At 60.7% G+C, this 458,992-nt stretch carries 440 protein-coding genes, 1 tRNA gene, 2 pseudogenes and 1 riboswitch (2 of these 444 running past the window's edge); of the genes and pseudogenes, 204 read left to right on the top strand and 239 right to left on the bottom strand.

Translation table 11 applies throughout. The features are described from left to right. A protein-coding gene (locus tag ERD78_RS10360) for a TonB-dependent siderophore receptor (RefSeq protein ID WP_129969230.1) crosses the window boundary here: on the top strand, positions 1–817 show its 3' end. 1,550 nt of this gene lie to the left of the window's left edge; only the last 817 of its 2,367 coding nucleotides appear in the window; its start codon lies beyond the left edge, outside the window; its stop codon occupies positions 815–817. Positions 818–972: 155 nt separating this feature from the next. After that, on the top strand, positions 973–1,413 hold the full coding sequence (locus tag ERD78_RS10365; protein ID WP_129969231.1) for a CopD family copper resistance protein: 441 nt from the start codon (positions 973–975) through the stop codon (positions 1,411–1,413). A gap of 42 nt (positions 1,414–1,455) precedes the next feature. On the opposite strand, the gene ilvD is transcribed toward ERD78_RS10365, so the two are convergent. Continuing rightward, positions 1,456–3,324: a dihydroxy-acid dehydratase gene (gene ilvD / locus ERD78_RS10370; protein ID WP_129969232.1), complete on the bottom strand. Its 1,869-nt coding sequence runs from the start codon at positions 3,322–3,324 to the stop codon at positions 1,456–1,458. A gap of 94 nt (positions 3,325–3,418) precedes the next feature. On the opposite strand from ilvD, the gene ppc reads away from it, so the two are divergent. Next, positions 3,419–6,277, top strand: coding sequence for a phosphoenolpyruvate carboxylase (gene ppc, locus ERD78_RS10375; RefSeq protein WP_245152428.1), 2,859 nt, complete (start codon positions 3,419–3,421; stop codon positions 6,275–6,277). Positions 6,278–6,281: 4 nt separating this feature from the next. Here ppc and ERD78_RS19905 read toward each other — a convergent pair whose 3' ends face one another. Together ERD78_RS19905 and ERD78_RS10380 are read right to left on the bottom strand one after the other, a co-directional pair. Beyond that, on the bottom strand, positions 6,282–6,413 hold the full coding sequence (locus ERD78_RS19905) for a putative transporter small subunit (RefSeq protein ID WP_218940840.1): 132 nt from the start codon (positions 6,411–6,413) through the stop codon (positions 6,282–6,284). A gap of 16 nt (positions 6,414–6,429) precedes the next feature. Next, a complete protein-coding gene (locus ERD78_RS10380) occupies positions 6,430–8,124 on the bottom strand; it encodes a sodium:solute symporter family protein (protein ID WP_129969233.1) in 1,695 nt (564 codons plus the stop codon). Positions 8,125–8,825: 701 nt separating this feature from the next. Between ERD78_RS10380 and ERD78_RS10385 the strand changes: the two genes are divergently transcribed. After that, positions 8,826–10,187: a CoA transferase gene (locus ERD78_RS10385; protein WP_167668927.1), complete on the top strand. Its 1,362-nt coding sequence runs from the start codon at positions 8,826–8,828 to the stop codon at positions 10,185–10,187. A 98-nt stretch (positions 10,188–10,285) separates the two neighbouring features. Here the strand turns inward: ERD78_RS10385 and ERD78_RS10390 are convergent, their stop codons facing one another. From ERD78_RS10390 to ERD78_RS10405, 4 genes are all read right to left on the bottom strand, one after another. Further along, a complete protein-coding gene (locus ERD78_RS10390) occupies positions 10,286–11,809 on the bottom strand; it encodes a tripartite tricarboxylate transporter permease (protein ID WP_129969234.1) in 1,524 nt (507 codons plus the stop codon). Beyond that, positions 11,806–12,243, bottom strand: a complete 438-nt coding sequence (locus ERD78_RS10395; RefSeq protein ID WP_129969235.1) for a tripartite tricarboxylate transporter TctB family protein — start codon at positions 12,241–12,243, stop codon at positions 11,806–11,808. Before ERD78_RS10395 ends, ERD78_RS10390 begins: the two co-directional genes overlap by 4 nt. A gap of 4 nt (positions 12,244–12,247) precedes the next feature. After that, positions 12,248–13,246, bottom strand: a complete 999-nt coding sequence (locus ERD78_RS10400) for a Bug family tripartite tricarboxylate transporter substrate binding protein (RefSeq protein WP_129969236.1) — start codon at positions 13,244–13,246, stop codon at positions 12,248–12,250. Positions 13,247–13,341: 95 nt separating this feature from the next. After that, positions 13,342–14,793 (bottom strand): sensor histidine kinase, encoded by a 1,452-nt coding sequence (locus ERD78_RS10405; protein WP_129969237.1) that lies wholly within the window; start codon positions 14,791–14,793, stop codon positions 13,342–13,344. Positions 14,794–14,887: 94 nt separating this feature from the next. On the opposite strand from ERD78_RS10405, the gene ERD78_RS10410 reads away from it, so the two are divergent. From ERD78_RS10410 to ERD78_RS10435, 6 genes are all read left to right on the top strand, one after another. Further along, positions 14,888–15,529, top strand: a complete 642-nt coding sequence (locus tag ERD78_RS10410) for an isochorismatase family protein (protein ID WP_129969238.1) — start codon at positions 14,888–14,890, stop codon at positions 15,527–15,529. 104 nt (positions 15,530–15,633) lie between these two features. Beyond that, entirely contained in the window at positions 15,634–16,638 is a 1,005-nt protein-coding gene (locus ERD78_RS10415; RefSeq protein WP_129969239.1) for a TRAP transporter substrate-binding protein, read from the top strand. Between the two features lie 54 nt (positions 16,639–16,692). Beyond that, positions 16,693–17,214 carry a TRAP transporter small permease gene (locus ERD78_RS10420; protein ID WP_129969240.1) on the top strand — a complete coding sequence of 174 codons (522 nt, stop codon included), beginning with the start codon at positions 16,693–16,695 and terminating at the stop codon, positions 17,212–17,214. Between the two features lies 1 nt (position 17,215). Beyond that, positions 17,216–18,514: a TRAP transporter large permease gene (locus tag ERD78_RS10425; RefSeq protein ID WP_129969241.1), complete on the top strand. Its 1,299-nt coding sequence runs from the start codon at positions 17,216–17,218 to the stop codon at positions 18,512–18,514. Next, positions 18,514–20,475 (top strand): aconitate hydratase, encoded by a 1,962-nt coding sequence (locus tag ERD78_RS10430; protein WP_129969242.1) that lies wholly within the window; start codon positions 18,514–18,516, stop codon positions 20,473–20,475. Before ERD78_RS10425 ends, ERD78_RS10430 begins: the two co-directional genes overlap by 1 nt. After that, entirely contained in the window at positions 20,472–21,350 is an 879-nt protein-coding gene (locus ERD78_RS10435) for a LysR substrate-binding domain-containing protein (protein ID WP_129969243.1), read from the top strand. Before ERD78_RS10430 ends, ERD78_RS10435 begins: the two co-directional genes overlap by 4 nt. Here ERD78_RS10435 and ERD78_RS10440 read toward each other — a convergent pair. After that, on the bottom strand, positions 21,347–22,066 hold the full coding sequence (locus tag ERD78_RS10440) for a DUF2238 domain-containing protein (RefSeq protein WP_129969244.1): 720 nt from the start codon (positions 22,064–22,066) through the stop codon (positions 21,347–21,349). The genes ERD78_RS10435 and ERD78_RS10440 overlap by 4 nt on opposite strands. A 232-nt stretch (positions 22,067–22,298) precedes the next feature. Here ERD78_RS10440 and ERD78_RS10445 point away from each other — a divergent pair, with 232 nt between their 5' ends. The 3 genes from ERD78_RS10445 (at position 22,299) to ERD78_RS10455 (ending at position 24,406) form a co-directional block, all read left to right on the top strand. Next, positions 22,299–22,748, top strand: coding sequence for a hypothetical protein (locus ERD78_RS10445; RefSeq protein ID WP_129969245.1), 450 nt, complete (start codon positions 22,299–22,301; stop codon positions 22,746–22,748). A 173-nt stretch (positions 22,749–22,921) separates the two neighbouring features. Then, complete coding sequence (locus ERD78_RS10450) at positions 22,922–23,617, top strand: response regulator (RefSeq protein ID WP_129969246.1); 696 nt, start codon at positions 22,922–22,924, stop codon at positions 23,615–23,617. A 33-nt stretch (positions 23,618–23,650) separates the two neighbouring features. Continuing rightward, on the top strand, positions 23,651–24,406 hold the full coding sequence (locus tag ERD78_RS10455; protein WP_129969247.1) for an SDR family oxidoreductase: 756 nt from the start codon (positions 23,651–23,653) through the stop codon (positions 24,404–24,406). A gap of 35 nt (positions 24,407–24,441) precedes the next feature. Here ERD78_RS10455 and ERD78_RS10460 read toward each other — a convergent pair whose 3' ends face one another. From ERD78_RS10460 to ERD78_RS10470, 3 genes are all read right to left on the bottom strand, one after another. Beyond that, entirely contained in the window at positions 24,442–25,560 is a 1,119-nt protein-coding gene (locus ERD78_RS10460) for an MFS transporter (protein WP_129969248.1), read from the bottom strand. 197 nt (positions 25,561–25,757) lie between these two features. Further along, positions 25,758–25,834 (bottom strand) — tRNA-Pro (locus ERD78_RS10465). Positions 25,835–25,900: 66 nt separating this feature from the next. Next, positions 25,901–26,866 (bottom strand): polyprenyl synthetase family protein, encoded by a 966-nt coding sequence (locus ERD78_RS10470; RefSeq protein ID WP_129969249.1) that lies wholly within the window; start codon positions 26,864–26,866, stop codon positions 25,901–25,903. Between the two features lie 178 nt (positions 26,867–27,044). Here ERD78_RS10470 and ERD78_RS10475 point away from each other — a divergent pair, with 178 nt between their 5' ends. Together ERD78_RS10475 and ERD78_RS10480 are read left to right on the top strand one after the other, a co-directional pair. Next, positions 27,045–27,911, top strand: coding sequence for an ATP-binding protein (locus ERD78_RS10475; RefSeq protein ID WP_129969250.1), 867 nt, complete (start codon positions 27,045–27,047; stop codon positions 27,909–27,911). After that, positions 27,904–28,950, top strand: coding sequence for a Nudix family hydrolase (locus tag ERD78_RS10480; RefSeq protein ID WP_129969251.1), 1,047 nt, complete (start codon positions 27,904–27,906; stop codon positions 28,948–28,950). Before ERD78_RS10475 ends, ERD78_RS10480 begins: the two co-directional genes overlap by 8 nt. 36 nt (positions 28,951–28,986) lie before the next feature. Here the strand turns inward: ERD78_RS10480 and ERD78_RS10485 are convergent, their stop codons facing one another. The 6 genes from ERD78_RS10485 to coaE all read right to left on the bottom strand — a co-directional run bounded on the left by ERD78_RS10485 (position 28,987) and on the right by coaE (position 39,703). Next, entirely contained in the window at positions 28,987–30,444 is a 1,458-nt protein-coding gene (locus ERD78_RS10485; RefSeq protein WP_129969252.1) for an efflux transporter outer membrane subunit, read from the bottom strand. Positions 30,445–30,485: 41 nt separating this feature from the next. Next, positions 30,486–33,698, bottom strand: a complete 3,213-nt coding sequence (locus ERD78_RS10490) for an efflux RND transporter permease subunit (RefSeq protein WP_129969253.1) — start codon at positions 33,696–33,698, stop codon at positions 30,486–30,488. Beyond that, on the bottom strand, positions 33,698–36,802 hold the full coding sequence (locus ERD78_RS10495; RefSeq protein WP_129969254.1) for a multidrug efflux RND transporter permease subunit: 3,105 nt from the start codon (positions 36,800–36,802) through the stop codon (positions 33,698–33,700). Before ERD78_RS10495 ends, ERD78_RS10490 begins: the two co-directional genes overlap by 1 nt. Before the next feature lie 3 nt (positions 36,803–36,805). Then, complete coding sequence (locus tag ERD78_RS10500; protein ID WP_129969255.1) at positions 36,806–38,137, bottom strand: MdtA/MuxA family multidrug efflux RND transporter periplasmic adaptor subunit; 1,332 nt, start codon at positions 38,135–38,137, stop codon at positions 36,806–36,808. A 169-nt stretch (positions 38,138–38,306) separates the two neighbouring features. Continuing rightward, positions 38,307–39,059 (bottom strand): cell division protein ZapD, encoded by a 753-nt coding sequence (gene zapD, locus ERD78_RS10505; protein WP_129969256.1) that lies wholly within the window; start codon positions 39,057–39,059, stop codon positions 38,307–38,309. Positions 39,060–39,091: 32 nt separating this feature from the next. Then, positions 39,092–39,703, bottom strand: a complete 612-nt coding sequence (gene coaE / locus ERD78_RS10510) for a dephospho-CoA kinase (RefSeq protein ID WP_129969257.1) — start codon at positions 39,701–39,703, stop codon at positions 39,092–39,094. A 143-nt stretch (positions 39,704–39,846) separates the two neighbouring features. On the opposite strand from coaE, the gene ERD78_RS10515 reads away from it, so the two are divergent. Then, positions 39,847–40,512, top strand: coding sequence for a hypothetical protein (locus ERD78_RS10515; protein WP_129969258.1), 666 nt, complete (start codon positions 39,847–39,849; stop codon positions 40,510–40,512). A 163-nt stretch (positions 40,513–40,675) separates the two neighbouring features. Here ERD78_RS10515 and ERD78_RS10520 read toward each other — a convergent pair whose 3' ends face one another. The 4 genes from ERD78_RS10520 to ERD78_RS10535 all read right to left on the bottom strand — a co-directional run bounded on the left by ERD78_RS10520 (position 40,676) and on the right by ERD78_RS10535 (position 42,953). Beyond that, positions 40,676–40,906, bottom strand: coding sequence for a response regulator transcription factor (locus ERD78_RS10520; RefSeq protein ID WP_129969259.1), 231 nt, complete (start codon positions 40,904–40,906; stop codon positions 40,676–40,678). A gap of 95 nt (positions 40,907–41,001) precedes the next feature. Next, a complete protein-coding gene (panC, locus tag ERD78_RS10525; RefSeq protein ID WP_129969260.1) occupies positions 41,002–41,853 on the bottom strand; it encodes a pantoate--beta-alanine ligase in 852 nt (283 codons plus the stop codon). 29 nt (positions 41,854–41,882) lie between these two features. Then, positions 41,883–42,758 carry a segregation and condensation protein A gene (locus tag ERD78_RS10530; protein ID WP_129969261.1) on the bottom strand — a complete coding sequence of 292 codons (876 nt, stop codon included), beginning with the start codon at positions 42,756–42,758 and terminating at the stop codon, positions 41,883–41,885. 6 nt (positions 42,759–42,764) lie between these two features. Then, complete coding sequence (locus ERD78_RS10535; protein WP_129969262.1) at positions 42,765–42,953, bottom strand: DUF3460 family protein; 189 nt, start codon at positions 42,951–42,953, stop codon at positions 42,765–42,767. A gap of 174 nt (positions 42,954–43,127) precedes the next feature. Here ERD78_RS10535 and ERD78_RS10540 point away from each other — a divergent pair, with 174 nt between their 5' ends. Next, positions 43,128–44,495: a DHA2 family efflux MFS transporter permease subunit gene (locus ERD78_RS10540; protein ID WP_129969263.1), complete on the top strand. Its 1,368-nt coding sequence runs from the start codon at positions 43,128–43,130 to the stop codon at positions 44,493–44,495. Here the strand turns inward: ERD78_RS10540 and ERD78_RS10545 are convergent. Next, a complete protein-coding gene (locus tag ERD78_RS10545) occupies positions 44,480–45,400 on the bottom strand; it encodes a LysR family transcriptional regulator (protein ID WP_129969264.1) in 921 nt (306 codons plus the stop codon). The two genes, ERD78_RS10540 and ERD78_RS10545, sit on opposite strands and share 16 nt — an antisense overlap. A gap of 99 nt (positions 45,401–45,499) precedes the next feature. Between ERD78_RS10545 and ERD78_RS10550 the strand changes: the two genes are divergently transcribed. Together ERD78_RS10550 and ERD78_RS10555 are read left to right on the top strand one after the other, a co-directional pair. Beyond that, positions 45,500–46,366: an alpha/beta hydrolase gene (locus ERD78_RS10550; protein WP_129969265.1), complete on the top strand. Its 867-nt coding sequence runs from the start codon at positions 45,500–45,502 to the stop codon at positions 46,364–46,366. After that, positions 46,363–47,334 carry a Bug family tripartite tricarboxylate transporter substrate binding protein gene (locus tag ERD78_RS10555; RefSeq protein WP_129969266.1) on the top strand — a complete coding sequence of 324 codons (972 nt, stop codon included), beginning with the start codon at positions 46,363–46,365 and terminating at the stop codon, positions 47,332–47,334. The genes ERD78_RS10550 and ERD78_RS10555 overlap by 4 nt, the downstream gene beginning before the upstream one ends. A 75-nt stretch (positions 47,335–47,409) precedes the next feature. Here the strand turns inward: ERD78_RS10555 and ERD78_RS10560 are convergent, their stop codons facing one another. From ERD78_RS10560 to ERD78_RS10570, 3 genes are all read right to left on the bottom strand, one after another. Continuing rightward, entirely contained in the window at positions 47,410–48,189 is a 780-nt protein-coding gene (locus tag ERD78_RS10560) for a helix-turn-helix transcriptional regulator (protein WP_129969267.1), read from the bottom strand. A gap of 5 nt (positions 48,190–48,194) precedes the next feature. Next, positions 48,195–51,968, bottom strand: coding sequence for a methionine synthase (metH, locus tag ERD78_RS10565; protein ID WP_129969268.1), 3,774 nt, complete (start codon positions 51,966–51,968; stop codon positions 48,195–48,197). Between the two features lie 174 nt (positions 51,969–52,142). Further along, on the bottom strand, positions 52,143–53,075 hold the full coding sequence (locus tag ERD78_RS10570) for a ketopantoate reductase family protein (protein WP_129969269.1): 933 nt from the start codon (positions 53,073–53,075) through the stop codon (positions 52,143–52,145). A 127-nt stretch (positions 53,076–53,202) separates the two neighbouring features. Next, positions 53,203–53,374: riboswitch (cobalamin riboswitch) on the top strand. A 124-nt stretch (positions 53,375–53,498) separates the two neighbouring features. Here ERD78_RS10570 and ERD78_RS10575 point away from each other — a divergent pair. The 5 genes from ERD78_RS10575 (at position 53,499) to ERD78_RS10595 (ending at position 59,500) form a co-directional block, all read left to right on the top strand. Then, complete coding sequence (locus tag ERD78_RS10575) at positions 53,499–55,373, top strand: TonB-dependent receptor domain-containing protein (RefSeq protein WP_129969270.1); 1,875 nt, start codon at positions 53,499–53,501, stop codon at positions 55,371–55,373. Between the two features lie 9 nt (positions 55,374–55,382). Next, the gene (locus ERD78_RS10580; protein WP_129969271.1) at positions 55,383–56,261 is read left to right on the top strand and encodes an ABC transporter substrate-binding protein; all 879 of its coding nucleotides are present in this window, start codon (positions 55,383–55,385) and stop codon (positions 56,259–56,261) included. Between the two features lie 62 nt (positions 56,262–56,323). Continuing rightward, positions 56,324–57,145 (top strand): bifunctional hydroxymethylpyrimidine kinase/phosphomethylpyrimidine kinase, encoded by an 822-nt coding sequence (thiD, locus tag ERD78_RS10585; RefSeq protein WP_129969272.1) that lies wholly within the window; start codon positions 56,324–56,326, stop codon positions 57,143–57,145. A 133-nt stretch (positions 57,146–57,278) separates the two neighbouring features. Continuing rightward, a complete protein-coding gene (locus ERD78_RS10590) occupies positions 57,279–57,959 on the top strand; it encodes a protein-L-isoaspartate O-methyltransferase family protein (protein WP_129969273.1) in 681 nt (226 codons plus the stop codon). A gap of 2 nt (positions 57,960–57,961) precedes the next feature. Then, the gene (locus ERD78_RS10595; protein ID WP_129969274.1) at positions 57,962–59,500 is read left to right on the top strand and encodes a TolC family outer membrane protein; all 1,539 of its coding nucleotides are present in this window, start codon (positions 57,962–57,964) and stop codon (positions 59,498–59,500) included. Positions 59,501–59,558: 58 nt separating this feature from the next. Here ERD78_RS10595 and rfaE2 read toward each other — a convergent pair whose 3' ends face one another. The 6 genes from rfaE2 to ubiE form a co-directional block, all read right to left on the bottom strand. Beyond that, complete coding sequence (gene rfaE2, locus ERD78_RS10600; RefSeq protein WP_129969275.1) at positions 59,559–60,044, bottom strand: D-glycero-beta-D-manno-heptose 1-phosphate adenylyltransferase; 486 nt, start codon at positions 60,042–60,044, stop codon at positions 59,559–59,561. Between the two features lie 20 nt (positions 60,045–60,064). Then, complete coding sequence (locus tag ERD78_RS10605) at positions 60,065–60,916, bottom strand: ferritin family protein (protein WP_129969276.1); 852 nt, start codon at positions 60,914–60,916, stop codon at positions 60,065–60,067. A gap of 123 nt (positions 60,917–61,039) precedes the next feature. Continuing rightward, positions 61,040–62,596, bottom strand: a complete 1,557-nt coding sequence (gene ubiB, locus ERD78_RS10610) for a ubiquinone biosynthesis regulatory protein kinase UbiB (protein WP_129969277.1) — start codon at positions 62,594–62,596, stop codon at positions 61,040–61,042. Between the two features lie 2 nt (positions 62,597–62,598). Then, the gene (locus ERD78_RS10615) at positions 62,599–63,297 is read right to left on the bottom strand and encodes a ubiquinone biosynthesis accessory factor UbiJ (RefSeq protein WP_129969278.1); all 699 of its coding nucleotides are present in this window, start codon (positions 63,295–63,297) and stop codon (positions 62,599–62,601) included. 288 nt (positions 63,298–63,585) lie between these two features. Continuing rightward, positions 63,586–64,557 (bottom strand): Tim44 domain-containing protein, encoded by a 972-nt coding sequence (locus tag ERD78_RS10620; RefSeq protein WP_129969279.1) that lies wholly within the window; start codon positions 64,555–64,557, stop codon positions 63,586–63,588. Positions 64,558–64,724: 167 nt separating this feature from the next. Next, the gene (gene ubiE, locus ERD78_RS10625) at positions 64,725–65,519 is read right to left on the bottom strand and encodes a bifunctional demethylmenaquinone methyltransferase/2-methoxy-6-polyprenyl-1,4-benzoquinol methylase UbiE (protein ID WP_129969280.1); all 795 of its coding nucleotides are present in this window, start codon (positions 65,517–65,519) and stop codon (positions 64,725–64,727) included. Between the two features lie 126 nt (positions 65,520–65,645). Between ubiE and phoB the strand changes: the two genes are divergently transcribed. From phoB to ERD78_RS10645, 4 genes are all read left to right on the top strand, one after another. Next, the gene (gene phoB, locus ERD78_RS10630; protein WP_129969690.1) at positions 65,646–66,347 is read left to right on the top strand and encodes a phosphate regulon transcriptional regulator PhoB; all 702 of its coding nucleotides are present in this window, start codon (positions 65,646–65,648) and stop codon (positions 66,345–66,347) included. Between the two features lie 82 nt (positions 66,348–66,429). Then, positions 66,430–67,725 carry a phosphate regulon sensor histidine kinase PhoR gene (gene phoR, locus ERD78_RS10635; RefSeq protein WP_129969281.1) on the top strand — a complete coding sequence of 432 codons (1,296 nt, stop codon included), beginning with the start codon at positions 66,430–66,432 and terminating at the stop codon, positions 67,723–67,725. A 100-nt stretch (positions 67,726–67,825) separates the two neighbouring features. Beyond that, positions 67,826–68,605 (top strand): 5-oxoprolinase subunit PxpB, encoded by a 780-nt coding sequence (gene pxpB / locus ERD78_RS10640; RefSeq protein WP_129969282.1) that lies wholly within the window; start codon positions 67,826–67,828, stop codon positions 68,603–68,605. Further along, positions 68,602–69,600: a 5-oxoprolinase subunit C family protein gene (locus ERD78_RS10645; protein WP_129969283.1), complete on the top strand. Its 999-nt coding sequence runs from the start codon at positions 68,602–68,604 to the stop codon at positions 69,598–69,600. Before pxpB ends, ERD78_RS10645 begins: the two co-directional genes overlap by 4 nt. Before the next feature lie 36 nt (positions 69,601–69,636). Here ERD78_RS10645 and ilvA read toward each other — a convergent pair whose 3' ends face one another. Next, positions 69,637–71,145 carry a threonine ammonia-lyase, biosynthetic gene (gene ilvA, locus ERD78_RS10650; protein ID WP_129969284.1) on the bottom strand — a complete coding sequence of 503 codons (1,509 nt, stop codon included), beginning with the start codon at positions 71,143–71,145 and terminating at the stop codon, positions 69,637–69,639. A gap of 186 nt (positions 71,146–71,331) precedes the next feature. Here ilvA and ERD78_RS10655 point away from each other — a divergent pair, with 186 nt between their 5' ends. Next, complete coding sequence (locus ERD78_RS10655) at positions 71,332–71,862, top strand: YqaA family protein (RefSeq protein ID WP_129969285.1); 531 nt, start codon at positions 71,332–71,334, stop codon at positions 71,860–71,862. On the opposite strand, the gene ERD78_RS10660 is transcribed toward ERD78_RS10655, so the two are convergent. Beyond that, positions 71,859–72,755, bottom strand: a complete 897-nt coding sequence (locus ERD78_RS10660) for a LysR family transcriptional regulator (protein ID WP_129969286.1) — start codon at positions 72,753–72,755, stop codon at positions 71,859–71,861. The genes ERD78_RS10655 and ERD78_RS10660 overlap by 4 nt on opposite strands. Before the next feature lie 171 nt (positions 72,756–72,926). Between ERD78_RS10660 and ERD78_RS10665 the strand changes: the two genes are divergently transcribed. The 6 genes from ERD78_RS10665 (at position 72,927) to ERD78_RS10690 (ending at position 81,405) form a co-directional block, all read left to right on the top strand. Next, positions 72,927–74,222: a hypothetical protein gene (locus tag ERD78_RS10665; protein WP_129969287.1), complete on the top strand. Its 1,296-nt coding sequence runs from the start codon at positions 72,927–72,929 to the stop codon at positions 74,220–74,222. Positions 74,223–74,255: 33 nt separating this feature from the next. Next, on the top strand, positions 74,256–75,182 hold the full coding sequence (locus tag ERD78_RS10670) for a glutamate/aspartate ABC transporter substrate-binding protein (protein WP_129969288.1): 927 nt from the start codon (positions 74,256–74,258) through the stop codon (positions 75,180–75,182). Between the two features lie 60 nt (positions 75,183–75,242). Beyond that, positions 75,243–75,980: an amino acid ABC transporter permease gene (locus ERD78_RS10675; RefSeq protein WP_129969289.1), complete on the top strand. Its 738-nt coding sequence runs from the start codon at positions 75,243–75,245 to the stop codon at positions 75,978–75,980. 1 nt (position 75,981) lies between these two features. After that, a complete protein-coding gene (locus ERD78_RS10680; protein ID WP_129969290.1) occupies positions 75,982–76,662 on the top strand; it encodes an ABC transporter permease subunit in 681 nt (226 codons plus the stop codon). Continuing rightward, complete coding sequence (locus ERD78_RS10685) at positions 76,655–77,380, top strand: amino acid ABC transporter ATP-binding protein (protein WP_129969291.1); 726 nt, start codon at positions 76,655–76,657, stop codon at positions 77,378–77,380. Before ERD78_RS10680 ends, ERD78_RS10685 begins: the two co-directional genes overlap by 8 nt. 86 nt (positions 77,381–77,466) lie before the next feature. After that, positions 77,467–81,405, top strand: coding sequence for a DUF3683 domain-containing protein (locus tag ERD78_RS10690; protein ID WP_129969292.1), 3,939 nt, complete (start codon positions 77,467–77,469; stop codon positions 81,403–81,405). Between the two features lie 37 nt (positions 81,406–81,442). Here ERD78_RS10690 and ERD78_RS10695 read toward each other — a convergent pair whose 3' ends face one another. After that, positions 81,443–81,991 carry an adenine phosphoribosyltransferase gene (locus ERD78_RS10695; protein ID WP_129969293.1) on the bottom strand — a complete coding sequence of 183 codons (549 nt, stop codon included), beginning with the start codon at positions 81,989–81,991 and terminating at the stop codon, positions 81,443–81,445. 151 nt (positions 81,992–82,142) lie between these two features. On the opposite strand from ERD78_RS10695, the gene ERD78_RS10700 reads away from it, so the two are divergent. From ERD78_RS10700 to ERD78_RS20030, 10 genes are all read left to right on the top strand, one after another. Then, the gene (locus ERD78_RS10700; RefSeq protein WP_129969294.1) at positions 82,143–83,240 is read left to right on the top strand and encodes a KpsF/GutQ family sugar-phosphate isomerase; all 1,098 of its coding nucleotides are present in this window, start codon (positions 82,143–82,145) and stop codon (positions 83,238–83,240) included. Continuing rightward, on the top strand, positions 83,240–83,839 hold the full coding sequence (locus ERD78_RS10705) for a KdsC family phosphatase (RefSeq protein ID WP_129969295.1): 600 nt from the start codon (positions 83,240–83,242) through the stop codon (positions 83,837–83,839). Before ERD78_RS10700 ends, ERD78_RS10705 begins: the two co-directional genes overlap by 1 nt. Before the next feature lie 2 nt (positions 83,840–83,841). Next, positions 83,842–84,477: an LPS export ABC transporter periplasmic protein LptC gene (gene lptC / locus ERD78_RS10710; protein ID WP_129969296.1), complete on the top strand. Its 636-nt coding sequence runs from the start codon at positions 83,842–83,844 to the stop codon at positions 84,475–84,477. Beyond that, positions 84,474–85,148, top strand: coding sequence for a lipopolysaccharide transport periplasmic protein LptA (gene lptA, locus ERD78_RS10715; protein WP_129969297.1), 675 nt, complete (start codon positions 84,474–84,476; stop codon positions 85,146–85,148). Before lptC ends, lptA begins: the two co-directional genes overlap by 4 nt. Before the next feature lie 75 nt (positions 85,149–85,223). Further along, positions 85,224–85,988 (top strand): LPS export ABC transporter ATP-binding protein, encoded by a 765-nt coding sequence (gene lptB, locus ERD78_RS10720; protein ID WP_129969691.1) that lies wholly within the window; start codon positions 85,224–85,226, stop codon positions 85,986–85,988. A gap of 140 nt (positions 85,989–86,128) precedes the next feature. Next, positions 86,129–86,458: a ribosome hibernation-promoting factor, HPF/YfiA family gene (gene hpf, locus ERD78_RS10725; protein WP_129969298.1), complete on the top strand. Its 330-nt coding sequence runs from the start codon at positions 86,129–86,131 to the stop codon at positions 86,456–86,458. 170 nt (positions 86,459–86,628) lie between these two features. After that, positions 86,629–87,084: a PTS sugar transporter subunit IIA gene (locus tag ERD78_RS10730; protein ID WP_129969299.1), complete on the top strand. Its 456-nt coding sequence runs from the start codon at positions 86,629–86,631 to the stop codon at positions 87,082–87,084. 7 nt (positions 87,085–87,091) lie between these two features. After that, on the top strand, positions 87,092–88,021 hold the full coding sequence (gene hprK, locus ERD78_RS10735) for an HPr(Ser) kinase/phosphatase (RefSeq protein ID WP_129969300.1): 930 nt from the start codon (positions 87,092–87,094) through the stop codon (positions 88,019–88,021). Between the two features lie 26 nt (positions 88,022–88,047). Beyond that, positions 88,048–88,920 carry an RNase adapter RapZ gene (gene rapZ / locus ERD78_RS10740; protein WP_129969301.1) on the top strand — a complete coding sequence of 291 codons (873 nt, stop codon included), beginning with the start codon at positions 88,048–88,050 and terminating at the stop codon, positions 88,918–88,920. Then, complete coding sequence (locus ERD78_RS20030; protein ID WP_245152430.1) at positions 88,917–90,059, top strand: septal ring lytic transglycosylase RlpA family protein; 1,143 nt, start codon at positions 88,917–88,919, stop codon at positions 90,057–90,059. The genes rapZ and ERD78_RS20030 overlap by 4 nt, the downstream gene beginning before the upstream one ends. On the opposite strand, the gene rsmI is transcribed toward ERD78_RS20030, so the two are convergent. Then, positions 90,056–90,988 (bottom strand): 16S rRNA (cytidine(1402)-2'-O)-methyltransferase, encoded by a 933-nt coding sequence (gene rsmI, locus ERD78_RS10755; protein ID WP_129969302.1) that lies wholly within the window; start codon positions 90,986–90,988, stop codon positions 90,056–90,058. The genes ERD78_RS20030 and rsmI overlap by 4 nt on opposite strands. A 30-nt stretch (positions 90,989–91,018) precedes the next feature. Here rsmI and ERD78_RS10760 point away from each other — a divergent pair, with 30 nt between their 5' ends. The 6 genes from ERD78_RS10760 to ERD78_RS10785 all read left to right on the top strand — a co-directional run bounded on the left by ERD78_RS10760 (position 91,019) and on the right by ERD78_RS10785 (position 95,024). Further along, a complete protein-coding gene (locus ERD78_RS10760; protein ID WP_245152431.1) occupies positions 91,019–91,501 on the top strand; it encodes a YraN family protein in 483 nt (160 codons plus the stop codon). Positions 91,502–91,567: 66 nt separating this feature from the next. Then, a complete protein-coding gene (locus ERD78_RS10765; protein ID WP_167668928.1) occupies positions 91,568–92,161 on the top strand; it encodes a phosphoheptose isomerase in 594 nt (197 codons plus the stop codon). Next, positions 92,161–92,874 (top strand): BON domain-containing protein, encoded by a 714-nt coding sequence (locus ERD78_RS10770; RefSeq protein ID WP_129969304.1) that lies wholly within the window; start codon positions 92,161–92,163, stop codon positions 92,872–92,874. Before ERD78_RS10765 ends, ERD78_RS10770 begins: the two co-directional genes overlap by 1 nt. Next, positions 92,871–93,365, top strand: a complete 495-nt coding sequence (locus tag ERD78_RS10775) for a peroxiredoxin family protein (protein ID WP_129969305.1) — start codon at positions 92,871–92,873, stop codon at positions 93,363–93,365. Before ERD78_RS10770 ends, ERD78_RS10775 begins: the two co-directional genes overlap by 4 nt. Before the next feature lie 4 nt (positions 93,366–93,369). Beyond that, positions 93,370–94,269: an acetylglutamate kinase gene (gene argB, locus ERD78_RS10780; RefSeq protein WP_129969306.1), complete on the top strand. Its 900-nt coding sequence runs from the start codon at positions 93,370–93,372 to the stop codon at positions 94,267–94,269. Positions 94,270–94,280: 11 nt separating this feature from the next. Beyond that, a complete protein-coding gene (locus ERD78_RS10785) occupies positions 94,281–95,024 on the top strand; it encodes a pyrimidine 5'-nucleotidase (protein ID WP_245152461.1) in 744 nt (247 codons plus the stop codon). On the opposite strand, the gene ERD78_RS10790 is transcribed toward ERD78_RS10785, so the two are convergent. The 4 genes from ERD78_RS10790 to gpmA all read right to left on the bottom strand — a co-directional run bounded on the left by ERD78_RS10790 (position 94,954) and on the right by gpmA (position 99,609). After that, positions 94,954–95,733 (bottom strand): HesA/MoeB/ThiF family protein, encoded by a 780-nt coding sequence (locus tag ERD78_RS10790; protein ID WP_129969308.1) that lies wholly within the window; start codon positions 95,731–95,733, stop codon positions 94,954–94,956. The genes ERD78_RS10785 and ERD78_RS10790 overlap by 71 nt on opposite strands. Beyond that, a complete protein-coding gene (locus ERD78_RS10795) occupies positions 95,730–97,289 on the bottom strand; it encodes a S41 family peptidase (RefSeq protein ID WP_129969309.1) in 1,560 nt (519 codons plus the stop codon). Before ERD78_RS10795 ends, ERD78_RS10790 begins: the two co-directional genes overlap by 4 nt. 69 nt (positions 97,290–97,358) lie before the next feature. Continuing rightward, the gene (locus tag ERD78_RS10800) at positions 97,359–98,858 is read right to left on the bottom strand and encodes a murein hydrolase activator EnvC family protein (RefSeq protein WP_129969310.1); all 1,500 of its coding nucleotides are present in this window, start codon (positions 98,856–98,858) and stop codon (positions 97,359–97,361) included. 1 nt (position 98,859) lies between these two features. After that, complete coding sequence (gene gpmA, locus ERD78_RS10805) at positions 98,860–99,609, bottom strand: 2,3-diphosphoglycerate-dependent phosphoglycerate mutase (RefSeq protein ID WP_129969311.1); 750 nt, start codon at positions 99,607–99,609, stop codon at positions 98,860–98,862. Positions 99,610–99,686: 77 nt separating this feature from the next. Here gpmA and ERD78_RS10810 point away from each other — a divergent pair, with 77 nt between their 5' ends. The 4 genes from ERD78_RS10810 to ERD78_RS10825 are packed head-to-tail and all read left to right on the top strand — an operon-like array spanning position 99,687 to position 102,070. Further along, entirely contained in the window at positions 99,687–100,109 is a 423-nt protein-coding gene (locus ERD78_RS10810) for a rhodanese-like domain-containing protein (RefSeq protein ID WP_218940838.1), read from the top strand. 24 nt (positions 100,110–100,133) lie between these two features. Further along, a complete protein-coding gene (gene grxC, locus ERD78_RS10815; protein ID WP_129969312.1) occupies positions 100,134–100,397 on the top strand; it encodes a glutaredoxin 3 in 264 nt (87 codons plus the stop codon). A 40-nt stretch (positions 100,398–100,437) separates the two neighbouring features. After that, positions 100,438–100,965: a protein-export chaperone SecB gene (gene secB, locus ERD78_RS10820; RefSeq protein WP_129969313.1), complete on the top strand. Its 528-nt coding sequence runs from the start codon at positions 100,438–100,440 to the stop codon at positions 100,963–100,965. Between the two features lie 16 nt (positions 100,966–100,981). Continuing rightward, positions 100,982–102,070, top strand: a complete 1,089-nt coding sequence (locus ERD78_RS10825; RefSeq protein WP_245152432.1) for an NAD(P)H-dependent glycerol-3-phosphate dehydrogenase — start codon at positions 100,982–100,984, stop codon at positions 102,068–102,070. On the opposite strand, the gene ERD78_RS10830 is transcribed toward ERD78_RS10825, so the two are convergent. Both ERD78_RS10830 and ERD78_RS10835 read right to left on the bottom strand, forming a co-directional pair. Continuing rightward, positions 102,052–102,522 (bottom strand): tRNA (cytidine(34)-2'-O)-methyltransferase, encoded by a 471-nt coding sequence (locus ERD78_RS10830; protein ID WP_129969314.1) that lies wholly within the window; start codon positions 102,520–102,522, stop codon positions 102,052–102,054. The genes ERD78_RS10825 and ERD78_RS10830 overlap by 19 nt on opposite strands. Continuing rightward, positions 102,500–103,294 carry a ComF family protein gene (locus tag ERD78_RS10835; RefSeq protein ID WP_245152433.1) on the bottom strand — a complete coding sequence of 265 codons (795 nt, stop codon included), beginning with the start codon at positions 103,292–103,294 and terminating at the stop codon, positions 102,500–102,502. Before ERD78_RS10835 ends, ERD78_RS10830 begins: the two co-directional genes overlap by 23 nt. Positions 103,295–103,383: 89 nt before the next feature. Here ERD78_RS10835 and ERD78_RS10840 point away from each other — a divergent pair, with 89 nt between their 5' ends. Both ERD78_RS10840 and ERD78_RS10845 read left to right on the top strand, forming a co-directional pair. Next, positions 103,384–104,334: a methyltransferase domain-containing protein gene (locus ERD78_RS10840; RefSeq protein ID WP_129969315.1), complete on the top strand. Its 951-nt coding sequence runs from the start codon at positions 103,384–103,386 to the stop codon at positions 104,332–104,334. 155 nt (positions 104,335–104,489) lie between these two features. Next, positions 104,490–105,602, top strand: a complete 1,113-nt coding sequence (locus tag ERD78_RS10845; protein ID WP_167668911.1) for a Wzz/FepE/Etk N-terminal domain-containing protein — start codon at positions 104,490–104,492, stop codon at positions 105,600–105,602. Between the two features lie 113 nt (positions 105,603–105,715). On the opposite strand, the gene ERD78_RS10850 is transcribed toward ERD78_RS10845, so the two are convergent. Genes ERD78_RS10850 through rsmB form a run of 4 tightly spaced genes read right to left on the bottom strand, consistent with a single transcriptional unit; the run spans position 105,716 to position 110,772 of the window. Further along, positions 105,716–106,423 (bottom strand): response regulator, encoded by a 708-nt coding sequence (locus tag ERD78_RS10850; protein WP_129969317.1) that lies wholly within the window; start codon positions 106,421–106,423, stop codon positions 105,716–105,718. Between the two features lie 10 nt (positions 106,424–106,433). After that, positions 106,434–108,821 carry a sensor histidine kinase gene (locus ERD78_RS10855; RefSeq protein ID WP_129969318.1) on the bottom strand — a complete coding sequence of 796 codons (2,388 nt, stop codon included), beginning with the start codon at positions 108,819–108,821 and terminating at the stop codon, positions 106,434–106,436. Next, positions 108,773–109,351 (bottom strand): DUF4390 domain-containing protein, encoded by a 579-nt coding sequence (locus tag ERD78_RS10860; RefSeq protein WP_129969319.1) that lies wholly within the window; start codon positions 109,349–109,351, stop codon positions 108,773–108,775. Before ERD78_RS10860 ends, ERD78_RS10855 begins: the two co-directional genes overlap by 49 nt. 53 nt (positions 109,352–109,404) lie before the next feature. After that, positions 109,405–110,772, bottom strand: coding sequence for a 16S rRNA (cytosine(967)-C(5))-methyltransferase RsmB (gene rsmB, locus ERD78_RS10865; RefSeq protein ID WP_129969320.1), 1,368 nt, complete (start codon positions 110,770–110,772; stop codon positions 109,405–109,407). A gap of 116 nt (positions 110,773–110,888) precedes the next feature. Between rsmB and rimO the strand changes: the two genes are divergently transcribed. Beyond that, a complete protein-coding gene (rimO, locus tag ERD78_RS10870) occupies positions 110,889–112,208 on the top strand; it encodes a 30S ribosomal protein S12 methylthiotransferase RimO (protein ID WP_129969321.1) in 1,320 nt (439 codons plus the stop codon). 56 nt (positions 112,209–112,264) lie between these two features. Here rimO and ERD78_RS10875 read toward each other — a convergent pair whose 3' ends face one another. The 7 genes from ERD78_RS10875 to ERD78_RS10905 form a co-directional block, all read right to left on the bottom strand. After that, a complete protein-coding gene (locus ERD78_RS10875; protein WP_129969322.1) occupies positions 112,265–112,510 on the bottom strand; it encodes an RpnC/YadD family protein in 246 nt (81 codons plus the stop codon). A 218-nt stretch (positions 112,511–112,728) separates the two neighbouring features. Next, positions 112,729–113,682 carry a methionyl-tRNA formyltransferase gene (gene fmt, locus ERD78_RS10880; protein ID WP_129969323.1) on the bottom strand — a complete coding sequence of 318 codons (954 nt, stop codon included), beginning with the start codon at positions 113,680–113,682 and terminating at the stop codon, positions 112,729–112,731. Between the two features lie 5 nt (positions 113,683–113,687). Next, entirely contained in the window at positions 113,688–114,200 is a 513-nt protein-coding gene (def, locus tag ERD78_RS10885) for a peptide deformylase (RefSeq protein WP_129969324.1), read from the bottom strand. Positions 114,201–114,343: 143 nt separating this feature from the next. Further along, complete coding sequence (locus ERD78_RS10890) at positions 114,344–115,117, bottom strand: ATP-binding cassette domain-containing protein (RefSeq protein WP_129969325.1); 774 nt, start codon at positions 115,115–115,117, stop codon at positions 114,344–114,346. 6 nt (positions 115,118–115,123) lie between these two features. Next, a complete protein-coding gene (locus ERD78_RS10895; protein WP_129969326.1) occupies positions 115,124–116,074 on the bottom strand; it encodes a sugar ABC transporter substrate-binding protein in 951 nt (316 codons plus the stop codon). 67 nt (positions 116,075–116,141) lie between these two features. After that, positions 116,142–117,098 (bottom strand): ABC transporter permease, encoded by a 957-nt coding sequence (locus ERD78_RS10900; protein WP_245152434.1) that lies wholly within the window; start codon positions 117,096–117,098, stop codon positions 116,142–116,144. Further along, complete coding sequence (locus tag ERD78_RS10905) at positions 117,095–118,603, bottom strand: xylulokinase (protein ID WP_167668912.1); 1,509 nt, start codon at positions 118,601–118,603, stop codon at positions 117,095–117,097. Before ERD78_RS10905 ends, ERD78_RS10900 begins: the two co-directional genes overlap by 4 nt. Before the next feature lie 213 nt (positions 118,604–118,816). Between ERD78_RS10905 and dprA the strand changes: the two genes are divergently transcribed. Both dprA and ERD78_RS10915 read left to right on the top strand, forming a co-directional pair. Next, entirely contained in the window at positions 118,817–120,001 is a 1,185-nt protein-coding gene (gene dprA / locus ERD78_RS10910; protein ID WP_129969698.1) for a DNA-processing protein DprA, read from the top strand. 59 nt (positions 120,002–120,060) lie between these two features. Then, the gene (locus ERD78_RS10915) at positions 120,061–120,528 is read left to right on the top strand and encodes a hypothetical protein (protein ID WP_129969328.1); all 468 of its coding nucleotides are present in this window, start codon (positions 120,061–120,063) and stop codon (positions 120,526–120,528) included. A 48-nt stretch (positions 120,529–120,576) separates the two neighbouring features. On the opposite strand, the gene ERD78_RS10920 is transcribed toward ERD78_RS10915, so the two are convergent. The 8 genes from ERD78_RS10920 to ERD78_RS10955 form a co-directional block, all read right to left on the bottom strand. Further along, positions 120,577–121,593 (bottom strand): amino acid ABC transporter substrate-binding protein, encoded by a 1,017-nt coding sequence (locus ERD78_RS10920; protein WP_129969329.1) that lies wholly within the window; start codon positions 121,591–121,593, stop codon positions 120,577–120,579. Positions 121,594–121,699: 106 nt separating this feature from the next. Further along, on the bottom strand, positions 121,700–122,974 hold the full coding sequence (locus ERD78_RS10925; RefSeq protein ID WP_129969330.1) for a phenylacetate--CoA ligase family protein: 1,275 nt from the start codon (positions 122,972–122,974) through the stop codon (positions 121,700–121,702). Between the two features lie 83 nt (positions 122,975–123,057). Beyond that, entirely contained in the window at positions 123,058–123,918 is an 861-nt protein-coding gene (locus ERD78_RS10930) for an ABC transporter ATP-binding protein (protein ID WP_245152435.1), read from the bottom strand. A 126-nt stretch (positions 123,919–124,044) separates the two neighbouring features. Beyond that, entirely contained in the window at positions 124,045–125,385 is a 1,341-nt protein-coding gene (locus ERD78_RS10935) for an ABC transporter substrate-binding protein (protein ID WP_129969700.1), read from the bottom strand. 99 nt (positions 125,386–125,484) lie between these two features. After that, the gene (locus tag ERD78_RS10940; RefSeq protein ID WP_129969331.1) at positions 125,485–126,549 is read right to left on the bottom strand and encodes a branched-chain amino acid ABC transporter permease; all 1,065 of its coding nucleotides are present in this window, start codon (positions 126,547–126,549) and stop codon (positions 125,485–125,487) included. Between the two features lie 36 nt (positions 126,550–126,585). Then, entirely contained in the window at positions 126,586–127,515 is a 930-nt protein-coding gene (locus ERD78_RS10945; RefSeq protein WP_129969332.1) for a branched-chain amino acid ABC transporter permease, read from the bottom strand. 15 nt (positions 127,516–127,530) lie between these two features. Next, entirely contained in the window at positions 127,531–128,328 is a 798-nt protein-coding gene (locus tag ERD78_RS10950; RefSeq protein ID WP_129969333.1) for an ABC transporter ATP-binding protein, read from the bottom strand. Further along, positions 128,325–130,298, bottom strand: coding sequence for an AMP-dependent synthetase/ligase (locus ERD78_RS10955; RefSeq protein WP_129969334.1), 1,974 nt, complete (start codon positions 130,296–130,298; stop codon positions 128,325–128,327). The genes ERD78_RS10950 and ERD78_RS10955 overlap by 4 nt, the downstream gene beginning before the upstream one ends. A gap of 160 nt (positions 130,299–130,458) precedes the next feature. Between ERD78_RS10955 and ERD78_RS10960 the strand changes: the two genes are divergently transcribed. Further along, entirely contained in the window at positions 130,459–131,133 is a 675-nt protein-coding gene (locus tag ERD78_RS10960) for a Crp/Fnr family transcriptional regulator (RefSeq protein WP_129969335.1), read from the top strand. 42 nt (positions 131,134–131,175) lie between these two features. On the opposite strand, the gene ERD78_RS10965 is transcribed toward ERD78_RS10960, so the two are convergent. Then, positions 131,176–132,141, bottom strand: a complete 966-nt coding sequence (locus tag ERD78_RS10965; protein ID WP_129969336.1) for a Bug family tripartite tricarboxylate transporter substrate binding protein — start codon at positions 132,139–132,141, stop codon at positions 131,176–131,178. Positions 132,142–132,359: 218 nt separating this feature from the next. Here ERD78_RS10965 and ERD78_RS10970 point away from each other — a divergent pair, with 218 nt between their 5' ends. After that, on the top strand, positions 132,360–133,649 hold the full coding sequence (locus tag ERD78_RS10970; protein WP_129969337.1) for a Glu/Leu/Phe/Val family dehydrogenase: 1,290 nt from the start codon (positions 132,360–132,362) through the stop codon (positions 133,647–133,649). Here ERD78_RS10970 and ERD78_RS10975 read toward each other — a convergent pair. Both ERD78_RS10975 and ERD78_RS10980 read right to left on the bottom strand, forming a co-directional pair. Next, the gene (locus ERD78_RS10975; protein ID WP_129969338.1) at positions 133,640–136,258 is read right to left on the bottom strand and encodes an alpha-amylase family glycosyl hydrolase; all 2,619 of its coding nucleotides are present in this window, start codon (positions 136,256–136,258) and stop codon (positions 133,640–133,642) included. The genes ERD78_RS10970 and ERD78_RS10975 overlap by 10 nt on opposite strands. A gap of 596 nt (positions 136,259–136,854) precedes the next feature. Continuing rightward, positions 136,855–138,204, bottom strand: coding sequence for a sigma-54-dependent transcriptional regulator (locus ERD78_RS10980; RefSeq protein WP_129969339.1), 1,350 nt, complete (start codon positions 138,202–138,204; stop codon positions 136,855–136,857). A 253-nt stretch (positions 138,205–138,457) separates the two neighbouring features. On the opposite strand from ERD78_RS10980, the gene ERD78_RS10985 reads away from it, so the two are divergent. From ERD78_RS10985 to ERD78_RS10995, 3 genes are all read left to right on the top strand, one after another. Further along, on the top strand, positions 138,458–139,408 hold the full coding sequence (locus ERD78_RS10985) for a sigma-54 interaction domain-containing protein (protein ID WP_129969340.1): 951 nt from the start codon (positions 138,458–138,460) through the stop codon (positions 139,406–139,408). 228 nt (positions 139,409–139,636) lie between these two features. Next, a complete protein-coding gene (locus tag ERD78_RS10990; protein WP_245152436.1) occupies positions 139,637–141,097 on the top strand; it encodes an RNA polymerase factor sigma-54 in 1,461 nt (486 codons plus the stop codon). Positions 141,098–141,211: 114 nt separating this feature from the next. Further along, on the top strand, positions 141,212–142,258 hold the full coding sequence (locus ERD78_RS10995; RefSeq protein ID WP_129969342.1) for an asparaginase: 1,047 nt from the start codon (positions 141,212–141,214) through the stop codon (positions 142,256–142,258). On the opposite strand, the gene ERD78_RS11000 is transcribed toward ERD78_RS10995, so the two are convergent. The 5 genes from ERD78_RS11000 to ERD78_RS11020 all read right to left on the bottom strand — a co-directional run bounded on the left by ERD78_RS11000 (position 142,252) and on the right by ERD78_RS11020 (position 149,552). Then, positions 142,252–143,187 (bottom strand): pseudouridine synthase, encoded by a 936-nt coding sequence (locus tag ERD78_RS11000; RefSeq protein WP_129969343.1) that lies wholly within the window; start codon positions 143,185–143,187, stop codon positions 142,252–142,254. The two genes, ERD78_RS10995 and ERD78_RS11000, sit on opposite strands and share 7 nt — an antisense overlap. Further along, the gene (locus ERD78_RS11005; RefSeq protein WP_129969344.1) at positions 143,187–145,835 is read right to left on the bottom strand and encodes a TRAP transporter permease; all 2,649 of its coding nucleotides are present in this window, start codon (positions 145,833–145,835) and stop codon (positions 143,187–143,189) included. The genes ERD78_RS11000 and ERD78_RS11005 overlap by 1 nt, the downstream gene beginning before the upstream one ends. Before the next feature lie 128 nt (positions 145,836–145,963). After that, positions 145,964–146,962 (bottom strand): TAXI family TRAP transporter solute-binding subunit, encoded by a 999-nt coding sequence (locus ERD78_RS11010; RefSeq protein ID WP_129969345.1) that lies wholly within the window; start codon positions 146,960–146,962, stop codon positions 145,964–145,966. A gap of 143 nt (positions 146,963–147,105) precedes the next feature. Next, the gene (locus ERD78_RS11015) at positions 147,106–147,996 is read right to left on the bottom strand and encodes a ZIP family metal transporter (RefSeq protein WP_129969346.1); all 891 of its coding nucleotides are present in this window, start codon (positions 147,994–147,996) and stop codon (positions 147,106–147,108) included. Between the two features lie 50 nt (positions 147,997–148,046). Next, a complete protein-coding gene (locus ERD78_RS11020) occupies positions 148,047–149,552 on the bottom strand; it encodes a DNA recombination protein RmuC (protein WP_129969347.1) in 1,506 nt (501 codons plus the stop codon). A 208-nt stretch (positions 149,553–149,760) separates the two neighbouring features. Here ERD78_RS11020 and ERD78_RS11025 point away from each other — a divergent pair, with 208 nt between their 5' ends. Then, positions 149,761–150,750, top strand: a complete 990-nt coding sequence (locus ERD78_RS11025) for a Bug family tripartite tricarboxylate transporter substrate binding protein (protein WP_129969348.1) — start codon at positions 149,761–149,763, stop codon at positions 150,748–150,750. A 74-nt stretch (positions 150,751–150,824) separates the two neighbouring features. Here the strand turns inward: ERD78_RS11025 and panB are convergent, their stop codons facing one another. After that, a complete protein-coding gene (gene panB, locus ERD78_RS11030; RefSeq protein WP_129969349.1) occupies positions 150,825–151,652 on the bottom strand; it encodes a 3-methyl-2-oxobutanoate hydroxymethyltransferase in 828 nt (275 codons plus the stop codon). 148 nt (positions 151,653–151,800) lie between these two features. On the opposite strand from panB, the gene ERD78_RS11035 reads away from it, so the two are divergent. Further along, positions 151,801–152,643 (top strand): aldo/keto reductase, encoded by an 843-nt coding sequence (locus tag ERD78_RS11035; protein ID WP_129969350.1) that lies wholly within the window; start codon positions 151,801–151,803, stop codon positions 152,641–152,643. Between the two features lie 108 nt (positions 152,644–152,751). Here ERD78_RS11035 and ERD78_RS11040 read toward each other — a convergent pair whose 3' ends face one another. From ERD78_RS11040 to ERD78_RS11050, 3 genes are all read right to left on the bottom strand, one after another. Beyond that, positions 152,752–152,967, bottom strand: a complete 216-nt coding sequence (locus tag ERD78_RS11040) for a SlyX family protein (RefSeq protein ID WP_129969351.1) — start codon at positions 152,965–152,967, stop codon at positions 152,752–152,754. A 49-nt stretch (positions 152,968–153,016) separates the two neighbouring features. Next, positions 153,017–155,839 (bottom strand): aconitate hydratase, encoded by a 2,823-nt coding sequence (locus ERD78_RS11045; RefSeq protein WP_129969352.1) that lies wholly within the window; start codon positions 155,837–155,839, stop codon positions 153,017–153,019. Between the two features lie 159 nt (positions 155,840–155,998). Next, positions 155,999–156,520 carry a hypothetical protein gene (locus tag ERD78_RS11050; protein ID WP_129969353.1) on the bottom strand — a complete coding sequence of 174 codons (522 nt, stop codon included), beginning with the start codon at positions 156,518–156,520 and terminating at the stop codon, positions 155,999–156,001. Positions 156,521–156,689: 169 nt separating this feature from the next. Between ERD78_RS11050 and ERD78_RS11055 the strand changes: the two genes are divergently transcribed. The 7 genes from ERD78_RS11055 (at position 156,690) to ERD78_RS11085 (ending at position 163,751) form a co-directional block, all read left to right on the top strand. Then, a complete protein-coding gene (locus tag ERD78_RS11055) occupies positions 156,690–157,601 on the top strand; it encodes a LysR family transcriptional regulator (protein WP_129969354.1) in 912 nt (303 codons plus the stop codon). Positions 157,602–157,715: 114 nt separating this feature from the next. After that, on the top strand, positions 157,716–158,525 hold the full coding sequence (locus ERD78_RS11060; RefSeq protein ID WP_129969355.1) for a putative hydro-lyase: 810 nt from the start codon (positions 157,716–157,718) through the stop codon (positions 158,523–158,525). A 42-nt stretch (positions 158,526–158,567) separates the two neighbouring features. Then, entirely contained in the window at positions 158,568–159,635 is a 1,068-nt protein-coding gene (locus tag ERD78_RS11065; RefSeq protein ID WP_245152437.1) for a TRAP transporter substrate-binding protein, read from the top strand. A 75-nt stretch (positions 159,636–159,710) separates the two neighbouring features. Further along, a complete protein-coding gene (locus tag ERD78_RS11070; protein ID WP_129969356.1) occupies positions 159,711–160,331 on the top strand; it encodes a TRAP transporter small permease subunit in 621 nt (206 codons plus the stop codon). Next, positions 160,328–161,611 (top strand): TRAP transporter large permease, encoded by a 1,284-nt coding sequence (locus tag ERD78_RS11075; RefSeq protein ID WP_129969357.1) that lies wholly within the window; start codon positions 160,328–160,330, stop codon positions 161,609–161,611. The genes ERD78_RS11070 and ERD78_RS11075 overlap by 4 nt, the downstream gene beginning before the upstream one ends. 44 nt (positions 161,612–161,655) lie before the next feature. Further along, complete coding sequence (locus ERD78_RS11080; RefSeq protein ID WP_129969358.1) at positions 161,656–162,345, top strand: DUF2848 domain-containing protein; 690 nt, start codon at positions 161,656–161,658, stop codon at positions 162,343–162,345. Positions 162,346–162,371: 26 nt separating this feature from the next. Continuing rightward, positions 162,372–163,751, top strand: coding sequence for an amidase (locus ERD78_RS11085; protein WP_129969359.1), 1,380 nt, complete (start codon positions 162,372–162,374; stop codon positions 163,749–163,751). Here ERD78_RS11085 and ERD78_RS11090 read toward each other — a convergent pair. Continuing rightward, positions 163,748–164,257 carry an acyloxyacyl hydrolase gene (locus tag ERD78_RS11090; protein ID WP_245152438.1) on the bottom strand — a complete coding sequence of 170 codons (510 nt, stop codon included), beginning with the start codon at positions 164,255–164,257 and terminating at the stop codon, positions 163,748–163,750. The genes ERD78_RS11085 and ERD78_RS11090 overlap by 4 nt on opposite strands. A gap of 124 nt (positions 164,258–164,381) precedes the next feature. Here ERD78_RS11090 and ERD78_RS11095 point away from each other — a divergent pair, with 124 nt between their 5' ends. From ERD78_RS11095 to ERD78_RS11130, 8 genes are all read left to right on the top strand, one after another. Then, on the top strand, positions 164,382–165,281 hold the full coding sequence (locus tag ERD78_RS11095; RefSeq protein ID WP_129969361.1) for a LysR family transcriptional regulator: 900 nt from the start codon (positions 164,382–164,384) through the stop codon (positions 165,279–165,281). Positions 165,282–165,412: 131 nt separating this feature from the next. Then, positions 165,413–166,606: a CaiB/BaiF CoA transferase family protein gene (locus ERD78_RS11100; protein WP_129969362.1), complete on the top strand. Its 1,194-nt coding sequence runs from the start codon at positions 165,413–165,415 to the stop codon at positions 166,604–166,606. A 5-nt stretch (positions 166,607–166,611) separates the two neighbouring features. Further along, entirely contained in the window at positions 166,612–167,607 is a 996-nt protein-coding gene (locus ERD78_RS11105) for a hydroxymethylglutaryl-CoA lyase (RefSeq protein WP_245152439.1), read from the top strand. Between the two features lie 170 nt (positions 167,608–167,777). Next, positions 167,778–168,491: a c-type cytochrome gene (locus ERD78_RS11110; protein WP_245152440.1), complete on the top strand. Its 714-nt coding sequence runs from the start codon at positions 167,778–167,780 to the stop codon at positions 168,489–168,491. Continuing rightward, positions 168,488–169,456: a c-type cytochrome gene (locus ERD78_RS11115; protein ID WP_129969363.1), complete on the top strand. Its 969-nt coding sequence runs from the start codon at positions 168,488–168,490 to the stop codon at positions 169,454–169,456. Before ERD78_RS11110 ends, ERD78_RS11115 begins: the two co-directional genes overlap by 4 nt. Positions 169,457–169,559: 103 nt before the next feature. Further along, positions 169,560–170,384, top strand: a complete 825-nt coding sequence (locus ERD78_RS11120; protein WP_129969364.1) for an arylamine N-acetyltransferase family protein — start codon at positions 169,560–169,562, stop codon at positions 170,382–170,384. After that, positions 170,374–171,663 (top strand): MFS transporter, encoded by a 1,290-nt coding sequence (locus ERD78_RS11125; RefSeq protein WP_129969365.1) that lies wholly within the window; start codon positions 170,374–170,376, stop codon positions 171,661–171,663. Before ERD78_RS11120 ends, ERD78_RS11125 begins: the two co-directional genes overlap by 11 nt. 26 nt (positions 171,664–171,689) lie before the next feature. Then, complete coding sequence (locus ERD78_RS11130) at positions 171,690–172,319, top strand: FMN-binding negative transcriptional regulator (protein WP_129969366.1); 630 nt, start codon at positions 171,690–171,692, stop codon at positions 172,317–172,319. A gap of 28 nt (positions 172,320–172,347) precedes the next feature. Here the strand turns inward: ERD78_RS11130 and acuI are convergent, their stop codons facing one another. The 3 genes from acuI to ERD78_RS11145 form a co-directional block, all read right to left on the bottom strand. Next, a complete protein-coding gene (acuI, locus tag ERD78_RS11135; RefSeq protein WP_129969367.1) occupies positions 172,348–173,337 on the bottom strand; it encodes an acrylyl-CoA reductase (NADPH) in 990 nt (329 codons plus the stop codon). Then, the gene (gene acuR, locus ERD78_RS11140) at positions 173,312–174,037 is read right to left on the bottom strand and encodes an acrylate utilization transcriptional regulator AcuR (protein ID WP_209019988.1); all 726 of its coding nucleotides are present in this window, start codon (positions 174,035–174,037) and stop codon (positions 173,312–173,314) included. Before acuR ends, acuI begins: the two co-directional genes overlap by 26 nt. Positions 174,038–174,121: 84 nt before the next feature. Continuing rightward, positions 174,122–175,018 carry a LysR family transcriptional regulator gene (locus ERD78_RS11145; RefSeq protein ID WP_129969369.1) on the bottom strand — a complete coding sequence of 299 codons (897 nt, stop codon included), beginning with the start codon at positions 175,016–175,018 and terminating at the stop codon, positions 174,122–174,124. Between the two features lie 87 nt (positions 175,019–175,105). Between ERD78_RS11145 and ERD78_RS11150 the strand changes: the two genes are divergently transcribed. Then, positions 175,106–176,020, top strand: a complete 915-nt coding sequence (locus ERD78_RS11150) for a DMT family transporter (protein WP_167668914.1) — start codon at positions 175,106–175,108, stop codon at positions 176,018–176,020. A 42-nt stretch (positions 176,021–176,062) separates the two neighbouring features. Here ERD78_RS11150 and ERD78_RS11155 read toward each other — a convergent pair whose 3' ends face one another. After that, entirely contained in the window at positions 176,063–176,947 is an 885-nt protein-coding gene (locus ERD78_RS11155) for a LysR family transcriptional regulator (RefSeq protein WP_129969371.1), read from the bottom strand. Between the two features lie 126 nt (positions 176,948–177,073). Here ERD78_RS11155 and ERD78_RS11160 point away from each other — a divergent pair, with 126 nt between their 5' ends. From ERD78_RS11160 to ERD78_RS11180, 5 genes are all read left to right on the top strand, one after another. Beyond that, entirely contained in the window at positions 177,074–178,702 is a 1,629-nt protein-coding gene (locus tag ERD78_RS11160; RefSeq protein WP_129969372.1) for a gamma-glutamyltransferase family protein, read from the top strand. 102 nt (positions 178,703–178,804) lie between these two features. Next, positions 178,805–180,298: an ABC transporter substrate-binding protein gene (locus ERD78_RS11165; protein ID WP_129969704.1), complete on the top strand. Its 1,494-nt coding sequence runs from the start codon at positions 178,805–178,807 to the stop codon at positions 180,296–180,298. Positions 180,299–180,362: 64 nt separating this feature from the next. Next, positions 180,363–181,307 carry an ABC transporter permease gene (locus ERD78_RS11170; RefSeq protein WP_129969373.1) on the top strand — a complete coding sequence of 315 codons (945 nt, stop codon included), beginning with the start codon at positions 180,363–180,365 and terminating at the stop codon, positions 181,305–181,307. Then, the gene (locus ERD78_RS11175; protein WP_129969374.1) at positions 181,304–182,179 is read left to right on the top strand and encodes an ABC transporter permease; all 876 of its coding nucleotides are present in this window, start codon (positions 181,304–181,306) and stop codon (positions 182,177–182,179) included. The genes ERD78_RS11170 and ERD78_RS11175 overlap by 4 nt, the downstream gene beginning before the upstream one ends. Positions 182,180–182,190: 11 nt before the next feature. Next, positions 182,191–184,053 carry a dipeptide ABC transporter ATP-binding protein gene (locus tag ERD78_RS11180; RefSeq protein ID WP_129969705.1) on the top strand — a complete coding sequence of 621 codons (1,863 nt, stop codon included), beginning with the start codon at positions 182,191–182,193 and terminating at the stop codon, positions 184,051–184,053. A 14-nt stretch (positions 184,054–184,067) separates the two neighbouring features. On the opposite strand, the gene ERD78_RS11185 is transcribed toward ERD78_RS11180, so the two are convergent. After that, positions 184,068–185,162: a PA0069 family radical SAM protein gene (locus ERD78_RS11185; RefSeq protein ID WP_129969375.1), complete on the bottom strand. Its 1,095-nt coding sequence runs from the start codon at positions 185,160–185,162 to the stop codon at positions 184,068–184,070. Positions 185,163–185,293: 131 nt separating this feature from the next. Between ERD78_RS11185 and ERD78_RS11190 the strand changes: the two genes are divergently transcribed. The 4 genes from ERD78_RS11190 to ERD78_RS11205 all read left to right on the top strand — a co-directional run bounded on the left by ERD78_RS11190 (position 185,294) and on the right by ERD78_RS11205 (position 189,334). Beyond that, on the top strand, positions 185,294–186,064 hold the full coding sequence (locus tag ERD78_RS11190; protein WP_129969376.1) for a 5'-methylthioadenosine/adenosylhomocysteine nucleosidase: 771 nt from the start codon (positions 185,294–185,296) through the stop codon (positions 186,062–186,064). Positions 186,065–186,224: 160 nt separating this feature from the next. Then, entirely contained in the window at positions 186,225–186,998 is a 774-nt protein-coding gene (locus tag ERD78_RS11195) for a class I SAM-dependent methyltransferase (protein ID WP_129969377.1), read from the top strand. Between the two features lie 104 nt (positions 186,999–187,102). Beyond that, on the top strand, positions 187,103–187,999 hold the full coding sequence (locus ERD78_RS11200) for a LysR family transcriptional regulator (RefSeq protein ID WP_129969378.1): 897 nt from the start codon (positions 187,103–187,105) through the stop codon (positions 187,997–187,999). Positions 188,000–188,086: 87 nt separating this feature from the next. After that, a complete protein-coding gene (locus ERD78_RS11205; protein ID WP_129969379.1) occupies positions 188,087–189,334 on the top strand; it encodes a D-amino acid dehydrogenase in 1,248 nt (415 codons plus the stop codon). A 52-nt stretch (positions 189,335–189,386) separates the two neighbouring features. Here the strand turns inward: ERD78_RS11205 and ERD78_RS11210 are convergent, their stop codons facing one another. Together ERD78_RS11210 and ERD78_RS11215 are read right to left on the bottom strand one after the other, a co-directional pair. Next, a complete protein-coding gene (locus tag ERD78_RS11210; RefSeq protein WP_129969380.1) occupies positions 189,387–190,028 on the bottom strand; it encodes a carbonic anhydrase in 642 nt (213 codons plus the stop codon). Positions 190,029–190,136: 108 nt separating this feature from the next. Beyond that, positions 190,137–191,654: an amidase gene (locus tag ERD78_RS11215; protein WP_129969706.1), complete on the bottom strand. Its 1,518-nt coding sequence runs from the start codon at positions 191,652–191,654 to the stop codon at positions 190,137–190,139. 113 nt (positions 191,655–191,767) lie between these two features. Here ERD78_RS11215 and ERD78_RS11220 point away from each other — a divergent pair, with 113 nt between their 5' ends. Both ERD78_RS11220 and ERD78_RS11225 read left to right on the top strand, forming a co-directional pair. Further along, positions 191,768–192,505, top strand: coding sequence for an aspartate/glutamate racemase family protein (locus tag ERD78_RS11220; RefSeq protein WP_129969381.1), 738 nt, complete (start codon positions 191,768–191,770; stop codon positions 192,503–192,505). Between the two features lie 28 nt (positions 192,506–192,533). Further along, positions 192,534–192,905 carry a NirD/YgiW/YdeI family stress tolerance protein gene (locus ERD78_RS11225; protein ID WP_129969382.1) on the top strand — a complete coding sequence of 124 codons (372 nt, stop codon included), beginning with the start codon at positions 192,534–192,536 and terminating at the stop codon, positions 192,903–192,905. On the opposite strand, the gene ERD78_RS11230 is transcribed toward ERD78_RS11225, so the two are convergent. The 7 genes from ERD78_RS11230 to ERD78_RS11260 are packed head-to-tail and all read right to left on the bottom strand — an operon-like array spanning position 192,895 to position 199,349. Then, positions 192,895–193,620, bottom strand: a complete 726-nt coding sequence (locus ERD78_RS11230) for an amino acid ABC transporter ATP-binding protein (protein WP_129969383.1) — start codon at positions 193,618–193,620, stop codon at positions 192,895–192,897. The genes ERD78_RS11225 and ERD78_RS11230 overlap by 11 nt on opposite strands. A 23-nt stretch (positions 193,621–193,643) precedes the next feature. Beyond that, positions 193,644–194,339 carry an amino acid ABC transporter permease gene (locus tag ERD78_RS11235; protein ID WP_129969384.1) on the bottom strand — a complete coding sequence of 232 codons (696 nt, stop codon included), beginning with the start codon at positions 194,337–194,339 and terminating at the stop codon, positions 193,644–193,646. A 2-nt stretch (positions 194,340–194,341) separates the two neighbouring features. Then, on the bottom strand, positions 194,342–195,037 hold the full coding sequence (locus tag ERD78_RS11240) for an amino acid ABC transporter permease (protein ID WP_129969385.1): 696 nt from the start codon (positions 195,035–195,037) through the stop codon (positions 194,342–194,344). A gap of 47 nt (positions 195,038–195,084) precedes the next feature. Then, positions 195,085–195,939, bottom strand: a complete 855-nt coding sequence (locus ERD78_RS11245; RefSeq protein WP_129969386.1) for an ABC transporter substrate-binding protein — start codon at positions 195,937–195,939, stop codon at positions 195,085–195,087. A gap of 29 nt (positions 195,940–195,968) precedes the next feature. Next, positions 195,969–197,570 carry a rhodanese-like domain-containing protein gene (locus ERD78_RS11250; protein WP_129969387.1) on the bottom strand — a complete coding sequence of 534 codons (1,602 nt, stop codon included), beginning with the start codon at positions 197,568–197,570 and terminating at the stop codon, positions 195,969–195,971. Further along, a complete protein-coding gene (gene metC, locus ERD78_RS11255) occupies positions 197,567–198,760 on the bottom strand; it encodes a cystathionine beta-lyase (protein WP_129969388.1) in 1,194 nt (397 codons plus the stop codon). Before metC (ERD78_RS11255) ends, ERD78_RS11250 begins: the two co-directional genes overlap by 4 nt. A gap of 1 nt (position 198,761) precedes the next feature. Continuing rightward, entirely contained in the window at positions 198,762–199,349 is a 588-nt protein-coding gene (locus ERD78_RS11260; RefSeq protein WP_129969389.1) for a cysteine dioxygenase family protein, read from the bottom strand. 141 nt (positions 199,350–199,490) lie between these two features. Between ERD78_RS11260 and ERD78_RS11265 the strand changes: the two genes are divergently transcribed. Further along, positions 199,491–200,360 carry a LysR substrate-binding domain-containing protein gene (locus tag ERD78_RS11265; RefSeq protein WP_129969390.1) on the top strand — a complete coding sequence of 290 codons (870 nt, stop codon included), beginning with the start codon at positions 199,491–199,493 and terminating at the stop codon, positions 200,358–200,360. A 94-nt stretch (positions 200,361–200,454) separates the two neighbouring features. Here the strand turns inward: ERD78_RS11265 and ERD78_RS11270 are convergent, their stop codons facing one another. Then, positions 200,455–201,351, bottom strand: coding sequence for a pirin family protein (locus tag ERD78_RS11270; protein WP_129969391.1), 897 nt, complete (start codon positions 201,349–201,351; stop codon positions 200,455–200,457). A gap of 191 nt (positions 201,352–201,542) precedes the next feature. Here ERD78_RS11270 and ERD78_RS11275 point away from each other — a divergent pair, with 191 nt between their 5' ends. From ERD78_RS11275 to ERD78_RS11285, 3 genes are read left to right on the top strand one after another with little or no spacing between them, the layout of a single operon-like run. Beyond that, on the top strand, positions 201,543–202,817 hold the full coding sequence (locus ERD78_RS11275) for a 3-isopropylmalate dehydratase large subunit (RefSeq protein WP_129969392.1): 1,275 nt from the start codon (positions 201,543–201,545) through the stop codon (positions 202,815–202,817). Then, positions 202,814–203,374 (top strand): LeuD/DmdB family oxidoreductase small subunit, encoded by a 561-nt coding sequence (locus ERD78_RS11280; RefSeq protein ID WP_129969393.1) that lies wholly within the window; start codon positions 202,814–202,816, stop codon positions 203,372–203,374. The genes ERD78_RS11275 and ERD78_RS11280 overlap by 4 nt, the downstream gene beginning before the upstream one ends. After that, complete coding sequence (locus ERD78_RS11285; RefSeq protein WP_129969394.1) at positions 203,371–204,228, top strand: isocitrate lyase/PEP mutase family protein; 858 nt, start codon at positions 203,371–203,373, stop codon at positions 204,226–204,228. The genes ERD78_RS11280 and ERD78_RS11285 overlap by 4 nt, the downstream gene beginning before the upstream one ends. A gap of 6 nt (positions 204,229–204,234) precedes the next feature. Here ERD78_RS11285 and ERD78_RS11290 read toward each other — a convergent pair whose 3' ends face one another. Both ERD78_RS11290 and ERD78_RS11295 read right to left on the bottom strand, forming a co-directional pair. After that, the gene (locus ERD78_RS11290; protein WP_129969395.1) at positions 204,235–205,002 is read right to left on the bottom strand and encodes a GntR family transcriptional regulator; all 768 of its coding nucleotides are present in this window, start codon (positions 205,000–205,002) and stop codon (positions 204,235–204,237) included. Positions 205,003–205,009: 7 nt separating this feature from the next. Further along, a complete protein-coding gene (locus ERD78_RS11295; protein WP_245152441.1) occupies positions 205,010–205,978 on the bottom strand; it encodes a Bug family tripartite tricarboxylate transporter substrate binding protein in 969 nt (322 codons plus the stop codon). 275 nt (positions 205,979–206,253) lie between these two features. On the opposite strand from ERD78_RS11295, the gene ERD78_RS11300 reads away from it, so the two are divergent. Continuing rightward, the gene (locus ERD78_RS11300) at positions 206,254–207,090 is read left to right on the top strand and encodes a bifunctional allantoicase/(S)-ureidoglycine aminohydrolase (protein WP_129969396.1); all 837 of its coding nucleotides are present in this window, start codon (positions 206,254–206,256) and stop codon (positions 207,088–207,090) included. A gap of 77 nt (positions 207,091–207,167) precedes the next feature. On the opposite strand, the gene ERD78_RS11305 is transcribed toward ERD78_RS11300, so the two are convergent. The 5 genes from ERD78_RS11305 to ERD78_RS11325 all read right to left on the bottom strand — a co-directional run bounded on the left by ERD78_RS11305 (position 207,168) and on the right by ERD78_RS11325 (position 211,482). After that, positions 207,168–208,058, bottom strand: a complete 891-nt coding sequence (locus ERD78_RS11305; protein ID WP_129969397.1) for a LysR family transcriptional regulator — start codon at positions 208,056–208,058, stop codon at positions 207,168–207,170. Positions 208,059–208,064: 6 nt separating this feature from the next. Next, the gene (locus tag ERD78_RS11310; RefSeq protein WP_129969398.1) at positions 208,065–208,520 is read right to left on the bottom strand and encodes a MarR family winged helix-turn-helix transcriptional regulator; all 456 of its coding nucleotides are present in this window, start codon (positions 208,518–208,520) and stop codon (positions 208,065–208,067) included. Positions 208,521–208,584: 64 nt separating this feature from the next. Further along, positions 208,585–209,559, bottom strand: a complete 975-nt coding sequence (locus tag ERD78_RS11315) for a Bug family tripartite tricarboxylate transporter substrate binding protein (RefSeq protein WP_129969399.1) — start codon at positions 209,557–209,559, stop codon at positions 208,585–208,587. Positions 209,560–209,634: 75 nt separating this feature from the next. Then, positions 209,635–209,814 carry a hypothetical protein gene (locus ERD78_RS11320; RefSeq protein ID WP_129969400.1) on the bottom strand — a complete coding sequence of 60 codons (180 nt, stop codon included), beginning with the start codon at positions 209,812–209,814 and terminating at the stop codon, positions 209,635–209,637. Between the two features lie 12 nt (positions 209,815–209,826). Continuing rightward, on the bottom strand, positions 209,827–211,482 hold the full coding sequence (locus ERD78_RS11325) for an FAD-dependent monooxygenase (protein WP_129969401.1): 1,656 nt from the start codon (positions 211,480–211,482) through the stop codon (positions 209,827–209,829). 205 nt (positions 211,483–211,687) lie between these two features. Between ERD78_RS11325 and ERD78_RS11330 the strand changes: the two genes are divergently transcribed. Further along, positions 211,688–212,662 (top strand): Bug family tripartite tricarboxylate transporter substrate binding protein, encoded by a 975-nt coding sequence (locus ERD78_RS11330; protein WP_129969402.1) that lies wholly within the window; start codon positions 211,688–211,690, stop codon positions 212,660–212,662. Between the two features lie 44 nt (positions 212,663–212,706). Here ERD78_RS11330 and ERD78_RS11335 read toward each other — a convergent pair whose 3' ends face one another. Next, entirely contained in the window at positions 212,707–213,924 is a 1,218-nt protein-coding gene (locus tag ERD78_RS11335) for an isochorismate synthase (RefSeq protein ID WP_129969403.1), read from the bottom strand. A gap of 257 nt (positions 213,925–214,181) precedes the next feature. On the opposite strand from ERD78_RS11335, the gene ERD78_RS11340 reads away from it, so the two are divergent. From ERD78_RS11340 to acnA, 6 genes are all read left to right on the top strand, one after another. Beyond that, positions 214,182–215,147, top strand: coding sequence for a 3-hydroxyacyl-CoA dehydrogenase family protein (locus ERD78_RS11340; protein WP_129969404.1), 966 nt, complete (start codon positions 214,182–214,184; stop codon positions 215,145–215,147). Positions 215,148–215,326: 179 nt separating this feature from the next. Continuing rightward, positions 215,327–216,364 carry an Ldh family oxidoreductase gene (locus ERD78_RS11345; RefSeq protein ID WP_129969405.1) on the top strand — a complete coding sequence of 346 codons (1,038 nt, stop codon included), beginning with the start codon at positions 215,327–215,329 and terminating at the stop codon, positions 216,362–216,364. 18 nt (positions 216,365–216,382) lie between these two features. Then, positions 216,383–217,030, top strand: a complete 648-nt coding sequence (locus ERD78_RS11350) for a GntR family transcriptional regulator (RefSeq protein ID WP_129969406.1) — start codon at positions 216,383–216,385, stop codon at positions 217,028–217,030. 80 nt (positions 217,031–217,110) lie between these two features. Next, on the top strand, positions 217,111–218,031 hold the full coding sequence (locus ERD78_RS11355) for an SMP-30/gluconolactonase/LRE family protein (protein ID WP_129969407.1): 921 nt from the start codon (positions 217,111–217,113) through the stop codon (positions 218,029–218,031). Positions 218,032–218,078: 47 nt separating this feature from the next. Continuing rightward, complete coding sequence (locus ERD78_RS11360) at positions 218,079–219,077, top strand: Bug family tripartite tricarboxylate transporter substrate binding protein (protein ID WP_245152442.1); 999 nt, start codon at positions 218,079–218,081, stop codon at positions 219,075–219,077. Between the two features lie 12 nt (positions 219,078–219,089). Then, the gene (gene acnA, locus ERD78_RS11365) at positions 219,090–221,714 is read left to right on the top strand and encodes an aconitate hydratase AcnA (RefSeq protein ID WP_129969409.1); all 2,625 of its coding nucleotides are present in this window, start codon (positions 219,090–219,092) and stop codon (positions 221,712–221,714) included. Positions 221,715–221,762: 48 nt separating this feature from the next. Here acnA and ERD78_RS11370 read toward each other — a convergent pair whose 3' ends face one another. Then, the gene (locus ERD78_RS11370) at positions 221,763–222,464 is read right to left on the bottom strand and encodes an SDR family oxidoreductase (RefSeq protein ID WP_129969410.1); all 702 of its coding nucleotides are present in this window, start codon (positions 222,462–222,464) and stop codon (positions 221,763–221,765) included. Between the two features lie 181 nt (positions 222,465–222,645). Between ERD78_RS11370 and ERD78_RS11375 the strand changes: the two genes are divergently transcribed. Continuing rightward, a complete protein-coding gene (locus tag ERD78_RS11375; protein WP_129969411.1) occupies positions 222,646–223,620 on the top strand; it encodes a Bug family tripartite tricarboxylate transporter substrate binding protein in 975 nt (324 codons plus the stop codon). Between the two features lie 37 nt (positions 223,621–223,657). Here ERD78_RS11375 and ERD78_RS11380 read toward each other — a convergent pair whose 3' ends face one another. From ERD78_RS11380 to ERD78_RS11400, 5 genes are all read right to left on the bottom strand, one after another. Continuing rightward, positions 223,658–225,022, bottom strand: a complete 1,365-nt coding sequence (locus ERD78_RS11380) for an MmgE/PrpD family protein (protein WP_129969412.1) — start codon at positions 225,020–225,022, stop codon at positions 223,658–223,660. A 7-nt stretch (positions 225,023–225,029) separates the two neighbouring features. Then, a complete protein-coding gene (locus ERD78_RS11385) occupies positions 225,030–225,905 on the bottom strand; it encodes an ABC transporter permease (RefSeq protein WP_129969413.1) in 876 nt (291 codons plus the stop codon). Continuing rightward, positions 225,898–226,686 (bottom strand): ABC transporter ATP-binding protein, encoded by a 789-nt coding sequence (locus tag ERD78_RS11390; protein WP_129969414.1) that lies wholly within the window; start codon positions 226,684–226,686, stop codon positions 225,898–225,900. The genes ERD78_RS11385 and ERD78_RS11390 overlap by 8 nt, the downstream gene beginning before the upstream one ends. 70 nt (positions 226,687–226,756) lie before the next feature. Further along, positions 226,757–227,758, bottom strand: coding sequence for an ABC transporter substrate-binding protein (locus ERD78_RS11395; protein ID WP_167668915.1), 1,002 nt, complete (start codon positions 227,756–227,758; stop codon positions 226,757–226,759). Positions 227,759–227,862: 104 nt separating this feature from the next. After that, positions 227,863–228,276, bottom strand: coding sequence for a carboxymuconolactone decarboxylase family protein (locus ERD78_RS11400; protein WP_129969416.1), 414 nt, complete (start codon positions 228,274–228,276; stop codon positions 227,863–227,865). Positions 228,277–228,484: 208 nt separating this feature from the next. On the opposite strand from ERD78_RS11400, the gene phnC reads away from it, so the two are divergent. From phnC to ERD78_RS11470, 14 genes are all read left to right on the top strand, one after another. Beyond that, on the top strand, positions 228,485–229,357 hold the full coding sequence (phnC, locus tag ERD78_RS11405) for a phosphonate ABC transporter ATP-binding protein (protein ID WP_129969417.1): 873 nt from the start codon (positions 228,485–228,487) through the stop codon (positions 229,355–229,357). An 81-nt stretch (positions 229,358–229,438) separates the two neighbouring features. Beyond that, the gene (gene phnD / locus ERD78_RS11410; RefSeq protein WP_129969418.1) at positions 229,439–230,443 is read left to right on the top strand and encodes a phosphonate ABC transporter substrate-binding protein; all 1,005 of its coding nucleotides are present in this window, start codon (positions 229,439–229,441) and stop codon (positions 230,441–230,443) included. 75 nt (positions 230,444–230,518) lie between these two features. Then, positions 230,519–231,313 (top strand): phosphonate ABC transporter, permease protein PhnE, encoded by a 795-nt coding sequence (gene phnE, locus ERD78_RS11415; RefSeq protein WP_129969419.1) that lies wholly within the window; start codon positions 230,519–230,521, stop codon positions 231,311–231,313. 24 nt (positions 231,314–231,337) lie between these two features. After that, positions 231,338–231,799 (top strand): phosphonate C-P lyase system protein PhnG, encoded by a 462-nt coding sequence (gene phnG / locus ERD78_RS11420; RefSeq protein WP_129969420.1) that lies wholly within the window; start codon positions 231,338–231,340, stop codon positions 231,797–231,799. After that, positions 231,796–232,395 (top strand): phosphonate C-P lyase system protein PhnH, encoded by a 600-nt coding sequence (phnH, locus tag ERD78_RS11425; RefSeq protein WP_245152443.1) that lies wholly within the window; start codon positions 231,796–231,798, stop codon positions 232,393–232,395. Before phnG ends, phnH begins: the two co-directional genes overlap by 4 nt. Continuing rightward, entirely contained in the window at positions 232,396–233,580 is a 1,185-nt protein-coding gene (locus ERD78_RS11430; protein ID WP_129969421.1) for a carbon-phosphorus lyase complex subunit, read from the top strand. Further along, on the top strand, positions 233,577–234,446 hold the full coding sequence (locus ERD78_RS11435; protein WP_129969422.1) for an alpha-D-ribose 1-methylphosphonate 5-phosphate C-P-lyase PhnJ: 870 nt from the start codon (positions 233,577–233,579) through the stop codon (positions 234,444–234,446). The genes ERD78_RS11430 and ERD78_RS11435 overlap by 4 nt, the downstream gene beginning before the upstream one ends. Continuing rightward, the gene (gene phnK / locus ERD78_RS11440; RefSeq protein ID WP_129969423.1) at positions 234,443–235,213 is read left to right on the top strand and encodes a phosphonate C-P lyase system protein PhnK; all 771 of its coding nucleotides are present in this window, start codon (positions 234,443–234,445) and stop codon (positions 235,211–235,213) included. Before ERD78_RS11435 ends, phnK begins: the two co-directional genes overlap by 4 nt. Positions 235,214–235,221: 8 nt before the next feature. Next, a complete protein-coding gene (phnL, locus tag ERD78_RS11445) occupies positions 235,222–235,923 on the top strand; it encodes a phosphonate C-P lyase system protein PhnL (RefSeq protein ID WP_129969424.1) in 702 nt (233 codons plus the stop codon). Further along, entirely contained in the window at positions 235,916–237,058 is a 1,143-nt protein-coding gene (locus ERD78_RS11450) for an alpha-D-ribose 1-methylphosphonate 5-triphosphate diphosphatase (RefSeq protein WP_129969425.1), read from the top strand. The genes phnL and ERD78_RS11450 overlap by 8 nt, the downstream gene beginning before the upstream one ends. Positions 237,059–237,081: 23 nt before the next feature. Beyond that, on the top strand, positions 237,082–237,630 hold the full coding sequence (gene phnN / locus ERD78_RS11455) for a phosphonate metabolism protein/1,5-bisphosphokinase (PRPP-forming) PhnN (RefSeq protein ID WP_245152464.1): 549 nt from the start codon (positions 237,082–237,084) through the stop codon (positions 237,628–237,630). Next, positions 237,621–238,412, top strand: a complete 792-nt coding sequence (gene phnP, locus ERD78_RS11460) for a phosphonate metabolism protein PhnP (RefSeq protein ID WP_129969427.1) — start codon at positions 237,621–237,623, stop codon at positions 238,410–238,412. Before phnN ends, phnP begins: the two co-directional genes overlap by 10 nt. A 67-nt stretch (positions 238,413–238,479) precedes the next feature. Further along, entirely contained in the window at positions 238,480–239,700 is a 1,221-nt protein-coding gene (locus tag ERD78_RS11465) for a helix-turn-helix domain-containing protein (protein ID WP_129969428.1), read from the top strand. 38 nt (positions 239,701–239,738) lie between these two features. Next, positions 239,739–240,392, top strand: coding sequence for a Vgb family protein (locus ERD78_RS11470; protein ID WP_129969429.1), 654 nt, complete (start codon positions 239,739–239,741; stop codon positions 240,390–240,392). A 26-nt stretch (positions 240,393–240,418) separates the two neighbouring features. On the opposite strand, the gene ERD78_RS11475 is transcribed toward ERD78_RS11470, so the two are convergent. Next, the gene (locus ERD78_RS11475; RefSeq protein WP_129969430.1) at positions 240,419–241,174 is read right to left on the bottom strand and encodes an SDR family NAD(P)-dependent oxidoreductase; all 756 of its coding nucleotides are present in this window, start codon (positions 241,172–241,174) and stop codon (positions 240,419–240,421) included. 132 nt (positions 241,175–241,306) lie between these two features. Here ERD78_RS11475 and ERD78_RS11480 point away from each other — a divergent pair, with 132 nt between their 5' ends. Continuing rightward, on the top strand, positions 241,307–242,203 hold the full coding sequence (locus ERD78_RS11480) for an AraC family transcriptional regulator (RefSeq protein WP_129969431.1): 897 nt from the start codon (positions 241,307–241,309) through the stop codon (positions 242,201–242,203). 63 nt (positions 242,204–242,266) lie between these two features. Here ERD78_RS11480 and yghU read toward each other — a convergent pair whose 3' ends face one another. Then, a complete protein-coding gene (gene yghU, locus ERD78_RS11485; protein ID WP_129969432.1) occupies positions 242,267–243,139 on the bottom strand; it encodes a glutathione-dependent disulfide-bond oxidoreductase in 873 nt (290 codons plus the stop codon). A 213-nt stretch (positions 243,140–243,352) separates the two neighbouring features. Here yghU and ERD78_RS11490 point away from each other — a divergent pair, with 213 nt between their 5' ends. The 3 genes and pseudogenes from ERD78_RS11490 to ERD78_RS11500 all read left to right on the top strand — a co-directional run. After that, complete coding sequence (locus ERD78_RS11490; protein WP_129969433.1) at positions 243,353–244,057, top strand: TetR/AcrR family transcriptional regulator; 705 nt, start codon at positions 243,353–243,355, stop codon at positions 244,055–244,057. Further along, positions 244,054–244,629 carry an NnrU family protein gene (locus ERD78_RS11495; RefSeq protein WP_129969434.1) on the top strand — a complete coding sequence of 192 codons (576 nt, stop codon included), beginning with the start codon at positions 244,054–244,056 and terminating at the stop codon, positions 244,627–244,629. The genes ERD78_RS11490 and ERD78_RS11495 overlap by 4 nt, the downstream gene beginning before the upstream one ends. Before the next feature lie 66 nt (positions 244,630–244,695). Continuing rightward, a pseudogene (locus tag ERD78_RS11500) lies at positions 244,696–244,908 on the top strand (Dyp-type peroxidase domain-containing protein); the annotation flags it as partial. 14 nt (positions 244,909–244,922) lie between these two features. Here the strand turns inward: ERD78_RS11500 and ERD78_RS11505 are convergent. Next, positions 244,923–245,879: a LysR family transcriptional regulator gene (locus ERD78_RS11505; protein ID WP_129969435.1), complete on the bottom strand. Its 957-nt coding sequence runs from the start codon at positions 245,877–245,879 to the stop codon at positions 244,923–244,925. A gap of 135 nt (positions 245,880–246,014) precedes the next feature. Here ERD78_RS11505 and ERD78_RS11510 point away from each other — a divergent pair, with 135 nt between their 5' ends. Then, the gene (locus ERD78_RS11510) at positions 246,015–246,992 is read left to right on the top strand and encodes a Bug family tripartite tricarboxylate transporter substrate binding protein (RefSeq protein WP_167668916.1); all 978 of its coding nucleotides are present in this window, start codon (positions 246,015–246,017) and stop codon (positions 246,990–246,992) included. Positions 246,993–247,037: 45 nt separating this feature from the next. Next, positions 247,038–248,306 (top strand): FAD-dependent monooxygenase, encoded by a 1,269-nt coding sequence (locus tag ERD78_RS11515; RefSeq protein ID WP_129969437.1) that lies wholly within the window; start codon positions 247,038–247,040, stop codon positions 248,304–248,306. Positions 248,307–248,347: 41 nt separating this feature from the next. Here the strand turns inward: ERD78_RS11515 and ERD78_RS11520 are convergent, their stop codons facing one another. The 4 genes from ERD78_RS11520 to ERD78_RS11535 form a co-directional block, all read right to left on the bottom strand. Further along, positions 248,348–248,944 carry a helix-turn-helix domain-containing protein gene (locus ERD78_RS11520; RefSeq protein ID WP_129969438.1) on the bottom strand — a complete coding sequence of 199 codons (597 nt, stop codon included), beginning with the start codon at positions 248,942–248,944 and terminating at the stop codon, positions 248,348–248,350. Positions 248,945–248,954: 10 nt separating this feature from the next. Next, positions 248,955–250,025 (bottom strand): YkvI family membrane protein, encoded by a 1,071-nt coding sequence (locus tag ERD78_RS11525; protein WP_129969439.1) that lies wholly within the window; start codon positions 250,023–250,025, stop codon positions 248,955–248,957. A gap of 75 nt (positions 250,026–250,100) precedes the next feature. Then, entirely contained in the window at positions 250,101–251,255 is a 1,155-nt protein-coding gene (locus ERD78_RS11530; RefSeq protein WP_129969440.1) for an NAD(P)/FAD-dependent oxidoreductase, read from the bottom strand. Positions 251,256–251,523: 268 nt separating this feature from the next. Continuing rightward, positions 251,524–252,504 carry a LysR family transcriptional regulator gene (locus ERD78_RS11535; protein WP_129969441.1) on the bottom strand — a complete coding sequence of 327 codons (981 nt, stop codon included), beginning with the start codon at positions 252,502–252,504 and terminating at the stop codon, positions 251,524–251,526. Between the two features lie 272 nt (positions 252,505–252,776). Between ERD78_RS11535 and ERD78_RS11540 the strand changes: the two genes are divergently transcribed. The 5 genes from ERD78_RS11540 to pip are packed head-to-tail and all read left to right on the top strand — an operon-like array spanning position 252,777 to position 259,156. Continuing rightward, complete coding sequence (locus tag ERD78_RS11540) at positions 252,777–254,513, top strand: peptide ABC transporter substrate-binding protein (protein ID WP_209019976.1); 1,737 nt, start codon at positions 252,777–252,779, stop codon at positions 254,511–254,513. A 43-nt stretch (positions 254,514–254,556) separates the two neighbouring features. Then, the gene (locus tag ERD78_RS11545) at positions 254,557–255,516 is read left to right on the top strand and encodes an ABC transporter permease (protein WP_129969443.1); all 960 of its coding nucleotides are present in this window, start codon (positions 254,557–254,559) and stop codon (positions 255,514–255,516) included. Further along, a complete protein-coding gene (locus ERD78_RS11550; protein ID WP_129969444.1) occupies positions 255,482–256,420 on the top strand; it encodes an ABC transporter permease in 939 nt (312 codons plus the stop codon). Before ERD78_RS11545 ends, ERD78_RS11550 begins: the two co-directional genes overlap by 35 nt. 14 nt (positions 256,421–256,434) lie before the next feature. Beyond that, positions 256,435–258,228 carry an ABC transporter ATP-binding protein gene (locus ERD78_RS11555; protein WP_129969445.1) on the top strand — a complete coding sequence of 598 codons (1,794 nt, stop codon included), beginning with the start codon at positions 256,435–256,437 and terminating at the stop codon, positions 258,226–258,228. Then, positions 258,215–259,156, top strand: coding sequence for a prolyl aminopeptidase (gene pip, locus ERD78_RS11560; RefSeq protein ID WP_129969446.1), 942 nt, complete (start codon positions 258,215–258,217; stop codon positions 259,154–259,156). Before ERD78_RS11555 ends, pip begins: the two co-directional genes overlap by 14 nt. On the opposite strand, the gene metC (ERD78_RS11565) is transcribed toward pip, so the two are convergent. Further along, entirely contained in the window at positions 259,135–260,337 is a 1,203-nt protein-coding gene (gene metC, locus ERD78_RS11565) for a cystathionine beta-lyase (RefSeq protein WP_129969447.1), read from the bottom strand. The genes pip and metC (ERD78_RS11565) overlap by 22 nt on opposite strands. Before the next feature lie 417 nt (positions 260,338–260,754). Here metC (ERD78_RS11565) and ERD78_RS11570 point away from each other — a divergent pair, with 417 nt between their 5' ends. Next, on the top strand, positions 260,755–261,759 hold the full coding sequence (locus ERD78_RS11570) for a YncE family protein (protein WP_129969448.1): 1,005 nt from the start codon (positions 260,755–260,757) through the stop codon (positions 261,757–261,759). Between the two features lie 76 nt (positions 261,760–261,835). After that, a complete protein-coding gene (locus ERD78_RS11575) occupies positions 261,836–262,147 on the top strand; it encodes a high-potential iron-sulfur protein (RefSeq protein WP_129969449.1) in 312 nt (103 codons plus the stop codon). A gap of 96 nt (positions 262,148–262,243) precedes the next feature. Here the strand turns inward: ERD78_RS11575 and ERD78_RS11580 are convergent, their stop codons facing one another. Next, positions 262,244–263,635 (bottom strand): YncE family protein, encoded by a 1,392-nt coding sequence (locus ERD78_RS11580; RefSeq protein ID WP_129969450.1) that lies wholly within the window; start codon positions 263,633–263,635, stop codon positions 262,244–262,246. 49 nt (positions 263,636–263,684) lie between these two features. Then, positions 263,685–264,140, bottom strand: a complete 456-nt coding sequence (locus tag ERD78_RS11585) for a DUF305 domain-containing protein (RefSeq protein WP_129969451.1) — start codon at positions 264,138–264,140, stop codon at positions 263,685–263,687. A 176-nt stretch (positions 264,141–264,316) separates the two neighbouring features. On the opposite strand from ERD78_RS11585, the gene ERD78_RS11590 reads away from it, so the two are divergent. The 4 genes from ERD78_RS11590 (at position 264,317) to ERD78_RS11605 (ending at position 267,848) form a co-directional block, all read left to right on the top strand. Continuing rightward, positions 264,317–264,988, top strand: coding sequence for a heavy metal response regulator transcription factor (locus ERD78_RS11590; protein ID WP_129969452.1), 672 nt, complete (start codon positions 264,317–264,319; stop codon positions 264,986–264,988). Then, the gene (locus tag ERD78_RS11595) at positions 264,985–266,388 is read left to right on the top strand and encodes a heavy metal sensor histidine kinase (RefSeq protein WP_129969453.1); all 1,404 of its coding nucleotides are present in this window, start codon (positions 264,985–264,987) and stop codon (positions 266,386–266,388) included. Before ERD78_RS11590 ends, ERD78_RS11595 begins: the two co-directional genes overlap by 4 nt. Before the next feature lie 64 nt (positions 266,389–266,452). Then, positions 266,453–267,367, top strand: coding sequence for a LysR family transcriptional regulator (locus tag ERD78_RS11600; protein WP_129969454.1), 915 nt, complete (start codon positions 266,453–266,455; stop codon positions 267,365–267,367). A 148-nt stretch (positions 267,368–267,515) separates the two neighbouring features. Beyond that, positions 267,516–267,848: a DUF4148 domain-containing protein gene (locus ERD78_RS11605; protein WP_129969455.1), complete on the top strand. Its 333-nt coding sequence runs from the start codon at positions 267,516–267,518 to the stop codon at positions 267,846–267,848. A gap of 80 nt (positions 267,849–267,928) precedes the next feature. Here ERD78_RS11605 and ERD78_RS11610 read toward each other — a convergent pair whose 3' ends face one another. The 6 genes from ERD78_RS11610 to ERD78_RS11635 form a co-directional block, all read right to left on the bottom strand. Then, entirely contained in the window at positions 267,929–268,474 is a 546-nt protein-coding gene (locus ERD78_RS11610; protein ID WP_129969456.1) for an Ohr family peroxiredoxin, read from the bottom strand. Positions 268,475–268,498: 24 nt separating this feature from the next. After that, positions 268,499–269,254 (bottom strand): SDR family oxidoreductase, encoded by a 756-nt coding sequence (locus tag ERD78_RS11615; RefSeq protein ID WP_129969457.1) that lies wholly within the window; start codon positions 269,252–269,254, stop codon positions 268,499–268,501. 103 nt (positions 269,255–269,357) lie between these two features. Further along, positions 269,358–270,371: a LysR family transcriptional regulator gene (locus ERD78_RS11620; RefSeq protein WP_129969458.1), complete on the bottom strand. Its 1,014-nt coding sequence runs from the start codon at positions 270,369–270,371 to the stop codon at positions 269,358–269,360. Positions 270,372–270,463: 92 nt separating this feature from the next. Beyond that, complete coding sequence (locus tag ERD78_RS11625) at positions 270,464–270,871, bottom strand: cupin domain-containing protein (RefSeq protein ID WP_129969459.1); 408 nt, start codon at positions 270,869–270,871, stop codon at positions 270,464–270,466. A gap of 65 nt (positions 270,872–270,936) precedes the next feature. Then, positions 270,937–271,416, bottom strand: a complete 480-nt coding sequence (locus ERD78_RS11630) for a carboxymuconolactone decarboxylase family protein (protein ID WP_129969460.1) — start codon at positions 271,414–271,416, stop codon at positions 270,937–270,939. A 173-nt stretch (positions 271,417–271,589) separates the two neighbouring features. Beyond that, a complete protein-coding gene (locus ERD78_RS11635) occupies positions 271,590–272,471 on the bottom strand; it encodes an RNA polymerase sigma-70 factor (protein ID WP_129969461.1) in 882 nt (293 codons plus the stop codon). 276 nt (positions 272,472–272,747) lie between these two features. Here ERD78_RS11635 and ERD78_RS11640 point away from each other — a divergent pair, with 276 nt between their 5' ends. After that, a complete protein-coding gene (locus ERD78_RS11640; RefSeq protein WP_129969462.1) occupies positions 272,748–274,517 on the top strand; it encodes a thiamine pyrophosphate-requiring protein in 1,770 nt (589 codons plus the stop codon). A 24-nt stretch (positions 274,518–274,541) separates the two neighbouring features. Here ERD78_RS11640 and ERD78_RS20235 read toward each other — a convergent pair. Then, positions 274,542–274,941 (bottom strand): annotated as a pseudogene (locus ERD78_RS20235) (aldehyde dehydrogenase family protein); the annotation flags it as partial. A 241-nt stretch (positions 274,942–275,182) separates the two neighbouring features. Here ERD78_RS20235 and ERD78_RS11650 point away from each other — a divergent pair. Then, complete coding sequence (locus ERD78_RS11650; protein ID WP_129969463.1) at positions 275,183–275,935, top strand: SDR family NAD(P)-dependent oxidoreductase; 753 nt, start codon at positions 275,183–275,185, stop codon at positions 275,933–275,935. Between the two features lie 135 nt (positions 275,936–276,070). Beyond that, entirely contained in the window at positions 276,071–276,424 is a 354-nt protein-coding gene (locus ERD78_RS11655) for a DUF4148 domain-containing protein (protein WP_129969464.1), read from the top strand. A 142-nt stretch (positions 276,425–276,566) separates the two neighbouring features. Here the strand turns inward: ERD78_RS11655 and ERD78_RS11660 are convergent, their stop codons facing one another. Both ERD78_RS11660 and ERD78_RS11665 read right to left on the bottom strand, forming a co-directional pair. After that, a complete protein-coding gene (locus tag ERD78_RS11660; protein WP_129969465.1) occupies positions 276,567–277,244 on the bottom strand; it encodes a DedA family protein in 678 nt (225 codons plus the stop codon). A 127-nt stretch (positions 277,245–277,371) separates the two neighbouring features. Further along, positions 277,372–278,601, bottom strand: a complete 1,230-nt coding sequence (locus ERD78_RS11665) for a DUF3734 domain-containing protein (protein WP_129969466.1) — start codon at positions 278,599–278,601, stop codon at positions 277,372–277,374. A gap of 256 nt (positions 278,602–278,857) precedes the next feature. On the opposite strand from ERD78_RS11665, the gene ERD78_RS11670 reads away from it, so the two are divergent. Together ERD78_RS11670 and ERD78_RS11675 are read left to right on the top strand one after the other, a co-directional pair. After that, positions 278,858–280,072 carry an MFS transporter gene (locus tag ERD78_RS11670; protein ID WP_129969467.1) on the top strand — a complete coding sequence of 405 codons (1,215 nt, stop codon included), beginning with the start codon at positions 278,858–278,860 and terminating at the stop codon, positions 280,070–280,072. An 88-nt stretch (positions 280,073–280,160) separates the two neighbouring features. Beyond that, positions 280,161–280,814, top strand: coding sequence for a hypothetical protein (locus ERD78_RS11675; RefSeq protein WP_129969468.1), 654 nt, complete (start codon positions 280,161–280,163; stop codon positions 280,812–280,814). Between the two features lie 25 nt (positions 280,815–280,839). Here ERD78_RS11675 and ERD78_RS11680 read toward each other — a convergent pair whose 3' ends face one another. The 5 genes from ERD78_RS11680 to ERD78_RS11700 all read right to left on the bottom strand — a co-directional run bounded on the left by ERD78_RS11680 (position 280,840) and on the right by ERD78_RS11700 (position 285,625). Continuing rightward, complete coding sequence (locus ERD78_RS11680) at positions 280,840–281,880, bottom strand: L-idonate 5-dehydrogenase (protein ID WP_129969469.1); 1,041 nt, start codon at positions 281,878–281,880, stop codon at positions 280,840–280,842. Positions 281,881–281,953: 73 nt separating this feature from the next. Next, positions 281,954–283,231, bottom strand: a complete 1,278-nt coding sequence (locus tag ERD78_RS11685; RefSeq protein ID WP_129969470.1) for a TRAP transporter large permease — start codon at positions 283,229–283,231, stop codon at positions 281,954–281,956. Continuing rightward, a complete protein-coding gene (locus ERD78_RS11690; RefSeq protein ID WP_129969471.1) occupies positions 283,228–283,734 on the bottom strand; it encodes a TRAP transporter small permease in 507 nt (168 codons plus the stop codon). Before ERD78_RS11690 ends, ERD78_RS11685 begins: the two co-directional genes overlap by 4 nt. Positions 283,735–283,871: 137 nt before the next feature. Further along, the gene (locus ERD78_RS11695; protein ID WP_129969472.1) at positions 283,872–284,864 is read right to left on the bottom strand and encodes a TRAP transporter substrate-binding protein; all 993 of its coding nucleotides are present in this window, start codon (positions 284,862–284,864) and stop codon (positions 283,872–283,874) included. Between the two features lie 44 nt (positions 284,865–284,908). After that, a complete protein-coding gene (locus ERD78_RS11700; protein WP_129969473.1) occupies positions 284,909–285,625 on the bottom strand; it encodes a GntR family transcriptional regulator in 717 nt (238 codons plus the stop codon). 66 nt (positions 285,626–285,691) lie between these two features. Between ERD78_RS11700 and uxuA the strand changes: the two genes are divergently transcribed. Continuing rightward, positions 285,692–286,909 carry a mannonate dehydratase gene (gene uxuA / locus ERD78_RS11705; RefSeq protein WP_129969474.1) on the top strand — a complete coding sequence of 406 codons (1,218 nt, stop codon included), beginning with the start codon at positions 285,692–285,694 and terminating at the stop codon, positions 286,907–286,909. After that, positions 286,906–288,528: a mannitol dehydrogenase family protein gene (locus tag ERD78_RS11710; RefSeq protein WP_129969475.1), complete on the top strand. Its 1,623-nt coding sequence runs from the start codon at positions 286,906–286,908 to the stop codon at positions 288,526–288,528. The genes uxuA and ERD78_RS11710 overlap by 4 nt, the downstream gene beginning before the upstream one ends. A gap of 57 nt (positions 288,529–288,585) precedes the next feature. On the opposite strand, the gene ERD78_RS11715 is transcribed toward ERD78_RS11710, so the two are convergent. Next, positions 288,586–289,335 (bottom strand): IclR family transcriptional regulator, encoded by a 750-nt coding sequence (locus tag ERD78_RS11715; protein WP_245152445.1) that lies wholly within the window; start codon positions 289,333–289,335, stop codon positions 288,586–288,588. Positions 289,336–289,487: 152 nt separating this feature from the next. Between ERD78_RS11715 and ERD78_RS11720 the strand changes: the two genes are divergently transcribed. The 4 genes from ERD78_RS11720 (at position 289,488) to ERD78_RS11735 (ending at position 294,276) form a co-directional block, all read left to right on the top strand. Then, on the top strand, positions 289,488–291,116 hold the full coding sequence (locus ERD78_RS11720; RefSeq protein ID WP_129969477.1) for a GMC family oxidoreductase: 1,629 nt from the start codon (positions 289,488–289,490) through the stop codon (positions 291,114–291,116). Between the two features lie 41 nt (positions 291,117–291,157). After that, positions 291,158–291,706, top strand: coding sequence for a TRAP transporter small permease subunit (locus ERD78_RS11725; RefSeq protein WP_167668917.1), 549 nt, complete (start codon positions 291,158–291,160; stop codon positions 291,704–291,706). A 6-nt stretch (positions 291,707–291,712) separates the two neighbouring features. Then, a complete protein-coding gene (locus tag ERD78_RS11730; protein ID WP_129969479.1) occupies positions 291,713–293,035 on the top strand; it encodes a TRAP transporter large permease in 1,323 nt (440 codons plus the stop codon). 110 nt (positions 293,036–293,145) lie between these two features. Continuing rightward, positions 293,146–294,276, top strand: a complete 1,131-nt coding sequence (locus tag ERD78_RS11735) for a TRAP transporter substrate-binding protein (protein WP_129969480.1) — start codon at positions 293,146–293,148, stop codon at positions 294,274–294,276. A gap of 161 nt (positions 294,277–294,437) precedes the next feature. On the opposite strand, the gene ERD78_RS11740 is transcribed toward ERD78_RS11735, so the two are convergent. Both ERD78_RS11740 and ERD78_RS11745 read right to left on the bottom strand, forming a co-directional pair. Further along, positions 294,438–294,923: a BON domain-containing protein gene (locus ERD78_RS11740; RefSeq protein WP_167668918.1), complete on the bottom strand. Its 486-nt coding sequence runs from the start codon at positions 294,921–294,923 to the stop codon at positions 294,438–294,440. 47 nt (positions 294,924–294,970) lie between these two features. After that, complete coding sequence (locus tag ERD78_RS11745) at positions 294,971–295,198, bottom strand: hypothetical protein (protein ID WP_129969482.1); 228 nt, start codon at positions 295,196–295,198, stop codon at positions 294,971–294,973. A 285-nt stretch (positions 295,199–295,483) separates the two neighbouring features. On the opposite strand from ERD78_RS11745, the gene ERD78_RS11750 reads away from it, so the two are divergent. Both ERD78_RS11750 and ERD78_RS11755 read left to right on the top strand, forming a co-directional pair. Beyond that, positions 295,484–296,011: a DUF421 domain-containing protein gene (locus tag ERD78_RS11750; protein ID WP_129969483.1), complete on the top strand. Its 528-nt coding sequence runs from the start codon at positions 295,484–295,486 to the stop codon at positions 296,009–296,011. Positions 296,012–296,056: 45 nt separating this feature from the next. Further along, positions 296,057–296,248: a hypothetical protein gene (locus ERD78_RS11755; protein ID WP_129969484.1), complete on the top strand. Its 192-nt coding sequence runs from the start codon at positions 296,057–296,059 to the stop codon at positions 296,246–296,248. 37 nt (positions 296,249–296,285) lie between these two features. Here ERD78_RS11755 and ERD78_RS11760 read toward each other — a convergent pair whose 3' ends face one another. Beyond that, positions 296,286–296,525: a hypothetical protein gene (locus ERD78_RS11760; protein ID WP_129969485.1), complete on the bottom strand. Its 240-nt coding sequence runs from the start codon at positions 296,523–296,525 to the stop codon at positions 296,286–296,288. 75 nt (positions 296,526–296,600) lie between these two features. Here ERD78_RS11760 and ERD78_RS11765 point away from each other — a divergent pair, with 75 nt between their 5' ends. Next, entirely contained in the window at positions 296,601–297,596 is a 996-nt protein-coding gene (locus tag ERD78_RS11765; protein WP_129969486.1) for an SDR family oxidoreductase, read from the top strand. Between the two features lie 63 nt (positions 297,597–297,659). Here ERD78_RS11765 and ERD78_RS11770 read toward each other — a convergent pair whose 3' ends face one another. After that, complete coding sequence (locus tag ERD78_RS11770) at positions 297,660–300,047, bottom strand: exo-alpha-sialidase (RefSeq protein WP_129969487.1); 2,388 nt, start codon at positions 300,045–300,047, stop codon at positions 297,660–297,662. Positions 300,048–300,236: 189 nt separating this feature from the next. Here ERD78_RS11770 and ERD78_RS11775 point away from each other — a divergent pair, with 189 nt between their 5' ends. After that, positions 300,237–302,078 (top strand): ABC transporter ATP-binding protein, encoded by a 1,842-nt coding sequence (locus ERD78_RS11775; RefSeq protein WP_129969488.1) that lies wholly within the window; start codon positions 300,237–300,239, stop codon positions 302,076–302,078. Between the two features lie 109 nt (positions 302,079–302,187). Here the strand turns inward: ERD78_RS11775 and ERD78_RS11780 are convergent, their stop codons facing one another. Both ERD78_RS11780 and ERD78_RS11785 read right to left on the bottom strand, forming a co-directional pair. Further along, positions 302,188–303,090 (bottom strand): DMT family transporter, encoded by a 903-nt coding sequence (locus tag ERD78_RS11780; RefSeq protein WP_342365342.1) that lies wholly within the window; start codon positions 303,088–303,090, stop codon positions 302,188–302,190. 95 nt (positions 303,091–303,185) lie between these two features. Then, the gene (locus tag ERD78_RS11785) at positions 303,186–304,148 is read right to left on the bottom strand and encodes a LysR family transcriptional regulator (RefSeq protein WP_129969490.1); all 963 of its coding nucleotides are present in this window, start codon (positions 304,146–304,148) and stop codon (positions 303,186–303,188) included. A 176-nt stretch (positions 304,149–304,324) separates the two neighbouring features. On the opposite strand from ERD78_RS11785, the gene ERD78_RS11790 reads away from it, so the two are divergent. The 5 genes from ERD78_RS11790 to ERD78_RS11810 all read left to right on the top strand — a co-directional run bounded on the left by ERD78_RS11790 (position 304,325) and on the right by ERD78_RS11810 (position 309,768). Continuing rightward, positions 304,325–305,938: a thiamine pyrophosphate-dependent enzyme gene (locus tag ERD78_RS11790; RefSeq protein WP_245152447.1), complete on the top strand. Its 1,614-nt coding sequence runs from the start codon at positions 304,325–304,327 to the stop codon at positions 305,936–305,938. 34 nt (positions 305,939–305,972) lie between these two features. Then, entirely contained in the window at positions 305,973–306,515 is a 543-nt protein-coding gene (locus ERD78_RS11795; RefSeq protein WP_167668919.1) for a TRAP transporter small permease, read from the top strand. Positions 306,516–306,518: 3 nt separating this feature from the next. Further along, a complete protein-coding gene (locus ERD78_RS11800; protein ID WP_129969493.1) occupies positions 306,519–307,805 on the top strand; it encodes a TRAP transporter large permease in 1,287 nt (428 codons plus the stop codon). A gap of 50 nt (positions 307,806–307,855) precedes the next feature. After that, positions 307,856–308,902, top strand: coding sequence for a TRAP transporter substrate-binding protein (locus ERD78_RS11805; protein ID WP_129969494.1), 1,047 nt, complete (start codon positions 307,856–307,858; stop codon positions 308,900–308,902). 119 nt (positions 308,903–309,021) lie between these two features. Then, complete coding sequence (locus ERD78_RS11810) at positions 309,022–309,768, top strand: class II aldolase/adducin family protein (RefSeq protein WP_129969495.1); 747 nt, start codon at positions 309,022–309,024, stop codon at positions 309,766–309,768. Between the two features lie 96 nt (positions 309,769–309,864). On the opposite strand, the gene ERD78_RS11815 is transcribed toward ERD78_RS11810, so the two are convergent. The 16 genes from ERD78_RS11815 to ERD78_RS11895 all read right to left on the bottom strand — a co-directional run bounded on the left by ERD78_RS11815 (position 309,865) and on the right by ERD78_RS11895 (position 323,558). Further along, a complete protein-coding gene (locus ERD78_RS11815) occupies positions 309,865–310,098 on the bottom strand; it encodes a hypothetical protein (RefSeq protein ID WP_129969496.1) in 234 nt (77 codons plus the stop codon). A gap of 41 nt (positions 310,099–310,139) precedes the next feature. Beyond that, on the bottom strand, positions 310,140–311,177 hold the full coding sequence (locus tag ERD78_RS11820) for a PDDEXK family nuclease (RefSeq protein WP_129969497.1): 1,038 nt from the start codon (positions 311,175–311,177) through the stop codon (positions 310,140–310,142). A 464-nt stretch (positions 311,178–311,641) separates the two neighbouring features. Beyond that, complete coding sequence (locus ERD78_RS11825; RefSeq protein WP_129969498.1) at positions 311,642–311,992, bottom strand: hypothetical protein; 351 nt, start codon at positions 311,990–311,992, stop codon at positions 311,642–311,644. Between the two features lie 47 nt (positions 311,993–312,039). Further along, positions 312,040–312,816 (bottom strand): molybdopterin-binding protein, encoded by a 777-nt coding sequence (locus ERD78_RS11830; RefSeq protein WP_129969499.1) that lies wholly within the window; start codon positions 312,814–312,816, stop codon positions 312,040–312,042. Further along, positions 312,813–313,679, bottom strand: a complete 867-nt coding sequence (locus ERD78_RS11835) for a cytochrome b/b6 domain-containing protein (RefSeq protein ID WP_129969500.1) — start codon at positions 313,677–313,679, stop codon at positions 312,813–312,815. The genes ERD78_RS11830 and ERD78_RS11835 overlap by 4 nt, the downstream gene beginning before the upstream one ends. Positions 313,680–313,730: 51 nt before the next feature. Continuing rightward, positions 313,731–314,366: a hypothetical protein gene (locus tag ERD78_RS11840; protein WP_129969501.1), complete on the bottom strand. Its 636-nt coding sequence runs from the start codon at positions 314,364–314,366 to the stop codon at positions 313,731–313,733. A 450-nt stretch (positions 314,367–314,816) separates the two neighbouring features. Continuing rightward, positions 314,817–315,404, bottom strand: coding sequence for a TetR/AcrR family transcriptional regulator (locus tag ERD78_RS11845; protein WP_129969502.1), 588 nt, complete (start codon positions 315,402–315,404; stop codon positions 314,817–314,819). A 270-nt stretch (positions 315,405–315,674) separates the two neighbouring features. Then, positions 315,675–316,532 carry an NAD(P)-dependent oxidoreductase gene (locus tag ERD78_RS11850; RefSeq protein ID WP_129969503.1) on the bottom strand — a complete coding sequence of 286 codons (858 nt, stop codon included), beginning with the start codon at positions 316,530–316,532 and terminating at the stop codon, positions 315,675–315,677. Between the two features lie 2 nt (positions 316,533–316,534). Then, a complete protein-coding gene (locus ERD78_RS11855; protein WP_129969504.1) occupies positions 316,535–317,542 on the bottom strand; it encodes an alpha/beta fold hydrolase in 1,008 nt (335 codons plus the stop codon). A gap of 16 nt (positions 317,543–317,558) precedes the next feature. After that, entirely contained in the window at positions 317,559–318,314 is a 756-nt protein-coding gene (locus ERD78_RS11860; RefSeq protein WP_129969505.1) for an SDR family oxidoreductase, read from the bottom strand. Positions 318,315–318,652: 338 nt separating this feature from the next. Next, positions 318,653–319,264, bottom strand: coding sequence for a TetR/AcrR family transcriptional regulator (locus ERD78_RS11870; RefSeq protein WP_180029206.1), 612 nt, complete (start codon positions 319,262–319,264; stop codon positions 318,653–318,655). A gap of 283 nt (positions 319,265–319,547) precedes the next feature. After that, on the bottom strand, positions 319,548–319,973 hold the full coding sequence (locus ERD78_RS11875; RefSeq protein WP_209019997.1) for a type II toxin-antitoxin system VapC family toxin: 426 nt from the start codon (positions 319,971–319,973) through the stop codon (positions 319,548–319,550). After that, on the bottom strand, positions 319,970–320,224 hold the full coding sequence (locus ERD78_RS11880; protein WP_129969507.1) for a type II toxin-antitoxin system Phd/YefM family antitoxin: 255 nt from the start codon (positions 320,222–320,224) through the stop codon (positions 319,970–319,972). Before ERD78_RS11880 ends, ERD78_RS11875 begins: the two co-directional genes overlap by 4 nt. A gap of 155 nt (positions 320,225–320,379) precedes the next feature. Further along, on the bottom strand, positions 320,380–321,486 hold the full coding sequence (locus ERD78_RS11885; RefSeq protein WP_245152448.1) for a DMT family transporter: 1,107 nt from the start codon (positions 321,484–321,486) through the stop codon (positions 320,380–320,382). A 178-nt stretch (positions 321,487–321,664) separates the two neighbouring features. Next, a complete protein-coding gene (locus tag ERD78_RS11890; protein ID WP_129969508.1) occupies positions 321,665–322,900 on the bottom strand; it encodes an MFS transporter in 1,236 nt (411 codons plus the stop codon). A 49-nt stretch (positions 322,901–322,949) separates the two neighbouring features. Further along, a complete protein-coding gene (locus tag ERD78_RS11895) occupies positions 322,950–323,558 on the bottom strand; it encodes a LysE family translocator (protein ID WP_129969509.1) in 609 nt (202 codons plus the stop codon). Between the two features lie 221 nt (positions 323,559–323,779). Here ERD78_RS11895 and ERD78_RS11900 point away from each other — a divergent pair, with 221 nt between their 5' ends. Genes ERD78_RS11900 through ERD78_RS11910 form a run of 3 tightly spaced genes read left to right on the top strand, consistent with a single transcriptional unit; the run spans position 323,780 to position 326,681 of the window. Continuing rightward, complete coding sequence (locus ERD78_RS11900; RefSeq protein WP_129969510.1) at positions 323,780–325,255, top strand: aminotransferase-like domain-containing protein; 1,476 nt, start codon at positions 323,780–323,782, stop codon at positions 325,253–325,255. Continuing rightward, positions 325,210–326,151: an alpha/beta hydrolase family protein gene (locus ERD78_RS11905; protein ID WP_129969511.1), complete on the top strand. Its 942-nt coding sequence runs from the start codon at positions 325,210–325,212 to the stop codon at positions 326,149–326,151. Before ERD78_RS11900 ends, ERD78_RS11905 begins: the two co-directional genes overlap by 46 nt. A 26-nt stretch (positions 326,152–326,177) precedes the next feature. After that, a complete protein-coding gene (locus tag ERD78_RS11910) occupies positions 326,178–326,681 on the top strand; it encodes a DinB family protein (RefSeq protein WP_129969512.1) in 504 nt (167 codons plus the stop codon). 140 nt (positions 326,682–326,821) lie between these two features. On the opposite strand, the gene glmS is transcribed toward ERD78_RS11910, so the two are convergent. Continuing rightward, complete coding sequence (gene glmS, locus ERD78_RS11915) at positions 326,822–328,654, bottom strand: glutamine--fructose-6-phosphate transaminase (isomerizing) (RefSeq protein ID WP_129969513.1); 1,833 nt, start codon at positions 328,652–328,654, stop codon at positions 326,822–326,824. Between the two features lie 138 nt (positions 328,655–328,792). On the opposite strand from glmS, the gene ERD78_RS11920 reads away from it, so the two are divergent. After that, on the top strand, positions 328,793–329,296 hold the full coding sequence (locus ERD78_RS11920; protein WP_129969514.1) for an Lrp/AsnC family transcriptional regulator: 504 nt from the start codon (positions 328,793–328,795) through the stop codon (positions 329,294–329,296). Positions 329,297–329,342: 46 nt separating this feature from the next. Here the strand turns inward: ERD78_RS11920 and ERD78_RS11925 are convergent, their stop codons facing one another. From ERD78_RS11925 to ERD78_RS11940, 4 genes are all read right to left on the bottom strand, one after another. Next, positions 329,343–330,404, bottom strand: a complete 1,062-nt coding sequence (locus ERD78_RS11925) for a glycosyltransferase family 4 protein (protein WP_129969515.1) — start codon at positions 330,402–330,404, stop codon at positions 329,343–329,345. A gap of 4 nt (positions 330,405–330,408) precedes the next feature. Continuing rightward, positions 330,409–331,818: an MFS transporter gene (locus ERD78_RS11930; RefSeq protein WP_129969516.1), complete on the bottom strand. Its 1,410-nt coding sequence runs from the start codon at positions 331,816–331,818 to the stop codon at positions 330,409–330,411. A gap of 5 nt (positions 331,819–331,823) precedes the next feature. Then, complete coding sequence (gene glmU / locus ERD78_RS11935; protein WP_129969517.1) at positions 331,824–333,191, bottom strand: bifunctional UDP-N-acetylglucosamine diphosphorylase/glucosamine-1-phosphate N-acetyltransferase GlmU; 1,368 nt, start codon at positions 333,189–333,191, stop codon at positions 331,824–331,826. Positions 333,192–333,401: 210 nt separating this feature from the next. Further along, positions 333,402–334,100 carry a PhaM family polyhydroxyalkanoate granule multifunctional regulatory protein gene (locus ERD78_RS11940; RefSeq protein ID WP_129969518.1) on the bottom strand — a complete coding sequence of 233 codons (699 nt, stop codon included), beginning with the start codon at positions 334,098–334,100 and terminating at the stop codon, positions 333,402–333,404. 108 nt (positions 334,101–334,208) lie between these two features. Between ERD78_RS11940 and ERD78_RS11945 the strand changes: the two genes are divergently transcribed. From ERD78_RS11945 to ERD78_RS12035, 19 genes are all read left to right on the top strand, one after another. Next, positions 334,209–334,436, top strand: coding sequence for a DUF3717 domain-containing protein (locus ERD78_RS11945; RefSeq protein WP_129969519.1), 228 nt, complete (start codon positions 334,209–334,211; stop codon positions 334,434–334,436). Positions 334,437–334,715: 279 nt separating this feature from the next. Continuing rightward, positions 334,716–335,918, top strand: coding sequence for an aminotransferase-like domain-containing protein (locus ERD78_RS11950; protein ID WP_129969711.1), 1,203 nt, complete (start codon positions 334,716–334,718; stop codon positions 335,916–335,918). A gap of 37 nt (positions 335,919–335,955) precedes the next feature. Continuing rightward, a complete protein-coding gene (ubiA, locus tag ERD78_RS11955) occupies positions 335,956–336,918 on the top strand; it encodes a 4-hydroxybenzoate octaprenyltransferase (protein ID WP_129969520.1) in 963 nt (320 codons plus the stop codon). Between the two features lie 22 nt (positions 336,919–336,940). Continuing rightward, entirely contained in the window at positions 336,941–338,209 is a 1,269-nt protein-coding gene (locus ERD78_RS11960; RefSeq protein WP_129969521.1) for a putative Na+/H+ antiporter, read from the top strand. A 163-nt stretch (positions 338,210–338,372) separates the two neighbouring features. Beyond that, positions 338,373–338,708 (top strand): FmdB family zinc ribbon protein, encoded by a 336-nt coding sequence (locus ERD78_RS11965; RefSeq protein WP_129969522.1) that lies wholly within the window; start codon positions 338,373–338,375, stop codon positions 338,706–338,708. A gap of 93 nt (positions 338,709–338,801) precedes the next feature. Then, complete coding sequence (aspS, locus tag ERD78_RS11970) at positions 338,802–340,592, top strand: aspartate--tRNA ligase (protein ID WP_129969523.1); 1,791 nt, start codon at positions 338,802–338,804, stop codon at positions 340,590–340,592. Positions 340,593–340,616: 24 nt separating this feature from the next. After that, positions 340,617–341,474 carry an endonuclease/exonuclease/phosphatase family protein gene (locus tag ERD78_RS11975; protein WP_129969524.1) on the top strand — a complete coding sequence of 286 codons (858 nt, stop codon included), beginning with the start codon at positions 340,617–340,619 and terminating at the stop codon, positions 341,472–341,474. Continuing rightward, positions 341,474–342,352 carry an alpha/beta hydrolase gene (locus ERD78_RS11980; RefSeq protein ID WP_245152449.1) on the top strand — a complete coding sequence of 293 codons (879 nt, stop codon included), beginning with the start codon at positions 341,474–341,476 and terminating at the stop codon, positions 342,350–342,352. The genes ERD78_RS11975 and ERD78_RS11980 overlap by 1 nt, the downstream gene beginning before the upstream one ends. Positions 342,353–342,369: 17 nt before the next feature. Further along, on the top strand, positions 342,370–343,599 hold the full coding sequence (gene clsB / locus ERD78_RS11985; RefSeq protein WP_129969525.1) for a cardiolipin synthase ClsB: 1,230 nt from the start codon (positions 342,370–342,372) through the stop codon (positions 343,597–343,599). Between the two features lie 122 nt (positions 343,600–343,721). Next, positions 343,722–344,828 (top strand): S-(hydroxymethyl)glutathione dehydrogenase/class III alcohol dehydrogenase, encoded by a 1,107-nt coding sequence (locus tag ERD78_RS11990; RefSeq protein ID WP_129969526.1) that lies wholly within the window; start codon positions 343,722–343,724, stop codon positions 344,826–344,828. A gap of 33 nt (positions 344,829–344,861) precedes the next feature. Continuing rightward, positions 344,862–345,719 carry an S-formylglutathione hydrolase gene (gene fghA / locus ERD78_RS11995; protein ID WP_129969713.1) on the top strand — a complete coding sequence of 286 codons (858 nt, stop codon included), beginning with the start codon at positions 344,862–344,864 and terminating at the stop codon, positions 345,717–345,719. A gap of 229 nt (positions 345,720–345,948) precedes the next feature. Then, on the top strand, positions 345,949–347,448 hold the full coding sequence (locus tag ERD78_RS12000; RefSeq protein WP_129969527.1) for an aldehyde dehydrogenase family protein: 1,500 nt from the start codon (positions 345,949–345,951) through the stop codon (positions 347,446–347,448). A 66-nt stretch (positions 347,449–347,514) separates the two neighbouring features. Beyond that, on the top strand, positions 347,515–348,390 hold the full coding sequence (locus ERD78_RS12005) for a transporter (protein WP_129969528.1): 876 nt from the start codon (positions 347,515–347,517) through the stop codon (positions 348,388–348,390). A 30-nt stretch (positions 348,391–348,420) separates the two neighbouring features. Continuing rightward, positions 348,421–349,641, top strand: coding sequence for an amine dehydrogenase large subunit (locus ERD78_RS12010; protein WP_306669783.1), 1,221 nt, complete (start codon positions 348,421–348,423; stop codon positions 349,639–349,641). Next, positions 349,638–350,174: a MauE/DoxX family redox-associated membrane protein gene (locus ERD78_RS12015; RefSeq protein WP_245152450.1), complete on the top strand. Its 537-nt coding sequence runs from the start codon at positions 349,638–349,640 to the stop codon at positions 350,172–350,174. The genes ERD78_RS12010 and ERD78_RS12015 overlap by 4 nt, the downstream gene beginning before the upstream one ends. A 9-nt stretch (positions 350,175–350,183) precedes the next feature. Further along, positions 350,184–350,822: a methylamine dehydrogenase accessory protein MauD gene (gene mauD, locus ERD78_RS12020; RefSeq protein ID WP_129969529.1), complete on the top strand. Its 639-nt coding sequence runs from the start codon at positions 350,184–350,186 to the stop codon at positions 350,820–350,822. Then, a complete protein-coding gene (locus tag ERD78_RS12025; protein ID WP_129969530.1) occupies positions 350,806–351,336 on the top strand; it encodes a methylamine dehydrogenase light chain in 531 nt (176 codons plus the stop codon). Before mauD ends, ERD78_RS12025 begins: the two co-directional genes overlap by 17 nt. A 91-nt stretch (positions 351,337–351,427) precedes the next feature. Continuing rightward, on the top strand, positions 351,428–351,829 hold the full coding sequence (locus ERD78_RS12030) for a cytochrome c family protein (RefSeq protein ID WP_180029205.1): 402 nt from the start codon (positions 351,428–351,430) through the stop codon (positions 351,827–351,829). 150 nt (positions 351,830–351,979) lie between these two features. Then, a complete protein-coding gene (locus ERD78_RS12035) occupies positions 351,980–352,939 on the top strand; it encodes a helix-turn-helix domain-containing protein (protein ID WP_129969531.1) in 960 nt (319 codons plus the stop codon). Between the two features lie 37 nt (positions 352,940–352,976). Here ERD78_RS12035 and ERD78_RS12040 read toward each other — a convergent pair whose 3' ends face one another. The 11 genes from ERD78_RS12040 to ERD78_RS12090 all read right to left on the bottom strand — a co-directional run bounded on the left by ERD78_RS12040 (position 352,977) and on the right by ERD78_RS12090 (position 366,574). Then, positions 352,977–354,128, bottom strand: coding sequence for an ABC transporter substrate-binding protein (locus tag ERD78_RS12040; RefSeq protein WP_129969532.1), 1,152 nt, complete (start codon positions 354,126–354,128; stop codon positions 352,977–352,979). 146 nt (positions 354,129–354,274) lie between these two features. Further along, a complete protein-coding gene (locus ERD78_RS12045) occupies positions 354,275–355,003 on the bottom strand; it encodes an SDR family NAD(P)-dependent oxidoreductase (RefSeq protein WP_129969533.1) in 729 nt (242 codons plus the stop codon). A gap of 47 nt (positions 355,004–355,050) precedes the next feature. Next, a complete protein-coding gene (locus ERD78_RS12050; protein WP_129969534.1) occupies positions 355,051–355,857 on the bottom strand; it encodes a cyclase family protein in 807 nt (268 codons plus the stop codon). Between the two features lie 21 nt (positions 355,858–355,878). Continuing rightward, complete coding sequence (locus ERD78_RS12055) at positions 355,879–357,114, bottom strand: SDR family NAD(P)-dependent oxidoreductase (protein ID WP_129969535.1); 1,236 nt, start codon at positions 357,112–357,114, stop codon at positions 355,879–355,881. Beyond that, positions 357,111–358,286 carry a thiolase family protein gene (locus ERD78_RS12060; RefSeq protein WP_129969536.1) on the bottom strand — a complete coding sequence of 392 codons (1,176 nt, stop codon included), beginning with the start codon at positions 358,284–358,286 and terminating at the stop codon, positions 357,111–357,113. Before ERD78_RS12060 ends, ERD78_RS12055 begins: the two co-directional genes overlap by 4 nt. Then, a complete protein-coding gene (locus ERD78_RS12065; RefSeq protein WP_218940836.1) occupies positions 358,283–359,920 on the bottom strand; it encodes an AMP-binding protein in 1,638 nt (545 codons plus the stop codon). Before ERD78_RS12065 ends, ERD78_RS12060 begins: the two co-directional genes overlap by 4 nt. Positions 359,921–359,929: 9 nt before the next feature. Continuing rightward, positions 359,930–360,430 carry an aromatic-ring-hydroxylating dioxygenase subunit beta gene (locus ERD78_RS12070; protein WP_129969537.1) on the bottom strand — a complete coding sequence of 167 codons (501 nt, stop codon included), beginning with the start codon at positions 360,428–360,430 and terminating at the stop codon, positions 359,930–359,932. After that, a complete protein-coding gene (locus ERD78_RS12075; protein WP_129969538.1) occupies positions 360,427–361,749 on the bottom strand; it encodes an aromatic ring-hydroxylating dioxygenase subunit alpha in 1,323 nt (440 codons plus the stop codon). Before ERD78_RS12075 ends, ERD78_RS12070 begins: the two co-directional genes overlap by 4 nt. A gap of 14 nt (positions 361,750–361,763) precedes the next feature. After that, on the bottom strand, positions 361,764–362,747 hold the full coding sequence (locus ERD78_RS12080) for a PDR/VanB family oxidoreductase (protein ID WP_129969539.1): 984 nt from the start codon (positions 362,745–362,747) through the stop codon (positions 361,764–361,766). A gap of 19 nt (positions 362,748–362,766) precedes the next feature. Next, positions 362,767–364,347, bottom strand: coding sequence for an indolepyruvate oxidoreductase subunit beta family protein (locus ERD78_RS12085; RefSeq protein ID WP_245152451.1), 1,581 nt, complete (start codon positions 364,345–364,347; stop codon positions 362,767–362,769). Positions 364,348–364,357: 10 nt separating this feature from the next. Continuing rightward, on the bottom strand, positions 364,358–366,574 hold the full coding sequence (locus ERD78_RS12090; protein ID WP_129969540.1) for a thiamine pyrophosphate-dependent enzyme: 2,217 nt from the start codon (positions 366,572–366,574) through the stop codon (positions 364,358–364,360). Between the two features lie 256 nt (positions 366,575–366,830). On the opposite strand from ERD78_RS12090, the gene ERD78_RS12095 reads away from it, so the two are divergent. The 3 genes from ERD78_RS12095 (at position 366,831) to ERD78_RS12105 (ending at position 371,471) form a co-directional block, all read left to right on the top strand. Continuing rightward, complete coding sequence (locus tag ERD78_RS12095) at positions 366,831–367,268, top strand: MarR family winged helix-turn-helix transcriptional regulator (protein ID WP_306669782.1); 438 nt, start codon at positions 366,831–366,833, stop codon at positions 367,266–367,268. A 199-nt stretch (positions 367,269–367,467) separates the two neighbouring features. Then, positions 367,468–368,352 carry an RNA polymerase sigma factor RpoH gene (rpoH, locus tag ERD78_RS12100; RefSeq protein WP_129969542.1) on the top strand — a complete coding sequence of 295 codons (885 nt, stop codon included), beginning with the start codon at positions 367,468–367,470 and terminating at the stop codon, positions 368,350–368,352. Between the two features lie 428 nt (positions 368,353–368,780). Next, on the top strand, positions 368,781–371,471 hold the full coding sequence (locus ERD78_RS12105) for a cation:proton antiporter (RefSeq protein ID WP_129969543.1): 2,691 nt from the start codon (positions 368,781–368,783) through the stop codon (positions 371,469–371,471). Between the two features lie 28 nt (positions 371,472–371,499). Here the strand turns inward: ERD78_RS12105 and ERD78_RS12110 are convergent, their stop codons facing one another. The 5 genes from ERD78_RS12110 to ERD78_RS12130 are packed head-to-tail and all read right to left on the bottom strand — an operon-like array spanning position 371,500 to position 375,491. Continuing rightward, positions 371,500–372,102, bottom strand: coding sequence for an SCO family protein (locus ERD78_RS12110; protein ID WP_129969544.1), 603 nt, complete (start codon positions 372,100–372,102; stop codon positions 371,500–371,502). A 15-nt stretch (positions 372,103–372,117) separates the two neighbouring features. Then, the gene (gene cyoE / locus ERD78_RS12115; RefSeq protein WP_129969545.1) at positions 372,118–373,011 is read right to left on the bottom strand and encodes a heme o synthase; all 894 of its coding nucleotides are present in this window, start codon (positions 373,009–373,011) and stop codon (positions 372,118–372,120) included. Continuing rightward, a complete protein-coding gene (locus ERD78_RS12120; RefSeq protein ID WP_129969546.1) occupies positions 373,008–374,018 on the bottom strand; it encodes a COX15/CtaA family protein in 1,011 nt (336 codons plus the stop codon). The genes cyoE and ERD78_RS12120 overlap by 4 nt, the downstream gene beginning before the upstream one ends. A 12-nt stretch (positions 374,019–374,030) precedes the next feature. Continuing rightward, entirely contained in the window at positions 374,031–374,666 is a 636-nt protein-coding gene (locus tag ERD78_RS12125) for an SCO family protein (protein WP_129969547.1), read from the bottom strand. An 18-nt stretch (positions 374,667–374,684) separates the two neighbouring features. Then, positions 374,685–375,491: an SURF1 family protein gene (locus ERD78_RS12130; RefSeq protein ID WP_129969548.1), complete on the bottom strand. Its 807-nt coding sequence runs from the start codon at positions 375,489–375,491 to the stop codon at positions 374,685–374,687. Positions 375,492–375,522: 31 nt separating this feature from the next. On the opposite strand from ERD78_RS12130, the gene ERD78_RS12135 reads away from it, so the two are divergent. Next, entirely contained in the window at positions 375,523–375,729 is a 207-nt protein-coding gene (locus ERD78_RS12135; protein ID WP_129969549.1) for a twin transmembrane helix small protein, read from the top strand. 64 nt (positions 375,730–375,793) lie between these two features. Here ERD78_RS12135 and ERD78_RS12140 read toward each other — a convergent pair whose 3' ends face one another. From ERD78_RS12140 to coxB, 5 genes are all read right to left on the bottom strand, one after another. Beyond that, positions 375,794–376,669 carry a cytochrome c oxidase subunit 3 gene (locus ERD78_RS12140; protein WP_129969550.1) on the bottom strand — a complete coding sequence of 292 codons (876 nt, stop codon included), beginning with the start codon at positions 376,667–376,669 and terminating at the stop codon, positions 375,794–375,796. Positions 376,670–376,703: 34 nt separating this feature from the next. Continuing rightward, the gene (locus tag ERD78_RS12145) at positions 376,704–376,928 is read right to left on the bottom strand and encodes a DUF2970 domain-containing protein (RefSeq protein WP_129969551.1); all 225 of its coding nucleotides are present in this window, start codon (positions 376,926–376,928) and stop codon (positions 376,704–376,706) included. Positions 376,929–376,932: 4 nt separating this feature from the next. Then, positions 376,933–377,052, bottom strand: coding sequence for a cytochrome oxidase small assembly protein (locus tag ERD78_RS19910; RefSeq protein ID WP_209019978.1), 120 nt, complete (start codon positions 377,050–377,052; stop codon positions 376,933–376,935). 10 nt (positions 377,053–377,062) lie between these two features. Continuing rightward, positions 377,063–378,664 carry a cytochrome c oxidase subunit I gene (ctaD, locus tag ERD78_RS12150; protein ID WP_129969552.1) on the bottom strand — a complete coding sequence of 534 codons (1,602 nt, stop codon included), beginning with the start codon at positions 378,662–378,664 and terminating at the stop codon, positions 377,063–377,065. An 85-nt stretch (positions 378,665–378,749) separates the two neighbouring features. Continuing rightward, complete coding sequence (gene coxB, locus ERD78_RS12155) at positions 378,750–379,910, bottom strand: cytochrome c oxidase subunit II (RefSeq protein WP_129969553.1); 1,161 nt, start codon at positions 379,908–379,910, stop codon at positions 378,750–378,752. A gap of 237 nt (positions 379,911–380,147) precedes the next feature. Here coxB and ERD78_RS12160 point away from each other — a divergent pair, with 237 nt between their 5' ends. Then, on the top strand, positions 380,148–381,002 hold the full coding sequence (locus ERD78_RS12160; RefSeq protein WP_245152452.1) for an NUDIX hydrolase: 855 nt from the start codon (positions 380,148–380,150) through the stop codon (positions 381,000–381,002). Between the two features lie 64 nt (positions 381,003–381,066). Here the strand turns inward: ERD78_RS12160 and cuyB are convergent, their stop codons facing one another. From cuyB to ERD78_RS12250, 18 genes are all read right to left on the bottom strand, one after another. After that, positions 381,067–381,801: a cysteate racemase gene (gene cuyB, locus ERD78_RS12165; RefSeq protein ID WP_129969554.1), complete on the bottom strand. Its 735-nt coding sequence runs from the start codon at positions 381,799–381,801 to the stop codon at positions 381,067–381,069. A gap of 15 nt (positions 381,802–381,816) precedes the next feature. Continuing rightward, positions 381,817–382,551 (bottom strand): amino acid ABC transporter ATP-binding protein, encoded by a 735-nt coding sequence (locus ERD78_RS12170; RefSeq protein ID WP_129969555.1) that lies wholly within the window; start codon positions 382,549–382,551, stop codon positions 381,817–381,819. A 28-nt stretch (positions 382,552–382,579) separates the two neighbouring features. Then, a complete protein-coding gene (locus ERD78_RS12175; RefSeq protein WP_129969719.1) occupies positions 382,580–383,266 on the bottom strand; it encodes an amino acid ABC transporter permease in 687 nt (228 codons plus the stop codon). Further along, entirely contained in the window at positions 383,266–384,018 is a 753-nt protein-coding gene (locus ERD78_RS12180) for an amino acid ABC transporter permease (RefSeq protein ID WP_129969556.1), read from the bottom strand. The genes ERD78_RS12175 and ERD78_RS12180 overlap by 1 nt, the downstream gene beginning before the upstream one ends. A 15-nt stretch (positions 384,019–384,033) precedes the next feature. Continuing rightward, positions 384,034–384,933, bottom strand: coding sequence for an amino acid ABC transporter substrate-binding protein (locus ERD78_RS12185; RefSeq protein ID WP_129969557.1), 900 nt, complete (start codon positions 384,931–384,933; stop codon positions 384,034–384,036). Positions 384,934–384,979: 46 nt separating this feature from the next. Further along, positions 384,980–385,984, bottom strand: a complete 1,005-nt coding sequence (gene cuyA, locus ERD78_RS12190) for a D-cysteate sulfo-lyase (protein WP_129969558.1) — start codon at positions 385,982–385,984, stop codon at positions 384,980–384,982. 101 nt (positions 385,985–386,085) lie between these two features. Then, the gene (locus ERD78_RS12195; protein WP_129969559.1) at positions 386,086–387,162 is read right to left on the bottom strand and encodes a zinc-binding dehydrogenase; all 1,077 of its coding nucleotides are present in this window, start codon (positions 387,160–387,162) and stop codon (positions 386,086–386,088) included. Positions 387,163–387,166: 4 nt separating this feature from the next. Further along, positions 387,167–388,114: an oligopeptide/dipeptide ABC transporter ATP-binding protein gene (locus ERD78_RS12200; protein WP_129969560.1), complete on the bottom strand. Its 948-nt coding sequence runs from the start codon at positions 388,112–388,114 to the stop codon at positions 387,167–387,169. Next, complete coding sequence (locus ERD78_RS12205) at positions 388,111–389,121, bottom strand: ABC transporter ATP-binding protein (RefSeq protein ID WP_129969561.1); 1,011 nt, start codon at positions 389,119–389,121, stop codon at positions 388,111–388,113. Before ERD78_RS12205 ends, ERD78_RS12200 begins: the two co-directional genes overlap by 4 nt. A gap of 2 nt (positions 389,122–389,123) precedes the next feature. Beyond that, a complete protein-coding gene (gene ddpC / locus ERD78_RS12210) occupies positions 389,124–390,011 on the bottom strand; it encodes a D,D-dipeptide ABC transporter permease (RefSeq protein ID WP_129969562.1) in 888 nt (295 codons plus the stop codon). Continuing rightward, positions 390,011–391,027, bottom strand: coding sequence for an ABC transporter permease (locus tag ERD78_RS12215; RefSeq protein WP_129969563.1), 1,017 nt, complete (start codon positions 391,025–391,027; stop codon positions 390,011–390,013). Before ERD78_RS12215 ends, ddpC begins: the two co-directional genes overlap by 1 nt. 9 nt (positions 391,028–391,036) lie before the next feature. After that, positions 391,037–392,623, bottom strand: coding sequence for an ABC transporter substrate-binding protein (locus ERD78_RS12220; protein WP_245152453.1), 1,587 nt, complete (start codon positions 392,621–392,623; stop codon positions 391,037–391,039). Positions 392,624–392,710: 87 nt separating this feature from the next. Beyond that, a complete protein-coding gene (ddpX, locus tag ERD78_RS12225; RefSeq protein WP_129969564.1) occupies positions 392,711–393,289 on the bottom strand; it encodes a D-alanyl-D-alanine dipeptidase in 579 nt (192 codons plus the stop codon). A gap of 101 nt (positions 393,290–393,390) precedes the next feature. Continuing rightward, positions 393,391–394,521: a DSD1 family PLP-dependent enzyme gene (locus ERD78_RS12230; RefSeq protein ID WP_129969565.1), complete on the bottom strand. Its 1,131-nt coding sequence runs from the start codon at positions 394,519–394,521 to the stop codon at positions 393,391–393,393. Positions 394,522–394,603: 82 nt separating this feature from the next. Next, positions 394,604–395,440 (bottom strand): transporter substrate-binding domain-containing protein, encoded by an 837-nt coding sequence (locus ERD78_RS12235; protein WP_129969566.1) that lies wholly within the window; start codon positions 395,438–395,440, stop codon positions 394,604–394,606. 37 nt (positions 395,441–395,477) lie between these two features. Beyond that, the gene (locus ERD78_RS12240) at positions 395,478–396,212 is read right to left on the bottom strand and encodes an amino acid ABC transporter ATP-binding protein (RefSeq protein WP_306669781.1); all 735 of its coding nucleotides are present in this window, start codon (positions 396,210–396,212) and stop codon (positions 395,478–395,480) included. Between the two features lie 74 nt (positions 396,213–396,286). Further along, positions 396,287–396,940 carry an amino acid ABC transporter permease gene (locus ERD78_RS12245; protein WP_167668920.1) on the bottom strand — a complete coding sequence of 218 codons (654 nt, stop codon included), beginning with the start codon at positions 396,938–396,940 and terminating at the stop codon, positions 396,287–396,289. A gap of 5 nt (positions 396,941–396,945) precedes the next feature. Next, entirely contained in the window at positions 396,946–397,602 is a 657-nt protein-coding gene (locus tag ERD78_RS12250; RefSeq protein ID WP_167668921.1) for an amino acid ABC transporter permease, read from the bottom strand. 154 nt (positions 397,603–397,756) lie between these two features. Here ERD78_RS12250 and ERD78_RS12255 point away from each other — a divergent pair, with 154 nt between their 5' ends. Beyond that, positions 397,757–398,410 (top strand): TetR/AcrR family transcriptional regulator, encoded by a 654-nt coding sequence (locus ERD78_RS12255; RefSeq protein ID WP_129969570.1) that lies wholly within the window; start codon positions 397,757–397,759, stop codon positions 398,408–398,410. Beyond that, entirely contained in the window at positions 398,400–399,698 is a 1,299-nt protein-coding gene (locus ERD78_RS12260) for an amino acid deaminase (protein ID WP_129969571.1), read from the top strand. Before ERD78_RS12255 ends, ERD78_RS12260 begins: the two co-directional genes overlap by 11 nt. 21 nt (positions 399,699–399,719) lie before the next feature. Here the strand turns inward: ERD78_RS12260 and ERD78_RS12265 are convergent, their stop codons facing one another. From ERD78_RS12265 to ERD78_RS12295, 7 genes are all read right to left on the bottom strand, one after another. Then, entirely contained in the window at positions 399,720–400,877 is a 1,158-nt protein-coding gene (locus tag ERD78_RS12265; protein ID WP_129969572.1) for a thiolase, read from the bottom strand. A gap of 17 nt (positions 400,878–400,894) precedes the next feature. Next, positions 400,895–401,296 (bottom strand): Zn-ribbon domain-containing OB-fold protein, encoded by a 402-nt coding sequence (locus ERD78_RS12270; protein ID WP_129969573.1) that lies wholly within the window; start codon positions 401,294–401,296, stop codon positions 400,895–400,897. A 92-nt stretch (positions 401,297–401,388) separates the two neighbouring features. Then, positions 401,389–403,542 (bottom strand): acetate--CoA ligase family protein, encoded by a 2,154-nt coding sequence (locus ERD78_RS12275; RefSeq protein ID WP_129969574.1) that lies wholly within the window; start codon positions 403,540–403,542, stop codon positions 401,389–401,391. 34 nt (positions 403,543–403,576) lie between these two features. Then, the gene (locus tag ERD78_RS12280; protein WP_209019981.1) at positions 403,577–404,884 is read right to left on the bottom strand and encodes a TRAP transporter large permease; all 1,308 of its coding nucleotides are present in this window, start codon (positions 404,882–404,884) and stop codon (positions 403,577–403,579) included. Continuing rightward, entirely contained in the window at positions 404,881–405,399 is a 519-nt protein-coding gene (locus ERD78_RS12285) for a TRAP transporter small permease subunit (RefSeq protein ID WP_129969575.1), read from the bottom strand. Before ERD78_RS12285 ends, ERD78_RS12280 begins: the two co-directional genes overlap by 4 nt. Positions 405,400–405,495: 96 nt before the next feature. After that, the gene (locus ERD78_RS12290; protein WP_129969576.1) at positions 405,496–406,548 is read right to left on the bottom strand and encodes a TRAP transporter substrate-binding protein; all 1,053 of its coding nucleotides are present in this window, start codon (positions 406,546–406,548) and stop codon (positions 405,496–405,498) included. 211 nt (positions 406,549–406,759) lie between these two features. Then, positions 406,760–406,942, bottom strand: a complete 183-nt coding sequence (locus ERD78_RS12295; protein WP_129969577.1) for a hypothetical protein — start codon at positions 406,940–406,942, stop codon at positions 406,760–406,762. Between the two features lie 371 nt (positions 406,943–407,313). On the opposite strand from ERD78_RS12295, the gene ERD78_RS12300 reads away from it, so the two are divergent. Together ERD78_RS12300 and ERD78_RS12305 are read left to right on the top strand one after the other, a co-directional pair. Further along, positions 407,314–407,595 (top strand): type II toxin-antitoxin system TacA family antitoxin, encoded by a 282-nt coding sequence (locus ERD78_RS12300; RefSeq protein ID WP_129969578.1) that lies wholly within the window; start codon positions 407,314–407,316, stop codon positions 407,593–407,595. Beyond that, entirely contained in the window at positions 407,592–408,089 is a 498-nt protein-coding gene (locus ERD78_RS12305; protein ID WP_129969579.1) for a GNAT family N-acetyltransferase, read from the top strand. The genes ERD78_RS12300 and ERD78_RS12305 overlap by 4 nt, the downstream gene beginning before the upstream one ends. A gap of 478 nt (positions 408,090–408,567) precedes the next feature. Here the strand turns inward: ERD78_RS12305 and ssb are convergent, their stop codons facing one another. Then, positions 408,568–409,059 (bottom strand): single-stranded DNA-binding protein, encoded by a 492-nt coding sequence (gene ssb / locus ERD78_RS12310; RefSeq protein ID WP_129969580.1) that lies wholly within the window; start codon positions 409,057–409,059, stop codon positions 408,568–408,570. Positions 409,060–409,237: 178 nt separating this feature from the next. Beyond that, a complete protein-coding gene (locus ERD78_RS12315; RefSeq protein WP_129969581.1) occupies positions 409,238–410,446 on the bottom strand; it encodes an MFS transporter in 1,209 nt (402 codons plus the stop codon). Between the two features lie 106 nt (positions 410,447–410,552). On the opposite strand from ERD78_RS12315, the gene uvrA reads away from it, so the two are divergent. After that, positions 410,553–413,429: an excinuclease ABC subunit UvrA gene (uvrA, locus tag ERD78_RS12320; RefSeq protein WP_129969582.1), complete on the top strand. Its 2,877-nt coding sequence runs from the start codon at positions 410,553–410,555 to the stop codon at positions 413,427–413,429. Between the two features lie 9 nt (positions 413,430–413,438). Here the strand turns inward: uvrA and ERD78_RS12325 are convergent, their stop codons facing one another. From ERD78_RS12325 to ERD78_RS12335, 3 genes are read right to left on the bottom strand one after another with little or no spacing between them, the layout of a single operon-like run. Then, on the bottom strand, positions 413,439–414,581 hold the full coding sequence (locus ERD78_RS12325; protein ID WP_129969583.1) for a deoxyguanosinetriphosphate triphosphohydrolase: 1,143 nt from the start codon (positions 414,579–414,581) through the stop codon (positions 413,439–413,441). Between the two features lie 8 nt (positions 414,582–414,589). Next, positions 414,590–415,675 carry a 3-dehydroquinate synthase gene (gene aroB, locus ERD78_RS12330; RefSeq protein WP_129969584.1) on the bottom strand — a complete coding sequence of 362 codons (1,086 nt, stop codon included), beginning with the start codon at positions 415,673–415,675 and terminating at the stop codon, positions 414,590–414,592. Next, on the bottom strand, positions 415,672–416,274 hold the full coding sequence (locus ERD78_RS12335) for a shikimate kinase (protein ID WP_129969585.1): 603 nt from the start codon (positions 416,272–416,274) through the stop codon (positions 415,672–415,674). The genes aroB and ERD78_RS12335 overlap by 4 nt, the downstream gene beginning before the upstream one ends. 114 nt (positions 416,275–416,388) lie before the next feature. Between ERD78_RS12335 and ERD78_RS12340 the strand changes: the two genes are divergently transcribed. The 3 genes from ERD78_RS12340 (at position 416,389) to lysA (ending at position 420,456) form a co-directional block, all read left to right on the top strand. Further along, entirely contained in the window at positions 416,389–418,833 is a 2,445-nt protein-coding gene (locus tag ERD78_RS12340) for a penicillin-binding protein 1A (RefSeq protein ID WP_129969586.1), read from the top strand. A gap of 124 nt (positions 418,834–418,957) precedes the next feature. Beyond that, positions 418,958–419,188: an LPS translocon maturation chaperone LptM gene (gene lptM, locus ERD78_RS12345; RefSeq protein ID WP_209019983.1), complete on the top strand. Its 231-nt coding sequence runs from the start codon at positions 418,958–418,960 to the stop codon at positions 419,186–419,188. Then, positions 419,185–420,456 (top strand): diaminopimelate decarboxylase, encoded by a 1,272-nt coding sequence (gene lysA, locus ERD78_RS12350; protein ID WP_129969587.1) that lies wholly within the window; start codon positions 419,185–419,187, stop codon positions 420,454–420,456. The genes lptM and lysA overlap by 4 nt, the downstream gene beginning before the upstream one ends. A gap of 143 nt (positions 420,457–420,599) precedes the next feature. Here lysA and ccsB read toward each other — a convergent pair whose 3' ends face one another. The 3 genes from ccsB to ERD78_RS12365 form a co-directional block, all read right to left on the bottom strand. Continuing rightward, entirely contained in the window at positions 420,600–421,958 is a 1,359-nt protein-coding gene (ccsB, locus tag ERD78_RS12355) for a c-type cytochrome biogenesis protein CcsB (protein ID WP_167668922.1), read from the bottom strand. Positions 421,959–421,969: 11 nt separating this feature from the next. After that, the gene (locus tag ERD78_RS12360) at positions 421,970–423,964 is read right to left on the bottom strand and encodes a cytochrome c biogenesis protein ResB (RefSeq protein ID WP_371734589.1); all 1,995 of its coding nucleotides are present in this window, start codon (positions 423,962–423,964) and stop codon (positions 421,970–421,972) included. A gap of 164 nt (positions 423,965–424,128) precedes the next feature. Further along, positions 424,129–424,830 (bottom strand): c-type cytochrome, encoded by a 702-nt coding sequence (locus ERD78_RS12365; protein WP_129969725.1) that lies wholly within the window; start codon positions 424,828–424,830, stop codon positions 424,129–424,131. Between the two features lie 155 nt (positions 424,831–424,985). On the opposite strand from ERD78_RS12365, the gene yihA reads away from it, so the two are divergent. Both yihA and hemB read left to right on the top strand, forming a co-directional pair. Next, complete coding sequence (gene yihA, locus ERD78_RS12370) at positions 424,986–425,609, top strand: ribosome biogenesis GTP-binding protein YihA/YsxC (protein ID WP_129969588.1); 624 nt, start codon at positions 424,986–424,988, stop codon at positions 425,607–425,609. A 26-nt stretch (positions 425,610–425,635) separates the two neighbouring features. After that, on the top strand, positions 425,636–426,649 hold the full coding sequence (gene hemB / locus ERD78_RS12375) for a porphobilinogen synthase (RefSeq protein ID WP_129969589.1): 1,014 nt from the start codon (positions 425,636–425,638) through the stop codon (positions 426,647–426,649). A 32-nt stretch (positions 426,650–426,681) separates the two neighbouring features. Here hemB and ERD78_RS12380 read toward each other — a convergent pair whose 3' ends face one another. From ERD78_RS12380 to ERD78_RS12405, 6 genes are all read right to left on the bottom strand, one after another. After that, the gene (locus tag ERD78_RS12380) at positions 426,682–427,239 is read right to left on the bottom strand and encodes a helix-turn-helix domain-containing protein (RefSeq protein WP_129969590.1); all 558 of its coding nucleotides are present in this window, start codon (positions 427,237–427,239) and stop codon (positions 426,682–426,684) included. 98 nt (positions 427,240–427,337) lie between these two features. Further along, on the bottom strand, positions 427,338–428,120 hold the full coding sequence (locus tag ERD78_RS12385) for an aldolase (RefSeq protein WP_129969591.1): 783 nt from the start codon (positions 428,118–428,120) through the stop codon (positions 427,338–427,340). A gap of 54 nt (positions 428,121–428,174) precedes the next feature. Beyond that, on the bottom strand, positions 428,175–429,158 hold the full coding sequence (locus tag ERD78_RS12390) for a Bug family tripartite tricarboxylate transporter substrate binding protein (protein WP_129969592.1): 984 nt from the start codon (positions 429,156–429,158) through the stop codon (positions 428,175–428,177). Positions 429,159–429,272: 114 nt separating this feature from the next. Further along, positions 429,273–430,427: a CaiB/BaiF CoA transferase family protein gene (locus ERD78_RS12395; protein WP_129969593.1), complete on the bottom strand. Its 1,155-nt coding sequence runs from the start codon at positions 430,425–430,427 to the stop codon at positions 429,273–429,275. A gap of 7 nt (positions 430,428–430,434) precedes the next feature. Then, the gene (locus ERD78_RS12400) at positions 430,435–431,415 is read right to left on the bottom strand and encodes a Bug family tripartite tricarboxylate transporter substrate binding protein (RefSeq protein WP_167668923.1); all 981 of its coding nucleotides are present in this window, start codon (positions 431,413–431,415) and stop codon (positions 430,435–430,437) included. 37 nt (positions 431,416–431,452) lie between these two features. Continuing rightward, positions 431,453–433,162 (bottom strand): acyl-CoA dehydrogenase family protein, encoded by a 1,710-nt coding sequence (locus tag ERD78_RS12405; RefSeq protein WP_129969594.1) that lies wholly within the window; start codon positions 433,160–433,162, stop codon positions 431,453–431,455. A gap of 100 nt (positions 433,163–433,262) precedes the next feature. Between ERD78_RS12405 and ERD78_RS12410 the strand changes: the two genes are divergently transcribed. Next, positions 433,263–434,171 carry a LysR family transcriptional regulator gene (locus tag ERD78_RS12410; protein WP_129969595.1) on the top strand — a complete coding sequence of 303 codons (909 nt, stop codon included), beginning with the start codon at positions 433,263–433,265 and terminating at the stop codon, positions 434,169–434,171. A 38-nt stretch (positions 434,172–434,209) separates the two neighbouring features. Here the strand turns inward: ERD78_RS12410 and dsbD are convergent, their stop codons facing one another. The 5 genes from dsbD to ERD78_RS12435 all read right to left on the bottom strand — a co-directional run bounded on the left by dsbD (position 434,210) and on the right by ERD78_RS12435 (position 440,676). Beyond that, on the bottom strand, positions 434,210–436,189 hold the full coding sequence (gene dsbD, locus ERD78_RS12415) for a protein-disulfide reductase DsbD (protein ID WP_129969727.1): 1,980 nt from the start codon (positions 436,187–436,189) through the stop codon (positions 434,210–434,212). A 123-nt stretch (positions 436,190–436,312) separates the two neighbouring features. Beyond that, positions 436,313–436,618, bottom strand: a complete 306-nt coding sequence (gene cutA, locus ERD78_RS12420) for a divalent-cation tolerance protein CutA (protein ID WP_280634117.1) — start codon at positions 436,616–436,618, stop codon at positions 436,313–436,315. Positions 436,619–436,777: 159 nt separating this feature from the next. Next, positions 436,778–438,289 (bottom strand): fumarate hydratase, encoded by a 1,512-nt coding sequence (locus ERD78_RS12425; RefSeq protein ID WP_129969597.1) that lies wholly within the window; start codon positions 438,287–438,289, stop codon positions 436,778–436,780. A 5-nt stretch (positions 438,290–438,294) separates the two neighbouring features. Beyond that, positions 438,295–439,275: a Bug family tripartite tricarboxylate transporter substrate binding protein gene (locus ERD78_RS12430; RefSeq protein WP_129969598.1), complete on the bottom strand. Its 981-nt coding sequence runs from the start codon at positions 439,273–439,275 to the stop codon at positions 438,295–438,297. A gap of 54 nt (positions 439,276–439,329) precedes the next feature. After that, positions 439,330–440,676 (bottom strand): class-II fumarase/aspartase family protein, encoded by a 1,347-nt coding sequence (locus ERD78_RS12435; protein WP_129969599.1) that lies wholly within the window; start codon positions 440,674–440,676, stop codon positions 439,330–439,332. Between the two features lie 87 nt (positions 440,677–440,763). Between ERD78_RS12435 and ERD78_RS12440 the strand changes: the two genes are divergently transcribed. Then, complete coding sequence (locus tag ERD78_RS12440; RefSeq protein WP_129969600.1) at positions 440,764–441,486, top strand: GntR family transcriptional regulator; 723 nt, start codon at positions 440,764–440,766, stop codon at positions 441,484–441,486. Between the two features lie 205 nt (positions 441,487–441,691). On the opposite strand, the gene ERD78_RS12445 is transcribed toward ERD78_RS12440, so the two are convergent. Then, entirely contained in the window at positions 441,692–442,708 is a 1,017-nt protein-coding gene (locus ERD78_RS12445) for a GlxA family transcriptional regulator (protein ID WP_371734581.1), read from the bottom strand. 154 nt (positions 442,709–442,862) lie between these two features. Between ERD78_RS12445 and ERD78_RS12450 the strand changes: the two genes are divergently transcribed. Genes ERD78_RS12450 through ERD78_RS12470 form a run of 5 tightly spaced genes read left to right on the top strand, consistent with a single transcriptional unit; the run spans position 442,863 to position 447,671 of the window. Then, the gene (locus ERD78_RS12450) at positions 442,863–443,912 is read left to right on the top strand and encodes an ABC transporter substrate-binding protein (RefSeq protein WP_129969601.1); all 1,050 of its coding nucleotides are present in this window, start codon (positions 442,863–442,865) and stop codon (positions 443,910–443,912) included. A 25-nt stretch (positions 443,913–443,937) separates the two neighbouring features. Next, entirely contained in the window at positions 443,938–444,996 is a 1,059-nt protein-coding gene (locus tag ERD78_RS12455; protein WP_129969602.1) for an ABC transporter ATP-binding protein, read from the top strand. 1 nt (position 444,997) lies between these two features. Further along, complete coding sequence (locus tag ERD78_RS12460; protein WP_129969603.1) at positions 444,998–445,837, top strand: ABC transporter permease; 840 nt, start codon at positions 444,998–445,000, stop codon at positions 445,835–445,837. Between the two features lies 1 nt (position 445,838). After that, a complete protein-coding gene (locus tag ERD78_RS12465; protein WP_129969604.1) occupies positions 445,839–446,636 on the top strand; it encodes an ABC transporter permease in 798 nt (265 codons plus the stop codon). Between the two features lie 21 nt (positions 446,637–446,657). Continuing rightward, positions 446,658–447,671 carry a proline racemase family protein gene (locus ERD78_RS12470; protein WP_129969605.1) on the top strand — a complete coding sequence of 338 codons (1,014 nt, stop codon included), beginning with the start codon at positions 446,658–446,660 and terminating at the stop codon, positions 447,669–447,671. 170 nt (positions 447,672–447,841) lie between these two features. Here the strand turns inward: ERD78_RS12470 and rplQ are convergent, their stop codons facing one another. The 18 genes from rplQ to rplN form a co-directional block, all read right to left on the bottom strand. After that, positions 447,842–448,228 carry a 50S ribosomal protein L17 gene (gene rplQ, locus ERD78_RS12475; protein ID WP_129969606.1) on the bottom strand — a complete coding sequence of 129 codons (387 nt, stop codon included), beginning with the start codon at positions 448,226–448,228 and terminating at the stop codon, positions 447,842–447,844. A 209-nt stretch (positions 448,229–448,437) separates the two neighbouring features. After that, positions 448,438–449,424, bottom strand: a complete 987-nt coding sequence (locus ERD78_RS12480; RefSeq protein ID WP_129969607.1) for a DNA-directed RNA polymerase subunit alpha — start codon at positions 449,422–449,424, stop codon at positions 448,438–448,440. 141 nt (positions 449,425–449,565) lie between these two features. Continuing rightward, the gene (gene rpsD, locus ERD78_RS12485) at positions 449,566–450,189 is read right to left on the bottom strand and encodes a 30S ribosomal protein S4 (RefSeq protein WP_129969608.1); all 624 of its coding nucleotides are present in this window, start codon (positions 450,187–450,189) and stop codon (positions 449,566–449,568) included. Positions 450,190–450,200: 11 nt separating this feature from the next. Next, the gene (gene rpsK / locus ERD78_RS12490) at positions 450,201–450,602 is read right to left on the bottom strand and encodes a 30S ribosomal protein S11 (protein WP_129969609.1); all 402 of its coding nucleotides are present in this window, start codon (positions 450,600–450,602) and stop codon (positions 450,201–450,203) included. Positions 450,603–450,616: 14 nt separating this feature from the next. Further along, the gene (gene rpsM / locus ERD78_RS12495) at positions 450,617–450,982 is read right to left on the bottom strand and encodes a 30S ribosomal protein S13 (RefSeq protein ID WP_129969610.1); all 366 of its coding nucleotides are present in this window, start codon (positions 450,980–450,982) and stop codon (positions 450,617–450,619) included. Between the two features lie 33 nt (positions 450,983–451,015). After that, on the bottom strand, positions 451,016–451,129 hold the full coding sequence (gene rpmJ, locus ERD78_RS12500) for a 50S ribosomal protein L36 (RefSeq protein WP_026349781.1): 114 nt from the start codon (positions 451,127–451,129) through the stop codon (positions 451,016–451,018). Positions 451,130–451,159: 30 nt separating this feature from the next. Then, positions 451,160–451,378, bottom strand: coding sequence for a translation initiation factor IF-1 (gene infA, locus ERD78_RS12505; RefSeq protein ID WP_129969611.1), 219 nt, complete (start codon positions 451,376–451,378; stop codon positions 451,160–451,162). 7 nt (positions 451,379–451,385) lie between these two features. Beyond that, positions 451,386–452,711, bottom strand: a complete 1,326-nt coding sequence (secY, locus tag ERD78_RS12510; RefSeq protein WP_129969612.1) for a preprotein translocase subunit SecY — start codon at positions 452,709–452,711, stop codon at positions 451,386–451,388. A 12-nt stretch (positions 452,712–452,723) separates the two neighbouring features. Beyond that, on the bottom strand, positions 452,724–453,164 hold the full coding sequence (gene rplO, locus ERD78_RS12515; RefSeq protein WP_129969613.1) for a 50S ribosomal protein L15: 441 nt from the start codon (positions 453,162–453,164) through the stop codon (positions 452,724–452,726). A gap of 11 nt (positions 453,165–453,175) precedes the next feature. Then, positions 453,176–453,361: a 50S ribosomal protein L30 gene (gene rpmD, locus ERD78_RS12520; protein ID WP_129969614.1), complete on the bottom strand. Its 186-nt coding sequence runs from the start codon at positions 453,359–453,361 to the stop codon at positions 453,176–453,178. A 3-nt stretch (positions 453,362–453,364) separates the two neighbouring features. Further along, complete coding sequence (rpsE, locus tag ERD78_RS12525; protein WP_129969615.1) at positions 453,365–453,886, bottom strand: 30S ribosomal protein S5; 522 nt, start codon at positions 453,884–453,886, stop codon at positions 453,365–453,367. 11 nt (positions 453,887–453,897) lie between these two features. Continuing rightward, positions 453,898–454,263, bottom strand: coding sequence for a 50S ribosomal protein L18 (gene rplR / locus ERD78_RS12530; protein ID WP_129969616.1), 366 nt, complete (start codon positions 454,261–454,263; stop codon positions 453,898–453,900). Between the two features lie 21 nt (positions 454,264–454,284). Then, positions 454,285–454,818, bottom strand: coding sequence for a 50S ribosomal protein L6 (gene rplF / locus ERD78_RS12535; protein ID WP_129969617.1), 534 nt, complete (start codon positions 454,816–454,818; stop codon positions 454,285–454,287). Positions 454,819–454,828: 10 nt separating this feature from the next. Further along, positions 454,829–455,224 carry a 30S ribosomal protein S8 gene (gene rpsH / locus ERD78_RS12540; RefSeq protein WP_129969618.1) on the bottom strand — a complete coding sequence of 132 codons (396 nt, stop codon included), beginning with the start codon at positions 455,222–455,224 and terminating at the stop codon, positions 454,829–454,831. A gap of 11 nt (positions 455,225–455,235) precedes the next feature. Then, on the bottom strand, positions 455,236–455,541 hold the full coding sequence (rpsN, locus tag ERD78_RS12545; RefSeq protein WP_129969619.1) for a 30S ribosomal protein S14: 306 nt from the start codon (positions 455,539–455,541) through the stop codon (positions 455,236–455,238). A gap of 10 nt (positions 455,542–455,551) precedes the next feature. Next, on the bottom strand, positions 455,552–456,091 hold the full coding sequence (gene rplE, locus ERD78_RS12550; RefSeq protein WP_129969620.1) for a 50S ribosomal protein L5: 540 nt from the start codon (positions 456,089–456,091) through the stop codon (positions 455,552–455,554). Between the two features lie 12 nt (positions 456,092–456,103). Beyond that, on the bottom strand, positions 456,104–456,424 hold the full coding sequence (rplX, locus tag ERD78_RS12555; RefSeq protein WP_129969621.1) for a 50S ribosomal protein L24: 321 nt from the start codon (positions 456,422–456,424) through the stop codon (positions 456,104–456,106). 10 nt (positions 456,425–456,434) lie between these two features. Beyond that, positions 456,435–456,803 (bottom strand): 50S ribosomal protein L14, encoded by a 369-nt coding sequence (gene rplN, locus ERD78_RS12560; protein WP_128355947.1) that lies wholly within the window; start codon positions 456,801–456,803, stop codon positions 456,435–456,437. 382 nt (positions 456,804–457,185) lie between these two features. On the opposite strand from rplN, the gene ERD78_RS12565 reads away from it, so the two are divergent. Beyond that, complete coding sequence (locus ERD78_RS12565) at positions 457,186–458,613, top strand: NAD-dependent succinate-semialdehyde dehydrogenase (RefSeq protein ID WP_129969622.1); 1,428 nt, start codon at positions 457,186–457,188, stop codon at positions 458,611–458,613. On the opposite strand, the gene ERD78_RS12570 is transcribed toward ERD78_RS12565, so the two are convergent. Then, positions 458,588–458,992, bottom strand: partial view of a DMT family transporter gene (locus ERD78_RS12570; RefSeq protein WP_129969623.1) — the 3' portion only. It continues 498 nt past the right edge of the window; 405 of the gene's 903 nt are visible here — the last part of the coding sequence; its start codon lies off the right edge, out of view — the gene reads right to left on this strand; its stop codon occupies positions 458,588–458,590. The genes ERD78_RS12565 and ERD78_RS12570 overlap by 26 nt on opposite strands.

A 458,992-nucleotide genomic window follows, 5' to 3' on the forward strand; every position in this document is an offset into this window, starting at 1 on the left:
GTCGCTCTCCGATCCGATCAGGCTGATACTTGGCGCGCGGGTCAGCAACTGGAAAACGGAGAACCACGATGCCGGCACGACGCAATCCTATGATGCCGAGGTGCTGCCCTACCTTGGCCTGACGGGCGATCTGAATGACAACTGGACGGCCTACGCCAGCTACAGCACGATATTCTCCCCCCAGACCGCGCGCGACATACAGGGAGACTTTCTGCGCCCACGCAAGGGCAAGCAGTATGAGGTCGGCCTGAATGGCGCCTTTTTCGGTGACAACCTGACGACGCACTTTGCACTGTACCGCATCGAAGACGAAAACCGCGCCATGCAGGATCCAGACAATCCGATGGTATCCATTGCATCGGGCAAGGTGCGCAGTCAGGGTTTCGAAGCGGAGATCAGCGGCGCCTTGACGCCCAACTGGCAACTGACGGCCGGCTACGCCTATACAAGCACGCGCTATGTGGCCGCGGAGGACGATCTGGAAGGCAAAGCGTTTGCACCTGCCTTTCCCCGACACACTTTTTCGCTTTGGACGAAATACACCTTCGATCAGCCGTCACTGCGCGGCTTGAGCCTGGCAGCGGGCATGCGTGTGAACAGCGAATCCCGTCTTGAGCAAAGCGGCTATACCTGGGTGCGTCCGGGGTATGCTGTTTTCGATGCCCAGTTGGGTTATCGCTATAACGAACACATGGACATCACGTTCACCGTCAACAATCTGTTCGACAAGTATTACTACGAGCGCATAGGCCCGACCCGGCAAACTTACTTCGGCGAGCCCAGAAGCGTAATGCTGGCCCTCAAATGGCGCATGTAGTCAAGGGTATGCGCAGCAAACCATGATCTAGATCATGGACGCAGCAGCGTGTCCATGCCATGATGGGACGCGATATGCGCCCGTGGAGATCCCTTCCTCGGGCCACCTGCCAGAGAGGCGCCTTACTCTCTCCGGCACCCGGAAACTTGCCCGCCATGGACTACAACGTTCTGCTGACGCTGCACCTTTTTGCCGCCATCCTGTTTGTCGGCACGGTGTTTTTCGAAGTACTCATTCTGGAAAACGTGCGCAAGCGCGTGCCCCGCGAGGTCATGCGCACAATGGAGATAGCCATCGGCAAGGTGGCCCGCAAAATCATACCCTGGGCCATCCTCGTGCTTTACAGCGCAGGCGTAGGCATGGCATGGCAATATCGCGCAATCCTGGCGCATCCGCTGCAAAGCAGTTTCGGCCTGCTGCTGACCATCAAGATTGTCCTGGCCTTGAGCGTACTGGCGCACTTCCTGACGGCCATGACGCTACTGCACACGGGCAAGATGCGCTCCGTGTACTTCCGGCGCATACACATCAGCATATTCATTCATATGCTGGGCATCGTGTTTCTGGCCAAGAGCATGTTCTACCTGCATTGGTAGCGCGGCGCGCCGCAAAGCGCGCCACCCGGCAGACGCTCCGCCTCATGCTGGCTGCTTCAACTGCCTCACATCGCGCACCGCGCCCCTGTCGGCCGAGGTTGCCAGGGCCGCGTAGGCCTTGAGTGCCTGCGACACGACGCGTTGACGGCCGACAGGCTGCCAGGCCTCGGCGCCGCGGGCTTGCATGGCCGCGCGACGGCGCCCCAGCTCTTCATCGCTGACCACAAGATTGATACTGCGGCCAGGTATGTCGATCTCGATGGTATCGCCCTCTTCCACCAGGCCGATATTGCCGCCCTCGGCCGCTTCGGGCGATGCATGGCCAATGACCAGGCCCGACGAGCCGCCCGAGAAGCGTCCATCGGTCAGCAAGGCCGCGCATTTGCCCAGCCCCTTGGATTTCAGATAGGACGTGGGATAGAGCATTTCCTGCATGCCCGGCCCGCCCTTGGGCCCCTCGTAACGTATGACCACCACGTCGCCGGCCTTGACCTTGTCTCCCAGGATGCCGTCCACGGCATCCTCCTGGCTTTCATAGACGCGCGCTACGCCGGTGTACTTCAGTATGCTTTCATCGACCCCGGCGGTCTTTACGATGCAGCCCTTGGGCGCGAGATTGCCATAAAGCACGGCAAGGCCGCCGTCCTGTGAGTAGGCGTTTTCCTTGTCGCGGATACAGCCCTTCTCTCGATTGAGGTCAAGCTGTCCGTAGTAACGTTCCTGGCTGAAAGCCACTTTGGTACGCACGCCGCCCGGCGCCACCTTGAAAAACGTCTGAAGCGCCTCGGAAGCGCTTTCGCCACGCACATCCCAATTCTCTATCGCCTTGCCCAGCGTACCGCTGTGTATATTGCCGACGTCGAGGTTAAGCAGGCCTGCGCGGGCCAGTTCGCCGAGAATGCCGAATATTCCGCCCGCCCGGTGCACATCTTCGATGTGGTACTTGTTCGTCGCTGGCGCCACCTTGCACAGGCAGGGAACGCGGCGCGATATGCGATCGATATCAGACATCGAAAATTCCACTTCCGCTTCCTGGGCCGCAGCCAGAAGGTGGAGCACGGTATTGGTTGAGCCACCCATCGAGACGTCCAGCGTCATGGCGTTCTCGAATGCCTCGAACGTCGCGATACTGCGCGGCAGGACAGACGCATCGTCCTCCTCGTAATAGCGGCGGCATAATTCCACGATCAGGCGGCCCGCGTCCTCGAACAGCCGCTTGCGCCGCGCATGCGTGGCGACGATGGTGCCATTGCCCGGCAGGGCGAGCCCCAAGGCCTCGGTAAGACAGTTCATGGAATTGGCGGTGAACATGCCGGAGCAGGAGCCGCAGGTCGGACAGGCATTGCGCTCCACTTCCGCCGCCTCGGCGTCCGACACATTGGGATCGGCGGCCTTTATCATGGCATCGATGAGATCAAGCTTCTCCAGCACATTGGTCGTGCCGGGCTCATACACCTTGCCGGCTTCCATGGGGCCGCCGGAAACAAAAACCACGGGAATGTTCAGGCGCATGGCGGCCATGAGCATGCCCGGCGTGATTTTGTCGCAGTTCGAAATGCAGACCATGGCGTCGGCGCAATGCGCATTGACCATGTACTCTACCGAATCGGCAATGAGCTCACGCGACGGCAGCGAATACAGCATGCCGCCGTGTCCCATGGCAATGCCGTCGTCCACCGCAATGGTGTTGAATTCCTTGGCCACGCCGCCGGCGTCCTCTATCTCCCGCGCCACCAGCTGGCCCATGTCCTTCAGATGAACGTGGCCGGGCACGAACTGGGTAAAGGAGTTGACCACGGCAATAATGGGCTTGTTGAAATCCCCGTCCTGCATGCCGGTGGCGCGCCACAGGGCGCGGGCGCCGGCCATATTGCGGCCGTGGGTGGAGGTGCGGGATCGATATTGCGGCATGATGGTCTCGGAGCAGAAGCGCAGGGCGAAAAGATCCAATGATAATCTATCGTGTGTTTCAATATCGTCCATAACCCTTATTCCAGGAGACTTCGTGAAGCGCGCCGCCCCCAACGCCAGGGAATCCTCCGCCCTGCGCAACGATATCCGCCAGCTAGGCAAGACCCTTGGTGAAGTCATTCGGGAATGCGAGGGCCGCACCGTCTACGACGTCATAGAAAAAATGCGACGGGCAGCGGTCAGCCATCGCCGGGAGGGTGCCCTGGGCGAAAACCCCGTGCTCGAACGGCAGATTCAGCGCCTCAAGGACGAAGAGGTCAATTCCGTAGCCAGGGCGTTCACTTATTTCCTGCATCTATCCAATATTGCCGAAGACCGCGACCAGAACCGGCGTCAGCGCCAGCACGAGCTTACCGAAGAGCAGGCCATGCGCGGCAGCCTGCAACACGCGCTGGACCTCCTGCAGGCGGGCGGCATAGGTCGGCGCAAGATATTGCGCTATCTTGCACAGACATGCATCGTCCCGGTGCTGACCGCCCACCCTACGGAAGTACAACGCAAGAGCACGCTGGACCTGCACCGGGAGATAGCCCGACAGCTTGCGCACAGCGACGATACGCTCACCGCGTCCGAAAGACAGTTGCTGGCGCAGCGCATGGCCGGCCTGGTGGCCACGCTCTGGCAAACACGCATGCTGCGCCGCCAGAAACTGACTGTGCTGGACGAAATCGACAACGCGCTTACTTATTACGAGAGCACCTTCCTGCGGGCCCTGCCCCGCCTTTACCAGGACTTGGCTGCCCGACTGCGGCCGGCTGGAAAATCCGCTTTCAGCATCAAGACCGAAGCACTTCCTCCCTTTTTGCGCATGGGCAGCTGGATAGGCGGCGACCGCGACGGCAATCCCAATGTAAATGCCGATACGCTCGAACAGGCCGTCCTGCGCCAATCGCGGGTGGTGCTGCGCCATTACCTGAACGAAATCAAGGCATTGGGTACCGAGCTGTCGCTGTCGCGGTCGCTGGGCACCGCCAGCCCGGAGTTGATCGCCATGTCGCTGGCCAGCGGTGACGCTTCAACACACCGCGTCGATGAACCCTATCGGCGGGCCTTTGTGCATCTGTACGCTCGCATGGCCGCCACATCGATTGCACTGACCGGTCAGCAACTGGCCTCGCGACCCACCTATGCGGCGCCTGCCTATGAAACACCGCAGGCCTTCCAGCAGGACCTTCAGCTTATCGCGGATTCGCTCGACCAGCACCATGGCAGCGTTATCGCACAATTGCGGCTCGCGGGCCTGATACAGGCTGTCAGTATTTTTGGCTTCCACCTGGCGACGATAGACCTGCGCCAGAGTTCCGATGTCCATGAGCGCGTCCTGAGCGAACTGTTCTCCGCCGCCGATGTACGGCTCAACGGCAAACAGGTTCAGTACAGCAAGCTACCCGAGCAGGAGCGCATCGCGCTTCTGCGCCGGGAAATCGCGGAAACCCGGCCTCTGGTATCGCCATGGATAGATTATTCCGCCGAAACCCGGAAGGAGCTGGCCATCTTGCGCATGGCCGCCAAATGCAGGCAGAAGTTCGGTCCGGCGGTTATTCAGCAGGCGGTGGTGTCGCACACTGAAACGCTGAGCGATCTGCTTGAGGTCCTGGTCCTGCAGCAGGAAACCGGGCTGATCTCACCCACATCGGCAGGCCAGCGCGCACCTCGTGACGGCCTGATGGTGGTGCCGCTTTTCGAGACCATTCCCGACCTGGAGCGCGGACCGGAAATCATGAACACATGGCTGGGCCTGTCCGATGTGGCCAGGCGTGTGCGCCATGCCCAGGATGGCATACAGGAAGTCATGCTGGGGTACTCAGACAGCAACAAGGATGGCGGTTACCTGACATCCAATTGGGCACTGTACAAGGCCGAGCGCAAGATGGTCGAAGTATTCAAACACCACAAAGTGCGCCTGCGTCTGTTCCATGGCCGGGGCGGCTCGGTGGCGCGCGGCGGCGGGCCCAGCTTCGACGCCATTCTGGCGCAGCCACCGGGAACCGTGAATGGGCAGATCCGCCTTACCGAACAGGGCGAAGTCATACAGGGCAAGTACAAGGATGCCGAGGTGGGACGCTGGCACCTTGAGAACTTCGTGGCGGCGACACTTGAAGCGAGTCTGGCGCCCGCCACGTCGGGCGCCGCCAGCGAAGACGAGAACATGGCGCGCTTTGCCTTCATTCTGGACTATATGTCGGATGTCGCTGAGCAAAGCTATCGCAAACTGGTCTACGGCACGCGGGGCTTCAACGATTATTTCTTCGCGTCGACGCCCATCCTGGAGATAGCAGGCCTTAATATCGGATCAAGGCCCGCCTCGCGCAAATCCACTCAGAAGATCGAAGATCTGCGCGCCATACCATGGGGATTTTCCTGGGCGCAATGCCGCGTCATGCTCACGGGCTGGTACGGAATGGGATCGGCGCTCAAGGCCTATGTCGAGCATGGTTGCGAAGGCAGCCCGGGCAGCGCCACGCGCCGCCTGGCGCAACTGCGCGAGATCGCGGCTGCATGGCCTTTTTTCCGCACGCTGCTTTCCAACATGGAGCAGGTGCTGGCCAAGACCGATTTGGGCATAGGCCGCCGATATGCCGCGCTGGTACCCGACGCCCGCCTGCGCAGGCGGGTCTTCACGCTGATTCAGGCCGAGTACGACCTGACGCTGGAAATGTTCCGGCGCGTCACGCGGCACGGCCTACTCGCGCAGGACAGCCAGCTGCAAGCGGCGCTCAATGAGCGGTTTGCCTACATTGATCCGCTGAATCACCTGCAGGTGGAGTTGCTGCGCCGGCACCGCATGGGGCGCGATGCGCCGGGGCCAGCCAACGAGGAAGAAAGCCGCAGCCAGCGGGCCATACACACGACCATCAATGGCATTGCGGCGGGATTGAGAAACTCCGGCTAGCCGCTCAGATCATTTCCTTGCCCGATTTGCGAGCACGCCTCAGGTCGCGCCACAACGCGACCAGCAGCACCACCAGAACAGCAGCGGAAATCGCAGGCCAAACAAGAATATAGCTTGCCAACAGTATTGCATTCATAATAGGTTCTCCTTGCTCAGATGCGCGAAGGCGCAAGTTCCTCGGCCGCCTCTCCGGCGCCATGCAACAGCGCCGCTTCGTCCTGCTGGAAGGACGTGACGCGCTTGGCCAGCAGGCTGAAGTCGAATCTCTCCCTGTTGAACAGGCTGATGGCGGTGCAGATGACAGCGCTGGCACCGTAGGCCGTCAGTGAACCCAGCAACACCGTGTAGTCGCGCAGAAAGCCGACGCAGTATGGCAAGGCGACCGCAAAGGCAAGCATGCCCATCGCCAGCCCGACCTTGCGGTTGAAGAAGCCGAAGGCCATCAACCCGATCACGATGCCTGCGCCAACACTGGCACACACCTCGAAGAACACAGCGACCAAGCCTTCCATGGGCAGCAGTTCGAAACGCGCAATGGCGAACAAGGCCACGGCCGACAAAACAGAAAGGGTAAAGGCCTTGTTGGAAACACGATCCCAGTAGAAGCTGATGATCACCGGGAACACGATCGCGCCCCACAATGCACCGACAAACACCAGCATCACCAGGATATCCAACTTAAGGCTGGCGAAGATGACGCCTATCATAGTGGCCACTATCATGGTGATACGGCCCCAGCGCAGCATGCGCGCCGGATCCACCTTCCCCTTGGCGAGATTCTTTCCATAGATGTCCGTCATGACAATTGCGGACAGTGCGCACAGGTCGGAGTCCGCAGTGGAAGACAGCGACCCGATAACCAGAATGAAAAACAAGGCGATGCCTGCTGCGGGAAGATAGGCTGAGGCCATTTGGGGAATGATGTTGTTCATATCGCCGCCGGCCGGTTCGAGACCCACGAACAGAGCCAGCATGCCGAGCATGCCCAGGCCAATCACTACCGCGCCATAGCCTATCGTGGCTGTCAGGAATGTCGACTTGATCAAATCCTCTCGCACGGCGAACAGACGCTGCGCAATCGTCTGGTTGCCGATGGCATAGGCCAGCACGGCCACGAAATACGGCGCGCCCTGCTCAAGTATGGCCTTGGTGGAAAAAATATCCTGCTGCTCGGCCGTCAGGTTGGAGAAGTTCGCCATCAGTGTGTCGGTGCCACCCGCATTGAAGAAGATGAGCGGAATGATGACAACGGCTGCCAGAATCATGGCTATGAGCTGCGCGAAGTCTGTCATCAAGGATGCACGGAATCCCGACCACAGCGAATAGGACAATACGCCCAGACCCGCTATAAGCACCCCTTGCGTGAATGTCAGCGGACTGAGCACCGATACCAGCGCCCCGGCGGCCGTGAAATTGACCATCAGGCTGATACAGCTTCCGACAAGGTTGGAGATGGCCATGATGAGTTGGCTCGATGTGCCATGTCGCGCGTGCACGACCTCGGCCAAAGTATGCGCCTTGGGTGCCAGCGCCCTGAAGCGCCGCCCAAAGGGATAGATGAAAAGTATCATCAGTGCGCCCCACAAGCCATAGTGCAACGGGCCCGACAAGCCGTAGCGGTAGCCGGATGTGGCGCTTGCGTAGAACGATGCCGCCCATATCCAGGTGGCGATCATGCTGGCGGCCGACAGGCCGAAACCTACGGCGCTGTTGGATACCATGAAGCCATCCACGTTTTCTTCCTTCTTTCCTATGAGCAGTGTCAACAGAAAGGTGATGCCATAGAAGGCGATCAACAGCAACAAGGCTGAAGACGTCGAGAGCTGAAAAAATTCTCCCTCATGCATGTGTATTTCTCTCCCTTTTGCATGCAAGGCACACGCGCGCGACCACCCCGCCCTTGGCAAAGTCCGAAGGCGGAATGGCAGACACATGACGGTGCCCAAGTGCAGGTTCGCAAGCAGTGTGGCCATGGCCAGGAAGCCATGAAGACGCAACAGGTGCCTGGGCTGCGATGTTGATCAAACGAGGATCAACGCGTTGGTTCCGCGGCGCGAACGCCGGGCGTTGGGTTTCGGCTGAAGCCGGGCCGCTGCATGGCGGCTATGTGGCGAGGGTAACCCCTCAAACAGCACGCCGCGTACTTTGCAACACGATTGTGCAACTGCATTGCGCTGAGGAGCCGTTATTGTACGGCGCGCGACGTCTTTGATCAATGGCCGGCCACACGCAGCTGGACGTGACCCGATGTCTGACGCCTATGCGCGTGCCTGCGGTGTTTTCAAAGCACGCCGATGCGCACTGATGTACAGTATTCACGATGGAGCCTGGTGCGGCGCAAGTACCACCCCGCCCCCAGCCCCATTCAATCGTGCTTATCGGCGCATTGTCGGAAGCGAGGCCATTCATGCAGCATACGAGCCCCCCCGCAGACATCGTCTCCTATTTCATTCAGGCCATGCGGGCGCCTGACTGTCCAGGGCTGTCCAGCACGCCGGTGCGCCCGGTGGCATCGCCATTGCGTCTTATCCATAGCAATGGCCGTGCAATGCCCGCGCCGTTCGAGGTGCTGGGACGCGGTGCCCTACCCAGCGCATTCGCCGTCACTGAACTAGCCACGGCGGCCATCGGAACCGCGGCCTTGGCATTGGCTGATTACACCCGCGAACGATTTGGTGTTCGCTTGCCGGCCGTGGCGGTCGACCGCAGGCTTGCCTCTTTCTGGTTTGGCGCCGCCCTGCGTCCCCGAGGCTGGCAAGTGCCCGCCGTGCGCGATGCGGTCACCGGAGATTATCCGACGCGCGACGGTTGGCTGCGCATACATGCCAACGCACCGCACCACCGCGCGGCTGCCTTGGCCGTTCTGGGTTGCGACGGCAGTCATGACGCAGCGGCCCGCGCCATCTCGCGGCGCAGTGGCCAGGAGCTCGAAGATGCGCTGGTGGCGGCGCACGCCTGCGCCGCTGTGATGCGCAGCCGGCATGAATGGTCGCGGCATCAGCAGGGGCTGGCTGTCGCGCGCGAGCCGCTGTTTCACATAATGCGTCACGAGGCACATTGCAAGCCTCAATCTACCCACCCGCCTGCGTCAGGGAGGGACCGGCATGCGTGGCCCTCGGCCACCGCCTCGACTGCGCGGCCCCTTGCAGGCCTGCGCGTGCTGGACTTGACCCGCGTGCTGGCCGGTCCGGTCGCAACACGGTTTCTCGCCGGTTACGGCGCAACAGTCCTGCGCATCGACCCGCCATGGTGGTCGGAGCCGGGCATGGTGCCCGAAGTCACACCGGGCAAGCGATGCGCCATGCTGGACCTGCGCCAGGACGGACATCTCGCGCAATTGAAAGCGCTGCTCAAGCGGGCCGATGTGCTGGTACACGGCCTGCGCGCCGATGCGCTGGCCCGTCTGGGATTAGGGGAACAGGAACGCCAGGCCCTGCATCCCGGCCTAGTGGACGTGTGCCTGGATGCCTATGGCTGGACAGGGCCGTGGCGGTACCGGCGGGGTTTTGACAGCCTGGTGCAGATGAGCAATGGCATTGCCCACGCAGGCATGCTGCACTTTGGCAAGGACAGGCCCACGCCACTGCCGGTGCAGGCACTTGACCAAGCCACAGGCTATCTGATGGCAGCCGCCGCGTTGCGCGGGCTGACCGAGCGACTGCGCACCGGCGCAGGCGTCGCAACGCGCGTCTCGCTCGCCCGCACCGGTGAGCTGCTCAAGTCCGCGCTGGGCGGCGACGATACACCCCTGGCGCCTGAAACCGACGCCGATCTGTCCAGCAGCATCGAAGCAACCGAGTGGGGGCCAGCACAGCGGCTGCGCCCGCCCTGCGTTGTGGAAGGTGCAGGCATGCACTGGGACAGCGCCGCTTCCGCCCTGCGCAGCGCCGCGCCCGAATGGCCCGAATAAAGTCCCGCCGGGCAGCGATGCGGCCTTGATAGTGCGGGACAAAAACAGGCCTCACCGGCAACTGCCGGCAAGGCCCGTTGACCACAACCCCGACCGCGTCAGGCTTGTGCTGGCACCGCCTTGCGCTTGCGCAGGTAGCGCAACACGGGCGGCACGATCACGATGACCGCCGACACTATCCACAGTCCTTTTGCTATATTGCTCTGGAACAGAATCTGGATATCGCCATTGGTCATGGACAACGCGCGCCGCAGGTTCTGCTCCATCATGTCGCCCAGCACCACGCCCAGCACCATGGGCGCCATGGGCATGCCGGCCTTGCGCAACAGGTAGCCGATGCCGCCGATAACCGCGGCCATGGCCAGGTCGAACGTACCGGCATTGATGGCGTACACGCCTACATAGCTGATGGCCAGAATGCCCGGAACCATGAGCCAGCCCGGCACCTGCAGCACCTTCGAAAACACCCGAACCATCGGTACGTTCATAAGGAACAGCATGATGTTGGCGATGAACAGCGAAGCCACCAGGCCCCATACAAGCTGTGGCTGCTGGTCAAACAGCACCGGCCCGGGAGTCAGGTTGTACAGCGTGAGCGCCCCCATCATGACCGCCGTCGTGCCCGAGCCCGGCACGCCCAGCGTGAGCATGGGCACGAAGGCACCCACCGCCGATGCCGTGGCGGCGGACTCGGGCGCCGCCACGCCCCGCAGATCGCCTTTACCGAACTTGGCATTGGGATCCTTGTTCTCGCAGATGCGCTTCTCGTTGGAGTAGGCAACGGCCGAGGCCACGCTGGCGCCAGCCCCCGGCAAGACACCCACGACAAAGCCCAGCACTGCGCTGCGCACCACGGTCCACCATGTAAACATCCATTCCTGGAGATTGAACAGTTTGCGGCCACTGGAATCGACCTCGACCTTGTGGCCAGCGGTCACCCGTTCAAGCATCTCAAGCAGCTCGGCCACCGCGAACAATGCAATCACGACCACCACGAACTGTATGCCGTCAAACAAATGGACTGAATCGAATGTGTATCGATATACGCCTGAATTCGCATCCACGCCAACCACTGCCATGGCAAGGCCCAGCAGGGCCGACAGGGCTCCCTTGACCGGCTCGTCGCCCAACAGACTGCTCAAGCAGCAGAATGCAAATACCATCAACACAAAATATTCGGCGGGGCCGAACGCCAGCGCCCAGCCTGCCAGCAAAGGCGCGAGAATGATGATACCGATGACCGAAACCAACGACCCAAAAAAGGCCGACCAGGCGGACAGCGACAGCGCCACATTGGCAAGACCCTGTCTTGCAAGCGGATAGCCGTCCAACGTGGTCATGATGGCACTGGCCTCTCCGGGCACGTTGATCAGGATGGACGTGATGCGCCCACCATATTCCGCGCCCACATAGACGGCTGCCAGGAGAATCAAGGCAGTTTCAGGCGGCAGGTTCATGGCGAAGGCGATGGGAATGAGCATGGCAACGCCATTGATGGGTCCCAGTCCCGGCAGCACGCCCACCATGGTGCCAAAGAACGAGCCGAGCGCGGCAACCAGCAGGTTGGACCACGACGAGGCCACGTCGAAACCGATGCTCAGATGCGCAAGAATATCGCTCATAGCACGTTCTCCAGAAGTCCGAGTGGCAACACGACGTCCAGCGCCCGATCAAACAGCAGGAAGAACAACACGCTCATGACCACGCCGCCAAGCGTGACCTTGGCCCAACTGCCGCCAAACAGCCTGCCCACAAGCATGGTCACCAACGCTGTGGCAATGATGAAACCCAGAGAGTCGAACAGCAAGGCATAGAGAATGGCATATGCCACCATGAGCGCGATGCGAAAGTTGGCGCCGGGCGGGTTGCGCTCGGCGGTATGGCGGCCCTTGTACACCAGCCACATGCCGCACAGCGCGATGCTCAGCGCCAGCAGCATGGGAAAGGCGCGCGGCCCGACCGGTTCATACGAGAACGGCGCCTCGATGCCCCGGCCAAACCAGGCCATGAGTGCCGCGAACATAATCGCGGCGATGCCCAGGATGCGATCGGTCATGGTATTACTTGTGCATCAGACCGAATGAGTCAGCCAGCTCGGCATAGGACTTGACGCGCTCTTTCACATACGTGTCCAGCTCGGCGCCGGCCATGCGGAAGGGAAACAGACCCAGCTTGTCGCGTTCGGCGTCGAACTTCGGATCGTTCTGCATGTTCTTGAACGCTTGCACCCACCAGTTGTACTCCTCGTCGGACACCTTGGGGCCAACGTAGAAGCCGCGGATGATCGGCCAGTCGATGTCGAAGCCCTGCTCCTTGGCGGTGGGAATGTCCGACATGTCGCCCGGCAGGCGCTCGTCGGCAAACACGGCCAGCACCCGGATGGGCGAGCCGCCCTGCAGCATGGTGTAGGCTTCGGCCGCGTCGCCCATATAGGCCTGGATATGGCCGCCACGCAGCGCGGTGTTGGCTTCACCGCCGCCCTCGAAGGCCACGAAACGCATCTTGCGGTAGTCTATGCCTGCCGCCTTGGCCGTCAGCGCCGCCTTCATCCAGTCCTGGCTGCCCACCGTGCCACCCGCGCCCAGCACAATCTTGCTGGGATCCGCCTTCAGGGCATCCATGAGATCCTTCAGGCTCTTGTAGGGAGAATCTTTGCGCACCACGGCCACGCCAAAGTCCGATCCAACAGCCGCAAGCCAGCGTACGGCATTGACATCGTATTTGCCGAACTTGCCCTGTGCGAGATTCAGCAGCGAACCGCCCGAAAAGGCCACGATCTTGTTGCCCGCGGCAGGCTCCTGCGCCACGATATGGTTATAGGCCACAGCGCCGATGCCGCCCGGCATGTAGATAATGCGCATGGGTTCCTTCAGTTGGCCGGTGACTTTCAGCCCTTCCTGAGCCAAGCGGCAGGTCAGATCGAAACCACCGCCCGGTTGGGCGGGTGCGATACATTCGGGGCGGCGGGGCTCTTCGGCCGACGCCGTGCCGCTCAGTGCGAATACCGCGCCGCTGAGCAACAATCCCGTCGCAAGCGTGCGCATGAGTGCTTTCTTCATTATTTGAGTCTCCGTGAGAGATGTATTGGCATATGTCGCCCCTACGCCGGCAACGACGCAGGCAAGCGTACGAAAGTTTTCCTTTCGTAAGGCTTTCAATTCAGCCGATTCGAGCCCACCTGCCGGTCTCTCCCAGTGGAAATCGGGGTAAACACCAATGTCGCCAGACAGCCTCTGCCCTCCGATGCGATATGGAACTCCCCTTGCAGTTGCTGCATGATGGCGTGGACGATGGCCAGACCCAGCCCGGCACCGGACGTGTTCTTGCCCGCCTTGCCGCGCCGAAACCTCACACCTGCCTTGGCGATATCGTCGGCGCTCATGCCCGGGCCATCGTCTTCGACCGTGACCATCGCCCGCCCCATCTCCATGCGCACAGATAATGTCACCACGCCGCCAGGCTGCGTATAGCGCAGCGCGTTGTCGAGCACATTGACCACCGCTTCGCGCAGCAACCATTCGGGCCCCCGCACAAGTATGGGCGCACTCGGGCGCTCCAGTCCCAGGTCCAGCTTGCGCGCTCTTGCGGCGGAATACATATCGTTGGCCACAACGCCGGCGAGCCTGGTCAGATCGGTCAGCCCGGACACGCCTTCCTCTTCGAGCGCGCTCAAGTCGCGTGCGCGTGCCAGCGCCAGCATCTGATTGGCCGTGCGCACAGCGCGATCCAGGCCTTCGCGCATCGCCTGCAGGGCGCTGCGGATCTCCTGCGGGTCGGATTCACGCAGCGCATAGTCAAGCTGTGCGCGCAACACCGTCAGCGGCGTGCGCAACTGGTGCGAGGCATCATCCAGAAACTGGCTCTGCAGCCTGGCCTGCCGCGCATAGCGCGCCATGTGCAGATTCACCGCCGTCACCAAAGGCACCACCTCGGCAGGCAGGCCGCGCGCCTCGATGGGCCGCAGGTCATCGGTGCCCCGGCTTTCGAGTTCCTGCCTCAGGCGCGTCAACGGCCGCACTGCGAACAGCACGGCCAAGACCACAATCAGTATCACGAGCACCACGGCAACCAGATCGCGCTGCACCGATCGCCACAGCATGGAATTGATGAAAGTCTGGCGCGTGTCGACATCTTCTCCCACCAACACAATCACGCGCCCGCCCATGTTGTTGTACAGCGGCGGATCCATACGGCGGGCCATGGCCGCAATGCGCACGCCTTCGCCCAGATACTGGGCGGTATAGAAAACCGGCACATTGGATACCAGCGGTTTGTCGGGCAGCGGCAGCTGCTGGTTTCCTATGTCGGCGAGTCCGTCCTCGGTCATGACGCGGTAGTAGACCCGCTCGTTCGCCGTCATCTCGAAAAACTGCAGCATGAGATACGGCAACTCTATAGACAGCCCGCCGCTGGCAGTGGATATCTGATGATCGATGGCGCGCAGCGCTCCCGCCAGAGAGCGGTCGTAGGCAATGTCTATCTGCGTGCGCAGACGATGATTGGACAGCCAGAGTGCAGCCATCAGGAATATCACCAGCGCAGGCACCAGCGACCAAAGCAATATGGACTTCAGCCCGCGGCCGCGTCCGAATCGGGGTGTTTTCATTCGAAAAACCGAATCAATCAAGAGCTAAATGATATTGGTGAGTATTGAAAATTGAAATCATAATGGCCCATATAAAAGAATAAAGGGGGACAACATGAAGGATGAAGCCAATATACGCGGCGGATTTGATGGCACATTGGTGCCCGGCAATCGGCCCGCCCTGCTTGTCATCGATTTCCAGCGAGGTTTCACCGAGGCTGCGGTAAGCCCGCTGGCTTCGGACTGCTCAAGCGCGATCGCCGCCACCAACCGCCTTATTGCGGCCATGCGCGGCCTGGGTCCCGTTATTTTCACCATTGTGGGCTACAGCGCCAATATGGCGGACATCGGCTGCTGGAAGCAAAAATGCGGAGCGCTCACAACGCTGGAAAGGGGAACAGCCGCTTGTGAGCTCGATCCCCGACTCGACTATGCCGCACAGACCGACCTGATTCTGCACAAAACACAAGCCTCGGCCTTCTTTGGGACACCGCTCGCGAACATTCTCGCTTCCTCGGGGTGCGACATGCTGGTCGTGGCAGGCGCCACGACCAGTGGCTGCGTACGCGCCAGCGTGGTGGATGCCATGCAATATGGCTTTCCTCCCTTTGTGGCCCACGACTGCGTGGCAGACCGATCTGAGGCACAACACGCCAGCAATCTGATCGACATGGCAAGCAAGTACGGTGAAGTGGTCTCTTCCGAGGCCATGCTGAAAACACTCGCCGATATCGGTGCCGCACAGTCCGTGAACTGATTTTTTCCCGCTGCAACCCTCGTGCCGGGGCCACCGCCCCGGTTTGATCACGCTTATTCGTTTCCGATGCGAATCACCTCATGACCTACACTGGAGGAAGACCCATGAAAAAGCAATGGCTACTTGCAACGCTGTTCGCTATGTGCGTGGGCGGCACCGCCGCCAATGCGGCTGACAAGCCAATCGAATTGACGTTTTCAACCTATCTGCCGCCTGCCTACGAGTATGTATGGAAGCCCATAGAAAACTTCGTGGAGACCGTGCACAAGCGAAGCGACGGCAAAGTGAAAATCAACGTCTTTCACTCCGGACAACTGTTCGATGGCTATGAGGAACTGGCGGCGCTTTCCCGGGGCGACGTCGACATGGTCAATATGACGGGCACCTATCTCAGCGGCACCATCCCGGCATTGAACATCTTCACGCTTCCATTTCTGTTTCAGGATGTGGCTCATCTGCGCAGAGCGCTCGAGGCCGGCCTGATGGACGAGGGCATCACCGAAGAACTGTACGCGGATCACGATACCGTCGTGCTGGGCATTGCGCCATTCGATCCCTATGAGTTCTATTCGCGCCAGCAACCCATACTGTCCGCGGAGGATATTGCGGGCAAGGTATGGGCCACGACCGGCTCCATGGATGCCAGAGCCATTCAGCTCATGGGCGGTTCTCCAACCGGAATGCCTTCCTCCGAGCTTTACCTGGCCTTTGACCGCGGTGTTATCGATGGCACGCCACGTCCGCTGCTCACAGGCATAGGCCGCAGCCTCTATGAAGTGACCAAGCACCTGTCGCTGGCGAACTTCGGCGTCGACACATCCATACTGGCCATCAATAGGAAGAAATGGGAGGCCTTGCCCGAGGATGTGCAGAACCTGCTTCGCGAGGCGGCCAAGCAGCGGGATAACGAACAATTCGACCGTGTTGCGGAGTTTGTCAAAGATGCAGTGAAAAAATTCGAAAGCAAGGGGGTTACCGTCCACACGATCAAGGGCGAACAATTGCAGGCCATGCGTGACAAGACCGCACCCGCCGTCAAGGAATGGGCAGATCAGGTGCCCAAGGGCCAGCAGTACCTTGATCTGGTCAACAAGACAAAAGCCCCCTGATTACGCGGCCATGCGCCGGGCTCACGCGCATGGCCCTTCCATCATGGAGTCCCCATGAGATTCTTGCTCAATCTGATCGACTGCACGAGCGTTGCGGTAAACCGCGTTGCCGTTCTTATCTCCGAGATCGCACTCTTTGCCCTTATGATGATTACGTCCTATGCGGTGATTGCACGGTACGTTTTCCTGAGCCCCAGCATCTATGCCGTGGAGGTCAGCACATATGTACTGTTGGGCGTGTCATGGATGGCCATAGGATGGGTGCATCATGTGGATCGCCATGTATCCATGGAAGCGCTCAACCTGCGTTTCAAGGGCCGCTGGAAAAGGCTGGCGCAAGCCGTTTCCGAGGTGACCATCCTGATCTTCTGCAGCGTACTGGTATGGGCCGGGATCAATATCGTACTTACATCCATTGAGCGTCACTACAGATCGGCCTCATTGCTCAAGTTTCCCTTGTGGATTCCCTACACGCTCATTCCCATAGGAGGCCTGCTCCTGGGCCTTGTCGCCTTGCGCCGCCTGTTCACACCCTTCGGCCCGAGCAGCGGCGATTCGCAACGGAAGGAGCCCTGAAATGGATCCCTCAAGCATATTCCTTGTCATATTGGCTCTATTTTCGGTATTGCTCCTTGTCGGTGTGCCGATTTTTGCGGCATTGGGCGTCTCCAGCATTCTGGGTATGGTTCTGCATGGCGGCCTGGACAGCTTGAACGTCATCCCGTCCATCCTTCATCGCGGCTTGTCCAGCTACTCGCTCATCTGCATTCCCCTGTTCATTCTCATGGGCGAAACCATGGCCCGAACCAGCATAGGCGGGCGCCTCTACAACCTTTTCTACCTCTGGCTGAATCGGCTGCCCGGCGGCCTGGCCATTGCCAGCGTAGGCAGCGCCGCGGTATTCGGTGCCATGAGCGGAGTCAGTGTCGCCGGTGCCGCCACCATAGGCCGCGTGGCAATTCCCGAGATGCTCAAACGCCACTATGACGCGGGGCTGTCGGGCGGATCTGTCGCTGCGGCAGGGTCGCTGGCGCTCTTGATTCCGCCCAGCATAGGCTTCGTACTCTACGGAGAAATGGCCGATCAATCGATAGGCAAGCTGTTCACGGCGGCAATGCTGCCGGGGCTGTTGCTGACCATGCTGATGATGGGCTATCTGTATATCCTTACCCGCATAAAACCCAATATGGCACCGCGCGACGGCGGCGCCGCATCATGGAGAATACGGTTGCGGGCGCTGGCCGAAGTATGGGCGCCGGTACTGCTGATTCTGCTCGTGCTCGGCACTATTTACCTTGGGGTGGCTACGCCCACCGAGGCCTCCGGCATCGGCGCACTGGGCGCCTTCCTGGTCGCCTTGGCCTACCGGGAGTTGACGCTGCCGGTTGCGATCGACATCTTCCGATCGTCCATCGTCACGACGGGAATGATATTGCTCATTCTCACCTCCGCCTTGCTGTTCGGCTACATCATGACGCGTTTGATGATTCCACAGATGCTGATTGCCTGGATAGCCGACATATCGCAGCCTGCCTGGGTCATCCTGCTTCTCGTGCTGGCTTTCCTGCTTGTCGTCGGCATGTTTCTGGATATCGTCTCCATCATTCTCATTGCGACGCCTATTCTGCTCCCAGTCATTACCGGCCTTGGCTTCAGCCCGATCTGGTTTGGCGTTGTCATGATCATTGCATGCGAGATGGCGGTTATCACACCGCCCGTCGGGCTGAACCTGTATGTCATCAAGGGCATTGCGCCCGAGATATCGCTCAACGACATCATCAAGGGCGCTCTGCCGTTCGTGCTGGTCGAGGGGCTTGCCATTCTCATCCTGAGCCTGTTCCCACAGATCGCTCTCTGGCTTCCCGGAATGATGTAATGAAAGAAAACTTGAGCACCAAGCTGCTGCGTGCCAAGCTCGTGGCGGGATCGCTGGAACCAGGTCAGGAAATTGCACTGCGCATGGACCAGGCTCTTTTGCAAGATGTGCTGGGCACATTGGTCATGCTGGAATTGGAGGCCATGGGTATAGAGCGTGTGAAAACCCAGCCCACCGTTCAATATATCGATCACTCGCTTGCCCAGCAGGATAATCTTAACGCGGACACGCACCTGTTCCTTCAAAGTGCCTGCGCGCGTTTCGGCATCTGGTACAGCGGGCCTGGTAACGGCATCAGCCATCCGGTTCATATGGAGTATTTCGGCGTGCCCGGCCAGTCTTTGATCGGCTGCGATAGCCATACACCCGCGGCGGGATCCCTTGGCATGCTGGCCATAGGGGCGGGCGGCATGGAAGTGGCATTGGCCATGGCTGGTCATCCCCTGTACATAACCGCACCACGTATTCTCGGAGTACGGCTGGAGGGCAGCTTGCCCGATTGGGTCTCTGCCAAGGATGTCGCACTTGAAATGCTGCGGCGGTATGGCGTGTCGGGATGCAAGGACACCATGGTCGAATATTACGGCCCTGGCTTGAACAGCCTGTCTGCAATGGATCGCCATGTGATGGCGAACATGGGGACGGAAATGGGAGCGACCTCCACCCTGTTTCCCAGCGATGATGCCACATTGCGGTTTCTGCGAGCGAGAGGCCGCGAGGATGTCTGGCTGCCCATGCAGCCGGATCCAGGCTGCACATATGATCTGCACGACACAATCGACCTTGATCGCCTGGAACCGCTTGTTGCTCTGCCATCAAGCCCTGGCAACGTCGTGCCTGTCAGGGAGGCAGCAGGCTTGCCCATCTATCAAGCCTATATCGGGTCGTCGGGCAATCCGGGCTACCGCGACTTTGCCGTGGTCGCAGCCATGATGCGCCATCGCACGATTGCCGCCGGCATCTCGCTGGACATCAACCCTTCCACCCGTCAAGTGCTGCAGGTGCTGGCCGAAAAAGGCCAGCTGGCACAGCTCATCCAGGCGGGTGCGCGGCTGCATCAGGCTGGATGCAACGGATGCATAGGAATGGGCCAGGCGCCCGCAGCCGGGCGCAACAGCCTGCGCACCGTGCCAAGAAACTTTCCCGGCCGCTCGGGCACTGCCGAGGACAGCGTATTTCTGTGCAGCCCAGAGACAGCGGGCGCGTCGGCATTGTTCGGACGGCTGACCGATCCGCGCAGCCTGGACATCCCATACCCCCGCATCGAAGAGCCCATGAGGATCAAGCCCAGCCCCGCCGTCTTTGCCGCGCCGCTACCGCCCGCGGAAGCCCGGCGGCATGCCTTGGTCAAGACCGACAATACACCCTCGCTGCCCCGCCTGGCCGCGCTGCCCGACAGTTTGTCCGTCCCGGTGCTGCTCAGGGTGGATGACGATGTCTCCACCGACGATATCATTCCGGCTGGCGCCAGAGTGATGCCTTATTGGAGCAACGTCTATGAGACTGCGAAATTCGCTTTCGAGCGGCTTGATGAAAGCTACCATGAGCGCGCCACGGCCCTGCAGCAGAGCGGCGGCCATGCCATCGTGGCGGGCCTCAATTATGGCCAGGGCTCCAGCCGCGAAAATGCCGCCCTGGTCCCAGCATATCTGGGACTGCGCGTGGTCATTGCCCGCAGCTTTGCACGGATACATTGGCAAAATCTTGTGTGCTTCGGTGTCTTGCCGCTTGTACCCGACAATCCGGAAGACGCGCTCCCCGAACAAGGCGCCGCAGTCACGATAGAGCGCGTTCATCAGCAGTTATCAGCAGGCCCCATCGTCACCGCGCTGGTCGGCAACGACCTGACTCCCCTAAAGCTGCGGCATACGCTATCATCTCGGCAACTGGAGATAATCAGGGCGGGCGGCATCATCAATCTGATCCGCATGCCTGAGTCGCTGGAAAAATCAATGCCTTGAACCTACGCCAACTGCGCTATTTCGTCGTTCTGGCGGAAGAGCTGAGCTTTACGAGGGCTGCCGCCAGGCTGCACATTTCCCAACCCCCGCTGAGCCAACAGATAGCCCAGCTGGAGGATGAACTGGGCGTGAAACTTTTTGTGCGCACAAGCCGCCGTGTTGATCTCACGGAACCCGGGCGTATTTTCCTGCATGACACACGCGCCACCCTGGATCGCATCAAGAGCGCCACGATACGTGTTCGCGCCGCTGACCAGGGCCTTGCCGGACGCATCGAAGTTGGCTTGTCCAGCTCCCATTTCCTGGGGCCCTTGCCGCGACTGATTTTCAAGTATTCGCGCACACATCCTGGAGTGGCCGTCATGCTCAATGAAATGCGGCCGGTCGACCAGGTGGAGGCGTTGTTCGAACGCCTGATCGACGTCAGCATTTCCCGTGCGCCGGTGGACGACAGTTTCATGTGCTGTCTGCCATTATGGAAGGATTCCGCCGTCGTGGCACTACCGCTCGGCCACCGGCTGGCGCAGCGTGGGATTCTGCGCATTGCAGATTTGAAGAAAGAACGTTTTGTTTTGCTGCGGCGCGAAGGATCACCCTTCGCCAGGCATATATATCAGCGCTGCGCCGAGGCGGGATTCATGCCGGCAATTGCCCAAACCGTTGAAGAAATACCCGCCCAGCTATACCTCGTGGCCGCCGGACTGGGCGTGGCCATTGTCCCGCAGTCGGCGCGTGCGCGCATCAGCGACATCGCCTCCTGTAAGCTGGAGGATGACATCATGGATCCCGATGTATATGCGGTCTATCGAAAAGACAACGACAAAAAGGCATTGCATGCCTTCCTGAGCGAAGCGCGGCAACTGGAAACGGATTAGCGCGGCGACTTCATGCCCTGGGCCCATTCCCAAGCCACATCGCGCCGCAGCCATGCGTTCAGGGCAGCCGTGAACAGCATGGCTAGGAGCGCACCCAAACCTGCCATGGCCATGTCCTTCTGGGCGTCCCATACATCGCCCTGTGTGCCCAGATAATGCATACCCAGGTCGCTGCCGAAGGTCATGGCGGCGCCCCACTCTATCAGTTCGTAGATGGCTGATGTGCTGAGCGTGAAATCGAGCGGCAGGAAGTAGGCCCAGAAACCGCGCACTTCGACCACGCGCAGGAAGAACTCGCGTATCGGATAGGCGAGAAGCAGGCCGTAGGAAAAGTGGACCAGGCGGTCGTAGTGATTGCGCTGCCAGCCAAAGACACTATTGAGTGTATGACCGGTGAGGGCCTGCCACCACTGGTCGTAGGGCACATCGGAGTATGTATAGTGCGAGCCCACCGTATGCAGGGCCAGGAAGGCGATGATAAGCAGAATCGAGGCATTGGAAAAACGGAATACATGCCGTACAGACCAGAGCAAGGCTACCAGCATGAGCACCAGCGCGTTCTCCAGCAGCCAGGTGCCGCGATCCGCCGGATGCAGGGCCAAGGCCGTCCACAGGACCAGGTACGCCAGCAGCGCAATATGCACCGCGCCGCGGCCTGGCCTTTGAGCCGCGCCGATGTGATAGGAAGAAGCGGATTCTGAAGATATGCCTGGCATGATTATTGCTGCATGGGACGTGGACGCGCCGGGTGTTGTCCCGGCGCATCGGGGCCGCCGCCGGGTCCGAGTAAGTGTTGATACGTGATGCAACGCTGCCGGGAAGTATAGTGAATATCGTCGCAGCGCGCGCCAAATTGACACCTGCGCTTACAAGACGAGGTGTGGTGGATGATATAAAAATTTGCAGGAGCAGGCCCCTGTGGGCCTGGAACTATCTTTAGGAGTATCCATGAACCGTCACATCAAAGCAGCGCTTGGTATTACATTGTGCGCGGGGCTGGCTGCGTGCGGCACCCCGCACAATCCCAACGACCTGGCGCAAAAAACCGTCGAGTACCAGTGCGGCAGCGGCAACGGTCAGCCTTTGAGCGCACAATATACTTTCCAGGGCCAGGAAGCCATGTCGGCCAAGGTCATCTTCGGCAACCAGGTCTATAACCTGACGCGTTCGACCACCAGCAATTCGGACATGGTGGGCAACACCTTCCGCGGCAACGGATATACCTGGACGACGGACAAGTTCGCTTATGACACGGCTGGCCAAGCCAATGGAACCATGCTCACGCAGGATATGGCGGCCAATCCGAACGCGCAGGCGGCCGTGGCAGCTGGCCAGCCCGCAGGCGCGGCAACGGTGCTTGCACGTGATTGCAAGGCCGTGGGCGTATCCGATCACTAAGAATGGACCTGCACGCCTCAAGGGCCCCGGGCCCGCGGGCGTGTTTCACAACGCGGCATTCGTGCCGCGTTTTTTTGCGCCCTTGGGCGGACTGCCGCGCAGCCTCGGGCGCCAGTTGGCCACCGCAGCGGAATGCGGGCTAAACTTCCTGCGTAAAGTGAAATGGATACACAATGCGCATACTTCTTGTCGAGGATGAAAGCGAACTGGCGCGCTGGCTGACCCGCAGCCTGGCGCGCCATGGCGGCTTCATCGCCGACTGGGCGGATGATGCCGAGCTGGCCGAACGCCGCATGGCGGTGGAGGAGTTCGACGCAGTGGTGCTGGACCTTGGCCTGCCGGGCATGGACGGGCACGCCTTTCTCACGCGCCTGCGGGCGCGGGACGACCGAACCCCGGTGCTGGTTCTGACCGCACGCGACTCGCTGGCCGAGCGCATCGACACCCTGCATCAGGGCGCAGATGATTTTCTTCGCAAACCTTTCGTCATCGAGGAACTGGAGGCGCGCCTGATCGCACTGATACGACGCAGCCGCGGGCGCGATCATCCACGCCTGGCGCTGGGCGAACTGGTGCTGGACACCGCCGCGCAGCGCTTTACATTCGGCGGGCAGGCCCTGCCGCTTTCCCCGCGCGAGTATGCGGTTCTGAAGGTGCTGATCCAGAAAAGCGGCGAGCCGGTCTCCAAGCCGCAAATCCTTGATCGCATCAGCTCCGACGAACAGGACATCAACCTGGAGGCTGTTGAAGTGCTGATCCATCGCTTGCGCAAGAAGCTCGCAGGCACGCCGGTGCAGATCGCCACCCTGCGCGGCATGGGATACAGCCTGGAACTGGATGCTGACATCAATACACCCACCGGCGCTTGAAGCCGGCTTTCAACGCAACAAAGAGGCAAGACAATGGAAACACGCAGGATTGCGCTGGTCACCGGCGCGGGATCAGGGATAGGCAAGGCCATCGCGCTGGCCCTCATGGGTGAAGGCTATGCGGTGGCGCTGGCTGGACGGCGCCCCGAGCCGCTGGAGCAGGTCGCCCAGGCAGGGCGCGAACTGGGCGGCGAAGCGCTGGTGGTGCCGACCGATGTAAGCGACCGTCAGGCCGTGGACGCTCTGTTCGACGCAATCCGCCGGCAATACGGCCGGCTCGACCTGCTCTTCAACAACGCCGGGGTTTTTGCACATTCGGTTTCCCTGGAAGAGCTGGAATTCGAAGAATGGCAACGGGCAGTGGACATCAATCTCACCGGCGCCTTTCTGTGCACACAGGGTGCCTTCCGGCTGATGCGCGATCAGAATCCGCGTGGCGGCCGCATTATCAACAATGGGTCGATTTCGGCGCATGCGCCGCGACCCAACGCCGTGTCGTATACCGCTACGAAACACGCCATTACGGGTCTGACCAAACAGACCTCCCTCGATGGGCGTAAGTACGACATTGCCTGCGGGCAGATCGACATCGGCAATGCTGCCAGCGATATGACCAGCATCATGAGCCGCGGCGTGCCGCAGGCTGATGGCTCGACGCGCCCTGAACCGCGAATGGACGTCCAACATGTGGCAAAGGCCTTTCTGTACATGGCCAGCCTGCCGCTGGAAGCCAATGTCCAGTTCATGACCGTCATGGCAACCAAGATGCCGTTCATCGGGCGCGGCTGACACGGCCCCAGGGCGGCTTATCACCTTATGTAGCGTTAGCGCGCCCTGGCGCAGGCTATGGCCGCCCATCCCAGCAGTACGGCCGGCACGCCATAGAGCCACGGCGCAGAAACAAGCGGCAGCAGCAGCCCCGCCATCATGGGCCCGAAACCAGCGCCAATGTCGCGCCAGATGGCCCGTGCGGCCAGTGCCTGTACACGCCCCGGTCCCGGTGTGCGCCGCGCCACAATGGGCGCCACCAGCGGCAGTTGCAGGGCGCGCAGCACCACAATGATGGCCGAACACGTCCATAGCCAACCAAGGCCGAAGCCTGTCAGGGCCAGCGCGGTGAGCAGCGAGAGCGCGACCAGTACGCGCTCCGGCCCCGCCCTGTCAGCCATCCGTCCCCCCACGGGGCTCAGGACAATTTCCCCCAGATAGCGCACAGCAAGCAGGCTGCCTGCAACCACCACGGCGCCGCCTGGAAGCGCGTCTTTGCCAAGATAGGACAGCCCCACGATGAACAGTCCGTCCAGGGTAAGACCTTCGAGAAAGGACCAGATATCCAGACTGTTGGGCAATCGCAGGCCACGTCGGGCGGCGGGCTGCTCATGTGGCGTGGCCGGGAGAATACGCGCGGCGAGCAGCCCCAACAGGGCGGCTCCCGCAGCCAGGAAGAAGATGGCGCGCGGCCCCCACAACTGCGTCATGACGGCTCCCAGCGGCAGCGCTACAACCGGGCCGAGAGCAATGTACGCGCGCGAGCGGCCATACCGGCGCGATGCCCCCTCGGGCAGTATGGTCCCCAATGCCTGGGTAGACAGATTGAGCGCGGCGAAGGCCAGCCCCCAGAGCAGCCGCAGTGGAAGCAGGAGCCAGAACCCGGACAATGTGGCAAACCCGACCCCGCAGACGGCCGCCGAACCAACCGCCCATAGGCAGGCAGGCCTGTCGCCGTACCGGGCATAGCGGCGCGCCACCCAACCGTAACCCATGATACGCACGAGCCGATTGGCGGCCAGCAGAATCCCGGCCTGCGCCAGGGTGACCCCGAACAGATCGTGATACATGGGGAGCAGCAGGTAAAGCAGCACGTCCACCGGCAAGGCAAGGCCCAGCGCGACGGCAGCGTTGCGGGCGTCACGGTCGGCAATGGCCGCAGGGGAAGCGTTCATGTGTAGTAGGAACGGCAGCGCGAAGCAGGAATAAATGGCATGTATAGCACGGATGCCGTTATCGCCTTCGTGGCCAGACAAGCCTGCAGAAGCGGCCGCGAACCCAGACATGAGGAAAGGCCCCGATAACGGGAAAGAGCCGCCGAAGAGCAGACGAAAAAATACCCTTGTAAAACAAGGGTATTGATCCGAAAAACTGGTCGGGGCGACATGATTCGAACATGCGACTCCTGCGTCCCGAACGCAGTACTCTACCAGGCTGAGCTACGCCCCGATTACTTCTGGCTTGCTGCCTGCGCCCAATGACCGGCATCGGCTGGCAGCACGGGAATTTTTACCTTCAACGATCTCTATCGACTGCAAAGGAACAGAATTTTAGCAAAATTTCCCGATACACGGAAACCGGGAAGCCAGCCAGCGCCTGCCGGGCAAGCTCGGCTTCCGCTTCGGCGGCCTTGCGCGTATAGGCCAGGGCATCGGTTTCCTGAATGGCACGCGCAACCGCCGTGAAATCGGCCTCACCGTGGCGGATGGCATCCTGGATGAGCTGCCGCTGCGCCGGGCTGCCCACCTCCATGACGCGTATAAGCGGCATGGTTGGCTTGCCTTCGCGCAAATCATCGCCAACGCTTTTGCCCAGTACTTCAGTGCTCCCGCTGTAGTCGAGCACGTCGTCGACAAGCTGGAACGCGGTACCCAGATGACGTCCATAAGTGGCGGCGGCTTCCTGCAAACCCGGCGCCGCCTCGGCAACGATGGCGCCGACATGCGCGGCAGCCTCGAACAGCTTGGCCGTCTTGTACCGCACCACCTGCAGATAGCGATCAAGCGATACGTCCGGATCATGCACATTGAGCAGTTGAAGCACCTCGCCCTCGGCGATGACCGTCGTGGCTGCCGACAGCACCGACATGGCAGGCATGGAACCCGATTCGACCATCATCTCGAAAGAACGGGAATAAAGGTAATCGCCTACAAGCACACTGGCGGCATTGCCGAACATGGCGTTGGCGGTACTGCGACCCCGGCGCATATCGGACTCGTCTACCACATCGTCGTGCAGCAATGTCGCCGTGTGGATGAACTCGACAACCGCTGCCAGCAGATGATGCTTGCTGCCTTCGTATCCAAGTGCCTGGGCTACCAGCAGCACCATGGCGGGCCGCATGCGCTTGCCGCCCGCGCCAACGATATAGTCGCCTATGGTGCGGATCAATACGACATCGGAATCCAACCGCCCACGGATGACGGCATCCACGGCCTTCATGTCGGACGCAATGGGGGAAATTAACGCTGTGAGACTCAAAACAAGGTCCGGTCTATAAATAGGTGCGATCGCTGCGGCCATTCGACCTGATCAAGGCTGGATTATACGTGACCGCGCCCACCTGATAGATGGACAGGCAGGCCACCGCGCTGATAAAGCCTGACAAATTGGCGATAATGCAGGTTTCGCCTGCCCAAGACGCATCCTGGAGACTCTCTTGACGTCCTACGACCTTGGCACGCTCATCAGCCGTGCCGAACGTGTTCTGACCCAGCTGGAAGCATGGCTGCCGCCGGCTCCGCCCGAAAGCGATTGGTCCGCCCTGGCCTATCGATGGCGCAAGCGCGGAACCCGCGGCTGGCTTGAGCCGGTGCGCAATCTGTCCCATATACACACGGACGATCTGCAGCATATCGAGCGGCAGAAAGAAATCATCGACCGCAACACACGGCATTTCATTTCCGGCAAACCGGCCAACAATGTGCTCATGACCGGCGCGCGTGGAACGGGCAAAAGCTCGCTGGTCAAGGCCATGCTGGCGGCCTATGGCGACCAGGGACTGCGGCTCATCGAGGTCGACAAGTCCGACATGGGTGACTTAAGCGATATCATCACCCTTGTCGCACAGCGACCCGAACGCTACATTGTGTTCTGCGACGATCTGTCCTTCGAGGAAGGCGAGGCGGGCTACAAAGCCCTCAAATCCGTGCTCGACGGCTCCGTCAGCGCATCCGAGGACAACGTGCTTATCTACGCCACATCCAACCGGCGCCACCTCATGCCTGAGTACATGAGCGAAAATCTGGCCGCGCAGCATCAGAGCGACGGGGAAATCCATCCGGGAGAAACCGTCGAGGAAAAAATATCTCTTTCCGAGCGGTTCGGCATCTGGCTGTCGTTCTATCCGTTCAAGCAGGACGACTACCTCGACATTGTCTACTATTGGCTCGGGGAACTGGGCTGTGCCCCGTCCGATATCGAGGCATCGCGCACCGAGGCATTACAGTGGGCGCTCGAACGCGGCTCACGGTCAGGCCGCGTTGCCCGCCAGTTCGCGCGCGACTGGGCGGCACGCCATGTCTAGGCCCGCGCCTCAACAATCTGATGCCAAGCCGCTGGCAACGGCAGACAAGCCCTTTGTGGACGTGGCCGCGGGCCTGGTTCTATGCCGCGATGGAAAACTGCTGCTCGCACAGCGGCCGGAGGGCAAGCCATGGTCGGGATGGTGGGAACTGCCCGGGGGCAAGATCGAGTCCGGCGAAACGCCGCTGCAGGCGCTGGGCCGCGAGCTCAAGGAAGAACTGGACATCGACGTAACCTGCGCCACACCTTGGGTGACCTATACACACGAATATCCCAAGACCATCGTCAGGCTGGCCTTCTGCCGCGTCACAGAGTGGGACGGAACGCCGCGCGGCGCGGAAGGCCAGGCGCTGGCCTGGGTCGATCCGCAGGCTCCCATGCCCATCGGCCCCCTGCTGCCGGCCACGCTTCCGCCGCTGCGCTGGATACAGCTTCCTGACCGCTATCTGGTCACGCAAATAGGCAGCGCCCACAACTTGCCCGCATGGCTGGACAAGCTGGCTGGCGCCTTGGCCAGCGGTGTGCGCCTGGTGCAGTTCAGGGAGCGGGACACCGACATGGATGCAACCACCCTGCATAGCGCCTTGCGCCAGGTCGTGGCGCTTTGCCATGCGCATGGCGCCCGCTGCCTGGTCAACAGTACGCATCCGGCAGCATGGCGGCATGAGGCCGATGGCGTGCACTATCGGGCCATCGATGCGCGGCAGCAGGCCGTGATTCTGCAAGAAAGCGCGGCTTCCAGCGATGCGTCGCATGGCGAACCAGGCACCGGGCTGATCGGCGTGTCGGTACATGACGAGGCCGATATGCGGGCGGCCCGGCTCTTGAGCGCCGATTTCGTGGTGCTGGGCCATGTGCGCGAAACACCCTCGCACCCCGGCGCAGCCGGCATGGGGTGGGACGAGTTCGCCAGGCGGGCAGCGAGGGCTGGATTACCTGTATTTGCCATAGGCGGCCTGTCCTCAGCCGACCTAGGCGAGGCGAGGCGCCACAGCGCTCACGGCATCGCCGGCATACGGGGTCTTCTGAGCGGCCGCTGACCGGCGTACGGTCTGGCGATCTTCAGAACGCCGTGTTCAGCGCTGCGCAGCCTCCAGCGCGCTGTCATCCCATCCGCCGCCCAGTGCGGCAATCAGCTGGACGCTTGCGATCAGTCTGTCGGCCTGCAGCGACAGCGCACTGCGCTCCGCATTCAGCGCCGTGGTCTCCACCTGCACCAGGCTCAGATAATCAATGATCCCGGCATCATACTGGTTGCGCGTCAGACGCAGCGACTCACGCGCGGCGGCCAGTGCGTTGTTCTGGGCAAGTTGCTCTTGTGCCATGACATACAGCTGCACAAGATAGTCTTCCACTTCGCGCAATGCGGTCAGCACAGTCTGGCGATAGGACGCGGCCTGCGCATCGTAGGCCGCACGGGCACTCTCCACCTGTGCCGCGCGGGCTCCGCCATCGAACAGGGTCATCGCCAGCGCGGGACCGAGCGACCAGAAACGGGCAGGCGCCGTAAGCCACTGGACCCATTCGCCGCTGCGAAACCCTCCCTGGGCATTCAGGGTTAGATCGGGAAACCAGGCCGACTGCGCCACACCTATCTGCGCATTGGCCTCGGCGGTGCGTCGCTCGGCAGCCGCCACGTCGGGACGACGCTGCAGCAGTTGGGCAGGCACGCCCGCTGGAATTGGCGGAACGGCGGCCAGCGATGTGGTTTGTGCCAGATCGAAACTGGATGGCGCCTGCCCCATCAATACGGCAATCGCATGTTCAAGCTGCGCGCGCTGCCATTCAAGCGCAAGCAGATCGGCCTTGGCATTCTCCAGCTGGGTGCGCGATACCGCAACGTCAGCCTGGGCCGCCATGCCTGCATCGTAGCGGTTCTGCGTTGTGCGCAGCGAACGTGTATAGGCTTCCACTGTCTGGGCCATGAGACGGCGCTCAGCATCAGCAATGCGCAGGCTGAAATAGCTCTGGGCCAGCGTGGACTGCATGCTCAGACGGACGTTGGCCATGTCCGCCGCGCTTGCCTGCACGCCCGCGCGGCTGGCTTCGACCGAACGTCTTACCCTGCCCCAGAGATCCACTTCCCAGCTGACATCGCCCGACAGTGTGTACTGCCGTATGTCCGATGATGCGCTTCCGCTGCCGGCGCCGGATCTTGTCACCGATGCCGAGGCGCCCACGGTGGGAAACAGGCTGGAGCGTGCCGACTTGAGCAGTGCCTGAGACTGTCTGTATTGCGCCTGCGCTTCGGCGATATTCAGGTTCCCGGCGTTCAGCCGCGCCATCAGACCGTCGAGCACCGGATCACCGTATAGCGCCCACCAGTCGCTGCGCAGCGCAGCATCCGCGGGCCGTGCCGGCACCCAGCCCGCGTTTGCGCCTTTGGATCGGCCATCAATGGCCGGCGCCTCTTTGTAGGCAGCACCGACATCGATCGCAGGACGATGATAATCGGGCCCCACCGCACAGCCGGCAAGCACAGCCAGCACCGGCAGACAGGCGGCAAGCATGCCTCGTCCTGCTCTTCTATACATGATCCGGTCTCTGTATGTTTTGTTCAATCCATGACTCCACATCATGATGTGCCCGCCTGCTCTCCCGCTGTCATATGGCCTGTCTGACGACGACGCGCCCAGAGCCGGAAGCGGTCCAGGTACAGATACACCACAGGCGTGGTATACAGCGTCAGTATCTGGCTGATCAACAGGCCTCCAACAATGGTGAGCCCCAGTGGCCGGCGCATCTCCACGCCAGCTCCCGAGGCCAGCACCAGCGGCAATGCACCGAGCATCGCCGAAATCGTCGTCATCATGATAGGCCGGAAGCGCACAAGGCAGGCCTGGTAGATGGCCTCACGGGACGACAGCCCCTGCTTGCGTTCGGCCAGCAAGGCAAAATCCACCATCATGATGGCATTTTTCTTCACGATGCCTATAAGCAAAAACACGCCGATCAATGCAATGAGCGTAAATGGCTCGCCGACCAGCAGCAGGGCCATCAGGGCGCCCACACCAGCCGACGGCAGCGTGGAGAGAATCGTGACGGGATGCACATAGCTTTCATAGAGGATGCCCAGCACGATATACATGGTGACGAGTGCCGCCAATATCAGCATGGGCATCTGTCCCATGGACCGAAGCATCTCCCTGCCCGATCCCAGCAGCCCAGCCTGCAACTGATCGCTGGGCAACCCGATGCGCGCCATCGCCTGATCTATGGCCCGTGTAGCCTGATCCAGCGTCACGCCGGGCGCCAGGCTGAAGGATACCGACTCGGCGGCAAGCAGGCCCTCGTGTTCCACACTGAGCGGCGCACTGCCCATTTCGAAACGCGTGAACGCGGAAAGCGGAATGCGGTTGCCATCCGACGTGACAACCTCCACGCGCTTCAACGACGCCACGTCCTGTGCATAGGGCGCGTCCACGCCCATCACCACATGGTATTGGTTCAGGGCGCCATAAATCACTGAGACCTGCCGCATGCTGAATGAATTGTTCAATGTCGATGCTATCAAGGACATGTCCACACCCAACCGTGTTGCCGCATCCCGATCAATGACCAGTTCGATGCGCTGGCCTTTGTCCTCGACGTTGGTGTCCACGTCGACAAGCTCGGGCAAACCGGCCATGGCGCGCTGGACGCGCGGCAGCCAGGCCTTGATGACAGCCAGGTCGCCACCCAGAATGCTGTAGTCGTATGTGGCGCTGCCGCCCTGACGCCCGCCCACGAAGATATCCTGCTGCGGCACCAGAGTCAGGCGCGCACCTGGCACACCGCTGAACTTGAGACGCATGCGATTGACAACGTCCATGGCACTTGCATCGCGCTCCGTCAGCGGCTTGAGCTGTATCATGAGGAAGGATGAATTGCTGCCGCCGCGGCCACCCGCAAAACCCGCCACGCTTTCCACAGCGGGATCCTGCAGCAGCAGGTCGCGAAAATGGTCAAGCTTGGGTTTCATGGCATGGAAAGACGTGCCCTGATCCACGCGGAAAAAGCCCAGCAGCTGGCCGGTATCCTGCTGCGGCAGAAAGCCTTTGGGCACCACAGCATAGAGATAGAGATTCAGGCCGACCGTGGCCGCCAGCACCAGCATCATCAGCCGCCCGTGCAGCAGCGCCCAGCGTAGCGAGCGGCGGTAGCCACGCCAAAACACATTCCCCAACTTATGAAATGCACCGCCGATTGCCCACGCCAGTCCCCGCACAGCGCGCCAGCATGCGTTCAGGCCACGCCCCGCGGTACTGGCCATCAACCGGGCCCGTGTGCGGCGGTATTTTGCCGGCGCCGGTTCGCCCGCACCGTCACGCTTGCCTCTGAGCAGCCTGGCCGACATCATGGGTGTAACCGTCACCGAAATCAGCAGTGAAACCAGGACGGATACTGAAAGCGTGACGGCAAACTCCTTGAACATGCGCCCCATCATGCCCCCCATGAGAAGCATGGGAATGAATACAGCAATAAGGGACAGGCTCATGGCAAGTACCGTGAAGCCCACTTCGCGCACACCCCGCATGGCGGCGCGCATGGGAGACGCACCCCGCTCAATGTGGCGCATGATGTTTTCAAGCACCACGATCGCATCATCAACGACAAAACCGGTGGCCACGATCAGCGCCGTCAACGACACGGTGTTAAGCGTAAACCCGAACCACAGCATGAAGCTGAAAGTGGTGACCAGCGACGCTGGCACGGCAATCGCCGGTATCAGTGCGGCCCGCAGATTGCGTAGAAAGATGAGCACAACCATCACCACCAGCGCCACCGCAATCAGCAGCGTGATTTCCGCTTCATGCAGCGAGGCCCTTATGCTCGGACTGCGATCCTGCGCCACCGTGAGATTGACGTGAGCAGGAAGCATGGCCTGGAAGGCGGGTAACTGCGCCCTTATGGCATCCACCGTTTCGATGATATTGGCATTGGCCTGCCGCCGCACCAGCAGCAGTACAGCCTCCCGGTCATTGAAGAACCCGACGTTGAACTCGTTCTCGACCGAATCCTCCACGCGCGCGACGTCACGCAGCCGCACAGCCGCGCCATTGCGCCAGGCAACAATCAACGGCCGGTAATCGGCCGCGCGCGTCAATTGCCCGCCCGCATTCAGCTGCCAGTTGTAGCGGTCATTCTCAACCACGCCATTCGGCCTCATGGTATTGGCATTGGACAAGGCCGCACGCACGTCGTCCAGCGCAATCCCAGCTGCATTCAAGGCGTGTGGGTTGAGGCTGACGCGCACTGCAGGCAGGGAGCTGCCGCCCACCTCGACCTCACCGACACCGACCACCTGGGACAGTTTCTGGGCCAGCACCGTGTCGGCCAGATCATAGAGCTGGCCCTGGGTTGCCGTCTCGGATGTCAGCGCCAGTATCATCACGGGGGCCGACGACGGATTGAACTTGTGGTACGTGGGCGGGTTCCTCAGGCTGGACGGCAGCATGGCGCGGGCGGCGTTGATGGCAGCCTGCACGTCACGCGCTGCACTGTTTACATCGCGGTCAAGGTCGAAGATGAGAGAAATGCGGGTATTGCCTTCCCTGCTGCGCGAGCTCATCTCGCTGATGCCCGCAATGGCGCCCAGAGACTGCTCCAGGGGCGTCGCCACGCTCGATGCCATGGTTTCAGGGCTCGCACCTGGTATGCTGGCCGACACCGAGATCACGGGAAAATCGATTTGCGGCAATGGCGACACAGGCAAAAACACCAGTGCCAGGCTGCCAGCCACGACCATGGCCAGACACAGCAGCGAGGTCGCCACCGGCCGGACAATGAACTGGTTGAAGAACCGCATCAGGCTGCCCTGTCGTCAGCGGGCTGCGGCGGCGTGCGCAGGGGCGTGCGCCGCGCCAGCCGGTCGAACATCAGGTAGATGACCGGCGTAGTGAAAAGCGTGAGTATCTGGCTGCACAACAGCCCGCCCACCATGACCAGCCCCAGGGGCTGGCGCATCTCCGCGCCCGACCCCGTCGCGAACATCAGCGGCAAAGCGCTGAAAAGCGCTGCCAGCGTCGTCATGAGAATGGGCCGAAAACGCAGCAGCGCCGCCTCGTGGATAGCCTTCTGAGGGGCAAGGCCACGCGTTCGCTCGGCATCAAGGGCGAAATCTATCATCATGATCGCATTCTTCTTCACGATGCCGATCAGCAGAATAATGCCTATCACCCCGATCATGTCCAGTTCCGAACCGGTCAACAGCAGCGCCAGCAGCGCGCCTATGGCAGCCGAAGGCAGTGTGGACAGAATGGTGATGGGATGAATGTAGCTTTCATACAGAATGCCCAGCACAATATACATGGTGGCCACTGCGGCCAGCATCAGCCACAGCGTGCTCGACAGCGACAAAGTGAAGGCGCGCGCCGCTCCCTGGAAGCGCAGATCCAGCGAGGCAGGCATACCCAGCTGCGCCTGGGCCGAGCGTATGGCCTGCGTCGCATCGGAAAGCGCCACGCCCGGTGCCAGATTGAATGAAATCGTCGTGGCTGGAAATTGCCCCAATCGCTCTATTGCCAGGCGCGTGCTCTGCTGTTCGATGCGGGCCAGGCTACTGATCGGCACCGGCGTCCCCGAAGTCGTGGACACGTAGATATTATCAAGCGCCTGCGGACTTTGTCTGAACTGGGGTGCAACCTCAAGCACCACCCGATACTGCGCCGATTGCGTAAAGATCGTGGAAATAAGGCGCTGGCCAAAAGCATCGTAAAGCGCATCATCAATACGGGCGTTGGTAACGCCCAGGCGCGCTGCCTTGTCGCGGTCTATGATCAAGGTGGTTTGTAGGCCACGGTCCTGCAGATTACCCACCACCTGCGCCAGCTCGGGCAGCGTCCGCAGCCGGTCGATCAGCCTTGGCGCCCATGCCGAAAGCACAGTGCTGTCCGGATCCGACAGCGTCATCTGATATTGGGCGCGAGAAATGCGGTCATCCACAGTGAGGTCCTGCACCGGCTGCATGAATATCTGGATGTCCGGTAGGCCGGCCAGGCGCTCGTCCAGCCGATCGATGATCTGATGCGCGGTGGCGCCGCGATCCGCAATGGGCTTGAGCGCGATCTGCATGCGACCCGTATTGAGGGTTGCATTGTTTCCATCGATGCCGATAAAGGACGTGACCGCAGCCACGTCCGGGTCCTGCATGATCACATCGACAGCAGCCGCCTGCCGTTTGCTCATGGCGGAAAACGATACCGTTTGCGGCCCCTGACTTATGGCCTGGATAAGCCCGGTATCTTGCTGGGGAAAGAACCCCTTGGCCACCACCATATACAGCACCACAGTCAGTACCAGCGTGCCCGCCGCCACCAGCAATGTCAGCGGCTGATGCCTCAGCACCCAGCCCAAGCCCTGGTCGTAACGACCCAGCAGGCTGTCCATCCAGTGCGCCGACATGCGCTGGAAACGCCCTGGCCGCGATTCGGATTCAGGTCGCAGCAGGCGCGCGCACATCATGGGAGTCAATGTCAGGGAAATCAGCAACGACAGCAGAATGGCGACCGCCAGTGTAACGGCGAATTCGCGAAACAGTCGGCCGATGACATCGCTCATGAACAAAAGCGGAATCAGTACGGCAATGAGCGACAGCGTCAGGGAAACCAGCGTGAAGCCGATCTGCTGCACCCCCTTCAACGCGGCCTTGAGCGGCGCGTCCCCCCGCTCGATATAGCGGGCAATGTTCTCGATCATGACGATGGCGTCGTCGACCACAAAGCCCGTGGCAATGGTCAAGGCCATGAGCGTCAGGTTGTTGATGCTGAAGCCCATCAGATACATGATTCCGAACGTGCCCACCAACGACAGCGGCACCACGACACTCGGAATCAGCGTGGCGGTCCAACTGCGCAGAAAGATGAAAGTCACCAGCACCACCAGCACGATTGCCATGAGCATCTCGCGTTGCACATGGCTGACCGAATCACGTATTGTCTGCGTGCGGTCGCTGGCCACCTGCACATCCACCCCGACAGGGAGCGCATCGCGCAGCGACGGCAGCAAGATCTTGACGCGATCGACCACGTCAATCACATTCGCGCCCGGCTGGCGCTGGATGTTCAGCAGGATGGCCGGCGTCTCGCCCACCCAGGCCGCCTGACGGATATTCTCCGCGTCCTCGCGCGCCTGGGCGACATCCCGCAGGCGCAGCGGGGCCCCGTTCTCGTAGGCAATGATCAGGTTCTCATAATCCTGGCGCGAACGCAGTTGATCATTGGCGTTGATGGTGGTGGACCGCTGCGCACCGTCCAGGTTGCCCTTGGGCTGGTTCACGTTTGCACCGGTAATGGCGGTGCGCAGGTCCGCCAGCGTCAGGCCGTGCGCCGCCAGCGCCTGCGGATTGGCCTGTATCCGGACAGCGGGTCGTTGTCCGCCCGCCACGGTGACCAGCCCCACGCCGGTGATCTGCGACAACTTCTGCGCCACACGCACGTCGATCAGGTCCCTCACTTCATGCAGGGGCAGCGTGGGAGAGGTCACGGCCAGCGTAATGACCGGTGTGTCTGCCGGGTTGACCTTGTTATAGACGGGCGGCGCCGGCAGGTCGTTGGGCAGGAGATTGGATGCAGCATTGATTGCAGCCTGCACTTCCTGCTCCGCCACGCCCATGGACAGATCCAGATCAAACTGCAGCGTGATCAGCGATGCGCCGCCAGAGCTGGTGGAGGTCATCTGCGTAAGCCCCGGCATCTGTCCGAACTGCCGTTCCAGCGGGGAAGTGACCAGCGCCGTCATGACCTCGGGGCTCGCCCCTGGATATAGCGTGGACACTTGTATGGTGGGGTAATCCACCTGCGGCAGAGCAGCCACGGGCAGCATGCGATAAGCCAACAGGCCTGACGCCAGCAGCGCAATCATCGCCAGCGTCGTGGCCACCGGGCGCAGGATGAAGAGGCGCGAAAGATTCACGGATCAGCCTTGGTCTGGCTTGCGGCTGCCTTGAGCCGTTCCGCCTTTGCGGGACGGCTGCTCCTGCCCCGCCCGGTCCGGCCCGCTGTCCGCCCGGGAACCTGCGCCGCCGCTTTGTGCCGGACCGGCCGAGGAAGCGCCAGGCGGGGCGGATGGCGAATCATCGCCGGCTGCCGCAACTTCGACCGTCGCACCCTCCCGCAGGCGGTCCACCCCTTCCACGACAACCCGTTGGCCCTGCTTCAGTCCCGACACCACACTACTGCGGCCATTCTCGACATGGCCGGTTTCTATCGCCTGGAGGTGCACCTTGTTGGAATCGTCCACGACATAGACAAATGCGCCAATGCTGCCTTGCTGGATGGCCGCGGTGGGCACGAGCAGGGCTTCCAGCGTATCGACACGCAGATGCACATTCACGAAGGCGTTCGGAAACAGCAACTCGTCCTCGTTGTCGAAGCGCGCCTTGAGCCGCACAGTGCCCGTGTCAACATTGATCTGGTTGTCGATGGACTCGAGCCGGCCCGTTGCGATCTGCTTCAGGTCCGCACTGTCGTACAGCGCGACCTGCAGGGGCACGCCCTGCCGCATTTTTTCCGCAACCTGGGGTAATTGCGCCTGCGGCAGCGAGAACAGCACCGAAATAGGCTGGATCTGGGTGATCGTCACCACGCCATCGGTGCTGGAGGCGTTGATGATATTGCCCACATCTACCGCCCGCAGCCCAAGGCGCCCCGAAATCGGCGCAGTGATGCGAGTGTAGCTCAGCTGAAGCTCAGCATTGTCAACCGCAGCCTTGTCGCTGACCACGGCGCCCTGCAACTGCTGCACCAGCGAAGACTGAGTGTCCACCTGCTGGCGCGCAATGGAATTCTGCTTGAACAGCTGCTGATAGCGCTGCAGGTCGCGCCGGGCGTTGCGCAATTCCGCCTGATGCTGCTGCAGGGTGCCTTGCGCCTGATCCAACGCAATCTGATAGCTGCGGGGATCGACGCGGGCAAGCAAATCACCCTTTGCCACCTTCTGGCCCTCGTCGAACGCAACCTCCACCAGTTCTCCGTCAACCTGACTGCGCACGACAACGGTGTTGTAGGCAGTCACCGTGCCCACGGCCTTCAAAACAAAATCGATCTTGCCCTGTTCAACGCTGGCGACCTTGACCGGTACCGGTGCACCGAGCATGCCCCGGCGGGAGAAAGGATTATCGCCGCCGGCCGTCCCGGCGGGCTGGCGGGTGGCCAGCCAATAACCGCCTGCTATCAATATCAGCGCGGCGAGCAGCCACGGCCAACGGCGTCGACGTTTTTGTTGATGTTCTAGCCCGGGTTCCAGCATGCAGGAAGGCTCCGATAGTCTGAGAATAGGCGTCATTTTCGCCGATTGCGCAGGAACCGGTAGCGCATGTTGTCAAATTGAAATGATGCGCAACAACTATCGGCATTCCGAAACGGGTAGAAATGATGATGGCACGCATTTCAAGACGGGGGGCGCCCTAGATCAGGCCCTAAAGATTGCAGCGGGCCAGCCTGAATGCGACATCCGTGGTGACTGGCTGGGGCTTGAGCTCTCTGTCTTGCGTCGCGAAGCGCACCCAGATGACATATTTGTTGGCGCTCATTTCGGGGAAAATGTTATGCGCCTCGTCAACCCAGACCCGCAAAAGCTGGAATATCTTGCCGCCCAGCATTTCCTGGTAGGCGCCCTCACGCGCCGCAACATCGGCCACGTCGCCCGAATCGCGCAAGACGCGAAGGATGAGCGCCAAGCCTTTGTACAGAGGCAGGAAGGGCGTAATCCAGCGATGCAGGTCGGCTGTGCGCTCTTCGGCCGGCCGTATCTGCCAGGAATAATACGAAGGCATGTCCACTTGGGAAGAACCGCCCGGCACCGCCAAGCGACCGCGCAGGCTGGCCAGCCATTCGTTGTCGCGCAGCTCCTGGCCAATGCGGCCCTGCGCGCCCAGCTCGGCGGCCACAGACTGGATCTCCGCCAGCATGGTATCCACTGTGCGCGCCTCAACACCGGGATGTTCGCGTAGGGCCGCCAAGGCTGCCCGCTGGCGCTCGAGGTCCTGCAGCACGGCGCCGCGCAGGTCAGTGCGCTCGCTGATGTCGAGCAGATCGAACAAAGTGGCGACGGCTATCTGATGATGATGGACTTCGGCAGTCTTGGCAAAGAAAAACAGGCGGTCGAACAGGTGCTCGACCCTCAGTAGGGCCCGCACACGTTCATTGCATGGATATTCATAGAGAATCACGCGACCAAAAACCTTTTTAATGTATACGGCGCTCAGTCCGCCCGCCGAGCCTGGGCGCACCACGCATCGTGCAGGCTACGGACGCGGTGAACAAGGTCGTCAAGACTGGTGCGCCCATCGTTGAGGACGATGTCGTCGGCTGCCGCCAGCCGCGCTTCCCGCGTAGCCTGTGCAGACATGATACGCGCAATAGCCTCTGGCGTCAGCCCGCTGCGCTGGCGCACCCGTCTTATCTGCGTCTCGGGATCGCAGTCAACCACACAGATGCGATCCACCCGGTCGCGCCAGCGCCCCGATTCGACCAAAAGAGGAACAACGAAGACAAGATAGCATCCGTCTGCCGATTCCGCCCGCTTTTGTGTAAGTAAACCTATCATAGGATGCAGGATGGTTTCAAGCTTGATGCGCGCCTCCGGACTGTCGAATACCAATTCGCGCATGGCCTGCCGGTCAAGCGCACCGGTCGGCGCAATGACATCGGGGCCGAACTGCTGACGTATGGGCTCGATGGCCGCGCCCCCCGGCGCGGTAAGCTCATGCGCGATGACGTCGGTGTCGACCACCGATGCACCCCATTCGGCAAGCATATCGGCAACCTTGCTCTTGCCCGAACCTATTCCGCCTGTCAGGCCTATCTTGTACATATTTTCCGCCCTGGAATCCAAATAACTGAATTTACATCAAGGGCGGGCCTGGGCGACAACAATGGGGAATGCCACGGGGCTATAAACAGGAGCACGCAAACGGTAGAATGCCAGTTCACACATCAGCCGCAACGGATAACGTCATGCAACGCTCCGATTCATTCCCTCGCTTTTTCCGATCACTGCCTGCCATGGCGGTTGCTGCACTGCTTCTGGCCGGCTGTGCCCAACACCGGGAGCCGAACTATTACAGCATGCAGCGCGACAATACGGAATCCGATGCACGTCATCAGGCACAGGGCCGCCACGACGCCATCGCACCGTCGCAGATTCAGCTCGGTTTCGGCGAAAACGCGAAAAAACCAGGCGAAGGCAATACACCCAGCCCTCAGGCGCAGGCCCAGGCAGCGCTGCGCCCTCTCTCGCAGCCACGTACTTTCCTGGGCACGGTACCCTGCCTCATCGGCAGCAGCACAGAGTGCGCGGCCTCGCGCATTACGCTCACACTGGCGCCCACCGGAGAATGGCGCGCGCGCACACACTATCTGGGCGGTAGCGGGCAGCAGCCTGACCTGCTTGAGCAAGGATGCTGGGAAGCAATCGGCATGCAGCCCGCCCGCATCTTGCTCCAGACCGGCAGCAAGCAGAACAAGGCCGACTTCACCTTCGTCACCGACAATATCCTGCGCGTCAACATGCTGAACAATATTCGGCCCAAGCTTGAATACCGCCTCACACGGCAGGCCGACGTTGACCCCATCGACGAGCTGTCGGCGAAGGCGCCGCTTGATTGCGGCAAGACCCAATAAGCGCCCTGGCGATGTGGCAACGCGGCTTCGCCGTTGGCAGCCAAATGCGACTGGCAGCGGATATTCCGCCTGCCAGCCTGTCCGGTGAAGGCGGAGAGGCGGCATTTCTGGCGGTCAAATGCAATACGCCGGCCCGAGGGCCGGCGCGACAGGGATGGCGTACCTACGCAGGGCCGCCCTGCTGCAGTATCCGCCGCACAAGCTGAACGGCGTTGCGCACCTGCAGTTTCTGGAACACCCGCGCACGATGCGCCTCGACAGTACGCTGAGACACGCCCAAGGCGGCGGCAATGGTTTTATTGAGTTCGCCACGGGCAATATGATTCATGACGTCGCGTTCGCGCGGCGTCAGGCGAGCGCATGGCGGCGTGTGTATCGCATCGGTTTTATGCATGAAGCCTCCTGTTGAACAACGATTGCGGGCGCCCGTCCCGCCTATGAGACGGGCGACATCGGCATGTTGTCACAGACAGAGGGCGGGGTCTGCTGTCAGGGCTGACAGATCTCGAGATTGTCTATGAGGCGGGTGCGCCCCAGCTTTGCGGCAGCCAGCACAACCAGCGGTTCGGCGCCCCGGAACTCTTCGTCTGAGGGAATGCCCAGATCGCGCTGGCGCCGTATCGACACATAGTCAACCTCCCAGCCGCGGGCCGCCAGTCCGCGTATGGCCTCGGCCTCAAGCTGCGCGCGGTCCGGGCCGCCGGCCGCGATGCCCTTCTGTACAGCCTGCAGCGCGGCATAGAGCCGAGGCGCCTCGGCGCGCTCTGTGGCTGACAAATAGCCGTTACGCGATGACAGCGCCAGGCCGTCGGTATCACGCACCGTTTCGTGGGCCAGGATGCGCACGGGCAACTGAAACTGGCGGCACATATTGCGCACCACCATGAGCTGCTGGTAGTCTTTCTTGCCGAATACGGCAACGCTGGGCTGCACACACGAAAACAGCTTGAGTACCACGGTGCTGACGCCCGTAAAGAAGGACGGCCGAAACTCGCCCTCGAGAATGCCGCCCAGGTCGGTGGGCGGCTCGATCTTGAAGCTCTGCGGCTCGGGGTACAGCTCGCGCTCGTTGGGAGCGAAAAGTACATAGACGTCGCGTTCACGCTCGAGCTTCTCGATATCCTGCGCCAATGTGCGCGGATAGCTGTCGAAATCCTCATTGGGCCCAAATTGCAGCCGATTGACGAAAATACTGGCCACCACCGGATCTCCGTGCTTGCGGGCCAGCTTCATGAGCGCCAGATGGGCCGGATGCAGATTGCCCATGGTGGGAACGAAGGCCACGCGCAACTGGCCGCGCAGCTGGTCGCGCAATTCTTCGATGGTATGTACGACTTTCAAGGGAGTCTCCGTAACGGACGGTGGTGCCCTCAGGCGGCAGCCCGAATATAGGACAAACGCACATAGATAGGTGCGTAGGGTTCGGCCTGGGTGATTTCCAGCAACGATTCGCGAGCCAGTTCCAGCATGGCCAGAAAGTGGACCACCACGACGGCGGCGCCCTGGCCATCATGGACGCGTTCCATGAAGAGATCGGAGAACTCCATGAAACGGACGTCGCTCAGACGGCGCAGTATCTGACTCATGTGGTCGCGCACGGACAACTGCTCGCGCGTAATGCGGTGATGGGCATTGAGCCGGGCGCGCTTCATGATGTCCTGCCAGGCCGCGCGCAGGTCGTCGGCGCTGACCTCGGGCACCAGTTGCTCGACGATCAGCTCCGCGTAGACATGGCTGCGGTGGAAATCGCGCCCTAGTTGCGGCAGCGTATCGAGCTTCTGAGCGGCAAGCTTCATCTGCTCGTATTCCAGCAGGCGCCGCACCAGCTCGGCGCGCGGGTCGTCCACTTCTTCGCCGGTATCACTTTTCTTCACCGGCAGCAGCATGCGCGATTTGATCTCGATGAGCAACGCCGCCATGAGCAGATACTCACCCGCCAGTTCAAGATTGTGGCGCCGTATCTGGTCCACATATGACAGATACTGCCGCGTGACCTCCGCCATGGGAATGTCCAGAACGTTGAAATTCTGCTTGCGGATCAGGTAGAGCAGCAGGTCTAACGGCCCCTCGAACGCTTCGAGAAAGATTTCGAGGGCATCGGGTGGGATGTAGAGATCCTGCGGTATGGAGAACAGTGGCTCGCCGTACAGGCGCGCAAGGGCAACGCTGTCGACAACGTCGGGGGTACTGTCGATGGCCGGCTCAACCAAGGCGTCCAGGTTCCCGGTGGCGGCGGGCGCTGCCATAGGTCGTCAGTTTGTCTGGTAAACGTAGGGTTTCTGGGCAACGCGGCCTGCGCGATAACCCTCCTGCAGCTCGGGATCGACGTACTTGTCCCACAGGCGTCCGCGCCCTTCCCGCTGGCGCGTTTCTGTATCAGGATGTTCAGTCTTGTACTTTTTCAGGAACTGGGTGATTTCCGATTCGTAATTCTTTGCCATAATGCTTGCTTGTAAACGTAGTTAAGCTTCCATGGCCCGAGTTTACTTCACCCGGGCCCCAGCCGCCTGATGCCTCCGGAAAACCCACCACACCAGCCCGCCTCGCCGTCTTCGTCCCCGACGCCTCCGCCTACCGCTCCGGCGCTCTCCGAACGGGAGTTGCGCTCCGTGCGCATGATCCCGCTGATCGTAGGCTGTGCCCTGTTCATGCAAATGCTCGACTCAACGGTCGTTGCCACCGCACTGCCCGTGATGGCCCAGGCACTGGACACCACCGTGGTGCGCATGAATGTAGCCATCACGAGCTATCTGCTGGCCGTGGCGGTGTTTGTGCCCGTGAGCGGCTGGGCCGCCGACCGCTTCGGGGCTCGAAAGGTATTTCTTGCCGCCATTTTACTGTTCACGCTCAGCTCCATTGCCTGTGCGGCATCGCAAACCATAGGACAACTGGTTGTGTCGCGCGTAATTCAGGGCCTGGCCGGCGCCATGATGGTGCCTGTGGGCCGCATCATCATGCTGCGCAAGGTGCCCAAGACGGAACTGATCAAGGCCATGGCGTTCCTCTCGCTGCCGGCCCTGCTCGGCCCCATGATAGGGCCGCCTGTGGGAGGGTTCCTGGTCACCTATGCCTCGTGGCACTGGATATTCCTGATCAATGTGCCCGTCGGCATCCTGGGCATCGCGCTGGTACGGCATTATATTCGCGACGACTACCCCGTGGAGCCCCTGCCCATGGACTGGCTCGGCTTCGTGCTCAGCGGCATCAGCCTGGCCACGCTGGTCTCGGGTTTCGAGGCGGTGGGACATGGCTCGCTGCCGCCCGTCCAGCTGGCGCTGCTGCTCGCCACAGGCGTGATCACGGGATTACTGTATATCTGGCATGCGCGCCGCATCGACCACCCCATCATCGATCTGTCGCTGCTGCGCGTGCGCAGTTTTGCGATTTCCACGCTGGGCGGCAATTTGTGCCGCTTCGCGATTGGGGCCGCACCCTTTCTCCTGGCCATCCTGCTGCAGGTGGGTTTTGGCTTATCGCCTTTCTCTGCAGGCCTCATCACGTTTACCGGCGCCGTGGGATCCATGGCCATGAAGCTGGTGGCGACGCGCGTATTGAACCGCTGGGGATTCAGACGCGTTCTGATCGTAAATGCCCTTCTGACCGGCTTCTTCGTGGCGCTTTGCGCGCTGTTCAGGGCGGACACGCCGGTCTGGCTGATGGTTGCCGTGCTGATTGCCGGCGGCTTTTTCCGCTCGCTCCAGTTTACCGCCGTCAATACATTGACCTACGCCGACCTGGGCCCCGAGGCCATGAGCCGTGCCAGCAGCTTTTCAGCCATGGCCCAGCAACTGGGCATCAGCCTGGGCGTCGCCTGTGCCGCCGTCACCCTAAACCTGAGCATGAAGCTGCGCGGCAACGATACGCTTGACCTGGTGGACATCATGACCGGCTTCATCGTCATTGGCCTTATCGCCGCCGCATCGGTGTTTTCGTTCATGCGTCTGCCCGCCAATGCGGGCGCGCAGCTTCACGGTCGGAAATAGCCGGCCCCAAGCGCCCGCCCGTGCGGCGCGGCGCGCGCCACTTCAGCAGGCAGCAAGTCCTTCATCCGTAGCGCCGCGGGCGAGAGCACCGCCGCCGCCAGCGTGCGCAAACCGAGGCAGCGGGTGATGACAGGCTGTCTCAGCGGCACAAAGACCAGTTCGTCCCGATCCGGCGGCAGGCCCAGGCGTGCCAGCACCGTCACGCCCATGTTGCGCTCAAGCATGGCCAACAGGGAAAGCATATTCGCCACGAACAGGGGCCTGTCATGCAGAAATGCCGCTTCGGGGTGCCCCTGCAACTGCCTGTGCGCAACCGTGCCGATGTGCGGCAGATCCACGATATCCGACCAAGTCAGCGAGGACCGCGAAGCCATGGGATGCGTGCAATGGCACACCAGGCCGAAGGCATCCTCGAACAAGGGCTCGAACGACAATCGCGCATCGTCGCTGACCACGCTACCGATGCCCAGTTCGACCTGGCCATGCAGCAGCATTTTTTCCACGCCTTCCGAATTGTCATCGTGGATATTCAGCAGCACATTGGGGTATCGGGCACGATAGGCCTCGATGAGTCCGGGCATCCAGTGCGCCGCCGCGGAAAGGACGCTGGCCATGCTGAGAAAACCGCTGTCGCTGCGCGCCAGATTACCCAGCGTGGTGGACACCTGGTCCGCATGACCGACCAGCTCGCGCGCAAGCGCCAGACACGATTGCCCGAACCGGGTCGGCACGACCGGCGAGCCGCGCACAAACAAAGGCTGGCCCAGCTTCTCCTCCATATCCCGGACAGCCAGCGATATGGCGGGCTGCGACCGGCAGGCGCGCTGGGCGGCAAGGCGAAAGCTGCCTGTTTCCGCCACCAGCAGCAGATAGCGGTAATGGTTGATCGAGAATTGCTCGCCCATAGCGTCTCTGGCCTTTTTGTGCCTGTGAATTTGTTTATTTTATCGTTTGATGAATTTTATTAAGTTTATTTATTTTCCTTACGCTCATACCATATCTGCATGAGCACGCCGCAAACAATACTTCCGCAGCTGGATTTCAGTGCCATAGACCGGTACGACGCCACCGACGTGGGCCCATGCCGGCTTTATCGCGCCGGCACGACGCCGGCAGCGGGGCCACCCCTTCTGTTCGTGCCGGGCGCCTATCACGGCGCGTGGTGCTATAGCCATTATCTAGGCTATTTTGCACAGCATGGGCTGGAAAGCTTCGCGATTGACCTACCCGGCCACGGCGCACGGCACGCCGGCATGCGGCCTGATCTGGGCATAGCCGATCTGGCCGAGAGCCTGGTGGCAGGCTGCCGGCATATCGCCCGGCGGGTGATACTGGTCGGCCACAGCATGGGGGCTTTGCCCGTACTGCTGGCTGCCTCCGAAATCGACGCCGCCGCCATCATCCTGCTTGCGCCCTCTCCTCCCGGCAACTTGCCCGGCGCCCAAATGGTGCCGCCCGTACCCGCGGGTGGATTGCGTCCCCCGCCCGGTGCAGCGGAAGTCCGCAGCCGTTTCGCCGGGTTGGCGCCGCAGGCGCCTGTCGACGCCCTTTGCGCACGGCTGAATGCGGAAAGCGCCCGCATCCTGAATGAGCGCTACCAATTAAGTGTGCATGTCGATCCAGAACGCATTGCCTGCCCCGGCGTCTGTTTTGAAGCAGGCCAGGACGACGCCGACAGGCATCCGCCAGGGCAGGACGAAGCCATAGCCCGGTTTCTGGGCTTTGAACACCACGTGCTTGCACATCAACCCCACTGCATGATGTATGCGGAACACTGGCAGGAGAGCGCGAGCGCGCTGTTGGATTGGCACGGCTCGCTGTTCGGACAGACTGCCGGGCCAATGTCATTCGATCAGGAGACAAGGAAATGAAAAACAGAAACCAGGCCATCCTCAATGCCCTGCTGCTGGCCGGCAGCCTGCTGGCCATGCCCGTCCACGCGCAAGAATGGCCGGGCACCCAGCCCGTTACATTGATAGTCCCGTCCTCCCCCGGCGGTGCCGCCGACATGACGGCGCGCACCATCGCGAAGTTCCTCAGCGACAAGGCGGGCGTAAGCACCATCGTGGAGGACAAGCCAGGCGCGGGCGGCATCATCGGCACCGCGGCCGTCAAAGATGCCGCGGCAGATGGGCATACCTTCCTGATTTCCACCAACTCGACCCAGTCAGCAAATCAGTTCCTCTACAAAAAGCTGCCCTATGACCCTGTGAAGGATTTCGTGAACGTCGGCATGATAGGCAAGTTCGGCACGGTGGCTGTGGTCGCTCCCGACAGCCGCATCGACAAGCTGGCCGACCTGGTCGCATTGGCCAAGGAAAAGCCCGACGATACGTTTTACGGCTACTACAGCTCCTCCTCCCACGTACCTTCAGAGCTGTTCAAGGAGTATGCCGGCGTAAACGCCCAGGGAGCGTCCTACAAGAATATTACGCACATCCTCACCGATCTGCGTGGCGGTCTGATCCAGTTCGCATTTGTCGATTATCTGACTGCACGCGGCCAGATCGCCAACAAGGCGCTCAAACCCATTGCCGTCACAGGTGCGCAGCGCAATCCGCTCTGGCCCGACGTACCCACCACCGACAGCGACTATCCCGGATTCATCGTCGAAGGCTGGCTGGGCCTGTCGGCTCCCGCCGGTACACCGGCGCCCATCGTGGAAAAGATGAATGACTACCTGGCCCAGGCGGCGCAGGACAAGACCACCCACGATACCCTGAGCAGCTTCGGCCTGCAGCCAGAAAGCATGGATGTCCAGGCCTTCGGCCAGTTCGTGCGGGAAGATACGCAGCGCTGGAAAAAATGGATCGCAACGGCGAAGATCCAGCCCAAATAAAACCCCGCCGTTCTTCCTGAAGCACCCGCTGTCGCAGGGCGGGTGGCTTTTTCAGTTTTGCCGGCCTGCCCGCCGCTAGGGCGCATCCAGCAGCATGACCAGCTTGCAGTCGGGCCGTGTAGCCAGCCTGAATGTAATCTGTTGATAGCGCAATATGCCTTGGCCCACATGATGGAATTCGCGCAGGCCACCAGCCCTGTCCACCACCGTATGGCGCGTCCACCAGTGCGCGAACACATTGCTGCCCTGGCGCAGATCGGTCAACAAGGCGTGCACATCGGGCTCATCCACATGTGCGCCCGCGTCGGCGCGGAATTCAGCCACGACGCGGCTGGCGCGCTGATCCCAATCGACCACCAGCTCGCGCGCCGCCGGATCGAGGAAAATATACCGCAGCAGATTGGGCTCGGCATCGCGATCCGGCCATCCCTGGAACAGCGATAGCAGCGGCGCGTTGCGGGCGAGGACGTTCCAGCAGCGATCCAGGATGTACGCCGGCGCACTGATGCTGTGCACGCAGTCGGCCAGGTGCGCCGGCAGCGGGACAACGTGATCCTCATCATGTTCCGGGTCGGCGCATTCGGCCAGTTCGAACAGGTAGACGCGCTCCGCGCGTGTCAGCGATAGCACCGAAGCCAGTCTTGCCCATACACCCGGCGATACGGATACGTCTCGCCCCTGCTCAATCCAGGTGTACCAGGTAACGCTGATGCCGCACAACTGTGCCAGCTCCTCGCGTCGAAGCCCAGGCGTACGCCGGCGCTGGCCTACGGGCAAACCTACGCTTTCCGGGCGCACGCGCGCGCGCACGCGCCTGAGGAAGTCGCCCAGCACCTTGCGCCGGTCGCCGTCCATGCCGCTCACCCCAGCACGCTGGCCAGCGTTCGCCTGACGTCGTCCTCGTCGCGGCCGCTGCGGCGTATATAGTCCTGCAATTGATCGCCGCCTATGTTGCCCACATTGAAATACTTGGACGCTGGGTGACTCAGATAGAAACCGGACACGCTGGATGCGGGATACATCGCATAACTGTCAGTCAGTTGCATGCCGATTTCCTCGCAGTCCATGACGCGAAACATATCGCGCTTGACCACATGCTCGGGGCAGGCGGGATAGCCTGGCGCCGGACGAATACCCTGGTACTTTTCGGCGATTAGGTCCTCATTGCTCAAGGCCTCGTCCGCAGCGTAACCCCACAGGTCGCGCCTCACCCGTGCATGGAGGCATTCGGCAAACCCCTCCGCCAGCCGGTCTCCCACCGCCTTGAGCATGATGACCGAGTAGTCGTCATTGGCGTCCATAAACATCTTCTCGTGCTTCTCCATGCCCAGCCCGCCGGTTACGGCGAACAGGCCGATATAATCGGCCACGCCGGTTTCCCGGGGCGCAATGTAATCGGCCAGGCATTTGTTGTCCACGCCCCCCCGCTTTTGCGTCTGCTGGCGCACATTGCGCCAGGTGAACAGGACATCGGAACGGCTTTCATCCGCATAGACTTCTATGTCCTCCTCGTTGACAGTATTGGCCGGGTAGAAGGCGACGACACCGCTGGCCGTCAGCCAGCGCCCCTCGATGATACGGCGCAGCATCTCCTGTCCGTCGGCAAATACCTTGCGCGCCTGCTCTCCGACAACCTTGTCATCCAGGATGGCGGGATATTGGCCGAACAGGCTCCAGGTCTGGAAAAACGGTGTCCAATCCACAAAAGAGGCTATTTCGTTCAGGTCGTAATTCTTGAAGGCGCGGCGCCCCAGATAATGAGGGCGCGGCGGCTGATAGCTGGTCCAGTCTATGGCCGGTCGCGCCGCGCGCGCCTGGGCCAGGCTGATGATCGGGGTGGCCTTGCGGTTGGCGTGGCGCTTGCGCACCAGTTCGTACTCCTCGGCCACCTCGGCCACGAACTGGGCCGCCTGGTCGGACATCAGGTTGGTCGCCACCCCAACGGACCGGCTGGCATCCGGCACATAGATCACGGGGCCTTCATATTTGGGCGCGATCTTCACCGCCGTATGCACTCTGCTTGTCGTGGCGCCGCCCACCAGCAAAGGCAGCTTGCGTTCACGGAAGTAGTCGTCCCGCTGCATCTCGGAAGCCACATAGGCCATTTCCTCGAGACTGGGCGTGATCAGGCCGGACAGGCCCACCATGTCCGCATTCTCTTCCTTGGCCTTGGCCAGAATGTCTGAACAGGGCACCATGACGCCCATGTTGACGACTTCGAAGTTATTGCACTGAAGCACGACAGTCACGATATTCTTGCCAATGTCATGCACGTCGCCCTTTACGGTGGCGATGACAACCTTGCCCTTGGAGCGCACATCGCCTCCCGCGGCCTCTATCTGTTTCTTCTCTTCCTCGATGAAAGGGATGAGATGCGCCACGGCCTGCTTCATGACACGAGCGCTCTTGACCACCTGCGGCAGAAACATTTTGCCGGCGCCGAAGAGGTCGCCCACAATATTCATGCCATCCATCAGCGGGCCTTCTATCACCTGAATGGGCCGTCCGCCCCGCGCCGCGATCTTCTGTCTAACTTCCTCGGTATCCTCGACGATAAAAGTGGTGATGCCGTGCACCAGCGCGTGCGATAGACGCGCTTCGACCTCCTGCTCGCGCCAGGACAGATCCTCTTCCTTCTTCGCGCCCGAGCCCTTGATGCTTTCGGCCAGCTCCACCAGCCGCTCGGTTGACGTGCGCTCGTCTGCCGGATCAGTCCTGCCCAATGGGTCGGCACGATCCAGCACAACATCTTCGACCATGTCCAGCACTTTTTTGTCGATGTCCTGGTAGACACCCAACTGGCCGGCATTGACGATTCCCATGGTCAGGCCCTGCCGGATGGCGTAATACAGGAACACCGCATGGATGGCTTCGCGCATCGCTTCGTTGCCGCGGAAAGAGAAGCTGACGTTCGAAATGCCGCCCGACACGCGCGCATGCGGCAGATTGCGCGTGATCCAGCCTGTGGCCTCGATAAAGTCCACGGCATAATGGTTATGCTCTTCGATACCCGTGGCGATCGCAAACACATTGGGATCGAAGATGATGTCCTCCGGCGGGAATCCCACTTTGTCGACCAGCAGGCGGTAGGCGCGCTCGCATATCTGCTTGCGCTTCTCCAGGTTGTCTGCCTGGCCTTGCTCGTCGAACGCCATGACGATCACCGCGGCCCCGTACTTGCGGCACAGTCGGGCGTGCTCCAAGAAGGGCGCTTCGCCTTCCTTCATGGAAATGGAATTGACCACGGACTTGCCCTGCACCGCGCGCAGGCCTTGCTCGATGACCTCCCACTTGGAGCTGTCTATCATGATGGGCACGCGGGCTATGTCAGGCTCGGAAGCGATCAGGTTCAGGAACCGGCGCATGCAGGATGCCGAGTCGAGCATCGCCTCGTCCATGTTCACATCAATAATCTGGGCGCCGCTTTCCACCTGCTGGCGTGCCACCGAGAGCGCCTCTTCATATTGCTCCTCGCGAATCAGGCGCAGAAACTTCTTGCTGCCGGTAACGTTGGTGCGCTCGCCCACATTGACGAACAGGCTGTCCTCGTCGATGGTCAATGGCTCCAGCCCAGAAAGCCGTGTCTTGACCGGGATGTCGGGCACGACACGCACAGGCAGGTCCGCCACCTTGGCCGCAATAGCCTTGATATGGTCTGGCGTCGTGCCGCAGCACCCGCCGGCCATATTGACCAGGCCATCGCGGGCAAACCCCTCGAGCAGCGAGGATGTATCCGCCGGGGTTTCGTCGAAGCCCGTCTCCGCCATGGGATTGGGCAGGCCGGCATTGGGATAGACACAGACATAGGTATCGCAGATCTTGGCCAGCTCCGCAATATAGGGGCGCATGAGCGCGGCGCCCAGGGCGCAGTTCAACCCGATCGTGATAGGCCGCGCATGCCGCACGGAGTTCCAGAACGCCTCGACGGTCTGGCCAGAGAGGATGCGGCCCGATGCGTCGGTGACAGTGCCTGAAATCATCACGGGCAGACGCACGCGCCGGGACTCGAATACCGTCTCGACCGCGAAGATGGCGGCCTTTGCATTAAGCGTGTCAAAAATGGTTTCAATCAGGACGATATCGATGCCGCCATCGAGCAAGCCCTCGAGCTGTTCCATATAAGCGTCGCGTAGCTGCTCGAAGGTGACGTTGCGCGCGCCAGGGTCGTTGACATCTGGCGAGATGGATGCCGTCTTGGGCTGCGGCCCAAGCGCCCCGGCAACGAATCGCGGCCGGTCGGGCGTGCTAAAAGCATCGCAGGCTTCACGCGCCAGAGAGGCCGACGCACGATTCAGTTCGTAAGCCAGCTCCGGCAAACCGTAGTCACCCTGAGCAATCGCCGTGGCGCCGAACGTATTGGTTTCAATGACATCCGCGCCGGCTTCCAGATATTGTCTGTGTATCTCGCTGATGATGTCCGGCCGCACGAGACTGAGCAGCTCGTTGTTGCCCTTGACATCTTTGCCGTGATCGGCAAACCGCTTGCCGCGGAAATCATCCTCGGTCAGCTTGTACTGCTGGATCATCGTTCCCATGGCGCCATCCAGGATCAGAATGCGCTCGCCAAGAAGGCGGGCGAATTCGGCGCCACGTGTATAGTCGGACAGGGGATAGGGCAAGGCGGGATAAGACACGGCGTTCCTGAACTGGATCAATGACTTGTGAAAACGGTCATTGTATCGCCGCGGGCCATTCGGGCGCGGTGGCGGGCATGCATTACCTCTTACCGGGAGAATTGCGCTGCGCCCCATGCGCACAGCGCATGCACGGCGGCGCACGCAGCGCCGCGTTATGCGCCGGCAACGGGGTCAGCCCTGCCCCAGCCTGCTCTCCCGCGCCTTCACGATGCCGACAATGACATCGTTGACGGGTGTCGGCACGCCCAGCGGCGCGCCCAACCGAGGAATACTGCCATTGATCGCATCAATTTCGCCGCGCCGCCCAGCGATTGCATCGAGCAGCATGGATGGGCGTGCATCGGGAATCCGCCCCCCCAGATGCCGGACATGGCCGATGGGATCATCCAGCCCCAGGTCGATGCCCAGTGCGGCTGCCACCGCAACCGCCTCTTCGGAGCAGGCCCGCGCAATCCTCCAGGCGTCTGGATTATGGATGATCTGCCCAATGGTCAGGCCGGTCACGCAGGATGAGCCTGAATACGCCACGTTCATGATGAGCTTTTTCCAAACCATGCTCTGCACGTCCTCGTGCAATGCCACCTCGAAACCCGCACTGCGCCAGATATCCGCCGACTGCGCCAGTTGCTCATCGGGTAGATCCGTGTATTTGCCGAACCAGGTCACTTCGCGTCCGTTGTGGTGGACATGGCCCGGCTCCACGAGCGAGGCACCGTAGCCGCCCACGATGCCCACCGCCATGCGCGATGCTGGCACATGCAGGGCAACGCGTTCGGGCGAACCCAATCCGTTCTGTATGGTCTGCACGACCGTGCCGGCGCCCACCAGCGGCACGGTCGCCTGCGCGGCGCTCTCCACGTCATAGGCCTTGGCCGCGATAATGGCCAGATCGCATACTCCAATACCATCGGTCGTCGTCGAAGCGCTGGCCAGGCGCGCCCTGCGATCGCCGCTGGCGCCTGAAACCCGTATGCCTTCGCGCGCCATGGCCTGGGCATGGTCCGCCCACAATGTCACCGCATGCACCTCGTGTCCGGCGTCCGCCATCAATCCGGCATACACCGACCCCATTGCACCGCACCCTACGATTGCCACCCTGGCCATGCCTCTTTCCTCCTGGATCCCGATATGGCGATGCCGATGCCCGCCTCAACTTCGATCATACAACCGTCCAGTAACACAACATGAACAGTATCCGGTATCCAGCCGAGGCGCCGACATCCAGCATGCTATATTTCGTAACGAATGAGGTGCTTTCGGGGCACGGCATAAGCCTGCCCTGCGAAAGTCAAATGGGAAACAGAATCCGCGCCTGCAGCAGGCGTGTGGCAATCTGTGCTGCCCCCGCAACGGTAAGCATGTTGAGCATGCAGCCCGACACCAGCCTCAGTCGCCCTTTTCCGTTCGCTCCACGCTGCAGGAGCGGCGGCTGGCTGCTCTGCCACGGAGGAGTCCGCCCCGCCTGCGCGTTGGCGTTCATCGTTGTTTCACGACGTGCGGGGACGCACGTTTTACAGGGTTTCCATCATGCCTACGCATTTTCGCCGGCTTTCTCCCGCCGCGCTTATCTGTTTGCTTCCCCTATACGCCGCCTCGGCGCAATCCTCTGCGCCCGTTGCGCAACTCGACGAAGTCGTGGTTACTGCCAGCCGTGCGCCTGAGTCCAGCCGCAACGTCATCGGCGATGTGTCCATCGTTGACAGGCATATGCTGGACACTGCTCAGGGCGATAGTGTGGCGCAGATATTATCGCGCCAGCCCGACATACAAATTACCGCCAACGGCGGCCCGCAAGGCGTCACCGGCCTTTATTTGCGGGGAACAAATCCCGTCCACACGCTGGTTCTGGTGGACGGCGTGCGCATGAACAGCGCGGTCCAGGGCGGCTTCAACTGGCAGGCGCTTGATCCGTCCACCATAGAGCGTATCGAAATCCTGCGCGGCGCGGCGAGCAGCCTGTATGGCTCAGACGCCATTGGCGGCGTCATCAACATCATCACGCGCAAGGGGGACGGCGACCGCCCTCTGTCTGCCTGGCTCAATACGGGCCTGGGCACGCACAACACCTTCATGTCCAGCACCGGCCTTTCCGGCGCGAGCGGCGGCTGGGATTACGCCTTCTCCAGCAGCATGGCCGACAGCGACGGCATCGATGCCACCAACCCCAACAACGCATTCTCCTATAGCCCCGACCGCGACGGCTACACCCGCCATGCCTGGTCGGGCTCACTTGGGCGCACGTGGCGCGCGGGCCACCGCGTCAGTCTCACCGCCTACAACAGCTATCTTCGCGGCGACACCGACAGCGGCATGTTTGCCGAGCCCGCCCTCGCCCTCATCCGGGAGCAGGCCTACACACTGTCCAGCGTCGACGACATCACCGACGCCTGGACCAGCACGCTGCGCTTTGCCCTCACCCGCGATGCCGTCGACAGCCGCGCGGCCTATGGCGATACGACCTATGACAGCCTGCTGCGGTCATACCTTTGGCAGAACGACATCCGGTTCGCGGACGACCAGCGCCTGACGGTGGTTCTGGAGCGCCTGGAAGAACGCATGCGGCACAGCAGTCATTATGACGAGGACAAACGCAATACCAATGCCGCCGGCCTGATCTACCGGGGCAATTTCGGTCCACACCACATTCAGGCCAATCTGCGCAATGACAACATTACCGGCTATGGCGATGAAACCACCGGCGGCCTAGGCTACGATTTGGATCTTGGCAGCCACTGGACGGTGGGCGTGTCCGGCAATACCGGCTTTCGCGCGCCCACGTTCACCGACCTGTACTATCCGGCCGCATTCGGCTACAGCGGGAATCTCGACCTGAAGCCGGAGCGATCACGCAACATCGAGGGACGGCTGGCGTATCACACAGACGCGCTGCGTCTGGGCATGACCGTCTACCGGAACAAGGTACGCGATCTCATCAATGCCTCGGTGTGCGACGCGGGCGGCTGCATGCCGCGCAACGTCGACAGTGCCACGCTGCGCGGCATCACAATCACCGGCGCCTATACGCTCGATGACACCACAATTCACGGCAGCGCCGATTTTCTGGATGCCCAGGATGACAATACCGGCGAACAACTCATACGTCGCGCGCGCCAGGTGTATCGCGTGGGCGTAACACAACGACTGCACGACCTTTCCCTGGGCGCAGAATACCAGTTCACCGGCAAGCGCTACGATATGGCCACCGACCCCGTCACCTTCCAATCGCAGCGCACACGACTGGGCGGCTACGGCCTGCTGAACCTGACCGCCGCATATGATCTGAACCGGCACGCGGCCATCCAGGTCCGCTGGGACAACGTGCTAGGCAGGGATTACACCGCGCTGTACGGCTACAACACAATGGGGTCAACGGTTTTCGTGAACCTGGCCCTGAAAATGTAGCACCCCGGCATGAGCATGCGCGTCCTCCTGGCCATCTCCGCCCTGCTGGCGGCACGCCTGGCGCTCGCCGCTGGCGGCCCTCCCTATGAAAGAGCCATCGCACTGGCGCCGCACATCACGGAGCTGATCTTCGCCGCGGGCGCCGGCAAGCATGTCGCCGGAACGGTGCTGCGCAGCGACTTTCCGCCCCAGGCGCGCTCCATTCCACGCGTGGGTGACGGCCTATCGGTCAGCGCCGAGGCGGTGCTGGCGCTCGATCCTGATATCGTTCTGGCCTGGCGCGCCAACAACGCGACACGCCAGCTGGCGCCCACGCTGGAGCAGGCACACATCAGGCTTGACTATTCCGCACCCCGGTCGCTGGACGATATTCCCGCGCAGATCCTGCGCATGGGCATGCTCTTTGGCACCACCGCGGCCGCGGCGCCCGCCGCCGCAGCACTGGCGCAAAACATTGCCGCGTTGCGCCAGCGTTATGCCCAGCGCACCCCCGTATCGGTCGTTATCGAGATAAGCGAACCGCCGTTGTATGTCATCGCAGGCGACCCTGTGCTGGAAGACATGCTGCGCTCATGCGGCGCGACAAATATTTTCTCCGACATCAGCATGCCGGCCGCGCAAGCCAGTCGCGAAAGCGTACTGCTTCGCGGGCCCGACGCGCTGATCGTTCCTTTCCAGGATGAGGCGGCCGTGGCATCCGTCCGCCGGCGCTGGTCCGAAGCCGGCCTGCCGGCCGCGCGCGCGGGCCACGTGATAGGCCTCGACCCAGACAGCCTGTTTCGGCCTGGACCCCGCCTGGTGGACACCGCCGGGCAGCTGTGCGCCCGGATCGACCAGATCCGCCAGGCGCTTTCGCGCCGCACGTCCCAGGCGCATGCTCTAAAATAGAGGGTAATGTTCTCCGCCCCTCCCTGATGCGGGCGGCCAGAGAAGCCCGACAATATCCAATCATGATTCCAAACACCCTCACCATTGCCGGCGTCGACCCGTCCGGCGGGGCCGGCACATTGGCTGACATCAAGACCATGAGCGCGCTGGGCGCATACGGCACAGCCGTCATCGCCGCGCTGACCGCCCAGAACACGCGCGGCGTCACGGGCATCTGCCCGGTGCCTACCGAGTTCGTGGCCCAGCAGATCGACACCCTCTTCGACGACGTGCGCATCGATGCGGTCAAGATCGGCATGCTGGGCCACAAGGCGGTCACCCGCACGGTAGCCGACCGCATGGCGCACTGGAAGCCGCCCCATCTAGTGCTGGATCCGGTCATGGTGGCAAAAAGCGGAGACCATCTCCTCGAGCGCAGCGCTGTGGACGAGCTGCGCGAAAGCATGATTCCGCTGGCAAGCATGATCACACCCAACCTGCCCGAGGCGGGCGTGCTGTTGGGCGCCGCGCCTGTCGAGTCGCTGAAGGAAATGCGGCGCGTTGCCGAAAAGCTGCGCAGATTGATGGCGGATGACGGCGAACGCTGGGTATTCCTGAAGGGCGGTCATCTGCCCGGCAGTGAAACGATCGACGTTCTGCATGACGGCGACCGCCTCATAGAGCTTCCCGGGCGCCGCATTGAAACCCGCAACACGCACGGCACAGGCTGCACGCTATCCGCCGCGCTTGCTGCCTTGCTGCCACGCTTGGGCACGGTGCCCGAGGCTGCCAGCCAGGCCAAGGCCTACCTGGTCAACGCCATCGCACGCTCCAACGATCTGGAGGTAGGCGATGGCCATGGACCAGTGCAGCATTTCCACCGCTGGTGGAGCACCACGAGCTGAGTCTGGCCGCGCTTGCGCCATGCCCGTAAAGTCGGCAAATACGCTATAGTAGCCATCATTGGGGCTGTTGCAGCCCTGGGCAGGCGTTCTGTGCGCACTGCCGCCGTCACCCATCATTTTTGTTTGTAGAACCATGAACGTCACTGCACTGTCTGAAATCGAACAAGCCCGCTTCAACATGGTCGAGCAGCAGATCCGTACCTGGGAAGTGCTCGATTTCCGTGTGCTGCAGGCGCTGTTCGACGTCCAGCGTGAGCGCTATGTCCCGCCGCCCATGCAGGGCCTGGCATTTTCCGATGTCGAACTGCCCCTCATTATCAACGCGGTCGACACGCGCGAATCCATGCTGGCGCCCAAGTTGGAGGCCCGCCTCGCCCAGGAACTGCTGCTGCAGCCCACGGACTGCGTGCTGGAGATCGGCACCGGTTCGGGATATCAGGCCGCCCTTCTGGGCCAGCTTGCGCAGCAAGTAACCAGCATCGAAGTCGACAGCCGCCTGGCTGCCTTTGCCCAGGAAAACCTGCAGCGCAGCCAGGTCGATAATGTCAAAGTCGAGGTTGGCGACGCCCATGCGGGCTGGGGCACCACCGAATACGACGCCATCCTAGTCACGGGCTCGGTGCCGGTCGTACCGGATGCCCTCAAGTATCAGCTTTGCATTGGCGGCCGTCTGGTTGTGGTTGTCGGCCAGAACCCCATCATGACCGCCTGCCGGATCACACGCACCAGCGCCGCCAGCTTTGATACCGTCCATCTGTTCGATACGGTCATCAAGCCGCTGCGTGGCGTCGCGGTCTCTCATTTCAAGTTCTAGACATGGCGCGCGGGCGCTGCCATCAGGCTGCGGGGCTCGCGCTGCTGGTCGCGGCATGCGCGCTGCCGGCGCATGGTCAGGATCTCCTGCAGGTCTGGCATAAGGCACTTCAGCGTGATCCCGCCTATGCGGCCAGCGGAGCCGCTCGCGCCGCCGACCAGGAGCTCATCCCCCAGGCCAGGGCCTTGCTGCTGCCGTACATCTCCGCCGACGCCACGGGCGAGGCCATAGACCGGCGCCGTACTTCCACGTTGCGCAACCGGCAAAGCGATAGCCGCGCTTATTGGGCGCTCACCCTCACGCAACCCATCTTCGACGCGGGCGCATGGAGCGCACTGGATCGCGCAAAATCCCTGGCCCATGCGAGCGAGGTCGCCCAGGCTGATGCATATCAGGATCTGATTCTGCGGGTTGCCCAAGCCTATTTCGACATCCTTGCCGCCCAAGACAATCTACGCGCGCTGCTGGCGGAAAAAAACGCCGTGGAAACGCAGTTGCAGGCAGCCAGACAGAGTTTCGAACTCGGCAGCACCACCATTACCGATACCTACGAGGCCCAGGCGCGACTGGACCTCATCAAGGCCAACGAACTGCTTGCCCGCAACGCACTGCAGGTCAGCCAGGATGCGCTGGCGCGCATTATTTCGGAGCGGCCTGGCACGCTGGCGGCATTGGCGCCGGATGCCCAACTGCCCCCGCCTGTACCCAACCGCCTGGACGCCTGGACACAGCAATCCGCAACCGCCAACCTGGACGTCCTTCAGGCTGACCTGGCCGCACGCGCGGTCCAGGCGCAAATGGACATCGCCAAGAGTGGGCACTATCCCACAGTCAGCCTTCAAGCCCAGACTGGCAGTGCCTCCGACAACGGTCTGTATACGAACGGCAACGGTCCGCGATCCCTGGACAGCTCCGTGGGCCTGCAGATTTCCATACCTATTTTTGCCGGTGGCGGCATCTCCTCCGCCGTGCGCGAGCAGGCCTCGCGGCTGCAGCAGGCGCGCTATCAGCTTGAAGACGCAAAACGCGAGGCCGTCCAGGCAACACAGCGGTATTTTTCGGGCGTAACGTCGGGATTGGCCCGCATTCATGCCTTACAGGAAGCCGAGGCATCCAGCCGGTCCTCTCTGCAGGCCAACCGCACAGGCTACGAAGTGGGCGTACGTATTAGCATCGATGTACTCAATGCCCAGCAACAACTGTACGAAACCCAGCGCAACCTGGCACAGGCGCGCTACGACACGCTCATGGACAGCCTGCGGCTCAAGGCCGCCAGTGGCAGTCTGACCGATGCCGACCTGGTCGCCATCAATGCCTTGCTGGCGGATGACCCCGCCGCGGCGTCAGTCCAAACAGTTTCCACGGATCAGCATGCGGGCAAATCAACGGCACCGGGCAGCAGCGGCATGCCCGCGGATACAACGCAGCCCGCACTGTCCGCCGACATCACGCCGTCCGCTCGCCTGCAGGTTCCGCCCAGCATCCTGAAAGTGGGCGGCCGACGCGCCGTGGTGGGCCGCCTCCCGGGGCTGAACCCCTAGGCTGGCGTACAGGCCCGGCGGCAAAAGAGCCCATTGTGCCCGGCATGTCGCGGAGCGCTCAGCTTCCTCGCACCTTGCGCAGCAGCGCCGTGGTCGACCGCTCGAATTCGAAGGGAATGGCTACGGCACGCCCGCCCCAGCTGCGCACGCTGGCGGTCTCGGGCAAGGCATCCATATCGTAATCCCCTCCCTTCACAATGACATCAGGCCGCAGCACCTCGATGAGCGCCTGAGGTGTGTCCTCGTCGAAACTGGTCACGGCATCGACGCAGGCCAACGCCGCAATGAGCGCGGCACGGTCACTCAATGCATTGAGTGGGCGATCGCTGCCTTTGCCCAATCTGCGCACCGATGCATCGGTATTCAGGGCAACAATCAGCGACCCGCCCAGCTGCGCCGCGGCATCCAGGTAGGTGACGTGCCCGCGATGCAGGATATCGAACACGCCGTTGGTAAACACCAGCGGACGCGCAAGGTTGCCCGCCAGCACAGCGGCAAGGCATTGATCGCGCGTCAGCAACTTGGATTCGAAACGAGCAGGCATGAGACATGTGCCAGCGGCGCTCAGGCCGGCGACAGCTCCTTTGACAATTGCTTGCGATAGCGATTGAGATCCTGCGCGGTGTGGAAGGTCCGGTCCATCAGCAGCGAAAGATTATGCAGAATGCGGGTACTGACTTTGCCTTCCCACTCGCCGTCGAAACGGATCTGGTTGTCAAGCCAGTGCTCCAGCCAGCCCGGGGACGGCAACTGAGACTGCACCGTATCCTGAGGGTAAAGCGCCTTGTTGACGTGCAGGTTGGTGGGATGCAGCGCCTGAGACGTCCGATGGGCAGAAGCCATCAGGACGCCGATCTTCGAGAAGGCCAGACGCGCCTGGTGGCCAAATTCCTTGCCCTGATGAACCAGGGCACGCTTCATGTAACGCAGATATGCGCCTGCATGACGAGCCTCGTCCTGCGCAACCGTCTTGTAAATGCTTTTGATGACCGGCTCGGTATGCCAGTCGGCTGCGCGGCGGTACCAGTGGTTCAGGCGAACCTCTCCGCAGAAGTGCAGCATCAGCGTCTCAAGCGCCGGCGCCGGATCGAATTCGAAGCGCACCTTGTGCAGCTCTTCCTCGGTGGGCACCAATTCGGGGCGAAAGCGCCGCAGGTACTCCATCAGTACCAGGGAATGCTTTTGCTCCTCGAAGAACCAGATCGACATAAACGATGAAAAATCGCTGTCCTCGCGAAAATCACGCAGGAACATCTCGGTGGCCGGCAAGGCGGCCCACTCGGTGATGGCGTTCATCTTGATGGTATAGGCCTGGTCGTCCGATAACTTGCTGGCATCGAAATCGTCCCAGGGGATATCGGTAGCCAGGTTCCAGCGCACGGCTTCCATCGACTTGAACAATTCAGGATAAAGCATGGAGATCTCTCTTGGGAAGGACTGCACAAAGCGCCTCCCGACATTCTGGCTGAGCCAGTTAACAGGATTATTTCAGGATTGGACGCAATGCGGCGAGCCGTCCGGAGCCGGGCGCACTGGGCTTCATATTCTAGTGAGGGCCCATATGGCCACGCCTATGCCCACAGCCAGAATTGCACACAATGCCATAAGCACGCGATTAGTGTGTTCCTGAGTGCGCAGCAGACGCTCCATTTGAGAGTTTAACTCATGCGGCACGACGGGTTTGCTCAGGTGCGCATGTACCAGGCGTGGGATCTGGGGCAACAATTGCGACCACTGGGCAGCCTCCTTGTCGAGCTGCTTGCGCAGCCCCGCCAACCCCACTCTTTCGCGCATCCAGTTTTCCAGATACGGCTTGGCTGTTTTCCAGAGATCGAGCCCCGGATCCAGCTCCCGGCCCATACCTTCCACATTGAGCAGCGTTTTTTGCAGCAGGACCAGCTGCGGCTGAATTTCAACATTGAAGCGACGCGAGGTCTGGAACAGCCGCAGCAGCACCTGTCCCAGGGAAATCTCGGACAGGGGACGGTCGAAATACGGTTCGCAGACGGCCCGCACCGCCCCCTCGAGCTCTTCTTCGCGCGTGGTGGCCGGCACCCACCCCGACTCGATGTGCAATTGCGCCACCCGGTGGTAGTCGCGTCGGAAGAATGCCAGAAAATTCTGGGCCAGATAGTTTTTGTCGAACTCGGACAGGGAGCCCACGATGCCGAAATCCAGCGCAATGTATCGGCCCAGCGTCTCCGGACGATCGGACACGAAAATATTGCCCGGGTGCATGTCGGCATGGAAGAAGCCGTCGGAAAATACCTGCATGAAGAATATTTCAACACCGCGCCGGCCCAGCTCGTGGGTATCTATCCCGGCCGCCTTCAGCTCGTCGATGCGGCTTACCGGTATGCCATACATGCGCTCCATGGTGAAAACCGTGGTGGCGCAGAATTCCCAGACGACCTCGGGCACCATCAAAAGGTGTTCCCGTCCGTGTTCCGCCGAAAAGTTGCGCCGCAACTGGCTGCAATTGGACGCCTCCCGAATCAGGTCGAGCTCATCGTGCAGATAGTTGTCAAACTCCGCCACGACCTGTCGCGGCTTCAGGCGCCGGCCATCGGCTGCCAGGCGTTCGACCAGCCGCGCCAATACCGCCAACAGGGCAAGATCTTTCTCAATAATGTCGCGCATGCCCGGGCGCAATACCTTGACGGCTACTTCGCGCCCATCGTGCAAGACGGCAAAGTGCACCTGGGCGATGGACGCCGACGCCACCGGATCAGTTTCAAAATGCTTGAAGAGCGTGTGCGGAGATGCGCCCAGCGCTGCCTCTATGCAGTCGGCCGCCTGCTCGGAGGGAAAGGGTGGCACCCGGTCCTGGAGCAAGGCCAGCTCCAGCGCAATATCCAACGGTATCAAGTCGCGGCGCGTGGAAAGCACTTGGCCAAATTTGACGAATATGGGACCCAGCGACTCCAGGGCAAGACGCAGGCGCACGCCGCGCGGTGTGCGAGGCGCGCGTCCAAAACGGACTACGCGCAGCAGGCTGTAGGCGAGCGGGTGCTTGATGCCTGAAAGCACCAGCTCGTCCAAACGGTAGCGCAATGCAACGAAAACAATACGGAGCAGTCGGAAGAAGGTGAACATGGCTACCTTTGACCCTCACCAGCGCGCCCGCCGGGCTGCCCGTCCGACGCCCGCGCTTGCCTGGCAGCGCTGGACGCCTCTTTTTGCCGGCCTCGAGGACCCAGCCGCGCCAAGCGCGCATCGAGAAGGTCGAGCCGGGCCTGAATGTCGTGCACGCCTTGCGACCAGGCATCGTATGCCGTCCGGCTGGTCAGCATGGCGCTTTCCTCGACCAGATATTCCGATATATTGCCCGCCAGGCGCTCGCCGGCCTGGCGCACGCCGTGCGTGAAACGCCGCCCGCCCGCCATGATGCGGGCGGCAGGCACGTCGCCCACCAGCCGGGCCAGGTCATCCTCTGCATCCCAGCGCAGCATGCGTGCGAGATCGGATACAACTTGGGCCAGGCCAGCATCCCCCTCCAGGCGTATGAGACCGGCCAAGGCCTCGTGGTCATGCTGGCGCAATAGACCAGGCAGGCTGTGCAGGCTGTCCCGCGGCAACGTAAGCGTAACGTCGGGTGCCACGGCATCGTCGCAGTCGCCAGCCAGCCCGTCCGACTGTATGGTCAGATTGATGCGCAGCGGCCCAGCGACAAAGCGCACACATTTCCCCGCATGGGAGGCGAGGCGATCACGTGCCCACGGCTCACGCCTCAACAAGGCATTGAGCGGGCCGAGGTAGAGCGTGGCGAGGCCTGGAGGCGTGGGCAGAGAAAACATGTATCGGGGCTGGCGGGGCAACGCCGTCGAAATGTGCATCTGGGAAAGCAGGAACTCAAGTTTACCGGTTTTAGGGAGCCGCGCGAAAAGCCTGGCCCGATCCGGCTGGGCCACCTTTGGGCAGGCGCTGGCGCACGGCCGACCCCAGGCACCCGCCTGGTAAATAAAAGACCGCCCTGCGCTTTGGCAAATAAAGAATGGCGCCCCCGAGGAGCGCCATCCATGCGTAGTGCCGACGATGCCTGCGTCGCCCGGGGGGCTTCAACAGCGCCCGCGGGCGGTAATCGGTCAGCCTGCCTGATCCAAGGGAATTTGCTGGATGCCGGCCAGCAGCCAGCCTGCGCCATCGGCCTTGAACAGATTCCAGACCTCCTCGAACCGGAACGCCTCGGCACCGGGGTCCTCGCGCAGCATGCCCGAATAGCGCACGCTGGCCAGATGCCCGCCAGAGACAGACTCTATGCCCAGCAGTTCTGCATTCAGCAGGACAACCTCGGTGGTGTTTGCGCCGGCCCGCCGCACGACCTCGGGCTTGACCTCCGCCATGAGATCGTCGGTGAGATATTCGCGCAGGCGATCAAGATCACCTGCATCCCAGACAGACTGGATCTCAATGAACTGCCTCTTGGCATTGGCCAGAAAAGCGGCGGTATCGAAATCGCCTGGAATAAACCATGACTTGTCCACCGGCGGCGCGGGAACCGCGTCAGGTACCGCCGTTGCGGAAGCGGACTGGTGATGCGCACCGGGCCACGCCGGCTTGTCGGCTTGAGCCTGTTGCTCCTGGCGCAACATGCCATGGCCGCCACGCCCCGCCCCCTGGGTCGCCTGCTGCATGGGAGACCCGGCCCCGCGCAGCTTGCGGAAAATGAACAGGATGCCAAATGCCAGTAGGCCGATGAGTATCAGGCTGGACATGAACTCTAGGAAGGCGCCTGATAGCCCGAGGCTGGACAGAAGCGCGGCGATGCCGAGGCCCGCCGCGATGCCGGCGATGGGCCCCAGAAAGCGGGACATGCCGCTTTTGCCCGCCGTGGAAGCCGCTGCCCCGCCCGCTGCGGCACTGCTGCGAGTGGTAGTGGACGCAGCGGAGGGCGGCGTGGCAGCCTGTCTCTGTTGCGTGACATTGCTGGACTGGCGCCCGAAGCTCTTGCCGCCGCCCATGCGGCGCGCCTCGGCGTCGAACGATGCGGACAGCATGGCTCCGGCCGAAATGGCCAGGACAAACATGGCAAGCAGTCTTGAACCGCGAAAGGTCATGTAGTACTCCTGTGCGAGCGCGCGATAACCGCGCGCCGACTTATGGATATGGGAAAGAGACCGCCACGGAGGCAGCCTGGAAACTATTTCCTTACTGGAAGCTGAACGTTAGCACAAAGTAGGATCGCGCGCATGGAAAAAAGTTCCGCGGCAACGACGACTTTGCGCTAGCCTAGATTGACACCTTCGTGCAGCGCCACCAAGCCCGCGTTCAGATTGAAATATCGCACGCGGGCCAAACCCGCCTGCTCCATCATGCCCGCCAGGGTGGCCTGGTCCGGATGCATGCGTATGGACTCGGCAAGATAGCGATAACTGGCCTCGTCGCCGGCCACCTTGCGCCCCAGCCAGGGCAGCACATTGAAGGAATACCAGTCGTAGGCGGGCGCCAGGGGCGCGGCGATGCGGGAGAACTCCAGCACCAGCAACTTGCCGCCGGGCTTGAGCACGCGGCGCATCTCCGCCAGGGCGCGGTCTTTATGTGTCATGTTGCGCAGGCCGAAGGCCACACTCACACGGTCAAAGTAGCCGTCGGGAAAAGGAAGCCGCTCCGCATCGCAGACGGCAATCGGCATCAGCATCCCCTTGTCTGCGAGCCGGTCACGGCCCACGCGCAGCATGGAATCATTGATGTCTGTCAACCATACCTCGCCAGAAGGACCGGCACGGCGAGCAAAGGCGTGCGCCAGATCACCGGTGCCGCCCGCGATGTCCAGGACTTTCATGCCCGGACGTACGGCAGCGCGGCCAATGGTGAACGCTTTCCAGACGCGGTGCAGCCCGGCCGACATCAGGTCGTTCATGACATCGTAGCGGCCAGCCACGGAATGGAACACTTCGGCCACCCTGCCTGCCTTTTCGGCCTCCGGCACAGATGAAAAGCCAAAATGCGTGGTGCCTGACTGGGGGCTGCCGCCAGAGGAAGCGTCGGCTGCTGCCTGGGAAGAATCGGTGTTTTGCATGGTTTATCTATCGTAACCCATTAAGCCTCGACACATGCCGCCGCCCACAGCGCCCGGAAGCGTCACAAACCTGAAATAATCATGCCATATGATCCTTCCCATGGACAACAACGCCAACCCAGCCCCATGAGTACAACCATACTGGTCGTGGAAGACGAACCGGCCATCCAGGAATTAATCTCCGTCAATCTCTCGTTCGCGGGCCACAAGGTGCTGCGCGCCTTCGATGCCGAGCAGGCGCAGACGCTCATTCGCGCCGAGCTGCCAGACCTGATACTACTGGACTGGATGCTGCCCGGCGCGTCGGGCATCACGCTGGCCAAGACGCTGCGTTCGGAAGAGCGCACGCGGCAGGTGCCGGTCATCATGCTGACGGCCAAGGGCGCCGAGCATGACAAGGTCGAAGGCCTGGAAGCCGGCGCGGACGACTACATCACCAAGCCGTTTTCCCCCAAGGAACTCATTGCCCGCATCAAGGCCGTCCTGCGCCGGCGTGCGCCGCAGCTCACCGACGACCTCATCTGCATCGGCACCCTGGAGTTGGATCCGGCCACCCACCGGGTACGGGGAGGCGACGCGGCGCTCACGGTCGGACCGACCGAGTTCCGCCTGCTACACTTTTTCATGACGCATACGGAACGGGTTTTTTCCCGGGCGCAATTGCTGGACCAGGTCTGGGGCGATCATGTCTTCGTGGAAGAAAGGACTGTGGACGTGCATATACGGCGACTGAGAAAAGCCCTCGAGCCCAGTGGCCACGAAAACCACATCGAGACGGTGCGCGGCGCAGGCTACCGCTTCAGCGCCAAGGCCTCCCCGTCGGGCTGAACATCCGCAGCGCCGCGCGTTCCACGCAACACATGACAGACCCGACCTCAGGCCCCAATTCCATTCATACAGTCCGCGCTTCATGACCAAGACTCTCGTTTCCGTTGCCGCATGGGCATTTCTGGGATGGCTGATCGGTGCATGGCTGGGCGCTGCCACGGGCTTCGCCGTTATGGCGGCCGGCTTGCTGCTCATGATTCTCGTCAGCGGCTTGCAACTGTCGCGCATTGCGGCCTGGGTCGACGATATCGAGCAGCCGCCGCCCCCCTCCGTAGGTCCCTGGGACGATGTTCTCGCCCCCATCTATCGCAAGCTCAAGCGCGACCGGCACGACATTGCCGCTCTGGAGCGGCAGGTCGAGAGCATCATGATGGCCGCGCAGGCGCTGCCGGACGGCGCAATCACCCTAAATGAGTCCATGCAGCTCACCTGGTGCAACCAGACGGCCAGCGAACATGCCGGCCTGAATCCCGAATCTGATCGGGGACACAGCATCTTCAATATTTTGCGCGCACCCGAGTTCGCCCGTTATGCACGCCAGACCGAGTGGCCGACGGCGCTGATCCTGCATATCAACACCGATGGCCAGGACAAGACGCTGCTTATCCAGCTCACACGCTACGGGGTTGGCCAGTACTTGATTGTGACGCGCGACGTAACGCAGGTCGAGAAGCTGGAAACTACACGCAAGGATTTCGTCGCCAACGTATCGCATGAATTGCGCACGCCGCTTACCGTGCTGTCGGGTTTTCTGGAAACACTCGCCGACATGCCGCCGGGCTCGCTCAGCGACGAACAGAAGCAGCGTTACCATGGCCTGATGATGGAGCAGGCGCAGCGCATGCAGGCCATCGTGGCGGACCTGCTCACCCTGTCCACGCTCGAGTCGTCGCCGACCGCCGAGGGCGGCCTCGTGCAAATGGGGCAGGTCGTGCGCACAGCGCTGCAGCAGGGCCGCGTGCTATCCGGCGACCAGCATGTATTTGTCGAGAACATCGATGACGGCCTCTGCGTCGAAGGGGTGGAAACCGAACTGGCCTCCGCGGTGTCCAACCTGCTGACCAATGCCATACGCTATACCCCGCGGGACGGCACTATCACCGTCAGTTGGTATGCGACCGAAGACGGCCACGCCTGTTATTCGGTGCAGGACACCGGTATCGGGATCGCCAGCCAGGACATCCCCCGCCTTACCGAACGCTTCTACCGCGTCGACCGGGGCCGCTCCCGCGCCACTGGCGGCACTGGCCTTGGGCTGGCCATCACCAAGCATGTGGCCATGCGGCACCATGCTGAATTGCAGATCCAGAGCCGTTTCGGCGCCGGCAGCATTTTCTCTCTGGTTTTTCCCCCTTCGCGCACCAGCCGCGCGACATAGCAGGGATCGCCTTTAGCCTTTAGAATTAAATCCCCGCAGGGGCGAGACACGCGGCAGTGCGCGCGGCCCCAGGCAATGAACAATTCGGAGGATCGCAGGCATGCCGGGCTTGCACACAGATGCCGCCACCTGGTCCATCATTCCCCACGGCGACCGCTGTATCCTGGCTGTCTTCGGCCAAGGCATCGACGTCGCCGTCGGACGGCGCTGCGCGATGGCCGCCCAGGCACTGCGCCGCGCCGCCATTGCGGGAGTCACCGATGTCGTGCCCGCATTCAACTGCGTGGCGGTGCATTTCGAACCGCGCCCGCCACAGACACAGCTGTCCAGCATGGCCAGCCACATCGATGGCGTGCTGCGCGAAGCCGCGGCGCAAGACGGCGAGCACGGCACCTCTGGCGAGAACGCCCGAGCCGCGGGAAGGCTGGTAGAAATCCCCGTGTGCTATGGCGGCGAACACGGCCCCGATCTCGAATACGTGGCCAGCCATTGCGGGCTGGATGCGGAAACCGTGATACGCCTGCACAGCGAACCCGCCGCCTACGTGTTTATGCTGGGCTTCGCGCCGGGAGCGCCCTACATCGGCGTTCATGACGCGCGCCTGGCCATAGGCCGCCGCGAAACACCCCGCACGCGGCTGCCGGCTGGCTCCGTGGCCATCGCCAATCGACAGACCATGATCTATCCGAACGCCTCCCCGGGCGGATGGCACATCATCGGCGCCACACCATCCATCCTGTTCGATCCTGGCCGCGAGCCTGCTACCCTGCTGGCACCTGGAGACAACGTGCGCTTTGTGCCGATCTCGGCGGCGCAATATGCGTCGATGGCCGCCGGCAAGGCACACGACAAAGGCCCGGCACCCAGGGAGTCCTCATGACCATCACGGTAATCAAGCCGGGCATGCTGTCATCCTTCCAGGACATGGGCCGGCACGGCGCCCAACACCTGGGCATACCCGTCAGCGGCGCCATGGACACGCGGGCCCACAGGCTGGCCAATGCCCTTGCCGGCAACGCCGCCCAAGAGGCCACGCTGGAAATCACATTGACGGGGCCCGTGTTACGCTTCGAGACGCCGGCCTGCATGGCACTGGCCGGGGCGCTGCTCTCACCCGCCATCAACGGCGAGCCAATACCCAATAACCGGCCGTTGATCATTCGCAAGGGCGACATCCTGTCTTTCGGTGTCCGACAGGCCGGCGCGCGGGCCTACCTCGCGGTCCATGGCGGCTATGATCTGCCACCTGTCATGGGCAGCCGCAGCACATTCCTGGGAGGCGGCTTCGGCGGCTTGCATGGACGTGCGCTACGCAAGGGAGATGTCATCCCCTTGCTGTCGGCACTTCCTGAAGGCGGGCTGGATTCCCTGGCCCGGACACTGAACGACATGCGCATCTACCTGCCCGCCATCGTGGGATTCGCATCCCGGGAAACCCTGAGACTGCTGCGCAGCCACCATACGCCCCTGTTCACGGAACAGTCGCTGAAAACGTTGCTGTCCACGCCATTCCGGATAAGCCCCCATTCGGAGCGCATGGGCTATCGCCTGCAGGGTCCCAGGCTGAGCATGCACGAGCCTGCCCAGTTGCTGTCGGAGCCCACAAGCTTTGGCAGCATTCAGGTGCCAGCAGACGGCAATCCCATCATTCTGATGGCCGATCGCCAGTCAACGGGCGGCTATCCGAAGATCGCGCATGTGGCGGCCATTGACGTGCCTCAGGTCGCGCAAGGCCTGCCAGGTGACACGCTGCGATTCCGCGAGATTTCGCTGGAGGAAGCACAATCCGAGGACGTGCGGCGCGAACAAGCATTCGCCCGCCTGGATCAGGAACTGGGCGGGTTTCACGATTTGCTGCGCACGGCCACCACCTGAGCCCTGGCCGCGTCCACGGCCACCGCCAGGCCGGCGCTAAAGGAACAGCTGATAGGCAGGGTTTTCGCTTTCATTCCAGTAGGGGTAGCCCAGACCGTCGAGAAAGGCCTTGAATGCCTTCTTGTCCTCGGGGGGCACCTGAATGCCGACCAGGATGCGCCCATAGTCGTCGCCCTGATTGCGGTAGTGAAACAGACTGATGTTCCATTCCGGACTCATGGCGCCCAGAAACTTGATCAACGCACCAGGGCGCTCCGGGAACTCAAAGCGAAACAGCATTTCATGCTCGGCCAGCGCGGAACGCCCTCCCACCATGTAGCGCAGATGCGTCTTGGCCAGCTCATTGCCGCTCAGATCAAGCGTGGGAAATCCTTTCTTGCGGAAATTGCCGGCCAGCCGCTCCTGCTCGACCGCAGAGCTGATCTGCAGGCCGACAAATACATGCGCTGTTTCCGGATCGGAGATGCGGTAATTGAACTCGGTCACGGCGCGATTGCCCACGGCATCGCACAATCGCAGAAAACTGCCTCTTTTTTCAGGAATGGTCAAGGCGAACACAGCCTCCCGCGCCTCGCCCACATCGGCGCGCTCCGCAACGAACCGAAGGCGATCGAAATTCATGTTGGCGCCGCATGTGATGGCCACCACCGTCTTGCCCTTCCACTTCTGCTGCGCCGCATACCGCTTGGCGCCGGCCAGAGCCAGGGCGCCGGCGGGTTCAAGCACGCTGCGTGTGTCCTGGAAGACATCCTTGATGGCGGCGCAGATGGCATCGGTGTCCACCAGCACATAATCGTCGACATACTCGCGCGCCAGCTTGAAGGTTTCCAGCCCCACCTGCTTGACCGCCGTTCCATCGGAAAACAGGCCGACGTCGTTCAGGGTAATGCGCCGACCCGCCTTGATGCTGCGCACCATGGCGTCGGAATCCTCGGTCTGCACGCCGATGATCTTGATGTCCGGACGCAACTGCTTCACATAGGCCGCCACGCCAGCGATCAGACCGCCGCCGCCTATGGCCACAAAGATGGCGTCGATGGGCCCGGGGTGTTGGCGCAGTATCTCCATGCCTATCGTCCCCTGCCCTGCTATGACGTCCGGGTCATCGAAGGGGTGAACGAAGGTGAGTCTCTCTTTTTTTTCAAGCTGCCGGGCGTGCTCAGCCGCATCAGAGAAGCTGTCTCCCGCCAGGACGACCTCTCCGCCAAATCGCCTGACGCCATCTATCTTGACCTGGGGGGTGGTCGTCGGCATGACAATGACTGCCCGCGTCCCGAGCCGGCTGGCCGCCAGGGCCACACCCTGCGCATGATTGCCCGCCGACGCCGCGATGACGCCGCGCTTGAGCTCGGCTGGGCTGAGATTCGCCATCTTGTTGTAGGCGCCGCGCAATTTGAAGCTGAAGACCGGCTGGGTGTCTTCGCGCTTGAGAAAGACCGTGTTGCCAATACGCCCTGAAACCTGAGTGGCCAGTTCGAGGGGTGATTCGACAGCAACGTCGTAGACCTTGGAAGTGAGGATGCGCTTGAGGTAGTCGTTGGACATGGATGGTCTGGAGAAGGAATTGAAAAGAACGAGCGCCCACGCGGGCGCAAGAAATAAAGGATACCACCGACTGGCAGCGCCTCGCGCAGGCGCCTGGCCGGCGCGAGGTACGGATGCGCGAGCACATGGTTTACTATTCGGCATCCTCCGCCGTGCGCAGCGCTACCGCGCTGCCTTGTACACACCATGGAAGCCTGGCTCCACACCCACATACAACTGCTGCTTGCCGCACTCGCGCTGCCTCAATACGGGCTGAGCACAATATTCATCATCAGTGTGGTGTCCGCCACGCTGCTGCCCCTAGGATCGGAGCCCGCCGTCTTCGGTCTTGTGAAAATTGCCCCCGCGTTGTTCTGGCCGGCAGTGCTCGTGGCCACGGCAGGCAACACCGTGGGCGGCGCTATCAGCTACGCCATGGGGCTGGGGGCCGATAAGGCTTATGAACGCTGGCGCGAAAAGCATCCTTACAAACCTCGCACCAAGGTTGGCGGACGCTGGCATGACTACGTCGGCTACTGGCTGCATCGCATGGGCCCGCCCGCGCTGCTCTTTTCGTGGCTACCAGTGGTGGGCGACCCGCTCTGCGCGGTGGCCGGGTGGCTGCGCCTGCCGTTCTGGCCAAGCATGCTGTACATGGCAATAGGCAAATTCCTGCGCTATGCCGTCATGACCGCGGCACTGCTCTGGCTATTTCCTGGAAACGTGCCTATGTTCTAGCGTCGCGCCGGCACCGACGATCGAAGCAAGGCGATAAAGCGCTGGGCCAGCAGCGATGGGGCCAGCGCCACGGACTGGGCCAGCGTGACGTCTATGCGTATGCGCGGGCGCAGTGGCTTGACGACCAGCCTGTCCGAGAAGGTGCTCGCCACAAAAGGATTGACGATGCCAATGCCAACGCCCGCCGCGACCATGGAGCAGATGGTGATGGATGAGTTGGTCTCGACGACAATATCTTCGGGATACTTTCTATCGCGCATCAATGCGCGCATGGCGATGATGAGGTCATCGGTGTCGTTCAATAGAATGAGCCGGTGCGCATGCAGGCTGCCGATATCCACCCGGGCCGCCCGGGCAAGCTCATGTTCGCGCGGCACCACGCACACGGCCGCGTCCCTCAGCAACCGTGATGTGACTATATCGCTTTGTGCGATCGTGCCCGTCGTCAGGGCGAAATCGATCAGATCCTGCCGCAGATAATCGACAAGCTGATGTGTGCCCAGCGTCTGCAAATTCACATAGACGCTGGGATTCATCTGCATGAAGCGGCTGATCGCATCGGGCAGCAGGCCGGCGCCAAGTGTCGGCGTGCTGCCTATGCGCAATACGCCCGTGCCCGACTTGCGCAGAATCTGCACCGCGGACTCGATTTTTTCCAGGCCTTCGAAATGTTTGCGTACCGACTGGTACAACTGGCGGCCCTCGCGTGTCGGCCTCAGGCGGCCGTTGTACAGGTCAAAAAGGTCCAGCCCGGTCGCGCTGCGCAGTTCGGCCAGGCGCCGGCTGATGGATGGCTGGGTCGTATTCAGGGCCAGGGCGGCTCTCGTCGTGGTGCCGGTTTCCATGACGGCCCTGAAGGCCTGTATCTGCTGGAAATTCAATGGACGGGTCATGGGTCACAGTATGTCGGAATTGAATAGATACCGAATAAAAAAGAATTATCGCGCATTGGCACCGATTCCTATAATCATTCACAGCAAAGGCAGTCCGTGCCAGGAAGACTGGCCTGGGCCCGCCGTTTTCCCCATTACTGCGCCAGCGCGCTCAACACCCCGCAAAACGCCATGACTACCGTCGACCGCAGCCCGGTATTGCATCACTGCCCGATCCGCAGACTGGGAAAGGATGAACTGCATCACTTCTTCGGGTATTACGATAAAACCGTGTGGGACAGGCATGACCGGTACATTCTTGCCAATCGCGTTCCCGTCATGAACGCCGACCTGCGGCCCGACCTGCAAATGGAAGTCGGCTATTTCGACCCTGAAAATGGCGACTGCTTCACGTCCTGCGGCGTGACAACCGCCTGGAACTGGCAGATGGGCTGCCAACTGCAATGGCTGGACGGCGCGCCGGGCCTGCAATTCATCTACAACGTCCGAACAGACCGTACCGACGGCCTGTATCCTGGCTTCGGCAGCGCCATCCACGATGTGCATACCGGACAAACACGGTATCTGGACACGCCGGTCTATGTTGCAGCGCCGAACGGCAAGTATGCCCTGGCAGTGGACTACAGCCGTCTTTTCATTACCCACGAAACCATCGGCTACTGTGAAGAAGGTGGCAAGCGCAGCAACATGCCGCTGTGCCCGGGCGACGACGGCATTCACCATCTCGACCTGGCGACTGGCACAACCCGCCTGCTTGTCAGCTATGCGGATCTGCGGCGCTTTCATCACCGCGCATCCATGGACAAAGCCATACACTGGGTAAGCCACATAGAAATCAACCCTTCGTCGAACCGTATTCTCTTCCTGCACCGCTGGACGGAACGCGTCGAAGACGAAACATGCTTTCTGCACCGGCTCATCACCATGGATCCAGACGGCGGCGATATGCGGCTGCTCGAGTGCTCCGACCATCCCCTGCCGCAACTGGCCGAGGGCTTCGATCCGTCGGCCGTGGGCACCTACGATTATGAAAAATCGGAGTATCAGATCTCACACCCCTTGTGGCGGGACGATCGACACATCATCGTCTGGGGCCCGCACCGCGGCAGCATCCACTATCACCTGTACCACGACAGCGAACCTGTGCGGGCGCAGGTCATCGGCCCGGACGCATTGACGGAAAACGGCCATATGACGTACTCCCCCGTCGACAAGCGTTGGCTTCTCACTGATACCTACCCCGATCCTGAAAGCAATCAGCGCACGCTCATTCTCTACGATGTACGCGAAGATGTGCGCTACGACATCGGGCGGTTCTATACCGACCCCACGCTTCGCAAGGAAAACCGCTGCGACCTGCATCCTCGCTGGAGCAGGGACGGCAAATTGGTGTGCATCGATTCGGTGCACGAGCACGAACGTCAGATGTATGTCATCGACGTGACTTCCCTGGTCGATCAGGACTAATAATCCTGGCTTGAACAATGAACGGAGACAACCATGAAGAACTCACTCAAGCAATGCTGGAAAAATTTGAGCAGCGCGCTGCTGTTGGCGGGTATGCTGGCCGGCGCCGCAACAGGCCCGTCGGCAGCGGCCGAACTGAGCGGCACACTCAAGAAGATCAAGGATGCGGGCGTCGTGGTGGTGGGCTTTCGCGAAGCTTCCATTCCGTTCTCCTACTACAACGACGCCAAACAGCCCATCGGTTATTCCGTGGACATCACGAATCTTATTCTTGAGCGAATCAAGCAAGCGTTGAATTTACCGGACCTGCATGTTCGCAAACTGCCGATTACATCGCAAAACCGCATTTCCCTGCTGCAGAATGGCACCATAGACTTCGAATGCAATACGACAACCCACAATGCCTCGCGAGAGAAGCAGGTGGACTTCACCAACAGCTTTTTCATCATAGGCACCCGCCTGCTCACCAAGAAGGACTCCGGAATCAAGGACTTCAATGATCTGAAAGGCAAGAATGTCGTGGTCGGCGCTGGCACGACCTCCGAGATTCTTTTGCGCAGAATGAATGCCGAAAAGAATATGGACATGAACGTCATCAGCGCCAAGGATCACAGTGAATCCTTCCTGACGCTGTCCACGGGACGGGCGCAGGCCATGATGATGGACGACGCCCTGCTGGCTGGAGAGCGCGCAAAGACCCGAAACCCCAAAGACTACGTCATTACGGGAACGCCGCAATCATTCGAAACCTACGGCTGCATGGTCCGCAAGGGCGATACCGCCATGAAAGCCTTGCTTGATGATGTCATCGCCAAGGCGGAAACATCCGGCGAGGCCGCGAAAATCTACAACAAATGGTTCATGAATCCGATTCCGCCTAAGCAGTTGAACCTGGATTTCCCGATGTCGGACAGCATGAAGGCCTTGTTTGCACACCCCAATGACAAGATCACTCCCTGACGCGGGAATTACACGGTCCGCAACGCAAGTTGCCGGTTCGCGGACCGGACGGAGCACCTGATGAACTACAACTGGAACTGGGCCGTCCTGCTTCAACCAGTTGCCACGGGCGAAAGCGCAAACTATCTCGACTGGATCATCCACGGATTCTTCGTGACCTTCGGGCTTACCGTATGCGCATGGATGCTTGCCTTGGCTATTGGAACCTTCTTCGGCATCCTGCGCACCTGGCCTAACCGCGCCGGCAGGATGCTGGGTACGGCCTATGTCTCGATATTCCGCAACATCCCGCTGATTGTTCAGTTCTTCATCTGGTACTTCGTCGTTCCTGAAATACTGCCAACCGCCGCGGGAAACTGGATCAAAGGCATACAGCCCTCCGTGCAGTTCTTCGTCGTCTCGGTATGCGCCCTGGGCGTCTATACCGGTTCGCGCATCTGCGAACAATTGCGCGCAGGGATACTGGCGCTGCCCCGCGGACAAAAGAATGCGGCGCTCGCCATGGGTTTTTCTCTTTCGCAAAGCTACCGCCATATCATCCTGCCGCAGGTTTTCAGGCACGTGATGCCGCCGCTGACATCGGAATTCCTGATCATCTCCAAGAACTCGGCGGTGGCCTCGACCATAGGATTGCTTGAACTGAGCCGCCAGGCGCAACAGCTCGTGGACTTTACCGCGCAGCCTTATGAATCCTTCATCCTGGTAACGCTGGCCTACGTTTTCATGAACTTCCTGATCCTTCGATTCATGAACTGGGTGCGGCGGCGCCACAGCGTTCCCGGCCTGATGGAGAACTGACATGCTCGAATTCGACTGGCAGTCGCTGATCGACGCCCGCCAGATCCTTGCGGCCGGCGCCTGGATCACGCTCAAGGTCACTTTGGTGGCCATCGCCTGCGGCATGGCCTGGGGCACGCTGCTGGCCGTGTGCGCCGTGTCCCGGATCAAGCTCCTGAATACGTTCTCCCACGCCTACGTATCGCTGTTCCGGTCCATACCGCTGGTGATGCTGCTGCTCTGGTTCTTCCTGATCGTCCCCCAGGTGCTGAAAGCGGTTTTCGACCTGTCGCCCACGGTGGACATCCGCCTGGTGTCGGCCATGGTGGCCTTCTCGATGCTGGAGGGCGCATTCTTCGCGGAGATCATCCGTGCGGGCATACTCGGTCTGTCGCGCGGCCAGTTCCATGCGGCGCGCTCCCTGGGTATGACGCCCTACCAGACCATGCGCTACATCATTCTGCCGCAGGCATTCAAGGCGATGCTGCCCATCCTGCTGACGCAATGCATCGTAATCTTTCAAGACACCTCCCTGGTCTATGTGATAGCACTGGGCGACTTCTTCCGCAATGCCGTCAGCATAGGCGAGCGGGACGGCACGCTGGTGCAGATGCTGCTGTTCGCCGGCCTGGTGTATTGGGCCATCTGCTCCACCTTGAGCGCGGCGGTCAAAATGGTTCAGCAAAGGACGCAACATGATTGAACTGAAAGACGTATCAAAGTGGTATGGCAAATTCCAGGCGCTGCGCAATTGCTCCGTGACGGTCGCATCAGGGGAAGTCGTTGTTTTCTGCGGGCCATCGGGCTCCGGCAAGTCCACGTTGGTCAAGCTCATCAATGGCCTGGAGGATTTCGAGCAGGGCGACATACTGTTCAAGGGCCGATCCATCCAGGCAGGCGGCACCAACCTGTCCGAACTGCGTACAAAGATCGGCATGGTATTCCAGCATTTCGAGCTGTTTCCGCACCTCTCGGTGCTGCGCAATCTCACGATTGCCCAGGAAAAGGTGCTGCGGCGTAATGGCGCCCAGGCACGCAAAAAAGCCATGGAACTGCTCGAACGCGTGGGGCTCGAAGCGCATGCGCACAAGTACCCCAGCCAGTTGTCCGGCGGCCAGCAGCAGCGTGTCGCCATCGCCCGCTCCCTCTCCATGGATCCGGAAGTCATGCTTTTTGACGAGCCCACGTCCGCGCTGGATCCGGAGATGATCAATGAAGTGTTGGCTGTCATGGTGGAACTGGCCCAGGAAGGCATGACCATGCTCTGCGTCACCCATGAGATGGGGTTTGCAAGAAAAGTGGCCGACAAGATCGTGTTCATGGATGGCGGCGCCATCGTGGAAACCGGCGGAGCCGATCATTTTTTTGACAATCCGCAGTCCGATCGCGCACGAGACTTCCTCCAGAAAGTGCTGCACTAATACATGGCCGGGCCGGCAACGGCTGGATGGGTTTTGGCGTTTTCCCTTACACTATATCTTTAAGGGCCCTCTTTTTTTTTCAGGTCATGAACGCCCCCCTAGCCAGCCATCTGCTCGCCAGCCAGGCCAACCCGTCATCACCACGCCTGCGCGAAATCCCCTACAACTACACGTCCTATTCCGACCGCGAGATAGTCTCCCGTCTCCTGGGCGAGGACGCATGGCAGCTGCTGTCCGAGCTGCGCGGCGAACGGCGCACGGGCCGCTCCGCGCGCATGCTGTTCGAGGTGCTGGGAGACATCTGGGTCATCCGGCGCAATCCCTATCTGCAGGACGATCTGCTCGAGAATCCGAAAAGGCGGCGGCTGCTTATCCAGGCGCTCAATCACCGCCTCAATGCCATAGATCAACGCCGGGACGCCACTGCCGCCGCGCGCGATACCAAGGTGGCAAAGCTGCTCGGCCTTGCGCGCACCGCCGTCCACGATTTTGAATCGGGCTTCGAATCCACGCAGGCCATGCGCAAGCAGGTCCTGCGCAAGCTCGCGCACATCACGCACAAGGACAACATCAAGTTCGACGGTCTGTCGCGCGTCTCGCATGTGACTGACGCCACCGACTGGCGGGTTGAGTATCCCTTCGTGGTGCTGACGCCCGATCACGAAAACGAGATGGCCGCGCTGGTGCGAGCCTGTGTAGCGCTGGGCCTGACCATCATTCCGCGCGGCGGCGGCACCGGTTATACAGGCGGTGCGATCCCATTGTCGGCGCGATCGGTGGTCATCAACACGGAGAAACTGGACGCCATTGGCCCCGTCGAGGCGACGCAGCTACCGGGGCTGGACGAGCCGGTCCATACCATTCTCACCGGCGCAGGCGTGGTAACCCGTCGCGTGGCCGAGGCCGCCGAGGCGGCCGGCCATGTATTCGCCGTCGATCCCACCTCGGCCGACGCGTCCTGCGTGGGCGGCAATGTCGCCATGAATGCAGGCGGCAAAAAGGCCGTACTCTGGGGCACAGCACTGGACAATCTCGCCTGGTGGCGCATGGTCGACCCACAAGGCAACTGGCTTGATGTCACGCGCCTGGACCACAACATGGGCAAGATTCACGACGTCGACCAGGCGCGCTTCGAACTTAAATGGTCCGACGGACGAGGCGCGCCAGGAGATCTGCCGATACGCTCGGAAACACTGGTTATAGAGGGCAGCCGTTTTCGCAAGGTGGGGCTGGGCAAGGATGTCACCGACAAGTTTCTGGCCGGCCTGCCTGGCGTGCAGAAAGAAGGATGCGACGGGCTGATCACTGCGGCGCGCTGGGTGCTGCATCGCATGCCCCCGCACACGCGTACAGTCTGTATGGAGTTCTTCGGCCATGCGCGCAATGCCGTTCCCTCCATTGTCGAGGTCAAGAACTATCTCGACGGCCCCGGACGCGAGCGCGGTGCCATTCTCGCCGGACTCGAGCATCTGGATGAGCGCTATCTGCGCGCCGTCGGCTACGCCACCAAAAGCAAGCGCGGCGGCTTGCCCAAGATGGTACTCATCGGCGATATCGTTGGCGACGACGCCGACGCGGTGGCCGCGGCCGCCAGCGAAGTCGTGCGCATCGCCAACTCCCGCCATGGCGAAGGCTTTGTGGCGGTCAGCGCGGAGGCGCGCAAGAAGTTCTGGCTGGACCGCGCGCGCACCGCAGCGATCGCACGTCATACCAATGCCTTCAAAATCAATGAGGACGTGGTGATTCCCCTGGCGCGCATGGGCGAATACACCGATGCCATCGAACGCATCAATATCGAGCTGTCCACGCGCAACAAGCTGCGCTTCCTCGACGAACTCGAAACCTACCTTTCCGGGGACCTGCCCATCGGCAAGGTCGAGGACCTCGAAGACGCGGAACATACGCGCGAGGAAATTCTGGCCGTACGCCGCCAGGATGCACTTTGCGTCGTGCTGGCGGTGCGCGCGCGCTGGACATGGCTGCTGGACAACCTGGACCAGCCACTGGCCGCTTCACTCGACACGTTAAGGGCACTGGGGCTGGATGAACTGCTTCCGGCACTTTCCGAGCGCCTGGCGGACGCGCCCCGCACCACGGTTCTGGAAGCCGTGCAAGACCACACCATACGCATTTCCTGGAAAACAGAGCTGCGCGCGCGCATGGAAAGCTGCTTCGCGGGCGCCGACCATGCGGCCGTCCTGGCAGGCATTCAGGCGGTGCATGACCGCGTGCTGAAAAGCCGCGTGTTCGTGGCGCTGCACATGCATGCCGGCGACGGCAACGTGCATACCAATATTCCGGTCAACTCCGACGACTACGAAATGCTCCGCGAGGCAAATGCCGCCGTGGCCCGCATCATGCAGATCGCACGCGACCTGGATGGCGTGATCTCCGGCGAACACGGCATAGGCCTGACCAAATACGAATTCCTGACACAGGAGGAACTGGCGCCCTTCCAGGCGTACAAGCAGCGCATCGACCCAGAGGGCCGGTTCAATGCCGGCAAGCTGCTGCCCGGGGCGGATCTGCGCCACGCATGGACGCCCAGCTTCAACCTGCTCGGCCATGAATCGCTGATCATGCAGCGCAGCGAGATCGGCTCCATTTCCAATGCCATCAAGGACTGCCTGCGCTGCGGCAAATGCAAGCCGGTCTGCGCCACGCATGTCCCGCGCGCCAACCTTCTCTATTCGCCGCGCAACAAGATACTCGCCACATCGCTGCTGATCGAGGCATTTCTCTATGAGGAGCAGACGCGGCGCGGAGTCAGCCTGAAGCACTGGGAAGAGTTCGAGGATGTGGGTGACCACTGCACGCTGTGCCACAAGTGCTACAACCCCTGTCCGGTTGATATCGACTTCGGCGACGTATCCATGGAAATGCGTGCGCTGCTGCGGCGCATGGGCAAGAAGTCCTTCAATCCGGGCACAAATGCCGCCATGTTCTTCCTGAATGCCAAGGATCCGCGGGTTATCAAGGCGACCCGCACCGCCATGATCGAAGTGGGCTACAAGGCCCAGCGCCTCGCGCACGATGTGCTGGCCCTGCCTTCACGCAAGCAGGCCGACCATCCGCCCGCTACGCTGGGCAAGGCGCCGATACGCGAGCAGGTCATCCACTTCGTGAACAGGAAGATGCCAGGCGGCCTGCCCAAGCAGACCGCGCGCAAGCTGCTGGACATCGAGGATCCGAGCTACGTGCCCATCATCCGGAACCCTGCGGCCACATCGGCCGAAACCGAGGCCGTGTTCTATTTTCCCGGCTGCGGATCCGAGCGCCTGTTTTCGCAGGTTGGTCTGGCCACGCAGGCCATGCTGTGGCATGTGGGCGTGCAAACCGTGCTGCCGCCCGGATATCTGTGCTGTGGATACCCGCAGCGCGGCAACGGCATGACGGACAAGGCCGAGAAGATCATCACCGACAACCGGGTACTGTTCCATCGCATGGCCACAACCCTGAACTACCTGGACATCAAGACGGTGGTGGTCAGTTGCGGAACCTGTTACGACCAACTGGCCGGCTACGAGTTCGAAAAAATCTTCCCTGGCTGCCGCTTGATAGACATCCATGAGTTTCTGCTGGAAAAAGGCATGCATCTTGAAGGCGTGCAAGGCGTACGGTATATGTATCATGACCCTTGCCACACGCCGATGAAGCTGCAGGATCCGATGAAGACGGTGCGGGCGCTGGTGGGCGACGGCACCATCAAGACCGACCGCTGCTGCGGCGAATCGGGCACGCTGGCCGTTTCGCGCCCCGATATCTCGACGCAGGTGCGCTTCCGCAAGGAAGAGGAGCTCGGGAAAAACCAGGCCGCGTTGCGCGCGGACGGCTACACCGGCGAAGTCAAGATGCTGACGTCCTGTCCTTCCTGTCTGCAGGGCCTGTCGCGGTATTCTTCGGACACGGGCATGGACGCGGACTACATCGTGGTGGAAATGGCGCGTCATGTGCTCGGGGAGAACTGGATGCCCGAGTACGTGAAGGCCGCCAACGCAGGCGGCATAGAGCGCGTGCTGGTCTAGCCGAATCCGCAGGCCGGCCCACGCCGGCCTTGCGGCGTCAGTCGTCAGGATTGAAGCTACAGACCGTGTACAGCGGCAGCCCCGTGTCGCGCAGTGCCGTCGAGCCGCCCAGATAGGGGAGCTCGATAATGGCGGCCGCCTCGATGACATTTGCGCCCAGTCGCTGCAGAAGCTTGGAAGCGGCTACCATGGTGCCGCCGGTGGCGATGAGATCGTCGATGAGCAGCACCCGCTGTCCCGGCCGGACGGAATCCGTATGCATCTCGACCGCCGCGTTGCCATATTCCAGCGTGTATTCTTCGGCGACGGTGCGAAAGGGCAGCTTGCCCTTCTTGCGCACAGGCACGAAACCCAGGTTCAGTTCATAGGCCAGAACGGCGCCCAGGATGAACCCGCGGGCATCTATGCCCGCGACCAGATCAAGGCGATGCCGCATGTATCGGTAGACAAAGATATCGATCAACACGCGAAAGGCGCGCGGATCTTGCAGTACGGGCGTAATGTCACGAAAGGTAACGCCGGGTTTGGGCCAGTCGGGAACGCTACGTATCGCCTCGCGGACGTAGTCGGCAGGATCAGTGTGCATGGAATGGGCCAGAGGTCGATAAAGTATCGTAGGCCACACTATACCGCGTCGGCCGCGAAGTCGCCCGGCCGCCGACGCGCGGCCGGGGGCGATTTGCCGCGGCTTTGCGCGAAACCGCCGCGCAAAGTCCAGTATTGTTTAAAATCCCTGGATGCAAAACGTCTTTTCCACTTCCCAGGCCGCTCAGGTGGCCGCCGGCCCGCGGGAATCCGCCACGCGGGCATCCGGCAGCGCCGAAACAGCGGCGGCAGTCGGCCAGCCGGACGAGGCGGGTGGGTCGCCGGACGGGCGAGCCCTGGCGTCCGCCCAGCGCAGCATCGGCATAGAGATCGCGGCCTTGCAGGCCCTGGCCGCCCGCCTGGACGGCAGCTTCGAGCAAGCTGTTGCCATGATCCTGGACTGCAAAGGCCGGGTGGTTGTCACCGGAATCGGTAAATCGGGACACATTGCCCGCAAGATTGCCGCGACGCTCGCCTCCACGGGCACACCCGCCTTCTTCATGCATGCGGCCGAGGCAGTGCATGGCGACCTGGGGATGCTGACCCCGCAGGATATCGTGCTGGCGCTCTCGTATTCCGGTGAGGGACAGGAGCTCGTCACGGTACTGTCTGTCGTAAAACGCATGGGCGCCCGTATCATCGCCATGACAGGCCATCCCGCCTCCGAGCTGGCGCGCAATGCCGACCTGCACCTCGATGCCCACGTCGAGCAGGAGGCCTGCTCTCTCAATCTTGCGCCCACTGCCAGCACAACGACGGCGCTGGTGCTGGGCGACGCCATCGCCGTGGCCTGCCTTGAGGCCCGCGGATTCAGCCGCGAGGATTTTGCGCGTTCGCACCCGGGCGGCGCGCTGGGCCGCCGGCTTCTGACCCGCGTGCGCGATGTCATGCGCACCGGCCGGGCCTTGCCCATTGTCCAGGCAGGCACCTCCGTGCAGGATGCACTGGTGGAAATGTCAGTCAAGGGGATGGGCATGACCATCATCGTCGACGAACATGGCCAACCCACCGGTATTTTCACCGACGGAGACTTGCGCCGCCTGATCGCCAGCCACGGGGACATACGGCCGCTGACCGTCAGCACTGGCATGACACCGCACCCCAAGACCGTCACGCCCGACACCCTCGCCATCGAGGCCGCCACGCTCATGGATGACGGCCGCATCACCCAGATGCTCGTCATCGACGACACCGGTCAACTGCAAGGCGCGCTGCACATGCACGATCTGCTCGCCGCCAAGGTGCTCTGATGAACCTGTCCGACCTTTCCCACCCCGCCGAAGCGCTGATTCTAGCTCGCGTCGCCCCCGCCATCGTCGAGCGCGCCAAGCAGGTCAGGATCATGGCGTTCGATGTCGACGGCGTCCTGACCGATGGCCGCCTGTGGTACGGAGAACAAGGCGAAGTGCTCAAGACCTTCCATGTGCTGGATGGACACGGACTGCGGCTGCTGGACGAGAGCGGCATCGCGGTCGCTCTGATTACCGGCCGTGAAAGCACGATCCTGGCCCGCCGCGCCGCCGAACTGGGCATTGCCCTGGTTCAGCAAGGCGTGCGCGACAAGGCGGCGGCCCTCACCGCGCTGGCGCAGGAACAGGGCTGCTCTCTCGCTGAAACGGGCTACATGGGCGACGACATCATTGATTTGGCCGCGCTTCAGCGCGTTGGCTTTGCCGCCAGCGTGCCCGACGCGCCGGCCTATGTATCACAGGCCGCGCACTGGATTTCCAGCCGTCCGGGCGGCACAGGCGCCGTGCGCGAGTGCTGCGACCTCCTGCTGGCCGCCCAGCGCCGCCTGGGCGCCTTCCTCACGCCCCAGGGCGCCCTGAAGCGCGGCACCATACAGTAGCCATGAGAGAACGCGCCCCCGCCCTCATCGCCGTCCTGTTGCTCATCACGCTGGTCATCGGCACGTGGTGGGCTGCTGATTATGCGCAGCACGCCATCCCCATCGACCCGCCTCCGCGCATCACTCACGAGCCCGACTCCTGGGCCACGAACTTCGTCATGGTGCGCAGCGATCCGGCCGGGGTCGCCATCAACCGGCTCGAAGGCGACCGCATGCATCACTACCCGGACGATGATTCCTACGAGATCATCCAGGCCCGTGCCGTGGGCCAGCAGCCGGGGTCGCCGATCACGGTGGCCACCGCCGACGTGGCCGTCATGGACCAGGACGGCGCACGCATCGTCATGAAGGGAGACGCGCACGTGCACCGCATGCCGGACGACGAGAATCCGCCGCTGGATGTAACCAGCGAGAAGCTGACTTTGCTGCCCGACGAGAATGTGGTGGAAACCAATCTGCCGGCACTGGTCGTGCATGGAAAATCCACCATGAATGGCACAGGCATGCGTTACGATAACGACACGCGGCAGCTGGAAGTATTCTCTGCCACCGACGTCAAGATCTCCGGCACCGAATCACGCACCCGGAACGATACATCCGGCCAATCCAGTGCCGGGGGGACAAAACAAGAACCATGAATCCACGCTACATACGAATTCTGTGCGCCTGGCTCACCGGCGGCACCCTGCTCCTCTCCGGCGGCCTGGCCATTGCCCAGGAAACGGGCAAGGCCCAACCGCAGGCCGCTCCGGGCCAGGACAGCAAGGCCACAGGCGGCAACGGCACGGCGAGCGCGAAAGATGCCAAGGAAGAGCCCGACACGCTGATCCTGTCCGATACGCTGCACTACGATGATGCCAAACGGGAGAGCGTGTTTACAGGCAACGTCATCCTCACACGCGGGCTCATGAAGCTGACGGCGGACAAGCTTTCCATGCACGAAGATGCCGACGGCTTTCAATATGGCACGGCGACGGCGGCCAAGGGCAAGCTGGTGCACATCCGCCAGGAAAATCCGGCCAAGTTCGAGGTGATCGAAGCCGAAGGCCTGCGTGCCGAATATGACGGCAAGAAGGAAGAAATCGAGGTCATAGGCCAGGCGATCATCACGCGTTATGTCTGTGGAAAGCCCTTCGACAACATCAAGGGAGAACGCATCATCTATCACCAGAAGACCGATACTTACGAAGCCTTCAGTGGTCCGAATTCCGCGGCCCAGGGAGGACGGGTGCGCTCTCTGGCCTTGCCACGCGCCAAATCCGACGCAGCGGCGGCTGAGTGCGCCAGGAAATCCGGAAAATCGGGCTAGGCCCCTCCCCTTTCTCCCATCCACTGTGTTTACTGGACGGTTTCAATGTTTCAATCTCAACGGTCCGAGCAGGCCATGGCCCGGGGCGCGAATGTAGTACCAGGAAGGCTCACCGCGACTGGGCTGCGAAAAACCTACGGCAAGCGTACCGTCGTGCATGACGTATCGCTGTCAGTCGACAGCGGTGAAGTCGTGGGCCTGCTTGGTCCGAACGGCGCCGGCAAGACGACCAGCTTCTACATGATCGTGGGCATCGTGCCCACCGACGCCGGCCGCATAGAAATCGACGACACCGCCATTACCAGCATGCCCATGCACAAACGGGCGCGCATGGGGCTCTCCTATCTGCCGCAGGATGCGTCGGTGTTCCGACGCCTGACTGTGGAGGAGAATATTCGCGCTGTGCTGGAACTCCAGTATGAGGACAGTGGCAGGCCGCTGTCGTCCGCACGCGTGGGCGAACTGCTCGAGTCCCTGATCGACGAACTGCAGATCGGCCACATCCGCCGCAACACGGCCATTTCGCTGTCCGGCGGCGAACGACGCCGGGTAGAGATCGCCCGCGCCCTGGCGACGCGGCCCCGTTTCATCCTGCTGGACGAGCCCTTTGCGGGCGTCGATCCCATTGCCGTCATCGAGATCCAGCGCATCGTGCATTTTCTCAAGAACCGCAACATCGGGGTGTTGATCACCGATCACAACGTGCGGGAAACACTAGGCATCTGTGACCGCGCCTATATCATCAGCGAAGGCAAGGTACTCACCAAAGGACATCCCAGCGAAATCATCGACAATGAGGCGGTTCGCAAGGTCTACCTGGGCAAGAACTTTAAAATGTAACGCATGTCGAGGCCGAGGCGGCCACTTGATTTACTTGCCACAATCTATACACTGGAATCATTGCAAACACGTTAAAGGAGGAAAGCCTATCCCTGACACCGCGCCTTACCGCGCATATTTTTTTCCAAGGAGAGTCTTATATGAACCTGAGCATCAGCGGGCGTCATCTTGAAGTTACCCCGGCCATACGCGAATACGTCCTCAACAAAATGGCCCGGGTGTTGCGGCATTTCGATAACGTAATCGACACACAGGTCATACTCTCGGTAGAGCGCCTGCGCCACTGCGCTGAAATCACGATGCGGCTGCGTGGCAAAGACATCCACTGCGAGGCGTCCGACGAGAACCTGTACGCGGCCATAGACCTCCTGGCCGATAAAGTCGACCGCCAGGTCATCAAGTACAAGAGCAAGGTACAGAACTACGCTCACGAACCGGCAAAGCGCCAGGACGTCGCAGCTGCCGGATAACGACAAGGGTCTGCCAGGCTGCGCACAGGTCATGACACCACGCGGCTGACAGGGCACCCAGACCGGCCTCAGTCACAGGATGATTGAGGCCTTCGTGTTTCCGGGCTCCCCCGCCCGCACAGCACATATGCTATTTTCATAAGTTGGCATCATGCTCATATAATGGCCACATGAATCTAATGTCGCGCATTCTGCCGTTGCAGAACGTCGTCCTCGACCTCCCCGCCACCAGCAAGAAACGCGCCTTCGAGCAAGCGGGCTTGTTGTTCGAAAATAACCAAGGCATCGCACGCACCACCGTGTTCCACAGCCTCATCGCCCGCGAACGGCTGGGATCCACTGCGCTGGGCCATCATGTCGCCGTTCCGCACGGCCGCATCAAAGACCTGAAAGAGCCTTGCGCCGCATTTATGCGCCTGGCCGATCCCGTGCGCTTCGATACCGCGGATGGCCGCATGGCCAGCCTGCTGTTCTTTCTGCTGGTGCCCGAAAGCGCCACCCAATTGCACCTCGACCTGCTGGCCGAAATAGCGCGGCTCATGGCCGATGCCAATCTCCGGCAAGTGCTTGCAACCGAGACTGATCCGGCGACCATCCACCGGCTGCTCACCCATACGCAGGACTGACGCACCCATGCTCACCATCCAGGAACTCGTCAGTGACAACGCGGACAAAATTCCCTTCGCATGGGTGGCGGGCCAGAGCGCGGCACACCGACTCATCCCCGATCTGGGCATGGCGGCGGCCGATCTCATTGGCCACCTCAACCTCATCCACCCGTCTCGCATCCAGGTCTTCGGCACGGAGGAGCTGTCCTACTACACCCGCTTCGATGCAAAGCGGCGCATCCACCACCTGGAAGATCTCGTGGCTGGCGGCGTACCCGCCATTCTCATCGCCGGCGACATAGCGCCGCCAGACGATCTGCGCGAGTTCTGCAACCTGCAGCAGATTCCCCTGCTGTCAACGCCGATCGAAGCGGCCCAGCTCATTGACCTGCTGCGCATCTATCTGGGTAAGCGCCTTGCGCCACGCACCACCGCCCACGGCGTATTCATGGACGTACTGGGCCTGGGCGTACTGATCACGGGGGAATCGGGCCTGGGAAAGAGCGAGCTGGCGCTGGAGCTGATCTCACGGGGCCACGGCCTCGTGGCCGACGACGCCGTCGAGCTGTCGCGCACCGCGCCCAGCGTCATCGAGGGCCAATGTCCTGCATTGCTGCAGAACCTGCTTGAAGTGCGCGGCCTGGGCCTGCTGGACATCCGCACCATATTCGGCGAGACCTCGGTGCGCCGCAAAATGAAGCTCAAGCTCGTTGTGCACCTGATCCGCTCAACGCCGGAGGCCTTTGAGCGCCTGCCCACGCAGGATCAGACCGAAGATATACTTGGGATACCAATACGCCGTGTCATGCTTCAGGTAGCCGCGGGCCGCAATCTGGCCGTACTGGTCGAAGCCGCGGTCCGCAACACCATTCTTACCCTTCGTGGCATCGACACCATGGGCGAATTCATCGAACGCCAGGCCATCGCCATCATGGAAAGCGGCCGCAATAACTAGACGGCACATACAGGCCGAGCTCCAACATGTTGAAAATCGTGCTCATTACGGGGATATCCGGATCCGGCAAATCAGTCGCCTTGCGTCTGCTGGAGGATGCCGGTTACACTTGCGTCGACAACCTGCCAGTGCGTTTCCTGCACGAATTCATCGGCAGCACCCGGGAAAGCGAGTTGGAGCGCGTGGCGGTCGCCATCGATGTACGCTCGCCAGGCGAACTGGCCGAGTTGCCCGACGTTATCACCAGTCTGCGGGCGATGGGTACGGCCTTCCGCGTGATCTTCCTCGACGCGAATGACCACACGCTGATACAGCGGTACTCGGAATCACGGCGCCGGCACCCGCTGACCGATCGCCTCCAGAAGGGCGGCAAGTCGCCTTCCCTGCAAGAGTGCATCGACACCGAGCGCGAGATGCTGGCGCCCATGCGCGAGCAGGAACACGTCATCGACACCTCCGATCTCACGCCCGGGCAGCTGCGGGCATGGGTACGTGACATAGTCCAGGCAGACCGGGCGCCGGTGGTCCTGACGTTCGAGTCATTTGCCTACAAGCGCGGGGTGCCGGGCGACGCCGATCTGGTTTTCGATGTGCGGTGCCTGCCCAACCCGCACTACGACCGCGAGTTACGCCCCCTTACAGGACGTGACGAACCCGTAGCAAAGTGGCTGGCACAATTCGGTAGCGTCGAAACCATGATCGACGATATCGCCAGCTTCATCCGCCGCTGGCTGCCGCTGTACATGCAGGACACACGCAATTATCTGACTGTCGCCATAGGCTGTACCGGCGGCAAGCACCGCTCGGTCTATGTCACCGAACAATTGGCCAAGCGCTTTTCCGATCACTCACCATTACTGATAAGGCATCGAAACCAGCCGCCACCCGATATCCCATGATCCATACACGACGCCTACTGCTCCCCTTCTCCCTGGCACTCGCCGTCTTGGCGGGCTGTGCGGGACCAGGCGGCTCAGGCGGCGGCTACTACAAGGACGATGGCCCGGGCACGAACATCCCGGCAAACATCCAGTCCATTCCCAACGCCGTCCCCCGCATCGAGACGCATGCGCGTGCCAACTTCCGGCCCTACACCGTGTTTGGCAAGCGCTATGTGCCCATCAGCGCCGAGCAGCCATTTCGCGAAACCGGCACAGCCTCCTGGTATGGCCGCAAATTCCAGGGCAACAAAACAGCAAACGGCGAAATCTACGACATGTACGCCATGACCGCCGCCCACCCGACGCTGCCGCTTCCCAGCTACGCCCGCGTGACCCGGGTGGCAACCGGCAAGTCCGTCATTGTTCGCATCAACGACAGGGGCCCATTTCACAGCTCGCGCATCATCGACCTGTCGTATGCTGCGGCCGCCAAGCTTGGGCTGATCAAACGCGGCAGCGGCAAGGTTATTGTCGAAGCCATTACCAACGACGACATACGAAACGGCCTGCCTGAACTGCGGCCGGCGCCCGACCTGCCTCGACCCGAGCCCCGCATCCTGGTCAAGACCGTGCCGCCCGACGGCAAGAATGGAACGGTCAGGGTCGTGAAGGCGGATGGCACCACCGAGCCCGCACAGCCGGCGGGCAGGCGCGCCGTCGCCTCGCAATCCATATCCCCCGATTCGTCGGACGACGCGATTTCCGCCTTGCTGGCCAGCCGCATGGGTGTGCGCGTGCAGGACGATGGTCCCGGTGCGCTGCCGCCCGCCAGAAGCACACTGGGCCCAACGCCCGCGCCTGACGCCGCTACGCTTCCGGAAGCGGATTCCCAGCTTGCGCTCGATGGGGCATCGGACGCCGCGGGCCGGATATACCTGCAGTTCGGTGCCTTCAGCGCCGCCGATACAGCCAGCAAGCTGGCACACAGATTGAATGATGGCATCGGCGCCGTGGAAACCCGCTCAGCCCGCGTGGAACGCAGCGGCGCCCTGTATCGTGTGCGCATAGGGCCTTACCTGTCGCGCACCGACGCCGTCAATGCCGCACTGCGCATCGAGCAGGAAACCGGCATGGGATCGACCGTCGCCCTGCGCTAGCCGGATTTCCGGTGCGCCAGGGCCCAAGCATATAGGGTATCGCGCGGCAGACCGCTCACTTTGGCGGCGACCTTTGCCGCATCCCGCACCGACAGGCTTTCAAGCAGCGCATCGAGCAGCGCGGCGGCCGTGTCGTCGATGCGCCCTTCCGTCGACACCGCAGGCGCCTCATGCACAATAAGCACAAACTCGCCCAGGGTTCGATGGGCTTCGCCGCCAAACCAGTCCGCAGCCTCGCCGAGAGTCAGGGTGTGCACCTGCTCATGGCGCTTTGTCAGCTCGCGGGCGATGGTAAGTCCGCGCGCGGCACCGCATACCTCAAGCAGATCACCAACCGTTGCCCGCACACGGTGCGGGGACTCGAACATGATCACCGGCGCGGGCAGGGCGCACCACGACCCGAGCCATCGCTTGCGCGCGGCTGACTTCGAAGGCGGAAAACCGGCAAACACGAAAGACGGATTCTCATCCGAGGTCACGCCACTGGCCATCAATGCCGTAATGACCGCGCTGGCGCCGGGTATGGGCATCACGCCCAGGCCGGCCTCTCGCACGGCCCGCACAATGCGGGCTCCCGGGTCGCTGACCGCCGGCGCGCCAGCATCCGAAACCAGCGCAACGCGTTCACCCGCCTGAAGTCGCGCCACAATGGCCTGCGCGGCCTGTGCCTCGTTGTGGCGATGCGCCGCGATCAGGGGGGTGCGCAGCCCCCAGGCATCGAGCAGCGTGCGGCTGGAACGCGTATCTTCCGCCGCAATGACATCGCAGCGATGCAAAGCCTGCCATGCGCGCAGGCCGAGGTCTCCCAAGTTGCCGATGGGCGTGGCCACCACATACAGCGTGGCCGCGGGCCAATGCTGGCCATCCACTTGCTCCGCCACACGCTGCCATGCCTGGGCCGCGCCCCGCATTGCCGAGTTTTCTTGCATACTTTGCCTTCGTCCTTTTTCAGGATTGTAATGAGAACCCCCATGGAAGACGAGGCACTGCCATTTGATCTGGCCAGCGCGGCACGACGGCGCCGGCCACGCCGCCGCGCCAGTGCAAAAAAAGCCGGCGTTTCATTTTCCGTCCTGAACGCGGCCAGCTCTCCAACCCAGCGCGCCGGCCGCCAGGGTGAAATACAGGCCTGCGCCTACCTGGAGAAAGCGGGGCTGGTGGTCCTGGCCCGCAATTTGAGGCGACACTGCGGAGAAATCGATCTGCTGGCTGACGACGCCGGCGTGCTGGTGTTCGTCGAGGTTCGCCTGCGCCGGTCTACACGGTATGGCGGCGCTGCCGCCAGCATTGCCAGAGGCAAGCAGGACAAGATACGGCGCACCGCTGCCGCCTTGCTGCCCGGCCTGGCGCAGCGTCATTTTGGCGGCCGCACGCCACCGTGCCGCTTCGACGTCGTCAGCATCGATGGCAGGGCGTTGACCTGGATACGACACGCATTCTGACAATCAGGCATACATCAGTTACCTGGCGCGCGTGGCATGGGGCGCGATCATGAGATAATGACACTCATGGACATGACATCCCACATGACGACGCATTTCGACGATGCCATCGACGCATTGCGCGCCAGCGGCCAGGAGCTGGCCGCACCCCTGGCCGCTGCCGTGGACATGGTGTTCGGCACGCTGGCCAATAACGGCAAGGTTCTGGCCTGCGGCAATGGCGGCTCGGCGGCCGACGCCCAGCATTTCATTGCCGAGCTGGTTGGGCGCTTCGAACGCGACCGCCTGCCTCTGGCCGGCGTCACACTTAGCGCTGACACCTCCATTCTGACGGCGGTGGGCAACGATTACGGCTTTGATGCCATCTTTGAGCGGCAGGTCAATGCCTTGGGCCAGCCTGGCGATGTGCTGGTCGCCATCTCCACCAGCGGGAACTCTCCCAACGTCCTCAGGTCCATTGAAGCGGCACACGACAGGGAAATGTCCGTCATTGCCCTCACCGGCAAGGGCGGCGGCCAGGTCGGCGAATTGCTCTCTGACGCCGATGTCCACCTGTGCGTGCCCCACGAACGCACCATGCGTATCCAGGAAGTCCATATCGTTCTGCTTCATGCCCTCTGCGACGGCATCGACGCGCTACTGCTGGGAGACACCCTGTAATGTCCCAACGCCTTACCGCTCAACGTCTTTTGCTGGCCAGCCTGGCCTTCTCCTCGCTGGCTGCACTGGCTGGCTGCGGTCTTATGGTTGTGGGCGGCACTGCTGCCACGACCGCCGTGGTCGTCACCGACCGGCGCACTGCCGGCGAACAGGTCGAGGACCAATCGATTGAAATGAAAACCGCGTCGCGCATGGCGGATATGTTCGGCGACAAGGCGCGCGTCACGGCCACCTCCTATGCCGGACGTCTGCTGCTCACCGGCGACGTGCCCACCGAGGCGGACAAGCAAAAGGCCGAAGAGTCCGCCAAGGCTGTCGAGAAGGTCCGCGATGTGGTGAACGCGCTCCGGGTCGGCGCCATTACGCCGCTCAGCGTGCGCACCAATGACACCTGGATTTCCTCCAAGGCCCGTACCACGCTCATCAACACCAAGGATGTGCCCAGCCGGACCATTGTGGTGCAGACCGAGCGCGGCGTGGTCTACCTGCTGGGCAAAGTCACCGACGAGGAAGGACAACGCGCCGCCAAGGCTGTGGCTGGCATCAGCGGCGTCAACAAGGTAGTAAAATTGTTCCAGATCGTTTCACCCGAAAGCGTGGCCAAGGAGCAGGCAACCGCCGAGCAAGGGTCAGAAACCCAGGCCGCCGGCACAAGCGCCACAGCCGCGCCAGACACCAATACAGGGGGCGCTCAAGCCCTGCCAGTGCAATGAAGAAGATTCTCATTGGCCTGGTGGCCGTGCTGGCCATTGCCGGCATAGGCGCCTGGCAATTTTCCAGTGCCGCACGGGCGGCGCCAGACGTCACCTTCACCACCCTTACCGGGCAGAAGACCACCATGCAGGCCCTTCGCGGCAAGGTGGTGCTCGTCAAGTTCTGGGCAACCAGCTGCACCACCTGTGTGGCGCAGATGCCCGATACCATTGCCCACTACAAGGCCTTGGCGCCCAAGGGTTTCGAGACGATCGCGGTCGCCATGCAATACGACCCGCCCAATTACGTCCTCAATTTCACCGAAACGCGCAAGCTGCCCTTTCCTGTGGTCATAGATGCCCAGGGCAAGCTGGCCCAGGCGTTCGGCGATGTCAAGCTCACCCCTACAGCGTTCCTGATCGACAAGCAGGGGCGCATCATCAAGCGCTACCTCGGCAATTACGACGAGGCGGCTTTCCTCGATACCGTGAACAAGGCACTCGCTAGCTAACGACATGAGCCCTTCCCCCGACCCTGCCGGCCATTCCTCCACGACCAAGGCGGATGTCCTTTCCGAAGCACTGCCTTATATCCGCCGCTTTCATGGCAAGACCGTCGTCATCAAGTACGGCGGCAATGCAATGACTGAAGAGGAGCTGCAGCGCAGCTTCGCCCACGATGTGGTGCTGCTCAAGCTTGTTGGATTGAATCCGGTCGTGGTGCATGGCGGCGGCCCGCAAATCAACGCAGCGCTCAAGCGCATCGGCAAGGAAGGCGTGTTCGTGCAGGGCATGCGTGTGACCGATGCCGAAACCATGGAAGTGGTGGAGTGGGTGCTCGGCGGCCAGGTGCAGCAGGACATCGTCATGATGATCAATGCCGCAGGCGGCAAGGCGGTAGGCCTGACCGGCAAGGACGGCTGTCTTATCCAGGCCACCAAGAAACTCATGGATGATCCCGAGAATCCAGGCCAGGTGCTGGACATCGGCTTCGTCGGAGATATCACGCGGGTGGAGCCTGCCGTCGTCCGGGCCCTGCAGGACGATCAATTCATTCCCGTGATTTCCTCCATCGGATACAGCGACGACGGCACCGCCTACAACATCAATGCCGATGTCGTGGCAGGCAAGATGGCCGAGGTGCTGGGCGCCGAGAAGCTCATCATGATGACGAATACGCCAGGCGTGCTCGATAAAAATGGCGAGCTGCTGCGCACATTGTCGGCCCGCACCATTGATGAGCTTTTCGAAGACGGCACCATTTCCGGCGGCATGCTGCCCAAGATTTCCTCGGCCTTGGACGCGGCACGCAACGGCGTCAATTCCGTGCATGTCATCGACGGCCGCGTGCCGCATTGCCTGCTGCTCGAGATTCTGACCGACCGTGGCGTGGGCACCATGATCAGCTCGCACTAGTGTCCGGCCCTATTCGCCTTACCGGGCGCCGAGGACTGCGCCGGCCTGCATGCCGCGCCGCAGGGCCTGTGTGGCTGTTTGACCTGGACAATACGCTGCACGATTGCTCGCGCGGTATTTTCAAGGCCATAGACGGTGCCATGGGAGCGGCGGTGGCCACCACATTGGGTCTGGAAGCCGAGGCCGCCAACACGCTGCGCCAGACCTACTGGAAGCGGTATGGCGCCACAGTCATCGGCATGGTCCGCCATCATGGCGTCAAGGCGCAAGACTTCCTGCGCCTTAGCCATCAGTTCGACATCGCGCCGCTCGTACACGGCGAAACCGGACTCGCGCGCAAGCTTGCCCGCCTGCGGGGCCGCAAGATCATCCTGACCAACGCACCCTTGTTCTACGCCACTGAAGTGCTCAGAACGCTGGGCATCCTGCACTTTTTCGAAGACATCTGGGCTATTGATCACATGACCCTGCAGGGTCGCATGCGGCCCAAGCCTTCCGCCGCGCTCATGCGGCAGGTGCTGGCCCGGCTGAACGTGCCCGCCCGCCAGGTGGTGCTGGTCGAGGATACGTTGCGCAATCTGAAGGGAGCACGCAGCGTGGGCATGCGGACAGTACATGTCTACCATCCTGGCACACCGTTTTCAGGCCGCCACAGCGGGCGCGGACATTATGTGGATGCGCGCGTCAATGCTGTGGGCCATCTGCTGACGGGACGCTCCGGCCTGCGCATACCGGGCATGCGGGATCGCGGTTAAAGCGCAGGGTCTGCCACTGCATGGTCAGCGCATCCAGGCACAGAAGGCGGCCCACAAGCGGCTCTCCCATGCCAGTCATGAGCTTGATGGCCTCCGCCGCCTGCACGCTTCCGATGATGCCCACCAGCGGCCCCAGAACGCCCGTAATTGCGCAATAGAGCTCACGCGCACCATGCGCCTCCGGGAACAGGCAGTTGTAGCAAGGCGCGTCTGGCTGACGCATGTCATATACGCTGACTTGCCCTGAAAACCGGATGGCCGCACCCGACACCAGCGGCTTGCCCGCATTGACGCAGGCCTTGTTCACCGCGTGGCGCGTGGCGAAATTGTCGCAACAATCCAGTATGACGTCCGCACGCGCCACCTGTTCATCAAGCGATGCGCCGTCAAGCCGCGCCACCACGGCTTCGATGGCGATATCCGGATTGAGTGCCGCCAGCATGTGCCGGCCCGATTCGGCCTTGGGCCAGCCCACGCGACCGGTCGTATGCAAGATCTGCCGCTGGAGGTTGCCGAGCTCGACTTTGTCATCGTCGGCAAGGATGAGACGCCCGACCCCTGCCGCGGCAAGATAGCTGGCTGCCGGCGACCCAAGCCCGCCAGCACCCACAACAAGCACCGTGGAAGCCAGCAATCTCTGCTGTCCTTCTATGCCAAACTCGTCGAGCAGGATGTGCCGGCCGTAACGCAGCAACTGCTGATCGTTCATTTCCCTGCTGGCACCAAGCCGTCAGGCGTGATGCGATAACGTTCCACAGGCTGCCCGTCAGTGTCCGTCAGGGTTTTTTTTTCAGCCTTGTCGCTCGGTGCCTCGTCATCGCTCTGGCTGCCGGATGCGGCCGCCTTCTCCTGCGCTGCCTTGGCTTTCTCAGCCTGGGCAACCAGGTGCGGATCGTTTTTCTCGACAGGCCGACCTTCCAGAAAATTAATGGCCTGCTTCAGTTGATAGTCGTCTTTGCCGCCGAACTCGAACATCTTGGGCGTCACATCGGACTCGGACTCATCGACCTCCGGTACAGCAGGCTCGTCTTCTGAGACGCTCGCATTCAGCAGATGGCGCTGCAGGTCGACCTCTCGGGGAAGACGGAACAGGTTGCCCTGGGCGGTATCGTCCACTGCGATATCGGGCTCGACACCCGTCACCTGGATGGAACGCCCGGACGGCGTGTAATAGCGCGCCGTGGTCAGCTTTATGCCTGTGTCATCGCCGAGCGGCAGGACGCTTTGCACCGAGCCCTTGCCAAATGTGCGATTCCCTATGATCTTGGCGCGCTGGTGATCCTGAAGCGCCCCGGCCACGATCTCGGATGCGGATGCCGACCCGACATTGACCAGCACCACCATGGGCACCCTCTTGGCCCAGTCGAGCACTTCTCCGCCGTTGCCCGGCGACTTTGCCGACTCGTCGAAATAGCCACGCATGTAGTCGGCTGGCTTGGCATAGTATTGGCGGTTCGAGGACGGAATGCGGCCCTTCGTCGACACGACCAGCACGTCGGGCTTCAGGAATGCGGATGCAACGCCAATGGCGCTGTCCAGCAAGCCGCCCGGATCGTTGCGCAAATCCAGGACCAGCGCCTTGGGCTTCTTCTTTTCGCTGAGTTCGCCCAACTGGCGCGTGAGATCCTGCACAGTCCGTTCCTGGAACTGCGCAATGCGTACATAAGCCACATCGTTATCCAGCATCTTGCTGCGTACGCTGCGTATCTTGATGATATCGCGGACGATATGGACGGACAGGGGCTTGTCGCGACCCTTGCGCTGGATGGTGAGGTCGATGCCCGTGTGCGGTTCGCCGCGCATGAGCTTGATGGCCTCGTTGAGCGTCATGCTCTTGGTGGATTTGCCGTTGATGTGCGTAATGATGTCGCCCGCCAGAATGCCCGCGCGAGCGGCGGGTGTGTCCTCGATGGGCGAAATGACCTTGGGCATGCCGTCCTCGCTGCCGATCTCAATGCCCAGGCCGCCAAACCCGCCTTGCGTGATGGCTTCCATTTCCTTGAAAGCGTCGGCATCAAGATAGGCGGAATGTGGATCAAGGTCGCTGAACAACCCCTTGATGGCATCATCGATAAGCTGCTCGTCGGCAACAGGCTCCACGTAGCTGCTCTTGATTGCACTGTATACATTGGCGAATTGCTGCAGACCCTTCAGCGGCAGTGGCTCGCCGCGCTGCGCGGCCGCCGTGATGCCCAGGCTGATCAGCACGCCTCCCAGCGCGCCTGCCAACACCAACCCCAAACCGCCTAACCTGCGAGTGCCCATGCATGTTCCTGAAATAATTTCGAACTATTGACCGGAATATTACGATCCATCAGGCAAATAGTACCCAAATTAACCGCCCAGCCAAAGCAGCGGGTTCACGGGTGTTCCCTGATGGCGTATCTCGAAATACAGCCCGGGTTCAACCTGGCCGCCGGTCGCACCCACTGTTGCAATGGTGTCACCCGATCCGACGATGTCTCCAACCTGCTTGAGCAGGCTCTGGTTGTAAGCATACACGCTCAGGTAGCCGGCGCCGTGATCGATGATCATGAGGTTGCCAAAACCTGACAGCCAATTGGAAAAAACCACCCTTCCCTGCGCGATCGCATGAACGGCGGTTCCCGCCGGCGCGCGAAGCACTATGCCGCGCCATACGCCACCCTCGGGACGGCTTGCACCGAAACGTCCCTGCACGGTGCCTTGGACAGGAAACGGCAAATTCTTGTCCAGGCCGTGAAAGCCCCGGGGCGGCGCAGGCCGGGCCGGGCTCGCCTGCGGTGCAGGCGCCTCGCGCACTGGTTGGGCCTTGGGCGGCCCCTCGCCGGCAATCTGGGCGTCCGGCGGCGCTGGCGCCATCTCGTCAGGACGCAAGCCGCCCGCGACGGATACGTCCGGATACAGGCCCGGCACCGAGCCCTTGAAGCGTTCGGGCGCCTGTTGCGCCTTTTGCTCTTCCTCCCGCGCCCGCTCACGCGCGCGCTCCACCTGCAGGCGGGCCTGCTCAGCCTCCCGGCTTGCACGCTCCCGCTCCGCCCGCTGTCTCTCAGCCTGTTCTCGCGCCTGCCGGGCGGCCTCTGCCTGGCGCCTGGCCTCCTCCCTGCGTGCCTGCTCCGCCTGCCGTGCTATCTCAGCCTGCAGCCCAGTGATGAGGTCGCCCAGTCGCTGCTCATTCTGTGTCAACGTGGACGCCTGGCTGCGCTGCTGCGCCAATGCATCCTCTATGCGCGCCAGCACCTGCTCGCGCTCTCGCTTCTGCGCCTGCAGCGCCTTGCGCCGGTCGGCCGCTTCGTCGGCAAGCTTTACCAGCTCCTGCTTGCCCTCGCGCGTGCGCACTTGCAGGCCGTCAAGTTCGGCAACCGCATCACGCACAGTCTGTATGGCCGCTGCCTGGGACTTCGTCACATACCCCAGGTAGCTGAAATCGCGCCCTATGGATTGCGGGTCGTCGCCAGACAGTAGCGCAGTCCACGGAGAAAGGCGGCCTGCATACTGCCCTCGCAATTGCTCGCCCAGCTCTTGCTGGCGTTGGGCGAGCACTGCCTTCTGGCTCTGTATCTCGACGGCCAGATGGTCGAGCTCGGCCTCAACCTCCTTGCGCCGATCCGCCAACTGGGCAAGCCGCAGGTTGATGCTGGAAATGGCGGATTCCGACGCCTTGAGCGCATTCGCGGCATCACGGCGCGCCGACTCCTGGCCTTCTATGCGCTCACGCACCTGCGCGATGCGGGCCTGAAGCGCCTCGCGCTCCTTACGCGCCTCGGCCTGCTGGTGTTCCAGCGCGGACGGCTGCGCGCCAAAGGCCACGCCCGCACACAAGGTCAGCATCAGCAGACTGGAAACGCGGCGCATATTATTTGCGCGCCTTGCCCTGATTGGCCACGGCAGCCATGGCCGCCTCGATTTCAGCCGGATCCCCCAAGTAGTAGTGGCGCAAAGGCTTGAGCGACTCGTCGAGCTCGTAAACCAGCGGCTGGCCGGTGGGTATGTTCACCTGGGCAATGTCATCGTCCGATACGTTGTCCAGATGCTTGATAAGTGCTCGCAGACTATTCCCGTGCGCCGACACCAGCACCCTGCGCCCGGCACGCACGGCAGGAGCAATGGAATCGTTCCAGAAAGGCAGCACGCGGGCAACGGTATCCTTGAGGCATTCCGTGGCGGGCAATTGGTCGGCCGGCACTTTTGCGTATCGGGGATCAAAGCGCGGGTGGCGCGGATCGTCGGCGCTCATGGGCTCGGGTGCGATCGCATAGGCACGGCGCCAGATCAGCACCTGTTCATCCCCGTATTTTTCAGCAGTCTCGGCCTTGTTCAGGCCCTGTAGGGCGCCATAGTGCCGCTCGTTCAGGCGCCAGCTCAACCCGACAGGGGTGTACATGGCATCCATCGCATCGAGCGCGATCCAGAGCGTGCGGATGGCCCGCTTGAGCACGGAGGAAAAGGCCAGATCAAATTCAAAGCCCTGATCGCGCAGCAACTGTCCCGCCTTCCATGCCTGCTCGCGGCCCGTGTCGGACAGGTCGACATCCTTCCAGCCGGTAAAACGGTTTTCGAGGTTCCACTGGCTCTCGCCGTGACGCATCAAGACTAGTTTGTACATGTCAGGTTTCACCCAAAAGTTTAAATTCACGGTCCATTTTATAATCCCTTGATTCTGCTCCGCTCACGGAGCCAAACATGGGATACAAAGTGGACTTTCTTCTCGATCAGACCAACCTCATTCTGCTGTTCGTCGCCGTCGCCTCCGGCATCATGCTGTTGCTTCCTTCCATTGGCCGCGGCAGCACGAAGAAGGTGACCGTCAGCCAGGCCATACAGATGGCCAATCAGCAGCATGGTATCTTTCTGGATGCACGCGGCGCCGATGCATTCAAAACGGGTACCATCCCTCAGGCACGCAACGTACCCGCCGCGGATGTCCCCGCCAAGCTTGGCGCCTTGCCCAAGGACAAGCCGATTATCGTCTTTTGCGACAGCGGGCGCGAGGCCACGCGGGTGGCGGACGCGCTGCGCAAGCAAGGCTATGCGCAAGCCGTCAGCCTCGAAGGCGGCCTGAAGGAATGGGCACAGGCGGGCATGCCGCTCTCCCGCAAGCAGTAAACCCAACTCAACCAAGGAACACTCATGGCCAGCCAGGTCACCATGTACTGCACGGGCGTTTGCCCGTATTGCATACGCGCGGAAATGCTGCTGAAGCAACGCGGCGTGGACGACATAGCAAAAATCCGCATCGATCTCGACCCTCCCCAGCGTGCGGTTATGATGGAGCGTACAGGACGACGCACCGTGCCACAGATATACATCGGTGATACGCATGTAGGCGGCTACGACGACCTGGCTGCGCTTGATCGCGCCGGCAAACTGTCGCCGCTGCTCGCGGGCGCCTGACGCGACGCCCTCCTTCTCATCTCACTACAACGGAACAGACATGGCCGAACAGAACGCCAACAGCCAGGATCAGCAACAGGAAAATGCACCCGCCTTCAGCCTGCAGCGCACCTATGTGAAAGATCTTTCACTGGAAATGCCCAATGCACCCCAGATTTTCCTGGAGCAGGAAGGCCCCGCAGTGGAAGTGTCCATCAATGTCGGGGGCCAACGCCTGGCCGACACGGTCTATGAAGCAACCGTCACCGCCACGGTCACCACGCGCATCCAGGACAAGGTGCTCTACCTGGTCGAGGCCACGCAGGCAGGCATCTTTGAGGCGGCCAACATTCCCGCCGAGCAGCTTGATCCGCTTATCGGCATTGTCTGCCCCACCATGCTTTATCCCTATCTGCGCGCCACTATCGCGGACGCCATCAATCGCACGTCGCTGCCTGCCCTGCACCTTACCGAGGTCAATTTCCAAAGCCTGTACGAACAGCGTCTGGCGCAGGCCGCCGAGGCGCAGCAGAAGGACGGCAAGCAGGACTCGGGCCTGTACGTGCCCCCGGGCGCCACAAAGCAATAAGCCAATAGGCGGCAACATGAGCGGGCGCCCCATCGAAGCCTCAGGAATGCCTGGCACGATGGCAGGCCCGCTGCGTGTTAGCGTGCTGGGCGCTGGAAGCTGGGGTACAGCGCTGGCGGCACTGGCCTGCGCGCGCGCGGACACGATGCTCTGGGGCCGAGATCCTGGCACCGTAGCGCAGATCAACACCCAGCGGCTCAATGCGCGCTATCTGCCGGGCATCAGTCTACCCCTTCGCCTGCAGGCCAGCCATGACTTCGAGGCCGCCGTGGCGCACGCGCAGGGCGACAAAGGTCTGATCATTCTGGGTGTTCCCGTAGCAGGCATGGCGGACACCTGCGCAAGGCTGGCACAGCAGCTCGCGCAGTCTGCGCAGCCCGCCCCCGCCATTATCTGGACCTGCAAAGGTTTTCATCACGATACCGGCCAACTCCCCCACGAGATCGCTCAGGCCGCCTTTGCCTCGCAGCCCGATACCAGGCTGGGCGTGCTTTCCGGGCCGTCGTTTGCTCGCGAGGTGGCCCTTGGCCTGCCGGTCGCGCTCACCGTGGCCAGCCGGCAAGCGGAGACAGCGCAGCGCGTCATTGCGGTGATGCATGGTGAACTGGCCCGCATCTACAGCAGCACCGACGTCATCGGCGTAGAAGTCGGGGGCGCGCTCAAGAACATCATGGCCATTGCCTGCGGCGTATCCGACGGCCTGGGGTTGGGCACCAATGCGCGCGCCGCCCTGATCACACGCGGGCTGGCTGAGATGCAACGCCTGGGACTGGCCATGGGTGGTCAGGCAGAGACTTTCGCGGGTTTGACCGGGCTGGGCGATCTGGTGCTGACCGCCACAGGCGATCTGTCTCGCAACCGCAAAGTGGGGTTGGCCATCGGTGCGGGCAAGACACTGACTCAGGCTCTTGAAGGCGGCGTGACCGCGGAAGGGGCACGCTGCGCGCAGGCGGCGCTGGCACTTGGCGCTCGGTTTGGCGTGGATCTTCCCATTACCGAAGCCGTGTGCCGCGTCCTGTTCGACAGCATGGCGCCGCGCGAGGCCGTATCCCGGCTGCTTGCGCGCGAAGCACGCCCCGAAAGCCCCTACAGGCCACCTTCGTAGCCAGCCTGCCGCCACGCCTCGAACACCGTTACCGCCACGGCATTCGACAGGTTCAGGCTGCGCTGGCCTGCCCGCATGGGTAGCCGAAGGCGCTGGGCAGCGGGAAACAGCGACAGCTGGCTATCGGACAGGCCTGCCGTTTCACGGCCAAACACAAACACATCACCCGGTTTCAGCGGCTCGGTACCAAGCAGCCGAGCGCCCTTTGTCGTCATGGCAAAGCATCGAGACCGGTCGGGCGCGGACTGGGCCAGCGCCTCTTCCAAGTTTTCATGAACCTGGAGCCGGGCCCATTCGTGATAATCCAGCCCCGCACGCTTGAGCTTGCTGTCCTCAAGCCGGAACCCCAATGGACGGACAAGATGAAGACTGGCGCCCGTATTGGCGGCCAGACGGATAACATTGCCCGTGTTGGGCGGTATTTCAGGTTCAACCAGAATGATGTGAAACATGCTGCGTCCCATTGGAATAAGGCGTGCGCGCCAGCACCAGCCCGCACGTGGATGCTGCGCCCCACGCCTTGAGTTCAGCGCAGATGCTGTGCAGCGTGCTGCCTGTCGTCAGCACGTCATCCACCACGGCGATATGCCTGCCATCCAGCCGGTCGATGCAGCGATACAACCCGGTTGTATTGCGCATGCGCGCGCAGCGCGGAAGACTGGCCTGACGCATTCCCTCCCCCGTGCGAATGACAAGCCCCGGACGACGCGGCAGGCCCAGCAAAGGCGACAGATAACGTGCCAGTTCGGCAGCGGGGTTGAAGCCTCGGCGGGCAAGAGCGGAACGGCTGGCAGGCACCGGCACCAGAATTGTATTCGCTGCCAGCGATGGCTGCGCGCGCACTGCCTGCGCCAGCAAGGCTGCCAGCACGGGCGCATACGTAACACCGTCAGCGGACTTGAAACGGCGCACAAGCATATCGGCGGGACTCACGTAGTCGAGAGCGGCAATGACGCGATCGAAGGCGGGCTCACGCACCGAGCAATCCGGACACGCTGCACCCTGAGCAAGCCCCAGTCCGCATCGGGCGCAGCGTGTCGTTGTGCCTGCCATGGAGTCGGCCAGGCACTTTCTGCAGTCGGCGCAAAGTCTCGCGCGACGGGTTCGCACGCCGCACAGGCAGCAGGGTGCAGGCAGATGCATGGCCAGAAGGGAGGGCGTGATGCATCGCCCATGCGCCGCCGCGCGGCCGAGCCATTCGCGCAAGCTTGATAGATAAGCCATAATGGAATTTTTTCCGGGCCCGGCAGGCCCGCGTCCGAACGCTATCTCAGCATATATGCGGCCGCACTGCCAGCCCGATGGTGCATTTCATGTCACAGCCTCCCACCCTGGATATCGCCGCGCGCCATGTGCGCCTGCAGTTCGCCCGCCGCAGCCCGCTCGATACCGCGCAGTTCCTGTACGGAGAGATTGCGCAGCGCATGCTGCAACGCCTCAGCTACATCCGCATTGCACCTGGCGCGGTGCTCGACGCCGGCTGCGGTGCAGCACATGCGCTTGAACCCTTGCGCGCACGCTACCTCGCCATGGACTATACCGGCCTGGATGCATGTCCTGCATTGCTCGATGTGGCTCGGCGGCGCTATGCCGCCAAGCCCGGCCTGTGGCATCGGCTACGCAACAAGCCCGTACGCCCGGTTCAGTTCGTCGAAGCGGACATGGCCGATTCGGGACTCGCAGCCGAAAGCCAGGAGCTTGTGTGGTCGAATATGGCGTTGCATTGGCATCCCGAACCGCATCGCGTCTTGGCCGAATGGCGCCGCGTCCTCAAACCTGACGGACTGGCCATGTTCTCCTGCCTGGGGCCGGGCTCCTTCAGGGAACTGCGCCAGGCCATTGCTGATGCAAATCTGCATACAAGCGGCATGCCCTTTGTAGACATGCACGATTTTGGCGACCTGCTCATCACCAACGGATTTGCCGATCCGGTCATGGACCAGGAAACCCTGACGCTGACCTACCGCAGCCCTGAAACACTTATTCAGGATCTGCAGGCGCTGGGGGGCAACGCCAGCACATTGCGCCGCCCGGCGCTGCCTGGGCGCGCATGGCGGCAACGGCTGCTCGATGCGCTGTCGGCGCAGCGGCATATGGATGGCACCATACATCTGAGCGTGGAGATCGCCTACGGACATGCTTGGCGCCTTGCCTCGCGCCGGCTGGCATCCGGCGAGACCCGTATTTCCGCGGCCAGCATAAAACCCGCGGTGAAGCGGATCCGTCCGCTGCGTCCGCCGGCGGATCCCGATACGCGTGACTGAAGGAGAGCCGGCATGCCGCACAGAGGCAGTCGATATGTTCCTTAAAGGCTCGCGGCGCTATTCGCAGATGAGATTGACGTTACATTTATTATGCTTTTGTGACAAAAGAACTATAATTGCTCCCTTTCGCGATATTCAGCAAGTTGGAGCACGCATTGGCCAAACAAAATCCTCTACCCGCAAAGGATCCTGCCGAGGAGATTAGTCTTCGAGACCTGGCCTGTATTTTGCGCCGTACGTGGCGCCTGACCTTTCTCCTCGTCTGTCTGGCTGTCCTGCTGGCTACCGCATACATATATTTTGTACCGCCAGTCTATGAAGTCAGTGTGCAAGTGCTTCCCCCCACCACCGGCGATCTTGCCATCTACAACGCCACCCAGGGCATCCTGGCAGACAAGCCCGCGGATGCGCGAATACTGCGGGAGCAGATGGGCGATGAAATCCGCAATACGCTACTCCAACCGGATGAGGCCTGGAACCGCTTCCTGGCCGTGCTGCAGTCGGGCAGCGTCAAGCAACAATTCATCACCGAGTACCATCCAGCCGGTGCGGCTCGAGACGCAACGCCGCTGACGCTGCGTCGCATGCTCGACAGAAATCTTACGGTGACGGTCAACAAAGGCGGTGCGCTTGCCTCAGCGCGCGTGACGTTGCGCGGAACACAACCCGACGTGCTATCCGAGCGCACAATCCAATATGCAAGGCTGGCCCTGGCACTGGGGCGCGATATGCTGCTGGAAGACTTGAAAAGCCAGCTGCGCGTGCAAAATGACGTCATTGACAAGCGGATCGCCGCCTTGAGAGAAATTGGCCGCTATCAGCGCGATGCCCGCATGGTGAGGCTGCGTGATGCCATCACAGTCGCGCGGGCCATAGGCTTGGCCAAAGCGCCTGAAAACAGCCCTCTCATTGTTGTCGGGGATGATCGAGCGGGAGCCAGCCGCCACGCCGACGGGCTGCTCTATATGCGCGGCTATGAAGCGCTGCAATCGGAATTGACGCAGTTGCAACAGCGTCAGAACGACGACGCCTACATCAGCGGCATGCTGCCGCTGATCGAGAAGCAGACCAGGCTGGCACACGTAGACATCGATGACATGCGGCTGTCCATAGGACGTATTGATGCTGCGTCCGATGTATATGTCCACAAGGTAGCGCCGCGCGCCATGCTGATTCTTGCTTTGTCAGTGCTTGCGAGCCTTGTGCTCGGATGCGCCGTCTCGGTGGCCTGCCACATGCTGGCCATGACGGATTCGCGCCGCAGTTGAACGCCAAGGCGGCAGACACCGCAGCCGCACCTCGCCGGCCGCACCTCGCCGGCCGCACCTCGCCGGCCGCACCTTGCCGGCCGCACCTCGCCAACTGGCAGGCCCCGAAAACGCTACTGATTGCTCGCGTTGCGACGACGCGATGAGTCTATGCCCAGTTGCTTCAGCTTGCGGTACAAATGCGTGCGCTCCAACCCTGTTTTCTCGGAGACGCGCGTCATGCTGTGATTTTCCCGGCCCAGGTGGTATTCGAAATAAATGCGCTCGAATTCGTCGCGCGCTTCGCGCAAGGGCTGGTCGAGCGATATGCTGCCCAGCCGCGAGCCATCGGCTTGAGCGGCAGGCTCGGGTTCAGGCATGGGCGTGGTCGTAAGCGCCTGCATGCCAGGCTGCGGGGCCGCCACAGGTTTGCTGGCCGAGCCGACAGGGAAGGACGATGATGCCGGGGAAGTGACCATAGGGCGGGCAAGGCCGGCCGCAATGGTCTTGAGCAGCTTCTGCAAGGTAATGGGCTTTTCCAGAAAATCGACGGCGCCGATGCGTGTTGCCTCAACAGCCGTGTCGACCGTGGCATGGCCGCTCATCATGATGACCGGCATGTCGAGCAAGCCCTGTGTGCTCCATTCCTTCAGCAGACTCACACCGTCGGTGTCGGGCATCCAGATGTCGAGCAGAACGAGATCGGGCCTGGCTCGCAGCCGTGCGGCACGGGCCTGAGCCGCATTCTCGGCAAGCTCCACCGTATGGCCTTCGTCGTAAAGTATTTCCGACAAGAGCTCACGTATTCCAATTTCGTCATCGACAACCAGGATTCTGGCCATATGGCATCACCTATTTATTTTCTGAATTATCGTATCGTTGCTTGCCCGCGTCCAGCGCAGGCCGCGCATCCGCAAGACGGGTCAAAAGAATGGACACCCGCGCACCGCCTTCCCGGCGATTGGATATATCGATCCGTCCATTGTGCTCCTCCACGATTTTTTTAACTATAGCAAGTCCCAGGCCCGTTCCGCCCGCCTTTGTCGTGACATACGGTTCAAACACACGATTCAGGACCTGCGGGGCGAAGCCGGGCCCGTTGTCGGATACCGTCATGCGCACCGCCAGGCGATCGGCGCCTTGTTCTGAAGGTGTATGGGTCAGTCGCGTATGCACGTAGATACGGGCCTGGTCACGCGAGTGCTCCTGCGTGGCCGCATCGCGCGCGTTGGCAAGCAGATTATGAATGACTTGTCGCAGTTGCGTTGGATCGCCTTCGATGTCCGGCAGCCCATCTTCAAAATCAACATCAATGGCAACGCCGTGTGCATGCCCCACGCCGCTATCATCCATGGGTTCCCAGCCATAAAGCCCAACGACGTCCGCCACGAGTGCATTGATATCTATAGGCTGCATTTGAGCGGGCGGCGTGCGCGCATACTCTCGGAAGTCGTCCACCATTTTCTTGAGTGACGATACCTGATTCACGATAGTGTTGGTGGCCCGGGCCAGCATGGCGGCGTCATCGCCCTCTAGGCGATTACCCAGCTTCATGGCTAGACGCTCCGCCGACAGTTGAATAGGCGTCAACGGATTCTTGATCTCATGGGCCAACCGGCGAGCTACCTCGCCCCAGGCCACGGTGCGATTTGCCGAGATGACTTCGCTGATGTCATCGAAGACGACCAGATAGCCATTGCCGCGTCCATCAACACTTAGGTGCGTTCCTCGGGCAAGCAGGGTAATCGCGTGCTTTTTCTCGCCATGCTCGGCTTCGGCATCGAGATCGAGTTCGAACTGCTGTTGCCAGTATGCGCGCTCGGATCCGACTGCGGCGTGCGCGGCAAAGGCTTGACGTATCACCTGCGACAACGCGAACCCGCCATCCAGTGTTTCCAGTGGCCGCCCTTTTACCGAGCGCAGATCCAGGCGCAGGATATCGCGGGCGCCCTGGTTGAACAGCGTGACGCGGAAAGCTTCGTCAAACACCAGCACGCCCGAAGACATGTGGCTAAGCACCGACTCAAGGTAGACATTCGATCGTTCCAACTGCTGGCGGTTGTTTTCCACCATATGCCGCGCTTCGTCAAGCTGGCGCGTCATGGCATTGAATGAGCGTGTCAGCTGGCCCACTTCGTCTTTCTCGGGCGGTTCGGGTAGCGGCCGATAATCGCCCACGCCTACAGCCTGGGTTCCCGCAGCAAGCGTCAACAAGGGGCGAACCAGCCGCCGCGACACGGCAAATGCAACGACCATGGCAGCGAAGACGGCCAGAATGAGCGCCAATGTCAAAGTGATGCCATAGAGCTTGCGCAAGCCGAGGCGCGATAGCGCGAGCTCCTGGTAGTCGCGAAAACCTTGCTGCACCTGATTGGCATTGCGCGCAATCTGCTCCGGCACGGCTTCGACCACCTGCAGCCACCGTGTATCCGACGAAATGCCAAAGCGGGAGGAAAATCGCTCGGGCGTGGAGATGGGAACAACCACCCGGAGGTGCAGGCCTTGGCCGGTGGGCGCCTGCCCTTCAGCGCCCGCCAATGGCTCGTCAGCCTCTGCGGCCGAGTAGCCGCCCGACACGCGCAATTGGTTCATGACGTTGGGTGGCGGCATATCGGGCAGCAACTGCCCGTAAGCGGAAGACGAAAAAGCAACCAGGCGACCATTGCCGGTAAAGATCATGGCCTCGTCAGCGCCGCTGGCCTCGCGCAGGCGCGTGATGGCCAATGCCATGTCGGCATCGCTGGTGTTGGCCAGGCGCGCGGACATATCGCGTGCGCGCCCGTTGAGCGATCCCAGTTGCGAGTCAAGCGCCGCACGCCCCAGATTGAGGCCGGCTTCGAGGGCGCTGTCGACCCGCACATTGAACCAGGACTCAATGGAACGCGACATGAACTGCACGGACAGCACATAGATAAGCGCACCAGGTACCACGCCGATAAGCGCAAAATACAGTGCGAAACGGGCAGTAAGGCGCGCGCCGAACTGACGCTTGCGCACCTGGTTGAACAGTCGTGCACCAAGCAGAACCACCCACGACACCAGTGCAACCGCCAGCACGCCATTCAGGACGAGCAGGGTATCGTACTGCTGCGCGTAACGCGAAGCATTGCCGGTGGACCAGCCTAGCAGGCCAAGCAGCGCAAGCGCGCTACAGGCCGCCACGATCAGGGCAACCCTCAGGCTCCAGCGTACTAGTGCTGGGGCTCGCCGACGGAGATTGAAAAGCTGAAGTTTTTCCATGGAGTCGCTAGCGACCAGGCGCTGCTATTGAAGGCATCGACGCGAAAAGGCCTGGCCAACAGAGAGGTGTCCAGCCGCACGCGAATGCGGCCTTGATAAGTTTGATCTTTTTTGAGTTCCTGGGTGTCGGCCACATCCCAACCCCGAATGTTGCGCACCAGGGACAACGCGTCATCGAGCGATGGCTCCGGTAATGAAAGCTCGCCCAAACCTACGCGCCACTGCCGTGTCAGCGCGTTGTAGATGATGCGCCAGGTCAATTGTGTATCGACCACCGTCTTGTCGAACCACCACCAGCGCTCCTGGACGATCTCGAGATCAGCCGTGAAATAAAGCGGCACGCCTTTCTCTGCAACATTTCGCAGGTCTCCAGTGACGTCGAGGTCGACATCGGCGTCAATATAGAGCTTGCCGTCGCGCACAACCGGATCGACGCGTGTAACCCGCTCGCCGCCGCTGGGCGCGTCATCCGCGCCGGCCTGGGCTGCCAGAAAAACACACAGCAGTATGGGAAGCAATACTCGCAGCATCGAGGACCCATTAATACGCATGGAGGACTGGGGAAATCGCTATTTTTGACGACTCACGCCGTCTTGGCAAACAATGCATAGAAAAAACCATCCGGAACGACGTCTCCGCTGCCCGGCAGCGGCAGGATCTGCCCGGGGGCGGCTAGCCGATCGGCGTCGGCATGCCTGCGTGCAAAAGCGGCCGCCTGCGCCTCACCTTCCTGGGGAAACAGAGAACATGTGGCATAAAGCAAATGCCCGCCAGGCTTTACGGTGTGCCACAAGGCATCCACAATATTTCTCTGGAGCGCCGCGGTGCGCGCAATGTCTGCCTGGCGGCGAAGCCAGCGTATGTCCGGATGCCGGCGAACCACGCCCGATGCGGTGCATGGCACGTCGGCCAGCACGACGTCGTACGGCACGCCGTCCCACCATTGTCCAATATGCGCGGCATCAGCGCAGCGCAATTGCACATGGTCGCCATCGAGGCCAAGACGCTCCAGATTGGCAGCGACCCGAGCCAGCCGCTGCGCATCGGCATCGAGCGCGGTGAGCTGAACGTCGGCTTGCTCTAGTATGTGGGCTGTTTTTCCACCAGGCGCTGCGCAAGCATCGAGCACCCGCATGCCATCGGCCAGAGGCAGCAACAGGCCTGCCTGCTGCGCCGCGATGTCCTGTACCGACCATAGGCCTGCCTCAAACCCCGGGATGTCCTGCACCGGTCTAGCCGCATCGAGGACCAATGCAGCCGGGCCTGCTTGTAGCGCGGTAATGCCCGCCTCGTCCAGCATGGCAAGCAGTGTCTGTACATCCGTGCGCCGGCGGTTGGCACGCAATATCATGGGCGCAGGAATGTCCGCTGCAGCCAACAACTGTTCCCAGCAGCCGGGATAGGCCGTGCGCAATACGTCCACCCACCATTCCGGATGGTTGTATCGCGCATCGGGCTGCAGCCTCGCCTGCGCTAAAATAACTTCTCGTTCGCGCAGAAACCGCCTGAGCGTCCCATTCAGCAGGCCCTTGTAGCGGCACATTCCGGGCTGGCTGCCTGCCGCCTTGACGGCCTGGTCAACCACGGTATGCGGCCTGTACTGGGGCTTGCCGCGCGACTGCGCCGTGTTATGGCCGACACCGGCAGCTGCATCATCATCGTGAGCCGCCGCTGTTTCCAGCAGGGCCAGCGTGACCAGCAACAATGCGTGAAAATGCGGATTAGATGGCGTGCGGGACACGAGGCGGCGCCGCACCGCAAGGGCCAGGCCGAGGTGTCTCATGGCGTGGAACGAAATGGCCTGGGCGGCGGGGCGCAAGGGTGCAGGCGTGGCGGCCAGGCTATCGGATAGCGATCGCCCCGCCAGCACATCGCGAACATTGCGGGCGCTTGCCAGCAAGACTTCACCAAGAGGCGCGCTGCGTGTTTGCTGGTTCGAAGAGTCTGGCACTGCTGTCCTGCCCTGCTAATAGAATTGCGGTTGAAACCCGGTCACTTTATCACCAATTGCAACGGCCACTGCCGTTAAAATCCATTTCTTTATCGAGCCCCTGGCTCGGAGGTTCTATGAGTGCTCCCAAAGTCGGTTTCGTCAGTCTTGGCTGTCCCAAGGCCTTGGTCGACTCCGAACGCATCCTTACGCAGTTGCGCACAGAAGGCTATGCCATCACACCCGACTACGACAATGCCGATGTCGTCGTGGTGAACACCTGTGGCTTTATCGATAGCGCCAAGGCAGAGTCTTTAGATGCCATTGGCGAGGCCATTGCTGAAAATGGACGCGTCATTGTCACGGGCTGCATGGGCGTGGAGGAATCCCTGATACGCGAGGTGCATCCGGCTGTACTGGCGGTAACTGGGCCGCAGCAATATGAGCAAGTCGTGCGCGCAGTGCACGAAGCTGCCCCGCCTTCGCATGAACACAACCCTTATGTGGACCTGATGCCGCCGCAAGGCATCAAGCTAACCCCCCGGCATTATGCCTACCTGAAAATCTCCGAAGGCTGCAATCACCGCTGCAGTTTCTGCATTATTCCTTCGATGCGCGGCAATCTGGTCAGCCGCCCCATCGGCGACGTGATGAGCGAAGCCGAGCGACTGGTCCAGGCAGGCGTTAAGGAGCTGCTTGTGATTTCGCAAGACACGAGCGCCTATGGGGTGGACGTGAAGTTTCGCAGCGGTTTCTGGAACGGCAGGCCGATCAAGACGCATATGACACAGCTGGCATCCGCGCTGGGCGGTTTTGGCATATGGACGCGGCTGCATTACGTGTATCCTTATCCGCATGTGGACGAGGTGATACCGCTGATGGCGGACGGCAAGATACTCCCTTACCTTGACATACCCTTCCAGCATGCAAGCCCGAAGATTCTACGGGCAATGAAGCGCCCTGCTTTCGAGGATCGTACGCTGGCCCGCATCAAATCGTGGCGAGAAGCCTGTCCGGACCTGACGCTACGCTCGACGTTTATTGTGGGCTTTCCAGGGGAAACAGAGGACGATTTCCAGTATCTGCTCGACTGGATGGCGGAAGCACAGCTGGATCGGGTTGGCTGCTTTCAATATTCGCCAGTGGAAGGAGCGCGCGCGAACGAGTTGCCGGGAGCGGTGCCAGATGAGATCAAACAAGACCGCTGGAACCGTTTCATGGCGCATCAGCAGGCGATTTCAACAGCGCGGCTAGCAGCGAAAGTGGGCCGGGAGATTGATGTATTGATCGACGAGATCAATGAAGACGGCCCGGTTGGCCGCTCAAGCGCCGACGCGCCGGAAATAGACGGGAATGTGTTTGTGCAGGCCGACCGGGATGTAAAGCCAGGCGAGATGGTTCGGGTGCGCGTGACGGACTCGGATGAGTATGACCTGTATGGGGCGCTGATCGATTGAAACCGGCGTGGCCGCACGGCTGCGGCCACATTGCCGATGGGTTGGCTAAGCGCCAATCAGTCGAACACGGCTTCGATGCTGGGGGCAGCGGGCACCTTGACGGCCCACTGGCGCAGCTGCTCGGCATTGGCCTGGGCAATGCGCTGGTGCACCCACGGCGGGCAGCCGGCAAAGCGGCTCTGGATCAGCGCCTGCAGAATGGAGGCAGCGCCTTGTTCAATGCCCTTTTGCACACCCTGTTCAATGCCCTGCTCGCGGCCGCGAGACAGCCAGAGTCGTTCCAGTCCGGTCATGTATGCCATTGCATGCTCCTTGTCGATGTCCTGTAAGGCGCGGTGAAACTGCGTACGATAAAGTAACGAAATTTTACAAGACAGTCCAGGCACTGCCAGCGGTACTGCAGGGTGGGCGGGCCATGGCCGCTGGCCAACAGGATGGCCAGGCTATATAGGCTGGCCTGCCCCTCGCGGGCTGGCAGGTAGCGCTCACGGCGGGTTTGACGCTTGTGAGGAAGAACAGCTCAAACGCTGCCGCTCGGACTCCAGCCTCGAACGAAGACGCTGACCGGCTGACGTTTGCCGCCCGCTTTCTGGAGTTCGAGCAAACGCAGGATACCGTCAGCCGTGGCGATATCAATGCCTTGCGGCGTGGCCTGTATGAGGTGGCCAGGGGACACGCCAGGTGGTTGGCCAGGCAGGGCAATGGCGTTCCAAACTTTTACGGGCTCGACAATGCCGGGCAGGCGCAGCGTGGAGCCCGGAACGGGATCGAAGGCCCGGATGCGTCGCACGAGGCGCCGGGCGGACAGGTTGACATCGAGTGGAGATTCCGACTTGTTAAGCTTGGCCGCGTAAGTAACACCCTGACACGGCTGTGGCGTGGGCGTCAGGCCGCCTTGAACGAGTTGGTCAACGGCATCAACGATGGCCTCGGCGCCGACCTGTGCAAGGAGATCGTGCAGTGTGGCAGCGCTATCGCTTGCAGTGATGGGGACAGTGCGTACCAGAAGCATGCCGCCTGTATCGAGCCCGGCATCCATTTGCATGATTGTGATGCCGGTTTCATTGTCGCCCGCCTCGATGGCGCGCTGAATGGGCGCTGCGCCGCGCCAGCGGGGCAGCAAGCTGGCGTGAATGTTATAGCAGCCATGTGTGGGCAGTTCGAGCACCCATTGGGGCAGGAGCAGACCGTAGGCGGCAACGACCATGAGCTCGGGCGAGGCACCCAGAAGCGCTGCACGGGCTTGCTCAGCCTCATCGGGATACTTGCCATCCAGACGCAAGCTGCGAGGCTGACAGATGGTAATGCCGGCCGCCGACGCGGCTTGCTTGACCGGGCTGGGCGTCAGTTTGAGGCCGCGACCGGAAGGCCGGTCGGGTTGCGTGAGAACCAGGGGGATGTCATGGCCCGCGGCCATGAGGGCTTCGAGTGCCTGGCGGGCGAAATCCGGCGTGCCGGCAAATACGATGCGCATTGGATTTAGGCCTTGAGTGCCTCTCGCTCCTGCTTGCGCAAACGCGTCTTGATGCGGCTCTGCTTGAGCATGGAAAGATACTCAACGAAGACCTTGCCCAGCAGGTGATCGAGTTCATGCTGTACACACACGGCCAGCAGCCCTTCGGCGTCGAACTCAAATGGCTCCCCGTCTTCGTTCAGCGCCTTGACGTGAATGCGCGCCGATCGCTTGACCTCGTCATACACGCCGGGAACAGATAAGCAGCCCTCTTCATAAACTTGGGTTTCGTCGCTTTTCCAGGTGATTTCAGGATTGATGAGCACAAGCAGTTCGTTGCCGTCCTCGGACACGTCGATGACCACGACACGCTCGTGCACATCGACCTGCGTGGCTGCCAGCCCTATGCCCGGCGCCGCATACATGGTTTCGGCCATGTCGCGCACCAGTTGACGAATACGATCGTCAACAATCTGTACCGGCTTGGCTACCTTATGCAGGCGCGGATCCGGATAGCGCAGGATGGGAAGAATTGCCATTAAATAATCCAATTATGCTGTGAAATCAATACTATATGATAGAACAAACCGCCCTCTTCGGCCAGATTGCGACCCGTCCGGCGTAGGGAGGGCCCAAGCGACACGCGGCCGTTTTTTTTAAAAGGCAATGGCCGCGCGGCCGGTCAAGCAGGCACCGTTGCCCCGATCATGCTCGGCCATTTGCCGGTGATGATGGCTTGCGCCAGATCGGAGGCGGCCACTCCTCGCGCCACGCCTTGCGCCGCCACTCGTCCCGCCTTAAGAATAACGATGCGGTCTGCAACCTGCACGACATCCTCCATGTTGTGACTAATCAGCATGACGGTGACGCCTTCCCGCTTGAGCTGGTGTATCAGTGCCAGAACGCGTGCCGTTTCCCGCACGCCAAGCGCTGCCGTGGGTTCGTCCATGACGACGATGCGCGCCTGCCAGCGCAATGCGCGCGCAATGGCGATAGCCTGCCGCTGGCCGCCCGAAAAATCCGACACGGGACGATCGACGTCATCCATGTCCTGGTTCAGGCGCTGCAAGTAGTGCCGTGTTCTGGACCGCATGGCTGTCTTGTCCAAGACTGAGAGCCCTGGCAAGAGGTTGTGCCGGAGTTCCGCACCAATAAAAACGTTTTGCCAGACGCTCAGCCGAGGCGCCAAGGCCAGGTCCTGGTAAATGGTGGCGACGCCGTTGGAGAGCGCATCGTGAGGCGAGGACCAGCGCCGCGGCTGGTCGTGCAGCCTGAGCTCCCCCGATGTCATGGCATGGGCGCCTGACACCACCTTGATGAGCGTGCTTTTGCCTGCGCCGTTGTCGCCGCATATGGCCAGGACCTCACCTTCGTGCACGTCGACATCGACGCCACGCAGCGCCTGCACTGCACCGTAGTGCTTGGTCAGGTTACGCAGTTCAAGGATGTGTGCCACGATGCGTCAGTCTTTCTTGACATACTGTTCGACATTGCTCGCATCGACCAGTTCGGCATCCATGTAGATGTACGGGCCATGCGCCACGGTGTCTCGCGACGCCTTCCCGACGGCAATGCTGTCAATTACGTCAACCGCCTTCTCCCCCATTTTTTCAAACGGAATCATGACCGTGGCCATGAGCAGCGAGGCGGGATCGGCAATGCGCCGATAGGTTTCCGCACCACCGTCGATGCTGACGAGCACGGGCTTGCCCTTGCTTGCGCCCTGCTGGCGCAGAATGTCGTCGATGATGTAGGCCTGCGCATCGAAAGAGGCCCAAATGCCGTCGACCTTGCCCTGGTTTTTGAGAAGCAGCGCGTTCATGCCTGCCTGCACGTCGTCGCGCCATGATGCGGTGCGCGCCATGGTGTGGGAACCGATGACCTTAACCGCAGGATTCTCGCTAAGCACGACATCCAGAATCTTTCCACGTATGCGCGTCCCGGCATTGCCTTCGAAGCGCTGCGTCAGGATATTGCCGCGATAGTTCAGGTGGTCCAGCAAATACAGTGCTGCCTGCGCGCCCGCCGAATACTCGTTGACCGCAATATCCACCAGCGCATCCGGGCTGGTGCCGCTCATGACCGTGACCAGCGGAATTCCGGCTTCGCTGGCCTTCCGATACTGGTCGCCCGATTGCAACGGTTTTCCCATGGCGATGATGATGCCGTCGGGCTGGGTGAGCAGAACGGTTTCGAGCTGATTGATATGGGTGGACATGTCACCCTTGCTGTTCAAGACCTGCACGTCCCAGCCCATGGATTCAGCCTTCGCCTTGGCCGCATTGACGACGCGCGCATGGGTTTCGGACGACATCTGGAAGCCAATGATGGCAAGCTTCGTGGCATGGGCCGCGCCCGCGCAGGTCACGGACAGAAGTGTGCAGGCTAGCAGGCGCGAAAGAAAAGAACTCATGGCAATCCTTGGAATAGGTATTTTTCAAGCGGCAAGGCTAATTCCGCGCAATGCCGGCAAGACACGTTCAAAGCGAAAACGCTGCTTTCTTGAGCACCGAAGAAGACAGCGCCACCGAAGCGACAATAATGACACCCAGCAGGATGTCCTGGAAATAGTACTCGACCCCCATCAATACCAGCCCATTGCCCAGCATGCCGATGATGATGGCGCCCACCAACGTGCCAGGCACATTGGCGCGGCCTGGTTCGAACATGGTCATGCCCAGCAGCACCGCGGCAATGGCGGTCAGCATGAGGTCGGCGGCTGAATTGGGCGCGGCCGAAGCCAGACTCGAGGTCATGAGCACTGCGGCAATGCCTGCCGCCAGCCCGGAAAGGGCGAGCCCAATAACCTTGATCGTCCGTACATTGACGCCCGCCAGCCGCGCCGCCTCCGAAGCCTCCCCGACAGCCAGCATACGAAAGCCCAGCCGGGTCTGCTTGAGCATGAACCAGGCCACCAGATTTGCGGCCAGTAGCCAGATGATCAATGTGGGCACGCCAAAGACAGCGCCCCGGCCAAGCCACAGAAAGCGGCTGTCCCACTGGCCAACGAACGCTACGCCATCGGTAACCATAAAAGACAGGCCGTTGGCGACCGAGGCCGTGGCTAGCGTAGCGATCAGCGACGGGATGCGCAGCCCGGTAACCAGGAAACCATTCAGCAGGCCCGCCCCCGTCCCCACGAGCACGCCCACAAACACCGCTAATGCGGGATCGTGGCCGGTATGCACAAGCCACCCCACACAGACCGCACATAGACTACATATATTGGCGAAGGACAGATCCAATTCGGAAACCAGCAGCGCCATGGAAAAACCGAGCCCCAGCAGGGCCATAAAGCTGATTTGCTTGACAATATTGGACAGATTCAGGACAGACAGGAAATTGGGCGCACACAGGGCAAAGAATACAAACAGGATGATCCCCGCCATGCAAGTGCCGTAACGACCCAGCCAGCCATGCAGACGAGCGGTGCTCATGTCCGGTCCGCCCCGCGCTGGCATCCAGCGCTCACGGGCGCTTGTGGTTGGGCTTGGGCGTCAAGGCGGGCAGCAGATCCGGCGTCCTGTAGGAAATTCAGCATGATGGAAAAATTTTTTGCTCTGTCATTGAAGTAGGCGCTACGCGCTTCGCAAGGCAAGACGCGCGTCTCGTGTTGTTCCATTGCCGACTGGGCTGCATCGAGGCCGGCATGCGCGCCCAGCGCAGTCGCGGCCGCCATAGCGGCCCCTGCCAAGGCAGACTCGCCGGATGCCCCAGTCACGATTGGCATGGCGAAGGCATCAGCTCTGGTCTGCACCCAGTACTGCAGCTGGCTGCCCCCTCCGCCCATGCGCAGTACGGCATGGGGGCGCCGCACCTGCATGGCATCCAGTGCAAGCCTGTGCGCCAATACCAAGCCTTCGACCAGCCCCAGTGCCATGTCTGCCCGGGAGTGGTGGGATTTTACCCCGTGAAAGCTGGCCGACAGCGTGCTGTCCCACAGCGGCATGCGCTCGCCAGACAGATACGGCAGGCACAGTGGTGTGTCATGTGCCGTGCTCGAGGCCGCTGCGGACAGCGTGTCCGCAGGATCCTCACTGTCCAGAAAGGTACGCGCATACCAGGCAAGCGTACCCATGCCGGTCTGGCAAGGCCCGCCTAACTGCCACAAGCCCGGCGCCCACGACATGGAAACCATCCCAGGCATCCGGCGGGGTTCGCGGCTGAACAGCCCCAACACTTGCGTGGTGCCCGAGACATCGTAGATGGAACCCTCGCGCAATGCCCCCATGCCGAGGCAGGATGCCCAAGTATCGAAGCTGCCAACCGCAACCGGTAAGCCGTGCAGGGCTGCCAGCTTCTGGTCACTGGCGCCATCCACAGGACCCAGCAGCGCGTCTGGTGCGGCGGGCGGCGGGATGACATGGCCCGGCAGGCCAAGGCGGCTCAACACGCGGGTCAACGACAAAGCCCCATCTTCGGGGGCGATGCGTCCCAGGACGACGGCGTCGGTCACCAAGCGGCCGGTAAGCCGGAAATTCAACCAGTCTTTCAGCTCGGCCATGGCCTGCGGCACGGTGCGGTGCGTGTGAACATGCTCACGCAAGCGCGCCAGGGGATGGAAGGCGCCCATGCCGGGTGTGCCATCCGGCAGGCCATAGGCTTTCGCCACTGCGGCCGCCCACTGCGCGCCGCATGGATCATCCCAGCAACATACGGGCGCCAATGGCCGGCCGGCGGCGTCCACGAAAACATGCGTGCGGGTCGCACCGGTAACGGCAATGGCCTGCGCTGCCTGGCCGCTCAGTGCGCGCAGGCGCAGAAGAAGCGCGAGCACTTCCTGCCATACTGCCTCGGCATCCAATGGCCGGGATGCGCGCAGCGGCGATGCGACGCGCTCCACATGCAGTACGATGCCGTCGGGCCGCACCAGCCCGCCCTTCAGCCAGGTGGACCCCAGGTCCAACGCAAGCACGACATGGTTCCCGGCGTCGGCGGCCACGTTCGCTGCACGGGCTGTATCTGTGCGCGGAAAAACGGTTTCCGTTCTTGAGAGGTGGCTGACTGGAGGCATTGCCGTGGGTATTGACCGGTTATGGTTGTGTTGCGCAAGGACGGGGCTTGCCCTTTTTACAGCGGAGAGCGCTATGCCGCTGCCTGTGCGGGTTCGAGGAAAGCATAGATTTTAATGCAGGCTTTGTGCCACACTAGCGCGATGTCCGCCACACCGACCTCTGAAGAACTGCGCGCTTGGCTGCGCCTCTCGCTGGAGCCCGACCTGCCGCCTATGCTGGCGCGCCATCTACTGACCGCCATCGGCCTGCCCCAGGACATTTACGCCGCATCGCTTGCGACATTGTCCCGCAACGTGCCCGATAGTCTCGCACGCCAGATGAAACAACCGCTCGATGAAGGCGCCGAACAGCACATCATCGACACACTGGCCTGGCTTCAGGCGCCTGGGCACCACCTGCTTACACTGGCCGACCCTGGTTACCCGGCCAGCCTGCTCGAAAGCCCCGACCCGCCCGCCGTGCTGTATGTCCACGGTGATCCGGCACTATTGTGCCGGCCTGGCATCGCGGTGGTAGGGGCGCGCAGCGCCACGCCCGGCGGTATGGACAATGCACGCGCGTTTTCGCGTCACCTGGCAGCACGCGGCTGGCCTATCGTGAGCGGCCTGGCCCAGGGCATTGATGCGGCCGCTCACGAAGGCGCGCTGGAGGCAGGGCCGGGCGGAGGCCGTACTATCGCCGTGCTCGGCACAGGCATCGATATCGTGTATCCCGCGGCGCACCGCGCGCTGGCGCATCGCATCGCAGCGGAAGGAGCGCTCGTCACCGAATTCCCGCTCGGCACGCGCGCTGTCCGGTTTCATTTCCCAAAGCGCAACCGCATTGTGGCTGGCCTTTCGCGAGGCGTGCTGGTCGTTGAAGCCGCGCGTCAGAGCGGCTCGCTGATCACCGCGCGGCTGGCTGCCGAAATCGGCCGGGATATCTTCGCCATCCCAGGATCCATACATTCCCCCCTTTCTCGTGGCTGCCACGCATTGATACGCCAGGGCGCCCGCCTCGTCGAATCAGAGCAGGACATTCTTGAAGAACTGATGGGGCCTGCGTCATCCGGCGCCATCAGCTCCGCATCAATGCGGGAGACCGCCCATGCATCCCGCTCCCGGCCAACCGGGCAGGCGGAGCTTGCAGGCATCGCGCCGCTGGGGAAGGACACGGACCCAGCCATACAGCATGTGCTGTCGGCGCTCGGGCATGATCCTGTACATATGGATATACTGGCGGCGCGCACTGGCCTGGATATGCCGCGCTTGAACAGTGCCCTGCTGTCCCTCGAACTGGCCGGCCGCATCAGCCGCCTCGCCGATGGCCGCTATCAACAGCGCTGACCCGCCCCGGCAGCGCACGGTGCGCCCCGCAACCCGCCCCAGCACAGGTAACCAGAACCATGTTTCAAACGCCCTCACCCGAAGAACACGCCCAGTTGCTGCGGGAGCTGGGCCCCTTGCCGGTGCAGGGCATGGCATGGCCGACCTGGATCAAGGTAGCGACGGTCGCAATGGTACTTGCTATTGCAGGATGGATTGTGCGTCTTGCATCCTCACCCGAGCTTGCGCAAATCGGTACGCCAGCGCTGGCCAGTTTTGGCGTTTGTGTGCTGGGTCTGGGTGTGCTTGCCTGGCTGATGGTGAAGTCGCAGACACGCATCACGGACGCGGGCATCGAGCAAAGCTGGCTTGGCACCCGGCACATCGCCTGGGAAGAAATCCAGTATGCGAAATTTGTGCCGCTGCCAGGTGCCAAGCGCTTGATTTGCTTTACACGGCGAAATCGCCCCGTGGTGTTCCAGGGCGGCACGCGCGCGCTACACATCGCCTTTGCGCGCATTGCCGTCACCTACCGGCGGCGGCGCTAGTCAGCGCGGCGACCGGGCCTGCGCCGCCAGCCAGGCCCTGTGCTCCGGCTAGCGAATAGGCAGGCCGTACATCAGGCCGCCATTCGTCCACAACGCGTTCAGTCCGCGCTGTATCTTCAGCGGACTGCCCTGGCCTACGTTGCGCTCAAAGCTCTCTCCATAATTACCCACTTGCTTGATGATGTTGTAGGCCCACTTTTCGTCCAGCCCCATGTTCTTGCCCGACCCAGCCGTCACGCCCAACAGACGCATCACATTGGGGTTGGTGCTCTTGAGCTGCTCGTCGACATTCTGCGAGGTGACGCCCAGCTCCTCGGCATTGATGAGCGCCTGGAGCGACCATTTCACGATATTGAGCCACTGATCGTCGCCCTGGCGTACAAATGGGCCCAGCGGCTCCTTGGAAATGATTTCCGGAAGCACCTGATAGTCGTCGGGACTGGACAGCTTTGAGATGCGGATGGACGCCAGGCCCGACGCATCGGTGGAAAAGACGTCGCATCGGCCTGCGGCAAACGCATTTACCACTTCATTGAACTGCTCTATGACGACGGGCTTGTATTTCACATTGTTGGCGCGCGCCCAGTCGGCCATGGTGTTTTCGTTCGACGTGCCCGTCTGCATGCAGATCGATGCGCCGTCCAGCTCCTTGGCGCTTTTCACGCCCAGCGAGCGTGGCACCAGAAAGCCCTGGCCATCGTAGAAATTGACCCCCGCGGAAATGGCGCCCAGGGCCGTATCGCGCTGCTGCGTCACGGTGGTGTTGCGCGCAAGCAGATCGATCTCGCCTGACTGCAGCGCTGTAAACCGCTGCTGCGAATTGAGCGGAACCGGCTTGAATTTGCTGGCATCGCCAAATACCGCCGCTGCAACGGCACGGCACATGTCGATATCCAAGCCATGCCAGACACCCTTGGCATCCGGCGCGGAGAAACCCGCAAAGCCGGTTGTGACGCCACACCGCAGTACTCCGTTCTGCTTCACGGCATCCAGCGTGCCGGCCTGGGAGGCCTGCAGACCCAGCATGAGCGCAACTGCGCCCAGCGCGTACTTGAACTTGCGCATAGCATTCCCCTTGTGTGGAAAGTTGTTGTTTCTGACGCATGTTACTGCATCACATCATGGCCACACAGCAGAAGCTTATAAGCAAGGCCAAGACTTGGCCGGCAGCCTAATCGTAACTGCGCGCATCCTCGATGACCTTGCCATCGTTGGGCAACGAGCCTGGCGCAACCGGCTCAATCTCGGCACGCAATTTTGTCAGCTCCCGCACCGAATCAGCAAGCCGCGTCAGATGCGCCGGGTCCGGCTCAGCAATCTCCGCCTTCATCACCATGACATCGTGTCCCATGGCACCGGTAACCACCAGCCGCGCGCGGCGCACCTCGGGGTGACGGGCAAGCACATCGGCGACCTGCCCCGGATGCACGAACATGCCCCGCACCTTGGTGGTCTGGTCTGCGCGTCCCATCCAGCCGCGAATCCTGAGGTTGCTACGACCGCACGGAGATCTGCCCGGCAGTATGGCCGACAGATCGCCCGTCCCGAACCGCAGCAGGGGATAATCGGGGTTCAGGGTGGTCACAACCACTTCGCCCACCTCGCCATCATCGACGGGCTGGCCGGTGCCCGGACGCACAATTTCAAGAATGATGTCTTCGTTCACCACAAGGCCTTCGCGGGCCGAGGTTTCGTACGCCATCATGCCCAGGTCGGCGCTGCCATAAGCCTGGAAGCCGGCAATGCCCCTGGCGCAGAACCAGGCGTGGAGCGAGGGAGGATAGGCCTCCCCCGAAAACATCGCGCGCTGCAACGAAGGCAGCGCCACATTCATCTCGGCGGCTTTCTCCAGGATGATGCGCAAAAAGCTGGGCGTGCCGACATAGCCGTCAGGCTGCAGATCGGAAATGGCCTGGACCTGCAGTTCCGTCTGGCCAACACCGCCGGGAAACACTGTACAGCCGACGGCATGCGCGGCGGTTTCCATCATGGAGCCAGCAGGCGTGAAATGATAAGAGAAGCAGTTATAGACCAGGTCGCCAGGCCGGAAACCCGCCGCGTATAGCGAGCGGGCAAAGCCCCAGTAGTCCGGGCGCCCGCTTTCCGGTTCATAGATGGGGCCTGGCGATGCAAAAACCCGCAGGGCCTCACCCCAGCCGATGGTGGAGAAACCGCCGAAAATACGGCTGACCGGCAGCATGGCATCGCCGCCGCGCGCCTGGCGGGCGGTCAACTGCGCCTGCAGCAACTCGCTCTTGCGTATGACCGGGATATGCGCCAGGTCAGTGCGGCCGCGAATGGCAGCGGCATCAACGCCCTGCAGCTGCTGCGCTATGGCAGGCGCGCGGCGGCGCGCCCGCTCCAGCGCAGCAGGCAAACGGGCAAACAGATCCCGTTCCCGCTGTTCCAATGCAATTGTTTCGCGTTCCTCGTAATAGCTTTCCATATATCCTTCCTTGCGAGCTTGGTCTCGCTCAGCCCGGGGCCAGGCCGGCCCGAGGCGCTGTCAAGCATCCCTCGCTCCGCCTGTCAGGCCAGCCAGCGCTTGCGCCGGCGATAAAACTTCGTGTCGCGAAAACTCTTGCGGCCACCGCCGGAGACACCCAGGTAGAACTCTTTTACGTCCTCATTCTGGGCAAGCGAGGACGCCTCGCCATCCATCATGACCCGACCGTTCTCCAGGATGTAGCCGTAGTCGGCATAGCGCAAGGCAATGTTGGTGTTCTGCTCGGCCAGCAGAAAACTCACGCGCTCGCGTTGATTGAGATCGCGCACGATTTCGAAAATCTCCTCCACGATCTGCGGAGCCAGGCCCATCGACGGCTCATCCAGCAGGATCATGCTGGGATTGGCCATGAGCGCACGTCCAATAGCCGTCATCTGCTGCTCACCGCCCGAGGTGTAGCCGGCTTGGGTGCCGCGACGCTGCTTGAGCCGCGGAAAATACTGATACACCTTTTCCAGAGAGGCATCCAGATCGCCGCGCCCAAGACTGCGGGTATAGGCGCCGGTCAACAGGTTTTCCTCGATGGTGAGATGCGCAAAACAATGGCGTCCCTCCATCACCTGCACCACGCCGCGCTTGACAAGGTCGGCGGGCGTCAGGCGGTCTATGCGCTCGCCGCGATAATCGATGCTGCCTTTGGTGACATCGCCCCGCTCGCCCTTGAGCAGATTGGAAATGGCGCGCAGGGTGGTCGTCTTCCCGGCTCCGTTCGCACCAAGCAGCGCCACGATCTGGCCCACGGGCACGCACAGCGAAACACCCTTCAGGACCAGGATCACGTGGTTGTATATGACCTCGATGCCGTTCACGTTCAACAGGATGTCATCCTCGCTCGCGCCGCGGTTGCCGCCCGGCACCAGGGGAGACTGGACGTTCGCATTCATGGGCAATTCCTGACTGGGTTTATGACGCCGGCCGCACGCAGTGGCGGCGCAGCCGGCCTCTGGCCGAAAGGCTGGGATGGACGACAATCGCCATCCCGCCCCTCTGGTGCGCTTGTCGCCGCGCGATCAGGACTCCTTGCTGCAATCGCGCTTTTCAAGCTTCTTCTCCGCCGCGTACTTGGCACCCAATTCCTTCACCAACGGCTCGATGAAGTCCTTGTTGGACTGGTACCAGTCGGACACCACGTTGAACTTCTTGCCGTCCCACTGGATGATGCGTGCCCAGTCGTCACCCATATGATTGCTGCAGCTTGTCTGCACCGGCCTCATCAAGTTGGCGAAACCAAGCTCTTCCAGGCGCTCCTTGGTCAAGTCCAGGTGCTCCATGCCCCATTGCACTTGCTCGGGCGTCATGTGCTTGCCCTTGCCAAAGTGCGCCTGGGCTGTGCGGATGGACTCGACCTGCAGCATGGAGATCATCAGGCCGCGCGTATAGCCGATAGTGCCGAAATACTTGCCGTCGGTATCGGTGCCCAGTCCCTTGTCGTACAGGTATTTCTTCAGGTCCTCATGCACCCGGCCGTGATCCGCGCTGTTGTGTATCGTGATGCCGTTGTAGCCCTTGGCCACGTCGCCCAGATCCTCGACATCGTTTTCGGAGCTCGCCCACCATATGCCATACATCTTGTCGCGCGGATAGCCGATGGCCTGCGCCTCGCGGATGGCGGTGGGCGTCATGATACCGGCGCTCCAAAGCAGAATGAAGTCGGGGCGTGTGCGCCGCACCTGCAGCCAGGTGGACTTCTGCTGCACGCCCGGCGCGGTGACGGGATAAAGCAGCAGCTCGAAGCCATTGGCCTTTGCCCGTGCTTGCAGTAGCGGGATCGGTTCCTTGCCGAAAGGCGAATCATGATAGATAAGCGCGATCTTCTTACCCTTGAGCTTGTCCTCGCCACCGAGCTTCTTGGCGATATCCTGGATCATGACATCGGCGGCGGTCCAGTAGGTGCCAAGCAATGGGAAATTCCACTTGAACACCGAGCCATCTGCCGACTGCGACAGGCCATACCCCACTGTCAGCACCGAAACATGGTCATTGAAGGCCTTGTCGGTCACGGCGAACGTAATGCCTGTTGACTGGGTGTCGAAGCTGGATGCGCCGCCATTCTTGTCTTTCAGCCGCTCATAGCATTCGACGCCGCGATCCGTGGCATAGCCGGTTTCGCATTCCTCATAAGTGATCTTCACGCCGTTGATGCCGCCATCGCGCTCATTGACCAGCTTAAGGTAATCCATCTTGCCGTCGGCCCAGGGTATGCCCAAAGGCGCAAACGAGCCCGTCCGATAGGCCAGCAGCGGAATGAACTGCTGCTCGTCCGCCGCGGCCGCTGGCGTGGCGGTCGCGGCAAGGGCTGCCCCTGCCGCCAGAAGCGCTGCCGCAAATTTCAGTTGTATCTTCATCTCCAATCCTCCATTGTGTTGCTTGTTGTGCTGCACGTTGTAATTCCTACCCCGATGCCGGACGCCGCACTGCAGGCGCACCGGCCATGGGAAAGCGTTTGCGCATCAATGCGGAAACGGCCAGATGCGCAGTTTCTCCTTGCCTATGCTCCAGAGCCTCGCCAGACCGTGAGGCTCGGCGATGAGGAAAAAGACAATCAATGCCCCGAATACGATATGTTCGATGTGGGACGCGGTATCCACGGCGATGCTCAAGCCGAAAGTGTGCGGAATATTGGTGAGCAACACCGGCAACAGCACCATGAAAGCGGCACCGAAGAAACTGCCCACGATGGACCCCATGCCACCGATGATCACGATGAACAACAATTGCAGCGACCGTCCCAGATCAAAGGCCAGGGGCTCCCATGATCCAAGGTGGATATAGGCCCACAGCGCGCCCGCCACGCCGATGATGAATGAGCTGACCGCAAAGGCAGACAGCTTGGCATACATGGGTCGTATGCCTATCACCGCCGCAGCCACGTCCATGTCGCGAATGGCCATCCACTGCCTGCCGATGGCGCCGCGCACCAGATTCTTGGCCAGCAACGCGAACACCGCCACGAAAAACAGAACGAACAGATAGCGCTGGACGGGCGTCTGGACAGGTAGCCCGAAGGCATGCAACGCCGGCACCGAGACGTTGCCCGATGCCGAATAATTGGTGAAATAGGGGATGCGCAAAAAGGCCCAATCGACGAAAAACTGGGCCGCCAGCGTGGTCACCGCGAGATAGAGCCCGCGTATGCGCAGGCTGGGCACACCGAACACGATACCCACCAATGTAGCGAAGACGCCTCCCAGAAGAATCTGCCCGACCAGGGGCATCCATGGCAGGCGCACGCCGAAGTTCCAGGCCGCGTAGGCGCCCACCGCCATGAAGGCGCCCGAGCCGATGGAGATCTGTCCACAATAGCCGACCAGGATATTCAGGCCTATGGCCGCCAGAGACAGAATGAGAAACGGAATGAATATGGCCTGGAGAAAATAGTCGGAAGCCATCGCCGGCACAAGCACAAACGCCGCCAGCAGCACGGCCAGCATGAAGACCCGGTCCTGGCGTATGGGAAATATCTGCTGGTCGGCACGGTAGGTGCTTTTGAACTGGCCGTTTTCACGATAGAACATAGTCGGTTCCCGAATTGTCTTTCTGTTCTGTCCGGGTCAGACCCGGTCGATGATCTTTTCGCCGAACAGACCTTGCGGCCTGAACAGCAGGAACACGAGTGCCAGCATGTAAGCGAACCAGATTTCGATTCCGCCGCCGACATAAGGCCCGATATATACCTCCGACAGCTTTTCCCCCATGCCGATGATCAGTCCTCCGATAATGGCGCCGGGCACCGAGGTCAGCCCGCCAAGAATGACCACGGGCAGCGCCCGCAGGGCCGCAGTGGAAAGCGTGAATTGCACGCCAAATTTCGACCCCCACACAATGCCGGCCACCAGCGCCACGAGTCCGGCCACCGTCCACACCACAACCCATATGCGATTGAGCGGGATGCCGATGGATTGCGCAGCCTGGTGGTCATCCGCCACCGCACGCAGGGCGCGGCCTACGGTGGTGTACTGAAAAAAGAAGGCCAGCACCGCCACCAGCAAGGCCGCGATCACTGCAGCGGTCAGGTCCTCCATGCTGATGAGTACACCGCCCTCAAACACCGATTGCAGGATGAACACCGGATCCTTGGGCAGGCCAACATCGATGGTGTACACACTGCTGCCAAAAATGAGCTGCCCTATGCCGTCCAGGCAATAGCTGATTCCTATGGTGGCCATGAGCAGCGTCGTGCCTTCCTGGTTAACCAGATAGCGCAACACCCAGCGCTCAATGATGACAGCGATGATCCACATGAACACGGCCGTCAGGACAAAGGCCAAGATATTGGCAAGCAGCAAACTGTCCGAGCCCAGCCACGCATCAATCCAGCCAGAGAGTCTTGCCATGCACAGCGCGGCGATCAGCACCATCGCCCCTTGTGCGAAGTTGAATACACCGGATGCCTTGAAGATCAGCACAAAGCCCAGTGCTACCAGTGCATACAACATGCCCGTCATCAGACCGCCAAACAGGGTTTCCAGAAAAAATGCCATGTCTTGCGCCCCCGCTCAGTGGCTGGCGCCGAGATAGGCGCGAATGACTTCGGGATTCTGGCGTACCGAACCAGGGTCGCCATCGCCTATCTTCTTGCCATAGTCCAGTACCACCACGCGGTCCGATATATCCATGACCACGCCCATGTCGTGCTCGATCAGCACAATCGTCGTACCGTACTCGTCGTTCACATCCAGAATGAAGCGGCTCATGTCCTGCTTCTCTTCTATATTCATGCCCGCCATGGGTTCATCCAGCAGCAGGATGCGGGGCTCCATGGCCAGCGCCCGGCCCAGGTCCACCCGCTTCTGCAGCCCGTAAGGCAGACGCCCGACCGGCGTCTTGCGATAGGCCTGGATTTCAAGAAAATCGATGATGCGCTCGACGAACTCGCGGTGCGCAATCTCTTCCCGCTCGGCCGAGCCCAGACGCAGAGCCTGCGCGAGGATGCCACTATTCATGCGCAGATTGCGGCCGGTCATGATGTTGTCAAGAACGCTCATTCCCTTGAAGAGCGCCAGGTTCTGAAACGTGCGCGCAATACCCATTTCGGCGGCGCGGCGCGGATTCATCTTCGCGAAGCGCTCGCCCTCGAGCATGATCTCCCCCTCCTGCGGCGTATAGACGCCATTGATGACATTGAGCATGGAGCTCTTGCCGGCGCCATTGGGGCCTATGATGGCGCGCACTTCATGTTCGCGCACATCGAAGGAAATATCTGTCAGCGCTTTTACTCCGCCAAAACGCAGGGAAATGTTCTTCATATCGAGGATGACTTCCCCGATGCGTTGCTCACGGACACTGGCACTCATGCAGCCTTCCTGGTTTCGATGGTGTGCATCCTGGCCTGCATGATGCGCAAGTCGGCTGCTATCCTGCCGGTACGACCATCCTCGAATTTGACTTCGGTCTCAATGTACTGGCCTTGCCGGCCCGCAAACAGCGCCTCGACCAGCACGGCATACTTCTGTGCAATAAAGCCGCGACGAACCTTGCGCGTGCGCGTCAGTTCGTCATCGTCAGGATCAAGTTCCTTGTGCAGTATGAGAAAGCGCGCGATCTGTGACCCGCACAACCGGGGATCGGCCGCCAGGTCGGCATTGACCTGATCGATGCAATCATGGATCAGCGCATAGACCTCGTCCTTACCCGCAAGATCGGTGTAGCCCGCATAGGGCAAGCCACGGCGCTCGGCCCAGTTGCCCACGGCCTCCAGGTCAATATTGATGAATGCGCACACTTCCGGCATACCATTGCCGAAGGCCACCACTTCCTTTATATGAGGAAAGAACTTGAGCTTGTTCTCGATGTACTTCGGCGCAAAGAGGCTGCCGTCAGCCAGCTTGCCAACATCCTTGGCGCGATCAATGATCTTGAGTTGGCCGTCCTCGTCGAGATAACCCGCATCGCCCGTGTGATACCAGCCGTCGTCGGTGAAGGATTCGGCCGTCGCCTCGGGGTTGCGATAATAGCCTGAGAACAGGCCGGGACTGCGCACCTGAATCTCGCCATTGTCGGCCACGCGAATCTCGACGCCCTTGACGGGCGGCCCCACCGTGTCCGCGCGCACATGCCCATCCGCTTGCACGCATACAAAGACCGAAGTCTCCGTCGAGCCATACAACTGCTTCAGGTTGACACCGATGGATCGATAGAAAACAAACAAATCAGGCCCGATGGCCTCGCCCGCGGTGTAGGCAACCCGCACACGGCTCATGCCCAATGCGTTGCGTAACGGCCCGTATACGAACAGATTGCCCACGGCATACTTGAGGCGGTCCCATGTGCCGACCGTACGATCGCCATCCAGGATGCGCACGCCCACGCGGCGGGCAAGGCCCATGAATACATGAAAAAGCTTTCTCTTGATGGCATGGGCATCCTCCATGCGTATCATCACGTGAGTCAGCAGCCCCTCCAGCACGCGCGGCGGTGCGAAGTAATACGTGGGCCCGATGTCATGCATATCGATCGACACCGTATCGGGCGACTCGGGATGATTGACCGTAAAGCCCGTTACCAGAAACTGAGTGTACGAGAACATATTCTGGCCTATCCATGCGGGCGGCAGATAGGCGAGCACATCCTCGCGGTCGGACAGATTTTCAAGTTCCTGGATTGCGCGTGCGCGGTCAATCAGTGCATGATGCGAAAGCACGACGCCCTTGGGCTTGCCTGTGGTGCCCGATGTGTAGAACATGGCTGCGGCATCCTGCGGATCGATGGCTGCCATGGCCTGTTCAACGTAGCCGGGATGCGCCTGGGCAAACTGCTCGCCCAATACAAGCACAGCTTCGAATGAAAGCAGGCGCTCCTCGTTGTAGTTGCGCAGCCCCCGCGGATCATCATAGACAACCTTGGCAAGATCCGGACACCGCGGCGCAATCTCCAGCATTTTGTCGACCTGCTCCTGGTCCTCGACCACCGCGACACGGATACGGGCGTCCTGAAGCACGTACTGCATTTCCTGCGCGACCGCATCCTGGTACAGAGGAACCGGGATAGCCCCCAGGCATTGTGCCGCCATCATGCTCAGGTACAGCCTGGGGCGGTTCTCGCCTACAATGGCGACGTGCTCGCCGGGCTGCACCCCCAGCGATGCAAGGCCATTGGCCAGTGCACAGGCCTGCCTGGCCAACTCGGCCCAGGTCATGGTCTGCCAGATGCCCAGATCTTTCTCGCGCATCGCGGGTCGATCGCCGCGCTCACGGGCATGCTGCATTACCAACCCTGGAAAGGTCTGAGGCCCGGCCTGCGCATACTGCGACGACGACTGTGCCATGGTGTCTCCTCCAAAGCGGCCCACGCAGTTTTCTCTCGATGCGGGGCCTTTATGTTGCAAACTGTTTTGTTGTTCAGTCAGCTGTATGTAAAGATATAAGCTGCTCATGTCTTCAACTGTCGCCGATATGACATTCGCCTACTTTCTAGGGTAAATCCCCATGCATCCGGAACAGACGCTGCAGGAGACCGCTCCCTGGTTTCGCCTGCTCGATCCCGCGCAGCAGGCGCGCGTACTGCACGACGCGCAGTATGCCCGCTATCCCGCCGGCGCGCTCATAGAACGCAAGGGCGAGCGCGCCCATGCCTGGATAGGCGTGCTCGACGGCCTGATCAAGGTATCGGTGGGCAGCCCCGATGGCAAGATGGCTTCGCTCACGGGCGTTCCAAGCGGCGGATGGATAGGCGAGGGTTCCCTGCTCAAGCACGAGGAACGCAAGTACGACGTGGTGGCGCTACGCGACAGCCATATTGCGCGCTTGCCCGAGGCAACATTCAACTGGCTGCTCGACAGCAGCATTCCCTTCAACCGCTATTTGCTGCATCAGTTGAATGAGCGGGTCGGGCAATTCATCGGCAAGGCCGAATACGATCGGCTGCTCGCAGCCGATGCGCGGGTGGCACGATGCCTGGCCGAGCTTTTCAATCCCATGCTGTATCCAGGCATCAGCATGCGACTGGACATCACCCAGGAAGAAATCGGCTATCTTGCCCGCACCTCGCGCCAACGCACCAACCAAGCGTTGCGCACGCTCGAGGACGCGCGGCTGCTGCGGGTGGAATACGGCGCGGTCGAGGTTATCGATCTGGAAGGCCTGCGCCGCTACGGAATCTGATTCCGGGCGCGGCGGCACACCCGCCGACGCGCCCGCGCGGCATCAATCAAGCCGGATATTGGCCGTCTTGATCACCTCGGCCCATTCCTCGCGCTGTGCTTGCGCATAGGCCTTGAAGTCACCGGACGACATGGGCATGGGCTCCACGCCCATGCTTCGGATTTTCCCGTCCACTTCCTGCGACTTCAGCGCTGTCTGCAGCGCCTCGCCCAGGCGGCTTACCGCTTCCTCCGGCATCCCCTTTGGCCCGACCAGACCCTGCCATGCGTAGGCATTGAAATCCTTGACGCCGGCCTCGGCCATGGTCGGCACGTCAGGCAAAAGGGCAATGCGCTCGGGTGTGGCGACGGCCAGGACGCGCAGCTTGCCTGCCTTGATGTTCGACAGCGCGGCCGCCGAATCGACAAACCCCATGTCCACCTGACCCCCGAGCAGATCCTGCAGCGCGGGAGCAGCGCCCTTGTATGGTACGTGCAGAATCTTGACATCGGCTCTTTGCTTGAACATTTCCAGCGCAAGATGATGCGGTGATCCCGCGCCCGCGGACGCCGAGGACAGCTTGCCAGGACTCTTTCTGGCCGCATCGATCACGTCTTGCACCGACTTGAATGGCGACTCCTGGCGCACAGCCAGCATCAGGGGGAATCGAGCCAGCCCGCCGATATACGTGAATTCGTCGGGATCGTAGGACAGCTTCGAGTACAGGGAAGGGTTGTAGGCCAGCGTGCCCGAGTCGGCGGTGCCCACCACGTAGCCGTCGGGTTTGGCGTTCTGCACATAGGTCGCCCCGATAATGGTGGCCGCGCCCGGCTTGTTTTCCACCACGATCGTCTGATCCAGGGATTTCTCCAGCGACGAGGCCACCAGGCGCGCAATGACGTCCGAGCCGCCGCCTGCCGAATAAGGCACAACCCATTGGACCGGTTTCTCAGGCCAGCCCGCAGCTTGGGATAAGGAAGCGGCGCCCAGCAGCGCCACGGCGGCGAGCGCCTGCAGTTTCTTGAACATGTACGGTTACTCCAGAAAGTGTCTGAACAATGGCACGATCAACGCGCCGGCACGAGAAAGTATGGCTCCATAAGCGAAGGGGCGGAATCGGGATTGCCCCTCGGACGGGTTTTTAATACGTCCCCTTGTAAATTTACGGCACAAAAATAAGGGACGCTACATTGGGGTGATTTAGAATAACGCTATCGTTTCCTTCATCTCAAACCAAGGTCCATGCCATGTCAGAAAATCCCAACCATGCCCTGCCCTCCTATCTCCACCCGGAAAACCTGGGACCCTGGGGCGTTTATCTGGAGCAGGTGGAGCGCGTTACGCCATACCTGGGCAAGCTGGCAAAATGGGTTGAAACCCTGAAGCGGCCCAAGCGTGCGCTCATTGTCGATGTTCCCGTCGAACTCGACAACGGCACGATTGCCCACTTCGAAGGCTACCGGGTGCAGCACAACACATCGCGGGGCCCGGGCAAGGGCGGCGTGCGCTTTCACCAGGATGTCACGCTGTCGGAGGTTATGGCCTTGTCCGCATGGATGTCGGTCAAGGCCGCCGCCGTCAATCTGCCCTTCGGCGGCGCCAAGGGCGGCATACGTCTCGACCCGCACAACTACTCCCATGCTGAACTCGAACGCATTACGCGCCGCTACACCAGCGAAATCGGCTTCATCATCGGCCCCAACAAGGATATTCCCGCACCCGACGTCAATACCAATGCGCAGACCATGGCGTGGATGATGGACACCTACTCCATGAACGAGGGCGCCACCGCCACCGGCGTCGTCACAGGCAAGCCTATCTCGCTGGGCGGCAGCCTGGGGCGTGTCGAAGCCACAGGCCGGGGTGTGTTCGTCATCGGATGCGAAGCCGCGCGCGACGCCGGCATTCCCATCGAGGGTGCGCGCGTCGTCATTCAAGGCTTCGGGAATGTCGGGGGCACCGCGGCCAGACTTTTTCACGAGGCTGGCGCAAAAGTGATCGCAGTTCAGGACCATACCGGCGCGCTGCACAACGCGCATGGCCTCGACGTGCCTGCCCTGCTGGCCCATGCAGCGGAAACAGGCGGTATTGCGGGTGGCGCGCATGCCGAACCCATCTCACAAGCAGATTTCTGGGCGCTGGAAACAGAGCTGCTCATTCCGGCCGCACTGGAAAGCCAGATTCACGCAGGCAATGCGGACTCCATACGCGCGAAGGTCGTGATAGAAGGCGCCAACGGTCCCACCACACCCGAGGCGGACGATATCCTGACAGCCAAGGGTACCCTGATCGTCCCCGATGTGCTCGCCAACGCGGGCGGCGTCACGGTCAGCTATTTCGAATGGGTGCAGGATTTCTCCAGCTTCTTCTGGACCGAATCCGAAATCAACCATCGGCTCGAAGGCATCATGCGCGCCGCCTACGCGGCCGTGGCAAGCGTGGCAGTCGAGCACAAGGTCAGCCAGCGCACGGCCGCATTCATCACCGCATGCACGCGCATACTCGAAGCGCGCGAAGTGCGAGGCCTCTACCCCTGATCGGGACACAATAGCGCAACCGGCGCCTGGCCAAGCAACGAGGCCAGGCGCAGGCTGCCGTCGGCGGCCACGGTGTGGCGCCCGGCCCCCAGTACATCGCGCATCACGCATCCCGCCAATGCAGGCGGCAGCACAACGCGATCCTGATTCCAGAACGCGGCGGGCACTCTGGGCAGCCGGGCGTCTTCGCCGCATACAGACGGCGATGCGGACAGTTCGGCCATTGCCAGGTCTTCTGGCAGCGACGCGGCCTCCAAGGGGTTGCCCTGATCCTGCACGGCATCAGGGGCGACTCCGCAGACCGCGCCCGCGCACAGGCGCGGGACCACCACCAGGGCGTACTGGTCCCGCAGGCGCCGCATGAACGCAAGCGCATGGTCGGCATGTTTTCCCTGGATGGCAAGCGGCATATAGTCGCCTTGCGCAAACAAGGTGACATGTTCGCGCCGGAACCCCAATCCTTTCTCCAGGATTGCCTGTTTTAGACGCCCTGAACGCCAGTTGGCCAGCCATTGCGCCATGCCGCCGTCGGGCGTGTCTGCCAGCGCACGCCGTGTCGCGTAGTCCACCTGACGCGCGTCGTCCGGTGCGCCCAGGCTGAAATCCCACCATTCAGCCCCCTGGCAGAGGTCGGGCACCCCGGGCACCGTCAGGCGCAGCAGCAACTGAGACAATCCATTGAGCGCGCCCGCCGGTGCGATATAGTCAACAAAAGCCGCCACATCGCAGGCCAGCCGGTAATTGCCGTGTTCGAGCACCAGGCTGATCAGAAAGTCCTCCGCCATCTGCTCGTACCAATGATCTGGCCGCGCCCATCCGGTATTGCGGCTGGCCTGGCGCAGCGCATTGACCTGCCATTGCACCAGGCGCTGTATGTATTGCCGCAGCGCCGCACCGTCAGTCACTTTCAGATCTAGCGGCCAGCCCCCGACCATCGACTGCAGCAACATATAGCGCTCCGCCGCTTGATTCGACCCCGCGGGAATGTGTCCTGTGTTGGGCCAGTTCATCCACCGACTGCTGGCGCGCAGCCAGACTGCGGGCAATTCGCTGAGAACCGCCAGACGGGCCCTCGCATCCTCGCCGCGCAGCCGGCCCTCGGCCGCGGTGCTGAGCATGCTGCGAGGCGCATGCTCAGCCCGCAGGACGTTGGCCTCGTGGAATTCGGCGGGCGAGATACCCAGAATATCCGGATCGCAGCCCGCTTCATTGCGGGATAGCAGGCGGCCATATCTAAAAGACAGCGTGTGGGTCTGTACAGTCATGATTGCCGGCGTCAGCTGCTGAAAGCGGCAAATGGCATCGCGCGCGGGGCCCGGCGGGGCCAGATAGGCGTCGACATAGCTGCGCGCCGCAGGAAACGTGGTCAATACGCCGTCCAATGCGCGGCCCGCAAGCGCCGTATTCCATCGCACCGTTCCGGCCGGAGAGGCCTCAGCCATGCAGGCCAGCAACGCCAGCCGTTCCGCGCCGAAATGCCGGGGAATGAGCTGGCGCCGTATCTCCTGCCCGTATTCCCGTGCGCTGCGTGCATCGCGACTGACCGCTGCCCAGGCCTCCGTCAGCGGCTTGTGCCCATCCGCATCATGCAGCACGGCACTCACGCAATCCATAAAATCGTGGCCTGTCGTGCCGTCCACGTCCCAGTCGGCCCCCAGTTGTTCGCCTGTCACCAGGATTTTCTGCACAAGCACCCAAGGCCCCTCGTCGCGCAGCGCCACGGGCCGCTCGCCGCGGCGCTGCGCGAGCTGCCGGCGCAGACGCCGGCAGTAGGCGGGCGGGCGGGCCAGCGTATCCACGTCATCCACGGCAACGCCATCAATGACGCCCCGCCCATATAAATCCAGGATGCAGGCATGTACGGCGTCAAACACCGCATCGTCCTCAACCCGTACACCGATTAGATCGCGCGAGCCAAGACATCGGCGCCAATTGATGTGCGATGCCGCGCTGCGCCACCAGGCGAAGCGATAGTGCTGCCGATTCAGCAGCCGACGCAGCCTCGTTCTTCCTTGGGCATCCGCCGCATCGTGCCTTTTCACCACGTCTTGCGGGTCTTCTCCGTCCACATGCAGCGACCCCGGCGCAATCGGGTAAGACAGGCCAGCCGCCCGGATTTCATATGCGCCGCTGCGCTCACCGTATGCAAGCTGAATATGGCCCAACGCCAGGCTGCGCGTGTAAGCGTTGGGCAGCACAGGAAGCAATACCCTGCCATGCAACAGCGGCGACGGCGCCGCCCAATCGATATCAAGAAAGCGCGCATACCGACTCTGCTGCCCCAAATGCAGGATGTCCCACCACCACGGATTTGCGGGATGCGTGGCCATGAACCCCGGCGCGATCTTCACAATCAATCCCATGCCGCGAGAATGCGCCTGGGACGACAGCGCCGCCAACGCGCGCTCTCCACCGATCTCCGGGTTGATACATCCATGATTGATGACATCGCTGCCATATAGCGAGCCCGGCCGCGCCTGGGTGACGGGAGACAGATAAAGATGACTGACGCCCAGCCCCTGATAATAGGGCAGCTGCGCGCATGCGTCGTCCAGCGTGAAGGACGGGTTCAATTGCAGGCGAACCGTTGCACATACAGAACGACTCATACGGGCTCCAACAAAAACAGGACAGGCAGCCACCTGCCGGCCCGAGTGCGGCTACCGCACCCAGGAAGGCGCCGGCCAATTCAGTTTGCCCTCCCTGCTTGCGCACACGCAAGCGCCAACCCGTTACATTTGCGACTGTTCCCGACAATCCGTGCCCGAAACCTTGCCACCCCAGACTGTACGCCGCCGGCCGCACCGGCTTGCAATTTACGTGCCGTCGGCGCATGCATGAAAGCACACGGGCACGCTGCTTGCCACTCGCGTATGCCCTGGCCAGCGCGCCAGCCCCCATTATTGCGAACGGAAGAAGTCATGAATTTGATACAAGCCGAGCCTGCCGCATCATCGGAACGTGCTTTCTGGGCGCATGTTCCCGAGCCTCCGGATACGGATCCCGGGGTCCCGCCCGGCAATGACCCCCCCGTCCCACCAGAAACACCTCCCCCGGACGGCGACGAAAAGGAGGTGGATTTGCCGCCGCGCGAGGAGCCTGAGACCATTCGCGATCCCAAGCCGCCTCCGGCCAGAAATCCACCTCTCAGAACGCGGGGTTCGCCTTTCGCTGAGCAGGGGCGTAGGACAGGCAGCCAGACTGCCTAGCGTACGCGATGGGCATCCACCTTGGCGCCTTCCTCGCCATATTCCTCAAGCCTGTTGTACAGCGTCTTCAGGCTGATGCCCAGCATCTTGGCTGCGGCTTTTTTGACGCCATCGCATTGTTTCAAGGTGGCGAGGATAAGCTGCCGATTGGCTTCGGCCAGCGAAGCCCCCATGGGCACCAGCACATCGCCGCCCAGATCGTTCCTGCGAGCCCCCAGCTCGAAGGAACTGAAATTGCCGTGCAGAACACTGTCGCTCAGGATATAACTGCGATACACATGATTACGCAGCTCGCGTACATTGCCCGGCCATGCATGCTTTTTCATGGCCTCGCGCGCATCGTCGGAAAATCGTTTGTTGGTCTGATGCGCTTCGTTGAGATGGGCAAGGAAGTAATCGGCAAGATCCAATACGTCGTTCTCGCGCTCGCGCAAGGGCGGCAGCTCCAGCGGAAAGACGCTGAGTCTATGATACAAGTCTTCACGCAACATACCCATTGCAACAGCCTGCTCGGGATTTCGATTCGTGGCCGCCACCACACGGACATCGGTCTTGATTTCCTCCTGGGTACCCACCCGCATGAAGCGCCCCGTTTCGAGCACGCGCAGCAGACGCACCTGCAGATCCATGGACATCTCCGTGATTTCATCCAGGAATATGGTGCCGCCCTGGGCCCGTTCGAAATATCCCTTGTGCTGCCTGTCCGCCCCGGTAAAACTGCCCTTCTCGTGCCCGAACAGCTCGCTTTCTATCAGATTGGGCGAAATCGCGCCGCAATTGACTGGCAGAAAAGGCTGCGACGCCCTCGGACTCGCCAGATGAATGGCTTCGGCCGCCAGCTCCTTGCCGGTGCCGCTTTCTCCCACCAGCAGCACAGTCGCCTGCGTGGGTGCCACTTTCGCAATGTGAACGCGCAGCAATTGCATAGCGCGGGATTTGCCCACCATCTTGGCGAAGCAATCATCGGGCGCCGCCACGGAAGACGACGGCGCATCAGCCGCCTTGACCTGCTGCAACAGGCCACGCAGGCGGCGCAAGCTCACGGGCTTGAGCAGATAGTCCACGGCGCCGAGTCGCAGTGCCTCGATGGCATTATCCACGCTGGAATAACCCGTTATGAATGCGACGTTGACATCGGGCAAGTTCAGGTCTTTCCAGAACGCCATGCCATTGCCGTCAGGCAACTGCATATCGAGGAAAACGACATCAGGCCTTTGCCGCTCAATTTGTATGCGCGCCTGGCGAATATCGCCGGCCTGTGCGGTGGTGTAGCCATCATCGACCGCAATGTCGGCGATGAGTTCTCTCGTCGCAACATCGTCGTCTACAACCAGAAGGTGAGGCATATACACTGTTTCAGAAAAACACTTTCCCAAACCCTTCCTGCCCGAGTGTGTCGGGCGGCATGGCATCCGACTTGCGACGAGAAGAACACCGTCCAAGCCTGCCGTTCAATATACCTTAAATATGCAGTATTGTTTGCGAGACATCTGGTATTAACGTACTAAACCGTTTAACGCTTTGTGCAGGCCGGTACCGTGGCGCGCTCTTGCAGCCGCGCCGGGCGCGCAGGCAGGTTTCATGTTGGACTGACACGTCATGATCAATTCATCGAAGATACTGGGCCGCTCCAATGCCGCTTTCGATCTGGCGCGCGCCATTGTCAAGGCCGCACCGACAGAGGCCTCGGTACTCGTCATCGGAGAAAGCGGCACCGGCAAGGAAATCGTGGCCCGCGCGCTCCACGGGCGCAGCTTGCGGCGCGATGCGCCCTTCGTGGCAGTGAACTGCGGCGCCATTTCTCCCTCGCTGGCCGAAAGTGAGCTGTTCGGGCACGAGAAAGGCAGCTTTACCGGCGCCGCCGCCACCACCATGGGCTGCTTCGAACGCGCCCACACCGGAACGCTCTTTCTGGACGAAGTAACCGAAATGCCGCTGGCGATGCAGGTCCTGCTTTTGAGAGTGCTGGAAAGCCGGCGCTACAACCGGGTGGGAGGAACGCAGCAAGTCGAAGTCGACCTGCGCATTGTCGCCGCCACAAACCGCGATCCCAGGGAAGCCGTGCTGGCCGGTCATTTTCGCTCCGACCTGCTTTATCGCCTGGCCGTTTTTCCCATACGTGTTCCCGCGCTCCGGGAGCGGAAATCGGATATCCCCTATCTGGCCCAACGCATATTGGCTGATCTCAACACGCAGGAAAAAACCAGGAAGCGTTTCGCGCGCGATGCACTGGGCAATCTTGAGGAATACAACTGGCCGGGCAATATCCGCGAGCTCAAGAATGTCGTGACACGCGCCTTCATTCTTGCCGACGACGAGTTGCGCATCACACCCATCAAGCCCATCTTTCGCCCCGCGCCGCTGGAAGTGCAGCAAGGATTTCTCAAGGTGCCTGTCGGCACACCGCTCACAAATGCCCAGCATGCCGTCATCTTGGCAACGCTGAATCACTTTGATGGCGACAGGCGCCGTACCGCCAGCACCTTGGGCATCAGTCCCAAGACCCTGTACAACCGCCTGGAGCAGATGAACGACAAGAAGGATAACTGAGGGGCGATTTCGCACCATGCCGCTCGCCGGCGCATGCGCGCCCCGCACCGCACACGGCCAACGGCAAACGTATTTCTTACACGCATTGGTAAGAATGCGCCTGATTCCCCCCGCGCTTGCACCCGCATCCACTTGAATCAACACGTGATTCAATTCTGGCATAAACATTGCTTCATACCCGGTAGTACCGGTGCGGCCGCATCCGTCGCCATCCCTGGGAGAAGCGAATTGGCACAACTTGGCTATGAACTGCAAACACGGCAAACAACCGCGCTGACACCAAGGTTGCAGCAATCTGTGCGCCTGCTCCAGATGTCCACGCTGGAGTTCAATCACGAAGTGGCCCGCGCCCTGGCGGACAATCCTTTTCTGGAAGAACTGGAGGAAGGCGGCCAGGACGCATCCGCCGAGGCGTCAAACCGCGACGCGGGCGAGGCGCCCATTTCGCAGGACGGCTCGGCGCCATCCGCCGGGACGGATATCGAAGACGCGCCACGGCAAGGCGAGGCGCAGGCGGAGGCGCCTGCGGCTTGGTCGGGCGACTATCCAGTTCGGCGAGGGCGTGACGATGGCGAATCCGACATCGGCCAGTGGGCCCGGAGCGAAACCACACTACAGGACGCGCTCTACGAGGACCTTTGCGCTTACTCGCTGAACGAACGAGAAAGACGCATGGCCCTCTACATCATCGAAGCGCTGGACGACGATGGCTATCTGCGCGAACCGCTGCTTGAGTTGGCCGAGGCGGGCCAGTTCAGCCCGCCGGCCAAGGCCGCGGAATGGGAACTGGCGCTCAAACTGGTCCAGCAGCTAGGGCCGCCTGGGCTGGCGGCCAGGAATCTGCCCGAATGCCTCCGACTGCAACTGCTCGCCATGACCGCTGACACGGCCGGCGTCGATACCGCACTGCGCATCGTGGACGGCCACCTCGAAAGGCTGGGCCGCAGCGACTACGCCGGGCTCGCCCGACTGCTTGCATGCAGCGAAGCGCAAGCGCGCACGGCGGGCATGCTCATACGCGACCTGTCGCCCCGCCCTGGCCGTCACCCCGGCACAGTGGACCCCTCCTGCTACGTCATACCCGATGCCCATGTGCAGAAAATTGGTCGCACATGGATTGCCATTTCCAACCGCGACGCCCTGCCACGGGCGCGCTTGAACGACACCTATGCGCGCATGTTCCGCGGTACGCGCTATGACGACAGAGCGATGATGGCCCAGGCGCTGCAGGAAGCGCGGTGGCTCATGCGCAGCCTTGCGCAGCGCACGCAGACTATCCAGCGCGTGGCCCAGGCCATAGTCGCTAGGCAGCAGACATTCTTCGATTATGGCGACGTGGCGCTGCGCCCGTTGATGCTCAGCGAGATCGCCCAGGAACTGGACATGCATGAATCCACCGTATCCCGGGCAACCAGCAACAAATACCTGGCGACGCCGCGCGGCATCTATGAGTTCAAGCATTTCTTCTCGCGCGAACTGGCCACGCGTTCTGGCGGCACATGCTCGGCTGGCGCCGTGCGCGCATTGATCCAGGAGATGATAGATGAGGAGGACCCTCAGGCACCGCTGTCGGATGTCGTGTTGGCCAGCAAGCTCGCGCGCGAAGGCATAGTGGTGGCGCGGCGCACCGTGTCGAAGTACCGGGCGCAGATCAAGTATCCGCCGGCGGAGCTGCGGCGCGCGCCTTAGCGCGCGCCACCGGCGCAGCCCTGTGACGGCCATCCGCCCCGCTTGCCGCACCCGTGAGCGGTGTGGCGCAACTGGCGATAGAATGGCGCCATCCACCAAGGAGCCGTCCGCGCCATGCCCTCCCGCCCCAAATCCGCCAAGACACGGCCCGCCGTTTCATCCTCCGCACAGCGACCCGCCATTGTCGTCGTCGGCACGGGCGGAACAATAGCCTCGACGGCCTCGCAGGCCACCACCCTGACGAACTATACCGTCACGCAGCAAGCCGATGCGCTGCTGGCTGCCGTACCCGGCATCCAGTCCCTGGCCGACATCTCCTGCATGCAGATATTCAATGTGGACAGCCGCGCGATTACCGATACGATGCGGCTGCGCCTCGCCCGCAAGGTCGATCGCCTGCTCGAGCAACCGGATGTGGACGGCGTCGTCATCACACACGGCACCGATACCATGGAGGAAACCGCCTACTTCCTGAATCTGACCATAAAAAGCGCCAAACCGGTGATCGTGACGGGCGCCATGCGCCCCGCATCCGCGCTCAGCGCCGATGGGCCGCTCAATCTGTACAACGCCGTGCTGCTGGCAGCGTCCTCCGAGGCACAAGGTCTGGGCGTGCTGGTGATGCTGAACGACCGTGCGCATGCCGCCCGACTAGTCAGCAAGATTCACACCACCCATGTCGATGCATTCACCTCCGGCGAAGCCGGCTGCGTTGCCGAAGTTCAAGACGGGAGCATTGTTTCGCTGCGTCCGCCCGCACGCCCCCATACGCTGGACACGCCTTTTGCGCTTCGGCAGATAAGGCGCCTGCCTCGGGTCGATATCCTGTATGACTATCAGGGAGCGGGCTTGCATCTGTACAAGGCGGCCATTGAGGCGGGAGCACGAGGCATTGTCGTTGCCGCCTGCGGCAATGGCAGCCTGACGCCCCAGGCCGAGAGAGGCTTGCGTCTGGCGGCACGCCAGGGCGTCGTCTGCGCGCGCAGCAGCCGCACCGGCGCCGGACGTGTCACGCCCGATCTCGGGCTGGCAAGGCGCGGCATCCTGTCTGCGGATGATCTGAACGCCCAGAAGGCGCGCCTGCTGCTGATGCTTGCCTTGTCCCTGCCACCGCATGCGTGCACACCGGACAAGATCCAGCACTATTTCGATCGCTATTGAGACAGCCGCAGGCTGCGTGTGCTTTCGAAGCGGCGCATGATCCCCAGAAAAGGATCACGAAAAGCAATGGCTCGTGCAAGCAATTGCAGTGGCTGGCGGAAATCATCCGGGGCCGTGGCGGCCTGTCTGCGCGGATAAAGGCCATCATTGACAATAGGCAGTCCCAACGCGCTCATGTGCGCACGCAACTGGTGCTTGCGCCCCGTCAAGGGCAGCAGGCGATAGCGCGCCATGCCGTCCGGGCAGCCGTCAAGGCCCATGAGTTCGATACGTGTTTCGCTGTTTGGTGCGCCTGGCGCTTCACGCACGACAAAGCACCCCCGCACATCCTCCAGACGGCTGCGGCGGGTGAGCGGAAGCGCCAGGCCCCCGGGCAAGGGCGCGAGCGCTTCGTATTCCTTGACCACCGCCCGGGCCTGGAATAGCGACTGGTACGCGCCGCGCGCGGCCGGATCGGCGCAGAACATCAGCACGCCGGCCGTCTCGCGATCCAGACGATGCAACGGCGTCAGGTCGGGCAGCGCAAGCAGCCGCCTGAGCCGTGTCAGGGCCGTTTCCCGCAGATGCCGGCCTCCGGGCGTGCTGGCCATGAAGTGCGGCTTGTCCACGACGACCAAGCGCGCATCCTGGTGGAGTATGGGCAGGTCGAAGGGCAAGACGGACTCATCGGGCACTTCGCGGTAATACCAAAGCCACATGCCGGCCCGATAGGCGCTGTCCGCCCTCTGCGCCACGCCCGTGCCGTCGACGATCTCGCCCTGCGCCAAGCGCCGTGCGATGATTTCGGCCGGCACATGCGGAAACCGGCCAGGCAGGAATTCGCCCAGCGTTTTCCATGGCCCTCGCGGCAAATACACCCTGCTTGCCGCAATGCCGTCGCGCATGGGAAGCGGAGGTGCCGCGGGAAGGCGGCTCCCCGTGTCCGGCATCAGGCCGCCGCGGGCTGAGCAAAGCCCTTGCGGCGCAGCCGGCCTCCCTGACGGATCCAGATAAATGCCAGTATGAGCAAGGCAGGAATGTAGAACCAGAACTCGGACGGCCTGGCGGGATTGGGCACCAGCACCTTATTGATATTCCAGCCCTGTTCCCAGCCGCCCTTGCGAGCCTGACTGCCGAATCGCACCGAGGCAATCTGTGCCTGATCGCCCAGCGCCATGACCGTCAGGCCGGCCGCCATCAGGCGCTGCTGCCCGGCTGCGGTACCCGTTGCCTGCGCATCCTCAGGCAACGCGGGAAGGGCGACCGCCACTGTCTTGGTCAGCGACTCGCCTTCCAGGTTCATGCCCTCCAGCTCGGCCACCAGGCGGCCCTTCTTCGGCATGTCCGCGGAGATCTGCAGCAATTCGGATGGCGAATGGGCGACATACTTCGGCTGTATCTGGTTCATGAACCAGTCGGGCCGGAACAGCATGAAAGTGACCAGGAACAGCAAGCCGATCTCCATCCAGGTGGCCTTGGCGCGCATCCAGCCCAGCGTGGCGGCCGCGAATGTGAGGGAAGCGAGCGTGGCGCCCGTGACCACCAGGAAAAGCTCCCACCAGCCATTCACATCGATCAGCAACAGCATGGGATTGAAAATGAACATGAAGGGCAATACAGCCGTCCGCATGGCGTAGGTGACGCCCTGTATGCCTGTCTTGATCGGGTCCTCGCCCGATATGGCGGCCGCCGCAAAAGTGGCCAGCCCCACGGGCGGGGTGATGTCAGCCATGATCCCGTAGTAGAACACGAACATGTGTACCGCGATCAACGGGATGACCAGGCCATTCTGCGCGCCCAGTTCCACCACCACCGGCGCCATAAGCGTCGCCATCAGGATGTAGTTGGCCGTGGTGGGCATGCCCAGCCCCAGCACCAGGCAGACAAAGGCGGTAAAGAACAGCATGATCAGCACATTGCCCATGGATACCAGCTCCACGAACGAGGTCATGCGCAGCCCGAGTCCGGTCAGGGTAATGGCGCCCACAATAAGCCCCGCCGTGCCGCAGGCGATAGCGATGCCGACCATGTTGCGCGCGCCTTCCTGCAGGCCGGTAATGGCATCGCTGAAGCCCTGTTTCCATACGCCGCGGGCCGGCTGCTTGCGGAACCATGCAATGATGGGGTGCTGCGTGATCATCTGGATCAGCATGGCGACCACGGCCCAGAAAGCCGACAGGCCCGCCGACAACTGCTCCACCGCGAGGCACCATACCAGGATTCCGATGGGGATCAGGTAGTACAGGCCGGCGCGAACCGTGGGCCATGGCTCCGGCCGCACAGGATTGGTGATGTCGATATCTGTCGGCAGGTCGGGATGCGCCGCCGCCACGCGCAACAACCACACGTAGAGCACCGCCAGCATGGCCAGCAGTATCCATATGGCGGCGTCGCCTGCAACCGCCTGTACGCCTATGCCTATCCAATAAGTCAAGCCCATGACAATGAGCGTGCCAGCGATGCCCATGCCCCAGCCAGCCAGTTTCTGCAGCAGCGTGCGTGGCTTTCCGGCGGACATCATGGGCTCTATGCCCATCTTCAGTGCTTCCAGATGCACGATATAGAACAGCGCGATATAGGAAATACTGGCCGGCAGCAGGGCATGGCGAATGATGTCGGTATAGGGAATGCCCACATACTCGATCATCAGGAATGCCGCGGCGCCCATAACGGGCGGCATGATCTGGCCGTTGACGGAAGAGGCCGTCTCGATGGCTCCGGCGCGTATCCCGCCGTAGCCCGCCCGCTTCATGAGAGGAATGGTGAATATGCCCCCCGTAACGACGTTGGCCACCGACGAGGCCGACACAATGCCATTGACGGCCGAGGACACCACGGCGACCTTGGCGGGCCCCCCGCGCAAGTGGCCCAGCATGGCGAAGGAAACCTGCATCATGTAGTTGCCCGCGCCGCAGCGGTCAAGCAGCGAGCCCAGCAAGACGAAAATGAAAATGTAGGACAGCGACACGCCCAGCGCCACGCCGTAGACGCCCTCGGTGGTGAGCCACATGTGGGACATCAGCCGCTCGACCGACGCGCCGCGGTGAGCCAGCGCGTCGGGCAGCCAAGGCCCCAGAAAGACATACGCCACAAAGATGGCACCCAGCACAGCCATGGGCGCGCCCAGTGCGCGGCGCGTCACTTCCAGCAGCAGTAGCAGGCCGATGGAGGCGGAGACAATATCCAGCGTGGTGGGAATGCCTGGCCTCGTGGCCAGTTCTTTATAGAAAATAAACAGATACGACGCGCAAAACCCCGCGATGATGGCGAGCACCCAGTCAATGGCGGGCATCTGGTCGCGCGGAGAACTCTTGCGAGCGGGATAGGCCAGATAACCGAGAAAGACGGCCATGCCCAGATGCAGGGCCCGACCTTCCGTGTCGTTGAAGATACCGATATTCAGGGCGAAAGGCAGCGGGGATGCCACCCAAAGCTGGAACAGCGACCAGATGACGGCGCCCCAGAACAGCACTGCGCCGGTAAAGCCGCCAACATTGCGGCCGCCCCGATCAACATCGGCCACCAGTTGTTCAAGATGAGCGTTCGACGGCGCGCTGGCTTGCGGGGCGGTCGAATCCGTGGGGATTGTCGTGCTCATGGTGGATTCCTAAAAAAAACGTGAAATGCAGCCGGAGGGACCGACCAGTGGACCGCCGCGCGCATGGCGTGTGGTCGATGACGGCAAAGGCCCCGGCGGTGCGGGGCCCTGCACGCCACCTCAGCAGGTCAAAGCAGGCCTTTTTCCTTGAAGTATTTCTCGGCGCCTGGATGCAGCGGTGCCGAAAGGCCCTTGGACACCATGTCCTTGGCATCGAGGTGGCCAAAGGCCGGATGCAGTTTCTTGAAGTCGTCGAAATTCTCGAATACCGTCTTGACGATGGTGTAGACGGTTTCCTCGGGAACATCGGCAGACGTCACGAACGTGGCCAGGACACCGTAGGTTTCAGTAGCCTGCGGATTGTTGGGATACAGGCCGGCAGGAATGGTTGCCTTGGCATAGTACGGATAGGTTTCAACCAGCTTGTCGACAGCGGGTCCCGTCAGCGAAACCAGTTGGGCGCCGCAGGTGGTGGTGGGGTCCTGGATATTCGCGGACGGATGCCCAACCGCATAGAAGAAGCCGTCGATCTTGCCGTCGCACAGCGCCGAACCGTGCTCGTCAGGCTTGAGCTCGGATGCCAGCGAGAACATGCTGTAATCGTCGCCGCGCGCCTTGAGCAGCAGATCCATGGAGGCGCGCGTGCCCGAGCCGGGGTTTCCCACATTGAAGCGCTTGCCCTTGAAATCGTCAAAGGTCTTGATGTTGGCTTCCTTGCGCGCTACGACTGTGAAAGGCTCGGGATGGATGGAGAACACCGAACGCAGCTTCTTGAACGGGCCCGCATCCTTGAACTGGCCCTCGCCGTTATAGGCATTGAAGCCGACATCGGATTGCACGACGCCCAGGTCGAGCTCACCCGCCTTGATGGTGTTGATATTGAATACCGAGCCACCTGTGGATTCGACCGAACAGCGTATGCCGTGCTCGCTGCGGTCCTTGTTCACCAGACGGCAGATGGCACCGCCGGCGGCATAATAGACGCCGGTGACGCCGCCGGTGCCGATGCTGACGAACTTCTGCTGTGCTGCGGCGGGCACCGGCGCAACCAGAGCTGCCATCATGGCGGCGGCGCCGGCCGAGAGTGCGAGCCTTCTGGCAAGCGTGGAAGAAAAAAGTGTACGCATGGTGATTCCCCCTTCTGAATAGATGTCTTCAGGATGCCGGATTCGGCATTGTCGTGACAACGTATGCTACAACGACTTCGTTGTATGAAATGAATGTTTCCTATCCGGGTTTGCCCTAGAATTGTCGTATTTTTTCGAGCAGCTCAACCAAGCGCCGTATCGAGCAGCATCATCAGCACGAAACCCACGATCAGTCCGCCCGTGGCGGCGCTCTCATGTCCCTGCCGGTGGGACTCGGGAATGATTTCATGGCTGATGACGAATAGCATCGCGCCCGCGGCCATGGCCAGCCCCCAGGGCAGCAGCGCCAGGGATAGGCCTATGATGACCACACCGAGCAACGCCGCAAGCGGCTCGATCAACCCCGACAGCACCGCCACACCTATCGCCAGCCAACGTCCATAACCCACGCTGGTAAGCGCCAACGCCACGACCAGCCCTTCCGGAATGTCCTGGATGGAAATACCGGTTGCCAGCGCTTGTCCGCCGATCTGGTCTGGGCCCGCAAAACCCACTCCTATCGACAGGCCTTCAGGAAAGTTGTGCAGGCATATGGCCAGCACGAACAGCCAGACCCGCCGCAGCTTGCTGGAGCGCGCGCCCTCGAGCCCCTTGATGAAATGCTCATGCGGCAGCACCTTATCAAGCCAGAGCAGCATCAGCGCGCCCAGGACAATGCCGCAGGAAACGATGAGACCCGCCGTCCAGGCGGTCGCACCCTGGCCTTCCGCCACGGAGAGCGCGGGCAGAATCAGTGAAAACGAGCTTGCAGCCAGCATGACACCGGCGCCGAAACCCAGCATGGCGTCATGCGCGCGTTGTGAAAAATCGATGGAAAGAACCACCGGGAGCGTGCCCAGACTGGTGGCGGCGGCGGCCATGCAGCCCCACCATAGCGCGCCACGCAATGCAGCGCTGGACTCCGCCGAGCGAGCATGGATATCCACCGCAATCAGCACGGCAATGATCACGGCGATCAGAATCGCCACGGTGTAGTGCGGTCTGGTTTGCTGTGCACCGTCCAGCGTCGACATTTTTTCCTCTCCCAACCCCGGGACAGCCTCTATGCTAACTGATCCGGGGCTCAGATCGGCTCATCCGGCTGACGCGCAATGAGCTCGAGTTTTTCACTTTCAAAATCGGCATGCAGCGGCTCAATGGCCGGCATGGTCTTGGTGGCGCGAGAGGACAGTTCAGCAAACCGCGATGTCTTGCCGTACAGCCCCTGCTGCCCCGCTAGGGCCGTCACGGTGCCGTTGTAGTGCTTGCGCACGGCGTCCAGCGACTCCCCCAGTTTCTTGAGCCGTTCTGCCACAAGCACCACCTGATTGAAGATGTCGCCGGCCCGGGCGCTGAGCTCCTGCGCCTGCTCGTTGCTGCGCGCCACCATCCAGAGGTTGGCCACTGTCTTCAGTATGGGCATCAGGGTCGTATGAGACACCATGACCACATTGCGCTGGTAGCCATAGTTGAAAAGCTCGCGATTGTGCCTCATCGCTTCGATATAGGCCGGCTCAATCGGCATGAACATGATTACGAAACCCGGGCTGCGCATGCCCACCAGGTTGGAGTAGTCCTTGCGCGAGAGATCGTCGATGTGATTGCGCACGGCCTGCACATGCGCATCCAGGGCGGCCCGCATCCCGGCTTCAGTGTCGGCGGCAATGGCTCGGTCATAGTCAACGAGCGACACCTTGCTATCAATGACCATGTGCTTGCCATCAGGCAATTTGATGACAAAGTCGGGCTGCCGGCTGTTCCCTTCGCCATCCTTGAAGCGCGGCTGGGCCGCATAATGATCGCCTTCGATCAGTCCGGCCAGCTGCAGGCTCCGTTCCAGTTGCATTTCACCCCAGTTGCCCGCGGTTTTCTTTTCCCCTTTGAGCGCCATGGCCAGCGTGCTCGCCTCCGCGCCTATGCGCAAGCCCACTTCCATCACGCGCCTGATTTCCGCCCCGAGGGACGCATTGCCGCGCACGGTTTCGTCATGCACCTGATTCACGCGTTGCTGAAAGCGATCCAGCTGCTCGCGCAGCGGCCTGAGCAGCACATCCAGCGAGGCCTGGCTGTTTTGGGCCAGGGTCTTGCCCTTCTCTTCCAGTATCTGGTTGGCCAAATTCTGGAACTCTGCCTTGAGCTGCATGCGGGACTGCTCGAATCCCGCCTTCATTTCCTGAAAGCCGGCCAGTTTTTCCGCGTGCACCGCCTGCAGCTCCGCCAGCTCCTTGTCCAGGCCGGCCACGCGCTCGCCGAGCCGGCGGCGTTCCACCTCCAGGACATCCCGCCCGGCGCGCAGTTCCCCCACGCGCTCCTGCAAGCCCTGGATGGTGGATTCGCTGCGCGCCAGCTGACGATCCAGGCGGGAACGCTCTGCCTCGGCGCCCACATGACGATCACGGGTTTCGTCCAGGTCGGCGCGCACCAGGTCAAGCTGTTCGGCCCGCTGGCGAGCGAGAAACTGCGTAGCCGCGTGCTCGGCGCGGCTGCGCAACAGCAGTCGCCCCAGCACCAGGCCGCTGCATAGCGCTCCAAGCACCAGGCCAGCCACAAGCAGAGCGATCTCGAACGCACCGATGGCAAAGTGTTCCATACCGTTTTCCTTCCCGTGACGATGCCCTTCGCCGCCCCCGCCAGGCAACCCGGCAATGTCCGCCATGGACCCAAGGGGCAGCCGCCGAAGTGTGTTACATCGTTCCCATCAAACAAGCATGATAAATTACCGGGGGTAATCCCAGTATTTTTGACGAGCGCCTTCGCGCACAGCGCAAGGTTCTTGCGACGCTGCAACGGACAGTATCATGCGTATCACCTTTGCCCGTATGGCCGGGTTTGCGGCCTGCGTGCTGGCCTGCGCCGCCCATGGCGGCCAGGCGGTCTGGCCACCCCAGGACAGAGCGGTGCAGATCATCGTGCCCGCACCGCCCGACACGGGGATCAGCACCAAGCTGGCGTCCCTGGTTGCGCGCGAGTTGGGCCAGCGCCTGGGAGGCAGCTTCGCTATGGCCCGCAGCAATGGTATCCACGGACACGGCGCTGCGGCCATCGTCGCCAGCGCACCGCCTGATGGTGGCACGCTTCTGCTGTGCGACACCAAACTGCTGACCATCAATCCCATTCTGTACCGCGAACTGCCGGCGGAAGTGGGCAGCATGTCGCTCGCGCCCATCGGGCTGGTGGCGCAGATGCCCAACATTCTGGTGGTGTCCAACTCGCTGCCCGTATCCGACCTGGCCAGCTTCACCGACTACGTGCGACGCAATCCCGGCATCGTCAATTTCGGCTCGACCGGCAACGGTAGCGTCATGCACCTGGCTGGACAGCTATACATGAGCGCCACCGACACCAATATGGTGCATATTGCCTACCGCTCGGCCGCGCAGGCGAACAGCAACCTGGTTACGGGCGAGATCCAATCCATGTTTCAACTGGTGCCCGGCGTCCTGGACCAGGTTCGCCAGCATCAGATCAAGGCGCTGGGCGTCATGTCCGATCATCGCGTACAGGCCCTGCCCGAGGTACCCACCATGGCCGAACAAGGCCATCCCGAGCTGAAGGCTTCCGCTTGGCTCGCCCTCATGGCCCCGCCCAATACGCCCGTGGAAATCATAGAGCGCGCCAACAAGGCGCTGAACGCCACGCTTGCGGACCCCGCAGTGCGCAAGGAAATCGTGGATATGGGCGCCGAGCCGGGGGGCGGCTCGCCCGCCGACCTGAAGAAACTGCTGGCCTCCGAGCGCAAGAAGTGGCGATCCATCATCACCGATGCCGACGTCTCGGGCGCACTTTAGGCAGTCCCTGACCATGGCCGGGCCTGCCTGCGAATGCGCAGCTGCCCCCCATGAAGCGTCCGCCGGCGCCGCGTTCAATCGGGCTTCTTTACCCCAAAACAATGCTCCAACCCCGGAAAAGCGCCGCTTTGCACCTCGCTGGCATATTGCCGCACCGCCTCGCGTATCACCGCGCCAACATCCGCGAACTGCTTGGCGAATTTGGGAATGCGGCCGCCGCTCAGGCCCAGAATATCCTCAGTGACAAGAATCTGACCATCGCAGGCCGGCGAGGCGCCGATGCCTATGGTGGGAATTCGCAGCGTCTCGGTGATACGACGCCCCAGCGGCTCCGCAATGCCCTCCAGCACCACGCCCCAGGCGCCGGCCGCTTCGTGCGCCTGCGCATCCCGCACTATGCGCTCGGCAGCCTCCTGTGTCATGCCCTGGGCCTTGAACCCTCCCATGGTGTTGACGTACTGCGGCATGAGGCCGACATGCGCAAGCACGGGAATACCGCGCTCGACCAGAAAACGCGTGGTATCCGCCATGGCGACGCCTCCCTCCAGCTTCACGCCGCTCGCTCCGCTGACCGCGAGCAGACGGGCGGCGTTCACGAACGCCTGCGCGGGCGACTCCTGGAAACTGCCGAAAGGCATGTCCACCATGACGCAGGCATGTTCGGTTGCCCGCACGACCGCAGCGGCATGGGCCGCCATTTGTTCCACAGTAATGGACAGTGTATCGGGCATGCCGTAGCCCACCATGGCCGTGGAGTCTCCGATAAGAATCATGTCCAACGCGTCGTCCAGCAAACGCGCGAAAGGCGCGCTATAGGATGTCAACGCGGCGAGCTTTCGCCCGCCTTTGCTGGCCATCAGTTGCGGCACGCTGATGCGCTGCGCCTGCCTATGAACACTCATAGCATTCCTCCTGAAAAATGACTCCGTCGCGCGGGATACCAATTGATGCCTTCCCGCAGTGCACAAACCGTATAATCGGCCAGAATGGCGCAGATAACAAATAGACAGGCCCGCCCCGGGCGCCGCGCCGAACACGCAGGGAGTAATCATGGCAGGCAAACAGAATATCGTGTCGTTTCACGACGGCCGTAGCGCGCCCCAACTGGGCTTCGGCACCTGGCAGATCGAGAATGACGCCGCTCCGTCGGTTATCCGCGCCGCGCTTGAAACAGGCTACCGATCCATCGATACCGCGGCCATTTACGGCAATGAAGCCGGCGTGGGCAAGGGTATCGCGACGTCCGGCGTAGCGCGCGACGACATTTTCCTGGCAACCAAGCTCTGGAACGACCGCCACGGGCATGACACGGCCCGGGCCGCCTTCATCGAGAGCCTGGAAAAACTGGGCACCGAATACGTCGACCTGTACCTTATCCACTGGCCTGTGCCCAAGAACGATCTCTACATCCAGGCCTGGGAAACGCTGATCCAGCTGCGCGATGAAGGGCTGGCCAAATCCATAGGCGTGTGCAACTTCAATATCAACCACTTGCAGCGGCTGCTGGATGAAACCGGCGTGCTACCCGTGGTGAACCAGATTGAGCTTCATCCGCATTTCCAGCAGACCGAGCTGCGCCAGTTTCACGCAGAGCACGATATCGTCACCGAAGCCTGGAGCCCGCTGGGCCGAGGACAATTGTGGGAAGATCCCGAGTTAACGGCCATCGCACGCAAACATGGGCGCACCGTTGCCCAGATCATGCTCGGCTGGCATCTGCAACTGGGCAATATGGTCATCCCGAAGACAGTCACGCCCGAACGCATGCGGGAAAACTTCGACGCCTTCGATTTCGTGCTGGATGAGGAGGACATGGCTGCGATTGCGGCACTGGACCGCCCTGACGGACGCAGCGGCCCCGATCCGGAGTTGTTCCGGCTGCCCAAGGGCTGAGCGCCACGGCGCCAGGCCTGGAGCCTGGAGCCATCCATCGCCAACCAGGCTCCGGGCGAACGCCGCAGGCCTGCGCACCGCATACCCCCAGGCCTGGCAGTCCGCCGATTAGTAGTGGGGCGGCCGCTCCTCGGCATAGGCATCTGCGCCGCCGCCATCGCGGGCCATGTCGCCCACGCGACGGGCCAGGGCCGTACACAGCGCACGCAGCGCCGCAATTTCCTTCTGCTGCACCGCTACCTGCTCATTCAAGGCTTGCAGCAGATCTTCCTGCGCCGTAAGCTTGAGCTCGATGTCAACAAGGCGGTCTTCACTGTCATGCATGTTCATCCTTCCGCGAGGCCGCGGCGCACGGGGCGCCGCACCCGTTCGATCAGCCAGCCTTGTTCATAAGATCGCGCAGCACGTACTGCATGATCCCGCCGTGGCGGTAGTAATCGGCCTCGCTGGGCGTATCGATGCGCACCAGCGCCTCGAACGTCTTGCCGCCCGCCCGCACGGTTACCGTGCGCGGCACGCCCCCCTCGTTCATCGCCGTGACACCTTCGATATCGAAGACTTCTTCTCCGGTCAGGCCCAGGCTTTCCGCATCCTGCCCATCGGGAAACTGCAAGGGCAATACACCCATGCCCAAAAGATTGGACCGGTGAATGCGTTCGTATGATTGCGCAATGACTGCCTTGACGCCCAGCAGGATAGTGCCCTTGGCCGCCCAGTCGCGGGAAGAACCCGAGCCATATTCCTTGCCCGCCAGGATCACCAGCGGCGTGCCAGCCGCAAGATAGGCCTGCGACGCTTCGAAGATGGTCGTGACAGGACCGTCGGCCTGAGTGAAATCGCGTGTGTAGCCTCCCTCTGTGCCGGGCGCAAGCTGGTTGCGCAAGCGCACATTGGCGAATGTCCCCCGTATCATCACCTCGTGATTGCCGCGCCGCGAGCCGTAGGAGTTGAAATCCCTGGGCGCCACACCATGCGACGTGAGATAGGCCGCAGCGGGCGAATTCCTCGCGATGGAGCCGGCCGGGCTGATATGGTCTGTGGTAACAGAATCGCCCAGTTTGGCCAGTACCCGCGCACCCTTGATGTCGCCGACCGGATCGGGTGTGCGCGGCATGTTCTCGAAATAAGGCGGATGGCGCACATAGGTGGACGACTCATCCCACTGGAACAGGTCGCCCGATGGCGTTGGCAGCTCTCGCCAGCGCTTGTCGCCCGCAAACACATCCGCATAGCCCGACTTGTACATGTCGGAGGCAATGGACGCGTCCACCACCTCGGCGACCTCCGCCGTGCTGGGCCAGATGTCCTTCAGATAGACCGGCTTGCCATCCTTGCCCATGCCGAGCGGGTCTTTGTACAGGTCGATGTCCATGGTGCCGGCCAGCGCGTAGGCGACCACCAGGGGCGGCGACATCAGATAGTTCATCTTGACTTCGGCATGGATGCGGCCCTCGAAGTTGCGGTTGCCTGAAAGCACCGACACGACGGACAGATCGTTGGATGTCACGGCCTGACTGACTTCGGGGATGAGCGGACCGGAGTTGCCTATGCAAGTGGTACAGCCATATCCCACTAAATTGAAGCCCAACTGATTCAGGTAGGGGGTGAGTCCGGCCTTCTGGAAGTAGTCGGTCACTACGCGCGATCCGGGCGCGAGGCTGGTCTTGACCCACGGCTTGCGGCTCAGGCCTTTCTCGACGGCATTGCGCGCCAGCAGTCCCGCCGCAACCATCACGGCCGGATTGGAGGTATTCGTGCATGATGTGATGGCCGCGATCACCACCGCGCCGTGATCCACCTCGCCTTGCGTGCCGTCGCTGAAGGTGACAGGCACTGCGGTCTGGCTGCGGGCAACCGCGGCTGGCGCATCCTTGACATGATCGGTTGGGGCGGGCGTGACATCCTGCCCAGGATCTTGGGCCGGAGGGTCGGACGCCGGAAAGGATTCGGCCACGGCCTTGTCGTACCCCTTGGGCTTTTCCTTGCCGCCGCTGGGCGCCAGCGCCGCCAGGGCGCCGCGGAACGCTTCCTTGGACTCGGCCAACGCAATGCGATCCTGAGGCCGCTTGGGGCCGGCTATGGACGGCTGGACGGTGGAAAGGTCCAGTTCCAGCGTTTCGGAGTAATGTGGCTCCGCATCCGGGTTGTGCCACATGCCCTGCGCCTTGGCATAGGCTTCGACCAGTGCGATCTGCTCGGCCGTGCGTCCGGTCAGCTTCATATAGTCCAGTGTGACCTGGTCTATGGGAAATATGGAAATCGTCGAGCCGTATTCCGGACTCATATTGCCTATGGTGGCCCGATTGGCAAGCGGTACCGAGGCCACGCCGGGCCCGTAGAATTCGACAAATTTGCCCACCACGCCATGCTGGCGCAGACGCTCGGTAATGGTGAGGACAAGGTCGGTGGCGGTTGCGCCCTCGGGCAGCGCACCCGTGAGCTTGAAGCCCACGACGCGGGGTATGAGCATGGAGATGGGCTGCCCCAGCATGGCGGCCTCGGCCTCGATGCCGCCGACGCCCCAGGCCACGACACCCAGGCCGTTGACCATCGGTGTGTGCGAGTCTGTGCCGACACAGGTATCGGGGTAGGCAAGCAGTTGGCCATCGGATTCACGTGTGAAGACTACACGCGACAGATGCTCGAGATTGACTTGGTGGACAATGCCTGTTCCCGGAGGTACGACGCGGAAATCGTCGAAGGCACTCTGGCCCCAGCGCAGGAATTGGTAGCGCTCAAGATTGCGTCCGTATTCGATTTCCACGTTTTGCTCGAAGGCCGCGGGGCTGCCAAACACATCGACAATGACGGAGTGGTCGATAACCAGCTCCACAGGCGCCAGCGGATTGATGCGCGAGGGGCTGCCGCCAAGCGCCTTCATGGCCTCGCGCATGGCGGCCAGATCGACCACCGCCGGCACCCCGGTGAAATCCTGCAGCACCACGCGTGCGGGCGTGAAGGCGATTTCTTTGCTGGGCTCGGCCTTGGGATCCCAAGAGGCCAGCGCGCGGATGTCATCGGCGGTGACGTCGCCGCCCTCGGTGCGCAGCAGGTTCTCGAGCAGGATCTTCAGACCATAGGGCAGTCGGGCCACATCCAAGCCGTGTTCAGCAAGCGCATCGAGCCGAAATATCTGGTACGCCTTGCCATTTACATCCAGCGTATCGCGTGCGCCAAAGCTGTTCGGGTGTTCCATCGCGAGTCCTCCTACGAAAAATCCGGGTCAGATGAGCAACAACTTTCATCTTACACGCATTGGCGCGCCCGCTCAGGTTGAGCGGTGAACTTTGATGGTATGGCGCGCCGCGAAGAAGGAAAACGGACTGGGGCTCGACGCGTGGACAAGCCGGGAAATCTATATGCCCAGCGTACGCACTCTGACAGAGACCGCCTTGACGCCCGGGGGCATGGGCCGCAGAGGGTCACTGTACCAGTCGCGGTCCGCGCCGGCATTGTGACCGGTAATAATGACCTGAACCATGGATTCGTGCGGCACATCGCTGCGTATCACCACGGCCAGGCCTGCCAGAGCGAGGTTCAGCGCCTCGATATCGCCTTCGAGGGCCAACACGCCCTCCCTGCCGTCATGCAACTCGCTAATTCGCAGGCCTGGCGCGGCCAGGCATTCCAGGTGTATTCCCAGGCTGCGGTAGGACTCTCGGGAAAGAGGCGCGCCGCCTCGGTTCAGCATGCGGATGATCGCAAGCAGGGACAGTTCGTCGCCGATCGGCGCCATATCGGACAGGGGCTGCACGGAAAAGCCCGGCAGGGGGCTGTATTCGCGCGCAATGCAATCTATGCATTCGATGCCCTCGGGCGCAACCAGGCCGATGCGGGCACCAGGATCGGGCGGGGCGATGTTTGAATCAGTCGTCATACAAGTCTGGCCCACGCACAAGCAGGCATTCCACAGTGATGCTTGAGGAAATCTTATAGAGAGGAAGGGCATGCCGTCCATTCATTACGTTCACCATTAACTATTCTTGACTATCATCATTGAAAAAGCGGCGCTATCGCGCTCCAAACAATTAGCGATACCATTCGCCATGGACTTCAAGCAGATCAACGCATTCGTCTGGGTGGCTGAGCTTGGCAGTTTTCGTGCCGCGGCGGAAAAGCTGCACACCACGCAACCCACGATTTCCCAGCGCATTGCCGCGCTGGAATCGTCCATGAATGTGCGCCTGTTCGAACGCGGCGCACGCGGCATCCGCCTGACGGAAAAAGGCCAGGAGCTGCTGTCGCACGCCCGGCGCATGCTGGAACTGCGCAACGACATGTACCGCGTGGCCCGCAAGCGCGATGCCATACGCGGCACCTTGCGGCTGGGGAGCTCCGAAACGCTCGTGCATACTTGGCTGCACTATCTCATTGATGCGCTGCACCATCGTTATCCCGCGCTCACGGTGGACATCCAGGTGGATACCACCCACGTCCTGCGCAGTCAGTTGGCATCGCATCAGATCGACCTGGCCTTTGTCGTCGGGCCCAGCCAGGATCCGCGCGAACGTCATATGCACCTGTGCGACTACGATCTGGCCTGGATTGCCAGCCCAGGACTGAAAATGCACGGGCGGCGCGTAACCGTCGCGGAGCTCGGACACTATCCCGTCATCACCTATCCCGCGGTCAGCCTACCCTATCAATCCACCAAGGCGCTGCTGCTGGAAGCCGGCGTCAAGGCACCGCGGCTATATGGGAGCGCCTCCCTCAGCACCATTGTGCACATGACGCGGCGCGGCATAGGCCCCAGCGTCATCGCGCCCGCGGTCATTACCGAGGAAGTCGAGGAAGGGAAGCTGTGCCTGCTTGACGTCGATCGCACACCCGCAGCGCTGGGCTTCTATGCATGCTGGGTGGATTGTCCCGACAGTCATACCCTGCGTACCGTCGCCACCCTCGCCCAGCGCATAGCACGGCGCGCAGGCCTGCCTGCCACCTTGACGGAGCAGCCATAAGCATTGCTTATCGCCCCGGATGCAAACATACAATTGGACAGTGCTTGCGGTATAGGCTGGAATAGCAGCAAGGGCGGGCCCCGCCTGTCATGCACGGATCAGCAGAGGGATTTCATGGCGGAATACCTTGACGCGCAGCACATGCTCAGCGCCGAAGCAGCGCGATGCAGAAGCGCCATACGCACGGGACAGCATGCCGGACCCACAGCCGGCCTGGCGCCGGGATGCGTACAAGCCAATCTGATGATATTGCCGCAGGCGCTGGCCGACGAGTTCCTGCTCTTTTGCCAACGCAATCCCAAGCCCTGCCCCCTGCTTGCGGTGACACGGCCCGGCCAGACCGATGTACCCGCGCTGGGTGCGGACATCGACATCCGCAGCGATATCCCCCGGTATCGCGTATGGCGCAATGGAGAATTGATTGCGGAACCGCTTGGCCTGCATGAATTCTGGCGCGACGATCTGGTGTCCTTTCTCATCGGCTGTTCGTTCTCGTTCGAGGAAGCCCTGCTCGCCGACGGCCTCGAAATCCGCCATATCAGCCAGGGCTGCAACGTGCCGATGTACCGGAGCACCATTCCCACCACGGGCACCGGCCGCCTGAGCGGTCCACTGGTGGTATCCATGCGTCCCTTTTGCGCCGCGGACACAATCCGCGCAATCCAGATCACAAGCCGTTTTCCTGCTGTGCACGGCGCCCCCGTGCATCTGGGCGACCCCGCCCTCATCGGCATAGCGGACCTGGGCCAGCCCGACTACGGCGATCCCGTCCCGCTACGGGAGGGCGACATCCCCGTTTTCTGGGCGTGCGGCGTTACGCCCCAGTCCATTATCCAGCATGTACGCCCCGAGTTCAGCATTACCCACGCGCCAGGCCATATGTTGATTACCGACCTGAGCAACAGCCGGCTTGCCATGCTCTGACACATCCAGGCAAGCCGACCCACCCTGTAGGAGGAGATAAGCATGATGCAAACCAAGAACATTCTGCTGCCCATTCTGACTGCGGCCGCGCTTGCCGCCGGCACCTGCGCCGCGGCACAGGAAGTGGTGCCAGGATTGCCCAAAACCGAGCTGCAGGTCGTGGGCGGACTCAGCAACCTGACCGCATACCGCAACTTCGAGAAGCCGTTCTGGACCGAAACCGTGCCCAAACTGTCCGAGGGGCAGGTCACGGCAACCATCAAGGGCTTCAATGAAATGGGGCTGAAGGGTCCCGAGATCATGCGTCTGATCAGTCAGGGCGTGGTGCCGATAGGCACGGCCACGCTGGCCTATTTCGCCAGCGACAACGCCATCAACGAGGCGATCGATCTGGCCGGCGTTTCACCGGACGTCAAGACCGCGCGCCAGGTCACCGACGCATTCGCCCCCATCTATGCCAAATACTATGCCAAGCAGAATGTGAAGGTGCTGGGCTTTTCCACCTACCCGGCACAGGTGCTGTTCTGCAACGCGCCTATCAAGGGACTGGCGGATGTCCAAGGCAAGAAAGTGCGCACCAGCAGCCGTACAACGGCTGAATTCGTGCAGGCGCTGGGAGGCACGAGCGTGACGCTGCCTTTCGGCGAAGTCGTGCCCGCCTTGCAGAACGGCGTTGTCGACTGCGCCATCAGCGGCTCCATGTCGGGTTACTCCGCCAAGTGGTATGAGGTGGCCACGCATCTTCTGGCCCTGCCCATCAACTGGAACCAGCAGATCCATGCGGCCAACATGGATTACTGGAACAAGATCGATCCCAAGGTGCAGTCCTTCCTGCTAAAGAACATTGCGGCCATGACAGACGCCATTTGGGACGATGCGGCCAAGGCCACGCAGCAAGGGTATGACTGCAACTCGGGCGCCGACGCATGCACGCTGGCGGAAAAGGGCCACATGACGCTGGTTGAGCCCAGCGATGCGGATCGCGCTCTGCTCAAGAAAGTCACTGCGGAAGTCGTCGTCCCCAAATGGGCGCAGCGGTGCTCGGCGGAATGCGTCAAGGACTTCAATGAAACCATAGGCAAGACGCTGGGCATCACGGCCAGCAAATAGGCCGTTTCCGTCCGGCAGCACCCGCATGGGCTGCCGGGCGAGCCCGATTCCGCCACTCTGCTCCGGAGGCCGACCATGGCAACAGACTCCATTCGGGCATCGCTGCTTGATCGCCTGCTGCATACCGCCAACACGCTGTCGCGCTGGGCGATCTGGGTTGCGGGCGCGCTGACACTGATCATGGCGCTGTATATCGTCGCCGACATCTTCATACGCAAGTTCACCGCCTACTCGTTGGGCTCCGACGAGCTCTCGGGCTATGCCTTCGCCATCAGCATCTCATGGGCGCTGGCCTTTGCCACCCTGCAGCGCGCCAATATCCGCATCGATGCGCTATACCAGGTGCTGCCCGTGCGCTTGTGCGCCATCCTGGACTGGATCGCGCTGGTTGGCCTGGCCGTCTTCATTGCCTATCTGACCCGCTATGCGGTCAACGTGGCCCACACTTCGTGGACACGTGACGCCACCGCCAACACAGTACTGGCCACGCCCCTCTGGATACCCCAATACATCTGGGCGGCGGGGCTGATATGGCTGTGCATCGTACTGGCGCTTATGCTGCTGCGCGCCAGCACCGCCCTGGTTCGCGGCGACATGGCGGGTATCCGGACGGTATGCGGTATGCGTACTGCACAGGAGGAAGCGCGCGAGGAGGCCGAGGCCGGCGCGCGGATGGCGCGCGGAGAGGCATCATGATTGCGTCCAGCCTCATTCTGCTTCTCGTACTACTGGGCATCAGCATCCCGGTGGGCGCCGCGCTGGGCGTGCTGGGCCTGGTGCTGGAACCGCTGTACTCCATGCTGCCCCTTTCGCGCGCTATTGGCGAGGTGTCCTGGGGCACCAGCAATGAATTCCTGCTGGTGGCGATACCGCTGTTCGTCATGCTGGGGGAAATCCTGTTGCGCTCGGGTCTGGCCGAACGAATGTACAACGCCATGAGCATGTGGCTGTCGTGGCTGCCGGGCGGCCTCATGCACGCCAACATCGGCGCCAGTGCCCTTTTTGCGGCAACGTCCGGCTCCAGCGTGGCCACAGCCGCCACCGTCGGCACCGTGGCCATTCCCCAGATAGAAAAAAAGGGCTACAACGAGCCGCTGTTCCTGGGCAGCCTGGCTGCGGGCGGTACGCTGGGCATACTGATTCCGCCCTCCATCAATCTGATCATTTATGGTGTGCTGACCAATACATCCGTCCCGCGACTCTATCTGGCGGGCATCCTCCCAGGGCTGCTCACGGCGCTGCTGTTCATCATCGCCATCGTACTGGCCTGCGTGGCCAGACCCGCCTGGGGCGGCGAGCGTACGCGAGCAAGCTGGCGGCAACGACTCGGCAGTCTGGTGCATCTGCTGCCGCCGCTCTTCATTTTCCTGCTGGTCGTGGGCTCCATCTATGCCGGACTGGCCACGCCGACCGAAGCAGCCGCGCTGGGTGTCGTCGGCGCGCTGATTCTTGCCGCATGCACGGGGCGCCTGACGCCGGCCATGCTGCGCGAGGTATTCGAGGGCACCATGAAGGCCACCGCCATGATCATGCTCATTGTCATCGGCGCAGCCTTCCTTAACTTCATCATGGCCGGCATCGGCCTTACCAGCGCCCTCACCAACGCCATCTCGGGGCTGAACGTTCCGCCTGCCATCATGCTGCTGATCCTGGTTCTGTTTTATCTGGTGCTGGGCTGCTTCATGGAAACACTCTCCATGATGATCACCACCATACCCATCGTGGCACCCATCATGATAGGGCTGGGCTACGACCCTGTATGGCTGGGCATCATCATCATCATTCTGGTCGAGACCGCGCTCATTACACCGCCCGTGGGACTGAACCTGTTTGTCGTGCAGAGCCTGCGCACGCACGGCAGCATGAATGCGGTGATGATCGGCAGCCTTCCTTTCGTCATCATGCTGCTGGTCATGGTGGGCATCCTGTCGCTCGCGCCAGGCCTGGCCCTGTGGCTGCCCGGGGCCTTCGGCTGACCCGCGCCGATCCAGCCTCCCTTCAACTTTGTCCGGACTCTGCCATGAAGCTCTCTTTTTCACTCAGCGCCGCCACAGGAACCCAGCCATCCCGGATAGACGTGGATATCGACAACTGCATCATCGCCGGCTGGGCGGGGCGCGATCGCGAGGCTATTGAACATCACATAGACGAGCTGGCCGACCTTGGCGTGGCGCGACCGAGCAGTGTGCCGCTGTTTTATCGCGTTGCCGCCAATCAGCTTTGCCAACAGGATCGGGTACAGGTTGTGGGCGATGCCTCGTCGGGCGAGGCAGAGGCGTTTCTGTTCGCGCATCAAGACAGGCTGTTCGTCAGTCTGGCATCCGACCACACCGACCGCAAGCTGGAAGCGCACAGCGTCGCGCTGTCCAAGCAGGTGTGCGTGAAGCCCGTGGCGCGCGACGCATGGACCTACGACAGCGTTGCCGACCACTGGGATGCATTGGTGCTGCGCGCCTGGATAGAAGAGAACGGCAACACCGTGCTGTACCAGGAGGGCGACATGGCGCAGCTGCTCGCGCCCCTGGATCTCGCGCGCAGCCATTTCGACAGGGAGATGCTGCCCGACGGATACGGCATGACCTGCGGCACCGTTGCCGCGCTCGGCGGCATCCGCGCAGCGCGCGGCTTCATCATGGAACTGCACGACCCCGTCATGGATCGCCGCATCCGCCATCGCTATACTCTGGACATCCTGCCCGAGGTTGCCTGACGGGACAACTCTTTTCCTTTTTCGACATGCTGCCTACTCTTTTCGAACTGCAAGCCGCCCTCGCGTCCGGCGCCACGACATCCCTCGCACTCACAGAGGCGGCGCTCTCCCGCGCCGAAGCGCCCGACGGACAAGGGTCTTTCGTCTTCACGCGTGTCTATCGCGAACAGGCTCTCGCCGCCGCAAAGGCTTCCGATATCCTGCGGGCGGCGGGCATCGTGCGTTCGGCACTGGAAGGCCTGCCTGTGTCGATCAAGGATCTATTTGATGTTGCCGGGGAAACCACATTGTCCGGCTCCGCAGTCCTGCGCGATGCACCGCCGGCGACCGCCAATGCACCCGCCGTCCAGCGGCTTATCAATGCAGGCGCCATCATCACCGGCAAAACCAATATGACCGAGTTCGCCTTTTCGGGACTGGGCATCAATCCGCACTACGGCACGCCAAGCAGCCCCTGGAACCGCGCCGAGGGCCGGATACCTGGCGGCTCGTCATCGGGCGCCGGTGTCTCCGTGGCCGACGGCATGTCGGTGGTATCCATAGGCTCCGACACGGGCGGTTCCATCCGCATTCCTTCGGCCTTCTGTGGACTGACGGGCTTTAAGCCCACCGCCCGGCGGATCCCCACGCGGGGCGCGCTGCCGCTGTCCAAGACGCTGGACTCCATCGGCCCCTTGGCGGCGTCGGTGGCCTGCTGCGCGGCGGTTGATGCAATCCTGGCCGGCGCCGACATGGACGCCGCCGACAGCCAGGCGGCAGGCCCGCATCTCGCCGTTCCCGCGGGCCGCTTGCGGCTGGCCGTACCCTCAACCGTGGTTCTGGACGGAGCGGACGACGCCGTGAGGAAGGCATTTGACTCAGCGCTGGCGCAATTGCGTACAGCAGGTGCGCAAATCGACATGATGCCGCTGCCCGAATTCACCCAACTGGCCGATATCAACGCCAAGGGCGGATTCGTGTGCGCCGAAGCCTGGGCCTGGCATAAGACGTTGCTCACACAGCGCGGAGACGAATACGACCCACGCGTCGCATCACGCATGCTGCGCGGCCGGGACATGACGGCAGCCGATTACATCGAGTTGCTCGAGATACGGCCGCGCTGGATAGCGGCTGTGGAACAACGACTGCAGGGCTATGACGCCCTGCTGATGCCCACCGTGCCCATTGTTGCGCCGCGCATCGAAACGCTTCGGGTATCGAATGAAGCCTATTTCCGCGCCAACGCCCTTATCCTGCGCAATCCGACACTGATCAATTTCCTGGACGGCTGCGCCTTGTCGCTGCCCTGCCACAGGCCCGGTCAGGCGCCAGTAGGCCTGATGGTGGCCGGCCCTGCGCTGCGCGATGCGCACATACTGCGGGTGGGAGCGGGCATCGAAGAGGCCCTGCGGCCCCTGCGGACTTAATACTGGACCGTGTACAGCAATTGCAGGACGTTCAATCCCGGATTGGGATGCTTGATGCCTGCGTTCGAAAAGTGCGACAGGCGCACGCCGATGCGGCTGTTGTCCGTGATATATGCGCCCACCCCGATATGATCGCCGAACTGGAAGGCCGTGCTCATCTCCTTGCCCGCAAAGCTTGCATGCGAGAATACCGTGGCGCCGGCGCCCGCCTCCAGGTAATAACGATCATTGAAGGTCCAGCGCAGAAATGGAATGGCATTCAACTGCCAGACGGCTGCGGGAGAGCGCGAGCCATCCGCATGCCAGTAGGCCACGCCCAGTTCGCCCACCAGATCCAGGCGGCTGCCGCCCGAAAAGGTATAGGACCATACGGGCGGCGTTTCCCAGGCTAACTCCAGTCGCTGGTAATGCGAGCCCGCGCCCGCCCGCACACTGAGAACCCCGCTGTCTGGCTCCGCGCCCATCGCGGATCCTGCCGTCGTGGCAAGCAGCAGAGAAGCGACCATTAAGACAGCATTTCCTGATATAAACGACGATAACTTGCTATTTTTCATTCAAGTTCTGCTCACGAAATCGAGTCGAAAGAGTGTAGCAGGAGTTGGGACGCTTTGATGGTTCCCTGAAGGCAACATGAAGTACGACATACAGACACTGAAAGCCTTCCATGCGGTGGCCCGGGAGGGGTCGATCGCGCGCGCTGCGGAAAAGACCCATCTTGTCGCTTCCGCCATCAGCAAGCGCATCGCCGACCTGGAGGCCGGCACTGGCACCGAGCTGCTGTACCGCCACCGCCGCGGAGTCACCCTCACGCTGGCCGGCGCCGAGCTTCTGCGCCATGCAGAACGCGTTCTGCAGGAGCTGGCAAGCCTGGACGGCGCGCTGAGCAATTACGCCAACGGCGTGAAGGGGCAGGTTCGGCTCGTGGCAAATACATCGGCCGTCGTGCAGTTCCTCCCGTACGATCTGTCGGGCTTTCTGAAAAACCATCCCACGATCAAGATTGACCTGGAGGAACACACAAGCGACGAAGTGCAACGCATGGTGACCGCCGGCGAGGCGGATCTGGGCATTCTGGCCCCCCAGCGCCCCCTGGATGGCCTGGACGGCTGCCTTTACCGTGTGGACCAGCTCATGGTCATCATGCCGCGCGGACACCCGCTGGCTCGAAGAAAAACTCTTCGTTTTGCACAAACGCTGGCTTATGACTATGTCGGCCTGCCGCGCGGCACATCGCTGTCCAATGTCATGGCGAAGGCAGCTGCCGACCTGAACCAGCCCCTGAAGCTGCGCATTCAGGCCACCAGCTTCGACGGCCTGCGCCGCATGGCGGCCCAGGGCCTGGGCATAGGCATTTTGCCCAAGGGCAGTGTCGAGGCCTTTCTCGACACAGAGGGCCTGGAGGCGCGTGTGCTGGACGAAGCTTGGGCCCACCGCGATCTCGTGCTGATCAGCCGGCCGGCAAGCGAGCTGCCGAAGCTGACGCGCCTGCTGAGAAACCATCTGGCCGGCCAGGCACAGGCTTCCGTCTAGCAGCCATCGCCAATCGCGATGCCTGGCTTTCCAAAGCATTGCTTCACAGACCGCCCCGCTCTTCCTATGATGGAGCCCTCTGGTGCCGGACAACGCCATCGTCCGGCCGCAACAATGCTAATGGAGCCTTCATGAATCAAAGACCGCTGGACGGCGTGCGCGTCGTCGAAATGGGCAGCCTGATAGCCGGTCCCTTTGCCGCCAAGACGCTGGGCGACTTCGGTGCCGATGTCATCAAGATCGAACCGCCGGGCGCCGGCGATCCCTTGCGATCATGGCGCACGCGGGATGGCGAGACATCCATGTGGTGGCATGTGCAGGCCCGCAACAAGCAGTCGGTTGCACTTGATTTACGTCAGCCGGAAGGCCAGGAGATAGCGCGCAAGCTGATGCTGGAAGCCGATGTGGTCATTGAGAACTTCCGGCCCGGCACTTTGGAAAAATGGGGTATGGACTACGACTCGCTCAGCCGCGACAATCCAGGCCTGATCATGCTGCGTATATCCGGCTACGGGCAGAGCGGGCCCATGCGGGACTTGCCTGGCTACGGTGTTGTGGCCGAAGCCATGGGAGGGCTGCGCTACATCACCGGCGAACCGGGCAAGGCGCCCGTTCGGCCCGGCATAAGCATCGGCGACTCGCTCTCGGCGCTGCACGGCGTCATCGGCATCATGATGGCGCTTTATCATCGGCTGGCCCACGGCGGTCAGGGCCAGGTCGTGGATGTGGCGCTGTACGAGTCTGTTTTCAACATGATGGAAGGCGCTGTGCCCGAGTTCGACCGTATGGGCGCCATCCGCGAGCCGGCGGGCAGCGCCATACAGGGCATTGCGCCTACCAACGCCTATCCGAGCGCAGACGGGCGGTACTTTCTCATCGCTGGCAATGGCGACAGCATTTTCAAACGCCTCATGACGCTGATTGGCCGCGAGGATCTTGCCAACGATCCGGAGTTGGCGCGTAATCCGGGGCGCGTGAGCAACATGGCGCGCATCGATGAGGCCATTGCGGCCTGGACACGCACGCGCACCATGGAAGAGGCGCTCACGGCATTGGCCCAGGCCGGCGTGCCGGCAGGCAAAATCTTCTCGGTGAAGGATATCGTCGACAATGAGCAATATCTGGCGCGCGACATGATACGCAGCATCACGCTCGACGATGGTTCAACCCTCAAGGTGCCGGGCGTGGTGCCCAAGCTAAGTGCCACGCCCGGCGGATTCAATGGCGGCGGCCCGCTGCTGGGCCAGCATACCGAGTCGGTGCTGCGCAAACTGGGCTACGACGGCCAGGATATCGCCCGGCTGAAACAATCGGAGGTAATTTGATGAATATGAGCAAGGCTTCCCCCCAACTCCCCGTTGCGGGCCAGATGCCGCGCCGGGTCTATATCAACGATGTGTCCATGCGCGACGGCCTGCAGATCGAGCCCATCTTTGTTCCCACGGAACGCAAGATTGCCCTGATCAACAATATCAGCCGCACCGGCGTTGCCAAGATCGAAACCACATCGTTCACTTCTCCCAAGGCCATCCCGGCCCTGCGCGATGCCGAAGACGTCATGAAAGGCATAGAACGTGCGCCCGGCGTACAGTACGTGGTGCTGGTGCCCAACATGCGCGGCGCCGAACGAGCCCTGGCCTGCGATGTCGATGAAATCAATCTGGTCATGTCTGCCAGCGAAACCCACAACCTCGCCAATCTCCGGATGACAAGATCGCAGTCCATGCGGGAACTGGCCCGCATCATCGCGCATGCCGGCGGGCGGGTCGCCACCAATGTTTCCATTTCCACCTGCTTTGGCTGCCCCATGGAGGGCGAGGTCGACCCGCAGGAGGTGTTGCGCCTGGGCGACTTCTTTGCCGACCATGGTGCAAGCGGCATCTCGCTGGCTGATACAACCGGCATGGCCAATCCCGCCCAGGTCTTGCAATTGTGCTCGGGCCTTGCTCAGCGCTGGCCAGACATGGCGCTGACGCTGCATTTTCACAATACGCGCGGTATGGGGCTGGCCAACGTCATGGCGGGGCTGTCCACGGGCATCGTGCGCTACGACGCCTCGCTGGCAGGCCTGGGCGGCTGCCCCTTCGCCCCCGGCGCCACCGGCAATATCTGCACGGAAGATCTGGCGCACATGCTGGAAAGCATGGGCATTGACACCGGCATCGATCTGGATCGCCTTATTTTCTGTGCCCACGAGATGGCCGAGACAGTAGGCCACGACGTACCCGGCCAGGTCATGAAAGCTGGGCGTTGGAACAAGCGCTTCCCCTGCCCGCCCGATCTGGAACAGGTGCGTGAACGCGCGCTGAGCCGCGACGCGGCCTGACGGACCCAGCGCGGGCTCAACCGCCCGCTACCGCGCGATGCATGCAGTTACGCTTTTTTTCACTCGATTCGCCAAATGCTCTGTCTCGGAAATATACTTATATTTATATGTTATTAAGATTTTTCCGCGCGGCATGCATACGCTGCCCGCGTCGCACGCAGGAGTATCACATGGCACAGACATCAGGGTTACGCCGCATGCTCGTACCGGGGCTTGCGGCCTTGGGCATCGCAGCCTGTAGCATGCCGGCCGCGGCCGGCGACACATCGGCGGGGCAGAAGCTTGCCGCCTCGGGCGCGGACGGTGTGGTCGCGTGTGCCACCTGCCATGGCGCACAGGGTCAGGGCATGGCGGCAGCGGGCTTTCCTTATCTGGCGGGTCAAGGCGCAGCCTACCTGGCCGAGCAGCTTCACCACTTTGCCTCGGGCAGCCGCGGCAATGCCGTCATGGCGCCCATCGCCAAGGCGCTGAGCGACCAGCAGATCGCCGATGTCACCGCCTACTATGCGCAATTGCCCGCGGCATTCGACACCAAAACGCTGGCGGGCCATGCAGATCCCTACCCGACGAAGGATGCCGGCGCCTGGCTGGCCAACCGGGGCGACTGGGACAATGATATTCCCGCTTGCGTCCAATGCCATGGCCCAGGCGGCGTAGGCGTGGGGACACAGTTCCCCGCGCTGGCTGGACAGTCCGCCAATTATCTGAAAGCCCAGCTGTCCGCCTGGAAGGAAGGCAAACGGGATCCCGGTCCTCTGGATCTGATGGGCGACATTGCCAAACGCATGAGCGATGCTCAGATCACCGCTGTGGCTGACTATTTCGCCGGCCTGCCCGACGCCGTCCAAGGCCAGGCCACCGCAACGCAAGGAGGGGCAAAATGAAATCCGCATCCACCCATCTGCGCCTTTCCCTGTTTGCCTTAGCCGCGCTCGCGTTCAGCGGCCCAGCCGCGCTGGCGCAATCTGCGGCGGCGCCCAATCCCAGTACTGGGACCAGCGCATCTCCCACCGCCTTCACGCCTGCACCGGCCGATACCATACCGGACAATGAATTCGGCGAAATGGTCAAGAAAGGCCAGCGCATCTTTCTACATACGGGCGAATACGCGTCAGACTATGTGGGCAACTCGCTCAATTGCGTCAGCTGCCATCTGGATGCGGGACGGCGCAAGAACGCTTCCCCGATGTGGGCGGCTTACGTCCTGTACCCCGCCTACCGGTCCAAGAACAAGCACGTGAATACACTGGCCGAACGACTGCAAGGCTGTTTCCAATACAGCATGAACGGTAAGGCGCCTCCTGCGGACAGCGAAACCATCGTGGCGCTGCAAAGCTATATGTACTGGATGGCGAAAGGTGCACCGACCGGCGTCAAGCTGGACGGCCAGGGCTATCCCAGGTTGCCCGAGCCGCCCCAGAAGCCTGACTACGTGCGGGGACAGCAAGTGTTCGAGCAGAACTGCGCGTTGTGCCATGGCGCAAATGGCGAAGGCCAACATGTGAACGGAAAGATGGTGTTCCCCGCCCTATGGGGCGACGACTCTTTCAACTGGGGCGCAGGCATGCACAGTGTGGCCACCGCGGCGGCCTTCATCAAGGCCAACATGCCGCTGGGCAAGGGCGGGACGCTATCGGACCAGCAGGCCTGGGATGTGGCGCAATACATGGATAGTCATGACCGCCCGCAGGATCCGCGCTTCAAGGGATCGTTGGAAGAAACCCGCCAGCAGCACCATGGCGGTGAACACGATATGTACGGCACAACAGTCAATGGCAAGATGCTGGGTGCGGATTCCACGCCCTCGGGCGGCAAGCTGTCGGGCCAGAAGCAGAGCGAAGCGTCCTGACACTTCGTCCATGGGCGCCGGTACGGCGCCCATGCGGCTTTTGCCCGCAGGTCCGCATGGCAGTACAGTGTTGGCTTGAACATACTTCGCCAGGACGCGGAACATGACGACGCTTGATGACGACCGCATCGATCTGGGAGCCTATTTTTCGCGGATAGGCTACAGCGGTTCGCATGAAGCGAGCGTGGACACCCTGGCCGCCATTCAGGCGCGACACATGGCCTGCATCCCGTTTGAAAACCTCGATCCGCTGCTGGGCCGGCCCGTGCGGCTCGACCTGCCTTCACTGGCACACAAGCTGGTGCACAGTCGTCGCGGCGGCTACTGCTTCGAGCAGAACCTGCTGTTCTCGCACGTAATCGGACGCCTGGGAATCGAACACATAGGCCTTGCGGCGCGCGTCCTGTGGAACCAGCCCGCCGATGAGGATCGTCCCCGCTCGCATATGCTTCTGCTTGCGACGCTGGACGGCGTGGCCTATATCGCCGATGTCGGCTTCGGAGGCCACTGCCCCAGCGCCCCCCTGCGCCTTGATTCGGAGGCCCCGCAGCAAACCCCTCACGGCAACTATCGCCTCAGGCGCGATGGTGCAGACTACACACTGTTGATCAATATCGACAACGCGTGGCGCCCGGTCTATCGCTTCGATCTGTGCCCCCAACTGCCCGTCGATTACGTGGCAGCCAATTATTATCTTTCCACCAGCGACGACTCTCATTTCCGCCATGGGCTGTACGCCGCGCTGGCAACGCCCGGGGAACGCCGCGCGCTGCTCGGGCATCGGTATACGGTGCGCAAGGACGACGGATCAAGCGCCAGGCGCGACCTGTCTGACGCAGACGAAATCGCCGCGGTGCTGCGCGAGGAGTTCGGCATTGCTGTGCCGGACATGGCATGCTTGCGCGCCGTGGTCGCCCATGGAATTTGAACAGGCGGCAGGCGGCACGGGTCGGCCTGGCAGCCGCCAACGCGCGTCCCCGCCGTATTTCTTCGGCCCCTGGGTTGTCCGCTCAGCGTTTGTTCTGGCGTTCTTTGGCTGGGGCGTGGGCGTCTACGGACCCGCCATCTATCTGTCAGAAGTATTGCAGCGCACGGGCTGGCCGCTGACGCTCGTATCGTCCGCCCTCACCGTGCATTATCTGGCCGGCGCCATGGTCATCGCCATGCTGCCGCGCACATACAGGCGCATCGGCCTGCCCTGGGCTACATTCCTGGGCGCGGCGTGCATGATGACGGGCGCCATGGGCTGGGCCTTGGCTGCCCATCCCTGGCAACTGTTTGCAGGCGCAGCGCTCAGCGGCGCAGGATGGGTGTGCCTAGGGTCGGTGGCCATCAACGCCATTGTGTCGCCCTGGTTCGACCGCGGACGTCCCCGGGCCCTGGCAGCCGCCTATAACGGCGGCAGCATGGGTGGGGTTGTTTTCTCGCCATTGTGGGTGGCGCTCATCACCGCCTTCGGCTTTGCCGGCGCGGTGGGCGTCGTGGGTGCGGTCACGCTGCTGGTCACAGGACTGCTCGCACGCCTGGTGTTCTCACGCACGCCCGAAAATACAGGCCAGCGCGCGGATGGCGACGTGGAGCCGGCTCGCTTGAGCGCGGCAAGCACCGTTGCGCCGGGTGCGGTGCATGCGCCGCTGAGCCGGAACCGCGCCTTCATTACACTGGCTGCCGCCATGGCGATCAGCATGTTCGCACAGATGGGGCTGACGGCACATTTGTTCAACATACTCGGACCCGTGCTGGGCGCCCAGAATACCGGCCTGCTGCTGGGTTGCAGCACGGCTTGCGCCATGCTTGGCCGCCTTGCGGCGGCGCGCGCCATGTCGCATGTCGCGGAACGGCGCAAGGTGGGCGCCGCCAGCTACGCCGTGCAGGCAGCGGGCGCCATCTGCCTGCTGCTGGCGGGCACGGAGCATATTGCCCTCATTGTTATCGGCGTGCTGCTCGTCGGATCAGGCGTCGGCAACAGCAACACCATCCCGCCTCTCATTGCCCAGGCCGATTTCGCCTCCGCGCAGGTTGCGCGCGTCGTTGCCCTGATCATCGCCATCTCGCAAGGCTCCTATGCCTTCGCACCGGCTGCCTTCGGCATGCTGCAAAGCATGGCGGCCGGCACCCATGGCGAAACACCCGCTGTCTTCTTCATGGCTGTGGCGGGGTTGCTGCTGTTTGCGGCAATCTTGCTTCTGATCGGCCGCAAGCAATAACCCTCCATCATCCAGGTGACACCCGCATGTATCTGCCTACCCACTTCGAAGAATCCCGTCCCGACGTCCTGCATGCCCTCATTGCCCACCATCCCTTTGGCATGTTGGTGACACATGGCGCGCAAGGGCTGGATGCCAACCATATACCCTTCGAGTTTGATCCCGGAACCGGCACCTGTGGAACCCTGCACGCGCACGTGGCGCGCGCCAACCCAGTCTGGCAGGACGTCGCCGATGGCGATGAAGTGCTGGTGGTCTTCCGGGCGGAGCATGGCTACATCTCGCCCAACTGGTATCCCAGCAAACACGAGACGCATCGCCAGGTGCCCACCTGGAACTATAGGGTGGTTCATGCCCATGGAACCATTCGCGTGCGGGACGACGAACGCTATGTGCGCGGCGTCGTGGCCCGGCTGACCCGAAAGCATGAAGCCAGCCAGCCCGTTCCCTGGAAAATGGGGGATGCGCCGGCCAGCTATCTCGACGACATGCTCAAGGCCATCGTCGGCCTGGAGATCGCCGTTTCCCGGATTGAAGGCAAGTTCAAATTGAGCCAGAACAAGGACGCGCGAGACCGACGCGGTGCGGCGAAAGCCCTGCTTGCCCAGGGTGCGGCGGCGCTGGGCACAGCCATGATGGACGAACCGCAGGCCTGATCCAGCCCGAGCAGCGCTGCGGCAAGCCTCAGGCGCCTGCCCCGATCGGCACGACGACCCGTCCGCGCACCTGCCCATCGATCAACCTGCCTGCGGCGGGAATCACCGCATCCAGCGCCAGATCGTGCACCACATCGCCCAGCTTGCCGAGATCGAGATCGGCCGCAAGACGGCGCCAGGCCTCAAGCCGGTCGGATTTGGGACACATGACACTGTCCACGCCCGCCAGCGTCACCCCGCGCAGAATGAAAGGCGCAACCGTTGCCGGCAATCCCATGCCGGCGGCAAGCCCGCAGGCGGCCACCGTGCCCCGATACTTGATGCCGGCCAGCACATTGGCCAGCACCTGCCCGCCTGCCACATCCACCGCGCCCGCCCAGCGCTCCTTGGCCAAGGGCTTACCTTTCTCGGCGAACTCGGCCCGCTCAAGGACCTGCGACGCCCCCAGGGCACGCAGATACTCGGCCTCCTGGGGCCTGCCGGTGACCGCGGCAACGCTGTAGCCCAGCTTGGCCAGGATGGCCACCGCCACGCTGCCCACGCCGCCAGCCGCGCCCGTAACCAGGATGTCGCCCTGGTCGGGCGTCACGCCATGGCGTTCCAGCGCCATGACGCACAGCATGGCCGTGTATCCCGCCGTGCCTATTCCCATGGCCTGCCGCAGTGTGATGGGCGCTTGCAGCGGCACCAGCCAGTCGCCCTTCACGCTTGCAAGTTCCGCCAAACCGCCCCAATGCTTCTCACCCACGCCCCAGCCATTCAGCACCACCGCATCACCCGGTTTGTAGTCCGGATGGCTGGACTGCTCGACGGTGCCGGAGAAATCGATGCCGGGCACCATGGGATAGCTGCGCACAATGGGTGACTTGCCTGTGATGGCCAGCGCATCCTTGTAGTTGAGCGTGGAATACGCCACGCGCACCGTGACATCGCCCTCTGGCAGCTCGGCCTCGTTCACCTCGGCCAGCCGCACCTGCTGCGCATCATTCTGCTTATCTATCAGTATTGCCTTGAACACCTGTGCCTCCTGTGTGGCCTGCGCCGCGCTCCGGCGGCGCGCCCTTGCGTTGAACCATTGCAGACGCCTTCACGCCAAGCAATGCAAAAAAGCCGTCCGCGAAGATATCCAGCGGCTCGGCGCTGCGTTCCAGTTTGGCGCGCAGAACCGCCCCCTCCCAACCTATCCAGAAGTACGCCGCCAACTGCGTGCAGTCGGCGTCCCGGGACACCTCCCCCGCTTGGCGAGCCGCTTCCAGGCAGCGTGCCGTGCGGGTCTGCCAATCGGCAAACACAGCCACGAGACGCGCCCGGTACGGCTCGGGCAAGACCGCCATTTCCTGGCCGAGGTTGCCCACCAGGCAGCCGCGTCTGTAATCGTGGCGTGCCATGCCGGCTTTTGCCTCCTCGACGAAATCGCGCAGGCGCTGCAGCGGCGTGCGGTGCTCGTCGGCGAGACAGGCGTCGAGCTTATGCGCAAAATACGCGGCATAGGCGTCGATCAGCACCTCACCAAATGCCTGCTTGCTTGCGAAGTAGTGATAGAACGAGCCCTTGGGAACGCCCACGGCCCGCAGGATTTCATCGATGCCCACCGAAGAAAAGCCTTTTTCCGTGAGAAGGGCGACGCCCGTGCGCACCAGAGCCGCGCGCGCGTCTCCGTGGGCGGATGTGGGGCCTGGAGGCCGGCCCCGCCTACGGGCCGGCCGAACCGCATTCATCGTGGTCATGGCCCATTATGCAATATATTAGACCGATCGTCTATTTTAATTATGAGGCCTATTGCGTGTCCGCTTCCGCCATGCTCAGAGCTCATCGCCGCCACAGCGGCGCACTGCGGCCAGCAGAAAATCCCGCATGGCCACCACCCGCTCGCTGTCGCGCAAGTCCCTGTGATACACCACCCATAGGTCCCTGGCACAGACTATCTGATCCGGCTCGACACGCTTGAGCCGAGGATCGTCGTCGCCAATCGATACGGGCAGCACTGCAAGGCCCACTCCGCTTCGCGCAGCCATGGCCATGACATTCATGCTATTGGTCAGCAGCACGGCCCGCGAGCCCGCAAAAGTGCTGGCGGTCCAACGGGCCATGGGTACCTGGGCCAGCGGCTCGCTCCAATTCAGGTGCGGCAGCGCCCGCCAGCCGCCTTCCCCAATGTCCGTGTCCGCGGCCACATACGCAGCAAAGGCCATGGCGCCCGCGTGATGCGCGATGTAGTCGCCTTCCTCTTCGCGCGAAGGCGCCGTCATGCGCAATCCGATGTCCGCATCACGCCGGGACAGGTTCGCCAGGTTGTAACCCGTCAGCAACTCCACCCTGAGCCCAGGATGTTGCCGCACAAAGTCGGACAACCGCGGCGCCAGCCAGTTCACAGCCACGGCTTCCGAAGTGGCCACGCGCACGGTGCCCACCCACCGGCCTGAAGCGCCCGCATCGGTCTGCCTTGCGAAGCCCAGCATGGCCTGCTCTACGGGGCGGGCAGACTCCAGCAATCGCTCACCCTCGTCAGTCAGTACGTATCCAGTCTGGCGCCGCAGAAACAGGACCGAGCCCACGGCGTGTTCGAAGGCATCGATGCGCCGCGACACGGTGGCCGGCGTCACACCCAATATCTGTGCCGCCGGCGTCAAGCCACCTTCGGCGGCCACCGCCAGGAAGTAGCGGATGTCATTCCAGTCAAACTCTTGTTTATTTTTCATAAATTAAAAATGATTTTGTATTTTGTTCCATATATTTATCTTTTATTAAAAACAATAATACGCCAGAACCGTTCACCAAGGACTGCAATGAAAAACCGCAATGTATATCTGGCGCTGGTACTCAGCACATTCTTCTGGGGCGCCAATTTCAACCTGGGCGAGTATGTGGTCCGGACGACCGATCCGCTCAGCGCCGCAGCTTGGCGCTTCCTGATTGCCGGCCTGGCCATGGCGGCCTACATGCTGCTGCGCGAAGGCATAGACTGGGCTGGGTTGCGCCGCAACGCACTGCCGCTGGCCATCATGGCCGTGATCGGCATCTTTGGCTTCAACGTCGCGTTCTTCTTCGGACTGCAGACGACCTCCGCCGTCAATGGCGCCCTCATCATGACACTGAACCCCACAATCACGGTCATACTGACCGCCCTGGTCATAGGCGACGCCATTTCCTGGCGCCAGATACTGGGCCTCGCCCTCAGCATGGCGGGGGTCATCATCGTGGTGACCGGCGGGTCGGTCACGGCGCTGCTTCAACATTTTCACTTTACCGGCGGGGACGGCCTCATTCTCGTGGGCAACCTGTGCTGGGCGACCTACGGCGTCATTGGCAAACGCTGGATCAAAAACCTGTCCGCCATGCAGACAACCACCAGCACCATGCTGGTGGGCGCGGCAGCCATGATTGCAGCTGGTCTCGTCGCCCACGGCGGCACACTGCCGCTGCCGGCCCCAGACAGCATCGGCGCGCTGGCCGCCATGGCGCTGTTCGGCACTGTCCTGGCCTACCTCTGGTGGAACAACGGCATCCGGCATATCGGGCCCGCGCGCACGGCAGTATTCTTCGACCTAGTGCCTATTTTCACCATGCTTATCGCCATCGCCCTGGGACAGCCTGTATCACTGGCGCAATGGGTGGGTGCGATACTGGTCATCTCGGGCGTGCTGTTTTCTTCTGGCGCGCTGGAAAGCCTGCACAGAAGCCCAGCGCCGGCCCGCGCCTGATCAAGCGCAGGCAATCCCGCCCGGCTCGTTACCGCAGCCGGCTTATTCCTCGGCCGCCAGATGCGCATACCGCCGGAACACTTCCTCGGTCACCGGCTGCATGCGGTGGCCACGCCGCTCGAGCATGCCGATGCTGCGCGTTGCCGACGACAGGGCGCCGGGCAGCGACAACGTGCGCAAGCCCTCCTGGTCGTGCCACCGCCGGGTATGCAGCAGCGGCAGTATCGTGATGCCGACCCCGTGGCGCACCAGATCCAGCACCTGCTCTATGGCGTTGAGTTCCAGGAAATCATCCGGCGCCACCCCCATCTTCCTCAACATGCGGTCGATCTGGGCGCCCGTATGCTGGCTACGATCAAACCGAAGGAAATGATGTGTGCGCAGCAGCCGCAGAGGATCGTCATCGCGCATGCCGGCCGACGTAATCAGGCGTATGGGCTCGCGGTACAGCATGCGCCAGGTGCTTCCAGGCGGTTTTTTCCCCGTACCCACGACCATGGCCGCATCAATATCACCCATTTCAATCTTGTGGCTGAGTTCGCTGGATTTCCCCGAGACCAGTCGGATGGACAGATCCGGGTGCTCACTTTTCAGTTGAGCCACCACGCGCGCCAGCGTGCTCATGCACGACACGATCGCCCCCATGGAGAGGCTGCCTACCAGCAAGCCGGGCGCGGCGCGAGGAAGGCGAATACGATCGTACAGGGCCAGCAGCTGCTGGATCTCCGGCAATAGCGTCGTACCCGCGGCATTCAGCGTTGCCAGCCTCCCGCTGCGATCAAACAGCGATCGACCGAATTCGGTTTCCAGCGCGCGCATCTGCAGGCTGACCGCCGCCTGGCTCAGTGCCACGTGCTCAGCCGCCTCGGAAAAGGAGCCATGGCGTGCAACCGCCACAAACGTACGCAGAAAGCGTATGGAACTCATGAGAAAAACTTATGAATGGAATTAAAAAGACAAATTGATTTTATAGCCCAACAATAGTAGCGTATAGGCCCCTCTTACAAATCGAGCGGCTGGCTTTGCCGCGCAGTGCTCCCGGAGCAGAATCTGATGAAGACCTTCAACTGGGCCAACCCCTATCCCACCGCCCGCACGCCTGTATTCGCCCGCAATGTCGTGTCCACATCGCATCCGCTGGCCGCCCAGGCCGGCTTGCGTATCCTGCTCAAGGGCGGCAATGCTGTTGATGCGGCCATCGCTGCGGCGGCCACGATCGTCCAGGTGGAGCCTGTTTCCTGCGGCCTGGGAGGCGACTGCTTTGCCATTCTGTGGGACGGCAAGAAGCTTCACGGCCTGAACTCATCCGGCCCGGCTCCGGCCGCCTGGAACGTGGATTACTTCAAGGGTAAATACGGCACCGACAGCAACGGCCTGGCCATCCAGCCCAAGCGGGGCTGGGATTCCGCCACCGTCCCTGGCGTTGTGGCCGGCTGGGCCGCCTTGCACGAAAAGTTCGGCAAGCTGCCATTTGCCGATCTGTTCGAGCCGGCAATAGAAGTCGCTGAACGGGGCTATGCTGTACCGCCCATTGTCGCGGGCAAATGGGCCACCGCGGCGGCAGAGTTGAAGGACCAGCCGGGCTATGCCGATGCCTTCATGCCCAATGGTCGCGCACCTGAAATCGGCGACCTGTTTCGCCTGAAGGGCGTGGCCAATACGCTCAAGCGCATAGCGGAAAGCCACGGGCGCGATTTCTACGAAGGCGAGCTGGCCGAAAAGATCGTCGCCTTCAGCAAGCAGGGCGGCGGCGCGCTGACCATGGATGATCTGCGCAACTTCAAACCCGAATGGGTCGAACCCATCGCCAAGAACTACCACGGCTACACCCTGCATGAAATCCCTCCGAACGGCCAGGGCATCGCCGCCCTCATGGCGCTGGGCATCGTCGAGCATTTCGATCTGCAGAACATGAAGGTCGATTCCGTTGCATCACAGCATATTCAGATCGAGGCCATGAAGCTGGCTTTTGCCGATCTGTACCGCTATGCGTCGGATCAGCGCACCATGAACATCACGCCCTCCCAGATGCTGGACGATGGCTATCTGGCAAGCCGCGCCAAGCTCATCCGGCTGGACAAAGCCATCCATCATGAGGCAGGCCGACCGCATGCCGGAGGCACCATATACCTGACGGCCGCCGACGAAAACGGCATGATGATCTCCTTCATCCAGTCCAACTACATGGGCTTCGGCTCTGGCGTCGTGGTGCCCGACACCGGCATCAGCATCCAGAACCGAGGCGTCGGCTTCTCCATGGATCCGCAATCGCCCAATGTCGTGGAAGGCGGAAAGCGCCCGTTCCATACGATCATCCCTGGTTTCCTGACCCGCGATGGCAAACCAGTCATGAGTTTTGGCGTCATGGGCGGCGACATGCAGCCGCAGGGCCACCTGCAGACTGTGATACGCATGATCGACTATCATCAAAACCCGCAGGCCGCATGCTGCGCGCCACGCTGGAAGGTAAACCGCGATTTCACGCTGGATATAGAGCCGAACATGCAGACGGAAACGGTCGAAGGCCTGAAGGCGCTGGGACACCAGATGAAATCGGTATACGACCCCTACATGGACTTTGGCGCGGGGCAGTTCATCTGGCGCCTGTCCGAGAACAATTCCGACCATGGCTATGTGGCGGCCAGCGACAGCCGTCGAGACGGCCAGGCGGTCGGCTTCTGATCACGCAGCAAGCGCTCGCCACGTATATCGCGGGCGCATCATAATAAGCAGCCAACAGGCAGTCCCTTAAGGAGAAGACGCTTGAAAAAACTACCCTTGCTCATGGCAGGCCTACTGCTGGGCGCCGCCGCGGCGTCCAGCTACGCGCAAACCCTGCGCATCGGACTTCAGGACGATCCCGATACGCTGGACCCGGCGCGCGCGCGCACCTATGTGTCGCGCATCGTCTTTACCTCGCTGTGCAACAAGCTGGTCGATATCGACGCCAAGCTGAAGTTCGTGCCGCAACTGGCCACATCATGGTCCTGGAGCGATGACGCCAAGACGCTGACCATGAAGCTGCGCGATGATGTCGTGTTCCATGACGGCAGCAAATTCGACGCGGCAGCCGCCAAGGCCAATCTGGACCGTGCCATGACGCTCAAGAGCAGCCAGCGCAAGAGCGAGCTTGCTTCGGTGGAAAGCGTCGATGCGCCCGATCCGGCGACGCTGGTCATTCATGTCAAGCAGCCCGATGCCACACTGCTGGCCCAGCTGTCGGATCGCGCCGGCATGATGCTGTCGCCCAAGACATTCGCGGGCGAAGACAGCGAATCGAGCATCGGCCGCCATCCTGTCTGCTCAGGCCCCTACAAGTTCGTGAAACGCATCCAGAACGACCGGATAGAGCTCGAGAAATTCGACAAATACTACGACGCCAAGGACTTTCACTTCGACAAGCTTGTGTTCCTGTACATTCCGGACACCACAGTGCGGCTGCAAAACCTGCGTTCCGGCGGCATAGACATTCTTGAACGACTCAACCCAACCGATGTCAAGCAGGTCAAGGCCGATGACGGCCTGATACTCATGCCCGTCACGGGGCTTGGTTACCGTCAGTTCACCTTCAACGTGAACAACGGCCCCAAGGCGAAAACCAATCCGTTTGCCAACAAGCTTGTTCGCCAGGCATTCCAGCTGACCATAGACCGCGCCGCCATAGACCAGGTCATCGGCGGCGGCCTCTTCACGGCGGCACAGCAGCCTTTCCCGGAAGCCAGCCCATATTTCAGCGACAAGTTTCCGGTGGTCAAACCCGATATCGCCAAGGCGAAAGCGCTGTTGAAGCAGGCCGGCATGTCCACCGTCCAGGCTGAGCTCGTATTCGCTAACAACACCGTAGAGTCCTCCACCGCACAGATGGTGCAGGCCATGGCCAGCCAAGCCGGGTTCCAGCTCAGCCTGCGCCCCATGGAATATGCGGCAATGCTGGCTGACGATGCCAAGGGCAATTTCCAGATCGACATGCGTGGCTGGTCCGGTCGCGTCGATCCGGATGGCAACATTTTCAACTTCGTTACCTGCAAGGGCGCGCTGAACGACAGCCGATACTGCAACGAGGAAGTCGACAAGTTGCTCAAGCAGGCGCGCACCGTGCCGGACGAAACAAAGCGCAAGGCGATCTACGAGCAAGCGCTGACGATTCTGCAGGACGATCTGCCACGCATGTTCACCTACTACCAGCCCTGGCTGTTCGCAACAACCAAGCAGGTGCATGGCCTCACGCCCTACCCTGACGGCATGATCCGCCTCAAAGGCGTAACATTGTCGAAGTAACCGGGGTTACACCCAAACGCGGGCGCCGCGGCACACAGCCGCGACGCCCGCGAGGTGTTCAAGCATGCTCAAACTCATTCTACGTCGCCTGATCGTGGCGATACCTACGCTGATCCTGGTCTCCATGCTGATTTTCAGCTTGCAGAAAATCCTGCCCGGCGACCCGGTGCTCGCCATGGCCGGCGAGGAGCGGGACCCCGCCGTGCTCAATTATCTGCGGGAAAAGTATCGGCTCAACGACCCTTTGCCCGTGCAGTACTGGGCCTGGGTCAAACAGGTCAGCCAAGGCGATCTTGGCGTGTCGCTTCGAACCGACGTGCCGGTTACCACGCTGATATCCAACAAGCTGCCTGTCACGGCCCAACTGGCCGTCATGGCCATGTTTTTCTCCATCCTGATCGGCATACCGCTAGGCATACTGGCGGCGGTCCGAAAAGGCAGCAAGGTGGAGTTCGGCGCCAATTTATTTGCCCTGTCCGGCATGTCGATTCCCAATTTCTGGCTGGGGATTCTACTGATCATGCTCGTGTCGGTGCGATGGCAGTTGCTGCCCGCTTCGGGCTACGTGCCGCCCAGCGAAGACTTGTGGCTATCGCTCAAGACCATGCTCATGCCCTCGCTGGTTCTGGCAACCGTCATCAGCGCCTATCTCATGCGCCATACACGGTCGGCCATGCTCGAGGCCCTGAACGCCGACTATGTCCGCACCGCGCGAGCCAAGGGCGCGTCCGAGCGCGTCGTGGTGTGGCGCCACGCGCTGCGCAATGCGCTCATGCCCATTGTCACATTGGTCACGATTCTGTTTGGCGAGCTGATGGCCGGCGCCGTTCTCACAGAGCAGATTTTCGGCATACCCGGATTCGGCAAGCTGCTGGTTGACGCCGTATTCAACCGCGACTACGCCGTCGTACAAGGAATCGTGCTCTGCATCGCCGCCGGATTCATCGCGCTGACGCTCATTGGCGATCTGCTCTACGTCATGGTCAATCCCCGTCTGAGGTACACATGAGCGAGCATGCCCTTCCCGCAGGCGCCATGCCGGCGCGCCGCATCAACCGCTCATGGAGCAAGTTCCGCCGCAACCGCTCGGCCCTGCTGGGCGGCGCCATTGTGCTGTTTTTTGTCGCCGTCGCCATATTGGCGCCGCTCATCGCCATGCACGACCCCATGGCCGTGGCATTCACGGCCATACGAAAGGCGCCCTCACTCACCCACTGGTTTGGCACCGACGAACTGGGCCGCGATATCTTCAGCCGCATGGTCTATGGAACCCGCGCATCGCTGCTGGCCGGCATGTGCTCGGTACTGATCGCCCTGCTGGTCGGTGTGCCGCTGGGCCTTCTGGCCGGCTTCTTCGGCGGCCTGCTTGACGGCTGCATCTCGCGCGTTACGGAGGCGCTGTTCTCCATTCCCTTTCTTATCCTTGCCATCGCACTGGCCGCCTTTCTTGGCCCCAGTCTTGTCAATGCCATGATCGCCATCGGCTTGTCGGCCGCCCCACTATTCATCCGGCTGGCGCGCGGCCAAGTATTGGCCATCAAGAACGAGGATTATGTGCAAAGCACCCGCTCGCTGGGCGCATCAAACTGGCGCATCATCATGCGCCACATCCTGCCCAACATCATGCCGGCGCTCATAGTTCAGGCCACCATCCTGATCGCCAGCGCCATCATTGCGGAGGCGAGCCTTTCCTTCCTCGGCCTGGGCCTGCAGCCGCCCAACCCTTCATGGGGCTCCATGCTCAACACCGCAAAAAATTTCATGACCCAGGCACCCTGGATGTCCATCTTCCCGGGTAGCGCGATCTTTCTGGTTGTGTTCGGTTTCAATCTACTCGGCGATGGACTGCGCGACGCGCTGGATCCGCGCCAGGAGGGCTGAGCGTGCCGGTATTGCAGGATAAGCGCGTCATCCAGGCCGATGACCTGAGCGTCGAATTCCGTACACCCGAACGAACGGTGCAGGCCGTGCGCAATGTCTCCTTCCACCTGGACAAAGGGGAGACGCTTGCCATCGTGGGCGAATCGGGCTCCGGCAAGTCCGTGACCTCGCTGGCGCTGATGCGCCTGGTGGAATTCGGCCGCGGCCATATCACCCGGGGCGAAGTGCTGCTGCGCCGGCGCGGCGGCGATGTGCTGGATCTGGTGAAAGCCGACGAGGCCGTGCTGCGCAAGGTGCGCGGCGCCGATATTGCCATGATCTTCCAGGAGCCCATGACATCGCTCAACCCGAGCTTTACGGTGGGCCGCCAGATCAACGAGGCCCTGCAGCTGCACCAGGGCATGGACGACTCGGCTGCGCGCGCGGAAACGCTGCGCCTGCTGGAAACCGTGCGCATTCCCGATGCCCGCTCGCTGCGCGATCGCTATCCGCACCAACTGTCTGGCGGCATGCGCCAGCGCATCATGATTGCCATGGCCTTGTCGTGCCGGCCGCAGGTACTCATCGCGGATGAACCCACGACGGCGCTGGACGTCACTATTCAGGCGCAGATCCTGGCCCTCATACGCGAATTGCAGCGTGAAATGGACATGGGTGTGGTATTCATTACCCACGACATGGGCGTGGTCGCCGAGGTGGCGGACCGCGTGATGGTGATGTACCGGGGGGAAAAAGTCGAGGTTGGATCATCCGATACCGTGTTCATGCGGCCCGGCCACTGGTATACACGCGCACTGCTGTCCGCCGTTCCCAGGCTTGGCGCCATGAAAGGCAAGGACAGGCCCGAGCCCTTTCAACTGCTTTCCGGGGAAGCCGCCGCCGGCCAGGCTGCCGAAGCACCGGTGGCTTCACCCGCAAGCAGCATCGTCAACTATGGCGGAGAGCCTGTACTCAGCGTCGAGAACCTGGTAACGCAGTTCGACATTGCCAGCGGACTGTTTGGACGCGTGCAGCGGCGAGTGCATGCCGTGGAGCATGTAAGCTTTGACCTGTATCCTGGCGAAACCGTGGCTTTGGTGGGTGAATCCGGCTGCGGCAAGACCACGACTGGCCGTTCGTTGGCACGCCTGGAAACGCCGCGCGGGGGCCGCATCATTTTCCAGGGCCAGGATATCAGCCTGCTGCGCGGCAGTCGCATGCAGGCCCTGCGCAAGGAAATCCAGTTCATTTTCCAGGATCCTTTCGCTTCGCTGGATCCGCGCGCCACGATTGGCTACTCCATCATGGAACCGCTCCTCATTCATGGCGTTGCACGCGGGGCCAAGGCTCAGGAGCGTGTGGCCTGGCTTATGGAAAAATGCGGACTCAGCCCGGAAATGCGCGATCGCTATCCGCATGAGTTTTCAGGCGGACAGCGCCAGCGCGTTTGCATTGCGCGCGCACTGGCCCTGAACCCGCGCGTCATCATTGCGGACGAGTCGGTCTCGGCGCTGGACGTATCCATCCAGGCCCAGATCGTGAATCTGTTGCTGGACCTGCAACGCGAGCTGGGACTGTCCATCCTGTTCATTTCACATGACATGGCCGTGATTGAGCGCATCAGCCACCGTGTCGTGGTGATGTATTTGGGCCAGGTTGTTGAAACCGGGCCGCGCCGCGCTGTGTTCGAGAACCCTCAACATCCATACACCCGCAAGCTGATGGCGGCCGTTCCCATTGCGGATCCGTCGCGCCGCCACCGGGAACGCTCCCTGCTTGTCGATGAAATTCCCAGCCCTGTGCGCAAAGTGGGCGACAACCCTGTGGTGCAACCGCTGGTACAAGTGGGCGAGGGTCATTTCGTGGCACGCCATGCGATAGGCGCATACGCTTGATCGCTGGCCTCCCTCTAGAACAGGCTCAGCTGCGGTGCTGAAGACTGAGGCCGCTTGAACGCGGCAGTGCTGAGACTGAAACGCCGCTGGTTCAGCGCCATGCGAACGCAGGCCTTGCGAAAGCGTTGCGCAAGCAGTTCGGCAAAGACGCCGGTACCGCGCATGCGCTGGCGGAAGGCGGGGTCGTAGGTCTTGCCGCCGCGCATCTGACGCAGCAGGCTCATGACATGCGCGGCCTTGAGCGGATAATGATGGTTTAGCCATTCCTCGAATAGCGGTGCAACCTCGAGCGGCAAGCGCAGCAGCACATAGTGCGCATCCACGGCGCCCGCCTCGCTGGCCTGCTGAAGAATATTTTCAATGTCATGGTCATTCAGCGCCGGAATGACAGGCGCCACGATAACGCCTGTGGGAATGCCCGCGTCGCTGAGCCTGCGTATGGCCTCCATGCGGGCGCCCGGCGTGCTGGCTCGGGGCTCGAGCGTGCGCGCGATATCGCGGTCCAACGTGCCGATGGACATGAACACCCTGACCAGATTCCGGCTGGCCATGCGGGAAAGAAGATCGATATCGCGGACAATGGATGCGGATTTGGTCGTGATGCCCACAGGATGATTGAAATCGTCCAGCACCTGGAGCACCGACGCGGTGATACCCAGGCGGCGCTCAATGGGCTGGTAGGGATCGGTATTGCTGCCCAGCGCAATCATGGCAGGCCGATAGGCGGGCCGCGATAGCTCCTTGCGCAGTATCTCGGCGGCATTACCCTTCGCATACAGACGCGTTTCGAAGTCCAGTCCTGGCGAATGATTGAGATAAGCGTGCGTGGGTCGTGCATAGCAATATATGCACCCATGCTCGCAGCCCCTGTAAGGATTGATGGACTGATCGAACTGGATATCAGGTGAACTGTTGTGGGAAATAATGCTGCGCGCCGCTTCCATGGACACCGTGGTGGACAGCCGCGGAAGCGGACCGACGGTGCTCTCGCAGCCATCGCTTCCGTGGTCCTGCCAGCCGTCATCGAAGTGATCGCGGCGCAGCGCCTCAAAGCGTGAGTTATGGTTGGACAGGCTTCCCCTGCCCTTGACGGGCGTTATGCGCGGCATGGCATGCCTCCTGCCAGTTTTTACTGTATAAAAATACAGTATACAGAAAAGTCCGCCTATACTCACCGTGCACCGCTATGGGCGTTGCCCTTCCTGACCACTTTCACGCATATTGAAATTCAACGCACACCATGATTCTCGGCATTGTCGCTGCTTTGCATGAAGAAATAGAACAGATCCTGGCTGACATGGCGCATGGCGCCACCCGGCAGCGCATCGCCATGCGCGATTACCATCTGGGCCGGATATCCGGCGTGGATTGCGTCGTGGTGCTGGCTCGTGTCGGCAAGGTGGCCGCCGCCGCAACCGCCACGGCGCTCATAGAACACTTTGGCGTCGACCGCATCGTCTTCACCGGCGTTGCCGGCGGCGTAGCGCATGGGCTTAGCATCGGCGATGTCGTCATTGCGGATGCCCTGGTCCAGCATGACCTGGATGCCCGCCCGTTTTTCCCGCTGCATGAAATGCCTTTGCTCGGCCTGGCTCGCTGCCCTGTGGACAGCAGGCTTTCAAGTCAGTTGCGCAGCGCCGCTGGAACATTTCTGCAGGAGCGCCTGAGGCAAACGACACGACCGGCCGTTCTCGAGCGTTTCGGCATCCGTGCGCCGAGAGTGCATTGCGGCCTGGTTGCCAGCGGGGATCAATTCATCGGCAGCGCCCAGCGCGTGGCGGCGCTGCGGTCCAGCCTGCCCGATGTTCTCGCCGTGGAAATGGAAGGTGCGGCGGTGGCGCAAGTCTGCTATGAATACGGTGTCCCTTTCGCCCTTATGCGCACACTGTCAGACACGGCGGACGACCAGGCCCATGCTGACTTTCCCCGCTTTCTGCGCGAAGTGGCCAGTTCCTATGCGCATGGCATTCTGACCCTCCTTCTGCAAAGCATGCGTACTGAGCGAGGCTAGCCAGCCGCCCGCGGTGCGGCAAGCGTTCCTGGCCTGGCCAGCAGCACAGCGTGCGGCGGGGCATCATCAGCATGGTGGTTTTCATACCAGTATTGAAAACTGTCTTGTACCGGAATGCGCTCAGGGATATGGTGAGTCCTGAATCAATCAGGAGCCGCCAATGAAATCCGCCCACAGCGACACAGTCCAGTCCCAGTTCGATGCCCAAGCGCATGCCTACCTGCAGAGTGCCGTTCATGCCGCAGGCCCCGACCTCCAGCAGGCTCAAGCCCTGGTCGCTCAGGCCATACCACACGCAACAGGCCGCATCCTGGATGCCGGATGCGGCGCGGGCCATCTCAGTTTTGCGCTCGCAGGGCTGGTCAACAACGTGATGGCTGTTGATCCATCACCCAATATGCTGGCCACCGTACGTCAAGCCGCAGCCGACCGGGGCCTTTCCAATATCGCCACCACGCAGGCCAGCGCAGAATCCCTGCCCTTCGACGACGCCTGCTTCTGTGCGGTGACCACCCGCTACAGCGCCCATCATTGGCTTGGCCTGGCCCCCGCGCTCGGCGAATTGCGGCGCGTGGTCAAGCCAGGAGGCCGCATACTCGTCATCGACGTCGAAGGCGACGAGAACGCGCTGGTCGACACACACTTGCAGGCCATGGAAGTGCTGCGCGACCGCTCCCACATCCGGGACCGTTCCCCATCAGAATGGCAGCGTCTGCTGGAGGCGGCGGGCTTTACCGACATAGAGCACCAATCCTGGCCGACCCGGCTGGAATTCAGTGCCTGGGTCGCCCGCATGCGCACATCGCCGGAACGCGCGGACATGATACGCACGCTTCAGCGCGAGGCGCCGAGCGAAGTACGGCAAGCCCTCGCCATTGAACCGGACGGCTCATTCACAATGCGCACCGGCCTCTGGTGGGCGCGCGCCGCGTGAAACCGCAGGCATCGGACGGAAAATCACATTGACCTGTGGCGCAAGCTGTAGCATGCTTAACCTTTGGTTATGACAATAGCGTCTTTGCCCGGAAAACCATCGCCATGCGGCTGCGCCACATTGAAATTTTCGACGCCATTCTGCGTACAGGGTCGCTGACGGAGGCAGCCGAGGCGCTGCATATCTCCCAGCCCGCGGCCAGCAAGCTGCTTTCCAGTACGGAATCACAGCTTGGCTACAAACTATTCGAGCGCATCAAGGGGCGCCTGTGCGCCACGCGCGAGGCCGAGATTCTTGCTCCCCAGGTTGCCCGGCTGCAGCAAGAGCTTGCCAACGTGCGGCGGCTGGCCTACAACCTGAAGCATATCCAACAAGGCCACCTACGCGTCGGCAGCACACCGGCCGTTGGCCTGGGGCTGCTGCCGGCCGTGGTACGCCGCGTCCACCAGCGGCAGCCCGACATCACCTTCGACCTGTACACCCACCACAGCGGGGAACTGGTCGAAGGACTGCGTACTCACGAGCTCGATCTCATCGTCACTTTTGACCAGACAGATCATCCGGGCATCAAACTCATTCCCATAGGCCACACCGAGCTCGTCTACATGTCGCGCACCGACTCCGCGGGCGCCGTACGACTGCGCGACCTGCCCCGGCACAATTTCATTGCCCTGGAAGCCCGCGATCCCTCGGGCCTGCTGCTGCAGCAAGCCCTGGATGCCGAAGGCCTGTCCCTGAACATCATTGCCCAGGTCCAGACGCATTACGTCGCCTGCGCCATGGTCGAGGCGGGCTGCGGCAACACTATCGTCGATCTCATCACGGCACGGGCGATGCTGCGGCCCGGCCTGACGGTCAGCCGCATCGAACCGCCAGTGAGGGTACCCATCAATGTCATGGTTCATGCCGCCGACCCCATGTCCACGCTGCATCAAGTGCTGATCGACGCACTGACCTCGGTCAGCAAGAGCCAGAACCTGCCTGGGGACAGCAATACATAACAATAGGTTATGTGAACCCGAGACATTGGAATTGACGCACCTGCCGCCGCCCCACCAGAATGCGAACTACTTTCTGGGAGCTGGAGCATGCATGTTTGTGTGATCGGATCAGGCGTCGTTGGCGTAACGTCTGCCTATATGCTGACGCGACAAGGGCACGCCGTTACGCTGCTCGATGCCCGCTCAGGCCCCGCGCTCATGTCCAGCCATGCCAACGGAGGCCAGCTCAGCTACAGCTATGTCGCCCCGCTTGCAGGACCGGGCGTCATATCCAACATGCCGGGTTGGCTGCTCAACAGCCAATCCCCGCTGCGTTTCCGGCCGCGCCTGGATCCGCATCAATGGCGCTGGCTGCTGGCCTTTCTCTGCGCCTGCAACAGCACGGCCTCGGAACGGTCCACGGCACAGATGCTCACCTTGTCCTACCTCAGCCGCGATACCCTGCACGCGCTGGTGGACAGCGAAAAACTGAACTTCGACCTGCGCCGCAATGGCAAGCTGATCCTGTACAGGGATGCGGCGCTGCTCGACAAAGCCCGTGCCCAGGTTGCCTATCAGGCGGATCACGGTTCGCGCCAGCGAGTGCTGTCGCGCGACGAAGTGCTGCAAACCGAGCCGGCGCTGGCCGCCGTAGGGCCACAGATTGCCGGTGCCATTTATACAGAGGACGAGGAGGCGGGAGACTGCTTCAAGTTCACCCAGGGCCTGTACGGCCTGCTGCAGCGTTCGGGCAATGCCGCATGCCTCATGGACACCGACGTGCAGGCGCTGCGGCGGGAACACGGACGAATTGTGGCTGCCGTGACATCCAGAGGCGATGTGCAGGCTGATGCCTACGTGGTGGCCAGCGGCATGGGCAGCCGTGCGCTGCTGCGGCCGCTGGGCCACGACGTGCCCATCTATGGCCTAAAGGGCTACAGCCTGAGCGTGCCCGTGCACGAGCATGCGACAGCAGGCCCCGACATCAGCGTCACCGATTATCAGCGGCGCATTGTCTACGCACGCCTCGGAAACGTGCTGCGCATCGCCGCCATGGTCGATATCGGTTTCCAGGACCGCACCCCCACGGCGCACCGCATTGCGGGCCTGAAGCGCCAGGTCGGGGATACTTTTCCGCATCTTGATCTGTCCGCAGCCACCGCGTGGGCCGGCTTGCGTCCCGCGACCCCATCCGGAAAGCCGCTGATCGGCGCCAGCCCGGCAGCCAACAACCTATGGGTGAATATCGGACAAGGCGCGCTGGGGTTCACGCTGGCCTGCGGCAGCGCGGCGCTATTGACCTCGCAAATTTCGCGCACTCCGGCGCCCATAGACCCGGCGCCATTCGCGCCCTGACGAAGCCTCGGGGCCGTTCCGCGCTTGCGTCGCCGCACGGGCCGGCTGCCGCTCAGGCCACCTCGGAATAGGGCTCGAACTGGCCCGACTCAGGATTGCGAATGAATAATACGCCTGTGGCGACGCCGAAATAGGCGCCATGCAGCGCCAGTTCGCCTGCCAGCACGCGTTCGCGCACCGCCGGAAACGTCATCAGGTTCTCCAGGCTATATTCCACCACAGCCCATTCCAACTGTCTGATCCAGCTTTGGCGATCCGCCGACGGCGGGCCCACACGCTCGGCCACGGGTGCAATCTGCGACATCCATTTACCAATGAAATCGCGCTTGGACAACGGCGCCGCCTTGTTCGCAAAAGCTGCCACGCCCCCGCAGCTTGCGTGACCCAGCACAACAATATGTTTGACCTGCAGTGCATTGACGCCGAATTCGATAGCCGCGCTGGTGCCGTGAAAGGACGTCTCGACGTCCGTTTCACACGGCGGCACGAGATTGGCGATATTGCGCACCACAAACATCTCGCCAGGCCCCGCATCAAAAATGGTTTCCGGCGCGACGCGCGAGTCCCCGCATCCGATGACCATGATTTCGGGATGTTGGCCCTTCTCGGCCAGTTCTTCGTACCGGGCTCGCTCTCGTTCAAGCCGGCCATGAAGAAAAGAAACATAGCCATTTGTCAGTCGTTGGGGAAACACGTGTGGATCCTGTTCTAGAGTTGTTCGTGCTGCAATTTTACGCCTGCCTTACTTCAGCCCATCGCCGGCACGCTTCCCCCTCGCCTGTAAGCACCCGTTGCGGGCGGCTCACAGGCCTGCCAGTGCGGGCTCGGGCGGAGCGCTCACCATGGACTTGAAGTCCGGCGCTGGCCGATCCGTCAGATCGCGGATTTCGGGCCGAGGACGCCCCAGGCCATCGATACGGGACCACGCCGATTCAAGCGCCAAGGCAATCCCGAAAAGATGCGAGTCTTGACGAAAACCGCCCACGACCTGCATGCCGAAAGGCATGTTTTTATGATCACGGCCACAAGGCAGCGAGAAGGCCGGGTTCGTTGCCAAGGTCACAACATATGTGAGTGAGAGCCAGCGATAGTAATTTTCCAGCGGCTTGCCGTTTATTTCCATCATCGCCAACTGCGTCCAGGGAAAGGGCGACACCGAGGTTGCCGGCGTGAGAATGACATCGTAATCGTGATAGATGGCCTGGAAAGCACGGAACAATTCCGTCTGTGCCACGTGGGCATTGACATGGTCTGCCAACGTCATGGATGCGCCCAGCTCATAGTTGAAACGCGTATTGGGCCCCAGACTGCCTGGATCTCTTTCATAAGCTTGCGCATGCTGCGCCACGAAACCTGCGGCGCGCACGACGTCGAAGCAGCGATCCGCCTGTGTGAACGCGGGATGGATCTCGTCGCAGCAGCGAAACAAATGCCGCATCGCGGCGATCTTCTCCCGAAAGGCCTCGCGAATGCCATGGTCCACTTCGCTGACAGGCGCGTTCGGGCTGCCGAAATCCTCGGTGTAGGCGACCCGCAGGCCGCCCAGATCGGCGGGCTGCAGGCCCAGGAAGGCATGGCCGTCCACCGGCGCTGACAAAGGGTCGGCCGTGTCGAAACCCGCCAGCGCAGCCATCTGCAAGGCAGTGTCGCCGACAGTGCGCCCCATGGGCCCCGATACCGAGATGGGCGTCCAACCAAGCGATCTTCGCTCCACCGGCACCAGCCCCGGCGACGGGCGATAACCCACCACACCGCAATATGCCGCAGGTATGCGCAACGATCCGCCTGTGTCCGACCCCGAGCACACCGGCAGCATGTCGGTGGCCAGCGCAACCGCCGACCCGCCCGAAGATCCGCCGCAGATCAGCTCGGGCGCGAAGGGGTTGCCCGTCGCACCCCACACATCATTGCGGGTATTCGCACCCGCTCCGTACTCCGGCACATTGGTCTTGCAGACCACGATACCGCCCTCCCGGCGCAAGGCGCGCGGCACGGCGCCGTCCGCGGCGGGAATGTTGCCGCGAAACAGGGGTGAGCCATAGGTGGTGAGCAGGCCCTCGGTGGGCTCGAGATCCTTCACGCCCACGGGCAGGCCGTGCAGCAGGCCCAGCGGCTCGCCCCGCAATACAGCGGCTTCGGCCTCCTTGGCCTCGACACGCGCTCGCGCCAGGCAGCATGCCGCCATTGCATTCACATACGGATTCACCGCCGCAATGCGGGCAATGCACGCCTCCAGCACTTCAACCGGCGACACTTCCTTGTTGCCGATGGCCTGCCTCATCTCCACCGCTGACCACACAGCCAGATCCTCGTCCTTCATGCCTGCTCCTTTCTTGTACAGTATGCCTGTCAGGGCTTCACGGCCATTGTGCCGCAGTTCCGCCGCCGGCGTGTTTAAATTGGCCATCAGGATCCATTATCGCGAGGTGGAATGTGAAGACGATAGGTCTTATAGGCGGCATGAGCTGGGAATCCACTGTCACCTACTACAGCGAGATCAACGAGACGATCAAACGCGAGCTGGGAGGCCTGCATTCAGCGAAGATCATCATGTACAGCGTCGATTTCCATGAAATCGAACAGCTTCAGCATGCCGGGAAATGGTCTGAAGCAGGCGGCGTGCTGGCTCGGGCTGCCGGCTCCCTGCAGGCGGCCGGCGCCGACTTCCTGGTGATCTGTACCAATACCATGCACAAAGTGGCGGAAGCGGTGGAACAGGCCGCAACCATTCCCCTGCTGCACATCGCCGACCCCACGGCAGCGGCCATCAAGCGTGATGGCCATCGGCGCGTGGGCCTGCTCGGCACGCGCTTCACGATGGAGCAGCCGTTCTATCGCGAACGCCTGGCCACGGCACACAGCCTGGAGGTCATTGTGCCAGACAGCGACGATAGACAGATCATTCACCAGATTATTTACGAGGAGCTATGCCTCGGCGAGATTAGGGATGCATCGCGCCAAGCCTATCGGCGCATCATGCAGACCCTGGCAAGCAACGGCGCGCAAGCCATCATCCTGGGCTGCACCGAGATATCTCTGCTTGTAAGCCAGGATGATGCCGATGTGCCCCTTTACGATACAACAGCGATCCATGCCCGCGCCGCCGCACTGCTCGCCCTCGAGGACAGCCCGCCGGTTGATGGCAGGCGCTCGGCAAGGGTGCTATCGTAAGGTGCCTGTTTCACAATCTGGAGGCTTTATGCAGCAACGCAACCGACTCGCAACCCTTATCGCCAGCGCCTGCCTGTGCGCCACCTTGCCCCTGGCCGCCATGGCTGACTACGCAGGCCCCAGCAATGCACCCGCAAACCCGAAAGTCAGTGACATTCTCGCCAAGCCAGTCGATGACCAGCCTGTCAAACTTCAGGGAAAACTCATCAAGAAGATCGGCGACGAACGCTATCAATTCAACGACGGCAGCGGCACCATCGAAGCCGAGATCGATGACGACGACATGCCACGCGCGACCGTTGACGAGAATACCCTTGTGGAAATTGTCGGCGAAGTCGATACCAGCCGCTACGATCCACCCGAGATCGATGTGGACCGGGTGCGGATCGTCAATGAATAATATCTGACAAGAACTTCCTTGCTCGCTCATGACCCGGGTGGGAGAAAAACTCGGATGGCGTGGTGTCCTCGAGAATCTCCCCCTGGTCCATAAACCAGACCCGGTCGGCAACCTCCCGAGCAAAATTCATTTCGTGCGTCACGCACACCATCGTCATGCCTTCTGCCGCCAGGGCCTTCATGACGTTGAGCACCTCTCCCACCATTTCGGGGTCAAGCGCGCTGGTGGGTTCGTCGAAAAGAATAAGCGGCGGCTTCTGCGCCAGCGCCCTGGCAATGGCAACACGCTGTTGCTGGCCACCTGAAAGATTGGCGGGCATGGCATCCAGCTTCTCCTTCAGGCCAACCTTTTCCAGCAGTGCCTGTGCCAATTCGTATGCTTCCCTCTTGGCCATGCCGCCGATCTTGATAGGCGACAGCGCAATATTGTCTTTTACCGAAAGATGAGGAAACAGGTTGAACTGCTGGAATACGAAGCCGATCTTCGCTCTGAGCCGGTTGATGTCGACTTTGGCATCGGAGATGCTTTCCCCCTGGACCAGGATAGTCCCGCTCTGGATTTCCTCAAGCCGGTTGATGGTGCGTATCATGGTGGACTTTCCAGAGCCGGACGGGCCACACACGACCAGCACCTCTCCCTTGCGCACCGTGCCGCAGACATCGTTCAAAGCATGGTATTTCCTGTACCACTTGTTGACGTGGTTGAACTCGATCATCTTTGTCTCCATACGAGGTAAGTCTAGATTGCCAGCCCAAGCCGCTTGTTCTGAAGATGTGTTTCCAGCATTCTGGCCAGCTTCGACAGAAACACGCACAGCAGGAAATAGAACATGGCCAGCACCATGTATGTCCGCAATGCACCAGTCAGTTCGATACTGTTTATCTGCTGGGCGGAAAAGGCGGCTTCCTGAACCCCGATTATGTATACGATGGACGTCGCCTTGATGGCGGACACGAACTGATTCAGCAGGGAGGGAATCATGTTGCTCAGCGCCTGGGGCAACTGGACGGACCACAACGTCTGGAAGTATCCCAGCCCCACAGCCCGCGACGCCTCCACCTGGCCGGCCGGCACCGATTCGATGCCGGCGCGTATGATCTCGGCGAGAAAAGCGGATTCATACACAATGATTGCAGCCAGCGCCGTGGAAAAAGGAGGCACTTCGGCGCCTGTGAGCAGCGGCAGCAGAAAATAGGCCCAGAACACGATCATGATCAGGGGAATGGATCGGAACGTATACACCCAGACCGTGGCCGCGCGGCATACCAGGCCGCGCTTTCGTGTACGGGCAATACCAATGAGCATGGCCATGGGAAACGCGCCGGCCAGCCCGAGCGTGGCCAGAATCAGCGTTCCGGCAAACCCGCCTATCGGGCCATTGGGCCAGGAGCCGACCAGAAACATCAACCCGTATGTGTGCAGGAAATCCATCATGATCAGTTCCTGAAATCAGCCGGATACTTGTGCGCCAGCCGCGCCCCCATGGCCGCAATCAGCAGCGCAATACACAGATAAATCAGGGTGGAGATCATGAATATCTGAAACGTCTGAAAAGTGGCGTTCTCTATGCGCTTGGCCTGGTAGGTCAGCTCCGTAACGCCTATCACCATGGCCAGACTGGTATCCTTGAACAGGATGATCGACCGGTTTATCAGCGGAGGAACCGCATATCGAATGGCCTGGGGCAGCACCACATAGCGCAAGGCCTGCACGGCGTTCAGGCCAATTGCCCTCGCCGCCTCCAGCTGCGTTCCCGCTATTGCCCTAATGCCAGACCGGATATCCTCGTAGTAGTATGCGCTCACGTTCAGCGACAAGGCTATCAGGGCAAATGAGAATTCCGTATTACCTTGATTTATCCAGCCGCGGATCGCCTCCGGGAGCACCTCCGGCATGCCGAAATACCACACCAGTATCTGCACAACCGTGGGCACATTGCGGTGATATTCCACATACAGCTTCACCATCGCGCGCACTGCCCGCGAGGGAATAAGATTAATGCCCGTCACGATTGCAGCTATGAGAAACCCGCAAATCAGGGCGCCGATGAAAAGCTTCAGTGAGACCGAGACCCCGGTCATGAGCATGCTCATGATATCGGGGTCGGACAGCATAGAGAATGAAAAATCCATGAAAAGTACGGAGGATGAATGCTCACCCTCCTGCTCCAAGCGCTGGATTATTTGGACATGTCCGCTTTCGCGGCGGCCGCGACCGATTCCACCTTGAAGTCGCGCGTCATTTTGTAGATGGACTCGTCACCCATCCATTTGTCGTAGATCTTTGTGAGTTCGCCCGACTCATCCAGCGATACGATGGCCTGGTTGATTGCCGCCAGCAATTCCGACTCCCCCTTCTTGACGATGATGCCGATGTGCTCGGTGTAGGTGGGTTCGCTTAACAGCGCTGTCGGCTTTCCTTCCTTGACCGAGTCATTGAGAAACCTGCGCAACACCAGCTCGCCGGCCGTCATGGCTGACACCTTCCCGCTTTGCAGGCCGACATAGCACTGGGAAATATTCTGAAAAGTCAGCACTCTCGCATCCTTCAGCACCTTCTGCGCGATGGCGGCGGAGCTGGAGCCCGATGAAGCGCATACCTTCTTGTCCTTCAGATCAGATAGTTTGCTGATACCCGAGTCCTTCTTAACAAGAACCTTGATATATCCTTGCAGATACTGTTTGCTGAAATCGACCTGTTCGGCCCGCTTTGGCAGCCAGGCAACCGAGCCGGCCATCATATCCACCCGGCCCATCTTCACTTCCGGAATCCTGGCCTCGGTAGAGACGGGCTTGTGCTCCATTTTCAGACCCATTTCCTTTGCTATGGCCTTGCACATGTCCACGTCATAGCCTACATACTGACGCGTGTCCGGGTCTTGGTAGCCATAGGGCGAACTGGCATTCTGTGTGCCGCAAATAATGGTTCCACGCGCCTTGGCTTCATCCAGCTGGCTGGCTGCCGCGCTCCCTGCCGACAGCATCATCAAGGCAAGCGCCACGAATGTCGTGCTGCTTCTGAACGGGTATTGCATTTTGTACTCCTCCTTTGATCGGACATTAATCAAACATCTATCAAGAACGTGCCTCGCTCCTGTTCATCGATCTGGGATACCAGATTGGTTTCCCATTCCAGATAACGGCGTGCGGCTTCCTTGTTGCCGTCGTGGCGGTCATGCACGAAGAACAGATAATCGATGCATGCACCGTCGGGCATGTCGCTGTTTGCCTGCAGCGGCAAGCCCGAATCGCGCAAATCTGTGCCGCCGACGACGCACACGTGGACATCGCCATGCCCCGCTTCTTCGAGATCTGCCGCAAGCAATGCCAACTTGCCCGCGTTATTACCCAACAACAGCACCGGCCTGCCCTGACATGCGCTCAGTTGCCCGATCAAGGTGGGCCGCAGCACCCAAGTTGCGCCACGCAGGCTTTCCTGTCGGAACTGGCCGCTGGGGCGGCTGTCCAGGACGATGGCATCAGGATGCAGGCTCATGAAGGAAGCCAGCGCCCCTGGCTTCACCTCCCTGGCGCGGTCGAGCGCGGGCGCATACCTCGGTGGATCCGGCAAGTCTTTCAAGCACTGCAGTTCCCGCAGTATGCTGACGTCCCAGCCCAATTGCTTGAGCCAACTGGCCACCACCGGCGCACGCACGCCATCGGTATCGCACAGGACGATACGCGCCTTGCGCACGCCGATGTACTGATCCGTGGCCTGGATGAGCTGGCCGCCCGGCGTGTGCTGCACCAGTGCGGGCAGGTCGCCCTGCTCGTGCTCCTCTTCCGTGCGCACATCGCAGAGAAAGACATTGCGCGCGGGATCACGCAGCCACGCCTTGACGTCGCCAGCGCTCACCGTAGCCACGCCGAATCTTGCCATCAAACGCTCGGCGCGTTCGCGCTGCGCATTCAGGCTGCCCGCATTGACCGTCTCGGGATACACGCGATCCGACTGATGCTCCAGCGGCAAGTCGGCCAAATACCAACCTTGAGTGCCATTCTCCAACGCATAAACTTCGTTGGGTATGCCCAGGTTGATCAGCGTCTGCGCGCCTATGATGCTGCGCGTGCGCCCCGCGCAGTTGATGACGATTTTTGTATCGGGGTCCGGCGCCAGGGCGTCGATGCGCAGCGCCAGCTCGCCGTTCGGACAACAGATCGCACCGGGTATATTCATCTTCCGGTATTCGGAGATGGGTCGTCCGTCCAACACAACGATATTGCTCTTGCCATCCTTCAGCAAGGTATGCAGATTGTTCGCCGATATGCGCGGTGTGTCGTAGGCATGCTCCGCCAGTTCTCCGAATGTCTTGCTGGGCAGATTGACGCCTGCAAAAGTTGCATAGCCGGCGTCCTTCCATGCCTGTATGCCACCCTTCAGCATGCGCGCGCAGCGATATCCCAGGCGCCGCAGTATGCGTAGGCTGGCCTGCACCGCCGGTTCGGTGTTCGCATCGCCATAAATGACCATACGCGTCTCCTGACGCGGCACCAGGCGCCCGATCTGCAGTTCAAGCTCGCTGTAAGGCAGCGGAACGGCAAAGAACAGGTGGTCCTCGCCGAACTGCCCATGCTCCCTGACATCCAGCAGCGCCAGTTCGGCGTCGTCGTGTATCCAAGTTTTCAGTTCATGCGCATCGATGTAGCGCGAAGTCGAATCCATCATTCTGCAATCGCTTGTTGTTGTGAAACAGCCGGCAGCCCATCCAACATCCGGCCAAGGTCCTTCCTGATGTCCTCGACATCTTCCAGCCCGACATGCAGGCGCAGCAGGTAGCCCCGAGGCCCACCCTCATGCGACAGGCGCGTGCGCGCCGCATCCACAGGCAGTAGCAGGCTTTCGAAGCCACCCCAGGAAGAGCCGATGCCAAAATGCCTCAGCCGGCCAATAGCGTCCTCAACCGCTTGCGGCGCCAGGGCCGGCTGAAATTCGACGGTGAGCAGGCCATTGCTGCCCCGCGCATCGCGCCGCCAAAGGGCATGGTTCGGATCAGTTTGGAGCGCCGGGTGATAGACAGTCCTGATCGCGCTTTGGCCCGCCAGCCACGTGGCCACTTCCAGCGCGCTTTCCGCGTGGCGCTTCATGCGCAGACCCAGTGTCCGCAGACCACGCAGGACAAGAAAGGCATCTTCGGCGGAGACGGTCTGTCCCAGATTGATGCTTACGTTCTCGATCGCTTCAAAATGGCTTTCAGCCGCGGTAACCGTCCCCATCATCACATCCGAATGCCCGCCCAGATACTTGGTGGCGGCCATGATCGATATGTCGCATCCCAACGCCAGCGGATGGTAGACGAAGCCAGAACCCCAGGTATTGTCGGCACAAAGCGTGATGCCGCGCGGCCTGCAGATTTCGGCCATGGCCGGCAGATCCAACATGTCATACAGCAGAGAGCCTGGCGACTCCGTGTACACCATGCGCGTCTCGGGCTTCAAGGCCTGTTTCATATCTGTTTGCCGCGGATCAAAGTAACTGTGGCTGATGCCGTAGCGAACCAGTTGGTCGGCGCATAACCGCCTGACGGGCTGGTACACCCCCTCGGAGATCAGCACATGATCGCCGGCCTTCAGGCAGGCCAGGAATGTGGCGGCAATCGCGGCCAAGCCGGTTGGGAAAAGCTTGCTGCGATGCCCGCCCTCGAGTTCCGCCACCGCGTCTTCCAGTGCGTAAACCGTTTCGTTGCCACGGGCGCCATAGGAAAGCACGCGTTCCTTCTCTCGCCGGGCACGCGTATCCCGCCATTGATCGATGCTCTCGAAAAGATAGGTGCTGCCCTTGACGATGGGCGTATTCGCCCAGCCGCTGGCCGGCCGGCCCATGCGCGCCAAGCGGGTCGACCTGGACGACGCGTCCATGTCAGGCACTCCGGCGCGTCTTCACGCCCACAGACATGATCTTGCAGGTGTTGTCCTCGAGATTGAAGGCGACTCGACGGTCAAGCTTCTCAAGCGCAAGCCCGTACATGTGCAGATGCCGTATGCTGTCATCCTCGATGCGCACCGCGTGGATATCGTCCGGCATCAACGCGATGCCCTGGCCCGGCGCAACTTTCTTCATGCCTGTCTCCGTCAGCGACGCGCGGCCAGGCTGGCTGCCGTCGTCTGTGCGCTCATAGAGATAATTGCTTTCCGTGCCCTCCACAGCGGCAATACAGGCCCACGTGGTGTGATTGTGCGGCACAATCTTCTTGCCCGGTTTCATCACGTTAAGATAAAGCGCGTACGTGCTGTCCGGCTCCTCATGTATCAGGTAACGCGCCTGGAGCTCGCCGTCTTCGGGCGCCGGGTACTCCGCGGCCGACCACCATTGCGGATGGCCGGCAATACTCACCAGCGCATCCAGTACCTTATCCAGATTCTCGCGGCCAAAATCTCCGCTGGTCTGCTGCTTTGCGGTGTCGATGAAACGCGCAATCGCAGTCTGCTTTTCCGTGGCTTGGTTCATGATCATCTCCAGTAATGCAAATAAATATAGGGGTGCGGCCATCGCCGCACAAATTAATTGTTATAAGAAAAACATAAGCAATGCTAATCTTCTATCTATGAAAGCCCGTCTTGCTTCGCAGGAAAATAGAGGGTAAACCCTATGAACAATCTCGATCTCGACTTGCTCCGTACGCTGGTAACCATCGAAAAAACTAATACATTTTCGGGCGCCGCAACGGCTCTCTTCAAGACGCAGTCGGCTGTCACCCAGCAGATGCAGCGGCTGGAAAGCCAGATCGGCTGCGCGCTGTTCCAGAAAAAAGGCAGGCGGCGCATTCTTACCGCACAAGGGCAGCAACTGGCCGACTACGGCCGGCGTTTGCTTGCCATCAATGACGAGGCGCTACGCAGCATAGGACGCAAGCAAATGGAAGGCCAGATACGGCTCGGCGCCCCCCTGGATGTCGCCGATACCATCCTGCCACCCGTGCTTACGCACATTGCGCGCCATGCCCCTCGCGTACGCATGGAGATCCGTGTGGACCGCAGCCCCTTTCTGATGGAGGCGCTCGAGTCGGGCGACATAGACCTGACAATCTCCACACGCAAGAATCCGGGCCTGACTGGCTTCGCGCTTCGGACTTCGCCCACCGCGTGGATATGCGCCGCCGACTATGTCTACAACAAACGTGCGCCGCTCCCACTGATTCTGGCCGATGAGCCCAGCATATTCCGCAAGCTTGCGCTCGAAGCGCTGGAAAATACACGCCTTACATGGCACATCAACTATCTGGCGCCCACCCTTGTCGGCATCAAGGCCGCCGTGCGCGCGGGGCTGGGCGTCACAGCGCGCAGCGTCGAGTTCCTTGGCGCCGACATGCGCGTACTGGGCGAAGCTGACGGCCTGCCGCCGTTGCCACCCATGACCTACATGCTCTGGGCGCGCGGCGACACGATCAGCCCCTTGACCATTGCCATCTACGACATGCTGAAGGCGCACTTCGAACAGAAGGAGGCGGAAGCGGCCTGACCAAGGCGGCCGGCGCCAGGATCACGCATTGAGCGAGCCCATTGGGATCAGTGCCCAACAGGCAGCACCACCGCCAGTGCCGACAGACCTCGGCTTATGGCACGGAATTCGGCGCTGGCGGCACCTGTTCCGGCAAGGGGATGTGCTCCGCGCTGTCCATGGGGGGCAGCTTGAAGCGCCCTCCCTGCCACTCCGCCTTGGCCTGCTCGATGCGTTCCTTGCGCGACGAGACAAAATTCCACCAGATATGGCGCGGTCCAACAGGCTCGCCGCCAAGCAGCATGACATGCGCGCCTGTCTGTGTTGAGACCGCAGGCGCATCGCCGGGCGCAAAGACCACCATCTGCCCCTCGGTATATTGCTGCCCATCAATACTCACCTCGCCCCGCGCAATATACAGGCCACGCTCCGGATACTCATGCGGCAGGGGAATGCTGGCGCCCGCCTGGGCACGCACATCCAGATAGAACAGGGGCGAATGCACCTTGGCGGGGCTACAGGCACCGAACGCATTGCCTGCGATAAGGCGAGCACTCAATCCGCCGTCCTCGATCACCGGCAGGGTATCCGCGGCATGATGGTCGAACGAGGCGGCATCCTCCTCATGTTGCTCAGGCACAGCCACCCAGGCCTGTATACCGTCGAAACGGCCGCCCTGTTCACGCATGCCGTCGAAACGCTCCGAATGGCTGATGCCCGCGCCGGCCGTCATCCAGTTCAAAGCGCCCGGAAGTATCGCCTGCTCCACGCCCAGACTGTCGCGATGCGTCAAGCTGCCTTCGAATAGATAAGTCACAGTCGACAGACCGATATGGGGATGCGGGCGCACATCGATGTGGCGAGGCACCGGCATGGGCAGATCATGCGGCCCCATGCGGTCAAAGAATATGAAAGGGCCCACCATGCGGTGCTTTCTGAACGGCAGCACACGGCCCACCTTGAAGCCGCCACCCAGGTCGTGCGGGCGGGTTTCGATGACGATGTCCAGCATGGCGTACTCCTTGTTCACATTGACTATCGGGACGGAAAAATCATGATGCACTCAATGCGCGAGCGCATGATGACGCTTCGCTACACGGCTGCCGGTCTCCGTTGCGGAAAGGCGGGAGTCGAATACAATTAAGTTGTATTGTTATAAATACATCTATACAATCATAATCATCTATCCAGACAGGATAACGCATGTCCGCGCAGACTCTTGCTCAGAAACTGATCGCCCGCGCAGCCCATCGGCCGCATGTGGACGTGGACGAGATCGTGACTTGCGAGGTCGATCTGGCCATGTTCCATGACTCCAGCGGCCCGCGCCGGCTGCAACCCATGCTTGACAGGCTTGGCGCAGGGATCTGGGACAAGTCGCGCGTGGTTCTGGTCATGGATCATTTCGTACCCGAGGAAGACGATGACGCGCGGCGCATTCTTGCGCTGACGCGCCAATGGGCCCGCGCACAACAGCTTCCGCATGTGTATGACGCCGTCGGCATCTGTCATGTCGTGCTGCCCCAGCAGGGACACCTGAGGCCTGGCATGTTCTGCGTGGGCGGCGACTCGCATTCGCCCACTGGCGGGGCATTTGGCACTTATATGTTCGGCATCGGCAGCACTGAAATGCTTGGCGTCCTCGTGACGGGGCAGATCTGGGTAAAAGTGCCGCAGACATTGTGCATGCGCTGGTCGGGCAGCCTGCAGGAAGGCGTGCAGGCCAAGGATATGGTGCTGCACATGACAGGCCGGTTCGGCACCAACGGTGCAAACTACAGCGCCGTCGAATATGCAGGCGCGGCGGTCGAGGCCTTGTCCATGCGCGAGCGCATGACGCTTTCGAATATGAGCGCCGAGCTGGGGGCACAGGTCGGCCTGATTGCGCCGGACCAGACCACACTCGATTTCCTGCGGGCCGCCGGCGTCCAGGGCGATTTCGATCTCGATCACTGGAAGACGGATGCCGGAGCGGTACAAATTGTGCATGAGTTCGACGCCGGGGCGTTGGCGCCCATGGTGGCTGCGCCGCACAGCCCGGGCAATGCTCAACCCATCGACGACATGGCCGGCACGCCCGTACAGATAGCCTACATCGGCGCCTGCACGGGCGCCAAGCTCGACGATCTGCGGGCGGCAGCCCGTATTCTGCGCGGCAAGCGTGTTCCATCCACTGTACGCCTGATGGTGGCGCCCGCAACACTGCGCGACCAGACCCTGGCGCGCGAGGAGGGGATCATGGACATTCTGGAGAGCGCCGGCGCAGAGTTCTATGCCACATCCTGTGGAGCCTGTTCGGGTTACGGCAATGCGCTGTCCGGCGCGGCGAACGTCATTTCGACAACCGCACGCAATTTCAAGGGGCGCATGGGTTCGCCGGAGACTCAGGTTTTTCTCGCATCTCCCTATACGGTGGCCGCCTCCGCCCTGGCAGGCCGCATTGCCGATCCACGAATCATGCTGGCGGACCAATCATGACGCAGCGGCACCGAGTATGGCGCGTGGGCGAGAATATCGACACGGATGCGCTGGCGCCGGGCGCCTACATGAAACTGGACTTGCAGGCAATGGCCTCGCATTGCCTTGAGAATCATTATCCCGGCCTGGCTGCGGCCATACGCCCCGGCGACGTCCTGGTGGCGGGACACAATTTCGGTATCGGGTCATCCAGGGAGCAGGCGGCGGGGGTGCTGGTGCAACTGGGCGTGAAGGCGGTCGTCGCCCCGTCTTTCAGCGGCTTGTACTTCCGCAATGCCTTCAATCTGGGGTTGCTTGCCGTCGTGTGCGCCGATGCCGACCGCATACCGGAAGGCAGCGAAATAGAAATCGACACGGATGCCGCTGTCATCCGCGTATTCGCCTCCCCCACACGCGCAGCAGGCACCAGCCATTCCCAAGACGGCAACGCGCATCCGGACCCAGCGTCCGCGCGCGTGTTGGCCTGCCAGAAAATCCCCGACTTTCTGGCCAACATGGCCAAAGCCGGCGGTCTGCTGGCGCAACTGCAACAACAACTCGCACACACGACTCCATGACCACGCTTCCCAGCCTTTTGCGCACGGCACCCTGGGTTCTCGCACCCGGCGTCTATGACAGTTTCTCGTCCCTCATCGCCGAGCAGGCCGGCTTTCAGGCCCTGTATCTTTCCGGCGCCTCCATCGCGTATACCCGCCTCGGACGCTCCGATGTGGGACTGACGACCTACACCGAAGTGGAGCAGACGCTCTCGCGCATCACCGACCGCGTAGCGCTACCCGTGATCGTGGATGGCGACACCGGCTTCGGCAACGCGCTGAACGTCATACGCACGGTAAAGGGTCTGGAGAAGGCCGGCGCGGCCATGATACAACTTGAGGATCAGACTTTTCCCAAGCGCTGCGGCCACCTTGCAGGCAAAGCCGTGGTGCCCGTGGCGGAAATGTGCGGCAAGCTCAAGGCCGCGCTGGATGCCAGGCGCAGGTCCGACACGCTCGTTCTTGCACGCACCGACGCACTGGCCGTGGAGGGACTGGATGCCGCGCTGGATCGCGCCGAGGCCTACCTGGAGTGCGGCGCCGACGTTCTGTTCATCGAGGCGCTGCGCACAGAGGCTCAGATGCGGATGGCCTGCGAGCGCTTTGCCGAACGCGTTCCCCTGCTTGCCAACATGGTCGAAGGAGGCCTGACGCCTGTGCAGTCGGCCGACCATCTTGCCCGCATCGGTTTCAAGATCGTGATTTTCCCCGGCGGGGCAGCCCGCGCGGTGGGACATGCGCTGCGCACCTACTATGGCTCCCTGATGCGTCACGGCACCACCGCCAACACTACGGACGCCATGCTCGACTTCAATCAGATCAATGCGCTGATCGGCACACCTGAACTGATGCGGGAAGGTAGCCGCTATGAGTGAGGCCGGCTAGCGGCTTTCATCCATGACCCAGGTATCTACCCCTTTACTACGCCGGTTAGAAAGCGCCATGCGATATTCGAAACGGTCGGGATTGTAGACAGCCACCAGATATTCGATGGGACGATTGCGTGTATCGCGCGTTACGCGCTTGATGCATAGTAACGGCGAGGCGATGGCCACCCCCAACGCCTCGGCGTGATGCGCATCGGCCACTGTTGCACTGAATGACTGCTCCGCCGACCCGAGCCGCAGGCCCAGGCTCTTGAAGACAGCCTGCAAGGGCTGGCGCTCGAGCGCATCGCGCGTATAGCGCCGGCCTATGTCTTCGGGCACATAGGTCAACAGGTAGGAAAACGGCACATCCTCGTAGCAGCGCACACGGATGGCCTTCTGGACCCGGCTGCCTGCAGGAAGCGCCAACTGGTTCTGCACGTCCTGCCTGGGCTGCTCGTAGCCAAACTCAAGCAGCCGCACATGCGTGTTGGCACCCATGGTATTCAGGTGCGCCACCAGCTTGTTGATATCGGCCGACAAGGGCTGCAAGCGCACACTGCCCGCAACCGGAAATGTGCCCGACCCCTGTCTGCGCTCTACCAGGCCCTCGCGCTGCAACAGCTCCAACGACCTACGTATGGTCAGGCGCGATACGCCGTACTTTTCAGCCAGCGCATTCTCGCCCGGCATGGCCTCGTCGTGAACATACTCGCGATTTTCAATCGCCTGCTTGAGCAGGCGGTATATTTTGTAGTATCGAGGGGTCGGGTTGTCGATCATTCCATGGTCAGCCAGCAGTCGCACCCGTGAATTCTACGACTTTGGCATAGCGCTCGATATCCTTGTGTACAAAATCGGCCAACTCCTGCGGCGTGGTGGTTACCACCGTGCCGCCCTCGGGTTCGATCAACTTCACAAAAGACGCCTGTTTCGCGCCCTCGACCACCGCGCGGTTCAACTGCTCCAGCCTGGCCTGCGGAATGCCTGCTGGTCCGAACATGCCAAACCAGGCTTTCGAACTGAATCCATCTATCGTCTGCGCTATCGGCGGCACGCCCGGAAACTGCGACATGGGTTCGGGGCTGGTCACACCCAGGATCTTGATGCGGTCGGTTCCTCGGAAAGGCAGCACATTGACCACACTGGCAAACATCAGATCCACCTGTCCGCCAACCAGGTCCTGCATGGCCGGCGATGTGCCCTTGTAGGGCACGGTCAGCGCCTCAATGCCCGCCTCCATTTGGAAGCTGGCCGTCGCCATATGGAGCGACGAACCAATGCCACCCACGGCAAAGGAATACTTGCCCGGATCCTTCTTCGCCAGCGCGATCAGGTCCTTGACGCTCTGCGCGGGAAAATCCTTGCGCGCCACCAGGACGCTGGGCACTTCCGCCAGCATGCTGATGGGGCTGAAGTCCTTCTCCGGATCAAAAGGCAGCTTCTTGTACAGGCTCGGATTCACCGAAAAACTGCTGTAGCTGACCAGCAATGTATTGCCATCTTTGGGAGCGCGAGCCACTTCCGTTGCAGCGATATTGCCGCCTGCCCCCGGCTTGTTCTCCACAATCACCGTCTGCCCTAGAATGGCGCTCATTTCCTGAGCAATACCTCGGGCAACGCGGTCGGTGGTTCCGCCCGGCGAAGCGCCCACAACCAGCGTCAACGCCGGACTTTCCGCCATGGCAGGCAAGGCCAGGGCCAGGGGCGTGGCCAGCGCGGCGCCGATGATGGCTCTGCGCAGCATCTGTCTATTCATCCTCAATCTCCTCGGAAGTTCTTATCGGATTAGCATGACGGAAATCATATACTTGTATTGATAACAATACAACTTATTTGATGGCCTGGAGGCCAGACAATGAATGTCGCCGGAGCAGGCTGGCTGGCGCGGCCGTGCATGGCGTTCGGTTCATGTTCCCGGCCCGGATAGTCATTCGAAAAATAAATGCATTTGATCTAAACATTTAATTTGTGGATAGCGGGGATATTGGCTATCTTGTAGGTTCGAATGCATCGCTTGCACAGGTATCCACCATGACAAAGCCTTTCTACTACGCCCCCCATGGCGGGCACCCCGAACAGACCGAGCTCTTGACCGACAGGGCCATGTTCACTGAGGCCTACGCCGTCATTCCCAGGGGCGTCATGCGCGACATCGTCACAAGCAACCTGCCTTTCTGGGAAAAAACACGCGTATGGGTGCTCGCTCGCCCTCTTTCCGGATTCGCCGAAACCTTCTCTCAATACATTATGGAAGTGGACAGCGGCGGCGGCAGCGACAAACCCGAACAGAATCCCAACGCGGAAGCCGTTCTGTTCGTCGTGGAAGGCGAGATCAATCTCACGCTGCAAGGCGACTCGCATGTCCTGAAGCCTGGCGGCTATGCTTTCATTCCGCCGGGGGCCAAGTGGACGCTGCACAATCGCGGCAGCGACGCGGCGCGCTTTCACTGGATACGCAAGCATTACCAGCATGTCGACGGTATTGCCGTGCCGGACGCCTTCGTGACCAATGAAAAAGAAATCGAGCCCATTCCCATGCCAGGCACCGAGGGGCGATGGGCGACTACGCGATTTGTGGACAGCGGCGATGTGCGTCACGACATGCATGTCAACATCGTCACCTTCCTGCCCGGCGGCGTGATTCCATTCGCGGAAACCCATGTCATGGAGCATGGTCTCTACGTGTTGGAAGGCAAGGCGGTGTACCGTCTGAATCAGGATTGGGTGGAGGTTGAAGCGGGAGATTTCATGTGGCTGCGTGCATTCTGTCCCCAGGCCTGCTATGCCGGCGGCCCAGGCCCCTTCCGCTATCTGCTCTACAAGGATGTGAACCGCCACATGAACCTGCTGCTGGGCGGCCAGGGGTAGCCGCCCGCTTTCATGCCCAGGCCGGCCTTGCGCCATGGCTGCCAGGCGCTGGCTGCGCGAATCCGACGGCTGGCGTTCTATTGCTTCCGGTGGCGTTCCGTCTCCAGCATGCTGGATAACGCACTGGCTAGGTCTCTGACCATGGCATCCGCGCCAGGCCGGTGCAGCAGCGCAAGGTCCATGGTGTCGATACGAGGGAAGCCACTTCGTCCGTCCAGGACATGGTGTTCCGTCGTTACCGCGCGAGCAGGGAGAATGCTGATGCCCAGGCCGTCGGCCACGGCAGCCTGAACACCGCTCAGGCTGGATGTGGTGAAGCTAATGCGCCAGCGCCGCCCCATCCGCTCTATGGCATTGATCATGTCATCGCGATACAGCCCCCTTGGCGGAAAGACCACCAGCGGCAGCGGGTCCAGCCTCGCCGACGGATTGCGCACGCTATCTATCCAGCGCAGCGCTTCGGGCCAGCGTGCCACGGCTTGCCCGCTGCCGCGGCGATATTTCACCAGCGCCAGATCCAGTTCGCCACGATCGTAGCTGTCGCCGATATCCCGGCACAAGCCGCTTGTTACCTCAAGCTTCACATGCGGATACTTGGCGGCGAACGACGCCAGCACCCGGGTTGTCTGCCCGCCAACAAAGTCTTCCGGCACGCCCAGGCGCACCGCCACGGTGACGGCCGCCCCCGCAAGCGCTTCCTGCAAGGCATCATTCAGCGCCAGCATGTGCCTGGCGTAGCCGAGCAGGGTCTCGCCCGCATCCGTGGGTCTCACCCCGCGATTGCCACGGTCCAGCAATCGATGGCCGGCGAGCTCCTCTAGCCTCAGTATCTTCTGGCTGACCGTCGATTGTGTGGAATGCAGCCTGCCGGCCGCCGTCGTGAAACTGCCGCAGTCGGCCACTACAACGATGGCGCGCAATAGATCCAGATCGAAGAGCTGCCTGCCTGATGGCTTGTCCTGGGACATGTCGCGCTATGCTCGCATTGCGGCGATCACCCTGTCCAGCATGCCCGCCAGCTGGCAGCGTTCCGACTCGCTCAGGCAGCCGAAGATTTCTTCATTGCGGCGGGCTATGAGTGCAACGACGTCGCGATAGCGCCGCTTTCCCTGCGAAGTGCTCTTGAGGACAACACTTCGCCCATCCGTCTCGCTGGTCTGCTTGAGCACCAGGCCGCGCTCCACCAAGGCTTGCACGGAGCGGCTGGCATGACTCTTGTCCAGATTGGCGGCGCGCGCCACTTCATTCATGGAAAGAGGCTCGAACCGGCCAATGGCGGCAAGGCATCGCGCCTCGCCCAGCGGCATCCCGACGGCATCCAGATAGGCGCTGTGGGTGTCCCGGTCGCTCAGCTTGTTGACAACGTGCAGCCGGTAAGTCAGAAAATGCTCGAGCTTGGGCAGATCGAATGTGGCGGTTTCAGCAGTCATGGCAAGAAAGGCGGAGCCGCTTGCGCCAGGCCCCGCTGCAAGAGAAACAGGATCAAATCGCGGGCTATTGCACCTTGATGCCCGCATCATGAATAAGCGTACCCCATTTCTCGCGTTCCGCGCTGGCGTAATCCGCCATTTCCCGTGGTGTACCCGGAATGGCTTCCAGACCCATGTCCGAGAACTTCTTGCGTATCGCCGCGTCCTTCAACGCAGACTGCAGCGCCTTGGACAGCGTCTCGATAGCGGAGTGCGGCGTGCCCTTCGGCACGAGCAGGCCCTGCCAGGCATAAGCCTCGAACCCCTCCATCCCCGATTCGATCAATGTCGGCACCTCGGGCAGGTTAGCCAACCGCTCCTTGCTGGCCACGGCGATCGGACGCAGCATTCCCGATGAAATGTACTGCTGGCCCGTGGCCGAATCGACAAACATGCATGGTATCTGGCCGCCCATGACATCTTGTACGGCGGGCGCCGCACCGCGATAAGGAACATGCACGAGGTTCAGCCCGGTCTTCTGCTTGAATAATTCGGTTGCCAGATGATGCGGACTTCCCGCACCAGGGGTGCCGTAGCTCACGCCCTCCTTTTTCTGCTTCGCCCATTCGACGAATTCCTGCAGATTGTGTACCGGAACAGCGGGGTTCACGACCAGTATCATGGCAAAACGCGCCAATAGGCCGACGGTATCGAAGTCTTTCTGCGGATCATAGGCCAAGCCAGGATAGAGCGCGGGATTCGCGGCCAGAGTCGCCGTGTCTCCGGTCAGCATGACATAGCCATCGGGTTTGGCGCGGGCGGCGTATGCCGCGCCGATGGCGGTTGCGGCGCCGGGCTTGTTGACGATGACAATGGACTGGCCAAGTTCCGCCGCCATCTTCTCAGCGACCGTGCGGGCGACGATATCCGTGCCGCCGCCTGCTTGATAGGGCACGACCCACTCCACCGGGCGTGTCGGGTATGTCTGCGCGCGGGCGGTCAGACTGCCCGAGGCGAGAACACAGGCAGCGGCGGCTGCGATACAGCGTAGGCGTTTCATGATTGGAAGTCTCCAGAATGTTGAAATAAAAGTGTCGTTCTACTGTCTGCTTGAATGCCGCGGCGCCGGCGCCGCTTATTGCACAGCGCCCTGCTCCGCCTGACGAATGAGCGCGAGTGCCTGGTCCGCGCTGTCCTGCCTTGCAATCAAAGAAAGGGCCAGCATGGCAAGAAACAACGGGGCGCGATGCTCGCCAATTCGCGTCACCGCTTCGCACAACGCGGTATAGGATTTATCCAGATCCCGATCTGTCATGATGCGGCTCCTTCAATCAGGCATAAGCGGTTGGGAATAAAAAGACGCCAGCAGACGCCCGGCCTCCTGTGCCTGGCTGGCAGGCCAGCGGCCCTGGATATAACCGTCGGGCCTGAGCAGATAGAGAACGTTGCCTTCCGAGCCGTATGCACGCAGGCCATCGTGAGCAACCCGCCAGCTCCGTCCTTCCAATGCGCCCGACTCATTTGCCCCGTCGCTTACAGCCATGAATACCGTTGCGGGTAAACCCTTCATGCTCGCGACACCGTCTTCGAGCTGGCTGAACAAGCGCCAGGCCTGCTCATCCAGATTGATGCCCAGCATTACAAAGCCGCGGCCAAAAGACTGTGAAAGATGTCGCCTGGCTTGTGCTCGCGTTAGTTTGAGATCTGGCGCAGGCTTTCCGGGCGCGGACTCGGCCGGGGCATTCGCCAGTCCGTCCGCCGCGTTGAGTGGCGAGCCGTCGTACGAGACGGCTTCGGACTGCCGCGGATTGACCAGTGCGCGCACCGTGGCATCCACCACGCCCAAACGCAGTGCGGCATCGCGCATTAGCGTGTAGCCATAGCTGGGCGGCGCCATGAACTCCGTACTTTTGGCGCCATAAGCCATGTTCTGCCGCGCTGCGTGCACGCGTTCGCTGCTGTAGGAATCCAGCAAGACCTCCGATGCCGCGCCGCGAATCACCCAGGCCAGTTTCCAGGCCAGATTGCCCGCATCGTCCAGGCCCGAGTTGAGCCCTCTCACACCGAATATCGGCACCAGATGCGCCGCGTCGCCCGCGAAAAGCACGCGGCCATGCCGATAACTGTCTAGCGACAGGCACTTGGCGTTGTAGATGGATATCCATAGCGGTTTCCAGGGCGCCGTCTCGCCCATCATGTCCAGGTGACTCTGGACGCGCGGCAATACGTTCTCCGGCTTGACCGCCTCTTGCGGATCTTCGTCGTCGCCCACCTGATAATCAATGCGCCATACATCGTCGGGCTGGCGATGCATGAGAATGGTGGAGCCAGGATTCGAAGGCGGATCGAACCAGGCCAGACGCTCGACGCGCCGCTGCGATGCCTGTTCTATATCGACAATGACATACCGCCCTTCGTACTGCCTGCCTTCAAGCACCAGCCCGAGGGCGTCGCGCACCGCGCTGCGCCCGCCATCGCAGGCGACCAGCCAATCCGCGTTCACCCACTGGTCGCCGTCCTTGTTCTCGACCCTGACAGCCACGCCGCCGGGCTCGTTCCGCACCGCCGTCACCCGGCTGGCCCAGCTGATCCGCGCCAACTCGGGATGCCGACGCATGGCGTCGTGCGCGTACTCCTCGACGTAGTACTGCTGGATGTTCACCATCGGATCAAAACGCTGCGCGGGATCATGCGGCATCTCGAAATGCAGCACTTCCTGGTTGCGAAAATAGCTGCGGCCCGAAGTCCACCCGAGCCCCTTGGCCACCAAAGGCGTATCGGCGCCAAACCACCCGAGAATCTCCTGTGAACGACGAGACATGCAGATGGCGCGGCTTCCAGTGCAATACCCTTCGTCTGCCTCTATGGTCAAGCTTGCAATGCCGTACTCGGCCAGCAGTGCCGCCAGCGACAGTCCGACAGGACCACCGCCGGCAATGACAACGGTGGCATGTTCGGGCAGTAAAGATGAGGAATGCGGCATGGCGTCCTCCAATTAGTTGTTTGCACAACTATATAATCAATATTGTTGTCTACGCAACTAATTTGACGGATCATCAGGGAAAACACCGACCGGCGCTGTATGGATTCTCGCTTGGGATACACTCCCCTGGTTCCCTGCCTTCGCAAGAAAACAGCGGCGAGACGGGTGGTTTTCAATCAAACACGAGAACAATCAGGAGTGACATATGCGCAGATTGATTCAAGCCGGCATCGCAGCCGCCCTTGCCCTGGGATTGGCCACCCCGGGCCTTGCCGCGGACAAATGGCCCTCCAAGCCCTTGACGCTGATCGTGCCCTTCGGCCCGGGCTCCAGCCCCGACGTGATGGCCAGAGTGGTGGCGGACCAGGCCGGCAAGACGCTGGGGCAATCTGTCGTGATTCAGAACAAGCCAGGCGCGAGCGGCAACCTGGGGACAGCAGCCATCGCGAAGGCCGCCCCCGACGGTTATACCTTCGGTGTATCCATCACCGGCCCGCTGGTGAACAATACCGTACTCTACGACACGCTGCCCTATGATCCCAAGAAAGATCTCGTGCCGCTAACCCTGGCCGTGCATCAGCCCAATGTTCTCGTCGTGCCTTCAGGCTCGCCGATCAAGTCCGTTGACGATCTCCTTGATGCCATGCGCAAGCCAGGTTCCAAACTGAACTTTCCCTCGACCGGCGCCGGCACCATCTCGCATTTGTCCGTCGAGCTTCTGCTTGAACGCGCCAAAGCGGAGGCGGTTCACGTGCCGTATCCGTCATCGCCAAAGGCCGTCACATCGCTGCTCGCCGGCGACACCAACTTTGCCGCATTGCCACCCATCGCCGTCATGCCCATGATCAAGGATGGCCGCCTGCGTCCGCTTGCCGTTGTGTATAGCAAGCGGGTCAGCTTCCTGCCCGATGTGCCGACCCTGGCCGAGTTGGGCATGCCCGGCATCGAGGGCTCAGGCTGGATCGGCTTCGTTGCGCCGTCCGGCATTCCCGACGACATTCTGCACAAGCTGACCGACACATTGATCGCCGCCATCAAGAGCCCCGATGTCCAGGCGAAGCTGAAAGCCCAGTACATGGAGCCAGTGGGCAATCAGCCAGACGAGTTTGCGCAATACATGGATGAGGAACTCAAGCGCTGGGGGCCGCTGATCAAGCGCCTGAACCTCAGCGTGAACTGATCGCCCTCCGGCGGGCTTTCACCGCCGCGCGCTTGGCATGCGGGTCAGCTGATTGCCCGCATGAACGTCTCCATCTTGGTGGCGGTTTCCTTGATCTCGCTGTCCGGATCCGAGCCCGCCACGGTGCCCGCTCCCGCGTACAACCGCAACGCGCGGTCACCATCATGCAGCGCGCAGCGCAGCGCCAGCGCCCATTCGCCATCGCCGTCGGCACGCTGCCAACCCACCAGACCCGCAAAATACCCGCGCTCGAATGGCTCGAGATCCTTGATATGGCCGAAGGCAAGTTGGGTCGGATGACCGCAGATCGCCGGCGTCGGATGCAAGGCGCGGGATAGATCCAGGGCCGTCATGGACGGGTCGCGCAGGCGCCCCGTTATGTAGGTGGACAGGTGCCAGAGCGTGTCCGTGCCGATCACGGAAGGCCCATCAGGCACATCCAGTTCGTCGCAGTTTGCTCGCAGGATGCGCACAATATCGCTCACCACGTAGCCATGTTCGCGCAAGTCTTTCTCCGAGCGCGCCAACCCCTCCCGACGCACCCTGTCCGTATCGGGGTCGGCGTGCCGCCCAATGGAGCCCGCCAGCGGATTGACATGGATGCGGTCGCCCTCGCGCCTTACAAGCAGTTCGGGACTGGCGCCCACCATGACACCGGTCGGCGCCGCGTCGCCACCCTGCCCCCACACCGGTATGGCAAAGGTGTAACCATGGGCATTGCGCGCCAGCAGGTCGGGCAGCAGGCGCGCATAATCGAGGAGCCGGTCAAGCACGACATCCATGGCCCGTGAAAGGACTATCTTCTTGACCTCGCCACGGTCGAACAGTACCAGCGCCTTGCGCACCATGTCGCCATACGCCTCCGGCGCCGGGACGGGCTCGCGGCTCAGTATCCCGGGCCGGCCCGCGCCGCGTGTTTCCGCTGCGCCTGGCTTCGAATAATCGGGAATGCCGGCGCAGGCATAGCGCGAAGGAATCGCGAGGCTTGCTGCCTGGGCGGCATCGAACGGGATCAACCCGAACATGACCGGATCGCCAATACCGTGCTCGCGCGCTCGCGCAAACAGCGATGCGACCACATCGCGATCCGCAGGCTGATACGCGGACACCATGTCCGGAGCACGCCATCCTCGCTGCTGCAGTGTGGGCGACGCAAAGAAGAAATCGCCCACTGCAAAGCCATCCACCAGCCAGCCATCGGCTGAATGCGATGTCCGGGCATCACTCGCCGATTCCGCCGGCGCACGCGCTTTCCTTGCCATGAAGTCAATCCGAATCTGTGTGAGAAATGAATAGAACATAACAGAAAACAATCTGCTGGACGGGAAAGATCCGGCGTACAGTCTCTGCGGCCGCCGGCCGACCGGATTTCCAGCGAGGCCGCCCAGCTCACCGGCGGCCAGCCGGCGCGAGACACATGCAACAGCCAGGTAGTAACATCAAGCAACCAGACAGGCACGCCACCTCACGATATCTTCTTTATCCCCTCAACATCGGCATACGCCCTACGACAACACGCATGACTTCACACAACTCTTCATTGTCTCCCTCCTCCACGCGCACAGTCGTTGTAGGCGGCGGCACCATGGGCGCGGACATTGCTGTCGTGCTGCTGCGGGCAAACAGCGCCGTGCATGTCGTCGAGCCCAGGGCCGATGCGCACGCAACCATACATGAAAGAATCGCCGCCAATCTCGAACAGATCGGCCGGGCCGATGCCGGCCTGCTGCAGATCGTTCAGACCATCGATGACATCCACTGGCCGGACATCGACCTGGTTATTGAGTGCATTCCTGAAAAGCTGGACATGAAGCGTGCTCTGTTCAGCGCGCTGAGCGAACGTGCGAGGCCGGACGCACTGCTCGCCAGCAACAGCTCAAGCTTTCCCATCAGCCAGATCGCCGAGGGCTTGCCCGGGCGGCAACGAATGATGGGCCTGCATTTCTTCATGCCCGCCCATATCGTTCCTCTCGTCGAGGTCGTGCTCGGCCCCAATACCGACGCGGCACTGGCGGAGGCGCTTGCCGCGCTCATGCGGCGCTGCGGATCCGTGCCCATCATGGTTCGCAAGGACATTCCGGGCTTCGTTGCCAACCGCCTACAGCATGCTCTTGCGCGGGAAGCCTTTTCCATGATCCAGGAAGGCATCGTCACGCCCGAGGACATCGACAACGCAGTGCGCTTCGGATTCGGTTTCCGCTACATCGCGGCCGGTCCCATCATGCAAAAAGAGCACGCGGGCCTGGACGTGCACGCAGCCGCCGCCGCTACCATTTATCCGACTCTGTCCAACACGGCTGTCCCGCCCTCCACCCTCGCGGACAAGCCCGCGCAGGGACATTTGGGCATGAAGACGGGGCAGGGGTTCTACGCCTGGACGGAAGATTCCATCGCTGCGGAACGCAAGCGCTACGATGCAGCCTTGCGTAAAGGACTGGAGATACTTTCCGGCGAATTGCCGCCCATCCAGCCAGACGACGCTTGAACAGCCTTGCCCCGGCGTTCGCCTTGTTCTAGTCCCCGACAAGCCGCTCCCTGAGCCATGGCGCAGGCCATGCTTTTTTTTCTCCCCCTCTTGCATACTTTTGTATACATAAGTATTCTATAAAGAAAGGAACATGCGCAACACAGACAACCCACAAGACAGATCCGCAGGAACAAACCATGAACGCTACCCTGGAACGACTACCCCGCGACGCGCTGACCGAGCTGGCCAGCAAGGCTTTGCAGACCTATGGATTGAAGCAGGACGACGCTCGTAGCACTGCCGAGGTCCTGGTGCTGGCGGATATGTTTGGACTGCATACGCACGGGGTCAGCCGCGTCCAGTCCTATGGCGAACGCATGGAGATTGGCGGCATCAACGCCGCCGCCAGGCCTGCCATCGAAAACGTCGCCCCGTCCATCAGCCGGCTGGATGGACAGAACGGCGTGGGCCCACTGGTTGGACAGGCCGCACTCCAGGAAGCGATCAGGCTTGCAAGAACAACCGGCCTTGGCGCGGTATTCGCGCGAGCCAGCAATCACTTCGGCCCTATTTCCCCTTACGCCTACATGGCCGCGCAGCAAGGTTTCGCCTCCTTCATTTGCAGCAATGCCTCCACGACAATAGCGCCCTGGGGCGGACGGGAAGCCCGGTTGGGCAACAGCCCGCTTGGCTTTGGCGTTCCCAATCCCGAAGGAGATCCTTTTCTTGTGGATATGGCCATGAGCGTTGTCGCACGCGCGAAAATCCGTAATGCGCTGCGCAGCGGCGAGTCCATCCCCGCCACCTGGGCCACCGACAAGCAAGGGCGCGCCACCACGGATCCACAAATGGCGTTGGATGGCTTTCTGATGGCTATCGGCGGGCACAAGGGATACGGCCTGGCTTTGGTGGTGGATCTGCTGGCGGGCCTGCTGTCTGGCGCCAGCTTTCTTACGCACGTCAGATCTTGGTCAGCCGAGCCCGAGCAGCCACAGGATCTCGGCCATCTGTTTCTGCTCATTGACACGGCACGCCTGGGAACCGCCGGCTGGCTCGCCGGCCGCATGCGCGACTTCTTTCGCATCCTGCACGATACGCCGCCCGCCGATCCGGCATCACCTGTGCTTGTGCCGGGTGAGATCGAGCTGACGAAATTTCGCCAGGCAGAAGCTGAAGGCGTGGAAGTGGAAGCGGCTGCCTTGCGGCACATCAAGAGTCGGATGCAGAAAGCCTAACTGCCGGGAGCGTGTCTCATGCCCATAAAGAAAAGCGCAAGCCAGGCAACGCTGGCCTACAGCCAGCTCAAGCAAATGATTACATCCGGCAGCTTCGGCCCGGAGGACAGGCTGCGCGAGATCGATATTTCCGAGCGCCTTGGGATGAGCCGCACGCCCGTGCGCGAGGCGCTCAAGCGCCTTGAAGACGAGGGCCTCCTGACGCATGAGCCACGAAAAGGCCTGGTCATCACGACACTGGATCAACAAGCAATCACACAGTTGTACTCATTGCGGGAAATCCTGGAGGGCGGCGCGGCAGGCTTGGCCGCGCGCCATGCTAGCGATGCGGAGATCGACTATATGCGTGCAATTCTCCACGACAGCAAGAGCGGCAAGGATCCAGTCAAGAGCAACTACGACTTTCACCAGACCATTTATCAGGCATCGCACAATCAGTTCCTGGTGAAGTCCATTCATAACCTCATCGATTCCACGGCACTGCTGGGCCAAAGCACGCTGGCGCATACCGGACGGCCGCAAATCGCCTATCAGGAGCATATGAAAGTCTTCGAGGCAATTGCCGCGCGCGATGCCGAAGCAGCGGAAAAAGCAGCGCGCAGCCACATCAGGCAGGCCTTGCTTGCCCGCCTGAAGCTGCATGGCGCTGGCTCCAGCAGCGCCTGAGCCAGCGGCCACGCCGGCCGGAAACGGCCGCCATGCCATACGCATACACACGAACCGATCGGGCCAGAAAGGAGTAAACCATGTTTGCCGCACCACCCGAAGTCACAGCAAATGTATTTGCCACACTGCCGTCAGAGCTCGCGGGAGACGTGTCCCGCTCATACTGGCTGCAGCAGCAGCATAAGGGCCGCCCGCTGCCCGCCTTCCTCGAAGGCCCTTCGTTCGATCGTGAGGGCAACCTGTACTGCGTGGACGTGGCCTACGGCCGCATATTCCGCATCAACCCCCAGGGAGAATTCACCCTTGCCGCCCAATACGACGGGGAACCGAACGGGCTTAAGATTCATCAGGACGGGCGAATCTTCATTGCGGACTACCGACACGGCATCATGGTGCTGGATCCCCACAACGGAAAGGTTGAACCCTACTTTACCCGCCCCATGTTCGAGCGCTTTCGCGGCGTAAACGACTTGCACTTCGCGTCCAATGGCGATTTGTACTTCACAGATCAAGGGCAAAGCGGCCTGCAGTCTCCCAATGGACGGGTATTCCGACTGCGAGCAGGCGGCCAGCTCGATTGTCTGCTCGACAACGTGCCCAGCCCCAACGGCCTGACATTCAATGCATCCGAAACCGACTTGCTGTTGGCCGTTACCAGAGCTAACGCGGTATGGCGCGTGCGCTTCCCTCCCGACCGGCACACCGTCGCCAAATCGGGCACATTCATTCAACTGTCTGGTGGCCTGGCCGGGCCCGACGGCCTGGCCATCGATGAAGAAGACAATCTGCTGGTGTGCCATATGGGCATGGGCAGCGTTTGGAAATTCAATCGCCTTGGCGAGCCTGTGCTGCGCATCCGTTCCCCAAGAGGCATCCTGACCAGCAATTGTGCATTCGGCGGCCCTGGCCGCAAGACGCTTTTCATTACCGATTCTGAAACCGCCTCCATTCTGTCCGTGCCCATGGACACGGCGGGAAAGAAAACCTATGCGCTGACCTGATCGTTCACGCATTACCCCTTCATCAATTCAAAAACAGCCCGGAGACAATGATGAAAATTTCCAGCAATCTTCTTGCATCAACCATACTCGGCATCGGCTTGATCGCCAGCGCCGCCACTGTCCATGCGGACGCCCGGTCCGATCAGTATCCCGCCAGCCCCATTACGCTGGTGGTGCCCTTCTCCGCAGGCGGTGGCGTGGACGTCGTGGGCAGGATTCTCGCCAAAAGCCTGTCGACCGAGCTCGGCGCATCCATCGTCGTCGAAAACAAGCCGGGCGCCAGCGGCATGATCGGTGCCAGCTATGTGGCGCATGCCAAGCCGGACGGTCTTACCTTGCTGCTTGCCAGTTCGGGAGAGGTGGCGATCAATCCGCATCTCTACAAAGACATGAATTACTCGCCAGAGAAGGACCTGGCGCCGATCAGCCTGGTATCCCGTATTCCCAACCTGCTGTCGGTAAACCCCCAGCTGCCGATCAAGAATGTGGGAGAGCTCGTTGCCTATGCCAAGGCTCATCCCGACACGCTTTCATACTCAAGCAGCGGCGTAGGCAATATTCAGAACATCACCGGGGAGCTGCTCAACAGCATGGCCGGAATCCACATCCTGCATGTACCATACAAAGGGTCGGCGCAGGCTGTGGCGGATGTGGCTGGAGGCCAGGTATCGATGACCTTTGCCAGCGGCGCGGCATCGCTGCCTTTCATAGAAAGTGGAAAAATCCGGCCCATCGGCGTCACCTCCGATAAACCCATGAAGGCTTTCCCCGACGTTCCTCCTATCAAGGACACGCCCGAGCTCAAGGACTTCCTGTTGGTCAACTGGTTTGGGCTTTTCACGACGGCAGGCACGCCCGATTCGATCGTACAGAAGCTGAATGCCGCAACAGTCAAGGCACTGGCCAATCCGGAGGTTGTAAAGGCACTGGAAAGCCAGGGCGCCGATCCCGCGCCGATGTCACCGCAGGCCTTCGCCGATTTCAGGGCCGATCAGTCGAAGCTGTTCGGTCAGATCATCCGGGATGCCCACATCGCGATCAAATAGAAGAGGTCCAGGATGAAGGCCGCACCCCACGCGCATGAGAGGCATGAGAGAACCGTCCGCTTGGAAGGCGGTGACTATGTCGTCACCGACCTTGGACATACCGCGGCCTCCACGCTGCAAAGCCTGCCCGTCGTTCTGCGCCTGCTGCTTGAAAATGTCGCACGCAACAGCCACGGCACAGAACGCGAACAATCCATGGCGTCGATTATTCGCTGGCTGGACACGGGGACCAGCAAAGAGGAAATACCCTTTCTCCCGAATCGGGTGCTGATGCACGACACCACCAGCACGCCTGCCTTGGTGGACATCGCGGCAATGCGCGATTACCTCGCAAGAGAAGGCGGCGACCCTTCGACACTGAATCCCGTGCTGCCTGTCGATGTATCGGTGGATCACTCCCTGGCCATCGAGGCATTCGGGACACCGGATGCAGCTGCTGTCAATATGCAGCATGAAATGCGGCGCAATCATGAGCGCTACCGCTTCCTGCGCTGGTCGGCGCAAGCACTCGACAATGTGCATATCAATCCGCCGGGCACCGGCATCATGCATACCATCAACCTGGAGCAGTTGGCCACAGTGGTTGCCGCTGAACACGGCGCACCCACGCGGCTCCATCCTGACATGCTGCTTGGCACCGACAGCCATACGCCCATGATCAACGGCATAGGCGTGCTGGGATGGGGTGTGGGCGGGCTGGAAGCGCAAACCGTCATGTTCGGCATGCCAACGATGATACGGATACCCGATGTCATCGGTGTACGCCTCACTGGAACGAAGCGCGCATCAACCCAGGCCACGGATATCGCACTCGTCGTTACCGAAAGACTGCGCGCCCTGGGTGTGTCCGGAGAGTTCGTGGAGTTCCACGGGCCAGGCGTGGCATCACTGAAGGCGGGCGAGCGGGCCGTCATCGCCAACATGGCGCCCGAGTACGGTGCCACGACGGGCTATTTTCCCGTCGATGAGGAAACACTCTTGTATCTGCGTGCCACCGGCCGCGACGAATCGCATATCGGCATGGTGCGCGCGTATTGCCAGCATATGGGATTCTGGTTCGACCCCGACCTGAATCCCATCTACACAAAGTCCATTGAAATCGATCTGTCCCGGATAACCATATCCATCGCCGGCCCACGCCGCCCCCAGGACAGGCACAACTACACGGAATCCGGATCGGTGCTTGATGCGCTGAAGGCACCCTTTTCCGCCGAAATGCCGGCGGCTCTACCCCGCTTCCCCGTCGCGCTCGCCGCGATCACGAGCTGTACGAACACATCCGATCCAAGACTGCTGATCGCAGCGGGACTGCTCTGCCGCAAGGCGCGCGCTCTCGGGCTCAAGGTACCGCCATGGGTCAAGACATCGCTGTCCCCCGGCTCGCCCGCTGCGGGGCGATATCTGGCGCGCGCCGGCCTGCTGCCTGACCTGCATGCGATGGGCTTTGACATTGCGGGTTTCGGATGCGCTACCTGTATCGGCAATGCCGGAGAGCTGACGCCATTAGTGCGCGAGAGTCTGGCGCGCGCACAGACAAGGCCGGTCGCCATGCTTTCCGGAAACCGGAATTTTCCCGGCCGCATACATCCGGAGCTGGATTTGGCATTCATTATGTCTCCGCCTCTGGTGGTCGCCTTCGCCCTGGCAGGCGATGCACACAAAAACCTGGACGAGGAGCCGCTGCAGACCGATGCGGCTGGCAAGCCCGTCTATTTGCGCGATATCTGGCCAGCCGAGGAAGAAATTGACGCCTGCCTGGCCAGCTCCCAAGACGCCGGAGACTATCGCAGCGCCTTTGCCCAAGCATCCAGCAACCCGCTCTGGGACGCGTTGGATGCGCCGGATGGCGATCTTTTTCCCTGGAACGATTCGTCCAACTATCTACAGCCGCCGCCCTTCGCGGCGATGCGCGGCCAAAGCCTGCTGGGCCGCTACACGGCCTATCCGCTCCTCGTCCTGGGCGACGATGTGACGACAGACCATATTTCGCCAGCCAGCGCCGTCCCCCGCGACAGCCATATTGCCGACTATCTTGTACAGCGCGGAGAAAGCAGGTCAGACCTGAATGTCTTCGCTGCACGGCGCGGCAACTGGAAGGTCATGGTACGGGGCGCGTTTTTCAGTCGCTCGCTGCGCAATCTGCTTTGCGATGCATGTCCGGTTGGGCACACTCTGCATATTCCCAGCGGCGAAATGCTGCCATTGCATGAGGTGGCTGCACGCTATGCGGATGAAGGGCACGCCACCGTCATCATTGCCGGCGAACGTTATGGCATGGGCTCGTCGCGCGACTGGGCCGCCAAGGTCGTTCGCCTGCTGGGCGCACGCGCCGTGCTGGCCCAAAGCTTTGAACGCATACACCGGTCCAATCTGATCGGAATGGGCGTCGTGCCGTTGCGCCTGCCGTACAGCCTCTCTTGCGGCCCATTACAAGTGCGGGACTCGGATCGCATTGAACTGGATATCGATCCCGAACAGCTCCAGCCCCGCTGCGTGATCAAGGCGCGCATACACCGTGCCGAGGGCCATATTGATACCGTCGACACCGTGGCGGCGATCGAAACACAGCTGGAAGTGCAGTTTCTGCTGGCAGGCGGCGTCATGCCAACAATACTGCAGCGGGCAATGCGGCGCTGACCAGGCGCATGGCGCACAAGGTCCGCCGCATGCCGTCCTTCGCCGCCTCTATACCGCGGCTTTGCCCACTGTCATGCCGCCGCACACATATAGCACCTGTCCCGTCACGAATCCGCTGCGCGCGTCCAGGAAAAAAGCAGTGGCATGGGCAATATCATCAGGCGAGCCCAGGCGCTTGACGGGAACGCCATCTATGATTGCCTGGGTGCGCGGATCTCCAGCCGGGTTCACGCGGTCGAATAGCTCGGTGCGGATGGGTCCCGGCCCGATTGCATTTGCGGTAATGCCATGCTGGCCCAGTTCCAGCGCCCACACTCTTGCCATCCCAAGTAACGCGGCCTTGGTCGAGGCATATGCCGTGCGCAGCTCCTTGCCCAGCGCGGCGCGCGATGAAATATTGACAATACGGCCAAATCCGGCCGCTTTCATGCCAGGCAGCAATGCCTGCATGCACTGCATGGCGCATCGGACATTCACAGACCATACCCGCTCCAGTTCCTGTATGGTCTGCGCTTCGGCCGTGGCCGGGCATACGACACCCACGTTGTTCACCAAGCGCGTAATGGGCCCGCCCGACAGGGCTTCCTCCAGTGCGCGCGCCGTTTCCTCCGCATCCGACAAGTCAGCGGTAATGTCGCCGCCCACGCGGTCAATGACAACCACTTCATAACCTTCGCTCATACAGCGCCGCACACATGCCGAGCCAATGCCGGCGCCGCCGCCGGTGACAAGCACTCTTTCCTTGCTCATGATACGTATTCCCTGATTGATTTGGATATTGCGTAATACGCCAGACTGTCTGCAACTATACCGCCATAAGCATTCTGGAACCCCTCCTTCGGATATCGTGAATTGTGCGGCCCATATTCCCTGTCTACACTGGCCCGAAACACAATAACCAGACAACGACGTGCCAGAAGAGGAGAAAGTAATGGCTCATCACGCTCGCATCGCCCGCATCGGGCGAGCCCTTGTACTTGCAGGCAGCCTGTTTTCGGCGACGGCCTTCGCCTTTCCCGACCAGCCCATCAGGCTTCTGATTCCATATCCGCCTGGAGGCAGCGCCGATGCATTGGCTCGGCCACTGACGCCCATTCTTGAAAAAGAACTTGGCCAGTCTGTCGTCGTCGACTACAGGCCCGGCGGCGGCGGCGTCATCGCAACGTCGGAGCTGGCACGCGCCAAGCCCGATGGACACACCATTCTGATGGTTCTGGCGGCCCATGCCATCAATCCCTCCCTGCGTTCCTCCTTGCCGTATGACACAGAAAAAGACTTTGCGGGCGTATCACTGCTGGCCACGCTACCTCTCATCGTCGCCGCGCCGAAATCCACGCCGGCGGACGATATTCCCTCGCTGATCAAATACGCAAAAGCCCATCCCGGGGAACTGACGTTTGCCTCGGCTGGCCCTGGCAACACCAGTCATCTGGCGGGCGAGCTGTTCAAGGTCAGCACCGGCACGGATCTGCTGCATGTGCCATACAAGGGCAGCGGACCGGCCGTGATTGCCCTTTTGGGCGGTGAAGTGTCCCTGATGTTCGACAGCATCTCGACCTCGCTGCCGCAGGTTCGGGCCGGCAAGCTCAAAGCCCTGGCGGTTACAGGCAAAGAACGCTCCGGCCTGCTGCCCGACCTGCCCACTGTCGGCGAGACCGTGGACGGGTTCGAGGTAAGCGGCTGGTACGGTATATTGGCCCCGGCGGGCACGCCGCCCGAAGCCATACAGAAGCTGAACAAGGCTTTTGTAGCTGCCGTCAAGAACCCCAAAGCGCGAGCGCAGCTTGAAAACATCGGCTACAGCATCGACGGCAGCACACCGGAGGCATTCGATGCCCATATCAAGCGTGAAATAAAGCGCTGGGCCGATATCATCGAATCTTCGGGAACGCCGAAAATCAATTAACGCATAGCCCAGGCGGTCAAGGCGGCTGGATGCAGCGTTACGGCTTGACCGCCAGCAGCCGAATGAATGCATCGACGCGGGCCAATCCGTCGAAATCTCGCAATTGCTTAAGGCTTTCCTCGATGCGATCGTGTGGCAGGCTGGCCATGGAAACAAGACGCCTGAACTTCGCCTCCACATCGTCCCAGCTAACATCTCGCGGCCCCGAGCCCCGCGGCGCGGTGCAGTAGCTTGAGAACTCACGGCCGTCGTTAAGTACTATCGTTACGCCGCCCCCGTGACGATGCGGAAACCGGTCCGGCAATGGCGAAGGATGAGAATCGAACACCACTTTGTCCTGAACCCGCGCCACAATCGGGTCTGTCATGCTGTCCAGCGTCATGGCATCCCAGCCGAATTGTCCATGGACAATGGAAACGGCCACGAAGTACACCAGGCTGTGCGCCGCATCGACCAGATTTCGCGGGTGAGGTTTGCCCTTGAAACTCGTCCATTGCACAGCGGCGGAAATGACGACGCGATCGATGTCCTCGGGACGCACCTGGCCGGCGCGTGCGGCGTCGGCGGCCGCCTCGGCCGTAGCGTGGAAAGGATGCGCCCCCGGCATGAGTTTGATGGCCATATCGGTGACGATGTCCCAATCTCTGCCCATATCGCGCGTGATGTCGTCCACCGCCTGGGCACCCATTGCGCTCAGAAATCCCCGCGGCGTCTCGAGCACGGCCAGATCCGCCTCGAATCCGTGCTCGGCAGCCATGGCTGCCTGAATGCCGGCCATGACGGCATTGCCTGCATGATACTCGCGCGCGCAACTGCTGTCCGCGGCAACCGCCATGCCGCCGATGGAAGTGGCCGCAAGCGCAATCGCGTGCGCCATGCGCCCGGCATCCAGGCCCAGCAGACGGCCTGACGCCACGGTAGCGGAAAACACCGTGGACACCGAACCATGAAAGCCTCTTTGCATGCGTCCGGGTGTCAGCGACTCGTCTATTCTTCCTGCCACCTCATAGCCCAGCACCATGGCGCCCAGAATATCGCGACCCGGCCGTCCCGTATATTCGCCAAGCGCCACCGCCGCCGTGGAAATAATCGTGCCGATATGCGCGATGCTGCGCAGATCGCTGTCATCCGATGCAGCCGCGTCGCTTGCAACCGCATTGATTCGCGCCGCAGCGGCAAGGGGCAGCTTTTCCTCATGAAACCATACGCTGGCCTGAGAGGCACCGCCCTCTGTCAACACCACGTCCCGGATGATCCGCGCCGATTCAATATCCTGGCCCATGGCGGCGCTGGCAATGGTGCTGGCAAGGCTCATCTTGGCGCGCTCGAGTGCCAGCGGAGGAATGTCGTGCGTGCGGGTGCCGACAGCAAAGTCGGCCAGGACCTGTGCAAGTGTCTTCATGGCGCGATCAGGTCTGCATGCCCCAGCGCCCTATCGTTCTGCGCTCCACGACCCGGAAAATCAGGTTCTCAACCAGCAGGCCGAACAAGATTACCGTAAGCAGGCCGGCAAAGACGTTCGGGATATCCAGCATGTTCTTGTTCTGAAAAATATACCAGCCCAGTCCACCCGAGCCGGAGCTCGATCCGAAGACCAGTTCTGCGGCGATCAGCGTGCGCCACGCAAAAGCCCAGCCTATTTTCATTCCCGTGAGTATGCTCGGAAAGGCGCCAGGTATGAGGATCTTGCAAACATAAGGCAGGCCGGACAGGCCATAATTGCGCCCCACCATGCGCCAAGTCAGACTGACGGAACGGAAGCCGGAGTGCGTATTCAGCGCCACGGCCCACAATACCGCGTGTATCAGTACGAAGATAATGCTGGCATTTCCCAGTCCGAACCAGATCATCGACAACGGCAGCAGTGCGATGGATGGCAATGGGTTGAACATGGACGTAAGGGTTTCCAGCAAGTCGGCGCCCACACGCGTTGCACTCGCAAAGGCGGTGAAAAGCGCCGCGATCAGCAGACCGGCGGCATACCCTTGCAGCAGCAGGGATATCGATGACAGCGTTGCGCGCAGCAGATTGCCCGACAGAATACCGGCAAAGAACGCTTTCACCGTGGCCGCGAATGTCGGGAAGAGCAGCGGATTGCCAGACCAGCGCGCATAGGCTTCCCAGACAATCGCAAGAAAAACCAGCATGACAAGCTTGCGCAGCACACTGTTATCGAGCATGCGTTCCCATAGGCCCAGCGGCTTTTCGACGACGCCGAAGCCGGTATCCTCTATCGTATTGATGATCTCATCCCGATGCGGCGACGCCTGAATTGCGTTAGACATGAGCCATTCTCCCCTGTGCCCCATCCTCATCGAACAGCAGCGCTTCTATGCGCTGCGTCAATCGCACTCCGTCTGTACCGATACTGTCTGTGCCGTCGCTGTTGAGCTCGGCCCTGACTTGCCCCGGATGTGGGCTGAGGAGCAGTATGCGGCTGCCTATCCTTACGGCCTCCGGTATGGAATGCGTAACAAACAACACGGTAAAGCGCGTGTCCTCCCATAGCTGCAGCAGCTCTTCCTGCATTTTTGCGCGAGTCAGCGCGTCCAATGCGGCAAACGGCTCGTCCATCAGCAGAACTTCGGGCTCCATCGCCATGCCGCGCGCTATGGCCACCCGCTGCTTCATGCCGCCGGAAAGCGTATGGGGCAGGCTGTCCGCGAAGCTGGCCAGGTTCACTTTGTCTATGTAGTGCATGGCCCGTTCTTCGGCTGCCTTACGCCCCAACCGGCCGCTCGCCGTCAATGCAAAGACGACGTTCTCCTTGACTGTCTTCCAGGGCAGCAGTTGATCGAATTCCTGAAACACCATGACCCGGTCGGGCCCGGGCTTCGTGATCTCTTCATTGTTGAGCCTGATCTGGCCCTCGACAGTCTCCAGGTAACCGCCCACCGCCTTCAGCAGCGTAGACTTGCCGCAGCCTGATGGCCCCAGAATCACAAAACGATCCGATGGGTATACATCGAAGCTGACACGGTAGGTGGCCGTAACAAGGTGGTCCTTGGTGCGGTAGCGCAGAGTGACCCCCTGCACGGCAAGCAGCGGCGACGTGGCGTTACGCATTGGGAGCAGCCCTCCATATGTGCCGGTTTGAGCAGGCCATATCCGATGCGGATATGACCCAACACCGATGTCAGTTGCCTGACGAAATGGCTGGCCCCGGGAAAAAGAGCTCCTCCAGCGACTTCGGCTGGTTCTTTATCGACTTGATTTCATGCATGAACTTCGCATACTTCATGACATTCTCAGGCTTGGTGGTGTACTTGACCGATGGATCGTCCAGAATGGCGATCATCTCATCCATCGAGCCGCTTCCGCCCATTGATGCAATCAGGATACGGGCGGCCTCCTTCTGGTCCGTCTTGATCATGTTCTGCGCTTCCTGCAGGGCATCAACGAACGCGCCGTATATTTTGGGATTCTTGTCATGGAAGCGGGTCGTGGTGGACACCATCGTGAACGTCGCGGAACCGCCCATGACATCATCCGTATTCTGGATCGTGCGAATACCTTTTGTTTTCATCTCACGTTGCGCCAGCGGCGACGACGCATAATGCGCCGCTATGCTGCCTCCGCCCGATATCAATGCCGCCGCCGCGTCGCCATGCTTCATGCTGACGGTATAGGGATCGAACCGGAAAGCCTGGTCCTTACCGTATTTCTCCACGGCATACATTTGCATGATGATGGATGGAATGGAAGACTTAACCGACGTCACGGCAATCTTGTCTCCCTCCTTCAGATCATCCAGCGACTTCAGGTGCGGAGCGCGCGCATTCAAATACATGGGCATGGAGCTGATGGCGGCAACGCCTTTGACATCTGCCGTACCCTTGGTGCGGTCCCAAAGCAAGAGAAAGGACGGCGGCCCTGCAGAGATGAAGTCCGCCGAGCCCGAGAGCAGCGCGTCTATCATGACCGACGGACCACCGATATTGGCCCAGTTGATGGTGACCTTTTCTCCTGCTTTTTCAGCGTACTTCTCGATGAGCTTATGCTCTTTCATGATATGGAGAGGCAGAAACCCGAACCCTCCCGCGCCCAGCGGTATATTCAGCTCGCTGACTTCCGCACCCGCGCTCAGGGGCATCAGCCCCGCAGCGGCGAGCAACATCATGGCTACAGACTTTTTCATTGTCATCTCCTTTGGTGGCCGTGTTGCTTTCTGGCTTGTTTTACCAGCCCGTCAAGGCCGGTCGGATTCTGTGCTGCCGCCTTGCTGATTCGCAACCGGCATGCTTACTGTGTGCCGGATTGCCTTGCCTTGGCCTTTTCCTCTGCAAGAACCTCCGCCGCCACCTTCATTCCATCCAGCGCGGCTGGCACGCCGCAATAGATGGCGACCTGCAGAAAGATCTCCTTGATCTCATCCTGGGACACGCCGTTGTTCAGCGCACCGCGAACATGCAGACGGATTTCATGCGGCCGGTTAAGCGCCGACAGCATCGAAAGATTCATGATGCTGCGTGTGCGCCTGTCGAGACCTGGCCGTCCCCACAGCGCTCCCCAGCACCACTCCGTGACCAGCTTCTGCATATCCGCAGTGAAATCGTCGGCGGCGTCGAGCGATTTTTGCACGTGCGCTGCGCCCAGCACCTCCTGACGATTCTTCAAGCCTTTGGCAAACAGTTCCGTATTGAATTCTTCTCGCATGTCGTCTCAGCTCCCCTGTGGATGAAGAAGTCACCGTCTCCATTATGAGGCGGCATTCGTTAATCTGTCAATAATATCATCATACAATATTTGATAAATGACGGGCGTAACCATCCTGTCATGAATGCTTCACACCAGCGAAACATACGCTGCCTAACATGCAGGCCAATAAACGCAGGGCACCGCGTTGCAAATTGGAGATACACGCATGCAGACAGTGATTCACGTACAGAGCCTCAACAAGAGCTTCGGGGGCAAGCAGGCGCTGTTCAATCTCGGCCTGACTGTGGATGCGGGCGAGATGGTGGCCCTCATCGGGCCCTCCGGCTCGGGCAAGTCCACGCTGCTGCGCCATCTGTCGGGACTAGCCTGCGGCGATCGCGGTTTGTCGCGAAGCCGAAGACCGGCGACGTCCGATGCCGGGCAGGCGGGTGCCGTTCATATTCTGAATCGGTGCGTACAGTCGTCGGGCCGGCTCGATCCGGATGTGCGCCGCCTGCGCGCCAGCATTGGCTACATATTCCAGCAATTCAATCTCGTTGGCCGCATGAGCGTGCTCAACAATGTATTGATGGGCAGGCTTGGCCGACTGCCTCGCTGGCGGGGCACGCTCGGACTGTTCACCGCTGAAGACCGCGAACTGGCCATGGCATCGCTTGAGCGTGTCGGCCTGGCAGACCGCGCCTGGCAACGCGCATCGACGCTGTCCGGGGGCCAGCAGCAGCGCGTGGCCATTGCCCGGGCGCTGACCCAGCAGGCCGAACTGATTCTCGCGGACGAGCCGATAGCGTCGCTTGATCCCGAATCCGCCCGCAAGGTGATGGATATCCTTCGCGATATCAACGAGACAGACGGCAAGACCGTGGTGGTGACGCTGCATCAGGTCGACTATGCGGCGCGCTACTGCGGGCGTGTCATAGCGCTCAAGTCCGGACGCATTCATTTCGACGGCGCCGTCGATGCGCTGACAGGCCCCTTCCTGAACGAACTATACGGCGGCGACCTGGACGCATCGTTGATGCTCCCGGAAAGCAGAATGCCGCGCGCACCGCGACGCGCCCTTGATCTCGTGGCCGCATGACAGCCCTGGCTGAGGGGCAAAGCGGCCAAGGCGGGAAATTCGACGGCTGGCATATCCAGCCATTCACTACTGGAGTATGTAATGTTCAAAAGAATGCGTATAGCCATGGCTGCATCGGCACTGGTTGGCATCGCGTTGTGCGGTCCGGTCACGGCCGCCGAATCGGGGGAGATGAACTTCGGCATCATCTCGACCGAATCGTCGCAGAATCTCAAGGTGCTGTGGGAGCCCCTGCTGGACGACATGGGCAAGGCGCTGAACATGAAAGTCAATGCCTATTTTGCCCCCGACTATGCCGGCATCATTCAGGCGATGCGTTTCGACAAGGTCGATGTGGCTTGGTACGGCAACAAATCCGCGATGGAAGCGGTGGATCGCGCTGGCGGCGAGATCTTCGCGCAGACGTCGGCGGCAGACGGCTCGCCCGGCTACTGGAGCCTGCTGATCACACAGAAGGACAGCCCGCTCAACTCGGTCGAAGACATGCTGGCAAAGGCCAAGGATTTGACATTCGGCAACGGCGACCCCAACTCCACGTCGGGTTTCCTGGTGCCAGGCTATTACGTGTTTGCGAAAAACCATGTACAGCCCAAGCAGATCTTCAAGCGCACACTCAATTCCAGCCACGAAGTCAACGCCCTTGCCGTGGCCAATGGACTGGTGGACGTGGCCACCAACAATACTGAATCGATGGCGCGCCTTGAGCAAACCCAACCCGACAAGGCGGCAAAGCTCAAAGTGATCTGGAAGTCACCACTCATTCCTGCCGATCCCATCGTCTGGCGCAAGAACCTGCCCGAGGAAACCAAGACGGCCATCCGTGCATTCTTCCTGGATTACGGCAAGAACGATCACGAACGCATGGTTCTGACGAATCTGAGCCTGGGCAAGTTCCGCGCATCCACCAATGATCAGCTCCTGCCTATCCGCCAGCTCGAGCTCTTCAAGAAACGCTCGCTGGTCCAGGCCGACAAGACCCTGGACGATGCACAGAAGCAGGCCAGGCTCAAGGACATCGACGCCAGTCTTGATCAGTTGTCCGTTCGCATGGCAGCACTGGAGAAGCAGATCGCCTCCTCAAGGTAACGTGTCGCGCCGCAGCCCATTCTCGCCGCGGCCGCGGCGGGAACACGTCATTATTCATTACACCGGAATCATTGAATGACAACCCTGACCAACATTGCCGTATCGGCCGCCGCGCCACGGCGCGCCTGGACCGACTGGGCGGGCTGGGCATTGCTGGTGCTGGCGCTGGCCTGGGCCTGGCATGGCGCCGAAATGAATCCAGCCATGTTGTGGCGCGATGCGGGCAATATGCGCGAATTCATCGGCGACTTCTTCCCGCCCGACTTCCACCTGTGGCGGCGCTACCTGTCTGAAATGCTGGTCACGATACAGATAGCCATCTGGGGGACGGCACTAGCCATCGTCTGCTCGATCCCGCTGGGCATATTGTGCTCGGAAAACATCACGGCCTGGTGGATATGCCAGCCTGTGCGCCGTGTCATGGATGCATTTCGCTCCATTAACGAAATGGTGTTTGCCATGCTGTTCGTCGTGGCGGTCGGGCTCGGGCCGTTCGCGGGTGTCATGGCCTTGTTCGTCGGCACCACCGGCGTCTTGGCTAAATTGTTTGCCGAGGCGGTGGAGGCCATAGAGCCCGGCCCCGTCGAAGGCGTGCGCGCAAGCGGTGCGAGCGCCGTGCAGGAAGTCGTGTACGGCGTCATTCCGCAGGTGCTGCCCTTGTGGATCTCCTATTCACTGTACCGGTTCGAGTCCAACGTCCGCTCCGCAACCGTGGTCGGCATGGTGGGCGCCGGCGGCATAGGGGTGACATTGTGGGAAGCCATACGCGGCTTCCAGTTGGGCCAGACCTGCGCCATCCTGATCATCATCATTGCTGCGGTAAGTCTCCTGGACGTGCTTTCTCAGCGCCTGCGCAAACGATTCATTTGATCTTCACTTACGGAAGCCTAGTGCATGAAAGACGACGTACCCGACCAAACCCCACTACCCGCCGCCAGGCAGAACTGGATGCGCGTGCTGGCCCGAGCTGGCAAAGCCCTGCAGCGTCATGAGCCGCTGCTGCGCGGTCAGGCACATCGCTATGTGCGACCCGCCCAGACCGGCATGATCATGGTGCGGGCACGCGCCGGCGGAAACGGCGCGCCCTTCAATCTGGGCGAAATGACTGTGACGCGCTGCGTTGTCCAGCTTGACGACGGCACCACCGGATACAGCTATGTGGCGGGCCGCGTCAAAGCCCATGCCGAATTGGCCGCCCTGGCCGATGCATGCCTTCAGGGCCCTGATGCAAACTATTGGATGCGTACCGTCATCAGGCCATTGCAGGCCCTGCAGAACGACGAGCAGGCGAAACGCGCCCGCGATACAGTCTCGACACGCGTCGACTTCAGCACGCTCGTTCGGGGGGAAGCATGATGCAAAACGCCATGCTGTCCCCGGGTTTTGCCCAACCCGTCGAAGACGCGAACAGAACATTCCGGCAGACCATGGCGGCCTTGTCCGAACCTGGCACCCTGCATGAAATGGCCGACACGCCCACGGTGCAGGGACTCTGCACGGCGGCCTATGCACTCTGCCTTGGCCTGCTCGACGCGGACACTCCCTTGTGGATATCGCCCGCCCTGGACGGTCGCGCTGTTCGCGCCAACCTCGCCTTTCACTGCGGCTGCCCTATTGTCCAGGCGCCGGCGCAAGCGCAATTTGCTCTGGTGACGTCCAACGATCTGGATGTGCTTCGATCCCTGGACACCGGCACAGACAGAGACCCTCATCTTTCATGCTCGGTATTCATGCAGCTGAACAGCCTGGACGGCGGTGTTGAAACCACCTGGCAAGGGCCCGGCATCCAGGGGACGCGCACCGTCGCCCTGCCACTGCCACAAACATTCTGGCGGGTACGAAGCCTCGCAGCCTTTCCGCGCGGTCTTGATTTTTTCTTTATGGCGGGGCGCCAGCTGTCCGCTTTGCCCCGCAGCACACGCGTGCTGCGCCCCATACCGGAGGACCGTTGAATGTACGTTGCCGTGAAAGGTGGTGAGCATGCCATCGACAACGCCCACGCCCTGCTGGCGGCGAGTCGCCGCGGAGAGCCCTCCGTGCCGGCATTGTCGGTGGCGCAGATTCGCCAGCAGATGCCACTGGCGGTAGCGCGCGTCATGAGCGAGGGATCTCTTTTCGACAAAGAGCTGGCCGCGCTGGCAATCAAGCAGGCGGCCGGAGATCTTCCCGAGGCCATTTTCCTGTTGCGCGCCTATCGCACCACATTGCCGCGCTTTCTGGCCAGCATACCGCTGGACACTGCAACAATGCGCATCGGACGTCGAATCTCGGCCACTTTCAAGGACCTGCCAGGTGGCCAGATGCTGGGCCCCACCTTCGATTACACCCATAGACTTCTGGATTTCTCTCTGCTGGACGAGTCCGGGGAGGCGCAGAACGGCGAACTGCCTGCCGCCGTTCCCGCGCGGCCGCTGACTTCCAGCAACGACACCGACACACTGGATACCGTTCCTCGCGTGGCAGACATGCTGGCTGCGGAAGGCCTGCTCGGCACCGAACAGCACTCCCACGCCACGGTACCCGACATCACCCGCGATCCGCTTGATTTCCCCGCCTCGCGGGCGCAGCGCCTGCAAGCGCTGGCGCGAGGCGACGAGGGATTTCTACTTGCCCTGGCCTATTCGACACAACGCGGCTACGGCCGCAATCATCCTTTTGCGGGCGAAATCCGCATCGGCACAGTGGAAGTGTGGGTCGAACCCGAGGAACTGGATTTCGCCGTACCTATCGGAGACATCGAAGTCACCGAATGCGAAATGATCAATCAGTTCGTGGGAAGCCATACTCAGTTGCCGCAATTCACGCGCGGATACGGGCTTGCGTTCGGTCACGCCGAACGCAAGGCCATGGCCATGTCCCTGGTGGACCGCGCATTGCGCGCACAGGAATACCAGGAGGAAGTCACTTCTCCGGCGCAGCAGGAGGAATTCGTGCTCATGCACTGCGACAACGTCGAGGCCGCCGGCTTCGTGGCCCATCTGAAGCTGCCGCACTATGTGGACTTTCAGTCCGAACTCGATCTGATCCGCAAACTTCGCCGCCAGCACCCGATGAATGGCGAGAACCGGCGCGTGAAGGTGAAGACAGCCGAAAGCGGCGCCGAAGGCGACCATAGCTACCTGGAGAAAAGCGCATGACGGCACAATCATTCAATGCCGCCGACAGCGGCTACAACTTCGCCTACCTAGACGAACAAACCAAGCGCAGCCTGCGCAGGGGCCTGCTCAAGGCCATTGCCCTACCCGGGTACCAGGTCCCGTTCGCCGGCCGGGAAATGCCGCTGCCCTATGGATGGGGTACCGGCGGGATGCAAGTAACCGCAGCCGTGCTGGGGCGCGGCGACGTGCTGAAAGTCATCGACCAAGGCGCAGACGACACCACCAATGCTGTGTCCATCCGCCGCTTTTTCGCTCGCACCGCTGGCATCGGCACGACGACGCGCACATGCGACGCCAGCATCATCCAGACCCGCCACCGCATACCGGAAACCCCGCTGCAGGCCGGCCAGATCATGGTCTTCCAGGTGCCTATCCCCGAACCTCTGCGCTTCATAGAGCCCTCTGACGCCGAAACACGCACCATGCATGCGCTCAATGATTATGGCGTCATGCATGTGAAGTTGTATGAAGACATCGCCACCCACGGACACATCGCCACCGCCTATGCCTATCCCGTCATGGTGGACGGGCGCTATGTGATGGATCCCTCGCCCATTCCCAAGTTCGATAATCCCAAGCTAAACATGAACCCCGCCCTGATGCTGTTCGGCGCCGGCAGGGAAAAACGGCTGTACGCATTGCCCCCCTACACACGCGTGAAGAGCCTGGATTTCGAGGATCACCCTTTCGAATTACCTGTATGGGAACAGGCCTGCGCCCTATGTGGAAGCAGGCAGGCCTATCTGGATGAGCTGATCGTGGACGATCAGGGCACGCGGCGCTTTGTGTGCTCGGATACCGACTATTGCGTCCAGCGGCGCGAGCAGATGGAGGAGCCGGCATGAGCGCCCTGCTTTCGGCGAGAAGCCTGACGCGTTTGCACGGCCCTGAAAAAGGCTGCCAGGATGTTTCTTTCGATCTTCATCCCGGTGAAGTGCTCGGCATAGTCGGAGAGTCCGGATCGGGCAAATCGACGCTGCTCAATGTGCTGGCGGGGCGCGCCCTACCGGATTGCGGCAGCGTGGCGTACCGCGATGCGGACGGCCAGATGATTTCCTTGTACGAGGCCAGCGAGGCAGGCCGGCGGACGCTGCTGCGCACACAATGGGGATATGTCGAACAGAATCCCCGCGACGGATTGCGCATGGGCGTGTCCGCGGGCGCAAATATAGGCGAACGCCTCATGGCCCAGGGTGTACGCCATTACGGGCGGTTGCGCCAGGCAGGCAAAGACTGGCTCGCCCAGGTGGAGATTGATCCCGATCGTATCGACGACACGCCGCGCACCTTCTCCGGCGGCATGCAGCAGCGCCTGCAGATTGCGCGCAACCTGGTATCGAAACCGCAGCTGCTGTTCATGGACGAACCGACTGGCGGCCTTGATGTATCGGTACAGGCACACTTGCTGGATCTGCTGCGCGGTATCGTTCGCGATCTTCAACTGGCCGTCGTCATCGTGACGCATGATCTGGCTGTGGCGCGACTGCTCGCGGACAGACTGATGGTCATGCGCCGCTCTCGCGTGGTGGAGGTGGGCCTGACCGACCAGATCCTGGACGATCCGCAGCATGCCTACAGCCAGCTGCTCGTGTCCTCCGTGTTGCAACCTTAAGGACCCTCATGAATTCCATCATGCAAGTGCGCGGCCTGAGCAAAACCTTCCGGCTGCATCAGCAACGGGGCATCGTGCTGGATGTACTGCGCGCACTCGACTTCGACCTCATGCCTGGAGAATGCATGCTGCTGCAGGGCAGATCGGGTTCAGGCAAGTCCACCCTACTTCGAACCCTGTACGGCAATTACCTGCCCGCTGGCGGCAGCATCCGTGTGCGCCACCTTGGTGCCATGGTTGAAATGGTTGGCGCCGAACCGCGACAGATCATGGCGCTGCGACGTAGCACACTGGGCTATGTCAGCCAGTTTCTGAGAGTAATTCCCCGCGTCAGCTGCTTGAACGTGGTCATGGAGCCCGCCCTTGCGCGTGGCATGCCGCGCGACCTGGCCGAGGAGCGCGCGGCGGCGCTCCTGGCCCGCCTTCACATACCGGAGCGGCTGTGGCAGCTCGCCCCATCCACCTTTTCTGGCGGCGAACAGCAGCGCATCAATATCGCCCGCAGTTTCATCGTGCATTGGCCTGCCATGCTGCTGGACGAGCCCACCGCGTCGCTGGACGCCAAGAATCGGGAAGTCGTCCTGGCATTGATCAACAGCGCCAAGGCGGCAGGTTCCGCGCTTATCGCCATTTCTCATGACGATGCCACACACAGGGCCGTGGCCGACCGCTGCCTGGACATCGCTCCCGAGGAGCCCGCCCATGCCTGAACACATATTCACCAACGCATGGCTCGTAACGGCCACGGATGTGCTGCGGGGAACAATAGCCGTGCGCGACGGACTCATTCATGATGTCAGCGAAAGCGCATCCAGCCTGCCTCACGCGCAGGACATGAACGGCGACTACCTCATGCCGGGGTTTGTGGAACTGCATACAGACAATCTGGAAAAATTCATGAACCCGCGTCCTGGGGTTGACTGGCCGTCCGAGTCAGCCATTCTTGCCCACGACGCCCAGGTCGTGGCAGCGGGGATAACGACTGTTTTCGACGCCTTGTCCATCGGCGACATCAACCCGGGCGGCAGCAGGCTTCGCCAGCTGCCCCTCATGCTCAAGGCCATCAGGCAGGCAGCCAGCGATGGCCATACGCGGGCCGAGCATCGTCTACATCTGCGCTGCGAACTCAGCCAGGAGAAGACGCTGGACGTGTTCCGGGATCTGGTGGGCTCCCCGCTCGTTCAACTGGTTTCCGTCATGGATCACTCGCCCGGGCAGCGGCAGTTCGTGAAGATGGAGAAATACCGCGAGTACTACCAGGGCAAATACCATCTGTCCGATACACAGATGGAAACCTTCATAGGGCAGCAACTGGAGAATTCGCGCCGTTACAGCGACATCTACCGCCGCGCCATCGTCGACGAATGCCGACGGCGCACGCTGTCTATTGCAAGCCACGACGATGCCACCGTGGCGCATGCACGCGAGTCAGCGGAATTCGGCATGAGCATCGCGGAATTCCCCACCACCATGGAGGCGGCGTCCGCCAGCCACGCGTTCGGCCTCAAAGTCCTCATGGGCGCCCCCAACATCGTGCGCGGCGGATCTCACTCCGGCAATGTGTCCGCCCGCATGCTCGCGGAACAGGATGTACTCGATATTCTTTCCAGCGACTATTATCCGTCCAGCCTCTTGCAGGCAGTGGGTATGCTTGCCCATGGCGAGATCGGCTACGATCTTCCGCGCGCAGTCGCCTGCGTCAGCCTGGCACCCGCACGCGCCGCTGGCCTGGCAGACCGGGGCGAGATACGTCCCGGTCTGCGCGCCGATCTGATACGCGCCCGCCCGCATGAAGAACGTTTCGTGGTTGGCCAGGTGTGGCGCGGCGGCGAGCGGGTTTTCTGATGCCTGGCCGCCTGATCTACATCATGGGCCCGTCGGGGGCTGGGAAAGATGCCGTGCTGCGCGGCGTCGCCCAGCGCATGGGCGCGCAGGCCTTCATCGCATCCAGGGTGATAACGCGGCCGCCATCCTCGACAGAGGATGGCGCCATGCCGGTTTCCTCAACCGAGTTTGAGATCATGGAAGCGGCTGGCCTCTTCGCCCTTTCCTGGCGAGCCAATGAACTCGCCTATGGCATTCTGCGCCATATCGACATCATGCTGGCGCGTGGACGGGACGTGTTTGTGAACGGATCGCGCGCCTACCTGCCTCATGCCGCATTACGTTATCCCCGCCTCGTGCCTGTGCTGCTGACTGTAGAGCCCGCCCTGCTGCGCGACCGGCTGCTCAGCCGCGGGCGTGAAACCCGCGTGCAGATCGAGGCGCGCCTCGCACGCAACAATCGTTTCGAGAAATTATCCGGCACAGCCGGGACCAGGCTATTGCATATCGACAACTCAGGCGCGCTGGAAAACGCAATCCACGCACTGCATGCAGGCCTCCTGGCCGCACAGGGCGAGGCGAAGTGCGGCTGACCTTGCTCGGCACTGGGAATGCCGCACAGGTCCCTGTATACAACTGCGGCTGTCCCGCGTGCGCCCTTGCGCGCGTGAACAAGCACTTGCGGCGCGGGCCTTGCTGCGCCTTGCTGGAGTGCGGCGCCTCGCGCTGGCTGATCGATGCCGGCCTTACGGATCTTGCCGAACGATTCCCGCCCGGCGCGCTGGACGGCATTCTGCTTACGCACTATCACGCAGATCACGCACAAGGCCTGCTGCATCTGCGCTGGGGAACCGGCTTGCGCATACCTGTACTGGCACCCGCCGATCCGGAAGGCCTGGCTGATTTGCACAAGCACCCCGGTATTCTGGATTTTTCCACGACACTAGACGCACTGCAGCCGGTACAACTGGGCGATTTGCGCGTGACGCCGCTGCCCCTGCGCCATTCCAGGCCCACTTTCGGCTATCTGCTGGAGTACGGCGCACGGCGCATGGCCTACCTGACCGATACCGTCGGCCTGTCGCCGGATACCCAGGCGGCACTTCACGGCACGACCATCAATGTGCTTGTCCTCGATTGCACCCACCCGCCGGCGGAAGAACAGCCGCGCAATCACAACGATCTGACCCGGGCCCTCGACATCGTGCGAACGCTGCGTCCCCGCAGGACTGTTCTTACCCATATAGGTCATGCCTTCGATGCCTGGCTCATGCGCCATCATGCATCCGGCGCAGCCATACCCGCGCTGCCTCCCGGCGTCACCGTCGGCCTGGACGGCGATTCCATTGCGCTGCATCCCGACACGGCCTGCTGAACGCGCCACGGCGCACTTATGCTAGATTAGCCAGAGATACCGAAACGGAAACGCGGCGGGACTCAATATGGACGAGCACATTGCGGCCGCAGCCCGCGCGCTTGCCTGCGGCGACCCGTTGGGCGCACTGAATTATGTCGCCCTGCGCGGCGATACGCCTGCCTTGGCACTGCGGGGCATCGCGATGGCCCAGCTCGGCGAATTCGCCACCTCGAGAAGATTGCTGCGCCGCGCCGCTCACGGCTTTGCGCGGCACGATCCGGTTGCGCACGCACGATGTATCGTCGCCGAGGCCGAAGTTGCGCTTGCCGCGCGCGACCTCGTATGGCCGGCGCAATCGCTTCCCGGCGCCCAGGCCACGCTGCTGGCATACAACGATCACAGAAACGCGGCGCATGCCCGATTGCTTCAGGCCCGGCATCTGCTCATCACAAACCGGCTGAGCGAAGCCGAGGAAGTGCTGCGCAAGCCGCTTTCCCCTACGGTACAGTCCGCTCTGCACGCCACGCGCGAACTACTCGTCGCCTGCATTGCAATGCGCAGACTGCGCACCCGGACAGCACATGACGCATTGCGCCGCGCGTCGGCCCTCGCCCGCGAGGCGGGCATACCGGCCCTGGAAGCGGAGGTCATGCACGCAATCGAGGCGCTGAACGCGCCCGCTGCGCGCGTGGTGGTCCGCGACGACGAGCAGCTTATATCCCTGGCCGGCGTGGAAGCCTTGCATGCATCGGACCGGCTGATCATCGATGCCTGCCGTCACAGCGTATACGTGAACGGCAACCGCGTGCCGCTGGCAAGCCGGCCCATACTGTTCAAGCTCGCCTTCGCTTTGGGGCGGGCATGGCCCTGCGACACCACTCGGGCGCAGCTCATTGGCGAGATCTTCAGAATTCGCCATATCGACGAGTCGCACAAGGCAAGGCTGCGGGTGGAAATGGGCCGCCTTCGCAAGGCGCTTCGCGGCCTGGCGGACATAACCGCCACCACCCGCGGTTTCATGCTCCAGCCTTCCGCTGGCCGCGCTGTCACCTTGCTGGCACGCCCCATCGAGGAAACGCATGCGCCATTGCTCGCCCTGCTTGCCGATGGAGACCTGTGGTCAAGCTCCGCCATGGCGCTTGCGCTGCACATGCCGCAACGAAATGTGCAGCGCGCACTCAGGCTGCTTGCGCAGGCGGGTAGGGTGCAATGGGTTGGCCAGGGGCGGGCCCGCCGCTGGATGATGCCATCCCTGCCCGGAATCACGACAATCTTGTTACTCCCCGCTCCGCTGCCGTTCAACTAGCATGAAGGCGTGATAGTCAAATCTCAAAGGACGAAATCATGACGAACGCAAACCTGGCAACGAAAGTCGCAAGCGCCGATATCGTGCGCGAGTACGGCCCCTTTCCCGGTGTCGATGCTGTGCATGGCGTCAGCCACGATGGCCGGCTGGCATGGATTGCCACCGGCGATGCCTTGAAGGGACTCGATCTGGACAGCGGACTTATCGTACGCTCTCTCGACATGACCGCCAACGCGGGCACGGCATTCGACGGACGGTTCCTGTTCCAGCTGGCTGATGGACGGATCCAAAAGATAGACCCCGAGTCGGGCGCGGTGCTTGCCACCATCTCCGCCCCCGAGGGCGGCCATAACTCCGGACTTGCCTGGGCCGAGGGCAGTCTGTGGATCGCACAATACGAGCAGAAACGCATTCACCGCATTGATCCCGACACTGGCGCGGTGCAGCGCACGCTGAATTGCTCGCGATATGTAACAGGCGTCACTTGGGCAAACGGCGCGTTATGGCACGGCACTTGGGAAGACGACAGCAGCGACCTGAGGCGGATCGATCCACGATCCGGCGCAGTGCTGGAGACAATCGCCATGCCATCGGGGACAGGCGTATCGGGTCTTGAGTTCGACGGCGAAAAGCGCTTCATCTGCGGCGGCGGGAAAAGCGGCAAGATCAGGACCGTGCGCGCCGGCGCGTGAAGGCTGCGCCGGCACTCACGAAAACCTCACAGGCCCTGGCCGCCCGACACTTCGATGCGTTGGGCGGTTACCCATCTGTTGCCGTCCGACAGCAGGCTCGCAATCATCGGGCCGATGTCATCCGGCACGCCAACCCGGCCAAGCGCCGTCAAGCCCGCAAGCTGTTCATTCACCTTGGGATTGTCGCGCACCATGCCGCCGCCGAAATCTGTTTCAATCGCACCCGGCGCCACCGTGTTCACCGCAATGCGGCGTGCGCCCAGCTCCTTGGCGAGGTATCGGGTAAGCACCTCGATGGCCCCTTTTGCTGAGGCATAGGCCGCGTAGCCTGGATAAGTCATTCTTGTCAGCCCCGATGACAGATTGACGATGCGCCCTCCGTCGGCGATAAGCGGCAGGAGCGCCTGCGTCAGGAAAAACACGCCCTTGACGTGCACATTGATCAGCCTGTCGAACTGCGCCTCCGAGGTTTCGGCGAACGGCGCGGTCTCGCCATGGCCCGCATTGTTCACAAGATGATCGAATGTTTCACGCGCCCAGGTGTCGCGCAGCGCCGCGCGCAGGCGATCCGCAAAAGGCGCAAAGGCGGATATATCTCCGCTATCGAGCTGGAAGGCCATTGCCTTGCGACCCATGGCTTCGATCTCGGCCACGACCGCTTCGGCATCCTCCTCTCTGCTCCGATAGGTGATAATGACATCGCTTCTCTGGCGAGCGGCATGGATTGCCGTGTTGCGGCCCAGACCGCGACTGGCGCCTGTAACAAGCGTAATGGTTGTCATGCGAGACTCCTATGTGGATACCGGCAAAGTATGAAGCCGGCAGGCGACGCGCTGTTGCCGAAAGCTCGGACTTCCTTGCCTGATCCTCCGGATACGCTGCGCACGGCCTCCTGTTGGAGTAGCCTTGTCAACATGACCGATCTATACACACTCGTTCTCCGCCATGCGGCACCGCTTGTGAACAGCGCAGGACTGGCGCATTTCGCAATGCCCGGCATCATGGGCGTCATGGCCACCGCCCCCAGTGGGCTGGAGCACGATATTTCACGCCCGCTGGTCTGCCTGGTTCTTCAGGGCGCCAAGCGCGTCACAGTCGGTGCGCGCACATTCAGGTTCTCCGCAGGGGATTCGCTTCTGATCACCGCCGACATGCCCATGGCAAGTCAGATCACCGAGGCAAGCGCCGTCTCGCCCTACCTCTCGCTGGTGGTAGAACTCGATGCAACCCTCATTGCGGAACTCGTCATGCAAATGGAAGCGGAGCCTGCCAGCGTGCGGGCGCAGGCGCCAGCCCGGGTGCAGCCTACCGAGACCGAAGTGGCCGATGCCGCCCTGCGTCTGATGCGCTTGCTCGATCATCCGGAAGCAATAGCCATTCTGCATCAGCAGCGCCTGCGGGAATTCCATTACTGGCTGTTGGCTGGAGCGCTTGGGCCGGCCATCCGCCATCTTGGCTGGCCAGGCGGCCCCGCGCAGCGCGTGGCCCGAGCCGTGTCGCTGCTGCGCAATAATTTTGCGCAGCAGTTGCCCATTGAACAACTGGCCGCCGCTGCCGCCATGAGCCCATCAAGCTTTCACCAGCACTTCAAGGCGGTAACCTCGCTGTCGCCGCTGCAGTTTCAAAAGCAGTTGCGTCTGATCGAGGCGAGGCGCCTGATGCTGTCCGAAGGCATGAACGCCAGCAACGCAGCCTTTCGAGTAGGCTACGAAAGTGTGCCGCAGTTCACGCGGGAATACCGGCGCATGTTTGGGCTGCCGCCCGCACAGGAAACCGGCATGACAAAAAACCGAGTACGCCTGACCGCCTGATGTCAACTTACGCGAAACCATCTTTGCGCCACCACAGCAAGGCCCTGCGCCAGCCGTGAAAGTCTATTCCGCAGCGAGCTTGTCCTGCGTCCGCGTATCGAAGTCGCTTGCGTCGTGGCGTTCGTGCAGTTGCATGGCCGGATCGCCCGAGATGCGATTCACCATGCGCCCGCGCACCACCGCAGGCCGCGCAAGAATGCTGTCGGCCCACCGCTGGATATGCGCATAGTCCTGTACGGAAAGAAACTCGGCCGCACCGTACTGCCATCCCTTGACCAGCCCGCCATACCAGGGAAACACGGCCATATCGGCAATCGTGTAGTCGGCTCCGCTCAGAAATTCGTTCTCCGCCAGGTGGCGATCCAGCACATCCAACTGCCGTTTTACCTCCATTGCATAGCGATCGATGGCGTATTCGATCTTGACCGGCGCATAAGCATAAAAATGCCCGAAACCGCCGCCCAGATACGGTGCGCTTCCCATCTGCCAGAACAGCCAGGACATGCACTCGGCACGCTCAGGCTGTGTGGCGGGCAGGAAAGCACTGAACTTCTCGGCCAGGTACATCAGAATTGAGCCGGATTCGAACACCCTGACTGGCTCCGGGCCCGAGCGGTCCATCAGGGCGGGAATCTTGGAGTTCGGGTTGACCTCGACAAATCCGCTGCTGAATTGATCCCCTTCACCGATGCGGATCAGCCACGCATCGTACTCCGCGCCGGCATGCCCCAGCGCCAGCAACTCCTCGAGCATGATGGTCACTTTCTGGCCATTCGGCGTGGCCAGCGAATAAAGCTGCAATGGATGCCGGCCAACCGGTAGCGCCTTGTCGTGTGTAGCGCCCGCCACCGGCCTGTTAATGCTCTCGAATCTGCCTCCGCTAGGCTTGTTCCAAACCCAAACCTGGGGCGGAACGTATTCAGGGGACTCTGCCATGCTGCCTCTCCATAAGAAAATAGCCTTCGCCAAGCGGATGCAAGCCACTTGGCGGCGTATGTCGCGATATTTTGATCTTACAACGCCATCTGCGGCACCACGATCACGCATTGCAACCTTGACACAAAATACCATCGCCATTAATATTTACACCGTAAACATTAATTTGGCTGAAAGCGGCACAATCCTCCCACGGCAAGCTACACAGCACGCATGTCAGAATCCCCACCCAACCGTCGCTCCGCTGCGCGTGGCCGTTATCATCACGGCGACCTTCGCGCCACGCTACTCGCAGCAGCGGGTGCCTGGATCGCAGCACATGGGGCCGCCACATTTAGCCTGCGCGAACTGTCACGATCCCTTGGCGTCAGCCACATGGCCGCCTATCGCCATTTTCCCGACCGCGACAGCCTGCTGGCGGAGGTCGCGGCGGACGGATTCCGGCGCCTGTCCGCTGCCATCGCCGCCCGCAGCCGGCCGATGAAGGATCCCGCCTCCCGGCTGCGGGCCGCCGGCCAGGCTTATGTGGATTTCGGCCGCAAGGAAACGCATCTGTTGTCCCTGATGTTCGACGCACCCGTGGGCCCATGGACAGGCGACGCCGCGGGCCCTCAGCTGGCCACCGACACCGGGCCTGAAGGCTCACCGTCGGCTGCGGCCGTTCGGCTGAAGCAGGCGGCCCTGGAAGCCTATGCCTCGCTCGAGGCCATCGTGAACGACGGCGTCAGCCAGGGCCGATTCGACGCGCAATCTCCCTCCACGCTGACGCTTGGCGCATGGGCAGTGGTACATGGGCTGGCGATGCTGGGCGACTCCGGCCGCATTGCCGGCGGCATATCCAATGCCCAGGTTGATGGCGTACTGGACTATTGGCTGGCCGGCATTCGCAAATCCCCCTCATGCAGGAGTAAGAAATGACACTGCTTATCATCGGCTGTCTGTTGTTCTTCAGCGTGCATTCGCTGTCCATAGTCTGTCCCGCCGTGCGCAGACAGACCATTGCCCGCCTAGGCGAAAGGCCCTGGAAACTCGGCTACTCAGTGATTGCAGGCATCGGGCTCGTCTTGATCATCGTTGGTTACGGGCAGGCGAGGCTGACACCGGCGACGGTCTATTTTCCTTCGGAGGCCAGTCGGCATATCACCATGCTCCTGATGCTGCCTGTGTTTCCCCTCATCATGGCCTCGCATATGCCGGGCCGTATCCAGCGCATTGTGCGGCACCCCATGTTATGGGCAACCGTGTTGTGGGCGGGCGCACACCTGCTGGCCAACGGCACACGCGCCGACGTTGTACTTTTTGCCTGTTTTGGCGTCTGGGCGCTTGCCGACTTGCTCTCGTACAATTGGCGCACCGCAAGGCCCATACACCAGGCGCCGCCCCGACGCAGCAACGATCTCATTGCGGTGGCAGGCGGGCTAGCAATCTATGCCGTCTTCCTGCTGTTTCTGCACCGCTGGCTCATTGGCGTGCCTATCATCGCATTCTGATAGGCGTCCCGATTATTTCCACTCCCCTATAATCGGGCTGTGCAAAACAACAAGATCGCAGTTGCAATGTCCGCAAGCCATCCCGAGCCCCAGGCTGTCTTCAGACCTGTCACTCGCAGTGCCATATTCATCGTTGCGGTCGTAGAGTCAGGTGATGACAATGCCGAAGCCGTTCGCGCCCTGTGCGCGGACATTGCCGCCCTCGTCCGCTCGGTCGGCAAGCGCATTCCCGCCGGAAATCTGTCCTGTGTCTGCGGCTTCGCCTCCGACGCCTGGGATCGGCGCCGCCCGCTCTACAAAGATGCGCTCGCGGCATGGTCCCGCCCAATCCGTCGTGCGGTGACTGTCTTGACAAGGCTTCCGGCAAAATCGCGCGCGACGCGGCCAAGCTCCGCCCCCGCCCTGCCAATGGCATAGAAATCCACGCCATCGCGCTCCGATTGGATGGGGTTTACACGGACGGCATAACGCCGGCAGACCGGCCTGACAAAATCAGGGGCAATGAAATGGCCTCGTCCAATCTCCACCATGGCGATACAACTTTCGATATTGCGCAATCTGATGCAAGAGTCCATATCCGCAGCGAGATTATGAGCGGCCAATAATCTTGCATCGATCCATTGCTGAAAGGGATTGTCCTGAGGCAGCCGGATCAACCGGTCTGCCGGCACGGCGCGCAGATCCATGGCGGCGCGCGGCCCGCCAGCGAATTGGGGTGAAGGCTTCCATCCGGCAGGCGAGATCAGCATCAGCGACGACGAAAACAAACGGTACTGCCTGATGCCGCTTACAGGGCGAAAGAAGATGCCCAGCCCTATATCGGCATTGCCGCTTTCCACTTCCGGAAGCACCTCGCTCCTGGAAACGTCCAGCAGTTCGATACAGTCCTCGGGATAATGCGCAAGATGACGCTTCAGCACCAGCGGCAGCATGCCCGTGGCCACGCTAGGGCTGGCCGCCACGCGCAATAGCCGCCGCTGGCCGGCACGTTCGCTTTCAAACTCGCGCCTTGCAGCCTCCAAGCCTTGATCGACCTGCCGGGCCTGAGGCAGAAACCGCCGTCCTTCCGCAGTGAGCGTTACGCGGCGTGTTGTGCGTTCGAACAGGCGGATGCCCAACTGGCTCTCCAGTTCCCTGACCAGCGCGCTCAGGCCCGCTTGCGTGATGTGCATGCGCTCCGCCGCCTTGGTGAAGCTGCCGTGCTGGCTTACCAATACAAAGGCATGCAGCTGGCGGGTATTTATATTCACAATAAATTATTTTTAATTAATAAATTATTAAATATAAATAGTAATGCATTTTCTGATGTAATGAGAGCAGCTTCAACGACAACCACCATCTCAGGAGACACGCGCCACGCCCTCTGGCGAAGCGCCTGGACAATCATGAATCTACGTACTTTCCTAGCCGGCTTTTCCACCGCCGCCGCTTTGCTGGCGATGCTGCCGAACGCGGCGGCCGCCTACCCCGACAAACCCGTCACCATTGTCGTGCCCTATTCCCCCGGAGGCGCGACCGACTCCACGGCGCGCATCATGGCGCAGGCCCTGCAGGAAGAAACCAATGTCTCCTTTGTCGTGGAGAATGTGCCTGGCGCGGGCACGACGATAGGGGCAGGCAAAGTGGCAAAGGCCCCCTCAGACGGATATACGCTCCTGTTTGGCGGCCTGAGTGCCAATGTCCTCGCTCCTCAGATATATCGCGATATCTCCAGCTTTAATCCCGTTGATGCCTTTGACCCGGTTGCGGGCGTTGCCTCTCAGCCGCTGATACTCGTGGTCAATAGCGCATCCAAGTACCAGACCCTGGACCAACTCCTGCAAGACGCGCGCCAACATCCGGGGGCGCTGAATTTCGGCAGCCCCGGCCAAGGGAGCGCACCTCATCTCATTTCCGAATTGTTCCTGGCCGAAGCAGGCATTGAGGCCACCCATGTGCCATTCAAGGGCGCGGCGCCCGCCATTGCCGCGCTGATAGGCGGCAATATCGATTTTCTGCTCGACACGCCCACTGCGCCCGTATCGCAGATAAAAGCAGGCCGGCTGCGCGCGCTGGGCGTTACAACGCAGGAAAAAATTGACTCGCTTCCAGATGTTCCCACCATGGACAGCCAAGGCGTCACGGGGTTTGAAGCCAGCACCTGGTTTGCATTCTTTGCCCCCAAAGGCACGGATCCGGAGATTCTCGGCACACTCAATGGCTGGGTAAATCATGCCCTGCAGAACCCCAAGGTACAGGCGCTGATGAAAAGCGCCTACCTGACGGCCATGCCCGGTAGCCAGGATGACCTCCAGCGTCTCGCTGAACGCGAACGGGAAAGATGGGCCGCAATCATCAAGGCCAAAGACCTCCAAAGAAAGTGATGTGCATCCATCCGGCGGCGGCTGGACCAAACCCGAAGGCAAGCGATGCTTCGTGAAGACGTGTCGCAGTTCAATGAACAGAATATTGGCAACAAGCAGGACAGAATCGTGCGGAACAAGAAAATATTGATCAGTGGTGCGGGAATAGGCGGCCTGACAGCTGCATTGGCCCTGCTCAAACGTGGTTTCAAGGTGCAGGTGCTGGAGCAGGCAAGCCAATTGGCCGAGGTGGGAGCGGGGCTGCAACTCGGGCCCAACGCAGTGCGCGCACTGTTCAAGCTAGGGCTGGAGGCCTCTTTGAGGGCTGTCGCGGTGGAGCCTAGCGGCAAGGAAATACGCCTCTGGAACACAGGCCAGACATGGAAGCTGTTTGATCTGGGCGCAGATTGCGTGGCCCGTTACGGCTACCCTTACTTCATGATCTACAGGCCCGATCTGCACGGCATTCTTTACCGGGCAGTCCAGGAGTCCGACCACGATGCGGTACTGCTGGACTGCAAGGTCGCCAACGTGTCGGAAACCGCCGACGGTGTCCGGGTAACGACCGACGATGGGCGCGTTTTCGAGGGAGATGCCGTCATCGGCGCTGATGGCGTGCATTCTCTCATTCGCGCTGCGCACTTTGGCCAGGACAGGCCCGAGTTTTCCGGATGCATGGCCTGGCGCGGCGTCGTGCCGACAGATGCGCTTGCGGCAAGCCTGCGCCGCAACACTGGCGTGAACTGGGTGGGCCCGGGAGGACATGTGATCAACTACCCGCTGCATCGCGGTGAGCTGATGAACTTTGTCGGGATCCTGGAGCGCAGCGATTGGCAGGTGGAGTCCTGGACGACGCAAGGCACCCGCGAAGAATGCCATCGCGACTTCGCGGGCTGGCATGACGATATCCACACCATGATCGACCATATCGATGTTCCTTTCAAATGGGCACTCATGGGGCGCCGTCCTCTCGACCGCTGGACCAAGGGCCGCATTGCGCTGATGGGAGACGCTGCCCATCCCACCTTGCCGTTTCTCGCCCAAGGCGCAGGCATGGCCATCGAAGACGGTTTTGTGCTGTCCGAAGCGCTCGCCTGTCAATCAGGCGTTGCAACAGCACTCAAAACCTACGAGGCTGTCCGAATCGAGCGCTGTACGCGCATTGTGGAAAAATCCATTGAGAACGGGCGGCGGTTTCATAATCCCGAGCTGGCCCATGCCCAGGGCGCAGCCGCATACGTGAGCAGGGAATGGGCGCCCGAAAGGGTGGAACAGCGGTACGGCTGGCTGTTCAGCTACAAGGTGGATGACGCCATCGAAGCGTCTGCAGCATAAGGAATGCGAGCCCCGCCTGCGCCTTGACGAAGCTGCGGCGATCAATCGCAGCAAACGACAAGCACGCGCGCCGGCCGGCGGCTCAAGGACAAGTACACATGGCCTACACCGCTGTCGAAATATGCGGTTTCGTGGCGCGCGAGCACTATGCTCTCCCCCGATTCAAATGAGATCCGCAGCTTGCCTGACAGCACAATGGCGAACTCCTGCCCCGGATGTCTGATGTAGTCGTCAAACTCGGAGACATCGCGTGCATCGATACGCGCCACCATGGGCTTCATTCGTTTCGCCGGGTACTCGCCGAATATCAGGCTGAAGTCGTAGGTGCCTGTGACATAGTGCTGTACATCGTCCAGGCTGTCCTTCAGCGCGACCGGACGCGGCTGTTCCGCGCCTCCCCTGTCGCGTACAAAAAGCCACGTCATATCGACGTCCAAAGCCTGGGCCAGCCTGGCAAATTTCGCATAGCTCAGCGCCGTCTGGCCCAACTCAGCCTTCGAGAGCGTCGAAACCGCCAAGCCGGTCGCCGCCGACACCTGCCTCAGCGTCATGTGGCGCGCCTTGCGCAGACGGCGCAAGCGAGCGCCGACCTCGCCGTTTCCGGCCAACTCGTCCTTGTCCGCCGATACATTGCCCATGCAAGTACCTTCAGGCTTGCTGCGCCGACGCGGTGCGCATGCGGAACCAGCCAACCAGGACGCAAGCCATCAGCACAAAGCCGAGGTACCCGAAGAATGGATACACAGTGCCGACCAGCTTGATGAAGCCAACCAGGCTGCCGAGGAAGGCCAGAACACCCGCCGCGATGGTGCCCCAACGAAAACGCGCTGAACCGGGTTCGAGCAGCCGGGCCGAGAAAGAGTACAGTACGCCGACCGCCGTATTCAGAATCATGCCGAATATGACAATGCCCATCACTATGCCAATGAAGGGAGACAGCTGCGAAGCAATGAGCAGCATGGGCATGGCAACCCCGCCAAGCTCGTCTGCCCGCGCCAACATGCCACCCGAGATCAGTAGCATCAATATGCCCAGCAGCACGCCGCCGAGAATGCCTCCCCACAATGCCGTTTTCCGGTCGATCGCCTGGCCGCCCATAATGACCAGGAAAGGGGCGCCCGCAACAATGTTGTAGGACACATACAGCAGGGCGGCAATGAACCAATTGGCAGCCCCGTGAGGCTGGGCCTGTGCGGCAGCCTGCAGCGATGTCATATCGGTATCCCGGCTGGCAATGGCAAAGCTTGCGACAATCACGACCATCAGCACCAGCAATGGCGTGACGGAGCCGATGAAGCTGATCACCTTCCTGACATCCATGCAGACTATGAGTATCGTCAAGGCTGTCACCGCGGCGCTGCCCCACAGCTGGGGAATCCCGGCCAACTGCTCAAGCAGCGCCCCCGCGCCTGCCAGCATCACCACAGCAATGGCAAACATGAAGAATGTGATCATGACGTCCACACATAGGCCGAGATATCTGCCGCATATGGCGTAGATCACGCCCTTGTGCGACAAAGAGGCCTGTTGCTGGCCCAGTGTGGATAGCGCCATGGCCAGAAAAATGAACAACGCGCCGCTGATGATCGCCCCCACCAGCCCGATTGCGCCGAAGCTGGTGAAGAACTGCATGATTTCCTGGCCCGAGGCAAAGCCTGCCCCGACAACCACCCCGACAAACGCCACCGATATCTTCAACGCTTCCTTGAAATTGACCATACCCCCTCCCGTTCTGATTTGATGGGCCTGCGCCTTTTCTTGCGCACAACGCCTGGGCCCGATAAAAATACCGCCCTAGCGCCTCCTGGACGCGCCAAAGCGCGCCGGATCGACCACTGCCGCGGACACACCGTGATCCGTCAGCGAGGCCGGCACGGCGTCGTCCAACAACAGGCTGGATGCCAGCTCCGACGCGCCAGCCGCCGTCTGTATGCCATAGCCCCCTTGTCCCGCGAGCCAGAAGAAGCCCGCCACTTGGCCATCCCAGCCAATGACGAATTCGTGGTCCGGCGCGAAAGAACGCAAGCCCGCCCATATATGGCTCGGACGGCGAATGCGCAGCGTCGTGGCCTCTTCGATGCGATAAATCCCCGTGGCGATATCAAGCTCCTCGGGCATGACATCGTGGGGATCGACGGGGTCGGCATTCGCGGGCGAACCGAGCAGAACGCCCGCATCCGGCTTGAAGTAATAGCGCTCATCCACCCCAAGCACGGTGGGCCAGTGCGAAAAGTCCACACCCTCGGGGCCTGCGAAAAGAAAAGCCGAACGGCGCATCGGCTGAATGCCGAGCGGCGAGGCGCCGCACAGCATGGCCACGGCATCGGCCCACGCACCGGCTGCATTGACGACGGCCCGCGCCACCACGCTCCGGCCTTCGGTCGTTTTCAGCGTCCAGACGTTTCCACTCCGGACTGCCGATTCCAGTTGGGCATTACACAGCAGCGATGAGCCGTGATTGCGCATCCCGCGCAGAAATCCCTGGTGCAGTTCATGGACATCCATATCGCTGGCCACCGGATCATGGATGCCGCCAATCAGGCCATCACGACGAATGCAAGAAACTTTCTCGATCACTTCATCAGCCGACAGCCGCGCCACATCGAGATGCTGGGCTTGATAGGCCTTATATGCCGCATTGAGCATCTCTTCCTGACCAGTGCGGCCAATATAGAGGACGCCACGCGGCGCAAGAATAGGATGCGCCGCAAAGCCCGTCGGCGGCTGCTGGAAGAATGCACGGCTCGCGCGAGTCAGCGCGCGGGTATGAGCGGTGCCATAGGTTTCCATGAACATGGCGGCGGATCGACCGGTGGAATGATAGCCGGGCTGCGGCTCCCGCTCCAGAACAGCAACCGATGCGCCGCGCAGGCCAAGGCGGAAAGCAAGTGAAGCGCCGGCCATGCCTGCGCCCACAATCGCGTAGTCGAATACCTGTGCCTCTTCCATGCCTCCGCCTTAAAATTCTCATATTCGAGAATCAGCATAATCCGGATTCGCCGCCGCGAACAGCCCCGTTACATATTCGGCAACCGGCCGGCCCCGCCAAGGGCCGGCTTTTGCCTGGCATGCCATGCAGCAGACCATGACGTGGTAGGCCCGGCTTATAAAAGCGTCGCCGAACATGGCCAGGACAAGCATGGTGCTGTAGCGGAAGTCGCCCAGCCTATTCGCGAAGGAGGAAGCGGCTGATGGGGCGCCACGCCCATGTCGCCGTTCAGCAGTTTGAGCGATGCCCGGGCGCGGGCGCCGGCGGAATGGGTGCTGGGCCGCTGGCGGAACTCGGCGTGCGCAGACAGGCCAACCCGGAAGACATGTATTGCAGCATGCGGTTGGCAGCCATCGACAGCTTGCGGCCGGTGCGGCTTATCAGATGCACCTGCGCCGCCTGCAGTATGGGCTGGCTGACCGGAATGGAATAGAGCCGGCCGCTCTGCAGCTCTCCAAATGCGACAAAGTCAGGGAGAAAAGTAATGCCTAAGCCTTGAAGTACGAACTGACGCAGGCCATAGAACGAGTTGGTGGTCAGCTTGGGTGCCATGCGCAGATGCTCGGTCTGTTCCACTACATGCAGAAGTTGTCGCATGCCATATGTATCGTGGTTTAGTGCTACTGGATATGCCAGGAACTCCTTGAAGGCAATCGGGAACGGGCGGCCCAGCAAAGGGAAACCTGGCCCGACAATGGCATTGACCGGCTGGCGACTGAATGCGCGCGTCACGATCTTGGCATCGGGCGCGGGATTGAAAACGAGTCCGATATCGGACTCGTCCTCGCCAACTCGCCGCATGACCTCGTTTGTGCCACCCACATCGAGTACGACCGATATGCCAGGAAACTCCAATGCAAACCGGCGCAACGGACCTGTGGTCAAGTCCGCGATGAAGCCTTCGCCCAAGGCGATACGCACAGTGCCGCGATGCAGCCCTCGCATTTCCTGCAACTGGGCCAGCAAATCTTTCTTATGAGCCAACTGTTCCCTGAAATAGCTCAGCACCAGCAGGCCAGCCTCCGTGGCCTTTATGCCTCGCGTATGCCGTTCGATCAGCGGCAATGCAAGCTCCTGTTCGAGCAGTGCAATCTGCCGGCTGACTGCGGAAGGTGCGACATTCAGCGCATCGGCTGCGGCACGCATGGTGCCGCGCTGAATGGCTTCATAAAAGTAGATAAGCCGGGTTTCCTGAATGTCTTCAAGCATTGTGCGGACTCCGCGCCGCTGGCCGGTTTAAGGCTCAGCTGCGTTTCCATAGGGAAAAAGATTAGTGTGACAGACAACTCGCCACGTGTTGCCGAAATTAGAACCAATGCATCCATTCAATGTTATTGGCACATTGACCATACCCATGCATCATTATCCATCGACGTGCGGCCGCGCCGCGCAATCATAAGAAACAAGCCGCAAGGCATGGAGGCAACGACATGAAGGAAGCGCTTCTGCGCAATATGATCGCACGTGTTTGCTGTGGAAGCATGTCACGCCGAACATTCATACGGAAAGTTGGTGCACTGGGTCTGGCCGCGCCAGTGGCAAGCCAGCTGCTTTCATGGCACGGCATTTCCATGGCTGCGCCCGCTCCCGCACCCGACGCGAATGCTGTTCGTGGCGGAACCTTGAGAATGCTGTTCTGGCAAGGTCCCACATTGCTAAACCCTCACTTTGCAATCGGCACCAAGGATCAGGAAGGATCCCGCGTATTCTATGAGCCGCTGGCTGGATGGGACCCCGAAGGAAACTTGTTTCCCATTCTCGCTGCCGAAATCCCGTCCCTGGAGAATGGCGGCGTATCGCCTGATGCGACTTCGGTTACCTGGAAGCTCAAGCCCGGCGTAAAGTGGCATGATGGAAAGCCTTTCACGGCTGACGACGTGGTCTTCAACTGGCAATACGCCACAGACCCGGCCTCGGCCACCATCACGATAGGATCCTACAAAGACGCAACGGTGGAGAAGGTGGACGATCTGACTGTGCGCGTCTCATTCAGCAAGCCCACCCCATTCTGGGCAGACGCTTTTGTCGGCGTCGTGGGCATGATTATTCCCAAACATCTATTCGCACCGTACATAGGCGCAAAATCGCGCGAGGCTCCCGCCAACCTGAAACCCGTGGGCACAGGTCCATACCGGCTTGTCGAGTTTCGGCCGGCGGATATTGTGCGAGCCGAGCGCAATCCAGACTATCACATACCAGACAGGCCCTACTTCGACGCAGTGGAAATCAAGGGCGGTGGCGATGCCGTGTCGGCGGCCCGGGCCGTGCTGCAGACCGGCGAGTACGACTATGCCTGGAACACGCTTGTGGAAGACACGCTGCTAAAGCGCATGGAAGCCGGAGGCCAAGGCGAACTCGTCGTGACATTTGGTGGCAATCTTGAGTTCATCCAACTCAACCCCACCGATCCGCGCAAGGAAGTGGATGGGGAGCGATCCAGCATCAAGACTACGCATCCTTTGTTCAACGATCCCGCGGTACGTGAGGCAATGAGCCTACTTATCGACCGGAATGCCATACAACAGCATATTTACGGCCGACTGGGACGCGCCACGCGCAACTTCATCAATGCGCCCGCCCGTTATGTATCCAAGAACATGAAGTTCGAATACAACCTCGAACAGGCCAACGCCATCCTCGACAAGGCCGGCTGGGAGAAAGGCGCCGACGGCGTGCGCACAAAGAATGGAAAAAGGCTGTCGCTGTTGTTCCAAACGTCCATCAACGCACCGAGACAAAAAACCCAGGCCATTATCAAGCAGGCCTGTCGGGGTGCCGGCATAGAGATGGAGCTCAAATCCATCAATGCCTCCGTCTATTTCTCCGCGGACCTGGCCAATCCCGAAAGCAACACCAAGTTCTATGCCGACATGCAGATGTATACGCAATCCATGACGGAACCCGATCCCCAGAAGTTCATGACGCAGTTTGTTTCATGGGAAGTTGCCTGCAAGGCCAATGGTTGGCAAGGCCGAAACGTGCTGCGCTGGCGCAATGATGAGTTCGATGCCTTGTTCAAGGAGGCCGCTCGGGAAACGGATCCGACCAAGCGGGCCGCCATCTACATCAGGATGAATGACCTCGTGGTGGGCGACAACAACCTGCAGCCCCTTCTTCACCGCGCCTCCGTCGCAGCACGCAGCAAGAAGCTGAAGACCTACCTGAGCGGCTGGGACAGCACGCTGTGGCGGCTGCGCGATTGGCATCACACTGCCTGACACGGCACGCATCATCTCATCCTCCTGCATAGGACACCAAGAAATGGCTTCGTACCTGGTCCGGCGATTCCTGACCGCCCTTCCCAGCCTGCTGGCAATCAGCCTCATCCTGTACGCGGTGCTCGCACTTGCACCGGGAGACCCTTTTTCCGAGCTGGCCCAGAATCCCGCCATCCCGCCTGAAGTACGGGCGGCGCTGCGCACACAGTTCGGGCTGGATGATCCGCTGTTAGTGCGCTACTTTCACTGGCTTTCCGCCATGCTTCAAGGCGACTGGGGTTTCTCGTTCGCCAGCCGGATAGACGTGGGCGATCTTATCCTGCAGCGCCTGCCCGCGACGCTGTATGTGATCGGCTCGGCGCAGATACTGGCCTTGCTGGTTGCACTGCCAGTCGGCATTCTGGCTGCGGTGAAGCCCTACTCCTTGTTCGACCAGTTGGCCAATACCTTCACTTTTGTGGGATTTTCCCTGCCCACCTTCTTTACCGGCCTGCTGCTCATCATGATTTTCTCGATACAGCTGGACTGGCTGCCATTCGTCTACCGCTCCGATCTCTCCGCCACGGGGTGGCAATGGGTATGGGAACAGTTCAAGCAAAGCATCATGCCCATCGCGGTGCTTGGCCTGTTTCAAGGCGCTTCATATACACGCTACGTGCGCTCGGCCATGCTGGATGTAGTGGGGCTGGACTACGTGACCACGGCAAGAGCCAAGGGACTGCGCGAACGCACAGTCATCATCAGCCATGCAGCGCGCAATGCCATGATACCCGTGGTCACCATGGTAGCCCTGCAGATGCCCATGGTTTTCGGCGGCGCCATCGTCACCGAGGAAATTTTTCGCGTGCCCGGCATTGGATCCTTGCTGATCAACGCCATTCTCGCTAGCGATACGCCCGTTGTCATGGCCATAACCTTCGTGTTTGCCTGCCTCGTCATTTTCTTCAATCTTGTTGCAGACCTTCTCTATGGCATCCTCGACCCCCGTATCAGCTTCAGCTGAGTCCCCTCCTGCGGCGCCATCCCAGGCGCCCGTCTCGGCTTCGCGTGACCTGGCCAGGCGCTTCGCGCGGCACAAGATGGCCACAATCAGCGTCGGTATCCTTATTCTTCTCGTGCTGAGCGTGACACTGGGCACATGGTTCTGGCATACCAGCATCAGCGACATCGATCTGGCAGCCAGCCTACAGCCTCCTTCGTGGAAACACCCACTGGGTACAAACGACCTCGGCCAGGACCTGCTGGCCCGCATGATCTACGGTGGCCGCATCTCCCTTGCGGTGGGCGTCATGGCCATGCTTGTCTCCACCGTACTGGGCATTATTGTCGGCGCGGCGGCGGGCATGTCGCGCGGGCGCACAGGTCCCTTCCTGATGTGGGTAACCGACGTTTTCCTGTCGCTCCCGCAATTGCCGCTGCTGCTTCTAATACTGTATCTCTTCCGCGATAATCTGAAACAGATATTCGGCGTGGAAGGCGGCGTTTTCGTACTTGTGGTCGCCGTTATTGGCGGCTTGCGGTGGATGCCCATAGCGCGCCTGGTGCGTGCCCAGTTCCTGTCCCTGCGCGAGAAGGAGTTCGTCGAAGCCGCGCAGGCGGCAGGCGCCTCACGCGCGCGCCTGCTCTGGAAGCATATCCTTCCCAATGCCATAGGGCCGGTCATTGTGGCCAGCACCATTGAAATATCGGTGGCCATTATTGCGGAATCAACGCTGTCTTTCCTGGGCCTGGGATTTCCGCCGGATGTGCCAACCTGGGGCCGGCTGCTGTTCGAGGCCAAGGACTACATGGCCATTGCGCCCTATGCGGCGCTTATCCCGGGCGCGGCCATCTTCCTGACCGTACTTTCCGTCAACTTCATTGGCGATGGCTTGCGCGACGCGTTCGATCCTCGCCGCGTCATCTGATTACCGAGGTTCGCATGTCCAACCAGGCCATCCTGTCCGTCAACAATCTGGTCACAGAGCTGTACCACGAGAATCAATGGCGCCCTGTGGTCTCCGGGATCTCGTTCGATATTGCGCCCCGGGAAACGGTTGCCCTCGTGGGGGAATCGGGATCGGGAAAAAGCATGACGGCCCTTTCCCTGATGGGATTAACCCCAAAGCGCATCAGTCGCGTGCGCGGCGAAGCGCGGCTTCAGGGCGTGGACTTGCTCTCGTTGCCGGCACAGCAGCTTCGCCAGCACCGGGGCAACGAAATGGCCATGATATTTCAGGAACCTATGACCAGCCTCAATCCGGTGCATACGATAGGCTTCCAGATAGCCGAAGCCCTGCGGATGCATCGCGGGCTCTCCCGTGCGGCCGCGCGAAGCGAAGCCATACGGTTGCTTGATCGCGTACAGATTCCCTCGGCCTCGTCCCGCGTCGGAGAATATCCACACAAGTTTTCCGGCGGCATGCGACAGCGCGTAATGATTGCCATGGCGCTGGCCTGCCAGCCCAGGTTACTTATTGCAGACGAGCCCACCACCGCCCTGGACGTAACCATTCAGGCGCAAATCCTGACCTTGATTCGCAACATCCAGGAAGAGGATGGCATGGCCGTGCTGTTTATTACACACGACATGGGTGTGGTGGCCGAGATCGCGGGCCGCACGCTCGTCATGTACAAAGGCAGTGTGGTGGAACAAGGCGCGACCCCGGAAATCTTTACTTCGGCGACACACCCCTACACGCGCCGGCTGCTGGCGGCCGTGCCCCGCCTTGGCTCCATGAAAGGGACGTCGCATCCACGGCCTTTCTCATTGATGGTTGGCGATGCGGAGCCCGCCGAGCATATTACTGTCCAGGCACACTCGGCACCCATATTGGAAGTGAAAGGGCTGACCACGCGCTTTGACGTTGGCGGAGGTTTACTCAGGCCCCTTAAAGGGCGTGTCCACGCGGTGGAGAACGTCTCTTTCGACCTGCGCCCCGGTGAAACCTTGTCGCTCGTGGGTGAATCAGGTTCCGGTAAATCCACAACAGGCAGGTCCATCATGCGCCTGATCGAGCCCACAGCCGGCTCCGTCAAGCTGTGCGGCGAAGAGCTCATGAACCTGGACAGCACAGAACTGCGCAGGCGCCGCAGCCGAATACAGATGATATTCCAGGCCCCATTTGCCAGCCTGAATCCCCGCATGCAGGTAGGCGAATCGATTGCGGAACCGCTGGTCATCAATGGTGATGTGTCGACATCCACTATCAAGGACACTGTGGCACAACTCCTGCAGCGAGTAGGACTTTCCCCCGACGTCGCCAGCCGCTACCCGCACGAGTTCTCGGGCGGACAGCGCCAGCGCATCTGCATTGCACGCGCGCTGTCGGTGAATCCGCAGGTAATTGTCGCAGACGAAGCGGTGTCGGCGCTGGACGTATCCATCAAGGCACAGGTGATCAACCTGCTCATGGCGCTGCAAGCCGAACTTGGCATTGCCTATCTGTTCATCTCGCATGACATGGCCGTGGTGGAGCGCGTCAGCCATCGCGTCGCCGTCATGTATCTGGGCGAAATCGTCGAGATAGGCCCGCGCGTATCCGTTTTCGGCAACCCCCAACACGCCTATACAAGACGGCTCATGGAGGCCGTGCCCATTGCCGATCCCGCCTTGCGCGATCGGCCTCGAAACCTCGCAAGCCACGAGCTGGCAAGCGCCATGCGCAGCCCCGGTTTCGTGCCGCCAACACGCCGTGCGCGCCAAGTCGCGGAGGGGCATTATGTCTATTCCTGAACCCTTCGATCAAGGCTGGCTGGACGTAGGTGATGGGCACCGTATTTATTATGAGCAGTCCGGCAACCCTCAAGGCATTCCCATCGTCCTGCTGCATGGCGGCCCTGGAGACGGGTCCCGGCCAAGCAACCGCAGATTCTTCGATGGCCAGATCTGGCGCCTGATCATGTTCGACCAGCGCGGGGCGGGAAAATCCCTTCCAACCGCCAGCCTGGAAGCAAACACCACGCAGCATCTGCTGCGCGATATCGAACACCTTCGGGCGCACCTTGACATACAGCGATGGGCGGTAAGCGGGGGTTCGTGGGGCAGCCTGTTGGCCTTGGCCTACGCCATCGCCTTTCCGCAAAACGTTCTTGGCCTGATTCTGCGTGGCGTGGTATTGGGCGGCAGAGACCAAGTCGACTGGTGGTTCCAGGGCCGCGAGATTGTGTTTCCCGATCTCCACAAACAACTGCGGACGTATTTGCCAGAGTCCGAACAGCATAGCCTGCTGCATGCCTACCATCGCAGGCTGATTGATCCGGATCCCGCCGTTCACCTGCCCGCCGCGCAGCGACTGCGCGCATTCATGCTACCCATGACGCGGCTCGTGCCGGCAGCATCAGCCATGGCGGCACCAGACCCACAACATGCATTGAACATAGGAAGGCTCTGGACGCATTACTGCATGAACGACTTCTTCCTGCCCGCTGACCATGTTCTCAACCATATCAGGAGCCTCCATACCCTGCCCGCAATCATTGTGCAGGGCCGCTATGACATGGTCACGCCCTTTCGCGCTGCGTATCGGCTGGCCGAAGCATGGCCGCAGGCTGGCTTGATTGACGTACGGCAGGGTGGGCATTCGGCCGATGACCCTGCCATATCAGACGCGCTTTGCGCCGCACACAGGGACATGGCCGCTCAACTTTCCGAGCACTCGTAGGTTTTGCGCATGGCCATCGCCATGGCGTCGAATCCATGCTCCAGGTCGGCGATGAGATCGTCCGGGTCTTCCAGGCCGACGTGAATCCGTACGCCCGGGCCAGCGTATGGCCACCGCGCAATCGCCCGCACCGCGGGCGAAAAGGGCAATGCCAGACTTTCGTACCCTCCCCAGGAGACACCCAGACCGAACATCCGCAAATTATCGATGAATGCATGCAGCGCCGCTTCAGGCAACGGCCGCAGGCCGATGGCAAACAGGCCGCACGCTCCCCGGAAATCACGCTTCCACAACGCATGGCCGGGGTGGCTCGGAATTGCAGGGTGCATCACGACTTCCACTTCCGGTCGAGCCTCGAGCCAGGTCGCAATCCGGACACCGGACTCCCAATGGCGCTTCAGACGCACTCCGAGCGTGCGCAAGCCGCGCAATGCCAGGAAAGCGTCATCGGCGCTGCAGGTCTGCCCCAGCGTTTGGGAAGTCCGGAGCACCTTTTCCCAGCTACGCTGATTGCAGGTGGCGATGCCCAGTATTGCATCAGAATGCCCCACAATATATTTGGTCGCAGCCTGAATGGATACATCCACGCCATGCTCGAAAGCCGGAAAATAAAGCGGTGTTCCCCAGGTATTGTCCATGACCACATATGCGCCGTGCGCATGCGCCGCCGCTGCAATCGCGGGGATATCCTGTATTTCAAAGGTCTCCGATCCTGGAGATTCCGCATAGATCACCCGGGTGTTGGGGCGGATGAGGGCGGCAATATCCGAACCCAGCGAAGGGTCGTAACGCGTCACCTGCACGCCGAACCGGACAAGCGTGCTCTCCAGAAACTGCGAGGTCCAGTAGTAGCCGCTGTCGGTTAGCAGCACGTGATCACCAGCGGACAGCAGGGATGTCAGCACGCTGGAGATGGCAGCCAACCCCGATGGGTACAGCATCGCCCGGTGGCCCCCTCCGATGTCCACGATGGCTTCCTGCAAGGCATGATGCGTGGCGGTGCCAAAGCGGCCGTAGGTGCTGACGCCGAATTCGCCTGCTGCCTGCCGTTTTCGGCTCTGCAGCCAGTGATCAAGATTGGGGCTGACAACCGTCGAGCCGCGCACAACCGGCGTATTGACCGCGCCTTGAAAGCGCTCAGGGTGGCGGCCTGCATTCACAAGCAGAGAATCTTCTTTCATTCTTTTTTTTCCGATTTGATGCGCCGCCAGACAGGCGGCATGGACATGGAGATTTTTGTTGCATCGAGAAGCTGGTGCAGCGCTGCCCGCCGCACTATTCCAAGGCTGGCGGCGGCACGCAGGCCTATGCAGACGCAGAGCCAGTATAGAGAAGCGCCGGCGAAAAAAAGTAGCAATCTGACTTGTCTTTTGGCGCCGTCATAGGAAATTATTCTATGGTTCCGATGCGCGAATAACTTCGGCCGCGGTTCATTACAAAAATGTCATCGGAATGCCATGCTGACGACAGAACGAAACGTCTAGGATGCACAAAGACAGGCACGCCCAGCGTGGGGCTCAGCATCAGCAACGCCTGTCCTTCATGCGCAGGACACAACCCCCTTGCGCCATTTCCCACTTCGTTCCACAGGAGCCGACATGACCTTGGGCAATCGCTCAATCACCGTTTCACGCCCTCACGTTTTCTTCACTCTGATCACGCGCGCGCTTACGCTAAGCGCCCTGATATCCGGCGCCCATGCAGCCGGAACGCAAGACTTTTTCCCCCAGCCTGTCTACACGACTTTGACCACAAGCAATGTGGTGGAAAGCACTTCGACGGACAAGACATGGAATGCGCTCATCGGTGCCCATTACGACGCCATCTCGGCCGACAGGAAGACGCTACTGGTCAGCAGCAAGGACCAGCCTGAAGCCTACCTTGTCGATGTCGAAAGCGGCAGCAAGCTGGAGACATTCGAGATCGGGCCAACCCCTCAAGGCGTGGCGATCAGTCCAGACGGCCGTTGGGGCATGGCTGTCAGCGCCGGCAACGGTACGGTGTCGGTCATCGATCTAAATACGCGAAAGCTCGTTAAGAATATATCTGTCGGCAAGGTGCCGCACAACATCCGCTTCACATCCGACGGCAAGACCGCCTATGTCACCTTGCAAGGCGGCACAGGTGTGGCTGTGCTGGACATGGCATCTCTCAAGAAGGTAGACGAGATTTCCGTACCCGGTATCAAGGGGCCTCACAACCTTGACCTGTCTTCCGATGAGAAAACGCTATGGGTGCGCGACCTGGTTGGCAAGGTTGCCGCCGTCGATCTCGCGACACATGCGGTGAAGGCAGTGATTCCCGTCGGTCTAAGCCATGGCGGCATCGATGTGATACCCGGCGGCAAGTATGTGTTTACCGGAGCGATTGCCGATCATCTCGTGGATGTGATTGATCCGGCCACATTCAAGGTCGTCAAGCGGATTGATGTCGGTCAGGGGCCGCATGGCGTACGGGCCAGCCGCGATGGACGCTGGGTATATGTCAGCGTAACCGGTACAGACCGCGTCGCAGTCATAGATACGGAAACGCTAAAAGTTGTTCATCAGGAGCCAACCAACGGAAAGCTGCCCTTCTGGATCTCCGTTGCGGGCAACGACTGACACCGCTCTCAACGTCCGACATGCCAGCGCCATCTGCCACTTCGACCCGCACTCAATACATCATGAGGTAATCACCATGAAGACACGACACGCCCAGCACATTTCCCGCCGTGAAATGCTGCGCCAAATAAGCCTTGCTACCGGAGCGGCAGCCGCGCTCCCTCTCATTGGCCTGGCGGGCATGTCACAGGCCATGGCGGCGGAAGAACCCGCCAAGGCCAGCCAATCGGCCGTGCAATATCAGGACCATCCTAAAGGCACATCCGCCTGTGCCAACTGTGCCAACTTCATTCCCGGCCCCGGCAGCGACGAACCGGGAAGCTGTACGGTTGTAGCGGGCGAAATCAGTCCCAAGGGATGGTGCCTCGCCTACGCGGGTAACGGCTGACTACGGAACGCCCGTGCCGGTATGCCTGAAACGCACCGCAGCCAGACGAAAACGGCCGCCGAGGCGGCCGCAAACGACTGGGAATCAAAGCCTAGGCTAGATGCTGGCGAGCGCGGCACCCTTGGCGTCAACGGGCGCGTTACCCTCCATGACGATGATGCTGTTTTTCACCGCTGTGTCAACGGCACCGGGCCTGGCTGGCTGGCGCAGTGGGGCAATCATCGTTCCCACCGCTTTGCCGTTCTCGTCCGTCTCAAAGCTTGCTGCAGGCGCCGACAGGCCATTCAAGTACACGTTGTAGACTGTCTTGGGCTTTAATTTGAAGAGATTGACATCCAGGGCATCCACGACGCCCAGGTTGCGAAGAACCGCAAAACCGCGTCCTTTTTCCTTGACTGGCTTGAGGGAAATATTGACGGGATCCACATTGACGCGCGAAACCAGATTTTCACCGCCCTTGCCTTCAGGCACTGCGTTCGAGACGAAAGCCAATGCCTGGGGTGATTCGCCCACAGGAACACGTGCCACAACCTTGTTGGCTGCGGTATCTATCACGTCGACGGCATCGCCATTTTCCAGTCCAACATAGACACGGCTGCCATCATCCGAGGCCCATATGCCATGAGGCAGCGCACCTGTCTGAATGGTCTTTACCAGCTTGGCCTTCTTGTCCGTGGTGTATACCTTGACCGCATTCTCACCGCCGATTGTCACGTATGCAAACGTCTTGCCGTCAACTGGCGCGAAGGCAATATGGTTGGTAATGAAGCCTGTATCCATAACGCCCACCACCTCCAGGGACTTGGTGCTGATGCGGGTGATCTTGCCTACGTCCTTGTGGGTCATCCAGATCTCGCTGCTGTCCGGCGTGATTTGCAGGAACGGAGAGAAGGGGCTGACCACATCTATTTTTTTCACGATCTTATGGGACTTCACATCGATCACATCAACTCTGGGTGTGAAGCTCGACACCACGAAAGCCAGTTTCCCATCCGGCGGAAAGATCACCATTCCAGGACCCAGGTCAGTCTGGATGCGATCCGTTTCCTTGAAGGTTTCGGGATCAATAACCGAAACATAGTCCTCGCCCCGCACAACCACCCAGGCCTCCTTGCCGTCCGCTGTGAAGAAACCTTCGTGAGGGGAGCGACCCAGATAGGTAATGCCCTTGACCTTGTTGGTAGCCGTGTCAATGAAGGTGGCGGAGTTCGATCCGTTGGACACCACCAGCAGTGTCTTGTGATCGGGTGAGAAACCCATGCCATGGACATTGATCTGGCCCTTGTAGAGCGGGGACAGCAGGTTGGGCCGGGGATTTCCCAGCCGTATCTGACCCAGTAGTGCGTTCGTGGACGGATCGATGACCGACACGGTATTGCTGTTCTGGTCAGCGGTGTAGACGCGATCATGCGATGAAGGCAATGCCCAGGTGGCGCTTGCGTACAGCGTGCTCGCTGCAATGACAAAGAATGCGTGATGGTTTTTCATGGTGTTTTCGCTCTTGCTCTGATTGAATGAAAGGTCTTCTTTCTGTTGGTTAGTTGCTCGTCGTGCCGGCATGACGGTCAAGCCATGCCTGCATGACATGGATTTCGGTCTGCTGCTCGGTGATGATGCCCAGCGCGAGATTCCTGATCTCAGGATCCTCGGTGTACAGCAATACTGCCTTGGCCATGTCCACCGCCCCCTGATGATGCGGCATCATCATGGTGACGAAATCATGATTGGCCTCGCCATTCATGGGTGCGCGCAACATGCCTTCATCCATGACGGCCATGGCATCGTTCATAAGCGCCGGAAAGGTTTTTTCCGTACTGGCGACAAACACAGCAGGCTCGCGGTTCCCGGAGGAAGCCTGCTGCCCATCGGGCGAAGCATGGCCATGATGGTGTCCGGAATGTGCCTGGGCATATGTGCCCGCAAGGCACAGAAATAGCGCAGCGCCAAGCAGGCGCGCAGGTTGCCGGTATGGTTTTACATGCAGTTTCCGCATAAATGTCTCCGAAAGATATGTGGAAGGACGACAGGCCCCGATCTGGATAAAGCAAGCCTGACGCAGGTCATCCTAGGGCTTCCTCTCTATCGCCAGCATGGCATTCTCATGACATTTTTGTCATGAATTCAATGGCTTAAATTGCTAAGATAAGCTTCCCTCGCTTGGAGATAATCATGACCATACTCGTCATCGAAGACGATATAAAAACTGGAGACTATCTGAAGAAGGGCTTGCTCGAATCCGGATACAACGTTGACCTGGCTCGCAACGGCGTGGATGGCCTGCACATGGCCCGCGAGCAGTCCTACGACCTGCTTATTCTTGATGTCATGCTGCCCGGTAAAGATGGCTGGCAGGTCATGGAAGAGATTCGCCGCAGCTGTGATTTACCCGTCATCTTCCTGACTGCGCGCGATCAGGTCGATGACCGCATACGCGGCCTGCAGTTAGGCGCGGACGACTACCTGATCAAGCCGTTCTCGTTTACGGAGCTTGTGCTGCGCATCCGCACTCTACTGCGCCGCGGTGTGGTGCGCGAGTCGGAAACATTCCAGCTGGCCGACCTGAAGCTCGATCCCATGCGTCGGAAGGTCACGCGCAACGGCGTCAATATCATCCTGACGAACAAGGAGTTCATGCTCCTGCATCTGCTCGTGAAACGGCAAGGGGAGGCCCTGTCCCGCACTGTAATCGCCTCCCAGGTTTGGGATATGAATTTCGACAGCGACACCAATGTGGTGGATGTGGCCATCAAGCGGCTACGCGCCAAGATCGACGCCCCATTCGAGCGCAAACTGATACACACTGTGCGCAGCATTGGCTACATGTTTTCGGAACAGCCATGAAACGCTGGACATTGCGGTCGCTCACCGTACAAACCACGCTGTTCTTTGCACTGATATCCTGTCTGGTCGTATCGGCTCTAGGGCTGTATCTTTACTCTTCAGCCAAGCACGCGCTCGAAGTGCGCGCAGACTATACCCTTGTCGGGCGAGTGGATCGATTTCGCAACCTGCTTCATGATCTTTACAACGTCAGGCAGATGGAAGAACGCCCCGCGATTTTCGAAAGCATGCTCGGCAACGAGCGCGACGTCCGTATATTTCAGCGCATGGGCGAGGACCCTTTTATTCAGGTCAACCCCGATCACATGCCCCCGCCCTCCATGACACCGGTGCCTGTGGGCCACGAACTCACCATCGAGTCCCTGCATCCCGGAACGCGCGCGGATGGTATACGCGTACGCTGGGTATCCGCGCTTGCGAAAATCGGCGATCAGGGCGGTGTCGTGAAAATCACCGCGGCCTATGTCATGACGCAGGAATCGCAGATGCTTGCCGCCTACCGGCTGCGGGTTATGGGTGCCATTGTCCTGGCGGTGCTGTTGAGCACGCTCATGGGCTTCATGCTTCTGAAGCGCGGCCTCAAACCGCTGGGCATCATGAGCCGACGCGCCGCACGCATCACCCCCTCCAACCTGACACTGCGGCTTCCCGAGAACGATGCGCCGTCGGAGCTGCTCCAGTTGGCCACCGCGTGCAACGCAATGCTGGATCGGCTGCAAGCGGGCTATGAGCACCTGTCGCAGTTCTCGGCCGACCTCGCACACGAAATACGAACACCCGTGAACATTCTGATGGGACAAACCCAGGTCGCTCTTGGGCAATCAAGAAGCCATGCCGAGTATGAGCAGCTGCTCGAGTCAAATCTCGAGGAGCTGACTCGCCTTGCCCACATCGTCGAGAATATCCTGTTCCTGTCGCGCACCGATCATGACACCACGGCCGTAGATCGCCAGCCTCTCGATCTCTCGGACGAAATGGAGAAAATCGCTGACTACTTCGAAGGCCTGGCTCAAGAGCGCGATATGTACTTCGACGTTGCCGCGACCGGCACCGCGCACGCCAATGCCATCATGTGGCGGCGCGCCGTCAATAATCTGGTGATTAATGCCATACGGCACGGAGAGGCCGGCACGTGCATACGGCTTCGGGCAGAGGCCGAGCCTTCGGGCGCCACGGTCACGGTTGAGAATCATGGCCAGCCCCTTTCCCAGAACGAGATAGACCGCATGTTCAGGCGCTTCTATCGCGGCGACAAATCCCGTACCCGGTATACCGAATCCAATGGCCTGGGCCTCGCCATCGTAACGGCTATCATGGCGATTCATGGCGGCAGTGCCGATGCGCGCGCGTTCGACGACGGACGTATCCGCTTTTGCCTGAAGTTTCCGACCTCGACATGAATGCATTGCATAATGCCCCCAGGACGGGGCATTATGTCTTGTTTGCATATCACGGAGAGATCTGATGAAGCAGCTATGGATAGAGGATTTTCTTACGCTGGCCGAAACCGGGTCGTTCTCGGGTGCCGCTGCCTTGCGTCATGTAACGCAGCCAGCGTTTTCGCGCCGCATACAGCAACTCGAAACCTGGCTGGGCGTAGAGCTGGTGGACCGCCGCAGCCAGCCCATGCACCTAACCGCCGTGGCGCAACGCTATGTGCCCGCTTTCCAGGCCCTGCTGCGCGACATGCACCAGCTTCGCAATCGCATGCAGGCCGAACATAACGGCTCTGCCCGCATCGTACTTGCCACGCAGCATTCCCTCACCATGGCTCGCCTGCCGCCGCTGCTCGAACTGTTCATGGCGTGCAGCCCGCCCCGCATCGACGTGAATGTGCGGTCGGAGGATCATGACGAGTGCGTGGCTGTTTTCCTGCGCGGCGAGGCGGATCTGCTGCTGTGCATGGAAGAGCAGCATGATCCTCTGTATACCCTGATACCCGACTCGCTGCGCCTGCCAATGGGATACGAAACGCTGGTGCCTCTAAGCGCACCGGGCATGCATGGCGGCGCTCTGCATCAGCCGCAAGCCGACAAGCCGCTCAATCTGCTGGCCTTCCCGTCCGACAGCTTCCTGGGCCGCATTATGTACAAACAAGCCTTTCCAGCCCTGATGCAGTACCACAACGTGGAAATTGTTCACGAGTCGGTTTTTCTGGCCGGCGTAAAAGAAATGCTTCTTGCTGGATTCGGCATGGCATGGTTGCCGCAAAGCCTGGTGGAGCGAGAACTCAAGGCAGGCGCGCTGGTCATACTGACGAACGGTGACGACGACGTGTTTCAGCCCGTCCGATTGCAGCTCGGCCTGTACCGCAACGCGCATTCCGCCTATCCCGAAGCGCTGGATAGAATTTGGAGCCAAATCAAGACGCAGCGGTAAGCCGAATGCGCAAATGTCTTTTTTGTCATGCCCGCGTCATGAACGCGTCAGTGCCCCCTCTTTAAAGTGAAGTCCTGGCCAGTAAGTCCAGTGCCGCGGTCACCAAAAGTGAAAGCGCGGCATCTATCAAACTCAAAAGGAATTCACGATGTCTCTTCGCTCCAAAACATGCCTAGCTCTCCTGACCATTGCCATATCCGCGCCCCTCACCTCTTTCGCCCGCTGGATCCCCGACAACACAGAACAGGGTGGCACTGAAGTGTATGACTGGTCCCACGCAAAAACGCGCGCCCAGGTGCTCGAAGAGCTGGAGCAGGCCAAGGCCGATCCGACATGGGCCACGCGTCAAGGCGAAGAAACCGGCGTCTGGCCCGTGCTCAGCCCTGAGCCTCAAAAAACCAGGGAGCAGGTTGTGATGGCGCTCAAGAACATGAGCGCCGCGGAAAAAGCCTATATCCAAAGCTTCTATACCGGCGCCTGATGCCTTCTCGCGGCGCGGGCCAGTCCGGGACAGGTCCCGGCTGCGCATACCTATGCAGCCGGGATACATCAAGCGCCACGCTAGGTGCCTTCATCTGCGCGATTTCCATCCATCGGACTGTCCGTCTCATCGGAAACATCCAGCACCACAATATTCTCGATTCCCTGCCTGGCCATCTTGGCGTATGGGCAGAATCGTTCCGTGTTGCGGACCAGTTCTTCCGCGAGAGGCCGGTCCAGGCCGGGAAGGCGTACACGGGTTTTCGCCTTCAAGACAAAAAGGCCGTCCACGGGATCCCGGCAAAAATCTATCGTGACCTGAACGGCACTGCCTGGTATGGGAAGGCGGGCCCGGGCTGCCAACAGGCTGAGCGCGCCGTGAAAACAAGCAGCGTAGCCAGCGGCAAACAACTGCTCAGGGTTGGTGCCGCCGCCAGGACCGCCCAGTTCGTGAGGCAGTCTCAAGCTGACATCGAGATTACCGTCATCGGAACGTGCGACGCCTGATGCCCGGCCATGGCCGGCATCGCCGCCAGTCACGGTGACCGTGGCGGAGTACAGCGTCTGCGTGTCTCGCCCCCGATACTTCTCGAGCAGGGTCAGTGGCGGTGGTTGCAATGGAGTCATGATGCGCTATGCCTGGGCGGGGTTCTATTTCGACACTGTTGAACGGGCGAGCCAGGCATCGAAACCGATACTGCCCAAATGTGCGCCGGCGCCCGGCATTAGCGTGTCATCATCGATCTGCGCCCCAAAGTACGAAGCCTGCGCATCCTCCACCACTTTACGTGAATCCAAGATCGCCTTCAGGTAGCGCTGTACGAGATGCGACATGCGCACGCGCTCCGGTCCCGCGATCTCGACAACGCCGTTTTGCGGCTGAGCAAGCGTGTAATTTGCCACTGCTGCCGCCACGTCGTCCGAGGAAATCGGTTGAAAAAATGCCGGCGACAGCCGAATTGTTTCTCCTTCGCTGCCAGAGTGCGCAATGCCGCCCAGGAACTCGAAGAACTGCGTGGAGTGAATGATGGTGTAGGGGATGCCGGACTCCCGAATCAGCTTTTCCTGCACAATCTTTCCGCGGAAGTAACCGCTTTGCGACAGGCGATCCGTGCCCACGACGGACAATGCGACATGATGGCCAACGCCCGCAGCCTTCTCGACCTCGAACAGATTGCGTCCGGAAGTGGCAAAGAATTCCAGCACATCCTCGTCCTTGAACGAAGGTGAATTGGCAAGATCAACCACCACGCTGGAGCCTTCCAGAGCCTGCGCCAACCCTTCTCCCGTCACGGTATTGACGCCCGACGCAGGCGACGCGGCCACAACATCATGCCCCTTCGAACCCAATATACCGACAACCTTGCTACCGATAAGGCCGGTGCCGCCGACAACAACGATCTTCATGTGTTTCTCCTCAGGTGTAAGTGCGTGGAATACATTCTAGAGACGCCTACCCTGGTTCGGAAGCCGCGGGACAGCGCTCACGGTGTTGCCCAGCACGCACCAATCACGGCTCAGATACGAGGGTGTTGACGGTCAGGCAATCCAGATCAAGCGCGCGGACTTCCTCGGTAACATAGTCTGCGAAGACGCGGATGCGCGCGGGAAGGTGCTTGCGGCTGAGGTAGCATAGATAATGCCCGCCATCCTCGGGGGCATACTGCGATAGGCAAGCGCGCAGCCTGCCATCACGAACTGCCTCGCACACCAGGTAGCCTGGCAATTGCGCAATGCCCTGCCCCTGCGTGACCGCCTCCAATATAAGGTCAAGGTCGTTGAAAATATGCGACGCAAGATTCCGCCGCTTCTGGGCGACGCCATCCACCTTGAATGCCCAATCCTTGATCCTGCCCGATGCCATGCGAAACGCAATGGATTCGTGACCGTCCAGATCATCGATCGCCCGCGGCAAACCATGAGATTCAATATAGGTCGGCGCGGCGCAGACTATCATCTGCATGGGAATCAGCTGCCTCGCCACGACTTCACTGTCCTCCAGTTTTCCATCGCGGAATGCCACGTCAATGCGATCACTGGCAAAGTCGGCGGGGCGTTCGTCCAACAGCAGCTCAACCGTGATGTCTGGATACCGGCTGCGAAAGCGCCGCAAAAGCGGTGCAATGACATGGCGCCCGAAGCCCGGCGCCGACTTGACACGCAAATGGCCTCGCGGCGGTCCATTGCGAAGCTCGCGCATATCGTCCAGAGCGCGAACGATGCGCTCAACACCCGGCCGGCAGTTCTCATAGAACAGCTCGCCCTCGCGTGTCATGGAGGTGCTTCGGGTTGTCCGGTGAAAAAGCCGGGCATCAAGTTGCGCCTCCAGCTTCTGCACATTGCGGCTCACCGCCGAGCGGCCTATGCCCAGGCGGTCGCCGGCGCGCGAGAAGCTGCCTTCATTGGCAACGGCCAAGAAGGCAATAACACCGGCATAACTGGTGGCAAAGCTGCTGGCAAATGCGTCGGCCGCGCCCCGAGGCTGGCGTGGCGAATCATCGGATGCGGAGGTATGGGTGGTCATATTCATATCTCCCAGACGTATGGGCAAGGAGATTTGTGACGCTGACGGCAAAAATTTTTCGCTTTCTTGGGATCGGAAATGCCGGAGAGGGATCAATGCTCCGGAACGAGTATGGGTGCGCCCTCGTTCTTCAGCAGCAGCACCAGGAATCTGGCCGGCTCGGTCTGGCTCGCATTGCGCCCCACGGTGTGGACGTCGTCGGGGCCTTCGTGGAAACTTTGCCCTGGCGTCAATGTGACAGCCTTGCCGCCTCTGACCTGCATTACGATGGAACCTTCAAGCACGTAGATGAAGCCATGCGCATGATGGCGGTGTACGGGATCCGCCGCCCCGGGCGGGTACTCAACCATGATCATCTGCGCTTCCTTGCCAGGGTAGTCTTTCAGCGGCACTTCCATGACAGGGGTAACGATTGCCTGCGGCGGCGCCGCATTGGCGATGCCCATTTGCACGCCGGCCAGCATCAGCAGCGCGGCGCTCATCCTCTTCAAACAAGACATGGCTATTCTCCATGAAAGCGGCCCGGTTGGGCCGCAGGGATTGTGAAAGGCCGACTGTCGACGGATCAGGAAAGATTCGCCTTGTCGAGGCCAAACGCTTTGTCAGCCGATCCAGGAACAGTCCTGAAGGCGATATTCGCGCGGTTCCAGCCATTGATGGCCATGATTTCAAAGGTCAGGTCGGAAAGCTCTTTCTCGTTGAACTGCGTGCGGACGCGCTCGTAGAGGTCATCGGGAACGCCTTGCGCAGGAAGCTCGGTCAACACTTCCGCCCAGGCAAGCGCGGCGCGCTCGCGCGGCGCAAAGAGCGTGGAGTCGCGCCAGATGGCCACATGGTGGACGCGCAGATCTCTTTCCCCGTGTATGCGCGCTTCCTTTACATGCATATCGAGGCAGAATCCGCAGCCATTTATCTGCGATGCGCGAATGGAAACAAGATCGCGAATGGTCTGTTCGATGGTGCTGCTCTTCAGTGCGTTGCTGAAATCCATGAATTTCTTGAACAGATCCGGCGACTGCTGAATATAGTTGATGCGCTGAGTCATGATTTCTCCTGGCGATGATGGAAGCGAGACCCCGTCTTGGGAGCGGGGAACGGCAAAAACCGTATGCCTTCATCGTAGGAGCGCGCGCGGGCTTGCGGAAGCCTCGCAGGCGTGCACGCAGTGTTGCCCGTTGGGCACCAATGGCCATCGAAACCAAACAGGAGAATGGCTGCTCAGGCGCCGGCGGCTGCCTGGGCGATGCGTTGCAGTTTCTCGGGGTTGCGCTGCACGTAGATACGAGCGATCCGCTCGCCGTCTGACTCGAATACCATGGCGGATTCGAGCCGCCCCTCGATAAGCCGCAGGAGGGCCAACTGGCCATTGAGCTGGATGGGAACCATGCGAAGCATGCTTTTGAAACGCAGCGTTGAAGCGAAGAACAGCTGCGCGATGCGGCGGCCGCCCACCATGGGCTTTGGAAAGCTGGTCACATGGCCGCCCCCATCGCCCATCAGCATGGCATCCTCGGCCAGCAACGCGCTGATCGCGCCAAGATCGCCGGTCTCAAGCGTCTGGACGAACTGCCGCAAAAGGCGATGATGCGTCTCACGGGACACGTTGAATCGCGGGCGCTCGTCGCGCAATTGCGTCCTGGCCCGGCTAACCAGTTTGCGGCATGCCGCCTGGGTCTTGCCAAGAATGTCGGCAATCCGACCGTACTCTTCGTCAAACACTTCCCGCAGCAGAAACGCCGCGCGCGCCTCCGGCGTCAGTCTCTCAAGCAGCAGTAGATAGGCAATGGAGACATCATCCGCCCGCTCCCTTGCCCCCTCCGGGGTATCCAGTGCATCAGACAGCGAGGGTTCGGGCAGCCATATTCCCGGATAGTGCTCGCGCTGCGTCTTCACAGCGCGCAGGCGGTCAATGGACAGCCTGGTCGTAACGGATACCAGCCATGCCTCGACATTGTCTATGCTGTGGCGCGCCGCACCATGCCAACGCAGCCATGCATCCTGCACGACATCCTCTGCTTCGGCCACTGAGCCCAGCATTCTGTACGCGATGCCTTGCAGCCGCGGACGAAGCGAATCAAAAGCATGAATAGGATCTTCCATTTGCTGGCGCCGCGGCGGTGATCGTCTGACTTGATTGCTCGGGCGCGCATCGCCATCGCTTTCTTTTCAAGCCCGTGGCTTGAGACGCAATGTTCCGGGACGGGGAGCGCGCCCACCCCGGGCATTGTACCTATTCCGGCCTGCGCCAGGCACCCATATCGCTGCAGGGGCAACGTTACATTTCGGTGCTGGAATACATCACCCGCAAGCGCGAAGACCTCTGACGTACAGGCACAGCAGTTGCCGATACGGTATTTCCTTCACTGGGAGCAAAGCATGCAAACTGTTTCGGATTTCATACTCAGCCGCCTTGCCGAATGGGGTATTCAGCGCATCTATGGCTATCCGGGCGATGGCATAAACGGACTGATCGGCGCGTTCGGCCGAACACGTGAGCCATTGAAATTTATTCAGACCCGGCACGAAGAAATGGCCGCCTTCATGGCCTGCGCACATGCGAAGTTTACCGGACAGGTGGGTGTATGCATGGCAACCTCCGGCCCTGGCGCCATTCATTTGCTCAATGGCTTGTATGACGCGCGTATGGACCACCAGCCCGTCGTGGCCATTGTGGGGCAGCAAGCCCGAAGCGCGCTGGGAGGAGACTATCAGCAGGAAGTCGACCTCGCGAACCTGTTCAAGGATGTTGCACGTGATTTCGTGCAGATGGCGGCAAGCCCGGTTCAAGCACGTCATCTTGTGGACCGGGCCATGCGTATCGCCATGGAAGAACGCAGCGTAACCTGCATTATCGTACCCAACGACGTGCAGGACATGCCAGCTGTGGAGAAAGTTCCGCGCAGCCATGGCACTATCCATACCGGCATTGGCCTTACAAACCACGCGAGCATGCCCGACGACCGCGCCATGGATGAGGCTGCTGCGATCCTTAACAGTGGGGAACGTGTCGCTTTACTCGTTGGAGCTGGCGCACTGGGCGCTTCGCAGGAGATACAGAACGTAGCGGATATCCTGGGAGCGGGCGTCGCCAAGGCGCTTCTTGGCAAGGCGGCCGTGCCCGATACGCTACCCTATGTGACCGGATCCATAGGGCTGCTGGGAACCCGCCCGAGCTGGACCCTTATGAATAACTGCGATCGGCTGCTTATGGTCGGAACCTCGTTTCCTTATTCAGAGTTTCTGCCACCTGAAGGGCAGGCCCGCGCCGTACAGATTGACCGCGATGGCCGCAAGATCAACCTGCGCTACCCAGTGGAGCTGGGTTTGGTCGGCGACAGCAAAATGACTTTGCAGGCCTTGATATCCAGGCTCGATCGCAAGCCGGACCGCAGCTGGCGCAAGGAAATTGAGCAACAAGTAGCCGATTGGTGGAAAGTGGTGGAAAACAGGGCCATGCTCGATGCAAACCCCATCAACCCCCAACGCGTGATGTGGGAGCTTTCTCCAAGATTGCCGGATCGCTGCATTATCACTTGCGACTCCGGCTCGGCAGCAAACTGGTTTGCCCGGGACTTGAAAATGCGAGACGACATGATGGCATCTGTATCAGGTGGGCTGGCCTCCATGGGCTGTGCCGTTCCTTATGCGCTGGCTGGCAAACTTGCACATCCGGACCGCCCGGTCATTGCCTTGGTGGGCGATGGCGCCATGCAGATGAATGGCCTGAATGAGTTGATCACCATATCTGCCCATTGGCATGAATGGCGAAATCCCACGCTGATCATCATGGTGCTGAACAATGGCGATCTGAACCAAGTCACTTGGGAGCAGCGGGTTTTGGGTGGAGACCCCCGCTTTCACGATTCCCAATTGCTGCCCTCTTTTCCCTATGCCATTTATGCCGATTTGCTTGGTCTTGAAGGCATGCGCGTCGATACGCCAGAGAAAATCGGCGAGGCATGGGAAGCCGCGCTGCGCGCTGAACGCCCAGTCGTCCTGGAGATGGTGACAGATCCGGAGATCCCACCTATTCCGCCTCACATCACACTGAAACAGGCAAAGGCTTATCTCAAGGCAATGATACACGAGGACAAAGCCGGCGCATCCGCTGTTCGCGCGACCATCAAGCAGTGGTGGGCCAGCTAGCGCAAGACGCGGGCCCTCATGCGCCTACCGCATCACAAACGGATTCGCCGTCGCGGCACCGCTGTTTATCCAGACGGACTTGGTCTGCAGATACGCCATGATGGCCTCTATGCCGTTCTCCCGGCCTAGCCCGGAATCCTTGTAACCGCCAAAAGGCGCCATGAAACTGATGGCACGGTAGGGGTTCATCCACACCATGCCGGCCTGCAGCTTTTCCGACATACGGATGGCGCGCCCGTGGAAATAGTGGGTTCGACGAACCAACCACCCCCGCACTCCGGCGCCGCTCTCCCTTCTTCCCGCCCAAAACAGGAACAACGCCTTCCTTGCGCGCCACATCAATGTAGTCGAGCACTTTTTGGCATTGAGGCGGTGTTGTCACCGGACCGACTTGCGTGCCGGCATCCATGGGATCACCCATGCGACGCCGGGCGTGCTCTCGGTTTTGGTGCTTTTACAGCAACACCGTGCGTCCGCGCTGCGGTCTTCCGCGCCGCATCACACCTACCTAGAATCTGCTTCATGCACCGGCTTGGCCGCCCGCACTGCCCAGGGTGATCAACGCATATGGGCTCTCTGCCGGCCACTGTGATGCAGGCATCTTGGAAGCATCAATTCTAGACGCAATAACAAGCAACACATCGAACAATTACAGGAGTATTTCGATGACCCGATTCAAAGACAAGGTTGTACTCGTGACTGGCGGAGGCGCCGGCATCGGGCTGCGTGCAGCCACAATGTTCGCTCGTGAAGAGGCCCGTGTCGTGATCACCGGACGCAGGCAGGAGGCGCTATCCAAGGTGGCAGATACGGAAACAGGTATTGACTATGTTTTGGCCGATGCCGGAAGTTCATCCGATGCAGCGCGCACAATCGAAGAAGTAATACATCGATATGGACGCCTGGACGTGCTGGTAAACAATGCGGGTGCTGGCGCAATCCTGCCCTTATCGCAAGCGGGCTTTGCCCGCATCAACGAAATATTTTCCGTCAATGTCGTCGGACCATCGCTATTGGCTACCGCTTCGCTTCCTTATCTCAAGCGGTCAGCGGGAAATATCATCAATGTATCGAGTACGTTCGGACACAAAGCCGCACCGGCTCTGTCTCACTATGCGGCGAGCAAGGCCGCGCTTGAGCACATGACGCGATGCTGGGCACTGGAACTGGCCCCCGACGGCATACGTGTGAACGCTGTCGCCGCAGGTCCCACGGAAACCGATTTTCTCTCCGAAAGAATGAAGCTGCCCGCTGATCAGATAGAAAGCATCAAGGCCCAGGAGCGCGTGCGAATTCCACTTGGCCGGCGCGGCGTACCGAAGGATGTTGCCCACTGGATTGTTGCATTGGCATCTTCTGACGCGGCGTGGATCACTGGCCAGGTGATCACCGTGGATGGCGGCCTGGATGCGACATGATGCACCCCAAGCCGATAGTCATCCCTTATTCGGTTCAACCCTCTTTATCAGCTGTACCCGTAGTCCCTATGTAACCGTAGTCCCTATGTAACCGCAGTCCCTTCTTTTCTTCTTTCCCTCTTATGGAGTTTTACTATGAAGACCTTTGCAATAACCGCTGCCGTACTCACCTTCTCCCTGGCCGGCCTGGCTCAGGCAGGCGATCTTACCCGTGCCCAGGTCGTGGAGGATCTGCACCAGGCACAGGCCAAGGGCCTGGTCACTGTGGGAGAGCAGCCCTACCCAAACTTTGACCAATCCAGCACGGCACGGCGCACCGACGTCCTGAACGAACTGGCCGTCGCACAGGTCACGGGCCGGGTCACGGTTGGAGAAGCCGCATCCTATCCCGCCTGGAAACCCGGCAGCGATTCGAATGCCACGCGTGCGCAGGTCTTGCGTGAGCTACACGAGTATCTGGCCTCCGGCGACCACAATGTTCCGGCATGATGGTCATGTTTCATGCCGGCACCCGTGAATCGGGTGCCGGCATTTTCATTTGCGGATGACGCTTTGACATAAAGGAGCAAAGCAAAACGCCATTGATATGGCGGAAACGGAAGCGGTGTGGCAATGGGGCAGCCATGCATCGCTATTTCTGCTTTTTCCTGATGAGGTGCAGTTCCGGAACACGCATGAGCGGCGCCAGCTCCAGTTTCACGGCTTTCGCGTGACGTGCGCGCCAGTATACAGATGCGGCAATGAATGCAATAACGACAAGCGCCAATGCACAATAAGGGCCATAAGGTTTCAGAAACGCCATGGCCGCCGTAACGGTGTCCTGAAACGCGTACCCCAAGGCAAGCGCGGAGCCGGCCCACAAAGCTGAGCCGATCGCATCATAAATAATGAACTTCTTTATGCAAGTGCCATTCGTTCCTGCAAGCAGCGTCGTCATCGCGCCGGCGCCTGGAAGAAACTTCGCAAACAACAACGTGCCAGGCCCGTATTTCCGGTAGATATCAGCACTGCGTACCACACACGCTTGCGGAGACATGGAAAAGCGGCACATCAGCCGGGTCAACGCACCACCGAACCTGCGCCCCGACCAATACCATGCAATGTCGGCAGCGAGGCAGGCTCCCACCGCCACCCCCAGCGATTGGCAGAGCAACGCCACCGCAGCGCCCGCAGGAGGATGAGCGCCTGCGACGACAAGTGAGGGGTAGGCCGGCACAGGAAGGCCTATCTGCTCCAGCAAGACCGTGCCAAACAGCAGAAGCTGCCTGTTCTGATCAAGCAGGCATTGCGCGATATCCAAAGTACTCATGATGTTGTCTCCGTGCAGACTTTCTAAGTACGATGGATTCTAGGTGGCCATCCTGCCCTGCGGTAGCGCCAGAAAGGAAGCCACCATGTTGCCTTGCAAGCATCAACCAGCCAGCGATCAGCGCCGCTCAGTCTCCTCTCGAATGCCTGACTGGTCCCAACGTATCGTCCACTTCCTGATGATGCCGATGCACGTCACGGGTGACGAAACCGATATCCCGGCCAGGGACGTCGAACCACTCAGGATGCGCGAAGGTACGCTGGATGTCGTTCAGGCCGCTCGCCCAATGCTCGCGCATTGTTTCCTTGCTGAACTCATAATCCTTGTAATGCCCCTCGAACGATTTGTCCTTGTAAATGAGATGCACAATATTTACAGCACTGCCGTCCGCAGTCTTCTGAGCGTCCCGCAACAAGGGATCTGAAAGCCGCTTTTTCTCCGGTATGTGCTCCAGCAACGCCTTGATCATCTGAGCGTGCTTCTGATTCTGGGCCATGAATGCCGTGACCGCGCGAGTGCGACTCGAGTACTGAATGTCTTTGATACGCTCGCTGACTTCCAGGAAGTCGCCAGGCAGCTTGCCGCTGGCGCTCCATAAGTCCACCTGGAAAACGACCGTGTCCCTGTGATGACTTTCCTTGATGATTTCCGTGAGCGGGGTGTTTGAAACGAGGCCGCCGTCCCAGTAGTATTCTCCGTCAATCTCCACGGCGGGGAAGCCAGGAGGCAATGCACCCGACGCAATGAAGTGCTCCGGCGCCAGGCGCGTTGTGGCGTTGTCGAAATAAACGAGATTGCCCGTACGAACATTGACCGCGCCGACCGAAACCCGCATGCCGCCATCGTTGATACGGTCGAAATCCGTATACTGCAACAGCGTTTCGCGCAATGCCGAAGTGTCGTAGTAGCTGACCTCGTCAGGGTTCTTTTGACTTTCCATTGCAAACGGCGAATAGACACGCGGAAAAAAGAAGCCCACCTGTCCTTCCATCAGCGTGCGCATGGCTGCCCATGCACTGAGCCATTTCCGCCCCATGTTCTCGAACCCCGGCCACAAGGGCGCGCGCTCGCCGATTTGCGTAAGCACATCCGCGGGCTGTGTGATTGTGTCCCAGAACCCCCGCAGCGCCTGCACCCGATCCGCTGGCGGATTGCCGGCAATAATGGCCGTATTCAAAGCACCAATGGATATGCCGGCGATCCGCGTTGGCTCAACACCGGCTTGCGCCATGCCCTGATACACCCCCGCCTGGTACGAACCCAGCGCGCCGCCTCCTTGAAGCACAAGTCCGATTTCATCATAGGCGGAAAGCGCAGCCCTGTATGGCTGCTGCTTCTTTCGCTGGCTTGCGTGCATATTCTCTCCTTAACGCATGTATCAAAGCATCATGCGACGCGCTCTGACAATGAATATCGCCCGCCAAAAGCTGGCCGGCATGATGCGATCAATCCAGGTTGCCATTTTTGCATGCATGAGGGCGCCACCACGGCTTGAGCGCAAGGAAAACGATACTCGTCCTAAAATGAAGGCCTGGACAGACGGAATTCATGTTTTCGCCATGTACAGCCGTGGACCACACGGAAGAGATCGAATCCATCCAAGAGACACCCTCATGACAAAGGCAGCGCCTGCCTGGCTTGTGCCCGTAGCGGCAATTTGTATTCTTCAAACGACTGCGTCTTTCATGTCACGCTTTATCCCTATCATTGCCCCGGCAGTGTCCGATGAGTTCGGATGGAGCGGCAGCTCGATTGGTTACCTGACGGCAAGCAACTCTTTGGGCGGGCTGGCCATGCTGGTTGGGGGATCAACCCTTCTCAAGCAGGTTGGCGGCGTGCGCACGCTGCAAATCACGCTGCTGCTGGGCGCGGCCAGCATGGCGCTATTTCTTCAGTCGGCCTTGAGCATCGTCCTGGCCGCATGCTTTCTTATGGGCCTGAGCAACGGCACCGCCAATCCTGCCGGCAGTGAAGTGCTGCAGCGTTTCTCCCCCCCAGGCAAGCGGAATCTCATATTCTCCATAAAACAGGCAGGCGTGCCTCTGGGAGGCGTGATAGCGGGGCTTGCCATACCTGTTATGGTTATTCTGGTCGGCTGGCGCATCACGCTGCTCGCTTGCGTTCTGTTGGTGGTGATGCCGCCAATGCTCACGTGGCGCCTGAGCCCCCACGTGGATCAGACAGCTGGCTCGCCTCGCTGGCATGTCACCATGCCAACGCTGCAATCGCTGCGAACGCTCAAGGTGCCGTTGCAGGCACTGACCCATAACCGCGGACTCCTGCGAATATCCGTCGTCGGAAGCCTTTTCGCCGTTTCTCAAAGCTGCTGGTTCACCTTCACGGTCATCTATCTGATCGACGGATTGCACTTCTCGCTTGGCCTGGCCGGCGTCGTGTTCGCCATTATGCAGGCAGGTGGCGTGATAGGTCGCGTTGCGCTCGGATGGCTATCCGATCGGCTTCGGTCTCCCAATGCTTCATTGTCGACGGCGGCCATTCTATCGGCAACGACAACACTGCTGCTGGGCTTGAGCAGTCCTGCATGGCCTTTATGGAGCATAATCTTCCTCGCCTTTGTGGCGGGATCTTCCGCGGCAAGCTGGAATGGCGTGCAAATTGCCGAGGTCGCGCGCCGCTCGCCTCCGGGCATGATCTCGGAAACCTCGGCCGGCTCCAGTATCCTGGTGAATCTGGTCAATATGTTGGCACCGACCGCATTCGCAGCGTTCGTCTCGGCGGGAGGCAGCTACGGCTATGCGTTTGGTTTGGCCGGCGTGTGCACCTTGCTGGTGCTGGTTGTACTGCCACGCGACGGAAAAGCACGGTAGAGCGATAGCCCGACGATCAACATTCCACCCATTCCATGTTACCTGCGGTAATATTCCTGCAAAATTAGATAACTGGCAGGAGACAAGCATGGACGATGTACCGGAGAAGACCCGGCGCAATCTGTTGGTGGTATCCAGCGCCCTCGTTCTATTGTGGTTTCTGAATGCGCCGCTGTATGGCAAGGCGACAGGCCTGTTTGATCTTTCACCCGGCGATGCGTGGCGGCCCTGGCTTGCCGCAGTCCTGGTTCTTGCATACTTCTTCCTGCGGTTTCACACATCTCCTGCAGACGCCGAAGAGCGCGCCGCCGCGCTGCGCCGCTACTGGCAAAAGATCCATAAGAAAAAAGAGATCTATATTTTCAGTGTCTCGACCGCTGCCCTGGCTCGGGGAAGCAGGCCCCGTATACTCCCGTTCCTGGACCCCAAGCGTGCACCCCACATATTGGTTCAATGCGATCTCGGGCGCGACAGCGCCGGAGAAGTAAGCGATTTTCGCAGCAATGAGGTCGTTGTGCTCTGGTACAGGCAGCCAGACACCGCCCACGCCCAGACCAATGAGGTAATCAAGGGCAACGCCTCACTGATGTTCACCGACGCGGTGCGCATACATTATGCTGTCTGGAGCGAAGGCCGTTTTTTCTGGTGGCCGGTGCTTCGCTGGGGCGTTCCCTATGCCTTGAGTCTGGCGGCGCTGGCCGTATGCCTCGGATCAATATATGGAGGCCTGGCTATTTACTAACGCCAGGTCCGCATTACGCCCTGGTTTATTCCAGCGCCAACTGGACCTTGACCGATCGGCTACGGTCGGCGGCAGCCTCGAACGCCTCCAGTGCCTTGTCCAGCGGATAGCGGCCGGTAATGATCGGCCCAACATCAATGCGCCCGCTGTCGATCAGCGACACAGCCAGCTCAAACTCTTGATCAAAGCGGTGTGTGCCGCGCAGCGAGATTTCCTTTCCCACCAGCACATTCAGGGGAATCGTCTGGTCACCCGTAACACCGACCTGCACAATGGTGCCGCAAGGGCGTACGGCGGACATGGCATCGCGCATGGCGCTGGGCGCTGCCGAGCACTCAAAGACGACGTCAAATTGGCCTTTGTCGGCATACCAGGGCTCCAGCGCCCCCCCGTTGCGAACCATATTCAGCGTCTCATCGGCACCCATCTGGCGGGCGACCTCCAGCGTGGCATCCTGGATATCCGTCGCCACAATATGTTTGGCGCCACCTTCGCGAGCTGCCGCCACGCACAACGATCCTATGGGGCCGGCCCCCGTGACCAGTACCTGCTTGCCCGTCATATCGCCTGCGCGGCTCCGGGCGTGCAGCGCCACAGATAGCGGTTCGGCGCAAGCAGCGTGCGCCAGAGAGGTGGCATTGCGCAGCGGGATGCATTGTTCAGCTTGAACAATCATGTGCTGGCGAAATCCGCCCTGCTCATGAGGCGTGCGCATGGCAGACCCGGAAAAGCGCATTTCAAGACAGTGGCGCGGCATGCCTTCCTGGCAATAGCGGCAGCGGCCGCATGCCCGACTGGGATTGAATGCCACCTTCATGCCGACCTGGAGATGAGAGACTCCGCTGCCCAACGCCGCAACAGTGCCCGATACTTCGTGCCCCAGTATGATGGGCTCTTTGACACGGATGGGACCGAAGCCGCCATCCTGGTAATAGTGCAGATCGGAACCGCAGATTCCACCAAACCCCATCCGCAGCAAGACCTCGCCAGGGCCCGGGTCGCCGATGACGTCGGTTTCTATGCGTATGTCGTTCTGGGCATAGAGGCGGCAGACACGTGTTTTCATAAGACACTCTCAAAAAAATAGCCGTCAGCGGTGCATCCGGATCGATGAAGAGACGGCACTCATCGGGTCAACGTCACTGCATCAGCGTCGTGGGCAACCACGTGGCCAGCGGCGGAATATATGAGACCAGAAACAGCACGATGATATTGGTGATGATATAAGGGAAGATGGCCCGTACGATAGGCGACAGCGGCAGTCTGGCAATGTTCGCGCAGACAAACAGGCACACCCCCACGGGGGGAGTCGTGAGCCCGATCATCAGGTTCAACACCGCGAAGGTCGCAAAGTGTAGCGGATCGATGCCCACGCTTTGCGCCAGCGTGAGCAGCGGCACAAACAAAATGATGAGCGCGGCGATGGTTTCCATGAACATGCCTACGATCAGCAGCAGTATGTTCACCATCAGGATGATGGCGTATTTGTTGTGGGTGACGCCCAGCACAGCATGTGCGATGGTTTGCGGGATACGTTCGGACACCAGAATCCAGCCGAACACATTCGCGAAACCGACCAGCATCAGAATCGCCGCTGAGGCGATGGCACTGTCGATGACGAGCTTGGGCACCTTGCGAAAGTCCAGATCCCCGTAGACGAAGCGCCCGACGACCAGGGCATAGAGGCAAGCCACTATTGCCGTTTCCGTTGGCGTGGCCACGCCGGTCATCAGACCACCAACGATGAGCAGCGTCATGAATATCGCCCAGAACGCCCCCAGAAAGGATTTGAACAGCTCACTGAACCCCTGCCAGGGCTGGCGGGGGAAATTGCGCTTCACGGCAATGATGTAGGTGGTCACCATCATGGCCAATCCCATGAGGATGCCCGGTATGGCGCCGGCCAGAAACATCTGACCCACGGAGATTCCCGACAACGCCCCCACGATAATCATGGGGACACTGGGCGGAATAATGGGGCCCACCGTCGATGAAGCCGCAGTGACCGCGGCCGAGAAGGCGGCGGGATAGCCTGATCTGGTCATCCCCGGAATCAGTACGCCGCCCAGCGACGCCGCATCGGCCACGGCCGTGCCGGAAATGCCACCGAACAGCATGGAACCCGCCACGTTCGTCAGGCCAAGCCCGCCACGCATCCAGCCCACCCCCGCATTGGCGAACCGGATAATGCGCTCGGTGATGCCGCCGCTGTTCATGAGGTTGCCCGCAAGAATGAATCCGGGAATGCACAACAGGACGAAAGAATCGATGCCCGCAAACATTTTTTGCGGCATGACAACGATGGGGATGCCTTGATACAGCAAATAAGAGGCGGAAGCGACCCCTAGTGTAATGGCCACAGGCAAGCCGATCAGCAAACCGAGGGCAAACACGCCGAACAGGATGGCCAGGCTCATGCGTCTTCCTCCAGGGGTAGGTGGGCAGGCAGACCGTCGGTGGTGCCCAACAGCATGCCTATGATGCGCAGAATGGAAAACGCCAGCAGGGAAATGACCGCGACCAGCATGGATGCCTGGATAAAGTCCATGCGCCAGCCCAGCGCGGGCGATGTCTGGATGGCGCCGATTTCAGTAAATTGCCAGGCGGGCTGCAGCAGCATGATGCAAAACACGGCGGTAATGCCCGCAGCCAGTAGCCGCAGCATCCACGGCTTGCGGCCTTTCAGGCTTTCGCAGAACAAATCCACGTTGACAAGGTCTCCAGAGGGCAGAGACGGACCCAATCCGAAACCGGCGAGAAAGAGCAGTCCGAAGCGCGACAGCTCCTCCGTCCAGAGAGGAGAGTCTGGCAGCACATTGCGCCCGATCAGCTGAATGGTGACCGACACAATGATGGCAAAAAATGCAAGCCCCGCAAGATAGCGGCATAGCTTTTCAATTAGCATGGAGATGGTGTTCATGGAAAGAATCCCAGCGTATGCAAGAGACCGGGCCGCACTTGAGGAGCATCACATGCGGCGCCGCTGCGCCCGCATAATGTCGGCGCCCGTATCGGAACTTGCCGGCATTTTGTCGGCAAGGACTCCGGAGAGGCAGCCTATTGCTGCTTCATGATTTCTTCCACGTATTTCTTGACCTCGCCCTGCACATTGGCGAGCACAGCATCGTGCGCCTTCTTGGCAAAAGCCTTCTGATCAACATCGACAAACGTCATGCCGGCATTCTTCAGGTCCTGTTCCAGCTGCTTTTCGTCTTTCAGGAATAGGTCGCGCTCGTAGGCCTGGGCTGTCTTGGCCGCCTGCATGACGGCCTGCTGGTCTTCCTTGGACAGCTTGTTCCAGGTAATCGTGGATATCGTCAGGTAGATCCAGCTGCGCACATGCTCAGTACGGTTCACGTACTTCTGGACTTCGTTGAAGTTCGCGGATTTGATCAGGGCCAGCGGATTTTCCTGAGCATCGATGGTTCCGTTCTGCAGCGACGTAAAAACCTCGGAGAAGGCCATGGGCGTGGGCCGGGCGCCCAGGGCCTTCCACACAGCCATGAACAGCGGCACATTGGGCACGCGCATTTTCAGGCCCTTCAAATCGTCAGGTGTATGTATAGGCCGATTGGAAGTCAGATCGCGCGGGCCGCGTGCAAAATAGGCAATGGGACGGATACGGGCTTTTTCTTCGATTTGCTGTTCGATCTTCTTGCCGATATTGCCTCCGGCTACTTTATCCAGGCCCTCCAGCGAATGAACGGCATAGGGAATCGCCAGCAGGGCGGCGAGCGGCGCCCAGTTCTGCAGGCTCTCGCCGGTGATGGTCATGTCCACCGTGCCCAGCTGCATGCCTTTGATCAGGTCCATCTCTTTGCCCAATGACCCATTGGGATAGACCTCGACCTTGACGCGCCCATCGGTCAGCTTCGATACTTCATCGGCAAACTTGAGCGAAGCCTTGTGCCAGGTGGTCTGTTCGTTGGCCAGGTGTCCGAGCTTGAGCGTGGTTTCCGCGGCACCCGCTGTTCCCGCTGCGCAAGCAAAGGCCAGGCTCAAGGTGCCTGCGGCCAGGGACTTCAGTATTCTAAGGTTTGATGTTTTCATGAAATTGTCTCCTCCGTATGGGATCGGGTAGCAGGGGGTGCTTCTTAGATCGGAATCAAGCTGGATCGGCTGTCGTCGAACAAATCCGGATGCGCGGTTCTGATTTCGGGCAAGTCGTGCAGTATCTGTCGTAAATGCATGCGTATCGCCTTGTCCGCCCCAGAGGCATCCTGATGCTCTATGGCATTCACGATGGCCGTATGCTGGGTAATCAGCCTTGGCAATTGCATCTGGTTGAAGCTGAGGTATCGAACGCGATCCATTTGCGCCTTGATGCCTTCGGTGACTTTCCATGCGTGCGCAACGCCCGCGGCTTCCGCCAGCGTGCGGTGAAACAGTTCGTCCAGCCCCAGGAATTCGGCGGGATGGTCGGCTGAGACTTCTTTCTGACGGCTTAGCTGGGCGCGCAACTCGCGCACGATATGGGTATCACCCAATGCGATGATGCGCTTCACCACATCGGCCTCTATGGCTTCGCGAACAAATCGCGCTTCCAGGACGGCCTCTTCCGATATCCGGCGCACCAGCGTGCCACGCTGGGGCCGCACTTCCACCAGGCCTTCTTCACTGAGCTTGATGAAAGCCTCGCGCACAGGTTGCCGGCTCACGGAGAACGTGGCCGCGCATTCAGACTCCGACAGCCTCGTACCGGGCAAAAACTGGCCACGGATAATCTGCTGACGCAGGATTTGATGTATCTGCGGCCCGATGGCGCTCGACTGCACGATTGTCGTGTCTGGCGGATATACGATAGTGCTCATGCGTAGTATCATACTTCCATACTAGTCTACTATTCAAGTCATGATGCGAATTGAAGAGGAAGGAAAATGAGACAGACGTGGCGTTGGTTCGGTCCCAGTGATGCAGTCAGCGTGGACGACATGCTGCAGGCGGGTGCTCAAGGGACCGTGTCAGCTTTGCATCATGTTCCCGTCGGGGATGTATGGTCTGTGGAAGAAATTCAGGCGCGACAGGCATTGATTGCCCACATGTCCGATGGCTCGCCATCCGGGCTGCAATGGGAGGTCGTCGAAAGCCTGCCGGTCTCCGAAGACATCAAGAAGCAGCGTGGCAACTGGCGGGAGCATGTCGAGAACTACAAAACCAGTCTGCGTCACCTGGCCCAATGCGGCATCGAGGTGGTGTGCTACAACTTCATGCCCGTTCTGGACTGGACGCGAACGGATCTGCAGTGGCGCCTGCCGCACGGCGGCACCTGCATGCGTTTCGACTACGCCGATTTTGCGGCATTCGATATCCATATCCTGCGCCGGCCTGGGGCGGCTGAATCGTTTCCCGCGGAACTGGTCGAGATGGCGCAGGCTCGCTACATGGCCATGGACGATGCGCATAAGGAACAATTGGCTGCCAACGTCGTGTTTGGTTTGCCGGGCGCCGCGGAGCACCTGAGCCTGGCGGACGTACGCATGCACCTGCAGGAATATAGCCGCATCGATGAGGATTGTTTGCGACGCCATTTCCATGACTTCCTGGAAGAGGTGGCGCCCGTTGCCCAAGCGTTGGGGCTGCGGCTATGCTGCCATCCCGATGACCCGCCTTACGCCTTGCTGGGCTTGCCGCGCATCATGTCGACCGAGGCAGACTACACCGCTCTGATGAAGGCTGTCGATATACCGGCCAATGGCATCACGCTCTGTTCCGGATCCTTGGGCGCACGCGCGGACAACGATTTGCCGGGCATGATGCAGCGCCTTGGCGACCGTGTGCACTTCCTGCACTTGCGCAACGTGCATCGCGAAACAGACGCGCTCTTCGGCTCCTTCCATGAAGCAGCGCATCTGGGTGGAGACACCGATATGGTGGCATTGATCGCTGCGGCCATACAGGAAGAACGCCGGCGCCGCGCAGCCGGCCGTCCGGATGCCTCCATCCCGTTTCGTCCGGATCACGGACAGGACATTCTGGATGACCTGAAGCGCAAGGCACAGCCGGGCTATCCGGCCATCGGCAGGCTGCGGGGGCTGGCCGAGCTGCGCGGCATCGTAACCGCACTCGAGCACGCCGATTTCGGGCTGGCGGCATGAAACTGCCGCGCCTGAATGCCGAATGGCTGAAGGAGGCGCAGGAAGCAGCGGCCGGGCCACGTGCCGGCCACGCCCCAGGAAGTCCAGCCACAGCCGGGGCTCATTCCTCCACGGCCGACAAAGGTATCAATGGGATTGAATCACGCGGCGCCTCCCTGCCGATGTACCACCGTGAGGCTTGCGGCGTAGGCATCGTGCATCTTGGCGTTGGAAATTTTCACAGAGCGCATCAGGCCGTCTATACCGACGAGGTGCTTGCGCGACAAAGCGGGGATTGGCGCATCCTGGGCGTAAGTCTGCGCAGCGAGAACATTGCCCGCATCCTGAATGAGCAAGATGGCCTGTACACACTGCTCATTCGCGGCGAGGGAGGCACACATGCGCATGTGATCGGCAGTATTGCAGGCGCGGTGGCCGCCTCGCGCAGTCTGGCGCCGGTACTGACTGCGCTCATCAGTCCGAAAACGCGTATTGTGACGCTGACTGTAACGGAAAAAGCCTACGGCATCGATCGGGCCAGCGGCGCAGTTTCCTCGCTGCATCCGGCCGTCATGCACGATTTGGCTAACCCCGACCAGCCGGCAGGCGTGCTGGGGCTACTGGTGTGGGGCTTGCGACACCGCCGCCAGCGGCAATTGGCGCCATTCTCCGTCTTGTGCTGCGACAATCTGCCAGAAAATGGCCGATTGCTGCGTGCCGGCGTGTGTGATCTGGCGGAGCGCACCGAAGCCGGGCTGGGCGGCTGGATAGCCGAACACGTGGCCTTTCCATGTTCCATGGTAGACAGAATCACACCGTCTCCCACTGATCAGACGCTGAGGGATGCCGCTTTGGCCACCGGATGCGACGACTTGGCCGCAGTGGAAACGGAGCCATTCAGCATGTGGGTCGTCGAGGACCATTTCCCGGCCGGCCGGCCTGCATGGGAGCGCGCTGGCGCGCTGATGGTGCATGATGTGGCGCCCTACGAGCGCATGAAGCTTCGCATGCTAAATGGTGCGCATTCGCTGCTGGCCTATGCCGGCCATGTGGCCGGCCACGCGTATGTTCGAGACGCCATGCGCGACGACGCCCTGTCGCGCCGGGTCGATGAGTATCTGCGGGCAGCGGCAGCCACGCTGCAGCCGCTGCCCGCCGTGGATTTCAGCACCTATGCCGCTGATTTGCGGCGCCGCTTCGCCAATCCTTCCATAGCCCACAAGACCAGCCAGATCGCCATGGACGGCACGGAGAAGCTGCCGCAGCGCATACTGGAAGCGGCGGCGGACAGCCTGGCAAAGGAAATGCCCACAAAAATCTTTGCCTTCGCCACGGCAGCCTGGATGCGTTACAGCCTGGGCATCACGGATGCCGGAGAACAGTATGATTTGAATGACCCCCGGGCGGGGGAAATTACATCGGCGGTACGTCGGGTATCGGGCGCACCCCATGCTCCCGACCTTCACAGCCTGCGCAGCTACGCCGTGCATGCCTCCGCACTGTCCGCAGCCCTGATGGGCTTGCCAGGGCTTTTCCCCCCGTCTTTGCTACAGTCCCCGGCGTGGCGGGAGCAAGTAAGCGGCTATTTGCGGGTAATGCTGGACAAAGGCATGACGGCGGCATTGCAGGATGCGGATTGAGGGCGAGTGAATGGTAGATATCAGCGGGCCGCGCTGCGAGCCCATCGAACAGGCCCACTACAGCAGCGTCTCCATTTCCCGCGCAGCCTTGCTCAGATAGGGAAGTTGCTTTTTTGCGTGCTCCAGCGACATCCGTGCGGTGGGCGCGTGCATTGCCACCACAGCACGGACATCGCCATGTGAATCGTACACCGGGACGGCAACAGCGATGAGCCCGGCAATGAACTCTTCCCTATCGGTCGAATAGCCGAGCTCACGGATCTCCCTGCACTCGTTCTCCAGATCTACCAAACTCGTGATCGTGGAAGGGGTTTTGGCATCGAGCTTCAGATGAGCCACAATCTGCGAAAACTCTTTCGGAGGCAAATGCGCGAGCATCATTTTGCCGCTGGCAGTGCAATGCAGCGGAACATGTGAGCCCACATCGAGAATCAAACGCAGCGGCCATTGCGACTCTACCCGGTCCAAATAGACCACCTCAGTGCCGTCCAGCGTCGTGAAATTGCAGGTTTCCTCGACCTGCTTGACAAGTTCAATCAGCACCTGGTGACGCAAACTCTGAATGGAACGGTGATTGAGCGTACTCAAAGCGAGCCTGCGCAAGGCACTGCCTATTCCATAGCTGCGTGCGTCGATGTCCCGAGCGAGAAATCCCATGTCCACTAGCTGCGCGCACAATCGGTGAGCGGTGCCCTTGGGGATGTCCAGTTGCTCTGTGATCTCCGCCAAGGATATCGCACGTCCATGCTTGGACACTACGTCCATGATGCGCAAAACCCTGCCGGCGGAGCTATTTTTCGGGTTCATTCCATTATTTGCAGTCATATGTCTATAAGTGGAACCAAAACCTCGGGAAACTTCCTAGCGAAAACATGAAATTCCGCCTTGTGGGCGTTTCCTGAATTCTATAGTATGTATAGAACGTTTTGTTCCATTTTATCGTCTTCAATGGAATGGATATGTCGGGCACGAAAGAATATTTCGATTTCATCGTGGTAGGCGCTGGCTCCGCAGGCTGCGTTCTGGCATCCCGACTAAGCCAAGATCAGAAAATAAGAGTATTGATACTGGAGGCGGGACCTCCGGATCATTCCATATGGCTGCATCTGCCCATAGGGTATGGAAAGACCATGTGGAGCTCCAAGTACAACTGGTGCCTGTACACAGATCCCGATCCGAATATGAACGGGCGCAACCTGTACTGGCCACGAGGAAAAACACTGGGCGGATCCAGTGCAATCAATGGCCTGATCTACATTCGTGGGCAAAAAGAAGATTACGACCATTGGGCGGCGCTCGGCAACAAGGGTTGGAGCTACGACGACGTACTGCCTTATTTCATCAAGGCGGAAACCAACGAGCGCGGCGCGTCCGATTATCACGGAGATACCGGCCCACTCAAGGTATCCAACATTCCCTGCAAGCACGAACTGATAGAAGCATTCATTCAGGGAGCGCAGCAAATAGGAATTCCTCGCAATGAAGATTTCAACGGCGCCAGTCAGGAAGGGGCGGGATATTATCAACTAACCACATGGAAAGGATGGCGCTGCAGCACCGCAACGGGCTACCTAAAGCCCGCACGAGGCCGCGCCAACCTGGTCGTCCGCAGCCGCGCTCGCGCCACGCGAATACTGTTCGATGACAAGCAGGCCGCAGGCGTAACGTACCTGCACGAAGGAACTGAACATACGGCATCGTTGGCGGAGGGCGGCGAGGTATTGTTGTCCGCGGGTGCGATTCACTCACCCCAGTTGCTGCAATTGTCTGGCGTTGGCCCGCCAACCTTGCTGGAGCGCCTTGGCATTCCTGTCGTGGCGCCGCTACCAGGCGTGGGAAGTTCACTTCAGGATCACTTGCAGCTGCGCCTGGGATTTGAGTGCAGCAAACCGATAACCACAAACGACGAACTCAATTCCTGGCTGGGTAAATGCCGGATAGGCATGCAATGGCTGCTGCATCGGGGTGGCCCTCTGGCGGTAGGCATAAACCAAGGCGGCTGCTTCATGCGAGCGCTGCGCGGCAGAGATGAAAGACCCGACATCCAGTTCCATGTCGGAACCTTGTCGGCCGACATGGCAGGCGGCAAAGTGCATCCTTATTCCGGCTTCACCTTTTCAGTCTGCCAGCTTCGCCCCGAATCACAAGGTCATGTCCGAGCCAGATCCATAAACCCGCTCGACACACCCGAAATACAACCAAATTATCTTGCGACGGATCTCGACCAGCGCACGGCTGTAGCAGCCATACGCCAGGCACGCGCAATAGCGCAATCGGATGCGATGCGCCCTTACGTCAAACGTGAGGTCAAGCCAGGCCTGGACAAGGTCACGGACGAAGATCTCCTGGAATTTGCGCGCGATGACGGAGCAACCATATTTCACCCAAGCAGCACATGCAAGATGGGGCCGCAAGGCGACGCCATGGCGGTCCTGGACGAACGGCTTCGGGTCCGCGGCGTGCATGGCTTGCGTGTCGTGGATGGTTCGGCCATGCCGACGCTGGTTTCAGGAAACACCAATGCACCCATTGTGATGATGGCTGAGAAAGCGGCAGACATGATTCAGGAAGACAGAAAAACAGCCTGAAGCACGGGCATCTTAAAACCAATAGTAGGGAGCTGATGGGTATGAATAATATACGCGAGCCGGCGCCGGCACTGCTCCGAGTCATTGCAGTGTTGGAGTTTCCATCCATCCTCATAGGCAAGCTGGCAGGATGGCTGATACTGCCGCTGGTCGGGGCGCTCGTTTATGAAGTCACCGCACGGTATGTCTTCAATAGCCCAACAATATGGGCGTATGACGTCACATATATGCTTGGAGGCACCCTGTTCATGTTGGGATCAGCTTATGCCCTGCAGACGGGAAGCCATGTCAAGGCTGACTTTCTTATGGCTGCGCTACGGCCGCGCTGGCAGGCCTTGATCGATGTCGTGCTCTATCTGGTTTTGTACTTCCCAGCCATGTTCCTGTTCCTGGACTACGGCCTTCGTTTCGCTGCGCAGTCCTGGTCGCAGCATGAAACCTATCCTCAAAGCCCGTGGATGCCCATCATCTACCCGTTGAAAACCGTCATTCCAATCACCCTGGTGCTTCTTCTAATCCAAGGAGTGGCCGAACTGATCAAGGCGGTGTGGGTGCTGCGAAACGACGCCCCTTTTCCAAAAAGCGAGTAGCCAAAAATGACTGATCCTATGCTGGGCCTCATTTCCTTGCTCGTGGCCGTCGTGGGCGTGCTGACGGGCTTTCCAATGGCCTTTGTGTTTATCTTCGTCGCCTTGTTATTTGGCTTCATGGCGATCGGACAACAGGTCTTCAATCTGCTGACGTACCAGTTCTTTGCATTGATGACCAATGTCGAGCTGACGGCGGTCCCTCTTTTCCTGTTCATGGGTTATGTCCTTGAGCAATCGGGGTTGATGGATCGCATGTTCAAGGCCTTGCAAATGATTCTGGGCGGAATCAAAGGCTCACTTTATGTAATCGTTCTGGCAACCGCGACACTGTTCGCGGCAGCGACGGGCATCGTTGGTGCTTCCGTAACGGTTCTAGGCGTAATGGCCGCCCCCATGCTGATCCGGAGCAACTATGACACGCGCCTGTCAGCCGGCAGCATCGCCGCAGGTGGAACGCTCGGGATACTGATTCCCCCAAGCATCATGCTGATTGTTATGGGCCCGCTCGTGGGAGTGCCTGTATCTACCCTGTTCGCCGCAGCGGTTATCCCAGGACTGCTGCTGGCTGTTGTCTACATTATCTATACAATCATTCGCTGCCATTTCAATCCCGCTCTCGGCCCCGCACTCAAATACGACGGGCCTCATCTATCCGCGCTGGCCAAAACGCGCGAACTGATAGTCGGGATAATTCCCATCACCATCGTAATCATGGCAACGCTCGGGCTGATCATCGGCGGCATTACCACGCCTACCGACGCCGCGGCAACGGGCGCATTTGCATCGCTTGTGCTGACCGCCCTTTTCGGGCGCCTGAAATGGAAGCCGTTGAAGACAGCCGTATTTCGCACTCTGGAGACCAGCGCATTCATCATGTTCCTGATTGGCGCGGCGAACTTCTTTGGCGCCGTATTTGCAAGAATGGGCAGCGGACGGCTGATCACCGAAACCCTCACCGCGCTGCAGGTATCCCCCACGGTCATGCTGCTGCTGATGCTTTTCATGATATTCGTGCTTGGTGGGCCGCTGGAGTGGATTCCCATCGTACTGGTGGTGGTGCCCATACTGCTGCCCGTCGCGCAGGACCTCGGGTTCGACATGCTTTGGTTTTGTATCCTGATCGCCGTAACGCTGCAGACCTCGTGGCTGACTCCGCCCCTGGCACTGTCGTCATACTTCCTGAAAGGTGTCGTGCCTCAGTGGAGCATGAAAGACATTTACCTGGGCATGGTGCAATTTGTTGCTCTGCAGATCCTCGTTGTTTTCCTTCTCATAAATTTCCCCATATTGGTGCATTGGCTCCCGCAGGTCACCGGCCTGCTGGATTGAAGTACGCGTCAAGGAGAATGCCATGGCTTGAATCAATTTGAGTGTGGTTCTTTCACTCACGCCCTCAAATCAAAGGAACACACTGGAGGGTAGACTAAGGAGGAGTAGAAATGCTCGACAAGACAAAAACCAGATTGGCTGGGGCTCTAATCGCATGCGCATCACTGGGCTTGTGCGTGCCCGCAGCAGCGAATGCCGCGGACAAAGACATTCATGAGTTCTCCATCCAAACCGCAGTCCCATCTGCCAGTCTTTACTTCAAACTGCTGCAGAAATTCTCAAAGCAAATCGACATCATGTCCAACGGCCGTCTTAAGGCGGAGGTGCTGGCCGCAGGCGCGGTAGTGGGGCCATTCCAGATTCTGGATTCCGTCAGCAACGGTGTCATCAAGGCTGGCTACGTCTGGCCCAATTATTTCTCCGGCAAGAATTCCGCCTACGTATTGTTCTCAAACGCACCTGCCAGTACGGGCCTGGACCAACGCAGCCTGGTTGCCTGGTACTACAACGGGGGAGGCGAGGCGCTATACCAAGAGCTGATGGACAAGATGCACTTCAACGTCAAAGCGTTCATGGTGCAGCCCATGGGGCCGGATCCCCTGGGCTGGTTCAAGGAGCCGATCGAGAGCATGGATGACTTTAAGAACTTCAAGTACCGCTCGCCTCCTGGCATCCCCGGGGAAACCTATAAAAACATGGGTGTTGCATCGGTGGCGCTTCCGGGCGGAGATATTGTGCCATCGGCCCAGCGTGGGGTTATTGATGCCGCCGAGTGGATCGGCCCGGCAGATGATCGCAATCTCGGTCTTCAGAAAATCTGGAAATATTATTATTTACAAGGCCTGCACCAGCAGACCGACGTAGGCCAGATATTCATCAATGGAGATTTTTGGAAATCGTTGCCGCCCGATCTCCAGGAAATCATCAAAGTCGCGGCAAAGGCAAGCATCGCCGAAACATTCAACGCCGACATCTACGATAATGCCATGGCTTTGCATCAGTTCCAGGACAAGGAGGATGTCAAGGTACTTGATACACCAGAGGACTATTACCCGAAATTCATTGCCGCTGAAAGGAAAGTAACCGAGAAGTATGCGCAGGAGAATCCGTTCTTCAAAAAAGTCCTGGATTCACAAACCGAGTTCGCAAAAATGGTGTATCCATATCGCTCGCGCATTCTGACCCTCTATGACAGGATGCTCAAAGCAGCTCACGAGCAGCACGAGGCGGAGAAGAAATAGAACCCTGTATCTGGCGTTGGCAGGGAACGCCCAGAAAGCGGCCGGCTTCGCCTACCAGGCAAGCCGGCCGCACGCCATTCGCGAAAACAGGCACGGCGACGGCACCTGTCCTTACTCTCGTAACATTTGTCATCGTTCAAAGAAACAAAGTGCCCAAGCCTTCAGCGACGAGAGACCTCAATTTCATTGCGAACTTCCTTAACGCCCGGGCAGTTTTTCGCCATTAGTTCAGCATGCCGCCAGGCCTCCCGGTCAGGAAGAAAGCCCGTCAGACGAACACATCCCCTATTCACGTCAATCGACACGGCCTCATCGGCCAAGCCACTTTCCGCCAGGCTTGCGTGGATGCTCTCTCGTATCCGTTCATCATCCTGACTGTAGTCCGGTGGTGGGTAAATATGAGTCGGACTTTCGGGGTCGGGAGGTCTCTCACCCAGTTTCTGGTGCGCTCGCCCATAATCCCCCGCCTTGCCAAACTGTCGCCCCTCGGCGTAGGACCGGTAATCCACCTCCGCTTTTTCCCCCTGGGGCATGCGAGGGCTGCTGGGGATGCGCCCATCTTCAGTATTGCCTGCCGGCTGCCCATCGTGATCGCGTGGCCCGCCATCCGCCTCGCGGTTGTTACCCTGCTGCTTTCTCTCGTTCATTTGATTACCTGTTTCCTCGTTGGCCCACATCACCACGCCAGGTCTCCCTACGTCTGGTAGCTGGCAATAATTTCGCCCTCAATGCGACCCGTGGCCTTCATGTCGTCCAATAGCAAGCGGGCGTGCTCTTCGCTCAGCGCCATGATCGTGGTGCCGAATGTAACGTCGACGCCATGCCACACTATTTCGTGCGGTTTCCATATGCGTCCTTCCGCGTCGACATATGGCCGGCGCGTTACAAGAGACTTATAAGAAGGATATTCGGCAGCAGCCATGCATGAACCCCTTGTGCCATAAGACGGTTCTTCGCAGGCGGATTGAGGTAATTCTTACCGCCTGTCCAAAGATTTTTCCAACCGCCGCCATAAGCCTGCCACGTCGGAGTCGTATGCCATCCAATCGGCAAGCTACGGGTTCGATTATCAATGCCTCGATCCCCAGCAAATGTCGTTCCTCCAAGGCGGTGCTGCCAGGATAAATCGCTTCTGAGGACGACCAAGGAGATACGCGGGCATGGGGTTTGCCGTGGATTAACGACTACATGCCCTGAAAGGTAAGTCATGAGCATAGATTGGTCTGGGATGTTTGGGTTCTCCATGTCGCCGTGGGAACTGATGCTTCGCGGTACGGCTATGTATTGGTTTATCTTTATTGCGCTACGCGTGGCCGGACGACGGGATCTGGGATCATTCAGCACTACAGACATGCTCTTGCTCGTGCTTATTGCGGACGCGGCACAGAACGGTATGGCCGCTCAATATAACAGCGTCACAGAGGGTGCATTGCTTGTTCTTACATTGGTGTTCTGGAGCGCTGCTTCCAACCGAATCGCATACTTCTTTCCTGCAACCCGCCCCTTCTTCGAGCCCCGCAGAATACTGCTTATAAAGGATGGAAAGTTGCAACGGCGTGGAATGCGACGTGAGTATGTAAGCGAAGACGAGCTGATGGAGGAACTGCGGCTGCATGAGATCAACAACGTTGCGGAAGTGCTGTATGCATATATCGAATCAACCGGCGATATCAGCATCAAGAAAAAATCGAATGAACCGAAGGATGCCTTCTGGCGACCTCCCAAAGACCCGTAAGCGCGAAGGTGGAACTGAAGCAGCATTACGTCGAGGAGAAATATCATGACTAAGGCCAGAATTGAGCCGGGAATCAAAAGCATCAATCCGTCGAGAGAATCCGACTTGGAAAAGAACAAAGACAGAATACGCAGGGAGAAGGATGTCCTGCCTGAGCTCGGGCTCAAGCGTCCCGACAAATCCAATAAGCCTCAAGCGGACGCGCCACTTGGCACTGGCGTGGATTCAGACCAATGAAGAGGTTTGTACGTTGATGACCGTTATTGGCTATCCGTCAAACATGCGAAAGCTGCGGATTAAAGCAGCGGAGTAAAGCGATGAATGGAGAACAGTTGTGATTTGCCTGTACCACGAACAAAGCGGAGAACATGGCCCAGGTGGTTGTGTCGAAAGGTAATAGATGCATCGCACCATGGGCGACCAGTACTGCACTGACAGTCTGCAGCGTAACTCTGCTGTCATCGCGTGCCAGCATGTCGGCTATCCGCGCCGTAGCCGAAGAAAATAGATGCATGCCTCTTGTTCCTTGCCAGATGTAGCCAGGCATGCTGTTTGCGTGCATGACGCAATTGCCAGACAGGGGAGCGACATGGCCACACGCAGCAAAGCACGCAGTGCCGATACAACAGAAACAACTCGCAAGCAACAAGAGGTCCAGGCGCAGCAGGATAAAAAGGATGCCAAAAAGTCGGGTCAGAAGAAGGTTGCCGGGTCGGCACGCCAGACGGGCAGCCGGCGGCATCCCCAACCTCCGCTGCCTGAACAACACTTGAAGAAGCCCGGGCTTGAGCGAAACATGGTCCCGCGGCCTCAATACATGGCGCCAACGTATCGTGGCAGCGGCAAGCTTGAAGGATTCGCCGCCATCGTCACGGGCGGCGACTCCGGCATAGGCCGAGCCGTATCCATATTGTTTGCGCGCGAAGGAGCGGATGTAGCCGTTGTATATCTGGACGAACATGCGGATGCGGAAGAGACAGGGCGGGCTGTCGAAGCCGAGGGCAGGACCTGCCTGCTCATTCCGGGAGACGTGAAGGATCCGGAATTTTGCCGCAAGGCGGTGCAGGAAGCGATCGATGCCTTCGGCAAGCTCGACGTGCTCGTCAACAATGCAGGCTTTCAGGAGCATGCCGGCGCGCTGGAAGACATTACCGATGAGCGGTTCGACGAAACCATGCGCACGAACGTCTATGGCTATTTTTACATGGCGCGGGCGGCGGTTCCGTACATGAGCGCGGGCAGCAGCATCATCAACACCGGCTCAGTGACAGGCTTGCGAGGTCATGGCACGCTGCTTGACTACTCAAGCACCAAAGGCGCTATCCATGCATTCACCATGTCTCTGGCGTCGAACCTGATTAAGAAAGGCATACGCGTGAACGCAGTTGCTCCGGGCCCGATCTGGACGCCGCTCAATCCTGCAGACCAGCCGGCCAAGAAAATCAAGTCCTTCGGTGAAGGCACTTCCATGCAGCGACCGGGCCAGCCCGAGGAATTGTCTCCTGCGTATGTTTACCTGGCGTCTCCAGTATGTTCCAGCTTTGTCACCGGTATCGTCCTTCCGGTGACAGGAAGCCCCGGATAACATAGCGACTCCGTAAGCACTGCATGACAGGCAGGCATACCCTGGGCCTCGGCCGCAACAACGCTATGGCTTCAGGTCAAGTACGTAGACGGGCGATGTCCCCGTCCGGCGACTGTAGTTCTGGAAGTAAAGGCGGTTCTGCTCTCTATCCATGCCCAGCACGCCTGGATAATCGTCTATGGCAAGCTTGTGCCAGTTGCTACCGCCATCGTCCGAGTAGTAATAGGCCTCGGCCGACACGGAAAATTCGTCGCGAGCGCCGAAGCGCAACCAACGCGGCAACTTCAAGTCGCTGTCCACTTCGGCCACCAAGGTGCCCCGGGAGGCCCAAAAATTGCGGATTCTGCTTTTGCCCAGGAGCCCGAACGGATCAGGTGTATTCGGCAGGGGCTCCCAACGCAAGGTTTCAGCGTTCAAGCGCGCAATCGTCCCGTGCCGGGCGCCTTCGTGATCCAGCACGGCATATGCCGGCCCGCCTTGCGCCTGCGCCAATCCGTCAATATAAAGATCATCGATATGGAGCACCTCGTCCACCGTCCAGCCAGCCCCGTGATGACTCAGCACCAGTCTGTCGGTACGCTTGGCTTGATGCCACCGGGACTTCCCCGCCTCGTCCTTGGGCGCATGGTAACCAACCATGCGGGAAACCCAGAGCACCACCTTTTCCTTCGAGATATAGGTCAGGTAATAGATCACACGCTGATCCTGTTCCACATCGACCTGCGAGCCTGCCGGCAGGCTCTCCATAATGTCCTCGAGCGAACTAAGAGATTCAGAAGGTATGGCTATCGAATGAGCCGTATCTCCTCCATCGGCCGACAGTGCAATATAGGGCCGGCGATCACCCCACTCATAGGGCGAGTAAGTTAGCCAAAGCTCGTCCCGGGAAACAAAATCGGCCTGAAAATGGGCGCCATTCAAATCAATACTGGAGAACGCTTTGCCCGTATATTCCGTCCAGTTGGCACCACCATCCGACGACTCGAAAGTAGCCGGCGGGTTCGCCGTATCGTTGCGCAGACTGGTCATCAGCAGCACACGCCGGGATTCAGGTACGGAAATTAGGCAGGCTTCGCCACGCACATAGAACAGAGGCTGCAGCGCGCCATCGGATGTCAGGCGCGAGAGCATTGTGAAATGGTCGGAGTAAGTCCGGTATGGAGGATTGTCCGGGCCCGCTACCAGCGCGGCGATATCCCGGACAGCGCCGCTCTTCTCGAGCTTCTTCAAGCCTGACCAGAAATCGCCATATCCCAGATACCAGAGTTCTCCTCCCGCCCGAACCACGCCATCGCAACGCCCTTCATACGGCGTGCCGATCTGCGCCAGGTTCGCTTTATCAGCGGCGACAGTACGGTGAGGCTGCGAGCCTGTCCACCCCAGCTTTCCAGCGGCAATCACGCCGACGACGCCATAGAAAACAACCACCACCAGCCCGTTGGACATTGCCAGCATGGCACGCGGCAGCAGCGCCCGGTTTCCGGATTCACGCCGGGAACGCCGCCCACACACAATGACATACGCAACCCAGGTGGCCATTGCATTGGCTACCCATATCCATATGAGCCAGCCCCAGACCAGATGCATGAGGTCTTCGGGCCGGCGAAATGCATCCGAGGACAGAATCAAAGCGGCGAGCAAGCCGATCAGCGCATACGTGGCACCCAGCAACAAGGCGAGCAGCACGACAGGGATGGTGCGCCAAAGGCCACTTCTGCCTGGATCGCGCCACCACGCCACCACCCACACAGGCAGGGACAAGACAATGGGTGTGACCAAGATGGACCAATTGATGCTGACACCAAGCGTACGCTCCCACTCGCCCACAAACATGACATAGTCACTGTCTGAAAACAGAACCAGATAAAGATGCGCCCAGCCCAGCCCTACCATGAAAATTGCAGTAAACAGAGAAAAAGCGAAAAACGCCCTCCTGCCCCTACTGTCCGTTGCGGAAGCATCTTTCTCCGGCGCAAAGCACAAGGCCGAAACAGGCAGCCACGCCAGCAGAACCGTTGCCACGGTAGCGATTGGCGGTGAGAAGAACACGATATACAACAGCCGCTGGACCGGGTCGAAGTTCTCAAAGGCTGACATCGATCCGGCCATGGCAGAGCCCACGACGGCATAGATATACTCCAGCCCTGTTAGCAGCATCAGAAGCGCGAGAAAGAAATAGAGGGGCCAAAAACGGAAAACCCGGCCTTGCCTGGCATGCCGCTTTGGCGGCGTCGCAAGCAGCAACACGGGAATCAGGCAGAACAAGGCGCGAGCCGGGAAACTCAACCATTCCCAATGCGCGAGCAGCGTGGCCAGGCAACCGTCCTCGCCACAGTACTGAGCATCCTCCAGCCAGGCCCCTGCAAGGCGAACCAGGATGATGGCCACAGCCGCCAGCAACATCATGACAAATACGACGGGCATCCTACGGGATGCCTGGGATTGCTTCATTGCTTCTCCTGTCTGCTCGGATCGAAACTGCCACGCTTAGCTGCACAACCAGCCACCGGAGGAATCTTGTTCGATGACCAGAGCACGATCGGGGCGTCCTGGACGGCGGGTAGCTTGTTGTCAAATTGTTCTAATAAAATACTGCGAGGAAAGAACTGAATATATTGTCAGTGCGTATGGTAAATCCTCATGGACGCGGAGGCGAGTTTGCTGGGCCGGATTGAATCATTGCTTGCCCCTTTTCCGCCCGAGGAGCCCCGGCTGCCTCCTGGCGGCCTGTTGCCCTTCCTCTGGTTTTGCACGCGCGGATCACGGCGCTACCTCGTCGCGCTGGCAACATTGAGCGCCGCCGTGTCTATCTATGAGGCCTGGCTGTTTGCCTTCCTGGGACAGGTGGTGGACCTGCTTTCCGCCTGGCAGGCCGGGGAACCGGCATCGGCGCATGAACGTCATGTTCTGTGGGGCATAGGCGCTGTACTGGCAGCCAGCATCGTGCTCGTGGCCCTGCGCACGCTGGTTCAGCATCAGGTGTTGGCCATCAACCTGCCGCTGCGCCTGCGCTGGGATTTCCACCGCCTGATGTTGCGGCAAAGCCTGTCTTTCTTCGCCGATGAGTTTGCGGGGCGCGTCACCACGAAAGTCATGCAGACCGCGCTGGCGGTACGTGACGTGTTGCTGACCTTTTCCGAAATTACGATCGGTATCGGCGTGTACTTCTTCACCATCATCGCGCTGGCGGGTGGATTCGATTTGCGCCTCATGATCCCCTTTATTGCATGGATCACGCTATATGGGCTGGCCATGGGGTATTTCGTGCCGCGCCTGGGCAAAGTCGGGCAGCAACAAGCCCACGCCCGTTCGTCCATGACGGGGCGCGTAACCGATGCCTATGCCAATATCAGTACTGTCAAGTTGTTTTCGCATACTCGGCGCGAAGCCCGCTTCGCCCGCGCGGCAATGGAGGACTTCAAACACACGGGATATCGCCAGATGCGGCTAGTCAGCCAGTTTGAGGCAATCAACCAGGTTCTGGTCACCGGCCTGATTTTTGGCGCGGGCGGCTACGCGCTTTGGCTCTGGCACAGCGGCGAAGTTGGCACCGGCGCAGTCGCCGCCGTCACGGCAATGGCCTTGCGGGTCAATGGCATGTCGCAGTGGGTCATGTGGGAGATGGCCTCGTTGTTCGAGAGTATCGGCACCGTCCAGGACGGCATCGCCACGCTGACCCGGCCGACGAAGGTACAAGATGCGCCCGATGCGTCCGAACTGAAGGTGGAACGCGGCGGGGTGATATTCGATGACGTCGCATTCAATTACAACGGCGAGCGCCAGGTATTCGATGGCTTGAAGCTCAACGTCCGCCCCGGCGAGAAGATAGGTCTGGTGGGCCGTTCTGGCGCAGGCAAGTCCACACTTATAAGCCTTCTGCTGCGTTTTTATGATGTGGACCGCGGTCGTATTCTCATCGACGGCCAGGACATCGCTTGCGTTACACAAGACAGCCTGCGCGCCGCCATCGGCATGGTGACTCAGGACACATCGCTCTTGCATCGCTCCATTCGCGACAATATCGCCTATGGCCGTCCCGATGCCAGCGAAGCGGATATCCAGGACGCGGCCAAGCTGGCTCAGGCACATGAATTCATCCAGCAATTGAGCGATCCGCAAGGCAACAGCGGCTATGAAACCCTGGTGGGCGAGCGCGGGGTAAAGCTGTCTGGCGGCCAGCGCCAGCGCATCGCGATTGCCCGCGTCATGCTCAAGAATGCGCCTATTCTGCTGCTGGACGAAGCAACCAGCGCGCTCGACTCGGAGGTGGAGATTGCCATACAGGAAAGCCTGTACAAAATGATGGCAGGTAAAACCGTCATTGCCATCGCTCACCGCCTGTCCACCATTGCCGCCATGGACCGCCTTATTGTCCTGGACGAGGGACGTATTGTCGAAGAAGGCAGCCACACCGAACTGCTCCAGAAAGACGGCATCTATGCCCGTCTGTGGCGGCATCAGAGCGGAGGGTTTCTGGCCTAGTTCACAACGAAACCGTATGTGTTGTGCATGCACGCTTATATGCAGGTGGCCGAGCCATTCAGCTACAGCGCTTCGGCATGGCGCCAACGCGAAACGCTATCGGCCACACCTACGGTCTATGGTTTGCTCGGCTTAGCCTGCGTCCGCCGTACTCGGCAAGACAGATGCCCGCCAGAATCATCGCCAAGGCAATCGCGTGGTACGAGAGAAAGGCTTCTCCAAGAACGGCAACCGACAATAGCGCGCCCCACAGCGGCAACAGATTGATGAACAGACCTGCCCGATTCGCGCCGATAAGCTCCACCGCCTTGATGTAGAAGACCTGAGAAATCAGAGATGGAAAGATGACAATGTAGATAATTGCCAGCCAGCCCCACGTATCAGGGATCAAGGTGTCGCCCCGAACCGCCTCGAAAGCCAGCATGGGCAGCGCCGCCAAGGTGGCACCCACGCAAAGCATGAACATCAGGCTTGCCCAGTGTATTCGAGGCTTGTTGCGCAATGCGGCGGTATAAAAGCCATATGCGACGACGGCGACAAGCATCAAAGCATCGCCGAAATTGACATCGAGACTAATGATCCGGCTCAGGTCGCCGCGCATCGCAATGACAATGACGCCCACGAAGGAAAGCATAAAGCCAACCGCTTGCGCCATGCCTATGCGGCTGGAAAAAAGAATGAAACTGGCGGCGAATACGAATAGGGGCATGCCTCCCTGCAGGATGCTGGCATTGATTGCGGTGGTGTACACAAGCGCATAGTAGAGCGCCACACTAAAGACGGTGAACCCTAGCGCACCCAGAAACAGCAGATAGCTCAGCCGCGGCCGGATGGCGGGCCAATCGGCGTAAATCTGCTTCCTCCCGAATATATACAGCACCACCATCACGCTCGCCCATCGGATGGTGGCAAGCACCATGGGCGAAGCATGGCCCACGGCCAACTTTCCGGCGATTGAATTGCCCGCCCAGAAAAATGTTGTCAACGCCAGAAGAATGTAGGCTTTAAAGATGGCATGTCCCCGAGTAAAGCCTGGGAATCATCCCATGCTTCCGTTGATGTGTGGCAATAATATATCGCGGCAATGCAAGACGGGTCAGCGCTTGCTCAACCCCGCCCCGACAGCTCAGGTGCAAGCTGAATTCCCAAATCAGATGTGGGGTCTGCCAAAACCCGCCTGAATACATCGCATACTTCTTGCTCGACGAGTTTGACGGCATGTGTGATGGGACGATTGGACGCCTTGACCATCATCAGACGGGTCATCACCACGGGTTCGACAATCGGACGCGCCAGCAGCCTGCCGCTTGCCAGTTCCTCGCGCGCGGCAGGCAGCGCCAGCGTGGCATGCGCCAAACCGGCGGCGGCGATTTCACACATAAGGTCCAGATTGTCCATCTCGTACTGGATGTTGAGCTTCACGCCGCGCATCCCGGCGGCCGCCTCCATAGTGCGTCGCAGGCCGTGATTATGCGTCGGGAGCACCAAGGGCAGGTGGGGAATCTCCAGAAGCGGAACGGCTGACTTGCCAAGGCGTTCCGCCGGCGCCAGCACATGAGGCGCGGACATGAGATAAAGCTGCATGTCGGCGATATGCTGAACCGCGACGTACTGAGATCTGCGCGCATCGTGCAAGATGGCCAAATCCACACGGGCGCTGGCAAGCCATTCGTGTACATAACCACTGTAGCCAGAAACCACGTTCAATCTCAACCTTGGAAACTTGCGCCTCAAGCTGGTCAACAGCGGCATGCCAATCAGCTTGCTCACCGTGGGGGTCAAGCCCAATGTGATTTCGCCGGATGGCGACGCAGATTGATCGCGCAGCCGATTAGCCGCCATGTCGATTTGACGCATCAATGGACGCATTTCGTCCAAGAAGGCCTCTCCGGCGGGCGTCAGCGATACGCCTCGCCCATGACGATACAGCAGCCGGGCCCCGTATTCGTTCTCCAGCTTTTGAACCTGTCTACTCAGAGAGGGCTGGGCGATTCCGATGACTGTTGCAGCACGGGAAAAATTCCCCAGATCGGCTACCTGCATCAGATACTTCACACGGTTCAGATCCATATGAGTTTGCCGTCGATAAATCGCCCAAAGGGGTGCCTGAATGATGCAATTTGCACATAACTGATATATGTAGCACATCATTGATTGCATAGCCAGTTGCGCCCAATAATGAATCGAGCCTGTGCAAAACCATGGCTGCCCTGCGTGTTGACGACATTCTGATTGCGAGACCACGAGTGCCTACCTCTTCTCATGCCCTGTTGTCCGTGTTGGCGGCACATGGCGTAGATCGTATCTTTCTGGTCCCGGGAGAAAGCTACCTGGGAATTCTTGATGGCCTGAACGAATATCCGCACATCGATGTGGTGACTTGCCGACATGAGGCGGGGGCTGGCTTCATGGCCTGCGCCGATGGCCGATTGACGCGCCGGCCCGGCGTGGTCATGGTCAGCCGCGGCCCGGGCGCCAGCAATGCGGCCATCGCCATACATACCGCGCAGCAAGACGCCATCCCGCTGATCGTGATCGTGGGTCAAGTGCCAAAATCGCACTTGCGCAAACATGCGTTCCAGGAAATCGACTACCAGCACATGTACGGGACCATCGCAAAGTGGGTAGTGGAAGTATCCTCGCCCCAGGCTTTAGGCGAGGCGGCATTCAAGGCGATACGCGTTGCAACAACCGGCACACCGGGCCCCGTCGTGCTGGTGGTGCCGGAGGATGTCCAGCAGCAGGATGTGGACGAATTCAGTTGGATATCCCCCGGGCTCGCACCCACCACAGCCGAGAGAGCCACCCGCGACGAAATACGAACGCAGTTGCGGGATGCGCGCCGGCCCCTGTTGATTGCGGGCGGCATGATGGATCAACCAGGTGGACGCGCCGCACTGTTGGCGTTTGCGCAGGCATGGAATATCCCGGTAGCCGTCGCGTTCCGACGCCACGATCTGTTTCCCAACCGCAGCCCCCTATACGTCGGAGATCTAGGCTTGGCCAATCCGCGCGAGCAGATCGAGGCATTCAGGGAATGCGACCTGATACTCGCGCTAGGCACGCGGCTCGATGATGTTACGACCCAGGGCTATCGGTTTCCCAACCTGCCGCAGCCGTCTCAGACACTGATTCACTGCTACCCGGATCCTGCCATTGTCGGCGCGCACTTTACGCCCCGGATCGGACTGGCATGCAACCCGGTGACGCTGGCCCGCGATCTTATGCCCGAAGAACCCTTTGCTCCGGACGATGGGCGTCAAGCTTGGAACCACAGGTTGCGCGGCATCTACGAAAAGCTGGCAACCTGGCCCATTCATAACAATGACCACGCGCTGGATTTTGTCGGCGTGGTGCGGGCCGTCCAACGGTACGCGCCGGAGGACGCCATCGTCAGCCTGGACGCGGGCACCTTTGCCGCACCCGTCTATCGGCATTTCCCGTTCATGCCGCCACAACGCCTCATGGCGCCTCTTTCGGGAGCCATGGGATATGGCGTTCCCGCCGCTGTTGCGGCCCAGCTGCGCCATCCCGATCGCAAAGTGATCTGCATGGTGGGCGACGGCGGATTCATGATGACAGGGAATGAAATGATACTGGCGGCCAAACGCGCGCTGCCGATTCTATTCCTGCTGGCCAACAACCACCGTTACGGCTCCATACGGTTGCATCAAGATGCCCAATATCCCGGCCGCCATCTTGGGACGGACCTCTACAACCCCGATTTCCAGCATATCGCATCTGGTTTCGGGCTGCCCAGCAAAAGAATTTCCAGTCCGGAACAGATAGACGCCGCGATACAGGATGCCATGCGGAATCAGGGACCGCAGTTTTTGGAGTTCGCCACGCACCAACCATAAGCCCGGGAGTGGCAACAACAATGGAGACATCACCATGGCTTTTCTTGAAAGAATCATCATTTGGATAGAGCGAGTCTTTGATGTTGTAGCGGCACTGCTCATGATCGTGATCATGCTTATTGTGGTGCTGGACGTTTCCTTGCGCTACCTGCTCCATGCCCCACTGGTATGGGCCTATGACATGATCGGCCTGTATCTCATGGTGGGTGTATTTTTTCTATCCGTCTCAGGCACCTATGCAGCCCATAAGCACATAGGACTGGACATCGTGGTGCAACATCTCGGTCCGCGCGGGCGGCGTTACGCTGAAATCTTCACCTCGGTGGTCAGCATTCCCCTCTTCTTCTTTATCACCAAGGTTGGCGCCGAACGCGCCTATATCAATTTCATCCACAACGACGCCACATCCGGCCTGGTGGCATGGCCAACCTGGATTGCCTCCATACTGGTGCCGTTGGGTATAGGGCTGCTGCTGCTGCGATTGATATTCCGTTTGGCTGGCCAGATCGCAAGCCTGGCCACCGGACGGGATATGGTTGAGAACGCCCCGCTGATCACCAGTCAAGGCAGCGAGTAATTCATGACGGCGATCTCCATTACCCTGCTCCTGTTTTTCATGATGGCCATGGGCGTACCTGTCGGCTTCGCCATGGGGGTGAGCGGAGCCGTTGGCCTGTATGCGGTGGGCAATTGGGACATGCTGCTGGGCGTGCTGGAGACCGTGCCGCTCTCCACGGTCAGCTCCTATGAAATGATCACGATCCCGATGTTCCTGCTCATGGCCGAGCTGGTGCTCAAAAGCGGCATCGCGGATGATCTGTTCGACGCCGCAGCCGCATGGGTGGGCAGCCTGCGGGGCGGTCTAGGCATGGCCACAGCCATCGCGGGTGCCGGCTTCGGTGCCATTTGCGGAACCAGTACCGCCGCAGCCGCAACGCTGTCCGCCACAAGTCTTCCGGCCATGATCAAGCATGGATATGAGCCCAAGATGGCGGCTGGCGTCGTGGCCATTTCAGGCACGCTCGCCATGCTGATCCCGCCCAGCGTCGTGTTGATTATCTACGGCTTGCTGGCGGAAGCCAACATCGGGAGACTGCTGATCGCCGGCATCATTCCGGGCTTACTGATCGCCCTGACCATCATGCTGACGGTATATATCCTTGCAACGCTCAAGCCCTCTTCCGCGCCGGTGTCGCCCCGCAAGACCCTGTCCGAGAAAATCCACGTGCTCAAGGTCGTCGGACCGATGCTCGTCCTGATGATGATGGTCACGGGGGTTATTTATACCGGCGTGGCCACACCCACCGAAGCCTCCGCACTGGGCGCCTTCGGCGCATTGTTGATTGCGCTTCTGCGCCGCAAAGCCACCGCAAGCGTGGTCCTGGATGCCGCCAAGCAGGCAGCCCAGGGCACCTGCATGATCGCCATGATTCTTATGGGCGCCAGCATATTCGGCTATTTCTTTACACTCACTTCGGTCACCCAGGATCTCGTCCAATGGGTAGGTGGCCTCCATATGCAGCCATGGCTGATCATGCTGGGTGTATTCGCGGTGTACATAATCCTTGGCGCCTTCATGGACCAGATCGCCATCCTGGTGCTCACGGTGCCTGTCGTCTTGCCTGTCGTCATCGCACTCGGTTATGACCCCATCTGGTTTGGCGTACTGGTCATCGTGATCGCCGAGGTCGGCTTGTTGACCCCGCCCATGGGCCTGAACTGCTTCGTGGTGGCGTTTTATGCCAGGCGCCCCGTCACCGAGGTATTTGCCGGGATCTGGCCTCATGTGCTGGCCCATCTTGTGGCGATTGGCCTTCTACTGGCATTTCCACAAATCGTCTTGTGGCTGCCCTCCATGATGAAGTAAGCACCCTGATTCTTATATGGCCGCAAGGCCGCCAACAAAGGAGACACACGATGAAACGCCTAGCACGACATCCTCTTTTCTTAGCCGCTGCCGGCGCGTTGACGCTGGGCCTGGGCACAGCCGCCCACGCCGCGGACGACGCGCTCACGCTACGCATCGCCGACAGCCTGCCCAATGGCAGCTATATCTACAAGTTGGCCACCAAACCCTTCATGGACGAGGTCGAGAAACGCAGCAATGGCCAGATCAAGTTCAAATACTTTCCTGGGCAGCAACTTGGCAAAGCCAAGGACATGCTCAAGCTTACTCAAGCCGGCATGACAGACATCGGCTACGTCGGCCCGTCCTATGTGCGCGACAAAATGCCGCTGTCGTCCGTCTTCGAACTTCCGGGTGCGTTCTCGGACGACTCTTGCCAGGGGTTCACCGCCTTCTGGAACATGACCCATGACGGCGGCTTCCTGCAGAAGAACGAATGGGACACCAACAACGTCATTCCCATTCTGTCGGTCATCACTCGCCACCACATCTATGTCTCGAACGACAAGCCCATCCGCACACTGGATGATCTGAAGGGCCTGAAAATGCGAACATCCGGCGGCGCAATGGCGCGCACCATGCAGGAGCTTGGCATGGTGCCCGTCAATGTTTCAGCACCCGAGACCTATGAAAGCATGTCCCGCGGCACGATAGACGGCGCCTTTTACCCCGCTCAAAGCGCCTTTGACTACGGGCTGACAGATCTCATCAAAAGTGGCACCGAGACAAAGCACGTCGCCGGCGCGGTGCTGACCTATGCCGTCAGCAAGAATACGTGGCGCAAACTCAGCCCCGAGCAGCAGAAAATCATCATGGATGTGGGCCACGAAGTCTCCACCACCAGCTGCAAGGGCTTTGATGCCGCCGAACAGAAGGCCATAGACCGCATGCATGAACTGGGCATCAAGACCATCAAGTTCGATGAGGCGGACAACAAGCGGGTGGACGAGGCCTTCCAACGCTCGTCGGAAAACTGGGCCAAGGCGTTGGATGAGCGCGGCAAGGCAGGCAGCAAGGCATTGGATGCCATGCGCAAGGCTGTCGCCGCTGTGCAATAGCACCGCGGCATGCGCGACAACCAGAGCCAGGATGCCAAGAACTCAAGGGCAGCTGCCCGATACCACCACAGGCCTCTTCATGCGGCCTGTGGCCCCTGGCATGTCAAAGAGGAATCACCATGACAGCACGCTGTAGTGAACAAGAACGCCAGATCCGCATCGATCTGGCAGCCTGCTATCGTCTCATGCCTTTGTTTGGAATGAGCGACCTCATTTACAACCACATCACAGCCCGCGTGCCCGGTACGGATGATGAAATCCTGATCAACCCCTACGGCCTGATGTACGAAGAAATGACCGCCTCCAGCATGGTAAAGATCAACCTGAATGGCGATATCCTGGATAATCCGAATAAAGACATGGATATCAACAAGGCGGGCTATGTCATTCACAGTGCGGTACATGGCGCGCGACACGATGTCGGCTGCGTCATCCACACGCACTCCCGGGCAGGCATGGCCGTATCCGCAATGAAGCAAGGCCTCCTGCCCTTGACTCAAACGTCCATGCGATTCAGGGATATACGCTATCACGACTACGAAAGCGTGGCAGTGGATCTTGAAGAACGCGAACGCCTGGTGCAGGACCTGGGAGACCAGGACGCCATGATTCTACGCAACCACGGTCTGCTAGTGGCATCGTCCAGCATCCCCGAGGCCTTCAATACCATGTACTGGCTGGAGATGGCCTGCCGCGTGCAAGTAGACGCATTGGGCTCAGGGCTGGAAATCAACATGCCCTCACAAGAGGTCATAGACAAGACACACTACCTCTACCTGCCCACCACGCGCCGGCGCTTCGGCTTGCTTGAATGGCCGGCGATGCTGCGTTACCTGGACAGGCGCAATCCTGGTTATGCTGATTAATATGGCGGGCGCTTACGCCTTGCTGGCGGGTCGGGATACAGCGTGTACTTGAAAAGATCCGGGTTGGCCAGCCTTGCCATCAACGCGGCAATTGACCTACTGGAAACCCATCGGCACGGCGCGGGGCATATTCTGGTTGCTCAACAAAGAACAGACATCCGATGATTCCCAGCGTAGCGCCGAAAAGTAGATAATAGGCTGGCGTGATTCCCCCGCAGATACTAACCACTGCTTCTGTTCAAAAAGTGCAAAACCACTTCTTTCATGAGCGGTAACTGGTAAGAAGCGCCATAGAATCGCTGACAGCAAAACAACCTTGTAATCATCCATATCACTATCTTGCAGTCGTAGGAGCAGTATTCCCTTTAGGTTTAGCCCAAGGCTTGATAACTTATTCCATGGCCTTCTGGCAAGATCGAGAAAATCTCAGCTAAAGCCCGTTCGGCTGACACTTTGCTCCACTGATTCATGAGCAGGTAGCTTTTGTCGTCAACGACAAACACCTCTTCCTCTTTACTGAAAAAGCGGTCTTCATCTTTACCATTGGCTGCTGCAATCGCCGGGGCAGTGTGTTGCCCATTCAAAGAAATAAATAGGCGATGCCCCCGCTTGGAAACGGCTGCCATAATTTGCTCAGGCTTTATACCAAGACCGATCACCTCTTGAACTACCTTGAAGATCAAACCCCGTTTATTCAGTGGCTCAAACCGTCCCGTTGATGTAATGACACAGTATTTTGTGTAGTCTTTGCTTGAGGTTTGTGCGACTTCACGTTCCCGATTTTTCTCCCGAATAGCAACCTGGAACTCGGATGCCTCAGGAAGTGGAATTACTTGTTGAATGTCCAAGAATATATTGTTGTCAGCAAGGTGCGGGCGTAAGCGCACGCAGGTGATATCCAAGCCTTGTTCATTTAGCCACAGCACTGACGAGGTGATTTCTTTGGAAAAATCGGCGCTGGCCAGGACGATCCTTACTTGATTGTCTAGTGTGGGTTCGTCTTCGGATTCATCCAAAAACTCACGGATTCGCTCTTCCGCAGACTCCGTTGCTTTACCATTTTTCGATAGATAAGATTGGTGCGCCTCAACTGCTTGTCGAAAGGTCATCGTTGAGACCATGGCGGCATAGCGCAGAGCCTGAAGCTCCATGTGGCCACCATCCTCAGTTCGCTTTAGCTCAATTACAACCAGCTGTGCTTCTCTTGTCAGGCCCAGTAGATCAATGCGGCGCCGACTATCCTCCCAGTCGCCATATTCCTCAGCAAGAACCATAACATCTTTGGAAATGATCTCAACATGATCCTTCAGAATCCGCTGTATGTCAGTCCGTTCCCTTAAGCCAAGCTCATTGAACGAAGTCTGAGGCAGTTCGGTCAGCGTATCGCTGTTAAGACGGTAAATCGTCATATCGGGTCTCGTCGGTAGTTATTTTTGCTATGTGCCCTCTTGTTTGGTAGAGGTAAAATAGTTATACCAAATTTCACTATATTTATTTTTGCTGCATGTAATAACAGTTCAACGACGTTGTTGTATTTCGGAGCATCCCACAAATGTCTGTGAGTTCGAAACAAGCTCTTCACGCACAACGTCAAACACTGACAAAGCACTGGGATTAGTTCCAGCGCGCGGCAAAAACCCCTGGCTGGCGCAACCTTATAGACGCCATCATTGAACTAAATTCCGTTGGAGCCAGAAGATAGACATCCTTGAAGGCCTGCCGCTTGAACAACGCATAACCGACATATTGAAAACCAGCAGACCCTGTTAGAGCACACATACCCATTAACTCCATGGACACGCACGAACTATGAACCTACCAAGCTCCGATAACAGCGCCACTACTCATCACTGCTTAAAGCCCAACCGATGAATCAACGCCTGGATGACGCATCGTTGTCGGGTGTGGCTATGGATAGGCGAGCTCGCAGCAAACTGGGGCTGGCATCATCCCCAGCCAACGCTACACGAGCAAGTTGAACGAGGCGTAGCAACCAACCCGCCGACGACTCCACAAACATATCAGCTTCAAGTTCAGCGTTGCGCGAACCCATACTGATTCCCAGTTCCTGTTGGTTCAGCCACGCCTCAACGCCCTCCAAGGCCTCGTCATCGCCAAGCATGCTTACGATATATGGAATGACGTCGATCTGCACATCCGTTAGTACATTATCCTCGACAATGCGCGGCCCGCGCGCTAGTTCGGCTAGATCCAGAGGTTTCATATTTCACTACTCTCGATGTTCATTAAGTTAATGACTGACATGCAGCGTCAGATACCTGCATACCACTCATAGCCGCGATCTTCCCAATAACCGCCTCGGCCACCCCACAAGGTGTCGAAGGCAGAGACGACTTCAATCCGCATCAGGTACTTCGCGTGCTTGTAGCCCAGTTGTCGTTCAACCCTGAGGCGTAGTGGCGCGCCGTGCGCCACGGGAAGGTTCTTGCCGTTCATGGCATAGGCAAGGATCGTCTGAGGGTGATAAGCGTCGGGCAGATCGATGCTCTCGTAATAGCGCCCGCTGCCATCAAACGTTTTCTCCAGCTCGTCCGCACAGTGGAATATCACATAGCGCGCACCGGGTTTGAGGCGCGCGATATCCAGGATCCGCCCGAGATGTACGCCTTGCCATTGCCCGATTGCGCTCCACCCTTCCACGCAATCGTGGCGAGTGATTTGCGTGCGCGATGGCAGGCGCTTCAGGTCGGCAAGCGACAGACTGAGCGGCTGTTGCACGAGCCCATCCACCTGCAGTCGCCAATCAACGAAACCGTGTTCGAGCAGATGCGCGTACTCCTCGGAATCGGGGGATTGAGTGCCGTTGGCGCGGAACACCGGCGAGAGGTCGGCCACGCTGTATTCCCTGGCCAGCGACTGGCGACCGAGCAGCAATCGCTGGCCGCTCATCGTCAGCTTCTCGGTATTGCGTAGCAACGCGCCAAACTGGGTACTTTGCGTCATGCGATCACAGCCGGCAAGCATGGCCACACCGGCGCCAGCCATCAAGCCGGTCAACATGCGTCGACGTGAGAAATTGGGCTTCATGGTGCATCTCCTGAGCGATCGATGGCGTAACGCCCGCTGATCATCGACCGAACGTTGTTCCAGAAGCCAGACACGACGACCATCAACACATGAACAACGACGAACAGCACGAGCGAGGACGCTGTGATGAAATGCCAGGTGCGTGCTGAAGGGCGCCCGCCAAACAGGTCGGGTAAAAAGGGAAAGGCGGCGTCAAGGCCCGGTGACATGGTCAGCCCCGTCAACACCATTAATGGAAGCAATACCAGCGCCACGAGCAGGTAGGTGATTTTCTGCAGGGCGTTGTAGCGCCGTGCCTCGTCACCCTTGGCAAAACGAAGGCGTGCATGGTCGGTCACCTCTTGCCATAGGTGTCGCAGTTTCAGTTGATCCCGGTTCGGCAACAAGTCGCGCCGGATGTGGCCGCGCCAAAATCCATGCGCCAAGTAGACCAGGCCATTGATAACCAGCAGCCAAGCAAAGAGGAAATGCCAATTTCTTCCTGCGCCCAGATCATGGTAAGAGGGAATCGTGAGCCAAGCCGGAAACGCTCGGGCCGTGACCACATCGCCTTGACGAGAGGCGCCTAGAACGCCGGTTGTCTCGATGCGCAGCGCACCGATCCGCAAGAAGCCACGTACCCCATCTTCGTGCTTCTGGGATTCGATTGCGATGAATGCCTGATCGGCATCGGCCCCATACTCTCCCCAATATAGCCGGGGGTGTGCATTGAGAATCTGCAGACCGCTCAGCAGCAGAACAGAAAGACAAAACACATTTATCCAATGCGTCATTCGCACAACGGCCGAATGCCGCTCGATGAACTGGCGCTGATCTGCATCATCAGCTGCCGCGAGCCGGTGCTTCGATTCAAAGGTTTTCATGAAATACTCTCGCGCCGACTGACCGATCTGCCAGTCGGCGATTGTGGTTGCTTACATTGGCGGGACAACACCGTCTTTTCCGACGATCACATTGCCGGCGGACAGAGTGCCCTTTGCAGCTTTTTCAGCGGGAATAAACACCACCGTGCCGGGCTTTACATCGTCGACCGTAGCCGGTGCAAGCGTGACAACGGGCGTGCCGTTGGGAATGGAGATTTTTTTTGCTTTGCCGTGATAGTTAACCGTTACAACGCTGCCATCTACCGACTTGACGGCGTCTCCGACGGTTGCGTTGGTCATCGTACTGTTCGGTTTCAAGTCCCAACCGTAGCTGCCTTCGCCGCGCCCCTTCATGGCGGGTGGGAAAATTAGCACTTCCAGCGCGCCGTCACCGCCTTCCGACTTGGGTAGCGATGCGATGCCCACAAAATCACCCGGCTTGATATCGCTGATGCTGGCTTTCTTTACTGCCGACGCCATCCAGCCGTTTTTGAGCGTTACGGTTACTGGCTGACCATCGCGTGACTTCACTTGAAGTTGATCGCCCGCAAGCGAGACGACGGTGCCCCGCACGCGAACGCTCTGGTCAGCTGCGCTGGCGGTTGTGGCGGCGGTTAACCCGCCGACGGCAAACATGACACCAGCCAGACCGCCAGTAAGAAGCTTGTGAAGTCGTGAAATATGCATGTTGAAACTCCTGGGCGATAGCACATCGCCTTATCAATACTCGGCGCATGAATGAGTAATACCGCCGAAAGCTGCGCCGGGAAAACTTTCGAAAGTGACAAATCGATTTGTGCAATCAGTTGCTAGTAGCGTGCGTGCTTGGCGCGACAAGTCCCGCAAAAGATCTCCGGCTTTAGCTCGCTTGCGTGTGCCTGCTCTAGGTCTGAGGAACGCCCTGCTGCGAGCTCTGATGTATGGGCGGTAGAGTTTGCAGGCATGACGCCGATGACGATGGTTGAAACAGCGGTTTTGGCGCTCACAGCGGATCCATAAAAACCAGGAGAAAAAGTGAATAGAACTTTGGGGTTGCCGAGCATTTTCCAGAGTCTTGCCTTATTAAACGATCAACTAGTTGGTAGACAGTTGGATTAAAAAAATAGAAAACCTTTTCTCTTAAGAAAATTAAAACGTTCAACCAGGTGCGCTCAACTGACTAATGGCGGCTTGAGAGATGGATTCGAATATCTCCGGCTTGCCCAGGGCTCGTGCGGTCAGCATTGCACCATGCACGGTAGACATCAATGTCTGTGCCTCGATGACAGCGCTGTCGCGCAGTTTAAATTGCCCCTTTGTTGCGCCATCTTCCAGGATCCTTGCGAGCCAGGCCGCCAGGTCTTCGAAGTAGCCATGCACTTCGTCTGCCACCTCTTTTGGAATCATGGGCAATTCAGCAGCCAGCATCGCGCAGATGCAGATGGGCGCTGTGCCCTCACGTATACACTTCGACCAATAGCCGGTGTAGGCTTCGAGCCGTTCCAAGGGATCAGCGAGCTGTCGGTCCAGAGCGGCCATACCCTCCTGAGTCTGCTCGCGATGTCGCACGACCACAGTCTGGACCAACTCTGCCTTGCTCGGAAAATGATGATGAATGCTGGCCTTGCCAATATGTACCCGATCGGAAATATCTGCATAGCTGAAGCCGTTATAGCCGCCAGAGGCGAGCAATAGTTTCGTTTGATCGGCAATTTCAGTTGCTCGGGGGGATAGTTCGACGCTCATGGTGCATGCACTCGTTTGGCTAAAAACACATGTAAGACAGCTTTCGTGCAGACATGTTGTTTATTATATTCAATTCAGCCATTCTACTAGTTGGTTGGTTTTATGTCAATGCGCCGAAATGGCAATGGCAATGGCAATGGCAATGCACATGCTTGTAAAAGGTTCGACTCGATATATCAGCAACCTAAGCCAGCTGGCTCCTTCCAGCACGAGTGAAACCACGCTGATCGAACAACGGCTCCGCGGCGGAAAGCAACTTAGCCGTATATCTCAGTCCGCCGCCTTCTTGAGGGTATAGTCCGCCATAATGGACCAGTCGCACTCGCCGCCGCCCGCATCTACAGCAGCGTTCATCCGCTCTCGCACTGCTTCCAGCATTGGAAGGCGACGACCGGCTGTCGCGGCGGCGGCCGTTGCAAGGCGAAGATCTTTTAGGCCCAACCGCGCCTTGAAGCCCGGATCATATCTTTCGTTGAGGATGTTGGCGCTGTAGTTCTGATATGAGCGACCGCTGAACAAGGTATTGAGAATAAGTTCGAAGAAACTTCCTCTGTCGAGATCATTGGCTTCTGTTATGACCACCGCTTCGGCCATGGCTTCGATCGCCATGCTGATCATCATATTTGCCGCCAGCTTTGCAGCATTCGCTTGCCTCGGCTGAGAACCCATCATCCACACCTTCTTGCCAAGTACATCAAGCAAGGGGCGGACCTTCGCCAGCGCTTTTCCATCGCCAGCAGCCAGAATATTGAGCGCTCCGGCGGCCGCAACATTGGGGCGGCCAAGAACTGGTGCGGCGACGTATGCGACCTTTGCTTCCGCATGTGCAGCGCTGAGTTCTTCGGCAAACGCAACCGAAATCGTTGAGGTGATGATATGCACCACGCCGGGATGGGCCTGCGACAAAACTCCGGTGTCGAGCGCAACTTCGCGGATCGCCATATCATCGGACAGCATCGTGAACGTTGCATCACCCTTCAAGGTGTCGCCCACCTCGCCCACCATTTCCAAACCATCGACACCAGGGTTGCCGGATCGGTTCCATGCCCGCACGATATGACCTGCCGCTACAAGATTGCGCGCCATCGCCGAGCCCATCGCACCAAGGCCGATAAATCCAACTTCCATCTTCACGTTCCTCCGCTGAGCACCGTAGCGTCCAGCCAATTGGTCACCGCGTGCAACACATCATCAGAATTCAGTTCATAAATCACGCCGTGACCGTTTCCGTAGATGCCGTGATCTGGCAAATGCAGCAGCTTGGCGGCTGCGCCCGCGGCAATGAGATGGTCGACGATGGGCACACTGGCCGCAGCGAAATTCGATGCTTCAGCCGTCAGGACAAGGATTGGCAGGTCCACGAGCGCCGGTACGCGCAGCGCCTCAAGTGGCGCATTTCGAACCTCTTCGTAACAGGTCCGCGGCGGATCAAATGTCAATGGCGCTGCTGCAAGGCCCCAGTTGAGGGGACCGATATTCGGAATATCCGCAAAAGGTGGCCCCATGGGCTCGACCGCAACAATCGCTATCACCTGACCAGGTCGTCGGTCCGCCGCCAGCCAACCGCTTGGGCCTGAGGCCGAGTGAGTCAGTAGAATCGACGGACCGATGCGGTCGAGAAGGCGGGCAAGGCGGTCCGCATCCATGTCTTGCGATGCCTCAAGATCGGCTGGAAGCGGGCCATAACCAGCAATGAAGGCATCCATCGCCGCGTCGTCATCGGCAGCAAAAGGCCATTGTGTGTGTGTCGGCAACGCCTCAGTCGGAAAATAAATTCGCCGGCCGTTCTCGTAGGAAAAAGGAGGCCCCATTGGCCCGATAGTGTCGGTGTGGAATGGTGAGCGGCCATGACCAGGGCGGTCAACCACCAGTACGGCGTAACCCGCTTCCACGAGCCTTTGCGCCCATCCCGGCCGTCCATCGGGCGTATCGAACCATTCGCTGCCCTGGAAGCCGCCGCCATGAACTAAGATGACCGGAAACGGTTTGTTGACACGCTCGGGCGCTTCCCACTCCACGAACATCGGTCCGCGCTGGTAGGTCTCACCGTCGCGTTCTACACGTTCACCTGGCACCCAGAAATGACCGTGGCGAACTGCTCTTGCTGGTTTGTTGTGCCAGGGGTTCTCAATCGTCATTGTCTTGATCTCTGAATCAGGCGCTTATGCCGCCATCGACAAGAATGCCCGACCCGGTAACATAGGCAGCGCCGGGCCCGGCGAGGAAGGCGACGGCCTCGGCGACCTCCCTGGTCTGACCGTAGCGGCTAATCGACAGGCTTGGAATGATAGAAGGCGCGAGAGCGCCATCGGCGGGGTTCATGTCGGTGTCAATTGGGCCGGGGCGGACCAGATTGACGGTGATTTCTCGTGGACCCAATTCACGCGCAAGACCACGGGTGAAGCTTTCCAGCGCGGATTTGGTGGCTGCGTAGACTGCTATACCAGCGAACGGAACAGACAGGCCCGCATTGCTTCCGACACTAATGATGCGGCCGCCATTCGGGATGTGTTTCAACGCAGCCTGCGTGACCAGGAAAACACCGCGCACATTGACATTCAGTTGCCTGTCTATGTCCTCCAGCGACTGCTCGGTGAAGTCACCCGCGATGAGGACGCCGGCGTTATTAACCAGAATATCAAGACTGCCGAGGTCGGCGACAGTCTGCTCGACCGCTGTCTTCGCGGCTTCAGGGCTGGCGGCATCGGCTTGAAAGGCGACAGCCTTGCGGCCCAGGGCGCGAATATCAGCGGCGAGCGCTTCGGCCTTATCGGCCGACTTACCGTAAGTGATAGCGACGTCGGCGCCATCCTCAGCCAGCTTCAGCGCAATGGCCGCGCCGATGCCACGCGCTGCACCAGTAACAAGCGCGCGCTTACCCGCGAGACGAAGAGAGGGCATGTTGTTCATAGCGAAATTCCTGTATTAATTTGCTTCTGTATCACTCAGCAGAGAGATCAGTTATGGTCGGTGATATAGACACGCTTCGCACCCTGCGCGATGAGTGCTTCAGCGATGGAGAAACCGATGCAGGTAGATCCATCGGTTGCGACGTGGCTCAATAACTTGATAGTCATACTTCTATTCCTTTCAAAGTAAAAGGTACTTGGGGTTGCGAGCGCAGCACGACTGCGCCGCCAGTTGCGCGTATGTATCGGGCAGTCTTTATAGCTACATTAATTAAGAACCATTTGGTTCCAAATTAGGCAGCCTGTTTCCTAGTTGATTCAGTTGGTTCCGAATTAAAGTCAGGTCAACGGTTTCAGCGCGAGATCAATCACGGATCGCATGTCGTCACGATCCGCGCCCGCCTTTCCCAATACCCTCATTCCCTGAATCTGGCACACAAGAAACCTGGCAAATGTCCGTTCATTCAAACTATGATCAATCTCACCCAAGGCCTGCGCTCGGATGATTGCAGCTGCAAAAAGGTCCTGCAGCCGCCGAAACAATCGGGCTATCCGAATCAACACCTCCTCGTCACCCGGGAGCATTTCAGTTGCCGTGAGCACCACAAAGCATCCGCGCAACCCGTCCTTGCCGGACGAAAGCTCGGCATAGCACGAAAAGGCCTCACGAATTGCAGCCTTCGGAGAAGCGTTGGAACTCAACATCTCACTAACCTTACGAATCGCGTCATCGATGTAGACATCCAGTGCACGAAGGAAAACCCCTCTCTTGTCGCTGAACGCCTTGTAGAAACTGCCTCTGGATAGACCCATGCCATCAAGCAAGTCGGGAAGCGACGCATCATGATATCCACGATCCCAAAATACGCCCATGGCTTTGCGAACAACCTCTTCAATCTCAAATTCGCGGGGGCGTCCTATGGATGGGGATGTATGAGTATCTTTGATCATGGAGCGCATTATGGAACCATTCAGTCTATAAATCAAGTGTAATTTTCCGGGCACCTGAATACTGTGCAGCCAAGGCAGCAATACTGGCTGCCTCGGTCGTTATGGAAGATCAGGTCCGCTGGAAGGCGTCGTCGGACCAAGCCATGGCGCTGCATCAATCCACGCACCCGCTTTTTTTGCAATATCGCGTTTCATTATCAGCCTGGCATTCTCCGCTCGCAGGCGCGCAATCTCCATCTGTTCGGGCATCACCATGGCTTGCAGTTTTTGTGTGCTATCGGAATTACTCAGCCGCCCATGGGTTGAGAACTGTCACACCAGATGATTGAAAATCTGCCACATTTCGCGTTACTAAGGTCATGCCATGTACAAGTGCTGTTGCTGCGATCAGGCTATCCATGGCTGGGCCTGGATCGGGTACATGAAGCGCTGCGCAGCGCTGCGCAACGGCTGTATCAACCGGCAGGATGCGACCGGCAAAAGCTGGCAAAACATGGCTCTCGAGCCAAGTTCGAAAAATGGCGCCTTGCGTCGAGTCGCGACGCTCAACCAATAATACGCCGAGCTCCAACTCCTGCACGGTGATTGCCGACAAGTAAAGGTCTGGTGCATCCACACTGTCGGCCCACTGCGCCACATTTTTATCAGCACGACCAAGGCGAACTTTGCGCAGTTCAGAGACCACATTGGTGTCCAGAAGGAACATCAGGAGAAATCCGCAGGCTTCGCAAGGTCACGCGAGCGAGGCGTCTCAAAATCGGTATCAGCAATACCCGGCATTGCCAGCAAATCAGCAATCTTCTTGCTGCTTCCAGTAATGCGCTGGTAAAGCTCGATACTCATAAGAACATGAGCCGGTCGACCTCGGTCAGTGATGAACACCGGCCCATTATTTGCGGCCCGTTTTGCCTCGCTTGCCCCTTGGTTGAACTCCCGGCTTGATATGCTGGTGATGGTCACAATGGCACCTCGATGAATACGAGAATTGTAGTAATGTTACTACAATGAAAAATTATATGCAAGAATAGCAGCAATTTCGCCCGAGATTTTTTGACGTAGATGTTCGGACGATCAGCGATAAGCTTTAACCCCTCTTCGGGCATGCAGGGTAGAGGTCAGTGCTGCTTAACTCGCCTGCTCAGCATCGCTAGAACAACCCCACCTACGATCAATGCGGTTCCGAAGAGCAATTGTGTGCTCAACGTTTCACCGAGAATAAGGGAGGAAAAAGAAAGGCCGACTACTGGCACCCCTAATGACGCCAGGGAAACAACACTAGCTGATAATCGGCGACTGACACTATTCATCGCCCAATAAGCAAGTACGGTTCCAATGAGGCTGCCATAAGCCAACAGCCCCAACAGTCGCCAACTCCATTCAATTGCTGGAATGCCCTCCAGCATCACGGCAAGTGCCAATTGCACGACCGCAGCCAAGAGAATTTGCCAAGGTAAAAGTTGCAATGTCGAAGCTGTACTTTTATGAGCCCGGTTATACACGATACAAATGGCCCAACATAATGCAGCGCCCAGGATCAGGACATGACCATACAGAATATCAGGATCATGCCAATCCAGGGCGCTGGGCTGTAACAGCAAAGCCAAGCCAGCTAAACCTATTGCCATGCCCAACATCCGCTGTCTGGACAATGTCTCATGCAGAAACAACCACGCCGCCGGCAAGACCCACAGAGGCGTTGTATAGGCAAGCACAGCAGATTTCCCTGCTGGCACATACTGCAGGCCAATACTTGCCAGCACAGTGAAAGCAGCCATATGCAGCAATCCAACGTTGAAAATGACGGGAATGTCGCTTTTCGCGGGAACCTTAGCTTGGCCTGCCAGTGCAGAGAGCACCCACACGGCAAGGCAGGCGGGTATCGTGCGTAATGCAGCGGCCCAAACGGGCGGAAGATAATCCAGAACGGCTTTTCCTACGCTCCAGTTAATGCCCCAAGCAAGGATTACGATACTCATGAGCGCAACAGATACAAAGTGAGAAGGCGATTCTTTTTGAATTGCCTTTCCAGGGGGCACCAGAATCGAGCTGGTTTTTACGCGCTTTCCTATTCTGTACCATTCGGCAGTCAGCGCGCTACGAGTCAAGCCCATATCATCAAGCAAGTAATCATCCAGTTCAAGCAAATGCCGCAGGTCCTTGCGACTACCAAATGGGCTCTGGAAACCTAATATTCTTCCAAGCAGGTAAGGCAATCTCATCATTTTCACTTCTTGATTGCTAGAACTGTAATGGGCCCATATCACCCACATCCAAAGGTGCTGTTTGCAAAGGCAAGCAGCATCTCGGTGTGCAACCAAGCCTGAAACACCCAACTTAGCCCCATTGCACCGGTGCAAACGAGCAGAACGCGCACAAAAGCGCGACGCCACAGTACCCTCCTCATGGCTGCACCCCGCCCGACGCGGATTGCTCGGCAGTAGACAATGGCGTGTCATCGATCAGCCAATGCACTACTGCGGCCATACACCCAATCGCAGCTGCACCGAGCCAGAGCGGCTCATAGGTTTGAAATCGTTCATAAATCCAGGCGCTCAGCCATACGCTAAAAAAGCCGCCGACTTGGTGGCCCAGGAACACAATGCCGAATAAGGTCGCGATATAACGCATGCCAAATAGCCGCAACACCAGCTCGTTGGTCATCGGTGCCGTTCCCAGCCACAGAAAACCCATGGTCAGCGCAAAAGCATAAGTTCCGGATGCGGTGACTGGCGTCGAAATAAAAAGCAGAATCGCGACGGCGCGAGTCGCGTACAACCCAGCCAACAGATTTTTCACCCGCCATATGCCGGCGCATCGGCTGCAGACATAAGTGCCGAAGGCGTTCGCTAAGGCAATCAATGCCAGCGCTGTGGCCGCCTGTTCAACACCCAACCCCTGGCCGAGCATATAAGCAGGAAGATAGGTGGCGATAAATGCAAGTTGAAACCCACAAGCAAAAAACCCAAGGTTCAAAAGCCAGAAACCTTTATGGCGTAAGGCTTGTTGTATGGAAGCACCGACAACCTGTTTCACGGAGTTGGCATCCTTTTTCGTGGATGGGGTTCGCAGCATCCAGGCGCATGGCAAGCTCACCAGAAACAACAAACCCAGCATCATCACGGTGCTTTGCCAACTCACTTGTTCCAGCAGCTGCTGGAACAAGGGGACCAAGCAAAATTGACCCAGCCCGCCAATGCCCCCTGCGACGGCTATTGCCCAGCTACGCCGTGCAGGTTCAAAAATTCTCGACAAGGCACCATAAACCGTACCGAATGCTGTGCCAGACAGCGCCACACCCACCAGCACGCCGTTGCTGACGATAAAGCCAGCAGGCTCCTGAGCAGATGACATCAGATATAACCCCAAGGCGTAGGCGAGGACTCCAAGAAAGAGCGCACGACCAGAGCCGTAACGGTCAGCAAACAGCCCGGTCAGAGGCTGAGTCAATCCCCAGACGAGATTCTGCAATGCAAGGGCGAATCCAAAAGTTTCCAGTGACCAGCCTTGGTCCATCGTGACAGGTTGCATTAGCAAGCCCTGTGAATGCCTAACCCCTAAGGAAAGACCCAAAAGGACCCCGCCTGAGATAACAATCATCCATCGGGATAGCGAAGATGCAGGAGTTTGGTTCCTCATTTAGCACTCCCCTTAACCTGTGTAGAGATAAGGCCAAGAATGAACATGATCAGGCCAACATCGGATAAAGCGAGGCCAGTAGCAACAATGCCATCACGCGATTGAACTGACGTTGCCGCCTAGAGTCGTTAAGCAATCTGCCAATCAGGCTGCCACACCCTGCCCACAGGCTGACACACGGTAAATTAATGACAGCAAAGAGCGCAGAAATGATGAATACATTCACCAGATAGCCTTGCTGCGGGGTATAGGTACTTACCGCAGCCACGGCCATGCTCCAGGCTTTTGGGTTCACCCACTGGAATGCAGCAGCATTCAAGAACCCTATAGGCCTGCCTGCGCCTTCCACCAGATCGTGTCGCGCTGTCGGAGAAGATTGCGCGACTCTCCATGCGAGATAGATCAGGTAGGCAGCACCAAGATAACGCAGCCATTCATACAGATCGGGAACACGGGCAAACAATGCTCCGAGTCCAAGGCCAATACCAAGAACCATCAGAAAAAAACCACCGGTAACGCCAAGGAGATGCGGAAACGTACGACGGAATCCGAACACCATGCCAGAAGCAAGCAGCATCGTATTGTTCGGACCAGGCGTGATAGACGTAACCAACGCAAATACTGAAAAGGCCAAAAGTAGGTCGGTGGAAAGCATCATGAAGTGATTTTCTATGTGTCATTAGCCACGATGAGCCGGCAGAGCAATCTTCATCTTTTATGGAGCTGTGCTGAAGACACAGACATAATTGATTTTTTCCATACAGAGCGGCAGACAACCACACTGAATTAATAAAAAAACGAGGATCTGTATCTTTTTGTGGTACAGAATTCGCCATACAGTAGTGATTGAAACCTTAGGTTTTCCTCAGGGACGTCTCCATGAACCGATATCTCACTCTTGCAGAAACCCTGGGCAGTCGCATCGAACAAGGCCTGTACGAAACTGGCCAACGACTGCCTTCAGTGCGTGAGCTCAGTAGCGAGCACGGTGTGAGCTTGACCACCGTCCAGCAAGCCTATCGCTGGCTTGAAATGGCTGGTCTGGCTGAGGCCCGGCCTCGATCGGGCTGGTATGTTCCGCCGGCTAGAAAACTGCCGGAGCTACCACGCATGGGCAAACCGAATCTCCGCCCTACTGACGTATCTGATTGGGGCCAAGTCCAGGACCTACTGGATCTGGAGCGTGATAGCGAAACCGTTCAACTTGGTCGAGGGATGCCGGACGTTGAAAGCCCCAGCCTACGACCTTTGCAAACGGCCCTCGCCAGAGAGGGCCGTCATGCCGGCATCGCCAGCTTGCATTACAACGACATACAGGGAGTTTTGGCCTTGAGAGACCAGCTATGTCGACTGGCTGTAGACGCAGGCTATGAGATCACGCCCGACGCGCTAATCGTTACGACAGGCTGTCAGGAAGCACTATCGTGCGCTATCAGAGCCTTGTGCTCACCGGGTGATATCGTGGCCATTGCCTCTCCCAGCTATCACGGCATGATGCAGATCCTGAAAGAGGCCGGCGTCCAGGTCTTCGAGATTCCCTCTGATCCCGTTCATGGCATCAGCCTGGAGGCGCTGGAAGTGGCCCTTGATCGCTGGCCCGTCAAGGCAATCCAGGTAATTCCCAACGCCAGCAATCCATTGGGATACACCATGCCCGAGCACAACAGGATAGGGTTGATCCGTTTAGCCCAGCGATTTGACATCCCAATCATCGAAGACGATATATATGGCGATCTGGTCTACGGATGGCCTAGACCACACGCGCTGAAGGCACTCGACGAGGACGGGCGGGTATTGTTATGCAGTTCGTTTTCCAAGACTTTGGCTCCTGGACTCCGAGTTGGCTGGATCGCTCCAGGTCGGTATTTTGACAAAGTGCTGCGCATGAAATACACCAGCTCAGGCCCAACCGCGCCATTACCTCAAATCGCCGTCGCCGAATTTTTACAAAAGGGACATTATCCGGTGCATTTGCGTCGAATGCGGCGTCAATATCAGCGTCAGCGCGATGTCATGACCGAATGGGTGAGACGCTACTTTCCCGAAGAGACCCGCATCAGTCAGCCCCAGGGTGGCTTCACATTATGGATTGAACTGCCCGAAGCATTCGACACACATGCACTGGACAGTATGCTGCGCGCGAACGGAATTGTCATTGCCCACGGCAATATTTTCTCTGCTACCGGAAAGTACAGGAATTGTATGCGCCTTAGTCATGCGTCAGTTTTTAACTCACGCACCGAATGGGCTGTACAGAAAATTGGCGAAACCATTGGTGAAATACTGAGCTCCAAACGAGAAAGCAAGACATGCCTGAACGCATCCAGATGCCTGCTGCCGACGGTTTCCCCTTAGGCGGTTATCAATGGCGCCATGCTGTGCGCACCGAAGCAGACTCGCCACCTTTGCTGATAATAAATGCCGCGACCTCGGTGCGTTGTCGTTACTATGCGCGCTTCGCTGAATATTTACATTTACACGGTTGGGATGTCATTACATATGACTACCGCGGCATCGGAGAATCAAGACAAGGCTCTCTGCGTCGCTTACGTGCTGACTGGATTGATTGGGGACAGCATGATTTTGAAGGCGTATTGCGATATGCCAGGCAAACCTTTCCCGGGAAAGCCCTCGACGTGATTGGTCACTCGATCGGCGGTTTCGTTATCGGACTGGCGAGATCGGCACATTGCATACGCCGGATCTTTACGATGGGAGCTCAATTCGCATATTGGCGAGACTATCACTCTGATAAACGGCTAGCCATGTTTCTGAAGTGGCACATGCTAATGCCTGTTATTGCAATGCTCCTGGGCTATGTTCCCGCAAAAAGGCTGGGTTGGATGGAAGATACGCCAAAGGGCGTTGCACTGGACTGGGCACGAATGGCACCACGTTTTGAAGATTCCGTTCGCAGGAGCCGTCAAACACCAGAGGGAATTTCGCAGGCTCAGGAGCTGGCCCTTAACTTTAAAACCATCAGCGCGCCAATTCTCGCTCTAGGAATGGACGACGATCCTTACGGAACCGAGGCGGCGTTGGATCGACTGCTGAGGTACTACACCGCGAGCCAACGCTGCCATCTTCGGCTTACGCCTCATGACCTTGGCTGGGAAAAAATCGGGCACTTCGCTTTCTTCCATGAAGACTGTCGAGATATTCTTTGGCCCTACGCCTTGGAATGGCTCAGACATGCTGCGCTACCAGAATATTTGCCAGGACGGCTGAGAATCATGCCGCCCGGGCGTTGATAGATAATTCAGTCACAGGAGACAAGATGGGCAGCATCGATATGTTCTTGAGATTTTCTGGTTACAACCGGTGGATGAACGAAAGGCTGTATGACGTCTGTTCACGCTTGAGTGAAGATGAGCTCAGGCTGGATATGAAATCCTTCTTCCATAGCATTCACGGAACGCTGAATCACATTCTGCTAGCAGATAAGGTCTGGCTAGGGCGGCTTACCGAACAGCGCTTTATAGTTCATTCCCTCGACCAAACACTATACATGGACTTCCCTCTTCTAGCTCAGGCGCGAATGCAGACGGATCTCGATATTGAACATTTAGTAAGCGAACTCAATCCTGAAGATATTGAAGTGCCAATCACCTATCATTCAATTTCTGAGAATAAGCAGAATACCACCACCAAGGGGCTTATCCTGCTTCACTTATTCAATCACCAAACACATCATCGAGGACAAATAACCACTATGCTTATACAGTTGGGATACGACTATGGCAACACGGATCTGATGGCTATGCCGAGTTTCAAACCATGAGCGTCCTGTATGTCAGCTTGTTTTACACCAGATGTGCACAGATCTGATCACATGAAGCCACGTATTAGCGTTCAGTGCTCAAACAGCGTCACGACCGACTTTATTTTTCTCCTTTTCAATCAACCACAAACCCACGCCCCTCACTCCACCGTCACGCTCTTAGCCAGATTCCTCGGCTTGTCTACATCCGTACCCCGCGCGCAGGCTGCGTGATATGCAAGCAACTGCAGGGGTATCGTATGCAGGATGGGCGACAGCTTCCCGTAGTGCTCAGGCATGCGAATGACATGAATGCCGTCGCTGTTTACGATCTTGGTGTCCGCGTCTGCGAAGACATATAGCTCACCGCCGCGGGCATGCACCTCCTGCATGTTGGACTTGAGTTTTTCCAGCAACTCATCGCGGGGCGCGATGGTGACCACTGGCATGGCTTCGGTGACCAGGGCCAGCGGGCCGTGCTTGAGTTCGCCGGCGGGGTAGGCTTCCGCATGGATGTAGCTGATTTCCTTTAGCTTCAGGGCGCCTTCGAGTGCGATGGGATAGTGCATGCCGCGGCCGAGGAACAGCGCGTTTTCCTTGCTGGCAAAACGGTCTGCCCAGGCCATGATCTGCGGCTCCAGGGCCAGCACAGCACCGATCGCGGAGGGCAGGTGACGCAGCGACTTAAGCATGTCAGCTTCACGTGTGTCATCAAGCATGCCTTTCACCTGGGCCAGAGCCATGGTCAGCAAGAACAAGGCCGTGAGCTGTGTGGTGAAGGCCTTGGTGGAGGCCACGCCGATTTCGACGCCTGCGCGTGTGATGTAGTTAAGCCTGCATTCCCGCACCATGGCACTCGTGGAGACATTGCAGATAGTCAGTGTGTTCTGCATGCCCAAACTGCGTGCATGCTTTAACGCGGCCAGCGTATCGGCCGTTTCGCCGGACTGGGAAATGGTGACGACCAATGTACGAGGGTTGGGCACGCTGTCGCGGTATCGGTACTCGCTGGCAATTTCAACGTTCACCGGCAGCTTGGCGATGGACTCTATCCAATAGCGTGCCGTAAGACCAGCGTAATAGCTGGTGCCGCATGCCAGGATGAGTATATTGTCGATCTCCTTGAACACCTTGTAGGCGTCATCGCCAAACAAGTCGGGCGTCACGCTGTCGATGTTCTGCAGCGTATCGCCGACGGCGCGTGGCTGCTCGAAGATTTCCTTTTGCATGTAGTGGCGGTATGGGCCGAGCTCGGCAGCCCCGGTATGAGCCTGCACGGTATGTACGTCCCGCTCGACAGGCTTGCCTTCGGCATCCACGATCCACACGCGCGAAAGTTGCAGGTCAACGACATCGCCATCTTCAAGATAGATAATCTGGTCGGTTGTGCCCGCAAGTGCCAGCGCATCCGATGCAAGAAAATTCTCGTTGTTGCCACGGCCCACAACCAATGGTGAACCCTGGCGTGCGCCAACGACGCGATGCGGCTCGTCGCGGCAGAACACGGCGATGGCATAGGCGCCGACAAGCCTGCGGGTCGCTTGCTGCACGGCTTCAAAAAGATCGCCGTTGTACAGGTGGTCCACCAAGTGGGCAATGACTTCGGTGTCGGTCTGGCTGGAGAAAACGTAACCAGCCGCTTGCAGTTCGTCACGCAGCTCGTCGTGGTTTTCGATGATGCCGTTATGGACCACTGCAATCCGTGCGCCGCTGCTTGCAGGCCCGGAAAAATGAGGGTGGGCGTTATGCGTGGCAGGCGCGCCATGTGTAGCCCATCGCGTATGGGCAATGCCCGTAAAGCCTGCGATGCCCTCTTGCTCCACTTGCGCCTGCAGCTGGGCGACTCGGTCGGTGCTTCGAGCGCGGCGCAGTTCGCCATTCGCATGCACGGCCACGCCGCAGGAATCGTAGCCGCGATATTCCAGTCGCTTGAGGCCCTCGAGAAGAATAGGGGTGATGTCACGTTGCGCCACAGCGCCGACGATGCCGCACATAAGCAATAACTCCGTTCAGGTGTTGTGGGGTTATTGTGCTTGGCTATTGAAGAAATTTGATTTCTTATTTATTGATAAAATGTTATTTTATTTCCGTATCTAAGTGTATCGCAACATTATTTCAGTAAACCTAATTTTATGGAATATTCATCCGAAATTGTCGATCTGGATGAGCTGGATCGGCGCATCCTGCAACAGTTGCAAACAGATAGCTCGGTGACCAACCACGAATTGGCCCGGCGTGTGCATGCATCCGCCCCCACTTGCCTCAGGCGTGTGCGCCGGCTGATCGACGAAGGGGTGATCCAAAAACAGGTTGCGATATTGAATCCAGCCACGGTCGGCAGCGGCCTGACGGCGATTATTGAAATTACCTTGGATGTACAGGCTGCCGAAGCGCTGGATGCCTTCGAGGCCCGCATGCGGGAGGAACCGGAAGTATTGCAATGCTATCGGGTATCGCCCGGACCTGATTTCATTGTCGTGGCGCAGTTGCCGGATATGCCGGCTTACCATGACATGGCGCATCGGGTTTTCACATCGCAGTCCAACGTGCGTAATGTGCGTAGCTTCTTTTCCATACATCGGGCCAAGTTCGATACGCGCACTATTGTGCGCAATGCGATGCCCCGGCATCCCTGACGTCAGGGATATGGTTGCGACGATCGGCGAGCCAGGGCGCCCATCGTTACTCGCCATCATCCAGTATCTGTCTGTATAGCGCCAGATAGCGGCTAGCCATGACAGCCGGGTCATGTTCGCGCCGCACATAGGCGGCCGCCCGGTCAATCATGGCGGCACGCAGGGCACGATCGGAGAGCAACCTGCTCATGCCGCGCGCCATGGCCGCATCGTCGCCAACAGCGCACTGCAAGCCGCGCCCGTCGGCAAGCGAGTGAGCCAGCCCGCCCGCCGAGGTGGCCACGACCGGAACGCCGTACAGAAACGCATCCAGCACACTGGTGCCCAGCGCTTCATGGCGTGATGACAGCACGAAGACATCCATGAGGCGGTACAAATCTTCGACATTGGGCTGATAGCCGGCAAATACAAAGTACTTGCCAAGATCCAGCTCGCGATGCAGGGCTCTCGCCTCTTCCTCGGCGTCGCCACCCGCGCCCATATGCACAAAGATAAAGTCGCCACGCTCCTGGCTCAGGCGGTGTACCGCTCGTAGTAGCGTGCAAGGGTCTTTCTCCCGCGTCAGGGCCGCGGCGGTGGCCAGCACACGCCTTTCTCCCAAGGCATATTCCTGGGAGAACGCCTGAGCATGGGCTTCATCCAAGGTGCGAAACTGTACGGCACTCGGAATGATGCTGACACTCAGGCCCAGCCTGCGCGGCTCGGCGGCTGCCGCCTCGCTGATGGCCACCAAGGCGTCAACACGCCGCCATTTCCATAGTGTGCGCGAAGCGCGGGATTGTGGAATGGGGAATGCTGTGCGGCGCGTAAAAATCAGTTTGCCCAGTCTGGGTTTGAACAGGGCCAGCCAGGTCACCATATTGGCCGTCTGCGCGTGCAGGATGTCGTAGCTGCGTCCTTGCTTCACCAGAAAGGCCAGCATGGCGGCCCGGCCGCCAAATGCATGCACGACAAAACCGGCTTCACGGGCCCGCGCCGCGAGCTCACCGCCTCGACGCGCCAGCAACGCCACGCGGTGGCCCGCATCGCGCATGTGCATCATGGAGAGCAATGTCTGACGCTCGCCGCCGCGCCACCCCTGTTCGAAATTTAGCTGCAGGATGTTCATTGCTTCAAAGCTCCAAATCGGCGACTGGGCTGAAGTAGCGGGCAATGTTGATGGACATTGCGGCCAGAGAGCATGCAATCGATACACCCACGCCCAACACAATGCCATGATTGGCGCTGGCGCTGAACGCCACCGCCACCAGTGCAGTGCCAAAACTTTGTCCAAATACACGCGTGGTGGCCTGCATGCCACCAGCCGCGCCCGCACGGTGGCGTGGTGCGCCCGCCAATAGCGCGCGGTTGTTGGGCGTTTGGAAAAAACCAAAGCCGACTCCGCCCAGCAACATGGCAAGGGCAGGCCAGATAAATGCAACCTCAGACGGCAGAAAAAGCAGCCAGGCCATGCCCAGCGCCATACCCGCGGCGCCAATGCCGCACAGGACCGCAACAGCGTAGCGGCTGCAAAGGTAGGCGGCCAAAGGCGCCATGATGGCCACCCCCACAGACCAGAAGCCCAGCAGTATGCCCACTTCGGCATATGAATAGTGCAGCAACGTCCTGAAGAAAAACGGTAGGGCAACCAGCGCCGACATCTGCGCCGCGAAAGAGAATCCCGAAGCAGCTACAGCATAGGCTATGGGCGTCAGCCTCAGCAGGTCTATGGGAACAATGGGCGCCTCCTGGCCGCGCGAGCGGCGGTACACCGCCCAGCCCGCCATGGCTGATGCGGCCAGGCTTGCCAGCGCCAGCGCCGTATGGTCAACCAATGCATCCAAGCCGACAATGAACAGCCCAAAGAATGGAATGCTGAGCAGGCAGGCCACCCAGTCGAAACGTACGCGGCTGTGCGGCACATCGGGCAGGAAGCGGACGCAGAAGTATGCCGCTATGCATACAGGAATATTGACGAGGAATATCCAGTTCCAGCTTGCAACCTGAAGGATGAACGCGCCGATGGTAGGTCCGAGAACGGCAGTCAAGCCGACCATCATGGCGTTCAGGCTGATGCCCATGGCAAGCTTGCTGAGCGGATAGATATTGCGAATCAGCCCGCCGAAGAGGCACATAAGCATGGCGGCGCTGAAACCCTGGGCAACTCGCGAGCAGATCAGCCAAGTCAAGGAACCCGCACTGGCCGACGCGATGGTGGACACCATGAACAGCGTCATGCCCAGTGTGAACATGCGGCGAAAGCCGATGCGCTCCGCCACAGCCGAGAGCGGCAATAAAGATACGACCACTACCAGGCTGTAGGCAATGACGACCCAGACGACACGCGCCGGATCGATCTGCAGGCTGCGGGCAATGGCCGGTAACGCAACATTGACCATGGTGGAGTCGAGCACGGTGGCCACCAACGCCGCCATGACAGCCATGACAGCCCACTGGCGCCGCGGCATCTCCAGCCCATCGGTCCACTGCGCGGCGCTGCCACGCGTGTTCTGACTGCAACGGCTGCGCGTGGGGCCAGTCATGGCGATCAGGATTTCTTGACGGGGCGCTTCCAGCCTTCGACGGATTTCTGCGGCGGCCTGGACAAGGTCAACTGCTGTGCCGGGGCATCGCGCGTAAGCGTTGTACCCGCCCCCAGCGTCGCACCCTTGCCCACGCGTACAGGCGCCACGAGCTGCGTGTCCGAGCCAATGAAGGCATCATCCTCGATAACGGTGCGGTGCTTGTTGACGCCATCGTAATTGCAGGTGATCGTGCCGGCGCCGATGTTCACGCGCGCGCCGACATCGGTGTCACCCACATAGGCAAGATGGTTGGCCTTGGATTCCGTGCCCAGTACGCTGTTCTTGATCTCGACGAAGTTGCCAACGTGTGCATGCGAGCCAATGTCCGCACCAGGGCGCAGGCGTGCATAAGGGCCAATGCGCGCGTCGTCCGCCACACGGGCCTGCTGGATATGGCTGTAGGCCTCGATCTGGGTGTGCGGCCCGATGACGGCATCGCGCAGCACACAATGCGGGCCGACCCGAACGCCATCAGCCAGTTCGACCTGTCCTTCGAACACGCAGCCCACATCGATATGTACGTCCCGCCCGCACTGCAGGGTGCCACGCAAATCGAAGCGCGAAGGGTCGGCGAGCGTAACGCCCTGCTCCAGCAGGCGTCGGGCCTGCTCCGCTTGCCAGTGCCGCTCCAGCTCGGCCTGCTGCACACGGCTGTTCACGCCCAGCGTTTCCCAATGGGCGGCCGGATGTGCGGTGTGCACGGCCACGCCGTCGCGCACCGCAAAGCCGATAATGTCCGTCAGGTAGTACTCGCCCTGGGCGTTGTTGTTGTCAAGGCGGCCCAGCCATTCGCGCAGGCGCGCGGTGGGCGCGGCAAGAATGCCCGTGTTCACTTCGTGTATGGCCCGTTCCTGCTCGTTGGCGTCTTTGTGTTCGACAATGCGCTCGACATTGCCCTGCGCGTTGCGCACGATGCGGCCATAGCCGGCCGGATCCGCCAGGTTTTCCGTCAGGACCGCCATGCCGTCTTCGCAGGCATCAACCAGCCGGCGCAGCGTGTCAGGCTGCACCAGCGGCACATCGCCATACAGCACCAGCGTAATGTCCTGGCCGCCGCCCTCGGTCAACAAAGGCGCGGCCTGCTGCACAGCGTGACCGGTACCCTGCTGGGGCATTTGCAGCGCGAACGCTACTGTCTGTTCCGCGAAGGCTTTCTGGACGCGCTCTGCGCCATGGCCCACGACCACGATGATGCGGCCGGGCGACAGGCTGCGGGCATTGTCCAGAACGTGGGCCAGCATGGGCTTGCCGGCGATGGGGTGGAGGACCTTGGGCAGATCCGACTTCATGCGCTTGCCGAGACCGGCAGCGAGAATAACGATATTCAGCATGGGATGAGCAACAAAAAGGTGGCATGGCCGGGGTGGGGGCACGAGCGCCCGCCCACAGGCTAGATAATACACAGCGAACGATGGACGGGGCGTGGCCCGGTGCGGAAAAGCAAGGTTTTGTTTCGCCTGGCCGCATCGCCCGTGCCGGCGCCCGCCGCTCTCGGGACGGCGTTGCGGCTCGGGCGGCGCAGGCTTGCCGCACTGGATGTATCAGTTTTTTCGAGAAGATGCTGCGCGGCGCGCAGTCGTCTTGCGCACGCCAGCGCGCTTGGCGGCCCGCCGCGGTTTGGGCGCCGCCGCGGGCGCATCGCCATCCGGATCGCCCCCGCCGTCACCGGCCTCGGACGGCTGCGCCTGCGCGCCTTGCAAGGATGCGGCCGTGGCGGCGGCGAGCGTGTCGAACTGCTTCTGCACCATGTCCCACCAACCCTCGGAAGCCGCAATGGCCTGGGCGGTGTAGGCGTCGGCCGAGCCAGGCGCCGTGCCCTGGCTCCCAGCGTCCTGGGACGCCTCGGCCTTCGTTCTGCCGGACGGACCGCCGCGCCCCGATGCCCTGTCTGGCCCGCTGGAGCCTGCGGCGGCGGTTACATTTTCTTGCGGCATGGCGCCCCCCATGAATCCCTTGAGCGTGGCCAACGTGGCCCGCTGCACTTCCAGCCCCTGAATGGTGCTGGTAAGCATGGAAAGGTTCATGCGCAGCCAGTTTTCGACGGCGCGCAAATCCTTGATGCGTCTATCCAGGTCTTCGGGGCTGCACGGCACCGCCAGCCCCGCATCGAATCTGCCTGCGCCGGCAAGGTTCTCCCAGGCTTGCCGCATCATTTCCATGCTGGCCATGACGGGATTGGATGCCATGTCGCCATCCTGGCCCAGGCCAGGCAGCACGAATGGGTTTTTATTTTGGCTCATGGCGCGCTCCTCAGTGCATCAGTACAGGGATAGCTTAAACTGAACCCGTTGCTCCGTGAAGGGCAAATCCTTTTCCGATAGTCTGCGGGCGCCAGACCCGACTTGTTCATGACCACGCATTTCACGCTTGCCGACCTGGAAGCCGCCATCAACTTCTGGCGTGCACATTCACCCTCCAGAGGAGAGGAGCTCGAGCTTTGCCCCGAGGCCGCGGCCTTGGCCGAGCCCTATGCCTTCATGATCATCAAGAAGCGCACCGAGTTGCCGCTGGACGTGCTCGATTCCGATGCCCGCGCTGCGCTGGAAACATGGCGCGCGCAGGTCCAACGTGCCTGACGCATTGCCATCGCCTCGGCAAAACGCCGCGATGCTCTAAAATCAGTAGTCAATCAACCAACAGGAGTCCCGGCAATGACGACCGGCCAGTGGATCGTGCTCGGCATTTTCGCTGTGGGGCTGTCCTGCTCGCTGACGCTCTTGTGGTGGCTGCTGCGCATAGTCGGCCGCGACCGCAACCGCCAGGAATAGGCTGGATGCCCCCCATATTCTGCATTTCGTTACCAGTTGCGGTAATCTAGACGTTTATTTTGCTCTTTGACTTCCTTCTTGCCCATCATGGATGCCTACGCCCTCCCTTACACTTTTTCACAGCGCGCACAGAAACTCACCAGTTCCACCATCCGTGAGATCCTGAAAGTCACCGAGCGTCCCGAAGTCATTTCCTTCGCAGGCGGCCTGCCTTCTCCAAAAGGCTTTCCCGTGCAGGCCATGACCGCCGCGTTCGACCGTGTCCTGGCCCAGAACCCCCAGACGGCGCTTCAATACGGTCCCACTGAGGGCTATGCGCCGCTGCGCGCATGGGTTGCCAACGACCTCAAACGCACGGGCGCCCATAACGTGAAACCCGAAGAGGTCCTGATCGTTTCGGGCTCGCAACAGGCACTGGACATGTTGGGCAAACTGTTCATAGACCCGGGCAGCAAGGTGCTGGTCGAGGCGCCCAGCTACCTGGGCGCGCTGCAGTCGTTCTCGCTCTTCGAACCCGCATATGTATCCGTGCCCACGGACGATGGCGGCGTCATTCCCGACGCCCTCACCGCCGAACGTGCCGCAGGAGCCCGCTTCATTTACGCGCTGCCCAATTTCCAGAATCCCACCGGCCTGACGCTTGACCTGGCGCGCCGCAAGGCGCTGGTGGAGCGCTGCGCACAATTGCAGGTGCCCATCATCGAAGACGACCCGTACGGCGAACTGCGCTATGCGGGCGAGCCGCAGCCGGGCCTGCTTGGCCTGGGCCGCGAAGCAGGCGCCACGGTCATTCGCCTGGGCACTTTTTCCAAGGTGCTGGCGCCCGGCCTGCGCCTGGGTTATATCGTGGCGCCCCGCCCCATTATCGCCAAACTGGTGCAAATCAAGCAGGCAACCGATCTGCACACCGCCATGCTCACGCAGATGGCGGTTTACGAGACCATCAAGGATGGCTTCCTGGCCACACACCTGCCTGTTGTCCGCGACCTGTACAAAGAGCAGTGCGGCTACATGCTCGATGCCATGGACAAGCATTTTCCCGAAACAGTCAGTTGGACGCGCCCACAAGGCGGCATGTTCATCTGGGTGACGCTGCCCGTTCATATCGACGGCACGGCGCTGCTGGCCCGCGCCATCGAGCGCAACGTGGCGTTCGTGCCCGGCGAGCCCTTCTTCGCGGGAGAACAACAGGCGCAAAAGAACACCTTGCGCCTGAGCTTCGTCACAGTCGCAGAAGACAAGATTCGTACCGGTATTGAAATACTGGGCCAACTCATCAAGGAAAGCTGATATACGGGGCGTTGGTCGCCTCTTCCCAACTCCCGACATGACATCGCCATCGAAAGACCCGCGAACGTTCTCTCCCGACAAGGCTCCCGATGTACCCGATTTGTCCGACATGCGTCCGGACGACTGGGTGGATCGCTGGCTGCCGAAGTCGTGGGGACCTTATATGCGGCTGTGCAGGCTGGACAGGCCTGTGGGCACATGGCTCACGCTGCTGCCGTGCCTGGCTGCGCTGGTGCAGGCGGCCGATGGGTGGCCCACGCTGCTGCGCCTGGTCGTATTTTCACTCGGCGCGCTGCTCATGCGGGGCATAGGCTGTTGCTTCAATGACATCTTCGACCGCAATTTCGACAAGCAGGTCGAACGCACGCGCTTTCGGCCACTGACCAGCGGACAACTCACGCTGCGCCAGGCCCTATGGTTCGTATTCGCACAGTTGTGCGTCTGTGCGCTATTGCTGTTGTTCATCAATGAATACAGCCGCTGGCTGGCAGTCGCCCTCCTGCCCATTGTCATCGTCTACCCGCTGTGCAAGCGATTCACCTATTGGCCGCAGGTGGTGCTGGGTATAGGCTTTAACTGGGGCATGCTGATGGCATGGTCCGATACGCGGGACATAGTGCCCCCGGGCGCGATCGCCATGTGGGCAGGCGCTGTGCTGTGGCAGGTGGGTTACGACTCCATCTACGCCTATGTGGATGTGCACGACGATCTCAAACTGGGGCTGCACTCCACCGCGATGCGTTTCCGGGAGAAAGGCCGTGCCTGGATCAGCGGCTTTTATATTGCGACGCTGGCGTTGTGGGTGTACGCCGGCGCGGCCATGCAGATGAACTGGCCCTATTATGTCGTCATGGCGGCGATCGGAGCGCATTTCACCTGGCAAATGGCTGTATTCAGCCTGGCGCGGCCAGACCGCAACTTCATGCTGTTTCGGGCCAATATGGCAGTGGGTGTGATGCTGCTGGCGGCCGCGCTGGCAGGCACTGTAATACCCGTCTGAAAAACACGATACAAGGCGAGACATGATCAGTCATATGGAATATATTGCGACCGCACTCTTTGCGATCGCCATTGTCCACACATTTTCCGTACCGGTGTTCGCCCGGCTTGCCCATCGCAACGGGCCGCATGCCGGCCTTTGGCACCTGCTGTCGGAAGTGGAAGCCGTGTTCGGCGTATGGGCCTGTGTCATGCTGGCTTTCATGGTCCTGCTCGTGGGCCTGGACGACATGGTCGGCTATATGGACACGCGCGACTTCACCGAGCCCGCATTTGTGTTTGTGATCATGGTGGTGGCCGCCAGCCGTCCCATTATCGAACTGGTCAACATGGGTGTGCGCGGGTTGGCGCGCGTGCTACCGCTGCGCAATGAACTGGCCATGTATTTCGTGACCATGGCCTTTGTGCCGCTGTCGGGCTCGTTCATCACAGAACCCGCCGCCATGACGCTGGCCGCCCTGCTGCTTCGCGATGCCTATTTCGCCAGGCCGGGGCAGGCGGGCTTCAAATACCTGACGCTGGGCGTTCTCTTCGTCAATGTATCCATAGGCGGCGTACTTACTGCCTATGCCGCTCCCCCCGTGCTGATGGTCGCCACGACCTTCGGCTGGGACACCGCGTATATGGCCACCCATTTCGGTTGGCGTGCCGGCGCCGCCGTGCTCATCAACGCAGGCATTCTTACCTTTATCTGCCGCCAGCACCTGATCAACGGCGATGTCGGCGTAAAGGCCGCGGACGCGCGCCCGCCCGTTCCCCTGAGCGTCATTGCCATCCACACTCTGTTCCTTGTGGGCGTCGTACTGTCAGCCCATCATCCCACCATATTCCTTGGCATTCTCATGCTGTTCATCGGTTACTCGCATGCCTATGCGCGCCACCAAAATCCGCTGTTGATACGCGAAGGCCTGATGGTGGGTTTCTTTCTGGCCGGCCTGGTCGTACTGGGCGGTCTGCAGAAATGGTGGCTGCAGGATCTGCTGGCCGGCTTGTCGCCCACAGTGCTGTATTGGGGGGCGACGGCGCTCACCGCTGTCACGGACAACGCCGCGCTGACGTATCTCGGTTCGCTGGTGGAGGGCACCAACGAGATCTGGCGCTATATGCTCGTGGCTGGCGCCGTCACAGGCGGCGGCCTGACCGTGATTGCAAATGCGCCCAATCCGGCAGGTTTCGCCATTCTGAAGGGTTATTTCCCGGACGGCTCCATTTCGCCGCTCAAGCTGCTGCTGTCTGCCGCCGTGCCGACCCTGGTGGCGGCGAGCATGTTCATGATCCCCAAGACCTTCTGAGGCGCCATCCGTGAGCGGGCTCGCACAGGCCCGCCCGCTGCATCGCGGCAAAAAGCGATAAAATTAACCGTTTTGCGCCCAGCCTCCTCTTTTTTGCCGCCATTCCTTCCGCGGCAGGCGATGCTTGGCGCGTTCTTGTGGAAAGTCTTACGGGATTTCTGTCGTGCCTATCTATGCTTACAAATGCAGCGCCTGTGGCCATGCCCAGGACGTGCTGCAGAAAATGTCTGACCCTGTTCTGACGGTCTGCCCGGAGTGCGGGCAGGAAACATACCAAAAGCAGGTTACCGCCGCTGGCTTCCAGCTCAAGGGATCTGGCTGGTATGTCACCGACTTTCGCAACAACAATAGCGCGACAGGCAAAAACGGCAAGGCTGCGGCGCCTGCGCAAGCATCGTCGGGCGACGCTGCGCCCAGCCCGGGCACAAAATCTGCCGAGCCGTCCGCTTCCGGCGCCGCCGCGAATACCGGCTCCGGCGGCAGCACAAGCGCCCCTTAGCCCAGCGCCCGGGGGCGGCTCGCGGGCCTGCGAGGTGCGTGCGGCCCGAGGCCTTCTTTATTATTCTGCATTCGATTTACGGAGTTATCCCACATGCGTACCTGCTACACCGGCGACGTCGGTAAACAGTACCTTGACCAGACCGTCACCCTGTTTGGCTGGGTTCACCGGCGCCGCGACCACGGCGGGGTCATATTTATAGACCTGCGCGACCGCGCAGGCCTGGCACAGGTTGTGGTGGATCCCGACAATGTCCAGGCGTTCGCCATCGCGGAAAGCATACGCAATGAATACTGCATCCGGATCACAGGCCTGGTGCGCGTGCGGCCCGAAGGCACGGTGAACCCCGACCTTGCCTCCGGCGAGGTCGAGGTGCTGTGCCGCGAAATCGAGGTGCTCAACGCCTCGGTAACGCCGCCATTCCAGCTCGATGACGACAACCTGTCCGAGACAACGCGGCTGACGCATCGGGTGCTGGACTTGCGTCGCCCACAAATGCAGAACAACCTCATGCTGCGCTATCGCGTGGCCATGGAGGTGCGCAAGTACCTGGACGAGTTGGGTTTTGTCGATATCGAGACGCCCATGCTCACAAAAAGCACGCCCGAAGGCGCTCGCGACTATCTCGTGCCTTCGCGCGTGAACGCCGGCCAATTCTATGCACTGCCGCAATCGCCGCAACTGTTCAAGCAGATGCTGATGGTGTCGGGTTTCGATCGCTATTACCAGATCACCAAGTGCTTCCGGGACGAGGATCTGCGTGCTGATCGCCAGCCCGAGTTCACCCAGATCGACTGCGAAACATCTTTCCTGAACGAAGCGGAGATACGCGAAATTTTCGAAGGCATGATACGTCAGGTCTTTGCACGCGTGCAGGGCACCGAACTGCCTCAGCCTTTCCCCACCATGACATGGGCGGAAGCCATGCGCCGCTATGGCTCCGACAAGCCCGATCTGCGCGTCAAGCTTGAGTTCACGGACATCGACGACCTCATGCGTGATGTCGATTTCAAGGTGTTTTCCGCTCCGGCCAACGATCCGGCCAGCCGCGTCGTTGCCTTGCGCGTGCCGGGCGGGGCCGCCATGCCACGCAGCGAAATCGACAACTACACCAAGTTCGTGGCCATTTACGGCGCGAAAGGCCTGGCCTACATCAAGGTCAATGATGCCGCCGCGATCCCCGAAGGACTTCAGTCTCCCATCGTTAAGAACATCCATGCCGACGCCCTGCGCCAATTGATCGAACGCACGGGCGCGCAAAGCGGCGATCTGCTGTTCTTCGGCGCCGACAAGGCCAAGGTCGTGAACGACGCCATGGGCGCCTTGCGTGTGAAGATAGGTCATAGCGATTTCGGCAAAACCCACGGCCTTTTCGAAACGGGCTGGCAGCCCCTGTGGGTCATCGATTTTCCGATGTTCGAATACGACGAGGAGGAAGGCCGCTATTTTGCCGCGCATCATCCTTTCACCAGTCCCAAGGACGGGCACGAGGACCGGCTGGAATCCGATCCCGGCGGCGCACTCGCCAAGGCTTACGACATGGTGCTCAACGGCTGGGAACTGGGCGGTGGCTCCGTGCGCATCCACCGTGCGGATATCCAGCAGAAGGTGTTCAGCGCCCTGAACATCGACGAGGAAGAAGCGCGGCTAAAATTCGGCTTTCTCCTTGATGCGCTGCAATATGGCGCGCCGCCTCACGGCGGCGTGGCGTTCGGCCTCGATCGACTGGTCACACTCATGGCCGGCGCAGAATCCATCCGTGATGTCATTGCTTTCCCCAAGACGCAACGGGCGCAGTGCCTGCTGACGCAAGCCCCTTCGGCCGTGGATGAGAAGCAGTTGCGCGAACTGCATATCCGCCTGCGCGCCACCGATGTAAAGTAAGGGGAGCATCACTACGGGGGCGCCGTGTCCATCATCAGGGTCATCAGCTACAACATACACAAGGGCCGCTCGGCCATGGGCGCCAGGGAATCATTCGAAGACCTGCGTCTTGGCCTTTACGGGCTGCGCCCAGACCTGCTTTTCCTCCAGGAAATTCAGGGCCGCAACGAGCAGCGCAGTACGCTGCACGCGCAACACGAGTCCCTGGGCGCGGCGCTGCGCATGAACTGCGCCTATGGATGCAATGCCGTGCGGTCCCACACCGATCACGGCAACGCCCTGCTCTCGCGCTTTCCCATTCTCCAACACGAAAATCAAGACATCTCCGACCATAGGCTCGAACACCGCGGCCTGCTGCATGCGCTGATTCAAGTCGAGGACGCCAAGGTGCACTGTCTCGTGGTGCATCTGGGCCTGTTTGCCGGTGGCCGCTCGCGCCAGGTAGCAGCGCTGGTCGAGCGCATACAGCGCCTCGTGCCGGAAAACGAGCCCATGCTCATCGCTGGCGACTTCAACGACTGGAACAACCGCCTGGCCCCGCTGTTCGTCAAGCAGCTGGGCCTTTATGAAGTGTTTGCCATTGCCCCGCATGTCGAGACCGACCCGCGCAGGCTGCGCACGTCCGTGGCGCGCCTTCGCAACAGTCTGCGCGTACTGCCTCGCCAGCGCATGCTCTCGCGCACGGTGCATGAGCTTGGCATGAATGGCGAAGCGCGGCTCACGCCGCCGCCACGCACCTTCCCTGCCGCTTTCCCCTGGCTGCGTCTCGACCGCATCTACCAACGAGGCTTTGCTGTGCGCAAGGCCCGGGTGCTGCACGGGCTGCCCTGGCGGCAGATTTCCGACCATGCCCCTCTTCTGGCTGAACTGGAGTTGCCTTGATGAACGCCGCACGAATTCCGTCCGCCAATCCCATGGGCTATGCGCCCGACGAACTCGACCGCCAGTACAATGCGCGCGCCACTGTGCCCGACTGCATGCCCTTTCTTCAGGAGTACGCCGACTACAGCGCCCAGGCCCGCGAGGAAATACCAGGTGTGCTCGATATCCAGTATGGCGATCACGCAGATGAGACCCTGGATATTTTCCCGGCGCTTCGCGCGGGCGCGCCCGTATATGTCTTCATACACGGTGGATACTGGCGTGCGCTGTCCAAGGACGACTCCAGTTTCATGGCACCGGCGTTCGTGCAGGCCGGCGCCACCGTGGTGGCGGTCAACTATTCCCTGGCGCCGGCCGCAGCGCTAACCCACATCGTGGATCAGGGCAGGCGCGCGCTCGCCTGGATATGGAAACATATTCCTGCTTACAACGGCGATTCCGAGCGCATACATGTCAGCGGCAGTTCCGCGGGCGGCCACCTCGCGGGCATGCTGCTGGCCGGCGGCTGGCATGACGCTTACGGTGTGCCGGACAGCATCGTGCACAGCGCCAGCCCGCTTAGCGGGCTGTTCGATTTGCGCCCGCTGGTTCATACACATGTCAATGCTTGGGCCGAACTCGACGAAGCGAAGGCCATACAGCTCAGCCCGCTGTTCCACTTACCGAGTCGCGGCTGTCCGCTGCTCTTAGGCTGGGGCGAGCATGAAACCTGCGAATTCAAACGCCAGAGCCAGGCTTATGCCCAGGGATGGCAAGAGCTGGGCTATCCGGCCACGCAGATGGAAGTACCCGGCACCAACCACTTCAATATCCTGATGCAGCTGCGCCAGCCACACTCGGCGCTCAGCCGCGGCATACTGGGGCTCATGGGCCTGTAGAGGCAAAGACATCATCCATGGCGCCCCGGCATACACACATCGATTGGACGCAAGGCAATCGCATCGATCTGCTGCACAACGGGGGCGAGTTTTTCCCCGCCCTGTGCGAGGCCATAGATCAGGCGCGCAGCCTGGTCCATCTGGAAACCTATATATTTGCGGACGACAACACGGCCAAGCGCGTGCTGGACACGCTGGAGTCGGCATGCCGGCGAGGCGTGAAAGTGCGCGTGGTAATCGACGGGTTCGGTTCCAATGAAACCGTCGATGCCGTGACGCGCCGCCTGTCCGCAATGGGAGCGCAATACCGGGTGTACCGCCCCGAGCCGCGCGGCGTTGCCAATGTCCGTTTCAATGTGCGCCGCCTGCGCCGGCTGCACCGCAAGACCGCTGTAATGGACAATGCGGTGGCCTTTGTGGGCGGCATCAATATCCTGGACGATTACGAGGATGTGCCGAACGACGGCCGGGGAGCGCGGCCGCGCTTCGATTTCGCCGTGCGCATCAAGGGGCCCCTCGTTGATGCCGTGGCCCGTGCACAGCGTGGCCTGTGGCTGCGCATGGCCTGGCGCCGGCGCGACGACTGGGCCCGCTTCTACGAACGTCTGCGCGACTGGAGCGCCTGGCGCCAGCGGCGTGTCCGGCACAAGCAGCCTGTGTTCGATGATGGCGTACGCGCGGCGCTGCTCGTGCGCGATAACCTGCGCCACAGGCAGACGATCGAGAATGTGTATCTGGCCACCCTTGCTGGGGCACGGGATGAAATTCTGATTGCCAACGCCTATTTCCTTCCGGGACGACGCCTGCGCAAGGCCTTGGCGGAGGCGGCGGAGCGCGGCGTACGGGTGCGGCTGCTGCTGCAGGGGCATTCGGAATATGCCGTGCAGTATCGGGCATGCCGCTATATGTATGGCCGCATGCTCGAGATGGGCATCGAGATTCATGAATACATGGCAAGCTATCTGCATGCCAAGGTGGCGGCCATAGATGGTTGCGCCATGGTGGGCTCTTCCAATCTGGACCCCTTCAGTCTCCTGCTCGCACGGGAAGCCAATGTCTACGTCCAGGACCACGGGTTTGCCCATGCACTGGCCGCGGTGCTGGAATCGGAGTTGCGGGAAAATGCCCGCCCCGTGACGGCGGAAGCGCTGCAGCGGCGGCATTGGATCACACGCCAGATCGACGGATTTTCCTATCTGATGCTGCGTCTTGGCGTTGCATTGACAGGCCGGTCGTCGGAATACTGATCCCGCCGCGGGCATGCGTGCTGATTCGTCTCCCAAAGGAATATTCGTTACACTCGGGCAGAATGTGCCGGCCAAGGCGAGAGGGCCCTGGCACAGGCACCTGAACCAGTGCGGGAGCAAGCATGAAAACCAAAGCAGCCGTGGCCTGGAAAGCAGGCGACCCCCTTACCATCGAGGATGTGGAACTGGAAGGGCCCAAGGCTGGCGAGGTGCTGGTGGAAGTGAAGGCCACCGGCATCTGCCACACCGACTACTACACCTTGTCCGGCGCGGACCCCGAAGGCCTTTTCCCGGCCATCCTGGGCCACGAGGGCGCGGGCGTGGTGCTTGAAACCGGGCCTGGCGTAAGCACTTTGGCGCCGGGTGATCACGTCATTCCCCTGTACACGCCGGAATGCCGCCAGTGCAAGTCCTGTTTGTCGCGCAAGACCAATCTCTGTACAGCCATTCGGTCAACCCAGGGAAAGGGTCTGATGCCCGACGGCACATCGCGGTTCAAGGTGGGCGGCAAGCCGGTTCACCACTATATGGGCACATCCACATTTTCCAACCATATTGTCGTGCCCGAAATCGCCCTGGCAAAGATTCGTAGCGACGCCCCCTTCGACAAAGTGTGCTACATCGGCTGCGGCGTCACCACCGGCATCGGCGCCGTACTGTTCACGGCCAAGGTCGAGGCGGGCGCCAATGTTGTGGTGTTTGGCCTGGGCGGCATTGGCCTTAATGTGATACAGGGCGCCCGTATGGTGGGCGCTGGCAAGATCATCGGCGTGGATCTGAATCCGGCCCGCGAAGCCATGGCGCGCAAGTTCGGCATGACGCATTTCGTCAACCCGTCCGAGGTGGATAACGTGGTCGACCACATCATCCAGCTGACCGACGGCGGCGCAGACTATTCCTTCGAGTGCATCGGCAATACCAAGGTCATGCGTCAGGCGCTCGAATGCTGCCACCGCGGCTGGGGACAGTCCATCATCATAGGCGTTGCCGAGGCAGGCGCGGAAATTGCCACGCGTCCATTCCAGCTTGTGACGGGACGCGTATGGAAGGGCACGGCATTCGGAGGAGCCCGCGGGCGCACCGACGTGCCCAGAATCGTCGACTGGTACATGGATGGCAAGATCAATATCGATGATCTGATCACGCACACGCTGCCGCTGGACCGCATCAACGAGGGATTCGATCTGATGAAACGGGGAGAGTCCATACGCTCCGTGGTGATGTACTGAGGGACGTATTGAAGGAGATCCGCCATGCCTGCGATGCATACATTGGATATTGTCAGCGAGCACCGCTGTTTTGACGGAATACAACGCTATTACAGCCATGTGTCGCGATCCGTCGGCCTGCCCATGCGCTTTTCGGTGTACCTGCCGCCACAAGCAGAGGAAGGGCCGGTGCCCGTGCTGTTCTATCTCGCAGGGCTGACCTGCACCGAAGAGACGTTCATGATCAAGGCGGGCGCCCAGCGTTTCGCGGCCCAGCATGGGCTGATGCTGGTAGCGCCAGACACGAGCCCGCGCGGCGCGGGAATACCCGGCGAGGACGACGACTGGGATCTTGGCACTGGCGCCGGCTTTTATCTCGACGCCACCCAGGCGCCGTGGAGCGGCCATTACCGGATGGACAGCTATATCAGCGACGAACTGTTCGGCATAGTCACCAGTCAGTTGCCGGGCAACGCCGATCGAGCGGGTATTTTTGGACACTCCATGGGCGGACATGGCGCGCTGGTTCTTGCGCAGAAGTACCGCGGCCGCTTTCAGTCTGTGTCCGCGTTCGCGCCAATTGCCGCGCCAACACGCTGCCCTTGGGGCGAAAAAGCCTTCGGCGCCTACCTGGGTCCGGACAGGCAAACCTGGGCGCAATACGACGCCTCACTGCTGATGGAGCAGTCGCAATGCCCCTTCCCGCAAGGCATTCTGATCGACCAAGGCCTGGCAGACGGCTTCCTGGCGGAGCAGCTGCATCCGCAAGCGTTCGAAGCGGCCTGTGCCCAGGCTCAGCAGCCATTGATTCTGCGCCGCCATGATGGATATGACCATGGCTATTATTTCATTGCCACCTTCATGGAGGATCACATGGCCTTCCATGCCGAGCGACTGGCACGCAGCGCCTGACCGCCTTTCGGCCGCCCGCCTGAGCGCGTAGCCGACTACAAGGTGCACGCCGCCGTCCGCACGCGGCCATTTCCCCGGAGCACTGACGGTCTCCGCGCGCGCGGTGCTTCGTGACGCGAAAAGCGCCTGACGTGTCGTGCTCACACAGACATGCGCCGGTGCACAAAGCAACAATACACCGGCCCACCCCCTTGCTATGCTGGCCTGGAAATCTCCATGGGAGCACAGCATGTCTGCCGTACCACAATCCGAACGTCCCGAACTTTCCGCCATCCGTGAACACATGATTATTGGCGGGAAGCCCTGGGCGCACGGGCAGGGCGAGCCGCTGCCGGTTTACGACCCCGCCACGGGCAAAATCATCGCTCACCAGGCCGAGGCCGGTCCGGCCGAAGTGGACGCCGCTGTCAGGGCGGCCCGACAGGCTTTCGAGGATCCCGCTTGGCGAGACATGCCGCCTGTGGAGCGCGAACGTTTGCTGCTGAAGCTTGCCGATCTTGTCGAGGCCAACGGCAACGCCCTTGCGCGCCTGGAAACATTGAACAATGGCAAACTGCTGTTCCTGTCCCAGGGATTGGAAGTGGGCGCCGGCGCACAGTGGCTGCGCTATATGGCCGGATGGGCCACGAAGATTTCAGGCGAGACACTGAATGTATCCATCCCCTTTCCTCCTGGCCTGAAATACCAGGCCTATACGCGGCCCGAACCCGTGGGTGTAGTGGGCGCCATCGTTCCCTGGAACTTCCCGCTGCTGATGGCCATCTGGAAGATAGCGCCCGCTGTCGCCACAGGCTGCACCGTGGTGCTCAAGCCGGCGGAGGAAACGCCGTTGACCGCCATACGGCTGGCTGAGCTGGCGCTGGAGGCCGGTTTTCCGCCCGGCGTCATCAATGTGATCACTGGCCGTGGCGAGGTGACCGGCGCAGCGCTAGTCGCGCATCCCGGTTTGGATAAGATCGCGTTCACAGGATCGACGGAGGTCGGCAAGCTGATCGGCAAGCAGGCCATGGACGACATGAAACGCGTGTCGCTGGAGCTGGGTGGAAAGTCCCCGGTGGTCATTCTGGACGATTGCCCGATCGAGCAGGCCGTGCAGGGCGCCGCTGGCGCCATATTCTTCAACCAGGGACAAGTCTGCACGGCTGGCTCGCGTTTGTTTGTACAGCGCGGCATCTATGAGGAAGTTGTGTCGGGTCTGGCCGAGCTGGCCGCCGCCATGAAGGTGGGATCGGGGCTGGATCCCGAGACCCAGATCGGCCCAATGGTTTCCGCCAGGCATCGCCAGCGCGTGCTGGACTACATCGCCAGCGGCAAGGCGCAAGGCGCGCGGGTTCTGGCCGGCGGTACCGGCGGAACAGGCAATGGTTATTTCGTGCTGCCCACTGTGTTTGCCGATGCGCCGCCCGATGCACGCATCTGCCGCGAGGAAATCTTTGGTCCTGTGGTGGTCGCCGCCGCCTTCGATACGCTCGACGATGCCGTGGCTCACGCCAACGATACACGCTTCGGCCTCGGCGCAAGCATCTGGAGCAACGATCTGACGCGCGTGCATCAGCTGATACCGCGCATACAGGCGGGCACGGTCTGGGTGAACACCCACAATATGCTGGATCCTCACATGCCATTTGGTGGATACAAGGAATCCGGCATAGGGCGCGAACACGGACGCGCCGCCATCGACATGTATCTGGAAAAGAAATCCGTCTGCATGGCCTACCCAGCCGGTTGAGCCGGCCCGGCATGCCATGTTCAGGACCGCCGGGCGACACAGAAAACAAAAAAGGAGACTATCACCATGACACGACTGAAACGCCTGCGCGGGCTTGCCTTGGCCGCTGCATGCCTGGGTATGGCATCGGCGGCGCATGCCGGCGACCCGAGCGCGCGCGACTGGATTCCCGCCCCGCCAGGCACCAATGTCATCGCCTCTTATCTGGCGGCACTGGGCAGCCATGGCTTCTATGACCGGGGACATCGCGTGGAAGGCGGTCCCGAGATCGATGTGCAGGCGCTGGTATTGCGGCCCATGGCCTTTCGCAAGTTGGGCAACTTCACCGTGCAATACGAGCTGATCGCGCCCGCCTACCGCACCCGGGCCAAGGTGCCCGGCAGCCCATCCGAAAGCATGACGGGCCTGGGCGATGTCCAGGCAGGCATGGCGATATGGCTGTACAACAACGAAGAGACCCGCACATGGTTTGCCTGGGAGCCGTTCATCACCTTTCCCACCGGGCACTATCATGGCTCGCGCGCCGATGTGTCCGCCGGCAAGAATCGCTGGACCACGGTGCAGGACCTGGCCTTCGTGAAGGGTGTGGGCGAATCCACTTTTCTGGAAGCCGTGGCCGAATTCGAGTTCTACGGCGACAACGACAACTATTACGGCCAGACGCTGGAGAAGGACCCCTCCACGCGCCTGATGTTCCTGGCATCCACGAACATCAATCCCAGCACCTATGTGGGACTGCGCTATCGCTACGAAACCGGGGGCCGTGAGAAGATCAACGGCAATACGGTGGTATCGAGCCAAAACAGCCACCAGTTGGCCGCCGAGATCACTTACCAGATCAACAATGCCAACCAGATACAGCTGCAGTACATCCATGATCTGGACGTGCGGAATGGGCCCAAGATGCGCGGCGTGCAGTTGCGCTATGCCTATATGTTCTGACGACGGATACCAGCGAGGAGATACCCACTCATGACAATTCCCCACATGAAAAGCCATTGTGCGGCCGGCGTGCTGGCGGCCGCACTGCTGGCCTGCACCATGCCCGCCTCGGCGCAAGAGCCCAAGACGCCTCAAGTGCAAGAGATACAGGCGCCCATGGAAAAACTGACCGGCGGGCACAGCCTGCCGGAGGATGCCACGCACCGCGTATATGTCATGGACTCCGTGTTCCAGCACCTGACCGACAGTCGGGTCAATATCTACGACGGCGATTCGGGCAAGTTCCTGGGCATGGTGCCCACCATTTACAACGGACAGATGGTGGTATCGCACGATGGCAAGCATATCTACATCATGACCACCTACTTCGATCGGGTTACGCGCGGCAAGCGCACCGATGTGGTCGAGATATGGGACGCAAAGAAATTGACTTTCCAGAAGGAAATCGAAATCCCGCCCAAACGCGCCCAGGCGCTTAACTACCGGGGCATATTCCGCCTGACCACGGATGGCCGGTTCATCGTGCTGCAGAACGCCACCCCCGCCACGTCGATCTCGGTCGTCGATCTGGAGAAAAAGGCGTTTGCGGGTGAGATTACCTCCACGGCAGGCTGCTGGAGCGTCATTCCGCTGCCCGATCGCCCGCATAGTTTCATGACGATTTGCGGCGACGGCAGTCTGCTCGCCATTGATCTGGACGACCAAGGCAAGGTGGCGCACCAGCAGCGCAGCAAGGCCATGTTTCCGGTGCAGGACGATCCTATTTTTATTGCGCCGGGCCTGATGCGCGACAAGGCCTATTTTGTATCCTTCAACGGCAACGTCTACACGGCCGACTTCAGTGGCAAGGAAATGCAGTTCGAGCCGGTGTGGTCGCTGCTGGATGACAAGGACAAGGCCGATGGCTGGGTGCCAGGCGGCTACAACCTCATCGACGTGGATCGCGCGTCGCAGCGGCTCTATGTATTCATGCACCCTCATGGCAAGGAAGGTTCCCACAAGAATCCGGCGGCCGAGATATGGGTCTATGATCTGAAGACGAAAAAGCGCGTTGCACGCGTGCCTGGACGCGATGCACTGTCGATGTCGGTAGCGCAGGGCCCCGATCACCGCCTGCTGACCATAGACGGGGGCAACGTGAATATCTACGACATCAGCGCACCCGAGCCGAAATATCTGCGCACCATAGAAGGCGCGGGCGAGGCGGCGCTGCAGGTGGAACCCCAGCCATTCCAGGGAGATCGGTCATGATGGATCCCATTCTCGTCTATGTTTCGGCGGCCGCGCTCTCGGGCATCATGCTGATCGGCGCAGTGGAAAAGCTGCTGCACTATGCCGACTTCGAAGCCGCCGCCGCGGGCCATGCCCTGCTTCCGCAGGCGCTGCTGCGTCCATTTGCAACCGCCTTCGTGTCAGCGGAGCTGGCCGGCGGCGCCATGCTGCTGGTGCCTGCCACGCGTACGGCAGGCGCCGGATTGACGCTCGCTCTCGTGCTGCTGGCCACGCTCGCCGTCATCATCAACCTGATGCGTGGCCGTAGCGGAATCGACTGCGGCTGTGGCGGATTCTCGCGCCGCGAGGGCGGCCTGTCGTGGTGGCTGGTGGCGCGCAATGCCACGCTGCTGGCTCTGGCGCTGCCGGCGCTCCTGGCAGCCCGCATGGCGCCGCGCGCACTGGGCTGGATGGACGTCCTGACTTTTTTCGGCGCCACGCTGGCAGCCCTTGGGCTTTATTTCTGCATGAACCAACTGATCGCGTCGCACAAGCGGCTTGAAGAAGCATAAGGAGACACCATGAATGCCTTGATGATATCCAACATAGTCCTGTGGGTAGTCGTACTGTGCCTGGTGCTTGCCGTGCTGGCGCTCACGCGCCAGATCGGTGTCCTGTATGAGCGGGTGGCGCCCATGGGCGCCCTGACCATGGATCGCGGGCCGGCTGTGGGCGACGCCGCCCCGGCCATGGAGCTCAATGACCTGCTGGGCCGGCCTCAGCGCATAGGCCATTCAGGCCCACGCAGCCAGCTGCTCTTTTTCCTGTCACCCACCTGCCCGGTGTGCAAGAAGCTGCTGCCCATTCTGAAATCCATCGCCGCCAGGGAAGGAAAGTGGCTGGAGATCGTCCTTGCCAGCGACGGCGAGATGCCCGAGCATCTGGCCTTCTACCGGCAAGCCGGCCTTACCCAGTTTCCATACGTGCTGTCCACCAGCCTGGGCATGGGCTTCCAGATCAGCAAGCTGCCCTATGCGGTACTTGTCGATGAACAGGGCATTGTGCGCGCAAAAGGGCTGGTGAACTCGCGCGAACAGCTCGAAAGCCTGTTTACGGCAAAAGAACTCGGCGTTGCTTCGGCGCAGGAATATCTCGCCGGCAATTCCATCCAGGAACTCAAGGTTACTCGCAAGGAGAATGCCAATGCGCTGGCTGGATAAATTGGGTGAAAACATGGCGCGCCAGGTCGCGCACAGATCGTCCCGCCGCAGTGTGCTAAATCGGGTCGGCAAGGTGCTGGTGGGGTCGGCTTTTCTGATGCCCGTGCTGCCCGTGGCGCGCGCCGCAGCCGGAAAGAAAACAGGAGACAGTCTCCTTGACGGAGCAACCGAGGAGGAACTGACGTCCTGCGACTACTGGCGCTATTGTGCAGTGGATGGCTTCCTATGCTCATGCTGCGGCGGCACGCCCACCACCTGCCCGCCCGGCACCACACCATCACCCATTTCCTGGGTCGGCACCTGCCACAACCCTAATGATGGCAAGGATTACCTGGTGAGCTATCACGATTGCTGCGGCAAGACGGCGTGCAATCGATGCCTATGCTCGTCGCAGGTTCGAGAAAGGCCCGGCTACGAGTTCTTTCTGCACAACGATGTCAATTGGTGCATGGCAAATGAGAATACGACCTTCCACTGCACAACATCTATTGTCGTGGGCCTCGCCAAGAACTGAGCTGCGCCAACCCCGGCGGGCACTGGCCGCCATGGCGCTATGCGCCATGGTCCTTGCTTGCGCCCCGACGGCCAATGCAGGCACAGATGGCATGGTGCACAGCACTGCAGCCTATAAGGATTACATGCTGCAGTGCGCGGGCTGCCATCGTTACGACGGAACAGGCGTTGCGCGCAATGGCGTGCCCAGTTTCAGGAACTCCATAGGACTGTTGGCCGCCCTTCCGCAAGGTCGCGACTACATGATACGGGTGCCTGGTGCGGCCCAATCGCAGCTCAGCAATGCAGAATTGGCCAATGTGCTCAATTGGGCCGTTATGCAATTCAGCCCTGGTCAGGCCGGCCTCGGCTTCCGGCTGTTCACCGCCACGGAAGTGGGCGCCTCCCGGCAACAGCGTTTCGATGATGTGGCCCGTGTGCGGCGCGCGCTTGCCGCGAGGATCGCGGAAAGCGGGCACCACCTGGCTCCCTACACCTTTGGAAAAAACGAATGATGCCAACCTCGGCTCGGCCCACACACCGCATGCACTAAAGGTTTCTACGCATAGATGCGCCGCACTGATTTAGGTATAAAGAATACATTCATGCTTGGGCGCCAAGCGGTTGCGGCGCGCCCGGCCCGTTTTTTGCAAGGTGAACCATGTATGGCGTCCCTGCTTCTGCGCACTCCGCCGCGCTATTTCGACCGGCCCGGCCCCTGGCACGACGGCGTCTGTGAGTATTTCGTACCGCTGGAAGTGCGAGCCAAGAACGCCGGCCCCTTTCTGAATACGGCCGCCCATGACAGCCTGGGGTGTCTGCGCGTCACCGAACTGCTTACCTCGGCTCAACGCGTATCCCGCACCAAGGTGCTCGCCAGCCGCGCCGAGGAAGGGCTGTACAAGGCTACGCTGCAATTGTCGGGCCGCAGCCGCATCGTTCAGGCCGACCGCACGGCCATTCTGAATCCTGGCGAGTGGGGCCTGTATGACACAGCGCGGCCCTATGAGGTCGACGTGGAACAGGATGCGCACTTTCTCGTATTGCAGATCTCGCCGGCGCAGATGCCGGTATGGGCGCCATACCTGCAGCGCGCTGTGGCCCGCGCCTTCAGCGCGCGGCATGGCAGCGCGCGTATCGCCATGGACACGCTTCGGCTGGCGCTGTCGGAAAGCCCCAGCCTGTCGGACGCCGCCATGCGTGACATCGCCGCCAGCATCATGCAAATGATAGGGTTGAATGTTTGCGAGCAGACCGGCGCAGAAGATATTTCAGGACTGGATGAGGTGCGCCAGGCGCAGTTCCGCACCATATGCCAGCATATCGAAGACAATCTGCATGATCCGGGCATGACCGCGTCGGGGATTGCCGCCCGCTTTCGCATTTCCCGCCGGTACCTATACAAACTGTTCGAAAGCCATGGCGCCAGTCCGGCAGACTATATCCAGGCAGCGCGCCTGGAACGCTGCCGCCGCATGCTGGCCAACACCGCCGCCACGCAGCAGATCAGCGACCTGGCGTACCGGCACGGTTTTTCCGACGCGGCGGCCTTCAGCCATGCGTTTCGGCGCCGCTACGGCGTGTCGCCAACCGAATGGCGGCGGCAGCAGACGAACGAGGCCTGATCCGGCCTCGCCCTGAAGGATCCCATACGCCAGACGATCAGTCCTTCACGAGCCGCCAGTGGCCATCCTTCACCGTGATGAGTTCGCGGCCGCGGTCATCAAAGCCGCTGTGATCCTGCGGGGACATGTTGTAGACGCCCTGGGTGGCAACCAGCTCCTTGGTGGTTTCAAGCGCATCGCGCAAAGCGCTGCGGAATTCCGGCGTGCCAGGCTTGGCGGTCTTTCCGGCAATGGGAATGGCGCGCTCAAGCAGCAGACCGGCATCGTAGACATTCGCCCCGAACGTGGCAGGCTTTTCGCCGTATTTATCCTCGTAGCGCTTGATATAGTCCACTGCCACTTTCTTGGACGGATTGCTGTCGTCGATTTCAGGCAGCACAAGCATCAGGCTGGCCGCCAGTATGGTGCCTTCGACATCCTTGCCTCCCAGCTTCAGGAAGGCCGGCAGCGCCGCGCCATGCGTCTGGTAGAACTGCCCCTTGTAGCCTTGCCTGGCTAGCGTGGTCTCCGGCAACACGGCATTCGAGCCCGTACCCGCGATCAGCACGGCGTCGGGGTTGGCCGCAAGCACCTTGAGGGCCTGGCCCGTCACCGAGGTGTCCGAACGCTGGTAGCGTTCCGTCGCAATGAGGTCTATGCCATGCTCCTTGGCAAGGCCCGTGATGACCTTGAGCCAGTTTTCGCCGTAGGCGTCGTTCAAACCGATAAAGCCCAGCGTCTTGATACCATGGGTTGCCATGTGGCCAACGAGCGCCTTGGCAATGATGTCGTCGTTCTGCGTGGTTTTGAACACCCACTTCTTCTGCTCTGTCATGGGCAGGACAACCGCCGCGGTACCGACCGGCGCCAGCATGGGCGTGCCTGACTCCGCCGCAAACTGAATGACCCCCATGGCGTTGGGCGAGCCTGATGGCCCGATGATGGCGTCCACCTTTTCCTCGGTGATGAGCTTCTTGAAATTGGTGACGGTCTGCGTGGGATCACTGGCGTCGTCCAGCGAGATATATTCCACGGAAAGATCGCCGATTTTGGCCGGCAGCAGGGCGACGGAGTTTTTCTGCGGGATGCCTATCATGGCGGTGGGCCCAGTTGACGAGGTGACAACACCCACCTTGACTTGGGCGGATGCTGGCGCTGTGCCAAGCACGGCCAGCAGGGCGGCCGACAGGGCCAGGGTTCGAATCAGCATAGGTCTATCTCCTTTGGTATGACTGCACGTTTGTTGTGTGCTGCGGGCACTGCGCTTACCCGCAAGTCTAACGGCCAGCTGCCAACTGCGCACGTCTTCCTTTCCGGATGCCGCGCGGCCCGCCGGCACATTGCTGGCGAAATGGATCAAATGGTCACGGAACTCACGCTGGCGCCTCCGCATACATAAAGCGTCTGACCGGTCACGAAGCTGTTGGAAGGGTCGGAAAAGAACATGACGGCGCGGGCCACATCGTCGGCGCGGCCAAGGCGCTGGACTGGGATACCCTTGGCGATATTCTGCTCTCTTTCGCTACCGGCGGGGATGACATCGTAGAACATGTCGGTCTGGATGGGGCCTGGCGCCACGACGTTGACCGTGATGCCCTTGGGCGCGAGTTCCAGTGCCCATGTGCGCGCCATGCCCACCATGCCTGCCTTGGTGGCCGAATAGGCGGTGCGTGTGGGCAGGCCCAGCGCGCCGCGTGACGACATCAGCACGATGCGCCCGAAGCCGGCGCGCTCCATGCCCGGCAGCACCGCCTGCGTCAGCGCAATAGCTGCACCCAGATGGATCTGTGTCAAGCCCTGGAGTTCATCCAGGGACACGTCAGGTAGCAGATTGGGCCAGATCACGCCCGCATTGTGCACGAAATGGGTGACAGCATGTTGGCCTGCAATCTCCTGCGCTGCATGGGCAACCGCCTGAGCATCCAGCAGATCCACCTGCACCGGTAGCAAGGCGGGATGGGAAAACCCGGGCGCCCGTCGCGCCATGGATATCACGTCATAGCCTGCCTCCAGCATTTGCCGGCAAATCTCGGCGCCTATGCCGGCGCTGCCGCCCGTTACCAATGCCATGTACTTGTCTGCCATCCTTCACTCCCAGTCCGCGCAGCGGACCTTAATTGCTTCAGTCCAGGTCAGGGGCGCGGCTGTGCGGCGCCATTGGATGAGGTCAATGCCAGGACCCGCAGCGGGCTGCCCGAGCCGCGGCGTATCTTCAACGGCGCGGAGAAGATGACGGCGCCGCGAGGTGGCAACTGATCCAGGTTGGTCATGCATTGCAGGCCGTAGCGATTATTGCCATGCATGTAGTAATGGCACGGAAAGGGAGGATCCAGATGCTGGGCCTGTCCTGTATCGGTGCCGACGGACTCGGTGCCGAACCCGTGCACGTCCCGTTCCTTGATGAGCCAGGGCACCACCTGTGCATCCGGACCGGGCGAATGTGCACCGTCTTCTCGCATGTTGAGATAGTCGGTAGGTTTCTGGCGCTTGGACCAATCGGTGCGCATGAACACCCAGGAACGCGGCGGAATGCGGCCGTGCTCGGCCTCCCAACGTTCGACAAAGTCTATGGTAAGCAGGAAATCGGCGTCCTCGCGCGCCTCAACGGAACAATCCAGAACGCAAGCCTCTGCAATGAACGCCTCGACGGGTATGGTGTCCACGGTGTTGTCAGGCTGGTCCTTGCCGCTGACCCAGTGTGCCGGTGCATCAAAATGCGTGCCGGTATGCTCCGACATGGAAAAGTTGTTCCAGTACCAGCCGGGTCCGCGCTCGTCATAGCGCGAGATTTCCTCAATGCGAAACGGCCAGGCCTGGCCGAACTCGGGCGGCAGGACGATGGTGGGAAACTCCGGCGTAAGGGTTTCGGTCAGATCCACGATGCGTATCTTGCCCGAAACAAGCTCGGCCATGAATTGTCCCAATACGGTAGTGCTCATGATGTCTCCGGTTTGTTGATGTCAAAGCTCGCGCTCGAGCCCCTTGGGATTGGCCCGCCAACGGTCCAGAAATTCCTTGGCGACATCACCCACGTAAACGTCCTCGGTTCCCTCCTGCAAGGCGCGTACGATGGCCGCGGCGACCGCGCCGGGGGCCACCCGGGGGGGAGGCGTCAATTGCTCCCACTCATGGTCCAGCGGGCCGGGGAATACGTTGATGACACGTACGCCGGCCTGCATGAATTCCTGGCGCAAGCATTGCGCCACAGACAGCGCCGCAGCCTGCGATGCCGACCACAAGCCACGCGCGGGCAGGTTCACATGCGCATAGATGGACAGCACATTCACCCAGGCCACGGCATTGTTCACGCCGTCGGCGGCGCGCCCGAACATGCCCGGGCCGAAGTGCTGCGCCAGCCGCATCAGGCCCATGCAGTTCACTTCCATGGCTTCACGCGCAGTATTCATGCCATGGCTGAACAGGACGCCGCCGTCGCGCTGGTAGTCGGCCGTGTTGATCAGGATATCCACTTTGCCGCCTATCGAACGCGAAATGCGTTCCACTGAATCGGTGTCGGTGATATTCATATCCTGCGGCAGCACGCGCTCGTCCTCGCATAAGGCATCGAATTCGGCACTGCGGCGCCATACATCGGGATCGCCAGCGAACACCATGCTGGCCTGCGCATCCAGCAGGGCGCGTATCGTCGCCATGCCCAGCGGCGTTTTGCCATCGGTCACCAGGACGCGACGGAACTTGGGGTCGCACGCGGTTTCGCGCAATGTCTTGTCGTCTTCCATATTGGGGGTCGCCTCATCGGGAAGTGCAATCATGACCGCCTGTCCACTGCGATCGAGTTTGAGCGCCAGCCGAACGATATCGGCTTCCTTGCAATCGCCATGCACATGGGCGACCACGGCGGGGCCCGCGGCCATCTGCACCGTGCCTATGCGCCAAGGAAGGCGTTCGCGGAAGTACAGGTCGTTGCTGTGATGCAGCGTGGTCACAGCCAGCAATCGTCCGCGCGGATTCACCGGCAACCATCGCAACCTCTCGGACAGGCATTGCCGGCATACTTCGCGTGGCGGATATTGCACGGCCTGGCAGTCCTGGCACACCTGCAGTTCAAATCGGCCCAGCGCCGCGGCGGCAGTCAGCCCCAGCGCGCGGCGGCTGCGTATCTGGGGCGGGCGCGTCGGCTGCCGTGTGCGCGCAAGCGGATTCTTGCGGGGCGGGCGCGTCAAAGGCTGTGTCATGCATCGCTCCTGGCAAGCAGCGCTGCGGCAGTGCACAGGCCACGATCATAGTTGATCATGCCGAAGCCGCTTATCAAGCCTATGCGCGGATTCTTTAATTGTGTGCCGCCCGCAGACCCGGTCAGTTGCCGCACGGCCTCCACAAGGCCCAGATAGCCGCCTGCGGCGCCCGCCTGACCCACCGACAGCTGGCCGCCGCAGGTGTTGAAGGGAAAGCTGCCATCGATCGTAAAGGTGTGATCGCGCACGAATTCCGGCGCCTCGCCTTTCGCGCAGAAGCCCAGATCTTCGATCTGCATCATATTTATCACAGGGTAGTCGTCATAGGCTTGCATGAAGTCGACGTCTGCCGGCGCAACGCCTGCATGATCATAGAAATCATCGCGATCGATAGTCCAGCCGCCTCTTATCTGTATGGGATCCTCAGGCCAGGCATTGTGGCGTTCCATCGTGGAAAGAATACGGACAAACGGCAGCCCCAGATCGCGGGCGCGTTGTTCGCGCATGACCATAAACCCCTCCGCGCCCGCGCAGGGCATGACACAATCGAATAGATGAATGGGGTCTGTGATCAGCCGCGCCTCAAGATACTGCCGCAATGTGAGGGGCTTTTTCATCAGGGCGTGCGGATAGCGCAATGCATTTTCGCGCTGTGCCACGCATAGCTTGCCAAAATCCTCGCGCGTTGCGCCGGTCTCTCGCATATAGTTGCGCGTCAGCAGCGCGAAGCTGGCATTGGGGCCGCCCGCACCATAAGGATAGACGCCATCCTGTGCAAAACGGGAAAACTGGCTGAGTGTATGCCGGAAGGAATCAACATGATTGGTGTCGCCGGCAACACACGCCACAAGCTCGGCATCGCCGCACTGCACCGCACGCGCCGCCCTGCGCAACCCCATGATGCCGCTCGCGCCCCCCGTGGGTATGTGATCCAGCCAGCGCGGCGTCATGTCGAGATGCTGTACCAGGCCCACCGCCGTGTCGGGTGCCAGGGTGAAACTGGAGACACACAAGCCATCGATGTCGGCCTTGTTGATCCGGGCTCCGCGTATCAATTCCCGCAAGGCGTGTCCCAGCCACCAGTGTGCGCTCTGAATGGAATAACGCACATACGGGATGCTCACGGGAACCGTCGCCACGACCCCGTCATAGCTTGCGCGCGGGTGACTCATGGCGCCACCTCCTGGCGCTTCTTCATGTCACGCGTATCCGAGCACAACGCGCTTCCAGGCAGCGTTGGCGCCAGCGTCTTCAGCTCGCCGCGCTGGATCTTGTTGGTGGCTGTCAAAGGTAGCGCATCGATAAAGGCGACATAACCCGGCACCTTGTAATAGGCCAGCCGTGTCAGGCTCCAGGACACGATATCCCGCGCCAGGGCTGCCGCACCCGCGGCATCCGGCATGGCGTGCGGAACAATGCAGGCCATGACCTCGTCGCCCCGCACCGGGTCGGGCACCGCCGCGCAGGCCACGGCTTTCACGGCCGGGTGCTGCAGCAGCACGCTTTCCACCTCCACCGCTGCGATATTCTCGCCGCTGCGCCGGATTACATTCTTCTTGCGGTCGACAAAATGCAGATAGCCCTGTTCATTGCGGCGCACGATATCGCCGGTATGAAACCAGCCGCCTTCCCAGGCAGCGCGCGTGGCCGCCTCGTCCTTGAGATACCCCGAGAAAAAACCCAGCCTGGGGTCGGAGCCGGCGTGCCGCACCCATAATTCCGCGTTCTCGCCTGTTCCGGCATCCTGGCCGGCGTCGTTCACCAGGCGCACCTCGACGTCCGGGGCCTCTTTGCCAAAGCAGCTGCTGCCCACAAAACGCGGCTCGCGATCCGCGATGATGACAGCGCCTGCACCGGTTTCCGTCATAGCCCAGGCCTCCAGCAATGGAAAGCCGAAGCGGGTCTCGAACGCCTGGTGCAGGGCCGGATCTATGCCCGCACCGAAACCGAAGCGTACCTGGTGCTCCGCGTCATCGGTACTCGCCGCCGCCTTCATGAGAATGGCCGGCATGACGCCCAGGTAGTGCACTACCGTCGCCCGGGCCTCGCGCACCGTCTGCCACCAGGTGCGCGGATGAAAGCGGTCCAGGGGAACCAGGCAACCGCCTGTGAGGACCATGGCCATCACGGAATAAGCCATGGCGTTCATATGCACCAGGGGCAACGGCGTCAGCATGCGCTCGCTGCCGATGCGCAGGGCGGCCAGGCCGCCCGCATCGCGGTACCACAGGCCCGCTTGCAGGAAATAAGTGTTGGGCAGCATGCAGCCCTTGGGCCGCCCCGTGGTACCCGATGTATAAAGCAGTGCGCATTCCGTCTGCGCGCCGATGGGCAAATGCTTTCGTGGCGGCGGTTCGGCCGCCGGCGGCGGTGTGCCGTCCGGTGCCATGACGGCGAGAGTACGTCCCACGGCGCCTGCGGCCGTCGCCAGGCTGCCGTGGCGTTCGGGCAGCGCCACCGCGATGGCGATTTCGGAGTGCGCCACCAGATACTCCAGCTCCGCCGCCCGCAATTCGGCATTGATGGGCACGACGGACACGCCCAAGGCATTTAACGCGAACCAATGCAGCAGAAAATCAGGCCGATTCTCCAGCAAAAGCCCCGCGCGATGGCCATGGCCGTAGCCCGCCTGCGCGTACGCCCGCGACAGACGCGACACCCGATCCAGACTGTCGCCATAGCGCAGTTCGCCCGCCTGTATGCCATAGGTCTGCGCGGTTTCGGGCACGATGCACAGGAACGGCTTGTCGGGCCAGCGCCGGGCCGCCTCAGAGAATGCCTGGAAAACGGTCTGAATCTCGGTCAATGCGCGCCCCTACATAAACAGCTGGATGCTGCGCAGTGCAGCATCGCAATTGACCAGATCCACACGCTTTAGCCGTATGCGCAAAGCGCCGTCGATGTCCTTGAGCTCATAGGTCGACCAGCCCGCATAGAGCGCCTGCTGATCCAGCCGCGTCTCGACATAATGGAAGGCCGCGCGCACCACATACTGTCCCTGGTCAGGTTGATGCCAGGGGTGATCGGACTCGATCGTGGGCTGCTGCAACAAATGATGGCTGCGGCTGGTGGGCTGCTGCGAATAGGTGCGCTGCCCAGCCAGGCGCTCCACCCGCACGCGCAGGAGCAGCCTGTCTTCATACATGAGCGACCCTTCCATAATCGGATCGGTCTGGCCCGGCGACAGTGGCATCCAGTAATAGCCGTCCTCCGTGTACAGATCCAGCCAATCCTGAAACCGACGTTCGTCGAGCAACCGGGCCTCGGCGTAGACAAAGTCGATCAGATGCCGGTCGCTGTATCCCCGCGTGCTCATGCCGCCTCCTTCATGCTCGCGGTCATGTACCGCGCCCACGCTTGGTATTGATTGCGCATCTGCCACTCGCTCGTGCCGTTGACCACTTCATTCTCGCGCCCCGCTTCGTCCGGCTCGTAAAGCCGCGCCACATTCACCCACTCGCGCCCGCGGCTGTGCAGTCCATGCTGCGACCGCTCATACACCTCGTGATCATCATGGCCGACAACCGAAGTGGGCGCATTGATCAGCCGGTTGTACATGAGTGTGCGTTCCAGCAGCTTGTCCGGCGCACCCACCAGGCGGAAGGTCCAGGACTCGACCAGCGTCCTGTTTGCCGCCAGCGGCTTGAACACGCGCAATGTCTGAATGGGACCCTTGACCATGATGTTAGGGAAGTAGGTGGTGTTGTGCCGCACTTCACCCAGTATCTCCTTCGCCCGCTCCTCGCCGTAAGCGGCGGTCATGGCTTCCATATAGCCGGGAATGGCGGAATAGGCTGCATGGATGGAGTTGTTCACGCCGGTATGCCCATGGCCGTTCTTCCAGACGCGGATGCCCATGCCTTCGAAGAACTCATAGGGGGAAATGAAGGGCGCGAACTGCTCCACTGCCATGGGCTTGGGCGTGCCTTCGGGTGCCTCTTCCCAGACGCGCACGGCGGTTCCGGCCGACGACTCATGGGCCACCATCGGATGGCAGGTGTCGGTCTGGTTGTCCACCAGCATTTTCCAATTGCAGTCGTGCACATAGCGCAGAACCCCGCCCGCGGCCTCGAGCCTGCCTTCCGGCGAACGGTCCGCCATGTTGTCCAGCGTGGATAGCGACTCGCCGAAGAAGTCTTCGAAGGACTCTCCGTCATGGTTCAGCCGACAGAAAACAAAGCCCCGATGCACCTGCACATTCGGTACCGCAGCCATGCCTTGGCTCGCTTCGCACGCTTTGAGCACCTGCGGGTCATAGCCTTTTTTCAACGGGATCGACAGCAATTGTCCATCCGTGCGGAAGGTCCATGCGTGGTAGGGGCAGCGAAAAAACTTGCCCGTACTGCCGCAGGTGTCATTGACCACCATCACACCCTTGTGGGCGCAACGGTTATGCAATACGCGGACCGACTTGTCAGTGTGCCGCACCATGACGACCGGCTGGTCGCCCACGGTAGTGGTGTAGTAATCGCCCACGTTGGGAACCTGGCTTTCGTGGCCCACATACACCCACGTATTAGCGAAAAGATGCTCCATCTCCAGTTCGAACAGCTCCTGGTCTATGAACAGGTCCCTGTGGACTTCCGTCGGCCGGACCAGCGCGGCCACTGCGACGGGATTATTGCGATAGTTCATATTGTCTCCATGTATCAAAGGTCCAGCACCAGCCGCGGCGAGCGGCTGCGCGAGACGCAGATCTGCATGACATCGCCGGCCGCGCGCTCCTCATCGGACAGATAGCAGTCGCGATGATCGGGTGTACCTTCCAGCACGGTGGCCTGGCATACGCCGCATTCGCCGCGGCGGCAATCGCACAGCGGATCGCAACCGGCCTCCTCCAGCACTTCCAGAATCGTCTTGTCCGCCGGCACATGCAGCGCCATGCCGGACTGGCGCAGTTCGACTTCGAAGCCAGTATCCCCGGCTTGCGCCTCGGGCGCCGTGAAGAGCTCGAAACGGACGCGCTCGCGCAGCCATTGGCGCGCTCCGGCAGCCTCCCGCAACGCATCGATCATGGCGCGCGGCCCGCATACGTACACGGGCTGATCAGCCTCCATGGCGTCCAGCAGCGCGCCCAGCGCAAGAGAGCAATCGGCTTCATCGTCAGGGTGCACATGCAGCACCTGGCCATGCCGGGCGGCGAGCGGTTCGAGGAAAGCCATCTGGTCCCGACTGCGGCCATAGTAATGTAACTGGAAGGGACGTCCGGCACGCCTGAGCGCCGCTGCCATGGCGGTAATAGGTGTAATGCCTATGCCGCCAGCCACCAGGACGACCTCGCCCCCGAGCTCACCGTCCGGTGCGTTCTCCAGCGGGAAGTCATTATGAGGCCCGTCCACTTCCAGCGTATCACCCACCTTGAGCGCATGCATATGGCGCGAGCCGCCGCTGCCCGGATCTTCCAGCCGGACGCCAAGACGGTACTGAACAGGCGCATCGAAGGATGCCGCGTCATCATCCAGGCATACCAGCGAATAGCAGCGCGGCAATTTCTGGCCGGGCACGGCCACGCGCAAGTGCGCGCCCGCCGTGAAGGCCGGCAGCGTTGCGCCATCTGCGGCACGCAGCGTTATCGCGCGGATGAGCGGCGTTTCCATTCGGGTATCGACAACGGTCAGAATCAAATTGCTCACGGTTATCTCTTCTGTATTCTCAGGTGCTAGCCGAGGAAAGTGCCTGCGCCATCATCTGATCCAGTTTCTCGCCTTTGCTGTCCGCCAGGGCGGCTTCACGCAGGGCCTTCAACTGGGCGGCCGCATCGGGCTGGCCCAGCAGATGGCTGGCCGCCAGACCCAGGCGCTGATACTTGCTTGCTCCGCGCTCGTGCGTGTCGCTGTATCCCTTGACCAGCCGGCGGCAATTCACCAGCTCCACCGCCAGATCATAGTCGTGATGCACTGTGTCGTAGATCTGCTCGAGCCATTGCCGCAGGCTGCGCTGCTCGACCTGATGACGCAGTGTCCCGCGCCGGAAGCGGCGCATACCGGCCAGGCAATACAACAACAGAAAGCCTCGCAGGCTGCCGCTCTTCACATAACGCCCCTTGCGAAACAGCGGACTCAACATGCGCTGCATGAATGCCGAATTCTCGATGGCCCGCCCCAACCGGGCAGGCATGGCGCCGCAAACCTCTTCGAGGCGGGGGTGCATATATTCGGTCGCGTAGACAATCTGTGCCGATTCCGCGCGGGTTTCTTCGCGCACGCGCTCGAAACGGCTGCCCCGGGTTTTCAGGTCCGCCACCCTGATGACATCGTCGTATGCCATTGCAACCGCCACGTATCGGGCCGCAGCCACAGTCAGCGCCCAGTGCTTTGGCGCGCCGCCGAACCGGGCATCCAGATCGCGCAGGGCGTGCATGTGCTCCATGTACTCCTGCGCATAGCGCAGATCCTGGAACGCCAGCGTGCGGCGCAACCCCGCCACCATCATGGATTGGGCCTGCTGAGGAAAATTTTGCCTCAGATCGTCCAGCAATGCTTGCACGCGGGGATGCGAAGCCTGCAGCGGCACTTCCGGCGTCGAACGTTCACTTTCAAGACGCGGTGGGGCGTGCGGTGCGGCCCTGGCCGCCTCGAAGGCCGAAGCAAACGCACCCAGGCTTGCCTCCACGCCCAGGCCTGCGCGGCGCACGGTCTGCTCGAAATCATCGCGGACAAAGGGTATAGCCTCGCTGCCCGCCAATGCACCAAAAAGACTGGCGCTGATGACACTGCCCGCCTCTTCCGCCATAGCCTGAAGATCCAGACAGATAAAGCGGCGGGCCGCTTCGCTGCCTGCCTCGAGGACCGCGTTCGAATCGGCGATGCCGTTCCCGTGGGCCGCCTTCTCCGCCACCGCATAGCTGCGATGAGAAGAGGTGATCAGCGTTGTACGTTCAGGCGTCACGAAGCCGCGCTGTATGGCGCGCCCGCCCTCCATGAGCTCAGCGGCCAGCACCACATCGACATCGCCCGGCGTCGGCATCATGGCCAGCGCCGGGGGTCTGCCAGCTGCCTGCACCGCACCCTCCGGAAGCAGCTCCACGTAATACACCGTTGCGCCAGTGCGCTGCGCCACGCCTGGCACGGACGTCGTCTGCGCCCACCAGCCGGCGTGCTCCGCCATATCGACGACCCAGTCGGCCAGCACGCCGCCGCCCTGCCCGCCCATGGCCAGGATTGCAATCTTGATGGGCGTACCTGCGTGGAAACGGACGCCGGGTGTCGCGCCCGCGGCAGCGTTCATATTCATGGCCGGACTCCTACAGGGCGTATTCATTCAGTTGGGCCTGACGGCGAGCCTGCAGATAGCCAATGACGCGCCGGCGCATCCCGGCCTTCCATTGGTCCCATCGACTCGGGTTGTGGATAACGTCCGCGCGATAGAAAGACGGGCAGAGAACGGCCGCGTCCGCGACCTCTCCGCAATTGCCACAGCCCACGCAGGTGTTGTCGACATAGGCGATGGGGTCTTCCTTCAGAGGATCGCCGCTGTCCTTGATGGTCAGGGAGGGGCACCCCGACAGCCGGATACAGGCGTGATCACCGCTGCAGACATCGGGATCCACGCCAAAGCGTTGCCGTACGACACGCTTGCCGCCCTTTACCGCCTGCCTGAACAGCGGCTTCTCCCGCCGCTGCCGATTGAGCATGCACTCGGACTGTGCGATGATGACTTTAGGACCCTTTTCCGCCGTGGTCAGCGCCTCTTCTATGGTGTTGCGGGCCTTCGCCACGTCGTATGTGCGATCCAGCGTACGCACCCATTTCACACCCACGCCGCGAACTGCCGTCTCGATGGGGTTGTTGGTGGAACGGTGCCTATTGCTCGCCCTGGACGACAGGATGTCCTGCCCGCCCGTTGCCGCGGAGTAATAGTTGTCGACGATGATGATCACGCCGTCGTATTTGTTGAATACGGCATTGCCGATGCCGGACGCCAGGCCGTTGTGCCAGAAGCCGCCGTCGCCCATGATGGAGATGGGTCGCTTGGATGAGGGAACGTTGAAGGCGGCTGCGCTCGATGCGCCCAATCCATAACCCATGGTGGTCGCGCCCAGGTTGAACGGCGGCAAAATGGAGAAGAGATGGCAACCAATGTCGCAGGCGATATGATGCTCGCCCAGCTTCTCCTGCGCCAGCGTAAGGGCCGCGAACACCGGACGCTCCGGGCACCCGGTACAGAAGCCGGGCGGACGGGGAGGCACCACGCCAGCCAGGCTGGCCGCCACCATCTCGGGCGGCTTGCGCGGGACCACGGATGGAGGGGGCGCGTCGCCCTTGTCGCGTGCAACCACGGTTTCCCGAAGATTGGGCGGGGCGGGCGCCTCGGCAACGCGTTGAAGCAGCGCCGGCGCATGCGCCGCCAGGAACTTCTGGATGCCGTCACGCATAACGGCTGTCGTGTATTCGCCCGCCATGGGCAACATGTCCTTGCCGTGCAGTGTCGTGTCCGAACCGGCCTGGCGCAATATGCTGTGCAGATTCTGGGCTATGTAGTCCGGCTGCCCCTCTTCGAGCAGCAGCACTGCCTTCCGGTTTCGACAGAAATCGCGTATTTCCTCGTCCACGACTGGATAGGTCACGTTCATCACGTACAGGGGAATGCGGCTGTTGCCAAAGGTGTCCGCAAGACCAAGCAACTGCAGGGCGCGGATGACACCGTTGTACAGACCGCCCTGCAGGATCAATCCCAGCGACTGCTCGTCGCCGTCGAACACCTCATTGAGGCCATTGCTGCGTATGTAGTCCACCGCCGCAGGCCAACGCGACTCAACCTTCTCATGCTCATGCAGGAAAGAGGCCGGCGGCAGCACGATCCGGCTGGTATCGCGCACCGGCTGCGCCAGCGCCTGCGACAGCGTCATGGCCGGCCGGCGATTGTCCCTGGCGATGAATCGCCCATGCACATGGCAGCTGCGTATCCGCAACTGCAGCATCACAGGCGTATTGCTGGCCTCCGAAAGCTGGAAGCCGTCCTCGACAGCCTTGACCATGCTCTCCAGGTTAGGCCGCGGATCCAGCAGCCAGATCTGCGATTTCATGGCAAAGGCATGGGTACGCTCCTGCATGATGGAGGACCCCTCGCCGTAGTCCTCCCCCACCACGATCAACGCGCCGCCGGTCACCCCGCCCGAGGCGAGATTGGCGAGCGCATCGGAGGCCACATTGGTGCCAACGGTGGATTTCCAGGTGACGGCGCCCCGTATCGGATACATCACCGATGCAGCCAGCGTGGCGGCGGCGGTGGCTTCCGAGGCACTGGCCTCGAAATGCACGTCCAATTCCTCGAGAATGTCCTGGGCGTCTGCCAACACATCCATGAGATGGGAAATCGGTGAACCCTGATATCCGGCCACATAGCCTACGCCAGACTGCAGCAGCCCCTTGGTGACGGCCAGTATGCCTTCACCCCGGAATTCCTGGCCAGCGCCGATGCGCAACTGCTGCACTTCCTTCTTGAAAGAGCGTTCCGCCATATTGTCTCCTGCTTGCCATTCTATCGTTGGTCCGAAGTACTTTAAGCCTCAAATTAAAGCCCGTCAACGAAAATATGAAAATTCATGCAATAATCAAATTTATCTGTCAGGATAAGCAGTTGTGTATGCGCGTTTTCCATTAGATGCACTGCGAAAATGGAAAAAAATGAGCGGAAAGCTTATATCAGGCTACTATGATGCCGTGCACCGGCGGGCCCGTTTCCGGCATCGCGGCCACCACTGATTGGGGATATTCTTGGAAGACAAAACAGGATCGCGGCGATTCGTACAGCACTATCTGGCGTCGGTCCTGGCACAGGCGAGCCACCGCATTTCGGCGGAGTTCCATGTCGAAGTCCGAAAAGCCGGGCTGACCGTGACCGAATGGCGCATACTTGCCAGCCTGATGGGCAGCGAGGGCGAAACCGTGGGGGAACTGGCCCGCCTGGCCGTCACCAAGCAGCCCACGCTCAGCAAGGTGCTGCCCGGACTTGAGGCGCAGGGCTACATCCGGCTGCGCACTGTACGCAGCGACAGGCGTCAGACCCGCGTCAGTATCACATCCAAGGGCGAACGGCTCGTCAGCCCCCTTTGCGCACAGGCCATGGATCATCAACGACGCATCCTGGCCAGGCTCGAGCCCGGTCATGGCGAACGACTGGTGGACATGCTGCGGGCCATTATTGCGCCCTGAGGCGCCACGGGCACACGGCTTGCTGCCTTTTTTAAGAAAGATGCGGCAAAAGACGCAGAAAAACACCTAAAAAAGGAACTTTTTCACCAAAATCGACTCAAAATTGCATCTGTTGTCTATTTGCGCAATGTATTAGCACTCTAGCCTCAAGAGTGCTAACATATCTGTGGAACACTTTGCAAAAGGATCCCTCTATACGATGACGCAAGCCCCGCAATCCATGGCGCTGACCAACTCCCAATTGGCGCTGGCTGTCTCCAACCCCGGCGCGCTCGGCACGATTGAAGCCTATATCAGTGCCGTCAATCACTTGCCTCTGCTCACGCAAGAGCAGGAAATCGACTTGGGCAGACGCCTGCGCGACCAGTCCGACCTGGATGCCGCCCGGCAGCTCATTACCTCGCACCTGCGCCTGGTTGTCTCCATTGCCCGCCAATACTTGGGCTATGGGCTGGCGCATGCCGACCTCATCCAGGAAGGCAATGTCGGCCTCATGAAGGCCGTCAAGCGCTTCGATCCCGATCGCGGCGTGCGCTTGGTTTCCTTTGCCGTGCACTGGATCAAGGCCGAAATCCACGAATACATCGTACGCAACTGGCGTCTGGTCAAAGTGGCCACCACCAAGGCCCAGCGCAAGCTGTTCTTCAATCTGCGTCGCATGCGTCCCGATGGCAGCCAGAGCCTGGACACCGAGCAGGTCGACCATATCGCGCGCGAACTCAATGTGCGCCCGCAAGATGTCACCGAAATGGAAGTGCGCATGTCCGGACAGGAAATGGCGCTGGAGACCCGCGAAGACGAAGAAGGCTACGCACCCATCTCCTATCTGTCCGACGAGGGCCAGCAGGATCCCTCCAATGTTCTCGAACGGCAGGCACACTACGCCTTGCAGGGCGAAGGGCTGGCCCAGGCGCTGGAAAGCCTCGATCCGCGCTCCCGACGCATCGTCGAGGCCCGCTGGCTGCAGGACGGCAACGGCGCCACGCTGCACGAGCTGGCCGCCGAATTCGGCGTATCCGCCGAGCGCATCCGCCAGATCGAGGCCGCCGCATTCAAGAAGCTGCGCACCGTACTGACGCACTGATTCCCTTTCAATCCAGCCGCATCATTACGCCGGGCCTCGCGCCCGGTTCGCTTTTTGCGCGCTGACAGACGTTGCAGGCAGGCAAGTCGGGCTTCCGGGTCATCTCCTTTTACAAATTTCACGGAGAAGACGGAACTTACCGGATCCGGGCCTGACTAACACAATGTGGACAATGTGTGAGCTTTGATGCGCGAGCCATTGATCATCATCCGCTTCGGCTTCTCCTCTTCCCCTCCCTATTGAAGCGGATGTTTTCAGGACACCCCCCGGGTGTCCTTCTTTTATCCAAAAGGCGCCAAGCGAGAAAATGCGCGCCTGGCAGGCAATGCAAAGGCCTGAAAAAATTCCGCGCAAAATTCCGCGCGCATACCTGAAAGCGGCCCGAAAAAAGGTATCCTTGAACCTTCGCTCGACCTTAGACGTACATCATGGAAATAGGTCACCTGGTATTCGGCCTGGCGGGCTTGCTCGCTCTCGTGTCATTCATGCCGCCCATCGCCGGCCGGTTGCGGTTGCCCTATTCAGTTCTGCTGGCCATTGTGGGCATCATCCTGGGCCTCATTATCCATGTGCACAGCTGGGCGCCGCTGGTCATGTCCGATTTTCTGGATTCGCTCCAGAATTTCGAGGTATCGTCCGAGACCTTTCTCTTTGTATTCCTCCCGATACTTCTGTTCGAAACTGCGCTGGCGCTCAATGTGCGCCGGCTACTCGACGATATAGGACCGATTCTCATGATGGCCATCGTAGCGGTGGTCGTCTGTACCGTCGCGGTGGGCTTCTCCTTGAGCGCCGCATCCGACTACGGCCTGGTCGTTTGCCTCATGCTTGGGGCCATTGTTGCCACGACGGATCCGGTCGCCGTGGTGGGGGTGTTTCGAGACGTGGGCGCGCCCAAACGTCTCATGACCCTGGTCGAGGGCGAGGCGCTGTTCAACGATGCGGCATCCATCTCCTTGTATACCGTGCTGCTAACCGTGATTTTCGGCAGCACCACGCTCTCCCCCGGCACCGTCTTCTCCAATTTCGTCATCAGCTTTCTGGGCGGCGGACTGTCGGGCTTTCTCATGGGCCGGCTGGCAAGCGGCCTGTTCATATCGCTACGTGGCTGGCCGACCGCCGAGATCACACTTACCGTTGCACTGGCCTATCTCACCTTCTACATATCCGAGCACTATCTCGGCGTATCGGGCGTGGTGGCCACTGTCATCGCCGGGCTGGTCGTGGGCACGACGGGCCGCACCCGCATGTCGCCAGCAACATTCGAGCAGCTGTCCGGCGCCTGGGCGCAGTTCGGATTCTGGGCCAACTCGCTTATTTTCGTGTTCGCGGCCATGCTTATCCCGCGCATGGTGACAGACATCACATGGAGTCAGGTACTGCTAATTATCCTGGTGTTCGCTGTGACCCTGCTTGCCAGGGGCATCATGACCTTCGGCATGCTCCCGTTGCTGGGCCTTACCCGGTTCGGTACCAAGGTCAGCCGCTCCTATCGCACTGTGATGTGGTGGGGTGGATTGCGCGGCGCGGTGTCGCTGGCGCTCGCACTGGCGGTCACCGAGCAGCATAACGTTCCATACGAGGCGCGCCAGTTCATCGCCGTCGCCACGACTGGCTTTGTGCTCATCACGCTGTTCCTCAACGGCACCACGCTGCGCCCGCTGATACGCAAGCTGCACCTGAACGAACTGCCATTGATGGAGCGAGTGCTGCGCAATCAGGCTGTAGTCGTAGCGCTGGAGGATATTCGCGAACGCACCGACGACATCGCCGAACGCGAACATATCAGTCACGACGCCCGCGACCATGTAAATGCCGTGTTCGATGCCACGCAGGCAAGCATTGACGGCGGTGAACTGGCCAGGCTTTCCGTGGACCAGAAAGTTTCCATAGGGCTGGGCATCGTGGCGGCGCGCGAAGAGGAAATGTTCTACGATACGCTCAAGGCGCAGGTCGTGGACTGGCGTTCCGCGGAGTCGCTACTGGCCCGCGCCGAACGTATGAGCGACGCGGTGCGCTCGGGTGGCCTCGCGGGATTCCACGATGCCGTGGCTGCCGATTTGCGCTACTCCATGCTGTTCCGCATCGCGTTGCGCCTGCAGTACGTACTGGGTTTCCAGGGCTTGCTCGCGCGAGAGCTTGCCAAGCGCTTCACCAATCTGATGAGCAAGCGATCCGTTGCGCAGCGGCTGGTGGAATTCACCGAAACAGAAATCCAGCCGTTGCTGGGGCAGGACGCCACGGACATCATCGTCAAGGCGCACCGGTATCGCATGACGCAACTGGAAGGCGCCTTGCAGGCCATGATGCTGCAATATCCTAAATTCGCCATCTGGCTGCAGGAAGCCTACCTGGGCCGCATGGCACGCGCCCTGGAGCGTCTGCGCTATCGCGACATGCTTTCACAGGTGCTGATCACGGGTGAAATGTATGCCGACTTGATCAAGCAGACGAATTCGCGCTGGCAGCACGTGGACAAGCACCCTGGCCTGGATATCGCGATGAGCGCGTCGGAGTTGATCCAGCGCATCCCGCTCTTCGAGGGCCTGTCGCCCGAGAACGCCGCAGCCATCAGCAAGCTGCTCAAGCCCCGCCTGGCGGTCCCCGATCAGGAGATACGCATGCAGATCGGGCGCGGCCGTGCCATGTACATTGTGGCCTCCGGCGCCGTGACCATACACTTGCCCGACGATACGACAGTCGAATTGGGCACGGGCGAAATTTTCGGTGAGCTGGGATTGATGGCGGACACGCCTTTCGAAGCCCGTGCCACATCGCTGGGATACAGCCGCCTGCTCATGCTGCTTGAAGGCGACTTCGACACGCTGCTTAGCCGCGATGCCGACCTGCGCAACAAGATCGAAACCGTCATCAAGCAAAGGCTGCGGGCGCTGCAGGTGTGGCGGGAGTTCCAGTCCGGCGAACGCCAGCATGAGCCTCTGCCTGATCTGGCGCCTCGCGCCGATACGTCCACGGATGGCGCCGCACAAGCGGACGAAGGCGCGAACCGTATGCCGGACGTGAAACGCTCGGACGAAACACATGAGCGCACGGACATGGCGGACCCGGCGGACGCCGCCACTCGGCAGGATGATGGCTCTGTGCCAGCCAAAGACTGATGCGCGCCGGCGTATGCTGCGCCTAGACCTAGAGCAGCTGCCGGATATCGTGGGCGATGTCTTTGGCGGGCGCATTGCCGCTGACCAGCACACGCGCCTCGCCATCCTGATCCAGGATGTAGAACGACGCCGCGTGGTTCATGGTGTATTGCCCCGGTGCGGCGCCCTCGACCTTCGCATAGAATGCTTTGAACGACTTGGCGGTGGCAGCCAGCTGTTCGGGGGTGCCCGTCAAACCGATGAAATTCGGATTGAACGCATGCACATAGGCGGACAGCACTTCGGGCGTATCGCGCGCCGGATCGACGCTGATCAGGATGACCTGCACTTTGTCGGCATCCGTGCCCAGCAGGTCCATGGTTTGCGCCAGCTCGGCCAAGGAGGTTGGGCATACATCGGGACACTGGGTGAAGCCGAAAAACACCACCTTCACTTTGCCTTTGTAATCATCCAGCGTGCGCAACTTTCCCGTTGTGTCAGGCATGGACATGGCCTGCCCGAGGTGCGAGCCAGTAATATCGGAGCCAATGAACTCGGGCTTTGTATCGCCGCATGCGGCCAGTGCCAGCGCGCAGGCCAACGCTGCGGCGCCCCCCATGAGACGGCGGCGCCCATGTGAAAAAACAGACATAACTACCCCGGAAACCTAGATCAGTTGCACCCAGTGATCGACGAGCAGCGCCGCGAACAGCAGGGCGAGGTACAGGATGGAAAAACGGAACAGCTTGCGCGAGAGCTCATCGGAGTATTCCTTGTACAACCGCCAGGCATAGTTGACGAACATGCCGCTAAGCACCAGTGCGCTGGCCAGGTAGAACATGCCGCTCATACGCACAATGAAGGGCAGCAGCGTGGCGGCGAACAGTACCAGGCTGTATAGCAGGATGTGCAGACGCGTGAACTGCTTGCCATGCGTGACGGGCAGCATGGGAAGCCCTGCCTTGATGTAATCGTTGTTGCGATACAGCGCAAGGGCCCAGAAGTGCGGCGGCGTCCAGATGAAGATGATAAGCACCAGAATCCAGGCCTCCGCCGGCACCGCATTGGCTATGGTGGCCCAGCCCAACGCGGGCGGCATGGCGCCGGACAGCCCACCGATGACGATGTTCTGCGGGGTGAGCGGCTTGAGCACCGCGGTATAGATGATGGCGTAACCCACAAAGGTGGCGAAGGTAAGCCACATGGTGAGCGGGTTCACCAGATGATAGAGCACCAGCATGCCCGCGCCACCCAACATGCCGGAAAACAGGATGACCTGTATGTTGCTGATGGTGCCGCGCGCCGTGGCGCGCCGGGCGGTGCGCAGCATGCGCGCATCGACTTCCTGCTCGATAAGGCAATTGACGGCAAAGGCGGCTGCGGCCAGCAGCCATATGCCCAGCGTACCGGCCACCACTTGCCCCAGATCGGGCAGCCCCGGCGAAGCCAGGAACATGCCGATGACTGCGCAAAACACCGCCAGTTGCGTGACCCGCGGTTTGGTCAGGACGAGATACTGGCGCAGCAGCGATTGGTTGGGGACGGTGGTGGTAGTGCTCATGCGGGTATTTTAGCCCTTTCGGCCCGCGACAGCCGCACCAGCAGTGTAACGCTGGCCAGCGTCAGCCCGGCGGCCCCGCCGTTGTGGAGCACGGCAATCAGCAACGGCCATTGAAAGAAGATGGTGGTCAGGCCGGTAAACAGCTGGGCCAGCAACAGGCACAACAGCAATCGGGCCGGACCGCGCAGGCCTGGTTCGCGCTGCATGATCCAGCCCATGATGGCCAGGTAGATGAATACCACAAATGCGAAATTGCGGTGCACCCAGTGTATTGCCGTGAGCGCGGACTGAGAAATCATTTCGCCCGACGGCAGCACACCCAAGCCCCGCACCAGTGAATAACCGCCGCGGAAATCCATTTCGGGCAGCCACTGTCCATGGCAGGTGGGAAAGTCCATGCACGCCAGGGCCGCATAGTTCGTACTGACCCAGCCGCCCAGCGCAATCTGCAGGAATAACAGCGCAAGACCGGCCGCCATCCAGGGGCGCCATCGCCGGGCGCCGGCGCCAATCGGCGAATGGGTTTTCTCTCGCGCAGCCAGCCATGTCATGAGCGACAGCAGGAACATGCCGCCCAGCAGGTGGGATGTAACCACCAGCGGCATGAGACGATGGGTGACCGTCCAGGCCCCGAATGCGCCCTGTATGCATACAGCCACCAGCGTCACCGTGGCCAGCAGCGGCGTACGGCCAAGTTGCTGGCGATAGCGCCAGGCCATGAACACGATGCCGATAATCAGCATGCCGAGAATGGAGCCGGCATAGCGGTGGATCATCTCTATCCAGGCCTTGGAGAAGCTGACGGCGCCATATGGCATGGCTTGGACAGCCTGCTCGATGTGGGTGCTGGCGCCCAGCGGCGTCACGTTGCCGTAGCACCCTGGCCAGTCGGGGCAGCCCAGGCCCGAGTCCGTCAGACGCACGAAGGCGCCGAACATGATGAGGTCCAGGGTAAGAAACCAGGTCAGGAAAACCAGCTTGCGATAGCGCCGCACGACATGTTCCATGGTTGCAGCCCGCTAGCCGATACGTGAACTGTGCAGCAGCTTGCTGATGTCGCCGCGCACCTCGAGGGGATCCGCATTTTCCGGAAACCGCATCATCAGATTGCCCAGCGGGTCGATGATCCACATGGGCGCGCGCAGGGCCGCCTGCCGGTCGCCATCTGTGGCCTGGGGCGCAAGGAAGGCCGCAAGCTGCGTCGGATCGGCGCGCAGCATATGATAGCCGCGGTAGGCCTCCAGCACCTTCTCGGGCACCTGTCCCTCGTCCGTCACGAACCAGATGCGCGCCAACCGATGCACATTCTTCCCTTGGCTGGCGTGGGAATTGCGCAGAATGAACAGCTTACGCACGCAGGACTCGGGACAGGCGGATTGATCCGCTGTCACCAGAAGCCACTTTCCTCGCAGGCTGTCCAGGTCGAACGGCTGCCCGTCCAGGGTGGTGAGAGCCAGTGCGCTGCTGTCGGGCATGGCCCGTTGAGGATCGATCAGTGCACCGTAGTTGCTGTGCTCATCAGGCCGCAGCGATGGCACGTAATACACCAGCAGGGCAAACACGACCGGCGCGATGCAGATGAACACAATCAGGTAGAGCGGCCATGCGGAACGAACGCGTCTTGCGTTCGGGTTGGCGGTGGGGTTGCTGGGCAAGATCTTTTCCTCGCTGTATCAAGATTTGCCGCGCTGGCGCAGCATACGCCAGGCGATGGCCAGCCAGGCCAAGGCGGCAATGGTCGCAAAGCCGAACCACTGCAGGGCATATCCCCTATTGCGGTCTGCATCCAGGGAAGGTTCGGGCCAGTCGTATACCAGGCTTTGCTCGATATCTGATGGTTTGGACTGTGCGCCCGAGGCCGTATGCACGGGCACGGGCGCCGCAGTCTGGGCCAGCACGGCCGGGAGCAATTTTAAACCAGTTGCCCGGCCATAGTCGGTCAGATCCAGGTTTTGCACCACCGGCACGGCGGCGGCAGGCAGGCGTGCGGGAAGCTGCGCCGTCTGTCCGCCCCAGATACCCAGGTCGAACAGGCGCGGGACTCTGGCCAACAGCTCGCCCCGCACGGTCTGCTCACCCGCTTCCCCGCTAGGGACGCGCGGGACAGCGGATGTACCGCCAAAGCGGGGCGCCCAGCCACGCAATACCAGGATGGCTGTGCTGTCCGAAAGCATCAGGGGCGTGGCAATCCAGTACCCCGGTCTGCCATCATGATTGCGGTTCTCGATCACGACGCTGAGCGCATCGCGCCAGACGCCCCGCGCCGTGGCGGGCCGCCAGGCCTGCAGCTGGGCCTCCGGGGTACTTGCAGATAACGGCAGGGGCGCCCGCGCGCGGCCAGCGTCGATGGCCTGCGCCAGGGCCACTCTTTCGCCGGCGCGGCGCAATTGCCAGTTGCCGAGAGACACGAAGACACATACCAAGACCCCCAGCAGCACCAGGGCGGCGAGTGTGCGGTATCGTATACGAGGGCGTTCCATGTCTGTAATAATGCGATTTTCGGAGGCTGAAATGCGAATACTGGTTGTGCTGGCGTTCCTGGGAATTATAGGTAGCCTCGCCTCCGCCCTGGTCTACCTCATGCGCGACAAAGGCGGCACCAATCGGACGGTCAATGCCCTGACTGTGCGCGTGGGCCTGTCCATTGCCCTGTTTCTCTTTGTGCTCTTCGCCCATCACATGGGCTGGATAGAAAGCACAGGCATCGCGACGCATTGACTGCGATGGTCAAGAAAAAGGCCGGCTTTGCCGGCCTTTTTCTTGCAGCGGTTCCGCCTGTTGCCTAGAACCAGTATACAAACAGGTACAACCCCAGCCACACCACGTCGACAAAGTGCCAGTACCATGCAGCGCCTTCGAAGCCGAAATGGTGATCGGCCGTGAAGTGCCCGCGGATCAGCCGCACCAGAATGACGGTAAGAAAGGTAGCGCCCAGTATCACGTGAAAACCGTGAAAGCCCGTCAGCATGAAAAACAGCGAACCGTAGATGCCCGAATCGAAACGCAGATTGAGCTCGGTGTAGGCATGGTGATACTCGTAGGCCTGACAGGCCACGAATGAAAAGCCCAGCAGGACCGTGAGGGCAAGCCAGAAAATGGCCTTGCCGCGATGGCTGGCGCGCAGCGCATGATGCGAGATCGTGAGCGTCAGCCCCGAGGTGAGCAGCAGCGCGGTATTGATAGTGGGCAGCCAGAACGGTCCAACGGTCTCGAATGCCGGCACCACGCCCGCGGGTCCCAGATTGGGCCAGGTGCCCGTGAAGTTGGGCCACAGCAGGGTCTGGTGGTCCAGATTGCTGAGCCACGGCGTGGTGACTTCGCGCGCATACCAAAGCGAACCAAAGAAGGCGCCGAAGAACATGACTTCCGAAAAGATGAACCAGGCCATGCTCCAGCGGTAGGAGTGATCGACACGCTGGTTGTTCATGCCGCCTTCGGACTCGCGGATGGCGTCGCCGAACCAGCCGAACAGCACCGTGATCAGACCCAGGATGCCGAGCACGAACGAATAAAAGCCCACTTGGTAGCTGTTGATCCACAGCGCCGCGCCCAACAGGGTCAGCAGCAGGCAAAAGCTGGCGCGGACCGGATGGACTGAGTGATCGGGCACATAATAGTATGGCGCCGCGTTCCCCTGGGCCGAGTGGCCTGCACTCATGGTGTTCTCCTGCTAATTATTAAAATAGACAATATCAGGTCAGATAGCCTGCCAGCCAGCGTGCCACCATGACCAGAACCACAACAAACACAATTGCCGCAATAATGCCGGCGATAATGAGATGAACCGGGTTCAGGCTGGAAATATCCTGTGTATAGCCCTTGCCCTTGCGTACCCCAAAAAATCCCCAGGCCACTGCCTTCAGCGTCTGGAAGAAGTTCAGCTTGCGCCCCGCCAGATCCTTGATGTCCTCACTCATGGCTCTAGCCGGCGCCCGCGTACATCGTCCCGCCGCGCCAGAAGGCCCAGGCCATGACCGCGATGACAATGATGACGAGAATCATGGCGGTCTTGCGATTTTTCCGGCGCTGCTCGGGTGTCATGCGTACAACCTTACTTGACTGTCGGTGGATCCACAAACGTATGGAACGGCGCGGGCGACGGCACGGACCATTCCAGGCCTGTCGCGCCTTCCCATGCCTTGGCGGCCGCGGGCTCACCATGACCGCGCCAAGCCTTGATGGCCAGGTACAGGAATACCAGTTGGGAAATACCGAACCAGAAAGCCCCGATGGTGGCAACTTCGTTGAAGGTCGTGAACTGCGCGGCATAGTCGGCATAGCGGCGCGGCATGCCGGCCAGCCCCAGGAAGTGCATGGGGAAGAAGGCCACGTTGAAGGAGATCATGCTGGACCAGAAGTGGATCTTGCCCAGTTTCTCGTCATACATGCGCCCCGTCCACTTGGGCAGCCAATAATAGGCGCCCGCGAACATGCCGAACAGCGAGCCTGCCACCATGACGTAGTGGAAGTGTGCAATCACATAATAGGTATCGTGCACCGCGATATCGATGGGCGCCACCGCCAGGATGAGGCCGGTGAAACCGCCGATCACGAACACGAAGATAAAGCCGATCGCGAACAACATGGGTGTTTCAAATGTCATGGAACCGCGCCACATCGTGGCCACCCAGTTGAACACCTTCACGCCGGTGGGAATGGAGATGAGCATGGTGGCGTACATGAAGTACAGCTGGCCCGTCACCGGCATGCCCGTGGCGAACATGTGGTGCGCCCACACGAGGAAGGACAGGATGGCGATGGCAGCCGTCGCATAGACCATGGATGCATAGCCGAACAGTGTCTTGCGCGCAAAGGCCGGCACGACCTGGGAGATGATCCCGAAGGCCGGCAGAATCATGATGTAGACCTCGGGGTGGCCGAAGAACCAGAACACGTGCTGGTACAGGATGGGGTCGCCACCCGCCGCCGCGTTGAAGAAATCCGTGCCGAAGTGGCGGTCCGTCAGCAGCATGGTGACGGCGGCGGCCAGTACCGGCATCACGCCGATGAGCAGGTACGCGGTGATCAGCCAGGTCCAGCAGAACAGCGGCATCTTCATCAAAGTCATGCCTGGCGCCCGCAGGTTCAGAATTGTGACAATGATGTTGATGGCCCCCATGATCGATGACGCACCGAGAATGTGCACGGCAAAGATGGTGAAGTCCATGCCCGGACCCATTTGCAGCGACAGCGGCGCGTACATGGTCCAGCCAGCGGCCTGGGCGCCGCCAGGGACGAAAAAGGACGTGGTGAACAGGATCGCGCCGATGGGCAGCAGCCAGAAACTGAAGTTGTTCATGCGCGCGAACGCCATGTCCGATGCGCCGATCTGCAGCGGGATCATCCAGTTGGCAAAGCCCACGAAGGCCGGCATGATCGCACCGAAGATCATGATCAAACCATGCATGGTGGTGAACTGGTTGAACAGTTCGGGCTGGAAGAACTGCAGCCCAGGATGGAAAAGTTCGCTACGTATCAGCAACGCCAGCACGCCGCCCTCAAGCAGCATGCAGAACGAAAAGATCAGGTACATCGTCCCGATGTCTTTGTGATTGGTGGCGAACAACCAGCGCCGCCACCCGTGCGGCTTGTGATCGTGATGATCGACATGCCCTTCGCTGGCCGGAATGTGATCGGCAGTAACGCTGCTCATGATGGACTCCTTCCTACTCGACCCGGCCGCGCTGTGCGGCGGCCTGGCAAATAATTGTGACTTTCATTTTATATACCTTGTGGCATCAGCGCAGGGCTGTTACGTCCGAGGGCTGAACGACGGGATCCTTGCCTTTGCCGGCATTGCCCCAGGCATTGCGCGTGTAGGTGATCACCGCTGCCAGTTCGACGTCGTTCAGTTGATCGCGGAATGCCGGCATGGCCGTGCCCGGATGGCCGTTGAGCTCGGTCAGAATCTGGTCCTTCATGGGTGCCAAGACGTATTTCTGATCGCCGTCCAGGGCCGGGAAAGTACCCGGGATACCTTTGCCGTTAGCCTGGTGACAGGCGACGCAATGGCTTGCGAAAACCTTTTCGCCACGGGCTACGAGCTCTTCCTTGGTGTACTCCTTGGTGGGGTCGTCTGCCGACGCCGCGGCTGCATTCTTCTGCTCCTCGGCCCACTTGCCATAGTCGTCCTGGGACACAACCTTGACCACAATGGGCATGAAGGCGTGATCCTTGCCGCACAGCTCGGCGCACTGCCCGCGATATGTGCCGGTTTTCTCGGCGCGGAACCAGGTGTCGCGCAGGAAGCCGGGAATGGCATCCTGCTTGACGCCGAAATCGGGCACCATCCATGAGTGGATAACGTCATTGGACGTCAGCACGATGCGTACTTTGCGGTCAACAGGCACGACCAGGGGCTTGTCCACTTCCATCAGGTAGAACTCGCCCTTGGGCTCCTTCCCTATGATTTGCGCATGCGGGGTGGCGAGATTGGACAGAAATTTCACGCCCTGCGCCGGGCCGTCTACGTACTCGTAGCCCCACTTCCATTGGTAGCCGGTGACTTTGACGGTGAGGTCGGCACTGGAAGTGTCCTTCATGGCCACCACGGTGCGTGTGGCGGGCAACGCCATGCCGATGACAATCAGGAAGGGGACGACAGTCCAGGCGATTTCCACGCCGAGGTGTTCGTGGAACTTGGCTGGTACGGCGCCGCGCGACTTCCGGTGATAGATGATGGAGTAAAACATTACTCCGAACACACAGACAAAAATGATCGCACAGATGATCAGCATCATCCAGTGTATCCATGCAATGTCCTGCGCGATCGCGGTAACCCCTTCATGCAGGTTGAGCTGGTCAACCCGGGGACCGCCCGGCATGTCCTTGACTTCTCCGACCGCGGCGCCTGCAGCCAACAGCGCGCCCGCGCCCAGTACCCATCTCCACTTCTTCATTGCTGACCTCGAAATACGACGTGTCCACGCCAAACGTTGATTTTAGTCAAGCAAATTGGCTAAATAAACGTAGGAAACACAGAATTATCAGGTGGCAGGCTTACAATTATTATGCGGAAATGCCTGCTCGATTTTAATTAGAGTCCGCAGAATTATAGCGAACTCGGCCCCAACGTGTATGGGCGGCCCTTGTGGTCGATGGGTTTTCATACTCTCAACACCATGCCGGACCCGGCCATGCACTACAATATTCGGATGTCCGAAGCTTTTCACAGCACCACGGTTGCTGTGTTTGAGACACGCTATCGCCAACTGCTCAAACGCATCCAGCACCTGCCCCCTCAAGGTTCGCGCCCGCTCACTGTGGCGGGACGGGTTGCGGGCTGGATCACTGCGCGCGCAACCAGCTGCCTTGCGGAGTTGCGGGGCGTGCGTGTCGAACCGGAAGCGGTGCACGTCTCCGCCTCGCGACGCCATCAACTGCCCCTGAATGCCGTGCTTGAAAGCATGGCTTTTGCGTTGCGGGACGGCGGCTGCCTGCGTAGCTGGCGCGGAGAGCTGCTGGATGTATACGGTGAAGGGCGATGCCTTGGCGTCATCGAACGCAGCGCCATGCGCCCGCTGGGCATGCTGACCAAGGCGGTTCACTTGAATGCCTGGTCGTCCGACGGCCGCCTCTGGATAGCCCGGCGCGCCAACACCAAAACCACGGATCCCGGTATGTGGGATACTCTTGTGGGCGGTCTGGCGGGCGCGGGCGAGGACCTCGACAGTGCATTGGTTCGCGAAAGCCACGAAGAGGCGGGCCTGGAGCCTGCACACCTGCAAGCGCGCCAGCCGCTGCGCATCATCCTGCGCATGCATCGGCGGCTGCCCGAGGGCTATCAGGTCGAGGACGCCTTGGTCAGCGATTGCGTGCTGCCCGACACGGCACAACCACGCAATCTGGATGGCGAGGTCAGCGAGTTTCGTCTGGTGGATATGAAAACGGCCTGGTCCATGGTTCAGGAAGGCTTGTTCACCCGCGAAGCGGAGCTGGTCATTCTCGATGGCTTGATGCACCGTCAACCCGAGGACAAGGCCGCCGCCTGAACGCCGTGCTACGGCCGGCGGGCGGTGACGCCATAGCGGGGCAGCCCGCATGAGCCGCCCTTCCTCAAACACGCGCGCCGGCATGCCAGGCGATGGCAGCCAGGGCCAGCGCGTCGATTGAATCCGAAATCACCGCATCCAGTTCCGTGCGCCGCGCCGGCGGCAGGGCAAGCGGCAGCTCGGTACATCCCAGCACGACGGCATCAGCCCCCCGGTCCCGCAGTATCTGCAACGCTTGGGCAGCGGGCGCGAAAGCCTCATCTTCCTTATTCGCTTTCACAAGCGCGATGGGCGGCGCGCAATATCGCGCATGCTCCGCCTCATCAAGCAGCAGGCAGTCGTAACCGCGCGCTTCCAGCTCGCGCTGATACAAGCCCAGCGAAAGCGTGGTGGCCGTGCCCAGCAGGCCTATGCGGCCATGGTTTACGCCCTTGCGCGCCAAGTCATCCACCACGGCATGCACGATGTGCAGGAATGGCAGGGCCGTTGCCGCGCATAAGCGCTCGTACCACAAGTGGGCGGTGTTGCACGGCATGACGATCGCCCCCACGCCCGCCTGCTCAAGGCCTTGCACGCCACGAAGCAACCATGGCCAAGGGTCCGGGCCTGTGCCGGCACGACCGGCCGGCCGGTCCGGAATACGCGGATCGCTCCACAGCACCGCCGGAACATGGTCCTGCTCGGTTGCAGCGGGCATCAACGCAGCCAGGCGCATCATGAACCAGGCGCTGGCCTGGGGCCCCATGCCGCCCAGTACGCCCAGCACCGGTCCATTCGGCCCGCTCGGCTCGGGGATCATCTCGCTCAGGCTCCGTCAGTGCGGCAATATCTTGGACAGGAACTGCTGCGCACGCTCGGAGCGCGCCTCCAGTTGCCCGAAGAAATCGTCATTGGTACAGTCTTCCACGATCTTGCCCGCGTCCATGAACACCACACGATCGGCCACTTTTCGGGCAAACCCCATTTCATGCGTAACGACCATCATGGTCATGCCTTCGCGCGCCAGGTCGACCATCACGTCCAGCACCTCGTTGACCATCTCAGGATCCAGTGCCGAGGTAGGCTCGTCGAACAGCATGGCGATCGGATCCATCGCCAGTGCGCGCGCAATGGCCACGCGCTGCTGCTGGCCGCCCGACAACTGGCCTGGATATTTCTCCTGGTGGGCCTGCAGGCCGACACGCTCAAGCAGCGTCTTGGCGCGGGCGCCAGACTCCTGATCGCTGCGGCCCAGCACCTTGATCTGCGCAAGTTTCAGATTCTGCGTGACAGTCAGATGCGGAAACAGCTCGAAGCTCTGGAAAACCATGCCGATGCGCGCCCGCAGCTTGGGCAGATTGGTGGAGGACGCGCCCACTGACACACCATCCACGATTATCTCGCCCTTCTGGAAAGGCTCCAGACCATTGACCGTCTTGATGAGGGTGGACTTGCCCGATCCCGAGGGACCGCACACCACCACCACTTCGCCCTTGGCAACCTGTGTGCTGCAGTCGTCAAGCACCTGCGTGTGCCCGTACCACTTGCTGACCTGCTTTAGTTCTATCATGCATCCTCCTATGCGCCGCATGCACGGCTCAGCCAACCTGCGTCCGCCGGCGCAGATACCGCACACCCAGCGATGCGGCATAACTGATTATGAAGTAGACCACAGCCGTGAACATGTACATTTCGATGAGCCGCCCGTCGCGCTGCGCAACCTTGACCGCCGCGCCCAGGAAGTCGGTCAGCGAGAGCACATAGACCAGCGAGGTATCCTGGAACAGCACGATGACCTGCGTGAGCAGCACCGGCATCATGTTCCTGAAGGCCTGCGGCAACACGACATGGCCCATCAATTGCCAGTAGGTCAAGCCCAGCGCATAGCCGGCCGAGGTCTGGCCGCGCGGCACGGACTGTATGCCCGCCCGCATGATCTCGCAAAAATAGGCTGCTTCGAAAAGCGTGAATGTAACCAGCGCGGATGTAAAACCGCCAACCGCCACCGGCGCGCCGGCACCCGTGAGCCACGCTCCGACATAAGGCATCAGAAAGTAGAACCAGAAGATCACGAGGATCAGCGGCAGGGCTCGCAGCAGGTTCACATAAGCAGCCGCCGCCGTCGCCAGCGGACGTATGCCAGACAGTCGGCACAAGGCCAGCAGCGTGCCCAGAATCAACCCACCCGTGGTCGACAGAACGGTGAGTTTGAGCGTGAACACCATGCCGTCACGGAACAGATAGACCCATGACCGTGCAATGACATCGAAATCGAAGCCCCCGATCATGACTGCTGCCCTCCGCGATTCAGGCCAATGAAGCCAGGCACGGCCAGACGCCGCTCAATACGCGTCATGCAGAATACGACCACGAGATTGAGCAACAGATAGAACAGGGTCGCCATGGCAAAGGTCTCAAAAACCTGAAAGCTGAATTCCTGCATGGATCGGGCCGCGCCGACCAGCTCGAACAGGCCAATGGTGAAGGCCACCGACGTGTTCTTGATGAGATTGAGCAGCTCCGAAGACAGCGGGGGCAGGATGATGCGGAATGCCGTGGGAAGCAGCACGTAACGATAGGCCTGGCGCTGCGTCAGGCCCAGCGCGGTGGCCGCCATGCGCTGCCCCGGCGGCAGGGATTCTATGCCCGCACGCACTTGCTCGGCCACCCGTGAAGAAGTATAGAAGCCCAGGCAAAGAACAGCGGGCACGAAAATGCCCCAGGGCGGCGGTATCTGCTTGATGGCGTTGCCCAGCCCGCTTGGCACCAGTTCGGGGAACACGAAATACCACAGGAACATCTGCACCAGCAGTGGCACATTGCGCAGCAGTTCCACATAGCACGCGCCGATGCGCCTAGCCCATGGGGCGCCAACGGTGCGCATGACGCCCATCAGCGTTCCCATGGCGAGTGCCAGTATCCAGGAGAGCACTGCAGTGCCCACCGTCCAGGCCAGGCCCCACAGCAGCGTCTGGAAATAGGTTTCCCCACCCGGCGCCGCTTCCCAGAATATGTGCCAGTTCCAGTTGTAATTCATGCGAAGACCCGGCGGTTATCGATAATCGTCCGGATTGGCCGAATCCGTCGGGTTGGCAATCGCTTTCTTGAGCTGGTCGCTCATGGGCCACTTCAGGTTGACACCCTTGGGTGGAATAGGCGACTCGAACCATTTCTTGTAGAGCGACTGCAGTTGACCGTCCTTCATCATTCCCTTGATTGTGTCATCGACCAGGGCCTTGAAGTCGGGATCGTTCTTGGGCTCCATGATGGCGTAGGGCTCAACGGTGTAGGCATCCTTGCTGATTACCCACTCATCGGGATGATGCGAAGTGGCAACCAGGCCCGCCAGCAGAATATCGTCCATGAAAAATGCAGCCGCGCGGCCTCGCTCCACCGTCAGCATGGCCTCGGCATGGTCCTTGGCCGGGATGATGTTCATGCCAAGATTGTCTTTCTGGTTCGCGCCCGTGGCCCAGCGGATATTGCTGGTGCCCGCGGTCGAAACCACCGTCTTTCCCTTGAGATCATCGAGGCTCTTGAGATCGTCCGCCTTCTTCGAAACAAAGCGTGTGGCTGTCACGAATGTGGTCGGCGCAAAAGCGACTTGCGCCTGGCGCGCCTTGGTATTGGTGGATGATCCACAATTCAGATCCACGGTGCCGTTGGCCAGCAGCGGGATGCGGGTCGAGGATGTAACCGGAACGAGTTTCACCTGAAGCTTGTCCACGCCCAGTTTCTTTTCGACAGCCTTGACGATTTCATGACAGATGTCCATGGAGTAGCCCACGGGCTGCTGCTTGTCGTCCAGATAGGAAAAGGGAATGGAAGAGTCTCTGTGACCCAGCGTTATGACGCCACTGGACTTGATCTTGTCCAGCCGGCCTTCCGCATGTGAAGGCATGGCGGCCGTCACGGCCAGGGCGGCGCAAAGCACGGCGAGGGTGTTCTTCATGGTTTTGTCTCCTTGGTGTTGTGTGTCCAGCCCTTGCGGCCGGATCCTACTTGTGGAAAAACCGCCGGTATCCATACAGGCCTACCGCACCGCCCGTATGAATGAAAACCACATTCTCATCCTTCTTGAAATGACCTGCCCGCACAAGCGCAATAAGGCCAGCCATCCCTTTGCCGGAGTAAACCGGATCGAGCAGAATACCTTCGTGCCTGGCAAGCAGGTTCACAGCCTCAATCATGCCCTCAGTGGGCACGCCGTAGCCCTCGCCGACATAGTCTGAATTGGCCACGACATCACTTCGCTCAACCGAGCCCGCTGGCAGGCCCATGTAGTCCACGGTCGCCTGCACCAGTTTCCAGACATTTTCTTCCTGCTTTTCCTTTGGCGCCCGCACGCTGACGCCATAGACCGGCACGCCGCTGTTGCTCGCGCGCAAGCCGACCACCAGCCCCGCCTGGGTGCCGGTGCTGCCAGTTGCATGCACGACATGATCGATGCGCAGGTTCATGTCGTAGGCCTGATGAAGCATCTCGTGGGCGCACGATACATAGCCCAGCGCGCCCACAGGGTTCGAGCCACCGCCCGGTATCACGTAGGGCTTGCGGCCGGCATCCCGCAGCGTTTGCGCCAGCTTTTCCATTTCCGCCTGCATGTCCGTGCCGGCCGGCAGGCGTGCAACAACCTCGCCGCCCATCAGGTGGTCAAGCATGACATTGCCCGATTGATCGTATTCTTCGTCGGCGTCCTGAACGCGCTGCTCCAGCAGTATCTTGGACTGCATGCCAACCCGCGCTGCGGCGGCCACCGTCTGCCGGGCATGATTGGACTGCACAGCGCCCTGCGTGATGAGTGTATCGGCACCCTGGTCCAGCGCCTGGGCCACCAGGAACTCAAGCTTGCGCGTCTTGTTGCCCCCTGTTGCCAAGCCAGTGCAATCATCCCGCTTGATATACAGATTGGGTCCACCCAACAGCTTGGTCAGATTGGGCATGAATTCAAGCGGTGTGGGCAGGTGGCCCAGACGGATACGGGGAAATGCGGCCAGTTGCATGACTAAGGTCTCCAAAACAAGAGGTGTGCAACACGAGCTGTGCACATGTTCTCATCGTACCGGTACCCGCGGCGCCTGCCCAATACTATATTCTTTGCCCATTATGCATTTTCTGCATGCGGTTCGGCACAAGGGATTCCACCACCCTGGGCAATCTCCACGGCGATCTTGCCGAACTGCCGCCCCGATTCCAGGTGTTCGAGCGCGGCGTGGATGTCGTCAAGCGCATAGCTGGCGTCGATGACGGGCCGCAACCCCGTGTTCTGTATGAAAGCCAGCATGTGGCGGTACTCATCCAGCGTACCCAGACTGCTTCCGAAGATCTGGATGTGACGCACGAAAAGACGCCGCAAATCCGCCGAGGGGGCGTCGCCGCTGGTGGCGCCGCACAGGACCAGGCGGCCGCCCCGCGCCAACGACCGGAGCGCGCTGGGCCAGACGGCCTGTCCCACGTTCTCGAAGACGACATCCACTCCCCGCCCGCCGGTAAACGCCATCACCTTTCGCGCCACGTCGTCGCTGCTGCTGTTGATGGCGAACGCAGCGCCCATGGCCAACGCGCGCCTGAGTTTCTCGTCGTCGCGCGAGGTCACGACAGCCCTGGCGCCGATTTCCCTGGCGAACTGAAGCGCTGCAAGCGAAACGCCGCCGCCTATGCCGAAAATAAGCACGGTTTCCCCGGGCTGGAGCCGCGCCTTGGTGAACAGCATGCGCCACGCAGTCAGATGGTTTACACCCAAGGCGGCCGCCTCGGCATGGCTCAGCGCGGCGGGCTTGGGGAACACATTGCGCGCGGGCAGACATACATATTCCGCCAAAGTGCCGTCGCGGTGCTCGCCCAGAAACCTGATGGTGGTGCAAAGCACTGTTTCGCCGCGCAGGCAATACTCGCAATGACCGCAGGATATGCCCGGGTGTACCACCACCTCTTGGCCCACGGCCAGCAGCGACTCGGGCGCATTCAGTTGCTCGATGCGACCGGAGCCGTCCAGCCCCATGACCTGCGGCAAGGTGTGCGTGATGCCCGCGCCGCTGTCGCGCATGTAGAGATCAACGCGATTGAGCGTGGCCGCATTGAGCCGCACCAGCGCTTCGCCAGGCCCCGGCACAGGCTGGGGCCGCTGCCCGATCTTCACGACCTCGTTGCCGCCATGGCCATCCAGAAATACTGCCTTCATATCGTCATCTCTCCTCTTTCTTGCACCTGACATGACACCTGCATTTGTGCCCCACCACCGAATCGCCCGCCTCAGCCATGGCCTGGGGCAGTTCACAGCCCGCCGTGGCGAGCGGGCAACGGCTGCGGAAAAAACACCCCTGCGGCAAATGGCGGTTGCCGGGCAGTTCGGTGTCCTGCGGCACGCCTTCGAGAAAAGGGGCGCCGATCCGGGGCACAGACTCAAGCAACAGCCGGGTATACGGGTGCGCGGGCGCTGCGAACACATCCAGGGCCGCGCCGATCTCCACAATCTGTCCCAGATACATCACGGCCACGCGATCGCACATATGACGCACCACCGACACGTTGTGCGAGATCAGCACATAGGACAGCAGCCGTTCGGCACGCAATTCCTGAAGCAGGTTCAGAATCTGCGCCTGCACCGAAATATCGAGCGCAGAGGTGGGCTCGTCCAGAACAATGACATCGGGCTCGGCGGACAGCGCGCGCGCAATCGCAATGCGCTGGCGTTGACCGCCGGAAAACTCGTGCGGATAACGGTCCAGATGCTCCGGCCTAAGGCCAACCTGCTGCGCAAGCACAGCTGCTTGCGCCCTCAGAGCGCGCGAACCGCTCCGACGGTTAACCATCACGGGCTCCATGATCAGCTTCCAGACAGGCAGGCGGGGATCCAACGATGACTGGGGATCCTGAAAGACAATCTGCAGGCTTGCGCCCCCCCTGTCAAAACAGCCGCGGGTTGGCTTTACCAGGCCCATCAGCAGATTTGCAAGCGTCGTCTTGCCGCAGCCGGATTCACCCACAATGCCCAGCGTCTCGCCCTTGCGCACATTCAGCGTCACGCCGTTCAGGGCATGGGCATAGCGGTTGGGACGGCCGCGCCAATCGGCGGCGACAGGGAAACGCACATGCACGTCGTCCAGGGACAAGGCGGTTGGCGCATTGCTCATACCGGCTCCGCCATGAAGGTCACCTGGGACGAACAGGGATGCCAGCAGGCGTAACGCCGCCCATCGCCATTGTCCGCCTGCAGCGGCGGGCGCTGTACGCACTGCTGGTCGGCGGACGGGCAGCGCTCGCGAAAAGGGCATCCCTGCGGCAAGGCGCTGAGATCGGGCGCATGGCCAGGAATGGCGGGCAGCGGCTGGCCTGGCTGGGCATTGTCCGGCAGGCCGCGCAACAGCGCGCGCGTGTAGGGATGGGCGGGCGCGCTGATCAGCGCCGCCGTCGGCCCCTGCTCCATGACAGCGCCTGCGTACATGACATAGACGCGGTCGCAGAACTGCGATACCACAGCCATATCGTGCGTGATGAATAATACGGCGGTGCCACGCTCGCGCGCCTTCTCCCGCAGCAGCAGCAAAACCTGGCGCTGTACCGTCACGTCCAATGCAGTCGTGGGCTCGTCGGCGATCAGCAGGGCCGGATTACAGGAGAACGCCAGCGCGATCATGATGCGCTGGCGCATGCCGCCCGAAAGCTCGAAAGGGTAGCGGTTCAGCACGTCTGCCGGGTCGGCAATATACATGTCGCGCAGCAGGCTTTCCGCCTGAACCAGTGCCTGGGCCCTGCCGACAGGTTGGTGCAGGCGTATGACATCCGCCAGTTGCCTTCCCACCTTGCGGGTAGGATTCAGCGCAGTCATCGGCTCCTGGAATATCATGGCCACATCGCGCCCGCGCATCGCCAGCAATGCACGCTCGTCCAATGAGAACACATCGCGCCCGAGCAGATTGACGGTGCCTTGGTCGACCTGAAAGCTGCCCTGCTGCAACAGCCGCAGTACCGCCATGGCTGTTACCGACTTGCCCGAGCCCGACTCCCCCACCAGGCCGACAATCTCACCCTTTCCTACGCGCAGCGACACCCCGTTCAAGGCTTTGATGCGGCCTTTGAAAACGGGAAAGGCCAGACTCAACGCGTCGATCTCCAGAACAGGCTGCTCAGTCGTTGTCATGCTCATCTCGCCTTCAATTTTGGATCCAGCATGTCGCGCGCCGCATCGCCTAACAAATTGAAGCCCGCCGCGGTGATCAGGATGGCAAAACCGGGGAAGACCGCGTACCACCATTGATCAAGAAAATAATTGCGCCCGGTGGCCACCATGGCACCCCACTCCGCTGTCGGCTGCTGCGCGCCAAGGCCTATGAAGCCAAGTGCCGCCGCCATCAGAATGGCGCCGCCTATGTCCAGCGTCGCCTGCACGATCAGCGGAGACAGCGCATTGCGGGCAATATGCCAGCTCACGATATGCCTGCGCCCCGCCCCAAAAGTCATCGCCGCCTTGACGTAGGGCATCTCGCGCAGCGTCAGGGCCTGCCCGCGGGCCAGGCGCACGTAGAAGGGAATGCGCACCAGTGTGATGGCCAGCATGGCATTGAAGAGGCTTGCACCCAGGGCCGCCGCCAGCGCCATGGTCAGCACCAGCGAAGGTACCGACAAGATGATGTCCATGATGCGCATGATTACACTGTCCAGGCGGCCACCCATGACGCCGGAGAAACAGCCGATGATGGAACCGACGAGACTGGAGGCAAAAGCCACGAACAGACCCACGCCCACGGATTGCCGGCCGCCCCAAAGTACCCGGCTGAAGATGTCGCGCCCCACCTCGTCGGTGCCGAACCAGTGCTGCGCCGAAGGCGGCTGCAAGCGGTGCACCAGATTGATGGCGTCAGGATCATAGGGAGCGATCCAGGCCGCGCAGGCAACTGCCGCACAGACAAACACGATAATCGCAAGACCGGCCATGGCAAGCGGGCTCTTGCGCAACTGATACAGAAAATACGACCAGGTATGACGCCAGGAGCCTGCCGCCCCCGTAGCCTCGACAGCGGCCTCAGGCATCAGCCCACCTCCTTGATGCGTGGGTCTATCCAGCGATACAGCAGATCGACCAACAGATTCAGCAGCACATAGGCAAAGGACACGACCACGGCAAAGCCCATGACCGCCGGAAAATCCAGCGCCTGTATGGAGTCGACCACATAAGCGCCCATACCGGGCCATCCGAACACGGTTTCGGTAAGCACGGCCCCATAAAGCAGATCACCCAGCGCAAGCCCCAGGACGGTGACTGAAGGAATCAGCGCATTGGGCAGCGCCTGGCGAAACACCACCACCCAGCGCGGCAGCCCGAAGGCGCGCGCGGTGCGCACGTAGTCTTCGCCCATCTGCTCCAGCATGGCCGAGCGTATCTGCCTGGCCACCACGCCCAGGTGAACAAAGCCCAGCGTGAAGGCAGGCAGAACAAGATGCTTGGCGGCATTGAAGAACACCGGCATGTTCCAGGTCAGCAACGCATCGACCAGGTACAGGCCGGTTATGTCGGTAGGCGGCGCCATGCCCTGGTCAAGGCGCCCGCCGCCTGGAAACCAGCCCAGCTTGCCGTAGAACAAAACGATCAGGCCCAATCCCAGCCAGAACGCCGGCGTGGAAATGCCTGTGACGGATATCGTGCGTACCACTTGGTCCACAGCCTTGTTGCGATACACAGCCGACAGCACGCCCAGCGGAATGCCCAGCATCGTGGCCAGTAGCAGCGCTACCAGTGCCAGTTCAAGCGTGGCCGGGAAGAAGGCGGCGATATCGTCGAGTACCGGACGCGTCGTGCGTATGGATGTGCCCAGATCGCCATGCGCCAGGCCGGAAAGATAGCGCCAGTATTGCTGGTAAAGCGGTAGGTCCAGCCCCAGCCTCGCGCGTATGTTGGCCACGATTTCATCGGTGGCGCGATCCCCCGCGATCAATCGCGCGGGATCGCCCGGAATCATGTGCGAGATGATGAAGGTGATGATGGATACGCCGATCACCACCAGCACCAGGCTGAACAGACGCTTTCTGACTACCTGCAGCCACGACATGCCGCCGTCCTACTTCGTGATATCCGCGACGTTGAACACGCTCTCAAGCATGGGGTTGAACACAAAGCCCTTGACGTTCTCGCGCATGGCGGCCTGATAGTTCTTCTGATACAGATACACGTAGGCCGCATCCTTCACCACCTGCTGCTGCACTTTCGTATACAGCTCAGCGCGCTTGTCCTGGTCGGCCAACTGCGCGGCTTCACGCAGCCACGTGTCGACGTCGGGATTCGAGTAAAAGGAACGATTGCCTGCAAGCCCCTGCTTGTCGGAGTCGAACCAGTAGTTGGTGAACATATAGGGATCCGCGAAATCCGGGCTCCAGTTGCCGATGGAGATATCAAAATCACCCTTGCCCAGGTTGTCGCGCAAGGTGGCATTGGCCAGCTTCTCCAACTTGACGTTGATGCCGATGGCGGCAAGATTGGCCTGCGTCGTCAGCGCAATAGGCTCCCAATTGGGGTCGCGTGTCGAGTAGCGCAGCAAGAGGGTGGGCTTGGACACACCCGAGCGTTTGAGCGCAGCCTTGGCCGCGTCCAGGTCCTGCTTGGGCAGCGGCAGCGACGCATCGTAGCCCCACATGCCTTCGGGAATCGGGCCGCGCGTCTGCTTGGCCTGTCCCAGCAGGATGCCGTCGATAATGCCTTTGTAGTCGATGGCGTTCACCACGGCATGCCGCAGATCCGCATTCTTTAACGGCCCGGTCTTGTTGTTGAGATACAAATACGTTACGCGCAGGGATGGAAACTCACGTACCTTGACCGACGGCGCATTCTTGAGCGCCTTGATCTGATCGACCGGCATGTCCTCTGCGATGTCCAGATCTCCTTGCTGCAGTTGCAGGCGCCGCGACGAGGCCTCGGGCACGATCTTTACCACCACTTTTTCCAGCGTGGGTTTCTTGGTGCCGCCGTAATGCGGGTTCTGTTCAAGCGTCAAGGCCTGACCCTTGCGCCAGGATGCAAGATGGTAGGGTCCCGAACCGGCAGTGTGGCTTGACAGCCATGCGTCGGCCTCGTCGCCGTGCGCCGCCATGGCCTTGGGATTGACGATGCTTGCGCCGTCATTGGCCAGCGTGTACAGAAAAGGCGCAAAAGGCGCTTCGAGCTTGAACTGCACGGTAAGCGGGTCAACGGCGCTGACCTTCAGCGTCGAGGGGAAAGCCTCTGAAGGCCCTTGCTTGAGTCTGAGCAGACGCTCGAACGAATACTTCACCGCCTCGGCATCCACCTGCGTGCCGTCCGCGAACTTCTGATTCGGACGCAGCTTGAAGGTCCAGGTCAGATTATCCGGGGAGACTGTCCAGCTTTCCGCCAGATCGCCTTCCACCTCCGTCGAGCCCTTGCCGTCCACCTGCTTGTAGCGCATGAGCCGCTGATAGGCGGGATAGGTCACCGTCCAGTCGTTGTTGTCGATGGTGACAGCCGGATCCAGTGTTTGCGGATCAGCCGCCTTGCCAATGACCAATGTGCCCTGAGGGGTCGCGGCGACAGCCCGGGGCGCCATGGCTGCCATGCCCACCACAAGCAGGGCACAGGCAAGAAAATTGACGGGCGACAGCGCGCCGCGGCCCATGGGTAAAGGAAGCGTGCTCATCAAATGCTCCGAACAAAAAAAGTTTCGGCTTATGGCCAAAGCAGCAAGCTTACCGCCCGAGGTCTCCGCCCTGCACAGGGGATAACCCTAGGGCGAGCAGACCTTGACCATGGGATCATCCAGCAGCGGATAGCGCGAATCGGGCTGAAGCTCATAGTGCCACCACTCAGTGGGAATCGAATGAAAGCCCGCCTGCAGCATGATGCCAAGCAACAGGCTGCGATTGCGCTGGACTGTGGCGGGCAGATCGTCGCGATCATGGTGAGATTGTTCCTGCATCGCATCGAAATGCGTGCCCATGTCCAGGTCACGGCCTTGTTCATCGATCAGCGTGACATCCACCGCAATACCGCGTGTGTGATTGGAACCTTTTGACGCATCGGACACATAGCGAGGGTCCGGACAGAGTGCCCAGAATACATCCTGGGCCGCAGCTGGACGATAAGCATCGAATATCTTCAAGGTATAGCCTGCCCTGCGCGCGGCCAGCGCCGCCTTCAACAGACAGGCCGCCGCATCCGGATGCAGGGCGCAGCAGGCCGAGGCATAAATCCGCCTGCCGGTAAAGTTGTGGGTGCCGGCATAGGCCAGGTCTATCTCCACGGGATAGGCTGGCGCAGTGATCTCGACCAGGGAAGACTGGATCGCAGGTGCTGTGGCGTGCATGGTCATGGCCTCCTTGAGGCCAGATATCTTAGCAGCAACGTCCTGTCTTCTACCGAGACGTGCTCGATATCAGTGCAAGGCCCATCCTATGCTCTATCTGCTTAACGGCTGGAGCCATCACGGTCAATCCGCCATGTTGACTCTACACGGCCATTGCGGACGCCAACGATGCACTCGTGAAGACTGACGGTGGGATCGCAGTGCCCAGGAATCAGCATCACTTTGTCACCTAATGCCAAGTTCCGCGCACCATGCGCCGTATCCATGACCAACACCGCATGCTCGTCGGAGGCGCCAATCACTGTCGCATCCCGCAGGCCATGGACTTTTGGCATGCCCTTCTCGACACTAAACGACTTAAGCCCCGCATCGAGAATCGCCCTTCCTGGTACCGCAGCGACACTCATGACGGAAGCGAGAACGAACAGGCTATGATTGAAATCCGAATACGGCCCGCCATCGGCACCCTCTATCGCACCATATTCAGCATCCATAAAAATATAGGATCCGGCCTGAAGCTCATTCCACGGCCCGGCGGCTGACTCGAATGGATAGGTGCCAGTACCCGCGCCTGCCACAATCTCGCAGCTGATGCCGTTCTCGGAAAGCAGATCAACAGTGGATTGAACCTGCTGGGCGGCATGCTCCACTGCCGCTTTGCGGGCCTCATATGTGCGCAAGTGCTGAGCGGCGCCCTGATAGGCCTGCAAGCCTCGAAAACGCAAGGCAGGTGCTGCCTCAATATATGCCGCTAACTCACACGCCGGAACACCGGGCGCCACGCCACAGCGCTTCATACCGACATCGACTTCCACCAAAGCGCCCAGTTCAACACCCTGCGCAGCGGCGATGCGCGAGGCCATGTCAACCTGTTTTCTATCGTCAAAGCACAATGCAATGTCAGCCTGCCGGGCAAGATGCGCCAGTCTGACCAGCTTCGCCTCCGATACGATCTGGTTTGTAATAATAATATTGCGCACGCCAGCCTTGATCAGCGCCTCTGCTTCGCCAACTTTCTGACAACACTGACCGACAGCTCCCAGTTGGATTTGCTTGAGCGCAATGTCCGCGCAGCGATGTGTTTTGGCGTGAGGCCTGAGCCGCAGGCCTTTCTTGCGCACGAAATCTGCCATTGTTTTTAAGTTTTTCTCGAATGCGTCCAGATCTACGACCAGTGCTGGCGTATCTATATCGTGAAACGCATCGCCGATGTTGGCAGGTAATGATGACATGAGAGTTTTGCACTTACCATGAAGAAACTAATGTACAAACGAAGCCGACGAAAGCCGGCTTCCCTGGGCAGCACGAACAGTTTTATTTAGGACCACTAAGCTGGTATGGCCGCTGGGGTGGCGGATTTACCTTGAAGTACTTCTGATACAGATCCTTGTAGTCGAGGTATGAATAGCCCGATGTCAACTCGGACACGAACCCATCAAGAAACTGCTTCCAAGCCAGCTCCCCCATCTTGTATGCAATTCCGTAGTTCTGGAATCCGCTGAATAACTCGGGCACGACCCGAATCTCAGGGTTGTTCGCTGCATACCACATGCCGATCGGCAGGTCGACGAGGAACGCTTGTACCCGTCCTGAACGTAAGGCGAGGAACTGCTGATCCACCGTCTCGAAGCTCGCAACCTTCGCACTGGGGACTTCCCGCTTCATTAAATCGACTTGTTCGGGAACCGTCAGAGTCGCGATTGTCACATCAGCAGTGTCAATATCTTGCAAACTCTGAATCGTAGAGTCCTTGCGCACCACGGCGGTCATACCGCTGTCAAAATAGCGTGGCGTGAAGCCTACCCGGGTTAGACGCCCCGGCGTAATCGTGGCGAACTGCGCGACCATATCAACCTGATCGTTCTGTAATGCAGACCATCGCGCCTCATTGCTTAGCAGCTCAAACTTGACCTTATCGGGGTTGCCAAATAATGCTTTCGCTATCAAACGGCTTACATCAATATCGAATCCCGTCAATTCCCCCTTTCCGTCCTTGAATCCAAACGGCGGCGTAGTGCTTGTTGTTCCGACAATCAAGTATCCTCGCTTGAGCACATCCTGCAACTTGTCCGCGTTCGCCTGCAATGGAAGCATTAGCCCCGCCGCCACCATCAATGCCAGCGCGGGTCGAACCATCCTCCGAATAAACATAGTCTCCTCCTCTCGCAAATTAACGGCCCCTTATCTCTTATAAGGAGGCCTCCTTACCCGCCATCACGCCCTGTGCATGAAAGCGTGCCAAAAATCTTTTCAATTGTTCAGTCGAAGGGCGCACAAGAACCTCCCGCGGGTCGCCTTGTTCCACAACGCGGCCACCTTCCAGAAAAATCACTTCATCGGCTACGTCATGAGCAAAATGCATTTCATGAGTGACGCAAACCATCGTCAAGCCTTCGCGCTTTAAATCCCGAACCACCTCCAGTACTTCGCCAACCAGTTCTGGATCCAATGCAGACGTTATTTCATCCAGAAGCAGCACCTGCGGACGCATTGCGAGCGCTCTTGCAATGGCAACCCGCTGTTGTTGCCCTCCGGAAAGAAATACGGGGTACTGGTCTTTCTTGTCCGCAAGGCCAACCTGCTCCAGCAGATTCATGGCAATGGTCCGGGACTCTTCCACGCCCTTCTTCAGTATCTTGCGCGGGCCACACATGACGTTCTGCAATACCGTCATATGCGGGAACAAGTTGAACTGCTGAAACACCATACCGATGTGTTGCCGCGCCTGCGCTTGTTCCCGGCTGCTCCATCGCCTCCATTTCCCGTCCGCCAAGCGCTCACCACCCAGGCTGCGTCCGTCCACCTCGATCTCGCCACTATCCCAATGCTCAAGCAGGTTCAGGCAGCGCAACATCGTGCTTTTCCCCGAACCACTTCGCCCAAGTAATACGGCCGTTTTCCCTCTCGGCACATCAAAGCTCAAGCCTTGAAGGACCTCTACGCCGCCAAAGGATTTGGTAATGTTTCGGACAGATATCATGTCTAATGCGCTCTTGATCAGGAGGGCTGGGCACGGTTGAGCCGTAAAGAAAGGAAATGCGCCGCCCGGACTAAGGAATAGCAGATGATGAAGTAGAGAACGAGCGCCACGAGAAAGAACGTGAACGGCGCCATGTTTCGCATGACTAGCTCATTGGTAGCCAACGTGAGCTCCCAGACACCGATGATCGAGACGATGGAGGTGCATTTGATGATAATGGCCGCCAGGTTCATGAGTGCCGGAATGGCAATGCGAACCATTTGAGGCAAGAGCACAATCATCTGAATTTTCCAAGTGGTCATACCCAACGCCTTGCCGCTTTCCGCCTGCCCGCGTGGAATGGTTTTCAACGCTCCCCGAAAAATCTCTGCCGCAAATGCGGCGAAGAATATGGATAACGCTGCAGACCCAGCCACAAACTTATCCACATGTATATTGAGCATCGGCAATGTGTAGTATGTGAGCAGCACAAACACCAGCACAGGAACGCCACGAATCGCCTCAACAAGAACGCGAATGAGTACGGCCGCCCAGCGTCCGCCCAGGATGCTGATCTCTGCGAGAATAAAGCCCAGAAGAAAAGCCGCCACAATCGCGAGTAATGACAGCAACAACGTCTGCCCCAATGCGTCGGCAAGAATAGGCATCGAATCAATGACCATGCTCATCATTTTCATCACCTTGCAATTGCCGCGCGCCGTTCGAAACGCACGCCCAACCGGCTCAAGAGCCAGGAAAGAATCGAGTAACACACAGCTATCGCAATGAAGGGCTCAAAGCTGGAGGCGGAACGTTGCGCAATGACCTTGGCAGTCATGGTGAGGTCAACCAGGGATATGGCTGCCCCCAACGATGTGTCATGCACCAGGATGATCAATGCACTGATCAGCGCGGGCACGGATGCAGAGAACGCCTGGGGGAAACGCACAATTCGGAAGATAGCAAAAGGTCGCATGCCCAGAGCCTGAGCAGCCTCCAACTGCGACCGGGGCACGGCCAAGAACCCCCCACGCATGATTTCGGACACAAACACCGAATGCTGCATGACAAGTACAATCACCATGCAGGCAAAGGTGGGAATCAAGAACCCCAACATCGGCAGCCCAAAATACACAAGATACAGGGTGACAAGCAGCGGCGTATTTCGCATCAACTCAACATAGCCGGTCAATAAGTTGCCGAGCACCCCTCGTGTCTTCAAGCGAACAACTGCCAGGATCAACCCGATTAACAGACTGAGCACACCCGCCATGATTGATAACAAGAATGTCAGCCATAGGCCACTCAGCAGCGCCCCCCAACTACTTTCTATCAATGACCAGTTAAAAGACAAGGCCGTTCTCCATATGCGTTTCGTGCATTCAGCAACGAACGGATTGACTTATTTTTGTGAATTACCTATTGTGCAATTACTATACCGTCCAGACTGTATAGTAATTTAAGCTGATCGTAATTAGGGAATTCCCTGAATCCTTCGAAGGCAGGATATGAGCCAACCGCAGAAAAACAAACGGGGGCGTCCGAGCGCCCGGGACAAAATACTAGACGCAGCGCTGGACGTTATCTCGGAAGTAGGGACAACAGGCCTTACGCTGGATGCCGTTGCATCACGCTGCGGGATAAGCAAGGGCGGCCTGTTGTATCACTTCCCGTTCAAAGAGCAGCTGCTGTATGCGGCTAATGAACAGCTAGTCCGCCGTCGCTTGGCCGCCCGCGCAGTAGAGGAAGCGATATTGCCCGACACGCCGTCGCGCGAGCTGAAAGCCTACGTAATGGCTTCGGTCAACAACAGGTCCGGAAATGATTTCATCAGCACACGAATGTTGGCCGTTGGCTCTCTCGCCGATGAATCTGCGGAGCCTATTCGCCAATATTTCAAAGACAGATTCCCGCCTTTTGAAGAGAAAGTCGGCTTCGATCGCGCTGCCCTGGTGCATGTGGCGACCGAAGGCCTATGGTTCATGGAAATGCTCCATCTTTCGCCTTTCTCTCCGGAGCAGCGTGAACGCCTGGTCCATTCCATTTTGGCTTTGGCAGATGCAGATGGCAAACAAGCCGACAAGAACACGCGTCACACGAAAACCGGACCATCCGTCAAGAAATATAAAAACAGGGCAAAGGAAACAGATCATGGCAACTGATTTTGGCCGTGCACACATGGTGTCTTTCCTAGACAAGGGAATGCCCGCAAGCCTGCAACCCATTCCCATAGAGCAGCTGGGCGCTCAGGGATGGAATCTATTGCGCGGAGATCTTCCCCTGCCCGCCGCCATACTCAAGCAGTCAGCGCTGGCTCATAATAGCGATTGGATGCGCCGCTTCCTTGACGCCACCGGCACACACATTGCGCCGCATGGCAAAACCACCATGAGTCCGGAGCTGTTCGACCTACAACTGCGGGATGGCGCTTGGGCGATTACAGTCGCCACATCGCATCAACTTCAAGTCGTGCAGAAGCTGGGGTACAAGCGAATCGTAATGGCAAATCAGCTTGTGGGCGCCCAGTCCGTCCAGTTCATATTGGAAGCATTGCAACAAGACCCAGAACTTGATTTCTACAGCTTGGTCGACTCAATCGAAGTCGTAGCGGGTTTGGCAGATGTGGCTCGCCGAATGTGTATCGGCAGGCCATTGAAAGTACTGCTGGAAGGCGGATACTTGGGAGGAAGAACGGGATGTCGGAATTTGGCGGAAGCACTACAAGTGGCTCGTGCTGTCAAAGCCAACAGCCCTTTTCTCGCATTGGCTGGAGTAGAGGGGTTCGAAGGATTAATTAAATCGCCTACAGCAGCCTCGACCGAACAGAAGGTGCGCTGCTTCTTGGCTTACCTGGTTGATATTGCTCGGAACTGCGCACATGAAGAACTTTTCGAAGCAGACCCAGTCATTCTCAGTGCGGGCGGTTCGCATTACTATGATCTGGCCTGTCAGGCATTCGCCGATTTGGATATCGGCATGCCCCTGCTCAAGTTGGTTCGTAGCGGCTGTTATCTCACTCATGATTCAAGCCTGTACACAGCAAGTCACGAGCTATTCCGAAAGCGCAATCCCGATACGGAGAAGTTAGGCCCGGGGCTGCAGCCAGCGATTGAAGTCTGGGCATACGTACAATCCAAGCCCGAGGCCGGCGTATTGTTTGCCACGATGGGCAAGAGGGACGTAACGGCTTCTCCCTTGCCTACGCCGCTTTATTGGTTCCGCCCAGACGGCCGGTCCACAAAACCAAATGTAATGCCTGGCGCTCACGCTGTTACCGAACTCAACGATCAACACGCAAAGCTGACCGTTCCGGCTGACACACCGTTGGCGATAGGAGATATGGTGGGCTTCGGAATAGGCCACCCTTGCCTTACGTTTGATAAATGGAGAGTCATCCCCGTCGTGAATGATGACTATGACGTTATCAGCGCCATTCACACCTACTTTTGATGCGAGAGCCAAGCAAGCTCTTCAGAGCGTGGCTTCAGTACCCAGAATATTCGTGACTTGGCTGGACAGTACGCCGCCGTTGCCATGGCACAGCGCAACCTGTGCGTTCTCAACCTGCCGCGCGCCGCATTCGCCGCGCAACTGGCGCACTGCCTCAACGAGCGTGAACATACCGTACATGCCCGGATGCGTGCAAGACAGGCCGCCGCCATTCGTATTCACAGGCAGGTGTCCGCCTGGCGCGATGGCACCGCTGGCCGCCAGCGGGCCGCCTTCGCCCTTCTTGCAGAAACCCAGGTCCTCGAGAAACAGAATGGGATTGATGGTAAAGGCGTCGTACAGCTCAAGCACATCGATGTCGGCCGGCTGCATACCTGCCATCGCGAAGGCACGCGCACCGGATTCTCGGGCCGCGGTCTCGGTCAGATCGGCCATGGCCATGATGTTCATATGTGTGGTGGCAGCCGCCGCACCCAGAAGATATGCGGGTTTCGTGGGAAAATCACGGGCCCGGTCGGCGGACACCATGACCAGCGCGGCACCGCCGTCAGTCACGAGGCAGCAGTCGCGTACGGTGAGCGGGCTGGACACCATACGCGTGTTCAGCACATCTTCTATGCTCAATGGACCCTGCATGAATGCATCAGGATTCATATTGGCCCACTGACGCGCAGCCACGGCCACCGCTGCAAGCTGCTCCCGCGTGGTGCCATACTGATACATGTGCCTGGATGCCGCCAAGGCATACGATGTTGCCGGAAATATTGGTTTGTAGGGAGCTTCGAACGGAAAAGGTTTCACCGAGGAAATCAGCTTGCCGCTGCTGGATCGCTGGTTGCTGCCGTAGTAGATAAGCGCCGTTTCGCATAGGCCCGCCTGGATGGCCATGGCTGCCGCAAGCGTGTATGACAGGAAGGACGACCCTCCGGTACGATTGTTATCGGTGATCTTCGGATGGATACCCAGCGTCTCGGCAATCAATAGCCCCGACAACTGGTTGCTGTCGCCGGGCAGACAGCCATACAGGGCATCGACATCCTTGGTCTTCAATCCGGCTTCGGCAAGCGCTTTGTAGCTCGCCTCGATAGCAATATCTTCCGACGTGCGCCCCGGCGACTCGCCCAATCCGGCCAGGGCCACGCCCACAATGGCGGTCTTGCCTCGCAAACTGCCGGCCATGTTCTCTCCTTCCACTGTTAACCGTCCACTGGCACGAATACCACGCAGGGCTCGGCGCCCTGTGCATCTATCGTGGCTTGCACTCTCATGCCTATCTTCACCGCCTGCGCGTCGACGCCGTCAACGCGTGACATCATGCGCGGCCCCTCTTCCAGATCGACCAGCACCACGTTGTATGGCCCACCCTTTTCCGCTCGGCGATTCACGACACTGACCGCATAGACCGTGCCCCGCCCAGATGGAACGACCCATGACAGAGAAATACTGCCGCAGTGCGGACAGGTCAGGCGCGGATAGAACACGTGCAGACCGCAGCCGGCACAATGCTGGATGCGAAACACGCCCTGCTCGAGATGCTGCAGATAAGCCTCGAAGGGGCCCGGTCCCGAGAATGCGTCGGCTTGAGTTTCAGTGTTCATGCTCCACTCCTTCTGCGTGTGCGGCAGCGTCACGGAACAAGCCGCCATCGGATCACGACTTGTTCCAGCCCAGCCTGACGGCACCGTCGCCATCAGGCTTTCCGACGCACAATCAGCGCATCGACAGCCATGATTTTGCCTCCCGAGCAGATCAGCGGATTGACATCCATTTCGGATATCCGAGACTGCTGGTCCGAGACCAACTCCGAAAGCCGGCAAACAATGTCCGCAAGTCCGTCCAGGTCAACCGGCTCCGAACCGCGAAATCCACCCAGCGCCGCCTTTCCCTTCAGACGGCCCAGCATTCCCAGCGCCTCGCCATGATTCACGGGCGCAAGCTCCAATACCGTATCCTTCAACAATTCGACCATGATGCCACCCAGGCCCACGACAATAACCGGGCCAAAAAGCGGGTCGATTTTCGCCCCCACCATGATTTCCGTGCCGGCTCGCACCATGGGCTGGACAAGCACACCCTGTATGCGTGGCATGGGCGTGACGCGCCGCGCGTTTTCCATGATCGCTTCGAAAGCCGCACGCACGTCCTGCTCGTTTTCCAGATTCAGGCGTACGACGCCGGCATCAGTCTTATGCAGGATATCGGGCGACTCCACTTTCATCACCACGGGATATCCCAGTTCGGTGGCGCTGGCCGCCGCCGCATCGGCGCTCTGTACCAGTCTATCCTCCACCACAGGAACGCCATATCGCTTCAACACCTGCTTGGCCTCGCGCTCCGTGAGAACATCGCTTCCGGCATCGGCAAGCAGCCGCATCGCGGCGGCCTCGGCGCCCGAGTCAGCCAGACGCGGCACCGTGCGGGCCGGCATGCTCAGTCTGCTTTCCCGCTCATTCCATGCCGCCAGCGCGGCAAAGCATCGGTCCATGGAGCGAAACAATGCCACATGATCATCCGCCTCCATTTCCAGCACGCCCGGCCCCTCCAGCCACTCGGTCAGCCATATGGCGCAGGCAATCTTGCGCTGACGCCTCGCTGCGGCGCTGAACACGGCCAGCCGCCCCGCCGCCAGCGCATAGGACAGCGGTTGTGGCACCACCAGCGCGCCAAAGGTGTCATCGTCCATCAGGGCATCGACGCACACTTGCAGGCTTTCCGCCGACGAAATCACCTGCGCCGTCACGTCACACGGATTCCGAGGCGAACCAAACTCCGGGACGATCTGTTCAAGCACCTCACGCGTGGCCGGCAAGGGCTGCGGCAACGGCACACGATGCCGTTCCGCCTTATCCGCCGCCATGATGCAGGCGCCACCCGATGTCGCCACCACCGCCACGCCGGGCGCGGCCGGCCGGCCGGCCTTTGCGAAAAAGGCCGCCGACTCGACGAGCGCCTCGAAGTCCTCCACCATGATGATGCCCGCGCGTCTGAACGCAGCCTGATAGGCGGCGTTCGAGCCCGCCAGCGAACCGGTATGCGACATGGCGGCTTCAGCGCCTTGCGCGCCGGTAGCCATTTTGTATATCACCACCGGCTTGCCCGCATCGCGCGCGATTTCCGCAGCCTCAATGAGCCGGTGCGGATCAGACATCCCTTCAAATACACAGGCAATGACCCGGCAGCCCGGATCATCGGCAAGGAAGCTGATTTCATCCGCCACATCCACATCGCAGGCATTGCCGCAGGTAAGCATGTGGCTGAATGAAATGCCGCGCTCGCTGGCCTGGGAAAGCGCGAACCCGAGCGCGCCCGATTGGCTTACCAGACCTATCGCCTCCCGGCGCGGCTTGGGAAGCGGGCCTTCAGGCACCGCAATGAAGCTCGCGTGAAAGCCTATCGTGTGATTCAGGATGCCGATGCAATTGGGCCCGAGAATACGCATGCCCGACTCGCGGGCTATGCCAGTTAGCGCGGCCTGCTGCTCCGCACGGCCAGCCTTGCCGGTTTCGCTATAACCGGAGGAATAGATTATGACGCCGCCAACCCCGCAATCAGCGCATTCGCGCACCAGCGGTTCCACTCCTTCCCGGGGAAGCGCAATGACCACGCAGTCCGGCGTCTCGGGCAGGGCCCTGATGGACGGGTAGCAGGGCCTGGCGCCGATACGGTCGTATTTTGCATTGACCGCATGGACCCGGCCAGTGAATCCCGAGTTTTCAATGATGTCCAGCGTCCGGGACCCAAAGGCACTGGCTTTGGGCGAGACACCCACGATGGCGACGGATCGCGGAGCGAACAGGCGTTCCAGTTCGGTGCGTCGATATACTTTGCGGCGATTTGCGCTCATTGCGCCCTGCTCTCCCCAAATTTTGAATGAATGATCAACGCATCAGGCGCGGGAGCACCAACGCGATATCCGGAAATGCAATCAACAGTCCCAGCAGCACAAAGATGGGCAGCATGAAAAGCAGCGCACCTTTGTAGATGCTGCCCATGGAAAGGCTGGGGTTCACGCCCTTGAGCACAAAGCAACCCATGCCGACCGGCGGGCTGATGAGCGCCATTTCAATCATGATCACGACTATCACGCCAAACCAGATCAGGTCGAAGCCCAATGCATGAAGCATGGGCAGGAAGATGGGTATGGTGATTACCACCATGGCCAGTGCATCCATGATGGCACCCAGAAAAACGTAGATGGCCAGAATGACCAGCAGAATCATGATGGGATCGACATCCAGCCCGTTGATGAAGGTGGCTAGATTGGCCGGCAGGCGCGTAATGGCCAGAAAGTAATTGAGTATGAATGCGCCCAGCATGATCGCAAACAGAAAGGATGTGATCTTGATCGTGTTGTGCAGACTGGTGGCGAAGTTGCGCCAGGTCATGCGTCTTCGTATCCAGGCAATCACCAGCGCGCCGAGGGCGCCGAAGCCTGCCGCCTCGGTAGGGCTCAGCAAGCCGGCATACATGCCGCCGATCACGATCACGAACAGCACCGCTATCCACACAATAGAGCGCAACGCACTGATGCGTTCGCGCCAGGAACTGCGCTCGACCGCGGGGCCCAGGCTGGGCCGCACCAGCACCGCGCAATACACCGTGGCCATGTACAGCAGGGTCAGAAGCACGCCGGGCAATATCCCGGCAATCAGTAACTTGCCGATCGACTCTTCCGTCAGAATGCCGTAAATGATGAAGGCCGTGCTCGGCGGAATAAGAATGCCCAGCGTGCCGCCCGCAACAACCGAGCCACTGGACAGCGAATCCGAATACCCTGCCTTCTGCATTTCCTTGGATGCCACGATGCCAATGGTGGCCGTGCTGGCGATGCTGGAGCCGCAGGCAGCCGCGAAGATCGCCGAAGCGCCCACCGTGGTCAGGGCCAAGCCGCCACGTATCGCACCCAGCCATTTTCGGAAAACAGAGAAAAGATCGGCGCTGATGCCCGAGATGAATATCAGCTCGCTCATCAGCACGAACATCGGAATGGTCGTCAGTGCATAGCTGTAGCTGTGGTTCCAGATTACCGTGTTGAGTATCGTGCTGGTGGGCGTCCAGCCGCGCAGGTACCAGGTTCCCACGATGCCCGGCACAGCCATGGCTATGGCGATCGGGACACGCAGAAACATCAGCACAAACATCGACACCACGCCAATTACACCGATGACTTCCACTGGCAGCGTCATGCGTGTCCCCCGTTCCTGATCGAAACGACACCTTCGCGCGCGTTGCGCAGAATCTCGGGCACGCGCAGAACGGCTTGTAATGCCCACAGCCAGAAGCCGAACCCGATGATGAGCTTGAAAGGCCAGAGAGGAATGGACAAATAGTCTGTCGAGCGCGGGCGAACCGTCAAATACTCGACCGCCACGGTCAGATTGACCCACCCTATCACCGCGCATGCCGCGCAGATCAGAGCGACCGCAACCAGATCCAGCGCGGCCTGCCAGCGCGGCGGCATATGATCGACAAGTAGTCCCACCGTGACGTGACTTTGAACTTGCTCTGTGTAGGCCAACCCCAGCATCACGAGGGTTCCCATCGTGAGCTGTATTACCTCCACATCCGCGGGCAGGGGTGTACCGAGCGCCCGTGCAACAACCGCGCAGGCAATGACCAGCATCATGAGCACCGCCACAATGGAGGCGCCCCACTTGTATGCCGCCGTGGCCGCATCAACAAAAACACGAATCTTGCTCATTGAACAGGCGTAAACGTAGAGGACAACCCTCGCCAGGCAAGGGTGTCGCGGTTTTTCGGTACTGTCGTCACTTGCAGCGTGTTGCCTGACAGCGGGTCAGAACGGCGGCGTAACCCCGTTTTCCTTCAGGATGGACTTGAAATTGGACAGCATCTTCTCGCCATCCATGCCGCGCTTATCGGCCTCGGCAACCCAGTCGTCCCAGGCCTGCTTGGTTGGTGCGATAAAGCGGGCGCGTTCCTCGTCGGACAGCGTGATGAACTCGCCCTTGCCTTTGGACTTGAACACGGCTTCCATCTTCTGGGTGGACGTGACCACACCATCTTCATAGACGGTGGCAATCAAGTCGATGAGGGCGGGATCCAACTCCTCGTCAAACAGCTTCTTCAAGTCATCCGGCAAGGATTCATAGAAATCCTTGTTCATGATCATGTTGACCACTATGGTGGGCGTGTTCAGTCGGGTCACGTAGGGCGCCACCTCGTGATACTTCCAACCCAGCGCACCGGCAAGCGAGTAATGCATGGCATCGATGGTGCCCCGATCCAGCGCGGTATATGCATCTTCCGGCTGCATGGGCGTGGGAACGGCATTCCACTCCTTGGCAATGGGCACCCAGGTTTTGCCGGGCGCCCGCATGCGCAGCCCCTTCATGTCGTCGAATGTGCGTACGGGCTTTGTGCTGATAATGACATAAGGATCAGACACACCGACGCCCATGTTCTTGACGCCCAGCTTGTCGAAGATATCCTGACTGTACTTCTGGGCATACGCAGTCATTACCTTGGCACCCACCTTGCTGCCAGGCAGCGCGAACGGCAGTTCCCCCACGAGCAGCTGAAAATAAGGCGTATCGTAGTAGTAAGTCGGAATCGAATAACCCACGTGATAGACGCCGCCGCGCACATCATCCAGCACGGAGCGTGATCCACCCAGTACGCCGCCGTGATATAGATTGACCTTCACCCGCCCGTTCGTTTTTTCCTCCACGAGCTTCTTCCAGGGTTCGAATGCGCCCACCGACACGGCGGCGGTGCTTGCCAGCCAGTTGTTGAACTCCAGCTGGATCGGCTTCTCGGCATGAGCGGCAGGGGCCATGCTCAATGCAACAATCGAGCCCAGAACAAGGGCATTGATGGACATACGCATGCTTCTGTCTCCCTTTTATTATTGATGCGCGTTTATCTTACCCGAGGCATTGCGGCATTGATTAATGGCGGCCGATATTATTTTTTTCTTCTCTGATACTCAAAGCATATTGGTTCGCAGAGCGAATGGGATGCCCTGCCAGGCTGTAGCGATCAGGCTAGTTCGCAACGCCGGAACGATAGGCTTCGCGCTGCCCTGCGACTTGGTGGGCTTATGCCGTCGTAGCTGCCGCCACGGCGTCCGCGCCTGCTGGCATGCGTATCTGCGTAGACCGGTCAGTGACAGCACGCCATGTGGCTTCGGCCACATCTTCTACTCGGGTGGTAAGCCCGTCTTTGCTGGCCATTTCAGCCAATGCGCGTTGCGTGAAGCCGGCGTAGGCGCCGTGATCCATGCCTTGTATCCGATTTCCTGCCTTGGCGTTGTCGCCGAATCGAGTGTCAGGCGCGCGGCCCGGCTAGCACTGTTGATCTGGGCTAGCAGCTCTAGGTGGAGGCTGATCCCCTGTTTGCCCGGTAAGGGCTCTTGGGGCGATCCACTACCGCATCATGGGCGAAGTCGTCCAAGCTATCGCTATCCCCGTCAGTCAAAAAGAACCTATTCGATTTGGGTATCGTCGCACTCAGCCATGGCCGTAGCAGCGTGAGGTAATCCGAGTCGCGAAAGGCGGCGTTCAATCAGGAGGAAGTTAGCGGCGTCGGGGAGGGTTTTTTGAGTTGATTTGTACGGCAATTTGCCGTATTTTATCGGTAGGAGGATACCACTATGCCAGCAACCGCTTCTACTGCTCGTCTCGAAGCGCGAATCAGCACTGACTTGCATTCGATGCTCAAGCGCGCCGCTGAGATTCAAGGTCGCACCATGACCGATTTCGTGGTGAATGCTGTCCAAGACGCCGCACAACGCGCCATTGAGCACGATACTGTCATCCGGTTGTCGATGGCCGATCAAGAATCCTTTGCACAGGCGCTGTTGTCCCCGCCCAAGCAAACACCGGCCTTGAAACGTGCTTTTGCTCGTCGCAGCAAACTACTGCGTGCTGAATGAGCATTTCGCCATTCCGCATTGCTTTGCTGGATACCAAGCATGATCGCGCCGCATTCAACAGCGATTCGCTGCCTTTGAACCGATACTTGCTGTCCCAGGCGTCTCAGGACGTTCGCCGTCGCGTGGCCGCTTGCTATGTGACACTGACCGATGAGCAGCGTATCGCAGGCTACTACACACTGGCGTCGGCAAGCATCCCATTATCTGACCTTCCTGCCCGTATCGGTAAAAAGCTGCCGCGCTATCCCACCGTGCCTGCGGTTCGCATGGGCCGCTTGGCGGTCGATCAGGCTTCCAAGGGGCTGGGGCTAGGCGGTGCCCTGCTGGCAGATGCGCTCGACCGTGCAGCCCGAGCCGAGATTGCGGCTTTCGCCATGATGGTGGATGCTAAAGATGACGTCGCCGCAGCCTTCTATCGGCATCATGGCTTCATTGCTTTGCATGATTCGCCTCTGACACTGTTCCTGCCACTGGCCACAGTCCGAAATTATTGACATACACACTGTACTTGCAACGGTCATCCCTGATCATGTTGATCCGCCGGAACCAGTGCTGGATAAGCAGCCAAAATAGCCTCAAGCGCCGCCTTCACATCCTCGCCCTGGCGAATGTGCTCCGCGAATAAAAGTAATGCCGTTGCCTCACAACCCCGTCCAATCGCTTGCTACATCATCGTGCGTGCAGACTGTATAGCGTGGTAGCCCACAAGGGAACGCCATCACGCGTCAGCATGGGGAAACGCTCCCCATCTTGTTTAACCCCTATTACGACACGATACGATGCTGCTGACATATGTTTAAGGCCCTGTCCTTCCAATAAGACAGAACCCTAAAAAATATGTCGTTTACATTGCAAATGCAGTACGCCTTACCAAAATTTAGGCGGTTTAGCCAATTTACATAGTCAAAAGAAAAAACCCAGTAACTTCAACGAGCTACTGGGTTTTGTTGACACTCAAGAGAGTGGTAAGCCTTAGAACGGAATATCATCATCCATGTCCGCCAGGTTGGCCGGCGCGGCCTGCTGCTGGCTGGGGCGCTGCTGCTGTTGAGGCGCGGGGCGTTGGCTGCGTTGGGGTGCCGAACCCTGGCTGCTGTAGTCGCCGCCCATGCTGGCGTCGCCGCTGTCGCGCCCGCCCAGCATCTGCATCTGATCGGCAACGATATCCGTGCTGTAGCGGTCGGCGCCGGTTTCCTTGTCCTGCCACTTGCGGGTCTTGAGCCGACCTTCGACGTATACCGAACGGCCCTTGCGCAGATATTCGCCTGCGATTTCAGCCAGGCGGTTGTAGAACACCACACGATGCCATTCGGTTTCTTCGCGGCGCTCGCCCGTGGCCTTGTCCTTCCATTGGGAGGTGGTGGCCAGGGAAATATTGCAGATGGCCGCGCCGTCGGGGCTGTAACGGACTTCGGGGTCTCGGCCGAGGTTGCCGACCAGAATGACTTTGTTGACAGAGGCCATGATATGCACCTTTGGAAATATGGATTGAATCGAGTTTGGCCCGTCGCCTTTTCGAGGCGGCAAGGCCGGAATTTGCACTAAAAGCCATTATCGACTATCACGCCATGCCTGTCACCAGCGCGGCGGATAAGCCTTCGCAAAAGCGTCCACTCACCTGCCCCGCATGGCGCAACCCGCCTCAGCTTTGCGGCTTGAAGCCGCGAGCCGTCAGGAACCAGATAAAGGCCAGCGCAGATGAGAGCAGGAATACCGTGGAAGTACGGCCTCCCGAAGCCAGCAGCCCGCCAATGGCGCCTCCCATGAAGACGCCCAAGGCCTGAGCCGTATTGTAGAAGCCCAGCGCCAAGCCCTTGTAATCGGGGGGCGCAACGCGGGACACCAGCGAAGGTTGCAAGGCTTCAAGAATATTGAAGGCAATGAAAAAGCCCACCAGCATTACAACCAGGGGGATGAAACTGTGGCTGGCCAGAGGCATCAGCGCCAGCACGACGACGAGCGCGGCCACCGACACCTCCAGCGCCACTTTGTGTGCCCGACGCGTCTCGGTGTAGAACACCGCCGGCACCATGAGCACGAAGGACATCAGGATGACGGGAAGATAGACCTCCCAGAGTTGGGCCGACTTATACCCGCCCAGATATTCAAGCAGGCCTGGGGCCACGACAAAAAGCGACATCAGGATGAAGTGCAAGCAAAACACACCGAAATTCAGGCGCAGCAGGTCGGCGTGGCCAAGCACGTCCCGGGCGCGGGCCTGGGCCATGCTCGCTCGGGCCATGGGGACGGCCGGCACCACAAAAGCGGCAATGAGCAGGCAGATGAAGCCAAGCAGACTGATGGCCCAGAACAGGCCGGACAGACCGAACTCCCCCACCAACACCGGCGATAGCACCAGGGAGGCGGCGAAGGAGATGCCAATGGAGCCGCCGACCATGGCCATGGCCCTGGTGCGCACTTCAGGACGGGTGGCGTCGGCCACCCAGGCCGTGATGGCGGCTGAAACGGCTCCCAGCCCCTGGATGATTCGCCCCACCAGCACCCAGTCGATATCGCGCGCCAGAGCACAGATGATGCCGCCAACGATGAACAGGACCATACCCGCAACGATAACGGGACGCCGCCCCCAGCGGTCAGACGCCATGCCCAACGGAATCTGCATGACCGCCTGGGTCAGCCCGTAGGCACCCAGCGCCAGGCCCACACGGGCGGCATCGTTGCCGCCAGGCAAGGTTTGCGCTACGACAGCGAAAACCGGGGTAAGCAGAAACAGCCCCAGCATGCGCGCGGCGAAGAGAATGGCCAGCATGACACTGGCGCGACGCTCGGTCGGGGTCAGCTTAAGCCTGGCCCGGGAGGCGCCAGCGGACGAGGAGGTATGCGTAGTCATAAGAATGGCTTCATTAAACCATATCGATATGTCGTGCGGGCACGGAACAGGTGGGCGCGTTATAGTAACAAGTTGGCTTTTGAAAAGACCTGGAACTCTACAGTTTATGGAAGCGATACGCATCCGCGGCGCCCGGACACACAATCTGAAAAACATCTCCGTCGATCTGCCCCGCCACAAGCTGGTGGTGGTGACGGGGCTGTCGGGGTCGGGAAAGTCTTCGCTAGCCTTCGACACGCTTTATGCGGAAGGGCAGCGGCGCTATGTGGAAAGCCTGTCCGCCTACGCCCGCCAATTCCTGCAGCTCATGGACAAGCCCGATGTCGATCTCATCGAAGGCCTGTCGCCTGCCATTTCCATAGAGCAGAAATCCGCGGGCCACAATCCGCGCTCCACGGTGGGCACGATTACCGAAATCCACGACTATCTACGTCTACTCTATGCCCGCGTGGGCACGCCTTATTGCCCCGACCATGGCCTGCCGCTGGAAGCCCAGAGTGTCAGCCAGATGGTCGACAAGGTGCTGGCCCTGGCCCCGGAAACACGGCTGGCGGTGCTTGCGCCTATTGCGCGGGCGCGCAAGGGCAGCTTCGAGGAAGATATTGTCAGCCTCCAGGCACAAGGTTTTGTGCGCCTGCGCGTCGACGGACAAATGGTATCCATCGACGACATGGCACCGCTGAAGAAAACCGAGAAGCATGATGTGGATGTCGTGGTCGATCGTTTGCGCATTCGGCCAGAAAGCCAGCAGCGATTGGCCGAAAGCTTTGAAACCGCGCTCAAGCTGGCCGACGGCCGCGCCCTGGCCCTCAATATGGACAGCGGCGAAACCTACCCTTTCTCCAGCCGCTATGCGTGCCCCGTCTGCCACTACAGCCTAAGCGAACTCGAGCCGCGACTGTTCAGTTTCAACAATCCTGTCGGCGCCTGCCCGACTTGTGACGGCCTGGGCTCGGTGGAAGCATTCGACCCCAAGCGCGTGGTCGCTTTCCCCGAACTCAGCCTGGCCAGCGGCGCCGTCAGCGGCTGGGACCGCCGAAATGCCTTCACGCACACGCTGCTTACCAGTCTGGCGGCGCACTATCAATTCGATCTGGACACACCCTTCGAGGACTTGCCCGCCGAGATCCGCGAGCGCGTGCTCTATGGCTCGGGCAACGAGGAGATCTCTTTCCTGTACCTGAACGAAAAGGGGCGTACCACAGTCAAGAAACATCCCTTCGAGGGCATCCTGCCCAATCTCGAGCGGCGCTGGCGCGAAACGGATTCGTCCGCCGTGCGCGAGGAGCTCGGCAAATATCGTCAGGTAAAAGTATGCCCCGATTGCCACGGTTCACGGCTGCGTCCCGAGGCGCGCCATGTGCTGCTGGGGGGAGGGCCGCGTGACGCAGAGGACGGCGAGGCCGGTGGTCAGGGCCGCGCCATCTACGAAATCGAGGCGCTGTCGCTGTCCGCCTGCCTGGCCTGGTTTCGCAATCTGACCCTGGCCGGTGCAAAAAAAGAGATAGCCCAGCGCATCGTGCGTGAAATCGAAGCGCGCCTTGAGTTCCTGAATAATGTCGGCCTGAATTATCTGTCGCTGGACCGCAGCGCCGACACCATCTCCGGCGGCGAGGCCCAGCGCATCCGGCTGGCCAGCCAGATCGGCTCCGGACTGACCGGCGTCATGTACGTGCTTGACGAACCTTCGATAGGCCTGCACCAGCGGGACAATGATCGCCTGATCCACACGCTGCAGCACCTGCGCGACCTGGGAAACAGCGTCATCGTTGTCGAGCACGATGAGGACATGATACGGAACGCCGACTTTGTGCTCGACATGGGTCCGGGCGCGGGTGAGCATGGAGGCCATATCGTTGCCCAGGGAACGCCGGACGATCTCGCGGCGAACGCGCAATCGCTCACCGGGCAATACCTGAGCGGCACGAAACGCATTGCCATACCGGCGCGCCGCGCCGTCACGCGAGACCAGGACTGGTTGCGGCTAAAGGGCGCGCGCGGCAACAATCTCCGTCATGTCGACCTGGAAATTCCGGCGGGCCGGCTGATATGCATCACCGGCGTCTCCGGCTCGGGCAAATCCACGCTGGTCAATGACACGCTGGCCACCGCCGTGGCGCAGAAGTTGCATCGCGCCCAGACCCAGCCCGCTCCTTTCGACAGTCTCGAAGGGCTGGAGCATTTCGACAAGATCATCGATGTCGATCAAAGTCCCATCGGGCGCACCCCACGGAGCAATCCGGCCACGTATACCGGCATGTTCACGCCCATCCGCGAACTGTTCGCGGGTGTGCCTGAAGCCCGCACGCGTGGCTACGATCCGGGCCGCTTCTCCTTCAACGTCAAGGGCGGCCGCTGCGAAGCCTGTCAGGGCGACGGCGTGGTGAAGGTGGAAATGCATTTTCTGCCCGATATGTATGTGCCCTGCGATGTCTGTGGCGGCAAGCGCTACAACCGCGAGACGCTGGAAATACGCTATCGGGGCCGCAATATCAGCCAGGTGCTTGACCTTACCGTGGAGCAGGCGCTGGACTACTTCGATGCGGTGCCCTCAGTGTCGCGCAAGCTGCATACGCTGATGGACGTGGGGCTTTCCTATTTGCGCCTGGGCCAGAGCGCCACCACACTGTCCGGCGGCGAGGCCCAGCGGGTGAAGCTGTCGCTGGAGCTATCCAAGCGCAGCACGGGCCGCACGCTGTATATCCTGGACGAACCCACCACAGGCCTGCACTTCCAGGACATCGCCCTGCTGCTGGATGTGCTGCGCAAATTGGTCGACGGCGGCAATACCGTGGTCATCATCGAGCACAATTTGGATGTCATCAAGACAGCGGACTGGATCATAGACCTGGGGCCGGAGGGCGGCGACGGCGGTGGGCGCATCGTTGCGCAAGGCACGCCGGAGGATGTGGCCCAGGTACGGGAAAGCTACACCGGCCGCTATCTGAAGCCTTTGCTGGCACTGGCCGCCGGCGCGGCCTGAAGCAGCGGTCTATCCGCCCGCGTCGCTTCCCATGCGAAATAGCTGGGCATGTTCCCGTATGGCAAAACGGTCTGTCATGCTGGCGATGTAATCGGCAATTGCGCGCGCCTGGGCAGTCGCATCGTCGCGGCGATACTGGGCGGACAGCAGGCGCGGCTCGTTCAGGAATGCCGTGAACAAGTCGCGCACTATGGTTCTCGCTTTGGTTGTCATGCGCATGACACGATAATGGCGGTATAGATTCTGGTGCAGGAATGTCTTGAGCGCATCGGCCTGGCGCCGCATACTGGGCGAGAACGAAGCCAGGGCGGGCGCGGCCCTCACGTCGTCGACCTTGCGGGGCTCGTGGGCTCGGATATTGGCCAGCGTGGTTTCAGTCAGGTCGATGACCAGTGTGTTGATCATGGCGCGCACCACTTCCGCCACCAGCCGGCGCTGGTCGATGTTGCGGTATTTGCGCCGCACCTGCGCATGATGCGTGGCAAAGAGCTCCAGCACCTGCAGCTGTTCGATGGAAATCAGCCCTGACCGCAGACCGTCGTCGACATCATGGTTGTTGTAGGCGATTTCATCCGCAAGATTGGCGATTTGGGCTTCCAGCGAAGGCTGGGTGCGGTTGATGAAACGCACTCCGACATCGCCAAGCATTCGCGCATGCTTGGCCGAACAGTGCTTAAGAATGCCTTCGCGGGTTTCGAAACACAGGTTCAGGCCGTCGAAGGCCGCGTAGCGCTCTTCAAGCTCGTCCACCACTCTCAGGCTCTGAAGGTTGTGCTCGAAGCCGCCGGCCTTGGGCGCCAGCTCGCGCAGGCAGGCATTCAGCTCATCCTGTCCCGCGTGGCCGAAAGGCGTGTGGCCAAGATCGTGTGCCAGGGAAATGGCTTCGATGAGATCTTCGTGCAAGCCCAGGTTGCGCGCCACGGAGCGCGCAATCTGCGCGACCTCGAGGCTGTGGGTAAGTCGGGTACGAAACAGGTCTCCTTCGTGATTGACGAATACCTGCGTCTTGTATTCAAGCAGCCTGAACGCGTTGCAATGAATGATGCGGTCGCGGTCGCGCTGAAAGGCATCGCGCCCCACCGGCGGCGGCTCGTCGTGGCGGCGCCCCCGCGTCGCCTCGGGATGGCAGGCATAGACGGCCAGCGTGCTCATGCCTGGCCTCAGGCTGGCGCCGCCGCGGCCAGCGCCAGCACCTGCCGCAGTGCATCGTCAGGCACCCCCTGCACCCTGGCCTCGCCAAGCGCCGGCAACAGGACGAAGCGCAACTGCCCCCCTTCTGTCTTCTTGTCCACCTGCATCAGATCCAGCCAGCGTTGCAGGCCAAGATCGGGCGGCTGCACAGGGCAGCCAATGGCCTGTACCAATGCGCGGACCCGGGCGGTGTCTGCATCCGGCAGGCCCAGCACAAGGGCGGACAGCAGCGCCGCCTGTATCATGCCGCATCCCACCGCTTCGCCGTGCAGCCATGTGCCGTAGCCCAGGCCGGACTCGATGGCATGCCCGAAGGTGTGGCCCAGATTGAGAATGGCGCGCAACCCCGATTCGCGCTCATCGCGCGACACGACCAGCGCCTTGAGCTCGCAGGAGCGCCGGACGGCGTGGCTGACGGCGTCGGGATCCAGCGCGCGCAGGGCGGCGGCGTTGTCCTCGCACCAGTCGAAAAAGGGGCGATCGATGATCAGGCCGTACTTGATGACCTCGGCCAGGCCCGCTGAGATTTCACGCGAAGGCAGGGTATCCAGTACATCCGTGTCGATCTCGACCGCGATCGGCTGATAGAACGCGCCTATCATGTTCTTGCCCAAGGGGTGATTGATGGCGGTCTTGCCTCCCACCGACGAGTCGACTTGAGCCAGCAGCGTTGTAGGCACCTGCACGAACCGCACGCCCCGCATGTAGCTGGCGGCAGCGAAACCGCACATATCCCCGATGACGCCTCCGCCCAGCGCCACCAACACCGCCTTGCGGTCCAGCCGGCTGGACAGCAGGCCATCGAAGATGAGGTTCAGCGTCTGCCAGTCTTTATGGGCCTCACCATCGGGCAGCTCGATGCGCAGGATCCGCTTGCCGGAGCGGGCCAGCGCCCCCTCGGCGCGTTCGCCGTACAGGCGGCCCACCACCGTATTGGTGACCACAGCGATAGCGGTGGCGTCTTCGGGGATGCTGTCCGCGAGTGCATCCAGGCGGCCCGGTCCGATGTGTATGGGGTAATGGCCGCCCGGCGTCTCGACCTGTACGGTATTCATTGTGGTTTTTCCTGTTGTTCGTAGTGCCGCAGGCGCGGAAGCAGGTCGCGAGCAAGCTGCATGACGTGGGCCGAGCCGGTGTCCACGGTGAGGCGGGCAATGCTTTCGTACAAGGGTTCACGCTGGTCCAGAAGCGCGCGGATGCGCGCCTGCGGATCGGGCGTCTGCAGCAGCGGGCGGCTGCGGTCGCGCGCTACCCGGCGAAACAGCTCCTCGGCTGTGGCGCGCAAATACAACACCAGGCCGCGCTCGGACAGCATGCGCCGGTTTTCCTCGGCCAGCACGGCGCCCCCGCCCGTGGCCAGAATGATGCCCTGGCGCCGAGAGCATTCGTCCAACAGCGCAGTCTCCCTGCGGCGGAACCCTTCCTCGCCTTCTATGTCGAAGATGAGCGCCACCCGAACGCCGCAGCGTGCTTCCAGCTCATGATCCAGGTCGATGAACTGCCTGTTCAGCATGCGGGCCAGGTGCCTGCCTATGGTCGTCTTGCCAGCGCCCATCATGCCCACAAGGAACACCGGCGCGGTGCTGGCAGCCTCGGCGGCGCCAGCACTGTCGGCAGTCTGCAAGTCGGGTGCGGCAGGTAAAGACTGATTCATTTGTGTATTATCCCACTTGCTAAGCGCCCAACCTGACCATTCTGCATTACTCGGTTACATAAACCTGATGCGCAAATCATAGTCTGATCGCGGTTAGACTTAAAATCGCTCCTGATGAGTTCTTCTACCACTTCCAAAAAAAGCACCGGCCACTCCCATTCGTGGATTTCCCGATTCATGCTCAAAGTCGTCATTTTCATGGCAGGCCTGGGCTTGTGCGGAGCCCTGCTCGGCACGCTGGCGCTGGCGCTGGCCTGGCCCAACCTGCCCGACCTGAGCGCCATGATCGACTACCGGCCACGTATACCCTTGCGCATTTATACGGCCGACAAGGTGTTGATTGGGGAGTTCGGCGAAGAGCGGCGCAACGTGCTGCGCTTCAATGAAATTCCCGATGTCATGAAATCGGCCATTCTATCAGCCGAGGACGACAACTTTTACCAGCATGGCGGCATCGACTGGTCTGGCGTAGCCCGTGCCGTGGTGGCCAACATCACCCACATGTCCAAGTCGCAGGGCGCCAGTACCATCACGATGCAGGTGGCCCGCAATTTCTACCTGTCTTCCGAAAAGACCTACACCCGCAAGTTCTACGAACTGCTGCTCACGTTCAAGATCGAGGCCACGCTCACCAAGAATGAAATCCTCGATCTCTACATGAACCAGATTTACCTGGGGCACCGCGCCTACGGCTTTGCCGCCGCCAGCCGCACCTACTTCGGCAAGCCCCTGGGCGAAATCACGCCGGCCGAGGCAGCCATGCTGGCCGGCATCCCCAAGGCGCCTTCACGCTTCAACCCCATTGCCAATTTCGACCGGGCAAAGGCGCGCCAGCTTTATGTGCTGGGCCGCATGCACAATCTGGGCTACCTGAACGACGAGGAATACGAGCAGGCCAAGAATCAAGAGATCATCATCAAGTCCGCGCCGGGCACGCCCACCGGCGGATATTCCATCCATGGCTACTATGTGGCTGAAATGGCACGTCAACTGTTGTACTCGGTTTACCAGGACAACATCTATTCACGCGGCTTCAACATCTATACAACAATCGACTCCAAGCGCCAGGAAGCCGCCTATGAGGCGCTGCGCGACGGCATTCTCGACTACACCCGTCGCGCGATCTATCCAGGCCCCGAAGAAACCATAGACCTGCCTGACGACATCGAACAGCACCCCGAGCAACTCGATGCGCTGCTGGACGGCCTGCAGGAGAAGTATCCCGACAGCGATGACGTGCTCACTGGCATCGTGCTGCAGGCCAGCCCCTCCAAGGTCATCGTGGCACGCACCTCCAGCCAGATCATCGAGGTCACGGACAAGGACGCGCTCAAGATCGTGGCACGCGGCCTGGGCAAGAACGCCAAGGACAAGTACCGCATCTCGCGCGGCTCGGTAGTGTATGTGCACAAGGAAGGCGATCACTGGGAAGTCGTCAACATGCCCACCGTGCAGGCGGCGTTTGTGTCGCTGCGGCCGCAGGATGGCGCCATTCAGGCGCTGGTTGGCGGTTTCGACTTCCAGGAGGGCAAGTTCAACCGCGCCACGCAAGCCTGGCGCCAGCCAGGCTCGTCCTTCAAGCCTTTCATCTATGCTTCGGCGCTGGAGCGCGGCCTCACGCCCGCTACTCAGATATCCGACGAACCCTTCGTGCTGACCGCCGAACAAACAGGTTCCAAGGCCTGGCGGCCCAAGAATTACGGCAACAGGTACGAACCCATGCTCACCATGCGCCAAGGGCTATACAAGTCCAAGAACATGGTGTCCATACGCATTCTGCAGGCGGTGGGGCCGAAATACGTGCAGGACTACATCACACGGTTCGGCTTCGACCGGGCCCGCCAGCCTGCCGTGCTGCCGCTGGCGCTTGGCGCCGGCAGCGTCACGCCGCTGCAATTGGCCGGCGCCTACGCGGTCTTTGCCAACGGTGGCTATCGGGTGCCGCCCTATCTCATCGACCATGTCACAGACAGCACCGGCAAGGTCATCATGCAGGCCAAGCCCACGGTGGCAGGTGATGCCGCCGCGCGCGTACTCGACCCGCGCACGGCCTACGTCATGAACGACATGCTGCGTGGCGTCGCCACCTATGGCACGGCGGCACGGGTGCACCGCGCACTGGGCCGCAATGATGTCGGCGGTAAAACCGGCACCACGAACGACTCCAACGACGCCTGGTTTGCCGGATTCACCCCCAAACTGGTGGGCGTAGCCTGGATGGGCTTCGATCAGCCCAAGTCGCTGGGCGACAGCGAGACCGGCGGTGGCGCGGCCTTGCCCATCTGGCTGGGCTACATGAAAGTCGCCCTGAAGGATCAGGCCGAGACGCCCCCTGGGCCCATGCCCGACGGCCTGTCGCGCATCGATGGCGATTTCTACTTCGACGAGTATCCGCCAGGCAAGGCCGTCGCACGGGTCGGCCTGCCCGCGCCCTCCGACGTACCGGTCGACGGCGGCGGCGCAGACAGCATTGCCGATCTGCTCAACCGCATCACCGGCGGGGGCGGGGGGAATGCAGGCCAGTACACGCCGGCCAAGCCGGAACCCGTCCCGTTCTAGATCCCTCCCGGCAAGGCAGCACCGTGTCGCCCAGTCCATTCGCGGACTGGGCTTTTTCATGCGGGGGTTCATGCAAACGGGTTCACAGTGCATAATCATGGTTTACCCTCAGGAGTCCGTCAAAATGCCTTTGCCCCAGCCTTCGCTTCCCATGTCGGGGCCCCGCCTTGCCATGGCCGCCTTGCTGCTGTCCACACTGACAGCCTGTGGCTACAAGGGTCCGCTGTACATGCCACCGCCGCCACCGCCAGACGCCTCGCTTACCGCGCCGCCGTCCAGCATACCGCCGGACGCCACCGAACAGGCTGATCCAAGCAACCCCGCCGCATCGAACAACACAGCAGAGCCCCAATGACCACATCGTCTCCCTTTGCGTTGCACCAAGGCGTCCTGCATGCCGAACAGGTGTCCCTGGCCAAGCTTGCCCGCCAACACGGCACGCCTTTGTATGTCTATTCCCGGCACGCCCTGCGCCAGGCGTGGCAGTCTTTCCAGGACGGCGCGGCCGGTCGCGATGTACTGGTCTGCTATGGCATGAAAGCCAATTCCAACCTGGCCGTGCTGAACGAGTTCCGTCAGCTGGGGGCCGGCTTCGACATTGTTTCCGGAGGCGAGCTGGCACGCGCCTTGGCTGTGGGCGCCGACCCCGCGCGCATCGTTTTTTCGGGCGTGGGGAAGCAGGTCTGGGAAATGCAGGCGGCGCTCGAAGCCGGGGTCAAGTGCTTCAATGTTGAATCCGAGGACGAGCTGCGGCGGCTGGACGAGGTCGCCCAGGGCATGGGCAGGCAGGCGCCAGTGTCGCTGCGCGTCAACCCCGACGTGGACGCACATACACACCCCTACATATCCACCGGCCTGAAGGAAAACAAGTTCGGCGTTGCCATCGAGGATGCCCTGCGCATCTATCAGCACGCTGCCACCATGGACGGTATCCGTATCGTTGGCGTGGACTGTCATATCGGATCGCAGATCACCGAGGCGGCGCCGTATATGGACGCCCTGGGCAAACTGATCGACCTGATCAAGGCGCTGGCGGATCATGGCATTGTTCTGCACCACCTGGATCTGGGCGGCGGTCTGGGCATACGCTACACCGATGAAACCCCACTGGCGCCCCGCATCCTGCTGGACCAGGTATTCCAGACGCTGGAAAAGCATGCGCTAGCGAACCTGCAGCTCATACTGGAACCGGGCCGGTCCCTCACAGGCAACGCCGGCGTACTGCTGACCACGGTCCAGTATCTGAAGCACAGCGATGCCCGCAATTTCGCCATCGTCGATGCCGCCATGAACGACCTGTTGCGCCCGACGCTCTACGAAGCATGGCATAACGTGCAGCCGGTTCAACCCAGGCCGATGCAGGACGACACGCCCCGATACGACGTCGTCGGCCCCGTCTGCGAAAGCGGCGATTGGCTGGCACGCGACCGCCAGCTTGCCCTTGAACAGGGCGATCTTCTGGCTATCATGTCGGCCGGCGCATACGGATTCACCATGTCCAGCCACTACAACAGCCGCCCGCGCGCGGCAGAAGTCATGGTGGACGGCGATCGCGCGCATGTAGTGCGTCCGCGGGAGAACATTCAGGCGCTGTTTGCAAGCGAAGCCATGCTGCCCGACTAAACGCTTCAGCGGCTGGCGCCACGCCATAGGCGGGTTGCCGGCTTGTTCCGCAAAACAAAATGCCGCTTCCTGAAGGAAGCGGCATTTTGCTCTGTGGATCGAACGATAAGGAAGATCGGGCGCCAATAAAAGCGGATGCGCCCCTATAGTTCGCCGTAGGAATGCAGCCCCGACAGGAACATGTTCACGCCCAGGAAGGCAAAGCTGGTGACAAGCAGGCCTCCCAGCGCCCAGTATGCCGCCATGGTGCCGCGCAGGCCTTTCATGAGCCGCATATGCAGCCACGCGGCATAGTTCAGCCATACGATGAGCGCCCACGTCTCCTTGGGATCCCACTGCCAGTATGTGCCCCAGGCGTCCGCTGCCCATAGCGCGCCCAATATGGTTGCCACGGTAAAGAAGGCGAAGCCGACCGCGATGGCGCGGTACATGATGTCATCCAGCACCTCCAGCGAGGGGAGGCGGGCTGCAATCGGACCGCGCAGGGCAAGGATGCCGCCTACGATGATGGCGCCGAGGCCGAAATACAGCATCCAGACCGGTGACAGTTCGCGCGAACCGAAGATCATGGGTTCGGCGCACAACACCGCCCCCAGAACAAACACCGGTATCAGCTTGCCGAACGATCTCGTCTGGCCGTGCTCCTTGATGAGATAGGCAAAACCCACCATGGCAGACAGCGAGAATGTGCCATAGCCAATGAAGTTGGCCGGCACATGCAGCTTCATCCACCAGCTCTTGAGTGCCGGCACCAGCGGTTGGATCTGGAAGGCGTCGCGCGTGAAGGAATACCACAGCAGAAACACCACCGCCGAGCTGATGACCATGAGCACGAAACCGCCCAGCGCGCGGGTTGCGTAGCGCCGCTCGTAATATAGGTAGAAAAGCGCCGTGATAAGCGAAAAGAGAACAAATACCTCGTAAAGGTTGCTGACCGGGATGTGGCCGATGTCCGGGCCGAGCAAGTGCCCTTCGCGCCAGCGCACCAGCATGCCCGTCATGCCGGCATATACGGCGCTCCAGGTCAGCACCGAGCCCAGCCATGCGGCCGTGCTGCTGAAGATGCCCACCCAGTAGCACACCATGGCCAGCACAAACAGCGAACACATCCAGAGTATGGCCGACTGGGAGGACAGCAGATACTTCAGAAAGAACACACTGTCCGCGCGCGAAAGATCGCCCTGGCTCAGGCCTGCCCCGCCGCTGTACAGCCAGATGGCAAACAGGGCGCTGAGCCCGCTTGCCACCATGAGCACGCGCAGCGGCCGCCAAAGCCATCCCAGCCAAGCCAGCACGACAACGGCGCCCGACAGGATCATTTTTTCGTAGTAATCCATGCTTGCGCCATAATTCGCCAGCGCATACGCCGCCCCCGCGGCAAGCAGCAGGAGAAAAACCGCATCCGTCCAATCGGGCTTGCCGCGCTGGCCTCGCCGGTCGCCGCTGTCTCTCGCGGCCTCCGGCCACATGGGCGCATGACTCTGCAGGGTGGACTCAGACATACGAAACCTCTTTACGTGGATAAGCGCCTGAATGCTTCCTTGAAGCGCTCGAACTCATGGTTGAAGTCCAGCGTGCGCCGCTGCGACGTCATTGCGGCCAGGACAGATGAGCCGCCTTCCCGCTTCTTGATCCAGATCCATATGCGCCGGTCGCGAATGTAGAACATGGAAAACACGCCGACAACAAGCAGCAGGGCACCCAGATACACGGTATTTTTTCCCGGACTGCGCGCCACCTGGAAAACACTGGCTTCTACCTGATCATAACTCTTGAGCGTCATGAGCACAGGCGCAGGGTAGCTGGGCAGGTTGGCCAGGGCCAGCAGCGCCGTCTGAACCCATTTCTCCGCGGCCAGCGCCTTCGGGCCATCATACTGCAACGGTTCGTCCCCCGCCCGTTCCCGCACGATATCGCGCAGCTCTGTCAAACACAGTTGTATCATGGGTACGGCGAAGCCCAGCACCTTTTCCCTGTCCTGCTCCGGTACCCGATCGATAATGCCCTCGAAGCCCGATTGGCGGAAGCTCTCGAGCGCGCCCCGCGCCGCTTTTTCCAGCAGCGGCTGCTGCATGTCGGACGTGGCATTTTTGGCGGCAAAGCGTCCCGCAGCCGCCTGCACCAGCGCGGGATCCCAAAGGGCGGCGCGCAGCGCAGCGAACTCCGCCACCGAGTTGTGCTCGTCGGCGGGTATGCGCAAATATCTGTAGGGCTGCGCCTCCGACTCCCGCACGCCGCTCAGGAACACGGTAACGCCGTCAAGCAGCATGGGCAGCATGTATGTGGTGTATTCGTGCGACTGGCCCTCGCTGTCCGTAATGCGGTACTGCACACTGGGGCCCACATTGCGCAGGTTCTCGTTGCGGGCGCCGCCGGCGCTACCCGTGACCGATGCCACGTGATCCATCAGGCCCTTGGGCTGGGGCGGCTCATCGCCGCCCATGTTCTCCACATTGATGACGCGCAGGCCGGTGAACTGCACGTTCAACGGCGCAGCGCCCTGCCCGCTGGCCGGTTCGATCTTCGTGCCATCGCCGACCTTGCCGTCAACTGGAAACGCATTGCCGCTGGCGCCCACAAGCGGATAGCCCGTCAGCATGAGCTTGCTGCCGCCATCGTCAAAGCTGGACTGATAAACCGTGACGCCCTTGTAGCGCAGCGGCTCGTTGACTTCTATCACGCGCTCAAATGATTTGCCCGTGGCCGGGTCGGTAACCTGTACCTGGCTCTTGAAGCTGCTGGGCATGCCCGTGGAGTAGTAATCCACCATGAACTTGTCCAGCTTGAGGGTGAATGGCAGCGGTTGAACCAGCACGCCGTTATCGACGGCCACGATGCCTGTGCTGCTGCTGCCGCCCTCGGGCACCAGCATGTTGGCGCGAAAGCTGGGATTGGCGGCCGGCAGCCGGCCCGACGCCGGCACATCGGAAATCAGCATGTTCTCGGTAATGGGGACCTTGCCGCCCAGCCATACCTGCAGGCGTATAGGCAACTCGCTGTCCAGCAGGCCGCCCAGGCAGATGATGACAATGGCGGTATGCGCAAAAATATAGCCCAGACGATTGGCACTTCCTTTCTTGGCCGCCACCATGACCGCATCTTCTTCCCGCCGCACTTTGAACCGGTACCCATGCGCGCGCAACCACGCCTGCGTCCGTTCCTGCAGCATCTGCGGAGCCAAGTCGCTATCGGTCTCCACGCGATGGTGGAAAGAACGCAGGCTGTTGGCGCGCACATATTCGCGAAAGGATTGCGCATCGCGCAGCATCTTGGGCGCATTGCGAAGCACGCATAGGGTGGTGGACACCACCAGAAAGCTCATGATGAGCAGAAACCACCAACTGTTGTAGACATGCCAGATGGAGAATTTGTCGAACACCGCAAACCAGAATGGACCGAAGCGGTCGATATAGGTGTTGGGGGCCTGGTTCTGCTGCAGCACCGTGCCGATCAGGCTCGCCACGCAGATGAACATCAGCAGGCTGACGGCAAAACGCATGGAGCCCATCAGCTCCAGCAGATCGGCCGGCAGGCGTTTTGCGGTGGAGAAGGATTTCACGTGCGTGGCTTCATAAAAAAAAGGGAGTGCCTCTGGCAGCCTCCCCCTGTGTCTTTCTTGGAATATGGCGGCAGCGGTCGCTGCCGAACCCTGCACCTTGCGCGCTTAACAGCCTAGCGCAGGCCCGCCGCGTAATCGGCCACGGCTGCTATGTCCGCATCGGACATGCGATCCGCGACCGCGTGCATGATGTCGCTGTTGTTCCGGTCGCCGCTGCGGAAAAGCCGCAACTGAGCCGCCAGATAATCGGGATGCTGACCAGCCAGGCGCGGAAACTGCCCTGGCACACCTGCCCCATTGGGCGAGTGACAGCCCGCACAGGCGGGAACATGGCGCTCAGGCAGGCCACCGCGCCATATGCGCTGGCCCAGGTCCATGGTGTCTTTGTTGGTGGCGGTACCCGCCTTGTCCCAATCAAGCTTTTGCTGGCTGAGATAAAGGGCGAGGTTCTGCTTGTCTTCCGCAGTGAGCGCGGAGGCAAACGGTGTCATGACCGATGGCGCGCCGTCGGGGCCGCTGCGCAGCGGCGGATGTTTTTCGCTCTGGGGAGCGAAATCCATGAGTTGCTTGGCGATGTACTCGTGGGGCATGCTGGCCAGATTAGGATTGGCCGGGATGGTGCTGTTGCCGCCAGCGCCATGACAGCTGGCACAGGCGACGATGCCGCGGGATGCGTCGCCATTGGTGAATAGCTGTTCTCCCTTGGCGGCATCGGGCCGGGCAACGGCAAGATCCGCTGCTTGAGCGAGCGTAAGAACAGACGGCACTACCACCAGGCCACAGGCCGCGATAAAACGGACAAGCATGCGCTTCATGAATACCTCGACGATCGGTGTGCGATCCGGTGCCATGGGCACCACAATGACAACGCCATTTTCCGCAAAATGCAGACCCCAAGGAATATGACGCTACTGTTTCAAACCTGCGATTATACAATAGCGGTTGAATCCAACCGCAGCAGGCCCACTTCGTGTCCATTTTGCATCGCGCCTCTTTCACCATATCGGCGGCCCGGCTAGACCAGCTTCCTCCCCCGTCGACCGCCGAGGTCTGTTTCGTGGGGCGGTCCAATGCGGGCAAGTCCTCCGCCATCAATGTGCTCACCAATCAGCGCCGACTCGCCTTCTCGAGCAAGACGCCCGGCCGCACAAGGCTGATCAACCTGTTCGGCATTCCCGATCCGGTGGAGCCTGGCGCACATCTTGGTTTCCTGGTGGATCTGCCAGGCTACGGCTACGCATCGGTGGCGCGCGAGGCGCGCGACGAATGGGCCGACGTCCTGGGCGGGTATCTGCGCGATCGCACGTCGCTGGCCGGTATCGTCATGCTTATCGATATTCGCCGCGGCGTCACTGATCTGGATCGCCGTCTTGCCGACTGGGTCGCGCCATCGGGGCGTCCGGTGCTTGCATTGCTCACCAAGGCAGACAAGCTTCCGTACGGCCAGCGCGTGCGCGCTGTGGCGGCCGTGCGCAAGGCGCTGGCCGACATCGGCACGCTGGATGCATTGCCGTTTTCAGCCACGCAACGCATCGGACTGGAAGAGGCCACCCATCACATTGAAAACTGGATTTCGCCCCAGGTCGTTCCCTGACGGCGACGTATACGGAACCGCATGCCATGACTGCTCTTATCCCCTCCACCTCTTTCCCCGGAACCCGCCTGCGCCGCAACCGGCGCGATGAATTTTCGCGCCGGCTCGTGCGCGAAAACGTGCTGACCACCAACGACCTCATCTATCCCGTGTTCGTGATGGAAGGCCGGGGCGTGCGTGAGCCCGTGCCCTCGATGCCCGGCGTAGTGCGCTATTCTCCCGACACCCTGCTGGAAGCCGCAGCGCAGTGCCTGGCGCTCGGCATTCCGGTGCTCTCGCTTTTCCCGGTAATCGACCCCGCGCTGAAAACGCCCGACGGCATAGAGGCCGCCAATCCCGATGGATTGGTGCCTCGCGTGGTGGCCTCGCTCAAGCAACAGTTCCCCGAACTCGGCATATTGACAGACGTGGCGCTGGACCCCTACACCAGTCACGGGCAGGACGGCGTCATCGACGACAACGGCTATGTCCAGAACGAGCCGACGGTGCAGATCCTGGTCCGCCAGGCCATGGTGCAGGCCGACGCCGGCGTGGACATCGTGGCCCCCAGCGACATGATGGACGGACGCATCGGTGCCGTCCGCCAGGCGCTTGAGGACAGATCGCATATCCATACGCGCATCATGGCTTATTCGGCAAAATATGCCAGCGCCTTCTACGGCCCCTTTCGCGACGCGGTGGGCTCGGCAAACAATCTGGGCAAGTCCGACAAGTTCACCTATCAGATGGATCCCGCCAACCGGCTCGAGGCCTTGCGCGAAGTCGAGGCCGATATTCGCGAAGGCGCCGATATGGTCATGGTCAAGCCGGGCCTGCCCTATCTCGACGTGTTGCGGGAAGTCAAGAATGCTTTCGGCATGCCCACCTATGCGTATCAGGTCAGCGGCGAATATGCCATGATTCAGGCCGCCTCGGCCAATGGTTGGCTCGATCACGACAAAGTGATGATGGAATCCCTGCTGGCCTTCAAGCGCGCAGGCGCGGACGGCATCCTCACCTATTTCGCGGTCGAGGCGGCCAAGCTTCTGCGCGCGGGTTAAGCGGGTTAAGGAAACGCGGGCCTGCTGGCGCCTTATGGGCGGCTGGCAACCACCAGCACCTGCGCGTCCACCTTGCTGGTGGTAATAAGCTTGTGGGGAATTTCGGAATCGAAATAGATGGAGTCACCCTTGGCAAGGGTGAACTTCCGGTCGCCAATGGTGATGCTGATTGCACCCTTGAGCACAAGCATGAACTCCTCGCCCGCATGAGGAAAGGAAACCGGCGCAGCCTCGTTGGCACGCGGCGGGTAAACCACGAATGGATCCATGACTCTGACCAGGCGGTTACCGGCCATGGCCTCGTAGCGATAGCCCTGCGACGGGCTGCCGCGATCAAGGGGTTCGCGCTCATTGCGGCGGACCACGCTGATGGACTCATCCTTGCCGTCGCGATGGGTGCCCATGAGTTCCGGAATGCCGATCTCATAGGCTTGCGCAAGTTTCAGGACGGTGGATATGGATGGCTCGCTGAGCGCCCGCTCCAGCTTGGAAAGATAGCTCTTGGTCAGGCCGGTGCGCTGCGCCAGTTGCTCCAGGGAGAACTGGTGCTTGCGCCGCAGCGCTTTCAAGCGGTATGGAAGATCGGTCATGGCCCTATTCAAGCATAATTGCACCTTCGACGGATGCAAGTATGCCTGATCGGCGGGTGGGATGCGCGGCCCGGCCGAACTGCGCCGGGCGCGGCCCCTTATCGCAGCAAATCGGGGTGCCGGGCCAGCGCCTTGCGCGCGTAGTATTCGAAGCCGATCTGCGAGCGCCGGGGGCGCAGTATCCAATCATGCGCCTCGCGGCCCAGCTCGGGTGCAATGGGCTTGATTTCGCCCGCGCCCATGGCCAGGAGCTGCATGCGCGCGGTGCGCTCGAACTGCAGCGCCAATACGCAAGCTTCCTCAATGGAAGTGGCCGCCACCAGCATGCCGTGATGCGCCAGGAGAATGGCGCGTTTATCGCCCAGCGCGGCGGCAATGGTTTCCCCTTCTTCATTGCCGACAGGCACGCCTGGCCACGTCGGCAGGAAGGCGCAGTCATCGTAAAGCGGGCAGTTGTCCATGTGTGAAACCGCCAGCGGCACTTCCAGCATGGACAGCGCCGCGGCATGCAGCGGATGCGTGTGCACGATGCATTGCACATCGGGCCGCACGCGATAAATCCATGAATGAAAACGATTGGCAGGATTGGGCATGCCATGGCCCTCCAGGATCTCCAGATCCTCGTTGACCAGAAGTATGTTGGACACGCTGATCTCATCAAAACCCAGCCCCAGCCGCTGCGTGTAGTAGGTGCCCGGCTCATCGCCGCGCGCGGTGATCTGCCCCGCCAGCCCCGAGTCATGGCCGCCGTCGTACAGCACGCGGCTGGTGATGGCCAGCTTCTCGCGCACAGACCGTTGGGGGATATCGAACCGGGCCTGCATCTGCGCCTGGGCGCGCGTCACCAGCTCGTCTTTTGAGAGTTCCATGGTATCTGACATAGCGTGTACTACCTGTTCTGGGGTGAAGGGATGCTGCGCCAGCCCGCGCAGCGTTCAGTCGCGGTGAATATCGGCTTCCTTGACGATTTTCTTCCACTTCGCAGTTTCCGCCTCGATGAAGGCCTGATACTCCGGCAAAGTGCCCGTATAGACTTCGCTGCCCTGCGCATGCAGCGCCTCCTGCAGATCCTTGTCGGACAACGACTTCTGCAAGGCCTTGCGCAAAGTCTGCACGACATCGTCAGGCGTGCCCTTGGGGACAAAGAAGGCATTCCAGGAACTGATCAGCAACTCCTTGTCCCCCGCCTGCGCGCTGGTTGGCACGCCCTGGGCGGCGGGTGAAGGCTGGGTTGCCGCCAGCGCCAGCGCCGTCAGCTTGCCGCTCTTCACATGAGGCATCACGACGGGAATCGCATCCATGGCCAGGTCCGTCTGCCCGCCTACGGCGGCGTTCACGGCTTCGCTGCCGCTCTTATAGGGTACATGCACAATATTGATGCCGGTCGTGTACTTGAGCAGCTCGAAACCCAGGTGCGGCGAGCTGCCTATGCCCGCCGAACCGAAATTCAACTTGCCAGGATGCGCCTTGGCATAATCAACAAGTTCCTGCAGTGATTTGACGCCCAGGCTGGAACGCGCCGCCAGCACGAAAGGCGAGCCCGAAACCATGCCGATCGGCACGAAATCCGCTGGATCATAGTTGATGGATTTCATGATCATGGGATTGACGACCTGGGTTCCCACCGTTCCCATGAATATCGTGTATCCGTCTGGCGCCGCTGTTGCGGCCGCCTGGGCGCCGATCGCCCCCCCGGCCCCTGCACGATTGTCCACGACGACGCTCTGACCCAGCGCGCCGGCCAGCTTCTCGCTGACGTGGCGCGCAATAAGATCCGTAATGCCGCCCGCACCAAAGGGCACGATCAGTTTTACGGCCTTATCCGGATATGACGCGGCCGCCGCTGCGCCCGGCACGACAAGCGCGGCGCAGGAAGCAGCGAGAATGCCGGTGCAAGCCAGTTTTCTGATAAACGTCATGTCTGCTCCTTGTTCTATAGTTAATAATGTAATCTATAGGACACATTGTGTCTTTAAAGCAAACTTGTGTCAACTCAGCAGGCATGTAGCCGGCGCGTGAAAGCGCGAGCATCATCACGTAAAGTCAAGTTCCAGCTGGCGCGCGATACGGGCGGTATCGGCACCGAACTCGGGCGGCAGGCGCCGCAGGCTGGCGGGCGTGCGGGAAAGCTTGATGGGCGAGGCAATGGCGCGGTAGCTTCCTTCTTCGAGTACCATGCCGCGATGTCGCGTATGCGGATGCTGCATGAGTTGCTCCACGTTCAGCACCGGTGCGGCCGGAACGCCATGCTCGAGCAGGGTCTGGGCCAACCCGGAAGCACTGTGTCGCGCAAGCAGCCCAATGAGGATTTCCTTGAGCGCATCGCGATTGACAAGCCTGTCGGCGTTGTCGATGAAGCGCTCGTCCCTGGCCACGCCGGGCTGGCCAAGTTGGTCCATCAATTGTGCGAACTGACGATTGTTCCCCACTGCCAGAAAGATGTCTCCGTCCGCGGCGGGAAAGGTATCGTAGGGACAAATATTGGGATGAGCATTGCCGGTCCGCTGCGGCACCTTGCCACTCATGAAATAGTTGGCTGCGTGCGGATGCAGGAGCGAGATTGCGCAGTCGAAGAGTGTGATGTCCAGAAACTGCCCCATGCCGCTGCGCTGCCGCTCATGGATGGCCAGCAGTATGGCCAGGGCCGCGTTCAGGCCGGTGACCATGTCCACGACGGGCAGGCCCACGCGCGTGGCATCTCCGTCGGGCGTGCCGTTCACGCTCATCAGGCCGCACAAGGCCTGCGCGCATGCATCATAGCCCGGCAACCCGCCCAACGGCCCATCTGCACCAAAACCACTGATGCGGCAATGCACCAGCCGAGGGTAGCGCCGCTGCAGCACATCCGGCCCCAACCCCCATTTCTCGAGCGTCCCTGGCTTGAAGTTCTCGACCAGCACATCCGCATCGGCCAGCATGGCTTCCAGGAAGGCCTGGCCCGGCTCGGACGACAGATCCAGCGACAGGCCATGTTTATTACGGTTGACGCCGATGAAGTACGACGCCGTGCCATCCCGGAACGGCGGACCCCAGCCGCGCGTCTCGTCGCCGGAAGGCGGCTCCACCTTGAATACCTCGGCACCATGGTCGCCCAGAATCTGGGTGCAATAGGGACCGCCCAGCACGCGCGACAGATCTACCACCTTGCAACCCTGGAGCGCGCCACCCGCTTGTCGATGTTCTTGCATGGCCATGTCAGTTCAGTGAAATACCCGCGGTCTTGATGACCTTGGACCATTTGTCCACTTCGCTGTCGATGAATTTCTTCAGCCCCTCCGGTGTCTTGTCCTCGGCCTGCACTATGCCCTGCATGGCAAGCGCACTGCGGATCTCGGGATCGGACAATGCGGCGGCAAAAGCCTTGTTGAGCCTTGCGACGATGGGCTCGGGCGTGCCGGCGGGCGCCACAATGCCGAAGAATACGCTCACGTCGTAGCCCGCAAGGCCCTGCTCATCGAGCGTAGGCAGGTCGGGCAAGGCATCCGAACGCTGCGCGCTCGCAAGACCTATGGGACGCAGCGCCCCCGATTTCACATGCGGCAGGGCCGTCAGGATATCGGTGAAGGCCATGGACACCTGCCCGCCCAGCAAGTCATTCAATGCCGGACCGGTGCCGCGATACGGCACATGAAGAATCGACGTTCCAGCCATCTGATTGAACAGCACGCCCGCCAGGTGCGAGGAGGCGCCATTGCCGGATGACGCGAAGCTAAGCGCGTCGGGATGCGCCTTGGCATAGGCAATGAGTTCCTTAAGACTGTGGGCGGGCACCTTGGGATTCAAGACCAGGATGTTGGGCAGGTGTCCAATGCGGATGATGGGCGCAAAGCTCGTGCGCGGATCGTAGCCGAGGTTTTTGTACAGGCTGATATTGATGGCCAGCGGCCCCGAGGTGCCGAACAGAATGGTGTAGCCGTCGGGTTTGGCATGCGCCACATAGTCCGAGCCGATATTGCCGCCAGCGCCGGCCTTGTTTTCCACCACGACGGTCTGCCCCAGCTGGCTGGTGAGCGCATCCGCGAGCCGGCGCGCGAGCGCGTCGGTCGGGCCGCCCGGCGGAAACGGCACCACCAGTTTGACTGGCTGCACCGGATAATCCGTGGCGGCCATAGCGAGGCCGCCGAAACCAAGCGCAGCCAACGGCAGCAGCAATGCTGCAAGCAGTTTCTTCAACATGTTGTCTCCTTCTTCGTATGGAAATGTACGGTTAGGCTCAGCCGGCGTGTGCCAGCAGCGTGCCGTAATCGGGTTGGGGCAAGGGTGCGGCGCAGGGGTTGCGGACCGCGAGTCTGTGTATCAGGACCAGGTCGGCCAATTGATTGCGGCTTTCAAGGCCAGGGTGGCGCGCCTCGCTGCGCAGCGCGGCCAGAGACACCACGTTGTACAGGGCGGATGCGGCCTGCCGGGCGAAGGGGGAGTTCTCGTCCGGCGCCGCCTCGGCCGCAAGAGACCATGCCTGCGCAAGCGCGGCCGCCTGTGCCTCAGCCAGCGCGTTCGGGCATGCGGCCCCTTCGCCCAGAAGCTGCGCCACATGCGCCCGCAACGCATCCAGGCACTGGTTCTTGCGAATGGCGCGCAGGACGTCCAGCGCCACGATATTGCTGGTGCCTTCCCAGATGGAGCCCAGATGCGCATCGCGCATCAGGCGCGGCTCCACCCACTCTTCGATATAGCCGCAGCCGCCGCGTACCTCCATCGCGTCGCCAGTGACCTTGCGCGCGTCGCGGCAGGCGCGGAACTTGATGAGCGGCGTCAGGATGCGCACCAGCGTCTTGGCCTGCGCGTCGCCGCTGTCTGCGCGGCCCAATGCCATCGCGGTCTGGTACATAACGGAGCGGGCCTGCTCCGTCGGCACCATCATCTTCACCAGTTGGCGCTGCATCAGCGGCATGTCCACCAAGGAACGGCCAAATGCGCGGCGATTGCGCGCAACGTACAGAGCCTCGGTCAATGCGCGCCGCATCAGTCCGGCAGCGCGCATGCCATTGGAGAGGCGAGAGTTGTTGACCATATCCGCCATTTGCTGAAAACCGCGCCCGCGCTCGCCGATTAGCCATGCGTGGGCGCCTTCCAGGCGGATTTCGCCGCTGGCCATAGACCGGGTGCCCAGCTTGTCTTTCAGGCGCAGAATTCGATAGCGATTGTGACTGCCATCGGGCAAATCACGGGGCAGCAGGAACAGCGAGACGCCCGCCAGACCTTCACGCTTGTCACTGCGCGCCAGCACCATGGCAAAGCCCGCATCGGGGTTGGAGCAGAACCACTTGTCCCCGTACAGCCGCCAACGCCCGTCGCGCTGTTCCTCGGCAACGGTCTGCGTCGCACTGACATCGGAACCGGCCGCCTGTTCGGTCATGAACATGGCGCCCTGGCGCAGCGTGTCGAAATCCAGTGCCGCCACCTGCGGCAACACTTTGTCCACCAGATCCTTGCTGCCGAAGCGGCGCAAGGTGCGGGCCAGGGAATCCGTCATGCTGACGGGACAACACAGCCCGAATTCAGCCTGAACGAACAGATGACTGAGTGCATACTTGGCCACCGGCGGCATGGTGTCGTGCCAGCCCAGAACGCCCGGACGGTGCGACATCGCTGCCAGGCCGTACCGGCTGTAGGCCGCGCGCTCCAGCTCGATGTAGTCGGGATGCTTGACAACGCGGGACTCGTCCTCGCCGCCACGATTGCGCACAGAAAGGACGGGCGCATTCTGGTCGGCGCTGCGGGCGAGGGCATCGAGACGCTCCCCCGCTTCCTGGCCGAGCGCCTCGAAGTGCGGCAGCAGGTGGCTGTACAGATCCGGCGGCAGATACGCCCGCAGCAGCGCCTTGCTGTAGGGATCTGCCGTAAACAGGTTCTGGCCGAAAGAATCCGGGATATTGGATGCCGTGCTGCGCAGGGTATCCTCATGGGGAAAAGGACTGTTCATGACGGTGCTCCGACTCGGTTTGAGCCATGGTAGCGCCGGCGATATATTCAAACCAATACTGTTTTCATTTACATCTATACAGCAAAAGTATAATTGGCACATGGAAATCGACACACGCCTGCTGCGCTACTTTGTGGCCGTGGCGGAAGAACTCAGCTTTAGCCGGGCAGCGCAGCGCCTGCACATATCCCAGCCGCCGCTGAGCTACGCAATCCGGCAGTTGGAGGACAGCCTGGGTGCCCAATTGCTGGTGCGCACCAGCCGCCAGGTTGCGCTCACGCCCGCCGGGCGGGCGCTGTACACCGAGGCAGTATTTCTTCTGCGCCGCAATGCCGATCTGCACAGCCTGGTCACCCGCATACATGAAGGACTGCAGGGACAGTTGAAAATAGGCTTTGTCGGCACCATGCTGTACCGGCGGCTTCCCACGGTCCTGGCTCAGTGCAGGCAGCAGTACCCTGGCGTCGAACATGTACTCTTCGAGCTCAACTCGGCAGAACAGATCGATCTGCTCGCACGCGGCGGCCTGGACATCGGTTTCATCCACGCCAATCCCGTGCCCGAAGCGGTCGGTTGCGTGGAACTGATGCGCGAGCCTTTTTCCATTTGCCTGCCCGCGCGGCACCGGCTGGCCAGCCGGACGCGGCTGGATCTGTCCGAATTGGCCAAGGAGGACTTCGTGTTCTTCTCGCGGGCATTCTCGCCCGTGTACTATGAAACCCTGCTGGCACTGTGCGTGCATGCGGGGTTTCTGCCCAAGGTCAAGTATGAATCGCGCCACTGGCTCAGCGTGGCGTCGCTGGTGTCGCAGGAGATGGGCGTATCCATCGTGCCGTCATGTCTCTCGCACAGCGGCCTGGCTAATATTCGGCTGCTGCCCTTCCATCATCGCCAACGATCGGTAACCAGCCTGATCTGGTCGAAATCCCCGTCGTCCCGCATACGAGAGAACCATGTGGCCTTGATACGACAGGCCTACGGGTTATCCTCGGGCAACAGCCAGGCGTGAGGGCCCAGCCAACCCGATGCAACACCTGGCGCAAGGCGTCACGATGCCTTCTGATTTCCCGCCTGATCCAGAACGCGGGACAACACCGCGCCGAACTGCGCCGCGTTCTTGAACCCCACCACGCGTGCCTCAGGCAGCGGCCTGCCCTGCGCGTCAAAGAAGATAATGCCGGGCGGCCCGAACAGGTCGAAACGCTTTAGCAGCGCGCGATCCTGAGGGGCGTTGCGCGTGACGTCCGCCCGCACCAGTACAAAACGCGACATCAATTGCGCAACTTCGGGGTCGCTGAAAGTGTAGCGCTCCATTTCTATGCATGACACGCACCAGTCGGCATAGAAATCCAGCATGACCGGCCGGGCCGTATTCGCCAGCAGATTATCCAGTTCCTGCGTGCTGCCAACCTGGGTAAAAGCATGGGTTGCAACCGGCCCGGCGCCGGCGGCAAGGCGGGAAGCCTCCCCTGCCGCAAGCGGAGCAAGAGGCCGCAGCGTATCGCGGCCACCCAGCGCCAATCCCACGATGAGCGCGCCGGCCCACAACGCAAACAGCAGCCCCACCGCCCTGCGCAACCCTGGCCATATGCCGGCCCCGGTGGCATCAGCCGGCGTATCGTTGGTGCCCCGGCGACCGAACGCGCCCAGCAACACAGCACTCCACAGCGCCAACAGGGCCCAGCCAAGCATGCCCAGCCAGGCCGGCACAACCGAAGTCATCATCCACCATGCCGTGCCCAGCAACAGCATGCCAAACAAGGCCTTGATGCCATCCATCCAGGCGCCCGCTCGCGGCAGCAGCATGCCCGAGGACGCGCCAACGGCCAGCAGGAGCAGGCCTTCGCCCCAGGCGAGCGCAAACAGCGCACTGCCGCCCAACACGACATCACCGGTCTGGGAAATGAACAGCAGCACGCCTGCCAGAGGGGCAGCCACGCACGGCCCCACCACCAGCGCCGACAACATACCCATGGCAAACGCGCCGCCGTAATGGCCGCCTGGAATGCGGGAAAGCCTGCTGTTTAGCGCGGATTGCATGCCCACCGGTGCCTGCAGCGTAAAAACGCCGAACATGGCCAGGGCAAGGATGGCCAGCAGGAGGGCGAACAGCGTCAGGACCCAGGGCGCCTGGAGCCAGGCGGCCAGACTGGCCCCGATGAGGCCCGCCGCGACACCCAACGCGGTATACACAATGGACATGCCCAGTACAAACGCCGCGGCAAGTGACAGCCCGCGCCAGCGTGTGGGCCTTGTGCGCGCCGGCGCCGCCTCACGCTCGCCTGCGGCGTCCGCCTGTGCGCCGGCAGAGCCGGCGAGTATGGCCATCAGGATGGGCACCATGGGCAGCACGCAAGGTGTGAAGGACAGCAGCAACCCGAGCACCAGGCAGGCCAGCATGATCTGCAGCCAGCCTGCATCGCCCAGCCAGCCCGCAAAGCCGGCGTCATTCATGTCCAGCGCGCCCGCCAGACCGGAGGAGGCTGCGGGCGCGGCACCGCCTGCTGGCGCGTCCACCTGGGGCGCGGGTGGCGGCACGTGGTCGGTGGCGCCCTTTCCGCTGACCTGGTAGCCGCCCGCCACCGGCGTCAGCGTCAAGGTATGCGTATCGGGCGGGTAGCACAGGCCGGCCTCCGCGCACCCCTGGCCCGTGACGCCCACCGTGATCGGCGTGGCAGCGCCGGGCTTGAGCGGCAGCAGAATGGTGACCTGGTCGTGATAGACCTCCATGTCCTCATCGAAGGTGGGATCGTACTTGACGATACCCTGTGGGAACACGGGCTGGCCAAGTACATTGGCATCGGCGGGCTGCGTCTCGAATGCGAAGCGCTTGCGGTACATGTAGTAATCCGGCGCAATCCGGAAATGCACGGCGAGTTCATCGGCGCCTTGCATGGCCGCGGAAAAGACAAAGGCGTCTTCAGGATCGAGATAGTCGTCGCCGGCGATGGCCGTGCCTGCATGCAGCCATGCCGCAAGAAACACCAGCAGCGGCGCGAGCCAGCGCGCCCATGCGCGGGCGCGCATCCGGCAGTCATCCTCGGCGCCGACGCGCACCGCCCTGTCCAAGGCAGGCGTCGCATCGACCTGGCTTATTTTCCCAACCTGCAACCCGATTCCTGACATGCAAATAATATCCTGTGACACATACTAGCCTTGCGTTTGGCTGCGCACCCATGCGAGGTAGTCCTGTCCGCCGCCCATGACCGGCAGAACAAGCATTTCCGGCACCTCGTACGGGTGCAGCGCCCGCAATCGATCCATCAGCGCGGGGACCCGCGCTGCGGTCGTTTTCATGACTAGGGGTATTTCTTCCGTTCCCTCGAGCTGGCCCGCCCACATGTACATGGACAGCCCCGCCGCACCAAGGTTCACGCACGCGGCGTGACCCTCTTCGACCAGCACGTGCGCAATGCGCTTGGCCAGCAGCATATCCGGTGCGTTGCTGAGCACGATAACGACCTGCTCCGCGCCGGTTTTTTCCCTGGGTGCGGGTGAACAGCCGCCGGTGCTGCTGGAACCGGCATGAAGCGGATCATCGTGGCTCACTGGCATGGTCCTGGCGGATATCAGACATCAAGGCATTGTACCCATTCGCCGGCCAGGCAGCCTGCGTCAGTCCACCACCTTCAATGGCACTGTACGGTGCACGGCCCTGCCCCGCGCGTCGATGGCAACAACCACGGGCATGTTCTCGACCCTGAACTCATAAATGGCCTCCATGCCGAGGTCCTCGTACGCAACGACGCGCGCCGCGCGCACCGCCCTGGATACCAGGTAGGCGGCGCCGCCCACCGCCATCAGATAGGCGGATCCGGCTCTGCGTATGGCATCGATCGCCTCGGGAGCGCGTTCGGCCTTGCCTATGGTGAGCAACAGCCCAGTGCGCTCCAGCAGCGCGGGCAGGAACCTGTCCATGCGGGCCGAAGTGGTGGGCCCGGCCGGCCCCACCGCTTCGCCAGGAACGGGATCGACCGGCCCGACATAGTAAATGGCCCGCCCCCGCAGATCGACCGGCAGCGGCTCGCCACGCGCCATGCACTCCGCCATGCGCTTGTGGGCCGCGTCCCGCCCCGTGAGCAGCTTGCCTGTCAGCAGCAGCAGGTCGCCCGCGCGCCAAGTGGCAACCGTTTCGGCGGACAGTGTATCCAGGTCCACATGGACGCCATCCTGCAGCGGCATATGATCGGGTATGCCGTCCCACAAGGACGGATCGGGCGTACTCAGGCTGGCGGGACCCGATCCATCCAGCCTCAGCGACGCGTAGCGCGTCGCCGCACAGTTTGGGAGAATGGCCACCGGAAGCAGGGCCGCATGCGAAGAAGCCTGTTCTATCTTCACATCCAGCACCGTCGTATCGCCGCCCAGCCCCTGTGCGCCGATTCCCAGCGCATTGATGCGGTCATACAGCGTCAGCCGCAGGCGCTCAAGCTCGTCCGCCGGTCCTCTTGCGCGCAAGTCATGTATGTCTATGGGGCTGAAGAGCGACCGCTTCGCCATCAGCATGGCCTGCTCGGGGCTCCCGCCCACGCCGACGCCAAGCACGCCTGGCGGACACCAGCCCGCGCCCATGCCCGGAATCTGGTCAACTATCCAGTCGGCCACGGAATCGCTGGGATTGAGCATGGCATACCGGGCTTTTACGTCGCCGCCGCCCCCCTTGGCCACAACGATGAGATCAAGCGTATCGCCTTCGGTCAGCGTGACGTGCACCACAGCCGGCGTGTTGTCGCCGGTGTTGCGCCGGTCGCCAAGCGGCGCGCGTATCATCGACGCCCGAAGCGGATTTGCCGGAAGCCCATAAGCCTGCGCGACCGCGCGGTTGGCCAGGGCTTGCAGGCTGGGCGTGGGGCCGCCGTCTGCGGCACAGACACGCACATCCATGCCCATGCGCACGAAGACATGCGCCACGCCCGTATCCTGACAGACAGGCCTGTGCCCCGTGGCGGACATTCTGCTGTTGACCAGGAGCTGCAGCAGGGCATTGCGCGCGGGGGCGCTGGTTTCGCTGTCGTAGGCCCGCCTCAATGCGCGGACGAAATCCGCCGGATGGTAATAGCTGATGAACTGAAGCGCATCGGCAATGCTTGTGACGATATCCTGCGCATTGATATGGCGAACCGGCATGCGATCTACTTCAGGCTGATGCCCGCCTCCTTGATGACCGGCGCCCAGCGCTTTCCTTCCTGTTCGGTGAAAGCCTGGAATGCCTTGGGTGAGTATGCCTCATCCGGTAGCAGCTTGATGCCCTGTTCAGCCATGCTGCCGGTGAAGGCCTGGTCCTGCATCACCTCGCGGTAGGCCGCATAAAGCGTATCAATGACCGCTGGCGGCGTGCCCTTTGGCGCATACAAACCATACCATGTGGCCACTTCGAAACCCGGCACCGCTTTTTCACCTATGGTCGGCACGCCGGGAAACTGCGCCATACGCTCCGATGAAGTCAGCCCCAGCGCGCGTACCTTGCCGCCCTGCGTCTGGGGCAGCGCTGTGTTGGTCTGGTCGAACATCGCGTCCACCTGTCCACCCATCAGGTCATTGAGCGCAGGGCCCGCACCCTTGTAGGCAATTGGCTGCATCTTGATGCCGGCCTTGTTCGCGAAGAGCGCCGCAACCAGGTGAGAGGTCGAACCGACGCCGGCATTGCTGAAGTTGAGCCGGCCTGGATTGGCCTTGGCAAAGGCCACGAACTCGTCGATGCTGGCGTAGGGCGAGCCTGCACCGACCAACAGCACAAGCGGCGTATCCGGAAAACGGAATACGGCCTGAAAGTCCTTGACGGGGTCGTAGCGCAAGGATTGATACAGCGAGGGCGCCGCGGCCATGTAACCGATGTGTCCGACTAGAAATGTGTAGCCGTCCGGCTCGCTGCGCGATGCCTTTGTGGCGCCTATGGTGCCTCCCGCGCCGGGCACATTCTCCACCACAATGGACTGTCCCAGTTCTTCCGACACCTTGTTGGCGATATTGCGCGCCATGGTATCGGTAGGGCCGCCCGCCGAGAACGGTACTATCCAGGTAATGGCGCGATCGGGGTATTGGCCCGCCGCCTGCGCGGCGGATGCCACGCCGAACAGGGCGGTTGCCGCCATGGCTGCTATCCATTGCTTCATATCTGTCTCCTGATTGTTCGCCGGAATCGAATCCGGACGGTTTGTTGAAATGCCTCAAGCTCCCGGCTGGCGGCACATGCGGTCGACCATGCGCGGCGCGCTGCCGAGATATCGCGCCGGGTCGCACAGGCGTTCTATGGCGGCCTTGTCCAGATGCGCCAATACGTCGGGCTGCCGACACAGCACTTCGGCCAGCGGCCGCCCCGTTTCGGCAGCCTTCCGGCAGGCCTGGTACACGACATCGTGGGCAGTCTGACGACCCAGCGCGGGTGCCAGTCCCATCATGACCGCTTCGGCCGCGATGAGCCCGCCCGTCAGATCAAGATTGCGCCGCATTCTTGCGACATCCACCTCCAGCCCGGCAAGCATGAAACCCGCCTGGCCCAGGGCGCCTGCCGTCAGAACGAAAGCTTCCGGAATTGCGGACCATTCGATATGCCACGGCCCGGTGGCCCGTTCGAAATCGGGCATCATGGCGTCCAGCGCGAGCCCGGCGTGCTGGCGAACCATTTTTGCCGCGCTCCACATCAACTCGCAGGAAATGGGGTTCCGCTTCTGCGGCATGGTGCTGGACGCACCGCGCCCTTGCACAAATGGCTCGAAGGCTTCGCCGATTTCGTTGGTCATCATCAGCATGACATCCAGGGCTATCTTTCCGAGCGAGCCGGTGATCAGACCAAGCAGTTGCACCGTCTCGGCCAGCCCATCGCGCGCCACATGCCATGTGATCGGACTTGGCGCCAGGCCCAGCTCCTGCGCAAGCGCCTCGTGCACCGCCAGACCCTGGTCTCCCAATGAGGCAAGCGTGCCCGCGGCGCCGCCGAACTGGAGCAGCAATACCCGCGGTCTCATCTGCTCAAGGCGCTCCCGGTGGCGTCGCACCATCAAGAGCCAGACGGCGGTCTTGTAGCCGAAGGTAATGGGCAGGGCATGCTGCAGATGCGTACGCCCCGCCATGGGGGTGTCTCGGTAACGCGTGGAAAGATCGGACAGCAGCGTATCGAGGCGTTCCAGGCCTTGCTCGACGAGGAGCAATGCATCACGAACCTGCAGCACCAGCGCCATGTCCATGATGTCCTGCGTGGTGGCGCCCCAGTGCAGGTACTCGCCTTCGGGACCGCATATGGTCGATAGCTGATGCACCAGGGGAAGTATGGGATAGCCCACTATCTCTGTTTCGGCCTTGAGCGCAGCCATGTCCAGCTTCGCGGCATCGGCGCGCTCCGCAATGGCCCGCGCGGCGTCCTGGGGAATGATGCCCATCCGTCCCTGGACCGCCGCAAGCGCGACCTCCACCTCGACGTAGCGGCGCAACGTCGCCTCATCGTCGAAGACGGCACGCATTGCAGCGGTACCGAACATATCCCTGTAGATCCTGGATTCAAGAACGGAAATGGCCATTTAATTGTCCGTATTTATTAAGTTGTCCGAACATTTTAGGACCGAGCTAGTAATATGTCAATTTTTCGCACGCTTGCCATACATGACATGACCGCACTCCGATTCACCGAGCTTGCCGCGACGCTGGCGCGCCGCATTGCGGACGGCGACTACCCGGTCGGCTCGTTCATGCCCACCGAAAAGGCGTTGATGCACGAATTCGACACCAGCCGCCACACCGTTCGCGCTGCGATGCAGCAGCTCCAGGATGCCCGGCTGGTTTCGCGCCGCCGCGGCAGCGGCACGATTGTGGAAGCCACCGCGTCTCCGCCCGGCTTCTCACAGTCGCTGAGTTCGCTTGAAGACTTGATCACGCTCGCGGCCAGCAGCCCGCGCCGCCTGCTTTCGGTTACGGAAGTGGTTGTCGACCTGGAGTTGGCGGCGCAGCTTAAAGTGCCGGCCGGATCGCGCTGGCTACGATTCAGTTCAACGCGGCCCTCGCCGGATGGCGCCCCCATGGTGTTCACCAATGTATATGTGGATGTCCGCTACCGGGATATCCGAAAGAAAGTGCGCGCATCTCCGGACGAGCTGATCTCCGCCCTGATCGAAGCGCACTACGGCCTGCGCATTACGTGCGTGAAGCAGGATATCGGCGCCTGCCTGCTGCAAGGAAAGGTGGCCGGCATCCTTGAAGCAAAGGATGGCTCCCCTGGCCTGTTTATCCTGAGACAGTATCTTGATGCCGCCCAGAAGCTGGTGGCCGTGTCCACCTCGCACCACCCGGCGGACCGTTACCAGTTTTCAACTACGCTGGTGCGGCAGAAGTAGCGGCTGGCCTTACTCAAGAGCGGGTTCGGAAACCACCGGCCAACCGTAACCGAACCCCCTGCCCGGCCCCTGCGTGCTGGCCTGCGGCCCAATGGGGTCGCGCATCAGCAACGCTACCGTCCACGGCGCGCTCCGGCGCTGGCGCATGAACACCTTGCTGCTCGTCGAAGCAATCTCGCCCACCCAGCGGACGTGCAAATCCGGGCTATGCGCCCTGACGGAAGGCTCGCGGCGACTTGCCGAACCGCGCCTTGAATTCGCGCGAGAAATGCGAGCTGTCCGAAAAGCCACAGCTGACCGCTATATCGGTAATGGCATCGCGCGTATTGGTGATGCGCCACTTGCCGTACTGAAGCCGCAACATGCGATGCACCGCCGCCGGCGTCATGCCGACGGCCGTCTTGAAGAGGCGCTCAAGCTGCCGGCCGCTCACTCCCACATGATCGGCAATATCCTGTACCGACGGCAGGTCGTCGATACGCTGCTCAATGTAATAGATCGCCTTGTGCACACGCGAGTCATTCACATGCTCGAGATCGATATAAAAGTGCGCCTGCGGCAGGCGCGCAGGACGAATGCTGTACAGCATCATGTGCCGCAGCGCCTGCTGGGCCTTGTCCCTGCCATAATGCCGCATCAGCAGATGCAGGCCCAGGTCGATCGCGGCAGTCGACCCCGCACAGGTAATCAGGCCGCCGGCATCGATGAACAGGTAATCCAGCTTGCATGGAATGCCGGGAAACTGCCTCTGGAACTCCTTGATGACATTCCAGTGCACACATACCGCACGCTGCCCGACCAGCCCCGCATAGGCAATGGCGAACGTGCCAGTGCATACACCAAGCAGCGTCACGCCAGCCTCGTGAGCGGCTTTCAGCCAGCGCGACAGTTTTGCGGAATACTGCCCATGGGTGTAGCTATTGCCACCGCACACCGCAACATAATCAAAGCCGGCAGGGTCCTGGAGATCGGCCAGTTCGCTATGCAGCGTACCGGCGCTTGATCGGCGCGGTTCGCCGTCCACGCTCATGATGTCCCAGCCTATCAGTATCTGCCTGCTTTGGCCGCCATAATCGGAGGCCAGCCGCAGGACATCCAGAAAACCGGCGAAAGCCGTCAGGGTGAATGCATCGAGCAGGACAATGCCCACCCGCAAGGGTCGCATGGGCGGCTCGGACTCGATGGGCGCTTGACCGACGGTATCATGGCTCACGGATATCATGACGTAAATATACTGTTTTTCGTCGTACTAATTCAATTTATATGCGGAGATTGCACGCACTATGAAGGCCTGTTACGGGGATTCGGACGCAGATCCAACGACAGGCCCTTCCATCAATGCACACATGGGCGCATTGCACGCCCTGGAGACAAACATGATCACCTCTGTTACCCGACTGGCTCCCGTCCTGCTGGCCAGTATTGCGGCGCTCGCCGGCACCTCCTCGGCCGCAGCGGCCGATGAAATCCGTGTCGCCTGGTACGGCGGCAGCTGGGGAGACGCATTTCAGCAATGCATTGCCGATCCATTCACCCAGGCAACCGGCGTAGAAGTCATTCCCGAAATCGGCACTTCGAACACCACGCTGGCCAAGCTGCGCCAACAGAAGGACAAGCCCACCATAGATGTGGCCTTTCTGGACGGCGGCATCAGCGAGCTCGCCGAGGCCGACGGGCTGCTTCGACCCATGGACCCCGCGTCCATTCCCAATCTTTCGGGACTGGCCTCTTCCGCACTGTACAAGGCTGATGGAAACGCCTTCGCAGCCAGTGTCGGCTACTACTCGCTGGGCATCGCTTACAACACGAAGGAAATCCAGGCTCCGCCGGCCAGCTGGGACGCGCTGTGGCAGGATGATTATGCTGGCGCCGTCACAGTCCCGTCGCCGGCCAACTCTTCCGGCATACCCTTCATTATCTTTCTCGCCAACATCTGGAATGTGCCGCTGACCGACCTTACGCCTGTCTATAAGAAGCTGGCCAGCCTGGACGTCTCGTCCTATTTCGACAGCTCGGGCGCGGCAAGCAATGCATTCCAGTCAGGCGAGGTAATTATCGGCGCTCACTTCAATGTCGCGGCCTGGAGCCTTGCGGATAAAGGACTGCCGATCGGCTTTGCCGTACCGAAGGAGGGCGTCTGGGCAACCGATGCGCGCGTGCACCTCGTAAAGAATTCACCAGCGCAGGCCAATGCGGAAAAATTCATTAACCAGGCAACATCGGCGGCATCTTCCCAGTGCCTGGCGAATACGCTTTATCTCGGCCCCGCAGTCAAAGGCGTAGCGCCCGACGCGGCCGCAGCGGACAAAATGCCTTGGGGCAAGAACGGCAGCATATCCAATCTGAACCTGCTTGACTGGGCAGACATCAACGCCCGACGCTCAAGCATTACAGATGCCTGGAATCGCCAGGTCGCCCGCCAGTAAACCCCGCCAACCACGGACGCCAACAATGGACGCTCTCCTTTCCGTCCGGAATGTTTCGAAAACCTTCCAGCGCAACTTCAAGGCACTCGACAACATCAATCTGGAGGTGCAGCAGGGTGAGTTCGTTGCGCTGCTGGGACCCAGCGGCTGCGGCAAAACCACCCTGCTGGCCACGCTGGCTGGCTTTCTGCAGCCCGACGCCGGAGAGGTGCATATCGAGGGGCGCAATGTCACCCGCATGCCGCCCCATCGGCGGCCGCTCAACACGGTGTTTCAGAGCTATGCGCTGTTTCCGCACATGACGGTTCTGGACAATGTGGCCTATGGCCCCATGAGAGCCGGGGTGCGCAAGCCACAAGCCCGTGAGCGCGCACGGGAATCATTGAAAATGGTCAGCCTGGACCACCTGGCCGACCGCTACCCGGCACAGATGTCGGGCGGGCAACGGCAGCGGGTTGCCCTGGCACGCGCCATCGTCAACCAGCCGCGGCTATTGCTTCTGGACGAGCCCTTATCCGCGCTTGACCTGAAGCTGCGCAAACGCATGCAGCTTGAACTCAAGGCGCTCCAGGAGAAGCTGGAAATTTCCTTTATTTTCGTCACGCACGACCAGGAAGAGGCGATGGCCATGGCTGACCGGATTGTCGTCATGAACCAGGGCGTCATCGAGCAGGCAGGGACCAGCGGCGATATATACAAGATGCCGCGCAGCCGCTTTGTTGCGGACTTTATCGGCGATGCGAATCTGCTCGAGTGTGATCGAGACGGCAGCAGGCTTAGTCTGCGCTGCTGCGGACAGCCTGCCGGCGCGCTTGATGCCGCGTCTGCCGGCCGCGACATGCTGGCCATGCTTCGGCCTGAGGATATACAGCTGTCGCGAACGCCATCAGGACTGGATCCGATGCTACACGCCGCAAAGGTGACTGGCGTGGTGAGCATCGGCAGCCACACCACGGTCTATCTCGATCTCAATGGAACGGCAATAGAGGCGCGGCGGCTTGGCGCAAACGATCTCGGCCTGAACAGGGGTGATGACGTCTATCTGCATTTACCCGCCGACCGCATACATCTGATCGAGGCGTGACATGTCGGCTCAAGCCTCTGTCGTCCTGAAGCTGATTTCGCTTCCGCTGCTCTTCTTTGCGGTCTTCTTCATGATTCCTCTTGGGGTCGTGCTGGTATCAAGCGTGATCGACCCCGCAAGCGCGCAGCCAACAGCTGCGCACTACTTGCGCATTCTCGCTGATCAATATCACTGGGAAGTCATACTGACCACATTCCGCATCGGCATGGCCACGACGGTCTTGTGTTTGCTGCTCGGCTACCCCTTGGCCTGGTATCTGGTGCGCATCGTACGGTCACCACGCTGGCGCAGAGTGTGCATCATTATCCTGATCGTGCCGCTGTTCACCAGCAACATCGTCCGGTCATTCGGCTGGATGGTCATGCTGGGCCGCTCAGGCGTGGTCAACGACGCGCTGCGCAGCCTGGCACTGATAGAGCGCCCCATCCGTTTTCTGGGCGCCGAGCTGGGTATTCTCATCGGTCTCGTGTATATCCTCCTTCCGTTTGCGGTGCTGTCGATCGGCACAGCGCTTTCCCGGATGGACCGCTCCCTGGAGCGGGCGTCGCAAGACCTGGGGGCTCGGCCCATACAGACTTTTTTTCATGTGACGCTGCCACTGTCACTGCCAGGCGTGGCTTCCGGCGCAATCATGGTGTTTGCGCTGGCGGTGAGCGCTTACGTGACGCCCGCCTTGCTATCGGGCGGCAAGGTCACCGTGCTCTCCATGCTTATCTACCAACAGTACAGCACTGTGTTTGATTTCAATTATGGCGGTGCATTAAGCATAGTCTTGCTGGCACTGACACTCTCACTGGTTGCGCTTGCCAATCACATGGGCCGTGTAAAGGGAGAACAATGACATGTTCATGCGCCTGCTGACCCGCGCGGTTGCCCTCGCCTGCCTGTTATTTCTCACGCTGCCGCTGGCGGTGCTGATCGGCGCCTCGCTCACGTCCACATCCTATCTGCGTTTTCCACCTGAAGGCGTCACGCTGCGGTGGTACACAACCGTCCTGACGGATCAAACCTATGTTCACTCATTTGCGTTGAGCACGATACTGGCCGCCAGCGCCACAGCCGTTGCGCTGGCACTGGCCATCCCGGCGGCATTGGCGCTGGCCCGCTACGACTTTCCCGGCAAGGCCGCCATAGCCTCCCTCCTGTCCGCACCCATGGTGCTTCCTTATCTGGTGCTGGGCTCGGCGCTATTGCAGTTCACAGGCTATCTTGGGTTCGCGCAGACATTTGCCGCCTTGCTGGTAGGCCATGTGCTGATCGTCACGCCATTCATCCTGAAGTCGCTATCCGGTGTGTTGACCCGTGCACATATGGAACTGGAGCGCGCATCGGCGGATCTTGGCGCGACGCCCTGGGAAACATTTCGCCTGGTAACGCTGCCCATGATGAAGCCCGGCTTGGTAAGCGGCACGATCTTCGGGTTCATCACATCATGGATCAACGTCGAGCTGTCGATGTTCAACACGACAGCGGTGCTCAATACGATCCCCGTGCAATTGTTCAACTACGTACAGTACTCGGTAGACCCATCCATTGCCGCCGTGTCGGCCATCACCATCTTCATTTCCATTCTTGTCATCATCGTTCTGGATCTCGTCGTCGGACTCGACGTGTTTTCAGACAAGCAACGTAGCCACTAGCACGCGCCAGGAGAAAGCAGCATGAAACAGCAGGATGTCTTCGATGTCATCTACACCCATACCGAGGGTGAACCCTTGTGTATCGTCCACAGCGGCATTCCCTATCCCGTCAATTCCTCCATACTCGATAAACGTCAGTTCCTGACCGATCACTATGATTGGGTGCGCAAGGCATTGATGCGAGAACCGCGCGGCCACAAGGATATGTTCGGTGTGTTTCTGACGCCGCCGTCCGGCCCTGATTATGACGCGGGCCTGATCTACATGGATGGCCAGACGTACTCGCACATGTGCGGCCATGGCACCATTGCCGTTGCCATGGCCATGGTCGCGCTGGGCATGGTGCCTCGCGACGCGCAGGGAAAGACCACGATTCGATTTGAAACCACAGCGGGCCTCGTGGTTGCAGAAGTCGAGTCGGAAGGCGACACTGTCTTGACGACCTGCTTTGAAAACGTGCCAGCCTATGTGGAAGCGCAGGACCTGCCCGTTTCGCTGCCGGGCTATGGCGACGTAAAAGCGGACATCGTGTGGGGAGGCAACTACTTCGGCATCATGGATTTGACCGGCACACGCCTGCGCATCCATCCGGATAACGGCAGCGAGCTCATCCGCATGGGCCTGATTGCACGCGAGCAGATCAATCGGCAGTACAAGATCCAGCACCCGACCCAGAAACACATCACCGATCTGAACTTCGTCACATTCTGGCATGAACCGTCGTTGCAGGGCGCCATGTACAAGAACGTCCATGTATTCAGTGCGGGCCAACTGGACCGCTCCCCCGGCGGCACAGGCACCAGCGCCATGATGGCCATGTTCGAGGCACGCGGCAAGATGGGCCTGAACCAGCCCATCCGCTCGGAAGGACTGCTCGGCTCCGGTACCTTCGAGGGCTGCCTGCTTGGCGAGGTTGACCTCAACGGCAAACGCGGCGTACGCCCGACCGTGAAAGGTACAGCAAGCATCCTAGGCACGGCCCGCTGGATCATAGATCGCAAGGATCCGGTGGGCGCAGGCTTCATGGTGCGCTAGAAAGGCCCCGCGAAAGCGCTTGCCTGCTCTGGCAAGGCAGAGGAGCCCTCCGGCGCGCACACATCAGCGCAGCAAGGAGGACATCCGTGCAGAAAATGAAAAGAGCCCGCTGATAGGAGCGGGCTCTTTCAAATATGGCGTGCCTGCCGGCGCGAAGCCGGCCAGCGCATTCAGTCGGCCGCTTCGTCAGCTTCGACTTCGGGGCGATCAACCAGTTCCATGAATGCCATGGGCGCGTTGTCGCCTTGGCGAAAGCCCATCTTGAGAACGCGGGTGTAGCCGCCGTTACGCTCTTTGTAGCGCGGGCCGATTTCGGCAAACAGCTTGACCACGGCATCGCGGTCACGCAGACGGGCAAAAGCGAGGCGCTTGTTGGCCAGGGTAGGTTCCTTGCCCAGCGTGATAAGCGGCTCGACTACACGACGCAGCTCCTTGGCCTTGGGCAAGGTGGTCTTGATGGCTTCGTGGGTGATAAGGGAGACAGCCATATTGCGGAACATGGCAAGACGATGACTGCTGGTGCGATTGAGTTTACGCAAACCGCTACGGTGACGCATGATGTTTTCCTTGAATCTATGCTGCGGAAAGAACTCCGCGGTTATCCGGCTCTTCTATCAGCAATGCTGCGGACCGGGAAAGGGGTGAAACTTTACCACGACTTCGGCTGGTTTCGTTTGCCGAGGCAGGCACTACGGGAGGCCAGCCGCGGGAACTGCAAGCCTGCGGGGAAGCGCCTTATGAACACAGCCCCACAGGCCAAATGACATCAGGGGCGCTCGAGGCCCAGGGGAGGCCAGTTTTCCAGCTTCATGCCCAGGGTCAGGCCGCGCGCGGCCAGCACTTCCTTGATCTCGTTGAGCGACTTGCGGCCCAGGTTCGGCGTCTTGAGCAGCTCGTTCTCGGTGCGCTGGATCAGGTCGCCGATGTAGTAGATGTTCTCGGCCTTCAGGCAGTTGGCAGAACGCACCGTGAGTTCGAGGTCGTCGACCGGGCGCAGCAGCACCGGATCGATCTGCGGCTTGACGCTGGTGGAAGCCGTATCGAAATCGCCTCCCGCGCCCTCAAGCGCGGCAAAGACGGAGATCTGGTCCATCAGGATGCGGGCCGACTGACGCACCGCTTCCTCAGGCGAAATGACACCGTTGGTTTCGATATCCAGCACCAGTTTGTCCAGGTCAGTGCGTTGCTCGACACGCGCGCTCTCGACTGCGTAGCTGACGCGGCGAACGGGACTGTAGGATGCGTCCAGCACGATTCGGCCGATGGTGTGCGTGCGATCGTCGGACAGCGCGCGAACGTTGCCGGGCACATAGCCGCGGCCTTGCTCAACCTTGATCTGCATCTCGAGCTTGCCATTGTCGGTCAGCGTGGCGATGACATGATCGGGATTGACGATCTCGACGTCATGCGGCAACTCGATATCGCTGGCCAACACCACGCCCGGGCCCTGCTTGCGCAGCACCAGGGTCACTTCCTCACGATTGTGCAGCTTGAACACGACACCTTTCAGGTTCAGCAGGATGTCGACCACGTCCTCGCGCACGCCGGCAATGGTCGAGTATTCGTGCACCACGCCGGTCATCTGGACCTCGGTGGGCGCATAACCTGTCATGGACGACAGCAGAATACGGCGCAGGGCGTTGCCCAACGTATGGCCATAGCCACGTTCAAACGGCTCCATGATGACCTTGGCGTGATTCTTGCCAACGGGTTCGACGTCTATGGAACGGGGCTTGAGAAAACCTTGAGACATGAATATTCCTTTTCAATACCCTCGGCTCGTTACACCGATAAGGCTGATGGAAAAACCGGAACATACCGGCGGGTGTAGTGCAATGCACAACGCCGGACGTGCGCACAGACGCACGACCCGGCGGAAAACAAATGCGGTCTATCAGCGGGAATACAGCTCGACAACCATGGATTCGTTGATGTCGCGGGCGACATCAGCGCGATCCGGCGCTTGCTTGAACGTACCGCTCAGCTTGCTCGTGTCGACTTCCACCCACTGGGGCAGGCCCTGGCCGGTAGCCAGGTCCAGCGATTCGCGGATGCGGGCCTGGGACTTCGCCTTTTCACGCACGGAAATCACGTCGCCGGATTTCAACAGCATGGAAGCGATGTCGGCGGTACGGCCATTGACTTCGATAGCGCGGTGATTGACCAGCTGGCGCGCCTCGGCGCGCGTGGAGCCAAAGCCCATGCGATACACGACGTTGTCCAGGCGCGACTCGAGCAGCTGAATAAGCGTTTCGCCCGTGTTGCCGCGACGGCGGTCAGCTTCGAAGAAGTACTTGCGGAATTGTTTCTCGAGTACGCCATACATGCGCTTGAGCTTTTGCTTCTCACGCAGTTGCAGTCCGAAATCGGACGTGCGGGCGCCGGACGTGCGGCCGTGCTGGCCGGGCTTGGACTCGAGCTTGCACTTCGAGTCGAGCGAACGGCGGGCGCTCTTCAGAAACAGATCGGTGCCCTCGCGGCGCGAGAGCTTGCATTTAGGTCCAATGTAACGTGCCAAGATGCTTCCCCTTAGATGCGACGACGCTTGGGCGGACGGCAGCCGTTGTGCGGTACGGGCGTGATGTCCGAGATGCTGGATATCTTGATGCCCAGCGCGTTCAGGGCACGCACCGACGACTCGCGGCCGGGGCCGGGGCCCTTGATGCGAACTTCGAGTGTTTTGATACCGTATTCGAGGGCCACACGGCCGGCCGACTCGGCAGCAACCTGTGCCGCAAACGGCGTGGATTTACGCGAACCCTTGAAGCCCGCGCCACCGGACGTCGCCCAGGACAGTGCGTTGCCCTGGCGATCGGTAATGGTGATGATCGTGTTGTTGAAGGACGCATGGACGTGCGCAATGCCGTCCGAAACGCTCTTCTTGACTTTCTTGCGTACGCGAGACGCGCCGCTGTTGGAAGCTTTCGCCATCTTCTAATCCTCGATTATTTCTTCAGGGACGCAGCAGCGCGGCGCGGACCCTTGCGGGTGCGGGCGTTGGTACGGGTGCGCTGGCCACGCACGGGCAGGCCGCGTTTGTGGCGCAGACCGCGATACGTTCCCAGGTCGATCAGACGCTTGATCGACAATTGCACTTCGCGGCGCAGGTCGCCTTCAACCGTGAACACGCCGACGTGCTCGCGAATGCGTTCGACTTCAGCGTCCGTCAGGTCTTTGACCTTCTTGGACGTTTCGATTCCCGCGGCTTCGCAGATCTTGCGCGCACGGGTGCGACCAATGCCAAAAATCGCGGTCAGTCCGATCTCGGCGTGTTGATGCGGCGGAATATTGATGCCAGCAATACGGGCCATGACTTTTCCTTGTTAAATCCGTTACGCCGAGGCTCAGCCCTGGCGCTGCTTATGACGTGGGTCTGTGCAAATAACACGCACCACGCCGTGACGTTTGATGATCTTGCAGTGGCGGCAGATCCGCTTTACCGATGCCATTACCTTCATGGTTGACTCCTAGTTTCCTTAACCGGCCGCTTATCTGGCGCGGAATACAATCCTGGCGCGAGACAGGTCGTAGGGGGTGAGCTCCACTGTGACCTTGTCACCCGGCAGGATCCGGATGTAATGCATGCGCATCTTGCCCGATATATGGCCAAGCACCACATGGCCGTTTTCAAGCTTGACGCGAAAAGTTGCGTTGGGGAGGTTTTCCAGCACCTCTCCCTGCATTTGTATGACGTCGTCCTTTGCCATTCTCGCCCTACCGCATTGGCAGTCCCGCACCCTTGAAGTTCGCCTTCTTGAGCAGCGAGTCGTATTGGTGGGACATCATGTAGGCTTGCGCCTGCGCCATGAAATCCATGGTCACCACCACGATGATCAACAATGATGTGCCGCCGAAGTAGAACGGAACATTCCAGCGCGCCTGCATGAGTTCAGGCAAAAGGCAGACCAACGTGATGTAGATGGCGCCAGCCAAGGTAAGGCGCATCAGGATCTTGTCGATATACCGCGACGTCTGTTCGCCCGGGCGGATACCCGGAACAAAGGCACCGCTCTTCTTCAGGTTGTCTGCTGTTTCACGGCTGTTGAACACCAGCGCCGTATAGAAAAAGCAGAAGAAGATGATCAGCGCCGAATACAGGGTGATGTACAGGGGCTGCCCCGGTGTAAGGGCTGCGGCCATGTCTCCAAGCCAGCGCATATTGGGATTGCTGGAGAACCAGCTGGTCACCGTTGCGGGCAGCAGGATGATGGACGAGGCGAAAATGGGCGGAATCACACCGGACATGTTCAGCTTCAATGGCAGGTGCGAGCTCTGCCCGCCGTAGATCTTGTTGCCGACCTGGCGCTTGGCGTAGTTCACGGTCACGCGGCGCTGGCCGCGCTCGACAAATACCACGAAATACGTGACCGCAATCACCAGCGCGAAGATGAACAGTGCCGACAGCACCGACATGGCATCCGTGCGCACCAGATCGAGCAACCCGGCAAGCGCGCTTGGCAGGCCCGCCACGATACCGGCGAAGATCAGGATGGAAATGCCGTTGCCCAGGCCGCGCTCGGTGATCTGCTCGCCCAGCCACATGACGAACATGGTGCCCGTTACCAGTGTGACGATTGTGGTGAAGCGGAACATCATGCCTGGGTCGATGACCAGGCCCGGCTGGGATTCGAGCGCAACCGATATGCCGACAGACTGAATCAGCGCCAGGAATACCGTGCCATAGCGCGTGTACTGCGTGATCTTGCGCCGGCCGGACTCGCCTTCCTTCTTGATGGCTTCGAGCGTGGGCACCACCACTGCCATCAGCTGCATGATGATGGCTGCGGAAATGTAGGGCATGATGCCCAGCGCGAACACCGAGAAGCGCTCCAGCGCACCACCCGAGAACATGTTGAACAGCCCCAGAATACCGCCCTGGTTCTGGCGGAACATCTCGGACAGCGCATCGGGATTGATGCCGGGCACGGGTATGTGCGTGCCAAGTCGGTAGACCACAAGGGCCAGCAACAGGAACACGACACGGCGCTTGAGATCGCCGTATCGGGGACCTGTCTTGCCCTGAGCCTGAGCTTTAGCCACCGTTGCCCCTTATCAAGCCAGCGAACCGCCGGCAGCCTCGATCGCGGCGCGTGCGCCAGCCGTGGCGGTGATACCCTTGAGCGACACCTTGCGCTTGAGTTCGCCGGACTTGATGACCTTGGCGTAGCGCACGGATTGCCCAACGATGCCGGCCTGCTTGAGCACTTGCACGTCGATTTCATCGACAGGCAGGCGTTCGAGGTCGGACAGGCGCACCTCGGCAAAGAGATGGCGGCCCATCGGCGTAAAACCGCGCTTGGGAAGGCGGCGCTGCAGCGGCATTTGACCGCCTTCGAAGCCTACCTTGTGAAAGCCGCCGGCACGGGACTTCTGGCCTTTGTGACCACGGCCACCCGTCTTGCCCAGACCGGACCCGATGCCGCGGCCCACACGGCGGCGCGCATGCTTGGCCCCTTCGGCCGGCTTCAGCGTGTTGAGTTGAGTTTCTGACATCCCGATTCCTTTCAGGCTTCCGAGACGGTGACGAGATAATCCACCTTGCGGATCATCCCACGCACCTCGGGCGTATCGACCAGTACGCGGCTGCTGTTCAGGCGACGCAGACCCAGGCCGCGAACCGTGTCGCGGTGAGACTGCTTCGTGCCGATGACAGAGCGCACGAGCGTGACTTTAATTTGCTTCTGTGCCATGGTTTACCCCAGGATTTCTTCCACCGACTTGCCGCGCTTTGCGGCAATCTCGGCGGGCGTCGAGCAGGCGCGCAAACCGTTGAGCGTAGCGCGGACCATGTTGTAGGGATTGCTGGAGCCCAGGCTCTTGGCAACCACGTTGCGCACACCCATGACCTCGAAGATGGCGCGCATCGGGCCGCCAGCGATAACGCCGGTACCTTCCGCAGCAGGCGAGATCAGCACCGTGGAGGCGCCATGCTTGCCGACCACCGTGTGGTGCAGTGTGCCGTTCTTAAGAGCGACCTTGACCAGGCCGCGACGGGCCTGCTCCATTGCCTTTTGTACGGCAACAGGCACTTCGCGGGCCTTGCCCTTGCCCATGCCGATGCGGCCGTCGCCATCGCCGACAACCGTCAGCGCAGCAAAGCTCATGGTGCGACCACCCTTGACCACCTTGCTGACGCGGTTGACCGCGATCATTTTTTCACGCAGGCCGTCGTCGCGCTCTTGCTCGGCGGCGTGCTTGCCTTGTGCTTTAGCCATGTGACTTTCCTTTAGAACTTCAGGCCGGCTTCACGCGCGGCGTCAGCCAGCGCCTTGACGCGGCCATGGTAACGGAAGCCCGAACGATCAAAGGCAACCAGCTCGACGCCGGCGGCTTTTGCTTTTTCGGCAACGCGCTTGCCAACCAGGCCAGCTGCCGCGGCGTTGCCGCCATGGGCCTTCTGGTCGGCCAGTGCCTTGCGGACTTCGGGCTCGAGCGTGGAAGCGCTGACGAGCACACGGTCGCCTTCTGGCGAAATAATACTTGCGTAGATGTGCTGGTTGGAGCGGTGAACCGACAGACGGTGCACACGCAGCTCGGAAATTTTCCGGCGGGTAGCAACTGCACGACGCAAACGGGAGATTCTCTTGTCCATAATTCGTCCTTGCCTGCGCGCTTATTTCTTCTTGGTTTCTTTGAGGATGACGCGTTCGTCGGCATAGCGGACGCCCTTGCCCTTGTAGGGCTCGGGACGGCGATATGCGCGAATTTCGGCGGCAACCTGGCCAACGATCTGCTTGTCTGCGCCCTTGATGACGATTTCCGTCTGGCTGGGGCATTCGGCCTTCACGCCTGCGGGCAGGTCGTGAACGATGTCATGGGAAAAACCAAGCTGGAGCTTCAGCGCATTGCCCTGAACCTGGGCGCGGAAACCGACACCCACGAGGTTGAGCCTACGCTCAAAGCCCTTGCTGACGCCAGTGACCATATTGGCCACCAGGGCGCGCAGCGTGCCCGACATGGCCTTGGCCTGGCGGGAATCGTTGGCAACCGCGAACGACAGTTCGCCGTTTTCCTGGCGGATGACCACATCGCCGGTAAGCGCCTGGGTCAGGGTGCCCAGCGGCCCCTTGACGGAGATCTGGCCAGCGCTGATGCTGGCTTCGACGCCGCTCGGCACGGCAACGGGATACTTTGCGATACGTGACATGTGATTCTCCTTATGCCACGTAGCACAGCACTTCGCCGCCCACGCCGGAAGCGCGCGCCTTGCGATCAGTCATGACACCACGCGGCGTCGACACGATGGCCACGCCCAGGCCGTTCATGACCTGAGGAATGGACTTGCTTCCCTTGTAGATGCGCAGTCCGGGACGCGACACGCGGTCGATACGCTCGATGACCGGACGGCCGGCGTAGTACTTGAGGGTGATCTCGAGAACAGGCTTGGCCTGATCACCGATGATCTGGAAACTGTCGATATAGCCTTCGTCTTTCAGCACGGCGGCAATGGCCGCCTTCAGCTTCGAGGAGGGCATGGTGACCGACGTCTTGTTGACTTGCTGCGCGTTGCGCACACGGGTCAACATGTCGGCGATGGGATCGCTCATGCTCATGTGTATTTCTCCTACCAGCTTGCTTTGGTCATGCCCGGCACTTCGCCACGCATCGCCATTTCGCGAAGCTTGTGGCGGGTAAGGCCGAACTTGCTGAAGACACCACGCGGACGGCCAGTGACGACGCAGCGGTTGCGCTGGCGCGTCGGGTTGGCGTTACGCGGCAGCTTCTGCAGTTGCAGACGAGCCTGGTAGCGTTCTTCGTCAGACTTGGATTGATCGTCGATGATGGCCTTGAGGGAGGCACGCTTTGCCGCGTACTTCTCTGCGAGTTTGGCCCGCTTGATATCGCGATTGATGAGTGAAAGTTTTGCCACGCATCGCCCCTTAGTTGCGGAACGGGAAGCTGAAGGCGGACAGCAGGGCCTTGGCTTCGTCGTCTGTCTTGGCAGTGGTGGTGATGCTGATGTTCATACCACGCACCGCGTCGATCTTGTCGTACTCGATTTCGGGGAAAATGATCTGCTCTTTCACCCCGATGTTGTAATTGCCACGCCCGTCGAATGCACGGCCGGACACACCACGGAAGTCACGCACGCGCGGCAGCGCCACGGCGACCAGGCGGTCCAGGAATTCGTACATGCGCTGGCCACGCAAGGTGACCATGCAGCCGATGGGATAGTTTTCACGGATCTTGAACCCGGCAATGGCCTTGCGCGTCTTGGTGACGACGGGCTTTTGTCCGGAGATCTTGGTGAGGTCGCCGACGGCATGCTCGATGACCTTTTTGTCGGCCACGGCTTCCGAGACACCCATGTTGAGGGTGATCTTGGTAATGCGCGGCACTTGCATGATGCTTTTGTAGCCAAACTTGGCCTGCAGGTCGCTCATGACCTTGCTGCGGTAGAACTCTTGTAAACGAGCCATGTTCTTCGCCCCTTAAGCCTTGGCGCCAACGACTGCGCCGCTGGAACGGAATACACGGACCTTGTTGCCATCCTGGACCTTCACCGCAACCCGTTCGCCCTTGCCGGACTCGGGGTTGTAGATAGCGACGTTGGATATATGGATGGGCATGGTCTTGTCGATGATGCCGCCTTGCGTGCCGGCCATGGGATTGGCGCGCACATGCTTCTTGACGACATTGATACCCTCGACCAGCACATGGTCGGGGCCTACGCGCTTGAGCACAGTGCCGCGGCGCTTTTTGTCGCGACCGGTCAATACGATGACCTCGTCGCCCTTGCGGATTTTTTCCATGGTTCGCCCCTTACAGCACTTCGGGAGCCAGGGACACGATCTTCATGAACTTCTCTGTGCGCAGTTCGCGCGTGACAGGTCCGAAGATACGCGTGCCGATGGGCTCCAGCTTAGCGTTGAGCAATACGGCAGCATTGCCGCCAAATTTGATCAGCGAGCCGTCCTTGCGGCGAACGCCCTTGGCGGTACGCACGACGACTGCGTTGTAAATTTCGCCTTTCTTGACGCGCCCGCGCGGCGCCGCTTCCTTGACACTGACTTTGATGATGTCACCGATGGCGGCATAACGGCGCTTGGAGCCGCCCAGCACCTTGATGCACATGATGGAACGTGCACCGGTGTTGTCGGCCACGTCCAGCGTGGTCTGCATTTGGATCATGATTTTTCCTGTTCCCAACTTAACCGCAAGAGCCTCTTGTGAAAGACGCCTTCGCGACCAGTTTTGGTCCCGTCAGATTCCCGAGCCTCGCGGCCCCTGAACCCTGGGTTGAAATCTTGCTAATAAACTCGCGTTAGATTCTTGCGGCCCACGCGCCCCGGGGAAAACACAATCTTTGCAGAAGGCCGCGCCCCCCGAAAGCCTGCGTTAACGCCGCGTTTGAGCAGGTTTTTGCCAGCAAGTCCTCTATGGTATTCTATTTTTTGTTTTCTTGCAAGAAGCCGGCACATCCGGATGTATATGTGTCGCGTTTTGGATATAAATACAGTTTACCCACTTACCACCCGGATATCCCCACGGGAACAGGAGCAAAGGAAGCAGCATGTACGAAACACTGGCATTGTATATAGACGGCGAATTCCTTGCGGGCGACGGCCGCAAGACGCAGGAAGTCACCAATCCGGCCAACCTGGAGGTGCTCGGCCACCTTCCGCACGCCACAACCGCCGACCTCGATCGTGCGCTGGCCGCCGCCGCCCGTGCATTCGAGACCTGGCGCCACAGCTCGCCCATGCAGCGCTCCGAAATCCTGCGCCGGGTCGGGCAGATGTCGCGCGAGCAGGCCCAGGAGATAGGCCGCAATCTCACACTTGACCAGGGCAAGCCGCTTGCCGAGGCCGTGGGCGAGATCACCTCCTGCGCGGATCACTGCGACTGGCACGCTGAAGAGTGCCGACGCATCTATGGCCGCGTCATCCCGCCGCGCAGCCCCGAGGTGCGCCAGATGGTGTTGCGCGAACCCATTGGCGTTTGCGCTGCTTTCACGCCCTGGAACTTCCCGTACAACCAGGCCATCCGCAAGATCTGCGCAGCCATCGGCGCCGGCTGCACCATCATCCTCAAGGGGCCGGAGGACGCGCCCAGCGCCGTCATGGCCATTGCCCGCATGTTCCACGAGGCGGGTCTGCCCCCCGGCGTGCTCAATATCGTATGGGGCGTCCCGCACGAGGTGTCCGACTACCTCATTCGTTCGCCCATCGTGCGCAAGGTGTCCTTTACCGGCTCCGTGCCTGTGGGCAAGCAATTGGCTTCGCTGGCCGGCGCGCACATGAAGCGCGTGACCATGGAGCTCGGCGGCCACTCACCGGTGCTGGTCTTCGACGATGCCGATATCGCCCGCGCCGCCAAGCAGCTGGCCCGGTTCAAGGTGCGCAACGCGGGACAGGTCTGCGTTTCCCCCACCCGCTTCTATGTCCACGAGAAAGTCTATGACGAGTTCCTCGAAGGTTTCGTGGCGGCCATGAAAACCGTCAAGGTCGGCGACGGACTTGATCCCGACACCCAGATGGGCCCGCTGGCGCATGAGCGCCGCGTCCCCACGATGACCAAGTTCGTCGAGAACGCGGTGTCGCTGGGTGGCAAGGTGGTTCTGGGCGGCACGACCATCGACAGGCTTGGGCATTTCTTCTCGCCCACCATTATCACGGATCTGCCCGACGATTCCATGCTCATGACGGAGGAGCCGTTCGGCCCGATTGCGCCCATCACCCGCTTCACCGACACCGACGACGTGATACGCAAGGCCAATTCATTGCCCTTCGGCCTGTCTTCCTATGTGTTCACCACCTCACTGCAGACGGCCACCAAGGCGGCCAACAACATCGAGTCAGGCATGGTCAATATCAATCACTTTGGCAGCGCCCTGCCCGAAACACCCTTTGGCGGGGTCAAGGACAGCGGCATCGGCAGTGAAGGCGGCACGGAAACCTTCGACGGCTATCTCGTCACCAAGTTCGTGACGCACGTCTGACGCGCGGCCCGCGAGCCGGCGCGCCGCCCCGACCGGTGGCGCGCCGGCTCAGCCATATGCTCCCTATTACAAGAAGCACCCCTGCTATCTGCGGCGTGTTCAGCGCCTGATTCAGAAATACCCATCCCAGCAGCACCGCGGTCAACGGGCTCAGAAACAGTAGCGAAGACACCACGGAAGACTCCAGCCGCGCAAGCCCCCGGAACCAGAGCGCATAGGTCAGCGCCGCGCCGACGAGCCCCAGCCATCCAAGGCCAATCAAGTTCGCTGTGGTCGGCACGGGCAACGCGGGTTCGAACACCGCCACCACGGGAATCAGCAGAAGCCCGCCCGCGGTCAGCTGCCACGCGGTGTAGGCCAGCATGGATACGGGCGGCTG

The sequence above is a fragment of the Allopusillimonas soli genome (assembly GCF_004153445.1).
Taxonomy (GTDB): domain Bacteria; phylum Pseudomonadota; class Gammaproteobacteria; order Burkholderiales; family Burkholderiaceae_B; genus Allopusillimonas; species Allopusillimonas soli.

Coding starts and splice junctions, on each gene's coding strand:
- ERD78_RS10365 (WP_129969231.1), top strand. CDS start 973: ATGGACTACAACGTTCTGCTGACGCTGCACCTTTTTGCCGCCATCCTG.
- ilvD (WP_129969232.1), bottom strand. CDS start 3,324: ATGCCGCAATATCGATCCCGCACCTCCACCCACGGCCGCAATATGGCC.
- ERD78_RS19905 (WP_218940840.1), bottom strand. CDS start 6,413: ATGAATGCAATACTGTTGGCAAGCTATATTCTTGTTTGGCCTGCGATT.
- ERD78_RS10380 (WP_129969233.1), bottom strand. CDS start 8,124: ATGCATGAGGGAGAATTTTTTCAGCTCTCGACGTCTTCAGCCTTGTTG.
- ERD78_RS10385 (WP_167668927.1), top strand. CDS start 8,826: ATGCCCGCGCCGTTCGAGGTGCTGGGACGCGGTGCCCTACCCAGCGCA.
- ERD78_RS10390 (WP_129969234.1), bottom strand. CDS start 11,809: ATGAGCGATATTCTTGCGCATCTGAGCATCGGTTTCGACGTGGCCTCG.
- ERD78_RS10395 (WP_129969235.1), bottom strand. CDS start 12,243: ATGACCGATCGCATCCTGGGCATCGCCGCGATTATGTTCGCGGCACTC.
- ERD78_RS10400 (WP_129969236.1), bottom strand. CDS start 13,246: ATGAAGAAAGCACTCATGCGCACGCTTGCGACGGGATTGTTGCTCAGC.
- ERD78_RS10405 (WP_129969237.1), bottom strand. CDS start 14,793: ATGAAAACACCCCGATTCGGACGCGGCCGCGGGCTGAAGTCCATATTG.
- ERD78_RS10410 (WP_129969238.1), top strand. CDS start 14,888: ATGAAGGATGAAGCCAATATACGCGGCGGATTTGATGGCACATTGGTG.
- ERD78_RS10415 (WP_129969239.1), top strand. CDS start 15,634: ATGAAAAAGCAATGGCTACTTGCAACGCTGTTCGCTATGTGCGTGGGC.
- ERD78_RS10420 (WP_129969240.1), top strand. CDS start 16,693: ATGAGATTCTTGCTCAATCTGATCGACTGCACGAGCGTTGCGGTAAAC.
- ERD78_RS10425 (WP_129969241.1), top strand. CDS start 17,216: ATGGATCCCTCAAGCATATTCCTTGTCATATTGGCTCTATTTTCGGTA.
- ERD78_RS10430 (WP_129969242.1), top strand. CDS start 18,514: ATGAAAGAAAACTTGAGCACCAAGCTGCTGCGTGCCAAGCTCGTGGCG.
- ERD78_RS10440 (WP_129969244.1), bottom strand. CDS start 22,066: ATGCCAGGCATATCTTCAGAATCCGCTTCTTCCTATCACATCGGCGCG.
- ERD78_RS10445 (WP_129969245.1), top strand. CDS start 22,299: ATGAACCGTCACATCAAAGCAGCGCTTGGTATTACATTGTGCGCGGGG.
- ERD78_RS10450 (WP_129969246.1), top strand. CDS start 22,922: ATGCGCATACTTCTTGTCGAGGATGAAAGCGAACTGGCGCGCTGGCTG.
- ERD78_RS10455 (WP_129969247.1), top strand. CDS start 23,651: ATGGAAACACGCAGGATTGCGCTGGTCACCGGCGCGGGATCAGGGATA.
- ERD78_RS10460 (WP_129969248.1), bottom strand. CDS start 25,560: ATGAACGCTTCCCCTGCGGCCATTGCCGACCGTGACGCCCGCAACGCT.
- ERD78_RS10480 (WP_129969251.1), top strand. CDS start 27,904: ATGTCTAGGCCCGCGCCTCAACAATCTGATGCCAAGCCGCTGGCAACG.
- ERD78_RS10485 (WP_129969252.1), bottom strand. CDS start 30,444: ATGTATAGAAGAGCAGGACGAGGCATGCTTGCCGCCTGTCTGCCGGTG.
- ERD78_RS10490 (WP_129969253.1), bottom strand. CDS start 33,698: ATGCGGTTCTTCAACCAGTTCATTGTCCGGCCGGTGGCGACCTCGCTG.
- ERD78_RS10500 (WP_129969255.1), bottom strand. CDS start 38,137: ATGCTGGAACCCGGGCTAGAACATCAACAAAAACGTCGACGCCGTTGG.
- coaE (WP_129969257.1), bottom strand. CDS start 39,703: ATGTACAAGATAGGCCTGACAGGCGGAATAGGTTCGGGCAAGAGCAAG.
- ERD78_RS10515 (WP_129969258.1), top strand. CDS start 39,847: ATGCAACGCTCCGATTCATTCCCTCGCTTTTTCCGATCACTGCCTGCC.
- ERD78_RS10520 (WP_129969259.1), bottom strand. CDS start 40,906: ATGCATAAAACCGATGCGATACACACGCCGCCATGCGCTCGCCTGACG.
- ERD78_RS10530 (WP_129969261.1), bottom strand. CDS start 42,758: ATGGCAGCGCCCGCCGCCACCGGGAACCTGGACGCCTTGGTTGAGCCG.
- ERD78_RS10535 (WP_129969262.1), bottom strand. CDS start 42,953: ATGGCAAAGAATTACGAATCGGAAATCACCCAGTTCCTGAAAAAGTAC.
- ERD78_RS10540 (WP_129969263.1), top strand. CDS start 43,128: ATGATCCCGCTGATCGTAGGCTGTGCCCTGTTCATGCAAATGCTCGAC.
- ERD78_RS10545 (WP_129969264.1), bottom strand. CDS start 45,400: ATGGGCGAGCAATTCTCGATCAACCATTACCGCTATCTGCTGCTGGTG.
- ERD78_RS10550 (WP_129969265.1), top strand. CDS start 45,500: ATGAGCACGCCGCAAACAATACTTCCGCAGCTGGATTTCAGTGCCATA.
- ERD78_RS10555 (WP_129969266.1), top strand. CDS start 46,363: ATGAAAAACAGAAACCAGGCCATCCTCAATGCCCTGCTGCTGGCCGGC.
- ERD78_RS10560 (WP_129969267.1), bottom strand. CDS start 48,189: ATGGACGGCGACCGGCGCAAGGTGCTGGGCGACTTCCTCAGGCGCGTG.
- ERD78_RS10570 (WP_129969269.1), bottom strand. CDS start 53,075: ATGGCCAGGGTGGCAATCGTAGGGTGCGGTGCAATGGGGTCGGTGTAT.
- ERD78_RS10575 (WP_129969270.1), top strand. CDS start 53,499: ATGCCTACGCATTTTCGCCGGCTTTCTCCCGCCGCGCTTATCTGTTTG.
- ERD78_RS10580 (WP_129969271.1), top strand. CDS start 55,383: ATGAGCATGCGCGTCCTCCTGGCCATCTCCGCCCTGCTGGCGGCACGC.
- thiD (WP_129969272.1), top strand. CDS start 56,324: ATGATTCCAAACACCCTCACCATTGCCGGCGTCGACCCGTCCGGCGGG.
- ERD78_RS10590 (WP_129969273.1), top strand. CDS start 57,279: ATGAACGTCACTGCACTGTCTGAAATCGAACAAGCCCGCTTCAACATG.
- ERD78_RS10595 (WP_129969274.1), top strand. CDS start 57,962: ATGGCGCGCGGGCGCTGCCATCAGGCTGCGGGGCTCGCGCTGCTGGTC.
- rfaE2 (WP_129969275.1), bottom strand. CDS start 60,044: ATGCCTGCTCGTTTCGAATCCAAGTTGCTGACGCGCGATCAATGCCTT.
- ERD78_RS10605 (WP_129969276.1), bottom strand. CDS start 60,916: ATGCTTTATCCTGAATTGTTCAAGTCGATGGAAGCCGTGCGCTGGAAC.
- ubiB (WP_129969277.1), bottom strand. CDS start 62,596: ATGTTCACCTTCTTCCGACTGCTCCGTATTGTTTTCGTTGCATTGCGC.
- ERD78_RS10615 (WP_129969278.1), bottom strand. CDS start 63,297: ATGTTTTCTCTGCCCACGCCTCCAGGCCTCGCCACGCTCTACCTCGGC.
- ERD78_RS10620 (WP_129969279.1), bottom strand. CDS start 64,557: ATGACCTTTCGCGGTTCAAGACTGCTTGCCATGTTTGTCCTGGCCATT.
- ubiE (WP_129969280.1), bottom strand. CDS start 65,519: ATGCAAAACACCGATTCTTCCCAGGCAGCAGCCGACGCTTCCTCTGGC.
- phoB (WP_129969690.1), top strand. CDS start 65,646: ATGAGTACAACCATACTGGTCGTGGAAGACGAACCGGCCATCCAGGAA.
- phoR (WP_129969281.1), top strand. CDS start 66,430: ATGACCAAGACTCTCGTTTCCGTTGCCGCATGGGCATTTCTGGGATGG.
- pxpB (WP_129969282.1), top strand. CDS start 67,826: ATGCCGGGCTTGCACACAGATGCCGCCACCTGGTCCATCATTCCCCAC.
- ERD78_RS10645 (WP_129969283.1), top strand. CDS start 68,602: ATGACCATCACGGTAATCAAGCCGGGCATGCTGTCATCCTTCCAGGAC.
- ilvA (WP_129969284.1), bottom strand. CDS start 71,145: ATGTCCAACGACTACCTCAAGCGCATCCTCACTTCCAAGGTCTACGAC.
- ERD78_RS10655 (WP_129969285.1), top strand. CDS start 71,332: ATGGAAGCCTGGCTCCACACCCACATACAACTGCTGCTTGCCGCACTC.
- ERD78_RS10660 (WP_129969286.1), bottom strand. CDS start 72,755: ATGACCCGTCCATTGAATTTCCAGCAGATACAGGCCTTCAGGGCCGTC.
- ERD78_RS10665 (WP_129969287.1), top strand. CDS start 72,927: ATGACTACCGTCGACCGCAGCCCGGTATTGCATCACTGCCCGATCCGC.
- ERD78_RS10670 (WP_129969288.1), top strand. CDS start 74,256: ATGAAGAACTCACTCAAGCAATGCTGGAAAAATTTGAGCAGCGCGCTG.
- ERD78_RS10675 (WP_129969289.1), top strand. CDS start 75,243: ATGAACTACAACTGGAACTGGGCCGTCCTGCTTCAACCAGTTGCCACG.
- ERD78_RS10680 (WP_129969290.1), top strand. CDS start 75,982: ATGCTCGAATTCGACTGGCAGTCGCTGATCGACGCCCGCCAGATCCTT.
- ERD78_RS10685 (WP_129969291.1), top strand. CDS start 76,655: ATGATTGAACTGAAAGACGTATCAAAGTGGTATGGCAAATTCCAGGCG.
- ERD78_RS10690 (WP_129969292.1), top strand. CDS start 77,467: ATGAACGCCCCCCTAGCCAGCCATCTGCTCGCCAGCCAGGCCAACCCG.
- ERD78_RS10695 (WP_129969293.1), bottom strand. CDS start 81,991: ATGCACACTGATCCTGCCGACTACGTCCGCGAGGCGATACGTAGCGTT.
- ERD78_RS10700 (WP_129969294.1), top strand. CDS start 82,143: ATGCAAAACGTCTTTTCCACTTCCCAGGCCGCTCAGGTGGCCGCCGGC.
- ERD78_RS10705 (WP_129969295.1), top strand. CDS start 83,240: ATGAACCTGTCCGACCTTTCCCACCCCGCCGAAGCGCTGATTCTAGCT.
- lptC (WP_129969296.1), top strand. CDS start 83,842: ATGAGAGAACGCGCCCCCGCCCTCATCGCCGTCCTGTTGCTCATCACG.
- lptA (WP_129969297.1), top strand. CDS start 84,474: ATGAATCCACGCTACATACGAATTCTGTGCGCCTGGCTCACCGGCGGC.
- lptB (WP_129969691.1), top strand. CDS start 85,224: ATGGCCCGGGGCGCGAATGTAGTACCAGGAAGGCTCACCGCGACTGGG.
- hpf (WP_129969298.1), top strand. CDS start 86,129: ATGAACCTGAGCATCAGCGGGCGTCATCTTGAAGTTACCCCGGCCATA.
- ERD78_RS10730 (WP_129969299.1), top strand. CDS start 86,629: ATGAATCTAATGTCGCGCATTCTGCCGTTGCAGAACGTCGTCCTCGAC.
- hprK (WP_129969300.1), top strand. CDS start 87,092: ATGCTCACCATCCAGGAACTCGTCAGTGACAACGCGGACAAAATTCCC.
- rapZ (WP_129969301.1), top strand. CDS start 88,048: ATGTTGAAAATCGTGCTCATTACGGGGATATCCGGATCCGGCAAATCA.
- ERD78_RS20030 (WP_245152430.1), top strand. CDS start 88,917: ATGATCCATACACGACGCCTACTGCTCCCCTTCTCCCTGGCACTCGCC.
- rsmI (WP_129969302.1), bottom strand. CDS start 90,988: ATGCAAGAAAACTCGGCAATGCGGGGCGCGGCCCAGGCATGGCAGCGT.
- ERD78_RS10760 (WP_245152431.1), top strand. CDS start 91,019: ATGAGAACCCCCATGGAAGACGAGGCACTGCCATTTGATCTGGCCAGC.
- ERD78_RS10765 (WP_167668928.1), top strand. CDS start 91,568: ATGGACATGACATCCCACATGACGACGCATTTCGACGATGCCATCGAC.
- ERD78_RS10770 (WP_129969304.1), top strand. CDS start 92,161: ATGTCCCAACGCCTTACCGCTCAACGTCTTTTGCTGGCCAGCCTGGCC.
- ERD78_RS10775 (WP_129969305.1), top strand. CDS start 92,871: ATGAAGAAGATTCTCATTGGCCTGGTGGCCGTGCTGGCCATTGCCGGC.
- argB (WP_129969306.1), top strand. CDS start 93,370: ATGAGCCCTTCCCCCGACCCTGCCGGCCATTCCTCCACGACCAAGGCG.
- ERD78_RS10790 (WP_129969308.1), bottom strand. CDS start 95,733: ATGAACGATCAGCAGTTGCTGCGTTACGGCCGGCACATCCTGCTCGAC.
- ERD78_RS10795 (WP_129969309.1), bottom strand. CDS start 97,289: ATGGGCACTCGCAGGTTAGGCGGTTTGGGGTTGGTGTTGGCAGGCGCG.
- ERD78_RS10800 (WP_129969310.1), bottom strand. CDS start 98,858: ATGCGCCGCGTTTCCAGTCTGCTGATGCTGACCTTGTGTGCGGGCGTG.
- gpmA (WP_129969311.1), bottom strand. CDS start 99,609: ATGTACAAACTAGTCTTGATGCGTCACGGCGAGAGCCAGTGGAACCTC.
- ERD78_RS10810 (WP_218940838.1), top strand. CDS start 99,687: ATGGGATACAAAGTGGACTTTCTTCTCGATCAGACCAACCTCATTCTG.
- grxC (WP_129969312.1), top strand. CDS start 100,134: ATGGCCAGCCAGGTCACCATGTACTGCACGGGCGTTTGCCCGTATTGC.
- secB (WP_129969313.1), top strand. CDS start 100,438: ATGGCCGAACAGAACGCCAACAGCCAGGATCAGCAACAGGAAAATGCA.
- ERD78_RS10825 (WP_245152432.1), top strand. CDS start 100,982: ATGAGCGGGCGCCCCATCGAAGCCTCAGGAATGCCTGGCACGATGGCA.
- ERD78_RS10830 (WP_129969314.1), bottom strand. CDS start 102,522: ATGTTTCACATCATTCTGGTTGAACCTGAAATACCGCCCAACACGGGC.
- ERD78_RS10835 (WP_245152433.1), bottom strand. CDS start 103,294: ATGGCTTATCTATCAAGCTTGCGCGAATGGCTCGGCCGCGCGGCGGCG.
- ERD78_RS10840 (WP_129969315.1), top strand. CDS start 103,384: ATGTCACAGCCTCCCACCCTGGATATCGCCGCGCGCCATGTGCGCCTG.
- ERD78_RS10850 (WP_129969317.1), bottom strand. CDS start 106,423: ATGGCCAGAATCCTGGTTGTCGATGACGAAATTGGAATACGTGAGCTC.
- ERD78_RS10855 (WP_129969318.1), bottom strand. CDS start 108,821: ATGGAAAAACTTCAGCTTTTCAATCTCCGTCGGCGAGCCCCAGCACTA.
- ERD78_RS10860 (WP_129969319.1), bottom strand. CDS start 109,351: ATGCTGCGAGTATTGCTTCCCATACTGCTGTGTGTTTTTCTGGCAGCC.
- rimO (WP_129969321.1), top strand. CDS start 110,889: ATGAGTGCTCCCAAAGTCGGTTTCGTCAGTCTTGGCTGTCCCAAGGCC.
- ERD78_RS10875 (WP_129969322.1), bottom strand. CDS start 112,510: ATGGCATACATGACCGGACTGGAACGACTCTGGCTGTCTCGCGGCCGC.
- fmt (WP_129969323.1), bottom strand. CDS start 113,682: ATGCGCATCGTATTTGCCGGCACGCCGGATTTCGCCCGCCAGGCACTC.
- def (WP_129969324.1), bottom strand. CDS start 114,200: ATGGCAATTCTTCCCATCCTGCGCTATCCGGATCCGCGCCTGCATAAG.
- ERD78_RS10895 (WP_129969326.1), bottom strand. CDS start 116,074: ATGAGTTCTTTTCTTTCGCGCCTGCTAGCCTGCACACTTCTGTCCGTG.
- ERD78_RS10900 (WP_245152434.1), bottom strand. CDS start 117,098: ATGAGCACCGCTCGTCTGCATGGCTGGCTGGGTCGTTACGGCACTTGC.
- dprA (WP_129969698.1), top strand. CDS start 118,817: ATGTCCGCCACACCGACCTCTGAAGAACTGCGCGCTTGGCTGCGCCTC.
- ERD78_RS10915 (WP_129969328.1), top strand. CDS start 120,061: ATGTTTCAAACGCCCTCACCCGAAGAACACGCCCAGTTGCTGCGGGAG.
- ERD78_RS10920 (WP_129969329.1), bottom strand. CDS start 121,593: ATGCGCAAGTTCAAGTACGCGCTGGGCGCAGTTGCGCTCATGCTGGGT.
- ERD78_RS10925 (WP_129969330.1), bottom strand. CDS start 122,974: ATGGAAAGCTATTACGAGGAACGCGAAACAATTGCATTGGAACAGCGG.
- ERD78_RS10930 (WP_245152435.1), bottom strand. CDS start 123,918: ATGAATGCGAACGTCCAGTCTCCCCTGGTGCCGGGCGGCAACCGCGGC.
- ERD78_RS10940 (WP_129969331.1), bottom strand. CDS start 126,549: ATGTTCTATCGTGAAAACGGCCAGTTCAAAAGCACCTACCGTGCCGAC.
- ERD78_RS10945 (WP_129969332.1), bottom strand. CDS start 127,515: ATGGCATTTTTTCTGGAAACCCTGTTTGGCGGTCTGATGACGGGCATG.
- ERD78_RS10950 (WP_129969333.1), bottom strand. CDS start 128,328: ATGAGTGCCAGTGTCCGTGAGCAACGCATCGGGGAAGTCATCCTCGAT.
- ERD78_RS10955 (WP_129969334.1), bottom strand. CDS start 130,298: ATGGCACAGTCGTCGTCGCAGTATGCGCAGGCCGGGCCTCAGACCTTT.
- ERD78_RS10960 (WP_129969335.1), top strand. CDS start 130,459: ATGCATCCGGAACAGACGCTGCAGGAGACCGCTCCCTGGTTTCGCCTG.
- ERD78_RS10965 (WP_129969336.1), bottom strand. CDS start 132,141: ATGTTCAAGAAACTGCAGGCGCTCGCCGCCGTGGCGCTGCTGGGCGCC.
- ERD78_RS10970 (WP_129969337.1), top strand. CDS start 132,360: ATGTCAGAAAATCCCAACCATGCCCTGCCCTCCTATCTCCACCCGGAA.
- ERD78_RS10975 (WP_129969338.1), bottom strand. CDS start 136,258: ATGAGTCGTTCTGTATGTGCAACGGTTCGCCTGCAATTGAACCCGTCC.
- ERD78_RS10980 (WP_129969339.1), bottom strand. CDS start 138,204: ATGCCTCACCTTCTGGTTGTAGACGACGATGTTGCGACGAGAGAACTC.
- ERD78_RS10985 (WP_129969340.1), top strand. CDS start 138,458: ATGATCAATTCATCGAAGATACTGGGCCGCTCCAATGCCGCTTTCGAT.
- ERD78_RS10995 (WP_129969342.1), top strand. CDS start 141,212: ATGCCCTCCCGCCCCAAATCCGCCAAGACACGGCCCGCCGTTTCATCC.
- ERD78_RS11000 (WP_129969343.1), bottom strand. CDS start 143,187: ATGCCGGACACGGGGAGCCGCCTTCCCGCGGCACCTCCGCTTCCCATG.
- ERD78_RS11005 (WP_129969344.1), bottom strand. CDS start 145,835: ATGAGCACGACAATCCCCACGGATTCGACCGCCCCGCAAGCCAGCGCG.
- ERD78_RS11010 (WP_129969345.1), bottom strand. CDS start 146,962: ATGCGTACACTTTTTTCTTCCACGCTTGCCAGAAGGCTCGCACTCTCG.
- ERD78_RS11015 (WP_129969346.1), bottom strand. CDS start 147,996: ATGTCGACGCTGGACGGTGCACAGCAAACCAGACCGCACTACACCGTG.
- ERD78_RS11020 (WP_129969347.1), bottom strand. CDS start 149,552: ATGGAACACTTTGCCATCGGTGCGTTCGAGATCGCTCTGCTTGTGGCT.
- ERD78_RS11025 (WP_129969348.1), top strand. CDS start 149,761: ATGCGTATCACCTTTGCCCGTATGGCCGGGTTTGCGGCCTGCGTGCTG.
- panB (WP_129969349.1), bottom strand. CDS start 151,652: ATGAGTGTTCATAGGCAGGCGCAGCGCATCAGCGTGCCGCAACTGATG.
- ERD78_RS11035 (WP_129969350.1), top strand. CDS start 151,801: ATGGCAGGCAAACAGAATATCGTGTCGTTTCACGACGGCCGTAGCGCG.
- ERD78_RS11040 (WP_129969351.1), bottom strand. CDS start 152,967: ATGCATGACAGTGAAGACCGCCTTGTTGACATCGAGCTCAAGCTTACG.
- ERD78_RS11045 (WP_129969352.1), bottom strand. CDS start 155,839: ATGGAACACCCGAACAGCTTTGGCGCACGCGATACGCTGGATGTAAAT.
- ERD78_RS11050 (WP_129969353.1), bottom strand. CDS start 156,520: ATGACGACTGATTCAAACATCGCCCCGCCCGATCCTGGTGCCCGCATC.
- ERD78_RS11055 (WP_129969354.1), top strand. CDS start 156,690: ATGGACTTCAAGCAGATCAACGCATTCGTCTGGGTGGCTGAGCTTGGC.
- ERD78_RS11060 (WP_129969355.1), top strand. CDS start 157,716: ATGGCGGAATACCTTGACGCGCAGCACATGCTCAGCGCCGAAGCAGCG.
- ERD78_RS11065 (WP_245152437.1), top strand. CDS start 158,568: ATGATGCAAACCAAGAACATTCTGCTGCCCATTCTGACTGCGGCCGCG.
- ERD78_RS11070 (WP_129969356.1), top strand. CDS start 159,711: ATGGCAACAGACTCCATTCGGGCATCGCTGCTTGATCGCCTGCTGCAT.
- ERD78_RS11075 (WP_129969357.1), top strand. CDS start 160,328: ATGATTGCGTCCAGCCTCATTCTGCTTCTCGTACTACTGGGCATCAGC.
- ERD78_RS11080 (WP_129969358.1), top strand. CDS start 161,656: ATGAAGCTCTCTTTTTCACTCAGCGCCGCCACAGGAACCCAGCCATCC.
- ERD78_RS11085 (WP_129969359.1), top strand. CDS start 162,372: ATGCTGCCTACTCTTTTCGAACTGCAAGCCGCCCTCGCGTCCGGCGCC.
- ERD78_RS11090 (WP_245152438.1), bottom strand. CDS start 164,257: ATGGTCGCTTCTCTGCTGCTTGCCACGACGGCAGGATCCGCGATGGGC.
- ERD78_RS11095 (WP_129969361.1), top strand. CDS start 164,382: ATGAAGTACGACATACAGACACTGAAAGCCTTCCATGCGGTGGCCCGG.
- ERD78_RS11100 (WP_129969362.1), top strand. CDS start 165,413: ATGAATCAAAGACCGCTGGACGGCGTGCGCGTCGTCGAAATGGGCAGC.
- ERD78_RS11105 (WP_245152439.1), top strand. CDS start 166,612: ATGAGCAAGGCTTCCCCCCAACTCCCCGTTGCGGGCCAGATGCCGCGC.
- ERD78_RS11110 (WP_245152440.1), top strand. CDS start 167,778: ATGGCACAGACATCAGGGTTACGCCGCATGCTCGTACCGGGGCTTGCG.
- ERD78_RS11115 (WP_129969363.1), top strand. CDS start 168,488: ATGAAATCCGCATCCACCCATCTGCGCCTTTCCCTGTTTGCCTTAGCC.
- ERD78_RS11120 (WP_129969364.1), top strand. CDS start 169,560: ATGACGACGCTTGATGACGACCGCATCGATCTGGGAGCCTATTTTTCG.
- ERD78_RS11125 (WP_129969365.1), top strand. CDS start 170,374: ATGGAATTTGAACAGGCGGCAGGCGGCACGGGTCGGCCTGGCAGCCGC.
- ERD78_RS11130 (WP_129969366.1), top strand. CDS start 171,690: ATGTATCTGCCTACCCACTTCGAAGAATCCCGTCCCGACGTCCTGCAT.
- acuR (WP_209019988.1), bottom strand. CDS start 174,037: ATGAATGCGGTTCGGCCGGCCCGTAGGCGGGGCCGGCCTCCAGGCCCC.
- ERD78_RS11145 (WP_129969369.1), bottom strand. CDS start 175,018: ATGAAAAATAAACAAGAGTTTGACTGGAATGACATCCGCTACTTCCTG.
- ERD78_RS11150 (WP_167668914.1), top strand. CDS start 175,106: ATGAAAAACCGCAATGTATATCTGGCGCTGGTACTCAGCACATTCTTC.
- ERD78_RS11155 (WP_129969371.1), bottom strand. CDS start 176,947: ATGAGTTCCATACGCTTTCTGCGTACGTTTGTGGCGGTTGCACGCCAT.
- ERD78_RS11160 (WP_129969372.1), top strand. CDS start 177,074: ATGAAGACCTTCAACTGGGCCAACCCCTATCCCACCGCCCGCACGCCT.
- ERD78_RS11165 (WP_129969704.1), top strand. CDS start 178,805: ATGGCAGGCCTACTGCTGGGCGCCGCCGCGGCGTCCAGCTACGCGCAA.
- ERD78_RS11170 (WP_129969373.1), top strand. CDS start 180,363: ATGCTCAAACTCATTCTACGTCGCCTGATCGTGGCGATACCTACGCTG.
- ERD78_RS11175 (WP_129969374.1), top strand. CDS start 181,304: ATGAGCGAGCATGCCCTTCCCGCAGGCGCCATGCCGGCGCGCCGCATC.
- ERD78_RS11185 (WP_129969375.1), bottom strand. CDS start 185,162: ATGCCGCGCATAACGCCCGTCAAGGGCAGGGGAAGCCTGTCCAACCAT.
- ERD78_RS11190 (WP_129969376.1), top strand. CDS start 185,294: ATGATTCTCGGCATTGTCGCTGCTTTGCATGAAGAAATAGAACAGATC.
- ERD78_RS11195 (WP_129969377.1), top strand. CDS start 186,225: ATGAAATCCGCCCACAGCGACACAGTCCAGTCCCAGTTCGATGCCCAA.
- ERD78_RS11200 (WP_129969378.1), top strand. CDS start 187,103: ATGCGGCTGCGCCACATTGAAATTTTCGACGCCATTCTGCGTACAGGG.
- ERD78_RS11205 (WP_129969379.1), top strand. CDS start 188,087: ATGCATGTTTGTGTGATCGGATCAGGCGTCGTTGGCGTAACGTCTGCC.
- ERD78_RS11215 (WP_129969706.1), bottom strand. CDS start 191,654: ATGAAGGACGAGGATCTGGCTGTGTGGTCAGCGGTGGAGATGAGGCAG.
- ERD78_RS11225 (WP_129969382.1), top strand. CDS start 192,534: ATGCAGCAACGCAACCGACTCGCAACCCTTATCGCCAGCGCCTGCCTG.
- ERD78_RS11230 (WP_129969383.1), bottom strand. CDS start 193,620: ATGATCGAGTTCAACCACGTCAACAAGTGGTACAGGAAATACCATGCT.
- ERD78_RS11235 (WP_129969384.1), bottom strand. CDS start 194,339: ATGATGGATTTCCTGCACACATACGGGTTGATGTTTCTGGTCGGCTCC.
- ERD78_RS11240 (WP_129969385.1), bottom strand. CDS start 195,037: ATGGATTTTTCATTCTCTATGCTGTCCGACCCCGATATCATGAGCATG.
- ERD78_RS11245 (WP_129969386.1), bottom strand. CDS start 195,939: ATGCAATACCCGTTCAGAAGCAGCACGACATTCGTGGCGCTTGCCTTG.
- ERD78_RS11250 (WP_129969387.1), bottom strand. CDS start 197,570: ATGATGGATTCGACTTCGCGCTACATCGATGCGCATGAACTGAAAACT.
- metC (WP_129969388.1), bottom strand. CDS start 198,760: ATGGACGCGTCGTCCAGGTCGACCCGCTTGGCGCGCATGGGCCGGCCG.
- ERD78_RS11260 (WP_129969389.1), bottom strand. CDS start 199,349: ATGAACCAAGCCACGGAAAAGCAGACTGCGATTGCGCGTTTCATCGAC.
- ERD78_RS11265 (WP_129969390.1), top strand. CDS start 199,491: ATGAACAATCTCGATCTCGACTTGCTCCGTACGCTGGTAACCATCGAA.
- ERD78_RS11270 (WP_129969391.1), bottom strand. CDS start 201,351: ATGCTGGACATCGTCATCGAAACCCGCCCGCACGACCTGGGTGGCGGC.
- ERD78_RS11275 (WP_129969392.1), top strand. CDS start 201,543: ATGTCCGCGCAGACTCTTGCTCAGAAACTGATCGCCCGCGCAGCCCAT.
- ERD78_RS11280 (WP_129969393.1), top strand. CDS start 202,814: ATGACGCAGCGGCACCGAGTATGGCGCGTGGGCGAGAATATCGACACG.
- ERD78_RS11285 (WP_129969394.1), top strand. CDS start 203,371: ATGACCACGCTTCCCAGCCTTTTGCGCACGGCACCCTGGGTTCTCGCA.
- ERD78_RS11290 (WP_129969395.1), bottom strand. CDS start 205,002: ATGATCGACAACCCGACCCCTCGATACTACAAAATATACCGCCTGCTC.
- ERD78_RS11295 (WP_245152441.1), bottom strand. CDS start 205,978: ATGAATAGACAGATGCTGCGCAGAGCCATCATCGGCGCCGCGCTGGCC.
- ERD78_RS11300 (WP_129969396.1), top strand. CDS start 206,254: ATGACAAAGCCTTTCTACTACGCCCCCCATGGCGGGCACCCCGAACAG.
- ERD78_RS11305 (WP_129969397.1), bottom strand. CDS start 208,058: ATGTCCCAGGACAAGCCATCAGGCAGGCAGCTCTTCGATCTGGATCTA.
- ERD78_RS11310 (WP_129969398.1), bottom strand. CDS start 208,520: ATGACTGCTGAAACCGCCACATTCGATCTGCCCAAGCTCGAGCATTTT.
- ERD78_RS11315 (WP_129969399.1), bottom strand. CDS start 209,559: ATGAAACGCCTACGCTGTATCGCAGCCGCCGCTGCCTGTGTTCTCGCC.
- ERD78_RS11320 (WP_129969400.1), bottom strand. CDS start 209,814: ATGACAGATCGGGATCTGGATAAATCCTATACCGCGTTGTGCGAAGCG.
- ERD78_RS11325 (WP_129969401.1), bottom strand. CDS start 211,482: ATGCCGCATTCCTCATCTTTACTGCCCGAACATGCCACCGTTGTCATT.
- ERD78_RS11330 (WP_129969402.1), top strand. CDS start 211,688: ATGCGCAGATTGATTCAAGCCGGCATCGCAGCCGCCCTTGCCCTGGGA.
- ERD78_RS11335 (WP_129969403.1), bottom strand. CDS start 213,924: ATGGCAAGGAAAGCGCGTGCGCCGGCGGAATCGGCGAGTGATGCCCGG.
- ERD78_RS11340 (WP_129969404.1), top strand. CDS start 214,182: ATGACTTCACACAACTCTTCATTGTCTCCCTCCTCCACGCGCACAGTC.
- ERD78_RS11345 (WP_129969405.1), top strand. CDS start 215,327: ATGAACGCTACCCTGGAACGACTACCCCGCGACGCGCTGACCGAGCTG.
- ERD78_RS11350 (WP_129969406.1), top strand. CDS start 216,383: ATGCCCATAAAGAAAAGCGCAAGCCAGGCAACGCTGGCCTACAGCCAG.
- ERD78_RS11355 (WP_129969407.1), top strand. CDS start 217,111: ATGTTTGCCGCACCACCCGAAGTCACAGCAAATGTATTTGCCACACTG.
- ERD78_RS11360 (WP_245152442.1), top strand. CDS start 218,079: ATGATGAAAATTTCCAGCAATCTTCTTGCATCAACCATACTCGGCATC.
- acnA (WP_129969409.1), top strand. CDS start 219,090: ATGAAGGCCGCACCCCACGCGCATGAGAGGCATGAGAGAACCGTCCGC.
- ERD78_RS11370 (WP_129969410.1), bottom strand. CDS start 222,464: ATGAGCAAGGAAAGAGTGCTTGTCACCGGCGGCGGCGCCGGCATTGGC.
- ERD78_RS11375 (WP_129969411.1), top strand. CDS start 222,646: ATGGCTCATCACGCTCGCATCGCCCGCATCGGGCGAGCCCTTGTACTT.
- ERD78_RS11380 (WP_129969412.1), bottom strand. CDS start 225,022: ATGAAGACACTTGCACAGGTCCTGGCCGACTTTGCTGTCGGCACCCGC.
- ERD78_RS11385 (WP_129969413.1), bottom strand. CDS start 225,905: ATGTCTAACGCAATTCAGGCGTCGCCGCATCGGGATGAGATCATCAAT.
- ERD78_RS11390 (WP_129969414.1), bottom strand. CDS start 226,686: ATGCGTAACGCCACGTCGCCGCTGCTTGCCGTGCAGGGGGTCACTCTG.
- ERD78_RS11395 (WP_167668915.1), bottom strand. CDS start 227,758: ATGAAAAAGTCTGTAGCCATGATGTTGCTCGCCGCTGCGGGGCTGATG.
- ERD78_RS11400 (WP_129969416.1), bottom strand. CDS start 228,276: ATGCGAGAAGAATTCAATACGGAACTGTTTGCCAAAGGCTTGAAGAAT.
- phnC (WP_129969417.1), top strand. CDS start 228,485: ATGCAGACAGTGATTCACGTACAGAGCCTCAACAAGAGCTTCGGGGGC.
- phnD (WP_129969418.1), top strand. CDS start 229,439: ATGTTCAAAAGAATGCGTATAGCCATGGCTGCATCGGCACTGGTTGGC.
- phnE (WP_129969419.1), top strand. CDS start 230,519: ATGACAACCCTGACCAACATTGCCGTATCGGCCGCCGCGCCACGGCGC.
- phnG (WP_129969420.1), top strand. CDS start 231,338: ATGAAAGACGACGTACCCGACCAAACCCCACTACCCGCCGCCAGGCAG.
- phnH (WP_245152443.1), top strand. CDS start 231,796: ATGATGCAAAACGCCATGCTGTCCCCGGGTTTTGCCCAACCCGTCGAA.
- ERD78_RS11430 (WP_129969421.1), top strand. CDS start 232,396: ATGTACGTTGCCGTGAAAGGTGGTGAGCATGCCATCGACAACGCCCAC.
- ERD78_RS11435 (WP_129969422.1), top strand. CDS start 233,577: ATGACGGCACAATCATTCAATGCCGCCGACAGCGGCTACAACTTCGCC.
- phnK (WP_129969423.1), top strand. CDS start 234,443: ATGAGCGCCCTGCTTTCGGCGAGAAGCCTGACGCGTTTGCACGGCCCT.
- phnL (WP_129969424.1), top strand. CDS start 235,222: ATGAATTCCATCATGCAAGTGCGCGGCCTGAGCAAAACCTTCCGGCTG.
- ERD78_RS11450 (WP_129969425.1), top strand. CDS start 235,916: ATGCCTGAACACATATTCACCAACGCATGGCTCGTAACGGCCACGGAT.
- phnN (WP_245152464.1), top strand. CDS start 237,082: ATGGGCCCGTCGGGGGCTGGGAAAGATGCCGTGCTGCGCGGCGTCGCC.
- ERD78_RS11465 (WP_129969428.1), top strand. CDS start 238,480: ATGGACGAGCACATTGCGGCCGCAGCCCGCGCGCTTGCCTGCGGCGAC.
- ERD78_RS11470 (WP_129969429.1), top strand. CDS start 239,739: ATGACGAACGCAAACCTGGCAACGAAAGTCGCAAGCGCCGATATCGTG.
- ERD78_RS11475 (WP_129969430.1), bottom strand. CDS start 241,174: ATGACAACCATTACGCTTGTTACAGGCGCCAGTCGCGGTCTGGGCCGC.
- ERD78_RS11480 (WP_129969431.1), top strand. CDS start 241,307: ATGACCGATCTATACACACTCGTTCTCCGCCATGCGGCACCGCTTGTG.
- yghU (WP_129969432.1), bottom strand. CDS start 243,139: ATGGCAGAGTCCCCTGAATACGTTCCGCCCCAGGTTTGGGTTTGGAAC.
- ERD78_RS11490 (WP_129969433.1), top strand. CDS start 243,353: ATGTCAGAATCCCCACCCAACCGTCGCTCCGCTGCGCGTGGCCGTTAT.
- ERD78_RS11495 (WP_129969434.1), top strand. CDS start 244,054: ATGACACTGCTTATCATCGGCTGTCTGTTGTTCTTCAGCGTGCATTCG.
- ERD78_RS11510 (WP_167668916.1), top strand. CDS start 246,015: ATGAATCTACGTACTTTCCTAGCCGGCTTTTCCACCGCCGCCGCTTTG.
- ERD78_RS11515 (WP_129969437.1), top strand. CDS start 247,038: ATGCTTCGTGAAGACGTGTCGCAGTTCAATGAACAGAATATTGGCAAC.
- ERD78_RS11520 (WP_129969438.1), bottom strand. CDS start 248,944: ATGGGCAATGTATCGGCGGACAAGGACGAGTTGGCCGGAAACGGCGAG.
- ERD78_RS11525 (WP_129969439.1), bottom strand. CDS start 250,025: ATGGTCAATTTCAAGGAAGCGTTGAAGATATCGGTGGCGTTTGTCGGG.
- ERD78_RS11530 (WP_129969440.1), bottom strand. CDS start 251,255: ATGGAAGAGGCACAGGTATTCGACTACGCGATTGTGGGCGCAGGCATG.
- ERD78_RS11535 (WP_129969441.1), bottom strand. CDS start 252,504: ATGCTTGAAGACATTCAGGAAACCCGGCTTATCTACTTTTATGAAGCC.
- ERD78_RS11540 (WP_209019976.1), top strand. CDS start 252,777: ATGTCACGCCGAACATTCATACGGAAAGTTGGTGCACTGGGTCTGGCC.
- ERD78_RS11545 (WP_129969443.1), top strand. CDS start 254,557: ATGGCTTCGTACCTGGTCCGGCGATTCCTGACCGCCCTTCCCAGCCTG.
- ERD78_RS11550 (WP_129969444.1), top strand. CDS start 255,482: ATGGCATCCTCGACCCCCGTATCAGCTTCAGCTGAGTCCCCTCCTGCG.
- ERD78_RS11555 (WP_129969445.1), top strand. CDS start 256,435: ATGTCCAACCAGGCCATCCTGTCCGTCAACAATCTGGTCACAGAGCTG.
- pip (WP_129969446.1), top strand. CDS start 258,215: ATGTCTATTCCTGAACCCTTCGATCAAGGCTGGCTGGACGTAGGTGAT.
- metC (WP_129969447.1), bottom strand. CDS start 260,337: ATGAAAGAAGATTCTCTGCTTGTGAATGCAGGCCGCCACCCTGAGCGC.
- ERD78_RS11570 (WP_129969448.1), top strand. CDS start 260,755: ATGACCTTGGGCAATCGCTCAATCACCGTTTCACGCCCTCACGTTTTC.
- ERD78_RS11575 (WP_129969449.1), top strand. CDS start 261,836: ATGAAGACACGACACGCCCAGCACATTTCCCGCCGTGAAATGCTGCGC.
- ERD78_RS11580 (WP_129969450.1), bottom strand. CDS start 263,635: ATGAAAAACCATCACGCATTCTTTGTCATTGCAGCGAGCACGCTGTAC.
- ERD78_RS11585 (WP_129969451.1), bottom strand. CDS start 264,140: ATGCGGAAACTGCATGTAAAACCATACCGGCAACCTGCGCGCCTGCTT.
- ERD78_RS11590 (WP_129969452.1), top strand. CDS start 264,317: ATGACCATACTCGTCATCGAAGACGATATAAAAACTGGAGACTATCTG.
- ERD78_RS11595 (WP_129969453.1), top strand. CDS start 264,985: ATGAAACGCTGGACATTGCGGTCGCTCACCGTACAAACCACGCTGTTC.
- ERD78_RS11600 (WP_129969454.1), top strand. CDS start 266,453: ATGAAGCAGCTATGGATAGAGGATTTTCTTACGCTGGCCGAAACCGGG.
- ERD78_RS11605 (WP_129969455.1), top strand. CDS start 267,516: ATGTCTCTTCGCTCCAAAACATGCCTAGCTCTCCTGACCATTGCCATA.
- ERD78_RS11610 (WP_129969456.1), bottom strand. CDS start 268,474: ATGACTCCATTGCAACCACCGCCACTGACCCTGCTCGAGAAGTATCGG.
- ERD78_RS11615 (WP_129969457.1), bottom strand. CDS start 269,254: ATGAAGATCGTTGTTGTCGGCGGCACCGGCCTTATCGGTAGCAAGGTT.
- ERD78_RS11620 (WP_129969458.1), bottom strand. CDS start 270,371: ATGACCACCCATACCTCCGCATCCGATGATTCGCCACGCCAGCCTCGG.
- ERD78_RS11625 (WP_129969459.1), bottom strand. CDS start 270,871: ATGTCTTGTTTGAAGAGGATGAGCGCCGCGCTGCTGATGCTGGCCGGC.
- ERD78_RS11630 (WP_129969460.1), bottom strand. CDS start 271,416: ATGACTCAGCGCATCAACTATATTCAGCAGTCGCCGGATCTGTTCAAG.
- ERD78_RS11635 (WP_129969461.1), bottom strand. CDS start 272,471: ATGGAAGATCCTATTCATGCTTTTGATTCGCTTCGTCCGCGGCTGCAA.
- ERD78_RS11640 (WP_129969462.1), top strand. CDS start 272,748: ATGCAAACTGTTTCGGATTTCATACTCAGCCGCCTTGCCGAATGGGGT.
- ERD78_RS11650 (WP_129969463.1), top strand. CDS start 275,183: ATGACCCGATTCAAAGACAAGGTTGTACTCGTGACTGGCGGAGGCGCC.
- ERD78_RS11655 (WP_129969464.1), top strand. CDS start 276,071: ATGAAGACCTTTGCAATAACCGCTGCCGTACTCACCTTCTCCCTGGCC.
- ERD78_RS11660 (WP_129969465.1), bottom strand. CDS start 277,244: ATGAGTACTTTGGATATCGCGCAATGCCTGCTTGATCAGAACAGGCAG.
- ERD78_RS11665 (WP_129969466.1), bottom strand. CDS start 278,601: ATGCACGCAAGCCAGCGAAAGAAGCAGCAGCCATACAGGGCTGCGCTT.
- ERD78_RS11670 (WP_129969467.1), top strand. CDS start 278,858: ATGACAAAGGCAGCGCCTGCCTGGCTTGTGCCCGTAGCGGCAATTTGT.
- ERD78_RS11675 (WP_129969468.1), top strand. CDS start 280,161: ATGGACGATGTACCGGAGAAGACCCGGCGCAATCTGTTGGTGGTATCC.
- ERD78_RS11680 (WP_129969469.1), bottom strand. CDS start 281,880: ATGAAAACACGTGTCTGCCGCCTCTATGCCCAGAACGACATACGCATA.
- ERD78_RS11685 (WP_129969470.1), bottom strand. CDS start 283,231: ATGAGCCTGGCCATCCTGTTCGGCGTGTTTGCCCTCGGTTTGCTGATC.
- ERD78_RS11690 (WP_129969471.1), bottom strand. CDS start 283,734: ATGAACACCATCTCCATGCTAATTGAAAAGCTATGCCGCTATCTTGCG.
- ERD78_RS11695 (WP_129969472.1), bottom strand. CDS start 284,864: ATGAAAACATCAAACCTTAGAATACTGAAGTCCCTGGCCGCAGGCACC.
- ERD78_RS11700 (WP_129969473.1), bottom strand. CDS start 285,625: ATGAGCACTATCGTATATCCGCCAGACACGACAATCGTGCAGTCGAGC.
- uxuA (WP_129969474.1), top strand. CDS start 285,692: ATGAGACAGACGTGGCGTTGGTTCGGTCCCAGTGATGCAGTCAGCGTG.
- ERD78_RS11710 (WP_129969475.1), top strand. CDS start 286,906: ATGAAACTGCCGCGCCTGAATGCCGAATGGCTGAAGGAGGCGCAGGAA.
- ERD78_RS11715 (WP_245152445.1), bottom strand. CDS start 289,335: ATGAACCCGAAAAATAGCTCCGCCGGCAGGGTTTTGCGCATCATGGAC.
- ERD78_RS11720 (WP_129969477.1), top strand. CDS start 289,488: ATGTCGGGCACGAAAGAATATTTCGATTTCATCGTGGTAGGCGCTGGC.
- ERD78_RS11725 (WP_167668917.1), top strand. CDS start 291,158: ATGAATAATATACGCGAGCCGGCGCCGGCACTGCTCCGAGTCATTGCA.
- ERD78_RS11730 (WP_129969479.1), top strand. CDS start 291,713: ATGACTGATCCTATGCTGGGCCTCATTTCCTTGCTCGTGGCCGTCGTG.
- ERD78_RS11735 (WP_129969480.1), top strand. CDS start 293,146: ATGCTCGACAAGACAAAAACCAGATTGGCTGGGGCTCTAATCGCATGC.
- ERD78_RS11740 (WP_167668918.1), bottom strand. CDS start 294,923: ATGAACGAGAGAAAGCAGCAGGGTAACAACCGCGAGGCGGATGGCGGG.
- ERD78_RS11745 (WP_129969482.1), bottom strand. CDS start 295,198: ATGGCTGCTGCCGAATATCCTTCTTATAAGTCTCTTGTAACGCGCCGG.
- ERD78_RS11750 (WP_129969483.1), top strand. CDS start 295,484: ATGAGCATAGATTGGTCTGGGATGTTTGGGTTCTCCATGTCGCCGTGG.
- ERD78_RS11755 (WP_129969484.1), top strand. CDS start 296,057: ATGACTAAGGCCAGAATTGAGCCGGGAATCAAAAGCATCAATCCGTCG.
- ERD78_RS11760 (WP_129969485.1), bottom strand. CDS start 296,525: ATGCATCTATTTTCTTCGGCTACGGCGCGGATAGCCGACATGCTGGCA.
- ERD78_RS11765 (WP_129969486.1), top strand. CDS start 296,601: ATGGCCACACGCAGCAAAGCACGCAGTGCCGATACAACAGAAACAACT.
- ERD78_RS11770 (WP_129969487.1), bottom strand. CDS start 300,047: ATGAAGCAATCCCAGGCATCCCGTAGGATGCCCGTCGTATTTGTCATG.
- ERD78_RS11775 (WP_129969488.1), top strand. CDS start 300,237: ATGGACGCGGAGGCGAGTTTGCTGGGCCGGATTGAATCATTGCTTGCC.
- ERD78_RS11785 (WP_129969490.1), bottom strand. CDS start 304,148: ATGGATCTGAACCGTGTGAAGTATCTGATGCAGGTAGCCGATCTGGGG.
- ERD78_RS11795 (WP_167668919.1), top strand. CDS start 305,973: ATGGCTTTTCTTGAAAGAATCATCATTTGGATAGAGCGAGTCTTTGAT.
- ERD78_RS11800 (WP_129969493.1), top strand. CDS start 306,519: ATGACGGCGATCTCCATTACCCTGCTCCTGTTTTTCATGATGGCCATG.
- ERD78_RS11805 (WP_129969494.1), top strand. CDS start 307,856: ATGAAACGCCTAGCACGACATCCTCTTTTCTTAGCCGCTGCCGGCGCG.
- ERD78_RS11810 (WP_129969495.1), top strand. CDS start 309,022: ATGACAGCACGCTGTAGTGAACAAGAACGCCAGATCCGCATCGATCTG.
- ERD78_RS11815 (WP_129969496.1), bottom strand. CDS start 310,098: ATGGATGATTACAAGGTTGTTTTGCTGTCAGCGATTCTATGGCGCTTC.
- ERD78_RS11820 (WP_129969497.1), bottom strand. CDS start 311,177: ATGACGATTTACCGTCTTAACAGCGATACGCTGACCGAACTGCCTCAG.
- ERD78_RS11825 (WP_129969498.1), bottom strand. CDS start 311,992: ATGAAACCTCTGGATCTAGCCGAACTAGCGCGCGGGCCGCGCATTGTC.
- ERD78_RS11830 (WP_129969499.1), bottom strand. CDS start 312,816: ATGAAGCCCAATTTCTCACGTCGACGCATGTTGACCGGCTTGATGGCT.
- ERD78_RS11835 (WP_129969500.1), bottom strand. CDS start 313,679: ATGAAAACCTTTGAATCGAAGCACCGGCTCGCGGCAGCTGATGATGCA.
- ERD78_RS11840 (WP_129969501.1), bottom strand. CDS start 314,366: ATGCATATTTCACGACTTCACAAGCTTCTTACTGGCGGTCTGGCTGGT.
- ERD78_RS11845 (WP_129969502.1), bottom strand. CDS start 315,404: ATGAGCGTCGAACTATCCCCCCGAGCAACTGAAATTGCCGATCAAACG.
- ERD78_RS11850 (WP_129969503.1), bottom strand. CDS start 316,532: ATGGAAGTTGGATTTATCGGCCTTGGTGCGATGGGCTCGGCGATGGCG.
- ERD78_RS11855 (WP_129969504.1), bottom strand. CDS start 317,542: ATGACGATTGAGAACCCCTGGCACAACAAACCAGCAAGAGCAGTTCGC.
- ERD78_RS11860 (WP_129969505.1), bottom strand. CDS start 318,314: ATGAACAACATGCCCTCTCTTCGTCTCGCGGGTAAGCGCGCGCTTGTT.
- ERD78_RS11870 (WP_180029206.1), bottom strand. CDS start 319,264: ATGATCAAAGATACTCATACATCCCCATCCATAGGACGCCCCCGCGAA.
- ERD78_RS11885 (WP_245152448.1), bottom strand. CDS start 321,486: ATGATGAGATTGCCTTACCTGCTTGGAAGAATATTAGGTTTCCAGAGC.
- ERD78_RS11890 (WP_129969508.1), bottom strand. CDS start 322,900: ATGAGGAACCAAACTCCTGCATCTTCGCTATCCCGATGGATGATTGTT.
- ERD78_RS11895 (WP_129969509.1), bottom strand. CDS start 323,558: ATGATGCTTTCCACCGACCTACTTTTGGCCTTTTCAGTATTTGCGTTG.
- ERD78_RS11900 (WP_129969510.1), top strand. CDS start 323,780: ATGAACCGATATCTCACTCTTGCAGAAACCCTGGGCAGTCGCATCGAA.
- ERD78_RS11905 (WP_129969511.1), top strand. CDS start 325,210: ATGCCTGAACGCATCCAGATGCCTGCTGCCGACGGTTTCCCCTTAGGC.
- ERD78_RS11910 (WP_129969512.1), top strand. CDS start 326,178: ATGGGCAGCATCGATATGTTCTTGAGATTTTCTGGTTACAACCGGTGG.
- glmS (WP_129969513.1), bottom strand. CDS start 328,654: ATGTGCGGCATCGTCGGCGCTGTGGCGCAACGTGACATCACCCCTATT.
- ERD78_RS11920 (WP_129969514.1), top strand. CDS start 328,793: ATGGAATATTCATCCGAAATTGTCGATCTGGATGAGCTGGATCGGCGC.
- ERD78_RS11925 (WP_129969515.1), bottom strand. CDS start 330,404: ATGAACATCCTGCAGCTAAATTTCGAACAGGGGTGGCGCGGCGGCGAG.
- ERD78_RS11930 (WP_129969516.1), bottom strand. CDS start 331,818: ATGACTGGCCCCACGCGCAGCCGTTGCAGTCAGAACACGCGTGGCAGC.
- glmU (WP_129969517.1), bottom strand. CDS start 333,191: ATGCTGAATATCGTTATTCTCGCTGCCGGTCTCGGCAAGCGCATGAAG.
- ERD78_RS11940 (WP_129969518.1), bottom strand. CDS start 334,100: ATGAGCCAAAATAAAAACCCATTCGTGCTGCCTGGCCTGGGCCAGGAT.
- ERD78_RS11945 (WP_129969519.1), top strand. CDS start 334,209: ATGACCACGCATTTCACGCTTGCCGACCTGGAAGCCGCCATCAACTTC.
- ERD78_RS11950 (WP_129969711.1), top strand. CDS start 334,716: ATGGATGCCTACGCCCTCCCTTACACTTTTTCACAGCGCGCACAGAAA.
- ubiA (WP_129969520.1), top strand. CDS start 335,956: ATGACATCGCCATCGAAAGACCCGCGAACGTTCTCTCCCGACAAGGCT.
- ERD78_RS11960 (WP_129969521.1), top strand. CDS start 336,941: ATGATCAGTCATATGGAATATATTGCGACCGCACTCTTTGCGATCGCC.
- aspS (WP_129969523.1), top strand. CDS start 338,802: ATGCGTACCTGCTACACCGGCGACGTCGGTAAACAGTACCTTGACCAG.
- ERD78_RS11980 (WP_245152449.1), top strand. CDS start 341,474: ATGAACGCCGCACGAATTCCGTCCGCCAATCCCATGGGCTATGCGCCC.
- clsB (WP_129969525.1), top strand. CDS start 342,370: ATGGCGCCCCGGCATACACACATCGATTGGACGCAAGGCAATCGCATC.
- ERD78_RS11990 (WP_129969526.1), top strand. CDS start 343,722: ATGAAAACCAAAGCAGCCGTGGCCTGGAAAGCAGGCGACCCCCTTACC.
- fghA (WP_129969713.1), top strand. CDS start 344,862: ATGCATACATTGGATATTGTCAGCGAGCACCGCTGTTTTGACGGAATA.
- ERD78_RS12000 (WP_129969527.1), top strand. CDS start 345,949: ATGTCTGCCGTACCACAATCCGAACGTCCCGAACTTTCCGCCATCCGT.
- ERD78_RS12005 (WP_129969528.1), top strand. CDS start 347,515: ATGACACGACTGAAACGCCTGCGCGGGCTTGCCTTGGCCGCTGCATGC.
- ERD78_RS12010 (WP_306669783.1), top strand. CDS start 348,421: ATGACAATTCCCCACATGAAAAGCCATTGTGCGGCCGGCGTGCTGGCG.
- ERD78_RS12015 (WP_245152450.1), top strand. CDS start 349,638: ATGATGGATCCCATTCTCGTCTATGTTTCGGCGGCCGCGCTCTCGGGC.
- mauD (WP_129969529.1), top strand. CDS start 350,184: ATGAATGCCTTGATGATATCCAACATAGTCCTGTGGGTAGTCGTACTG.
- ERD78_RS12025 (WP_129969530.1), top strand. CDS start 350,806: ATGCGCTGGCTGGATAAATTGGGTGAAAACATGGCGCGCCAGGTCGCG.
- ERD78_RS12030 (WP_180029205.1), top strand. CDS start 351,428: ATGGTGCACAGCACTGCAGCCTATAAGGATTACATGCTGCAGTGCGCG.
- ERD78_RS12035 (WP_129969531.1), top strand. CDS start 351,980: ATGGCGTCCCTGCTTCTGCGCACTCCGCCGCGCTATTTCGACCGGCCC.
- ERD78_RS12040 (WP_129969532.1), bottom strand. CDS start 354,128: ATGCTGATTCGAACCCTGGCCCTGTCGGCCGCCCTGCTGGCCGTGCTT.
- ERD78_RS12045 (WP_129969533.1), bottom strand. CDS start 355,003: ATGGCAGACAAGTACATGGCATTGGTAACGGGCGGCAGCGCCGGCATA.
- ERD78_RS12050 (WP_129969534.1), bottom strand. CDS start 355,857: ATGAGCACTACCGTATTGGGACAATTCATGGCCGAGCTTGTTTCGGGC.
- ERD78_RS12055 (WP_129969535.1), bottom strand. CDS start 357,114: ATGACACAGCCTTTGACGCGCCCGCCCCGCAAGAATCCGCTTGCGCGC.
- ERD78_RS12060 (WP_129969536.1), bottom strand. CDS start 358,286: ATGAGTCACCCGCGCGCAAGCTATGACGGGGTCGTGGCGACGGTTCCC.
- ERD78_RS12070 (WP_129969537.1), bottom strand. CDS start 360,430: ATGAGCACGCGGGGATACAGCGACCGGCATCTGATCGACTTTGTCTAC.
- ERD78_RS12075 (WP_129969538.1), bottom strand. CDS start 361,749: ATGAACTATCGCAATAATCCCGTCGCAGTGGCCGCGCTGGTCCGGCCG.
- ERD78_RS12085 (WP_245152451.1), bottom strand. CDS start 364,347: ATGAATATGAACGCTGCCGCGGGCGCGACACCCGGCGTCCGTTTCCAC.
- ERD78_RS12090 (WP_129969540.1), bottom strand. CDS start 366,574: ATGGCGGAACGCTCTTTCAAGAAGGAAGTGCAGCAGTTGCGCATCGGC.
- rpoH (WP_129969542.1), top strand. CDS start 367,468: ATGACGCAAGCCCCGCAATCCATGGCGCTGACCAACTCCCAATTGGCG.
- ERD78_RS12105 (WP_129969543.1), top strand. CDS start 368,781: ATGGAAATAGGTCACCTGGTATTCGGCCTGGCGGGCTTGCTCGCTCTC.
- ERD78_RS12110 (WP_129969544.1), bottom strand. CDS start 372,102: ATGTCTGTTTTTTCACATGGGCGCCGCCGTCTCATGGGGGGCGCCGCA.
- cyoE (WP_129969545.1), bottom strand. CDS start 373,011: ATGAGCACTACCACCACCGTCCCCAACCAATCGCTGCTGCGCCAGTAT.
- ERD78_RS12120 (WP_129969546.1), bottom strand. CDS start 374,018: ATGGAACATGTCGTGCGGCGCTATCGCAAGCTGGTTTTCCTGACCTGG.
- ERD78_RS12130 (WP_129969548.1), bottom strand. CDS start 375,491: ATGGAACGCCCTCGTATACGATACCGCACACTCGCCGCCCTGGTGCTG.
- ERD78_RS12135 (WP_129969549.1), top strand. CDS start 375,523: ATGCGAATACTGGTTGTGCTGGCGTTCCTGGGAATTATAGGTAGCCTC.
- ERD78_RS12140 (WP_129969550.1), bottom strand. CDS start 376,669: ATGAGTGCAGGCCACTCGGCCCAGGGGAACGCGGCGCCATACTATTAT.
- ERD78_RS12145 (WP_129969551.1), bottom strand. CDS start 376,928: ATGAGTGAGGACATCAAGGATCTGGCGGGGCGCAAGCTGAACTTCTTC.
- ERD78_RS19910 (WP_209019978.1), bottom strand. CDS start 377,052: ATGACACCCGAGCAGCGCCGGAAAAATCGCAAGACCGCCATGATTCTC.
- ctaD (WP_129969552.1), bottom strand. CDS start 378,664: ATGAGCAGCGTTACTGCCGATCACATTCCGGCCAGCGAAGGGCATGTC.
- coxB (WP_129969553.1), bottom strand. CDS start 379,910: ATGAAGAAGTGGAGATGGGTACTGGGCGCGGGCGCGCTGTTGGCTGCA.
- ERD78_RS12160 (WP_245152452.1), top strand. CDS start 380,148: ATGCACTACAATATTCGGATGTCCGAAGCTTTTCACAGCACCACGGTT.
- cuyB (WP_129969554.1), bottom strand. CDS start 381,801: ATGATCCCCGAGCCGAGCGGGCCGAATGGACCGGTGCTGGGCGTACTG.
- ERD78_RS12170 (WP_129969555.1), bottom strand. CDS start 382,551: ATGATAGAACTAAAGCAGGTCAGCAAGTGGTACGGGCACACGCAGGTG.
- ERD78_RS12180 (WP_129969556.1), bottom strand. CDS start 384,018: ATGAATTACAACTGGAACTGGCACATATTCTGGGAAGCGGCGCCGGGT.
- ERD78_RS12185 (WP_129969557.1), bottom strand. CDS start 384,933: ATGAAGAACACCCTCGCCGTGCTTTGCGCCGCCCTGGCCGTGACGGCC.
- cuyA (WP_129969558.1), bottom strand. CDS start 385,984: ATGCAACTGGCCGCATTTCCCCGTATCCGTCTGGGCCACCTGCCCACA.
- ERD78_RS12195 (WP_129969559.1), bottom strand. CDS start 387,162: ATGAAGGCAGTATTTCTGGATGGCCATGGCGGCAACGAGGTCGTGAAG.
- ERD78_RS12200 (WP_129969560.1), bottom strand. CDS start 388,114: ATGAGCAATGCGCCAACCGCCTTGTCCCTGGACGACGTGCATGTGCGT.
- ERD78_RS12205 (WP_129969561.1), bottom strand. CDS start 389,121: ATGACAACGACTGAGCAGCCTGTTCTGGAGATCGACGCGTTGAGTCTG.
- ddpC (WP_129969562.1), bottom strand. CDS start 390,011: ATGCCTGAGGCCGCTGTCGAGGCTACGGGGGCGGCAGGCTCCTGGCGT.
- ERD78_RS12215 (WP_129969563.1), bottom strand. CDS start 391,027: ATGTCGTGGCTGCAGGTAGTCAGAAAGCGTCTGTTCAGCCTGGTGCTG.
- ERD78_RS12220 (WP_245152453.1), bottom strand. CDS start 392,623: ATGAGCACGCTTCCTTTACCCATGGGCCGCGGCGCGCTGTCGCCCGTC.
- ddpX (WP_129969564.1), bottom strand. CDS start 393,289: ATGCACGCCACAGCACCTGCGATCCAGTCTTCCCTGGTCGAGATCACT.
- ERD78_RS12230 (WP_129969565.1), bottom strand. CDS start 394,521: ATGTCATCATTACCTGCCAACATCGGCGATGCGTTTCACGATATAGAT.
- ERD78_RS12235 (WP_129969566.1), bottom strand. CDS start 395,440: ATGTTTATTCGGAGGATGGTTCGACCCGCGCTGGCATTGATGGTGGCG.
- ERD78_RS12245 (WP_167668920.1), bottom strand. CDS start 396,940: ATGATGAGCATGGTCATTGATTCGATGCCTATTCTTGCCGACGCATTG.
- ERD78_RS12255 (WP_129969570.1), top strand. CDS start 397,757: ATGAGCCAACCGCAGAAAAACAAACGGGGGCGTCCGAGCGCCCGGGAC.
- ERD78_RS12260 (WP_129969571.1), top strand. CDS start 398,400: ATGGCAACTGATTTTGGCCGTGCACACATGGTGTCTTTCCTAGACAAG.
- ERD78_RS12265 (WP_129969572.1), bottom strand. CDS start 400,877: ATGGCCGGCAGTTTGCGAGGCAAGACCGCCATTGTGGGCGTGGCCCTG.
- ERD78_RS12270 (WP_129969573.1), bottom strand. CDS start 401,296: ATGAACACTGAAACTCAAGCCGACGCATTCTCGGGACCGGGCCCCTTC.
- ERD78_RS12275 (WP_129969574.1), bottom strand. CDS start 403,542: ATGAGCGCAAATCGCCGCAAAGTATATCGACGCACCGAACTGGAACGC.
- ERD78_RS12280 (WP_209019981.1), bottom strand. CDS start 404,884: ATGACGCTGCCAGTGGAAGTCATCGGTGTAATTGGCGTGGTGTCGATG.
- ERD78_RS12285 (WP_129969575.1), bottom strand. CDS start 405,399: ATGAGCAAGATTCGTGTTTTTGTTGATGCGGCCACGGCGGCATACAAG.
- ERD78_RS12290 (WP_129969576.1), bottom strand. CDS start 406,548: ATGCGTATGTCCATCAATGCCCTTGTTCTGGGCTCGATTGTTGCATTG.
- ERD78_RS12295 (WP_129969577.1), bottom strand. CDS start 406,942: ATGGATCACGGCGCCTACGCCGGCTTCACGCAACGCGCATTGGCTGAA.
- ERD78_RS12300 (WP_129969578.1), top strand. CDS start 407,314: ATGCCAGCAACCGCTTCTACTGCTCGTCTCGAAGCGCGAATCAGCACT.
- ERD78_RS12305 (WP_129969579.1), top strand. CDS start 407,592: ATGAGCATTTCGCCATTCCGCATTGCTTTGCTGGATACCAAGCATGAT.
- ssb (WP_129969580.1), bottom strand. CDS start 409,059: ATGGCCTCTGTCAACAAAGTCATTCTGGTCGGCAACCTCGGCCGAGAC.
- ERD78_RS12315 (WP_129969581.1), bottom strand. CDS start 410,446: ATGACTACGCATACCTCCTCGTCCGCTGGCGCCTCCCGGGCCAGGCTT.
- uvrA (WP_129969582.1), top strand. CDS start 410,553: ATGGAAGCGATACGCATCCGCGGCGCCCGGACACACAATCTGAAAAAC.
- ERD78_RS12325 (WP_129969583.1), bottom strand. CDS start 414,581: ATGAGCACGCTGGCCGTCTATGCCTGCCATCCCGAGGCGACGCGGGGG.
- aroB (WP_129969584.1), bottom strand. CDS start 415,675: ATGAATACCGTACAGGTCGAGACGCCGGGCGGCCATTACCCCATACAC.
- ERD78_RS12335 (WP_129969585.1), bottom strand. CDS start 416,274: ATGAATCAGTCTTTACCTGCCGCACCCGACTTGCAGACTGCCGACAGT.
- ERD78_RS12340 (WP_129969586.1), top strand. CDS start 416,389: ATGAGTTCTTCTACCACTTCCAAAAAAAGCACCGGCCACTCCCATTCG.
- lptM (WP_209019983.1), top strand. CDS start 418,958: ATGCCTTTGCCCCAGCCTTCGCTTCCCATGTCGGGGCCCCGCCTTGCC.
- lysA (WP_129969587.1), top strand. CDS start 419,185: ATGACCACATCGTCTCCCTTTGCGTTGCACCAAGGCGTCCTGCATGCC.
- ccsB (WP_167668922.1), bottom strand. CDS start 421,958: ATGTCTGAGTCCACCCTGCAGAGTCATGCGCCCATGTGGCCGGAGGCC.
- ERD78_RS12360 (WP_371734589.1), bottom strand. CDS start 423,964: ATGGGCTCCATGCGTTTTGCCGTCAGCCTGCTGATGTTCATCTGCGTG.
- ERD78_RS12365 (WP_129969725.1), bottom strand. CDS start 424,830: ATGAAGCGCATGCTTGTCCGTTTTATCGCGGCCTGTGGCCTGGTGGTA.
- hemB (WP_129969589.1), top strand. CDS start 425,636: ATGACTGCTCTTATCCCCTCCACCTCTTTCCCCGGAACCCGCCTGCGC.
- ERD78_RS12380 (WP_129969590.1), bottom strand. CDS start 427,239: ATGACCGATCTTCCATACCGCTTGAAAGCGCTGCGGCGCAAGCACCAG.
- ERD78_RS12385 (WP_129969591.1), bottom strand. CDS start 428,120: ATGTCAGATACCATGGAACTCTCAAAAGACGAGCTGGTGACGCGCGCC.
- ERD78_RS12390 (WP_129969592.1), bottom strand. CDS start 429,158: ATGACGTTTATCAGAAAACTGGCTTGCACCGGCATTCTCGCTGCTTCC.
- ERD78_RS12395 (WP_129969593.1), bottom strand. CDS start 430,427: ATGCAAGAACATCGACAAGCGGGTGGCGCGCTCCAGGGTTGCAAGGTG.
- ERD78_RS12400 (WP_167668923.1), bottom strand. CDS start 431,415: ATGTTGAAGAAACTGCTTGCAGCATTGCTGCTGCCGTTGGCTGCGCTT.
- ERD78_RS12405 (WP_129969594.1), bottom strand. CDS start 433,162: ATGAACAGTCCTTTTCCCCATGAGGATACCCTGCGCAGCACGGCATCC.
- ERD78_RS12410 (WP_129969595.1), top strand. CDS start 433,263: ATGGAAATCGACACACGCCTGCTGCGCTACTTTGTGGCCGTGGCGGAA.
- dsbD (WP_129969727.1), bottom strand. CDS start 436,189: ATGCGCGCCCGCGCATGGGCGCGCTGGCTCGCGCCGCTGCTGGTGTTT.
- ERD78_RS12425 (WP_129969597.1), bottom strand. CDS start 438,289: ATGCCGGTTCGCCATATCAATGCGCAGGATATCGTCACAAGCATTGCC.
- ERD78_RS12430 (WP_129969598.1), bottom strand. CDS start 439,275: ATGAAGCAATGGATAGCAGCCATGGCGGCAACCGCCCTGTTCGGCGTG.
- ERD78_RS12435 (WP_129969599.1), bottom strand. CDS start 440,676: ATGGCCATTTCCGTTCTTGAATCCAGGATCTACAGGGATATGTTCGGT.
- ERD78_RS12440 (WP_129969600.1), top strand. CDS start 440,764: ATGACCGCACTCCGATTCACCGAGCTTGCCGCGACGCTGGCGCGCCGC.
- ERD78_RS12445 (WP_371734581.1), bottom strand. CDS start 442,708: ATGATATCCGTGAGCCATGATACCGTCGGTCAAGCGCCCATCGAGTCC.
- ERD78_RS12450 (WP_129969601.1), top strand. CDS start 442,863: ATGATCACCTCTGTTACCCGACTGGCTCCCGTCCTGCTGGCCAGTATT.
- ERD78_RS12455 (WP_129969602.1), top strand. CDS start 443,938: ATGGACGCTCTCCTTTCCGTCCGGAATGTTTCGAAAACCTTCCAGCGC.
- ERD78_RS12460 (WP_129969603.1), top strand. CDS start 444,998: ATGTCGGCTCAAGCCTCTGTCGTCCTGAAGCTGATTTCGCTTCCGCTG.
- ERD78_RS12465 (WP_129969604.1), top strand. CDS start 445,839: ATGTTCATGCGCCTGCTGACCCGCGCGGTTGCCCTCGCCTGCCTGTTA.
- ERD78_RS12470 (WP_129969605.1), top strand. CDS start 446,658: ATGAAACAGCAGGATGTCTTCGATGTCATCTACACCCATACCGAGGGT.
- rplQ (WP_129969606.1), bottom strand. CDS start 448,228: ATGCGTCACCGTAGCGGTTTGCGTAAACTCAATCGCACCAGCAGTCAT.
- ERD78_RS12480 (WP_129969607.1), bottom strand. CDS start 449,424: ATGTCTCAAGGTTTTCTCAAGCCCCGTTCCATAGACGTCGAACCCGTT.
- rpsK (WP_129969609.1), bottom strand. CDS start 450,602: ATGGCGAAAGCTTCCAACAGCGGCGCGTCTCGCGTACGCAAGAAAGTC.
- rpsM (WP_129969610.1), bottom strand. CDS start 450,982: ATGGCCCGTATTGCTGGCATCAATATTCCGCCGCATCAACACGCCGAG.
- rpmJ (WP_026349781.1), bottom strand. CDS start 451,129: ATGAAGGTAATGGCATCGGTAAAGCGGATCTGCCGCCACTGCAAGATC.
- infA (WP_129969611.1), bottom strand. CDS start 451,378: ATGGCAAAGGACGACGTCATACAAATGCAGGGAGAGGTGCTGGAAAAC.
- rplO (WP_129969613.1), bottom strand. CDS start 453,164: ATGTCAGAAACTCAACTCAACACGCTGAAGCCGGCCGAAGGGGCCAAG.
- rpmD (WP_129969614.1), bottom strand. CDS start 453,361: ATGGCACAGAAGCAAATTAAAGTCACGCTCGTGCGCTCTGTCATCGGC.
- rpsE (WP_129969615.1), bottom strand. CDS start 453,886: ATGGCTAAAGCACAAGGCAAGCACGCCGCCGAGCAAGAGCGCGACGAC.
- rplR (WP_129969616.1), bottom strand. CDS start 454,263: ATGGACAAGAGAATCTCCCGTTTGCGTCGTGCAGTTGCTACCCGCCGG.
- rplF (WP_129969617.1), bottom strand. CDS start 454,818: ATGTCACGTATCGCAAAGTATCCCGTTGCCGTGCCGAGCGGCGTCGAA.
- rpsH (WP_129969618.1), bottom strand. CDS start 455,224: ATGAGCATGAGCGATCCCATCGCCGACATGTTGACCCGTGTGCGCAAC.
- rplE (WP_129969620.1), bottom strand. CDS start 456,091: ATGGCTCGTTTACAAGAGTTCTACCGCAGCAAGGTCATGAGCGACCTG.
- rplX (WP_129969621.1), bottom strand. CDS start 456,424: ATGGAAAAAATCCGCAAGGGCGACGAGGTCATCGTATTGACCGGTCGC.
- rplN (WP_128355947.1), bottom strand. CDS start 456,803: ATGATCCAAATGCAGACCACGCTGGACGTGGCCGACAACACCGGTGCA.
- ERD78_RS12565 (WP_129969622.1), top strand. CDS start 457,186: ATGTACGAAACACTGGCATTGTATATAGACGGCGAATTCCTTGCGGGC.